This window comes from Streptomyces pacificus, assembly GCF_011766325.1.
GTDB classification, from domain to species: Bacteria; Actinomycetota; Actinomycetes; order Streptomycetales; family Streptomycetaceae; genus Streptomyces; species Streptomyces pacificus.
The window spans coordinates 114,953-547,500 of the sequence record NZ_BLLG01000003.1 but is presented as its reverse complement, the minus strand read 5'-3'; the positions used below and the strand labels follow the sequence as shown (position 1 = coordinate 547,500).

Annotated in this window: 368 protein-coding genes, 1 tRNA gene, 1 rRNA gene, 6 pseudogenes and 3 riboswitches (2 of these 379 running past the window's edge); of the genes and pseudogenes, 156 read left to right on the top strand and 220 right to left on the bottom strand. The window is 72.8% G+C overall.

The features are described 5' to 3' along the window. Together SCWH03_RS07520 and SCWH03_RS07515 are read right to left on the bottom strand one after the other, a co-directional pair. Positions 1 to 511, bottom strand: a 16S ribosomal RNA gene (locus SCWH03_RS07520) (it extends 1,007 nt beyond the left edge of the window). 554 nt (positions 512 to 1,065) lie between these two features. Further along, positions 1,066 to 1,701 carry a DNA-3-methyladenine glycosylase gene (locus SCWH03_RS07515; protein ID WP_173263342.1) on the bottom strand — a complete coding sequence of 212 codons (636 nt, stop codon included), beginning with the start codon at positions 1,699 to 1,701 and terminating at the stop codon, positions 1,066 to 1,068. Positions 1,702 to 2,130: 429 nt separating this feature from the next. Here SCWH03_RS07515 and SCWH03_RS07510 point away from each other — a divergent pair, with 429 nt between their 5' ends. The 3 genes from SCWH03_RS07510 to SCWH03_RS07500 all read left to right on the top strand — a co-directional run bounded on the left by SCWH03_RS07510 (position 2,131) and on the right by SCWH03_RS07500 (position 4,266). Continuing rightward, positions 2,131 to 2,913 carry a sporulation protein gene (locus tag SCWH03_RS07510; RefSeq protein WP_173263341.1) on the top strand — a complete coding sequence of 261 codons (783 nt, stop codon included), beginning with the start codon at positions 2,131 to 2,133 and terminating at the stop codon, positions 2,911 to 2,913. A gap of 67 nt (positions 2,914 to 2,980) precedes the next feature. Further along, complete coding sequence (locus SCWH03_RS07505; RefSeq protein ID WP_173263340.1) at positions 2,981 to 3,514, top strand: YbhB/YbcL family Raf kinase inhibitor-like protein; 534 nt, start codon at positions 2,981 to 2,983, stop codon at positions 3,512 to 3,514. A gap of 209 nt (positions 3,515 to 3,723) precedes the next feature. Then, positions 3,724 to 4,266 (top strand): HNH endonuclease, encoded by a 543-nt coding sequence (locus SCWH03_RS07500; protein WP_173263339.1) that lies wholly within the window; start codon positions 3,724 to 3,726, stop codon positions 4,264 to 4,266. A 197-nt stretch (positions 4,267 to 4,463) separates the two neighbouring features. Here the strand turns inward: SCWH03_RS07500 and SCWH03_RS07495 are convergent, their stop codons facing one another. From SCWH03_RS07495 to SCWH03_RS07480, 4 genes are all read right to left on the bottom strand, one after another. Beyond that, complete coding sequence (locus tag SCWH03_RS07495) at positions 4,464 to 5,234, bottom strand: sulfite exporter TauE/SafE family protein (RefSeq protein WP_173263338.1); 771 nt, start codon at positions 5,232 to 5,234, stop codon at positions 4,464 to 4,466. 85 nt (positions 5,235 to 5,319) lie between these two features. Further along, positions 5,320 to 6,300, bottom strand: coding sequence for an SPFH domain-containing protein (locus SCWH03_RS07490; protein ID WP_173263337.1), 981 nt, complete (start codon positions 6,298 to 6,300; stop codon positions 5,320 to 5,322). Positions 6,301 to 6,415: 115 nt separating this feature from the next. After that, positions 6,416 to 6,844: an NfeD family protein gene (locus SCWH03_RS07485; RefSeq protein ID WP_173263336.1), complete on the bottom strand. Its 429-nt coding sequence runs from the start codon at positions 6,842 to 6,844 to the stop codon at positions 6,416 to 6,418. 102 nt (positions 6,845 to 6,946) lie between these two features. Then, positions 6,947 to 7,738 carry an ABC transporter ATP-binding protein gene (locus tag SCWH03_RS07480; protein ID WP_173263335.1) on the bottom strand — a complete coding sequence of 264 codons (792 nt, stop codon included), beginning with the start codon at positions 7,736 to 7,738 and terminating at the stop codon, positions 6,947 to 6,949. A gap of 127 nt (positions 7,739 to 7,865) precedes the next feature. Here SCWH03_RS07480 and SCWH03_RS07475 point away from each other — a divergent pair, with 127 nt between their 5' ends. Further along, on the top strand, positions 7,866 to 8,663 hold the full coding sequence (locus tag SCWH03_RS07475) for an Rv1486c family protein (protein WP_173263334.1): 798 nt from the start codon (positions 7,866 to 7,868) through the stop codon (positions 8,661 to 8,663). A 245-nt stretch (positions 8,664 to 8,908) separates the two neighbouring features. Here the strand turns inward: SCWH03_RS07475 and SCWH03_RS07470 are convergent, their stop codons facing one another. From SCWH03_RS07470 to SCWH03_RS07460, 3 genes are all read right to left on the bottom strand, one after another. Further along, positions 8,909 to 9,151: a chaplin gene (locus SCWH03_RS07470; protein ID WP_173263333.1), complete on the bottom strand. Its 243-nt coding sequence runs from the start codon at positions 9,149 to 9,151 to the stop codon at positions 8,909 to 8,911. A 219-nt stretch (positions 9,152 to 9,370) separates the two neighbouring features. Continuing rightward, entirely contained in the window at positions 9,371 to 10,021 is a 651-nt protein-coding gene (locus tag SCWH03_RS07465) for a response regulator (protein ID WP_173263387.1), read from the bottom strand. Positions 10,022 to 10,070: 49 nt separating this feature from the next. Then, complete coding sequence (locus SCWH03_RS07460; RefSeq protein WP_173263332.1) at positions 10,071 to 11,216, bottom strand: GAF domain-containing sensor histidine kinase; 1,146 nt, start codon at positions 11,214 to 11,216, stop codon at positions 10,071 to 10,073. Positions 11,217 to 11,666: 450 nt separating this feature from the next. Between SCWH03_RS07460 and SCWH03_RS07455 the strand changes: the two genes are divergently transcribed. Next, positions 11,667 to 12,410, top strand: a complete 744-nt coding sequence (locus tag SCWH03_RS07455; RefSeq protein WP_173263331.1) for a transglycosylase SLT domain-containing protein — start codon at positions 11,667 to 11,669, stop codon at positions 12,408 to 12,410. Positions 12,411 to 12,637: 227 nt separating this feature from the next. Here the strand turns inward: SCWH03_RS07455 and SCWH03_RS07450 are convergent, their stop codons facing one another. Next, positions 12,638 to 15,172 carry an FHA domain-containing protein gene (locus SCWH03_RS07450; RefSeq protein ID WP_173263330.1) on the bottom strand — a complete coding sequence of 845 codons (2,535 nt, stop codon included), beginning with the start codon at positions 15,170 to 15,172 and terminating at the stop codon, positions 12,638 to 12,640. 525 nt (positions 15,173 to 15,697) lie between these two features. Between SCWH03_RS07450 and serB the strand changes: the two genes are divergently transcribed. Beyond that, positions 15,698 to 16,912: a phosphoserine phosphatase SerB gene (gene serB / locus SCWH03_RS07445; RefSeq protein WP_173263329.1), complete on the top strand. Its 1,215-nt coding sequence runs from the start codon at positions 15,698 to 15,700 to the stop codon at positions 16,910 to 16,912. Between the two features lie 128 nt (positions 16,913 to 17,040). Here the strand turns inward: serB and SCWH03_RS07440 are convergent, their stop codons facing one another. The 7 genes from SCWH03_RS07440 to SCWH03_RS07415 all read right to left on the bottom strand — a co-directional run bounded on the left by SCWH03_RS07440 (position 17,041) and on the right by SCWH03_RS07415 (position 21,481). Next, positions 17,041 to 17,559 carry a SixA phosphatase family protein gene (locus SCWH03_RS07440; protein ID WP_173263328.1) on the bottom strand — a complete coding sequence of 173 codons (519 nt, stop codon included), beginning with the start codon at positions 17,557 to 17,559 and terminating at the stop codon, positions 17,041 to 17,043. Positions 17,560 to 17,667: 108 nt separating this feature from the next. Further along, positions 17,668 to 18,045 (bottom strand): hypothetical protein, encoded by a 378-nt coding sequence (locus SCWH03_RS07435; protein WP_173263327.1) that lies wholly within the window; start codon positions 18,043 to 18,045, stop codon positions 17,668 to 17,670. Between the two features lie 167 nt (positions 18,046 to 18,212). Then, positions 18,213 to 18,329 (bottom strand): SGM_5486 family transporter-associated protein, encoded by a 117-nt coding sequence (locus tag SCWH03_RS28830; protein WP_254076610.1) that lies wholly within the window; start codon positions 18,327 to 18,329, stop codon positions 18,213 to 18,215. Between the two features lie 477 nt (positions 18,330 to 18,806). Then, positions 18,807 to 19,157 (bottom strand): hypothetical protein, encoded by a 351-nt coding sequence (locus tag SCWH03_RS07430; protein WP_173263326.1) that lies wholly within the window; start codon positions 19,155 to 19,157, stop codon positions 18,807 to 18,809. A gap of 206 nt (positions 19,158 to 19,363) precedes the next feature. Continuing rightward, on the bottom strand, positions 19,364 to 20,134 hold the full coding sequence (gene fabI, locus SCWH03_RS07425; protein ID WP_173263325.1) for an enoyl-ACP reductase FabI: 771 nt from the start codon (positions 20,132 to 20,134) through the stop codon (positions 19,364 to 19,366). Positions 20,135 to 20,138: 4 nt separating this feature from the next. After that, complete coding sequence (gene fabG, locus SCWH03_RS07420; protein ID WP_173263324.1) at positions 20,139 to 20,858, bottom strand: 3-oxoacyl-[acyl-carrier-protein] reductase; 720 nt, start codon at positions 20,856 to 20,858, stop codon at positions 20,139 to 20,141. A gap of 179 nt (positions 20,859 to 21,037) precedes the next feature. After that, complete coding sequence (locus tag SCWH03_RS07415) at positions 21,038 to 21,481, bottom strand: ATP-binding protein (protein ID WP_173263323.1); 444 nt, start codon at positions 21,479 to 21,481, stop codon at positions 21,038 to 21,040. 207 nt (positions 21,482 to 21,688) lie between these two features. On the opposite strand from SCWH03_RS07415, the gene SCWH03_RS07410 reads away from it, so the two are divergent. The 5 genes from SCWH03_RS07410 (at position 21,689) to tyrS (ending at position 27,309) form a co-directional block, all read left to right on the top strand. After that, the gene (locus SCWH03_RS07410) at positions 21,689 to 22,546 is read left to right on the top strand and encodes a helix-turn-helix domain-containing protein (RefSeq protein ID WP_173263322.1); all 858 of its coding nucleotides are present in this window, start codon (positions 21,689 to 21,691) and stop codon (positions 22,544 to 22,546) included. Further along, positions 22,543 to 22,737 carry a DUF397 domain-containing protein gene (locus SCWH03_RS07405; protein ID WP_173263321.1) on the top strand — a complete coding sequence of 65 codons (195 nt, stop codon included), beginning with the start codon at positions 22,543 to 22,545 and terminating at the stop codon, positions 22,735 to 22,737. Before SCWH03_RS07410 ends, SCWH03_RS07405 begins: the two co-directional genes overlap by 4 nt. Positions 22,738 to 22,917: 180 nt before the next feature. Further along, positions 22,918 to 24,441 (top strand): TldD/PmbA family protein, encoded by a 1,524-nt coding sequence (locus SCWH03_RS07400; protein ID WP_173263320.1) that lies wholly within the window; start codon positions 22,918 to 22,920, stop codon positions 24,439 to 24,441. Further along, positions 24,438 to 25,829, top strand: coding sequence for a metallopeptidase TldD-related protein (locus SCWH03_RS07395; RefSeq protein ID WP_173263319.1), 1,392 nt, complete (start codon positions 24,438 to 24,440; stop codon positions 25,827 to 25,829). The genes SCWH03_RS07400 and SCWH03_RS07395 overlap by 4 nt, the downstream gene beginning before the upstream one ends. A 211-nt stretch (positions 25,830 to 26,040) precedes the next feature. Further along, positions 26,041 to 27,309 (top strand): tyrosine--tRNA ligase, encoded by a 1,269-nt coding sequence (gene tyrS / locus SCWH03_RS07390; protein WP_173263318.1) that lies wholly within the window; start codon positions 26,041 to 26,043, stop codon positions 27,307 to 27,309. Between the two features lie 117 nt (positions 27,310 to 27,426). Here the strand turns inward: tyrS and SCWH03_RS07385 are convergent, their stop codons facing one another. After that, positions 27,427 to 27,702 carry a GlsB/YeaQ/YmgE family stress response membrane protein gene (locus tag SCWH03_RS07385; protein WP_173263317.1) on the bottom strand — a complete coding sequence of 92 codons (276 nt, stop codon included), beginning with the start codon at positions 27,700 to 27,702 and terminating at the stop codon, positions 27,427 to 27,429. A gap of 214 nt (positions 27,703 to 27,916) precedes the next feature. On the opposite strand from SCWH03_RS07385, the gene SCWH03_RS07380 reads away from it, so the two are divergent. Further along, positions 27,917 to 28,429 (top strand): DUF3099 domain-containing protein, encoded by a 513-nt coding sequence (locus SCWH03_RS07380; protein ID WP_173263316.1) that lies wholly within the window; start codon positions 27,917 to 27,919, stop codon positions 28,427 to 28,429. 194 nt (positions 28,430 to 28,623) lie between these two features. Next, positions 28,624 to 28,884 carry a hypothetical protein gene (locus SCWH03_RS07375; protein ID WP_173263315.1) on the top strand — a complete coding sequence of 87 codons (261 nt, stop codon included), beginning with the start codon at positions 28,624 to 28,626 and terminating at the stop codon, positions 28,882 to 28,884. Here SCWH03_RS07375 and moaA read toward each other — a convergent pair. From moaA to SCWH03_RS07360, 3 genes are all read right to left on the bottom strand, one after another. Continuing rightward, entirely contained in the window at positions 28,867 to 29,856 is a 990-nt protein-coding gene (gene moaA, locus SCWH03_RS07370; RefSeq protein WP_173263314.1) for a GTP 3',8-cyclase MoaA, read from the bottom strand. The genes SCWH03_RS07375 and moaA overlap by 18 nt on opposite strands. A gap of 198 nt (positions 29,857 to 30,054) precedes the next feature. After that, positions 30,055 to 31,686 (bottom strand): monocarboxylic acid transporter, encoded by a 1,632-nt coding sequence (locus SCWH03_RS07365; protein ID WP_173263313.1) that lies wholly within the window; start codon positions 31,684 to 31,686, stop codon positions 30,055 to 30,057. Beyond that, on the bottom strand, positions 31,683 to 32,048 hold the full coding sequence (locus SCWH03_RS07360; RefSeq protein WP_173263312.1) for a DUF485 domain-containing protein: 366 nt from the start codon (positions 32,046 to 32,048) through the stop codon (positions 31,683 to 31,685). Before SCWH03_RS07360 ends, SCWH03_RS07365 begins: the two co-directional genes overlap by 4 nt. Positions 32,049 to 32,572: 524 nt before the next feature. Between SCWH03_RS07360 and SCWH03_RS07355 the strand changes: the two genes are divergently transcribed. After that, the gene (locus tag SCWH03_RS07355) at positions 32,573 to 34,111 is read left to right on the top strand and encodes a S8 family serine peptidase (RefSeq protein WP_173263311.1); all 1,539 of its coding nucleotides are present in this window, start codon (positions 32,573 to 32,575) and stop codon (positions 34,109 to 34,111) included. A gap of 187 nt (positions 34,112 to 34,298) precedes the next feature. Further along, positions 34,299 to 35,672 (top strand): CoA transferase, encoded by a 1,374-nt coding sequence (locus SCWH03_RS07350; RefSeq protein WP_173263310.1) that lies wholly within the window; start codon positions 34,299 to 34,301, stop codon positions 35,670 to 35,672. Positions 35,673 to 35,957: 285 nt separating this feature from the next. Here SCWH03_RS07350 and SCWH03_RS07345 read toward each other — a convergent pair whose 3' ends face one another. Beyond that, on the bottom strand, positions 35,958 to 36,392 hold the full coding sequence (locus SCWH03_RS07345; protein WP_443098657.1) for a MarR family winged helix-turn-helix transcriptional regulator: 435 nt from the start codon (positions 36,390 to 36,392) through the stop codon (positions 35,958 to 35,960). Between the two features lie 113 nt (positions 36,393 to 36,505). Here SCWH03_RS07345 and SCWH03_RS07340 point away from each other — a divergent pair, with 113 nt between their 5' ends. Further along, complete coding sequence (locus SCWH03_RS07340; RefSeq protein WP_371872623.1) at positions 36,506 to 37,675, top strand: NADH:flavin oxidoreductase; 1,170 nt, start codon at positions 36,506 to 36,508, stop codon at positions 37,673 to 37,675. Between the two features lie 305 nt (positions 37,676 to 37,980). Here the strand turns inward: SCWH03_RS07340 and SCWH03_RS07335 are convergent, their stop codons facing one another. Beyond that, the gene (locus tag SCWH03_RS07335; RefSeq protein WP_173263384.1) at positions 37,981 to 38,652 is read right to left on the bottom strand and encodes a VIT1/CCC1 transporter family protein; all 672 of its coding nucleotides are present in this window, start codon (positions 38,650 to 38,652) and stop codon (positions 37,981 to 37,983) included. A 211-nt stretch (positions 38,653 to 38,863) separates the two neighbouring features. Between SCWH03_RS07335 and SCWH03_RS07330 the strand changes: the two genes are divergently transcribed. The 7 genes from SCWH03_RS07330 (at position 38,864) to SCWH03_RS07300 (ending at position 46,594) form a co-directional block, all read left to right on the top strand. Next, a complete protein-coding gene (locus SCWH03_RS07330) occupies positions 38,864 to 39,484 on the top strand; it encodes a TetR/AcrR family transcriptional regulator (protein ID WP_173263309.1) in 621 nt (206 codons plus the stop codon). 224 nt (positions 39,485 to 39,708) lie between these two features. Further along, positions 39,709 to 40,683, top strand: a complete 975-nt coding sequence (locus SCWH03_RS07325; protein ID WP_173263308.1) for a DEDDh family exonuclease — start codon at positions 39,709 to 39,711, stop codon at positions 40,681 to 40,683. Between the two features lie 190 nt (positions 40,684 to 40,873). Further along, entirely contained in the window at positions 40,874 to 41,686 is an 813-nt protein-coding gene (locus SCWH03_RS07320; protein WP_173263307.1) for an SURF1 family cytochrome oxidase biogenesis protein, read from the top strand. Positions 41,687 to 42,013: 327 nt separating this feature from the next. Continuing rightward, the gene (locus SCWH03_RS07315; protein ID WP_173263306.1) at positions 42,014 to 43,810 is read left to right on the top strand and encodes a glycoside hydrolase family 15 protein; all 1,797 of its coding nucleotides are present in this window, start codon (positions 42,014 to 42,016) and stop codon (positions 43,808 to 43,810) included. A 4-nt stretch (positions 43,811 to 43,814) separates the two neighbouring features. Then, the gene (locus SCWH03_RS07310) at positions 43,815 to 44,570 is read left to right on the top strand and encodes an SDR family oxidoreductase (RefSeq protein ID WP_173263305.1); all 756 of its coding nucleotides are present in this window, start codon (positions 43,815 to 43,817) and stop codon (positions 44,568 to 44,570) included. Between the two features lie 314 nt (positions 44,571 to 44,884). Next, positions 44,885 to 45,772, top strand: coding sequence for a universal stress protein (locus tag SCWH03_RS07305; protein ID WP_173263304.1), 888 nt, complete (start codon positions 44,885 to 44,887; stop codon positions 45,770 to 45,772). A gap of 180 nt (positions 45,773 to 45,952) precedes the next feature. After that, on the top strand, positions 45,953 to 46,594 hold the full coding sequence (locus SCWH03_RS07300; protein ID WP_173263303.1) for a universal stress protein: 642 nt from the start codon (positions 45,953 to 45,955) through the stop codon (positions 46,592 to 46,594). A 129-nt stretch (positions 46,595 to 46,723) separates the two neighbouring features. Here SCWH03_RS07300 and SCWH03_RS07295 read toward each other — a convergent pair whose 3' ends face one another. The 6 genes from SCWH03_RS07295 to SCWH03_RS07270 form a co-directional block, all read right to left on the bottom strand. Next, complete coding sequence (locus SCWH03_RS07295; protein WP_173263302.1) at positions 46,724 to 46,915, bottom strand: DUF6381 family protein; 192 nt, start codon at positions 46,913 to 46,915, stop codon at positions 46,724 to 46,726. 458 nt (positions 46,916 to 47,373) lie between these two features. Beyond that, positions 47,374 to 47,952: an alkaline shock response membrane anchor protein AmaP gene (gene amaP, locus SCWH03_RS07290; protein ID WP_173263383.1), complete on the bottom strand. Its 579-nt coding sequence runs from the start codon at positions 47,950 to 47,952 to the stop codon at positions 47,374 to 47,376. Between the two features lie 5 nt (positions 47,953 to 47,957). After that, positions 47,958 to 48,632, bottom strand: a complete 675-nt coding sequence (locus tag SCWH03_RS07285) for a DUF6286 domain-containing protein (protein ID WP_173263301.1) — start codon at positions 48,630 to 48,632, stop codon at positions 47,958 to 47,960. Next, positions 48,629 to 49,060 carry a hypothetical protein gene (locus SCWH03_RS07280; RefSeq protein WP_173263300.1) on the bottom strand — a complete coding sequence of 144 codons (432 nt, stop codon included), beginning with the start codon at positions 49,058 to 49,060 and terminating at the stop codon, positions 48,629 to 48,631. The genes SCWH03_RS07285 and SCWH03_RS07280 overlap by 4 nt, the downstream gene beginning before the upstream one ends. Positions 49,061 to 49,066: 6 nt before the next feature. After that, the gene (locus SCWH03_RS07275; RefSeq protein ID WP_173263299.1) at positions 49,067 to 49,258 is read right to left on the bottom strand and encodes a hypothetical protein; all 192 of its coding nucleotides are present in this window, start codon (positions 49,256 to 49,258) and stop codon (positions 49,067 to 49,069) included. Between the two features lie 24 nt (positions 49,259 to 49,282). Then, positions 49,283 to 49,741 (bottom strand): Asp23/Gls24 family envelope stress response protein, encoded by a 459-nt coding sequence (locus SCWH03_RS07270; RefSeq protein WP_173263298.1) that lies wholly within the window; start codon positions 49,739 to 49,741, stop codon positions 49,283 to 49,285. A gap of 88 nt (positions 49,742 to 49,829) precedes the next feature. Between SCWH03_RS07270 and SCWH03_RS07265 the strand changes: the two genes are divergently transcribed. Then, on the top strand, positions 49,830 to 50,759 hold the full coding sequence (locus SCWH03_RS07265) for a hypothetical protein (protein WP_254076609.1): 930 nt from the start codon (positions 49,830 to 49,832) through the stop codon (positions 50,757 to 50,759). 249 nt (positions 50,760 to 51,008) lie between these two features. Here SCWH03_RS07265 and SCWH03_RS07260 read toward each other — a convergent pair whose 3' ends face one another. From SCWH03_RS07260 to SCWH03_RS07230, 7 genes are all read right to left on the bottom strand, one after another. Then, positions 51,009 to 51,800, bottom strand: a complete 792-nt coding sequence (locus SCWH03_RS07260; RefSeq protein ID WP_173263297.1) for an enoyl-CoA hydratase/isomerase family protein — start codon at positions 51,798 to 51,800, stop codon at positions 51,009 to 51,011. Between the two features lie 139 nt (positions 51,801 to 51,939). Beyond that, positions 51,940 to 52,161 carry a helix-turn-helix domain-containing protein gene (locus SCWH03_RS07255; RefSeq protein ID WP_017948860.1) on the bottom strand — a complete coding sequence of 74 codons (222 nt, stop codon included), beginning with the start codon at positions 52,159 to 52,161 and terminating at the stop codon, positions 51,940 to 51,942. 798 nt (positions 52,162 to 52,959) lie between these two features. Next, positions 52,960 to 54,558 carry an ABC-F family ATP-binding cassette domain-containing protein gene (locus SCWH03_RS07250; RefSeq protein WP_173263295.1) on the bottom strand — a complete coding sequence of 533 codons (1,599 nt, stop codon included), beginning with the start codon at positions 54,556 to 54,558 and terminating at the stop codon, positions 52,960 to 52,962. Positions 54,559 to 54,735: 177 nt separating this feature from the next. Then, positions 54,736 to 56,166, bottom strand: a complete 1,431-nt coding sequence (locus SCWH03_RS07245) for a hypothetical protein (protein ID WP_173263294.1) — start codon at positions 56,164 to 56,166, stop codon at positions 54,736 to 54,738. Between the two features lie 317 nt (positions 56,167 to 56,483). Then, positions 56,484 to 57,611 carry an alpha/beta hydrolase gene (locus SCWH03_RS07240; RefSeq protein WP_173263293.1) on the bottom strand — a complete coding sequence of 376 codons (1,128 nt, stop codon included), beginning with the start codon at positions 57,609 to 57,611 and terminating at the stop codon, positions 56,484 to 56,486. 59 nt (positions 57,612 to 57,670) lie between these two features. Then, positions 57,671 to 58,342: a class II aldolase/adducin family protein gene (locus SCWH03_RS07235; RefSeq protein ID WP_173263292.1), complete on the bottom strand. Its 672-nt coding sequence runs from the start codon at positions 58,340 to 58,342 to the stop codon at positions 57,671 to 57,673. Positions 58,343 to 58,556: 214 nt separating this feature from the next. Continuing rightward, positions 58,557 to 58,709, bottom strand: coding sequence for a hypothetical protein (locus tag SCWH03_RS07230; RefSeq protein WP_173263291.1), 153 nt, complete (start codon positions 58,707 to 58,709; stop codon positions 58,557 to 58,559). Between the two features lie 411 nt (positions 58,710 to 59,120). Between SCWH03_RS07230 and SCWH03_RS07225 the strand changes: the two genes are divergently transcribed. The 7 genes from SCWH03_RS07225 to SCWH03_RS07195 all read left to right on the top strand — a co-directional run bounded on the left by SCWH03_RS07225 (position 59,121) and on the right by SCWH03_RS07195 (position 67,993). Continuing rightward, complete coding sequence (locus tag SCWH03_RS07225) at positions 59,121 to 60,422, top strand: inorganic phosphate transporter (protein WP_173263290.1); 1,302 nt, start codon at positions 59,121 to 59,123, stop codon at positions 60,420 to 60,422. A 12-nt stretch (positions 60,423 to 60,434) separates the two neighbouring features. Beyond that, positions 60,435 to 60,656, top strand: coding sequence for a hypothetical protein (locus SCWH03_RS07220; RefSeq protein WP_173263289.1), 222 nt, complete (start codon positions 60,435 to 60,437; stop codon positions 60,654 to 60,656). Positions 60,657 to 60,802: 146 nt separating this feature from the next. After that, positions 60,803 to 60,962, top strand: a riboswitch (cobalamin riboswitch). A 31-nt stretch (positions 60,963 to 60,993) separates the two neighbouring features. Further along, positions 60,994 to 61,977 (top strand): cobalamin biosynthesis protein, encoded by a 984-nt coding sequence (locus SCWH03_RS07215; protein WP_173263288.1) that lies wholly within the window; start codon positions 60,994 to 60,996, stop codon positions 61,975 to 61,977. Next, the gene (locus SCWH03_RS07210; protein ID WP_173263287.1) at positions 61,974 to 63,623 is read left to right on the top strand and encodes a cobyric acid synthase; all 1,650 of its coding nucleotides are present in this window, start codon (positions 61,974 to 61,976) and stop codon (positions 63,621 to 63,623) included. The genes SCWH03_RS07215 and SCWH03_RS07210 overlap by 4 nt, the downstream gene beginning before the upstream one ends. A gap of 38 nt (positions 63,624 to 63,661) precedes the next feature. Continuing rightward, positions 63,662 to 65,848: a putative cobaltochelatase gene (locus SCWH03_RS07205; RefSeq protein ID WP_254076614.1), complete on the top strand. Its 2,187-nt coding sequence runs from the start codon at positions 63,662 to 63,664 to the stop codon at positions 65,846 to 65,848. Beyond that, entirely contained in the window at positions 65,848 to 66,456 is a 609-nt protein-coding gene (cobO, locus tag SCWH03_RS07200) for a cob(I)yrinic acid a,c-diamide adenosyltransferase (protein WP_173263285.1), read from the top strand. Before SCWH03_RS07205 ends, cobO begins: the two co-directional genes overlap by 1 nt. 19 nt (positions 66,457 to 66,475) lie before the next feature. Beyond that, positions 66,476 to 67,993: a cobyrinic acid a,c-diamide synthase CobB gene (locus SCWH03_RS07195; protein WP_173263284.1), complete on the top strand. Its 1,518-nt coding sequence runs from the start codon at positions 66,476 to 66,478 to the stop codon at positions 67,991 to 67,993. A 20-nt stretch (positions 67,994 to 68,013) separates the two neighbouring features. On the opposite strand, the gene SCWH03_RS07190 is transcribed toward SCWH03_RS07195, so the two are convergent. Next, positions 68,014 to 68,406 (bottom strand): hypothetical protein, encoded by a 393-nt coding sequence (locus tag SCWH03_RS07190; protein WP_173263283.1) that lies wholly within the window; start codon positions 68,404 to 68,406, stop codon positions 68,014 to 68,016. A gap of 53 nt (positions 68,407 to 68,459) precedes the next feature. Between SCWH03_RS07190 and SCWH03_RS28825 the strand changes: the two genes are divergently transcribed. Beyond that, positions 68,460 to 68,945, top strand: a complete 486-nt coding sequence (locus SCWH03_RS28825; RefSeq protein WP_371872622.1) for a cobalamin biosynthesis protein — start codon at positions 68,460 to 68,462, stop codon at positions 68,943 to 68,945. A 219-nt stretch (positions 68,946 to 69,164) separates the two neighbouring features. After that, the gene (cobC, locus tag SCWH03_RS28820) at positions 69,165 to 70,214 is read left to right on the top strand and encodes an Rv2231c family histidinol phosphate aminotransferase CobC (RefSeq protein WP_254076608.1); all 1,050 of its coding nucleotides are present in this window, start codon (positions 69,165 to 69,167) and stop codon (positions 70,212 to 70,214) included. Positions 70,215 to 70,423: 209 nt separating this feature from the next. Here cobC and SCWH03_RS07180 read toward each other — a convergent pair whose 3' ends face one another. Further along, the gene (locus SCWH03_RS07180) at positions 70,424 to 71,512 is read right to left on the bottom strand and encodes an amidohydrolase family protein (RefSeq protein ID WP_173263282.1); all 1,089 of its coding nucleotides are present in this window, start codon (positions 71,510 to 71,512) and stop codon (positions 70,424 to 70,426) included. Positions 71,513 to 72,248: 736 nt separating this feature from the next. On the opposite strand from SCWH03_RS07180, the gene ectA reads away from it, so the two are divergent. From ectA to thpD, 4 genes are all read left to right on the top strand, one after another. After that, complete coding sequence (ectA, locus tag SCWH03_RS07175; RefSeq protein ID WP_173263281.1) at positions 72,249 to 72,791, top strand: diaminobutyrate acetyltransferase; 543 nt, start codon at positions 72,249 to 72,251, stop codon at positions 72,789 to 72,791. Positions 72,792 to 72,933: 142 nt separating this feature from the next. Further along, on the top strand, positions 72,934 to 74,202 hold the full coding sequence (gene ectB / locus SCWH03_RS07170; protein WP_173263280.1) for a diaminobutyrate--2-oxoglutarate transaminase: 1,269 nt from the start codon (positions 72,934 to 72,936) through the stop codon (positions 74,200 to 74,202). Positions 74,203 to 74,265: 63 nt separating this feature from the next. Beyond that, positions 74,266 to 74,694, top strand: coding sequence for an ectoine synthase (locus SCWH03_RS07165; RefSeq protein WP_173263279.1), 429 nt, complete (start codon positions 74,266 to 74,268; stop codon positions 74,692 to 74,694). A 2-nt stretch (positions 74,695 to 74,696) separates the two neighbouring features. Continuing rightward, on the top strand, positions 74,697 to 75,587 hold the full coding sequence (gene thpD / locus SCWH03_RS07160) for an ectoine hydroxylase (protein WP_173263278.1): 891 nt from the start codon (positions 74,697 to 74,699) through the stop codon (positions 75,585 to 75,587). Positions 75,588 to 75,762: 175 nt separating this feature from the next. Here the strand turns inward: thpD and SCWH03_RS07155 are convergent, their stop codons facing one another. After that, positions 75,763 to 76,806 carry an aminotransferase class V-fold PLP-dependent enzyme gene (locus SCWH03_RS07155; RefSeq protein ID WP_173263277.1) on the bottom strand — a complete coding sequence of 348 codons (1,044 nt, stop codon included), beginning with the start codon at positions 76,804 to 76,806 and terminating at the stop codon, positions 75,763 to 75,765. Positions 76,807 to 77,340: 534 nt separating this feature from the next. Here SCWH03_RS07155 and SCWH03_RS07150 point away from each other — a divergent pair. Both SCWH03_RS07150 and SCWH03_RS07145 read left to right on the top strand, forming a co-directional pair. Then, positions 77,341 to 78,789 (top strand): penicillin-binding transpeptidase domain-containing protein, encoded by a 1,449-nt coding sequence (locus SCWH03_RS07150; RefSeq protein ID WP_173263276.1) that lies wholly within the window; start codon positions 77,341 to 77,343, stop codon positions 78,787 to 78,789. A 135-nt stretch (positions 78,790 to 78,924) separates the two neighbouring features. Beyond that, a complete protein-coding gene (locus SCWH03_RS07145) occupies positions 78,925 to 80,121 on the top strand; it encodes a TerD family protein (protein WP_173263275.1) in 1,197 nt (398 codons plus the stop codon). Between the two features lie 63 nt (positions 80,122 to 80,184). Here SCWH03_RS07145 and SCWH03_RS07140 read toward each other — a convergent pair whose 3' ends face one another. After that, positions 80,185 to 80,415 carry a hypothetical protein gene (locus SCWH03_RS07140; RefSeq protein WP_173263274.1) on the bottom strand — a complete coding sequence of 77 codons (231 nt, stop codon included), beginning with the start codon at positions 80,413 to 80,415 and terminating at the stop codon, positions 80,185 to 80,187. Between the two features lie 397 nt (positions 80,416 to 80,812). Continuing rightward, positions 80,813 to 82,267: a hypothetical protein gene (locus SCWH03_RS07135; RefSeq protein ID WP_173263273.1), complete on the bottom strand. Its 1,455-nt coding sequence runs from the start codon at positions 82,265 to 82,267 to the stop codon at positions 80,813 to 80,815. A 211-nt stretch (positions 82,268 to 82,478) separates the two neighbouring features. Here SCWH03_RS07135 and SCWH03_RS07130 point away from each other — a divergent pair, with 211 nt between their 5' ends. Beyond that, positions 82,479 to 84,323: a DUF8508 domain-containing protein gene (locus tag SCWH03_RS07130; protein ID WP_173263272.1), complete on the top strand. Its 1,845-nt coding sequence runs from the start codon at positions 82,479 to 82,481 to the stop codon at positions 84,321 to 84,323. 317 nt (positions 84,324 to 84,640) lie between these two features. On the opposite strand, the gene dapD is transcribed toward SCWH03_RS07130, so the two are convergent. The 3 genes from dapD to SCWH03_RS07115 are packed head-to-tail and all read right to left on the bottom strand — an operon-like array spanning position 84,641 to position 86,637. Continuing rightward, positions 84,641 to 85,642, bottom strand: a complete 1,002-nt coding sequence (gene dapD, locus SCWH03_RS07125) for a 2,3,4,5-tetrahydropyridine-2,6-dicarboxylate N-succinyltransferase (protein ID WP_173263271.1) — start codon at positions 85,640 to 85,642, stop codon at positions 84,641 to 84,643. Between the two features lie 9 nt (positions 85,643 to 85,651). After that, complete coding sequence (locus tag SCWH03_RS07120) at positions 85,652 to 86,299, bottom strand: TetR/AcrR family transcriptional regulator (protein WP_254076607.1); 648 nt, start codon at positions 86,297 to 86,299, stop codon at positions 85,652 to 85,654. After that, complete coding sequence (locus SCWH03_RS07115) at positions 86,299 to 86,637, bottom strand: DMT family transporter (protein ID WP_173263270.1); 339 nt, start codon at positions 86,635 to 86,637, stop codon at positions 86,299 to 86,301. Before SCWH03_RS07115 ends, SCWH03_RS07120 begins: the two co-directional genes overlap by 1 nt. Before the next feature lie 400 nt (positions 86,638 to 87,037). Here SCWH03_RS07115 and SCWH03_RS07110 point away from each other — a divergent pair. From SCWH03_RS07110 to SCWH03_RS07095, 4 genes and pseudogenes are all read left to right on the top strand, one after another. After that, positions 87,038 to 88,165 (top strand): annotated as a pseudogene (locus SCWH03_RS07110) (tyrosine-type recombinase/integrase). Beyond that, positions 88,162 to 88,506 carry a helix-turn-helix domain-containing protein gene (locus SCWH03_RS07105; RefSeq protein ID WP_173263269.1) on the top strand — a complete coding sequence of 115 codons (345 nt, stop codon included), beginning with the start codon at positions 88,162 to 88,164 and terminating at the stop codon, positions 88,504 to 88,506. The pseudogene SCWH03_RS07110 and the gene SCWH03_RS07105 overlap by 4 nt, the downstream one beginning before the upstream one ends. Positions 88,507 to 88,545: 39 nt before the next feature. Then, entirely contained in the window at positions 88,546 to 90,609 is a 2,064-nt protein-coding gene (locus SCWH03_RS07100; protein ID WP_173263268.1) for a site-specific integrase, read from the top strand. 57 nt (positions 90,610 to 90,666) lie between these two features. Next, the gene (locus SCWH03_RS07095) at positions 90,667 to 90,837 is read left to right on the top strand and encodes a hypothetical protein (RefSeq protein ID WP_254076605.1); all 171 of its coding nucleotides are present in this window, start codon (positions 90,667 to 90,669) and stop codon (positions 90,835 to 90,837) included. Between the two features lie 11 nt (positions 90,838 to 90,848). Here the strand turns inward: SCWH03_RS07095 and SCWH03_RS07090 are convergent, their stop codons facing one another. Continuing rightward, the gene (locus SCWH03_RS07090; protein ID WP_173263267.1) at positions 90,849 to 91,361 is read right to left on the bottom strand and encodes a hypothetical protein; all 513 of its coding nucleotides are present in this window, start codon (positions 91,359 to 91,361) and stop codon (positions 90,849 to 90,851) included. Between the two features lie 419 nt (positions 91,362 to 91,780). On the opposite strand from SCWH03_RS07090, the gene SCWH03_RS07085 reads away from it, so the two are divergent. Continuing rightward, complete coding sequence (locus SCWH03_RS07085) at positions 91,781 to 92,458, top strand: hypothetical protein (protein ID WP_173263266.1); 678 nt, start codon at positions 91,781 to 91,783, stop codon at positions 92,456 to 92,458. On the opposite strand, the gene SCWH03_RS07080 is transcribed toward SCWH03_RS07085, so the two are convergent. From SCWH03_RS07080 to SCWH03_RS07040, 9 genes are all read right to left on the bottom strand, one after another. Then, positions 92,459 to 93,040 (bottom strand): DUF3223 domain-containing protein, encoded by a 582-nt coding sequence (locus SCWH03_RS07080; protein WP_254076604.1) that lies wholly within the window; start codon positions 93,038 to 93,040, stop codon positions 92,459 to 92,461. 780 nt (positions 93,041 to 93,820) lie between these two features. Next, positions 93,821 to 94,216 (bottom strand): metal-sulfur cluster assembly factor, encoded by a 396-nt coding sequence (locus SCWH03_RS07075; RefSeq protein WP_173263264.1) that lies wholly within the window; start codon positions 94,214 to 94,216, stop codon positions 93,821 to 93,823. After that, the gene (sufU, locus tag SCWH03_RS07070) at positions 94,213 to 94,668 is read right to left on the bottom strand and encodes a Fe-S cluster assembly sulfur transfer protein SufU (protein WP_173263263.1); all 456 of its coding nucleotides are present in this window, start codon (positions 94,666 to 94,668) and stop codon (positions 94,213 to 94,215) included. Before sufU ends, SCWH03_RS07075 begins: the two co-directional genes overlap by 4 nt. Before the next feature lie 10 nt (positions 94,669 to 94,678). Further along, the gene (locus SCWH03_RS07065; protein ID WP_173263262.1) at positions 94,679 to 95,935 is read right to left on the bottom strand and encodes a cysteine desulfurase; all 1,257 of its coding nucleotides are present in this window, start codon (positions 95,933 to 95,935) and stop codon (positions 94,679 to 94,681) included. Then, on the bottom strand, positions 95,932 to 96,696 hold the full coding sequence (sufC, locus tag SCWH03_RS07060) for a Fe-S cluster assembly ATPase SufC (protein WP_173263261.1): 765 nt from the start codon (positions 96,694 to 96,696) through the stop codon (positions 95,932 to 95,934). The genes SCWH03_RS07065 and sufC overlap by 4 nt, the downstream gene beginning before the upstream one ends. Positions 96,697 to 96,703: 7 nt before the next feature. Further along, positions 96,704 to 97,021, bottom strand: a complete 318-nt coding sequence (locus tag SCWH03_RS07055) for a non-heme iron oxygenase ferredoxin subunit (RefSeq protein ID WP_017948817.1) — start codon at positions 97,019 to 97,021, stop codon at positions 96,704 to 96,706. Continuing rightward, positions 97,021 to 98,235 carry a Fe-S cluster assembly protein SufD gene (gene sufD, locus SCWH03_RS07050; protein ID WP_173263260.1) on the bottom strand — a complete coding sequence of 405 codons (1,215 nt, stop codon included), beginning with the start codon at positions 98,233 to 98,235 and terminating at the stop codon, positions 97,021 to 97,023. Before sufD ends, SCWH03_RS07055 begins: the two co-directional genes overlap by 1 nt. Before the next feature lie 62 nt (positions 98,236 to 98,297). After that, a complete protein-coding gene (gene sufB, locus SCWH03_RS07045) occupies positions 98,298 to 99,719 on the bottom strand; it encodes a Fe-S cluster assembly protein SufB (protein WP_173263259.1) in 1,422 nt (473 codons plus the stop codon). Next, complete coding sequence (locus tag SCWH03_RS07040) at positions 99,716 to 100,558, bottom strand: helix-turn-helix transcriptional regulator (protein WP_173263380.1); 843 nt, start codon at positions 100,556 to 100,558, stop codon at positions 99,716 to 99,718. Before SCWH03_RS07040 ends, sufB begins: the two co-directional genes overlap by 4 nt. Positions 100,559 to 100,916: 358 nt before the next feature. Between SCWH03_RS07040 and SCWH03_RS07035 the strand changes: the two genes are divergently transcribed. From SCWH03_RS07035 to SCWH03_RS07025, 3 genes are all read left to right on the top strand, one after another. Next, a complete protein-coding gene (locus tag SCWH03_RS07035; protein WP_173263258.1) occupies positions 100,917 to 101,843 on the top strand; it encodes an ABC transporter ATP-binding protein in 927 nt (308 codons plus the stop codon). 98 nt (positions 101,844 to 101,941) lie between these two features. After that, entirely contained in the window at positions 101,942 to 102,658 is a 717-nt protein-coding gene (locus SCWH03_RS07030; RefSeq protein ID WP_173263379.1) for an ABC transporter permease, read from the top strand. Positions 102,659 to 102,749: 91 nt separating this feature from the next. Beyond that, positions 102,750 to 103,718 carry a COX15/CtaA family protein gene (locus SCWH03_RS07025; RefSeq protein ID WP_173263257.1) on the top strand — a complete coding sequence of 323 codons (969 nt, stop codon included), beginning with the start codon at positions 102,750 to 102,752 and terminating at the stop codon, positions 103,716 to 103,718. Between the two features lie 160 nt (positions 103,719 to 103,878). On the opposite strand, the pseudogene SCWH03_RS28815 reads toward SCWH03_RS07025, so the two are convergent. The 3 genes and pseudogenes from SCWH03_RS28815 to SCWH03_RS07015 all read right to left on the bottom strand — a co-directional run. Beyond that, positions 103,879 to 103,993, bottom strand: a pseudogene (locus tag SCWH03_RS28815) (amidohydrolase); the annotation flags it as partial. Between the two features lie 120 nt (positions 103,994 to 104,113). After that, positions 104,114 to 104,455 carry a hypothetical protein gene (locus SCWH03_RS07020; RefSeq protein WP_173263256.1) on the bottom strand — a complete coding sequence of 114 codons (342 nt, stop codon included), beginning with the start codon at positions 104,453 to 104,455 and terminating at the stop codon, positions 104,114 to 104,116. A 94-nt stretch (positions 104,456 to 104,549) separates the two neighbouring features. Continuing rightward, positions 104,550 to 105,497, bottom strand: coding sequence for a heme o synthase (locus SCWH03_RS07015; protein ID WP_173263255.1), 948 nt, complete (start codon positions 105,495 to 105,497; stop codon positions 104,550 to 104,552). Positions 105,498 to 105,860: 363 nt separating this feature from the next. On the opposite strand from SCWH03_RS07015, the gene tkt reads away from it, so the two are divergent. The 5 genes from tkt to pgl are packed head-to-tail and all read left to right on the top strand — an operon-like array spanning position 105,861 to position 112,609. Then, entirely contained in the window at positions 105,861 to 107,981 is a 2,121-nt protein-coding gene (gene tkt, locus SCWH03_RS07010; RefSeq protein WP_173263254.1) for a transketolase, read from the top strand. A gap of 35 nt (positions 107,982 to 108,016) precedes the next feature. Next, a complete protein-coding gene (tal, locus tag SCWH03_RS07005) occupies positions 108,017 to 109,159 on the top strand; it encodes a transaldolase (RefSeq protein ID WP_173263253.1) in 1,143 nt (380 codons plus the stop codon). 5 nt (positions 109,160 to 109,164) lie between these two features. Beyond that, positions 109,165 to 110,697 (top strand): glucose-6-phosphate dehydrogenase, encoded by a 1,533-nt coding sequence (zwf, locus tag SCWH03_RS07000; RefSeq protein ID WP_173263252.1) that lies wholly within the window; start codon positions 109,165 to 109,167, stop codon positions 110,695 to 110,697. Beyond that, positions 110,694 to 111,806, top strand: a complete 1,113-nt coding sequence (gene opcA, locus SCWH03_RS06995) for a glucose-6-phosphate dehydrogenase assembly protein OpcA (protein WP_173263251.1) — start codon at positions 110,694 to 110,696, stop codon at positions 111,804 to 111,806. The genes zwf and opcA overlap by 4 nt, the downstream gene beginning before the upstream one ends. After that, positions 111,803 to 112,609: a 6-phosphogluconolactonase gene (gene pgl, locus SCWH03_RS06990; RefSeq protein ID WP_173263250.1), complete on the top strand. Its 807-nt coding sequence runs from the start codon at positions 111,803 to 111,805 to the stop codon at positions 112,607 to 112,609. The genes opcA and pgl overlap by 4 nt, the downstream gene beginning before the upstream one ends. A gap of 181 nt (positions 112,610 to 112,790) precedes the next feature. Here the strand turns inward: pgl and SCWH03_RS06985 are convergent, their stop codons facing one another. From SCWH03_RS06985 to uvrC, 16 genes are all read right to left on the bottom strand, one after another. Continuing rightward, positions 112,791 to 113,642 (bottom strand): poly-gamma-glutamate hydrolase family protein, encoded by an 852-nt coding sequence (locus SCWH03_RS06985; RefSeq protein ID WP_254076602.1) that lies wholly within the window; start codon positions 113,640 to 113,642, stop codon positions 112,791 to 112,793. A 57-nt stretch (positions 113,643 to 113,699) separates the two neighbouring features. Further along, complete coding sequence (locus SCWH03_RS06980; RefSeq protein ID WP_173263248.1) at positions 113,700 to 115,346, bottom strand: PH domain-containing protein; 1,647 nt, start codon at positions 115,344 to 115,346, stop codon at positions 113,700 to 113,702. After that, a complete protein-coding gene (locus SCWH03_RS06975; RefSeq protein ID WP_173263247.1) occupies positions 115,343 to 115,867 on the bottom strand; it encodes a PH domain-containing protein in 525 nt (174 codons plus the stop codon). The genes SCWH03_RS06980 and SCWH03_RS06975 overlap by 4 nt, the downstream gene beginning before the upstream one ends. 14 nt (positions 115,868 to 115,881) lie before the next feature. Further along, the gene (pgi, locus tag SCWH03_RS06970; RefSeq protein WP_173263246.1) at positions 115,882 to 117,546 is read right to left on the bottom strand and encodes a glucose-6-phosphate isomerase; all 1,665 of its coding nucleotides are present in this window, start codon (positions 117,544 to 117,546) and stop codon (positions 115,882 to 115,884) included. 169 nt (positions 117,547 to 117,715) lie between these two features. Further along, the gene (locus SCWH03_RS06965; protein ID WP_173263245.1) at positions 117,716 to 118,051 is read right to left on the bottom strand and encodes an RNA polymerase-binding protein RbpA; all 336 of its coding nucleotides are present in this window, start codon (positions 118,049 to 118,051) and stop codon (positions 117,716 to 117,718) included. A 181-nt stretch (positions 118,052 to 118,232) separates the two neighbouring features. Then, complete coding sequence (gene secG / locus SCWH03_RS06960) at positions 118,233 to 118,463, bottom strand: preprotein translocase subunit SecG (RefSeq protein WP_216854721.1); 231 nt, start codon at positions 118,461 to 118,463, stop codon at positions 118,233 to 118,235. A gap of 188 nt (positions 118,464 to 118,651) precedes the next feature. Then, positions 118,652 to 119,428 carry a triose-phosphate isomerase gene (gene tpiA, locus SCWH03_RS06955; RefSeq protein ID WP_173263243.1) on the bottom strand — a complete coding sequence of 259 codons (777 nt, stop codon included), beginning with the start codon at positions 119,426 to 119,428 and terminating at the stop codon, positions 118,652 to 118,654. A 7-nt stretch (positions 119,429 to 119,435) separates the two neighbouring features. Next, entirely contained in the window at positions 119,436 to 120,647 is a 1,212-nt protein-coding gene (locus SCWH03_RS06950) for a phosphoglycerate kinase (RefSeq protein WP_173263242.1), read from the bottom strand. A gap of 111 nt (positions 120,648 to 120,758) precedes the next feature. Beyond that, the gene (gene gap, locus SCWH03_RS06945; RefSeq protein ID WP_173263241.1) at positions 120,759 to 121,763 is read right to left on the bottom strand and encodes a type I glyceraldehyde-3-phosphate dehydrogenase; all 1,005 of its coding nucleotides are present in this window, start codon (positions 121,761 to 121,763) and stop codon (positions 120,759 to 120,761) included. A 195-nt stretch (positions 121,764 to 121,958) separates the two neighbouring features. Beyond that, on the bottom strand, positions 121,959 to 124,907 hold the full coding sequence (locus SCWH03_RS06940) for a M14 family metallopeptidase (RefSeq protein WP_173263240.1): 2,949 nt from the start codon (positions 124,905 to 124,907) through the stop codon (positions 121,959 to 121,961). A gap of 173 nt (positions 124,908 to 125,080) precedes the next feature. Next, complete coding sequence (locus SCWH03_RS06935; RefSeq protein WP_173263239.1) at positions 125,081 to 126,382, bottom strand: MFS transporter; 1,302 nt, start codon at positions 126,380 to 126,382, stop codon at positions 125,081 to 125,083. Further along, entirely contained in the window at positions 126,379 to 126,867 is a 489-nt protein-coding gene (locus SCWH03_RS06930; protein ID WP_254076601.1) for a MarR family winged helix-turn-helix transcriptional regulator, read from the bottom strand. The genes SCWH03_RS06935 and SCWH03_RS06930 overlap by 4 nt, the downstream gene beginning before the upstream one ends. A gap of 272 nt (positions 126,868 to 127,139) precedes the next feature. Further along, positions 127,140 to 128,129: a DNA-binding protein WhiA gene (gene whiA / locus SCWH03_RS06925; RefSeq protein WP_017948792.1), complete on the bottom strand. Its 990-nt coding sequence runs from the start codon at positions 128,127 to 128,129 to the stop codon at positions 127,140 to 127,142. Next, positions 128,120 to 129,154, bottom strand: a complete 1,035-nt coding sequence (locus SCWH03_RS06920) for a gluconeogenesis factor YvcK family protein (RefSeq protein WP_173263238.1) — start codon at positions 129,152 to 129,154, stop codon at positions 128,120 to 128,122. The genes whiA and SCWH03_RS06920 overlap by 10 nt, the downstream gene beginning before the upstream one ends. Then, a complete protein-coding gene (rapZ, locus tag SCWH03_RS06915) occupies positions 129,151 to 130,092 on the bottom strand; it encodes an RNase adapter RapZ (protein WP_173263237.1) in 942 nt (313 codons plus the stop codon). The genes SCWH03_RS06920 and rapZ overlap by 4 nt, the downstream gene beginning before the upstream one ends. Next, positions 130,089 to 132,218 (bottom strand): excinuclease ABC subunit UvrC, encoded by a 2,130-nt coding sequence (gene uvrC, locus SCWH03_RS06910; RefSeq protein WP_173263236.1) that lies wholly within the window; start codon positions 132,216 to 132,218, stop codon positions 130,089 to 130,091. The genes rapZ and uvrC overlap by 4 nt, the downstream gene beginning before the upstream one ends. 631 nt (positions 132,219 to 132,849) lie before the next feature. Here uvrC and SCWH03_RS06905 point away from each other — a divergent pair. After that, on the top strand, positions 132,850 to 133,794 hold the full coding sequence (locus tag SCWH03_RS06905; protein WP_173263235.1) for a hypothetical protein: 945 nt from the start codon (positions 132,850 to 132,852) through the stop codon (positions 133,792 to 133,794). A 139-nt stretch (positions 133,795 to 133,933) separates the two neighbouring features. Here SCWH03_RS06905 and SCWH03_RS06900 read toward each other — a convergent pair whose 3' ends face one another. Continuing rightward, entirely contained in the window at positions 133,934 to 134,362 is a 429-nt protein-coding gene (locus SCWH03_RS06900) for a Rieske (2Fe-2S) protein (protein ID WP_173263377.1), read from the bottom strand. Between the two features lie 136 nt (positions 134,363 to 134,498). On the opposite strand from SCWH03_RS06900, the gene SCWH03_RS06895 reads away from it, so the two are divergent. After that, positions 134,499 to 135,416, top strand: coding sequence for a carbohydrate kinase family protein (locus SCWH03_RS06895; protein WP_173263234.1), 918 nt, complete (start codon positions 134,499 to 134,501; stop codon positions 135,414 to 135,416). A 577-nt stretch (positions 135,417 to 135,993) separates the two neighbouring features. On the opposite strand, the gene uvrA is transcribed toward SCWH03_RS06895, so the two are convergent. Then, positions 135,994 to 139,014: an excinuclease ABC subunit UvrA gene (uvrA, locus tag SCWH03_RS06890; protein WP_173263233.1), complete on the bottom strand. Its 3,021-nt coding sequence runs from the start codon at positions 139,012 to 139,014 to the stop codon at positions 135,994 to 135,996. Positions 139,015 to 139,236: 222 nt separating this feature from the next. Between uvrA and SCWH03_RS06885 the strand changes: the two genes are divergently transcribed. From SCWH03_RS06885 to SCWH03_RS06875, 3 genes are all read left to right on the top strand, one after another. Continuing rightward, positions 139,237 to 139,926: a maleylpyruvate isomerase family mycothiol-dependent enzyme gene (locus tag SCWH03_RS06885; RefSeq protein ID WP_173263232.1), complete on the top strand. Its 690-nt coding sequence runs from the start codon at positions 139,237 to 139,239 to the stop codon at positions 139,924 to 139,926. A 21-nt stretch (positions 139,927 to 139,947) separates the two neighbouring features. Then, a complete protein-coding gene (locus SCWH03_RS06880) occupies positions 139,948 to 140,604 on the top strand; it encodes an MBL fold metallo-hydrolase (RefSeq protein WP_173263231.1) in 657 nt (218 codons plus the stop codon). Positions 140,605 to 141,044: 440 nt separating this feature from the next. Beyond that, entirely contained in the window at positions 141,045 to 141,344 is a 300-nt protein-coding gene (locus tag SCWH03_RS06875; RefSeq protein WP_173263230.1) for a DUF6342 family protein, read from the top strand. A gap of 141 nt (positions 141,345 to 141,485) precedes the next feature. On the opposite strand, the gene SCWH03_RS06870 is transcribed toward SCWH03_RS06875, so the two are convergent. The 4 genes from SCWH03_RS06870 to uvrB form a co-directional block, all read right to left on the bottom strand. Beyond that, positions 141,486 to 142,499 (bottom strand): TerC family protein, encoded by a 1,014-nt coding sequence (locus SCWH03_RS06870; RefSeq protein WP_254076600.1) that lies wholly within the window; start codon positions 142,497 to 142,499, stop codon positions 141,486 to 141,488. Positions 142,500 to 143,155: 656 nt separating this feature from the next. Continuing rightward, positions 143,156 to 145,087: a TerD family protein gene (locus tag SCWH03_RS06865; RefSeq protein WP_173263229.1), complete on the bottom strand. Its 1,932-nt coding sequence runs from the start codon at positions 145,085 to 145,087 to the stop codon at positions 143,156 to 143,158. 119 nt (positions 145,088 to 145,206) lie between these two features. Further along, positions 145,207 to 145,812 carry a TerD family protein gene (locus SCWH03_RS06860; protein WP_173263228.1) on the bottom strand — a complete coding sequence of 202 codons (606 nt, stop codon included), beginning with the start codon at positions 145,810 to 145,812 and terminating at the stop codon, positions 145,207 to 145,209. 127 nt (positions 145,813 to 145,939) lie between these two features. After that, positions 145,940 to 148,099 (bottom strand): excinuclease ABC subunit UvrB, encoded by a 2,160-nt coding sequence (uvrB, locus tag SCWH03_RS06855; RefSeq protein ID WP_173263227.1) that lies wholly within the window; start codon positions 148,097 to 148,099, stop codon positions 145,940 to 145,942. A 130-nt stretch (positions 148,100 to 148,229) separates the two neighbouring features. On the opposite strand from uvrB, the gene SCWH03_RS06850 reads away from it, so the two are divergent. Next, entirely contained in the window at positions 148,230 to 149,588 is a 1,359-nt protein-coding gene (locus SCWH03_RS06850) for an MFS transporter (protein WP_371872621.1), read from the top strand. Here SCWH03_RS06850 and SCWH03_RS06845 read toward each other — a convergent pair. Continuing rightward, positions 149,584 to 149,965: pseudogene (locus SCWH03_RS06845) on the bottom strand (cupin domain-containing protein); the annotation flags it as partial. The gene SCWH03_RS06850 and the pseudogene SCWH03_RS06845 sit on opposite strands and share 5 nt — an antisense overlap. 255 nt (positions 149,966 to 150,220) lie before the next feature. Between SCWH03_RS06845 and SCWH03_RS06840 the strand changes: the two are divergent. The 4 genes from SCWH03_RS06840 to SCWH03_RS06825 all read left to right on the top strand — a co-directional run bounded on the left by SCWH03_RS06840 (position 150,221) and on the right by SCWH03_RS06825 (position 154,817). After that, positions 150,221 to 151,093 carry a cysteine peptidase family C39 domain-containing protein gene (locus tag SCWH03_RS06840; RefSeq protein WP_173263225.1) on the top strand — a complete coding sequence of 291 codons (873 nt, stop codon included), beginning with the start codon at positions 150,221 to 150,223 and terminating at the stop codon, positions 151,091 to 151,093. A gap of 241 nt (positions 151,094 to 151,334) precedes the next feature. Beyond that, positions 151,335 to 152,564 (top strand): hypothetical protein, encoded by a 1,230-nt coding sequence (locus tag SCWH03_RS06835; RefSeq protein WP_173263224.1) that lies wholly within the window; start codon positions 151,335 to 151,337, stop codon positions 152,562 to 152,564. A 397-nt stretch (positions 152,565 to 152,961) separates the two neighbouring features. Next, entirely contained in the window at positions 152,962 to 153,870 is a 909-nt protein-coding gene (locus tag SCWH03_RS06830; RefSeq protein ID WP_173263223.1) for a pseudouridine-5'-phosphate glycosidase, read from the top strand. Between the two features lie 29 nt (positions 153,871 to 153,899). Beyond that, positions 153,900 to 154,817 (top strand): carbohydrate kinase family protein, encoded by a 918-nt coding sequence (locus tag SCWH03_RS06825; RefSeq protein WP_308788860.1) that lies wholly within the window; start codon positions 153,900 to 153,902, stop codon positions 154,815 to 154,817. Positions 154,818 to 155,231: 414 nt separating this feature from the next. Here SCWH03_RS06825 and SCWH03_RS06820 read toward each other — a convergent pair whose 3' ends face one another. Further along, positions 155,232 to 156,017 (bottom strand): winged helix-turn-helix transcriptional regulator, encoded by a 786-nt coding sequence (locus tag SCWH03_RS06820; RefSeq protein ID WP_173263222.1) that lies wholly within the window; start codon positions 156,015 to 156,017, stop codon positions 155,232 to 155,234. A 102-nt stretch (positions 156,018 to 156,119) separates the two neighbouring features. On the opposite strand from SCWH03_RS06820, the gene SCWH03_RS06815 reads away from it, so the two are divergent. Continuing rightward, positions 156,120 to 157,331, top strand: coding sequence for a pyridoxal phosphate-dependent aminotransferase (locus SCWH03_RS06815; protein ID WP_173263221.1), 1,212 nt, complete (start codon positions 156,120 to 156,122; stop codon positions 157,329 to 157,331). 100 nt (positions 157,332 to 157,431) lie between these two features. Here the strand turns inward: SCWH03_RS06815 and SCWH03_RS06810 are convergent, their stop codons facing one another. The 4 genes from SCWH03_RS06810 to SCWH03_RS06795 form a co-directional block, all read right to left on the bottom strand. Continuing rightward, positions 157,432 to 158,061: a chaplin gene (locus SCWH03_RS06810; RefSeq protein ID WP_254076598.1), complete on the bottom strand. Its 630-nt coding sequence runs from the start codon at positions 158,059 to 158,061 to the stop codon at positions 157,432 to 157,434. A 487-nt stretch (positions 158,062 to 158,548) separates the two neighbouring features. Then, positions 158,549 to 159,904 carry an SWIM zinc finger family protein gene (locus SCWH03_RS06805; RefSeq protein ID WP_254076597.1) on the bottom strand — a complete coding sequence of 452 codons (1,356 nt, stop codon included), beginning with the start codon at positions 159,902 to 159,904 and terminating at the stop codon, positions 158,549 to 158,551. Continuing rightward, positions 159,901 to 162,744, bottom strand: a complete 2,844-nt coding sequence (locus SCWH03_RS06800) for an SCO1167/SCO6262 family helicase (protein ID WP_173263220.1) — start codon at positions 162,742 to 162,744, stop codon at positions 159,901 to 159,903. Before SCWH03_RS06800 ends, SCWH03_RS06805 begins: the two co-directional genes overlap by 4 nt. 174 nt (positions 162,745 to 162,918) lie before the next feature. Next, positions 162,919 to 163,866: a slipin family protein gene (locus tag SCWH03_RS06795; protein WP_173263372.1), complete on the bottom strand. Its 948-nt coding sequence runs from the start codon at positions 163,864 to 163,866 to the stop codon at positions 162,919 to 162,921. A 196-nt stretch (positions 163,867 to 164,062) separates the two neighbouring features. Between SCWH03_RS06795 and SCWH03_RS06790 the strand changes: the two genes are divergently transcribed. Together SCWH03_RS06790 and SCWH03_RS06785 are read left to right on the top strand one after the other, a co-directional pair. Then, a complete protein-coding gene (locus tag SCWH03_RS06790; protein WP_173263219.1) occupies positions 164,063 to 164,398 on the top strand; it encodes a hypothetical protein in 336 nt (111 codons plus the stop codon). Between the two features lie 195 nt (positions 164,399 to 164,593). Further along, on the top strand, positions 164,594 to 164,869 hold the full coding sequence (locus SCWH03_RS06785; protein ID WP_173263218.1) for a DUF6343 family protein: 276 nt from the start codon (positions 164,594 to 164,596) through the stop codon (positions 164,867 to 164,869). 176 nt (positions 164,870 to 165,045) lie between these two features. Here the strand turns inward: SCWH03_RS06785 and coaE are convergent, their stop codons facing one another. The 3 genes from coaE to rpsA form a co-directional block, all read right to left on the bottom strand. Next, complete coding sequence (coaE, locus tag SCWH03_RS06780; RefSeq protein ID WP_173263217.1) at positions 165,046 to 165,645, bottom strand: dephospho-CoA kinase; 600 nt, start codon at positions 165,643 to 165,645, stop codon at positions 165,046 to 165,048. 49 nt (positions 165,646 to 165,694) lie between these two features. After that, on the bottom strand, positions 165,695 to 166,633 hold the full coding sequence (locus SCWH03_RS06775) for a PAC2 family protein (protein WP_173263216.1): 939 nt from the start codon (positions 166,631 to 166,633) through the stop codon (positions 165,695 to 165,697). A gap of 278 nt (positions 166,634 to 166,911) precedes the next feature. Next, positions 166,912 to 168,405 (bottom strand): 30S ribosomal protein S1, encoded by a 1,494-nt coding sequence (rpsA, locus tag SCWH03_RS06770; RefSeq protein WP_173263215.1) that lies wholly within the window; start codon positions 168,403 to 168,405, stop codon positions 166,912 to 166,914. A 384-nt stretch (positions 168,406 to 168,789) separates the two neighbouring features. Between rpsA and SCWH03_RS06765 the strand changes: the two genes are divergently transcribed. Both SCWH03_RS06765 and SCWH03_RS06760 read left to right on the top strand, forming a co-directional pair. Then, on the top strand, positions 168,790 to 169,620 hold the full coding sequence (locus SCWH03_RS06765; protein WP_173263214.1) for a class I SAM-dependent methyltransferase: 831 nt from the start codon (positions 168,790 to 168,792) through the stop codon (positions 169,618 to 169,620). Between the two features lies 1 nt (position 169,621). Beyond that, a complete protein-coding gene (locus tag SCWH03_RS06760; RefSeq protein ID WP_173262596.1) occupies positions 169,622 to 169,849 on the top strand; it encodes a hypothetical protein in 228 nt (75 codons plus the stop codon). Positions 169,850 to 169,965: 116 nt separating this feature from the next. Here SCWH03_RS06760 and pgfA read toward each other — a convergent pair whose 3' ends face one another. The 3 genes from pgfA to SCWH03_RS06745 form a co-directional block, all read right to left on the bottom strand. Beyond that, positions 169,966 to 170,985 carry a cell envelope lipid trafficking protein PgfA gene (gene pgfA, locus SCWH03_RS06755; protein WP_173263213.1) on the bottom strand — a complete coding sequence of 340 codons (1,020 nt, stop codon included), beginning with the start codon at positions 170,983 to 170,985 and terminating at the stop codon, positions 169,966 to 169,968. Positions 170,986 to 171,001: 16 nt separating this feature from the next. After that, a complete protein-coding gene (locus SCWH03_RS06750; protein ID WP_173263212.1) occupies positions 171,002 to 171,139 on the bottom strand; it encodes an SPW_0924 family protein in 138 nt (45 codons plus the stop codon). Positions 171,140 to 171,305: 166 nt separating this feature from the next. Continuing rightward, positions 171,306 to 173,153, bottom strand: coding sequence for a lytic transglycosylase domain-containing protein (locus SCWH03_RS06745; protein WP_173263211.1), 1,848 nt, complete (start codon positions 173,151 to 173,153; stop codon positions 171,306 to 171,308). A gap of 241 nt (positions 173,154 to 173,394) precedes the next feature. On the opposite strand from SCWH03_RS06745, the gene SCWH03_RS06740 reads away from it, so the two are divergent. Continuing rightward, positions 173,395 to 174,243, top strand: a complete 849-nt coding sequence (locus SCWH03_RS06740; protein ID WP_173263210.1) for a DUF4184 family protein — start codon at positions 173,395 to 173,397, stop codon at positions 174,241 to 174,243. 220 nt (positions 174,244 to 174,463) lie between these two features. Here SCWH03_RS06740 and polA read toward each other — a convergent pair whose 3' ends face one another. Continuing rightward, positions 174,464 to 177,121, bottom strand: a complete 2,658-nt coding sequence (polA, locus tag SCWH03_RS06735) for a DNA polymerase I (RefSeq protein WP_173263371.1) — start codon at positions 177,119 to 177,121, stop codon at positions 174,464 to 174,466. Between the two features lie 215 nt (positions 177,122 to 177,336). Here polA and SCWH03_RS06730 point away from each other — a divergent pair, with 215 nt between their 5' ends. Further along, the gene (locus SCWH03_RS06730) at positions 177,337 to 179,616 is read left to right on the top strand and encodes an FdhF/YdeP family oxidoreductase (RefSeq protein WP_173263209.1); all 2,280 of its coding nucleotides are present in this window, start codon (positions 177,337 to 177,339) and stop codon (positions 179,614 to 179,616) included. Positions 179,617 to 179,679: 63 nt separating this feature from the next. Next, the gene (locus SCWH03_RS06725; RefSeq protein ID WP_173263208.1) at positions 179,680 to 180,168 is read left to right on the top strand and encodes a PaaI family thioesterase; all 489 of its coding nucleotides are present in this window, start codon (positions 179,680 to 179,682) and stop codon (positions 180,166 to 180,168) included. A 17-nt stretch (positions 180,169 to 180,185) separates the two neighbouring features. Here the strand turns inward: SCWH03_RS06725 and SCWH03_RS06720 are convergent, their stop codons facing one another. Further along, positions 180,186 to 182,192: a Xaa-Pro dipeptidyl-peptidase gene (locus SCWH03_RS06720; protein ID WP_173263207.1), complete on the bottom strand. Its 2,007-nt coding sequence runs from the start codon at positions 182,190 to 182,192 to the stop codon at positions 180,186 to 180,188. 819 nt (positions 182,193 to 183,011) lie between these two features. On the opposite strand from SCWH03_RS06720, the gene SCWH03_RS06715 reads away from it, so the two are divergent. The 5 genes and pseudogenes from SCWH03_RS06715 to SCWH03_RS06695 all read left to right on the top strand — a co-directional run bounded on the left by SCWH03_RS06715 (position 183,012) and on the right by SCWH03_RS06695 (position 189,152). After that, positions 183,012 to 184,244 carry a branched-chain amino acid ABC transporter substrate-binding protein gene (locus tag SCWH03_RS06715; RefSeq protein WP_173263206.1) on the top strand — a complete coding sequence of 411 codons (1,233 nt, stop codon included), beginning with the start codon at positions 183,012 to 183,014 and terminating at the stop codon, positions 184,242 to 184,244. 99 nt (positions 184,245 to 184,343) lie between these two features. Then, the gene (locus SCWH03_RS06710) at positions 184,344 to 185,273 is read left to right on the top strand and encodes a branched-chain amino acid ABC transporter permease (protein WP_173263205.1); all 930 of its coding nucleotides are present in this window, start codon (positions 184,344 to 184,346) and stop codon (positions 185,271 to 185,273) included. Between the two features lie 5 nt (positions 185,274 to 185,278). Then, positions 185,279 to 187,105: a branched-chain amino acid ABC transporter permease gene (locus SCWH03_RS06705; protein ID WP_173263204.1), complete on the top strand. Its 1,827-nt coding sequence runs from the start codon at positions 185,279 to 185,281 to the stop codon at positions 187,103 to 187,105. 2 nt (positions 187,106 to 187,107) lie between these two features. Further along, positions 187,108 to 188,010 (top strand): annotated as a pseudogene (locus SCWH03_RS06700) (ABC transporter ATP-binding protein); the annotation flags it as partial. Between the two features lie 425 nt (positions 188,011 to 188,435). Then, positions 188,436 to 189,152 carry an ABC transporter ATP-binding protein gene (locus SCWH03_RS06695; protein WP_173263202.1) on the top strand — a complete coding sequence of 239 codons (717 nt, stop codon included), beginning with the start codon at positions 188,436 to 188,438 and terminating at the stop codon, positions 189,150 to 189,152. Between the two features lie 121 nt (positions 189,153 to 189,273). On the opposite strand, the gene SCWH03_RS06690 is transcribed toward SCWH03_RS06695, so the two are convergent. Continuing rightward, positions 189,274 to 189,939 carry an ANTAR domain-containing response regulator gene (locus tag SCWH03_RS06690; RefSeq protein ID WP_173263201.1) on the bottom strand — a complete coding sequence of 222 codons (666 nt, stop codon included), beginning with the start codon at positions 189,937 to 189,939 and terminating at the stop codon, positions 189,274 to 189,276. Between the two features lie 100 nt (positions 189,940 to 190,039). Between SCWH03_RS06690 and SCWH03_RS06685 the strand changes: the two genes are divergently transcribed. Beyond that, positions 190,040 to 190,114, top strand: a tRNA-Leu gene (locus SCWH03_RS06685). A gap of 110 nt (positions 190,115 to 190,224) precedes the next feature. After that, complete coding sequence (locus SCWH03_RS06680; RefSeq protein WP_173263200.1) at positions 190,225 to 190,995, top strand: transcriptional regulator; 771 nt, start codon at positions 190,225 to 190,227, stop codon at positions 190,993 to 190,995. A gap of 189 nt (positions 190,996 to 191,184) precedes the next feature. On the opposite strand, the gene pyk is transcribed toward SCWH03_RS06680, so the two are convergent. Then, entirely contained in the window at positions 191,185 to 192,621 is a 1,437-nt protein-coding gene (gene pyk / locus SCWH03_RS06675; RefSeq protein WP_173263199.1) for a pyruvate kinase, read from the bottom strand. A 267-nt stretch (positions 192,622 to 192,888) separates the two neighbouring features. On the opposite strand from pyk, the gene SCWH03_RS06670 reads away from it, so the two are divergent. Further along, positions 192,889 to 194,682: a bifunctional metallophosphatase/5'-nucleotidase gene (locus SCWH03_RS06670; protein WP_173263198.1), complete on the top strand. Its 1,794-nt coding sequence runs from the start codon at positions 192,889 to 192,891 to the stop codon at positions 194,680 to 194,682. Positions 194,683 to 194,777: 95 nt separating this feature from the next. Here the strand turns inward: SCWH03_RS06670 and SCWH03_RS06665 are convergent, their stop codons facing one another. The 4 genes from SCWH03_RS06665 to SCWH03_RS06650 form a co-directional block, all read right to left on the bottom strand. Continuing rightward, positions 194,778 to 196,205, bottom strand: coding sequence for a lysine N(6)-hydroxylase/L-ornithine N(5)-oxygenase family protein (locus SCWH03_RS06665; protein ID WP_173263197.1), 1,428 nt, complete (start codon positions 196,203 to 196,205; stop codon positions 194,778 to 194,780). Beyond that, entirely contained in the window at positions 196,202 to 197,620 is a 1,419-nt protein-coding gene (locus SCWH03_RS06660; RefSeq protein WP_173263196.1) for a pyridoxal phosphate-dependent decarboxylase family protein, read from the bottom strand. Before SCWH03_RS06660 ends, SCWH03_RS06665 begins: the two co-directional genes overlap by 4 nt. A 487-nt stretch (positions 197,621 to 198,107) precedes the next feature. Next, positions 198,108 to 200,606: an aminopeptidase N gene (gene pepN / locus SCWH03_RS06655; protein WP_173263195.1), complete on the bottom strand. Its 2,499-nt coding sequence runs from the start codon at positions 200,604 to 200,606 to the stop codon at positions 198,108 to 198,110. Positions 200,607 to 200,651: 45 nt separating this feature from the next. Then, positions 200,652 to 200,987, bottom strand: coding sequence for a chorismate mutase (locus tag SCWH03_RS06650; RefSeq protein ID WP_173263194.1), 336 nt, complete (start codon positions 200,985 to 200,987; stop codon positions 200,652 to 200,654). A gap of 504 nt (positions 200,988 to 201,491) precedes the next feature. Here SCWH03_RS06650 and SCWH03_RS06645 point away from each other — a divergent pair. Further along, a complete protein-coding gene (locus tag SCWH03_RS06645) occupies positions 201,492 to 202,391 on the top strand; it encodes a hypothetical protein (protein WP_173263193.1) in 900 nt (299 codons plus the stop codon). An 87-nt stretch (positions 202,392 to 202,478) separates the two neighbouring features. Here the strand turns inward: SCWH03_RS06645 and SCWH03_RS06640 are convergent, their stop codons facing one another. Beyond that, positions 202,479 to 203,402 carry an SDR family oxidoreductase gene (locus SCWH03_RS06640; protein ID WP_173263192.1) on the bottom strand — a complete coding sequence of 308 codons (924 nt, stop codon included), beginning with the start codon at positions 203,400 to 203,402 and terminating at the stop codon, positions 202,479 to 202,481. Between the two features lies 1 nt (position 203,403). Further along, positions 203,404 to 204,282, bottom strand: coding sequence for an SDR family oxidoreductase (locus SCWH03_RS06635; protein ID WP_254076596.1), 879 nt, complete (start codon positions 204,280 to 204,282; stop codon positions 203,404 to 203,406). Positions 204,283 to 204,348: 66 nt separating this feature from the next. On the opposite strand from SCWH03_RS06635, the gene SCWH03_RS06630 reads away from it, so the two are divergent. Genes SCWH03_RS06630 through SCWH03_RS06615 form a run of 4 tightly spaced genes read left to right on the top strand, consistent with a single transcriptional unit; the run spans position 204,349 to position 207,745 of the window. Next, positions 204,349 to 205,092 carry an enoyl-CoA hydratase family protein gene (locus SCWH03_RS06630; protein WP_173263191.1) on the top strand — a complete coding sequence of 248 codons (744 nt, stop codon included), beginning with the start codon at positions 204,349 to 204,351 and terminating at the stop codon, positions 205,090 to 205,092. A gap of 3 nt (positions 205,093 to 205,095) precedes the next feature. Continuing rightward, a complete protein-coding gene (locus SCWH03_RS06625; protein ID WP_173263190.1) occupies positions 205,096 to 205,947 on the top strand; it encodes a CoA transferase subunit A in 852 nt (283 codons plus the stop codon). Continuing rightward, positions 205,944 to 206,693 (top strand): CoA-transferase subunit beta, encoded by a 750-nt coding sequence (locus SCWH03_RS06620; RefSeq protein WP_173263189.1) that lies wholly within the window; start codon positions 205,944 to 205,946, stop codon positions 206,691 to 206,693. Before SCWH03_RS06625 ends, SCWH03_RS06620 begins: the two co-directional genes overlap by 4 nt. After that, positions 206,690 to 207,745: an NAD(P)H-dependent flavin oxidoreductase gene (locus SCWH03_RS06615; protein WP_173263188.1), complete on the top strand. Its 1,056-nt coding sequence runs from the start codon at positions 206,690 to 206,692 to the stop codon at positions 207,743 to 207,745. The genes SCWH03_RS06620 and SCWH03_RS06615 overlap by 4 nt, the downstream gene beginning before the upstream one ends. 266 nt (positions 207,746 to 208,011) lie before the next feature. Here the strand turns inward: SCWH03_RS06615 and SCWH03_RS06610 are convergent, their stop codons facing one another. From SCWH03_RS06610 to SCWH03_RS06590, 5 genes are all read right to left on the bottom strand, one after another. Further along, a complete protein-coding gene (locus tag SCWH03_RS06610; RefSeq protein WP_173263187.1) occupies positions 208,012 to 209,706 on the bottom strand; it encodes a DEAD/DEAH box helicase in 1,695 nt (564 codons plus the stop codon). 89 nt (positions 209,707 to 209,795) lie between these two features. Next, a complete protein-coding gene (locus SCWH03_RS06605) occupies positions 209,796 to 209,999 on the bottom strand; it encodes a cold-shock protein (RefSeq protein ID WP_017947512.1) in 204 nt (67 codons plus the stop codon). Between the two features lie 247 nt (positions 210,000 to 210,246). Further along, complete coding sequence (locus SCWH03_RS06600) at positions 210,247 to 211,404, bottom strand: acetyl-CoA C-acetyltransferase (RefSeq protein WP_173263186.1); 1,158 nt, start codon at positions 211,402 to 211,404, stop codon at positions 210,247 to 210,249. Positions 211,405 to 211,472: 68 nt separating this feature from the next. Further along, positions 211,473 to 212,060: a TetR/AcrR family transcriptional regulator gene (locus SCWH03_RS06595; RefSeq protein ID WP_173263370.1), complete on the bottom strand. Its 588-nt coding sequence runs from the start codon at positions 212,058 to 212,060 to the stop codon at positions 211,473 to 211,475. A 356-nt stretch (positions 212,061 to 212,416) separates the two neighbouring features. Continuing rightward, entirely contained in the window at positions 212,417 to 213,205 is a 789-nt protein-coding gene (locus SCWH03_RS06590) for an SDR family oxidoreductase (protein WP_173263185.1), read from the bottom strand. A gap of 49 nt (positions 213,206 to 213,254) precedes the next feature. On the opposite strand from SCWH03_RS06590, the gene SCWH03_RS06585 reads away from it, so the two are divergent. Continuing rightward, complete coding sequence (locus SCWH03_RS06585; RefSeq protein WP_173263184.1) at positions 213,255 to 214,406, top strand: acyl-CoA dehydrogenase family protein; 1,152 nt, start codon at positions 213,255 to 213,257, stop codon at positions 214,404 to 214,406. Positions 214,407 to 214,494: 88 nt separating this feature from the next. Further along, the gene (locus SCWH03_RS06580) at positions 214,495 to 215,676 is read left to right on the top strand and encodes an acyl-CoA dehydrogenase family protein (protein ID WP_173263183.1); all 1,182 of its coding nucleotides are present in this window, start codon (positions 214,495 to 214,497) and stop codon (positions 215,674 to 215,676) included. A gap of 382 nt (positions 215,677 to 216,058) precedes the next feature. On the opposite strand, the gene SCWH03_RS06575 is transcribed toward SCWH03_RS06580, so the two are convergent. From SCWH03_RS06575 to hisI, 15 genes are all read right to left on the bottom strand, one after another. Next, positions 216,059 to 216,871 (bottom strand): alpha/beta fold hydrolase, encoded by an 813-nt coding sequence (locus SCWH03_RS06575; protein WP_173263182.1) that lies wholly within the window; start codon positions 216,869 to 216,871, stop codon positions 216,059 to 216,061. A 277-nt stretch (positions 216,872 to 217,148) separates the two neighbouring features. Beyond that, positions 217,149 to 218,609 (bottom strand): glutamate synthase subunit beta, encoded by a 1,461-nt coding sequence (locus tag SCWH03_RS06570; protein ID WP_173263181.1) that lies wholly within the window; start codon positions 218,607 to 218,609, stop codon positions 217,149 to 217,151. Continuing rightward, positions 218,602 to 223,191 (bottom strand): glutamate synthase large subunit, encoded by a 4,590-nt coding sequence (gene gltB / locus SCWH03_RS06565; RefSeq protein WP_173263180.1) that lies wholly within the window; start codon positions 223,189 to 223,191, stop codon positions 218,602 to 218,604. The genes SCWH03_RS06570 and gltB overlap by 8 nt, the downstream gene beginning before the upstream one ends. Before the next feature lie 529 nt (positions 223,192 to 223,720). Next, on the bottom strand, positions 223,721 to 224,449 hold the full coding sequence (locus SCWH03_RS06560; RefSeq protein ID WP_173263179.1) for a VIT1/CCC1 transporter family protein: 729 nt from the start codon (positions 224,447 to 224,449) through the stop codon (positions 223,721 to 223,723). Positions 224,450 to 225,049: 600 nt separating this feature from the next. Then, positions 225,050 to 226,105: a prolipoprotein diacylglyceryl transferase gene (lgt, locus tag SCWH03_RS06555; protein WP_173263178.1), complete on the bottom strand. Its 1,056-nt coding sequence runs from the start codon at positions 226,103 to 226,105 to the stop codon at positions 225,050 to 225,052. Positions 226,106 to 226,244: 139 nt separating this feature from the next. After that, positions 226,245 to 227,072 carry a DsbA family protein gene (locus SCWH03_RS06550; RefSeq protein ID WP_173263177.1) on the bottom strand — a complete coding sequence of 276 codons (828 nt, stop codon included), beginning with the start codon at positions 227,070 to 227,072 and terminating at the stop codon, positions 226,245 to 226,247. A 114-nt stretch (positions 227,073 to 227,186) separates the two neighbouring features. After that, a complete protein-coding gene (gene trpA / locus SCWH03_RS06545; RefSeq protein ID WP_173263176.1) occupies positions 227,187 to 228,044 on the bottom strand; it encodes a tryptophan synthase subunit alpha in 858 nt (285 codons plus the stop codon). Beyond that, positions 228,041 to 229,345, bottom strand: a complete 1,305-nt coding sequence (trpB, locus tag SCWH03_RS06540; protein ID WP_173263175.1) for a tryptophan synthase subunit beta — start codon at positions 229,343 to 229,345, stop codon at positions 228,041 to 228,043. Before trpB ends, trpA begins: the two co-directional genes overlap by 4 nt. A gap of 69 nt (positions 229,346 to 229,414) precedes the next feature. Continuing rightward, positions 229,415 to 229,633 (bottom strand): tryptophan biosynthesis modulator TrpM, encoded by a 219-nt coding sequence (trpM, locus tag SCWH03_RS06535; RefSeq protein WP_173263174.1) that lies wholly within the window; start codon positions 229,631 to 229,633, stop codon positions 229,415 to 229,417. Between the two features lie 8 nt (positions 229,634 to 229,641). Next, positions 229,642 to 230,451: an indole-3-glycerol phosphate synthase TrpC gene (gene trpC / locus SCWH03_RS06530; RefSeq protein WP_173263173.1), complete on the bottom strand. Its 810-nt coding sequence runs from the start codon at positions 230,449 to 230,451 to the stop codon at positions 229,642 to 229,644. A 194-nt stretch (positions 230,452 to 230,645) separates the two neighbouring features. Next, positions 230,646 to 231,308: a DUF2752 domain-containing protein gene (locus tag SCWH03_RS06525; protein ID WP_173263369.1), complete on the bottom strand. Its 663-nt coding sequence runs from the start codon at positions 231,306 to 231,308 to the stop codon at positions 230,646 to 230,648. An 86-nt stretch (positions 231,309 to 231,394) separates the two neighbouring features. After that, positions 231,395 to 231,655 carry an HGxxPAAW family protein gene (locus SCWH03_RS06520; protein ID WP_173263368.1) on the bottom strand — a complete coding sequence of 87 codons (261 nt, stop codon included), beginning with the start codon at positions 231,653 to 231,655 and terminating at the stop codon, positions 231,395 to 231,397. A 409-nt stretch (positions 231,656 to 232,064) separates the two neighbouring features. Then, positions 232,065 to 232,727 carry a TIGR02234 family membrane protein gene (locus SCWH03_RS06515; RefSeq protein ID WP_173263172.1) on the bottom strand — a complete coding sequence of 221 codons (663 nt, stop codon included), beginning with the start codon at positions 232,725 to 232,727 and terminating at the stop codon, positions 232,065 to 232,067. A gap of 7 nt (positions 232,728 to 232,734) precedes the next feature. Beyond that, positions 232,735 to 234,285, bottom strand: a complete 1,551-nt coding sequence (locus SCWH03_RS06510) for an anthranilate synthase component I (RefSeq protein ID WP_173263171.1) — start codon at positions 234,283 to 234,285, stop codon at positions 232,735 to 232,737. Between the two features lie 11 nt (positions 234,286 to 234,296). Next, positions 234,297 to 234,656, bottom strand: coding sequence for a phosphoribosyl-AMP cyclohydrolase (gene hisI / locus SCWH03_RS06505; protein WP_173263170.1), 360 nt, complete (start codon positions 234,654 to 234,656; stop codon positions 234,297 to 234,299). A gap of 83 nt (positions 234,657 to 234,739) precedes the next feature. On the opposite strand from hisI, the gene SCWH03_RS06500 reads away from it, so the two are divergent. Then, positions 234,740 to 235,372, top strand: coding sequence for a TIGR03085 family metal-binding protein (locus SCWH03_RS06500; RefSeq protein WP_173263169.1), 633 nt, complete (start codon positions 234,740 to 234,742; stop codon positions 235,370 to 235,372). 594 nt (positions 235,373 to 235,966) lie between these two features. On the opposite strand, the gene hisF is transcribed toward SCWH03_RS06500, so the two are convergent. The 8 genes from hisF to hisD are packed head-to-tail and all read right to left on the bottom strand — an operon-like array spanning position 235,967 to position 241,833. After that, positions 235,967 to 236,737, bottom strand: coding sequence for an imidazole glycerol phosphate synthase subunit HisF (gene hisF, locus SCWH03_RS06495; RefSeq protein ID WP_173263168.1), 771 nt, complete (start codon positions 236,735 to 236,737; stop codon positions 235,967 to 235,969). After that, positions 236,734 to 237,132 carry a RidA family protein gene (locus SCWH03_RS06490; protein WP_173263167.1) on the bottom strand — a complete coding sequence of 133 codons (399 nt, stop codon included), beginning with the start codon at positions 237,130 to 237,132 and terminating at the stop codon, positions 236,734 to 236,736. The genes hisF and SCWH03_RS06490 overlap by 4 nt, the downstream gene beginning before the upstream one ends. Further along, the gene (gene priA / locus SCWH03_RS06485) at positions 237,129 to 237,857 is read right to left on the bottom strand and encodes a bifunctional 1-(5-phosphoribosyl)-5-((5-phosphoribosylamino)methylideneamino)imidazole-4-carboxamide isomerase/phosphoribosylanthranilate isomerase PriA (protein WP_173263166.1); all 729 of its coding nucleotides are present in this window, start codon (positions 237,855 to 237,857) and stop codon (positions 237,129 to 237,131) included. Before priA ends, SCWH03_RS06490 begins: the two co-directional genes overlap by 4 nt. Before the next feature lie 2 nt (positions 237,858 to 237,859). Continuing rightward, complete coding sequence (gene hisH, locus SCWH03_RS06480; protein WP_173263165.1) at positions 237,860 to 238,501, bottom strand: imidazole glycerol phosphate synthase subunit HisH; 642 nt, start codon at positions 238,499 to 238,501, stop codon at positions 237,860 to 237,862. Next, entirely contained in the window at positions 238,498 to 238,662 is a 165-nt protein-coding gene (locus SCWH03_RS06475) for a CG2302 family histidine operon protein (RefSeq protein ID WP_173263164.1), read from the bottom strand. The genes hisH and SCWH03_RS06475 overlap by 4 nt, the downstream gene beginning before the upstream one ends. A gap of 2 nt (positions 238,663 to 238,664) precedes the next feature. After that, the gene (gene hisB / locus SCWH03_RS06470; protein WP_173263163.1) at positions 238,665 to 239,258 is read right to left on the bottom strand and encodes an imidazoleglycerol-phosphate dehydratase HisB; all 594 of its coding nucleotides are present in this window, start codon (positions 239,256 to 239,258) and stop codon (positions 238,665 to 238,667) included. After that, entirely contained in the window at positions 239,255 to 240,424 is a 1,170-nt protein-coding gene (locus tag SCWH03_RS06465; RefSeq protein ID WP_173263162.1) for a histidinol-phosphate transaminase, read from the bottom strand. The genes hisB and SCWH03_RS06465 overlap by 4 nt, the downstream gene beginning before the upstream one ends. Next, the gene (gene hisD / locus SCWH03_RS06460; protein ID WP_254076595.1) at positions 240,421 to 241,833 is read right to left on the bottom strand and encodes a histidinol dehydrogenase; all 1,413 of its coding nucleotides are present in this window, start codon (positions 241,831 to 241,833) and stop codon (positions 240,421 to 240,423) included. The genes SCWH03_RS06465 and hisD overlap by 4 nt, the downstream gene beginning before the upstream one ends. 273 nt (positions 241,834 to 242,106) lie before the next feature. Here hisD and SCWH03_RS06455 point away from each other — a divergent pair, with 273 nt between their 5' ends. The 4 genes from SCWH03_RS06455 to ybaK all read left to right on the top strand — a co-directional run bounded on the left by SCWH03_RS06455 (position 242,107) and on the right by ybaK (position 246,498). Continuing rightward, positions 242,107 to 243,714: an oxidoreductase gene (locus tag SCWH03_RS06455; protein WP_173263161.1), complete on the top strand. Its 1,608-nt coding sequence runs from the start codon at positions 242,107 to 242,109 to the stop codon at positions 243,712 to 243,714. A 332-nt stretch (positions 243,715 to 244,046) separates the two neighbouring features. After that, positions 244,047 to 245,129 (top strand): hypothetical protein, encoded by a 1,083-nt coding sequence (locus SCWH03_RS06450; protein ID WP_173263160.1) that lies wholly within the window; start codon positions 244,047 to 244,049, stop codon positions 245,127 to 245,129. Between the two features lie 5 nt (positions 245,130 to 245,134). Continuing rightward, positions 245,135 to 245,875, top strand: coding sequence for an LON peptidase substrate-binding domain-containing protein (locus SCWH03_RS06445; protein WP_173263159.1), 741 nt, complete (start codon positions 245,135 to 245,137; stop codon positions 245,873 to 245,875). Between the two features lie 110 nt (positions 245,876 to 245,985). Further along, positions 245,986 to 246,498: a Cys-tRNA(Pro) deacylase gene (gene ybaK, locus SCWH03_RS06440; protein WP_173263158.1), complete on the top strand. Its 513-nt coding sequence runs from the start codon at positions 245,986 to 245,988 to the stop codon at positions 246,496 to 246,498. A gap of 283 nt (positions 246,499 to 246,781) precedes the next feature. Here ybaK and SCWH03_RS06435 read toward each other — a convergent pair whose 3' ends face one another. Then, entirely contained in the window at positions 246,782 to 247,345 is a 564-nt protein-coding gene (locus tag SCWH03_RS06435) for a GNAT family N-acetyltransferase (protein WP_173263157.1), read from the bottom strand. Further along, a complete protein-coding gene (locus SCWH03_RS06430) occupies positions 247,342 to 248,607 on the bottom strand; it encodes an NsdA family TPR-like regulatory protein (protein ID WP_503827449.1) in 1,266 nt (421 codons plus the stop codon). The genes SCWH03_RS06435 and SCWH03_RS06430 overlap by 4 nt, the downstream gene beginning before the upstream one ends. Positions 248,608 to 248,798: 191 nt before the next feature. Here SCWH03_RS06430 and SCWH03_RS06425 point away from each other — a divergent pair, with 191 nt between their 5' ends. Both SCWH03_RS06425 and SCWH03_RS06420 read left to right on the top strand, forming a co-directional pair. Next, a complete protein-coding gene (locus tag SCWH03_RS06425; RefSeq protein WP_173263155.1) occupies positions 248,799 to 249,281 on the top strand; it encodes an ATP-binding protein in 483 nt (160 codons plus the stop codon). Next, positions 249,278 to 250,393, top strand: coding sequence for a DUF6415 family natural product biosynthesis protein (locus SCWH03_RS06420; protein ID WP_173263154.1), 1,116 nt, complete (start codon positions 249,278 to 249,280; stop codon positions 250,391 to 250,393). The genes SCWH03_RS06425 and SCWH03_RS06420 overlap by 4 nt, the downstream gene beginning before the upstream one ends. Positions 250,394 to 250,993: 600 nt before the next feature. Here the strand turns inward: SCWH03_RS06420 and SCWH03_RS06415 are convergent. The 4 genes from SCWH03_RS06415 to SCWH03_RS06400 all read right to left on the bottom strand — a co-directional run bounded on the left by SCWH03_RS06415 (position 250,994) and on the right by SCWH03_RS06400 (position 254,932). Beyond that, positions 250,994 to 251,518, bottom strand: a complete 525-nt coding sequence (locus tag SCWH03_RS06415; RefSeq protein WP_173263153.1) for an ABC transporter permease — start codon at positions 251,516 to 251,518, stop codon at positions 250,994 to 250,996. A 148-nt stretch (positions 251,519 to 251,666) separates the two neighbouring features. Then, complete coding sequence (locus SCWH03_RS06410; RefSeq protein WP_173263152.1) at positions 251,667 to 252,500, bottom strand: ABC transporter permease; 834 nt, start codon at positions 252,498 to 252,500, stop codon at positions 251,667 to 251,669. 151 nt (positions 252,501 to 252,651) lie between these two features. Beyond that, on the bottom strand, positions 252,652 to 253,626 hold the full coding sequence (locus SCWH03_RS06405) for an ABC transporter ATP-binding protein (protein ID WP_173263367.1): 975 nt from the start codon (positions 253,624 to 253,626) through the stop codon (positions 252,652 to 252,654). A 37-nt stretch (positions 253,627 to 253,663) separates the two neighbouring features. Further along, a complete protein-coding gene (locus SCWH03_RS06400; RefSeq protein ID WP_173263151.1) occupies positions 253,664 to 254,932 on the bottom strand; it encodes an NYN domain-containing protein in 1,269 nt (422 codons plus the stop codon). Positions 254,933 to 255,155: 223 nt separating this feature from the next. On the opposite strand from SCWH03_RS06400, the gene SCWH03_RS06395 reads away from it, so the two are divergent. Continuing rightward, positions 255,156 to 255,311 (top strand): hypothetical protein, encoded by a 156-nt coding sequence (locus tag SCWH03_RS06395; protein WP_173263366.1) that lies wholly within the window; start codon positions 255,156 to 255,158, stop codon positions 255,309 to 255,311. Between the two features lie 286 nt (positions 255,312 to 255,597). Here the strand turns inward: SCWH03_RS06395 and dnaE are convergent, their stop codons facing one another. Next, the gene (gene dnaE, locus SCWH03_RS06390; RefSeq protein WP_173263150.1) at positions 255,598 to 259,137 is read right to left on the bottom strand and encodes a DNA polymerase III subunit alpha; all 3,540 of its coding nucleotides are present in this window, start codon (positions 259,135 to 259,137) and stop codon (positions 255,598 to 255,600) included. Positions 259,138 to 259,397: 260 nt separating this feature from the next. On the opposite strand from dnaE, the gene SCWH03_RS06385 reads away from it, so the two are divergent. The 5 genes from SCWH03_RS06385 (at position 259,398) to SCWH03_RS06365 (ending at position 266,208) form a co-directional block, all read left to right on the top strand. Further along, positions 259,398 to 260,723 (top strand): DUF2252 domain-containing protein, encoded by a 1,326-nt coding sequence (locus SCWH03_RS06385; protein ID WP_173263149.1) that lies wholly within the window; start codon positions 259,398 to 259,400, stop codon positions 260,721 to 260,723. A 393-nt stretch (positions 260,724 to 261,116) separates the two neighbouring features. Next, positions 261,117 to 261,797, top strand: a complete 681-nt coding sequence (locus SCWH03_RS06380) for a hypothetical protein (protein ID WP_173263148.1) — start codon at positions 261,117 to 261,119, stop codon at positions 261,795 to 261,797. Between the two features lie 70 nt (positions 261,798 to 261,867). Continuing rightward, complete coding sequence (locus SCWH03_RS06375) at positions 261,868 to 262,680, top strand: DsbA family protein (protein ID WP_173263147.1); 813 nt, start codon at positions 261,868 to 261,870, stop codon at positions 262,678 to 262,680. Between the two features lie 316 nt (positions 262,681 to 262,996). Continuing rightward, a complete protein-coding gene (locus SCWH03_RS06370; protein ID WP_173263146.1) occupies positions 262,997 to 264,649 on the top strand; it encodes an alkaline phosphatase D family protein in 1,653 nt (550 codons plus the stop codon). 467 nt (positions 264,650 to 265,116) lie between these two features. After that, positions 265,117 to 266,208 carry a mechanosensitive ion channel family protein gene (locus tag SCWH03_RS06365; RefSeq protein WP_173263145.1) on the top strand — a complete coding sequence of 364 codons (1,092 nt, stop codon included), beginning with the start codon at positions 265,117 to 265,119 and terminating at the stop codon, positions 266,206 to 266,208. Between the two features lie 303 nt (positions 266,209 to 266,511). Here SCWH03_RS06365 and SCWH03_RS06360 read toward each other — a convergent pair whose 3' ends face one another. The 5 genes from SCWH03_RS06360 to SCWH03_RS06340 all read right to left on the bottom strand — a co-directional run bounded on the left by SCWH03_RS06360 (position 266,512) and on the right by SCWH03_RS06340 (position 272,216). Continuing rightward, complete coding sequence (locus tag SCWH03_RS06360; RefSeq protein WP_173263144.1) at positions 266,512 to 268,098, bottom strand: Na+/H+ antiporter; 1,587 nt, start codon at positions 268,096 to 268,098, stop codon at positions 266,512 to 266,514. Positions 268,099 to 268,521: 423 nt separating this feature from the next. Further along, a complete protein-coding gene (locus SCWH03_RS06355; RefSeq protein ID WP_173263143.1) occupies positions 268,522 to 269,037 on the bottom strand; it encodes a GNAT family N-acetyltransferase in 516 nt (171 codons plus the stop codon). Further along, positions 269,034 to 269,975 (bottom strand): RluA family pseudouridine synthase, encoded by a 942-nt coding sequence (locus SCWH03_RS06350; protein WP_173263142.1) that lies wholly within the window; start codon positions 269,973 to 269,975, stop codon positions 269,034 to 269,036. The genes SCWH03_RS06355 and SCWH03_RS06350 overlap by 4 nt, the downstream gene beginning before the upstream one ends. A gap of 188 nt (positions 269,976 to 270,163) precedes the next feature. Next, positions 270,164 to 270,724 carry a signal peptidase II gene (lspA, locus tag SCWH03_RS06345; RefSeq protein ID WP_173263141.1) on the bottom strand — a complete coding sequence of 187 codons (561 nt, stop codon included), beginning with the start codon at positions 270,722 to 270,724 and terminating at the stop codon, positions 270,164 to 270,166. Positions 270,725 to 270,827: 103 nt separating this feature from the next. Continuing rightward, positions 270,828 to 272,216, bottom strand: a complete 1,389-nt coding sequence (locus tag SCWH03_RS06340; protein WP_173263140.1) for a TraR/DksA family transcriptional regulator — start codon at positions 272,214 to 272,216, stop codon at positions 270,828 to 270,830. Between the two features lie 578 nt (positions 272,217 to 272,794). Here SCWH03_RS06340 and ileS point away from each other — a divergent pair. Further along, a complete protein-coding gene (ileS, locus tag SCWH03_RS06335; RefSeq protein ID WP_173263139.1) occupies positions 272,795 to 275,983 on the top strand; it encodes an isoleucine--tRNA ligase in 3,189 nt (1,062 codons plus the stop codon). Positions 275,984 to 276,146: 163 nt separating this feature from the next. Here the strand turns inward: ileS and SCWH03_RS06330 are convergent, their stop codons facing one another. The 16 genes from SCWH03_RS06330 to rsmH form a co-directional block, all read right to left on the bottom strand. Further along, on the bottom strand, positions 276,147 to 277,271 hold the full coding sequence (locus tag SCWH03_RS06330; protein WP_173263138.1) for a DivIVA domain-containing protein: 1,125 nt from the start codon (positions 277,269 to 277,271) through the stop codon (positions 276,147 to 276,149). 50 nt (positions 277,272 to 277,321) lie between these two features. Further along, complete coding sequence (locus tag SCWH03_RS06325) at positions 277,322 to 277,618, bottom strand: YggT family protein (protein ID WP_017947448.1); 297 nt, start codon at positions 277,616 to 277,618, stop codon at positions 277,322 to 277,324. Positions 277,619 to 277,696: 78 nt separating this feature from the next. After that, positions 277,697 to 278,344, bottom strand: a complete 648-nt coding sequence (locus SCWH03_RS06320; protein ID WP_173263137.1) for a cell division protein SepF — start codon at positions 278,342 to 278,344, stop codon at positions 277,697 to 277,699. 134 nt (positions 278,345 to 278,478) lie between these two features. Further along, positions 278,479 to 279,198, bottom strand: coding sequence for a YggS family pyridoxal phosphate-dependent enzyme (locus SCWH03_RS06315; RefSeq protein ID WP_173263136.1), 720 nt, complete (start codon positions 279,196 to 279,198; stop codon positions 278,479 to 278,481). Further along, positions 279,195 to 279,920: a peptidoglycan editing factor PgeF gene (gene pgeF / locus SCWH03_RS06310; RefSeq protein WP_254076594.1), complete on the bottom strand. Its 726-nt coding sequence runs from the start codon at positions 279,918 to 279,920 to the stop codon at positions 279,195 to 279,197. The genes SCWH03_RS06315 and pgeF overlap by 4 nt, the downstream gene beginning before the upstream one ends. A gap of 28 nt (positions 279,921 to 279,948) precedes the next feature. Continuing rightward, on the bottom strand, positions 279,949 to 281,154 hold the full coding sequence (ftsZ, locus tag SCWH03_RS06305) for a cell division protein FtsZ (RefSeq protein WP_173263133.1): 1,206 nt from the start codon (positions 281,152 to 281,154) through the stop codon (positions 279,949 to 279,951). A gap of 280 nt (positions 281,155 to 281,434) precedes the next feature. Beyond that, entirely contained in the window at positions 281,435 to 282,235 is an 801-nt protein-coding gene (locus SCWH03_RS06300; RefSeq protein WP_173263131.1) for a cell division protein FtsQ/DivIB, read from the bottom strand. Between the two features lie 21 nt (positions 282,236 to 282,256). After that, positions 282,257 to 283,345, bottom strand: coding sequence for an undecaprenyldiphospho-muramoylpentapeptide beta-N-acetylglucosaminyltransferase (gene murG / locus SCWH03_RS06295; protein WP_173263130.1), 1,089 nt, complete (start codon positions 283,343 to 283,345; stop codon positions 282,257 to 282,259). A 6-nt stretch (positions 283,346 to 283,351) separates the two neighbouring features. After that, entirely contained in the window at positions 283,352 to 284,665 is a 1,314-nt protein-coding gene (ftsW, locus tag SCWH03_RS06290) for a putative lipid II flippase FtsW (protein ID WP_371872626.1), read from the bottom strand. 614 nt (positions 284,666 to 285,279) lie between these two features. Beyond that, positions 285,280 to 286,863, bottom strand: a complete 1,584-nt coding sequence (murD, locus tag SCWH03_RS06285) for a UDP-N-acetylmuramoyl-L-alanine--D-glutamate ligase (protein WP_173263125.1) — start codon at positions 286,861 to 286,863, stop codon at positions 285,280 to 285,282. After that, positions 286,860 to 287,930: a phospho-N-acetylmuramoyl-pentapeptide-transferase gene (gene mraY, locus SCWH03_RS06280; RefSeq protein WP_109293083.1), complete on the bottom strand. Its 1,071-nt coding sequence runs from the start codon at positions 287,928 to 287,930 to the stop codon at positions 286,860 to 286,862. The genes murD and mraY overlap by 4 nt, the downstream gene beginning before the upstream one ends. Continuing rightward, positions 287,927 to 289,363, bottom strand: a complete 1,437-nt coding sequence (locus SCWH03_RS06275; RefSeq protein ID WP_173263122.1) for a UDP-N-acetylmuramoyl-tripeptide--D-alanyl-D-alanine ligase — start codon at positions 289,361 to 289,363, stop codon at positions 287,927 to 287,929. Before SCWH03_RS06275 ends, mraY begins: the two co-directional genes overlap by 4 nt. A gap of 4 nt (positions 289,364 to 289,367) precedes the next feature. After that, on the bottom strand, positions 289,368 to 291,062 hold the full coding sequence (locus SCWH03_RS06270; protein WP_371872620.1) for a UDP-N-acetylmuramoyl-L-alanyl-D-glutamate--2,6-diaminopimelate ligase: 1,695 nt from the start codon (positions 291,060 to 291,062) through the stop codon (positions 289,368 to 289,370). 17 nt (positions 291,063 to 291,079) lie between these two features. Then, entirely contained in the window at positions 291,080 to 293,041 is a 1,962-nt protein-coding gene (locus SCWH03_RS06265; RefSeq protein ID WP_173263116.1) for a peptidoglycan D,D-transpeptidase FtsI family protein, read from the bottom strand. A 4-nt stretch (positions 293,042 to 293,045) separates the two neighbouring features. Then, complete coding sequence (ftsL, locus tag SCWH03_RS06260) at positions 293,046 to 293,618, bottom strand: cell division protein FtsL (RefSeq protein ID WP_173263365.1); 573 nt, start codon at positions 293,616 to 293,618, stop codon at positions 293,046 to 293,048. 114 nt (positions 293,619 to 293,732) lie between these two features. Further along, positions 293,733 to 294,710 carry a 16S rRNA (cytosine(1402)-N(4))-methyltransferase RsmH gene (rsmH, locus tag SCWH03_RS06255; RefSeq protein WP_173263114.1) on the bottom strand — a complete coding sequence of 326 codons (978 nt, stop codon included), beginning with the start codon at positions 294,708 to 294,710 and terminating at the stop codon, positions 293,733 to 293,735. Between the two features lie 378 nt (positions 294,711 to 295,088). On the opposite strand from rsmH, the gene SCWH03_RS06250 reads away from it, so the two are divergent. The 4 genes from SCWH03_RS06250 (at position 295,089) to SCWH03_RS06235 (ending at position 300,904) form a co-directional block, all read left to right on the top strand. Then, positions 295,089 to 295,631 carry a beta-class carbonic anhydrase gene (locus SCWH03_RS06250; RefSeq protein WP_173263112.1) on the top strand — a complete coding sequence of 181 codons (543 nt, stop codon included), beginning with the start codon at positions 295,089 to 295,091 and terminating at the stop codon, positions 295,629 to 295,631. 415 nt (positions 295,632 to 296,046) lie between these two features. Further along, positions 296,047 to 297,099: an AAA family ATPase gene (locus SCWH03_RS06245; RefSeq protein ID WP_173263364.1), complete on the top strand. Its 1,053-nt coding sequence runs from the start codon at positions 296,047 to 296,049 to the stop codon at positions 297,097 to 297,099. Further along, positions 297,099 to 298,490 carry a DUF58 domain-containing protein gene (locus tag SCWH03_RS06240; RefSeq protein ID WP_173263109.1) on the top strand — a complete coding sequence of 464 codons (1,392 nt, stop codon included), beginning with the start codon at positions 297,099 to 297,101 and terminating at the stop codon, positions 298,488 to 298,490. The genes SCWH03_RS06245 and SCWH03_RS06240 overlap by 1 nt, the downstream gene beginning before the upstream one ends. Further along, entirely contained in the window at positions 298,487 to 300,904 is a 2,418-nt protein-coding gene (locus SCWH03_RS06235; protein WP_173263106.1) for a transglutaminase TgpA family protein, read from the top strand. Before SCWH03_RS06240 ends, SCWH03_RS06235 begins: the two co-directional genes overlap by 4 nt. A gap of 231 nt (positions 300,905 to 301,135) precedes the next feature. Here SCWH03_RS06235 and SCWH03_RS06230 read toward each other — a convergent pair whose 3' ends face one another. Both SCWH03_RS06230 and SCWH03_RS06225 read right to left on the bottom strand, forming a co-directional pair. After that, positions 301,136 to 301,528, bottom strand: a complete 393-nt coding sequence (locus SCWH03_RS06230; RefSeq protein WP_173263103.1) for an SCO2097 family morphological protein — start codon at positions 301,526 to 301,528, stop codon at positions 301,136 to 301,138. A gap of 278 nt (positions 301,529 to 301,806) precedes the next feature. Beyond that, positions 301,807 to 302,583: a methyltransferase gene (locus SCWH03_RS06225; RefSeq protein WP_173263363.1), complete on the bottom strand. Its 777-nt coding sequence runs from the start codon at positions 302,581 to 302,583 to the stop codon at positions 301,807 to 301,809. 358 nt (positions 302,584 to 302,941) lie between these two features. Between SCWH03_RS06225 and SCWH03_RS06220 the strand changes: the two genes are divergently transcribed. From SCWH03_RS06220 to SCWH03_RS06205, 4 genes are all read left to right on the top strand, one after another. Next, complete coding sequence (locus SCWH03_RS06220; RefSeq protein ID WP_173263100.1) at positions 302,942 to 303,814, top strand: ATP-binding cassette domain-containing protein; 873 nt, start codon at positions 302,942 to 302,944, stop codon at positions 303,812 to 303,814. Next, positions 303,786 to 305,873, top strand: coding sequence for a YhgE/Pip family protein (locus SCWH03_RS06215; protein ID WP_173263098.1), 2,088 nt, complete (start codon positions 303,786 to 303,788; stop codon positions 305,871 to 305,873). Before SCWH03_RS06220 ends, SCWH03_RS06215 begins: the two co-directional genes overlap by 29 nt. 28 nt (positions 305,874 to 305,901) lie before the next feature. Beyond that, positions 305,902 to 306,510: a TetR/AcrR family transcriptional regulator gene (locus SCWH03_RS06210; protein ID WP_173263095.1), complete on the top strand. Its 609-nt coding sequence runs from the start codon at positions 305,902 to 305,904 to the stop codon at positions 306,508 to 306,510. Between the two features lie 473 nt (positions 306,511 to 306,983). Next, positions 306,984 to 308,507: a phytoene desaturase family protein gene (locus tag SCWH03_RS06205; protein ID WP_173263092.1), complete on the top strand. Its 1,524-nt coding sequence runs from the start codon at positions 306,984 to 306,986 to the stop codon at positions 308,505 to 308,507. Positions 308,508 to 308,587: 80 nt separating this feature from the next. Here the strand turns inward: SCWH03_RS06205 and SCWH03_RS06200 are convergent, their stop codons facing one another. The 6 genes from SCWH03_RS06200 to SCWH03_RS06175 form a co-directional block, all read right to left on the bottom strand. Beyond that, entirely contained in the window at positions 308,588 to 309,634 is a 1,047-nt protein-coding gene (locus tag SCWH03_RS06200) for a hypothetical protein (protein WP_173263089.1), read from the bottom strand. 52 nt (positions 309,635 to 309,686) lie between these two features. Next, positions 309,687 to 310,604, bottom strand: coding sequence for a methylenetetrahydrofolate reductase [NAD(P)H] (gene metF, locus SCWH03_RS06195; protein WP_173263086.1), 918 nt, complete (start codon positions 310,602 to 310,604; stop codon positions 309,687 to 309,689). 76 nt (positions 310,605 to 310,680) lie between these two features. Continuing rightward, entirely contained in the window at positions 310,681 to 311,331 is a 651-nt protein-coding gene (gene thiE / locus SCWH03_RS06190; RefSeq protein WP_173263083.1) for a thiamine phosphate synthase, read from the bottom strand. A gap of 403 nt (positions 311,332 to 311,734) precedes the next feature. Then, positions 311,735 to 312,100 (bottom strand): Rv2175c family DNA-binding protein, encoded by a 366-nt coding sequence (locus SCWH03_RS06185; RefSeq protein ID WP_173263080.1) that lies wholly within the window; start codon positions 312,098 to 312,100, stop codon positions 311,735 to 311,737. Between the two features lie 485 nt (positions 312,101 to 312,585). Continuing rightward, entirely contained in the window at positions 312,586 to 313,770 is a 1,185-nt protein-coding gene (locus tag SCWH03_RS06180) for an NAD(P)/FAD-dependent oxidoreductase (RefSeq protein ID WP_254076611.1), read from the bottom strand. An 85-nt stretch (positions 313,771 to 313,855) separates the two neighbouring features. Then, positions 313,856 to 314,197 carry an avidin-fold protein gene (locus tag SCWH03_RS06175; RefSeq protein ID WP_173263074.1) on the bottom strand — a complete coding sequence of 114 codons (342 nt, stop codon included), beginning with the start codon at positions 314,195 to 314,197 and terminating at the stop codon, positions 313,856 to 313,858. Between the two features lie 52 nt (positions 314,198 to 314,249). Continuing rightward, positions 314,250 to 314,362, top strand: a riboswitch (TPP riboswitch). On the opposite strand from SCWH03_RS06175, the gene thiO reads away from it, so the two are divergent. From thiO to SCWH03_RS06150, 5 genes are all read left to right on the top strand, one after another. Continuing rightward, the gene (thiO, locus tag SCWH03_RS06170) at positions 314,360 to 315,535 is read left to right on the top strand and encodes a glycine oxidase ThiO (RefSeq protein WP_173263071.1); all 1,176 of its coding nucleotides are present in this window, start codon (positions 314,360 to 314,362) and stop codon (positions 315,533 to 315,535) included. (Overlaps the previous riboswitch by 3 nt.) Before the next feature lie 119 nt (positions 315,536 to 315,654). Beyond that, positions 315,655 to 315,849: a sulfur carrier protein ThiS gene (gene thiS / locus SCWH03_RS06165; protein WP_173263068.1), complete on the top strand. Its 195-nt coding sequence runs from the start codon at positions 315,655 to 315,657 to the stop codon at positions 315,847 to 315,849. Positions 315,850 to 315,854: 5 nt separating this feature from the next. After that, complete coding sequence (locus SCWH03_RS06160; protein WP_173263065.1) at positions 315,855 to 316,652, top strand: thiazole synthase; 798 nt, start codon at positions 315,855 to 315,857, stop codon at positions 316,650 to 316,652. Between the two features lie 241 nt (positions 316,653 to 316,893). Then, positions 316,894 to 318,819 (top strand): Stk1 family PASTA domain-containing Ser/Thr kinase, encoded by a 1,926-nt coding sequence (gene pknB, locus SCWH03_RS06155; RefSeq protein WP_173263063.1) that lies wholly within the window; start codon positions 316,894 to 316,896, stop codon positions 318,817 to 318,819. A 4-nt stretch (positions 318,820 to 318,823) separates the two neighbouring features. Further along, complete coding sequence (locus tag SCWH03_RS06150) at positions 318,824 to 319,687, top strand: deoxyribonuclease IV (protein ID WP_173263060.1); 864 nt, start codon at positions 318,824 to 318,826, stop codon at positions 319,685 to 319,687. A 186-nt stretch (positions 319,688 to 319,873) separates the two neighbouring features. Here SCWH03_RS06150 and SCWH03_RS06145 read toward each other — a convergent pair whose 3' ends face one another. Next, positions 319,874 to 320,506: a sulfite oxidase-like oxidoreductase gene (locus SCWH03_RS06145; RefSeq protein ID WP_173263057.1), complete on the bottom strand. Its 633-nt coding sequence runs from the start codon at positions 320,504 to 320,506 to the stop codon at positions 319,874 to 319,876. Between the two features lie 156 nt (positions 320,507 to 320,662). Here SCWH03_RS06145 and bfr point away from each other — a divergent pair, with 156 nt between their 5' ends. Next, on the top strand, positions 320,663 to 321,142 hold the full coding sequence (gene bfr, locus SCWH03_RS06140) for a bacterioferritin (protein ID WP_173263054.1): 480 nt from the start codon (positions 320,663 to 320,665) through the stop codon (positions 321,140 to 321,142). 64 nt (positions 321,143 to 321,206) lie between these two features. On the opposite strand, the gene SCWH03_RS06135 is transcribed toward bfr, so the two are convergent. Further along, positions 321,207 to 321,485: a (2Fe-2S)-binding protein gene (locus tag SCWH03_RS06135; protein ID WP_173263362.1), complete on the bottom strand. Its 279-nt coding sequence runs from the start codon at positions 321,483 to 321,485 to the stop codon at positions 321,207 to 321,209. 209 nt (positions 321,486 to 321,694) lie between these two features. Next, positions 321,695 to 323,047, bottom strand: coding sequence for a class II 3-deoxy-7-phosphoheptulonate synthase (locus tag SCWH03_RS06130; RefSeq protein WP_173263051.1), 1,353 nt, complete (start codon positions 323,045 to 323,047; stop codon positions 321,695 to 321,697). Between the two features lie 185 nt (positions 323,048 to 323,232). Here SCWH03_RS06130 and SCWH03_RS29825 point away from each other — a divergent pair, with 185 nt between their 5' ends. Further along, complete coding sequence (locus SCWH03_RS29825; RefSeq protein ID WP_371872625.1) at positions 323,233 to 323,298, top strand: trp operon leader peptide; 66 nt, start codon at positions 323,233 to 323,235, stop codon at positions 323,296 to 323,298. A 103-nt stretch (positions 323,299 to 323,401) separates the two neighbouring features. Next, positions 323,402 to 325,339: an anthranilate synthase family protein gene (locus tag SCWH03_RS06120; protein ID WP_173263046.1), complete on the top strand. Its 1,938-nt coding sequence runs from the start codon at positions 323,402 to 323,404 to the stop codon at positions 325,337 to 325,339. Positions 325,340 to 325,729: 390 nt separating this feature from the next. Here SCWH03_RS06120 and SCWH03_RS06115 read toward each other — a convergent pair whose 3' ends face one another. From SCWH03_RS06115 to SCWH03_RS06100, 4 genes are all read right to left on the bottom strand, one after another. Next, a complete protein-coding gene (locus SCWH03_RS06115; protein WP_173263043.1) occupies positions 325,730 to 326,758 on the bottom strand; it encodes a 6-phosphofructokinase in 1,029 nt (342 codons plus the stop codon). Positions 326,759 to 326,934: 176 nt separating this feature from the next. Further along, the gene (locus SCWH03_RS06110; RefSeq protein WP_173263040.1) at positions 326,935 to 327,624 is read right to left on the bottom strand and encodes a response regulator; all 690 of its coding nucleotides are present in this window, start codon (positions 327,622 to 327,624) and stop codon (positions 326,935 to 326,937) included. Beyond that, positions 327,621 to 328,901 carry a MacS family sensor histidine kinase gene (gene macS, locus SCWH03_RS06105; RefSeq protein ID WP_173263037.1) on the bottom strand — a complete coding sequence of 427 codons (1,281 nt, stop codon included), beginning with the start codon at positions 328,899 to 328,901 and terminating at the stop codon, positions 327,621 to 327,623. The genes SCWH03_RS06110 and macS overlap by 4 nt, the downstream gene beginning before the upstream one ends. A gap of 43 nt (positions 328,902 to 328,944) precedes the next feature. Then, entirely contained in the window at positions 328,945 to 329,697 is a 753-nt protein-coding gene (locus SCWH03_RS06100; protein WP_173263361.1) for a lysophospholipid acyltransferase family protein, read from the bottom strand. Between the two features lie 186 nt (positions 329,698 to 329,883). On the opposite strand from SCWH03_RS06100, the gene SCWH03_RS06095 reads away from it, so the two are divergent. After that, positions 329,884 to 330,663, top strand: a complete 780-nt coding sequence (locus SCWH03_RS06095) for an alpha/beta hydrolase (RefSeq protein WP_173263034.1) — start codon at positions 329,884 to 329,886, stop codon at positions 330,661 to 330,663. Then, the gene (locus SCWH03_RS06090; protein WP_173263031.1) at positions 330,656 to 331,273 is read left to right on the top strand and encodes a hypothetical protein; all 618 of its coding nucleotides are present in this window, start codon (positions 330,656 to 330,658) and stop codon (positions 331,271 to 331,273) included. The genes SCWH03_RS06095 and SCWH03_RS06090 overlap by 8 nt, the downstream gene beginning before the upstream one ends. 294 nt (positions 331,274 to 331,567) lie before the next feature. Here the strand turns inward: SCWH03_RS06090 and SCWH03_RS06085 are convergent, their stop codons facing one another. From SCWH03_RS06085 to SCWH03_RS06060, 6 genes are all read right to left on the bottom strand, one after another. Beyond that, positions 331,568 to 332,392: an endonuclease/exonuclease/phosphatase family protein gene (locus tag SCWH03_RS06085; RefSeq protein ID WP_173263028.1), complete on the bottom strand. Its 825-nt coding sequence runs from the start codon at positions 332,390 to 332,392 to the stop codon at positions 331,568 to 331,570. A 222-nt stretch (positions 332,393 to 332,614) separates the two neighbouring features. After that, positions 332,615 to 333,556: an ROK family glucokinase gene (locus tag SCWH03_RS06080; protein WP_173263025.1), complete on the bottom strand. Its 942-nt coding sequence runs from the start codon at positions 333,554 to 333,556 to the stop codon at positions 332,615 to 332,617. Positions 333,557 to 333,617: 61 nt separating this feature from the next. Beyond that, positions 333,618 to 334,094, bottom strand: a complete 477-nt coding sequence (locus SCWH03_RS06075) for a DUF5304 domain-containing protein (RefSeq protein ID WP_173263022.1) — start codon at positions 334,092 to 334,094, stop codon at positions 333,618 to 333,620. Positions 334,095 to 334,152: 58 nt separating this feature from the next. Next, a complete protein-coding gene (locus SCWH03_RS06070; RefSeq protein ID WP_173263020.1) occupies positions 334,153 to 335,499 on the bottom strand; it encodes an ArsA family ATPase in 1,347 nt (448 codons plus the stop codon). Between the two features lie 11 nt (positions 335,500 to 335,510). Continuing rightward, positions 335,511 to 335,960 carry an SRPBCC family protein gene (locus tag SCWH03_RS06065; RefSeq protein WP_173263017.1) on the bottom strand — a complete coding sequence of 150 codons (450 nt, stop codon included), beginning with the start codon at positions 335,958 to 335,960 and terminating at the stop codon, positions 335,511 to 335,513. A gap of 47 nt (positions 335,961 to 336,007) precedes the next feature. Beyond that, on the bottom strand, positions 336,008 to 336,787 hold the full coding sequence (locus SCWH03_RS06060) for a metallophosphoesterase family protein (RefSeq protein WP_173263014.1): 780 nt from the start codon (positions 336,785 to 336,787) through the stop codon (positions 336,008 to 336,010). A gap of 240 nt (positions 336,788 to 337,027) precedes the next feature. On the opposite strand from SCWH03_RS06060, the gene SCWH03_RS06055 reads away from it, so the two are divergent. Further along, entirely contained in the window at positions 337,028 to 338,878 is a 1,851-nt protein-coding gene (locus SCWH03_RS06055) for an AMP-dependent synthetase/ligase (RefSeq protein ID WP_173263012.1), read from the top strand. A gap of 214 nt (positions 338,879 to 339,092) precedes the next feature. Here SCWH03_RS06055 and SCWH03_RS06050 read toward each other — a convergent pair whose 3' ends face one another. Further along, complete coding sequence (locus tag SCWH03_RS06050) at positions 339,093 to 340,733, bottom strand: GMC oxidoreductase (protein ID WP_254076593.1); 1,641 nt, start codon at positions 340,731 to 340,733, stop codon at positions 339,093 to 339,095. A 139-nt stretch (positions 340,734 to 340,872) separates the two neighbouring features. Beyond that, positions 340,873 to 342,015: a glycosyltransferase family 4 protein gene (locus SCWH03_RS06045; RefSeq protein WP_173263006.1), complete on the bottom strand. Its 1,143-nt coding sequence runs from the start codon at positions 342,013 to 342,015 to the stop codon at positions 340,873 to 340,875. 149 nt (positions 342,016 to 342,164) lie between these two features. On the opposite strand from SCWH03_RS06045, the gene SCWH03_RS06040 reads away from it, so the two are divergent. Further along, on the top strand, positions 342,165 to 343,481 hold the full coding sequence (locus tag SCWH03_RS06040) for a glycosyltransferase 87 family protein (protein WP_371872619.1): 1,317 nt from the start codon (positions 342,165 to 342,167) through the stop codon (positions 343,479 to 343,481). Between the two features lie 210 nt (positions 343,482 to 343,691). Here SCWH03_RS06040 and SCWH03_RS06035 read toward each other — a convergent pair whose 3' ends face one another. The 5 genes from SCWH03_RS06035 to SCWH03_RS06015 form a co-directional block, all read right to left on the bottom strand. Next, positions 343,692 to 345,056, bottom strand: coding sequence for a hypothetical protein (locus SCWH03_RS06035; protein WP_254076591.1), 1,365 nt, complete (start codon positions 345,054 to 345,056; stop codon positions 343,692 to 343,694). 52 nt (positions 345,057 to 345,108) lie between these two features. Then, on the bottom strand, positions 345,109 to 346,140 hold the full coding sequence (locus tag SCWH03_RS06030; protein WP_173263003.1) for a C40 family peptidase: 1,032 nt from the start codon (positions 346,138 to 346,140) through the stop codon (positions 345,109 to 345,111). Positions 346,141 to 346,453: 313 nt separating this feature from the next. Then, positions 346,454 to 347,482 carry a C40 family peptidase gene (locus tag SCWH03_RS06025; RefSeq protein ID WP_173262999.1) on the bottom strand — a complete coding sequence of 343 codons (1,029 nt, stop codon included), beginning with the start codon at positions 347,480 to 347,482 and terminating at the stop codon, positions 346,454 to 346,456. Positions 347,483 to 348,122: 640 nt separating this feature from the next. Then, on the bottom strand, positions 348,123 to 349,481 hold the full coding sequence (locus tag SCWH03_RS06020) for an NYN domain-containing protein (RefSeq protein WP_173262996.1): 1,359 nt from the start codon (positions 349,479 to 349,481) through the stop codon (positions 348,123 to 348,125). Between the two features lie 54 nt (positions 349,482 to 349,535). Next, positions 349,536 to 349,778, bottom strand: a complete 243-nt coding sequence (locus SCWH03_RS06015) for a hypothetical protein (protein WP_173262993.1) — start codon at positions 349,776 to 349,778, stop codon at positions 349,536 to 349,538. A 126-nt stretch (positions 349,779 to 349,904) separates the two neighbouring features. Here SCWH03_RS06015 and SCWH03_RS06010 point away from each other — a divergent pair, with 126 nt between their 5' ends. Beyond that, entirely contained in the window at positions 349,905 to 350,633 is a 729-nt protein-coding gene (locus tag SCWH03_RS06010; protein WP_173262990.1) for a rhomboid family intramembrane serine protease, read from the top strand. Beyond that, entirely contained in the window at positions 350,630 to 350,911 is a 282-nt protein-coding gene (locus tag SCWH03_RS06005) for an Lrp/AsnC family transcriptional regulator (RefSeq protein WP_173262987.1), read from the top strand. The genes SCWH03_RS06010 and SCWH03_RS06005 overlap by 4 nt, the downstream gene beginning before the upstream one ends. A gap of 44 nt (positions 350,912 to 350,955) precedes the next feature. On the opposite strand, the gene SCWH03_RS06000 is transcribed toward SCWH03_RS06005, so the two are convergent. The 6 genes from SCWH03_RS06000 to ctaE all read right to left on the bottom strand — a co-directional run bounded on the left by SCWH03_RS06000 (position 350,956) and on the right by ctaE (position 358,605). Continuing rightward, entirely contained in the window at positions 350,956 to 352,572 is a 1,617-nt protein-coding gene (locus SCWH03_RS06000) for an aminotransferase class V-fold PLP-dependent enzyme (protein ID WP_254076590.1), read from the bottom strand. Positions 352,573 to 352,916: 344 nt separating this feature from the next. Further along, a riboswitch (SAM riboswitch) is annotated at positions 352,917 to 353,034 on the bottom strand. Positions 353,035 to 353,174: 140 nt separating this feature from the next. Next, positions 353,175 to 354,260, bottom strand: coding sequence for an anthranilate phosphoribosyltransferase (trpD, locus tag SCWH03_RS05995; RefSeq protein ID WP_173262984.1), 1,086 nt, complete (start codon positions 354,258 to 354,260; stop codon positions 353,175 to 353,177). 184 nt (positions 354,261 to 354,444) lie between these two features. Continuing rightward, on the bottom strand, positions 354,445 to 356,067 hold the full coding sequence (gene qcrB / locus SCWH03_RS05990; RefSeq protein ID WP_173262981.1) for a cytochrome bc1 complex cytochrome b subunit: 1,623 nt from the start codon (positions 356,065 to 356,067) through the stop codon (positions 354,445 to 354,447). After that, a complete protein-coding gene (gene qcrA / locus SCWH03_RS05985) occupies positions 356,064 to 357,113 on the bottom strand; it encodes a cytochrome bc1 complex Rieske iron-sulfur subunit (protein ID WP_173262978.1) in 1,050 nt (349 codons plus the stop codon). The genes qcrB and qcrA overlap by 4 nt, the downstream gene beginning before the upstream one ends. Further along, a complete protein-coding gene (qcrC, locus tag SCWH03_RS05980; RefSeq protein WP_173262975.1) occupies positions 357,110 to 357,919 on the bottom strand; it encodes a cytochrome bc1 complex diheme cytochrome c subunit in 810 nt (269 codons plus the stop codon). The genes qcrA and qcrC overlap by 4 nt, the downstream gene beginning before the upstream one ends. 65 nt (positions 357,920 to 357,984) lie before the next feature. Next, positions 357,985 to 358,605: an aa3-type cytochrome oxidase subunit III gene (gene ctaE, locus SCWH03_RS05975; protein ID WP_173262973.1), complete on the bottom strand. Its 621-nt coding sequence runs from the start codon at positions 358,603 to 358,605 to the stop codon at positions 357,985 to 357,987. 188 nt (positions 358,606 to 358,793) lie between these two features. Here ctaE and SCWH03_RS05970 point away from each other — a divergent pair, with 188 nt between their 5' ends. Further along, complete coding sequence (locus tag SCWH03_RS05970; RefSeq protein WP_173262970.1) at positions 358,794 to 359,192, top strand: response regulator transcription factor; 399 nt, start codon at positions 358,794 to 358,796, stop codon at positions 359,190 to 359,192. Positions 359,193 to 359,216: 24 nt separating this feature from the next. On the opposite strand, the gene SCWH03_RS05965 is transcribed toward SCWH03_RS05970, so the two are convergent. The 4 genes from SCWH03_RS05965 to ctaC form a co-directional block, all read right to left on the bottom strand. Next, complete coding sequence (locus SCWH03_RS05965; RefSeq protein WP_173262967.1) at positions 359,217 to 360,470, bottom strand: L,D-transpeptidase; 1,254 nt, start codon at positions 360,468 to 360,470, stop codon at positions 359,217 to 359,219. A 129-nt stretch (positions 360,471 to 360,599) separates the two neighbouring features. Next, positions 360,600 to 360,998 (bottom strand): cytochrome c oxidase subunit 4, encoded by a 399-nt coding sequence (locus SCWH03_RS05960; RefSeq protein WP_173262964.1) that lies wholly within the window; start codon positions 360,996 to 360,998, stop codon positions 360,600 to 360,602. Then, on the bottom strand, positions 360,995 to 362,737 hold the full coding sequence (gene ctaD, locus SCWH03_RS05955; RefSeq protein ID WP_173262961.1) for an aa3-type cytochrome oxidase subunit I: 1,743 nt from the start codon (positions 362,735 to 362,737) through the stop codon (positions 360,995 to 360,997). The genes SCWH03_RS05960 and ctaD overlap by 4 nt, the downstream gene beginning before the upstream one ends. Beyond that, the gene (ctaC, locus tag SCWH03_RS05950; RefSeq protein WP_371872618.1) at positions 362,734 to 363,738 is read right to left on the bottom strand and encodes an aa3-type cytochrome oxidase subunit II; all 1,005 of its coding nucleotides are present in this window, start codon (positions 363,736 to 363,738) and stop codon (positions 362,734 to 362,736) included. The genes ctaD and ctaC overlap by 4 nt, the downstream gene beginning before the upstream one ends. Before the next feature lie 455 nt (positions 363,739 to 364,193). Here ctaC and SCWH03_RS05945 point away from each other — a divergent pair, with 455 nt between their 5' ends. Further along, positions 364,194 to 365,633 (top strand): cysteine desulfurase/sulfurtransferase TusA family protein, encoded by a 1,440-nt coding sequence (locus tag SCWH03_RS05945; RefSeq protein ID WP_173262958.1) that lies wholly within the window; start codon positions 364,194 to 364,196, stop codon positions 365,631 to 365,633. A gap of 380 nt (positions 365,634 to 366,013) precedes the next feature. Here the strand turns inward: SCWH03_RS05945 and SCWH03_RS05940 are convergent, their stop codons facing one another. Continuing rightward, complete coding sequence (locus tag SCWH03_RS05940; RefSeq protein WP_173262955.1) at positions 366,014 to 366,988, bottom strand: carbohydrate kinase family protein; 975 nt, start codon at positions 366,986 to 366,988, stop codon at positions 366,014 to 366,016. Positions 366,989 to 367,118: 130 nt separating this feature from the next. Here SCWH03_RS05940 and SCWH03_RS05935 point away from each other — a divergent pair, with 130 nt between their 5' ends. Then, on the top strand, positions 367,119 to 367,349 hold the full coding sequence (locus SCWH03_RS05935) for a hypothetical protein (protein WP_173262952.1): 231 nt from the start codon (positions 367,119 to 367,121) through the stop codon (positions 367,347 to 367,349). A gap of 114 nt (positions 367,350 to 367,463) precedes the next feature. Then, entirely contained in the window at positions 367,464 to 369,053 is a 1,590-nt protein-coding gene (locus tag SCWH03_RS05930) for a hypothetical protein (RefSeq protein WP_173262949.1), read from the top strand. Between the two features lie 129 nt (positions 369,054 to 369,182). Here SCWH03_RS05930 and SCWH03_RS05925 read toward each other — a convergent pair whose 3' ends face one another. After that, complete coding sequence (locus SCWH03_RS05925) at positions 369,183 to 369,539, bottom strand: HesB/IscA family protein (RefSeq protein ID WP_173262946.1); 357 nt, start codon at positions 369,537 to 369,539, stop codon at positions 369,183 to 369,185. 304 nt (positions 369,540 to 369,843) lie between these two features. On the opposite strand from SCWH03_RS05925, the gene nadA reads away from it, so the two are divergent. After that, entirely contained in the window at positions 369,844 to 371,064 is a 1,221-nt protein-coding gene (nadA, locus tag SCWH03_RS05920; RefSeq protein WP_371872617.1) for a quinolinate synthase NadA, read from the top strand. 225 nt (positions 371,065 to 371,289) lie between these two features. Here nadA and SCWH03_RS05915 read toward each other — a convergent pair whose 3' ends face one another. From SCWH03_RS05915 to SCWH03_RS05910, 3 genes are all read right to left on the bottom strand, one after another. Continuing rightward, entirely contained in the window at positions 371,290 to 372,006 is a 717-nt protein-coding gene (locus SCWH03_RS05915; RefSeq protein WP_173262940.1) for a response regulator, read from the bottom strand. A gap of 506 nt (positions 372,007 to 372,512) precedes the next feature. Further along, positions 372,513 to 372,749, bottom strand: a complete 237-nt coding sequence (locus SCWH03_RS30065) for a DUF7848 domain-containing protein (RefSeq protein WP_443098656.1) — start codon at positions 372,747 to 372,749, stop codon at positions 372,513 to 372,515. Then, complete coding sequence (locus tag SCWH03_RS05910; RefSeq protein ID WP_173262938.1) at positions 372,746 to 372,979, bottom strand: hypothetical protein; 234 nt, start codon at positions 372,977 to 372,979, stop codon at positions 372,746 to 372,748. The genes SCWH03_RS30065 and SCWH03_RS05910 overlap by 4 nt, the downstream gene beginning before the upstream one ends. 216 nt (positions 372,980 to 373,195) lie before the next feature. Here SCWH03_RS05910 and SCWH03_RS05905 point away from each other — a divergent pair, with 216 nt between their 5' ends. The 3 genes from SCWH03_RS05905 (at position 373,196) to SCWH03_RS05895 (ending at position 375,980) form a co-directional block, all read left to right on the top strand. After that, positions 373,196 to 374,515 carry an NsdA family TPR-like regulatory protein gene (locus tag SCWH03_RS05905; protein WP_254076589.1) on the top strand — a complete coding sequence of 440 codons (1,320 nt, stop codon included), beginning with the start codon at positions 373,196 to 373,198 and terminating at the stop codon, positions 374,513 to 374,515. A gap of 13 nt (positions 374,516 to 374,528) precedes the next feature. After that, the gene (locus tag SCWH03_RS05900) at positions 374,529 to 375,275 is read left to right on the top strand and encodes a 5-formyltetrahydrofolate cyclo-ligase (protein WP_173262935.1); all 747 of its coding nucleotides are present in this window, start codon (positions 374,529 to 374,531) and stop codon (positions 375,273 to 375,275) included. A 528-nt stretch (positions 375,276 to 375,803) separates the two neighbouring features. Next, complete coding sequence (locus SCWH03_RS05895) at positions 375,804 to 375,980, top strand: hypothetical protein (RefSeq protein ID WP_173262932.1); 177 nt, start codon at positions 375,804 to 375,806, stop codon at positions 375,978 to 375,980. 127 nt (positions 375,981 to 376,107) lie between these two features. On the opposite strand, the gene SCWH03_RS05890 is transcribed toward SCWH03_RS05895, so the two are convergent. From SCWH03_RS05890 to SCWH03_RS05880, 3 genes are all read right to left on the bottom strand, one after another. Beyond that, positions 376,108 to 377,376, bottom strand: coding sequence for a sensor histidine kinase (locus tag SCWH03_RS05890; RefSeq protein WP_254076588.1), 1,269 nt, complete (start codon positions 377,374 to 377,376; stop codon positions 376,108 to 376,110). A 358-nt stretch (positions 377,377 to 377,734) separates the two neighbouring features. After that, positions 377,735 to 378,013, bottom strand: a complete 279-nt coding sequence (gene pspAA / locus SCWH03_RS05885; RefSeq protein ID WP_173262929.1) for a PspA-associated protein PspAA — start codon at positions 378,011 to 378,013, stop codon at positions 377,735 to 377,737. Between the two features lie 12 nt (positions 378,014 to 378,025). Beyond that, positions 378,026 to 378,841, bottom strand: coding sequence for a PspA/IM30 family protein (locus SCWH03_RS05880; RefSeq protein WP_173263354.1), 816 nt, complete (start codon positions 378,839 to 378,841; stop codon positions 378,026 to 378,028). A 316-nt stretch (positions 378,842 to 379,157) separates the two neighbouring features. On the opposite strand from SCWH03_RS05880, the gene SCWH03_RS05875 reads away from it, so the two are divergent. The 3 genes from SCWH03_RS05875 to SCWH03_RS05865 all read left to right on the top strand — a co-directional run bounded on the left by SCWH03_RS05875 (position 379,158) and on the right by SCWH03_RS05865 (position 382,830). Next, a complete protein-coding gene (locus tag SCWH03_RS05875; protein ID WP_173262926.1) occupies positions 379,158 to 379,757 on the top strand; it encodes a DUF3043 domain-containing protein in 600 nt (199 codons plus the stop codon). Between the two features lie 371 nt (positions 379,758 to 380,128). Next, complete coding sequence (locus SCWH03_RS05870) at positions 380,129 to 380,839, top strand: class I SAM-dependent methyltransferase (protein WP_173262923.1); 711 nt, start codon at positions 380,129 to 380,131, stop codon at positions 380,837 to 380,839. A gap of 191 nt (positions 380,840 to 381,030) precedes the next feature. Beyond that, positions 381,031 to 382,830, top strand: a complete 1,800-nt coding sequence (locus SCWH03_RS05865) for an ABC transporter ATP-binding protein (protein ID WP_173262920.1) — start codon at positions 381,031 to 381,033, stop codon at positions 382,828 to 382,830. A 291-nt stretch (positions 382,831 to 383,121) separates the two neighbouring features. Here the strand turns inward: SCWH03_RS05865 and SCWH03_RS05860 are convergent, their stop codons facing one another. Further along, positions 383,122 to 383,328, bottom strand: coding sequence for a hypothetical protein (locus SCWH03_RS05860; protein ID WP_173262916.1), 207 nt, complete (start codon positions 383,326 to 383,328; stop codon positions 383,122 to 383,124). A gap of 129 nt (positions 383,329 to 383,457) precedes the next feature. On the opposite strand from SCWH03_RS05860, the gene SCWH03_RS05855 reads away from it, so the two are divergent. Continuing rightward, positions 383,458 to 384,657, top strand: coding sequence for a bifunctional adenosylcobinamide kinase/adenosylcobinamide-phosphate guanylyltransferase (locus SCWH03_RS05855; RefSeq protein WP_173262913.1), 1,200 nt, complete (start codon positions 383,458 to 383,460; stop codon positions 384,655 to 384,657). A 106-nt stretch (positions 384,658 to 384,763) separates the two neighbouring features. Beyond that, positions 384,764 to 386,002: a nicotinate-nucleotide--dimethylbenzimidazole phosphoribosyltransferase gene (cobT, locus tag SCWH03_RS05850; protein ID WP_254076587.1), complete on the top strand. Its 1,239-nt coding sequence runs from the start codon at positions 384,764 to 384,766 to the stop codon at positions 386,000 to 386,002. A gap of 117 nt (positions 386,003 to 386,119) precedes the next feature. On the opposite strand, the gene SCWH03_RS05845 is transcribed toward cobT, so the two are convergent. Then, a complete protein-coding gene (locus SCWH03_RS05845) occupies positions 386,120 to 386,911 on the bottom strand; it encodes a hypothetical protein (RefSeq protein ID WP_173262910.1) in 792 nt (263 codons plus the stop codon). A gap of 68 nt (positions 386,912 to 386,979) precedes the next feature. On the opposite strand from SCWH03_RS05845, the gene SCWH03_RS05840 reads away from it, so the two are divergent. Continuing rightward, positions 386,980 to 387,774, top strand: coding sequence for an adenosylcobinamide-GDP ribazoletransferase (locus SCWH03_RS05840; RefSeq protein ID WP_173262907.1), 795 nt, complete (start codon positions 386,980 to 386,982; stop codon positions 387,772 to 387,774). A gap of 50 nt (positions 387,775 to 387,824) precedes the next feature. Here SCWH03_RS05840 and SCWH03_RS05835 read toward each other — a convergent pair whose 3' ends face one another. The 4 genes from SCWH03_RS05835 to SCWH03_RS05820 all read right to left on the bottom strand — a co-directional run bounded on the left by SCWH03_RS05835 (position 387,825) and on the right by SCWH03_RS05820 (position 394,041). Further along, a complete protein-coding gene (locus SCWH03_RS05835; RefSeq protein WP_173262905.1) occupies positions 387,825 to 388,628 on the bottom strand; it encodes an endo alpha-1,4 polygalactosaminidase in 804 nt (267 codons plus the stop codon). 13 nt (positions 388,629 to 388,641) lie between these two features. Continuing rightward, complete coding sequence (locus SCWH03_RS05830; RefSeq protein WP_173262903.1) at positions 388,642 to 390,078, bottom strand: hypothetical protein; 1,437 nt, start codon at positions 390,076 to 390,078, stop codon at positions 388,642 to 388,644. Further along, entirely contained in the window at positions 390,075 to 391,715 is a 1,641-nt protein-coding gene (pelF, locus tag SCWH03_RS05825) for a GT4 family glycosyltransferase PelF (protein WP_173262900.1), read from the bottom strand. Before pelF ends, SCWH03_RS05830 begins: the two co-directional genes overlap by 4 nt. A 166-nt stretch (positions 391,716 to 391,881) precedes the next feature. Further along, on the bottom strand, positions 391,882 to 394,041 hold the full coding sequence (locus SCWH03_RS05820) for a hypothetical protein (protein WP_254076586.1): 2,160 nt from the start codon (positions 394,039 to 394,041) through the stop codon (positions 391,882 to 391,884). Between the two features lie 401 nt (positions 394,042 to 394,442). Here SCWH03_RS05820 and SCWH03_RS05815 point away from each other — a divergent pair, with 401 nt between their 5' ends. The 9 genes from SCWH03_RS05815 to SCWH03_RS05775 all read left to right on the top strand — a co-directional run bounded on the left by SCWH03_RS05815 (position 394,443) and on the right by SCWH03_RS05775 (position 407,709). After that, the gene (locus SCWH03_RS05815; RefSeq protein ID WP_173262897.1) at positions 394,443 to 395,960 is read left to right on the top strand and encodes a leucyl aminopeptidase; all 1,518 of its coding nucleotides are present in this window, start codon (positions 394,443 to 394,445) and stop codon (positions 395,958 to 395,960) included. A 363-nt stretch (positions 395,961 to 396,323) separates the two neighbouring features. Then, positions 396,324 to 397,712, top strand: coding sequence for a dihydrolipoyl dehydrogenase (lpdA, locus tag SCWH03_RS05810; RefSeq protein ID WP_173262894.1), 1,389 nt, complete (start codon positions 396,324 to 396,326; stop codon positions 397,710 to 397,712). Between the two features lie 56 nt (positions 397,713 to 397,768). Then, the gene (gene sucB, locus SCWH03_RS05805) at positions 397,769 to 399,631 is read left to right on the top strand and encodes a 2-oxoglutarate dehydrogenase, E2 component, dihydrolipoamide succinyltransferase (protein ID WP_173262891.1); all 1,863 of its coding nucleotides are present in this window, start codon (positions 397,769 to 397,771) and stop codon (positions 399,629 to 399,631) included. A 108-nt stretch (positions 399,632 to 399,739) separates the two neighbouring features. Beyond that, a complete protein-coding gene (locus SCWH03_RS05800) occupies positions 399,740 to 400,363 on the top strand; it encodes a GntR family transcriptional regulator (protein ID WP_173262889.1) in 624 nt (207 codons plus the stop codon). A 244-nt stretch (positions 400,364 to 400,607) separates the two neighbouring features. Next, positions 400,608 to 403,310: a pyruvate dehydrogenase (acetyl-transferring), homodimeric type gene (gene aceE / locus SCWH03_RS05795; protein ID WP_173262886.1), complete on the top strand. Its 2,703-nt coding sequence runs from the start codon at positions 400,608 to 400,610 to the stop codon at positions 403,308 to 403,310. A gap of 224 nt (positions 403,311 to 403,534) precedes the next feature. Continuing rightward, positions 403,535 to 404,053 (top strand): DUF4240 domain-containing protein, encoded by a 519-nt coding sequence (locus SCWH03_RS05790; RefSeq protein WP_173263352.1) that lies wholly within the window; start codon positions 403,535 to 403,537, stop codon positions 404,051 to 404,053. Positions 404,054 to 404,181: 128 nt separating this feature from the next. Continuing rightward, on the top strand, positions 404,182 to 404,931 hold the full coding sequence (locus SCWH03_RS05785) for a TetR family transcriptional regulator (protein WP_173262884.1): 750 nt from the start codon (positions 404,182 to 404,184) through the stop codon (positions 404,929 to 404,931). A gap of 90 nt (positions 404,932 to 405,021) precedes the next feature. Beyond that, positions 405,022 to 405,924 carry a TIGR01777 family oxidoreductase gene (locus SCWH03_RS05780; RefSeq protein ID WP_173262881.1) on the top strand — a complete coding sequence of 301 codons (903 nt, stop codon included), beginning with the start codon at positions 405,022 to 405,024 and terminating at the stop codon, positions 405,922 to 405,924. A gap of 444 nt (positions 405,925 to 406,368) precedes the next feature. Next, entirely contained in the window at positions 406,369 to 407,709 is a 1,341-nt protein-coding gene (locus SCWH03_RS05775) for an NAD(P)/FAD-dependent oxidoreductase (RefSeq protein ID WP_173262878.1), read from the top strand. Positions 407,710 to 407,973: 264 nt separating this feature from the next. Here SCWH03_RS05775 and SCWH03_RS05770 read toward each other — a convergent pair whose 3' ends face one another. Continuing rightward, entirely contained in the window at positions 407,974 to 409,425 is a 1,452-nt protein-coding gene (locus tag SCWH03_RS05770) for an NsdA family TPR-like regulatory protein (protein WP_173262875.1), read from the bottom strand. 267 nt (positions 409,426 to 409,692) lie between these two features. On the opposite strand from SCWH03_RS05770, the gene lipB reads away from it, so the two are divergent. The 4 genes from lipB to SCWH03_RS05750 all read left to right on the top strand — a co-directional run bounded on the left by lipB (position 409,693) and on the right by SCWH03_RS05750 (position 413,002). Next, positions 409,693 to 410,544 (top strand): lipoyl(octanoyl) transferase LipB, encoded by an 852-nt coding sequence (gene lipB / locus SCWH03_RS05765; RefSeq protein WP_254076585.1) that lies wholly within the window; start codon positions 409,693 to 409,695, stop codon positions 410,542 to 410,544. Between the two features lie 101 nt (positions 410,545 to 410,645). Beyond that, the gene (gene lipA, locus SCWH03_RS05760; RefSeq protein ID WP_173262873.1) at positions 410,646 to 411,635 is read left to right on the top strand and encodes a lipoyl synthase; all 990 of its coding nucleotides are present in this window, start codon (positions 410,646 to 410,648) and stop codon (positions 411,633 to 411,635) included. Positions 411,636 to 412,080: 445 nt separating this feature from the next. Further along, on the top strand, positions 412,081 to 412,293 hold the full coding sequence (locus SCWH03_RS05755; RefSeq protein WP_173262870.1) for an SCO2195 family GlnR-regulated protein: 213 nt from the start codon (positions 412,081 to 412,083) through the stop codon (positions 412,291 to 412,293). Positions 412,294 to 412,303: 10 nt separating this feature from the next. Next, positions 412,304 to 413,002, top strand: coding sequence for a DUF4191 domain-containing protein (locus tag SCWH03_RS05750; protein ID WP_173262867.1), 699 nt, complete (start codon positions 412,304 to 412,306; stop codon positions 413,000 to 413,002). A gap of 340 nt (positions 413,003 to 413,342) precedes the next feature. Here SCWH03_RS05750 and SCWH03_RS05745 read toward each other — a convergent pair whose 3' ends face one another. Further along, positions 413,343 to 413,810: an RDD family protein gene (locus tag SCWH03_RS05745; RefSeq protein ID WP_173262864.1), complete on the bottom strand. Its 468-nt coding sequence runs from the start codon at positions 413,808 to 413,810 to the stop codon at positions 413,343 to 413,345. Positions 413,811 to 414,132: 322 nt separating this feature from the next. Here SCWH03_RS05745 and glnA point away from each other — a divergent pair, with 322 nt between their 5' ends. Together glnA and SCWH03_RS05735 are read left to right on the top strand one after the other, a co-directional pair. Beyond that, positions 414,133 to 415,542: a type I glutamate--ammonia ligase gene (gene glnA / locus SCWH03_RS05740; protein WP_173262861.1), complete on the top strand. Its 1,410-nt coding sequence runs from the start codon at positions 414,133 to 414,135 to the stop codon at positions 415,540 to 415,542. A 533-nt stretch (positions 415,543 to 416,075) separates the two neighbouring features. Beyond that, positions 416,076 to 416,999, top strand: a complete 924-nt coding sequence (locus SCWH03_RS05735) for a serine hydrolase (protein WP_173262859.1) — start codon at positions 416,076 to 416,078, stop codon at positions 416,997 to 416,999. 261 nt (positions 417,000 to 417,260) lie between these two features. Here SCWH03_RS05735 and SCWH03_RS28805 read toward each other — a convergent pair. The 7 genes and pseudogenes from SCWH03_RS28805 to SCWH03_RS05705 all read right to left on the bottom strand — a co-directional run. Continuing rightward, positions 417,261 to 417,446, bottom strand: a pseudogene (locus SCWH03_RS28805) (metallophosphoesterase); the annotation flags it as partial. A 171-nt stretch (positions 417,447 to 417,617) separates the two neighbouring features. Further along, a complete protein-coding gene (locus SCWH03_RS05730; RefSeq protein WP_173262856.1) occupies positions 417,618 to 418,226 on the bottom strand; it encodes a YdeI/OmpD-associated family protein in 609 nt (202 codons plus the stop codon). Positions 418,227 to 418,675: 449 nt separating this feature from the next. Next, on the bottom strand, positions 418,676 to 420,571 hold the full coding sequence (locus SCWH03_RS05725) for a choline/carnitine O-acyltransferase (RefSeq protein ID WP_173262853.1): 1,896 nt from the start codon (positions 420,569 to 420,571) through the stop codon (positions 418,676 to 418,678). Further along, on the bottom strand, positions 420,568 to 421,413 hold the full coding sequence (locus SCWH03_RS05720; protein WP_173262851.1) for a class I SAM-dependent methyltransferase: 846 nt from the start codon (positions 421,411 to 421,413) through the stop codon (positions 420,568 to 420,570). Before SCWH03_RS05720 ends, SCWH03_RS05725 begins: the two co-directional genes overlap by 4 nt. 623 nt (positions 421,414 to 422,036) lie before the next feature. Continuing rightward, positions 422,037 to 422,906 carry a HalD/BesD family halogenase gene (locus SCWH03_RS05715; RefSeq protein ID WP_173262848.1) on the bottom strand — a complete coding sequence of 290 codons (870 nt, stop codon included), beginning with the start codon at positions 422,904 to 422,906 and terminating at the stop codon, positions 422,037 to 422,039. Between the two features lie 445 nt (positions 422,907 to 423,351). After that, entirely contained in the window at positions 423,352 to 423,723 is a 372-nt protein-coding gene (locus SCWH03_RS05710; protein WP_371872624.1) for a hypothetical protein, read from the bottom strand. Between the two features lie 417 nt (positions 423,724 to 424,140). Further along, positions 424,141 to 425,052 (bottom strand): Gfo/Idh/MocA family protein, encoded by a 912-nt coding sequence (locus SCWH03_RS05705; RefSeq protein WP_173262845.1) that lies wholly within the window; start codon positions 425,050 to 425,052, stop codon positions 424,141 to 424,143. A 215-nt stretch (positions 425,053 to 425,267) separates the two neighbouring features. Here SCWH03_RS05705 and glnII point away from each other — a divergent pair, with 215 nt between their 5' ends. The 3 genes from glnII (at position 425,268) to SCWH03_RS05690 (ending at position 429,247) form a co-directional block, all read left to right on the top strand. Continuing rightward, positions 425,268 to 426,299, top strand: coding sequence for a glutamine synthetase (gene glnII, locus SCWH03_RS05700; RefSeq protein ID WP_173262842.1), 1,032 nt, complete (start codon positions 425,268 to 425,270; stop codon positions 426,297 to 426,299). A 93-nt stretch (positions 426,300 to 426,392) separates the two neighbouring features. After that, positions 426,393 to 427,382, top strand: coding sequence for an NAD-dependent epimerase/dehydratase family protein (locus SCWH03_RS05695; RefSeq protein WP_173262839.1), 990 nt, complete (start codon positions 426,393 to 426,395; stop codon positions 427,380 to 427,382). A gap of 383 nt (positions 427,383 to 427,765) precedes the next feature. Continuing rightward, positions 427,766 to 429,247, top strand: coding sequence for a DUF1996 domain-containing protein (locus SCWH03_RS05690; protein WP_173262836.1), 1,482 nt, complete (start codon positions 427,766 to 427,768; stop codon positions 429,245 to 429,247). 268 nt (positions 429,248 to 429,515) lie between these two features. Here the strand turns inward: SCWH03_RS05690 and SCWH03_RS05685 are convergent, their stop codons facing one another. Further along, positions 429,516 to 429,998 carry a hypothetical protein gene (locus SCWH03_RS05685; protein WP_173262833.1) on the bottom strand — a complete coding sequence of 161 codons (483 nt, stop codon included), beginning with the start codon at positions 429,996 to 429,998 and terminating at the stop codon, positions 429,516 to 429,518. Positions 429,999 to 430,482: 484 nt separating this feature from the next. Here SCWH03_RS05685 and SCWH03_RS05680 point away from each other — a divergent pair. Next, a pseudogene (locus SCWH03_RS05680) lies at positions 430,483 to 431,064 on the top strand (hypothetical protein); the annotation flags it as partial. Positions 431,065 to 431,206: 142 nt separating this feature from the next. On the opposite strand, the gene SCWH03_RS05675 reads toward SCWH03_RS05680, so the two are convergent. Then, positions 431,207 to 431,764 carry a hypothetical protein gene (locus SCWH03_RS05675; RefSeq protein WP_173262830.1) on the bottom strand — a complete coding sequence of 186 codons (558 nt, stop codon included), beginning with the start codon at positions 431,762 to 431,764 and terminating at the stop codon, positions 431,207 to 431,209. Between the two features lie 63 nt (positions 431,765 to 431,827). Between SCWH03_RS05675 and SCWH03_RS05670 the strand changes: the two genes are divergently transcribed. Continuing rightward, positions 431,828 to 432,548, top strand: partial view of a TetR/AcrR family transcriptional regulator gene (locus SCWH03_RS05670; RefSeq protein ID WP_173262827.1) — the 5' portion only. It continues 8 nt past the right edge of the window; only the first 721 of its 729 coding nucleotides appear in the window; the start codon lies at positions 431,828 to 431,830; its stop codon lies off the right edge, out of view.

Sequence of the window (432,548 nt, the reverse complement as noted above, 5' to 3'; positions counted from 1 at the left end):
CGTATTACCGCGGCTGCTGGCACGTAGTTAGCCGGCGCTTCTTCTGCAGGTACCGTCACTCACGCTTCTTCCCTGCTGAAAGAGGTTTACAACCCGAAGGCCGTCATCCCTCACGCGGCGTCGCTGCATCAGGCTTCCGCCCATTGTGCAATATTCCCCACTGCTGCCTCCCGTAGGAGTCTGGGCCGTGTCTCAGTCCCAGTGTGGCCGGTCGCCCTCTCAGGCCGGCTACCCGTCGTCGCCTTGGTAGGCCATCACCCCACCAACAAGCTGATAGGCCGCGGGCTCATCCTGCACCGCCGGAGCTTTCCACCACCAGGGATGCCCCCGATGGTCATATCCGGTATTAGACCCCGTTTCCAGGGCTTGTCCCAGAGTGCAGGGCAGATTGCCCACGTGTTACTCACCCGTTCGCCACTAATCCCCTCCCGAAAGAGGTTCATCGTTCGACTTGCATGTGTTAAGCACGCCGCCAGCGTTCGTCCTGAGCCAGGATCAAACTCTCCGTGAATGCTTCCCCGTACTCGGGGCAACACACCACGAGAGCCGGACCAGGAGAAGGAATAGTCCCCCCGGTCCACAGCGTCCTCGCTGTATGTGTTTCTTCAAAGGAACCACGACCAACCGAACCGGAACGATCCGGATGGACGGGGTATCAACATATCTGGCGTTGACTTTTGGCACGCTGTTGAGTTCTCAAGGAACGGACGCTTCCTTCGTACTCACCCACGGAACACTCTCCGAGGCTTTCCTCCGGGCGCTTCCCTTCGGTGTTTCCAACCCTACCAGATCCGATTTCCGTACCGTTCCCGGTCCGAAATCCATTTCCGATGGCCGTTGGAGGGCCTTTCACCTTTCGATCGCCTCGCGGCAACCTTTCGGCGTGTTCACTACGTTAGCCGATTATCCCGGCGACTCATAATCGAGGCGAGGGAGCTGAATTCCGGCATGCCGAATTCGCACCCGCTGGGGTCGGTCGTAGGTAGTGGATGGCCGCTTCGGGGGTGCAGAACAGCAGTCCCGCTCACGCGGCTCGGGCCACGTTAGGCGTCCGGCGAGCCCGAGTCAAATCGCCCTACGACGTGCCGGGCGGGCCCGGTCAGGGCTCTTCGCTCGCGGGCTCAGCCGGTACGCCGAGACCGTCGGATCGCCGGCGAGGGAGAAGCGGTGCTGCCAGTCGTGGGCCCTGCTCACCCCTACCCGAGGGCCCACCCGGATGTGCCCGGCGGGGACCGGTTCGCCCCCGGACAACGCGAGCGCGGCGCCCGTCAGCAGGTCCGTGCCGTTGTGCTCCGCCGTGATGCCGAGGGCCTGGCAGAAGTTCCCCGGACCACGGGCGAGGCGCGGGTCCTCGACCCTCGGCCCTCGCCGCCTGCGGGCCAGCCCCTCCCCCTCGACGACCCGGCCCGCGCGGACGAGGACGGCCGAGGCGATGCCGTCTGCCCCGGTGACGATGTTGGCGCACCAGTGGAGGCCGTGGGACCGGTAGACATACAGATGTCCCGCCGGTCCGAACATGACGGCGTTTCGGGGTGTCCTGCCCCGGTAGGCGTGGGAGGCAGGGTCGGCGGACCCGGAGTAGGCCTCGGTCTCCGTGATGACGGCGCTCACGGTTCCCTCGGCGGTCTCGTGAGTGAGCACGGCACCGAGGAGCGCGGGAGCGACCTCTTCGGCGGGGCGGGCGAGAAAGTCGGCGTTCATGCCGTCCGCCCCGGCATCGCGCGGCTGAAGGGGGCATACGGGTGCCCGGGTGGCCCGCACGCCCCTCCGCTGCGGGCGGTGCGCCCCAGGACGGCGGCGTACGGGCCGGGGGCGGCCTCGTCCGCGTGGGCGTCCGCCTTGTCGAGCCGCCGTTCGACGTGGACGTTCGCGGCGCGGCGAGGCGCGGTGGGGCGGGTGGGGCCGGTGGGGCAGGGCGCGTCCTGCCGGACGGACCGCGGTACGGACCGCTCGGCACGAGCCCGAGGGCAGACCCGGAGGAGGGGCGGGAGGAAAGGCCGCGGGAAAGCCTGGGACGGCGGCGTGTTGGCGGGGCTGCGGATCATGCCGCACGAGGGTACTCGTCCCGCCCGGGGAACCGGCTACCGTCGTCGCGCGTAGATAGAGGTCAGTGGAGAGGAAGGATGGAACATGGGCTTCAAGAAGCTGCTCGCGAGCCTCGGGGCCGGCGGCGCCTCGGTCGAGACGGTTCTGGCCGAGGACAACGTCGTACCCGGCGGGGTCGTCCAGGGCGAGGTGCGCGTCCAGGGCGGTTCGGTGAACCAGCAGATCGAGGGGCTGTCCGTCGGGCTGCAGGCACGGGTCGAGGTCGAGGGCGGCGACCATGAGGTCAAGCAGGACATCGAGTTCGTCAAGCAGCGCCTCGGAGGTGCCTTCGAGGTGCAGGCGGGCGCGGTGCACGTGGTGCCGTTCGGGCTGGAGATCCCCTGGGAGACGCCGATCACGTCGATCGCCGGGCAGCGGCTGCGCGGAATGGACATCGGTGTGACGACCGAACTGGAGATCGCACGCGCCGTGGACTCGGGCGACCTGGACCCGATCCACGTGCATCCGCTGCCCGCGCAGCAGGCCGTTCTCGACGCGTTCATCCAGCTGGGCTTCCGCTTCAAGAGCGCGGACATGGAGCGCGGCCACATCCGCGGGACGCGCCAGCGGCTTCCCTTCTACCAGGAGATCGAGTTCTTCGCGCCCCAGCAGTACCGGGGGCTCAACCAGGTCGAGGTCACCTTCATCGCCGACGACCGCGAGATGGACGTCGTGCTGGAGATGGACAAGAAGCCGGGGCTGTTCAGCGAAGGCAGCGACTCGTACCGGGCCTTCACGGTGGGTCTGCACGACTTCCAGGGGACGGACCACGCCGCCTACCTCAACCACTGGCTCGCCGAGGTCGGCGGCCGCCGTAACTGGCTGTAGGGCTCTAGTCTCGAAACCGCAAGCGCGCGTTCGCAAGCGCAGGACTGCCGAGTACGGAGGTTCAGACGTGTCCGAGGCGAAGAGGGCTCCGCTGCCTCATGACTTCCATCCGCAGGTGCCGTCGTTCACCGTGACGAGTACCGACGTCGAGGACGGCGGTGTCCTGCGGGACGCCCAGCTCCACTCGGCGGGCAACACGTCCCCGCAGCTGCGGTGGGAGGGCTTCCCGGCGGAGACGAAGAGCTTCGCCGTGACGTGCTTCGACCCCGACGCCCCGACGGGCAGCGGATTCTGGCACTGGGTGCTGTTCGACATTCCCGCGTCGGTGACCGAGCTGCCGGCGGGTGCGGGGAGCGGGAAGCTCGAGGGGCTGCCCGAGGGCGCCGTGCATGTCCGCAACGACTACGGGACGAGGGACTTCGGCGGCGCGGCCCCGCCTCCCGGTGACGGACCGCACCGCTACGTGTTCACGGTGTACGCGGTGGACTCCGGGAAGCTGGGTCCCGGTGAGGACGCGTCGCCCGCGCTTGTGGGCTTCCACCTGCGGTTCCACACGCTGGCCCGTGCCCAGCTGATCGGCGAGTGCGAGAACCGCGGTTAGCTCCCCCGGCGTGCGCCCGTAGTTCGCCCGCTCCTGGTCTCAAAGAGATCGGGAGCGGGCATCTTCCGTGGTGCGCGGATATTGCGTTGTCCATGGCGGCGTGCCCGGCCAGAGTTGGTCCGGGCCCGAAGAGCCGGTCCGAGGAGTCCGGCTCCGGGCAGGCACCCGGTCCGGCACGGGGCCGGCCGGCACACGGGAGGTGGGGCACCATGCGGGACACACTGGTACTCAATGCGAGCTTCGAGCCGCTGTCGACGGTGACGCTCAACCGCGCGGTGGTGCTGGTACTGCAGGACAAGGCCGTCGTCGAGCACTCCCACCCCGCGCTCCGGGTGCGCGCGGCCGCGGTGGAGCTACCGGTGCCGCGGGTGATCAGGCTCTGCCGGTACGTACGGGTGCCGTTCCGAAGACAAGCGCCGTGGTCGAGACGGGGTGTGCTGGTACGGGACCAGCACCGGTGCGCCTACTGCGGAAGGCGGGCGACGACCGTGGACCATGTGGTGCCGCGGTCCCGGGGCGGTGCGGACGACTGGCTCAACACGGTGGCGTCCTGCGCCGAGGACAACCACCGCAAGGCGGACCGCACCCCGGAGCAGGCCGGGATGCCCCTGCTGCACCAGCCGTTCGTGCCGACCCCGGCGGACGCGATGCTGCTCGCGCTCCGGGCGGGTGAGCGGTCGTCGCTGCCGGAATGGCTCGGGCGGCACGGCGGGCACCGGGCGGAGCGGCATCCGCTGGCACCGGCGGCCTGAGCGCAGCGGGAGCGGCGCGCAGACGGCAGCGGGCCGGCGGGGAGCACACCGGGCCGAAGCAGGGGCCCGCCGGAGCGGCCCCGGGCCCACCGGAGCGGCGCGGACGGCGGGAGGGGCTGGGAGGCCACCAGGCCGCGGGTGCACCGCGGATGGGCACGGCGGCCCGTCCCCTCGCGGGGGCGGGGTTCCGTGTGCCGTCAGCGGAGGACGAGCTGGACGACGGCCGCCGTGCCCACGAGCACGATGAAGGTCCGCAGTACCACGGGCGAGAGCCGAAGGCCGATCCTCGCGCCGATCTGGCCGCCGATGGCGGAACCGACCGCGATGAGCAGGACGGCGGTCCAGTCGAAGTGTGCGACGAAGAGGAAGAAGAGCGCGGCCACGGAGTTGACGATGGCCGCGAGGACGTTCTTGGCGGCGTTGATCCGCTGCAGGCTGTCGTCGATCAGGATGCCCATCAGGGAGAGGTAGACGATCCCCTGGGCGGCGGTGAAGTAGCCGCCGTAGACGCTGGCGGCCAGCAGGGTGGTGAGGAGGAGGGGGCCGCCGTCGGAGCGGGGGGCACCGGTTCCGCGGCGTTCGCGGCGGCGCTGGACCGCGGCGGAGATCCGGGGCTGGAGGACGACGAGCACCAGGGCGAGTGTCACGAGGACCGGGACGATGGTCTCGAAGGCCGTCGGCGGCAGCAGGGTCAGCAGCATCGCGCCGCCGAGACCGCCGACCAGGGCGGCGAGGCCCAGACGGAGGATGCGGCGCCGCTGGCCGGCGAGTTCGGCGCGGTAGGCGATGGCTCCGCTGATCGATCCCGGTATCAGGCCGAGCGCGTTGGAGACGGTGGCGGTGACGGGCGGGAGCCCGGTGGCCAGCAGTACCGGGAACGTGATGAGGGTTCCGGAGCCGACGATCGTGTTGATCGTGCCCGCCGCCGTACCCGCCACGAAGATCGCGACCGCTTCCCAGATGGACAAGGCCGTCTCCTCATATGCTCGGTGCGCCGCCTCCCCGCCATCGAGGTCGAGGGGCCGCACCGATCATGCACGACCGGCCGGGCGGTCAGTCGATCGGGGGCTGCTCGCGTCGCTCCGTGCCGCCGTTCTGGCGGGGGACGCCGCTGCCGCCGGAACCTGCCGCGCCGTTCCCGCCGCCGTTGCCGGACAGGGGTCCGCCGAAGCTGCCGATGGCGCCGGAGAGGCCCTTGAGCGCGTCGCCGATCTCGCTCGGCACGATCCAGAGCTTGTTGGCGTCGCCCTCCGCGATCTTCGGGAGCATCTGGAGGTACTGGTACGAGAGCAGCTTCTGGTCCGGGTCGCCCGCGTGGATGGACTCGAAGACCGTGCGGATCGCCTGGGCCTCGCCCTCGGCGCGCAGGGCCGCGGCCTTGGCCTCGCCCTCGGCGCGCAGGATGGCGGACTGCTTCTCGCCCTCGGCGGTGAGGATCTGCGACTGGCGGATGCCCTCGGCGGTGAGGATGGCGGCGCGCTTGTCGCGGTCCGCGCGCATCTGCTTCTCCATCGAGTCCTGGATGGAGGTCGGGGGTTCGATGGCCTTGAGTTCCACGCGGTTGACGCGGATGCCCCACTTGCCGGTGGCCTCGTCGAGGACGCCGCGGAGGGCGGCGTTGATCTCCTCGCGGGAGGTGAGGGTGCGCTCGAGGTCCATGCCGCCGATGATGTTGCGGAGGGTGGTGACGGTCAGCTGCTCGATCGCCTGGATGTAGCTGGCCACCTCGTAGGTCGCCGCGCGGGCGTCGGTCACCTGGTAGTAGATGACGGTATCGATGTTGACGACGAGGTTGTCCTGGGTGATCACCGGCTGGGGCGGGAACGGGACGACCTGTTCCCGAAGGTCGATCCGGTTGCGGATCGAGTCGATGAACGGCACGACGATGTTCAGCCCGGCGTTGAGGGTGCGCGTGTAGCGGCCGAACCGCTCGACGATGGCGGCACTGGCCTGCGGGATGACCTGGATCGTCTTGATCAGGGCGATGAAGACCAGCACCACCAGAATGACCAGAACGATGATGATCGATGGCATCGTGCTTCCCGTGCCCTTCGCTGCCGGATGAGTCTCTGATGATCGAGTTTTCCAGACCGCTGGCGGTCATGGGTGAGGTTACGTCACATGATCATGACGAAACGTCACCCGGGTGTCACATCACCACGGCCGTCGCACCGTCGATCTCGACCACGTCCACCTGCTCTCCCGGCTCGTAGACCCGGGAGGCGTCGAGGGCCTTCGCCGACCAGACCTCGCCGGCGAGCTTGATCCGGCCGCCGCCTCCGTCGACCCGCTCCAGCACGACCGCCTGACGGCCTCTCAGCGCGTCGACTCCGCTCGCGACCTGGGGGCGCTGCCTGCCGTGGCGTGCGGCGATGGGCCGCACGACGGCGATGAGCGCGACCGAGACCGCGGCGAACACCACCACCTGCGCCACCACGCCGAAGCCGAGGCCGGCGGTGACCGCTCCCGCGACCGCGCCGACGGAGAGCATCCCGAGTTCCGGCATGGCGGTGATCACGAGGGGGATACCGAGCCCGACCGCCGCGACGAGCCACCACACCCATGCGTCGATGTCCACGGGGCCATGGTAGGCGGGCGGACGCGTCGCCGACAGGGCGCTGTCAGGGCTTCTGTCGGGGTCCTGGGCTCTGTCGGGGTCCTGGGCCCTGTCGGCGCTCCGTCAGGAGAGCGGCAGGCCCTGGGCGGTCCAGCGGTTGCCGTTGCGCTCGACGAGGAGCGGGAGCCCGAAGCAGAGGGAGAGGTTCCGGGAGGTGAGTTCGGTCTCCACCGGTCCCGCGGTGAGCACCCTTCCCTGACGGATCATCAGGACATGGGTGAAGCCCGGCGGGATCTCCTCGACGTGGTGGGTCACCATGATCATGGAGGGGGCGTACGGATCGCGGGCGAGCCTGCCGAGGCGGCGGACCAGGTCCTCGCGGCCGCCGAGGTCGAGGCCGGCGGCGGGCTCGTCGAGCAGCAGCAGTTCGGGATCGGTCATCATCGCGCGAGCGATGAGGGTGCGCTTGCGTTCGCCCTCGGAGAGGGTGCCGAAGGCGCGGTCCAGGTAGTCGGACATGCCGAGGCGGTCGAGGAAGGCGCGGGCGCGCAGCTCGTCGACGGCTTCGTAGTCCTCGTGCCAGGTGGCGGTCATGCCGTAGGCGGCGGTGAGGACGGTCTGCAGGACGGTCTGCCGCTTGGGCAGCTTGTCGGCCATGGCGATGCCGGCCATGCCGATGCGGGGGCGCAGTTCGAAGACATCGACGCCGCCGAGCCGGTCGCCGAGGACGGTGGCGGTGCCGGTGGTGGGGAAGAGGTAGCTGGAGGCGAGGTTGAGGAGAGTGGTCTTGCCGGCGCCGTTCGGGCCGAGGATCACCCAGCGCTCGCCCTCCTTGACCGACCAGGAGACGTCGTCCACCAGAGCACGTCCTCCGCGGACCACGGATACGTCCACCAGCTCCAGTACATCGCTCATGAGCGCGTTGTCTCCCCATTCGGTCGTCGGGTCTCGGGCTCTGCCCGCCTGTGGGCGCGGCTCCCCGGACAAAGCTACGCCACCCGCCCTGTACTCCTGCCCCGGGTCCGGTACCTAGGCTGGGTCCATGCTCTCGGAACCACGATCAGGACGACTGGCCGCCTGGGGGAACGCCCTCTCGGCCGGATGGGTATCGCCGGACGACGCGGTGGCCGCGATCGCCGGGGAGGACGCAGTGCACCGTGTGACGGGACTCCCCGGCGAGAACGGGCCGGTGGGGCTCACGATGGCGCTGGGGCGGCTGCGCACAGCCGGGGTGCGGGGCTTCCGGGTGGCCCTGCCCGCGCCGGGGCATCCGCTGGGGCTGAGCGGGCCGCCGGAGTTCAACGCGCGGGCGCTGGAGGCGCGGGAGGCGGTGGTCTGCCACGGGGCGGCGTACGGCCTGGTGCCCGAAGTGCGCGAGGCGGGTCCGGACGGCGATGTGCACGCCGATGTCGTCTGGCGCTGCCTGGCGGTGCGGGACGCCCCACCGGCCGACGTCCCCTCCCTCGGCGAGGCGGAACGGGAGCTCGCGGAGGGGCTGCGGGAGGCGACGGAGGTGCTGTCGCGGCTGGACGTGGCGGCTTCCGGGCCGGTGGCCGAGGCGGCGCTGGACGCGTACCGGGCGCGGGCGGAGTCGAGGACGGCCCGTGACGTGCTCGCTCCCGGGTACCCGTCCCGAGCGGCACGTGTCCTGGAGATGGCCCAGCGGATCGGTCTCCTGCTGTCGCTGGCGTACGAGAACGGGCACGGCGGGGCGATGAGCGCGTCGGAGATGGCTGCCAGGGGGGCGGCTCTGCGCCCGGTGGAGCGCGTGGCGCGGCGCGCGCAGGTGGCGGCGTACAACGCCTATGTGGAGGACCTGGAGCGCCGGGCCGGCCGCTGACGGGTGCGGCGGACGCGGGGGGGCGCACCCGGGGTCCACCGCGGCGGCCGCCCCTCGGGCCCGACGGCACCGCGAAGGAGACCGGACACCCCGGGGACCGGGAGACAGCAGCCCCGGGCACCCCGGGGGACCCGTCCGGCAGACCCGGGCACCCCGGTAGTCCCCGAGCACGGTCCGGAGTCCGCCGGGTGACGTGGAAGGCCGCGGGGGGCCGCGGGTCCGCCGGAGCGGGCCGGGCGGCTCACTCAGCCGTTGACGCCCGTGTTGCCGAAGGCCGGGTTGAGGGCGCCGATGACGTCGACCGTGTTGCCGACGGCGTTGACCGGGACGTGGATCGGCGCCTGGATCAGGTTGCCGGAGCCGACGCCCGGGGAGTTCGTGGCGTGGCCGTCCGCGTGCGCACTGGTGGCGGACGCGACACCGGCGCCCGCGGCGACGATGCCGCCGGCGACCATGGAGACGGCGAGGGCCTTCTTCAGGTTGTTCACTTCGGGATCCTCCTAGGCGTCACCGCGGCGGGACCGCCGCAGCTCGCCCTGGAGAACGCCCGGGACACAGTCCGGATACGCCATGTGGGCGATATACACACGACGGTATGAATCTCACACCGGAGGGAACCGGTCCGCTTTCCCGTGGAAGGCCCTCCGAGCGCACCGGCAGCCGAGCCGGCGAGTGACCTGCCGAAACGTTCCGATTCAGACCGGAACTCAGCCCGCGAGGCCGTGCCGGACGGCCCAGAGCGCCGCCTGGGTGCGGTCCGCGAGATCGAGCTTCATCAGGATGTTCGACACATGGGTCTTCACCGTCTTCTCCGACAGGACCAGGGACCGGGCGATCTCCCGGTTGGAACGGCCGTCGGCGATGAGCCCGAGCACCTCGCGCTCGCGCTCGGTGAGCGAGGTGCCCCTCCCCTGCCCGCCGCCCGGCACGTCCTGGGCCAGGAGCGCTCCCGCCACCTCCGGCTGCAGGAGAACGTGCCCCGCGTGCACGGAGCGGATCGCCGCGGCGAGCGCGTCGGGGTCGACGTCCTTGTACAGATAGCCCGAGGCGCCGGCGCGCAGCGCGGGGACGACCGTGCGCCGCTCGGTGAAGCTCGTGACGACCAGCACCTTCGCGGTGCTGTCGAGGGCGGTCAGCTTGCGCAGCGCCTCGATCCCGTCGGTGCCGGGCATCCGCACGTCCATCAGCACCACGTCGGGCAGCAGTTCCCCGGCGCGGGCCACTGCCGCGTCACCGTCCCCCGCCTCACCGACGACCTCGATGTCGTCCTGCACCTCGAGGAAGGTGCGCAGCCCCCTGCGCACCACCTGGTGGTCGTCCGCCAGCAGCACGCGGATCGTCCGTCCGCCTCCCGGCAGCGCCACGCCACCGGGACGCACCGCTTCCGCGCCGTCTCCGCTCTCCCGCTCAGCCACCGGGGACCTCCATCTCGACCGTGGTGCCCTTGCCGGGCGCCGATTGCACCGTGAGTCTTCCGCCGACGCCGCTCGCCCGGTCGCGCATGGAGACCAGGCCGAGGTGGCGTCCGGCCGTGCGGACCGCATCGGGCTCGAAACCGCTGCCGTCGTCGGTGACGCTGAGGACCGCGCCCTGGCCGCGGCGGGCGAGGCTGACCGCGACCCGGGGCGCGTCCGAGTGCCGCAGCGCGTTGTGCAGGGCCTCCTGGGCGACCCGGAGCAGGGCCTCCTCCTGGGCGGCCGGCAGGGCGCGGACCCCGTGGCTGTCAAAGGTCACCTGCGCGGTGTGGGCGCGGTCGAGGACCTGGACCTGGGTGCGGAGGGTCTCGGCGAGGCCGTCCTCGTCCAGGGCGGCGGGGCGCAGTTCGACGACCGCGGCACGCAGTTCGTCGGCGGCCTCGGCGGCGAGCGCGGCCACCTGCTGCAGCTCGCACTTGGCCCGGTGCGGGTCGCGGTCCACCAGGCGGGCCGCGGCCTGTGCGGTCAGCCGGAGGGAGAACAGCTTCTGGCTGACGGCGTCGTGGAGTTCGTGCGCGAGGCGGGAGCGCTCCTCGACGATGGTGAGTTCGCGGCTGCGCTCGTACAGACGGGCGTTGGTGAGGGCGATGGCCGCGTGCTGCGCGAGGATCGACAGCAGTTCCTCGTCCTCCTCGGTGAATCCGCAGACCCCCTCGGGCTTGGGGCACCGCTTGTTGGCGAGGTACAGCGCGCCGATCGTCTCATCGCCGTCCCTGATGGGCAGGCCCAGGAAGTCGGCCATCTCCGGGTGGGCCGCGGGCCAGCCCCCGAAACGGGGGTCCTTGCGCACGTCCGCGAGCCGCTCGGCCCCGGCGCCGCCCAGCATCGCGGCGAGGATGCCGTGCTGGCGCGGGAGCGGTCCGATCGCCCGCCACTGCTCCTCGCTGACGCCGTCGACGACGAACTGGGCGAAGCCACCGTGGTCGTCCGGGACGCCGAGCGCCGCGTACTCCGCGCCGAGCAGCTCCCGGGCCGACACGACGATCGTCTTGAGGGCGTCGCGGACCTCGAGGTGCCTGCTCATCGCGAGCAGGGCGGTGCTCACGGCGGCCAGTCCGGAGCTCGGTCGATGGCTCATGGGGATCACCGTACCGGGGTCGGTGACGGTGCGTATCGGCCTGTGGACGGCGGGCGGAACCGGTCCCCGGCCCTAGGTCGCAGGGCCCTGGACGGCAGGGGCGCCGGAGCGGGCAGCCGTCTCCTCCCACCGGGCGAGGGCGCTCACCCAGCGCGTTGCATACGCAACTCAAAGTGAGAGTGCCAGGGATGGGATGTGACCCCGCACATAGGACCCACATCACTTACGAAGCGCGCTAGTGGCTACATAAAGGACAAGTAGGCAGGCCAGGGCGTACCGAGTGCGCAGGATGTCCGATTTTGGGGCTTCCGGCTCCTCTACTCGCCTTCGTAGGTCACCTCATTGCCAGGAGATTTTGCTGCCGCTAAGAATTGCGTCCGTCGCCGCCGAGCAGGCGCTGTGCCGCCCCCGGCCGAAGCGACTCCCGCTATTCGAAGAGGTACGTCTCGCATGTCCGCGTCCCGCACCCCCGGCTTCCGCCGTATGTCCAAGACCTACAAGTTCTCGATCGCCGGTATCGCCGCCGCAGGCGTCTCCGCCCTCGCGTTCTCGCTCGTCCCGGGCAGCGCAGTCGCCGGTACCGGGACGCAGGCCGCACCCGCCTCCGGGACGGCCCTGTCCGCGACCGTCGACACGGCGCAGGCCACCGCGCTGCAGACCAGCCTCGCCGAGCAGAACCCCTTCGCCGCGGCCCAGCTCAAGGCCGCCGCCCAGGCCAAGGCCCAGGCCGCCGCGAACGCCAAGACCGCCCAAGTCAAGGCCGCCGCCCAGGCCGAGGCGGCCGCCGCCCAGGCCGCCGCCCAGGCCGCCGCCGTCAAGGGGCGTGCACTGGAGCAGGCCGCCAGCCGCACCGCCGCGCGCACGCCGGTCTACGCCGACAACCTGGACGGCTGGATCCGCGAGGCCCTGGACATCATGAAGAAGCACAACATCCCGGGCACCTACCACGGCATCTACAAGAACGTGATGCGCGAGTCGAGCGGCAACCCCCGCGCGATCAACAACTGGGACATCAACGCCGCCAACGGTGTCCCCTCGAAGGGCCTGCTGCAGGTCATCAAGCCGACCTTCGACGCCTACCACGTTCCCGGCACCGTCAAGGACCAGTACGACCCGGTCGCCAACATCGTCGCCGCCTGCAACTACGCGGCCGACCGCTACGGCTCGATCGACAACGTCAACAGCGCCTACTGACGGACGCGGGCCGCACCCGCGCCGCCGACACGCCGGAGGGCGGCACCCGCTGGGGGTGCCGCCCTCCGGTACAACCGGTACAACCGGTACAACCGGTACAGCCCGCGCCGCCGTCGGCCGGCACAACCGGCACAGCCCGCGCCGCCGGTGCCGCGCGTACCGCACACACCGCCGATGGCCCGTGCGGCCGCCGGTACCGCCTGAGCGCTTCGGGCGGCGGGAGCCCGCTACCCGCGCATGACCTCCGGCTCATGGCGGCGCAGGAAGCGGGCCACGAGGAAGCCGCACAGCGCGCCGAGCGCCAGCAGAGCCGCCATGTCCAGGCCCCAGGCGCCGGCCTCGTGGTCCCAGAGCGGGTCGGTGCTGCCGGGGTCGTCCTGGTCCGGTCTGATCCTGTTGAGGTCCAGGGTGGCGCCGGCAGCGGCGACCGCCCAGCGGGACGGCATCAGATACGAGAACTCGTTGACGCCGATGGTGCCGTTGAGGGTGAACAGGCAGCCGGTGAAGACGATCTGGACGATCGCGAACATCACCAGCAGCGGCATGGCCTTCTCGGCCGTCTTCACCGCCGCCGAGATGACCAGGCCGAACATCATCGAGGCGAAGCCGAGGGCCATGATCGGCAGTGAGAGTTCCAGGAGCGTGGCAGAGCCGAGGACCAGCCCCTCCCCGGGGATCTCCCGGGCCGCGAATCCGATGGCGCCGACCAGGGCGCCCTGGAGCACGGCGATCGTACCGAGGACGATCACCTTGGACATCAGATAGGCGGAGCGCGACAGGCCGGTCGCCCGCTCCCGCTCGTAGATCACCCGCTCCTTGATCAGCTCGCGTACCGAGTTGGCGGCACCGGAGAAGCAGGCGCCGGCCGCCAGGATCAGCAGCACCGTGGTGGCCGTGCCGTTCGGGACGATCCTGCCGTTCTGCGGGTTGACGCCATTGGGCAGCAGGCCCTTGTCCAGATCGATGAGCAGGCTCACCGCGCCGATAACCGAGGGCACGAGCACCGTCAGCGCGAGGAAGCCCCGGTCGGCGGAGATCACCGAGACATAGCGCCGCATCAGGGTGCCGAGCTGGGAGAACCACCCCTGGGGCTTCGGCGGCCGGACGGCCTGGGGCGGCGGCAGGTGCGCCGACTGCGCGGCGACGGCGTCGATGTCGGCGGCGTACACCTGGAAGTGCTGCGAGCCCTTCCAGCGGCCCGCCCAGTCGTAGTCGCGGTAGTTCTCGAAGGCGGAGAACACATCGGCCCAGGTCTCGTAGCCGAAGAAGTTCAGCGCCTCCTCCGGCGGCCCGAAGTACGCCACCGAGCCGCCGGGCGCCATCACCAGCAGCTTGTCGCACAGTGCGAGCTCGGCCACCGAGTGCGTGACCACGAGGACCGTGCGGCCGTCGTCGGCGAGGCCGCGCAGCAACTGCATGACGTCGCGGTCCATGCCCGGGTCGAGACCGGAGGTGGGCTCGTCCAGGAAGATCAGCGACGGCTTGGTCAGCAGTTCCAGGGCGACGGAGACGCGCTTGCGCTGGCCCCCGGAGAGGGAGGTGACCTTCTTGCCCTTGTGGAGGTCGAGCTTCAGCTCGCGCAGCACCTCGTCGACGCGGGCCTCGCGCTCGGCCGCCGTGGTGTCCGCCGGGAAGCGCAGCTTGGCCGCGTAGGTGAGCGCCTTCCTGACGGTCAGCTCCTTGTGCAGGATGTCGTCCTGCGGGACCAGGCCGATGCGCTGGCGCAGCTCGGCGAACTGCTTGTACAGGTTCCGGTTGTCGTAGAGCACATCGCCCCGGTCGGCGGGGCGGTAGCCGGTGAGGGCCTTGAGCAGGGTCGACTTCCCGGACCCGGAGGGGCCGATGACCGCGATGAGCGACTTCTCCGGGACGCCGAAGGAGACGTCCCGGAGGATCTCCTTGCCGCCGTCGACCGTGACCGTGAGATGACGGGCGGAGAAGGTCACCTCGCCGGTGTCGACGAACTCCTCCAGACGGTCGCCGACGAGGCGGAACGTGGAGTGGCCGACGCCTACGGTGTCGTTCGGGCCGATGAGCGCGGTGCCCGACTTGGCGAGCGGCTGGCCGTTGACGTAGGTGCCGTTGTGCGAGCCGAGGTCGCGGATCTCGAAACGGCCGTCGGGCGCCGCGTGGAACTCGGCGTGGTGGCGGGAGACCTGGAGGTCGGACACCACCAGGTCGTTCTCCAGTGCACGGCCGATGCGCACCACCCGGCCCAGGGACAGCCGGTGGAACGCGGTGGGACTGCGGTCGCCCGGCGGCTGCGGGGCCCCCGCGGGACCGTCGGGTGTCTCCGGGGCCTGCCGGTCCCGCGGCCCCTGCTGGTGCGGCACCCGGGCGACGGGCTGCTGCCACTGCTCCTGGGCCTCCTGCCGCCGGGCCCGGCCCTGCTGGTCGGGGCCGGGCTGCCCCTGCGGGGCGGTGCCGGCCTGCTGGGGAACGGCTTCCGGTGCGCTGTACGCGCCGGCCTCGGCGCCGGACAGGCTCAGCCGCGGACCGTCAGCGGCGTTGCCGAGGTGCACCGCGGAGCCGGGGCCGAGCTCCAGCAGGTGGACCCGCCTGCCCTGCACATACGTGCCATTGGTGCTGCCGTGGTCCTCCAGGACCCAACTACGGCCGCTCCAGCTGATCGTGGCGTGCCGCCACGACACCCGGGCGTCGTCGATCACCACGTCACCCCGGGGATCCCGCCCCACGGTGTACGACCTGGACGGATCGAGGGTCCAGGTCCTTCCGTTCAGTTCCAGTACGAGTTCCGGCACTCCCTGCCCCACCTAGTCGTCCCCGAGCTGCCCCCGTCGACGGGCATCCGGGGATGGCGAACGTCGTGGGGAACTATTCCAGGGACGGTCGCGTATCGGAAAGCCGGGCCCGGCGGGCCCGGCGACACCTGCCCGCTCCCGCTCCTGCACCTGCACCAGCACCAGCACGGGCACCCGTCACCTGCACCGGCACCCGCGCCGGCTCAGGCCCTGGCACAGGCCCTGGCACGAACGCCGGGTCCGCGCCGCTCAGGGTCCCGGGGTCTTGCCGCGCCCGGCATTCGAAAGGACGGATCCGCCCCTTCCCCGGCCGCGCCCCACGGCAGCGGCCGGCCTCTCGGCAGCGCCCCGGCTCCACCTCTGCGCGACCCGCACATCACCTCGCCCGGGAGGGCCGCCGCACCGTGAGGCGCCAGGCGGCCGAGGAGCGCTCGCACATCGCCTCGCCCGGGAGGGCCGCCGGCTGTCCGGTACGCGGGACGGGGCGGCGGATGGCACGGAGTGCCCGATACCGTGGGCAGTACCATGAGCGCATCGCAGCCCCCGCAGACGTCCGAGGTCCCCACCCTGCTGGTGAAGATCTTCGGGAAGGACCGTCCCGGCATCACCGCCGGGCTCTTCGACACCCTCGCCGCCTTCTCCGTCGACGTGGTCGACATCGAGCAGGTCGTCACACGGGGGCGCATCACCCTGTGCGCCCTCGTCACCGAGCCGCCCGCCGGCACCGAGGGCGAGCTGCGGGCCACCGTCCACGGCTGGGCCGAGGCGCTGAAGCTGCAGGCCGAGATCATCTCGGGTCTCGGCGACAACCGGCCCCGGGGCAGTGGCCGCTCGCATGTGACCGTGCTCGGACATCCGCTGACCGCGGAGTGCACGGCCGCCATAGCCGCCAGGATCACCGGCACGGGCGGCAACATCGACCGTATCCACCGGCTCGCCAAGTACCCGGTGACCGCCGTGGAGTTCGCGGTGTCGGGCTGCGAGACCGAGCCGCTGCGGACCGCGCTGGCGACCGAGGCGGCGGAGATCGGGGTGGATGTCGCGGTCGTCTCGGCCGGACTGCACCGCCGGGCGCAGCGCCTGGTGGTGATGGACGTCGACTCCACACTGATCACCGATGAGGTCATCGAGCTGTTCGCCGCTCACGCGGGCTGTGAGGCCGAGGTCGCCGAGGTCACGGCCGCCGCGATGCGGGGGGAACTCGACTTCGAGCAGTCGCTGCACGCGCGGGTCGCGCTGCTGGCGGGCCTGGACGCGTCGGTGGTGGACAAGGTGCGCACGGAGGTGCGGCTCACCCCCGGCGCCCGCACCCTGATCCGTACGCTGAAGCGCCTGGGCTTCCAGGTCGGCGTGGTGTCGGGCGGGTTCACCCAGGTCACCGACGACCTGAAGGAGCGTCTGGGGCTGGACTTCGCCTCGGCCAACACCCTGGAGATCGTGGACGGCAGGCTCACCGGCCGCGTCACCGGGGAGATCGTGGACCGGGCGGGGAAGGCCCGGCTGCTGCGGCGTTTCGCGGCGGAGGCCGGGGTGCCGCTCGCACAGACCGTGGCGATCGGCGACGGCGCCAACGACCTGGACATGCTGAACGCGGCCGGGCTGGGCGTGGCCTTCAACGCCAAGCCCGTGGTGCGCAAGGCCGCCGACACCGCCGTCAACGTGCCCTTCCTGGACGCGGTGCTGTATCTGCTCGGGATCACCCGCGAAGAGGTCGAGACCGCGGACGCCCACGAGGGCTGATCCGGCGGGCGGCGGCTGCCGCGGGGGCGTGCTGCCGGCGCGGGTCCGGCGGGCCGGGCTACCCGGTTCGGGGAGGCGGCCCGTCGCACACCCGGGGCACCGGGCCGCCTCCCGGCAGCGGACGCCGCTCAGTCGTGCGGGGCCCAGTAGTCCAGGAGCGTGCCCACGCCGTGCTCGACGGACTTCCACGAACCGGAGAAGCCGACCACGGCGAACGCCGCGGTCGGGAAGCCGCCGCCACTCATCCGCCGCAGGGTGTCGCCCTCCGCCCTGCCCGCCAGGGCGTCGGCGAGGGCGTGCATCCCGGGGTTGTGACCGATGATCAGCAGATCGCCGACCTCGTCCGGGGTCTCGTTGAGCAGCGCGAGAAGGTCTCCGAGGGAGGCCTCGTAGAGCCGCTCCTCATACACGGTCCTGGGCCGCTCCGGCAGCTCCTGGACCGCGAGCTTCCAGGTCTCGCGGGTCCTCGTGGCGGTCGAGCACAGGGCGAGGTCGAAGGGGATGCCGGTGTCGGCGAGCTTGCGGCCGGCGGCGGGGGCGTCCATGCGGCCCCGGTCGGCGAGCGGCCGCTCGTGGTCGGGCACCTGAGGCCAGTCGGCCTTCGCATGGCGGAGTAGGGCGATCCTTCGCGGTGTATCGGCGCTCATGTTCCCCAGCTTCGCATGAAATCAGCCAGCGGGCGCAGGGTGTTGAGGGGTGACGGCGGGAGGCGGAGCGGACCGCCGCGGCCCGGCGGGGCGGGTGCCGCGAACGGTTCAGAAAGCGCTCAGGGCCAGCTGGATCCAGCCGAGGAAGACCAGTGGTGAAGGGAGAGCGGTCGCCTGCGCCTGCCCCGCCCCGGTCATGAGCAGGAACAGTGCGGAGAAGCCGATCACCGGCGGGACCAGGCCCCACCACCGCAGTCCGAGGCCGCCCGCCCTCAGCCCGGCGGCCGCGCCCCGCGGGGGACGTGCGGCACCCCGCGGCACGGCGGCGACGGCCCTCGGTGCGGTGGCGGCGCCGTGCGCAACGGCAGCGGAGCCGTGCGCAACGGCAGCCGCCGCCCTCGGTCCGCCACTGCCGCTCCTCGCCCCGGCGACGTCGCAGCCGACGGCGTCCGAAACGTGGTGCCGGGGGTGTGTACGGGCCGACATGGCCGCCTCCGTGAGGTCCGAAGCTGGGCTCCCGTTGAGCTGCTTCCAACGTACGGATCACGGATGCGGCCGGGCATCCGGTGAGCCACCCACTTCCCCCTGACGCCCACCCCCTAGGGGTCCCCGGGGCCGGTAGGGGACGGGTGGCGGCGGGTCCGCCCTGGCGGTCAGGGGGAGGCGATCGAGGCGATGATTCCGATGACCACCGTGATGCCGATCATCGCGCCGAAGACGAGCAGGAGCTTCTTCTGGCCGTTCGGGGGGTTCGGGTCGAGCACAGGCATGGGGTCAGTGTCGCATCCCGGCCTCGCCGCGCGTCGCGCGGTCCCGGCCCGCGAGGGCGCCCCCGCCGTACCGCGGTCCCGCCGCCCGCGGCCCCGCCGCCCGCGGCCCGCGGCCCGCGGCCCGCGGCCCGCGCCCGGCTGCCGGCGCGAGGGGCAGGCCCCCGGCCGCCGGGCCGGGGTCGGTACGGGCCCGCAGCAGCCGGGCCGCGGCGTGGATGCGGGAAAGCCGGGATGCCGCGGAAGCCGGGCACAGAGCGGGAAGCCGGGAAGCAACGGAACCGGGGAGAGCGCCGGAAACAGCGACGGTCCGTTCCCGCGCCTTCCGCGGCGGGCCGCCGCAGCAGCACGTCCCCGCGGCGGTCGGAAGCGGGACGCGCCTCCGGCGGCGGGGCCGACGCCCCCCGCGGAGCCGGGCGCACGTGCCACGGCGCAGGCCCAGCGGAGGGGTCACTCGTCCCGCGGGGCCGGGCGGAGGCGTCAGCGCCGCAGATGGCTCACCCACACGCTGCCGATCTCCTTCCAGCAGCGCTCGGTGAGCGTGGCGCGGCCGGTCGGGCCGATGTTGACGGGGGCGCTGTCCGCGTCCACGTCCCACCAGCGTGCGCACTCGACGTGGAGCTGCACCCGGTCGGTGTCCAGATACGGGTTGTGGCAGTGGGCCGTGGCCCTGGAGCCCTCGACGTAGACGCTGCAGGCCGCCCCGAAGGGCCGGGGCTCGGGCCTGTACGGCTCGGAGACCGCCGCCGTGGGCGCGGCGGGCCACACCAGCGTCCCGAGCGCCAGGAGCGCCCCGGGCACCCCGAGCACGGTCGCGGATCGCCACGGCATGCGCACAACCAGGACCTCCTCGGCCGTACTGCGGCATGCGCCGCTGCTGCACCACAAGGGAGGGATCGCCTCTCCAGGGTCACCCGGCCGGGTGCCGGCCCGCCCGCTGTGTTGGCCCGAACGGGCGACGCCCCGGCCGCCCGCACACAGCGGGTGACCGGGGCGTCGAAAGCGGCCGGGTGACGGCCGTCCGGGATGACGCTGCGTTATGCGCCCATCATGTGCACGCCACCGTCGACATGGATGATCTCGCCCGTGGTCTTCGGGAACCAGTCGGACAGCAGCGCGACGATGCCGCGGCCGGCCGGCTCCGGGTCGGCCATGTCCCACTCCAGCGGGGAGCGGTGGTTCCAGACGTCGGCCAGTTCGGTGAAGCCCGGGATGGACTTGGCGGCCATGGAGCCGATCGGTCCTGCGGAGACCAGGTTGCAGCGGATGTTCTGCTTGCCGAGGTCGCGCGCCATGTAGCGGCTGGTGGCCTCCAGCGCCGCCTTGGCGGGGCCCATCCAGTCGTACTGCGGCCAGGCGAACTGGGCGTCGAAGGTCAGACCGACCACCGAGCCGCCCTCGTGCGGGAACAGCGGCAGGCAGGCCATGGTGAGCGACTTCAGCGAGAACGCCGAGACGTGCATCGCGGTCGAGACGGACTCGAACGGCGTGTTCAGGAAGTTGCCGCCGAGGGCGTCCTGCGGGGCGAAGCCGATGGAGTGGACGACGCCGTCCAGCCCGCCGAGCTCTGCCCTGACGATCTCCTCCAGCCGCCCCAGGTGCTCGTCGTCGGTGACGTCGAGCTCGACGACCTTGGTCGGCTCGGGAAGCTTCCTGGCGATACGCTCGGTCAGCGTGGGCCGGGGGAACGCGGTCAGGATGATCTCCGCACCCTGCTCCTGGGCCAGCTTCGCGGCGTGGAAGGCGATGGAGGACTCCATCAGCACACCGGTGATGAGGATGCGCTTGCCGGCGAGGATTCCACTCATGTGATCAGTGACCCATGCCCAATCCGCCGTCAACCGGGATGACGGCTCCAGTGATGTACGAGGCGTCGTCGGAGGCGAGGAACCGCACGGCGGCGGCGATCTCCTCCGGCTGCGCGTAACGGCCGAGCGGGACCTGCGAGACGATGCCCGCACGCTGCTCGTCGCTGAGCACCTTGGTCATGTCGGTGTCGACGAAGCCGGGCGCGACGACGTTGAAGGTGATGTTCCGCGAGCCGAGCTCCCGGGCGAGGGACCGGGCGAAGCCCACCAGTCCGGCCTTGGAGGCGGCGTAGTTGGCCTGGCCGGCCGAGCCGAGCAGCCCGACCACGGAGGAGATCAGGACGACGCGGCCCTTCTTGGCCCGCAGCATGCCGCGGTTGGCGCGCTTCACGACACGGAACGCGCCGGTGAGGTTGGTGTCGAGGACGGAGACGAAGTCCTCCTCGGACATCCGCATCAGCAGCTGGTCCCGGGTGACGCCGGCGTTCGCGACGAGCACCTCCACGGGACCGTGCTTCTCCTCGATCTCCTTGTAGGCCTGCTCCACCTGTTCGGCGTCGGTGATGTCGCAGCGGACGGGCAGGAAGCCCCGCTCGGCGAGCTCCGCCGGCGGCTCACCGGAACGGTACGTGATCGCGACCTTGTCTCCGGCCTCGGCGAAAGCGCGGGCGATGGCGAGGCCGATGCCCCGGTTTCCTCCGGTGACGAGAACCGAGCGGCTCAACGGATCACCCTTTCGATAGCGGTCTGATACTGCGAGAACCTATCGGTACGGGCCCCCGTACCGAGGGATCGACCCCTGACAGTGGCGTCGCGGCTGCACTGTCGGGTCCCTACAGTCGCCCTGGTTCTCCGGTGTCCGTGCGACCGGCGCCCCGCGGGGCAGCGGAAGACGATCTTCGACTAGGCCCGGACCGGGCATGCCTGACGCGGATCACCCGGGACGGGGACCGCGCACTCCGCCCACACCGTCTTGCCCGGCCCCAGCCGGTCGTCGACGCCCCAGCGCGCGGCGACGGCCGCGACCACGAGCAGTCCCCGGCCGCCTTCCGCATCCGCGGGTCCCGGAGCCGCCGTCCCGCAGAGCCCGGGCCGCCCGGGGTGGGTGTCGGACACCTCGACGCGGACGACGCCGGCCGAGCGGTCGAAGCCGAGCCGCAGTTCGAAGTCGCGCCCGGGGACGCGGCCGTGCAGGGCCGCGTTGGCCGCGAGTTCGGCGACGACGAGGGCGACGGTGTCGGACGCGGTACCGCCGTACGGCAGGTGCCACAGGTCCAGGTGGTGCGTGGCGAGCCGGCGGGCGAGACGGGCCCCACGGCGCGTGGCGGAGAAGCGCTGCACGAACACACTTACGGTAACGGCCTCTTGGGCGGGTGACGCTGGCATGCGCCCAGCGTTCCCGGCCCGCCACCCGCCCCAACAGGTACGACACCCATACACGTGTCGCTGTACCAGTGCACACTCTGGACCGGGCGGGTCACCGTGCGTGACCCTGGACGGGTTGGGCGGGGTCGGGCGGGGCGCGAAAGCATGGGCACGGGAGGCGCGGCGGCGATGAGGACAGACCACGGCGGAGGCGGCGGCGGTGCGAACGGCGGTGAGGCGGAGCTCTCCGACAGCCTGAGGACCTTCGGTGTCGTCCTGAAGGCACTGCGGGAGGAGTCCGGCCTGACACAGGAGGAGTTCGCGCGACGGGTGCGGTACTCAGCCGCGTATGTCGCCAAGATCGAGCAGGGCAAGCGGTTCCCCCCGGCGGACCTGCCCGCACGGGCGGAGGAGGTACTGGGACCGGTCGCGCTCAAGGTCCTCACCGCGGCGGCGAAGAGCCTGACGCGGAGGGCGGGGCTGGCATCGTGGTTCCGGCAGTGGGCGGGGGTCGAGGAGGAGGCGATCTCCCTGTACGCGTACGAGTGCCGGGCGGTACCGGGGTTGCTGCAGCCCGAGGGGTACATCCGGGCGATCTTCGACCGTCAGATTCCTCCACTGTCTGAGCAGCAGTTCGAACGGCAAGTGGCTGCTCGGCAAGAACGGCAGCGGCTCTTGGACGAGCGCCCGAACACGGCGTTCTCATTTCTCATCGAACAGGCCGTTCTCGAACGGCGTCTCGGGGGTGGGCAAGTGACACGGGAGGTCATCTGCAACCTCCTGGAACAGGGAAGCCGGCGGAACGTCGAGATCCTCGTGATGCCCCTCCGCCAGGAGGATCACTCTGGTGTCGATGGCCAGATGTACCTCGCTGAACGCGACAACCATCAATGGGTCGGCTATGTCGAGGGACACGACAGCAGCACCCTGCTGGCCGAGCCGAAACTGGTGAGTTCCATGCTCCAGCGCTATGGAAAGATGCGGTCACAGGCCCTGAGTCACATGGCCACTGTGGACCTGCTGAGGAAGATGCAAGGAGCGCTATGAGCACCGAACTGGCCTGGTTCAAGAGCAGCTACAGCGGCAGTGGCGGCGGCAACTGCGTCGAGGTCGCCGTGCGTCCCCAGGCAGTCCACATCCGCGACTCCAAGGACACGCGCATCCGCCCCCTCGTCGTCACGCCGACGGCATGGACGGCGTTCACCGCACACACGGCGGGCGCCTACCCGGCCCGCTGAGCCGGCTGGGCAGACGCCGAGCCGATCGATCGCGCGGGCGGGCACGGAAGTTGGTTCCGTGCCCGCCCGTTTCGTGCTGCCGCTCGCGGATTTTCCGGCGATCAGGTCCCCGGGTCCGTGATTCACTTCCGCTGACAGTGACAGCCCATCGCCGCTGAGCTTCCCGAAGGGACCCCGGTCGTGCCCCATGAGATCGATCAGTCATTCCTGGCGCTGCCGCTGCGGGCGCTCGCCGACGCCGCGCTGGCGCGGGCGCGTTCCCTCGGCGCCCAGCACGCCGACTTCCGGCTGGAGCGGGTGCGCAGCGGCTCGTGGCGGTTGCGGGACGCGAAGCCGGCCGGCTCGTCCGACACCACCGATCTGGGGTACGCGGTGCGGGTGGTGCACGGCGGGGCCTGGGGGTTCGCGTCCGGTGTCGATCTGACGCCGGACGGCGCCGCCAGGGTGGCGGGGCAGGCCGTGGCGATGGCCAGGCTGTCGGCGAAGGTGATCGCGGCGGCCGGCTCGGACGAGAGGGTCGAGCTGGCCGACGAGCCGGTGCACGCGGACCGCACCTGGGTCTCCTCGTACGAGACCGACCCGTTCGACGTCCCGGACGGAGAGAAGTCCGCGCTGCTCGCGGACTGGAGCGCGCGGCTGCTGCGGGCGGACGGCGTGGCCCACGTGGACGCCTCGCTGCTGACCGTGCACGAGAACAAGTTCTACGCCGACACCGCGGGCACGGCCACCACTCAGCAGCGGGTGCGGCTGCATCCGCAGCTCACGGCGGTCGCGGTGGACCAGACGACCGGCGAGTTCGACTCCATGCGCACCATCGCGCCGCCGGTGGGCCGCGGCTGGGAGTACCTGACCGGCACCGGCTGGAACTGGGACGCGGAGCTGGAGGAGATCCCGGAGCTGCTGGCCGCCAAGATGCGCGCGCCGAGTGTCGAGGCGGGGACGTACGACCTGGTCGTGGACCCGTCGAACCTGTGGCTGACGATCCATGAGTCGATCGGGCACGCCACCGAGCTGGACCGGGCGCTGGGCTACGAGGCGGCGTACGCGGGCACCTCCTTCGCCACCTTCGACCAGCTCGGGAAGCTGCGCTACGGCTCGGCGGTGCTGAACGTGACCGGGGACCGGACCGCGGAGCACGGGCTGGCGACGGTCGGGTACGACGACGAGGGCGTGCAGGCGCAGAGCTGGGACCTGGTGCGCGACGGCACGCTGGTCGGCTACCAGCTCGACCGGCGGATCGCGCGGCTGACGGGCCTCGGCCGCTCCAACGGCTGCGCCTTCGCCGACTCGCCGTCGCACGTCCCGGTGCAGCGGATGGCGAACGTGTCGCTCCGGCCGGAACCGGGCGGGTTGTCGACGGAGGACCTGATCGGCGGGGTGGAGCGGGGCGTCTACGTCGTCGGGGACCGGTCCTGGTCGATCGACATGCAGCGGTACAACTTCCAGTTCACCGGCCAGCGCTTCTACCGCATCGAGAACGGCCGGCTGGCCGGGCAGCTGCGCGATGTCGCCTACCAGGCGACGACGACCGATTTCTGGGGGTCGCTGGAGAAGGTAGGGGGCCCGCAGACGTATGTCCTGGGAGGCGCGTTCAACTGCGGCAAGGCCCAGCCGGGCCAGGTCGCGGCCGTCTCGCACGGCTGCCCGTCCGCGCTGTTCCGCGGCGTCACCATCTTGAACACCACCCAGGAGGCCGGCCGATGAGCCCCGTCAGCAAGCCGCACGAGATCGTCGAGCGTGCACTCGAACTGTCCGCAGCGGACGGCTGTGTCGTCATCGCCGACGAGCACTCCTCGGCCAATCTCCGCTGGGCCGGGAACACCCTCACCACGAACGGCGTCACCCGGGGCCGCACCCTCACCGTGATCGCGACCGTGGACGGGACGCGGGGCGCCGCCACCGGTGTGGTGTCCCGGTCGGCGGTGACGGCCGCGGACCTGGAGCCGCTGGTGCGGGCGGCCGAGGCCGCCGCACGGGCCGCCGGTCCCGCCGAGGACGCGCAGCCGCTGGTGAGCGGCGTGCCGGTGGCCGGTGACTTCACCGACGCCCCGGCGGAGACCTCCTCGGCCGTGTTCGCCGACTTCGCGCCCGCGCTGGGCGAGTCCTTCGCCCGGGCCCGCTCCGGCGGCCGTGAGCTGTACGGCTTCGCCCACCACGAGCTGACCTCCAGCTACCTCGGCACGTCCACCGGGGTGCGGCTGCGCCACGACCAGCCCAACGGGACGCTGGAGCTCAACGCGAAGTCACCGGACCGCAGCCGTTCGGCCTGGACGGGGCGCGCGACCCGGGACTTCAAGGACGTCGACCCGGCGGCCCTGGACGACGAGCTCGCGACCCGGCTGGGCTGGGCGCGGCGCCGCATCGACCTGCCGGCGGGCCGGTACGAGACGCTGCTGCCGCCGACCGCCGTCGCGGACCTGCTGATCTACCAGCTGTGGTCGTCCTCCGGCCGGGACGCGGCCGAGGGCCGCACGGTCTTCTCCAGGCCGGGGGGCGGTACCCGCATCGGGGAGCGGCTGTCGGAGCTGCCGCTCACCCTCCGCAGCGACCCGGACGAACCGGGTCTGGAGTGCGCGCCGTTCGTGATGGCGCACTCCTCCGGCGGTGACGCCTCGGTGTTCGACAACGGGCTGGCGGTGCCCGCGACCGAGTGGGTGCGCGACGGCACGCTGGAGCGGCTCGTCACCACCCGGCACAGCGCCGGGCTGACCGGGCTGCCGGTCTCGCCCGCCGCGGACAACCTGATCATGGACGCGGGTGCCGGGCGCTCGCTGGAGGAGATGGTGGCGTCGACCGGGCGCGGCCTGCTGCTGACCTGCCTGTGGTACATCCGGGAGGTCGACCCGGCCACACTGCTGCTGACCGGGCTGACCAGGGACGGCGTCTATCTCGTGGAGAACGGCGAGGTCACCGGGGAGGTCAACAACTTCCGCTTCAACGAGTCGCCCGTCGACCTGCTGGCGCGGGCCCAGGAGGCCGGGCGGACGGAGAAGACGCTGCCGAGGGAGTGGGGCGACTGGTTCACCAGGGCGGCCATGCCGGCGCTGCGCATCCCGGACTTCCATATGAGCTCGGTCAGCCGGGGCGTCTGAGACCGGCCGGGACGCCGCACGCACGGACGCCGCACGCACGGACGCCGCACGCACGGACGCCGCACGCACGGACGCCGCACGCAGGGGCGTCCGGGGCTCCGGGGCTCCGGGGCTCCGGGGCTCCGGGGCTCCGGGCGGAACCCATAGACTGCTGGGTGCCGCCCCGGGGCGGCCATCGCCTTCTTTCCCCTGTTCGAGGAGTACCGGAACCGTGACGGACATCGTCGACGAGCTGAAGTGGCGCGGGCTGTTCGCCCTGTCCACCGACGAGGACGCCTTGCGCAAGGCGCTCGCGGACGGCCCCGTCACGTTCTATTGCGGTTTCGACCCGACCGCGCCCAGCCTGCACGTCGGCCATCTGGTGCAGGCGCTCACCATGCGCCGGCTCCAGCAGGCGGGGCACCGCCCGCTGGCGCTGGTGGGCGGGGCCACCGGCCAGATCGGCGACCCCAAGCCGACGGCCGAGCGCACCCTGAACGACCCGGAGACCGTCGCGGCCTGGGTGGACCGGGTCCGCGCCCAGATCGAGCCGTTCCTGTCCTTCGAGGGCGACAACGCCGCGGTCATGGTCAACAACCTGGACTGGACGGCGGGCATGTCCGCCATCGAGTTCCTCCGGGACGTCGGCAAGCACTTCCGCGTCAACAAGATGCTGACGAAGGACTCGGTCGCCCGCCGCCTCGAGTCCGACCAGGGCATCAGCTACACGGAGTTCAGCTACCAGCTGCTGCAGGGCATGGACTTCCTGGAGCTGTACCGGCGCCACGGCTGCACCCTGCAGCAGGGCGGCAGCGACCAGTGGGGCAATCTGACCGCCGGGCTGGACCTGATCCACCGCCTGGAGCCGCACGCGCATGTGCACGCGCTCGCCACGCCGCTGATGACCAAGGCGGACGGCAGCAAGTTCGGCAAGACCGAGGGCGGCGCGGTCTGGCTGGACCCGGAGATGACGACGCCTTACGCGTTCTACCAGTTCTGGCTGAACGTGGACGACCGCGATGTCTCCCGCTACATGCGGATCCTCAGCTTCCGCAGCCGTGCGGAGCTGGCGGAGCTGGAGCGGCTCACCGAGGAGCGGCCGCAGGCCCGCGCAGCCCAGCGGGCGCTGGCCGAGGAGCTGACGACGCTGGTGCACGGCGCCGCGCAGTGCGCCGCCGTCATCGCCGCGTCGAAGGCGCTGTTCGGCCAGGGTGACCTGGGGGAGCTGGACGAGGCGACCCTCGCGGCGGCACTCTCCGAGCTGCCGCACGCGCGGGTGGCGGAGCCGGTGGCGGTGGCGGACCTCTTCGCGGAGGTGGGGCTGGCGGCGAGCAAGTCGGCCGCCCGCCGCACCATCAAGGAGGGCGGCGCCTATGTGAACAATGTGAAGGTGGCCGCCGAGGACGCGGTCCCGGCAGCGGGCGAACTGCTGCACGGGCGCTGGCTGGTGCTGCGCCGCGGCAAGAGGAACCTGGCCGCGATCGAGGTCTCGGGCGGCTGAGGCCCGCCCGGGGGCCGGCGGCGCCACACGGCGCGGCGGCCGGGCGGGAGCGCGTCCGGCCCGGCCGCCGCTTCTCGGTCGCTCACCACGGGGGGCGCGGCGCGCACGGCGTGTCCGTCAGGCCACTTTCTTCCTGCCCCGGACGGCGATGTACAGCATGTCGCCGACGCCGACGACGACCAGGGCGGCGATGATCTGCAGAATATGGCGGCCCCAGTCGATTCCGGGCGTCGCCGCGATCCCGAAGGCTCCCGCGAGGGCGTTTCCGATGATGCCGCCGATGATGCCGAAGACCGTGATGAGCCAGAGCGGACTGTGCTGCTTTCCCGGCAGGATCGCCTTGGCGATCAACCCCAGCACGAATCCGACGATGATCGCCCACAACCAGCCCATGGCTGCCTCCCGCTTTCGGATCGACGTGAGCAGTTACGGACAGTTTCGACGCATCCGCCACCCGGCGCATGTCGGGCCGCGGGTGGGCGGCGTGCCGGATGCCGTCGCGGGCCGGACACGGGATCCCGGCCTCGAACCCGGCGGATCCGCGGCGTACCGTGGAGGAAGGTGCGCGCCGGGGAGGGCCGGCGCGCCGGCTGAGCGGCGGATCGACATGCGCGACAACAAGGAGACCGAGGTCTTCCGGATCACCGGTGCCCGGCAGGGGCTGGCCGACGATGTGCGCGGCCGCCAGCGCCGGTACGTGATCTCCATGTCGGTCCGCACCCTCGCGGTGATCCTGGCCGCGGTCCTGTGGAACGTCGAACGCCATGTGGCGATCGTGGCGCTCGTCCTGGGGGCCGCCCTGCCCTATATCGCCGTGGTGATCGCCAACGCGGGCCGGGAGAGCGCCCCGAAGCCCCTTGCCACGTTCGTGCCGGCGTCCACCCGGCCGGTGCTCGAGAGCGGCTCGCCCGAACCGCGGCGGGCGCCGGCGGATGAGGCGGAGAATTCTGCGGCGGAGAAAGCCGCAACAGAGGAAGCTGCGGCGGAGGAAGCGGGGAGGGCCGCGCCGGGTGCCCGGGGTGCGGCGCCGTACCCCGGACACCCGGTGCGATCGCCCGCCGAGGGCGATGCGGACCGCCGGGCGAAGGCCGCACCGGAGCCGGAGTACCGCCGCGGGTGAGCGGCGCGGCAGTCGGCACGCGCGCCGAGGGGCCCGGGAAAAGCTCAGATCAATCATGAAGTTCCGGTGCACCGCGGGCCGTTCCGCGTGACATACTGCCTGTGCGCTCCGCATCCCCCGTCGGAGCGACGGACCGACGCCGGGCAGCTCCCCCCGTGGCTGCTCGGCGTCGTGGCGTTGTGGACAATGATCCGGTGACTACCGACCCGGTGAGCGCCGAGACCCCCGTCTGCTCCGCGAAGGGCTGCCGAGCCGCCGCCGTGTGGGTGCTGGCCTGGAACAACCCCAAGCTCCATCCGCCCGAGCGCCGCAAGACGTGGCTGGCCTGCGAGGAGCACCGCGAGCATCTGTCCGCGTTCCTCGGGGTCCGCGGCTTCCTCAAGGACGTGGTGACGCTCGGCGACTGGGAGAGCCCGCGGCCCGGAGAGGGGCGCGGTTCAGCCGCCGATGGCTGACATCGGGCGCTGGGGCTGGAGGAACTCCGGGTCGTCCAGCCCCGAACCCGCCTTCTTGCCCCACATCGCGGCCTTCCAGATCCGCGCGATCTCCGCGTCCGGTGCGCCGGAGCGCAGCGCGCCGCGCAGGTCGGTCTCCTCGCGTGCGAACAGACAGGTGCGGACCTGTCCGTCGGCGGTGAGGCGGGTGCGGTCGCAGGCGCTGCAGAAGGGGCGGGTGACGGATGCGATAACGCCGACCGTGTGCGGGCCGCCGTCCACCAGCCAGCGCTCCGCGGGCGCGGAGCCACGGGCCTGGCCGCCCTCGGGCGCGAGGTCGAAGCGGGTGCGCAGCGACTCCAGGATGCCGTCCGCGGTGATCATCCCGTCGCGCTTCCAGCCGTGCTGGGCGTCCAGCGGCATCTGCTCGATGAAGCGCAGTTCGTAGGCGTGCGCCACGGCCCAGGCCAGCAGCTCGGGGGCCTCGTCCTCGTTGAGTCCCGGCATCAGCACCGTGTTGACCTTGACGGGGGTGAGTCCCGCGTCGCGGGCGGCCCGCAGGCCCTCGATCACGTCCTGGTGGCGGTCGCGCCGGGTGAGCGCCGTGAAGACGTCGGGGCGCAGTGTGTCCAGGGAGACGTTGACCCGGTCCAGCCCCGCGGACCTCAGGGCCTGCGCGGTGCGCCGCAAGCCGATGCCGTTGGTGGTGAGCGACAGCCTGGGGCGGGGCCGCAGCGCGGCGCAGCGCTCCACTATGCCGATGAGGCCCGGGCGCAGCAGCGGCTCGCCGCCGGTGAAGCGGATCTCGGTGATCCCGAGCATGGTCACCGCGACATGGACGAGGCGCACGATCTCGTCGTCCGTCAGCAGGCTGGACTTCGAGAGCCACTGGAGGCCCTCTTCTGGCATGCAGTACGTGCAGCGGAGATTGCAGCGGTCGGTGAGCGAGACCCGCAGGTCGGTGGCCGCTCGGCCGTAGGTGTCGATGAGCACTGCGGGCCCCCTCCCCCGTGTCCGGACGTCGTACCGGCACTGGTCCGGCGCGTGATGACGCGTATGTGGGGCGAGCCTACGCGACGCCTCCGACAACGGCAGGGGCCGTTTGCCACGAGGTGGTGCGCTGCCGTGTCGTAGGAGCCTACGACACGGCAGCGCGCGGGGGCCGCGCACGGGGGTGTGGCGGTTTCGTCCTCAGTGGGCGCCGATACCGGTGAGGGACTTGACCTCCAGCTCCGCGTACTTGCCCGGGTCCGGCTTGTCCTTCGACAGCAGGGAGCCGGCCCAGCCGAGCAGGAAGCCCAGCGGGATGGAGACGAGTCCGGGGTTCTCCAGCGGGAACCAGGCGAAGTCCGCCGAGGGGAACATGGACGTGGGTTTGCCCGAGACGACCGGGGAGAACAGCACGAGCACCACCGAGGCGGCCAGGCCGCCGTAGATCGACCACAGGGCGCCGGAGGTGGTGAACCTCCGCCAGAACAGGCTGTAGAGGATCGTCGGCAGGTTCGCCGAGGCGGCGACGGCGAAGGCGAGCGCCACCAGGCCGGCCACGTTCAGGTCGCGGGCCATGGCCCCCAGGGCGATGGAGACGACGCCGATGAGGACGGTCGCCCAGCGGGCCGCGCGGACCTCCTCCTTCTCGGTGGCCTGGCCCTTGCGGATGACGTTGGCGTAGATGTCGTGCGCGAACGACGAGGAAGAGGCCAGGGTGAGCCCGGCGACGACGGCGAGGATGGTGGCGAACGCGACCGCCGAGATCACGGCGAGCAGGATCGCGCCCCCGGCGGTGTCGGCGCCGCCGATGTGCAGGGCGAGCAGCGGTGCCGCCGTGTTCCCGGCCTTGTTGGAGGCCGTGATCTCCTCAGGACCGACCAGGGCGGCCGCGCCGAAGCCCAGCGCGATCGTCATCAGGTAGAAGGCGCCGATGATGCCGATGGCCCAGATGACCGACTTACGGGCCGCCTTGGCGGTGGGCACGGTGTAGAAGCGGATCAGGATGTGCGGCAGGCCGGCGGTGCCGAGCACCAGGGCGATGCCGAGCGAGAGGAAGTCCAGTTTGGAGGTGCCGGTGGCGCCGTACTTGAGGCCGGGTTCCAGGAACGCCGCGCCCTTGCCGCTCTGCTCGGCGGCGGCGCCGAGGAGGGCGGACACGTCGAAGCCGAACTTCCACAGCACCAGGAAGGTGATGAGCAGGGTGCCCGCGATCAGCAGAACGGCCTTGACCATCTGCACCCAGGTGGTGCCCTTCATCCCACCGACGGTGACGTAGAGGACCATCAGCACGCCGACGAGGCCGACGATGGCGATCTTCCCGGCGTCGCTGGTGATGCCGAGCAGCAGGGACACCAGCACGCCGGCGCCCGCCATCTGGGCGAGCAGGTAGAAGATCGAGACGACGATCGTGGAGGTGCCGGCCGCGGTGCGGACGGGCCGCTGCCGCATCCGGTAGGCCAGGACGTCGCCCATGGTGAACCGGCCGGAGTTGCGCAGGGGTTCGGCCACCAGCAGCAGGGCGACCAGCCAGGCCACCAGGAAGCCGATGGAGTACAGGAAGCCGTCGTATCCGAAGAGGGCGATGGCGCCGGCGATGCCGAGGAAGGACGCGGCGGACATGTAGTCGCCGGAGATGGCGAGCCCGTTCTGGAAGCCGGTGAACTGGCGCCCGCCGGCGTAGAAGTCGGCGGCGTCCTTGGTCTGCCGTCCGGCCCAGACCGTGATGAACAGCGTCGCGACGACGAAGGCCGCGAACAGGGTGATGATCAGCGGGCGGTGCGCGCCGGCGTCGCCCGCCGCGGCGAGCCCGGCGGCCTGGAGTGCCGTACTCATGCGCCGGCCTCCGTTCGGGACTTGATCGCGTCCGCCCTGGGGTCGAGCTTCCCGGCCGCGTGCCGGGCGTAGCACCAGGCGATCAGGAAGGTGGTGGCGAACTGGGCGAGGCCGAGTGCGAGGGCCACATTGACGTTGCCGTAGAGCCGGGTGCCCATGAACCCGCCGGCGTAGTTGGACAGCAGGACGTACAGCAGGTACCAGAGGACGAAGGCGGCGGTGAGCGGGAAGGTGAAGGACCGGTGCGCGCGGCGCAGTTCGGCGAACTCCGCGCTCCGGTGGATCTCGGCGAACCGTTCGGTCGTGAGCGGGGCGGGAGCGTGGTCCCTGCTCCCGGCGGGCGGCGGTGCGTCAGTGGTCACGGACTCTCCTCGCGCCGCGGGTGCGGCGATCATCGACGGGACGGGACGGGACGGCACGGAGCGGGGCGGGACGGGGCGGGACGGGACGGGACGGGACGGCACGGAGCGGGGCGGGACGGGGCGGGACGGGGCGGGACAGGACGGAACGGAACAAGGCGGGACGGTACGGGACCAGGCGGGGTGGAACGGGACGGGGCGGGATGCGGTGGCACGGGACGGGCTGAGCGGAAGTGAAACGGAACGAGAGTAAGGGGAACGGGAGGGAGCGGGACGAAGCGGAGCGGGATCGTGTCTGGAGCGGGTCGGCTCTCGCCCCTCTCCTGCACCAGGGGCACGGCGCGCACCGTGGAGCGGTTCACCTCCTGGCACATCTCGCGCTCCCCGTTTCCGCCCGGTTTCCGGAACCGGGTTCCCGAAATCGTTGATAGGCCCGTGTGATCGGCGATAGCTTCACTCGTCATGTACCCGCCCATCGGCGCCGGCCGCGGCTGCCTGGGCGGCCGACCGGATGATGTGGAGATCCCATGGCTCATCTGCGATCCAGGCGAACGCGCGCGATAGCACTGCCCGCGGGCCTGGCGCTCACGGCCTCGCTCGGATTCCTGCCCGCGGGCGCGGCGACCGCCGCCCCCTCCGACGACACGCCCCCCGCGGTCTCGGCCGACGGCCCGACACTGTCGTACGTCGTCAACGTGGACGGCGGCCGATCGGCCGTCGCCAAGGTGAAGCGGGCGGTGGCGAAGGCCGGCGGAACGGTGGTGATCGCCTACGACAGGATCGGCGTCATCGTCGTCCATGCGCAGAACCCCGACTTCGCCGGGCAGATGAGGACGGTGAAGGGCGTCGCCTCGGCGGGCGCCACCCGCACCAACCCGCTGGTCCCCCAGCGCGACGACTCCGTCGAGGCCGAGCAGCCGCTGACGGCCGAGCAGGCGAAGGCCGCCGCTGCCAGGGCGACCGACGAGCAGGACCCGCTGGAGCCCCTGCAGTGGGACCTGCCCGCCATCAAGGCCGACAAGGCCCACCAGCGCTCACTGGGCAGCAGCAAGGTCACGGTCGCCGTCCTGGACTCGGGGATCGACGACACCCACCCGGACATCGCGGCCAACTTCGACCGCCGGGCATCCGCGAACTGCGTCAGCGGCGTCCCGGTCACCGACAACGACGCATGGCGTCCGGCGGCGGGCGAGAGCGACCACGGCATGCACGTGGCGGGCACCATCGCCGCCGCGAAGAACGGCTTCGGCGTCACCGGCGTGGCCCCCGGTGTGAAGGTGTCCAGCCTCAAGGTGGCGAACCCGGACGGGTTCTTCTACACCGAGGCCGTCCTCTGCGGCTTCATGTGGGCCGCGGACCACGGCGCCGACGTGACCAACAACAGCTACTACGTCGACCCCTGGCTGTACAACTGCAAGGCCGACGAGGACCAGAAGGCCCTCGTCGAGACCCTCGCCCGGGCCACCCGGTACGCCGAGCGCAAGGGCGTGGTGAACGTCGCATCGGCCGGCAACTCGCGGACCGACCTCACCTCCGACGACGTCACCGACGCGACGAGCCCGAACGACACCACACCGGTCACACGGGTCGTCAGCCCGCGCGAGTGCCCGGACATCCCGGGCATGCTGCCGGGGGTGGTGACGGTGTCCGCGACCGGGGCGAAGGGCCTGAAGTCCTCGTACTCGAACTACGGTCTCGGGGTCGTCGACATCGCGGCGCCGGGCGGCGACTCCACCTCCCTCCAGCCGCCGGACGCGCCCGCCACCAGCGGGCTCATCCTTTCGACCACGTTCAGGGGCGGCCACACCTGGAGCTACAAGGCGGGCACGTCCATGGCGGCCCCGCACGTGGCGGGCGTCGCCGCGCTGATCAAGTCCAAGCGCCCGTACCTGCCGGCGGCCGGAGTGAAGGCGCTCCTTTACGCAGGGGCCGACGACCGCGCCTGCGACGACCCGTACGACATCGACGGCGACGGCACGGTCGACGCGGTGTGCGAGGGCGGCAAGGGCAAGAACGGCTTCTACGGGGCCGGCATGGTCGACGCACTGGACGCGGTGCGCTGGTGACCGTCCGCCTCGCCCGGCGGCAGGCGGGCCGCCGGGCGAGGCGGGCACACCGGCGAGGGGCCCGGGTGTGCGGCCGGGGTACGAGACCGGGGGCGGCCCGGGTATGCGCCCCGGGTGTGCGCCCCGGGTGTGCGGGGTCACGCCGGGGCCCGGTGCGTGCGCCGGCAGCGCGGGGCAGACTCCGGCCATGACCGACGACCCCTCAGCAGCGGTACCGGGCCCGGCCTGCGGGACCGGGCGCCCCGGCGGCACGGAAGCACTGTGGACGGCCCTCGGCGGGGACCCCGCGCTCACGGCGGGCGTCGCCCACGGCGGCCCGCCGGGCGTGCTCCCGGCGCGGCTGCCGGTCAGGGAACTCGCCCGCGCCGCGGTCGCGGTGTGCTCGCTCGCGGCGGCGGAGCGGGCCGCGCGCGGGACCGGCGGCCCGATGCCGGGGGTCCGGGTCGACGACGGCGCCGTGGCCACCGCGTTCGCCAGCGAACGGCATCTGCGGGTGGACGGCCGGGCGCCCGTGGGGTTCGCCCCGCTGTCGGGGTTCTGGCGCGCGGCCGACGGCTGGGTGCGTACCCACGCCAACTACCCGCACCACCGCGCCGCCCTGCTGGCCGCGCTGGGCACGGACGGCGACCGGATGGCGGCCGCGCTCGCCGAGCGGCCCGCGAGGGCCGTGGAGGAGGAGGTGCACGCGGCCGGGGGCCTGGCCGTCGCGGTGCGGACCCCCGGGGAATGGGCGGCGCATCCGCAGGGGGCCGCCCAAGGGGCACTCCCGCCGGTGGTACGGGAGCGGCTCGACGACGCCCCTCCCCCGGACCGCTCGGGCCGCCCGCTGCGCGTCCTGGACCTGACGCGGGTCATCGCCGGGCCGGTCGCCACCCGGATCCTGGCCCTGTTCGGCGCCGACGTGCTGCGCGTCGATCCGCCGCACCTGCCCGAACTGCCGGACCAGCACGCCGACACCGGCTTCGGCAAGCGGTCGGCCGCGCTGGACCTGGACCGCGCCGGGGACCGGCGGGTGTTCGGCGAACTCCTCGACCGCGCCGACGTCCTGGTCACCGGCTACCGGCCCGGCGCGCTGGAGCGCTTCGGGCTGGTCCGGCCCGGACTGGTGGTCGCCCGCCTCTCCGCGTGGGGGGACGAGGGGCCCTGGGGCGCCCGGCGCGGGTTCGACAGCCTCGTCCAGGCGGCGAGCGGGATCGCCGTGCTGGAGGGCGCCCCGGAGCGTCCGGGTGCCCTGCCCGCACAGGCGCTGGACCACGCCACGGGCTATCTGCTCGCGGCCGCGGTGCTCCGCGCGGTCACCGACCAGGACGACGGGGGCGGCACCCGTCTCGTCCGGCTGGCGCTGGCCCGTACCGCGCACTTCCTGATGCACCGGCTGTCGCGCGCACCCGAGGGGGACGAGGGCGGGTACGAGCCGGGCCGGTGGCTGGCGGAGCGGGACGGGGCACTCGGCCGGCTCCGCTACGCGCTGCCCCCGGCCGGGTATGCCGGGAGCCCGGTGGACTGGGTGCGGACACCGGGGGTGTGGGGCACGGACGCCCCCGTCTGGCGGGCGGACTGACGACACCGGGGATACCGGGGATGCCAGAGGCGCCGGGGAAGCCAGAGGCGCCGGGGCGCGTACCGGCGCGGTACGAGCCGGGCCGGTGGCTGGCGGAGCGGGACGGGGCACTCGGCCGGCTCCGCTACGCGCTGCCCCCGGCCGGGTATGCCCCGCCGGGGTGCGCGTACCGGCGCGCGAGGGCGTATACGCGGCCGGACCGCCGGCCGGACCGCCGACGGCCTCCTCGGATGCCCGGTCTCCTGCCGCGGTGCCCCGGCGGCCATGACGGCCGCCCCTCCCCCGTCAGGCGCCGGGCCGGGAGACGAAGACCCGTTCCAGCAGGGTGCGGAGACGGTCCCGGTCCTCGTCGCCGAGCCTGTCCAGGCCGTCCCGCGTGGTGCGCATCTTCGCGCGGATCGCGTCGGTCACGCGCTCCCCCTCGGCCGTGAGGACGACGTTCTTGACGCGCCGGTCGGCCGTGCCGGCCTCGCGGCGCACCAGGCCGCGCTTCTCCAGCCGGTCGACGATCCCGGTCACATTGGAGGCGTCGCAGGCCATGGTCTCGGCCAGGGCGCGCATCGCGGCGGGCCCCTGGCGCAGCACGGTCAGCGCCTTGCCCTGGCTCGCCGTGAGGTTCTCACTCGCCACCGCGGCGGTGAAGTCGCCGTAGAAGACGCCGAGTGACACCGAAAGCAGCTCCATCAGCTGGGCCGTGTCGACGCGGGGGGCTTCTGCCATGCGGAGAGCCTACCCGGAGAAGCTTGACTATTTCAAATATTCACCCCTACCGTCTCCCATTACCTGAAGTACTCAAGCATCAAGGTTGTCAAGCAACTACGAGGAGTGTTCCCGTGACCACAGCGCTCTCAGCGTCTTCAGCGTCTTCAGCGTCTTCAGCGCCCTCCGCGCCCTCCGCATCCCGTGCGGCCGGCATCCTGTCCCGCCCCGTCGCGCTGAACGGCCTGACCGTCCCCAACCGCATCGTGATGGCGCCGATGACGCGCCAGTTCTCCCCCGGCGGCGTTCCCGGCGAGGACGTGAGGTCGTACTACGCCCGCCGCGCCGCGGCCGGCGTGGGCCTGATCGTCACCGAGGGGACCTACGTCGGCCACGAGTCGGCCGGGCAGAGCGATCGGGTGCCGCGCTTCCACGGCGAGGAGCAGCTCGCGGGATGGGCGAAGGTCGCCGAGGCCGTGCACGAGGCGGGCGGCACGATCGTGCCGCAGCTGTGGCACATCGGCATGGTACGCAAGCAGGGTGACGCGCCCTATGCCGACGCCCCCGCCATCGGCCCCTCCGGGATCCGCGTCGACGGCACCGAGGGCACCGGCAAAGCGATGACCGGCGGCGACCTGGACGACGTGATCGGCGCCTTCGCCGAGGCCGCCGCCGCGGCCGAGCGCATCGGCTTCGACGGGGTCGAACTCCACGGGGCCCACGGCTACCTGCTGGACCAGTTCCTGTGGGCGCGGACGAACCGCCGTACCGACGCATACGGCGGCGACCCCGTGGCCCGTGCGAGGTTCGCCGCCGAGGTCGTCGCAGCGGTCCGTGCCGCCGTCTCGCCGGACTTCCCGGTGATCTTCCGCTACTCGCAGTGGAAGCAGGAGGCCTACGACGCGCGACTCGCCGAGACCCCGCAGGAGCTGGAGGCGATCCTCGCCCCGCTCGCAGCGGCCGGCGTCGACGCCTTCCACGCCTCCACCCGCCGCTACTGGCTCCCGGAGTTCGCGGGCTCGGACCTGAACCTGGCCGGCTGGACCAGGAAGCTCACCGGCAGGCCCGCCATCACCGTCGGTTCGGTCGGCCTCGACGGCGACTTCATCCACGCGTTCATGGGCGAGGGCGCCGAACTCGGCAGCCTCGACAACCTCCTCGACCGCCTGGAACGCGACGAGTTCGACCTGGTCGCCGTCGGCCGTGCCCTGCTCCAGGACCCGGACTGGGCCGCCAAGGTCCTGGGGGGCCGCACCGGCGAGCTGAAGCCGTGGGACGCGGCGGCGCTGAGGACGCTCAGCTGAGGGCCCGGCGGGCGGGGCACTGAGGACGCTCAGCCGAGGACCCGGCGGGCGGGGCACTGAGGACGCTCAGCCGAGGACCCGGCGGGCGGGGCACTGAGGACGCTCAGCCGAGGACCCGGCGGGCGGGGCACTGAGGACGCTCAGCCGAGGACCCGGCGGGCGGGGCGCTGAGGACGCTCAGCCGAGGACCCGGCGGGCGGGGCGCAGCGATCGCCCGCAAGCACCCGGGGCGCCGGCCGGTCACCCGCCGGCGGCCGGCGGCGCCGGTCGGCGCACCGGGCCGCCCCTCCGGTGCGGACAGGGCGTCAGACACCCGCTGCTCCCAGCAGCGAGCCGGCCCCGTACGTCACCCCCATCGCCAGCGCACCCCCGCACACATTGCGCACCATCGCCCGACCGACCGGTGCCGTGCCGAGGCGGGCGCTCCACCAGCCGGTGAAGGCGAGGGCGACCAGCACGGACGCGACGGTCACCGGCAGCCGGGCCGTGGGCGGCGGCAGGACGATGGCCAGCAGCGGCAGCAGCGCGCCCACGGTAAAGGCCAGGAAGCTGGCACCGGCCGCGTGCCAGGGGTTGGCGAGTTCATCGGGATCGATACCGAGTTCGACCCGGGCGTGGGCGCGGAGCGCGTCGCGTGCGGTGAACTGCTCCGCCGCCGCTCGGGCGACCTCGCGGGAGAGTCCGCCGGCGGCCAGCAGGGAGGTCAGTTCCTCGAGTTCGGCCGCCGGTTCGTCCCTGAGCTCCCGTTTCTCCACCGCCAGCGCCGCCTTCTCCGAGTCGCGCTGGGTCGAGACCGAGACGTACTCGCCCGCGGCCATCGACATCGATCCGGCCAGCAGTCCGGCGAGGCCGGCCGTGAGCAGCGTTCCGCTGTCGCTGGTCGCACCCGCCACACCCACGACGATGCCCGCGGTCGACACGATGCCGTCGTTGGCCCCGAGGACCGCGGCACGGAGCCAGTTGAGCCGGCTGCCCATGGATGCGCCGTGCGGCTCGTGGTGGGGCGTCGGTTGCGTCACACGGGGAGCGTGCCACTGGCGGAGCCTCCGGCACAGCCGCCACACGGGCACCGGGCGGAGGCCGGCCCGGGTGGGCGGTCCGGCATCTCCTGTAACGCAGTTACACTGCTGACCGAGGGAAGTCCAAGACCAGCTCTCAGCAGGGGAGTTGATCGGAGATGGGGGTTTCATGTCCCGGACTGTGCTGACCCGCGAGCAGGTGCTTCAGGCCGCGGACGACCTCGTGCGGCAGCACGGCCCCGACGCGCTCACCATGCGGGGACTCGCCGCCCGGCTCGGTACGGCCGTGACCTCCATCTACTGGCATGTCGGCAACCGCGAGTCACTGCTCGACGCACTCGTGGAACGGGCCGTGGAGGAGATAGGGGCGATACAGCCGGCCGGGCGCACCCCGGCCACCCGGATCGTCTCGGTCGCGCGCCGGCTCCGCGGCGAGCTGCGCGCACGGCCGCACCTGATCGCCATGGTCCATGAACGCGGACTCACCGAGCGGGTGTTCCTGCCCGCGCAGCGCGCGCTGGTCCGGGAGGCCCACACCGCCGGGCTGCGGGGAGCGCGTGCTGCCGAGGCGGTGCGCGCGGTGCAGTTCCAGGTGGTGGGCTTCGTCCTGGTCGAGTGCGCACGCGAGCTCGCCCCGGCGGAGCCGCGGGAGCGGCCGAGGAAGACCGCGAGCGCGCGGAAGGACCCGGCCCTGGCCCGTGCGCTGGCGCGCCCCGCCGACCCCGAGCGGTTGTTCACCGCCTCCATGCGGGCGCTGGTGAAGTCCCTGCTGGCGCAGGGGAACGCCTGACGCGGGGCGAGCGGCCGCTCCCCTCTCACCAGGGGACTCCGGACGCGTTCCGGACGCACCCCGGACACCTCAGGCAGGATGCGCCCGGTCGGCCGGGGTGAATCCCGGTGTCTTCGTTCCGGGCTGACGAGGCCCCAGCCACGCACTCCGCCGCCAGGCCCCGCCCCCGGTGGCGCCCGGGTCCCCGGCAGCCGTGTCGGCGGCGGCCCGTAAGCTCTGTGACCATGCTCGACGACCGTACGACAACGCCCGTGTGGCCGGCCGCGTACCCGCAGGGTTACGCGGTCGTCGACGTGGAGACCACCGGCCTCGCCCGTGACGACCGGATAGTCTCGGCTGCCGTCTACCGCCTGGACGCGCAGGGGAACGTCGAGGACCACTGGTACTCCCTGGTCAACCCCGAGCGGGACCCCGGCCCGGTGTGGATCCACGGACTGACCAGCGACACGCTGGAGGGCGCGCCGCTGTTCGGCGACATCGCCCGTGAGTTCGCGCACCGGCTGGACGGCCGGGTGCTCGTCGCGCACAACGCCGTCTTCGACTGGTCCATGATCGCCAGGGAGTACGCACGGGCCGAGCACCCGGCGCCCGTGCGCCAGCGGCTGTGCACCATCGCGCTGTCCAAGGAGTTGTCACTGCCCCTGCCCAACCACAAGCTGGAGTCGCTCGCGGCGCACTTCGGCGTGGTGCAGCGCCATGCGCACAACGCGCTGGACGACGCCAGGGTGCTGGCCGAGGTGTTCCGGCCCAGCCTGCACACCGCGGCCGAACGGGGAGTGCGGCTGCCACTGCTGGAGTGCCGCCCGCTCACCGAGTGGTCGGCGCCCTCGGCCCCCCGGATCGGCCGGCAGGCACCGGCTTCGCCGTACCGGTCGCACGGCTGGCGCCCGTCGCGCAAGCGGCCCCCGTGCCCGCACCCGAACCCGGGACGCTATGAATCGGATAAACCACTCAAACAGGGAATGCGGGTAGCCATTTCGGGCGACACCTCGATCGAGCGGGAACTGCTGGAAGACCGCGCCGTCGAGGCCGGTCTCCATGTCGCGACCAGCGTCTCCCGGCTGACCAGCCTCCTTGTCACCAACGATCCGGACGCGCCCACCTCGAAGACGGTCAGGGCCAGGTCGTACGGGACGCCGATCATCGACGAGGCCGCGTTCACCCAGTTGCTCAGGGACGTGGCACCCGCCGGGGACTGAGGACCGGGGAGCGGGGAGCGGGGACCGGGGACTGGGGAGCGGGGAGCGGCGGGGCTGCCGGGCGGCTCCGCCGGGACCGGCGCCGGGTCGCCCGTTCGCGCGCCGGCCGGGGCCCGCCCGGACACGCTTCCGGCCTCCCGGCCGGGACCCTGCCGCCGGGCGGCCCCCGACCGAGTTGTACCGTCGTGGGGTGTACCGCTTCCTGTTGTCCCGGCAGTGGGTGATCCTCACCCTCGTCAGCCTCGTCCTCATCCCCGTGATGGCCGAGCTGGGCTTCTGGCAGCTGCACCGGCACGAGCGCCGCGTCGCGCAGAACGAACTGATAGAGGACAACCTCGCCGCACCGCCCGTGCCCGTCACCGAGCTGACCTCCCCGGGGCACACGGTTCCCCGCGCCGACTACTGGCGGCACGTCACGGCCACGGGCACCTACGACCCCGCCCACGAGGTCGTCGTGCGCCGCCGTACCGACAACGACGAGCGGGTGGGCGTGCATGTCCTCACCCCGCTGGTCCTCGCCGACGGCCGCGCCGTCCTGGTCAACCGCGGCTGGGTGCCCGCAGCGGCCGACCAGTCCGCTTACCCCGCCGTACCGCCGCCGCCCGGGGGCGAGGTCACCGTCACCGGCCGGCTCATGGCCGACGAGACGACCAGAGCGAGCGGGATCAAGGACCTCAGCGGGCTGCCGCCGCGTCAGATCATGCTGATCGACAGCGAGCAGCAGGCCGCCCGGCTGGGCCGGCCCGTGCTGGGCGGCTACCTCCAGCAGAGCGCCCCCGAGCCGGCCGGCGGCGCACCCGAGCTGATCGCGGAACCCGACCATGAGACCATCGGCGCGCATATGGCGTACGCGGTGCAGTGGTGGCTGTTCGCGGCCGGTGTTCCGGTGGGCTGGGTCGTCCTGGTGCGCCGCGAGAAGCGCGACCGGGCCGAGCGGGCGGCCACGCCCGCCACTCCCGCCGCCGACGGGACACCCGCCGCGGCCGGTGCGCCGGCCGGCTGAGCCGCCGACCGCCCGGGGGACGGGCGGTTGCTCCTCGGTGGAAGGGGACGTTCCGGCAGGAGCGGGTACTCCGCGACGGCAGCGGCTGCCCACGGAGCGGCGGCTCCGCGGCGAGGAGCGGCGGAAGGCCGGGAAGCGCCCACGGCGCCGCAGGGACCGCAAGCCCCCGGCAGGAGCGGGCACCACCGGCAGGGCGCAAGCGACAAGGGCGAAGGGGCCGCCGCGGCTCTCACGGCGCGCCCGGAGCGCCGCCACCGCCCGACGCACGTCGCCTGCGTCTGCCAACCGACCGCATAGGGTGCCTGCCGGGAGGGAAAACGGCATGTCGTGACCCAACGCATCGAGGACTACGCGCTGATCGGAGATCTGCAGACCGCGGGTCTGGTGGGCAGGGACGGCTCGGTCGACTGGCTGTGCCTGCCGCGCTTCGACTCCGGCGCCTGCTTCGCGGCACTGCTCGGCGACGAGGACAACGGACACTGGCGGCTCGCGCCCAGGGGGGCGGGTAACTGCACCCGCCGCCGCTACCTCCCGGGCACGCTCGTCCTCGAGTCGTTCTGGGAGACCCGCACGGGCACCGTCAAGGTGACCGACTTCATGCCGCAGCGCGACCGGGCCCCCGACGTCGTGAGGATCGTGGAGGGCCTCAGCGGCAGCGTCGAGATGGCGGCCTCCCTCCGGCTGCGCTTCGACTACGGCTCGGTCGTCCCGTGGATGCGGCGGACGAACGGCCACCGGGTCGCGGTCGCCGGCCCCGACTCGGTGTGGCTGCGGCTGGAGAACCCGGACTCCGTGCCGGTGAAGACCTGGGGGCAGCAGTTCAGCACGCTCTCGTCGTTCACCGTCAACGCGGGCCAGACCGTCGCGTTCGTCCTCACCTGGCACCCCTCCCATGAGCCGGCCCCCCGGCTCGTCGACCCCTTCGAGGCGCTGGCGGCGAGCGTGGACGGCTGGCGGGAGTGGTCGGGGCGATGCACCTACGAGGGCCCGTACCGGGACGACGTGGTCCGCTCCCTGATCACCCTGAAGGCACTGACGTACGCCCCGACGGGCGGCATCGTCGCCGCTCCCACCACCTCCCTCCCCGAGGACCCGGGCGGCGTACGGAACTGGGACTACCGCTACTGCTGGCTGCGCGACTCCACACTGGCCCTCGGCGCGCTCCTGTCCACCGGCTATCTCGAGGAGGCGGCCGCCTGGCGTGACTGGCTGGTGCGCGCGGTGGCCGGCGACCCCTCCGACCTGCAGATCATGTACGGGGTTGCCGGGGAGCGCAGGCTGCCCGAGGCGGAACTGCCGTGGCTGCGCGGCTACGAGAACTCCGCCCCGGTGCGGATCGGGAACGGCGCCGTCGACCAGCTCCAGCTCGATGTCTACGGCGGGGTGATGGACTCGCTGCGGCTGGGCCGGGAGGCCGGTCTGGAGTCCGCACCGCACGCCTGGAACCTCCAGCTGAGTCTGCTGGGCTTCCTGGAGTCCACCTGGCGGGAGCCCGACGAGGGCCTGTGGGAAGTGCGGGGGCCGCGGCGCCACTTCGTGCACTCCAAGGTGATGGCCTGGGTCGCGGCCGACCGGGCCGTACAGACCCTGGAGGACGACCCGTCCCTGCCGGGCGACGTGACCCGGTGGCGGGCGATGCGGGACGCCGTGCACCGGGAGGTGTGCGAGAAGGGCTTCGACGCGGAGCGCAACACCTTCACCCAGTACTACGGTTCGGACGAGCTGGACGCCGCGGCGCTGCTCATTCCCCGGGTGGGCTTCCTCCCGCCCGGCGACCCCCGGGTCGTGGGCACGGTCGACGCGGTGCGGGCGGAGCTGAGCCGCGACGGGCTGGTCAACCGCTACAGCACCAAGGGGCCGTCCGTGGACGGACTGCCCGGCCGTGAAGGAACGTTCCTCGTCTGCTCGTTCTGGATGGTCGACGCCCTCCGCGCGACCGGCCGGGTGGAGGAGGCCAAGGAGCTGTTCGAGCGGCTGCTGGAGCTGCGCAGCGACGTGGGGCTGCTGGCTGAGGAGTACGACCCGGTGGCACGGCGGCAGCTCGGCAACTTCCCCCAGGCGTTCAGCCATGTGGGGCTGGTGGGCTCCGCCCTGGCCCTGGCCGCACGCGGAGCGGCAGGATAGCCCCATGGATCTCGGACTGAAGGACCATGTCTACGTCGTGACCGGCGCGACCCGCGGGCTGGGCAACGCCGCCGCCCGGGCGCTCGCCGCCGAGGGCGCGAAGCTGATCATCACCGGGCGGGACGCGAAGGCGGTGGCCGACGCCGCGGCGGAGATCGGCCCGGACGCCGTCGGTGTCGCGGCCGACAACGCCGCCCCCGAGACCGCCGAGCGGCTGATCGGGGCGGCCAGGGCTCACTTCGGCCGCTTCGACGGCGTGCTGGTCAGCGTCGGCGGCCCTCCTCCGGGGTTCGTCGCCGACAACACGGACGAGCAGTGGCAGACGGCGTTCGATTCGGTGTTCCTGGGCGCGGTCAGGCTGGCCCGGGGCGCTGCGGCGGCGCTGGGTGAGGGAGGGGTCGTCGGTTTCGTGCTGTCCGGCTCGGTCCACGAGCCGATTCCCGGCCTGACCATCTCGAACGGTCTGCGCCCCGGCCTGGCCGGTTTCGCCAAGTCGCTCTCCGACGAGCTGGGCCCGCGCGGGATCCGCGTGGTGGGGCTGCTGCCCGCGCGTATCGATACCGACCGGGTGCGCGAACTCGACGCGCTGTCGGGGGACGCGGACGCCGCCCGGGCCGCCAACGAGTCCCGGATTCCGCTGCGGCGCTACGGCACCCCGGAGGAGTTCGGGCGCGCGGCGGCGTTCCTGCTCTCGCCCGCGGCGTCGTACCTCACGGGGGTGATGCTGCCGGTGGACGGCGGGGCCAGGTCAGGCTTCTGACCCGAGCGCTCCCCCACCTCCATCCCCTCCCGCTCGGGCCGCGCTGCCGTCCGGCCACCCGGGGTGCGCGCACCCCTCCTCATTGGCGCTTCGCACACATATGGACAAGTGTGAAGAAGAAGGAGGAAGAAGCAGCAGGAGGAGGTGCGCATGGTGATCACTGGTGGTGCCGTACGGCCGGCCGCCCGGCGAGCCGGCATGACGGGCCGGACAGGGCCCGGCAGCACCTCCCGCGGCAGACGCGAGCCGTGGTGGCCATCGCCGCGGCGGGAGCCGTGCCGGCGGACGGGGGGCCTGCTGTGAGCGGATCTGCCGTGCGCCTTCCGATCGTGGTCGGCGTGGACGGCTCGCCTTCGAGTCTGGACGCGGTCTCGGCAGCGGCCCGGGAAGCACGGCTGCGCGGCTGCGGGCTGAGGGTGGTACACGCGTTCGTCTGGCCTGCGAAGCATGTGCCGCTCGGGCCGTCGCCGCTCGGGCCCGCCGATGGCGGAGTGCGGAACATGGTCGGACGGCTGGTGGCGCAGGCCGTGGAGCGCGCCCATTCCGTGGCGCCCGAGGTGGAGGTCGCCAATGCGGTGGTGACGGGTGAGGCGCTGTCGGCGCTGGAGGCCGAGTCGCGCACGGCGTCGCTGGTGGTGGTCGGCAGCCGGGGGCTGGGCGGGTTCGGCGCACTGCTGCTGGGCTCGACGGCGGTGCATCTGGCCGCGCACGGCCGCTGCCCGGTCATGGTGGTGAGGGGGCGGGTCGACGACACCCGCCCGCTCCTGCTGGGAGCGGACGGCTCACCCTCCGGTCAGGGGGCGGTCGAGTTCGCCTTCGAGGAAGCCTCCCTTCGCGGCACCGGCGTGGTCGCCCTGCACGCGTGGACGCCGTGGAGCGTGGCCGTCACCCCGCCGGGGGATCCGTCGATGACCCATGCGCTGGAGCCGGACGCCCTCGCGGCCGGTGAGGAGCGTGTACTGGCCGAGTCCCTCGCCGGCCGGCGGGAGCGGTACCCGGGGGTCGCCGTCGAGTACTCCGTCACCCGGGGTGGTGCGCGCGAGGCGCTGATCGAGGCGAGCCGGGACGCCGGACTGACCGTTGTCGGCGCCCGGGGCCGCGGGGGGTTCGCCGGTCTGCTCCTCGGATCGGTCAGCCAAGCCCTCCTCCAGCACGCGCACTGCCCGGTCGTCGTCGTCCGGGCAGCCGATGTCCGGCCGTGAGGCTCCCGGTGCGCGGCCCCCGGCGAGCCGGCGGCCCCGCGGACGGCGGGGGGGCGCGGACCGCCCGCCCATCACCGCCCCGCCCCCCGGCACCGGGTGGTACCGGACCACCCGCCCCGCACCGCGGCGGCAGTCGTCGCGCCAGTCCCGGCATGCCGCCCCGTCACCGTCTGGAATGCCATGAGTGATCTCGTTTTCGTCCTCGTCGTCGTGGGAGCCTGGATCGCCATCGGCCTCGTGACCGCCTGGTGGATGGCCCGGCGCGGCTACCACCACTGGGGGTGGCTGCTCATGGGGGCCGTTTTCGGGCCGATCCTGACCCTCGTCGCCAGTGAGCGCATCCAACCGCGCCGGGTGGGTCCGCTCGCGCGGATGGAAGTCGGCGCGCCCGGGCCGGGCGGCCTGCGGGTGCTGGTGGGCGTGGACGGCTCCGGAGCCTCAGGGGCCGCGCTGGACCGGGCCGTCGAACTGCTGGGGCCGTACGCGAAAGCGCTCGCCGTGGTCGAGGTGGTGGGGTACGACGCGGCCGACGACGCGGGGGATCCGAGCATCGCCGCGGCCAGGAGCCGTCTGAGGACCGCCGCCGAGCGGAGCGGAGGGCGGGTGACCGAATGCGACATCATCTCGGGCCCCCCGGCGCAGGCCCTGGTGGACTATGCGGCACAACAGGACTTCGACCTGATCGTGGTGGGCCCGCACGGAAGGGGCCTGTCCCGGCGCCTGCTCGGCAATGTCGCCCGGGAGCTGGTGCGTCAGCACACCGTTCCCGTCCTCGTGATCGGCGAGCGCCGAGGTGAGTCCGCCGCGGAGGCCACCGGGTGATGCGCTGAGACACATCCCCGAGGCCACCGCGCAGGGTCCGGGGTGCCGGGCACGAACCGCGCGGGTCCGTGCACGCGCCGGCCGGTGACGTCCGCCGTCACCGGCCGGCGCACACACCGGCACGGAGGGTCACTCCATGGGGTACACGTCCCCGGACCCCATCGCGCTCTCCTGCTCGCTCTGCTCCTGGAGCCTGCGCGCCTTCTCCTTGAGCCGCCGGCTCTCCTCGGGATCGTTCACACGTTCTGCGGCCTGCTTCAGCTCCTCGGCCTTCTGCCGCATCTGCCGGACCCGGCCGCCGACCTCGTCTGACATGCCCATGACCTCCTCGACATCGCTTTCAGCGGACCACTCTCAGCGAACCAGTGCCCCGGGAAACGCGCATCCCGAACGCCGCTCCCCCGCGGTGCGCAGGGCGGCCCGGGCGCACGCGGAAGGTGACCCGTCCCCCGTGTGCGCCCGGTGGCGCAGGGGGACGTGACCACCGCACGGAACGCGCGGAGCGCGCTGACCCGCCCCCGCGACACTCGCGGAACCAGAACCAGAACCAGAACCAGAACCAGAACCAGAGCCGGAACCAGAACCGGAAGCGACACTCGCGGAACCAGAACCAGAACCAGAACCAGAACCGGAGCCGGAGCCGGAGCCGGAACCAGAACCGGAGCGGGGGCCGAAGCCGAAGCGGGGGAGCCGGAGCCGCAACGGCGGCGGGGTGCGCGGGCGCATGCTCCGGGAGGGGCCTGCCCGGGGCTGCCCGCCCAGCGGCCGCGGGCCCCGGCTCAGGTCACCCGCCTCGCCCGGTGCTTCCGGGCCCGCAGCCGTACCTCCGCCGGAAGCGACACCAGCCCCGCCGAGTCGCGTGCATGAGCCAGGGGTTCGGCCGAGAAGCGGTGCAGCGTCCGGCCGGGTGAAGCGAAGGGCTCGAGCAGGAGACGCACACGGGCCGCAGGGGCGGAGCGGCGGCCGTACAGCACCACCTGGGCCCGGGCTACCCCGTCCAGGTCCTCGGTTTCCCCCACGAGGACGGCCTCCACGGCCCGGCCCCGCAGCAGCGCCCCCTCCCCGTCGCCGCTGTCCACCAGCACCTCGCCGAGCCGCGGGCGGCGGAACTGCGCCAGCAGCCACCAGAGGGCGAGGAGGGCGACGGCCGCGAGCGAGGCGATCACCAGGGGCCACCACCAGCCCTGGCCCTCCCACCGCTGCCGGCGCGCCTCGCCGAGCAGCACGGCTTCGGGTCCCCGCCAGGGCCACCAGGACGGCACCGGCAGCCCGAGCCCTGCCGCCGGCACCGCTCCCCCCAGCAGCAGCAGGAGCAGCCCGGCCAGCCCGAGCAGTACCCGGTTGACGACCCGGAGCATTGACCTCACCCCTTCCTCGCCGGGCGCCGCACCCGAACGGACAGGGCCGGCCTCCGCGCCAGCCCGAGCTCGCGGATGCCGTCACCCAGCGCGGTGTGCAGATCGGACCGGACCTCTTCGAGCTCGCGGAAGTGGGACTCCGCCCGCACCGCGACCCGGGACCGCCTCACCCGCACCCGAACGGACTGGACCCCGGAGACCGCCACCGCCCGGTCGCGCAGCACCAGTTCCGCCGCGTCGCGGTCGAGCCCGGCCCGTACGCCGGTGGCGTCCGCCCGGCGTCGCATGGGCAGCAGATTCCGGAGCCCCGGTGTCACCGCGAGCACCACCAGCCACGCTCCGACCAGGACGGCGGCGGCGGCGCCTGCCGACACCCACACGTCGTCCAACGGCCTGCTCGCCAACTCGTCGGCGAGCGACCGCCGCCAGCGCATCGCGGGCCGGCCGGCGCGTACCGAGGCGATGTCGAACAGCAGCAGGCCCGCACCGGCCGCCACCACCAGGGCCAGCAGCCCGGCGGGGACCCGCCGCCGTGACCAGAAGCGTCCGGCGGCGCCCTCCTCCTCGGCGGTCCCGGGCGGCGGCCGGTCCGCGGCGTCGGAGGCCGACCCGTCCGGTTCCGCCCCGGGCGGGCCGGCCGGCTCGCCCCCCGGTGCGGATTCCTTCACCGGTTCGCTCATCGGAGTCTCCCCTGGGCAGCCCGGCGGGTGTGGACGGAGTGCAGCCGCTCGACGTGTACGGCCACCTCCGGCACCGTCATGCCCGCCAGCGCCTCCACCCGCTCGGCGACCCGGCGGCGCACGGCCCGGCACTGGCCGCCGATGTCGCACGGGTAGTCGAGCTCCAGGCCGACCCTCACCCGGGCGCGGCCGTGGTGCACATCGACCGCCGCATGCGGGGCGGAACCGCCCTCCGGCACCCGGACCAGTGCCTCACGGGCCGCCTGGGCGGCGATCTTCGCGACCACGCGGTCGGCGATGGTGGTCGCTCCGCGCTCCGAGGGAGGAGTGCCCGCCGCTGCCGGGCGGGCGACCGCTCCGGGAGCGGGGGGCGCCGCCCCGGGCGGTACCGCCGGCGGGGGCGCGGGCGGGGGCGTCTGGGCGGCCACGCCGGGTCAGCCCCGCCGGTCGCCGCGGTCGCGGCGCCGGAGGAAGTCGCCCGGTTCGAGGTCGCCGTCAAGGATGCGCCCGACGATGAACCCGACCGCCCCCAACGCCGCCACCAGCAGGAACGCCGCGAACCCGCCGAAGTACCCGGCGAATCCGAGAACCATTCCGGCCAGCAGACCGGCAACCGCCATGCTCATCCCGGGCTCCTCTCCTGAACTCCGCTACTGGATCCGCGGTTCGGTCTCTTCGTCTTCCTCGTCCGGCAGCTTCACATCGCCGACGGCGATGTTGACCTCGACGACCTGGAGACCGGCCATCCGCTCCACCGCGGCGACGACGTTCTCCCGAACGGCGCGGGCCACGTCCGCGATCGCGACGCCGTAGTCGACGACGATCTCCAGGTCGAGCGCGGTCTGCTTCTCACCCACCTCGGCCTTCACCCCCCGGGTGACGGGCGGTTTGCCCCCGGGCACCCGGTCGCGTACCGCGCCGAAGGTACGGGAGAGGCCGCTGCCCATCGCATGGACACCCACCACGTCGCGGGCCGCGAGTGCGGCGATCTTCTCGACGACGCCGTCCGCGATGGTGGTACGGCCCCGGGTGCCCGGGTCGCCGCCGCCCCGCCGTACCGCTGCGGCTGATTCCTTGGTCACACTGACATCGGTGTCGGTCATCGCCATGCGTACCTTTCCGAGCGGTGGGGAATTCCGACTACGCTGACCACACTAAGTCCCCTTGCCCACTCCCGCGCCGGAGAATGCGGCAGGCTTGAGCAATGACAAGGCGACGCGGATGACGGCGGCCGAGGGTTGGGCCGATGCGGTACGGGCCCGGCTGCGACCGGGCAGACTGCTCCCGCTCGGCGCTCCGGAGGACGGCGCATGGCTGACGGAGCAGGCCGCCGAGAAGGTGCTGCGGCGGGCCGCCAAGAGGGTGCCGGGCGTGCTGCCGGGCCTCCTCCGGGTGGGGCTCGCGGACCCCGGGTCGGCCGGGACGCCGACCGTACCGGCGCCGCCTGCCGCGCTGCCGCCGGGGCTTCTGCGGATCGAGGCGGAGTTCGCGGCGATCGGCGCGGTACCCCTGGCCGAGCCGGCCGGGCTGCTGCGCGAGGCGCTGTTCACTGCCGCCGAGGAGCGCCTCGGTCTGCGGATCTCGGCCGTGGATCTCCGGATCACGGCCCTGCTGGAGGTGCCTCCGGCACCGGCTGGACCTCAGGAGACGGAGGCGGCCGGGGCGGAAGCGGAGCGGACCGTGTCTGATGGAGCACAGCAGGCCGGGGCGCAGAAAGCCGGCGCGGAGGCGGCCGGGACCGGCACGGACCGGACGGAGGCGGCCGGGGCGCGGGCCGCGGATCGCGCGGGGGAGCCGGGGCGCCCGGCCGGCGCAGAGCCGAAGGGCGGGCGGGGCCGCGGGGATACGGCTGCCGGGGCCTGTCCGGGAGCGGGTTCCGCGGGGCGGCCGGGCGCCGTCGCGGCCGCCACCGCCGCCGCGGCCGCCGTTCCGGGCGTCGCCCGGCTCACCGGACTGCTCGGTGCGGCCGTACGGGCCGACGACTCGTCCGTACGGGTCGAATGCGCGACGGAGCCGGGCCACCGCCCCCTGGAGGTGGCCCGCGCGGTCCGCGCCGCGGTCATCACGGTGCTGCCGACGCCGCTTCCCGTGGCGGTGCTCGTCACGGAGGTCGGTCTCGGCGACTGAGCGCCGCCCGGCCGCCGAGGTGAGTCTCATGCCAGAGGCGGGCGCAGCAGGGGCGGCCCGAGCACCAGACCGAGCACGGGGACCGGAGAACGAGCGAGGGGCGGCGAGCGCCCCTTGGCGTCGCCGTGCGCCGCTGCCCCCTGCCCCGGTTCCGGACCTCAGCCGGGCCGCACTGGCGGGCCCCCCACCCCCAGGCCCCGCCCGCGGGCCCCACCAGCGGGTCCGGCCGCAGGCCGCTGCCCCGGCCGGTCAGTCCGCGAGGCCCGCCAGGTCACGCAGGCGGCGTGCCTGCGCGGCCCGCTCGGCGGTGCGCTGCTCCTCGTACGCGCGAGACGTCGCGCCGCGCAGCAGTGCCTTGGTCTCGATCACCGCGTCACGCGGTGCGGCGAGCAGCGCGGCGGTCAGGTCCCGAACCGACGCCTCGAGCTCCTCCGCGGGAACGACGAGGTTCGCGAGTCCGGTTCGCTCCGCCTCGTCGGCCTGGACATAGCGGCCCGTGGCGCAGATCTCCAGCGCACGGGCGTAGCCGACGAGCGAGACGAGCGGGTGCGTTCCCGTGAGGTCGGGGACGAGGCCCAGGCTGGTCTCGCGCATGGCGAACTGCACGTCCTGCGCGACGACCCGCAGGTCGCAGGCGAGGGCGAGCTGGAACCCGGCACCGATGGCATGCCCCTGGACCGCCGCGATGGACACGATGTCGTTGCGGCGCCACCAGGTGAACGCCTCCTGGTATGCGGCGATGACGGCGTCGAGCTCGGCGTCCGAGCCGCGTGCGAGATCGATGAACGACGGCTCGCCGTCGAATCCCTCCGGCGTGAAGGCCTGCCGGTCGAGCCCGGCGGAGAAGGACTTGCCCTCGCCGCGCAGCACGACCACCCGCACGGTACCCGGCAGGGACCGCCCGGCCTCGGCCAACGCCCGCCAGAGAGCGGGAGACTGGGCGTTGCGCTTGGTCGGGTTGGTGAGGGTCACCGTGGCCACCGCGTCTTCGACGGTGAGCCGTACGCCGTTCTTGTCGAGCACAGAGTCCAGCGAAGTCATGAGGCGCCTCCGGTTCCGGTGCGGTCAGTGCAGTGAGCGTCAAGTGACTGCACAGTAACCACCCGGTCGACCGCGAGATCAGCCGGGTGGCCGACACCGGAGACCGGTCGGCCTCAGACCACGCTCGGATACGGGGACGTCAGGTCGAAGCGGCCTTCTTGCCCCGCGTCGCCCCGCCGCGTCCACGCAGCGTGACTCCGGACTCGCTGAGCATCCGGTGGACGAATCCGTAGGAGCGGCCGGTCTCCTCGGCCAACGCCCGGATGCTCGCACCGGAGTCGTACTTCTTCTTCAGGTCTGCCGCGAGCTTGTCGCGCGCGGCGCCGGTTACCCGGCTGCCCTTCTTCAGAGTCTCGGCCACCCGTGCCTCCTCATGGGAAGTGCGCTCTGGACTCTCATGATCACCCCTACCGGGCTTCATGGCCACCCATTCGACAAGGTCCATACGACGAGCTTCGGCGGCGATGCGCGCTCCAGCACTGCCGGAAGGGAGTATTCCGATGGTCGCCGACTGGATGTTCCCCCGGTCCGGAGGCTGAAATTCCAGGTCAGGGACGTCCAGGCCGGCATTGCCGGCCAGTGGGGGTGGCGCCGCGCCGCGGCGGATCGCCACGCCGGGGTACGAGACGCGCTCACCCAGATGAAGGACCGGGGCTGAGCCGAATGATCCATAGGGAGTGGAGCATTCGGGGCGAATCATCCCGGCTCCCCCGATTCCCGGCAGGGTATGTGCCCGTGCCGGAGCGCATCCTGGGGATCCCGCCCCGGCAGCCCCGCACGGCGGTCCCGGGAAGCGGGTCCCGCGCTGCGCCCCCTCACCTGTGCGGCGTCCCGCCGGGTGGTGCAGGCGCAGCAGAGCGCCGGAATCGGCGATTCCACCGGGGCGTGTGCTGCGAAAGCAGTTCCGTTCCGCCCGCAGGCGGGGGCCGGGGCGCCCGGTGGGGGCGGGCCGGGAAGCGCACGGCCCGGGGAATCGCCACGGTGCCGAACCGACCGGGCAGGGCCACGACGAGGCCGATCCGGCGCCTCGCGATCCACCACACGGGACGCCGGTGCCGCGCCGGACGCCGGCGCCGCACCGGACGCCTCGCCGCTCCCTGACGGGCACGCCCCGGCCGACGCCGTGCTGAGCCGGCACCGAGTCGGCACCGAGTCGGCACTAGGCCAGCGCGACGAGATCCGCGTAGTCCTTGCCCCAGAGGTCCTCGACCCCGTCCGGCAGCAGAATGATCCGCTCCGGCTGCAGGGCCTCGACCGCGCCCTCGTCGTGGGTCACCAGGACGACCGCTCCCTTGTACGTGCGCAGTGCGCCGAGGATCTCCTCGCGGCTGGCCGGGTCGAGGTTGTTGGTCGGCTCGTCGAGCAGCAGGACGTTGGCCGAGGAGACCACCAGAGTGGCCAGCGCCAGCCGCGTCTTCTCCCCGCCCGAGAGCACCCCGGCCGGCTTGTCGACGTCGTCGCCCGAGAACAGGAAGGACCCCAGCACCTTGCGGACCTCGACGAGGTCGAGGTCGGGCGCGGCGGAGCGCATGTTCTCCAGGACCGTACGGTCCGGGTCGAGTGTCTCGTGCTCCTGGGCGTAGTAGCCGAGTTTCAGCCCGTGACCCTCCAAGACCTCGCCGGTGTCGGGCTTCTCCACCCCGCCGAGCAACCGGAGCAGGGTGGTCTTGCCCGCGCCGTTGAGGCCGAGGACGACCACCCGGGAGCCCTTGTCGATGGCCAGGTCGACATCGGTGAAGATCTCGAGCGAGCCGTAGGACTTGGACAGGCCCTCCGCCGTCAGCGGGGTCCTCCCGCAGGGCGCGGGCTCGGGGAAGCGCAGCTTGGCGACCTTGTCGGCGAGGCGTACCTCCTCCAGGCCCGCGAGCAGCCGCTCGGCGCGGCGGGCCATGTTCTGCGCTGCGACGGTCTTGGTGGCCTTGGCCCGCATCTTGTCGGCCTGCGCGTTGAGCGCCGCGGCCTTCTTCTCCGCGTTCTGGCGCTCGCGCCTGCGGCGCTTCTCGTCGGCCTCGCGCTGCTGCTGGTACAGCTTCCAGCCCATGTTGTAGATGTCGATCACGGAGCGGTTCGCGTCCAGGTAGAAGACCTTGTTGACGACGGTTTCCACGAGCTCGACGTCGTGGGAGATGACCACGAAGCCGCCGCGATAGGTCTTGAGGTAGTCGCGCAGCCAGATGACCGAGTCGGCGTCGAGGTGGTTGGTGGGCTCGTCGAGCAGGAGCGTGTCGGCGTCCGAGAACAGGATCCGGGCGAGTTCGACACGGCGCCGCTGGCCGCCGGAGAGGGTGCCCAGCGGCTGTCCGAGTACCCGGTCGGGCAGGTTGAGCGCGGCGGCGATGGTGGCCGCCTCGGACTCGGCCGCGTACCCGCCCTTGGTCAGGAACTCGGTCTCCTGGCGCTCGTACTGCCTGAGCGCCTTCTCCCGGGTGGCGCCCTTGCCGGTGGCGATGCGGTGCTCGTTCTCGCGCATCTTGCGGATGAGGACGTCGAGGCCTCGGGCGGAGAGGATGCGGTCCCTGGCGAGCACGTCGAGGTCGCCGGTGCGCGGGTCCTGCGGCAGATAGCCCACCTGGCCCGATCGGGCGATCTGGCCCCCGGCGGGGATGCCCTCGCCTGCGAGGCACTTGGTGAGGGTCGTCTTGCCCGCCCCGTTGCGGCCCACCAGGCCGATGCGGTCGCCCTTGGCGATACGGAAGGTGGCGGACTCGACGAGGATGCGGGCGCCGGCACGAAGCTCGATGCCGGAAGCGGTGATCACGGAAAGACTCCAGGACGGATGGGACGGCGGAAGGACGACGGGCGCGCGGATGCTTCGACGCCGTCTAATCCATGAGGAGAATTGCCATGCGGCCAGTCTACCGGGGCCGGGCAACCGGTTTTCGTGGTCCTGACCGGGGGGCTCCGGCCCGCCCGCGGGCGGGCCGGAGCCCCCCGGTCAGGAACCGCCGGTGTGCACCTGGAACGCCGCCCGCCTGACGGCCTTCGCCAGGGCCGGGTCGGGGTGCGCGGCCGCGAGGGCGACCAGGACCTGCACGGTGCGCGGATGGCCGACGGCGCGCACCTCGTCGAGCAGGGCGGGGACGGTGCCCTGCACCGCGGCGTCCAGATGGCGCACCAGCAGGGTGCTCTCGCCGTGGTCGGCGACGGCGGCTGCGGTGTCCACCCAGAGCCAGGTCGCCTCTTCCCGGGTGAGCGCCTCGGCGGCGTCGTCGGGATCGGCTCCCTCGTACTCGGCCAGCCACAGCAGGGCGTAGGGGCGCAGCGACGGCTCATTGGCGGCGGCGCGGACATCGGCCTCGGCGGCCGCACCCACGACGCGGAGTGCCTCGAACGCCAGTCCTCGCAGCAGGGCGTCCTCACCGCGGGCGGCCGCCACGAGCTCGGTGACCGCGCTGGAGACCGCGCGGGCGGCGAGCCAGGCCCGGTATTCGGCGCGGGCGGGGCCGGGGCTGAGCCGGGCGCAGCCCCGCAGCATCTCCTCGGCGGACTGCTCGATGTGGCCCGCGGGGCTCTGGGCGGCGACGCAGATCTGCTCGAGCTTGACCCACACGGCCCAGTTGCCGAGCGGCGTGAGGGTGGCGTGGTCCTCGCCGAGGGTCAGCGCGCCGACGGCGGCGAGGCCTTCCAGGGCCCAGTCGAGCAGGGCGGGGAGTACGCCCTCGGGCGGGCCGGCCGCGTCGGCCGCGTCGGTGGCAGCCCCTGCGGGGGCCCCCGCAGGGGCTGCTGCAGCGGTGGGGGCCCCGGTGGGTGCGTCGGCCTGCCCGGGCCCGTAGGGCACCTCGCAGCGCTCCTCGCGCAGTTCCGCCACCCGCTGCCGGAGGAGATCGAGCAGGGCCGGCAGGAGCACGGGCCCGGCGGACAGTTGGAGGAGCGAGAGCACTTGGGGGACGGCCTCCACCGCCTCGGCCACGGCGCCGGGCGGCACACCGGCGGGTGCGGAGCGCACCAGGGGCCAGGCGTCGAAGAGGGCGACCCAGCCGCGCAGTACGGCGGTGTCGTCCCGGTCCCAGGCGTTCAGCCGCCAGCCGGGGCGTGCCGTGCCCCCGTGGAGTTCCACGAGCCCGGCGAGCCGGGCCCGGTCCCATCCCGTGTGGACCTGTCCCGGTGTCAGGCGCAGGTCCCCTGCGGCCCGGTCCCGGTCCGCGGCGCTGCCCTCGGCCTGACGGGCGGCCGCCCAGCGGGCGACACGCACCGCGTCGGCGAGGACCTCGCGTGCCTCGGCGGCCAGCTCCGCGGTGGGCGGGGTTCCCTCGGGCGGGCGCGGAGCGGGGCGCGTGCGCCTGTTCGTCGCGGTGCGGGGGGCCGTGGCGGTGGGCCGGGGGCGGACAAGACGGAGCCTGGAGTCGCGCAGGTTACGGGACGTCACGGGGAGCAGTCTCCCCGCTGTCGGCCCGAAAGCCCAATCGGAACGGGGGAACCCGGGCCGAGGGGCCGTCGGAGAACCTGCCGAGCGGCCGTCGAGCGGGTACCGAACAGCTATCGAACAGGTACCGAACGGCTACCGAGGACCGGCGGCGGGCACCGGGACGGGCGGTGTGTGCCGGCGGCGATCGGCGCGGCCGGCGGCGGAACGGCTGCGGGTGGCCCCGGACGGCTCCGGACGGCTCCGGACGGCTCCGGGCGAACGGCACGTGCCGGCGGCGGAAACGGCTCCGGCGGCAAGCCGGCTGCCCCCGACGGCCGTCAGACCAGGGGGGTGAGGAAGCGCCGGAGCGCCTCCTCGTAGCGGGCCGGGTCGGCGTTCCACATCGAAGCGTGCGGGGCATGCGCCACGGTCTGCAGGCTGACCAGGTCGGGCCTGCGGGTCGCCAGTTCCCGGGACGGGCCCCACGGGGCGATGGTGTCGTCCGGGCCGTGGAAGACCAGGGTGGGTACCCGCAGGGCATCCGGGTCGGCGGCCGCCCTCAGCCGGTCGCCGTGGAGTCCGGTGCGCCCCTGTGCGGCCCGTACGGCGAGCGGGAGCAGGACGGCGGGCATGCGGCGGGCCGCGGCGAGGGAGCGCAGGGTGGTCTCCCACTCCAGGATCGGGGAGTCCAGGACGAGTCCGGCGATCCGCTCGCGCAGCGCGGAGCCGGCGGCGGCGTGCAGGGCCATGGACGCACCGGTGGACCAGCCGTGCAGGACCACGCGGTCCGCGCCGCCGCGGACCGCGAAGCGCACGGCGGCGTCGAGGTCGCGCCATTCGGAGTCGCCGAGGTGCCCGAGGCCGTCGGGGGGCGCCGGGGCACCGGGGTCGCCCCGGTAGGCGGGCGCCAGCACGGGGAGGCGCTGCTCGGCGAGGAACGGCATCAGGTTCATCGTGAACTCGCGCGTGGTGCCCAGGCCGTGCGCCACGATGACCCAGGTCGAGCGGGGGCCGGGGACGAGCCAGGCGGGCAGGGAACCGAGTTCGCCCGGAATCTCGACGTCCTCGTGGTCGATGCCGAGTGCGCTGCCCGGGTCGCCGACGTGCAGCTGGGGGGTGAGCCGCACCTTGGCGCCGGGTTCGAGGCTGCCGCGTTCGACCCGCTCCAACCGGCGGACCACCGTGTCGGCGGCGTGCGGCACCTGGTCCAGCACGGGACCGGCGACCGCGTGCACACCGTGCCCGCGGAGCCCGTAGGAGCCGGGGCGCCGGGAGACGAGGCTGCGGGTGAGGGTGACCCGGCCGGGTCCGGTGGCGTGCACGGTGAGCCGCCCCTCGCCGGGCAGCGGGTGTCCGAAGGGGGCCTTCAGCGCGGCGTCGCCGGCGTACCGGCCGGCGGCGAGTGCGGCCGCGCCGAGGCCGATGAGGGTGGTGACGGCCGCTGCCGCCGCTGTTGCCGGGCGCACCGTTCCAGTGTGGTGAGGTCCGCGCCGGGGTGCCAGCGGACCGGGCGGCGGGAGTGACGTCAGCGGTGCCGGCCGTAGCCGCGGAGCTTGTCGGCGGCCTCGCGGAGCTGCGGTTCGGAGAGGAGGGCGGGGGTGTGCCCGGGGACGGAGCGAGCGGCGAGCCACAGACGGCACATCCACTCCAACTGGGCCGTGCGGTCGAATGCCTGCTCGAGCGAGGCTCCGCAGGTGACCGTTCCGTGGTTGCGCAGCAGGGCACCGGTGCGGCCCTCCAGGGCACGCAGCAGGCCGGCGGCCAGCTCGTCGGTCCCGTACAGGGCGTAGGGGGCGACGCGTACGGGGCCGCCGAGGGCCGCCGCCATGTAGTGGATCGGCGGCAGTTCGTCGACGAGGGTCGAGACGGCGGTGGCGTGCACGGCGTGGGTGTGGACGACGGCCACCGCGTCGGTGGTGCGGTGGATCGCCAGGTGCATCGGGAGTTCGCTGGTGGGCGTGAGCTCGCCGAGGACCTGCCGGCCGTCGAGCCGGACACCGACGGCGTCCGCGGCGGTGAGCCGGTCGTAGTGCACCCCGGTGGGGGTGGCCAGCACGATGTCGCCGGTGCCGGTGGGGACGCGCAGGGACACATTGCCCGAGGTCCCGACGACAAGGCCGTCGGAGACCGTTCTGCGGGCGATGGCCACGAGGTCCGACCAGGCCCTGGATATCGCTTCCTGCTCCGCTTCGGTCATACGGGCGATCCTGTCAGCCCGGGCCGGCGGGGGCAGCGGCGGGGAGGCGGCGAACTGCCGCGGGCAAAGGCACGGGCACCCGCACCGGCACCGGCACCGGCACCGGCACCGGCACCGGCACCCAGAGCGTCGGCGCGGGCGTGACGAGGCCGGCGCGACGGGATAGGCGCCGAGGGCACGGCGGATACGGGCGCCCCGAGCACCGGGGGCCCGGTCAGCACGCCCGGGGCACCGCGAGCGCGGACACCGGGACCGCCTCGGCGCGGCAGGCACGGCCGTCCTCGGGAACCGGGCACGAGGGCACGGCGGGCGCGCGCAGCCCGAACACCGCCTCGTGCACCGCCCCGAGCACCGCCGGCGTGAACACCAAGGGCCATGGCACGTACGGTGAGCACGGCGAGCACGGCAGGGACGCCCAGCGCGGCGGCCGATCCGCACCGCCCGCGCGCACCGCGGAGCGGCCGACCGGCCGGAATTCGCCGCGGGGAGTTGGGAAGTGACCAGAATCTCTTCCGCCGTTCCCCCGCGCGACGCCGCCGGATCCCTCTACGGCCGCCGGACGGCCGCCGGGGGCCGCTACAGGCCCCCAGTTCGGGGTGATCGCGGGCGGCGCGCACCCGACCCGGCGGCGCGGGGGTGCCGCCGCGGACACAAGCGGAGGGTTCTCCACCCAGTTGGAGACACTCCGCCGCCCCTCCGAGTTCACCTTCCGTTCACTCGATAACCCTACGTTCACCCGCGCCACTACCATCCGAACGATTGCCTGGGTACCCGGTTCATGGAGCACATCACCCTGCTGCTCGCGATTGTCGTCGTGACAGCACTCGTGTTCGATTTCACGAACGGCTTCCACGACACCGCCAACGCCATGGCGACGACCATCTCGACGGGTGCGATGAGACCGAAGGCGGCAGTGGCGATGTCCGCCGTGCTGAACCTGGTCGGCGCGTTCCTCTCGGTCGAGGTCGCCAAGACGATCTCGGGCGGCATCATCAACGAGGCGGGCATCCGCCCAGAAGTGATCTTCGCCGCGCTGGTCGGCGCGATCCTCTGGAACCTGCTGACCTGGCTGTTGGGCCTGCCGTCCAGTTCCTCCCACGCCCTCTTCGGCGGCCTCATCGGCGCGGCCGTGATGTCCGCCGGGTTCTCGGCCGTCAACGGCGGCACGATCGTCACCAAGGTCCTGATCCCGGCCGTCGCGGCTCCCCTCGTCGCCGGCCTGGCGGCCCTCGTCGCCACGAGGCTGACGTACCGGATCGGCGGCACCACCGAGAACAGGTCCACCTCCAAGGGCTACCGCGCCGGGCAGATCGCCTCGGCCGGCCTGGTGTCCCTGGCCCACGGCACCAACGACGCGCAGAAGACCATGGGCGTCATCACCCTGGCGCTGGTCACCGGGGGCGTCCTGGCGCCCGGCTCGAACCCCCCGATGTGGGTCATCGTCTCCGCCGGCGTCGCGATCGCCCTCGGCACCTACCTCGGCGGCTGGCGCATCATCCGCACCATGGGCAAGGGGCTGACCGACCTCCAGCCGCAGCAGGGCTTCGCCGCGCAGACCAGCGCGGCGACCGTCATCCTGGCGTCCTCGCACCTCGGCTTCTCGCTCTCCACCACCCAGTCCTGCTCGGGGGCCGTGATGGGCGCCGGCCTCGGCCGCAAGGGCGGTGCGGTCCGCTGGTCCACCGCGACCCGGATGTTCGTCGCCTGGGGCCTGACCCTGCCCGCCGCCGCCCTCGTCGCCGCCGCAGCGGAGTTCCTGACCAAGCAGGGCACCTGGGGCATCGCCGCCGTGGCCGTGCTGCTCGTCGCGGGCTCCGGAGCCATCTGGGCGATCTCGCGCCGCCAGCCGGTCGACCACACCAACGTCACCGACGACGAGATCCAGCCCGCGGGCGTCGTCACCACCGCCATCGCGGCCGTCTCCCCGCCCCCGGCCGGCGTCGCCGCGGCCCCGGTGACCGGGCCCGGGTCCGAGCCGCCGGCCGCCGCCGGGACCGCCCCGGCCGCCCCGGGGGCGCTGACGGCCACCGTCGCGGCCCCGTCCTCCGAGTCAGCTCCGGCGCCCGCCGCCACGGTGTAAGGAAAGAACGACATGAAGATCGACTGGGCAGCTCTGGGCTCCGTCTTCGGCGTGAGCCTCATCGTGACCGTCGCCCTCGTGGGCCTGTTCACCGTGGGCATCGCGGGCCTCTCCAAGCAGGAGGCCGCAGCCGCGCAGGGCGGCTCGGCCGGACTCGCCCGCGCGGGCGCGTACGCCTGCTTCGCACTCTGCGCCGCGGCGGTGGCCTTCGGGATCTACCTGATCGTCGCCTGACGCCGCGGCACGGCCTCGTACCGGGGCCGGACCCGCCTGCCGGGCGGGCCCGGCCCCGCTCGTGTACACCGCCCGCCACCGCGTCCCGCACCGGCGCCGCGAGTGGCGGGGCCCCGTCCTGTCGCAGGTCAACGGCGAGTTGACGGGCGTTCGGGGCCCGTGGTGGACTTCCGGGGCCATTCACGGCAGCAGAAGAGGAAGCCGGTGCGAATCCGGCGCGGTCCCGCCACTGTCACGGGTGCGCTCCCTCGCGGAGCACCAGGGAGCACCCCGGAGCCAGGAACTCTTCGCCGCCGGTCACGTCGAGCCAGGGCGCGGACCCTGAGTGAGGACGCACATGCCTGCCGAAGCAGGGGGGCCGGCTCCGCCGCGCCCTGACATCACATTCGCTTGCGGCGCCGCCGCCGGGCTGGCCGGCGACCTGCTCCTCGGCGATCCGCGCCGCGGGCACCCGGTCGCGGTCTTCGGCCGGGCGGCCGCCACCGTCGAGCGGGGGCTCTGGCACGACCACCGAGGCTGGGGCGCCCTGCACACCGCCGTGTGCGCCGGAGCCGCGGTCGCCTCGGGAGCGCTCGCCACGACCTGGGCGCGCCGGTCGCGCGGCGCCGCCTTCGCCCTGACCGCAGCCGCCACCTGGGCCGTGGTCGGCGGCACCACGCTGGGCCGGGAGGCACGCGCGGTCGGCGCGGCGCTGTCGGCCGGGGACCTCGGCGCCGCACGGGAGCGGCTGCCGCATCTGTGCGGGCGCGACCCCCGGGAGCTGGACGGCCCCGCCATCGCCCGCGCCGTCGTCGAGTCCGTCGCCGAGAACACCTCGGACGCCGTCGTGGGCGCTCTCGTCTGGGGCGCGATCGGCGGGGTTCCTGGCCTGCTCGGGTTCCGCGCCGTCAACACCCTGGACGCGATGGTGGGCCACCGGTCCCCCCGCTACCGGCGGTACGGCTGGGCGTCGGCCCGGCTGGACGACCTGGCGGGGTGGCCCGGGGCCAGGCTCACCGCGGCGCTGGCGACCGTGGCGGGGGGCAACCCGCGCGGTGCGGTCCGGGCCTGGCGCCGGGACGCAGCGAAGCACCCGAGCCCCAACGCCGGCCCCGTGGAGGCCGCGTTCGCCGGGGCCCTCGGCGTACGGCTCGGCGGGACGCTGTCCTACGGCGGACGGGTCGAGCACCGGCCCGTGCTCAACGGCGACGACGGACGGGCCGTCGAGACCGCCGACATCGAGCGGGCGGTGCGGCTCTCGGCGCGCGTGGGGGGGCTGGCGCTCGCGGTGTGCGCGGGCGGGCGCCTGGCGGCCGGGGCGCTGCGGCGGAGGCGCACATGAGCGGGGGCGGGCTGCTGGTCGCCGGGACCACGTCGGACGCCGGCAAGAGCGTGGTGACGGCGGGGATCTGCCGCTGGCTGGTGCGCCGGGGTGTGAAGGTCGCCCCCTTCAAGGGGCAGAACATGTCCCTCAACTCCTTCGTCACCCGTGAGGGTGCCGAGATCGGCCGGGCGCAGGCCATGCAGGCGCAGGCCGCCCGGGTGGAGCCGACGGCCCTGATGAACCCGGTGCTGCTGAAGCCGGGCGGTGACCGCACCAGTCAGGTCGTGCTGCTCGGCCGGCCGGTGGGCGAGCTGAGCGCCCGCGGGTTCTTCGGGGGGCCGGAGCACCCGGCGGGGCCGGAGCAGGACGCCCGGCCCCCCGGAGGCATGCCGGACGGGGCCGGGGACATCTCCGCAGGAGTACTGCGCGGAGGGCGCCGGGAGGCGCTGCTCGAAACGGTGACGGCCTGCCTCGAGGAGCTCCGCGCCACCCATGACGTGGTGATCTGCGAGGGCGCCGGCAGTCCCGCGGAGATCAATCTGCGGCGCACCGACCTCGTCAACATGGGCATCGCCCGCGCCGCGCGGCTTCCCGTGCTGGTCGTGGGAGACATCGACCGGGGCGGGGTCTTCGCCCAGTTCTTCGGTACGACGGCGCTGCTGGCCCCCGAGGACCAGGAGCTGGTCGCCGGCTACCTCGTCAACAAGTTCCGCGGCGACGTCTCGCTGCTGGAGCCGGGGCTGGAGATGCTGCGCGGGCTCACCGGGCGGCGGACGTACGGCGTGCTGCCGTACGCGCACGGGCTCGGCATCGACGAGGAGGACGGGCTGCGCATCTCGCTGCGCGGCGCCGTGCGGGAGCCGGCGGTGGCGCCGCCGGTCGGCGAGGAGGTACTGCGCGTGGCCGTCTGCGCGGTGCCGCTGATGTCCAACTTCACCGACGTGGACGCGCTGGCGGCCGAGCCGGGCGTGGTCGTGCGCTTCGCCGACCGCCCCGAGGAACTCGCCGACGCCGACCTGGTGATCGTGCCGGGCACCCGGGGCACGGTGCGCGCCCTGGAGTGGCTGCGCGAGCGGGGTCTCGCGGGCGCCCTCGCCCGGCGGGCCGCCGAGGGCAGGCCCGTACTCGGCATCTGCGGCGGCTTCCAGGTGCTCGGGGAGCACATCGACGACGGCGTCGAGTCGCGGGCCGGAGCCGTGCCGGGGCTCGGGCTGCTCCCGGTCCGGGTGCGGTTCGCCGCGGAGAAGACCCTCGCCCGCCCGTCGGGCGAGGCGCTGGGGCAGCCCGTCGAGGGGTACGAGATCCACCACGGTGTCGCCGAGGTGCTCGGTGGCGAGGCCTTCCTCGACGGCTGCCGGGTCGGCCAGGTGTGGGGCACCCACTGGCACGGGTCGCTGGAGGGCGACGGGTTCCGCCGGGCGTTCCTGCGGGCCGTCGCCGCGGCGGCGGGCCGCCGCTTCGTCCCCGCCCCCGGCACCTCCTTCGCCGCGCTGCGCGAGGCCCAGCTCGACCGCCTCGGCGACCTCGTCGAGGAGCACGCGGACACCGACGCGCTGCTCCGCCTGATCGAGGGCGGCGCGCCCCCGGGCCTGCCGTTCGTCCCGCCGGGCGCACCCGGCCTCCCCGCTGCGACCACCGCCGGAACCCCTGGAGCCGCACCGTGAGCAACGCACCCCACTATCCGTTCACCGCCGTCGTCGGCATGGACGACCTGCGGCTCGCCCTGCTGCTGAACGCGGTCAGCCCGGCCGTCGGCGGTGTGCTGGTGCGCGGGGAGAAGGGCACCGCCAAGTCGACGGCGGTGCGCGCCCTCGCCGCCCTGATGCCCGAGGTCGACGTGGTCGCGGGCTGCCGGTTCTCCTGCGCGCCCGCGGCGCCCGACCCGCTGTGCCCGGACGGGCCCCACGAGGGCGCCCCGGGCGCGGCGCGCCCGGCCCGGATCGTCGAACTGCCCGTCGGCGCCTCGGAGGACCGGCTCGTCGGCGCGCTGGACATCGAACGCGCCCTGGCGGACGGGGTGAAGGCGTTCGAGCCGGGCCTGCTCGCCGACGCCCACCGGGGTGTGCTCTACGTCGACGAGGTCAACCTGCTCCACGACCACCTGGTCGACCTGCTGCTGGACGCGGCCGCGATGGGCGCCTCCCATGTGGAGCGCGAGGGCGTGTCCGTACGGCATGCCGCCCGTTTCCTGCTGGTCGGCACGATGAATCCCGAAGAGGGCGAGCTGCGGCCGCAGTTGCTGGACCGCTTCGGGCTGACGGTGGAGGTCGCCGCCTCCCGGGAGCCGGAGCAGCGGGTGGAGGTGGTACGGCGCAGACTCGCCTACGACGACGACCCCTCGGCGTTCGCCGCCCGCTGGGCGGCCGAGGAGGCCGTGCTGCGCGAGCGCATCACGGCCGCGCGGGCGGCGCTGCCCCGGGTGCGGCTCGGGGACGCGGCGCTCCGGCAGATCGCGGCCACCTGCGCGGCGTTCGAGGTGGACGGTATGCGCGCCGACATCGTGATGGCCCGCACCGCGGCGGCGCTGGCCGCCTGGGCCGGGCGCACGGAGGTAGGCGTGGAGGATGTGCGGCAGGCCGCGCTCCTCGCCCTCCCCCACCGGCGGCGGCGCAATCCCTTCGACGCACCCGGCCTCGACGAGGACATGCTCGACGAGACGCTGGAGCGGTTCGGCGGGGACGACCGGCCGGACCCCGATCCCGACAGCGATCCCGATCCAGGCCCCGGCGCGGACCCGTCCGGCCCGGACAGCGGCCCGGACGGCCCCGGCGGCGGCGCCCCACCGCAGAGCCGGGGGCCGGACTCGGCCGCCTCCGCCGCACAGTCCGAGCCGTCACATCAGTCCGAGCCGTCACATCCGTCCGGGGCGTCCCACCCGTCCGGCCCGTCCGACCCGTCCGACCCGTCCGCCGGGCAGCCGGAGCCCTCCGGGGCGCCCTCCCCGGGCGCCGGCGGCGAGCGGGCTGCCGAGCGGGCCGGGGAACCGTTCCGCACCAGGGCGCTCAGCGTGCCCGGCCTCGGCGAGGGCGCCGCCGGACGCCGCTCCCGGGCCCGCACCGAGCACGGCAGGACCACCGGAGCACAGCGGCCGCAGGGGACGCTGACCGCGTTGCACCTGTCGGCGACCGTGCGGGCGGCGGCTCCGCACCAGCACGCCCGCGGCCGCCGCGGACCGGGCCTCGTGGTACGCAGAGACGATCTGCGGCAGGCCACCCGGGAGGGCCGCGAGGGCAATCTCGTGCTCTTCGTCGTCGACGCCTCCGGCTCCATGGCGGCGCGCCGGCGCATGGGGTCGGTGAAGGGCGCGGTGCTGTCGCTGCTGCTGGACGCCTACCAGCGCCGGGACAAGGTCGGCCTGATCACCTTCCGGGGCACCGCGGCGGACGTGGCACTACCGCCGACCTCGTCCGTGGACACCGCCGCGGCCCGGCTCGGGGAGCTGCCGACCGGTGGCCGGACCCCGCTGGCCGCCGGCCTGCTGAGGGCCCACGACGTACTGCGGGTGGAACGGCTGCGCGACCCTTCGCGGCGGCCGCTCCTGGTGGTCGTGACCGACGGCCGCGCGACCGGGGCGGGCGGCGACGCCCTCGCGCTCGCCCGGCGCGCCGCCCGGCTGCACGCCGCCGGGGGCACGGCCGCGGTGGTCGTGGACTGCGAGACGGGCCCGGTGCGGCTCGGCCTCGCCGGGGATCTCGCCCGTGACCTCGGCGGCACCGCCGTCACCCTGGACGAGCTGCGCGCCGACAGCATCGCGGGGCTGGTCCGGGACGTACGGGCAGCGGCGGGCACGAGAACGGCGGCAGCGACCGGACCCGCATCGACGACCGGAACGGGAACGGCGACCGTAACGGCAACGGGCAGCATGGTCCGCGACAGGAGGGCAGCGTAGTGCCGCAGGGAAAGCCGGACGTGGTTCCGGACGACGGTCTCACCACCCGCCAGCGCCGCAACCGGCCGCTGGTGATGGTGCACACGGGCATCGGCAAGGGGAAGTCCACCGCCGCCTTCGGGATGGCGCTCCGCGCCTGGAACCAGGGCTGGCCGGTCGGGGTGTTCCAGTTCGTCAAGTCGGCGAAGTGGCGGGTCGGCGAGGAGAACGCACTCAGGGTCCTCGGCGCGAGCGGCGAGGGCGGCACCGTCCGCTGGCACAAGATGGGCGAGGGCTGGTCCTGGATCCAGCGCCCTCCGGCCGAGGGCGAGCAGTCCCACGAGGACAGGGCGCGCGAGGGCTGGGAGCAGGTCAAGCGGGATCTGGCCGCCGAGACGTACCGGTTCTACGTACTCGACGAGTTCGCCTATCTGCTCCACTGGGGCTGGATCGACACGGCCGAGGTCGTCCAGGTGCTGCGCGACCGGCCCGGAACCCAGCACATCGTCATCACCGGCCGCAACGCCCCGCCGGAACTCGTCGGGTTCGCCGACCTCGTGACCGACATGTCCAAGGTCAGGCATCCGATGGACGCGGGCCAGAAGGGCCAGCGGGGCATCGAGTGGTGACGCGGTCGGCAGGCAGAACGTGGTAGCGCGACTCGTCATCGCCGCGCCCGCTTCGGGCAGCGGCAAGACCACCGTCGCGACGGGGCTGATGGCGGCCTTCACGGCCGCCGGCCTCGCCGTGTCGCCGCACAAGGTGGGGCCCGACTACATCGATCCCGGGTACCACGCGCTCGCCACCGGGCGGCCGGGACGCAACCTCGACGCGTACATGTGCGGCACGGAGCTGATCGCCCCGCTGCTCGCACACGGCGCGCGCGGGTGCGACCTGGCGGTGGTCGAGGGCGTGATGGGGCTGTACGACGGGGCGGCCGGAGCCGGTGAGCTGGCCTCCACGGCCCAGGTCGCCAAGCTGCTGCGGGCACCGGTGGTCCTGGTCGTGGACGCCTCGTCGCAGTCCCGTTCGGTGGCGGCCCTGGTGCACGGATTCGCGTCCTGGGACCCGGAGGTGCGGCTCGGCGGGGTGATCCTCAACAAGGTCGCCACCGACCGCCACGAAACCCTGCTCCGGGATGCCCTGGAGGAGTCCGGGGTGCCGGTGCTGGGGGTGCTGCGCCGCGCTCCTGCGGTGGCGACGCCGTCGCGGCACCTGGGCCTGGTTCCGGTCGCCGAGCGGCGGGCGGAGGCCGTCGGCGCGGTCGGCGCGCAGGCCGAGCAGGTGCGGGCGGGCTGCGACCTCCCGGCACTGCTGGCCCTGGCGCGCAGCGCCCCGCCGCTCCCCGGGGACCCCTGGGACCCCGGCACGGCACTGGAGCCCCCCGCTGCCGGAGCCCCGAGTCGCCGGCCCGCCCGAGGAGGCGGCCTGAGGCCACCCGAAGCCGCCGGCCGGTGGTCCGCGCAAGCCCCGGACCCGGAGCCCCCGGGGGCCGGGGACCGGCGGACCGTCCGAGCCGGCGGCCCGAGACCGCTCGGGGCCGGCGGCCGGCGGACCGTGATCGCCGTGGCGGGGGGCGCCGCGTTCACGTTCTCGTACGCCGAGCACGCGGAGCTGCTGAGGGCGGCCGGTGCCGACGTCGTCACCTTCGACCCGCTGCGCGACGAGGAACTGCCCGCCGGCACGGCCGGCCTGGTCATCGGCGGCGGCTTCCCCGAGGTGTACGCCCCGGAGCTGTCCGCCAACTCCCGTCTCCGCAAGACGGTCGCCGAACTCGCCCGTGCGGGGGCGCCCGTCGCCGCCGAGTGCGCCGGGCTGCTGTATCTCGCGCGCTCCCTCGACGGCAGGCCCATGTGCGGGGTGCTGGACGCCGGCGCCCGGATGACGGAGCGGCTGACGCTGGGCTACCGGGACGCCGTGGCCGTGGGCGACAGCGCGCTGGCCCCGGCCGGGGCCCGGATGCGCGGCCACGAGTTCCACCGCACCGTGATCGAGCCGGGCGCGGGAGCGGCCCCGGCCTGGGGGCTCCGGCAGCCGGAGCCCCGGGTCGAGGGCTTCGTACAGGGCGGTGTGCACGCGAGCTATGTGCACACGCACTGGGCGGGCGCTCCGGGCGCGGCCCGCCGCTTCGCCGAGGGATGCGCGGCGTGGGAAGCGCGGGGATAGGCGCCGGTGGCCCCGGCACGTCACACCGCCCGGCCGGTCACCGGCCGGCGGAAGGCCCCGCCCCGGGCCGTGCACGGCGGCGTCCACCCGGCCGGGCGGGCCGGGCGGGCCCGGGGGACCTCCGGCAGGGCCTCCACGGCGGCGGGACGGAGCGGCGCAGCGCCGAAGAAGCCGGGGCAGCCGCCCAGCAGATGAGGCGGCATCGTGCACAGCGGTGTGGGGGCACCGCAGGCGGCCGGGCGGGGGGCAGCGGCGAACGGCATGGCGACGGCCCCGCGGCGCCCGGCCCCGTAGGGGCCGGTCACGGTGCCCGGGTGGAGGCCGTCAGCGGCGTCGTGGGGAACGGCCTCGGGCGCGACCGCCGGCCCCGTACCGCCGCCCGCCGGGAAGGCCGCGCCGAGCGCGGCGGGCACCGCCGTGGGTACCTGCCGTCCGATCCCGCCCCCGGCACACCGGGAGCCACGCCATGACAGGACGCACGGACCGGTTCGTCGTGGGGGTCGGGGCGCGCCGCGGTGCGCCCGCGGGCGAGGTGCTCGGTCTGGTCCGGGACGCACTGCGGGAGGCCGGTGCGGCGGCGGATTCGGTCGTGGCCTTCGCGACGGTGGCCGCCAAGGCACGGGAACCGGGTGTCGCAGCCGCGGCCGCCGCGCTCGGCGTCCCGGTGCGGGCCTACCCGGCCGCGGAGCTCGCCCGGGTACCGGTGCCGAACCCTTCCGCGGCGGCCGTCGTGGTGGGTACCGGGTCGGTGGCGGAGGCGGCCGCTCTCGCCGAGGGCGGGGAACTCGTCGTGGCGAAGAGGAAATCCGGCGGTCAGGGGCGCCCCGGCGCGGTGACCTGCGCCATCGTACGGCGTGCGGATCCTTCGGCTCCGCAGGCGGCCCCGGCGCCCGGGGAGCCCCGGGCTCCCGCACCGGTCCCGCCGCCCGGGGAGCCGGTGGCGCCGGAATGATCCCGGATCCGAACGACGGCGGGCCGGCCGGACAGCACCGGCGGCGTCGCCACCACCGCCGCCGCCGCCACCACCGCCACTACCGCAAGGAGAACAGTTGACTCCCCCGCCCGCACCGCTCATCGCCGCGGACGGCCTCCCCGACGAGTCGGCCGGTCCGGTCGCCGACCGCCATCGGCGGGCCGCCGCCCCACCGGTTCCGGCCCTGGCGGGACGACCGTGAGCGACGCCGGCTTCCACGATCTGCGGCACCACGGCGACGCGGAGGTCCGCGAGGGCGGACTGACCGATCTCGCGGTCAACGTCCGCACCGGCACCCCTCCGGTGTGGCTGCGGGAGCGCATCGCGGCGTCCCTGGCGTCGCTCGCCGCCTATCCGGACGGCCGTGCGGCACGGGCGGCGGTCGCGGCGCGGCACGGGGTACCCGTGCGGCGGGTGCTGCTGACCGCGGGCGCTGCGGAGGCCTTCGTACTGATCGCGCGGGCCCTGCGGGTGAGCCGTCCGGTGGTGGTGCACCCCCAGTTCACGGAGCCCGAGGCGGCGCTGCGGGACGCGGGGTACGAGGTGGGGCGGGTCGTGCTGCGCGCGGAGGAGGGATTCCGGCTGGATGCGGCCGCCGTGCCCGAGTCCGCGGACCTGGTCGTCGTCGGCAATCCCACCAACCCGACATCGGTCCTCCACCCGGCCGCCGAACTGGCCCGGCTCGCCCGGCCCGGGCGCATCCTGGTCGTCGACGAGGCGTTCATGGACGCGGTTCCCGGCGAACCGGAGACCCTCGCCCCGCGCACCGATGTGCCCGGGCTCGTCGTGGTCCGCAGCCTCACCAAGACCTGGGGCCTCGCGGGGCTGCGCATCGGCTACGTCCTGGCCGAGCCCGGCACGGTCGCCCGGCTCGAACGGGCCCAGCCGCTCTGGCCGGTGGGGACCCCCGCGCTCGCCGCGGCCGAGGCGTGCATGTCGCCGCGGGCGCTCGCGGAGGCCGCCCGGGCGGCCGACCTGATCGCGGCGGACCGGGCGCATCTGCTCGCCGGCCTGGCGGAGTTCGACGAGGTACGGGCGGTGCCGGCGGCGGGCCCGTTCGTCCTCGTCCGCATCGGCCGCGCGGACGAGGTGCGCGAACGGCTGCGGGCACTCGGCTTCGCGGCCCGGCGCGGGGACACCTTCCCGGGGCTGGACCGCGACTGGCTGCGGCTCGCGGTGCGCGACCGCGCCACGACGAACCGCTTCCTCCAGGCACTCGACCAGGCACTCGCCCTCGTCGGGGCGTAGCCGCCGCGCGGCGGTGCGGCGGACGTGAAGGCGCGGGGCGGTCGCCTGCGGAGCGTGCCCCCGAGCGGGATGCGGCGTCGCCGCCGGGTGGCGCGGACCGTGACGCCCGCGGTGACACCCGCGGTGGCACCCGTCGTGCCGCCGGCGCCGACCGCGGCGCGGGCCTCCCGGGGCCCGCACGCCCGGCCCCCGGTCCGCGGCACGGCCCGTCAGCCGACGACACGCCCCCGCAGGACCACCGCACTCGGCGCCGCCAGCACCCGTACGTCCGCCCTCGGGTCGCTCTCGTACACGACCAGATCCGCGGGGGCGCCTTCCTCCAGGCCCGGCCGCCCCAGCCAGGCCCGTGCGCCCCAGGTCGTCGCGGCGAGCGCGTCGGCCACCGGGAGCCCGGCCTTGACCAGTTCGGCGACCTCGGCGGCCACCAGCCCGTGCGGCAGGGAACCGCCGGCGTCGGTGCCGACATAGACCGGGATGCCCGCGTCCCAGGCCGAGCGGACGGTGTCGTAACGGCGCTCGTGGAGCCGTCGCATATGGTCCGACCAGCGCGGGAACCTGCTCTCGCCACCGGCCGCGAGCTGCGGGAAGGTGGCGATGTTGACCAGCGTCGGGACGATGGCCACGCCGCGCTCGGCGAACAGCGGGATCAGGTCCTCGGTCAGTCCGGTGGCGTGCTCGATGCAGTCGATGCCCGCCTCGACGAGGTCGCGCAGCGAGTCCTCGGCGAAGCAGTGCGCGGTGACCCTCGCGCCCAGGCGGTGCGCCTCGGCGATGGCGGCCTCGACCGCGCCGCGCGGCCAGCAGGCGGTGAGGTCGCCCACCTCCCGGTCGATCCAGTCGCCGACGAGTTTGACCCAGCCGTCGCCGCACCGGGCCTCGCGCCCCACATAGGCGACGAGGTCCTCCGGCTCGATCTCGTGGGCGTAGTTGCGGATATAGCGGCGGGTGCGCGCGATGTGGCGCCCGGCGCGGATGATCCTCGGCAGGTCCTCGCGGTCGTCGATCCAGCGGGTGTCGGCGGCGGATCCGGCGTCGCGGATGAGCAGGGTGCCCGCGTCGCGGTCGGTCAGCGCCTGCTTCTCGCTGGTCGCCTCGTCCACCGCGCCGTGCCGGTCGAGCCCGACGTGGCAGTGCGCGTCGACCAGACCGGGCAGCACCCAGCCCCGGACGGTGCGGACGTCCCCGGCGGCCGGGCGCCGGTAGGCGACGCGCCCGCCGACCACCCACAGTTCGTCCCGCACGTCGTCCGGCCCGACGAGTACCCGCCCCTTCACATGCAGCACCGCGTGATCGCTCATGGGGGGCACTCTACGAGCCCCTCTCCGGGGCCCGTCCCGCGACCGGTGGCACCCGGCACGGCCGGGGGCGCGGGGGCCGGACACCCAGTTCGCAGGGTGCGCAGGGTACGCAGGAGACACCCGGGCCCGCCCGCTCGCGGCGGCCCGGCGAGGGCCTCGGGAGCCCGGGGCCCGAGGCGGCCGGAGGGCGGCGGAACCCCGTGAACCCCGGGGCCCCCGTGAACCCCGAAGACCCTGGGGGCGCAGCAGGGCCCGGGGCCGCGGAGAGGTCCGAGAGCCGCAAGACCCCGGGGCCCCCTGGAACGCGTGGGCCACCGCGGCTCCCGCGGTGCCGTTCTCCACCGCGGATGCCGGCGGGGCTGTGTGGGCGCGCTTTGCCGCACTCCCCGAATCCCGACAGAACCCATTCTCCCAGCCACACCGAAAAACAAACAGAGCATTAATAAGAGAATTCCGTGAGCACCTTTTCCAAGAGCTGCTCCCTGTGTTCGTCTGCCCGCTTTCCCGGGCCCTAAACGCATCGATTCCCGCGAGGCCCGAGAGTCATTCCACGAGCCTCTCGCCAGTGTGACGGACACCACACAAACGGCGTTCTGTCCGATAAATCCCGGCCAAAAGGGATAATTCACCCCAGGCTCACGCCAGGGTGCGCGCTCGCGCGATAACACATCGGGCAAGACTCGCCAACCCCTCCCCACGATGCATTTTATGAATTTGCTCGGTAAATTGAATCCGCATGACCACCGCACTGAGCATCGACAGCCCGAGCGTGGAGGACGGAGCCGCCATCTGGCGTATAGCCCGCGACTCCGAGGTCCTGGACCTCAACTCCTCGTACAGCTATCTGCTGTGGTGCCGCGATTTCGCCGCGACCTCCGTGGTGGCCCGCGGCCCGGACGGCGAGCCGATCGCCTTCGTCACCGGTTACGTCCGGCCCGAGCGCCCGGACGTGCTGGTCGTCTGGCAGGTCGCCGTCGACGGCGGGCACCGCGGCCGCGGACTGGCCGGCACGCTCCTCGACGCACTCACCCACCGGGTCGCCCCGCGCGGCATCCGCGCGATCGAGACGACCGTCACCCCGGACAACACCGCCTCCGACCGCCTGTTCACCTCGTATGCGGCCCGGCACGGCGCGTCGCTGGACCGCGAGGTCCTGTTCGACGGAGGGCTCTTCCCCGACGGGGGACACCAGCCCGAGGTGCTGTACCGCATCGGACCCATCGGACCACCCATCGGACCCGGCGCCTCCGGCGGAACCGCCGCCCCCGGCGGCGACTGAGGCCGGTGGACCAGCCGGTCCCGTGTCCCGTGCCCCGGACCCGGACCTGTTGTTCCGGCGCCGGGCCGCCCCGGCACGCCCGCACACCCCCGCACGACCCGCATCCCAGCTCCGTCCGACCCCACATCAGGAGTGACACGCTGTGACCATCACCCCGCCCGCCCTGAGTGTCTTCGAGACCCTGGAGTCGGAGGTGCGCAGCTACTGCCGCGGTTGGCCCGCCGTGTTCGACCGCGCGCAGGGCGCCCGCCTCACCGACGAGGACGGCCACACCTATCTCGACTTCTTCGCCGGCGCAGGATCGCTCAACTACGGCCACAACAACCCCGTACTCAAACGCGCGCTGCTCGACTACCTGGAACGCGACGGCATCACCCACGGCCTGGACATGGCGACGACCGCCAAGCGCGCCTTCCTGGAGAGCTTCCAGAACGCCGTACTGCGGCCGCGTGACCTGCCCTACAAGGTCATGTTCCCCGGCCCGACCGGCACCAACGCCGTCGAGGCCGCGCTGAAGCTGGCCCGCAAGGTGAAGGGCCGCGAGTCGATCGTCTCCTTCACCAACGCCTTCCACGGGATGTCGCTCGGCTCCCTCGCGGTGACCGGCAACGCCTTCAAACGCGCCGGTGCCGGCATCCCGCTGGTCCACGGCACCCCGATGCCGTTCGACAACTACCTGGACGGCCAGGTCCAGGACTTCCTCTGGTTCGAGCGCCTGCTCGAGGACCAGGGGTCCGGGCTGAACAAGCCCGCCGCGGTCATCGTCGAGACCGTGCAGGGCGAGGGCGGCATCAACGTCGCCCGCCCCGAGTGGCTGCGGGCGCTGGCCGACCTGTGCCGGCGTCAGGACATGCTGCTCATCGTCGACGACATCCAGATGGGCTGCGGCCGCACCGGCGCCTTCTTCTCCTTCGAGGAGGCGGGCATCGCCCCGGACATCGTCACCCTGTCGAAGTCCATCAGCGGCTACGGCCTGCCCATGTCCCTCTGCCTGTTCAACCCGGAGCTGGACGTCTGGGAGCCGGGCGAGCACAACGGCACCTTCCGCGGCAACAACCCCGCCTTCGTCACGGCGGCCGCCGCGCTGGACGCCTACTGGGCCGACGGGCAGATGGAGAAGCAGACCCTGGCCCGCGGCGAGCAGGTCGAGCAGGCCCTCCTGGGCATCTGCGACGAGAACTCCGCCCTCGGCGCCCACTACCGCGGCCGCGGTCTGGTCTGGGGCCTGGAGTTCGCCGACAAGAGCCGTGCGTCGGCGGTCTGCGCGCGCGCCTTCGAGCTGGGCCTGCTGCTGGAGACCTCCGGCCCGGAGAGCGAGGTGGTGAAGCTGCTGCCGCCGCTCACCGTGACGCCCGACGAACTGGACGAGGGCCTGCGCACTCTGGCCCGCGCCGTCCGCGAGACCGCCTGACGCCCCCCGCGGCACCCCGACCCACCCCCCGTACGGCGAGAAAAGAAAGGTTCTGAGAACACCGTGATCGTCCGATCGCTCAAGGACATCGAGAACACCGACCGGCACGTCCGTTCGAAGTCCGGCACCTGGGAGAGCAAGCGGATCGTGCTCGCCAAGGAGCGGGCGGGCTTCTCCCTCCACGAGACCGTGCTGTACGCGGGCACGGAGACGTCGATGTGGTACGCGAACCACATCGAGGCCGTGCTCTGCGTGGAGGGCGAGGCCGAGCTGACGAACGACGAGACCGGTGAGGCGCACTGGATCAGGCCCGGCACGATGTACCTGCTGGACGGCCACGAGCGCCACACGCTGCGTCCCAAGACGGACTTCCGCTGCGTCTGCGTCTTCAACCCGCCCGTCACCGGACGGGAGGACCACGACGAGAACGGCACCTACCCCGCCCCGGAACCCGAGGCCGGGGGGAACCACCAGCACACCGAGGAGGGCTGACCATGACCACCGCGATCACCGACCTCTACCCGACCCGCGGCGCCACCGAGACCGCCGTCCCCCGCCAGGACCCGGTGGTGTGGTCGGCGCCCGCAACGCCGGGCCCGATCTCCGCGGCCGACCTCCAGGGATACGAGCACGACGGCTTCCTCGCCATGCCCGAGCTGCTCACCCCGGCCGAGGTGGAGATCTACCGCGCGGAGCTGGACCGGCTGGTCGACGACCCGCTGATCCGCGCCGACGAGCGCTCGATCGTCGAGCCGAAGTCGCAGTCGGTCCGCTCGGTGTTCGAGGTCCACAAGATCAGTGAGGTCTTCGGGGCCCTGGTACGGGACGAGCGCGTCGTGGGCCGGGCGCGGCAGATCCTCGGCTCGGACGTCTACGTCCACCAGTCGCGGATCAACGTCAAGCCCGGGTTCGGGGCCTCGGGCTTCTACTGGCACTCGGACTTCGAGACGTGGCACGCCGAGGACGGGCTGCCGCACATGCGGACCGTGTCGGTGTCGATCGCCCTCACCGAGAACTACGACACCAACGGCGGGCTGATGATCATGCCCGGCTCGCACAAGACGTTCCTCGGCTGCGCCGGCGAGACTCCCGAGGACAACTACAAGAAGTCGCTGCAGATGCAGGACGCCGGCACCCCGTCGGACGGAGCGCTGACCGCGTTCGCGGACCGGCACGGCATCCGGCTGTTCACCGGCAGGGCCGGCTCGGCGACCTGGTTCGACTGCAACGCGATGCACGGTTCCGGGGACAACATCACCCCGTACGCGCGCAGCAATGTCTTCATCGTGTTCAACAGCGTGGAGAACGCCGCGCGGGAGCCGTTCGCAGCGCCGGTGCCGCGTCCGACGTTCATCGGCGCGCGGGACTTCACGCCGGTGAGGTGAGCTCGGGGCCGGTTCCGGGGGACGCCCCGGAACACGGCGTCGGAGCGCGGTGACCGCACCTCCCGGTGGGGCCGCCGCGAGATGCGGGCAGGGGGCCGGCCGCACCATCGGCCGGCCCCTTCCCCATGCCCGGAGGCCGGAGCCCGGCCGGCCGGCAGCCGGCGGACGCGCCCGGTCAGCCCGAGAGCACGTCGAGCGCCCGGTCGACATCGGCGGCCGAGTTGTAGAGGTGGAACGAGGCCCGCAGAACGCCGGCCCTGGCCGACGTGACGACTCCCGCGCGGGCGAGCCGGGGCCCGCGCTCGCCGAGTCCGGGTACCCCGACGATCGCCGAGTCGCCGCGCACCGGCTCATGCCCGAGCCCCACCAGTCCGGCCCGGAACCGGGCCGCGAGCGCGGTGCCGTGGGCGTGCACCGCCGCGACACCCGTCTCCTCGAGCAGCGGCAGGGACTGCGCCGCCGCGTGGTAGGAGAGGTACGAGGGCGGCTCGTCGTAGCGTCTGGCCGAGCGGGCGAAGTCCTCGACCGGCCCGTAGGTGCTCCCACCCGGGTCGTTCGCCGCGTACCGGCCCGCGTGCACCGGGACCAGCGACTCCTGCGCCTCCTCGGTGACGGTGAGGAAGGACGCGCCGCGCGGGCACAGCAGGTACTTGAACCCGGCGGTGACCGTGTAGTCGTACCGTCCCGCGTCCAGCGGAAGCCAGCCGGCGGCCTGGCTCGCGTCCAGCAGGACGCGCGCGCCGTGCACGGCCGCGGCGGCCCGCACCGCCGGCAGATCGGCGATCCGGCCGTCGGCGGACTGCACCGCGGACAGCGCCACCAGCGCGGTGCCGGGCCCCACCGCCTCGGCCAGCGAGTCGAGCGGGGCGTACCGCACCTTCAGGTCCCGGGTGGTGAAGGGGGTGACCACGGAGGTGAACTCCCCCTCGGGGACGACGACTTCCGCCCCGGCCGGCAGGGAGGCCGCGATCAGCCCCACGTGGACGGCGACCGAGCCGCCGAGCGCGACCCGGTCCGCGGACACCCCCATCAGCCGGGCGAAGGACGCTCTGGCGGCCTCGACGGCCCCGGTGCTGCCCGAGCCCTCCGGGCGACCGTCGGCGATCTCCTGGGCGAGCCGTCCGACGGCCTCCACCGAGCGCCTCGGCAGCAGGCCGCAGAAGGCGGTGTTCAGATACGTCGACGTGGGCGCGAACTCGGCGCCCCCCAGGGTGTCCATACGCCCCCACCCTAACGGGGCGTCCACCCGTCCCGGCTGTCGCGTCGGCCTCGGCCGTCGCCCCCGACCCGCGTACGCGGCCTCCCGGTTCGGGGGGCTGCCCGCGAGACCGGTGCCGCACCCGCCGCGGCCTCCTCCCCCGGGTGGCTCGGCAGCCCAACCCGACCGCGAGCAGACGGTCAAGGGCGCGCCGTGCGGCGCCCGGAACCGGCCGGGGCGCGGTGTGGCGACCTCGGCCCCCCGGGCGCTGCTGCTGCTGGTACCGGAACGGCCGCTGCACGCCCTGGCGGCCCCGACAAACGGGCCCGGTGGGCGAGTCCGGGTGGGCGAGTCGGGATAGGTCGGTCCCGATCGGCCGCTCACCGCCGCAGAACGTGCCCGGCCCGACCCGTCCGGGGCATCCCGTCCGGGGCATCCCGTCCGGGGACGCCCCCGAGGCATCCCGCTCGGGGCGCTCCCCGGCCTGATGAGGGTTCGGTGAGAAAACCGACCCCTCCGGAACGGGACTCCCCGTGCGACTCGTCCTACTGTGAGATGAACAAGACGATCAGGCGCACCGCGGTCTTCAGCCTGCTCCTGGTGTTCGCCCTGCTGCTGCGGGCGACCTGGGTGCAGGCCTATGAGGCCAAGGCGCTCGCGGACGACAAGCACAACCGGCGGAACACCATCGCGCAGTACGCGCAGCCGCTCGGCGACATCGTCGTGGCCGGCTCCCCGGTCACCGGCTCGCAGCGGACGGAGGGAGGCGACCTCGCCTACCAGCGCACGTACACGGACGGCGCCCTCTACGCGCCCGTCACCGGCTACAGCTCACAGGCGTACGGATCCACTCAGCTCGAGGGCATCTACGGCGATGTGCTCGACGGCACGGACAGCCGGCTGAAGAACCCGCTCGACGTCCTCGTCGGCAAGCAGGCCCAGCCGGGGGACGTGCTCACCACCATCGACCCGGCGGTCCAGCGGGCGGGCTTCGAGGCGCTCGGCGACACCAAAGGCGCCGCGGTCGCCATCGATCCGGCCACCGGGCGGGTCCTGGCCGTGGTGAGCACTCCGTCGTACGACCCGTCGCAGATCAGCGGGACCACGGACGGCGAGGCATGGCAGCAGCTCACCGAGGACGAGGACCAGCCGATGGTCAACCGGGCCCTCCGGCAGCCGCTGCCGCCCGGCTCGACCTTCAAACTGGTGGTCGCCGCGGCGGCGCTGGAGGACGGGCTGTACTCGTCCGTCGACGAGCCGACCGACAGCCCCCAGCCCTACACCCTGCCGAACACCCGGACGGTGCTGGTCAACGAGAACGCTTCCGCCCCCTGCGAGGACGCCACGATCCGCACCGCCCTGCGGTACTCCTGCAACAACGTCTTCGGCAGGATGGCGGAGCAGCTCGGCAAGGACAAGCTCCGGGCGATGGCGGAGAAGTTCGGTTTCAACGACTCCGAGCAGGACGTCCCCGTGCGCGCCGCCACGAGTGTGTACCCGGCGGACATGGACGAAGCGCAGACGGCACTGACCGGCATCGGGCAGTTCGAGGTCACGGCCACCCCGCTGCAGATGGCCATGGTGTCGGCCGCCCTGGCCGACGACGGGCTGCTGGCGTCGCCGCATATGGTGTCCAGGGTCGTGGACGCGGACGGGTCCACCCTGCGGGAGTACCCGGACTCCGACACCGAGCGAATCGTTTCCTCACGGACCGCGGAGCAACTGCGCAGCGCGATGGTCACGGTCGTGGAGGACGGTACGGGCAGCAACGCCCGGATCGACGGCGCCGAGGTCGGCGGCAAGACGGGAACCGCCCAGCACGGCGAGAACAACAGCGCGACGCCGTACGCCTGGTTCACCTCGTACGCCGAGGACGCCGGGTCCGGGGCCATGGTGGCGGTCGCCGTGGTCGTCGAGGACTCGGGGGCGGCGCGCTCCGAGGTCAGCGGCAACGGACTCGCGGCGCCGATCGCGCAGCAGATGATGCGGGCGGCACTCGCCTAGCGCGCACCGGAACCGGAAAGACTGATTCCGGCTGGTGGGCGGGGCGCGGTATGCAGGACCCGTCAACGTCCCGTCCCGTCCCGGCCCGGCCCAAGGTAAGGGAACGGCAAAGCGATCTCGCTCGTTACCCCAGTCATGACAGCTATGACCCCCGGCTCGAACATCCCCCTGGCCGCCACCCGTGTGGCGGTGGACGTCGCCGCTCCGGTGCGGCTCGACGTATCGGGCCTGCTGCTCACCTCCGACGGCAAGGTGCGCTCCGACGACGACTTCATCTTCTACAACCAGCCCTCGGGCCCCGGGGTGACCTACCGCGCAGGCGGCGGCTCCGCGCCGGACGCGATCATCGTCGACACCGCGGCCGTTCCGCCCGGCATCGAGAAGATCGTCGTCACCGCCAGCCCGGACGCCGCCGGGCAGACCTTCCAGGGCGTGGAGCCCACCGCCACGATCAGGGACGCCGACGCCGGCTCGGCGCTGGCGACCTTCACGCCGCCGCGCCTGGGTGCGGAGACGGCCCTGGTCGTCGTGGAGATCTACCTGCGGAACGGGGCGTGGAAGGCGCGCGCCGTCGGTCAGGGGTACGCGAACGGGCTGGCCGGCATCGCCACCGACTTCGGGGTCTCGGTCGACGAGGAACCGGCCGCGGCGCCCCCGCCCGCGGTAGCGGTGGGCGCGTCCTCGGCTCCGGCCGCACCGGCAGCCGCCCCCTCGCCCGCGCCTTCGCCCGCCTCCGCGGTCCCACCCGGCTCCGGCAAGATCAACCTGGACAAGGGGCGGGTCAGCCTCCGGAAGAACCAGACCGTGTCCCTGGTCAAGGGCGGCCGTCCGCTGCTCTCCCAGGTCAAGATGGGGCTGGGCTGGGAGCCCGCCCACCGCGGCCGGGACATCGACCTGGACGCCTCCGTGATCGCCTACGGACCGCAGCGCAACCACCTCGACAGCTGCTACTTCGGCAAGCTCTCCATCCTGAACGGCGCGATCAAGCACTCCGGCGACAACCTCACCGGCGAGGGCGCGGGCGACGACGAGGTGATCGTCGTGGATCTCGGCAGGCTCCCGGCCGAGGCGACGGGACTCGTCTTCACCGTGAACTCCTTCTCGGGCCAGAAGTTCACCGAGGTCGCGAAGGCGTACTGCCGGCTGATCGACGCCGCGACGGGCGAGGAGCTGGTGCGCTTCGACCTCACCGGCGCCGAGCCGCAGACCGGGGTGATGATGGCGAAGCTCATCCGCCAGTTCTCGGGCGAGTGGGAGATGACCGCCATGGGCGAGTTCGTGAAGTCCCGGACGGTCCGGGGCATGGTCAAGCCGGCCGCCCGGGCGCTGTGAGCCGGGGCGCGCACCCCGGGCTTCCGGGCCGCCGCCGGTCAGCGGCGGCCCGGAGGTGTGAGGTCAGAGCTTGACCAGTTTGGTGAACGGGCTCAGGATCCTCCCTTGCCGCCCCGAGAAGTCGACGAGGACGGCGTCGGCGCCCTCGACTCCGGTGACTCTTCCGAGTCCGAACTGGTCATGCGAGACCCGGTCTCCGACCTCGAACTGCTCGATCGGTGGGGCGGCCGGGTCAGGGCGGTGGAAGGGGCTGGTGGGCAGCAGGCGCCTCCGGGAGGCGAAGGATTCAGTCATCGTCTGCAGTATGTGCCCTCCACCCTCCCCCGGCTCAATCCCCACGGCCGATCGCATCGGCCCGTGTTCAGCGCCTCGCGGGCGACGGACCGAGGCCTTCTCCGTATCCCGTCCCCCCGCGGGACGGCGAGCCCGCGTCCCGGCACTCCTGCATGGCGCGCCCCGAGGGCCGGCGGACGCCGCGCCGGGCCTGTGCGCAACCGGCCCCGAGCCGGCGGCGCCCCCCGCTCCCCCACCGCAGCACGCACGGCAGCATCTGAGGGCCCGGGACGGTATGGCACCGGCACCGGCCTGCGGCCGTGCCCGGGCACCCGTCGCACGCCCGCCCGCGACGCATGCCGCGAGGCTTGTTCCACGGGACCGCCCGCGCGGGGGCCCGCCGGGGTTCGAGACGGCGTCAGCCCCGCGAGCGGGCCTTGAACGCCGCCTTGCGGGCGTCCTTGGCCGTCTTCTTGTCGGGGTGGAGGCGGCCCATCGCCTCGAGGACATCGACCGCGGCAGGGTGGTCGACGCGCCAGACCGCGTCGAAGAAGCCGCCGTGCCGGCCCACGAGGCCCACGATGAGGTCCTGGAGTTCGGCCAGGTCGCCCTCGGCGTCGAGCTGGGCCGCGATGGTGTCGACGGCGAGCCAGAAGACCATGGCCTCCGGCGGCGGCGGTACGTCCGGTGAGCCGCGCTCGGCGAGCCAGACCCGTGCCAGGCCCCCGAGTTCGCGGTCGTCCAGGACGTCCCGGACCGCCGGTTCCGCCTCGGGGCCGGCCAGCGCGAGCGCCTGCTGGCAGCGCAGCCGCCGCAGCGGCGCGCCCGGGTCGGCGCCCCGGGCGGCGGTGAGCAGCTCGCGCGCCGCCTGCAGCGGGGCGCGCCCTTCGAGCCACTGCGCGGTCTCCGCAAGCGCGGCGCCGTCGGGGTAGTGCGCGACCCCGTCGAGCAGCGCGTCCGCGCCCTTGTCCGCGAGGTCGCCGAGGGTCGGCACCGGCTCCCCGCCCTCGATCAGGCGGTTGCGGACCCCGTACAGTCCGAGGGGGGTGAGCTTCACCAGCCCGTAGCGGGAGAAGTCCTCCTCCTCGGCCGGGAGGGCGGACTCGGCTCCCTCCTCGGCCATCAGCGCCTCGTCGACGGGCCGGTACTCCACCAGCCCGATCGGCTCCAGCACCCGGAACTGGTCGTCCAGGCGCATCATCGCCTCGGAGACCTGCTCCAGCACCGCGTCCGTGGGCTCCCGCATATCGTCGGGGACGATCAGCGACGCGGCGAGCGCGGGCAGCGGGACCGGCCCCTCCGACCCGCCCGTCTCGCCGACGGTCAGCGCGTACAGATTGCCGAGCACGGCGTCGAGGAACTCGGTCTCCGCCTCGGGGTCCCAGCCGAGGGCGTCGAAGTCGATCCCGCCGTCCGGGCCGATGATCGCGCCGGGGTCCTCGAGCACGGGGGCGATGGCGTCGGCGAAGACCGCGTCGAAGGCGTCCTGCCAGAGTGCGAGGATGTCCTGCGGTCCGCCGCCCGTGACCAGCGGCAGCGCCTCGCCGTGGGTGACCGTGCCGTACTCGGCCGCGTCGTCCTCCGGGTCCCTGGCCTCGACGAGCCCGGTGTCCACGGCGATCCGCCAGGCCTCGCTCGCGTAGGCGAGTCCGTCGTCGTCCGGGTGCAGCCCCAACGCCTCCGCCGCCGCCGGGAGTTGCTCGTCGACGAGCTCACCGCCCGCGCCGACCCTGGTCCCGGGCCCGGCCCAGCGCGCCAGCCGGACGGCCCGGGCGAGCAGGGGCGCCCCGAGCGCGTCCCGCGCCAGTTCCGCCTCCGAGGGCAGCCGCACGGGCGGCAGGACACTGCGTCCGGCGGGGCGGTCTTCTGGCATGGGGGGCTCTCCTCGGCTCTGGTCGTCTCCGGCTCGTAGCGGCCCCCAGCGTAGACGCAATCCGCCCGTTGCCTTCCGATTCACGGACCCGTCAATCCCCCTGCACCCGGCACCTCTTGACAAGCCGCACGTCCACACAAGACATTGACGCGCGTAGAACCATCGGTGGCCGCACAGGGCCACCCCTCGATCCTCACTCCGGAGTTCCCTGATGCCTTCCATACCGAGATCTGCCGCTGTCGCGGCCGTCGCGGCCGCAGCACTGGCCGCGGGTCTGCTCGCCGGTTCCCCCTCGGCCGCCGCCGACGCCGAGAGCGCCGGCCCGACCGTCCGCATTCACGACATCCAGGGCACGACCCGTACCTCCCCGCTCGTCGGGCAGCAGGTCGTGGACGTCGGGGGCATCGTCATCGGTGTCCGCACCTACGGCTCCTCGCGCGGCTTCTGGATGCAGGACCCGCGGCCCGACACCGACCCCGCCACCAGCGAGGGCCTCTTCGTCTACACCGGCTCCACACCGACGGTCGCCGCCGGCGACGCGGTCGAGGTCTCCGGCACGGTCGGCGAGTACGTCCCGGGCGGTCTCGGCTCCGGCAACCAATCGATCACCCAGATCTCCAAGCCCGCCGTCACCGTGGTCTCCTCGGGCAACGCGCTGCCCGCACCCGTGACCATCACCGGCCGGTCCGTGCCGTCGGCGTACGCGCCCGAAGGCGACCCCGCCGCCGGGAACAGCATCAACGCGCTGCCGCTGCGGCCCCGCAGCTACGCCCTCGACTACTACGAGTCCCTGGAAGGCAGCAACGTCCGCATCGGGTCCTCGCGGATCGTCGGCGCCACCGACCCGTACGCGGAGCTGTGGGTCACGGTGAAGCCGTGGGAGAACCCCACCCTGCGCGGGGGCACCCGCTACGGCTCGTACGCCTCCCAGAACTCCGGCCGGCTGCAGATCCAGTCGCTGGTGCCGACGGCCGAGCAGCCGTTCCCGAAGGCCAACGTCGGTGACGTGCTGTCGGGCACCACCGAGGGCCCGCTGGACTTCAGCCAGTACGGCGGCTACACCCTCACGGCCCGCACCCTCGGCACCGTGCAGGACCGCGGCCTTGAGCGCGAGCGCACCCGCCAGGAGCGCCGCGGCGAACTGTCCGTGGCCACGTACAACGTCGAGAACCTGGACCCGTCCGACCCGCAGGAGAAGTTCGACGCCCTGGCCGCCGCCGTCGTGGAGAACCTCGCGACGCCGGACATCGTCGCCCTGGAGGAGATCCAGGACAACACGGGGACGAAGAACGACGGTGTGGTCGCGGCGGACGAGACCGTCCGCAGGTTCACGGACGCGATCGCGGCCGCCGGGGGCCCGGCGTACGACTTCCGCTCGGTGGACCCGGAGGACAACAAGGACGGCGGCCAGCCCGGCGGCAACATCCGCCAGGTGTTCCTCTTCAACCCCGAGCGGGTCTCCTTCACCGACCGCCCGGGCGGCAGCGCGACCGCGGCGACCGGTGTCGTCCGCGCGTACGGCCGCGCCGCCCTCACCCACTCCCCCGGCCGGATCGACCCGGCGAACGCCGCCTGGGACAACAGCCGCAAGCCGCTCGCGGGGGAGTTCGTCTTCCGCGGCCGCACGGTGTTCGTCATCGCCAACCACTTCGGCTCGAAGGGCGGCGACGAGAGCCTGACCTCGCACCACCAGCCGCCGACCCGCTCCTCCGAGGCCAAGCGCCTCCAGCAGGCGCAGACCGTGAACACCTTCGTGAAGGACATCCTGAAGGCCCAGCGCAACGCGAACGTGGTGGTGCTCGGGGACATCAACGACTTCGAGTTCTCCGAGACCACGAAGGCGCTCACGGACGGCGGCGCGCTGTACCCGGCGATCATGTCGCTGCCGCGCGCGGACCGCTACTCGTACGTGTACCAGGGCAACAGCCAGGTGCTCGACCAGATTCTGATCAGCCCGTCGATCGACGACTTCAGCTACGACAGCGTCCACATCAACGCGGAGTTCGCGGAGCAGAACAGCGACCACGACCCGCAGGTGCTCCGCTTCCGCCCGTAGCCCGGGAAGCCGCCGTCGGGGGAGGGAACCGGCCGAGCCGAACGCCGCGGCCGGCGCTGTGCGCGGCCGGCGCGGCGGCACCGCCGGTCCGGCCGCGGAGGCCCGGACGCCCGCGACCGGACAGAGCGCGGGCGTCCCGGCCCGGTCGCCCGGCCGCTCCGCAGGGCCCCGGGCGGGTCCCGGCTCCGGTCCGAGACCACTGCCGGGAGCCCGCGCTCCCCGGGGTGCGCGCGCTCACCCTCCGCTCCCCCCTCCGCCCCACGCGGCCGAGCGCGCGGGCCCCGCGGCCTGGGGCCCCTGGGGCGGGACGGCGTGCGTCAGTTGTGGCTGTGGAGCACCTCGTTGAGGCCGCCCCAGACCGCGTTGTTCGGGCGGGCCTCGACGGCGCCGGTCACCGAGTTGCGGCGGAAGAGGATGTTCGAGGCGCCGGAGAGCTCACGCGCCTTGACGATCTGGCCGTCCGGCAGGGTGACGCGGGTGCCCGCCGTGACGTAGAGGCCGGCCTCGACGACGCACTCGTCGCCGAGCGCGATCCCGACACCCGCCTCGGCACCGACGAGGCAGCGCTCGCCGACGGAGATGACCACATTGCCGCCGCCGGAGAGGGTGCCCATGGTGGAGGCGCCGCCGCCGATGTCCGAGCCGTCGCCGATCACCACGCCCGCGGAGATGCGGCCCTCCACCATGGAGGTGCCGAGGGTGCCCGCGTTGAAGTTGACGAAGCCCTCGTGCATGACGGTGGTGCCCTCCGCGAGGTGCGCCCCCAGCCGGACCCGGTCGGCGTCGGCGATACGGACGCCCCTGGGCGCGACGTAGTCCGTCATCCTCGGGAACTTGTCGATCGAGGTCACCTGGAGGTGAAGGCCGTCGGCACGGGCGTTGAGCCGGACCCGCTCGACGTTGTCGACGGCGACCGGGCCGAGGGAGGTCCAGGCGACGTTGGCGAGCAGGCCGAAGACTCCGTCGAGGCTCTGGCCGTGCGGCCGCACAAGCCGGTGCGAGAGCAGGTGGAGGCGCAGGTAGGCGTCGTGCGCGTCGATCGGCTTCTCGTCGAGCGAGGCGATGACCGTACGGACGGCGACGACCTCGACCTCGCGCCGGGCGTCCACGCCGACGGCCTTGGCGGCGCCCTCACCGAGCAGGTTGGCCGCCTGGCCGGGCGTGAGCCGCTCGGTCCCGGCAGGGCCGGGCCCGGCGGACAGCTCGGGGGCGGGGAACCAGGTGTCGAGCACGGTGCCGTCGCCGGCGACGGTGGCGAGGCCGGCGGCGACGGCGCCGCTGGGGCGAGGGGCGGTGGTGCTGTCGGGCGAGTCAGTCATGAGGAGAACCTAACCGGCGGGGGCGGGCGGGAGCGAACCGGTCTCAGGTGCCGGTCGCGGCCGCCACCGCGCACCCCGGTCGTCCACCGGGTCTCTGCCTGCCGTTGCCGTTGCCGTTCCGGAAGCCAGGATCCGGGTCAGCATGACGCGTGTGTACTCCTCGTCGTAGGCGGTGTCCGTGAGCAGGACCTGGAGACAGACTCCGTCCATCAGAGCCACCAGCGCCCGCGCCGTCGCCGGGTCGCTGCGGCGGGCGAGGACCTGGGTGACGCCCTCGGTCCACTCGGCGACGACCGGGCGGAGCGCGGGACGGCGCAGGGCGGCGAGATAGAGCTCGTACTCCAGTTCCACGCCGTTCCGTTCGCCTCCGAGCCACTCCCCCAGCAGCCGGGCCAGCTCCCCGGCCGGATCACAGCGTGGGTCGGCGAGGGCCCCGCTGTCCCGGACGGCGGCGGCGAAGCCCTCGTTCGCCTGGCGCAGTGCGGCGACCAGCAGTTCGTCCAGCGAGGCGAAGTGGTAGGTCGTCGAACCGAGCGGGACCTGCGCCTCGGCGGCGACCGTGCGGTGGCTCAGCCCCGCGATGCCCCGGCGCCCGACGACCCGGATCGCGGCGTCGATGATGCGCCGGCGCCGGTCGGGGTCGTACCGACGCCCCATCAGTGCGCACCGCCGAGGTTCAGCACGACGACCCCCGCGACGACCAGGGCGATTCCGGCGATCTTCACCGGACTGGTGGACTCGTGCAGGAACAGCATGCCGATCGCCGCGACGGCCGCCGTCCCGACCCCGGCCCAGATCGCGTACGCCGTGCCGACGGAGAGCGTCTTCAGCGCCTGCGCGAGCAGCGCAAAAGCGATCACATACCCGATGACGGTGGCCAGCGACGGCCAGAGCCGGGTGAAACCCTCGCTGTACTTCATCGCCGTGGTGCCGGCGACCTCGGCCGCGATCGCCGCGGCCAGCAGTCCGTAAGCCATGTGTACGACCGTACACATGGAGGGGTGCGGCCGTACATACGGGTGCGGCCGTGCACACGCAGCGGGGGACAGGGCCTCGCCGACCCCGGCCAGGACCGGTCGCCGCGCCCCGGTGGCATCGGGGACCCGGCGGGGAGGGGGCGAGGCCTGCCGGCCGGCACGGGCAGACGGTGGCAGGAGCGGACGGCACGGGGGCGGGATTGGTGGAGTACGTACGGGTTCGTTCGCGGCCGCACGACGCGTCGAAGACGCATTTCAGCTGGTAGAGCGGCGTACTGGATCCGTTCACTCGATGGTGTGAGATCTCCGCGGTAACTCGCAGATTCTGCGAGTGATCGCCGTAATCTGCGGCGTTGTATCGGATTTCGAAAGTCGCACGCTGTCGCTCGTACGCACCGTGCCGGAGCCGGGCTCGCCGGTGGATCCGGCCGCGGTGTCGGTCGAGGCCGGGCTCGCGGACGTCGTGACGCTTCAGCGGCGCCGGCAGGCGAGGATCTCGGCGCACGATGAAGAGAGCTTCTTCCTGGACACGCTGTCGGAGTACCAGTGGGCTCGGGATGCGGCCGGGCTGGCGCAGGAGACGCTGGACGGGCTGATCAAGCCGGTGATCGAGGTCTGTGAGTTCTACGGCACAGTGCCCTGGCAGCTCACTTCTCGTGAGGTCGACCGGTACTTCGCCGGACCGGGGAAGCGTGCCCAGTCGACGATACGAGCCAAGATCGGCAAGATCGACCGGTACTTCGCGTTCCTGGAGCAGCGGTAAGCGGGCGAGATCATGAGCCGCTTTGGGGCTGTGGTCGAGTCGCCGATCGATCCGTTCAACAGGCCCCGGCACCGAGGAGACTTCGGGCTGAGGATCCCGCCGTCGCAGGCGGCGATGAAGGACTTCTTCGGCCGCTGGCGCGAGGACCTGCCACGGACGCGGAAGTACCTGGTCGCCTGCCGCGACTACGTGATGACGAAGATCGCCTACCTGTCGGGCGTCCGCGCGGCGGAATTGTGCGGGGTCTGCATGGGGGACGTGCACTGGGAGCACGGCCAGTGGGGCCGGTTCGTCGTCCTGGGCAAGGGCGCGAGCGGCTCGGGCCCGCGGCCGCGCGAGGCGTACCTGTTCCAGGAGGGCCGGGCTCTGCTGTGGTGGTACATCGAGCAGATCCGGGGCGAGTTCGGCGACGATGCCGAGCACCCCCGGGCGCCGCTGTGGCCGTCGGAGCGCAAGCCCACGGCGGTCGCGGCTCTGAACCTGCCGATCGCGCCGGCGATCGTGCCCTCGACGTTCCGTCGCGCCCTGCACAGCGCGGCGGCGAGCTACCTGAGCGGGCCGGTCACCGACCTGTTCCCGCACCTTCTCCGGCACGCGTGCGCGACCCACAACTACGAGCGCGGGATGACGTTGTGGGAGGTACAGAAGGTCCTCGGACATGCTTGGGCAACCACGACTCTTCGGTACATGGCGACCGCGCAGGCCGATCCTGAGCACGCGAACCTGGAGGCCAGCTCCCGGGCGGCCCAACGACTGGTGATGGACAGGGGGAACCTGAGGTGAAGTGGAATCTGCGGATGGTAGCCGCGCAGCGGGATCTGTGGCGGCCGACCGAGGTACTGGCCGCGTTCCGGCAGGTCGGATTCAACCCGTCGCTGAGCAAGGTCGCCGCGCTGTGGGGCGGGACTCCGGTCACGGTGCGGCTGGAGGACCTGGACATGATGTGCGCCGCACTGGGCTGCACCGTCGCGGACCTACTGCAGGCCGAGCCCCTCGCTGGGACCCAGGCGGTGCTGGAGGAAGGGGAGCGGACGGCCGACGGCGTGGAGTTGCCGTCGGGGCCGGTGCGGCCGGTGCCGGGAAGCCGCCGGGGGAGCGGGCCGCGCTCGCTCCCGCCGAGCTGAGCGCCGGTGGCCGCGGACCGGGCAACGGCCCGGAGCTGTGTGGACTGTCTGGGCTGGGTCGTCCTCAACCAGAGGGGGGCCTGCGCCGGGTGCAGGCGCTGGCGACAGCACTACCGTGAGCGGGGAACGTGTCCGCGGTGCCGGCACGAGCGGCTGCTGAACTCCGACGGTCTGTGCCGCTCGTGCCTGCAGGCGATCCGGCTGCTGGACGACGCCGAGTGGGCCCTGGGGATCGATGGGGCACCGCCACGTGATCTCCAGTTGACGGTCGGCGTCTATCATGACCGCGCGGACTCCGCCCGCCAGCTGAGCCGGGCCGACGGCGCTGGCCCGCGGACCAGCGAGGTGTGGAACCTCAGACTCAAGCAGCAGCGCGCGGGCGCCGAGCAGCCGCCTGCGGTGCTGGAGCCGGGCGTGTGGGGGCAGATCCCGCTGTTCACGATCCCCAGGACTCTGACCGCGGACACGGTCCGGGCAGTCGCGGGCCGACCGGTTCCCGGGTGGGAGAAGGCCCAGACGGTCCTGGAGGAGATCGCCGCCGAACAGGGGCTGAGTCGCGGGAACCGCTACCGCAAGGCCGCGCTGCTGCGACTCGCGCTGGCGGTCCGCGCGGCCGAAGGCACCCGGCTCATGCCCGAGGTGCTCCTGCGGGACCTGCCCGCCTGCCGCAACACCACCCGCCTCGTTCTCCAGCGGGCCGGGCTGCTGGCCTTCGAGCCGGAAGCCCTGCGACTGCTCCCAGCAAGCCGGCGCCCACCCCGGACCGTGGTCGGCCGGGTGCCCCGGTGCCGGTCGCCGCGGTCGTGTGCGGACTGCCAGGCGTGGATGACCTCTGGCCAGTACGGCTCCCGCTGCACTCCCTGTCGGCACTGGCGCGAGAAGCTGGCGAGGGGCACCTGCGCACGCTGCCACCGGCAGGAACTCCCGCTGCGGAAGGGCCGCTGCCGCGGCTGCCGCCCGTACCGTCTCCTTGACGGCGCCCAGCCCGCCACCATCCGGTACACGCAGCTGCTGATCGACGTGGCCGTCGGCGGATCCGGGCCGTCCCCGACGATCCCGCTCGACGAACCGTCCCGCGCGGACCTGCCACCCGCACCGGCGCACACCGCTGCCGGGCAGGAGCAGCTGTTTGCCATCCGGCGCGACTGGACGCGGCTGCTGCCGCGCCTCCAGGGCCGGAACACGGCCGAGCTGGTGCTGAGCGGGACGGCCGCACGGCTGGTCGAGGACTTCAGCCGGGTTCTGCACGAGCGGCAGTCACCCAGCCACAACAGCAACATCCGCACCCTGAGCATCCTCCTCTACTGGTGCGGCGCCCAAGCGGCCATCTCCGAGCGGGATATCCACGACCTGGCTCGGACCGGCCCAGACCTCAAGGCCAAGACCGTCTGCCAGTTCCTGCGAGACCGGGGCATCCTCCTCCAGGACCCCGACCTTCACCGCGACGTCGATCTGACGTGGATCGACACCGCCCTCGCCGCGCTGCCGGAGAACCTCGCCGACGAGGTAGGGCAGTGGGTGAAGGTGTTGCGAAGCCGGGGGCGCCACGAAGGCGAGGTCCGCAGCTACGACGCGATCCGCCCGTACCTGGCCTCCCTCCAGCCCGTGCTCACCACCTGGACGGAGGCAGGTGTGCTCTCGCTTCGAGAGGTCACCCGGCAGCACGTCGAGGCGGCTGTGGACGGCTATGCCGGACGTGCCCGCAGGCAGCTCGCTCTCGCCCTGGGCAGCTTGTTCAGAACACTGAAGCGGGAACGGGTGGTCTTCCGAGACCCCGCCCAGCACCTTCGCGTGGGGAACCCGACAGGCATCCCGAAGCCCGTTCCCAGCGACCTGCTGGCCAGCGCCTTGCAGCAGACGAAGACCCCGCTCGGGCGTCTGGTCCTTGTCCTGGCCGCAGTCCACGCCGTGCCCGTCCACGAACTCCGCACGATCCTGACCTGCGACCTGGACCTCGCACGCGGCACCCTCGTCATCCACCGTGGCCTTCGACGGCACACCCTCTACCTGGAGGAACTCACCCACCAGATCGCCGCCGACTGGCTTGACTACAGACACCGCCGCTGGCCCGCCTCGACCAACCCCCGCCTGCTCGTCAGCTAGAGATCGGCGCTCGACCCCGACCACCCCGCCGTCGGTAAGACCCTGCTCCGTGTCGACGTGCCGCCAGGCCTCACCCTGGTACGCCTGCGCCAGGACCGCATTCTCAACGAAGCAGCAGAAACAGCGGACCCCCTCCGGCTGATGAGGCTCTTCGGGATCACGGAGAAGACCGCCATGCACTATGTCACCGCGGCCCATCCCGAGCGCACGGCGAAGCTGCCCAGGTGACCGAGCCCAGCTCAGGCGTCCTGGGAGCTCTCGGTACCGTCCTTGGACTCAGCCATCACTCTGCCGCCGACGAAAGCCACACCGAGGGCGACTGCGGCGGTAGCGCCGACCAGCACCTTTTTGAGCGCCCCATCCAGGAATTGCTTGTTCTCGCTGTCCTTTTGAGATTGCATCCTGGCAGTTTCCTGGATTTGCTCGATCAGAAACTTCTTCTCTTCCCGACTCAGGTCGTCTTTGCCGAGTTCGCCCTTGAGGATGTCCCTGACCTCCTGCCAGGCCCGGTGGACATGCTCCTGACTGTGGTTGTTGGCCGAGAGCGTAGACTCGTGTGCTCTCTCGACGGCACTCACAGCATCCTTGGCGAAGTCCTTGAACGCGGGGAACTGCTCGACGATCTTGAGAGCCACCTCGGTGTCCATGTTGGGCATCATGGCTGCGAACCTGACCATCTTGTCCTTTGAGAGGTTCCTCCAGGACTCGATCCCAAGCGCCTTCATGATCTGAGCTTCGCTCTTGTACTTCATGCCACGGATCCCCCCTTGACTTCAGCCGGGCAGCCACGGGAACAAAAGCCCACAGAAGCCGCCAGTCGCACCAGATCCCCCTGAGGTGATCTCCCTGTAATCTAACGCGAGTTGGCCCCAACCCATACGACTCCTGGCGCGAGGCGCCGGTCGCTCGGTCCGGTTCGAGCCCTGCCGAGTCGTAGATTCTGTGAACTGGCGCGCTTGACGTGCGGGCCGCTGTAGTGGCCGCCAACGATGTGCGGCTGGCGCTGGCGCCTGTGAGAGAAGCGGCGCGTATCGGCGACTAGTTCGACCTGGTCGCGGGTCTATCGGACTGGTGGGCGGCAGCCACCAGGACGGAGGGCCGAACGGGGCGGTCTGCGAGCTGGACTAAAAATCGCTCTCATCCCGTCGCCCAAGCATTCAAGATGTTCCTCGTGACCCATCGTGCCGTATTCTCCCGGTCGTGCCCGAGTCCTTGGACAGAGAACTACGCGGTCCTTGGCGGGCGGCCTGCTGTCTCGTCCTCTGGGGCCGCTGCGCCGGAGCTGGAGACCGATGCGGAGCTTGCGTTCGCGTTCCGTACGGCTGCCGACCTTCTGGCCGAACGCTGGTACGCCAACCGTATGGACGATTCGTTGGTGCTGGTCGTGTTGTACAACTACCGGCACGCTCTCGAACTTGGGCTCAAAGTAGTGTTGCGCGCCTTGGTCGACAGCATCAAGTTCGAGGTTGCGCCGGGCGATGAGGCACCCGAGGTTGTGGAAAAAGTCGGCAAGAAGCTCGCTCAGACTCATCAGCTCAGCGTCTTGACCGGCTATCTCGTCCAGCTCGCGCCGATGTTCCGGATGCGCCTGCGGGACGACGTCACATCGCTCTGCGACGAGGTCCATGCCCTGGATCCGAGCGGCCAGGCGCTGCGGTACAGCATGGTCAAGGGTCAGGGCGGGGCGACGGTGCCGGCCCGCCCTGACCCTCTCTACGTCGATGTCCCCGAGTTCGCACGCCGGGCGGGTGAGGCGTGCACCACGCTGGACCTGCTTTTCGATCAGATCACCAACGTGCAGGACTGGCAGGTCAACCTGGGCCCGGATTACCTGAGGCAGCGGCGCTAGTCACCTGCGTGGGCGGCGCAGGTTCTCCTGTGAGGACAGCAGCCCGAGGACCGCGTGCTCCTGGTGGTACTTGCGCCACCGCTCAGCGAGCGAGCGGTCGGTGAACTGCCCCCGACCTGGGTCGCTCGACGTGGTCAGCTCGATCGCGTCCCATCCGCCGACTTCCTCAGTTAACGCCGCGGCGAGTTCCGCGAACGACGGGCCTCGGTAGTAGCTGACGTGGGTGTCGGTGATGTCCAGCTCCCTCCCGGATTCGTCCGAGACCAGGGTGTTCGCTGCCACCCGGGAAGTGAAGTAGGCGCTCACGTCGTCCTTGACTTCAACGCGCATCGCGGCAGAGACCTGCTGGCGATAGCTCGGCGGCTTCAGGCAGGCCAGGTAGGAGAAGTCGATCTGGGTACCGTCGGTGCGGATTACTTCGAACCCCGGGTACGGCCCTTGCAGCGGTGGTGCGATTACGAAGGCCTCCACGCCCACACCGATCTTGATGTCAGCCTCTGCGTGCAGGTCGAGCAGGTCCAGCAGGAGCAGGTGATCCGCCTCTTGGTCCACGATGCTGCCCACGCTGTATCCGTACAGCACGTCGCGGACGGCTTCCTGCGCGGCTTTCTTCGATGGGTACTCCCGCGGTCCGATCCAGAACTTGGGCAACGTGCCCCCTCCTCTTCCTGTGTGCGGCAGTGCTGCCCACCTGGGCTCTGGTCTATTCGGATCTTACGAGCTGTTCCGAGAGGCTATTCCTGCACTTGGATCTTCATCTGGCTGACCCCAGTGGTCAACGGCTAGTGGAACCTGCTCGCCGAGCCGCCTTTAACGGTGGGCAGGCGGCCGGGTTCGTCGTCACACCGGTCCCGGAATCCGCGAACCCGCGCGTTTCCCGCGGTCCGGGCCGGAACCTCCACGCCGCGGAACCTCCGGGCCCTGCGGCAGACCGCCGGCCAGTCCGCCGCGCGGCCGTTCCCCAAGCCGGCCCGGGCCGGGCCGCACCGGCACCCGTCAGGGCCGTGGCAGCCCGCGCGACGGGCGGCCACGACCGCGCAAGGCCGCGATCGCCGGGCGGAAGCGGCAGGACGGCCAGGCGGCCGGGCAACCGGCCGGGAGTCCGGCGCAACGCGCACGGCCGTGCCCTCCGATCTGCCTGGCGGGCAGATCGGAGGGCACGGCCGTGCGGTGTCCTGGGCCGCCGGTGGCCGCCGATGGGCCGCTCGGGGCCGGCTGGGGCGCTCCGCGCACCGCAACGGTGCGGACGGGTTCTCCCCGTCCGGCGAACGGGCCCCACCGCGGCGTAGCACCGCGAGACCTGCCCGCCCCGGGGGCGCCGGAGCCGTCAGCCGTCAGCCGTCAGCCGTCAGCCGTCAGCCGTCAGACATTGAAGCCGAGCGCTCTCAGCTGCTCGCGGCCGTCGTCCGTGATCTTGTCCGGTCCCCACGGCGGCATCCAGACCCAGTTGATCTTCAGTTCGTTGACGATGCCGTCCGTCGCGGCCTTCGCCTGGTCCTCGATCACATCCGTCAGCGGGCAGGCCGCGGAGGTCAGTGTCATGTCCAGGGTGGCGATGTTGGCGTCGTCGACGTGGATGCCGTAGATCAGCCCGAGGTTGACCACGTCGATGCCCAGCTCGGGGTCGACGACATCGTAGAGGGCCTCCCGGACCTCCTCCTCGGACGCCTTGGTGCTCGTCGGCGCCGCGGCCTCGGAGGAGAAGGTCTCCTCGTCCGGCCAGTCCTTCTCCGCCGCGGTCTCGGGGTTCTCGGTCATGCGGTCTTCCCTTCGGACAGCGCCTGCGCCGTCGCGTCCTTCCATGCCATCCAGCTCAGCAGGGCGCACTTCACGCGCGCCGGGTACTTGGAGACGCCGGCGAACGCCACCGCGTCCTCCAGCACCTCCTCCATCGCGTCGTCCGGCTCGATCCGGCCCTTGGACTGCATCAGCTCCAGAAACGCGGCCTGGATCTTCTGCGCCTCGGCGAGTTCCTTGCCGACGAGCAGTTCGTTCAGCACGGAGGCGGACGCCTGGCTGATGGAGCAGCCATGGCCGTCGTAGGAGACGTCCTCGATACGGGTGCCGTCGTACTTCACCCGCATCGTGATCTCGTCGCCGCAGGTGGGGTTGACGTGGTGCACCTCGGCGTCACCGTCCCGCAGGCCCCGCCCGTGCGGGTGCTTGTAGTGGTCCAGAATGACGTCCTGGTACATCGAATCAAGCTTCACGTCAGGCCCCTCAGCCGAAGAAGTTGCGGACGTGCTCCAGGCCGTCGACCAGCGCGTCCACCTCGCCCGGCGTGGAGTACAGATAGAACGACGCCCTCGTGGTCGCGGGAATTCCGTACCGGAGGCACACCGGCCGTGCGCAGTGGTGGCCGACCCGGACGGCGATGCCCTGCTCGTCCAGCACCTGCCCCACGTCATGCGGGTGGATGTCGCCGAGTACGAAGGAGATCGCCGCGCCGCGGTCCTCGGCCGTGACCGGGCCGATGATCCGCAGATCGGGGACCTCCTGGAGCCGCCGGACCGCGTACTCGGTGATGGCGTGCTCATGCTGGGCGATTTTGTCCATGCCGATCGCGGTGAGGTAGTCCACGGCCGCGCCGAGGCCGACGGCCTGGGCGACCGGGGGCGTACCCGCCTCGAACTTGTGCGGCGCGGGGGCGTAGGTCGAGGAGTGCATCGAGACGGTCTCGATCATCTCGCCGCCGCCGAGGAACGGCGGGAGGTCCTCCAGCAGCTCCTGGCGGCCCCAGAGCACGCCGATACCGGTCGGGCCGCACATCTTGTGGCCGGTGAAGGCCACGAAGTCGGCGCCGAGGGCCTGGACGTCCAGCGGCATGTGCGGGGCGGCCTGCGAGGCGTCGACCAGGACGAGCGCGCCGACCTCCTGGGCCCGGCGGACGATCCGCTCGACCGGGTTGACCGTGCCCAGGATGTTGGAGACCAGCGTGAAGGAGACGATCTTCGTCTTCTCGGTGATGACCTCCTCGATGCCGGAGAGGTCGAGGCGGCCGTCGTCGGTGAGGCCGAACCACCTCAGCTTCGCGCCGGTGCGCTGCGCCAGCAGCTGCCACGGGACGATGTTGGAGTGGTGCTCCATCTCCGTGATGACTATCTCGGTCTCGCGGTCCACGCGGTACGGCTCGTCGGCCCAGCCCAGCATGTTCGCCACGAGGTTCAGCGACTCCGAGGCGTTCTTGGTGAAGATCACCTCGTTGCGGCTCGGCGCGTTGACGAAGGAGGCGACCTTGTCGCGCGCGCCCTCGTACAGTGCCGTGGCCTCCTCGGCGAGCACGTGCACACCGCGGTGGACATTGGCGTTGTAGCGCTCGTAGTACTCGGCGAGGGCGTCGAGCACCTGGCGGGGCTTCTGCGAGGTCGCCGCGTTGTCCAGGTAGACGAGCCTGTGGCCGTCGTGCAGCACGCGGTCGAGGATCGGGAAGTCCTTGCGGATCGCCTCGGTGTCGAGGAGGCCCGGCATCTGTGTCACGCGGATACGCCGCCCTTCGTGTAGGCCTCGTAGCCCTCCGCCTCGAGCTTGTCGGCGAGTTCGGCACCGCCGGACTCGGCGATACGGCCCTTCGCGAACACATGGACGAAGTCGGGCTTGATGTAGCGCAGGATGCGCGTGTAATGCGTGATCAGCAGGGTGCCGACCTCACCGGTCTCCCGGACGCGGTTGACGCCCTCGGAGACGGTGCGCAGTGCGTCGACGTCGAGGCCGGAGTCGGTCTCGTCGAGGATCGCGATCTTCGGCTTGAGGAGCTCCAGCTGCAGGATCTCGTGGCGCTTCTTCTCACCGCCGGAGAAGCCCTCGTTGACGTTCCGCTCGGCGAAGGAGGGGTCCATCTGGAGCCGCTCCATGGTCTCCCTGACCTCCTTCACCCAGGTGCGCAGCTTGGGGGCCTCCCCGCGGAGGGCGGTGGCGGAGGTGCGCAGGAAGTTGGAGACCGAGACACCGGGGACCTCGACCGGGTACTGCATGGCGAGGAAGACGCCGGCGCGGGCGCGCTCGTCGACGGACATCTCCAGGACGTCCTCGCCGTCCAGGGTCACGGTGCCACCGGTGACCGTGTACTTGGGGTGGCCCGCGAGGGAGTAGGCGAGGGTCGACTTGCCGGAGCCGTTGGGGCCCATGATGGCGTGGGTCTCGCCCTGCTTCACGGTCAGGTCGACGCCCTTGAGGATCTCCCGGGGGCCGTTCTCGGCCTCGACGGAGACGTGCAGGTCGCGGATTTCAAGCGTTGCCATGGGTGACTCAGGACTCCTGGGTGACGGAGACGAGCACATCGTCCCCTTCGATCTTTACGGGGTACACGGGGACGGGGCGCGTCGCGGGAAGACCGGACGGTTTGCCGGTGCGGAGGTCGAAGCTGGAACCGTGCAGCCAGCACTCGATCTGGCAGTCCTCCACCTCGCCCTCGGACAGGGAGACGTTGGCGTGCGAGCAGATGTCGTGGATCGCGAACACCTCGCCCTCCGTGCGGACGACGGAGACCGGCGTGCCGTCGAGTTCCACCCGCTTCGGGGTGTCCTCCTCCAGCTCGCTCAGCCCACAGGCGCGGACGAAGGCCATCAGACGGACGCCTCCAGCTCCGCCTCGATCGTGGCGATGAGGCGCTCCTCCACGTCCGGCAGGCCGATCTGCTGGACCAGCTCGGCGAAGAAGCCGCGGACGACCAGGCGGCGGGCCTCGGCCTCCGGGATGCCCCGGGCCATCAGGTAGAAGAGCTGCTCGTCGTCGAAGCGGCCGGTGGCGGAGGCGTGTCCGGCGCCGACGATCTCGCCGGTCTCGATCTCCAGATTGGGCACGGAGTCGACCCTGGCACCGTCGGTCAGGACCAGGTTGCGGTTCATCTCGTAGGTGTCGGTGCCCTCGGCCGCGGCCTCGATGAGGACGTCCCCGATCCAGACGGCGTGCGCGTCGTCGCCCTGCAGCGCGCCCTTGTAGACGACGTTGGACCTGCAGTGCGGCGTGTTGTGGGTGACCAGCAGGCGGTGCTCCTGGTGCTGGCCGGCGTCGGTGAAGTACAGCCCGAAGAGCTCGGCCTCGCCGCCGGTGCCCGCGTACGCGACGCGGGGGTGCAGGCGCACGACGTCGCCGCCGAAGGTGATGACCACCGACTTGAAGCCGGCGTCGCGGCCGACGAGCACATTGTGCTGGGAGCAGTGCACGGCGGTGTCGTCCCAGTCCTGGACGGAGACGAAGGTGACCCTGGCTCCGTCGCCGATCAGGAAGTCCACGTTGGCGGCGCGCACGGCGTCGCCGGTGTGGTCGATGACGATGACGGCCTCGGCGAAGGCGCCGACCTCGAAGACCGTGTGCCCGAAGGTGGTGCCCCCCTCGCCGTGCAGGGTCACCCGCACCGGCTCGGTCAGCACCGTCTCCTTGGGGACCGAGACGACGGTGGCCTTCTCGAACGAGGAGAACGCCTGCGCGGCGACCCGGTCGACGGGCGCGCCCGCCCGGCCGACGCGCGCGTCGTCACGCCCGACGGACTCGACGGTGACGCCGTCGGGGGCGCTCACCTCGACCCTGATCGAACCGTCCGCCGTGGCGGTGCCGTCGTGGAGGCCCTTCAGGCGCTCCAGCGGCGTGAACCGCCACTCCTCCTCGCGGCCGTGCGGTACCGGGAAGTCCGCGACGTCGAACGACGGGGGTGCGCTCATCCGGGTGGCGACGGTCGACTCCGCCGCCACCGCGAGGGAGCCGGCGGTGGTGGAGCCCGCCGGTGGGGGGCCCCCCGCCCGGGCGGAGTGGGGGGTCGGGGAGTTCTGAGCCTCAGCCATGGCTGTCGTGTTGCTCGCTTCCTACGTGAGAGATCTGCGTCGCTGCGGGCGGTGCGGCGGCGTCAGCCGACCGCGCCCTCCATCTGCAGCTCGATCAGCCGGTTCAGCTCCAGTGCGTACTCCATCGGCAGCTCCTTGGCGATCGGCTCGACGAAGCCGCGCACGATCATCGCCATCGCCTCGTCCTCGGACAGGCCCCGGCTCATCAGATAGAAGAGCTGGTCCTCGGAGACCTTGGAGACGGTGGCCTCGTGCCCCATGGAGACGTCGTCCTCGCGGACGTCGACGTACGGGTAGGTGTCGGACCGGGAGATCGTGTCCACGAGCAGCGCGTCGCAGAGCACGTTGGACTTGGCGCCGGGGGCGCCCTCGCCGATCTCGATCAGGCCGCGGTAGGACGTGCGGCCGCCGCCCCGCGCCACCGACTTGGAGACGATGTTCGACGAGGTGTTCGGCGCCATGTGGACCATCTTGGCGCCGGCGTCCTGGTGCTGGCCCTCGCCCGCGAAGGCGATGGACAGGGTCTCGCCCTTGGCGTGCTCGCCCATCAGGTACACGGCGGGGTACTTCATCGTGACCTTCGAGCCGATGTTGCCGTCGACCCACTCCATGGTCGCGCCCTCGTACGCCACGGCACGCTTGGTGACCAGGTTGTAGACGTTGTTCGACCAGTTCTGGATGGTCGTGTAGCGGCAGCGGGCGCCCTTCTTGACGATGATCTCGACCACGGCGCTGTGCAGCGAGTCCGAGGAGTAGATCGGGGCGGTGCAGCCCTCGACGTAGTGGACGTAGGCGTCCTCGTCGACGATGATCAGCGTCCGCTCGAACTGGCCCATGTTCTCGGTGTTGATCCGGAAGTAGGCCTGGAGCGGGATCTCGACGTGCACGCCCTTCGGCACGTAGATGAAGGAGCCGCCGGACCACACCGCGGTGTTCAGCGAGGCGAACTTGTTGTCGCCGGCCGGGATGACCGTGCCGAAGTACTCCTTGAAGAGCTCCGGGTGCTCCTTCAGCGCGGTGTCGGTGTCCAGGAAGAGCACGCCCTGCTCCTCCAGGTCCTCGCGGATCTGGTGGTAGACGACCTCGGACTCGTACTGCGCGGCGACACCGGCCACCAGGCGCTGCTTCTCGGCCTCGGGGATGCCGAGCTTGTCGTAGGTGTTCTTGATGTCCTCGGGCAGGTCCTCCCAGGACTGCGCCTGCTTCTCCGTGGAGCGCACGAAGTACTTGATGTTGTCGAAGTCGATGCCGGAGAGGTCCGAGCCCCAGTTCGGCATGGGCTTCTTCTCGAAGAGCTTCAGGCCCTTCAGACGCATCTTGAGCATCCACTCGGGCTCGGACTTCTTCGCGGAGATGTCCCGGACCACCTCCTGCGAGAGGCCGCGCTTCGCAGCGGCACCAGCGGCGTCGGAGTCGGCCCAGCCGTATTCGTACTTGCCCAGGCCCTCGAGCTCGGGGTGGGCAGTCTCCGTGGGGAGAGTCATGCGGGGTTCCTCCCGGACGTGCTTGCAGATGCTTGCGAACTGATCTTGGCAGTCCTGGCCGCCTTCGCGGTCCTGGCTGCCCCGGCGGCCGGGGCGGTCCTCTCGGCCGCCTCGGCGGTCCCGGCGGGGCCGCCGGCCGTGCCGGACCCGCCGGCCGAGCGTTCGTCGGGCCGGTGGGCGGCCTTCGGGATGAAGGTCGTGCACACGCCGTCGCCGTGGGCGATGGTGGCCAGACGCTGTACGTGGGTGCCGAGCAGACGGGAGAAGACCTCCGTCTCCGCCTCGCACAGCTGCGGATACCGCTCCGCCACATGGGCGACGGGGCAGTGGTGCTGGCACAGCTGCTCGCCGACCGGGGCGTGACGCGCCGTGGCAGCGTACCCGTCCGCGGTCAGCGCCCTGGCCAGCGCCTCGGTGCGCGCCGCGGGATCGGCGGTCTCCACGGCCCGGCGGTACGCCTCGGCCTGGGCCTCCATACGGTCCCGGGCGAAGGCGGCGACGGCCGCCTCGCCTCCCGCGTTCTCCTCGATCCAGCGCAGGGCGTCCACGGCGAGGACGTCATAGGACTGGTCGAAGGCGTCCCGGCCGCAGTCGGTGAGGGCGAAGACCTTGGCGGGCCTGCCGCGGGTGCGCGTACCGTACACACGCTGCTGGCGGGCCTCGACGACGCCGTCGGAGACGAGCGCGTCGAGATGGCGGCGCACGGCGGCCTGGGTGAGCCCGAGGCGCCCCGCGAGATCGGCGACGGTGGACGGGCCGTGGTCCAGGATCGACCGCGCGACCCGGTTGCGGGTGGACCGCTCCCCGGTCGCGAGCTCCTCCTGGGGGGACTCCCCCACGGCTCCGACGTTTTTCACAACGCCATTGTTGCGTAATTCCCGAGAGACTGACAAGCCGCGTCCCACCGGGCGGGCGGTGCCGTCCATCACTTAGGGAAACCTAACCTGACCTGCGGAAACGATCAGTCGCCCGATCGGCGCCGAGGAGTCGGGAGGGGCCCGGAGGGCACACGCGGCGCCGGTCCACCCCCGCTGACCGGCGGTCCGTCCCCGTGGGAGAGCCCCTGTGCGCCCCCGTCCCCACCGGGCAGCCACCGCTCACCCGGGCTTCCCGGGGTGGCCGGATCCGCGCCGGGGCCCGGGGCGGGATCCCGCCCCGGGCCCCGGCGGCCGCGCGCCCCTCCCTAGACTGCCCGGCATGAACAACGAGTCCGCCGTCCGGGTACGGGGCCTGGTCAAGCGGTACGGAGCCAAGGCCGCCGTGGACGGGCTCGACCTCGACGTCCGCAGCGGCACCGTCACCGCGGTCCTCGGCCCGAACGGAGCCGGGAAGACGACCACCGTCGAGACCTGCGAGGGCTACCGCCGCGCCGACACCGGCACGGTCCGCGTCCTCGGCCTCGACCCGGCCGCAGACGCGGCGCGGCTGCGCCCGCGGATCGGCGTGATGCTGCAGTCCGGCGGCGTGTACCCGGGCGCCCGCGCCGACGAGATGCTGCGCCATATGGCGAAACTGCACGCCCACCCCCTCGACGTGGACACCCTGGCCGAACGGCTCGGCCTCGGCTCCTGCGGCAGGACGCCGTACCGGCGGCTCTCGGGCGGGCAGCGGCAGCGCCTGGCGCTGGCCATGGCCGTCGTGGGCCGACCCGAACTGGTCTTCCTGGACGAGCCGACCGCCGGACTCGACCCCCAGGCCCGCCGCGCCACCTGGAACCTCGTGCGCGAACTGCGCGCCGACGGGGTGACGGTCGTGCTGACCACGCACTTCATGGACGAGGCCGAGGCGCTCGCCGACGATGTCGCGATCCTCGACGGGGGCCGGGTCGCCGCCCAGGGCAGCCCCGAGCAGCTGTGCCGCGGCGGCGCCGAGAACACGCTCCGGTTCACCGGCCGCCCCGGCCTCGACCTCGGCTCCCTGCTGAAGGCGCTGCCGGACGGCACCGCCGCGGCCGAGCTGACGCCGGGCGGGTACCGGATCAGCGGCACCGTGGGCCCGCAGCTGCTCGCCACCGTCACCTCCTGGTGCGCGCAGCACGGGGTGATGCCGGACGGCATCACCGTGGAGCGCCGCACCCTGGAGGACGTCTTCCTGGAGCTCACGGGGAAGGAGCTGCGGTCGTGACCGCTGAGGTGACCACGGACCGGACACCCGGCCCACCGGGCCCCTCCGGCTGCGGGGGCGCGTACGCCCCGAGGCCGGGCGGGGCCCCGGTCGTCCGGATGATCACGGCGCAGGCGGCGCTGGAGACGCGGATGCTGCTCCGCAACGGCGAGCAGCTGCTGCTGACGGTGGTCATCCCGTCACTGCTGCTGGTGCTCTTCTCGACCGTCGACATCGTCGACACCGGCGCGGGCCGGGCCGTCGACTTCCTCGCCCCCGGCGTCCTGGCCCTGGCCGTGATGTCCACCGCCTTCACGGGGCAGGCGATCGCCACCGGTTTCGAGCGCCGCTACGGCGTGCTGAAGCGGCTGGGCGCCTCCCCGCTCCCCCGCTGGGGGCTGATGGCGGCCAAGACCCTCGCCGTCCTGGTCACGGAGGTCCTTCAGATCGCGCTGCTGACGCTGATCGCCCTCGGGCTCGGCTGGTCGCCGCGGGGCAACCCTGTTTCCGTGGCGCTGCTGCTGGTCGCGGGCACCGCGGCCTTCTCGGGTCTGGGCCTGCTGATGGCCGGCACCCTCCGGGCCGAGGCGACGCTCGCCGCGGCCAATCTGGTCTTCCTGCTGCTGCTGGTCGGCGGCGGGGTGATCGTGCCGCTGGAGAGGTTCCCTGACGCGGCGCAGACGGTCCTGGCGCTGCTGCCGATCTCCGCGCTGTCCGACGGGCTGCGCGACGTGCTCCGGGACGGCGCGGCGCTGCCGTGGGGCGAGCTGGGGATCCTGGCGGGCTGGGCGGTGCCGGGGCTCGCCGCGGCGGCGAGGTTCTTCCGCTGGGAGTGAGCCCTCCCCTGGCCGGGGCGCGGCCCCGGGAGGGGCGGGCGGCCCCGGCCCGGGGGCCCCTCGTGAAAACGCGCACAAGCCCCCCTCTACGATGGTCGCCGTGCAGACCCCCCTCGCCTCCATCGCCCGGCGCTGGACGCCGTCGCCCAAGACCCTCCGGCGTGCCGCGCTCGCACCCGTCGTGATGAGCGTGGTCATCATCGTCACCGGCGGCGCGGTCCGGCTGACCGGCTCCGGTCTCGGCTGCGACACCTGGCCCAAGTGCACCGACGACAGCCTGTTCGCGACGCCCGAGCAGGGTATCCACGGCGCCATCGAGTTCGGCAACCGGATGCTGACGTACGTCCTGTGCGCGGCGGTGGGCTGGGCCATCGTCGCGGCGCGCTCCACCAAGCCGTGGCGGCGGGGGCTCACCCGGCTCGGCTGGGCGCAGTTCTGGGTGGTGATGAGCAACGCGGTCCTCGGCGGCATCACCGTGTGGGCGGGACTCAACCCGTGGTCGGTGGCCGGGCACTTCCTGGCGGCCAACGCCCTGCTGACGGTCGCCACCGTCACCTGGGTCCGGGCGGGTGAGGGCGACACCGCCCCCCGGCCCCGGGTCCCCCGCCCGGTACGGCGGCTGTCCTGGGCGCTGGCCGCCGCCGCGGGGCTGCTGATCGCGGCGGGCACCGCGGTGACCGGTTCCGGCAGGCATGCGGGCGACAGCAGCGATGTGCCGAGGATGCCGTTCGACTGGGTGGACGCGGCCCATGTGCACGCCGCGCTGGCCTGGCTGGTGTGCCTGCTCGGCGTGGCGATGTGGCTGGCGCTGCGGATCGTGGACGCGCCCGACGACACCCGGGCGCGGGTACGGGAGCTGATCGGCGTGCTGGTCGCGCAGGCCGCCATCGGCTATGTGCAGTTCTTCACCGATGTACCGGAGGTACTGGTGGGCGTGCACATGCTCGGCTCCTCGCTGATGTGGATCGCCGTGCTGCGGCTGGCGCTGAGCCTGCGGGAGCGTCCGGTCGCCGCCCCCGGGGCCCCGGCCGCTGCGGACACCGCGCTCACGGCGGCCTGACCCGGTCGGGCCGGCCAGGCCCTGCCCGGCCTCTTGGGCCGCAGCCGGGGCGGGTCCCGTCCGGCCCGGGTCAGCCGTCAGCCGGGTCAGCCGGGCCGGTCGCAGCCGGTCCCACCGGTTCCGCCGGTCCCACCGGTTCCGCCGGTTCCGGAGGTGGCGCCGGCGCAGGCGGCCCGCCCGTACCGCCGAGCTGGGCCTCGAAGGTCCCCAAGCCCAGGCTCTGTTCGGAGGACGCCGCGGCAGTACCGGTCCACCGGGGACGGGGTGTCGATCAGCCGGGCTCCCGGCGCGGCACGTCGTCGCACCCGTCCTCACGGGTGAGGTGAGCCGCCCGCGAGGTGCTGCCCCGGGACGCGACGGCCGTGCCCCGGTGCCGTCACCGGGGCGCGGAGCGGTCAGCCGTTCGACGGGCCGCCGATCTGGATACCGGCCATCCGGGTCCACTCGTAGGGACCGGTGCGGACCTTCAGGGCGAGGTCGCCGTCGAAGGCCTCGTGCAGGGTGATGCCGGACTTCCCGGCGGCCTTGACGGCGATCTCGTGGGTCGGTGCGACCAGGTCTCCCCAGCCGCCGTCCTCGCCGACGAGGATGATCCGGGTGCCGCTCTGCCCGATGTAGGCGAGCTGGCCCTCGGCCCCGCCGTGGGCCTTGGCGAAGGCGCCGATCTGCCGGGCGAGTCTCGCCGCCTTGCGCTCGGCCTTCGCGGACCGCTTCAGGTCAACCTCGGTGTCTGCCATGACCAGGATGCTACTCCCGGGTAGATCACCGGGCGACCGCCCTGCCGCGTGGCCTGCGCCACCCGCGGCCTCGGGGGCGCCCCGGGGCGGCCGGTCAGCGCAGGAAGGGGTCGACGGCGACGGCGACGAACAGCAGCGAGACATAGGTGATGGACCAGTGGAACAGCCGCATCTCCTTCAGCCTCCCGCCCGTCAGGCCCGCCTTGGCGCGGCTCTGCAGGGCGTGCGCCTCCCAGAGCCACCAGCCGCCGGTCGCCAGCGCGACGGCCGTGTAGAACCAGCCGGTGTAGCCGAGCGGGGTCAGCAGCAGCGAGACCGCCACCATCACCCAGCTGTAGACGACGATCTGCCGGGCGACGACCTTGTTCGAGGCGATGACGGGGAGCATCGGCACGCCCGCGCGCGCGTAGTCCTCCTTCACCTTCATCGACAGCGGCCAGTAGTGCGGCGGGGTCCAGAAGAAGATGACCAGGAAGAGGACGACGGCGGCCCAGGACATGGAGCCGGTGACGGCCGACCAGCCGATCAGCACCGGCATGCAGCCGGCGATACCGCCCCAGACGATGTTCTGCGCGGTGCGGCGTTTGAGCAGCATCGTGTAGACGACGACGTAGAAGAGGAGCGCGCCGAGCGCCAGGGCCGCCGACAGCCAGTTGACGAGCAGTCCGAACCAGAGCGTGGAGACCGCGGCCAGGGCGATGCCGAAGACCAGGCCCTCGCGCGGCGAGACCATGCCGGTGACCAGGGGGCGCTGCGCGGTGCGGTCCATCAGGGCGTCGATGTCGCGGTCGATGTACATGTTGAGCGCGTTGGCGCCCCCCGCGGAGAGGTATCCGCCGGCACAGGTGGCGACGACGAGCCAGAGGTCCGGCACGCCCTGCGCGGCCAGGAACATCACCGGTACGGTGGTGATGAGGAGCAGTTCGATGATCCGCGGCTTGGTCAGCGCCACGAAGGCCTTGACGCGGGCCCCGAACGGCCGGCGGGCCCCCGGGCTGGGAGTCAAGACGACCCCGGCGGGTCGGGACTCGACGGCCGTCACGCACACCCCTGACAGAGAATTCCCAGCAAGCTTCGCGGGGGCATCGCCGGTACCCGGGAGGGGTTCGCGGAGGCGTGGATGCCCGGTGAAGGCTTGCGCGTACCACGCCACTCTAGACGTTGGCCCCATGCCGTCCTTCGCGGGGGTCGGTCGTGTTGAGCGCTACCGCCGCCCGGTCCGTAATCACCGGAGTGAGCCGCCGACAACAGGCGAAGTCGGGCCGGTACCCGCAGGCTGGTTGATGTGTCCGAAGGGAGAGACGTGCACCCGAAAGGGCGCGCGCCGCTGCGAGGGTAGGCTCGACACCTCCCGGTACCTCCCGTCACCGGGACCCGAACATGTGGAGAGGAGCCCTGACCCAGGGTGAGCACCAAGCCGACCACCACAGACCTCGAGTGGACCGCATGGGACCAGCGGGCCGTGGACACCGTCCGCGTCCTCGCCGCTGACGCCGTACAGAAGGTCGGCAACGGCCATCCCGGTACGGCGATGAGCCTGGCCCCCGCGGCGTACGTCCTCTTCCAGAAGCTGATGCGGCACGACCCGGCCGACGCGGACTGGACCGGCCGGGACCGGTTCGTGCTCTCCGCCGGCCACTCCAGCCTGACCCTCTACATCCAGCTCTACCTGGCCGGCTACGGCCTGGAGCTCGACGACCTCAAGTCCTTCCGCACCTGGGACTCCAAGACCCCGGGCCACCCCGAGTACGGGCACACCACGGGCGTGGAGACGACGACGGGACCGCTGGGCCAGGGGGTCGCCAACGCCGTCGGCATGGCGATGGCCGCCCGCTACGAGCGCGGTCTGTTCGACCCCGACGCGGCGCCCGGCACCTCGCCGTTCGACCACACCGTCTGGGCCGTCGCCGGCGACGGCTGCCTCCAGGAGGGCATCTCCCACGAGGCGTCCTCGCTCGCCGGGCACCAGAAGCTCGGCAACCTGGTGCTGCTGTGGGACGACAACCACATCTCCATCGAGGGCGACACCGAGACCGCGGTCTCCGAGGACACCCTGAAGCGGTACGAGGCGTACGGCTGGCACGTCCGGCGCGTGGCGCCGCTGCCGAACGGCGACCTGGACCCGGCCGGGCTGTACGAGGCGCTGAAGGCGGCCAAGGAGGAGACCGGGCGTCCGTCCTTCATCGCCGTCCGCTCGATCATCGCGTGGCCCGCGCCGAACGCGCAGAACACCGAGGCCGCGCACGGTGCCGCGCTGGGCGACGACGAGGTCGCGGCCACCAAGCGCGTCCTCGGTTTCGATCCTGAGCGGTCCTTCGAGGTCTCCGACGAGGTCCTCCGGCACACCCGCCGGGCCCTGGACCGCGGGCGCGCCGACCGCGAGGAGTGGGAGAAGGCGTTCGCCGAGTGGCGCGCCGCCAACCCGGAGCGCGCCGCCGAGTTCGACCGGATCCGCGCGGGCGAACTGCCGGCCGGCTGGGAGGGGAAGCTCCCGGTGTTCGAGACCGGCAAGGCGGTCGCCACCCGTGCCGCTTCCGGCAAGGTGCTGCAGGCGCTCGGCGCCGTCGTACCGGAGCTGTGGGGCGGTTCCGCCGACCTCGCGGGCTCGAACAACACCACGATCGACAAGACCTCGTCGTTCCTGCCGAAGGGCAACCCGCTGCCGGAGGCGGACCCCTACGGCCGCACCATCCACTTCGGCATCCGCGAGCACGCGATGGCCGCGATCATGAACGGCATCACGCTGCACGGCAACACCCGTGTCTACGGCGGCACGTTCCTCGTCTTCTCCGACTACATGCGCAACGCGGTCCGGCTGTCGGCACTGATGCACCTGCCGGTGACCTACGTCTGGACCCATGACTCGATCGGTCTCGGCGAGGACGGGCCGACCCACCAGCCGGTGGAGCACCTCGCCTCGCTGCGCGCCATCCCGGGGCTGAGCGTGGTGCGCCCGGCGGACGCCAACGAGACGGCGATCGCATGGCGCGAGATCCTCCGCCGCTGGACGAAGGAGTTCCGGGTGGGCACCCCGCACGGTCTGGCGCTGACCCGCCAGGGCGTGCCGACGTACGAGCCCAACGAGGACGCGGCCAGGGGCGGTTACGTCCTGTTCGAGGCCGAGGGTCCGGGCGGCGGGAGCGCCGAGCCCCGGGTCGTGCTGATCGCCACCGGTTCCGAGGTGCACCTGGCCGTGGAGGCCCGCGAGCGGCTGCAGGCCGAGGGCGTCGCGACGCGGGTCGTCTCGATGCCGTGCGTCGAGTGGTTCGACGAGCAGGACCAGGGGTACCGGGACGCGGTACTGCCCCCCTCGGTGAAGGCACGGGTGGCCGTGGAGGCCGGTGTCGGGCTGACCTGGTACCGCTTCGTGGGCGACGCCGGGCGGATCGTGTCGCTGGAGCACTTCGGCGCCTCGGCCGACGGCAAGGTGCTGTTCCGCGAGTTCGGCTTCACCCCCGAGGCGGTGGCCGCCGCCGCGCGGGCCGTCCTCGGTTCGACGACCGGGAACTCCGCGACCGCGGGCTGACGCCGGCCATACGACTAACAGGAGATGCAACTCTCATGACAGACGCACTCAAGCGCCTCTCCGACGAAGGCGTCGCGATCTGGCTCGACGACCTGTCGCGCAAGCGCATCACGTCCGGCAACCTGGCCGAGCTCATCGACCAGCAGCACGTCGTGGGCGTCACCACCAACCCGTCCATCTTCCAGAAGGCCATCTCGTCAGGCGACGGATACCAGCCGCAGGTCTCCGACCTCGCCACCCGCCGGGTGACCGTGGAGGAGGCCCTCCGCATGATCACCACCGCGGACGTACGCGACGCCGCGGACGTGCTGCGCCCGGTGTTCGACGCGACGGGAGGCCAGGACGGCCGGGTGTCGATCGAGGTCGACCCGCGGCTGGCGCACCACACGGCGGCGACCGTCGCCGAGGCCAGGCAGCTGGCCTGGCTGGTGGACCGGCCGAACACGTTCATCAAGATCCCGGCGACCCGGGCCGGCCTTCCGGCGATCACCGAGGTCATCGGCCTCGGCATCAGCGTCAACGTCACGCTGATCTTCTCACTGGAGCGCTACCGCGAGGTGATGGACGCCTATCTGGCCGGTCTGGAGAAGGCGAAGGCCGCGGGCCTGGACCTCTCCAAGATCCGTTCGGTGGCCTCGTTCTTCGTGTCCCGGGTGGACACCGAGATCGACAAGCGGCTGGACGCGCTGGGCACGGACGAGGCGAAGCAACTCCGCGGCAAGGCGGCCCTCGCCAACGCCCGGCTCGCCTACCAGGCCTACGAGGAGGTGTTCGGCTCGGCCGACACATCGGTGCCGCCGTCGGAGCGCTGGGCCGCGCTGGACAGGGCGCGGGCCAACGCGCAGCGCCCGCTGTGGGCCTCGACCGGCGTCAAGGACCCGGCGTACCCGGACACCATGTATGTGGACCAGCTGGTCGCCCCGGGCACCGTCAACACCATGCCGGAGGCCACGCTGGAGGCGACCGCCGGCCACGGGCGGATCACGGGCGACACGGTCCGCGGGACGTACGAGCAGGCCCGCGCGGAGATCGACGCCGTCGAGGCGCTCGGGATCTCCTACGACGACGTCGTCCGGCTGCTCGAGGACGAGGGCGTCGAGAAGTTCGAGGCGTCCTGGAACGACCTGCTCAAGTCGACCGAGGCCGAGCTGCAGCGCCTCGCTCCCTCGGAGGGCTGAGCACCGTGACTTCCGCACACGGAGCGAATCCGCTCCGTGACGCCGCGGACCGACGGCTCCCGCGCATCGCGGGACCGTCGGGTCTGGTGATCTTCGGCGTCACGGGCGATTTGTCACGGAAGAAGCTGATGCCGGCCGTGTACGACCTCGCCAACCGCGGGCTCCTGCCTCCGGGCTTCTCCCTGGTGGGCTTCGCCCGCCGGGAGTGGGACGACCAGGACTTCGCGCACGAGGTCCACGAGGCGGTGAAGGAGCATTCCCGCACTCCCTTCCGGGAGGAGGTCTGGCACCAGCTCATCCAGGGCATGCGTTTCGTCCCCGGCGAGTTCGACGACGACGACGCGTTCGAGACCCTGAAGAAGACGATCACAGAACTCGACCAGGCGCAGGGGACGGGCGGCAACTTCGCCTTCTACCTCTCGGTGCCGCCGAAGTTCTTCCCCAAGGTCGTCAGGCAGCTGAAGAAGCACGGGCTCGCGGAGCAGAAGGACGGCTCGTGGCGGCGCGCCGTCATCGAGAAGCCGTTCGGCCACGACCTGGCGTCCGCGATGGAGCTCAACTCGCTCGTCCACGACGTGTTCGAGCCGGACCAGGTCTTCCGCATCGACCACTACCTGGGCAAGGAGACCGTCCAGAACATCCTGGCGCTCCGCTTCGCCAACACCCTCTTCGAGCCGCTCTGGAACCGCTCGTACGTCGACCACGTCCAGATCACCATGGCCGAGGACATCGGCATCGGCGGCCGGGCCGGCTACTACGACGGTATCGGCGCGGCGCGCGACGTCATCCAGAACCACCTGCTCCAGCTGCTGGCGCTGACCGCGATGGAGGAGCCGGCGTCCTTCGAGGCGGACGCGCTGGCCGCCGAGAAGACCAAGGTGCTGGGGGCGGTGAAGCTGCCCCGCGACCTGGCCGCCGGCACCGTGCGCGCCCAGTACGCGGCCGGCTGGCAGGGCGGCGCCAAGGTCGCCGGCTACCTCGAGGAGGACGGCATCGACCGCCGCTCCAAGACCGACACCTACGCGGCGATAAAACTCGAGATCGACAACCGGCGCTGGGCCGGAGTGCCGTTCTATCTGCGCACCGGCAAGCGGCTCGGCCGCCGGGTCACCGAGATCGCGGTCGTCTTCCAGCGCGCGCCGCACTCCCCCTTCGACCGCACGGCCACCCAGGAACTGGGGCAGAACGCCCTGGTCATCCGGGTACAGCCGGACGAGGGCGTGACACTGCGCTTCGGCTCGAAGGTGCCCGGCACCTCCCTGGAGGTCCGCGACGTCTCCATGGACTTCGCCTACGGCGAGTCCTTCACGGAGTCCAGCCCTGAGGCGTACGAGCGGCTGATCCTCGATGTGCTGCTCGGCGACTCGAACCTCTTCCCCAGGGTGGAGGAGGTCGAGCTGTCCTGGAAGATCCTCGACCCGATCGAGGAGTTCTGGGAGAAGCACGGCAGGCCCGCGCAGTACCCGGCCGGGACCTGGGGTCCGGTCGAGGCGGACGACATGCTCGCACGAGACGGACGGAGCTGGCGCCGACCATGAAGATCGACCTTACGGACACCACCTCCGGAAAGATCAACAAGGCGCTGGTGCAGGGCCGGCGGGCGATCGGCACCCCCGCCGTCGGCATGGTCCTCACCCTTGTCATCGTCACCGACGAGGAGAACGCCTACGACGCGCTGAAGGCGGCCAACGAGGCCGCCCGCGAGCACCCCTCGCGCAAGCTCGTCGTGATCAAGCGGGTCTCCCGCTCGCCGCGCGACCGGGCCAAGGCCCGCCTGGACGCCGAGGTCCGGGTCGGCGCGGACGCCGGCACCGGCGAGACCGTCGTCCTGCGGCTGTACGGCGAGGTCGCCGACCACGCCCAGTCCGTGGTGCTGCCGCTGCTGCTGCCGGACGCGCCCGTCGTGGTGTGGTGGCCGGTGAACGCGCCGGTGGACCCGGCAGGCGACCCGCTGGGCGCACTGGCCCAGCGGCGGGTCACCGACACCTACGCCTGCGAGCAGCCGGTCGCCGAGCTGACCGCCCGCGCCGACGCCTACACCCCGGGCGACACGGACCTGTCCTGGACCCGCATCACCCCCTGGCGTTCGATGCTCGCGGCCGCGCTGGACCAGGTGGACTGGCGGATCACCGGAGCGGAGGTCGAGGGCGAGGGGTTCAACCCGAGCTGCGAGCTGCTGGGGATGTGGCTCGGCGACCGGCTGGACGTACCGGTGACGCGCACGGCCTCCGGCGGTCCCGGCCTCACGGCCGTGCGGCTGACCACGGACAGCGGCACCATCGTGCTGGACCGCGCGGACGGCTCGCTGGCGACGCTGTCCATCGAGGGCCAGCCCGACCGCGCGGTGGCGCTGAAGCGGCGTGACACCGCCGAGCTGCTGGCCGAGGAGCTGCGGCGGCTGGACCCGGACGACATATACGCCACGACGCTGCGGTTCGGGGTCGGCCGGCTGAACGAGCGGGCCGATGCGGCCGGCGGCGGCTCCGCCGCGAGGCGGAGCACGGCGAGGCGCCCGGACCCGACCGCGGAGCCGGTCCCTGGGAAGGACACGGACGAAGCCGCGGACAAGGCCGCAGCGAGGGGCGGGGAAGGAAGCGGCGGCAAGGCCTCCGCGAAGGCACCGGCGAGGAGGGCGGCGTCGAAATGAGCACCCCGCAACTCGTCGTCCACCGCGACAAGGAGCTGATGGCCCGGGCCGCGGCGGCACGGCTGATCACGAAGATCGTGGACGCCCAGGCCGCCCGGGGCTCGGCGTCGGTCGTCCTCACCGGCGGGCGCAACGGCAACGGCCTGCTGGCCGCGCTCGCCGCGGCGCCCGCGCGGGACGCCGTCGACTGGAATCGGCTGGACCTCTGGTGGGGCGATGAGCGCTTCCTTCCCGAGGGGGATCCGGAGCGCAACGTCACCCAGGCCCGCGAGGCGCTGCTGGACTCGGTGCCGCTCGACCCGGCCCGGGTGCATCCGATGCCCGCGTCGGACGGGCCGCACGGCGGCGACCCGGACGCCGCGGCAGCGGCGTACGCAGCGGAGCTGGCCGCCGCCGCGGAGCCCGAGCACTACCGGTCGGCGGCCGCGGCCGCGGGCGGCGACGTGCCGGCGTTCGACGTGCTGATGCTGGGTGTCGGCCCGGACACCCACGTCGCGTCGCTGTTCCCCGAGCTTCCCGCGGTGCGGGAGACCGAGCGCACGGTCGTCGGCGTCCACGGGGCGCCGAAGCCCCCGCCGACGCGCGTCACCCTGACGCTCCCGGCGATCCGGTCGGCGCGCGAGGTGTGGCTGCTCGCGGCCGGCGAGGACAAGGCGGGCGCCGCGCGCATCGCCCTGTCGGGCGCGGGCGAGATCCAGGCCCCGGCGGCCGGCGCATACGGCAGGTCGCGGACGCTGTGGCTGCTGGACGCGGCGGCCGCCTCCCAGCTGCCGCGCGACCTCTACCCGCCCGCCTTGGCCTGACACGGCCTCGCTCCGTGCGAGTGCGTCAGACAGCGGCGCGGCATCCGGTCCGGTGCAGCGCAAGGCGCCGGACCGGCCTCGTCATGGGCCCCATCGGCTGAGCCGGCTGCGCGGCGATGCGCCGGACCTGCAGTGCCGGGCGTCGCGACGGGGAGTACGCCATCCCGGCGCGCGCCGGCCGTCACAGCAGGATCTGGCCCGGCTGGGCTTCCAGACGAGCCACCGCCGCCCGCGCGGCGGCCGTGAAGCGCCAGAACACCTCGGTGGTGCTCCCGGGGCGTCCCGCGTTGGTGTAGACCCCGAACATCGCGACGCGCAGTTCCGCGGTGAGTTCCAGCTGGGCGCCCTCGCCGAGCAGGGTGCGGTTGCAGGGGTTGCCGGGCTTGACGCCCGCGAGATCCGGCACTTCGGAGCCGTCGATCGTGGTGAACCCGGCCTTCCCCAGCTCCAGGTGCAGGGCATCCTTGAAGTCGCCGCTGCCGCCACCGACCACGACCGCCTCCGGAGCGGAGGCCGGGGCGCCGGCCTGGGCGGCCGTACAGCCGTGCAGGCTCAACACGTTGAGACTGCCCTCGGCCAAGGCGAGGGCGATCCGGTCGTCGCAGTTCGTGGACGTGACGTGGAGTTCCCGGTTGCCGGAGGAGCGCAGCCCCTCGAACATCCAGTAGTCATGCACGGGACGGCCGTCCTGCACGGTTTCGAGGGTGGCGGGGTGGTAGCCGGCGATCCCCAGGCAGAGTTCGGAGGTGCCGCCCTCGATGCCGCCCCCGTGCAGCGCCATGACCGTCGTCCGGTTGAACGGCGCTGTTCCCGTCCGGCTCTCGTCGGCGTGCTGATGGCGTTTCCAGCGACGGCCGAAGTCGGTGCCCTCCCTGCCCGCGAGCGTGGTGTAGAGGTCGGTGTTGGACGCGTAGACGTCGTTCTCACCGGTGGCGTACGCGGGCGGGGCCCCGAATCCGCCGAGGACGGAGCCGCCGACGGCGGCTCCGACGAGCGCGGTGAGCACCGAACGGCGATCTGCTGAGATGTTCATGAGAGTCATGATCATGGATCCGACGGGTGGAATCGCCCGCTCCGGACGTGGCGCCGCTCACGTCCCGTACGCGCCGTCCCCGCGACGCCTGTCGCCTCCGCCGTGGCCTTCTTGCGCTCCGTCCCCGCCGCGCCTCTCTCCTCCGGCGGGGCCTTCGCCCCCGCCACCGCCCCCGGGGCCTTCGCCCCCGCCCGGCCGCTCGAGGAACGGTTCCAGCAGCCCGGGTACCGCGCGGGCGGCGAAGTCGAGGATCTCGTGCGCGTCGGCGTCGTACACCGGGTACGCGCCGTCACCCGCAGCCGTGGTGGCGGTCAGGGTGAGCACCCCGGCGCGGCGCTGGAACCACGACTGCTTCAGCGTCCAGCCGATGACGCCGCCGCGCCGCAGCGCCACCGTGGCCCGCCGGACGGTCCCCGAGCGGGCGACCAGGTAGTCGCCGTCGAGGGCGTGGCCCAGAGCGCGGTACGCGTCCAGCGCCAGCAGCACCGAGAGCGGTACGAAGAGCGCACCGCACACCGCGGCGGCGTACAGCGGCAGGACGTCCGCCAGGAACAGCCCCAGCGCGACGAGCAGCAGGACGGGTGCCAGGGCGGCGGTCAGGGCCCAGCGCAGTCGGCGGGTGCGCGCCGCGCGGGGATGGGGGATGAGCGGCGTACCGGTCGGCGGGACCGGCTCCCGCAGCACCCGTGCCACCACGGCGCCGGCGACCGGACCGGGCGCGGGCGGCAGCAGGGTCCGGTGCGCCGAGTTCCTGCCCTCGTCGTCCTTGACCAGGCCGGTCGCCACGGCGTCCACCCGTGCGGCGCCGCAGAGCCGCACACCGAGGGGCTCGACCAGTTCCACTCCGCGCAGCCGGCGTTCCTCGATCGACAGCGAGCGGGAGGTGAGCAGCCCCCGGCGCAGCCGCAGGGTGCCGCCCCGCTCGCGTTCCAGCCGGTAGCCGAACCACATCTCCAGCCAGAGGCCGAGCGCTCCGACGGCCCCGGCGGCCAGCGCCAGCCCGGCCAGCACCACGGCCGCCCAGAGCAGCGGGGTGTCCAGCAACCGCTCGCCGACCCAGCCGACCACCTCGGCCTGCACCCCGAACCACTGGCTCAGCTGCATGACCGCGCCGACCGCCGCGCCGCCGAGGAGCGGCGCGACGAAGGACACCGGCGCATAGCGGATCCAGCGGGGGTCGAGGGCCGCGAGCAGCCCTTCCCGGGCGGCCTGCGCTACCCGGGCGGACCGCCCAGCCAGCAGTTCCCGGCGCAGGCGCTCCCCCTCGGCCCGGGAGACCGGGTCGAGTTCCAGCGTGGACTCCCCGCCGCCGGTGTGCTCCCCGGTGCCGATTCGCACCTTGACCAGGCCGAGTATCCGCAGCAGCACAGAGGCCGTCAGATCGACGGTGCGGATGCGCTCGCGCGCCAGGGAGCGCCGCTTGACCAGCAGCAGTCCGGTGCGGAGTTCGGCACGCTCGGCTCCGATGCGGTACCGCGTGCGCCGCCAGCGGAGCCAGTCCGCGCCCGCCGCCCCGGCGACGAGCACCAGGGCCCCGGCCAGCACCCAGCCCAGCGCCTGCCACCACGGCATGCTCCCGGCGAGCCCCAGCAGCACGGGCAGCCCGGCGCCGCCCGCCACTCCGCCCATCACGGCGGCCGTGACGAGCACGGTGCGCGGGTCGAGCCGCTGCCAGCCCCCGTCCGGGGCGCCCGCCGCTTTCATGTGGCGTCCCCGGGGGTGGCCTGGGTGATCCGGGTGAGCCGCTCGGCCAGTGCCGCCGCGGCCTCGTGGTCCAGGCCCTCGATCCTGAGCGCGCCCTTGGCGGAGGCGGTGGTCACGGTGACCGAGGCCAGCCGGAAGAGCTGCTCCAGCGGGCCGCGCAGGGTGTCGACGGTCTGGATCCGGGACATCGGCGCGATCCGCCACTCCTGCCAGAGGGCACCGGTGCGGAGGTAGACGGCCTCGTCCGTGACCTCCCAGCGGTGCACCCGGTACCACCAGGCCGGGAGGAGGGCCGTGCCCGCCAGACCGAGGACCGCGACGGCCGCGGCCGCGTACCGCAGCCAGGTCCCGGCGGGCCCGGCGAACGCGCCCAGGGCGGCGAGCACCGCCACCGGCGCGGCCGTCGTCAGCAGGCAGCGGGCCCGCCACCACGGGACAGCCCGTGCGTTCAGCCTGTTCCTCGGCGGCCGCAGCCGGACGGCGCCCTCCTCCGGTCCCTCCACGGGCAGGTCCCCCGTCATCGGGTCCGCCGCCCCTACGCCCCGCCGCCGAGCGGGCTTCGGCCCCGCAGCGTGCGGTAGGCGGACACCAGCGCGGCGGTGGAGCTGTCGAGGTCGCCGCCGCCGCGGCCCTCGGTGAGCACCGGCTCCAGGCGCTTGGCCAGGACCTTGCCGAGCTCGACGCCCCATTGGTCGAAGGAGTCGATGTTCCAGACGGCGCCCTGGACGAACACCTTGTGCTCGTAGAGCGCCACGAGCTGGCCGAGGACGGAGGGCGTCAGCTTGCCGGCGAGGATCGTGGTGGTGGGGTGGTTGCCGCGGAAGGTCTTGTGCGGCACCAGTTCCTCGGGCACGTCCTCCGCCCGCACCTCCTCGGGGGTCTTGCCGAAGGCCAGCGCCTGGGTCTGGGCGAAGAAGTTGGCCATCAGCAGGTCGTGGTGGCCCGCCGGGCCCGGCGGCAGCTCGTCGACGGGCTCGGCGAAGCCGATGAAGTCGGCCGGGACGAGCTTGGTGCCCTGGTGGATCAGCTGGTAATAGGCGTGCTGGCCGTTGGTACCCGGGGTGCCCCAGACGACGGGGCCCGTCTGCCAGTCCACGGGCTCGCCCTCGCGGTCGACGGACTTGCCGTTCGACTCCATGTCCAGCTGCTGCAGATACGCGGTGAACCTGCTCAGATAGTGCGAGTACGGGAGGACCGCGTGCGACTGGGCGCCGAGGAAGTCGCCGTACCAGATGCCGAGGAGGCCCATCAGCATCGGCGCGTTCCGCTCCGGCGGGGCCGTGCGGAAGTGCTCGTCGACGAGGTGGAAGCCGTCCAGCATCTCGCGGAAGCGGTCCGGGCCGATGGCGATCATCAGCGACAGGCCGATGGCCGAGTCGTAGGAGTAGCGGCCGCCGACCCAGTCCCAGAACTCGAACATGTTCGCGACGTCGATGCCGAAGTCGGCGACCCGGTCCGCGTTGCTGGACAGCGCGACGAAGTGCCTGGCCACGGCCTCCCGGTCGGCTCCGAGCCCGGTGAGGAGCCACTCGCGGGCGGTGGTGGCGTTGGTGATGGTCTCCACGGTGGTGAACGTCTTGGAGGCGATGACGAACAGCGTCTCGCCGGGGTCGAGGCCGGTGACCGCCTCGTGGAGATCGGCGCCGTCCACGTTCGAGACGAAGCGGAACACCAGGTCCCGTGCGGTGTAGGCGCGCAGCGCCTCGTAGGCCATCGCGGGGCCGAGGTCGGAGCCGCCGATCCCGATGTTGACGATGTTCCTGATGGGCCTGCCGGTGTGTCCGGTCCAGCGGCCCGAGCGGACCTGCTCGGCGAAGGCGCTCATCTTGTCGAGTACGGCGTGCACGGCCGGCACGACGTTCTCGCCGTCGACCTCGATGACCGCGTCGCGGGGCGCGCGCAGCGCGAGGTGCAGCACCGCCCGGTCCTCCGTGATGTTGATCTTCTCGCCGCGGAACATGGCGTCCCGCAGACCGGCGACCCCGGTGGCGGCGGCGAGGTCCCTCAGCAGCGCCAGCGTCTCGTCGGTCACCCGGTGCTTGGAGTAGTCGAGGTGCAGATCGCCGGCCCTCAGGGTGTACCGGCTGCCGCGCCCGGGATCCGCGGCGAAGAGCTCCCGCAGATGCGTGTCCGCCATCTGCTCGCGGTGCTTGGTCAGAGCGGCCCATTCGGGCCTCCGGTTGAGCCGGATTGCGTTCATCTTCAGCCCACTTCTTCTCGTACCTGACTGAGTGCCCCGCTGCCCCATCAACCTAGTTGATCGGCGGGGCGGCCGACGCGGCGCAACGGCGTGCGGGCGGCAACGCATCGGGCCCGGCCGGCGGCGGGATCTGAGGATCCCGCCGCCGGCCGGGCCCGGCGTCAGCTGATCAGATCTCGCCCCGGAGCTTTGCGAGCGCCTCGGCGAGGATGGCCTCGCCGTCCGCGTCGCTGCGGCGCTCGCGCACATACGCGAGGTGCGTCTTGTACGGCTCGGTGCGCGGTGGGGCCGGGGGGTTGTCCCGGTCCTGGCCGGCCGGGAACCCGCAGCGCGGGCAGTCCCAGCTGTCCGGAACCTGTGCGTCACTGGCGAAGCTCGGCTGAGTCTCGTGCCCGTTCGAGCACCAGAAGGAGATGCGCAGGCGCGGTGCGGACTCGCCCCGCTCAGCCTCCCCCATCGGCCCCGCGCCGACCCGGCTTCCCCGGATCGCGTTGCCACTTGCCACGGTCGTAACTCCCTGCGTGATGGTGCTCGAGGATGCCCCAGTCTACGCAAGGCCCAACGCTCGTCCAGTGATTGGAGTTACACCCCACGCCCGGGAACCCGCCCCGGGGACCCGCATCCGGGACCCGCGCCCGGCGCCCGCATCCGCACCCCGCGGCCGCCCCGGGGACGCTCCCGGTGGGTCAGCCCCCCAGCTTCATCAGCAGTGCGAGCACGACGATGCAGGCGAACCACATCAGACCGACCACGACCGTGATGCGGTCCAGGTTGCGCTCGGCGACCGAGGAGCCGCCGACGGACGACTGCATGCCGCCGCCGAACATGTCGGAGAGGCCGCCGCCCTTCCCCTTGTGCATCAGCACCAGCAGCATCAGCAGCAGGCTGAAGACGATCAGGGCGATCGAGAACCCCATAACCACGGCTGGACCAACTTCCTCGGACGAACGAATCAGACTGAACAACTGATCAGAAGGACGGGGGCCGGGCCCGCAGGCCCCGGCCCCCGCAAGCCTACGACGAGGTGACCCGTTTCCACGACCCTCGCCGCGGACCGGCCCCCTCACCGAAGGCGGCGGGAGGGCGGCCGGGCGCTACCTTCCGCTCACTGGTCCCGGAAGCGCACGATCCTGACGAACTCGTCCACGTCGAGGGACGCGCCGCCGACCAGGGCGCCGTCGACGTCGGGCTGCGCCATGATCGCCGCGACGTTGCCCGACTTCACCGAGCCGCCGTACTGGATCCGGACCTTGTCGGCCACCTCCTGCCCGTACAGCTCGGCGAGCCGGCCGCGGATCGCCCCGCAGACCTCCTGGGCGTCCTCAGGGGTGGCGACCTCCCCGGTGCCGATGGCCCAGACGGGCTCGTAGGCGACCACCAGGGTTTCCGCCTGCTCGGCGGTGACGTCCTGCAGACCGCCGTCGAGCTGGTCGAGCGTGTGCTGGACCTGACGGCCGGCCCTGCGGACGTCGAGGCCCTCGCCGACACAGAGGATCGGGGTCAGACCGTGCCGGAACGCGGCCTTCACCTTGGCGTTGCACAGCTCGTCGGACTCGGCGTGGTACTGGCGTCGCTCCGAGTGGCCGACGACCGCGTAGGTGCACTTCAGCTTCGCGAGCATGGCGCCGGAGATCTCACCGGTGTACGCGCCGGAGTCGTGCGCCGAGAGGTCCTGGGCGCCGTAGGCGATCTTCAGCTTGTCGCCGTCCACCAGGGTCTGCACGGAGCGCAGATCGGTGAAGGGGGGCAGGACCGCGACGTCCACGCCGTCGTAGTCCTTGTCGGTCAGCGCGAAGGCGAGCTTCTGGACGTGGGCGATGGCCTCGAGGTGGTTGAGGTTCATCTTCCAGTTGCCCGCCATCAGCGGGGTACGGGTGCTCATAGGGGGTTCAGTCCTCCAGTGCGGCGAGGCCGGGAAGGGTCTTGCCCTCGAGGTACTCGAGGCTCGCCCCGCCACCGGTCGAGATATGGCCGAATGCGTTTTCGTCGAAGCCCAGGGTGCGGACCGCGGCGGCCGAGTCGCCGCCGCCGACGACGGTGAAGGCCGTGCTGTCCAGCAGCGCCCGGGCGATGGAGCGGGTGCCGCCGGCGAAGTCGGGGTGCTCGAAGACGCCCAGCGGGCCGTTCCAGAACACCGTGGCGGCATCGGCGATCTTGGACGCGTACAGCTCGCACGTCTTCGGGCCGATGTCCAGCCCCTGCCTGTCGGCGGGGATGGCGCCGGCGTCCACCGTGCCGTGCTCGGTGGGCGCCTTGGCCGTGAGGTCCGGGAACTCGGCCGCGGCCACCACGTCGACCGGCAGCACCAGCTCGACGCCCCTCGCCTCGGCCCGCTCCAGATACTCCTTCACCACCGGGACCTGGTCCTCCTGGAGCAGGGAGGCACCGACCTCGTGGCCCTGGGCCTTGAGGAAGGTGTACGCCATGCCGCCGCCGATCAGCAGGCGGTCGGCCTTGCCGAGCAGCGAGTCGATCACGGCGAGCTTGTCGGAGACCTTGGCGCCGCCGAGGACGACCGCGTACGGCCGCTGGACGTCCTCGGTGAGCCTCCGCAGCACGGCCACCTCGGCGGCGATCAGATAGCCGGCGGCGTGCGGCAGCCGGGCCGGGAGGTCGTACACCGAGGCGTGCTTGCGGTGGACGGCCCCGAAGCCGTCGCCGACGTACAGGTCGGCGAGGGAGGCGAGCTCGTCGGCGAAGGCGCCGCGCTCGGCGTCGTCCTCGGCCGTCTCCCCGGCGTTGAAGCGCAGGTTCTCCAGGACGGCGACATCGCCGTCGCCGAGGACCGCGACGGTGGCGCGGGCGGACTCGCCGACCGTGTCGGTGGCGAACGCCACGCCCGCGCCGAGCAGTTCACCGAGCCGGGCGGCGGCCGGGGCGAGGGAGAAGGCCGGGTCGGGAGCACCTTTCGGGCGGCCGAGGTGCGAGGCGACGACGACCCGCGCGCCCGCGCCGGCCAGGGCCCGCACGGTCGGCAGCACCGCGCGGATACGGCCGTCGTCGGTGATCGCGGTGCCGTCGAGGGGCACGTTCAGGTCGGCACGGACGAAGACCCGCTTGCCGGTGACGCCTTCGGCGAGGAGTTCGTCGATCGTCTTCATGCTTGATGGCTCCTAGAGGGTGGTCGGGGACAAGCGACAGGGCCCGCGCAGCGCACCGTCGCGCTGCCCGGGCCCTGCTCCGCTCACATCGGGGTGCCTACCGGCCGGTGATCAGAGCCGGCCGCCGACGAAGACCGTGAGGTCGACGAGGCGGTTGGCGTAGCCCCACTCGTTGTCGTACCAGCCGATGACCTTGACCTGCTTGCCCTGGGCCATGGTCAGCTTCGAGTCGAAGGTGCAGGAAGCCGGCCAGTTCACGATGTCCGAGGAGACGATCGGGTCCTCGGTGTACTCCAGGATGCCCTTCAGCGCGCCCTCGGAGGCCTTCTGGAAGGCGGCGTTGATCTCGTCCCTGGTGACCTCGCGGTCGAGCTCGAGGACGAGGTCGGTGACGGAGCCGGTCGGGACCGGGACGCGCATGGCCATGCCGTCCAGCTTGCCCTTGAGCTGCGGGAGGACCAGGGCGGTGGCCTTCGCGGCACCCGTCGAGGTCGGGATGATGTTCTCCGCGGCGGCGCGGGCGCGGCGCAGGTCCTTGTGCGGGAAGTCGAGGATGCGCTGGTCGTTGGTGTAGGCGTGGACCGTCGTCATCAGGCCCTTGACGATGCCGAAGTTCTCGTCGAGGACCTTGGCCATCGGGGCCACGCAGTTGGTGGTGCAGGACGCGTTGGAGATGACGTGGTGCTTCGCCGGGTCGTATGCGTCCTGGTTCACGCCCATCACGAGGGTGATGTCCTCGTCGGTGGCCGGAGCCGAGATGAGGACCTTCTTGGCGCCCCCCGCGAGGTGCTTCCCGGCGTCCGCCTTCTTCGTGAAGATGCCGGTGGACTCGACGACGATGTCGACGCCCAGCTCGCCCCACGGGATGTCGGCCGGGTTGCGCTCGGAGAGCACCTTGATGGTGCGGCCGCCGACGGTGATGGTGTCTGCGGTGTGGCTGACCTCGGCCTTCAGGCGGCCGAGGATGGTGTCGTACTTCAGCAGGTGAGCGGTGGTCGCGGTGTCACCCAGGTCGTTGACAGCCACGATCTCGATGTCTGCACCCTGCTCCAGCAGCGCGCGGAAGTAATTACGACCGATGCGGCCAAAGCCGTTGATGCCTACGCGGATCGTCACGAACCGATCTCCTCAGTGGTACGCCGGTTTCGACACCGGCGAGCTGATATGGGATGTCCCCGACCGCTTACGACCCTACCTCCCCCGGGCGGCCGGAGCGGCATCGAGCGCGCCCCCGGATCGGGCCGAAAAGCGGGGGGCCCGCGCCTACCGGCAGGTACGGGCCACCGGCGCCTTTCGGCGGCTGCCAGGGGGTCAGCGCCGGATCGCGGCGAGCGCCCTGCCGAGCAGGCGCACGCGGTCGGCGGGCGCGGTGACGTGCTCCAGGCCGAAGCCCAGCAGGACCGTGTCGGCGGTGGTGACGGCCGCGTACGAGACGAACAGCTCACCTGTGCGCGCCCAGTCACCTCCGAGCACGGGACTGCCCTCGGGCGCCCCCGGGGTGGTCCAGGGGCCGAGCGAGGTCTCGAAGCCCTCGACGTCCCTCTCCGAGCCGCCGGCGACCAGGGCCGCGTCGTCGGCGAACACCCCGCGTCCACCGCTGCCCGGGTCGGTGACATAGGAGAGCGAGAGCTCCACTTCCCCGCCCGCGTAGGCGCTCAGGTCGAAGGAGACCTGCTGCCAGCCGGCGGAGGAGCCGGTGAAGCTGTGCCATGACCCGCTGGAGCCGGTCGCGGTGCAGCCGCCGGACTCCCGCGTGAGGTAGTGGCGCAGGAAGGGATGCCCGTCGAGGAAGTACCCGGCCTCGCAGTCCTCGGGCACCGCCGTGCCGCTGCGGCCGCCCTCGTCCGGGAGGGTCGTCCAGTCCCCGGCGCCCGCGGTGCGGGCTTCCAGCAGCACGTGGTCGTAGCCCGGCTCGGTGTTCCAGTTGAGTGCGAGCCTCAGCCGGGGCCCGTCGGCCGCGGTGACCCCGGTGAGGTCGACGGTGCGGGTGAGCCGCTTCCAGTCGTTGTCGTCGTGGGTCGCGGAGGCCATCGACGAGCCCGCGTACGGGGCGTAGGGGTTGGTCACGCCGCCGTAGCGGCCCGTCTGGGCGCTCGTGAACTGCGGAAACTGCGCGGGGGGAAGGGTGTCGGAGGTGACGGTGTACGCGCCGGGTGCGTTCAGCGGGTTGCCGTCCGCGTTGGACAGCGGCCCGCCGGCCCCGGCCAGGGCCCCCGTCCCGGAGAACCCGGTGGCCCCGGGCGCGGAGACGCGGCCGTGGGCGCCCAGCCAGTACTGGCTGAAGTCGTTGGTCAGCGCCCTGCCGACCTGGGCACTGCCGCCGGCCAGCTCACCGGCCTCGATCAGCTTGCCGCCCTCGTTGAGGTAGTCGCGCAGGGCGAGCTGGGTGGGGCCGCCGGGCGCCTGCGCGCCGGTGTGGTGGACGGCCGTGGAGAAGTGGCCGAGGACGCCGAGCGGGTGCGGCGCGCCCTGGGTGGCGACGTCCCAGACCACGGCCTTGCGGCCGTTGGCCTTCAGGGCGTCGACGTACACCTGGGCGTGCCGGGCCGGCGCGCCCTCCTCCGCCACCACCACGGTGTCGGCCGTGGGCCGGGCCGCGACGGTGTAGGTGAAGCGCTCGCTGGAGGTGCGCTTGCCGCTGCTGGTCTCGCCGGTGAACCAGACCTCGACCCGGTCGCCGGCGTCCCCGTCCCCGACCTCGGCGCGGTACTCGTCGAAGCGGATGTTGTCCTCGCCGCCGTAGGTCTCGCCGCCCTTCCACGGCCTGAGCGCCCTGTCATGGGTACGGCCGCCGTTGACGCGGTACTTGAGTTCCTTGTCCCGCAGGGACCTGCGGGCGACGACGGAGACCTCCTGGTGGCCACCGCGGGCGTAGGAGGTGGTGAACGGGTCGACGGTGAAGTCGGGGGCCGCCAGGCCGACCGGTGACGACGGCTGGTCGGGGTGGGCCGCGGTCTCGGCGACGGAGAGCGCGAACTCGACGTTCTTGGCGAACTCCGCCTGGATCAGCTTCTCGTCGTCGGGGAAGTTGAAGCCGGAGCGGCAGTCCTCGGGCCGCCACCGGTCGTCCGGGTCCGCGGCCGAGACGGTCTGGCAGGTCGTCATCTCCGGGGTGAACATCATCGTCCCGTTGACGTTGGCCGCGTGGCCGTTGGCCTCGCCGTTGGTGATGTAGAGCTCGGACGAGACCTGGGGGTGGTAGCCGGGGACGGCCGGGTTGTCCGGGGTGCCCGCCAGCGCCTTGTAGAGCACGTCGTCCGGGGTGGGGGTGGCGACCTGCCAGCCCACGCCGTACAGCAGCAGTTCGGCGGCGGAGTGGTAGTTGATGCCGTACTCGAAGCCGATGCGCTTCTGGAAGCGGTCCAGGGCGACGGTCTCGGGCTCGGAGGAGGGGCCGGGCCCGCGGTAGGTCTCGCCGGCGGGGTTGGGCGACGAACCCTCGTTGTCGTAGGCCCACTTGTAGGCGAAGTTGCGGTTCAGGTCGACGCCGTCGCCGGTGGTGATCGTGCCGTCGCCGTTGTTGTCGCGCAGGTTCTTGCGCCAGAGGCGGTTGCTGTCGGAGGCGTGGGTGAAGTCGTAGCCGTCCGGGTTGGCCGAGAGCAGGAACCACAGCTCGGTGCGGTCCACGATCCGGGTGATGCGGCGGTCCTTGCCGTAGCCGTCCACGTAGTGGTGCAGGAGCCGCCGGGTCATCTCGGGGGTGATCCACTCGCGGGCGTGCTGGTTGGACAGGTAGAGGGTGGCCGGCTTGGCGCCGTCCCGGTGCTTCCTGGCGCCCCTGGTCAGCTTGAGGGCGAGGATGTCCTTGCCCTGCACGGTCCTGCCGATGCTGACCACTTTGGCGATCGACGGGTTGGCGGCGGCGACGGCGAGGATCTCCTCGCGCAGGCCGCCCTCCCCGCTGTACGGCCGGAAGACGCCGTCCCCGGCGGCGGCGACGCGCTTCTGCGCCGCGCCGGACACGGTGTGCTCGGTGAGGCTCACGCCCTGGTCGCGGAGCGCGCCCGCCTGGTCGTCGGTGAGGAACACCTCGACCGTGGCGGTGCCCCTGGCCGGCACCTGCTCGGTCAGTTCATGACCGTCGGCGCCGGCCTGGAGGAGGAGTGGTACCTGTTCCCTGGCGACCTCGGCCTGCCATACGGAGAGTCCGGCACCGGAGGCGCCGGAGGCGCCGTCGGCCGCCCGGGCGAGCGGCGCGGCTGCCAGGCCGGCCATCAGCAGCGAGGTTGCGGCGAGGATCGATCTCGCTCGTCGTCTCATGGGCCCCCTTGCCTTTCGTCTGCCGTGAAAGAGAGCAGATGCCAGGCTCATGACACTTCATGATCATGTCAAGAAGCGCCCGACGGCCACCCTGGGGTCGGGCCGGGGCGGGACACGGTGGGGCGCTGCAGGAAGCCGGCGTACCCGCTCACCGGGCTCGAGGCTGAGGCGCATCAGGAGACCTGACCGGCGATCGCCGTCGCGTCGGCGCCCTCGGGGACGGCCGGCCTTGCGGCGGCAGGCGGCGTGCGGTAGGTGCGAAGGGGCGTGTTGACCGCGGCCACCGCGGCGATCGCCAAGGCAGCCGACAGCCCGCCGAAGACCAGGGAGAAGGGGGCGGAGGTGAGCGACGCCAGCAGGCCGCCACGGAGGTTGCCGAGTTCAGGGCCCGCGACACCGATGACGTGCTCCACCGAGGAGACCCGGCCTCGGTACGCGTCCGGGGTCTCCCATTGGACCAGGGCACTGCGGGTGACGACGGACACGGTGTCGGCGGCGCCCGCCACGGCCAGGCAGCCGAGCGCCAGCCACAGCGGCCCCGCCAGACCGAAACAGGCCAGTGCCAGTGCCCAGACCCCGGCCGCGGACAGCTGGACCAGGCCGCTGCGGCGCCAGCGTGTCACCGTGCCCAGGAGCAGGCCGGCCGCGATCCCCCCGACCGCGACGGCGGAGAGGAACAGTCCCAGGGTCTGCGGGTTCCCCCCGAAGCGGATCTCGTTGACCAGCGGGAAGAGCGCGATGGGCATGGCGAGCAGGGTTGCGGACAGGTCGGTGGCCATCGAGCCCCACAGCGTCGGGCGGCGCAGGGCGATCCGCCAACCGCCACGCTCCGGCCCGCGTCCGCCGCCCGCCGCGCCGGCGCCTTCGGGCCGGATGGCGGGCAGCCGGATCGACGCGAGCATCGAGACGATCATGGCCGCGGCCTGGGTCGCGTATGCGGCGGGGAGGTCCCAGCGGGCGATGACCAGTCCGGCCGTTGCGGGCCCGGCCAGCATCGCCGCCTGGAAGGAGACGTTGGTCAGCGCAAGACCGGCCGCGACCTGGTCGCCCGGCAGCAACCGGACCGGGAGGGTGCGCCGGGCGGGAGCGCCGAGGGCGCTGCAGCTCGTCCCCGCGGCCACCAGGGCGAGCAGCAGCAGCACGCTGCGGTTGTCCGCCAGGGCCTGGGCGCACAGCCCCGCGGCGGCCAGCAGCTGGCCCGCGGTGGCGGCCCGTACCACCGTACGGCGGTCGAAGGCGTCGGCCAACGTGCCGCCGAGCAGACCGAACAGCACCATCGGCAGGCCGGTGGCAAGCCCGATGGCGCCGGTACCCACTGGGCTGCCGGTCAGGTCCCAGACCTGGGCCAGCACCGCCACGCCGGCTATCTGCCCGCCGAGTTGGGAGACCGAGGTGCCGATCCACAGATCGCGAAACGGCTGACTGCCGCGCAGCGGGCGGATGTCGAGGAACCGGACACGGACGCGCCTGCTCATCGCGGCGGCTCGGCGAGGTGGTGGAGGATCCGCTGCCGCATCGACCGGCGCGCCAGCGCCCTCCGCACCTCCTGGACGACGGCGGTCATCGCGTAAGGGACCTCGCCGTCCAGCTCGGCGACCGTCGCATGGGTAGCGCGCCACTCCGCCTCCAGGAACGGCACAAGCGACCGGCCGCGCTCGGTCAGGTCGATCCGCCGGGTGCGGGAATCAGGCCCGGGCTCGGAGCTGACTAGACCCTCCTTGCGCATGGCGGCGACGGTCTGGCTGGTCGCGGAGTGCGAGCGGTCCAGCGACTTCGCGAGCTCGCCGATGGTCAGTGGTCCGGTGTGGGCGAGCCGGATGAGCGGATAGGCGAACCGCGGCCGCACACCCTCGAGGCCACGCTCGGCGTAGACCTGCGCGATCTCGGCGTCCATGGCCGCCAGAAGCTCGTGCAGGGAATGCCAGGGATCGGGTGACTCTGTGGGATCGGAAGATGTCACAGCGCTAATGTAACAGCGCTGCGATAATTCGCTTCGGGATCGGACCGGAGCCTGCGGCGGTATGTACCGCCGGTTCCCGCCGCCCAGGCGCGGGGACGTGCGGACCGCGCTCGGCCGGTCGCCGGGGATCCTTGGGCGGTGGCGCGAGGAGGTGCTTCCGCTGTTTCCCGCCGACGGCTCCGGAGCACTGTCGCCCCCGGAGCACTCGGCCGGGGTCGGCTCCTGCCGGCCGGCTCTCGGACACCGGGAGGCCGCTCGCCCCCGGGGCCGGCTCAGCCCACGAGGCCGTCGGCCATCTCCTCCGTCAGATTGGACTCCGTACCCGGGATGCCCAGATCCTGGGCGCGCTTGTCCGCCATCGCCAGCAGCCGGCGGATACGGCCCGCGACCGCGTCCTTCGTCAGCGGCGGGTCCGCAAGAGCGCCCAGTTCCTCCAGGGACGCCTGCTTGTGCTCCATGCGCAGCCGGCCCGCCGCGGCGAGGTGCTCGGGCACTTCCTCGCCGAGGATCTCCAGCGCACGCTGCACCCGCGCGCCCGCCGCGACCGCGGCCCGGGCCGAGCGGCGCAGATTGGCGTCGTCGAAGTTGGCCAGCCGGTTGGCGGTGGCGCGGACCTCGCGGCGCATCCGCCGCTCCTCCCAGGCCAGGACCGACTCATGCGCCCCGAGCCGAGTCAGCAGCGCCCCGATCGCGTCGCCGTCGCGCACCACGACCCGGTCCACCCCCCGCACCTCGCGGGCCTTCGCGCCGATGGAGAGCCGGCGCGCCGCGCCGACCAGGGCCAGCGCGGCCTCCGGGCCCGGGCAGGTGACCTCCAGGGAGGAGGAGCGACCGGGCTCGGTCAGCGAGCCGTGCGCGAGGAACGCGCCGCGCCAGGCGGCCTCCGCATCGCATGTGGCGCCCGAGACGACCTGGGGCGGCAGCCCCCGGATGGGGCGGCCCCGGCCGTCGACCAGCCCGGTCTGCCGGGCCAGCTGATCACCGCCGGCCACGACGCGTACGACGTAGCGCGAACCGCGCCGCAGCCCGCCGGGAGCCATCACCACGAGGTCCGAGGAGTGCCCGAAGATCTCCAGGATGTCCTTGCGGAGCCTGCGCGCCGCGATGCCCGTGTCCAGCTCCGCCTCGATCACGATGCGCCCGCTGACCAGGTGCAGCCCGCCGGCGAACCGCAGGATCGACGAGACCTCCGCCTTTCTGCAGCAGGTCCGGGTGACGGGAAGCCGGGAGATCTCGTCCTTCACCGCTGCCGTCATCGCCATGGGCCGATCCTTCCATGCATCCGAAAAATACGGTCGTACGCGGCGGCCAACAGCTCCGGATCATGCCTCGGAGCCCCGTCGGGTCTGGCCACGGGCGCCAGCTCGACCGCGGCACCGAGCCGCTTCGCCGCGTCGGCGAGGGACTCGCGGTCGGGCACGGCGGCCTCGTCGGCCAGCACCACGTCCAGGGCGAGTTTAGGGGCGTGTCGCCCCAAAACCTCCACATGACGCTGCGGAGAGAAGCCCTCCGTTTCCCCGGGCTGCGGCGCCAGGTTGAGCGAGAGGACACGCCGGGCCCTGGTCTCGACGAGCGCGTCCAGCAGCTCGGGCACGAGGAGGTGCGGGATCACCGAGGAGAACCAGGAGCCGGGCCCGAGGACCACCCAGTCCGCGTCGAGTACGGCGTCGACGGCGTCCGGGACGGCCGGCGGGTCGTTCGGCACCAGGTGCACGGACTGCACCTCGCCCGGTGTCAGCGCAACGGTCGCCTGCCCGCGGACCGTGCCCACCTCGTCGGGGCGGGCCGGGTCGTGTCCCCTGACCAGTGCCTGGAGCTCCAGCGGCACGGCGGACATCGGCAGCACCCGGCCATGGGCGCCGAGCAGCCTGCCGACCAGGTCCAGGGCCTGGACATGGTCGCCGAGCTGCTCCCACAGCGCCACGATCAGCAGATTGCCGACCGCGTGCTCGTGCAGCTCGCCCTGGGACTGGAAGCGGTGCTGGATGACCCGGGACCAGGTCTGGCCCCACTCGTCGTCCCCGCACAGCGCCGCCAGCGCCTTGCGGAGGTCGCCGGGCGGCAGTACCCCCAGCTCCTTGCGGAGCCGGCCGCTGGAGCCCCCGTCGTCGGCGACGGTGACGACGGCGGTGAGGTCGCCCGTGATGCGGCGCAGCGCGGCGAGGGACGCCGAGAGGCCCATGCCGCCGCCGAGCGCGACGACCTTGGGCTGGGCTCCGCGTCTGCGGCCGGTGCGGGGCGTGTCACCTCCCCTCAGCCGGCGCAGGCGGGGGTTGCGTCCGGTCACTCGCGCCCCATGTCCCGGTGGACGACGACGGTCTCGATCCCCTCGGAGCCGAGCCGGGCGGCGAGCTTCTCGGACATCGCCACCGAGCGGTGCTTGCCGCCCGTGCAGCCGACGGCGATCGTCACATACCGCTTGCCCTCACGGCGGTAGCCACCGGCGATCAGCTGCAGCAGCTCGGTGTACCGGTCGAGGAACTCCTTGGCGCCGGGCTGGTGGAAGACATAGCCCGACACCTCGTCGTTCAGGCCGGTGAAGGGGCGCAGCTCCGGAACCCAGTGCGGGTTCGGCAGGAAGCGGCAGTCCACCACCAGGTCGGCGTCGACGGGGAGGCCGTACTTGTACCCGAACGACATCACGGTGGCCCGCAGCTCCGGCTGCTCGTCGCCCGCGAACCTGGCGTCCATCTTGGCGCGCAGTTCGTGGACGTTGAGGCTGGAGGTGTCGATCACGAGGTCGGCGTCACCGCGCAGCTCCCGGAGGAGGTCCCGCTCGGCGGCGATGCCGTCGACGATCCGGCCGTCGCCCTGGAGCGGGTGCGGGCGGCGGACGGACTCGAACCGCCGTACCAGGGCCTCGTCGGACGACTCCAGGAAGACGATCCGGCGGGTGACCTCCTTGGCGTCGAGGTCCGCGAGGGACTCGCGGAGGTTGTCGAAGAACCGCCGGCCGCGGACATCCACGACGACGGCGATACGTGCGACGTTGCCCTGGGAGCGTGCGCCGAGTTCCACCATGGTGGGGATCAGCGCGGGCGGCAGGTTGTCCACGACGAACCAGCCGAGGTCCTCCAGGCACTTCGCCGCCGTGCTGCGGCCGGCGCCCGACATTCCGGAGATGATCACCAGCTCGGGGATGGCCGTCTCAGCGGCCTGCCCGGCCTCGGTGGTGCCCGTATCCACGTCTCCTGCTCCGTGTTCTGGTCTGTGCTGCCCGGTCATGTCGTGATTCCCCCGTTCCCTTCCGTCACTGCTGCCCCGTCATCCTCTTCGATGATCTCTCCTGTCGCCATGTTCACCGCCGGAGCCGCCGGAGCGACCTGCGCCAGGGCGGCGGCCACGGACTCGGCGGTCTTCCTGCCGAAGCCCGGGACCTCGCAGATCTGCTCGATCGTGGCCTGGCGCAGCCGCTTCACCGAGCCGAAGTGCTTGATCAGCGCCTGCTTGCGGGCGGCGCCCAGGCCCGGCACGGCGTCCAGCGGGCCGGTCCGCAGCCGCTGGGTGCGCTTGGAGCGCTGGTAGCGGACGGCGAAGTCATGAGCGGTGTCCCGCACCCGCTGGATGAGGTAGAGCCCCTCGCTGGACCGGGGCAGCACGACCGGGTCGTCCTCCCCCGGCAGCCACACCTCCTCCATGCGCTTGGCGATCCCGGCGACGGCGACGTCGTCGATGCCCAGCTCGTCCAGGGCCCGCCGGGCCGCAGCCACCTGCGGCTGACCACCGTCGACGAGCACCAGCTGCGGCGGGTAGGCGAACCGCCTGGGCCTGCCGTCGCCCGACGGGGAGTCCACGGCGGACGGGGCTTCGGGGGCCGACGGGGACCCTGCGGCCGGCGGGACCGACGGGGACCCGGCGGCATCGCCGCCCGCCCCCGCCCGGCCGGCCCCACCGGCCTCCGGGACGGCCCACTCGCCGGTCCTCTCCCGCTCCGCGAGGTACCGCCGGAAGCGCCGGCTGATCACCTCGTGCATCGAGCGGACATCGTCCTGGCCCTCGCCGTGCCAGAGCTGCGTGTCTCCCGCACGGCCCTTGATCTGGAAGCGCCGGTACTCGCTCTTGCGGGGCAGCCCGTCCTCGAACACCACCATGGACGCGACCACGTCCTGGCCCTGGAGATGGGAGATGTCGAAGCACTCGATCCGCAGCGGCGCCGAGTCCAGACCGAGCGCCTCGGCGATCTCCTCCAGGGCCCGGGAGCGGGTGGTCAGATCGCTCGCGCGCCTGGTCTTGTGCAGGACCAGGGCCTGCTGGGCATTGCGCCCGACCGTCGCCATCAGGTCCTTCTTGTCGCCGCGCTGCGGGACGCGCAGCGACACGGCGGAGCCCCGCCGGCCGCCGAGCCACTGGGCGACCGCGGCGAGGTCGTCGGGCAGGGCCGGGACGAGCACCTCCTTGGGTACGGCGTCGCCGCTCTCCTCCCCGTACAACTGCTGCAGCGCGTGCTCGACGAGGCCCGCGGTGTCGACGGCCTCGACCTTGTCGGTGACCCAGCCGCGCTGACCGCGCACCCGCCCGCCGCGGACGTGGAAGATCTGGACGGCGGCCTCCAGCTCGTCCTCGGCGACCGCGATCAGATCCGCGTCGGTCGCGTCGGCCAGCACCACCGCGTTCTTCTCCATGGCGCGTCGGAGGGCCTCCACATCGTCCCGCAGCCGGGCGGCCCGCTCGTACTCCATGTCCTCGGCCGCCACCGCCATCTCCTGCTCCAGGCGGCGGAGGTAGGTGCCGGTGCGGCCGGCCATGAAGTCGCAGAACTCCTCGGCGAGTCCACGGTGCTCCCCGGCACCGATCCGGCCGACGCAGGGCGCGGAGCACTTGCCGATGTAGCCCAGCAGACAGGGCCTGCCGGTCCGCTCCGCGTTCCTGAACACCCCGGCGGAGCAGGTGCGCACCGGGAACACCCGCAGCATCAGGTCGACCGTCTCGCGGATCGCCCACGCGTGTGCGTAGGGGCCGAAGTACCGCACGCCCTTCTTCTTGGCGCCGCGCATCACCTGGACCCTCGGGAACGTCTCGTTCATCGTCACCGCGAGGTACGGATAGCTCTTGTCGTCCCGGTACTTGACGTTGAACCGGGGGTCGAACTCCTTGATCCAGGAGTACTCCAGCTGCAGCGCCTCCACCTCGGTGGAGACGACGGTCCACTCGACCGAGGCCGCGGTCGTGACCATCGTGCGGGTGCGCGGGTGCAGACCCGCCAGGTCCTGGAAGTAGCTTGCCAGCCGCTGCCGCAGGCTCTTCGCCTTGCCGACGTAGATCACCCGGCGGTGCGCGTCCCGGAACTTGTAGACCCCCGGCGAGTCGGGGATCTGCCCCGGCTTGGGGCGGTAGCTGGAGGGGTCTGCCATGGCGTCCACCCTACTGGCGGGCACGGACAGGAGGGTCGGCCGAGGGGCGCGGACACCCGTCATCGCGCCGGGGTGCCGGGGCGCAGGAGGTGGAGGGCCTGAGCCCCCGCACGGCCGGACGGGAGCAGACGAGCGACGGAAGAGCGGCAGACGACGGCCGGGGACGGCCGGGGACGCGGAGAAGAGCGGGCAGAGAGCGGGACAGCAGCGGGAGAGAACCGAGGGGGCCGCGGGGCCGCGGGGGCCGCGGGGAACCGAGGAGAGCGGGGCGGGGACGGGAAGGGAAGGGGAAGGGGAAGGGAAGGGGAAGGGCGGCCGCGGGGAGGCCGGGACGAAGGCACGCGGTGGGGGCCGCTGCCGCTCCCGGTGTGTCCGGACCCGCACGCCCGGCGGCACCTTCCGGACGCCTGCGCCGGGCTCCAGCCCCTTTCGGATGCCTTGGGGATGCCTTTCGGACCGGGACCCGGACAGCCATTGTCCGGAGGGATCCGACACGCTTCAATGCGGGGTGACACGCGGCCGGGCCGGTCGCGTGCGGAAGGGCCCGGAGGCCGTTGCCGGTCGCGTCCGCACACGCTGCCCTCGGTGCGAGGGCCCACCGGGCTGCCGCGCACCCCCATCGAGGAGTCCCATGGGACACGCCGTGCACCCCGCGCACACGCGCGCCGAGCTGGACCGGGTACTGCTCACGGGCCCCTTCCACCTCGCTCTGCGCGCCGCGCTCGCGGTGCGGGGGCTGCCCCTTCAGCGGGTGCAGCACCATCTCGCCCACCGGGGGATCAAGGTCGGTGTGACCAGCCTGAGTTACTGGCAGCAGGGGGCCCGCCGGCCCCGGCGCCCGGAGTCGCTGCGCGCCGTTCAAGCGCTCGAGGACGTGCTGGGGCTGCCGGAGAACTCGCTGTTGCGGCTGCTTCCCGGAGACGGCGGGCCCGGTGCCCGGCGGGCCGCCTGCCCCTCACCACGCACGCCCGCCGCGGTGTCCGGGGCGGTGGAGCGGCTGCTGAACGGGCTCGGCCGGCCCGCGGACGGCGGGCTGCACACCGTGGGACACCATGAGCGGGTACGCATCGGGCCGGAGCGCGAACTGCTGGGGCGGAGCTCCCAGAAGATCGTGCGCGCCCACCGCGACGGCGTCGACCGCCTGCTGGCCGTCCACCGCGGGGGCGCCGGATGGGATCCGGCGCGGGTGACGGTACACGCGACGGAGAACTGCCGGCCGGGGCGCGTGCGCTACGACCGGGATGCGGGGGTGCTGGTCGCGGAACTCCTCCTCGACGCCCGGCTGCGGTCCGGTGAGACGTACCTCCTCTGCTACGGCTTCGAGGACGGTACGGCGGGCCCGAGCGGCGAGTACCTGCGCGGCTTCCCCGGCACCGGCGGGCAGTACATGCTGCAGGTCCGCTTCGATCCGGCGGCGCTGCCGGTGCGGTGCCGGCACTTCGCCCAGGACTCCCCCGGCGCGGCGCGGATCTGCCGGGCCGAACTGACGCCGAGCGGCCGGCGCCCTTCGGTGCACCTCGTCGACCAGGGCGTGCGGCCGGGGATCCAGGGGATCGACTGGGAGTGGCAGCACTGACGCGGCCCTCAGCGTGCGGCACCGCGGGGCGGGGAGCGCCGGGACGGGGCGCTCGGCGAATGGGGGCGCTACGAGCGGGTCACCACCGGCGAACCAGCGCACAAGCAGGCTGGCCTGCGCAGGGGCGGTATGGGCGGGCTCAGGCCTCCGGGCCGGCCACCAGCTTCCCGTTCCGCACCCGCACCTCGACCTCCGGCAGCGGCACGGTGGCCGGTCCCTTGAGGGCCGTGCCGGTCGTCACGTCGAAGCGGCTGCCGTGGCAGGGACAGTTGCCCTCCGTGCCTTCCACCTTGTCGAGGACACAACCCGCGTGGGTGCACTGGGCACTGAACGCCCGGTACCGGCCCTCGGACGGGCAGTGGACGACGAGCCGCTGCTCACGGTAGAGCCGGGCGCCTCCCACCGGGACCTCCCCCGCGGCGCCCAGGTCGACCGGCCCGGTCGGCGTCGGTACCTGGGCGTGGCCCAGCTTGGAATCGGTGGAGCAGGCGGCGGCCCCCAGCCCGGCCGCTCCGGCGAGAGCGGCGCCTTTGAGCACGGTACGGCGGGCGGCGGGACGGCCGGACATGAGGGTCTCCTCGGAACTGAGGGGCCGGGGGTTGGCCGAACCGACGATACCGGCGCAGATCGCGGCCCCTCCGGGCGGGTCGGCCGGGCCGTGGGGGAACTGTCGCACCCCGGGACGATGGACTACGTTCTCAGCCGTGATCGTCGTCGCCGGTGAATCCCTGATCGACCTGGTCCCGCTGCCGGCGGCCGCCGGGAGCGCACTGCTGCCGCCCCTGCTGCCGCGGCCCGGCGGCGGCCCCTACAACACAGCGGTGGCCCTGGGCCGCCTGGGGTCACCCGTGGCCTTCTGCTCCCGGCTCTCGTCGGACGGCTTCGGCGAGGCCCTGCTGGGCGGACTGCGCACGGCGGGGGTGCACACGGCGCTGGTGCAGCGGGGCCCGGAGCCGACCAGTCTCGCGGTCGCCGAGCTCGGCGCGGACGGTTCCGCCGGTTACCGCTTCTATGTGACGGGCACCGCCGACCGGCTGTTCGCGTTGCCGGCCGAACTGCCGGACGGGGTGCGGGCGCTGGCCCTCGGCACCTGCTCGCTGGTACTGGAGCCGGGGGCGAGCGCATACGAGACCCTGCTGCGGCGCGAGGCGGGGCGCGGGGTGTTCACCCTGCTCGATCCCAACATCCGCCCGGGGCTGATCCCGGACGCCGCTGCGCACCGGACGCGGTTCCGGGGCTGGCTCCCTTCGGTGTCGCTGCTGAAGCTCTCGGAGGAGGACGCCGCATGGCTCGGCGGCGCCCCGGACCGCTGGCTCTCCGAGGGACCGGCCGCCGTGGTGACGACGCATGGTGCCCGCGGTCTCACGGTACGCACCCGGGCGGGTGTGGAGGCCGCCGTCCCGGCCGTGGACGTGGCGGTGGCCGACACGATCGGTGCGGGCGACACCGCGAACGCGGCACTGCTGCACGGCCTGGACCGGCGCGGCGCCCTCTCCCGCCGCGGGCTGCTGGCCCTGGACACCGCAGGCTGGACCGAGGTACTCGAATTCGCCGCCCGGGCCGCGGCCGTCACCTGCTCCCGCGCAGGCGCGGAGCCCCCGTACGCGGCCGAACTGGGCTGACCGCGGCCCCGCGAAACGGTCCGTGACCCCGCGCAGCCGCCCTGGCGGAGCGGGGCGGCTCCCCGGCGCGGCGCCGGGACCTCGGAAGCCGGGGGCCGCAGAACAGCGCGGCCCCCGGCACGAGAACAGCGCCGTGGCTCCCCCGCCCGCACCGTTCATCGCCGCGGACGGCCTCCCCGACGAGTCGGCCGGTCCGGTCGCCGACCGCCATCGGCGGGCCGCCGCCCCACCGGTCCCGGCCCTGGCGGGACGACCGTGAGCGACGCCGGCTTCCACGATCTGCGGCACCACGGCGACGCGGAGGTCCGCGGAGGGCGGACTGACCGATCTCGCGGTCGACGTCCGCACGGGAACACCACCGCGCCCTCGGCGCAGAGCGGCCACCCTGGCCCGGGAGCCGGGGAAGCGCCCTGGCACGGGTCCGGGCGGCAGGGCCTGGACAACGGCCGATGCCACGTCGCGATGCCGACGCGCGCCACAGGCCCCCGGGCCGCCGCGCCGAGGGGCCGCCGCGCCACGGCCCCGGTCCCGGTCCCGGCCGCAGCAGGCAGCAGGCGGGGCCGGTCCGGAGCCGGCGTCAGGCCTTGCGGCTGCGGCCGCGCGACGCGGCCGCCTTCTTCCTGGCCGGTGCCGTGTCGGCCTTCACCGTCTTCTTCACCGCGGTGGAGTTGGCGGAGACGACCGGTTTCCCGGACGCGGCCTTCTTCGCCGCCGTCTTGCGCCGCGACTGCGGCGGAACGGAGTCGCTGACGCGCTCCGGGCCGAGGATGTCCCGGAGGAACTTGCCCGTGTGGCTCGCCGGCACCCCGGCGACCTGCTCGGGCGTGCCCTCGGCGATGACGAGGCCGCCCCCGCTGCCGCCCTCGGGCCCCATGTCGACGACCCAGTCGGCGGTCTTGATCACATCGAGGTTGTGCTCGATCACGATCACGGTGTTGCCCTTGTCGACCAGCCCGGACAGCACGTTGATCAGCTTCGCGATGTCCTCGAAGTGCAGCCCGGTCGTCGGCTCGTCCAGGACGTAGACGGTCCGGCCGGTCGACCGCTTCTGCAGCTCGCTCGCCAGCTTCACCCGCTGCGCCTCACCGCCGGAGAGCGTGGGCGCGGGCTGGCCCAGCCTGACGTACCCGAGGCCCACCTCGTTCAGGGTCCTCAGATGACGGGAGATCGTCGGCACGGCCTCGAAGAAGTGCAGCGCCTCCTCGATCGGCATGTCCAGCACCTCGGCGATGGACTTGCCCTTGTAGTGGACCTCCAGGGTCTCCCGGTTGTAGCGGGCGCCGTGGCAGACCTCGCAGGGGACGTACACGTCCGGCAGGAAGTTCATCTCGATCTTGATGGTGCCGTCGCCGGAGCAGTTCTCGCAGCGCCCGCCCTTCACGTTGAAGGAGAAGCGGCCCGGCAGGTAGCCGCGCACCTTCGCCTCCATGGTCTCCGCGAAGAGTTTGCGGACATGGTCGAAGACACCGGTGTACGTCGCCGGGTTGGACCGCGGGGTGCGGCCGATGGGCGACTGGTCGACGTGGACGACCTTGTCGACGAGATCGTCGCCGTCCACCCGCGTGTGCCGGCCCGGCACCGACTTGGCGCCATTCAGCTCACGGGCCAGGTGGGTGTACAGAATGTCGTTGACCAGCGTCGACTTGCCCGAGCCTGAGACACCGGTGACGGCCGTGAGCACGCCGAGCGGGAACGACACGTCGATGTCCCGGAGGTTGTTCTCCCGGGCGCCGTGCACCGTGAGCTGCCGGTCGTGGTCGGCCGGCCGCCGGATCCCCGGCGTCGCGATGGACCTCTTCCCGGACAGATAGAGCCCGGTCATCGAGTCCTTGTTGGCCAGCAGCTGCTTGAGCGGCCCGGAGTGGACGACCTTGCCGCCGTGCTCGCCGGCGCCCGGGCCGATGTCCACGACCCAGTCGGCGACCTTGATCGTGTCCTCGTCGTGCTCGACGACGATCAGGGTGTTGCCCATGTCCCTCAGCCGCACCAGGGTCTCGATCAGCCGGTGGTTGTCGCGCTGGTGCAGTCCGATGGACGGCTCGTCCAGCACATACAGCACGCCGACGAGTCCCGAGCCGATCTGGGTGGCCAGCCGGATGCGCTGCGCCTCACCGCCGGACAGGGTGCCCGCGGCCCGGTTGAGGGAGAGGTAGTCCAGGCCGACGTCCACCAGGAACCGCAGCCGCTCGTTGACCTCCTTGAGCACCCGCTCGGCGATCTTCTTGTCGCGGTCGTTCAGCGTCAGCCGGCCCAGGAAGTCGGCGCATTCGCTGATCGACATGGCCGAGACGTCGGCGATGGACCGGTCCATGACGGTCACCGCCAGGACGATCGGCTTCAGCCGGGTGCCGTCGCAGGTGGGGCAGGGCACCTCCCGCATATAGCCCTCGAAGCGCTCGCGGCTGGAGTCGCTCTCCGCTTCACTGTGGCGCCGCTTCACGAAGGACACCGCGCCCTCGAACGCCGGGGTGGTGTAGGCGCGCTCCCGCCCGTAGCGGTTCCGGTAGCGGACCTCGACCTGGGTCTTGTGGCCGTACAGCAGGGCCTTCCTGGCGCGCTGCGGCAGCCCGGCCCACGGGATGTCCGTGCGGAAGCCGAGCGCGTCGGAGAGCCCGCCGATGAGCCGCCCGAAGTACTCCTTGGTGTGGCCGTGCGACCAGGGGTGGATGGCGCCGTCGTCGAGGGAGCGGTCCTCGTCCGGGACGATCAGGTCGGGGTCGACCTCCATCCGGGTGCCGATACCGGTGCAGTCGGGGCAGGCGCCGAACGGCGAGTTGAAGGAGAAGGAGCGGGGCTCCAGCTCCTCGAAGGAGAGGTCGTCGTACGGGCAGTACAGGTGTTCCGAGTACATCCGCTCGCGCTCGGGGTCGTCCTCGGGGAGGTCGACGAAGTCCAGCACCACCATGCCGCCGGACAGGCCCAGCGCGGTCTCCACGGAGTCCGTGAGCCGCCGCTTGGCGCTCTCCTTGACGGTCAGGCGGTCGACGACCACCTCGACGGTGTGCTTCTCCTGCTTCTTGAGCTTCGGCGGCTCGGTGAGCTGGACGGTCCGCCCGTCGACCCGGGCCCGGGAGTACCCCTTGGTCTGGAGGTCGGCGAAGAGGTCGGCGAACTCGCCCTTGCGCTCCCGCACCAGCGGCGACAGCACCTGGAAGCGGCTCCCCTCGGGCAGCTCCAGCACCTTGTCGACGATGGCCTGCGGCGACTGCCGGGAGATGGGGCGGGCGCACTCGGGGCAGTGCGGCTTCCCGATCCGGGCGAAGAGCAGCCGGAGGTAGTCGTAGACCTCGGTGATCGTGCCCACCGTGGAGCGGGGGTTGCGGGACGTGGACTTCTGGTCGATCGAGACGGCCGGGGAGAGGCCCTCGATGAAGTCCACGTCCGGCTTGTCCATCTGGCCCAGGAACTGCCGGGCGTAGGAGGAGAGCGACTCGACGTAGCGGCGCTGCCCCTCCGCGAAGATCGTGTCGAACGCGAGCGACGACTTGCCCGACCCCGAGAGCCCGGTGAAGACGATGAGTGAGTCGCGGGGGAGGTCGAGCGAGACGTTCTTGAGGTTGTGCTCGCGAGCGCCACGGACGATGAGACGGTCGGCCACGCCGGGTCCGCACCTTTCTTGAGACAGGTCGTGAGGAGCATCGGGGACACAGCCTCCGGCCCGGACTGCTCCAGGCCGGGCCGACCACGGGTCGACGGCTGCCGGACGGATGAACTTCCGGCTCTCCGGAATGCCTCCCCCGAGCCTATAGCACGCGCATTCGATTAACGCCGGTCTTCACCCACCTTCACTCGAACGTGTGGCAGGGCTATCGTCTTCCCCATGATCGACCCTGTGGATGACCTGGCCTCCGTGCATGCGGCGACCGAGCGGCTGCTCGATGCCGCCGGCACCCTGGACAACGCGGCGGCCGCCCGGCCGTCACGGCTCCCCGGCTGGAGCCGCGGCCATGTCCTCGCCCATCTCGCCCGCAACGCCGACGCCCTGGTCAACGTACTCGAGGGCCGCCCCATGTACCCGGACGCCGAGGCACGCGAGGCCGACATCGAACGCGACGCGCCGCGACCGCTGCGAGCCCAGCTCGAGGACCTGCGCCGGTCCGCCGAGCGCTTCCGGGCAGCCGCGGCGGCGAACCGGGACTGGTCCCGGACCGTGCGACTGCGCAACGGCGTCACGGACGCCGCGGCGCGCGTCCCCTTCCGGCGGCTGATCGAGGTCGAGCTGCATCACGTGGACCTCGGCATCGGCTACGAGCTGGAGGGCCTTCCGGCCGGCTTCACCGAGCGAGAGACCGGATTCCTCGCGGAGCGGTTCGACGGGCACGGGGACGTCCCGGCCACGACCGTCGTCGCCGACGGCGGACGGACGTGGACCACGGGAGGCGGGGCCGCGGGCGGTCCGGTCACGGTCCGGGGCACCGCCGCGGACCTGCTCGGCTGGCTCGCCGGCCGACGCGGCGGAGAGGCCCTCCGGGTCGCCGGCGGCCCGCTGCCGGTGCTGCCGCCGCTGTAGTCGGCTGAGTACGCTGGCCCCATGACTTACAGCGGAGCGGTGAAGGTCGGCGGCCCTGCGGACGTCCACGAGCTGGCGGCCCTGATGATCTCCAAGGCCGCCGTCGGCCCCATGGACAACAACGCCTATCTGCTGCGCTGCCGGGCCACCGACGAGCAGCTGCTGATCGACGCGGCCGCCGAGCCCGAGACCCTGTTCCGGCTGATCGGCGGCGACGGGATCGCGTCGGTCGTCACCACGCACCGGCACGGCGACCACTGGGGGGCGCTGGCCGATGTGGTGGGGGCGACGGGGGCGCGCACCTACGCGGGCCGGCACGACGCCGGCGGCATCCCGGTGCCGACCGACGTGCTCGTCGACGACGGCGACACGATCCGGGTGGGCCGGGTCGAGCTCACCGCCCGCCATCTGGTCGGCCACACGCCCGGCTCGATCGCGCTCGTCTACGACGACCCGCACGGCCACCCGCACGTCTTCAGCGGAGACTGCCTCTTCCCGGGCGGCGTGGGCAACACCCGGAAGGACCCTCAGGCGTTCGCCTCGCTGCTCCGCGACGTGGAGACGAAGCTCTTCGACGTACTGCCGGACGAGACCTGGGTCTACCCGGGCCACGGCGACGACACCACCCTCGGCGCCGAGCGGCCCCACCTCGGGCAATGGCGCGCGCGAGGCTGGTAGCCACGGCACGCCTGCACCGCCGAGCCGCACCCGCACGCGTCGGCGCCCTCGAGAGCGCCGGCGCAGTCGGCGGTCCCCCTCGCCTGCCGTTCGGCGCTCCGCGATTCCGGCACGGGGGCCGCGTACCGTGACCGCCCCGCCCGCGCCGCCGATCCTTTCGACCGGCGGCTCCCCCAAGGCCGGCCGCAGCTTTCCGGCACGGCGAAGGGCAAGCGCCACCGGACAGGTCGGGGGACCATCGGCCGGCACTGCGATATGCGGCTATGTCCGCACCCTCCCGCTGTGCCCGGTAATTCCAGACTATGAGAGGAGAAATCCAGCCAACCGTTGAACTCCCCGTGACGGAGCCAGCGCCGTCCGTATAGATTCAGCCACGGTTGCGGGGTTCCGCAAGGGCCCGAACCGAAGGCACAGTTACCGGATCCGGAGGGGGAAGTCGCATGGCTGACATCGATCTCGGAGTGGCGACGGACTGGGACGAGGGCGACACCCACGGCCGCGTCAGGCTGCGGCAGAACCAGGTCTACCCGACCTCGCCCAAGAAGGACGTCCTCATCAGCTCCCCGGTGAGCATCGAGCTGTCCGTGAACACGAACTACTCCACCTCGCAGGAGGCGGACAAGATCTACTTCACGACCCACCACGGCTCGACAAAGAAGATCATCGCGGTGCTCGACTCCGAGGGGAACCTACACATCGCCGGCCGCCTGATCACCGAGCAGCGGGACCTCCGCTACTAGGGTGGCCTTCCCTGGGTGACCCACGTGGCGGGTGACGAGGCGGCGTCATCATGTGGCCCTTTCCGCCTCACGCCCGCACGACGCAACGGCCCGCACGACCCCACCGGCCGCGCGGGCCCTTCAGGAGACGCACCGCGGGACTCAGGCTTCCACGCTGTCCTTCTCGGCGTCGGCCGTGGGCTCCGGATCCGGCTTGCCCTGACCGGTCTGGCTCTCCTGCCGCCTGGAGACGATCAGGCTGGTGACCGTGGTGACGATCAGGACACCGCAGATGAAGGTCAGTGAGAACGGGGTGGAGATCTCGGGGACGTGGACCCCCGACTCATGCAGTGCGTGCAGCACCAGTTTGACACCGATGAAGCCGAGGATCACCGACAGGCCGTAGCTGAGGTGGACCAGCTTGGTGAGCAGTCCGCCGATCAGGAAGTACAGCTGCCGCAGACCCATCAACGCGAAGGCGTTCGCGGTGAAGACGATATACGGATCCTGGGTGAGTCCGAAGATCGCGGGGATCGAGTCGAGCGCGAACAGCACATCGGTGGTGCCGATGGCGAGCATGACGACCATCAGCGGCGTCAGGATCCGCTTGCCGTTGGCGCGGACGAAGAGCTTGGTGCCGTGGTACCTGTCGGCGACGCCGAACTTCCGCTCGATGGACTTCAGGAGCCGGTTCTCCTCGAAGTCGTCCTCGTCCTCGTCGGAGCGCGCCTCCTGGACGAGCTTCCAGGCCGTGTAGATCAGGAACGCGCCGAAGATATAGAAGACCCAGGAGAAGTTGGCGATGATCGCGGCGCCCGCGGCGATGAAGACGGCCCGCAGCACCAGTGCGATCAGCACACCGAACATCAGCACCCGCTGCTGAAGCTGCGACGGGACCGCGAACTTCGCCATGATCAGCACGAAGACGAAGAGGTTGTCCACGCTGAGCGACTTCTCGGTGATGTACCCCGCGAAGAACTCGCCGGAGGCCTGGCTCTCACCGGCAGCCAGCAGTCCGACGCCGAAGACCGCGGCGAGGACGATCCAGACGATCGTCCAGGTTCCCGCTTCCTTGATCGAGACATCGTGGGGCTTGCGCCCGATGAAGAAGTCGACCGAGATCAGGGCGAGGAGACCGAGAATGGTCACCAGCCACATGGTCAACGAAACGTCCATTGTGCCTCCGGCGTCGTACGGCTATTCACCAGCGTCGTCGTTGCCGGAGGTCTCCTCCACCCGCGGTGGCTGGTCGCCTCACCACGGGCCGGCGCCCCGGGACCGCTCTGGTCTTTCGGTCCGTACTGACGGGCACGCCGCAGGTGGGAGTACTCCCCTCCGCTGGAGGAACCCTACCCGAAAGACCAAAGAAAGGTAAAGCCGAAGGTAAACAAGAGTTAAAACCACAGATCAACGCCCCCCTGGGCAACCTCGCTGCCCATCGCGGGGCGGGACGGGACGGGACGGGACGGGACGGGGCGGGGCGGAGCCGGACAGGGCTGAGGGGGCTGCAGGGGGGCGGTCAAGTCGAAGACATCCGGGGCTTGATGGCCTCGGAACGCTTCCCCCCGCCCGTCAGTGCGCGAAGGTCCGGTTTCCCGGCCCACCCCCGGGTACGGACACCGCGCAGGGGTGCACAGGACGCACGGGCGGGCAGGAACCGTCAGACACCATCACGGCACCGGCACGGCACGAACCGACGGGGACCCACGGGACCGACGGGGGCCCACGGGCACCGGCGCCGAAGCAGACGACTCGCACGGAACCACGGGAACCGCACTGCCCGTACGACGGAACCGGGTGGCGGCTCACGTGGCGGCCCGCGCGTCCGGAGTTCAGCGCCGCCGGGCCCGCCGGGCCTCCGCGGCCTTCGCGAGCACGGGACCGAGCACATCGCGGTACTCGGGGAGCGCGGGCGGCAGGTACGTCCAGACGTGCCGGACCCAGGGATCGGCCAGGTGGTCGTCCGGAACCGGGGTGATCCGCAGCAGCGAGTGCCAGAACGGATCGAGGACCGGCCCGTACCCGGAGGCGTCCTCCCGGTCGGCGACCATCAGCAGATGGACGCCGACCTCGGGCCCCTCGTCGGCGAGATAGCGGAGCCGGGTCACGGCCCGGTCGTCGAAGCCGCGCGGGAAGTCGCTGACGATCAGCAGCTCCCGGGCGGTGTCCAGGTCCGGCGGCAGTGCGTCGGCGGCGCCCCCGCGCACGGCCATCTGCACCAGGTCCACGCGCCGTACGAGCTTCGCGAGCACCGCGGAGACGCCCGCGGCCCCTGCCGCAGGCGGCTCGTCCAGCATCCCCGACCGCAGAAGCGGGTTGAGCGAGCGCGCCGCCGTGCCCGCGGCGTCGATCACCCGCACGGTGAACTCACCCGCCGGATGGACCGCGATCAGCCGGGCCGCATGGGCGACCGCGGTGTCCATGGCGAGCGTGCGCGGCGGTACCTCCTCCGGTAGCACGCCGGACTGCGACGGGCCCAGTCCGCTGTCCACCCACAGGCCGCGCTCGAGTGGCAGTCGCATGAGCATCGGGATCCGGAGACCGGGTCGCTCGGGAAGGTGCAGGTCTCCGAGGCGGAGGGCCATCGGGGCCTTGGCGGGAACGCGGTAGCGCCCCCAGACCGGGCTGTCCCAGCGCGCGAACGCCGGCGGCAGTGCGGGCTCGACGGCCCGGGATTCGGCGGTCAGCTGGTCGAGGTCGCGGTCGAGGGCCTCGCGGGCACGTCCCGTCAGCTCGTCGTGCCTGGTGCGGGCCGCCTCACGAGCGCCGTCCCCCGGGCCGGCCACGCGGCCGTGCGGATCGGACAGGACGCGGTCGTGCTCCCGGCCGAGCCGTGACGCGGCGAAGTCCACCGCGCTGCGGTAGGCGGCCGTCGTCCGGGCGAGGTCCTCGAACATGCCCCACACCTGGTTGTACAGCCGCTCCTCCACGGACCAGCCGGTGGCATCGCCCGCGACGGGCACCGGCGGCCTTCCCGGCGGGGCGACCGGGGGCGGCTGCTGCACCGCGGGCCGCCTGCGCGGGTGTGTGTAGTCGACGGGTCCGCCGTGGGTCCGGGCCGGCGGCGGAGCAGCGGGGTCAGCCGTCCGCGGGTTCGTGCCCGGGGTGGGGGACGCGGCCGGGCCGGGGTCGGCAGCGGGACCCGGACCCTCGGCGGTGGCGGCGCGCAGCGCCTCCGCCGTCCGGGCCGGGTCTGCGCCGGCCGGGCGGGCGAGGCCGTGCGCGACGGCTTCGCCCACGGCGGCTGCGAGTTCGCCGGCGCGGTCGAGCCCCTGGTCGGCGAGGCAGGCGGCGAGACCGCCCGCGTACCCCTGGCCGACGGCGCGGACCTTCCAGGCCCCCTGCCTGCGGTAGAACTCCAGGGCCACGACGGCGGCTTCGGAGTCCAGGCCGGTGACCGTGTAGCTGACGGTCCCTGGGGCGTCCGGAGCACCGAGGGAGACGAACGGCGCGGCGAGCGCCCCGAAGCGGCCGGGGCACCCGGGACCCGTCGGCAGCGCCAGCAGCACCGCCGCCCGGTGCGCCGAGGAGGGCACGGCGGTCAGGTCGACGGCCAGCAGATGGCCGGCGGTGGCCTGGCGGGAGACCTCGACACCGGGCAGGGCCGGCCGGGCCGGGTGGGCGACCCACTCGGCACCGGGCACCCGCCCGTGCTCGTCGCTCAACGCGACCGCCACCACGACCGGTTCACCGGCCGACACCCGGATATCGAGCCGGGTGTGGGGCACGGGGTGGTTCTGCCCCCTGACCAGCTCGGCCGTCATCGCTGCTGTCCCCCTCAGTGGTCTGCGGATCGGGCCCGGCGGCGCTCCGCCCCTGGCAGCCGGGGCGCGGCGGAGAGCGCAGCGGTGCCCCTCCCCCGTGCCGGTGACCGCGCGCGGTCCTACAGGTGCGGCAGGATCGCGGGCATCAGGTCCTGGAACGTCCGGCCGTTGGCCGGGTTGCCCAGGGCGGTCATCTGCCAGCCGGAGCCGGCGCGGTGGACCTTGGCCATGATCTGGGCGGTGTACTGGCCACCGCCGTCCAGCGTGTAGCGGGCGAGTTCCTGCCCGTTGGTCTCGTCCACGATGCGGCAGAACGCGTTCTGCACCTCCTGGAAGGTCTGGCCGGTGAAGGAGTTGACGGTGAACACGATCTGATCGATGTGCACCGGAACCCGCTGCAGATCGACCAGGATCGCCTCGTCGTCGCCGCCCCCTCCGGCGCCGCCGACCAGATTGTCGCCGGTGTGCCGGACCGAGCCGTCGTCGCTCACGAGATGGCGGAAGAAGACCACGTCCACGGGCTGGTCCCCGGCGAAGAGCACCGCCGAGGCGTCCAGGTCGATCTCCCTGGTGCGCGTCCCGAACAACCCCCGCCGGGGCGCCGCCTGCCAGCCGAGGCCCATCCGCACCGCGGTGAGGGAGCCACCGCCCTTCTTCTCCAGGCTGATGGCCTGTCCCTTGGTCAGATTGACGCCGGGAGCACTGCCCTTGGATACGTCCGCCACGCCCTGTCCCCTCCTCGTGGTTCCCCCGCGACCGCCTGTGGGTGCGGTTGCCTGGCACCCTACGCAGTCGTCCGGCGGCGCGGGGGACTCGGTGTGTTTTGTGTCGGTCCTGAGACACGGGCGCGGTTCAGCCGATACCGGCCTCCTTCATCTGCCGCAGCTCCTTCTTGAGCTCGCCGACCTCGTCACGCAGCCGTGCGGCCACCTCGAACTGGAGCTCCGCCGCCGCCGCGCGCATCCGGTCGGTCATCTCCTCGATGATCCCGGCCAGTTCGGCGGCGGGCCGATCGCTCGTGATCGCGCCGCGGCCCGCCTTCGCACCCTTGCCCGCCTTGGCACCGCTGCCGTCGGCGCCCCTGCCGGAACGTCCGGCCACCGAAGGGACGGGCGCCTTGGCACCCCTGCCGTCCTTGCCCTGCCGATAGCCGGAGCCGAGCAGCTGCTCGGTGTCGACCTCCTCGCGGGCGATGGTGGCCACGATGTCGTTGATCTTCTTGCGCAGCGGCTGCGGGTCGATGCCGTTCGCCTCGTTGTACGCGATCTGCTTGGCCCGGCGGCGGTTGGTCTCCTCGATGGCCTTCTCCATCGCCGGAGTGATCTTGTCTGCGTACATATGGACCTGCCCGGAGACATTGCGCGCCGCACGGCCGATGGTCTGGATCAGCGAGGTGCCGGACCGCAGGAAGCCCTCCTTGTCGGCGTCGAGGATGGCCACCAGCGACACCTCGGGGAGGTCGAGGCCCTCGCGGAGCAGGTTGATGCCGACCAGCACGTCGTACTCGCCGGCGCGCAGTTCGCGCAGCAGCTCGATCCGGCGGAGCGTGTCGACATCGCTGTGCAGATAGCGGACCCGGATGCCGAGTTCGAGGAAGTAGTCCGTCAGGTCCTCGGCCATCTTCTTGGTGAGCGTGGTGACCAGGACACGCTCGTCCTTCTCGGTGCGCGTGCGGATCTCGTGCACGAGGTCGTCGATCTGGCCCTCGGTCGGCTTGACGACGACCTCCGGGTCGACCAGGCCGGTGGGGCGGATGATCTGCTCGACGGAGCCGTCGGCGCGGGAGAGTTCGTAGGCGCCCGGGGTCGCCGAGAGATAGACGGTCTGCCCGACGCGCTTCTGGAACTCCTCCCACTTCAGCGGCCGGTTGTCGAGCGCGGAGGGCAGCCGGAAGCCGTGCTCCACCAGGGTGCGCTTGCGGGAGGCGTCGCCCTCGTACATGGCGCCGATCTGGGGGACGGTGACATGGGACTCGTCGATGACGAGGAGGAAGTCTTCAGGGAAGTAGTCGAGGAGTGTGTTCGGCGCACTGCCGGGAGGGCGGTCGTCGAAGTGCATCGAGTAGTTCTCGACACCGGCGCAGGTGCCGATCTGGCGCAGCATCTCGATGTCGTACGTGGTGCGCATGCGCAGCCGCTGGGCCTCCAGGAGCTTGCCCCGCTTCTCGAGCTCGGCGAGGCGCTCCTCGAGCTCCCGCTCGATTCCGGTGATCGCCTTCTCCATGCGTTCCGGACCGGCGACGTAGTGGCTCGCCGGGAAGACGTACAGCTCGTCGTCGTCGCTGATGACCTCGCCGGTGAGGGGGTGGAGCGTGGAGAGCGCCTCGATCTCGTCGCCGAACATCTCGATCCGCACGGCGAGCTCCTCGTACACCGGGAAGATCTCGATGGTGTCGCCGCGGACCCGGAAGGTGCCGCGGGTGAAGGCGAGGTCGTTGCGCGCGTACTGGATGTCCACGAAGCGGCGCAGCAGCCGGTCGCGGTCGATCTCGTCGCCGACCCGCAGCGGCACCATGCGGTCCACGTACTCCTGCGGGGTGCCGAGGCCGTAGATGCACGAGACGGAGGCGACCACCACGACGTCCCGGCGGGTGAGCAGGGAGTTCGTCGCGGAGTGGCGCAGCCGCTCCACCTCCTCGTTGATGGAGGAGTCCTTCTCGATGTAGGTGTCCGACTGCGGGACGTACGCCTCGGGCTGGTAGTAGTCGTAGTACGAGACGAAGTACTCGACCGCGTTGTTCGGCAGCAGCTCGCGGAACTCGTTCGCCAGCTGGGCGGCCAGCGTCTTGTTCGGCGCCATCACCAGGGTCGGCCGCTGAAGCCTTTCGATCATCCAGGCCGTGGTGGCCGACTTGCCGGTCCCGGTCGCGCCCAGCAGGACGACGTCCCGCTCGCCCGCCCGGACCCGACGGTCGAGCTCGGCGATGGCCGCGGGCTGGTCACCGCTGGGCCGGTAGGGACTGACGACCTCGAAGGGCGCCATGGTGCGTTCGATCTCGGTAACGGGCCGCATGCCATCAACGGTACGGCCCCCCACTGACAACGGGGCCGGTCCCGGTCGTGCACCGGCCGGCTGCGCGACCGCCGTCACCGCGCCCGAGCCGGGGATGCCGCACCGGGAGGGTCACTGGCACACTGCCGCAGTGACCCCTACCGCCCGTGAAGTGACCGCAGCCGCTGACCCTGCCGACCCTGCCGACCCTGCCGGCCCCGCCGACCTGGCCGGCCTGCGCCGCCGGATCACCCCCGTGCTGGTCGTGAGCCAGATCCTCGGCGGACTCGGGGTCGCGACCGGCATCGCCCTGGCCACCGTGCTGGCCCCGCAGGTCGGCGGGTCGGACGCCCTGTCCGGCCTCGCCCCCACCGCGACGGTCGCCGGGACGGCACTGCTCTCTGTCCCGCTCGCCGCGCTGATGAGCGCCCGCGGCCGGCGCCCCGGGCTGGTCCTGGCGTACCTCATCGGATCCGCGGGCGCGGCCGTGGTGGTGCTGGCGTCCGCACTCGGCAGCTTCCCGCTGCTCCTGCTGGGCATGGCCGGCTTCGGGGCCGCGTCCTCCGCGAACCTCCAGGCGCGCTTCGCCGCCGCGGACCTCGCGGAGCCGGCGAGACGCGCCCGCGCCATCTCCCTGGTGGTGTGGGCGACCACGGTCGGCGCGGTCCTGGGCCCGAACATCGCGGCACCGGCGGGCCGAAGCGTCTCCGGGTCCGGGATACCGGAAGCCGCGGGTCCGTTCGTCTGGGCCTCGGGGGTCTTCCTGCTCGCGGCGGTGGTCGTCGCCGTGCTGCTGCGGCCGGATCCGCTGCTGACGGCCCGGGCGCTCGCGCCGCGGGAGGAGGGGGAACGGCGGGAGCGGTCGCTGCGGTCCGCCGTCCGGGCCGTACGGGAGTCCCCCGGCGCCCGGCTTGCGCTCGTCACGGTCGCCGCGTCGCACACCACGATGGTGTCGATCATGTCCATGACACCACTGGCGCTCAGCCACCACGGCGCCGGAGTGCAGCTGATCGGCCTGGTCATCAGCGGCCATATCGCGGGTATGTACGCGTTCTCACCGGTGATGGGCATACTCTCCGACCGCCTCGGCAGGCTCGCGGTGATCGGCCTTGCCGTGGGCCTGCTGGCGTTCGCCGCGCTGCTCGCAGGTACCGCCGGGGCGAGCCACGGACGGGTCGCGGCGGGCCTGTTCCTGCTCGGCCTCGGCTGGTCCGCGGGCCTGGTCTCCGGTTCCGCCCTGCTGACCGACTCCGTGGAGGGGCCCGCCCGCACGGAGGTCCAGGGCCTGTCGGACCTGGCCATGAACGCCGCGGCGGGCATCGGCGGAGCGGCGGCCGGGCTGATCGTGGCGCAGGGCGGCTACGGTCTGCTCAACCTCCTCGGTGCGGGTCTGCTGCTTCCGCTCGCGGCCCTCGCCGTCCGCCGCGCCGTCACCGGGACGGGCGCTGCACAGGACCGGCCGCCCGCCGCCACCGGCACCGGCACCGGCACCGGCACCGGCACCGGCTGACGTGGTAGGCCTTGCGCAGCGTCTCGTGCACCGTCCACGTCGTCCGGTCGCCCTCCCTCCGCGCACAGGCGTCCCCCGGCCCGATCTCCACCGTCGCGCCGCCCGGGGTCCCCCACTGGTGAGCTCTCGTATCCAACTGTCGCCAGTACCTCGGGGAACCCCGCCTCCGGCCTCGGCCGGGGCGCGCCCGCTGAACGCGACGAACAGCTCATCGGCCTTCGTCTCGGTGGTGACCCCGGGGTGAGCTGCCAGAGGCCCCGCACCTGCCGCCCGTCCTCGGACCGCCGCAGCTCCCGGCCTGTCACCACCGGATCACCCGAGACGACCTGCGCGGGGTCCAGGGGTTCGGGTTCAAGCTCCGCGTCCGGGATACGCACGGCGAACGAAGGAGAAGCGGGCCCGGCAGCGGAGTGATCAGAGGCCGTCGTGGCGGCTCACCTTAGCGGGCGAAAGATCCGCGGCACGCGGCGAGCCGCCTCGGGCCGCACTCGGGCAGGGGGCACGGTCGTGGTTCGCCCACGGCTGCCACGCGCGACGGCGTGCGACACCCACGGCAGCGCTTGCCCGAGTCCCCTCTCGTACAGGAGCGACCACCGATGTCAGCAGTGCGCACAGGGCGTCGCATCGCCCTTATGACGGCCGTCTGCCTCCTCTCGGCCCTCACGGCGGCCGGCCCGGCTGCCGGGGAGCCGGCCGGGGAGAGGGCCGAGACCCTCTCCCCGGCCGGGCAGGGCACCGACCCGTTCCCCGGCTCCCAGCCCGGACCCGAATCCCGGCGGGCGCCCGGTGCCCTCTACAAGCAGGTCCTCGACACCCTGGGCCCGCAGCGGCTCACCGCCGAGCAGCGCCGCATCACCGCCCGGAAGGAGGCGGCTGCCGCCGCGTGGTCCCGGCGCCCCGCCGTCCGCGCCCAGCGCGCCGGCTACGTCGTCTCGGGCGGGCTGCACCAGTCACAGCAGACGTCGTACTGGTGCGGTCCGGCGGCCCTGGTCATCACCCAGTCCGCACACGACGAGGTCCGCGGGCGCTCCCAGCGGGCGGCTGCGGACCTCCTGGAGACGGACTCCAGGGGCACGGCCTGGTACGGCGTCGGGATCGACGTCGCGAAACCGACCGGCTACCCGATGGCCGACGCGCTCAACCACCGTCTCCCGGGGGCCAACTACGTGCCCAGGCCGCTGCCGTACAGCCCGACATCGGCCGATGTGGCGAACTTCCGGAGGCACATCGTCCACAACACCGACTACGACTACGCGATCGCCGGCAACGCCTGGGAAGTGCCGGGCGGGCCGCATCTGGCCGGGCACCCCAACATCGAGATCTTCCACTGGGTCGCCATCGACGGCTACAACAGCGACACCGACGCGCGACAGGTCCGCTACCTGGACCCCGTCGGCGGGGTGAGCACCAGCATGATCTCGTGGGCCGGCGGAGTCCCCAAGTCCGCCAAGATCTCCGCGGACGCCATCACGACGATCATGGGCGGCCGTGGCTACGTGTGGTAAGCCGGGACGGAAGCCTCTGACCGGCGGGGGGCGTCCACAGGGCGGAACGACGCCGGGCCGGGCACTCCCGGCACTCCCGGCACTCCCGGCACTCCCGCGAGACGGAACGCCGCTCCCAGCGGTCCGGGCACGTCGAGCACGTCGTGTGATCCGAACGGTCCGGGCGGTCCGGGCGGTCCGGGCGGTCCGGGCTCTTCCGGCGGACGGAACACCGAGCCGCCCGGTCCGGGCGGGCTCGCCGGTGGTAGCGACCCTGCTGGGTACGGCCCTGCTGGTGCTCGCGGGGCCGGGCTGTTCACCGGCCGACCGATCCGGCCATACGCAGCCCACGGCCGGCCCCGCCTCCTCGGCATCCGCCCCCTCCCGTCCCCTGCAGATCCGGGCGGCGTGCGAGGCGCCGCTGCCCGAGAGCTGGCGGGCCGCCCTCGCGGCGGGCGAGTTCCGCGTGCCGAGCGGCCAGCGGGCGGTCCTCACCGATGTCGGCCCTCGGGCCCGCTGGACCGTGGTGCAGCTCTCCGACGGGCAGAGCCGCCGGGCTGCCGTGGTCGAGGATGCCGAGGCGCCGCGCACCCTGCTGACATTCACCGACCCCGTGGAGCACCAGCTCCTCGCCGCCGATGTGTCGGCTGACGGGAGGTGGACGGCGTTCGCGGTGCTGGAGGGCCGCACGCTCGACAGTCCGTGGTCGCTCTATGTCCAGGACGCCGAGGGCGGTATGCGCCGGCTGGCGCGGTCCACCCTCCCCGGGCCGCTCCCCCAGCCCGTCGTCCGCGGCGGTGCGGTCTTCTGGGCGCAGGGCACGGGCCGGGGCCGGGCCACGATCTACACCAGCCCGGTCCGCCCGCCCGGTTCCGGTGGCACGGTGCCTGCGCCGCGCGCCCTGCACTCCGGTGTGATCGAGGCCCCGTTCGCGGCGGGCGGGCTGCTGGCCTGGCGGGAGGCGAGTGCGGACGGCCGGTCGACGAGGCTGTCGGCGCTGTCCTTCGCCACCCTGCGCCCGGCCGCGCTGCCGGGCCCGGTGGCCGCGCTGCGGGATCTGCGGTCACCCGCCTCCGACGGCACCACGTGGGCTTGGGTCGAGGACGGCGGGAACGCCGGGAACGGCGGGAACGGCGGGGAGGGGGAGGACGGCGGGGAGGGGGAGGATCCGAGGCTGGTGGTCTGGCGGCGGGGGCAGCCCGCACCGGTGACACGGCTCTCCGGGGCCCCCGCAGCCGAGGGGCTCGACCAGCTCCGGATCAGCGGTGAACTGATCACCTGGCGCACCCCGGAAGCCGCCTACGCGCTGGACCTGCGGTCCTCCGCCTATACGCGGATCACCCCGCAGTACGGATACGCCCAGGCCAGAGCGGGGGCGCTCGCGGTCGCCTACCACCAGGACAGGGCAAAGGGGCCGGACGCACGGACCGTGATCCAGGTCGTACGAGCGGACCGGCTGCCCCGGCTGCCGGCACCGCGCGACTGCGGCTGACGGCCCGGTGCACCGCTCGGGTCCGCCCGCGGTGCACCGGGCCACCGGTGCCAGGCGTCCCGAGCCAGGCCATCCCCTGCGGGCCAACGGTGCCAGGCGTCCCGAGCCGGACACCGTGCCCGGCCGCCGGAGCCGGGCCCTTTGTGCCGGACCGGCAGTCGGTCCGCCCGGTGTCCGGGGTCCCCGGGACCCGCGAGGTGTCCGGGGTCCCGGTACGCCCGGCGGTGCGGGCCCCACCGGGCAACCGGCCGCGGTGGGGCCGGAACGGTCCTACGGCGCGGGCCTGTTCAGCGAGGCGGCAACCCACATGCGGGCGCAACGAGGGGCCATACGGGGGCCGTGGCGGTTCGGCAGCCGAAGCGTTTGCGCACACCTCTCCCGTGCCAGGGATGTGGACATGCCCGAGACCACACTGTTGCTGTCCGAAGAAGTGCGGGAGGCGCTTGACGCGCGCCGCCCCGTCGTCGCACTGGAGTCCACCATCATCGCCCACGGACTGCCGCGGCCACGCAGTCTGGCCGTCGCCGAGGAGCTGGAGTCCCTGGTCACAGACGCCGGTGCGGTGCCGGCGACGGTCGCCGTACTGGACGGCCGGGCCCGTGTCGGCCTGGACAAGCACGGCATGGAACGCATCGCGACCGACCCGGCGGTACGCAAGTTCGGGCACCGCGATCTGGCCCCCGCCCTTGCCGCAGGGGCCTCGGGGGCGACGACCGTGTCCGCCACGGCCTTCCTCGCGGCACGCGCCGGAATCCGGGTCTTCGCCACGGGCGGGCTCGGCGGAGTCCACCGGGAGTGGACCACCGCCCAGGACGAGTCGGCGGATCTGCGGCTGCTCGCCCGGACGGGGATCACCGTCGTCTGCGCCGGGGTGAAGTCCATCCTCGACGTCCCCGCCACACTGCAGCGCCTGGAGACCCTCGGAGTCACCGTCCTCGGCTACGGCACCACGCACTTCCCCGGGTTCTACCTGTCCTCCTCCGGGCTGCCGGTCGACTGGACGGTCCGTACCCCGCAGGAGGTGGCGGACGTGATGCGGGCGCAGCGCGCACTCGGCGGGCCGGAGACCGCGCTGATCGTGGCCCAGCCGGTGCCGGAGGACGAGCAGTTGGACCCGTCGCTGCACGACCGGGTGCTCGCGGAAGCCCTGGGCGAGTGCCGGGAAAGGGGCATCGACGGCCAGGCGGTCACCCCGTTCCTGCTGGACCTGCTGGTGACACGGACGGGGGGCGCCTCGCTCGAGGCCAATCTGGCGGCGGTCCGCGCCAATGTGCGGCTGGCGGCGCGGATCGCGGCGGCGCGGTGAGGACGCCCTCGGGGCGGGATGGGACCGCGGTGCCGGGCCGGACCGGGGCTCTGCTGGTGGTCGGCGATGTGGCCACGGACGTGATCGCACGGCACCCCGGGGCGCTCGCCCGCGGGACGGACACCGCGGCGGAGGTACGGACGCTGCCCGGCGGGGCCGGCGCCAACGCGGCCTGCTGGGCGGCGTACTCGGGTTGTCCTGACGTACGGTTGCTCGGCCGGGTAGGGGCCGGCACCGCGGACCGGCACGAGGCGCTGCTGCGGGGCTCGGGAGTCCACCCCGTACTGGTCCGCGACCAGGAGGTACCGACGGCCACGATCGTCGCGCTGGTCGACGCGGAGGCGGAGCGGACCTTCCTCACCGACGGCGGAGCGGCGCTGCGGCTGTGCCCCGGCGACTGGTCGGCTCGGCTTCTCGACGGGGTGGCCAGGCTCCATCTGTCCGGGTACCTGTTCTTCTCCGAGCCCAGTCGCGAGCTGGCATGCCTGGCGCTCGCGGACGCGCTGGGACGGGGTGTTCCGGTGAGCGTCGACCCGGCGTCGGCAGGGTTCATCGCCGACTTCGGCGTCGACCGCTTCCTCGGTGCGACGGCGGGTACCGGTGTCCTGCTCCCCAACGCGGACGAGGCCCGGCTCCTCACCGGCCTCCCCGATGCGGCAGATGCCGCGGCCAGGCTGAGCCGCCGTGTCCCGCTCGTCGCCGTCACCCTCGGCGCGGGCGGCGCGCTCGTGGCGCAGTCGGGCGCGGTGACCGACAGGATCGCCGCCGTCCCCGCGGCACCGGTCGACTCCACGGGCGCGGGCGACGCCTTCACCGGCGCCTTTCTGGCGGCCCTGCTGGCGGACGCGACCCCGGCCGCCGCGGCATCGGCGGGGTGCCGGGCGGGTGCCCGTGCGGTCGCCGTCCGCGGGGGCCGCCCGCCCGACAGCACCACGGCACCGCCGTAGCCGACGATCCGCGGCACGGCAGGGGGTCCGGCGAACCCGCACACGCCGCCGGGCGGGGAGCGGCCCGCTCGCGCCCGGCGAGCGCGGCGACCGGTTCGTCCCTCCGGGGCAGGACGACCGGGGTCCTCCTCCTGCGGCGGACCGGCCGGGCCCTCCTCCCGGGGCGGGCCGACCGGACCGACCTGACCGGTTCGCACCGAGCCGGCAGCCCGGGGTCGGCCTCCCCCGGGCCGGCCCGGGGCAGCGCCGTCCGGGCCTCGATGTCGACCGCGACCCACCGGACCGCAACCCACCACCGCCGGAAGGGACCCGCCTGCCACGGCGCACCGGTCGCCGGTCGCCGGTCGCCGGTCGCCGGTCGCCGGTCGCCGGTCGCCGGTCCAGCATGGGGCCGAGCCGCCCGAACGGCCTCGGTCAGCCGTCTCCCGGTGAGCGGCGACCCGTCGCACCGCTGCGTCGACGCCCCTGGCCGCTCCCCTGTTCCACCGCGGCCCGCGGCGGGGAGCCGGGGGCCCCGACGGGCGCGCCCACGTCGCACCCGGCGCCGGGCCGCTGCTGGGTCAGGGCGGCCGCAAGGGCCCCGCCGCCGGAGACCCGGATATGCCCGTCCCGTATGCCCTCCTCGATGCCGAGCTCCCCCCGGCTGACAGCGAGGCAGGTCCCGCCGTCCAACTCGATCCGGGTCACCACGCCTCCGGCAGGCGCGGGGCCGTCTCCGTAGCCGCCGGCCCCGCCGCCCTGCGCGGGACGCACGTGGAACTCCCCCTCCGGCAGGCCCACTTCGACGGTGTCGGTCACGCCCGCCGTCTCCAGACGGCGCAGCAGCGGTACGGCGAACCAGTGGGCCCGCACCGCGTCGGTCGGCCGGGGCACGTCGAGCGCGGCTGCGCCCCATTCGGCCAGTGCCCCGACCAGGGGCAGCAACGCCTCTCCGCGCGGGGTGAGTTCGTAGACGTACGCCGACGCCGGGGCGGGCAGCCTGCGCCGGGTGGCCAGCCCGTCGCGCTCCATGTCCTTGAGCCGGGAGGCGAGGACGTCCGTGCTGACTCCGGGCAGGTCGGCGTGGAGGTCGGTGTACCGGCGCGGGCCGGAGAGCAGTTCCCGCACGATCAGCAGCGTCCAGCGGTCGCCGACGGAGTCGAGGGCGCGCGCGACGGCGCAGAACTGGTCGTAGCTTCGGCGGCGTGGGGGACGGGGCATGCGAGGCAGTCTAGACCCGTCGTTGGACTTTCCAAGCTTCCACTTGGTAAAACCAAGTGCCACCGAGTACCACCGTCCCGCCAGCCCTGGGGAGGCCTCCGCATGGAGTTCCGGCAGTCGAGCAAGCTCAGCGAGGTCTGCTACGAGATCCGCGGCCCGGTGATCGAGCACGCCGACGCACTGGAGGAGGCGGGTCACAGCGTGCTGCGGCTGAACACCGGCAACCCCGCGCTCTTCGGCTTCGAGGCCCCCGAGGAGATCGTCCAGGACATGATCCGGATGCTCCCGAGGGCCCACGGCTACACGGACTCGCGCGGGATCCTCTCCGCGCGGCGCGCCGTTGCCCAGCGCTACCAGGCCCTCGGGCTCACGGACGTCTCCGTCGACGACGTGTTCCTCGGCAACGGCGTCTCCGAGCTCGTGTCGATGGCGGTGCAGGCGCTGCTGGAGGACGGCGACGAAGTGCTCGTTCCCGCACCCGACTTCCCGCTGTGGACCGCCGTCACGACCCTCTCCGGCGGAAAGGCCGTCCACTACCTCTGCGACGAGTCGGCGGACTGGTACCCCGACCTCGACGACATGGCATCGAAGATCACCGACCGCACCAGGGCCGTCGTGATCATCAATCCCAACAACCCCACCGGAGCGGTGTATCCGCGGGAGATCGTCGAGGGGATCCTGGACCTCGCCCGCCGCCACCAGCTGATGGTCCTCGCCGACGAGATCTACGACCAGATCGTCTACGACGAGGCCGTCCACCACACCGCGGCCGCCCTCGCCCCGGACCTGGTCGTCCTCACCTTCAGCGGCCTGTCCAAGACCTACCGGGTCGCGGGCTTCCGCTCCGGCTGGCTGGTCGTCACGGGCCCCAAACAGCACGCGCGCAGCTACCTGGAGGGGCTCACCATGCTCGCTTCGATGCGGCTGTGCCCCAACGCGCCCGCCCAGTACGCCATCCAGGCCGCGCTCGGCGGTCGCCAGTCGATCCATGAACTGACCGCACCGGGCGGACGGCTGCGCGAGCAGCGCGACCGGGCCTGGGAGCGGCTGAACGAGATCCCGGGCGTCTCGTGTGTGAAACCCCAGGGTGCGCTGTACGCCTTCCCGCGCCTGGACCCCAAGGTGCACCGCGTGCACGACGACGAGAAGTTCGTACTGGACCTGCTGCTGCGGGAGAAGATCCAGGTGGTACAGGGCACCGGTTTCAACTGGCCCCGGCCCGACCACTTCCGCATCCTGACCCTGCCGTACGCGGACGACCTCGATGCCGCGATCAGCCGGATCGGGCGCTTCCTGGGTGGCTACCGCCAGTAGACGGGGCGGGGAGCCCGGCCCGGCGGGCGGTCCAAGGGACCAGAGGATGCCGGGGAGGACGGGCAGAGGCGGTGGCTGCGGCCCCGGAACGTATCCGCCGTCACGCCACGGCGCGGGCCCGGCGGTACAGCAGAGCACCGCCGAGGAGGAGGGCCGCGCCGACCGGGATGGTGAGACCGAGCGCGGACGGCGTGCCGGTCTCGGCCAGACGGGCCGGGCCCTGCTGGGGCTCCGGGTCACGCGTGGCGGGGCGGGCCTCGGACGGCGGGGCCACCGGTCGGGTCCGGGTCGGCGGGTTGGCGGAGTTCGAGGAGGAGTTGCCGACCGCCGCGTTGCCGATACCGACAACGTTCACGGAGTTGCCGGTGACGTTCACCGGGACGTCGACGGGCAACTGGACCGCGTTCCCGGAGATCAGGCCGGGGGAGTCCTCCGCCTGTGCCGCGGCGACCGCACCGCTGTCAGCGGCAGTGGCGCCGTCGGTGGCGTTCCCTTCGTTTGCGCAGTTGTTGCCGGCCGCGGGGTTCAGCAGACCCACCACGTTCACCGTGTTGCCGCACACGTTCACCGGCGTGTGGACCGGGACCTGCACCGTGTTGCCGGAGATCAGGCCGGGTGAGCCGGCCGCCCTGCCCTGCGCGTCGGAGCCGGCGTGTGCGGCCCCGGCCGCGGCCAGCGCACCGCCCGTGACCATCGCTGCGACCAGACCTGTACGGCGCATCTGCCTCATGGTTTCCTGCCTCCCGGTGGATGGACCCGGGTGGTCACCCACACCGGAGATAACGGCACGGAGCCGAACGGGTTATGGCCAGACGCCGTTTCACCCCTTCGGGTGGAGAAAGGGACAACTGTCGCGCGCCGTCCGCGCGTTCGGCTGCCGGAGCCCGAAGCGCGATGCGCGAACACGGCGCACGTGTGCGTGGCTGGGCGGCTGGGCGGCTCCTCGCCCACAGGGCGAGTGCTTTACCGGTCCCCACCCGGTTCACGCCCCGCTCCGCCTCCCCTTCCGCCAACGTCCGTAGGCGTCGGGCGTCACCGGGCGGTCCTGCGGGCACCGCTCGTGGCCCGTGGCCCGTGGCCCGTGGCTTCGGGAGGATACGCCGCCGGTCCCCGGCCGTGTTCTTCGCGGTCCTGAAGGAGCGCTGCTGGTCCCGGACCGGGCATGGCCGTGTCGTTCTTGGCGGAGGACCGACAACCGGGTCCCCCGGCGGCGGGTGTCAGCGGCCCAGAAGGGTCATGAGCGCGCCGACCGGGTCTTCGTCCGGTATGCCCCGCGGCCACCAGTCCTCCCGGCCGGCGTCGGACTCGTATCCGTACCACAGTCCGTCACGGCCCAGGCGGAGTTGGAGGGACGGAGTGGAGAGGCGGTTGCGCCGCGGGCGGAAGAGCGGGAAGTCCGCGGCGGCCAGGGCGGGCCGCGCCCGGTCGAACGGGCCCGCGGGCGGATCCCACTCCTCCTCCAGGGCGGCCAGTCCCGCCGGCCCGCCCTGGCGCCACGCCGCCACGGCGCGCGCCAGTTCGGTGGGGGTGCGGCCGCCCGCGCGGGCCAGCGCGGTGTAGAGCGCCCGGGTGGAAGCGGTCAGTCCCGATCCGGGGTGGGCGGCGGCGAGCCGGACGGCGTCCTGCCAGAGGCCGAGCCCACCGACCGGGTCTCTGCCCGTGTGCAGGATGGCGTGTGCACGGGCCGCTGCCTCGGTGGCGAGGAGATCGAGGGCGAGCGGGTCGGGCGCGCCCTCGGCCTGCGGGTACACCGGAGGCCGCCCGGGCTGCGGCGGCAGGGGCGGCGGGGGCGGGAGCGGGGAGCGGGTCCGCCGGGTGACGGCGTCGCGTGCGCGGACCGTGGCGAGGTCGGGGGCGGCGCCGCTCCCGCCCCCGCCGGACCGCTCCGCGGAGGTGCGTGCCCCACCCGGGGCCGGGCCGCTTTCGGCTGCCGCGAGGACGGCGTTGCGCCGGGTGAGTTCGGCCAGCACCTCTTGTTCGCCGCGGCCGCGCATCAGGAACAGCACGAACGGGTCCTCGTCGAGGATCCTGGCGGTCTGGTAGCAGAGCGCGGCCGCGTGCTTGCAGGGGAGTCCGTCGTCGGGGCACGAGCAGTCGGGGATCAGGTCCCCGGGCGCGGGCAGCAGGTCGGCGACGGCCGCGAGGGCGTGCGGGACGTCCCTGTCGAGCAGGGCCGCGATGTGGTCCGGACGGGCGGCCGCGGCCTCCAGCAGCCGCTCCCAGTCGTCCTCGCCGAGGGTGCGCAGCCGGATCTCCGCGCGGTAGGGCCGGGGGCGGGAGCCGTGGACGTACGCGACGACGCGGCCCGGCGTCACCGTGATCGCGTCGACGCGGCCGCGTCCGGCATAGGCCAGGCCGCGGGCGAGACGGGCCGGGTCGAGGGCGGTGTCCTCCAGGGCGTCCACCCAGGCGTTGCCCCACCAGGACGCGGCAAGGCGGCCGTCCCCCGGCCGGGGAGCGGGGGCGGGGAACGTCCGGCGCCGGTCGTCCGGACGGCGCGGGGCCTCCCCTCCCATCCCGTCGGTGCGGCGGGGCCCGGCCGGTCCGGTGCGGCGGGGCCGGGCGGCGCTCACGAAGGCCTCCTCAGGGAGACGAGATCGGCCAGTTCCCGGTCGGTGAGTTCGCTCAGGGCGGCCTCGCCGGAGCCGAGGACCGCGTCGGCCAGCGCTCGCTTCGACAGCAGCAGTTCGGCGATGCGGTCCTCGACCGTGCCCTCCGCGATCAGCCGGTGGACCTGGACGGGCCGGGTCTGCCCCATGCGGTGGGCGCGGTCGGTGGCCTGGTCCTCCACCGCCGGGTTCCACCAGCGGTCGTAGTGGACGACGTGGCCCGCGCGGGTCAGGTTGAGTCCGGTGCCCGCCGCTTTGAGGGAGAGGACGAAGACGGGGATGCCGCCCGACTGGAAGCGGTCCACCATCCTGTCCCGATCCGGCACGGGGGTGGAGCCGTGCAGCAGCTGGGAGGGGATCGCGCGGGAGGACAGATGGCCCACGATGAGCCGCGCCATCGCCACGTACTGGGTGAAGACGAGCACGGATCCGCCTTCGGCCAGGATCGTGTCGAGGAGTTCGTCCAGCAGTGCGAGCTTGCCGGAGCGCGCCGCGAGGCGGGGGCGGTCCTCTTTCAGGAACTGCGCCGGGTGGTTGCAGATCTGTTTGAGCGAGGTGAGCAGCTTCATGATCAGACCGCGGCGGGCGATGCCCTCGGCGGTCTCGATCCGGGCCATCGTCTCCCGGACCACGGCTTCGTAGAGCGAGGCCTGCTCCCGGGTGAGCGGGACGGGGTGGTCGGACTCGGTCTTGGGTGGGAGCTCGGGCAGGATGCCGGGGTCGCTCTTCCTCCGCCGCAGCAGGAACGGCCGGACGAGCCGGGCGAGGCGCTCCACCGCCTCCTCATCGCCCAGGTGCTCGTGGTTCTCGGCGGCGCGGGCGTGGCGGGAGCGGAAGGACGTCAGCGGGCCGAGCAGTCCCGGGGTGGTCCAGTCCAGGAGGGACCACAGCTCCGAGACGTTGTTCTCGACGGGAGTGCCGGTCAGGGCGACCCGGGCTGGCGCGGGGATCGTGCGCAGGGCCCTGGCGGTGGCGGAGAAGGGGTTCTTGACGTGCTGGGCCTCGTCGGCGACGACCATGCCCCACTCGCGGGCGGCGAGCTCCCCGGCGCTGGTGCGCATCGTGCCGTAGGTGGTCAGGACGAATCCCCCGGGACCGGTGCCGAGGCCCCGCTGCGGCCCGTGGAAGCGCTGGACGGGCACTCCGGGTGCGAAGCGCGTGATCTCGCGCTGCCAGTTGCCCAGCAGGGACGCAGGGCAGACGACGAGCGTGCGGGCGGTGACGGCCCGCCGCTCGGCCCGGTGCAGATGGAGTGCGATGACCGTCACGGTCTTGCCGAGGCCCATGTCGTCGGCGAGGCAGCCGCCGAGCCCGAGTGAGGTCATCTGGTCCAGCCAGGCGAGTCCGCGGAGCTGGTAGTCGCGCAGGGTGGCGGCGAGTGCCGCGGGCTGGGGGAGGGCGGCGGGGCCGCGGCCGAGCCGGTCCCGCAGGGCGGCCAGTGCGCCCTCGGGGACGGCCTCGACGGTCTCCCCCTCGACCTCGGCGGTGCCGCTGAGTGCCACGGCCAGGGCGTCCACCGGCTCCAGCAGGCCGAGTTCCCGCTTGCGGGCCTTGCGCACGAGGTCCGGATCGACCACCACCCACTGGTCGCGCAGCCGCACGACGGGCCGGTGGGACTCGGCGAGCGCGTCCATCTCCCGCTCGGTGAGCGGGTCCCCGTCCAGCGCGATCCGCCAGTCGAAGCGCAGGAGCCGCCCGCCGTCGAAGAAGGGCGTGCCGTCCGTGGCCGAACCGGGCGCGGACGGCCGGACGACCGCCGTCGCGGTCAGACTCCTGGCGAGCTCCCTGGGCCAGTGCACGGCGATCCCTGCGTCGGCCAGGCGGGTGGCGGCCGGGCCGAGCAGCTCGTACAGCTCGTCCTCGGTGACCGGCAGGACGTCGGGCACCTCGCGGTCGAGGAGCCGGCCGAGCGGCGGCCAGACGCGGGCGGCACGGCGCAGGGCCAGCAGCGTGTCGACGCGGGCACGGGGGCCGAAGTGCACGTCGCCCTCCCCCGCCCACAGCCCCGCGGCGTCGACCACGAGCGTCGGGTCGGCCAGGCTGTGCACCTGGAGCAGGGCAGCCGCGGCCTGCCCGTCGCCACCGCCCTCCCGGGACGCGTCGAACAGGTCACGGGCGGACAGGTCGAGCCGCAGGGAGATCCGCACGCCGGCGTCCATACCGGCCGCGGCCTCCGCCGCCCATGCGCGGGCCCCGGGCAGATGCTGCGGCGCCGTCGCGGCGAACGGCCCGCCGGCGGCGTAGCGGGCCGCGGGGGTGCGCGGCAGGCTGTCAGCGACGGCGTCGAGGAAGGCCCTGATCAGCGCCTCGGGCTCGGGCAGCCGCAGCGGCCGCGAACCGGGGAGCGGTGTGGCATGCGCCTCGTAGGGCATGGCGGCGGCGATGGCGCGGAGCCGGGCGATGTCGTCGGCGTCCAGCGGTCCGGCCCGCCAGGCGTCGTGGCCGGACGGCGTCAGACCGGGCAGCAGCCTGCCGCGTGCGACGAGCTGGAGGGCGTGCAGGGCTGCGGCGCCCCAGCACGCCGCGGCGGGATGGGCGGCCGCGGGCTGGATGGCCGTGCCGGGCCGGGCGGTGGCGAGCAGCGGCACGGCTGCGGCGACGGGCATCACCAGCGCGGGGACGGTACGGCAGCGGACCCCGGCGCCGTGCCCGCGGACGACGGTGATCCGGGCACGGGCGCCGGGGGCCGCCTCCCCCGGCGCCGCGCCGGTGGGCAGGGGCAGCCCGTCGGGGCTCCAGAAGGCGACTCTGCCGGCGCGGGGCAGTTCGGCCGGGAGGAACACGGCGGCGCAAGTGTGCAGCATGCCGGGTCGCCGCCTCCCTTCGCCTCGGTCGTACGAGCGGCGTGCCGTGGACGCCGTGGAGGAACGACCATACGGGGAGGGTCTGACATCGACATGCGCAGCCGGTTCCGGTCGCCGCGGCTCAGGCCCGCGTCCCGGCCGGGCAGCGAGGGCCCGCTGCCGGCCGCCGGATTCTCACGTCCTCTCGTCGTCCCGCGCCTCATGGCCGCCGTGCGCCGGATCGCTCAGGGCCGCGGGGCCTTCCGGTACCACCGGCATCGGGAGGTCCGGCATGGCGGGCAGAGCCGTTGCGTTGGTCACCGGCGTGTTCAGCGGCGGCTTCACCGCGGGTGGCTCGTGGCGGGGCTCCTCCTCCGGGACGGGGCCCGAACCGCGTTCGAGGAAGCGCAGGAGCTCCACCGGGATCGGCAGGACCAGGGTGGAGTTCTTCTCAGCGGCGACCGCCATGACGGTCTGCAGCAGGCGCAGTTGCAGGGCCGCCGGCGTCTCCGACATCTGGTGCGCCGCCTCGGCCAGCTTCTTCGACGCCTGGAGTTCCGCGTCCGCGTTGATCACGCGTGCCCGGCGCTCCCGGTCGGCCTCCGCCTGGCGCGCCATGGAACGCTTCATCGTCTCCGGCAGCGACACGTCCTTGATCTCGACCCGGTCGACGCTCACCCCCCAGCCGAGCGCCGGACTGTCGATCATGAGTTCCAGGCCCTGGTTGAGCTTCTCCCGGTTGGACAGAAGGTCGTCAAGCTCGCTCTTGCCGATGATCGAGCGCAGCGATGTCTGGGCCATCTGGGAGACGGCGAAGCGGTAGTCCTCGACCCTCACGATGGCGTCGGCCGCGTCGACCACCTTGAAATAGACGACGGCGTCCACCCTGACCGTGACGTTGTCCCTGGTGATTCCCTCCTGTGCCGGCACGGGCATCGTCACGATCTGGAGGTTGACCTTGTGCAGCCGGTCCACAACCGGAACGATCATGGTGAATCCGGGCTGGCGGACCCGGTCACGCAGTCGGCCGAGGCGGAAGACCACACCCCGCTCGTACTGCTTGACGACCTTGGCAGCGGCCATGACATAGGCCAGGCACGCGGCACCCGCCGCGACACCGAGCGCCACGAAATCCACATCCATCACGACACCCCCTGCTGTCCCGCGCGTCCGGGAGGCTCGGTCGGTGATTCAACGGTATTCCCCTCCGGTGCGGCGGTCGAGCGCCGTACGGGAGCGGGCCGTCCCCTGAGCGGGCGCACCCGGCGTGCGCACCCCCGAGGTGGTCCGGCAGGGTCTGATCAGGAGTCCGCACCGCAGACACAGACGGGGACCAGTCATGGCCGATCACCGCCGCCTCGCCATCGCCGCCGGGGCAGTGCTTCTGACCGCCGCTCTCGGCGGCTGTTCCGGCCTGGGCCGGACCGCCGTGGGCACAGTGAACTACGAGGCCGGCTCCCTCCGCTCCGTCACGGTGTCCAACCCCGTGGTGACCGGTTGCCACCGGCTGCTGCCGGACGGTGCCGTGCGCATCGAGAACGCGACACTGATCGACCTCATCGCCTACCGGACATCGGACTGCACCGGCGACGACACGACCTACATCGCGACGACGCTGTTCGACAACATCGCTCCCGGCACCCAGCCCTGGCTCAGCTACCGCTGGGTCCACTGAGAGGCCGCCCGGCTTCTGCGGCACCCGGCCCCCGCCGGGACACCCCCCGCCCCGGCCGGGCCGCCGCCCTTCCGGGGCGTTTCGTGCCGGCCCCGGCTCCCCGGGCCTTCCCCAGGGTCACCCCGCGACCGGCCCCGCCCGCGCTACCGGTCCCCGCGATCCGGGTGGATGCTGGAAGGGAAGGGGACGAGGCCCATGCGTACGGGTAACGAACCGGCCACGGCGCGCACCCCGCTGCGGATGCGGTTCTGGCTGAGTGTCTGGGGACTGCTGTGGGCGGTCTCGGGGACGGCGGTCTTCGCGCTCGCCGAACGTCCCGGGTGGGCGATCGCCTGCGCGGTACTGAGCGTGGCCGTCATGGCCCATCTGCTGGTCGTGGTGCACCGGCTCTACGAGGCACCGCACGACCGGCCCGGTCGCGGAGTCCCGCCCCACGAGCCGGACCGCGGGGACGGCCGGCGGCACCGCTAGCCTCGCGGGGACGCCCTGCGGCACCACACGGCTCGCGGGGACGGCCTGCGGCGCCGCTAGCCTCGCGGGGCCGTCCCGCGGCACCACACGGCTCGCGGGGACGGCCTGCGGCGCCGCTAGCCTCGCGGGGCCGTCCCGCGGCACCACACGGCTCGCGGGGACGGCCTGCGGCGCCCTCAGCCTCGCGCGCGCTGCCTCAACTCCGCCCAGATCTCGCGGACCCGGGGCTCCAGCGCCTCCAGCGGCCCGTCGTTGTCGACGATCAGATCGGCCACGGCCCTGCGCTGCTCGGGTTCCGCCTGTGCGGCCATCCGGGCGCGCGCCTCCGACTCGGTCATGCCGCGCAGCCGCACGAGCCGGTCCAGCCGGGTCCCGGGGGCCGCGTCCACGACGACGACCAGGTCGTACAGGGGGGCGAGGCCGTTCTCCGCGAGCAGCGGTACGTCGTGGACGACCACCGCGTCCGGGTCGGCCGCGGCCTCCAGCTCGGCCGACCGCGCCCCGACCAGCGGGTGCACGATGGCGTTGAGCCGGGCCAGCCGTTCGGCGTCGGAGAACACGATGGCACCGAGCCGGGGCCGGTCCAGAGTGCCCTCCGGGGTGAGGACTTCGGGGCCGAACGCCTCGACGACGGCTGCCAGGCCCGGTGTGCCGGGCTCGACGACCTCTCGGGCGATCTCGTCCGCGTCGATCAGCACCGCTCCGTACGACGCCAGAAGCCGTGACACTTCGCTCTTGCCGGCGCCGATACCACCGGTCAGGCCCACCTTCAGCATGGGCGGAAGCATAGGCCTGCGAGGGGGACCGCTCTCCGCCGGGCCCCGCCTAGGAGTCGCCCTCGCGTTCGGCGAGGAAGCGCTCGAACTGCCTGCCGATCTCGTCCGCCGACGGGAGTTCCGCCGGCTCGGCGACCAGGCTGCCCCGGCTGTCGGCGCCGGCGATGGCGTCGTACTGGTGCTCGAGACCTCTCACCAGGGACGTCAGCTCCTCGTCACCCTCGCCGATCTGGCGTTCGATCTCGGTCTGGGTGCGCTGGGCCCTGGCGCGCAGGGTGTGGGCGATGCCGGGCAGCACCAGGCCCGTCGCGGCGGTGATCGCCTCGAGGGCGGTCAGCGCGGCGTCCGGGTACGCGGAGCGGGCGATGTAGTGCGGGACATGGGTGGCGACGCCGAGCACGTCATGGCCCCACTGCGCCAGCCGGTACTCGACCAGGGACTCCGCGCTGCCGGGAACCTGGGCCTCGTCGAACGGGCTGCGGTGACCGGGCATCAGATCCGTCCGGGTGCCGTGCGGGGTGATGCCGACGGGGCGGGTGTGCGGCACGCCCATGGGAATGCCGTGGAAGTTCACCGAGAGGCGCACCCCGAGCCGCTCGACGATCTGCCGTACGGCCGCGGCGAACAGCTCCCACTCGATGTCCGGTTCGGGACCGGACAGCAGCAGGAACGGGGCGCCGGTGGCGTCCTGGACCAGCCGGACCTCCAGGGACGGGGTCTCGAAACCGGTCCAGCGGTCCCGGCGGAAGGTGAGCAGCGGGCGGCGGGCCCGGTAGTCGACGAGCCGGTCGTGGTCGAAGCGGGCGACCACCTGGTGGGGCAGGGATCCGAGCAGGGCGGTGACGAGTTGCTCACCCGTCTCACCCGCGTCGATGTACCCGTCGAAGTGGTACAGCATCACCAGTCCGGCCGACTCCTGTGCCAGCGCCACGTCGACGACCGCCAGGCCCTTGGACTCCCACTCGTACAGACTCTGCGGATCTCGCACCGTTACCGCCCCTTCTCCGTGTCTGAGGGTCAACCCCGCGCCTGGTGCGATCATTCCCGACGGCGGCCGGGCGGCTCCGGGGAACCGGTCGGACGGGAGGCCGCCGCGCGCCCGGGGACATCGCGTACCCGGCAACGGCAGGCACGGCGAACGGGGCCCCTCGCATGCTCGGAGACATCGCGCACCGGGGAGCGGCGCCTGCCCGGGCAACAGGCGGAGGCCCGCCCCCCTGAAGGGGACGGGCCTCCGTACCGGTTGCCCGGTGGCCGGCGGGAGCCTCAGCTCTGGCCGCCTGCCAGCTTCTCGCGGAGCGCGGCGAGGGCCTCGTCCGACGCCAGGGCGCCGGAGTTGTCGTCCGACTCCGAGGAGTACGAACCGCCCTGCGGCGCGGCGGCCGGAGCGGTCTGCCCGCCCTCGGCAGCGGCCTGCTCGTCGGCCTCGCGGGACTTGATGACCTGGGCCTGGTGCTGCTCGAAGCGCTGCTGCGCCTCGGCGTACTGCCCCTCCCACTCCTCGCGCTGCTTCTCGTAGCCCTCGAGCCAGTCGTTGGTCTCGGGGTCGAAGCCCTCGGGGTAGATGTAGTTGCCCTGGTCGTCGTAGGACGCGGCCATGCCGTACAGGGTCGGGTCGAACTCGACCGACGCCGGGTCGGCACCGAAGGACTCGTTGGCCTGCTTGAGGGACAGCGAGATCCGGCGACGCTCGAGGTCGATGTCGATGACCTTGACGAAGATCTCGTCGTTGACCTGGACGACCTGCTCCGGGATCTCCACGTGGCGCTCGGCCAGCTCGGAGATGTGGACCAGGCCCTCGATGCCCTCGTCCACGCGGACGAACGCGCCGAACGGCACCAGCTTGGTGACCTTGCCCGGGACGACCTGGCCGATCTGGTGGGTGCGGGCGAACTGCTGCCACGGGTCCTCCTGCGTCGCCTTCAGCGACAGGGAGACCCGCTCGCGGTCCATGTCGACGTCGAGGACCTCGACGGTGACCTCCTGGCCGACCTCGACGACCTCGGACGGGTGGTCGATGTGCTTCCAGGACAGCTCGGAGACGTGCACCAGACCGTCGACGCCGCCCAGGTCCACGAAGGCACCGAAGTTGACGATCGAGGAGACGACGCCGGACCGGACCTGGCCCTTCTGCAGGGTGGTGAGGAACGTCTGGCGGACCTCGGACTGGGTCTGCTCCAGCCAGGCACGGCGGGACAGGACCACGTTGTTGCGGTTCTTGTCCAACTCGATGATCTTGGCCTCGAGCTCCTTGCCGACATACGGCTGGAGGTCGCGCACACGGCGCATCTCGACCAGGGAGGCGGGGAGGAAGCCACGGAGGCCGATGTCGAGGATGAGACCACCCTTGACGACCTCGATGACGGTACCGGTGACGATGCCGTCCTCTTCCTTGATCTTCTCGATGGTGCCCCAAGCGCGCTCGTACTGGGCGCGCTTCTTCGAGAGGATCAGACGGCCTTCCTTGTCCTCCTTCTGGAGGACGAGGGCCTCGATCTCGTCACCGACGGCGACGACCTCGTTGGGGTCGACGTCGTGCTTGATCGAGAGCTCGCGGCTCGGGATGACACCTTCGGTCTTGTAACCGATGTCGAGCAGGACCTCGTCCCGGTCGACCTTCACGATGACGCCGTCGACGATGTCGCCGTCGTTGAAGTACTTGATCGTCTCGTCGATCGCGGCGAGGAAGGCTTCCTCGTTACCGATGTCGTTGACCGCAACCTGCGGGGTGGTGGCGGTGGTCTCGGTGCTGCTCGTCATGTGGGAAAGGGCTCCGGTACGGACATTGAAGTCGTAGGTACTGCTACGCCGTGAGCCCGTATCGCAGCTGCAGAAGCCGGACAGCCAAGGAAGCGCCAGCCCCGGAGGGGGAATGGCGCCTCGACAACCGAGGGGACATACAGCAGATGCGAGCGCGGCCTGCTCGGTCTGAGGCGCGCAAGCCCGCAGCGCAACCTTTAGCATACGGGGGCGGCAGGGCACGGTCAATGCGCGAAGGCCCCCACCCGGGGCGGAACTCCGCATACCCGGCACAACTAGGGTTTGCCGAGGCCATGATGGCCGCCCCTCGCTCCCCGCGACACGGCCGCAGGCCCCTCGCGGCCCTTCCGGGCGAGGCACCAGCAACGTACAACGACGGGCGAGATGATCCAAGAGTACGGACCGGAGGCGACCCGGCGTCACACCGCCGGCGCGGAGAGCAGCCGCGCCAGCCGCGGCTGGTGGGACCGCAACGCCGACGAGTACCAGAGCGAGCACGGCACCTTCCTCGGCGACGACCGGTTCGTCTGGTGCCCCGAGGGGCTGGACGAGGCCGAGGCCCGGCTGCTCGGCCCCGCGGAGTCCCTGCGGAACGCCGACGTGCTGGAGATCGGCGCCGGCGCGGCCCAGTGCTCCCGCTGGCTGCTGACCCAGGGCGCCCGGCCGGTGGCCCTTGACCTCTCGCACCGCCAGCTCCAGCACGCCCTGCGGATCGGCGCGGACTTCCCCCTGGTGGAGGCGGACGCCGGCGCGCTGCCCTTCGCCGACGGCTCCTTCGACCTGGCGTGCTCCGCATACGGAGCCGTGCCGTTCGTCGCCGACCCGGTGCGCGTGTTCCGGGAGGTGCGGCGGGTCCTGCGGCCCGGCGGGCGGTGGGTCTTCTCGGTCACGCACCCCGTCCGCTGGGCGTTCCCCGACGAGCCGGGCCCCGAGGGGCTGTCCGTCGCCGCCTCCTACTTCGACCGCACCCCGTACGTGGAGCAGGACGAGGCGGGCCGGGCCGTCTATGTGGAGCACCACAGGACGATCGGGGACCGCGTCCGCGACGTGGTGGCGGCCGGCTTCCGGCTGGCCGACCTGGTGGAGCCGGAGTGGCCGGCCTGGAACAGCCGGGAGTGGGGCGGCTGGTCCCCGTTGCGCGGGAACCTGATCCCGGGGACGGCGATCTTCGTCTGCGAGCGGAGCGGGACCGCTCCCCTGGACGGGGGGACCTGACGTGGTCCGCGACGACGCCCCCGCCCTGCTTCCCGTGCGCACGGCCCTCCCGGCGCCGGCCCGGGCCCGTCACTCCCGCGGCGCCGCCGTGCTGTGCGCGCCGCCCGGCACGGGCAAGACGACGCTGGTGCCGATCTCGCTCGCCGGCCTGCCGGACCGCGGCGGAGATCCAGGTGTGGCGGACCTGACGGCGTTCGCCCTGCAGGCGGGCGGGCTGGGGCGGTCCTGAAGCCACCGGGTACCGGGCGTGCCGGGCGTGCCGGGTGTGCCGGGTGTGCCGGGCGTCGTGTCGGGCGGACATCGCCTGCCGCGGCACCAGCGCACCCTCCGTCCGGGCCCGCCTCCTCACGCGGGCCCGGGTTCACGATCCGCCGCGCCGCCCGCGCCACCCGCGCCGGGTGCCGGCGCGCCGTCGCCGCCGGGGCGGCGTGAGCGCGCTTCGAGGAGGAGGGACAGTGCGAGGAGGCCCGTGCCGAGGCCCAGGAAGGTCCACGGCAGGTGGGAGGCCAGCAGGAGCACCAGCCCGCGCTGGGACGACACCTGGGCGACCGTGCGGTCCACGTAGTCCTCGCGCATCCTGACGTGGCCGGAGAACGCGGTCACCCGGTCGCGGCCGCCGAGCAGCGAACCGCCGCGCAGTTCCTCGGTGTGGATCTCCTCGCCGTTGACGGGCGCCCCGGTGGCCGGCTCGACCCAGAACATGCGTGTGGTGGTGTACCAGCGGGTGGTACCGGTTCGCTCCTCCAGTGTCCCGGCATCGATGCCGGGTATCGGCATCTTCTCGGGGTAGGGCACCTTGGTCCACGGGACCGTCTGCTCGAAGTAGTAGACCTCCAGTCCGCGGAAGGTCCGAGTCCCCTTGTAGTGGATGGGGGCGGAGGTCCTGGTCTGGGCGTCGAAGTACACGTAGTCCCGCTTCTCGGTGAGGAAGGGCCACTTGAACTCGATGCCCTCGCGCCGCACCGGGTCCCCGTCGACCGTCTCCCCCGGGGCGTGCACGGGCTCCTGGGTGTGGCCGTCGAAGATGTACCGCCCGGGGATCTGGGAGACGGTCTCGCCGTCCGGTCCCTGGACATGGGAGAGCGAGTCCCAGACCACCACGTCCCGGCCCGTGCTGCGCTCGATCCGCTCGGACTCCTCCACGTTGCCCTTGAGGGTCTGGACGATGGTGACCTTCTCCACCTGCTCGGCCCGCATGGTGTCGTAGCGCAGCAGGGTCGCGGGGCGCGCCTCGAGCACCGTCTCCTGGTACTGGCCCGGCGGGATCCTGACCAGCCGGGGAAAGGCGTACCAGCGCAGCACCGGCGCCAGTGCAGCGAAGAAGACGGCGAGCGACAGAAGCACGAGACTGGCTCTGCGGCGCATGGCGGCTGCTCCCCCGCTACTTCACGGGTCCGGGAACGGTGGTGAGGAGCGGTCTGGGCGAGGTCTCCCCCGGCGGTACGTCGAGTACGGCGAGGAGCAGCACGACGAGCAGCACGGGGACCAGCCCGGATGCGACGGCGACGAGGGCGCGCATGGTCGGCCTCCCGGGTACACGATCTGATGGGGCGTCAGAGCAACGGGCTCGGGCACCGTAGCAACGGGGTGCCCAGAAGAGAACACGTCCCGCCGCACACACCGCAGCGCCCCTGCGCACGGAACCGGGCGGAGGGGCGCTGCGGTGTGTGCCGCCGGGCGGGCGGTCAGACGGTCGGGGCCGCCGGGGCGGCGACCCGGAGTTCGAGGGTCAGCACGGCACCGCCCTCGGCCGTCAGGCGCAGCAGGAACGTGCCGGGCCGGTCGTCCGAGAAGATCTCCGGCAGCACCAGCGTGCCGTCGGCGCCGGTCCTCAGCTCGGAGAGCGTGCGGACCGGATCGCCCCCGGCGTCCTTGAAGTACGGGCCCTCGGTGGACTCGGCCGGGGCGTCGCCCGCGGTGACCATCGCGGCCGTGACGGCCACACCCCCGGCCGCCACGCCCTCGAACGTGGCCTTGACCGCGACGGGGTGGGCGAACGCTGAGGAGGGCGAGGCGGTCAGCTCGTCGTCTCCGGTCCGCGCGAGGGCGTCCGCCTGGCGGGGGGTGACGGTCGCGGCGTAGTCGAGGCGGGGCAGGGTCCGCCCGGCGACGGTCACCCGGATGGTGAAGTCACCGGTCTTCTCACCGGCCTTCAGCGGCGGGGCGGCGGCCACGCCCCCCTCCCCGGTACGCACGACCGCACTCCTGAGGTCACCGGAGAAGCGGGCGTCGGTCTCGCCGACGAGCTCGAAGACCAGGTCGGCGCCTGCCACCGGCTGACCGGAGCGGTCCTTCGCCCGGACCTTCGGCAGCTCGGTGAACTCCTGGCCGGCGACGGCGGTGGGACGTCCGCCGCCCGCGTTCTCGATGCCGAACACCGTTGCGGACGCCGGAGGGGCCGGAGGCGTCGGGGGGGCCGGAGGCGTCGGGGGGGCCGGAGGCGTCGGCTTCGCCGGACTGGTGTCCGGGGAGGGCGTGCCGGTCCCCGGCTTCGCCGGGGCAGGCTTGGGGCCTCCGGTCGAGCCGCCGGGTACCGAGGGGGACGGCGACCGGTCGGGCGCGGTGGCCGGCGTCGTGGGCATGGCGGGATCGTCCGGGGCAGCGGACTCGGCCGGCGTCGTCGGCATGGCGGGATCGTCCGGAGCAGCGGACTCGGCCGGCGTCTTTCGGAGCGTGTCCGGGGCAGCGGGCTCGGCCGGTGTGGCCGTGAGGCCGCTGCCGCTGCTCTCGACCGGCAGGACTCCCGAGCCGTCGGGGACCTCGTGGGTGCCCTTCTTGTAGTACTCGAACCAGGACAGGACCGTCCGCAGGTACTCGCGCGAGCGGTTGTAGCTCAGGATCGCCCTGTCGAGGTCCTCCTTGACGGACAGGTCGCGGCCGTCGGCACACAGGTACTTCGCGGCGGCGAGCGCAGCGTCGTGGATGTTGTTCGGGTCCTTGCGCCCGTCGCCGTTGGCGTCCTGGCCCCAGGTGGCCCAGGTCGACGGGATGAACTGCATCGGGCCGACCGCGCGGTCGTGGGTGCGGTCGCCGTCGTAGGCGCCGTCGTCGGTGTCGGAGATGTTGGCGAACCCCACCCCGTTCAGCACCGGTCCGAGAATCGGGGAGAACGTCGTCCCGTCGGCGTCGACCCGCCCGCCGCGCGCCTGGCCGGACTCGACCTTGCCGATGGCGGCGAGCAGCTGCCAGGGGAGGCGGCAGCCGGGGTCGCTCGCGGCGACGGTCTGCTCGGCCTGCTTGTACGCGCCGAGCACCGTGGCCGGAATCCCGGCCTCCGCTTCGGCTGCCGCGGGCAGGGGGGTCGGGGCACCGGGCTTGTTGGGGCTGTTCAGCGGCGGCAGGTCCGTGTAGTAGGAGGAGTCGCCGGTCGCCGACGGGTCCGTCGGCGGGGTCGCTTCCAGAGCCTGGGCTTCGCCGCCGGCGGCCGGCGCGACACCCGGCGCCTGCGATGCGGACAGCGCGGCCACGGCGACCGCCGCCACCGCTGTCGTGGTAGCCCCCTTGCGCAGCCGGCGGCCGAATTGCGCTGCCATACCCCTGGTCCCCTCCCCGTAGGCCGCTGCTCGCGCGCTCACGCGCGATGTACCGTGCGACACTACGGCAACCGCCCGCACCGCGGCACAGGAACTCCGGCCACTCTCGCCGCCTGTTCGCCCCTCCGCCACGGCCGGCACGCGGGCGTCCGGGTCCGGTCCACACGGCACACGGCACATCGCCGGGTTCGCCCATACTGGGCGGCATCGCTCGGCAACGGTCTCACGGGGGCGGCTCACCATGCCTTTCACGCTCAGTCACGCGGCAGCGGTCCTGCCCTGCATCCGCAGAAGCGGCACGGCGCGGGGGCCACTGGTCGCCTCGGCACTCGTGGCGGGGTCGTTCGCACCCGACATCACCTACTTCACGGCGAGTGTGCTGCCCGGTGCGATGCGGTTCGGCGACGTCACACACGGCCCGCTGGGGGTGCTGACGGTCGACGTCGGGATCGCGGCGGGGCTGGTGGGACTCTGGCTGATGGTGCGTGAGCCGCTGCTGGCCCTGCTCCCGCCGCGCCTTCAGGCGCGCGCCCACGCCGTTGTGCGAGGCGGCGCCCGGCCCGGCCGGACGCGGGCCGCTCTGGTCCTGTGGTTCTGCGTCTCGGCGGTGATCGGTGCGGCGACGCATGTCGTCTGGGACGCGTTCACCCACTTCGACCGCTGGGGTACCCGGGCGCTGCCGGCGCTCGCACAATCCGTCGCCGGATTCCCCCTCTACACGTATATGCAGTACGGGAGTTCGATCCTGGCGTTGGTGGCGCTGGGCTGGTTCACCCGGTCCGTGTGGGAGCGCACCCCGCCGAACGCCGGGCCGGCGCCCGTACCGTCGATCGGCCGGCGGGGGCGGTGGGCCGCCGCGGTCCTGCTCACCCTGTGCGTCCTGGCGGGAACGGCGCATCGCTGTGTGCGCTTCTCCCAGCACGGGGGCCGGGTCGACACGCCCCTCGACATCGTTCCGACCGTGTGCTTCGGCGCGGGGGCCGGTCTCGCGGTGGGCCTGGTGCTGTACGGCGCGGCGGTCCGGACGCGGTCGCGGCGGGGCCCCGGCCCGGACGCGGCGCCCCCGCGGGAACGGACGGGCGTGTCCTGACCGCCCGCCCCCGGCCGGCCAGGCGTCCGGCCGGGCGGGCACCCGCCCACCGGATGCCGCGGCGGGCACAAGCCCCGGCCCCGCACGACGGCGCCCGCGCGGCGACGGGAGAGGGGCCGGATCGCGCCCGGCGCGCAGTCGCCCGGCGAAGGGGCGGGCCCCGCACACACGCGGCCCGGCCCGCCGCAGCGCGCGATCACGCGGCGCCGCCCCGGCGGCGTCAGTGGGCTGCGGACTCCCAGTCCGGGCCCACGCCGACCGAGACGTCCAGCGGTGCACGCAGTTCCGCCGCGGCGGACATCTCGCGGCGGACGAGCCCTTCGACCCGCTCGCGCTCGCCGGGGGCGATCTCCAGCACGATCTCGTCATGGACCTGGAGCAGCATCCGGGAGGTGAGTCCCTCCGCCCGCAGCCCCGCGTCGACCCGCAGCATCGCCTTCTTGACGATGTCCGCCGCCGTGCCCTGGATCGGCGCGTTCAGTGCCATCCGCTCGGCCGCCTCGCGACGCTGGCGGTTGTCGCTGTTGAGGTCCGGGAGGTAGCGCCGGCGGCCGAACATCGTCGCCGTGTAGCCCGTGGCCCGCGCCTCGTCCACGACACGGCGCAGATAGTCGCGGACCCCGCCGAACCGCTCGAAGTAGGTGTCCATCAGGGTCCGCGCCTCGGCCGCCTCGATGTTCAGCTGCTGGCTGAGGCCGAACGCGGAGAGGCCGTAGGCCAGTCCGTACGACATCGCCTTGATCTTGCGGCGCATCTCGGCGTCGACCGCGGACCGGTCCACGCCGAAGACCTGGGAGGCCACCGTCGTGTGCAGGTCCTCGCCCGAGGTGAACGCCTCGATCAGGTCCTCGTCCCCGGAGAGATGGGCCATGACGCGCAGCTCGATCTGGCTGTAGTCGGCGGTCATCAGCGACTCGAAGCCCTGGCCGACGACGAAGCCGCGGCGGATCGCCCGGCCCTCGTCCGTGCGCACCGGCACGTTCTGCAGATTCGGGTCGGTGGAGGAGAGCCGGCCGGTCGCGGCGACCGTCTGGCTGAAGGTGGTGTGGATCCGGCCGTCCGCGGCGATGGTCTTGATCAGGCCCTCGACGGTGGAGCGCAGCCGGGCCTGCTCGCGGTGGCGCAGCATGATGACCGGCAGCTCGTGGTCGGTCTGGCCGGCGAGCCAGGCCAGCGCGTCGGCGTCGGTCGTGTACCCGGTCTTGGTCTTCTTGGTCTTGGGGAGGTTCAGCTCCCCGAAGAACACCTCCTGGAGCTGCTTGGGCGAGCCGAGGTTGAACTCGTGGCCCACCGAGGCGTGGGCCTCCTTGACGGCCTGCTGCACCGCCCCGGCGAACTGCTGCTCCATGGCCTCCAGATGGGCCCGGTCGGCGCGGATGCCGTGCCGCTCCATCCTGGCCAGCAGCAGCGACGTGGGCAGTTCCATGCCGTGCAGCAGTTCGCCGGCCCCCACCTCCTCGAGCCTTCCGCCGAAGGCCTCGCCCAAATCGAGGACCGCGCGGGCCTGCGCCATCAGGGCGTCGGCCTCGGCGTGCTCGTCCTCGGCGCCGAAGGCCAGCTGGCCGTCGGCGGCGGCCGGGGCCAGCTCGCGGTGGAGGTACTCCACGGAGAGGGCGTCCAGGGCGAAGGACCGGCGGCCGGGCTTGACCAGGTAGGCGGCGAGGGCGGTGTCCATGGTGACGCCCCGCAGGTCCCATCCGTGCTCGGGGAGGACCCGCAGCGCCTCCTTCGCGCTGTGCACGACCTTCGGCCGGTCCGGGTCGGACAGCCAGGCGGCGAGCGCCCGCTCGTCCGCCTCGTCGAGCCCGGTGGTGTCGAACCAGGCCGCCTCCCCCCCGGCGGCCGCGAGCGCGATCTCGCTGACGCTGCCGACGCCCAGCGCCCAGGCGGCGACCGAGGCGACGCCGAGCGGCCCGCCCCCGTGCCACTCCAGCCAGGGCGCCAGCTCGCCGGGGCCGAGCACACTGCCGTCCAGCTCCACGCCGGCGGCCGGGGCCGCGGCGTCGTCCTCGGCTGCGCCCGGGTCGACGGCGAGCAGCCGCTCGCGCAGGCTCGGGTTGCGGATCTCCAGGACCTCCAGGAAGCCCTTCAGCGCGGTCCGGTCGTACGGTGCGCGCCCGAGGTCGGCGACGGACTTCGGCAGCTCCACGTCACGGACCAGCTCCGTCAGGTGACGGTTGAGCCTGACGGCCTCCAGATGGTCGCGGAGCGCCTGGCCGACCTTGCCCTTGACCTCGTCCGCGCGCTCGACCAGCTCCGCGAACGAGCCGAACTGGCTGATCCACTTGGTGGCGGTCTTCTCGCCGACGCCGGGGATGCCCGGGAGGTTGTCGGACGGGTCGCCGCGCAGGGCGGCGAAGTCCGGGTACTGGGAGGGGGTCAGCCCGTATTTCTCGAGGACCTTGTCCGGGGTGAAGCGGGTCAGCTCGCTGACGCCCTTGGTCGGGTAGAGCACGGTGACGTGGTCGGAGACCAGCTGGAAGGAGTCCCGGTCGCCGGTGACGATGAGCACGTCGAAGCCCGCGGCCTCGGCCTGGGTGGCGAGCGTCGCGATGATGTCGTCGGCCTCGAAGCCGTCCACCGCGAACCGCACCGCGTTCATCGTGTCGAGGAGCTCGCCGATCAGCTCGACCTGGCCCTTGAACTCGTCCGGGGTCGAGGAGCGGTTGGCCTTGTACTCGGGGAAGTCCCGGGACCGCCAGGTCTTCCGGGAGACGTCGAAGGCCACCGCGAAGTGCGTGGGCGCCTCGTCGCGGAGCGTGTTCGCCAGCATCGACGCGAAGCCGTAGACCGCGTTGGTCGTCTGACCGCTCGCGGTGGTGAAGTTCTCCGCGGGCAGGGCGAAGAACGCCCGGTACGCCAGCGAGTGCCCGTCCATGAGGAGCAGGCGCGGACGGGTTTCCTCATGGGTCTTCTTCGATGCTGTCTCAGCCACACCCCCGATCCTGCCACGGCCCACCGACAGTGCCGCCCGTGCCCGGCCGGAACGGCCCGTGCCCGCCCCCGCCCGCCCGTGCCGCCGGCCGCCGCCGCGTGACAGGATCGGAGGTGACGGCACATCCGCCCCGATGTCCGCGCCCGAAGGAGTACACGATGGCCACCAAGCCGCCCGAAGGCGACCCGGTGCAGGACGCACCCCGGGTCGGCGCACCCCGGCACAGCGCGGCCGGCCTTCCCGCGATCGGGCACACGCTCAGGGTCGCGCGGCAGCAGATGGGGGTGGCGCGCACCGCCCGCACCCTGCTCAAGGTCAACCAGAAGGACGGTTTCGACTGCCCCGGCTGCGCCTGGCCCGAGGGCGAGCGCCGCCATGTGGCGGAGTTCTGCGAGAACGGCGCGAAGGCGGTGGCGGAGGAGGCGACGCTGCGGCGGGTCACGCCGGACTTCTTCGCCGCGCACCCGGTGTCCGACCTGGCCTCCCGCAGCGGGTACTGGCTGGGCCAGCAGGGCCGGATCACCCGGCCCGTGTACCTCGCGGAGGGCGCGGACCACTACGAGCCGGTGTCCTGGGAGCGGGCCTTCGAGATCGTCGCCGGGGAGCTGCGCGCACTGGGCTCCCCCGACGAGGCCGTCTTCTACACCTCCGGCCGCACCAGCAACGAGGCCGCCTTCCTGCTGCAGCTCTTCGCCCGCGAGTTCGGCACCAACAACCTGCCCGACTGCTCCAACATGTGCCATGAGTCCTCCGGCTCGGCGCTGTCCGAGACGCTGGGCACCGGCAAGGGCACCGTCCTGCTGGAGGACCTGCACCGGGCCGATCTGATCATCATCGCCGGGCAGAACCCGGGCACGAACCATCCGCGGATGCTGTCCGCGCTGGAGGAGGCCAAACGGTCCGGAGCGAAGATCATCTCGGTGAACCCGCTGCCCGAGGCCGGACTGGGGCGGTTCAGGAACCCGCAGACCGCACGCGGCCTGATCAGGGGCGTCCCGCTGACCGACCTCTTCCTGCAGGTCCGCATCGGCGGCGACCAGGCCCTGTTCCGGCTCCTGGGCAAGCTGGTCCTCCAGGCGCCGGGCGGGGTCGACGAGGAGTTCGTGCGGCAGTACACCCACGGCTACGAGGAGTTCGCCGCCGCCGCGCGCGCCGCGGACTGGGACGGGACGCTCGCCGCGACCGGCCTGGACCGCGAGGACGTCGAACGCGCCGCGCGCATGGTGCTCGCCTCCGAGCGGACGATCGTGTGCTGGGCGATGGGGCTGACCCAGCACAAGCACGCCGTCGCCACCATCCGCGAGGTCGTCAACCTGCTGCTGCTGCGCGGCTGCGTCGGCCGTCCCGGCGCCGGGATGTGCCCGGTGCGCGGCCACTCCAACGTCCAGGGCGACCGCACGATGGGGATCTTCGAACGCCCCTCGGCGGACTTCCTGGACGCTCTTGAGCAGGAGTTCGGCTTCGCCCCGCCGCGGCACCACGGCCTCGACACCGTACGGGCCATCCGGGCGCTGCGGGACGGCGAGGCGAAGGTGTTCTTCGCCATGGGCGGCAACTTCGTCAGCGCCACGCCCGACACCGCGGTCACGGAGGCGGCGATGCGCCGAGCCCGGCTCACCGTCCACGTGTCGACGAAGCTCAACCGCTCGCACGCGGTGACCGGGAAGCGGGCGCTGATCCTGCCCACGCTCGGCCGCAGCGACCGGGACGAGCAGCAGGGCGGCCGGCAGTTCGTGACGGTCGAGGACTCCATGGGCATGGTGCACGCGTCCCGCGGCAACCTGCCCCCGGCGAGCGGGCACCTGCTGTCCGAGCCCGCGATCGTGGCCCGGCTGGCCCGCGCGGTGCTCGGCCCGGCCTCGACGACGCCCTGGGAGGAGTTCGAGAGGGACTACGCCGCCATCCGGGACCGGATCTCCCGGGTCGTGCCCGGGTTCGAGGACTTCAACACGAGAATCGCCCGCCCCGGCGGTTTCACCCTCCCCAACGCCCCGCGCGACGAGCGCCGCTTCCCCACGGCGACGGGCCGGGCGAACTTCACCGCGGCGCCGGTGGAGTACCCGGAGGTCCCCGAGGGCCGGCTGCTGCTGCAGACGCTGCGCTCCCACGACCAGTACAACACCACGATCTACGGACTCGACGACCGCTACCGGGGCGTCCGGGGCGGCCGCCGCGTCGTCCTGGTCAACCCGGAGGACGCGGCGGAGCTGGGCTTCCCGGACGGCGCATACGCCGATCTCGTCAGCGAGTGGACGGACGGTGTGGAGCGGCGGGCGCCCGGCTTCCTCGTGGTGCACTACCCGACCGCGCGGGGCTGCGCCGCCGCGTACTACCCGGAGACCAATGTGCTGGTGCCGCTGGACGCCACCGCGGACACCAGCAACACCCCCGCCAGCAAGTCCGTGATCGTACGTCTGGAACAATCACCGACCGGCTGAGCGCCCGCTCAGCCGTGAGGATGTCCCCGCACACCGCAGACGCACGACGATCGGAGCCGGCCCATGGGTGAGCAGACGACGGTGAAGTTCCCGCAGGAGGTCGTCGACGAGTACGCCGCACTCGGCGTCGACCTGCCCGCGCTGTTCTCGGCGGGGTCGCTGGGCAACCGGATGGGCGTGCGGATCGTCGAGGCCTGCGCGGAGCGCGTGGTGGGCACGATGCCGGTCGAGGGCAACACCCAGCCGTACGGACTGCTGCACGGCGGGGCGTCGGCGGTACTGGCCGAGACCCTCGGGTCGGTCGGCGCCATGCTGCACGGCGGCAGTTCGAGGATCGCCGTCGGGGTGGACCTCAACTGCACACACCACCGGGGGGTGCGCTCCGGCCGGGTCACGGGCGTGGCCACCCCCGTGCACCGGGGCCGCTCCACCGCCACCTACGAGATCGTGATCTCCGACGAGCAGGACCGGCGGGTCTGCACGGCCCGGCTGACCTGCCTGCTGAGGGACGCTCCCCGGGACGCCGGCGGCGTCCCGGGGACGGCGGGCTGATCCGCCCCGCCGCAGCGCTACCCCGCGACCGGCAGGGTGACGCTGCTGACCCCCGCCCGGACGGCCAGTTCCGTGCCGGCCGGGTGGCGCAGGGTGTGGCCGTGGTCGGTGGAGATCAGGACCACGCCCAGCCGGTGGCCCTTCTCGAAGACGTAGTCCTGGGGCTGCATGGCCCACCGCAGCCGGTACTCGCGCCCCTCGACGACCCTGCTCTCCCGCTCGATCGAGTGCCGGTTGCGGATGTCCAGCCAGCCGCGCGAGACGATCTTGAAGTCGGCGGTCTCGGTGCGGTGCCGGGTGCGGTAGGCGCATCCGGTGTCCCCGGGGACGCCCTCGCCGTAGCAGACCTGCCGGCTGGTGTCCGTGACCGTGCCGCCCGTCGCCCGGGTGCCGGTCCCGTAGTCGACCAGCAGCGCGGTCACATACGGTGAGGAACCGTCGAGCGAGGCCCGTACCGACAGCTCCGGCACTCCGTTGACCCGGAGTTCGGCAGGCAGCGGTCCTGTGGTGTACACGAGCCGGTCGGGCCGGGTGGCGCCCGGGTCCGCGACGAGTTCCTCGGCGGGCACGGTGCGGCCCCGGTCGGTCGCCGTCTGCCGCACGGGCTTCCCGGGCAGCGCGGCGAGCCCGCCCTCGTTCAGCCACAGCCGGACGTCGCGCGTGCCGCGGGCGGGCCAGTCGGACTGCCGCCGCCAGCTGAAGTCCGACTGCTCGACCTCGACGGGCGGTTCGGCGAGCACGCCGTTGTCCAACCCGTACAGCCAGTGGTCGAACCAGAGGTGCAGCCGGTCGAGCCACTCCTCCATGCGCAGCGGCATCGGGTTGACGTGGCCCGCCTGATGGAGCCACAGCTTCCGCGGGACGCCGTGCCTCTTCAGCGCCTCCCACAGCTGCCCGAAGTGCCCCGTCCGCACATTCCCGTCGTTGCCGCCGTGGACCAGGAACACCCCCGCCGTGATCCGGCCGGCGTCGCGCAGGTAGTCCCGCTCCTGCCAGAATCGGGTGAAGTCCCCCGTCACCCGGTCCTGTTCGCGGGTGAGCCGGTCGATGACGGGCCGGCAGACCTCCCGGTCGGCCCGGGTGTGCACGTACTCGGCCAGGACGTCGGCGTCCTCGCCCTGGTAGCCGCCGGGCGCCACGACACCGCCGCCCGCGCGGTAGTAGTCGTACCAGGACGAGATCCCGGAGATCGGCACGATCGCCTTGAGCCCCTCGACGCCCGTCGTGGCCACGGCCGTCGGCAGGGTGCCGTTGTACGAGATGCCCATCATCGCCGTGTCACCCGTCGACCAGGCCGCGCCCACCGGCCTGCCCTGCGGGTCCCAGCCGCGGGCGCGGCCGTTCAGCCAGTCCACCGCGGCCTTCGCGCCGAGGGTCTCGTTGCGGCCGCCGGAGGTCGGGCAGCCCGTCGAGCCGCCGGTGCCGAGACTGTCGACCTGGGCGACCGCGTAGCCGCGCGGGAGGAAGTAGTTGTCCGTGTAGCCGGGCCAGGGCAGCGAAGCCGCGGTGAGCCCCGCGGCCGGCTGCCTCCCGTGCGCGGCCGGCTGGCTCTCGTACGGGGTCACCAGCCCGGGGACCCGCGCGCCGCGCGGCGGCCGGCCACCCGGCGGCAGCCCGTCCACCTCCACGTCCACGTCGTGGTACCGGACGTCGTTGCCGCCGGCCCAGTAGGGGCTGGCCTCGACGATGGTGGCGACCCGCAGCCCCGCGTCGGTCTCCCGGGGGCGCAGAATCCGCATCCGCACCGTGTCGCGCCGGCCGTCGCCGTCGCTGTCCACCTCGGTCTCGACGTCCACCTGCTGGTGCACCGCGTCCGCGCGGGAGAAGACGGGCTGGGTCCGGTTGCCGACGATACTCAGCGCGGGGGCGTCCGCCCGCGCCTGAGGTGCGGGCAGCGCCGACAGCAGCGACACGGCCAGCAGGGCGGCGCCCCATCCGTACGCCGTGCCCGCACGCCTGGTGCGGGCCTGTCCGCTGCGGGCACGCGCCGTGCGGGCGCCGCCTGTTCGGGGGGATCTCGTCATACGTGCCCTCCAGGGCCGGGGTCGGTGACGATCTGGGGACGGTTCCGCGGTGGCGCGGACACATTCCACCCTGTGCGCCCCCGCGGCACCAGACTCAACGCCGCTGCCACCCGGCTCCGTTGCCTCCCGGCCGGCCGTTTCACGCCACCCGTAACGCCGTTCGGGTGACGGCGGGCCGGCGGGCCGGGACGGACGCGCCGTCACCCGCCGCCCGCAGGGCGGGCGGTGCCGCGGGCCGGTGGGCGCGGCGGTGGGCGCGGGCGTCCGGACGGGGGCGCGCGGCGGTGCGAAGCGGAGGGAATCCGGACGGGTCACCGCGGACGCGGGCCGTGCGAACCCGACCCGCGCCGGCCGCAGGGCACCGGAAGCGGCGGGCATTGCCGGACCATCCCGATTACGGCCGGAAAAGGCGGGTTGTTCACACGTACTCTCCGCCGCCCTGCACGACCGTGGAAAAGGTTCACGAAATGCCGGATTCCCATTCCCGGGAGTAGCACTCCGTAATGAGCATCCAAAACCAGACAGGAGGCGCACCCGCAGGGCACCACACGGCGGACCCGGCCCGGCCGGGAACGACTACGGGGAGCAACCACCACCACTGTCATGACCAAAAGGCCTTACAGTCATGCACTCCGCGCCGCAAATCAGCTCGGGATAACAAGAGCGTCACAGCCTCAGTCAGACCAGTGCTTTGTTTCCATTTAGGCCCTTAGAGTCACCGCCAGTCACCGCGCCACCGGATTCCTTGCCAGTAAGGCTCCAGCGCTCGACTCGGCGCTCCACGGAGGAGCAGCCGTGCCAGCTGAAAGGACCAGATTCGTGCGTCAACGCTCGCTCATAGCCATGACCGCTGCCCTTGCCGCGGGGGCACTCACCCTCAGCGCCTGTGGCTCGCGCGACGACAAGGGCGGAGACTCGGCGGCCGGTGGCGACACCACCGTGGTCATCGGTGTCGACGCGCCGCTGACCGGCGACCTCTCCGCGCTGGGTCTCGGCATCAAGAACTCCGTGGACCTCGCCGCCAAGCAGGCCAACGAGAAGGAGCACGTCAAGGGCGTCACCTTCAAGATCGAGGCCCTCGACGACCAGGCGCAGCCCTCTTCGGGCCAGCAGAACGCCACCAAGCTCGTCGCCGACAAGGACGTCCTCGGCGTGGTCGGCCCGCTCAACTCCTCCGTCGCGGAGTCGATGCAGAAGGTCTTCGACGACGCCAAGCTGGTCCAGGTCTCCCCTGCCAACACCAACCCGGCCCTCACCCAGGGTCCGGACTGGAACACCGGGGACAAGAACCGCCCCTACCAGGCGTACTTCCGCACCGCCACCACGGACGCCATCCAGGGCCCGTTCGCAGCGCAGTACATCGTCAACAAGGCCGAGAAGACCAAGGCCTTCATCATCGACGACAAGAAGACCTACGGCGCGGGCCTCGCCGCGACCTTCAAGGCCGAGTTCGAGAAGCTCGGCGGCAAGGTCGTCGGAACCGACCACGTCAACCCCGAAGCGAAGGACTTCAGCGCCGTCGCCACCAAGGTCAAGAACTCCGGCGCCGACGTCGTCTACTACGGCGGCGAGTACCCGGCCGGCGGCCCGCTCAGCAAGCAGATCAAGGACGCGGGCGCCAAGGTCGTCGTCGCGGGCGGCGACGCCCTCTACAGCGCCGAGTACATCAAGCTCGCCGGCGCCGGCTCCGCAGGCGACATCGCCACCTCCGTCGGCGCGCCCATCGAGGAGCTCGACTCCGCCAAGGAGTTTCTGGCCAACTACAAGAACGCCAACTACAAGGAGGCGTACGAGGCCTACGGCGGCTACGCCTACGACTCCACCTGGGCGATCATCGAGGCGGTCAAGAAGGTCGTCGAGGACAACGACGGCACACTCCCCGAGGACGCCCGCGCCAAGGTCGTCGAGGCCATGCAGAGCGTCTCCTTCGACGGTGTGACCGGCAAGGTCTCGTTCGACGAGTTCGGCGACACGACCAACAAGCAGCTGACCGTCTACACGGTCGAGGGCGGCGAGCACAAGCCCGTCGAGTCCGGCACGTTCACCGGCTGACCCCGCAAGTCCCACTCCGCACACCCCTGGCCGCGCGGGGCGCTGCACCCAGCGCCCCGCGCGGCCTCACAACCGTCCACAGTCTCGGAGGACAATGCGGTGAACGAACTGCCGCAGCAGCTGGTCAACGGCCTGCTCCTGGGATCCATGTACGGGCTGGTCGCCATTGGCTACACGATGGTCTACGGCATCGTCCAGCTCATCAACTTCGCCCACGGCGAGATCTTCATGACCGGGGGCTTCGGCGCCCTCAGCGTCTGGCTGATCCTGCCCGGTGGCACCACCATGTGGGTGGCCCTGCCACTCATGATCATCGGCGCCGTCCTGGTCGCCACCACCGTCGCCATCGGCGCGGAGCGCTTCGCCTACCGGCCCCTGCGCGGCGGCCCCCGGCTGGCCCCCCTGATCACCGCGATCGGGCTCTCCCTGGCCCTTCAGCAGGCGGTCTGGGCCTGGTACCCGGAAGCCAAGTCCGCGCGTACCTTCCCGCAGCTGTCCGGCGGCCCCTTCCACATCGGCAACGTCACCATCCAGACCGGCGACGTCTTCCTGCTGATCGCCGCCCCCGTCTGCATGGCCGTCCTGGCCTACTTCGTGAACCGCACCCGCACCGGGCGCGGTATGCAGGCCACCGCCCAGGACCCCGACACCGCCAAGCTCATGGGCGTCAACACGGACCGCATCATCGTGATCGCGTTCGCCCTCGGCGCCGTGTTCGCCGCGGTCGGAGCGGTCGCCTACGGCCTCAAGTACGGCATCGTCGACTACAAGATGGGCTTCCTCCTCGGACTCAAGGCCTTCACCGCCGCCGTCCTCGGCGGCATCGGCAACATCTACGGCGCCATGATCGGCGGCCTGGTGCTCGGCACCGCCGAGACCATGGCCACCGCCTACATCAACCACATCCCCGGCATGCAGCAGCTCGGCGGCCAGTCCTGGGCCGACGTCTGGGCCTTCGTACTCCTCATCCTCGTGCTCCTCTTCCGGCCCCAGGGCCTTCTGGGCGAGCGCGTCGCGGACAGGGCGTGAGCACCATGACCACACAGACCAGCACCACGGCCCCCGCCGACACCCGCCGGCCGGCCGGGCGCACCGCCCTCATCCCGCTGCCCGAACGCACCGCACGCGCACTCGCCACCGCCGGCGGCGGACTGACGGTGCTCAGCTCCTTCCTCGCCTGGACCTGGACGGCCGCCTTCCCCGGAAACCTCACGATCCCCGGCTACCCCGGCGGGCTCCAGTGGCAGGTCCTCGTGGCCGGTGCCCTCACCACGCTGTTCGCCCTGGCCTCGTACGGGGTCAAGGGCACCCGCTGGCTCGCACCGGCCGGTACCGACGCCGCCCTCAGGCTCTCCGCCCTCGCCGCCTTCGGCACCGCCTGGTACACCATCGCCGCCATCAGCATCCAGCTCGGCGGCCCGATCAACCTCGAACCCGGCGGCGCCGTCGCCGGCGCGGCCACCCTCACCGCGCTGGTGGGCGCGTTCGCCCTGCCCTTCGACCGGCCCGAACTGCACCCCGCCGACCCCGAGGACACCGGCTGGGACCGGTTCACCCACCAGCTGGCCAACGGATGGAGCGTGTTCAGGGCGACCCTCTCCACCGGGACGCCGAGCCCGCTGCGCAACCTGCCGTCGTACCTCGAGATCCTGATCATCACCGGCGTCCTCGCGCTCGCCCTCGGCGTCTTCACCTACGGCATCGGCACCGAGTACGACGAACTCTTCATCGGGTTCCTCATCACCTCCGGCTTCGGGTTCGCCGCCCTCAGCAAGGCGGGGCTGATCGCGCGCGCCACCCAGCTCACCGGCAAGCACCAGAACCTCACCATCGCCGGGGCGTTCATCGCCGCCGCCCTCTTCCCCTTCACCCAGAGCGACGACCAGTTCGCGACCATCGGCGTCTACATCCTGATCTTCGCCACCGTCGCCCTGGGGCTGAACATCGTGGTCGGCCTCGCCGGGCTCCTCGACCTCGGCTACGTCGCATTCCTCGGCGTCGGCGCCTACGCCGCCGCCCTCGTGTCCGGCGCCCCGACATCACCGTTCGGCGTCCACTTCCCGTTCTGGGCCGCCATCCTCGTCGGGGCCGGCGCCTCCCTCGTCTTCGGCGTCCTCATCGGCGCCCCGACACTGCGGCTCCGCGGCGACTACCTCGCCATCGTCACCCTCGGCTTCGGCGAGATCTTCCGCATCACCGTGATGAACACCGACGGCACCTCCGGGCCCGACATCACCAACGGCTCCAACGGCATCGCGTCCATCCCGAACCTCGACATCCTCGGGTTCGACTTCGGCGCCGAGCACACCATCGCCGGATTCACCATCGGGCGCTTCGCCAACTACTTCTTCCTGATGCTCCTGATCATGGCCGTGGTCGTCCTCGTCTTCCGGCGCAGCGGCGACTCCCGCATCGGCCGGGCCTGGGTCGCCATCCGCGAGGACGAGACCGCGGCACTCGCCATGGGCATCAACGGCTTCCGCGTCAAACTGATCGCCTTCGCCCTCGGCGCCTCGCTCGCCGGCCTCGCCGGCACCGTCCAGGCCCACGTCACCTACACCGTGACCCCGGAGCAGTACCTCTTCGCCTGGCCCGTCCCACCGAACTCGGCGTTCCTGCTGGCCGCCGTCGTCCTCGGTGGCATGGGCACCATGGCCGGCCCGCTCGTGGGCGCCGCCCTGCTCTACCTCATCCCCAACAAGCTCCAGTTCCTCGGCGACTACCAGCTGCTCGCCTTCGGAGTCGCGCTCGTGCTGCTGATGCGCTTCCGCCCCGAGGGCCTCATCCCCAACCGCCGCCGTCAGCTCGAGTTCCACGAGAACGAGGAAGCGCCCGCCACCCTCACCAAGGCAGGTGCCTGAACATGACCACCGACACGACCACCAAGGCACCCGCGCCCGCGCCCGAGGGGGAGACGGTCCTCGACGCCCGGGGCGTCACGATGCGCTTCGGCGGCCTCACGGCCGTGCGCTCCGTCGACCTCACCGTCAGAAGCGGCGAGATCGTCGGTCTCATCGGCCCCAACGGCGCCGGGAAGACCACGTTCTTCAACTGCCTCACCGGGCTCTACATCCCCACCGAGGGCGAGGTCCGGTACAAGGGCACCGTCCTGCCGCCGAAGTCCTTCAAGGTCACCGCGGCCGGCATCGCCCGCACCTTCCAGAACATCCGTCTCTTCAACAACATGACGGTGCTGGAGAACGTCCTGGTCGGCCGGCACACCCGGACCAGGGAAGGGCTCTGGTCGGCCCTGCTGCGCGGCCCCCGATTCCACAAGGCCGAAGCCGCCTCCCGGAAGAGGGCCATGGAACTCCTCGAGTTCGTCGGCCTCGCCGGCAAGGCCGAGCACCTCGCCCACAACCTGCCCTACGGTGAGCAGCGCAAGCTGGAGATCGCCCGGGCACTCGCGAGCGAGCCAGGACTGCTCCTCCTCGACGAGCCCACCGCCGGCATGAACCCCCAGGAGACCCGGGCCACCGAGCAACTGGTCTTCGCCATCCGCGACATGGGCATCGCCGTCCTCGTCATCGAGCACGACATGCGCTTCATCATGAACCTCTGCGACCGGGTCGCCGTACTCGTCCAGGGCGAAAAGCTCGTCGAGGGCGACAGCCAGAGCGTGCAGAACGACGAACGTGTCATCGCCGCCTACCTGGGCGAGCCCTTCGAGGGCGCGCCGGGCGCCGAGGAGGCCGAGGAGGTCGCCCGGGCCGAGTCCGCCGCCGGAGCCACCACGGCGGAAGCGGCGGCCGAACGGACCGGAACGGAACCCGACCGGGCCGGGCCGGAGCCGGAATCGGGTTCGGAGTCGGAGCAGGAGTCGGAGCAGGAGCAGGAGCAGGCGGCCGAACGGACCCACCTGTCCGCGGACGGCGCCCCGAACGGCCCGGCCGACGGCACCCCGGAAGGAGATCCGGAAGGAGCTTCGAGCAGCAGTCCACACAGGGCCACCGGCGCACCCGCCGCCCGGCCCGAAACCGCCGACCGGCCCGAAACCGCCGACCGGGGCGAAGCCCCCGACGGCCCCGAGGGTGACAGGCCCGATGACGGCAGGGGGGACGGCGGCAGCGACGGCGGGGCCGCCCGGCCCGACGACACCGCGGCCGCGCCGCGGGCCGGCGCGCCGGAAGCGACCGGCGGCACCGGCACCGGCACCGCCCAAGGCTCCGGCACCCGCAAGGAGAACGACTGATGACCGCACTTCTCGAAGTCGAGGACCTGCGCATCGCCTACGGCAAGATCGAGGCCGTCAAGGGCATCTCGTTCAAGGTCGAAGCGGGCGAGGTCGTCACCCTCATCGGCACCAACGGAGCCGGCAAGACCACGACCCTGCGCACGATCTCCGGGCTCCTCAAGCCCGTCGGCGGACAGATCAAGTTCAACGGCAGGTCACTGCGCAAGGTCCCCGCGCACCAGATCGTCTCGCTCGGGCTCGCCCACTCCCCCGAGGGCCGGCACATCTTCCCGCGCATGACGATCGAGGACAACCTCCTCCTCGGTGCCTTCCTGCGCAACGACAGGGAGGGCATCGCCAAGGACGTCCAGCGGGCCTACGACCTCTTCCCCATCCTGGGGGAGCGCAGAAGGCAGGCGGCCGGTACGCTCTCCGGCGGCGAGCAGCAGATGCTCGCCATGGGCCGGGCCCTGATGTCCCAGCCGAAGCTGCTCATGCTCGACGAGCCCTCCATGGGCCTCTCACCGATCATGATGCAGAAGATCATGGCCACCATCGCGGAACTCAAGGCCCAGGGCACCACCATCCTGCTCGTCGAGCAGAACGCCCAGGCCGCGCTCTCCCTGGCCGACCACGGCCATGTCATGGAGATCGGCAAGGTCGTCCTCTCCGGCAGCGGACAGGACCTGCTGCACGACGAGTCCGTCCGCAAGGCCTACCTCGGCGAGGACTGACCCGCACCGGGAACACCGGAGGCCCGCACCCGGCGAACCGCGGGGTGCGGGCCTCCTCGGTCCACCACCCCGGCCGCGAGTGACCGGAGGCCGCGGATGCGCGCCCCGACAGCCCCGACGACTACTGCCCGTCCTGGCCCCTGGCCGCCTTCTTCTCCTCGGCGTCCTCGATGACCGCCTCCGCGACCTGCTGCATCGACAGCCGGCGGTCCATCGACGTCTTCTGGATCCACCGGAACGCGGCCGGCTCGGTCAGCCCGTACTGCGTCTGCAGCACGCTCTTCGCCCGGTCCACCAGCTTCCGCGTCTCCAGCCGCTGGGCGAGATCCGCGACCTCCTTCTCCAGCGCACGCAGCTCGGCGAACCGCGACACCGCCATCTCGATGGCCGGCACCACGTCGCTCTTGCTGAACGGCTTCACCAGGTACGCCATCGCCCCGGCGTCCCGCGCGCGCTCGACGAGATCGCGCTGGGAGAACGCGGTCAGCATCAGGACCGGCGCGATGGACTCCTCCGCGATCTTCTCGGCCGCGGAAATCCCGTCGAGCACCGGCATCTTCACATCGAGGATCACCAGATCCGGCCGCTGCTCGCGGGCCAGCTCGACGGCCCGCTGCCCGTCCCCGGCCTCGCCGACGACCGTGTACCCCTCTTCCTCGAGCATCTCTTTCAGGTCGAGGCGGATCAGGGCCTCGTCCTCTGCGATGACGACACGGGTCGTCATGGGCGGGACGTGCGACGCGTTGCCGTCGTCGGCGACGGGCTGGGGCGACTCGGGGGCGGTCACGGAAGCTCCTCGGTGCGGGGCCGGTGCTGCTGCCCATGAGCCTACCTAGCTGCGGTATGGTGGACGCGCAGAGGGTCAGGGGAGACCTTCGATTCTGCTAGCCCCGGTAGCCCAACTGGCATGAGGCAATGGATTCAAAACCCATACAGTGTCGGTTCGAATCCGACCCGGGGCACTTTTCCTTCATTTCCAAGGTCACTATACGATCTGGAAGAAATCACCCAACCTCGTGAAGCGCACGCCGAGGCCCCTCGCGGCCCGCCCCGCTGAGCCAATCTCGTGCACATGTACGACATCGGTGTGCGCAAGCAGGCGCTGGCGCTGATTGCCACGGGGCGCAGCCTGAACTCCGTCAGCAAGGAGACGGGGATATCCCGTGCCGCCATCCGCGCCTGGCAGGTGCGGATCGAGCCACTCCCCCGGGCGGCTCCCTGCCCGCGATGCCGGACCCAGCCCACGGAACCCGTGGATACCGCCGCCTACGCCTACCTACTCGGGCTGTACCTCGGCGACGGATGCATCAGTGCCCACCCGCGCGGCGGCCACCATCTGCGGATCGCCTGCGCCGACGCCTGGCCAGGACTGATCGACGCCTGCCGCACGGCGATCACATCGGTGCGGCCGGAGGACAAGGTGTACATCTTGCAGAAGCAGGGGTGCGTCATGGTCACGAGCTACGGACGGCATTGGACGTGCCTCTTTCCGCAGCACGGTCCCGGCAGGAAGCACCGACGCACGATCGCCCTCGAGGACTGGCAGCAGCGCATCGTCGATACTCGTCCATGGGAACTCGTGCGAGGGCTAGTCCACTCCGACGGCTGCCGTGTCACCAACTGGACCACCCGCGTCGTCGGGGGAGAACGCAAGCGCTACGAGTACCCGCGCTACTTCTTCACCAACACGTCCACCGACATCGTGCAGCTCTACACCGACACTCTCGACGGGCTCGGCGTGGCGTGGCGGACACTCCGTCAGAGCAGGGCTGCCGTAACGGTCTCCGTCGCCCGGCGGGAGTCCGTCGCGCTCATGGATGCGCATATCGGCCCCAAGTACTGAGCGGTCCCGAAACGCGATCGGCCCCGAAGCACGCGAACGGCGGCGACGGGCACCGGGAAACCTGTTCGGCGAAGACGCTGTGGCGCCGCAGGACGACGTGAAGCCGCTCCCTGCCGCCGCCGACCGGAGCGCGTTCCGCGTCCGGCGGGGCGCCGCGTCGCACACCGGGTCGCGGCGGAGCGGCCGCCGTCAGGTGCGCGGGATGTCGTCCTCGCCGATGTGGTGGACGCGTACGAGGTTGGTGGAGCCGGCGACTCCGGGCGGGGACCCTGCGGTGATGACGACGGTGTCGCCGGGCCGGCAGCGGCCGATGCGGAGGAGTTCCCCGTCGACATGGGCGACCATCGCGTCGGTCGATTCGACGCGGGGGCCGAGGAAGGCCTCGACACCCCAGGTGAGGCTGAGCTGGGAGCGGGTGGCGGGGTCGGGGGTGAAGGCCAGCAGGGGGATGGGTGAGCGGTAGCGGGAGAGGCGTCGTACGGTGTCGCCCGACTGGGTCAGGGCGACGAGGAACCGGGCACCGAGGAAGTCGCCGATCTCGGCGGCGGCGCGGGCGACGGAACCGCCCTGGGTGCGGGGTTTGCCGCGCTCCGTCAGCGGGGGGAGGCCCTTGGCGAGGATCTCCTGCTCGGCGGCTTCGACGATGCGGCCCATCGTGCGGACGGTCTCGACGGGGTATGCCCCGATGCTGGTCTCGCCGGAGAGCATCACGGCGTCGGTGCCGTCGATGACGGCGTTGGCGACATCGGAGGCCTCGGCGCGGGTGGGACGGGAGTTGTCGATCATCGACTCGAGCATCTGGGTGGCGACGATGACGGGCTTGGCATTGCGCCGGGCCAGGGTGATGGCGTGTTTCTGGACCAGGGGGACCCGCTCCAGGGGCATCTCGACGCCGAGGTCGCCGCGGGCGACCATGATCCCGTCGAAGGCGGCGACGATGCCGTCGATGCCTTCGACGGCCTGAGGCTTCTCGATCTTCGCGATGACGGGGAGGCGGCGCCCCTCCTCGTCCATGACGCGGTGGACGTCCTCGATGTCGCGTCCGCTGCGGACGAAGGAGAGCGCGATGACGTCGGCACCGGTTCTGACCGCCCAGCGGAGGTCGTCGATGTCCTTGCCGGAGAGCGCGGGGACGGAGACGGCGGCTCCGGGGAGGTTGAGGCCCTTGTGGTCGGAGATCACCCCGCCCTCGACGACGGTGGTGCGGACGCGAGCGCCGTCGACCGCGGTGACCTCCAGCGAGACGCGTCCGTCGTCGACGAGGATGCGCTCTCCCGCGGCGACGTCCTCGGCGAGGCCGGCATGGCTGGTGCCGCAGATCTCGCGGTCGCCTTCCACGGGTTCGGTGGTGAGGGTGAATCGGTCGCCGTGTTCAAGGAGTACAGGGCCTTCGGCGAATCGTCCGAGACGGATCTTCGGGCCCTGAAGATCTGCCAGGACGCCGACGCTGCGGCCGGTTTCGTCCGCGGCCTTGCGGACATGCCGATAGCGCTGCTCGTGATCGGCGTGGGTGCCGTGGCTGAGGTTCAGGCGGGCGACGTCCATTCCGGCGTCCACGAGTGCCTTGATCTGCTCGTATGAGTCGGTGGCGGGCCCCAGTGTGCAGACGATCTTTGCTCGGCGCATGACTCGAGCCTATGTCTTACCCACCGGTAGAGAATCGGTTGGACATGACCGCCCAACGACCATTCAGTGAAACCCTATTGACAGGTATTGAATCGTGCGGGTGGCTGCTCTTCTGAGCACGCGGACCCGTCCCGGCAGGCCGCGCGCGCCGTTTCCCGTCGCGCCGCACGTCGGCCGGCCTCCGGCACTTTCGCCCCCGGGCTGCGTACGGCAGACTCTACGCGCGTCGTTCCACGCGCGTAGCACCATCAGGACGAGGGAGTTCGCATGCCGCTCAACCGCAGGACGTTCCTGGGCCGCTCGGCCGCGACGGGGGCCGGGGCAGCGATGGCGGGCGGCCTTGCCGCCCCCGCCGTGGCCCGTGACCGCCCGGATCGGCGCAAGCGGTACTCGTTCACCGTGATGGGGACCACCGATCTGCACGGGAACGTCTTCAACTGGGACTACTTCACCGATCGGGAGTTCGACGACAAGGCCCACAACGACGTCGGCCTGGCCAAGATCTCCACCCTGGTGAACCAGGTGCGCGAGGAGAAGGGGCGCCGCAACACCCTGCTGATCGACGCCGGTGACACCATCCAGGGCACACAACTGTCCTACTACTACGCCAAGATCGACCCCATCACCGCACACCGCGGGCCCGTGCACCCCATGGCGCAGGCGATGAACGCCATCGGCTACGACGCGGCCGCACTCGGCAACCACGAGTTCAACTACGGCATCCCGGTGCTGCGCAGGTTCCAGGAGCAGTGCGACTTCCCGCTGCTGGGCGCCAACGCCCTGGACGCGAGGACACTGCAGCCGGCGTTCCCGCCGTACAGCATGCACCGGCTGCGCACCCCGCACGGCCGCGATGTCCGGGTGGCGGTGCTGGGGCTGACGAACCCGGGCATCGCGATCTGGGACAAGGCCCACGTCACGGGGCAGATGGTCTTCCCCGGACTGGAGGAGCAGGCGGCGAAGTGGGTGCCCAGGCTCCGTTCGATGGGCGCGGACGTGGTGATCGTCTCGGCGCACTCGGGTTCGAGCGGCACCTCCTCGTACGGTGACCAGCTCCCGTACATCGAGAACGCCGCAGCCCTGGTGGCCGAGCAGGTCCCGGGGATCGATGCGATCCTGGTGGGGCACGCGCACACGGAGATCGCCGAGTACCGGGTCGCCAACCGGCAGACCGGCGCGCCGGTGGTGCTGTCCGAGCCGCTGAAGTGGGGCCAGCGACTCACCCTGTTCGACTTCGACCTGGTGTGGGAGCGGGGCCGGTGGACGGTGGCTGAGGTGGGGGCGAAGGTCCTCAACTCCCACACGGTCGGGGAGGACCCGAGGATCACCGGGCTGCTGGGGGACGAGCACGAGAAGGTCGTCGCCTACGTCAACCAGGTGATCGGCACGTCCACGGCCGCGATGACGACGGTCCAGGCGCCGTGGCAGGACGAGCCGATCATCGACCTGATCAACCAGGTGCAGACGGAGACGGTACGGGAGGCGCTGGCGGGCGGGCAGTGGGCGGCGCTGCCGGTGCTGTCGCAGGCTTCGTGCTTCTCACGCTCGGCGGCGATCCCGGCGGGAGAGGTGACGATCCGGGACGCGGCCGGGCTCTATCCGTTCGAGAACACGCTGGAGGCGCGGCTGATGACCGGCGCCCAGCTGAAGGACTATCTGGAGTACTCGGCGCGGTACTACGTGCAGACACCGGCCGGGTCGCCGGTGGACACGGCGAAGCTGACGAACGCCGACGGCATACCGGACTACAACTACGACGCGGTGTCGGGCCTGACGTACGAGATCGACATCGCGAGGCCGGCCGGGTCGCGGATCACGCACCTGTCCTTCCAGGGCGAGCCGATCGACTCGGAGGCGCGGTTCGTGCTCGCGGTGAACAACTACCGGGCCGCCGGCGGCGGTGCCTTCCCGCATGTCGCCCACGCCGAGCAGCTGTGGTCGAACTCGGACGAGATCCGCAACACGATCATCCAGTGGGTGCGGGCGAAGGGCACCGTGGACCCGGCGTCGTTCGCGTCGGTGAGCTGGAGGCTGACCCGGGACGGTACTCCGGTCTTCTAGGGCGTGCCCCGAAACCGGGTCCGGTGCCGTGTGGGGCCTGTCCGGGCGGACCGGCGGCGTCACGGCCGGGCCGGGAGGGATCTGCGGGACGCGCCTCAGCAGCGTTCCTCGAGCGGGGTCAGTCGGGGCACCTGGCCGGGGATGCCGGGCGCCGCGCACCGTTGGAGTCCGAAGCTGGTGAAGGCGGAGCGGCGGGGCAGCGGGTAGGGCTCCTTGCCGGTCAGGGAGTTGAGGATGGTCGCGCTGCGCCAGGCGGCCAGTCCGAGGTCGGGTGCGCCCACCCCGTGGGTGTGCCGGTCCGCGTTCTGCACATACACGGATCCGGTGACCGCGGGGTCCATCACGAGCCGGAAGTGCGCGTCGATGCGGGGCCTTCCGGCGGCGTCGCGTCGCAGGTACGGGTCGAGGCCGACGAGGACCCGGTCGAGGGGGCGTTCGCGGTAGCCGGTGGCGAGGACGACGGCGTCGGTGATGAGCTGCGAGCGGACGCCCTGCCGGAAGTGCTCCAGGTGCAGTTCGACCCTGGTGGTGGCGACCCGGCCGGCGGTGCGGACCCGCACGCCGGGGGCGAGGACGGCGTCGGGCCAGCCGCCGTGCAGGCTGCGCCGGTACAGCTCGTCGTGGATGGCGGCGATGGTGCCGGCGCCGATGCCCTTGTGGAGTTGCCACTGCCGCGCGAGGAGGTCGTCCCGCGCCGGTTCCGGCAGGGCGTGGAAGTAGTGGACGTAGTCGGGGGTGAAATGCTCCAGCCCGAGCTTGGAGTACTCCATGGGTGCGAACGCCTCGGTGCGGGCCAGCCAGTGGACCTGTTCGGCTCCGGCAGGCCGGGAGCGCAGTACGTCGAGGAAGACCTCGGCGCCCGACTGGCCGGAGCCGATGACGGTGATGTGCCCGGCGGCGAGGAGCTGTTCGCGGTGCTGCAGGTAGTCGGCGGAGTGGATCACGAGCACTCCGGGGGCGTCGACCAGGGGCTGCAGCGGTTCGGGCACATGGGGCTCGGTGCCGATGCCGACGGCGATGTGCCGGGTGCGGGCGAGGCCCGGTGAGCGGGCTCCTCCCTCCGGGTCGAGCCGGGTGAAGTCGACCTCGAACAGGGAGTGTTCCGGGTTCCAGCGGACGGCGTCGACCTGGTGCCCGAAGTGGAGTCCTGGCAGGCGTTCGCTGACCCAGCGGCAGTAGGCGTCGTACTCGGCTCGTTCGATGTGGAACCGCTCGGCGAAGTAGAAGGGGAAGAGCCGGTCGTGGTCCTTGAGATAGCCGAGGAAGGACCAGGGGCTGGTGGGGTCGGCGAGGGTGACGAGGTCGGCGAGGAAGGGGACCTGGAGGGTGGTGCCGTCGATGAGCAGTCCGGCGTGCCAGTGGAACGCGGGGCGCTGCTCGTAGAAGGCGGTGGCGAGAGCGTCGGCGGTGCTCCCGGTCCGCAGTCCGTGGGCGAGGGCGGCGAGGGAGAGGTTGAAGGGCCCGATGCCGATGCCGACGAGGTCGTGGGGCTGGTCGGTCCGGGGGGCGGGGGTACCGGTCATCGGGTGCTGCTGCCTTCCACGAGTGCGATGAGGGTGTCGAGGTCGTCCGCGGTGGTGTGGGGGTTGAGCAGGGTGGCCTTGAGCCAGAGCCTGCCGTCCGCGTGGGCGCGGCCGAGGACGGCGCGGCCGTCGTACAGGAGCCGGCGGCGCAGGCCTGCGACGGCGGTGTCGCTCGCGCCGCGGGGCCGGAAGAGGACCGTGGACAGTACGGGTCTGCGGTGGAGTTCCAGGCCGGGGCGCCCCCCGATCAGGTCGGCGCAGTCCCGGGCGGCGGCCAGGGTGCGGTCGACGAGGTCCCCCAGGCCGTCGCGGCCGAGGGCCCGGAGGGTCACGGCGACCTTGAGGATGTCGGGTCGGCGGGTCGTCCTCGGTGAGCGGCCGAGGAGGTCGGGCAGCCCGGCCTCGGTGTCGTCGTCGGGGTTCAGATAGTCCGCGGTGTGGGCGAGCGGTGCGAGCCGGGCGCTGCCGGGGACGGCGAGGATGCCGGCGGCGACCGGTTGCCAGCCCAGTTTGTGCAGGTCGAGGGTGACGGAGTGGGCGCGGTCCAGACCGCGGAGCAGGTTCCGGTGGCAGTGGCTGAACAGCAGCGGCCCGCCGTAGGCGGCGTCGATGTGCAGTGCGGCGCCGTGGCGTTCGCAGAGGTCCGCGATGCCGTCGAGGGGGTCGATGAGCCCGGCGTCGGTCGTGCCAGCGGTGGCCGTGACGAGCACGGGGCCGTCGTGCAGGGCGGTGAGGGCGCCGTCGAGGGCGGCGAGGTCGGTGGTGCCGTCCGGGGCGGGTACGGTGACGGGCTCGGGGAGCCCGAGGAGCCAGGCGGAGCGGCGCACGGAGTGGTGGATGTTGGCGCCGCACACGATCCGGACCGGTCCGTGCTGCTCGCGGGCGAGGAGGACGGCGAGTTGGTTGGCCTCGGTGCCTCCGGTGGTGACCAGGGCGTCGGGGCGGGCGGCTCGCGGAAACACCTCGGCGGCCAGGGCACGGCTCACCTCCGCCTCCAGCGCGGAGGCGGCGGGTGCCTGGTCCCAGGAGTCCAGGGACGGGTTGAGCGCGGACGCGGCGAGGTCGGCGGCGACGGCGAGCGCCAGGGGCGGAGTGTGGAGGTGCCCGGCGCAGCGCGGGTGGGCGGGGTCCGCCGCGCCGTACGCGAAGGCCTCGACGAGGCTGCGGAGCGCTTCCCGGGCGCCGCGGCCGCGGTCGGGGATCACGGGGGCGACGGTCTCCGCGACGGAGCGGTCGAGGTGTCGGGGGCCGCCGGGCGGCAGCGGCCCGCCGCGCGCGAGGGCCCCCGTGCGGAGTGCGTCCAGGACGACGTCGAGGAGGGGCCGCAGCGCGTCGGGCCCTCCGCTTCCTCCGGCGAGCGGGGGGAGGTCGCCTCCGGTCGTGGGGCTCGACGTCGTACGCGGCGGCGTGGTCATGAGGGGACCTCCGGGGACGTCGGCGTCGGCCCTGGGGGCGCTGAGGCTCCTCCCGCCAGGGTGTACGGGGTCGGGGTGGACTGTCCGCAGAGTTCAACGATCCGGACCCGAAAGCGGTGCGCGCCCCCTGCCGCGAGGGGGCGTGGCGCCGGACGGGCTCACACCGGATGGACGCCGCCGCAGGGGCCCGGATGACATGGGCCCGGATGACATGGGCCCGGGTCAGATGGGCCCGGATGACATGGGTGCTGGCCGACTGGTCCCTGCCCCGCAGGCACTGGCCGCATGAGCACTGGCCACCTGGGCACACGCCAGGCGGCCCCGCACCGGATGGACCCCGACCGCACCGGACACCCCGACCGCACCGGACACGGGCCCCGGCCGGGCGGCACCGGAGCGGGACCGGAGCCCCCCGGCCGGACAGGCACCGCACGGGCCGCAGGGTCCCCGGCACCGCCGCGCGGGGGGCGGCGGCGGGGCCGCCGCCCTACGCGCCGCGCACCCGCAGTGCCCTGCGCAGGTCGTCCAGTTGATCGACCAGTTTGCGCCGCATGAGGGGGGTCATCTCGGTGTCGCGCAGGCATTCCTCGCCGAGGCGGAGGGTTTCCGCGTCCACGGCGTGGAGCGGGAAGGCGTGGCGTCCGGCCGCCTCCGCGATCGCGGGACCGCGCCGGTTCGCGAGGGCGACGGCCGCCGGGTAGAAGAGCGGCACGTACCCGCCGACCAGTTCGGCCTGTTCGGGCTGCCAGAAGCCCTGCGCCGTGGCGGCGAAGAGGTAGTTGGACAGGTCGTCCGCCTCGAAGAGCCGGGACCACGCAGCGGCCTTGGCCTCCGGGGTGGGCAGCGCGGCCCGGCAGCGGGCCGCGCCCTCCTGCCCGGTGGCGCTGGGGTCGCGGTCGAGTTCGGCCGCGATCCCGGCGTCGTCGGTGGCGCCGAGGACCGCGAGCCGGCCGAGGACGCGCCAGCGCAGCTCGGCGTCGAGGGCGGGCCCGCCGGGCACGCTGCCGTCGGCGAGCCAGTCGTGCAGCCCGTTGGGGTGGGCGGCGGCGTCGACGAGGTGGCGTACGGCGGTGAGGCGCAGGCCGGGGTGGCTGCCGTCCTCGGTGCGGCGGATGAGGTCGCGGCTGAGGTCGGTGAGCAGGGCGAGCGCGGCGGGGCGGTCCCCGGGGGGGAGGTAGCGGTCGGCGATCTGGGTGCGGGCGAAGGCCAGGACGCCCTGGACGATGGCGAGGTCGTGCTCGTGCGGGAGGTGTGCGCGGGCGGTCTCGAGATAGGCGGCGGGTTCGAGACCGCCGTCGCGGACCGTGTCGCGGAGGCTGTTCCAGACGACGGCGCGGGTGAGCGGGTCGGGGATGCCGGAGAGGCTGCGCAACGCCCGTTCGGCGGACCGCGCGTCGAGCCTGATCTTGGCGTAGCCGAGGTCGCCGTCGTTGAGGACGACGAGGTCGGGGCGGCGGCCGGTGCGCACGATGCCGTCCGGGCCTTGGGGGACATCGGCCTCGAAGCGTTCGCGCAGGACGAGCGCGCGGCCGTCGACGGGGTCGCGGTCGTAGCTGCCGACCGCTATGCGGTGCGGGCGGCCGCCGTCGCGGTCGATGTCGAGGCGCCAGGCGCCGGACTGGGCGGTGATCCGCGGGGTGAGGGTGTCGACGCCGGTGGTACGGAGCCAGGCGGCGGCCCAGGTGTGCACATCGCGGTCGGTGGCCTCGGCGAGGGAGTCGATGAAGTCGGCGAGGGTGGCGTTGCCGAAGCGGTGGCGCGCGAAGTGGACGTTGATGCCGGCGAGGAAGTCCTTCTCGCCGAGCCAGGCGACGAGTTGGCGGAGCGCGGAGGCGCCCTTGGCGTAGGAGATCCCGTCGAAGTTGAGCAGTGCGGAGGCGGTGTCGGGGACCTTGTCCTGGTCGGGGGCCACGGGGTGGGTGGAGGGGCGCTGGTCGGCGTCGTAGCCCCAGGACTTGCGGCCGATACCGAAGTCGGTCCAGGTGTCGGTGAAGCGGGTGGCCTCGGTCAGGGTCTGGTAGCCCATGTACTCGGCGAAGGACTCGTTCAGCCAGATGTCGTCCCACCAGCGGAGGGTGACGAGGTCGCCGAACCACATGTGGGCCATCTCGTGGGCGATGACTATGGCGCGGGTCTGGCGTTCGGTGTCGGTGACCGCGGAGCGGTAGACGAACTCGTCGCGGAAGGTGACGAGACCGGGGTTCTCCATGGCGCTGGCGTTGAACTCGGGTACGAAGGCCTGGTCGTAGGAGTCGAAGGGGTAGGGCTCTTCGAACTTCTCGTGGTAGCGGTCGAAGCACTGCCGGGTGATGTCGAGGATTTCGTCGGCGTCCTCGTCGAGGTGGCGGGCGAGGGACCGGCGGCAGTGGATGCCGAAGGGCAGGCCGCGGTGCTCGGTGCGGACGGAGTGCCAGGATCCGGCGGCGACGGCGACGAGGTAGGTGGGGATGCGGGGGGTGGGGGCGGCGCTCCAGCGGCCGTCGCCGTGGTGGGTGGTGACGCCGTTGGCGAGGACGGTCCAGCCCTCGGGCGCGGTCACCGACAGTGCGAAGACCGCCTTGAGGTCGGGCTGGTCGAAGGCGGCGAACACGCGCTGCACGTCGTCCAGGAAGAGCTGGGTGTAGACGTAGGTCTCGCCGTCCGCCGGGTCGGTGAAGCGGTGCATGCCCTCGCCGGTGCGGGAGTAGTGCATGGCGGCCTCGATGCGCAGCTCGTGCTCGCCCTCGGCAAGGCCGGTGAGTGGAAGCCGGTTGCCGTCGAGCCGCTCGGGGTCGAGGCGCCGCCCGTCGAGGGTGGCGGAGCGCAGGACGGCCGGTTTGAGCTCCACGAAGGTGTCGCCGGCGGCGCGGGCCGTGAACCCGATCACGGTGCTCGACTGGAAGGTCCCGTCGGTGGTGAGGTCGAGTTCGACCGAGTATCGGCGGACGTCCAGCAGCTGGGCTCGGGTCTGCGCTTCGTCGTGCGTGAGTACGGGCATGGGGGCCATGCTGCCCGATGGCCCCGGTCCCGTACACGGGGGTATCCGGATTGGTCAGCCCCTGCCGGTGGTGCCGGGTGCGTCGGCGATCCGCTCGTGGTGGCGGATGACCTCGGCGATGATGAAGTTCAGCAGCTTCTCGGCGAAGCCGGGGTCGAGTCTGGCGTTCTCGGCGAGCTGCCTGAGCCGGGCGATCTGGCGGGCTTCGCGGGCCGGGTCGGCGGGCGGGAGGTGGTGTTCGGCCTTGAGGTGGCCGACCTGCTGGGTGCATTTGAAGCGCTCGGCGAGCATATGGACGACGGCCGCGTCGATGTTGTCGATGCTCTCGCGGAGCCTGGTGAGTTCGGCCAGGACGGAGTCGTCGGTGCCGCTCGTCTCGCTGGTGGTCATGGAGTGGGAGCTTACGTCGACCGGAGGGGGCGGTCAGACGCGATCAGGCGCGGTCAGGGGCGGCCGGCGGCTCCCGGGATCCGCCGGGCGGCCGCTCCGGCCGCCCGGGGCGCCGCGGTCCCGCGGGGGCGCATGCAGGGCGGATGCCGGGGCGGATGCCGGGGCGGATGCGCTCCATGGGGCGCACACCGGGTCGCGCGGGAGGCCGGAGCGCGCTCACATCGGCGCACCGGGTGGTACGGGAGGCCGGCGCCCCGCACATAACGGTGGCAGCGCGTGTGCGCGGCACGGCCCGCGCCATGGGTAGCGGCATGGGCCTGTCAACTCTGCGGTGGGCAGCGCCCCTCGCGCCCGCAAGGAGCACACGTCAGCCGGATACGGCCCCGCCGCAGCGCTGCGGACGACCGTCGGGACACCTCCGCACACCGTAGAGTCGGCAGGGTCCGGCCCGTCCCCCGACCCGCGGCGGACCGGCCGGGAGAAGCACCCACAGGGGGTTCCGGCATGGCGAACGGAAGCGAGGTCGTGCACGGCTTCCCGCATCTCGACACGGTGCGGACCGCGATCACGGCGCTGCACAGACGACTCCCGTACGACGGTCTGCGCGCCTACGGGAGCAGCGTCCCGCCCGCCGACGTCGCCTTCGCCGAGGGCGAGGACCTCCATCTGGGGGCGCAGCGGGTGGCCCGTGCGCTGGTGCGTCAGCTGCGGCTGCCGGACGCCCGGATGATCGTGGGCTTCCGCGAGATGCGCCACGCCGCGAGCGTCGAGCTCACCGCGGGACCGGAGTACTTCATCGAACTCAACGAGCGGTTCCGCCGCCATCGCCGCGACATCGGAGCGGCCCTCGCGCACGAGATCACGCATGTGCTGCTGCACCGTCTGGGGTTGGAGTTCCACGGGCTGCGGGACAACGAGATCCTCACCGACACGGTGGCGACGTATCTCGGGGCGGGCTGGCTGCTGCTCGACGCCTACCGCGAGGACGAGGTTTCGAGCCAGAAACTGGGCTATCTCACCCCGGAGGAATTCGGCTACGTCCTGGCCGGACGCGCACTGGTCTTCGGCGAGGACCCGTCGGTCTGGTTCACCAGCCCGCAGGGCTACGACGCGTACACCGAGGGCAGGGCCCGGGCGCTGCGGGACCGCCGGCGGCCCCCGCTGTCGGCGGCGGGGTGGAACGGGCGGCGGCGCTACGCCAAGGACCGGCGGTACGCGGTGGACCATCCGGACCCGGTACGGCCGGGGCACGAATCCTCGTACGCCTTCGAGCACGCGCCGGGCGGCGGGCTGCGGGTGTCGTTCCCCTGCCCCACCTGCCACCAGCGGATCCGGGTGCCGGTGCGGGGCCGGGTACGGGCGCGGTGCGGGCTGTGCCGGACCGTTCTCGAATGCGACACCTGAGGGGTCTTCTGCAGGGCTTGGCCGGTGGTGCAGGGCGACGCCACCGAGGTCGCGGTCATGCAGGCCGGCGGACCGCAGGGGCCCCGGTCACCCCGCCCCGTACACCGGGAGCGGCCCCGCCGCCTCCGCCAGGAGCCGCCGGGCCGTCTCCCCCGCCTCCGCGGCGGTGAAGCGGGCGCCGCGGTCGGCCGTGGGGCCCCGGCGCCAGCCCTCCATCACCGTGATGCGGCCCGCCTCCACCTCGAACACCCGGCCGGTCACGCCCTGGGACGCCGCCGAGCCCAGCCACACCACCAGGGGTGACACGTTCTCCGGCGCCATCGCGTCGAAGGCTCCCGGGTCCTGAGGCGCCGCCATCGCCGCGGCGAAGGTCCGCTCCGTCATGCGCGTCCGGGCGGCCGGGGCGATCGCGTTGACCTGGACGCCGTAGCGGGAGAGTTCCGCCGATGCGACCAGGGTCAGGCCGACCACACCGGCCTTGGCCGCGCTGTAGTTGCCCTGCCCGACCGAGCCCAGCAGGCCGGCGCCGCTGGAGGTGGTGACGACGCGGGCCGCCGGGCGGCGCCCCGCGCGCGCCTCGGCCCGCCAGTGCGCCGCCGCGTGCTTCAACGGCAGGAAGTGCCCCTTCAGATGGACCCGCACCACGGCGTCCCAGTCGTCCTCATCGAGGTTGACCAGCATCCGGTCACGCAGGAACCCCGCGTTGTTGACGAGCGTGTCGAGCCGCCCGAAGGAGCCGAGTGCCGTCGCCACCAGCGAGGCGGCACCCCCGGACGAGGCCACGTCGTCCGCGTGGGCCACCGCCTCGCCGCCCCGGGCGCGGATCTCCCCGACGACCCGGTCGGCCGGGCCGGGCCCGCCGGGCGAACCGTCCGGCCCGACGCCCAGATCGTTGACGACGACCCGTGCGCCCTCCGCCGCGAACGCCAGCGCATGGGCACGCCCCAGTCCCCGGCCCGCGCCCGTCACGGCCACCACCCGGCCCCGGCAGATCCCGCCGTGTGCGTTCATCTCAGCCCTCCTCGTGGTCGGTGGTGCCCGTGGGGGTGCCGGCCGGCGCACCGGGGGGAGCCTCGACCGCGCCGGCGGTCGCATCCCGGTCCGCCGCCGCACCCCGGTCCGCCGCCGCCGCATCCCGGTCCGCCGCCGCGGCGCCGAGGTACGCGGGTCGCTCCCCGCCCCCGTGCACCAGCAGGGACGCCCCGCTGATGTAGGCGGCCCGCCCGGACGCGAGGAACACCGCCGCGTCGCCGATCTCGTCCGGCTCCGCGATGCGGCCCAGCGGCACGGTGCGGCCCACCGCCGCGACGCCGTGTTCGTCGCCGTAGTGGAGGTGCGACAGCTCCGTGCGGACCATGCCGGGCACGATCGTGTTGACCCGCACCTCGGGCGCCCACTCCACCGCCATGGTCCGGGCCAGGCTCTCCAGCCCCGCCTTGGCCGCCGCGTAGGCGGCCGTCCCGGGTGACGGCCGGGTCCCGCTCACACTGCCGACCATCACGACGCATCCGCGGGACGCGTGCAGCAGGTCGTGGGCGGCGAGCGAGGCGGTCAGCGGCGCCGTCAGGTTCAGTTCCAGGACCCGCGCGTGGCGCGCCGGGCCGCCGTCGCGCAGCAGCCGGTGCGGCGTTCCTCCCGCGTTGTTGACCAGGACGTCGAGCCGGCCGTGGCGGTGGGCGACCCGGGCGAAGAGGTCCTCGGCCGCCGCCGGGTCCCGCAGGTCGACGGGCAGGAACCGGGCCGTGCGCCCGGCCGACCCGACGGGCGCGTCCGGTGGTCTGCGGGCGCAGACGACGACGTCCGCCCCGGCCGCCAGGAACGCCCGCGCGATGCCCGCGCCGACACCCCGGGTTCCTCCGGTGACGACGGCGACCCTCCCGTCCAGCTCCATCGGCTGCTACCTTCCTGACGAACAGTCACCTAACAAACGTTTGGTGGAAAGGTAGCTGATCCGGTGATGGGTGTCTCCACCGCGACCCCGGAGCGGGGCGTGTCCGTCGTGACGGCGGACTTCCCGCCCGTCAACGCCCTGCCCGTCCACGGCTGGTACCAACTCGCCGGCGCCGTGCGCCGCGCGGGCCGGGACCCGGACGTCCGCTGTGTCGTCCTGGCCGCCGAAGGCCGGGGCTTCAACGCGGGCGTCGACCTCAAGGAACTGCAGCGCGACCCCGGGCACGAGGCCCTGATCGGCGCCAACCGGGCCTGCCACGAGGCCTTCGGGGCCGTCTACGACTGCGAGGTCCCCGTCGTCGCCGCCGTGCACGGCTTCTGCCTGGGCGGCGGGATCGGCCTCGCGGGGAACGCCGACGCCGTCGTGGCCTCCGACGACGCCGTCTTCGGGCTGCCGGAACTGGACCGGGGGGCCCTCGGGGCCGCCACCCACCTCGCCCGTCTCGTCCCCCGGCATCTGATGCGCACCCTCTACTACACCTCCCGCACGGTGACCGCCGCCGAACTGCACGCCCACGGCTCGGTGTGGCGGGTCGTCCCGCGCGACGGGCTCCGTGCCGCGGCCCTCGGGCTGGCGCGCGAGATCGCCGCCAAGGACGGCCGTCTCGTCCGGCTGGCCAAGGCCGCCATCAACGGCATCGACCCCGTGGACGTGCACCGCAGCTACCGCTACGAGCAGGGCTTCACCTTCGAGGCGGCCCTCGCCGGGACCGCCGGCCGCGTCCGGGACACCTTCGGCAAGGAGGCATGACCCGTGGTGGACAAGACGATGACCGCCGACGACGTCGCGGGACGCCTGCGCAGCGGCATGACCCTCGGCATCGGCGGCTGGGGCTCGCGGCGCAAGCCGATGGCCCTGGTGAGGGCGCTGCTGCGCAGTGGGGTCACCGATCTGACCGTGGTCTCCTACGGCGGCCCGGACGTGGGGATGCTGTGCGCGGCGGGGCGGGTCCGCAGGCTCGTCGCACCGTTCGCCACGCTGGACTCGGTGCCGCTGGAGCCCCACTTCCGGGCGGCGCGCGAGGCGGGGGCGATCGCGATGACGGAGCTGGACGAGGCGATGTTCATGTGGGGGCTGCACGCCGCCGCCAGCCGGCTCCCCTTCATGCCCGTGCGGGCCGGACTCGGTTCGGACGTCATGCGGGTCAACCCGGAGCTGCGCACGGTCCGTTCGCCGTACGACGACGGCGAGGAGTTCGTCGCCGCCCCCGCGCTGCGCCTGGACGCCGCCCTCGTCCACCTCAACCGCGCCGACCGCCTCGGCAACGGCCAGTACCTGGGGCCCGACCCCTACTTCGACGACCTCTTCTGCGAGGCGGCCGACGAGGCGTATCTGTCGTGCGAGCGGCTGGTGGACACGGACGGGCTGACCGCGGACGCCGCCCCGCAGACCCTGCTCGTCCCACGGCACAGCGTCTCGGGCGTCGTCGAGGCCCCGGCCGGGGCGCACTTCACCGCCTGCGCGCCCGACCACGCCCGCGACGAGGCCTTCCAGCGGATGTACGCGACCACGCCCTGGGACGAGTTCGCCGGGCGCTTCCTGTCCGGGCCCGACGAGCACGCCTACACCCGCGCGGTGCGGGCCTGGCACGAGGAGCAGCGGTGACCGCCGCCCGGCCCCCGGTCCCGGCGCCGACCCGGTCCGAGTACTGCGTGATCGCCTGCGCCGAGGCGTGGCGCGACGCGGGGGAGGTGCTGGCGAGCCCCATGGGGCTGATCCCCTCGCTCGGAGCCCGGCTCGCCCGGCGCACCTTCTCCCCCGACCTCCTGCTCACCGACGGCGAGGCGCTGCTCGTCGGACCCGGCGGCGAGGTGGAGGGCTGGCTCCCGTACCGCCGCCATCTCACCATGGTCACCGGCGGCAGGCGGCACGTCATGATGGGCGCGAGCCAGCTCGACCGCCACGGCAACCAGAACATCTCCTGCATCGGCGACTGGGCCCGGCCGGCGCGCCAGCTCCTCGGTGTGCGCGGCGCACCGGTCAACACGCTCAACCATCCGGTGAGTTACTGGGTGCCCCGGCACTCGGCCCGGGTCTTCGTCGAGAAGGTCGACATGGTCAGCGGCGTCGGATACGACCGTGCACGGGGGTCGCGCTTCCACCGCGTCCCGCGCGTCGTCACGGACCTGGGCGTCTTCGACTTCGAAACGCCGGACCGTTCGATGCGGCTGGCCTCGCTGCACCCCGGAGTCACCGTGGAGCAGGTCGGGGAGGCCACCGGCTTCCCGCTCGCCGTACCCGGTGGCGGGCCCGTCCCGTACACCCGCGAACCCACGGCGGAGGAGCTGCGGATCATCCGCGAGGTGCTCGATCCGGACGGCCGGCGCGAGGGGGAGGTCGGGGACCGATGAGGACGGCGCTCACCGAGCTCACCGGGGTGCGGCACCCCATCGTCCAGACCGGTATGGGCTGGGTGGCCGGCCCCCGGCTGGTCTCGGCCGCCGCGAACGCCGGGGCCCTCGGCATCCTGGCGTCCGCCACGATGACCCCGGCCCGGCTGCGGCAGGCGGTGCGCGAAGTGAAGGGCCGTACGGACGCCCCGTTCGGGGTCAATCTGCGGGCGGACGCCGGGGACGCCGGAGAGCGCGTGCGGATCATCGTGGACGGGGGCGTACGGGTGGCGTCCTTCGCCCTGGCCCCCTCCCGGGAGCTGATCGCACGGCTCAAGGACGCGGGCGTGGTGGTGATCCCCTCCGTCGGTGCCCGCCGCCACGCCGAGAAGGTCGCCGCCTGGGGCGCGGACGCCGTGATCGTGCAGGGCGGCGAGGGCGGCGGGCACACGGGGGACGTCGCGACGACCGTGCTGCTGCCGCAGGTCGTGGACGCCGTGGACATCCCCGTGGTCGCGGCGGGCGGTTTCCACGACGGGCGCGGCCTGGTGGCGGCGCTCGCGTACGGGGCCGCGGGCATCGCCATGGGCACCCGCTTCCTGCTCACCTCCGACTCGACCGTGCCGGACGCGGTGAAGGCCCGCTATCTGGCGGCGTCCGTCGGGGACGTCACCGTCACCGCCGCCGTCGACGGCCTGCCCCACCGGATGCTGCGGTCCGACCTGGTGGCGTCCCTGGAGCGGGCGGGCCGCACCCGTGCCCTGCTGCACGCGCTGCGCAGGGCCGCGGGCTTCCGCAGGCTCTCCGGGCAGTCCTGGCGGGAGATGGTGCGCGACGGCCGCGCGCTGCGGCACGGCAGGGACCTCTCCTGGAGCCAGGTGCTGCTCGCCGCCAACACCCCGATGCTGCTGAGGGCGGCGATGGTCGAGGGCCGCACCGACCTCGGTGTGATGGCGTCCGGCCAGGTCGCGGGCGTGATCGCGGACCTGCCGAGCTGCGCGGAACTGGTGGGCCGGGTGATGGCGGAGGCGGAGGGCACACTGCGGGGGCTGGGCCGGGGGACCACGGGCTGAGCCACCCGGGCCGGGCGGCATGCGCCATGGCCCCGCCTGCCGCCGGGGGCCCTCCGCGGGCCCCCGGACCGGCCGGCCCCGCGCGGGGCCGGCCGGCTTCCCCGTCCGGGCCGGGACGGCCCTCGCACCACGGCCCCGGGGCGGAAGTCCGGCCTCGGTCATGCCCCGGAAGGGCGCTCGGCCGGCGGACCCGGCACGGTCCCCGGCGGCTCGCCGCCGCTCGAACGGCCGCACGGAGCCATGGCCGCGCGGGCCCCGTACCGCAGCTAACGCGCCGCGGCCCTGCCGCCCCTCGCCCCGCCCTGCGGCCGGTCCCCGGCGCGTCCGTGCTTCTGCCGTGCGCCGTCCCCGGCATGTCCGGTGTCGCCGCGTCCGGCGCCGCCGCGGGCCGTACGCCCGGTTCCGGCGCGCCCGGAGTCGGCTGATCCGCCGCCCTGCCTGCGGCCGTCCCGTCCGGTGTCGGCGGCGCCCCGCCGCCGGCCACCGGCCTCGGCGCGCCCGCCGTCACCGCGGCCGCCCCCGGCACGCCCGCCGGTGTCCTCGCGGGCTGCGCCGGCACGGCCGCCGCCGCCCCGCGGACGCCTGCGCTTCGACCGGGACTTCGCGGCGGGCGGCTGCGCAGCGGGCGGCGCCTCGACCGTCACCGCCACGCCCGACGGTTCCCTGGCGCCGGTCAGCCGGGCCAGCTCCTCGTCGCCCGACCTGACGGCGACGGTGCGCGGGGAGATTCCGGCGTCCGACATCAGCCGGGTCATCTCGCGCTTCTGGTCCGGCAGGACCAGGGTCACCACGCTGCCCGACTCGCCCGCCCTCGCGGTCCGGCCGCCTCGGTGCAGATAGTCCTTGTGGTCCATCGGAGGATCGACGTTCACCACCAGGTCCAGATCGTCCACATGGATGCCACGAGCCGCGACGTTGGTGGCCACCAGTGCGCTGACCTGGCCGTTCTTGAACTGGTCGAGGGTGCGGTTGCGCTGCGGCTGGGACCGGCCGCCGTGCAGGCCCGCCGCTCGTACGCCGCTGGCCAGCAGCCGCTTGACCAGGCGGTCCACGGAGCGCTTGGTGTCGAGGAAGAGGATGACCCGGCCGTCCCTGGCCGCTATCCGCACGGTGACGGCCTTCTTGTCCGTCTCGTCGGCGACATGCAGCACATGGTGTTCCATGGTGGTGACGGCGCCCGCGGACGGGTCGACCGAGTGCACCACGGGATCGCTGAGGAAGCCCCGTACCAGCCGGTCGACGTTCCGGTCGAGGGTGGCCGAGAACAGCATCCGCTGGCCCCCGGGCTCCACCTGCTTCAGCAGGGCGGTGACCTGCGGGAGGAAGCCCATGTCGGCCATCTGGTCGGCCTCGTCGAGCACCGTGACCGCCACCTCGCCCAGGCGGCAGTCGCCGCGGTCGAGGAGGTCCTGCAGCCGTCCCGGGGTCGCCACGAGCACTTCGGCCCCGCGCCGCAGGGCACCGGCCTGCTTGCTGATCGACAGTCCTCCGACGACGGTCGCCAGACGCAGGCCCACCGCGGTCGCATAGGGGGTGAGGGCGTCCGTCACCTGCTGCGCCAGCTCCCGGGTGGGAACGAGCACCAGGGCGAGCGGAGCCGCCGGCTGCGCCCGTCGCCCGGCGGTGCGGGCGAGCAGTGCCAGCCCGAAGGCGAGGGTCTTGCCGGAACCGGTACGCCCGCGCCCGAGGAGGTCGCGGCCCGCGAGGGAGTTCGGCAGCGTCGCCGCCTGGATCGGGAACGGTGCCGTCACGCCCTGCGCGGCGAGGGCCTTCAGCAGCGCCGCCGGCAGACCGGTCAGCTCCTCGAAGGCCCGGACGGCGGGCAGGGCCGGCTCACGGGGATCCGGAACGGTGAAGTCCTGCGGGGCCGCCGCGGGGCGGGCGGCGCCGGCCCTCTTCGGGGCGCGCCTGGAGGGGCGCTCGGCCGGCCGCTTGCGGGCGGGGCGTGCGGAACGGGTCATGGATTGCCTTCCTGGTGCTGGGCACAGCACAGGCCGGGGCCCGCACCGCGAGGGTGCGGACCCCGGCCGCGTGATACGCGTCCCGAGGGTCAGGCGGGGACGATGTTCTCCGCCTGCGGGCCCTTCGGGCCCTGCGTGACGTCGAAGGTGACCTTCTGGCCCTCCTGGAGCTCACGGAAGCCCTGGGTGGCGATGTTGGAGTAGTGGGCGAAGACGTCGGCGCCGCCGCCGTCCTGCGCGATGAAGCCGAAGCCCTTTTCCGAGTTGAACCACTTGACGGTGCCGGTGGCCATAGTCATTCTCCTGAACAGGTAGGAGGCCCCATCCGGAGATGCCGGTAAAAACAATAAAACGCCTGCGGATCATTCCCGTCAGGCGCGCATAAAGTTCATGGGTACCAAACTGCAACCCCCACAACGTAGCATGCTTCGGCGCGCACCCCCGGCTCCCGCGCACGGTGTGTCCCGCCGGGGGTGGCCGATCGCGGGCCGGGACAGGCCCGCGATCGGCCCCGCGCCGGAGCCGGGGCGCGATCCGGTCCTACACCCGCTCGATGATCGTCACATTGGCCTGTCCGCCGCCCTCGCACATCGTCTGGAGCCCGAACCGGCCTCCCGTGCGCTCCAGTTCGTGCAGCAGCGTCGTCATCAGCCGGACACCGGTGGCGCCCAGGGGGTGACCCAGCGCGATGGCGCCGCCGTTGACGTTCACCCGGGCCGGGTCGGCGCCCGTCTCCTTCAGCCAGGCGAGCACCACCGGGGCGAACGCCTCGTTGATCTCGACGAGGTCGATGTCGCCGATGGCGAGGCCGGTCTTCTCCAGTGCGTGCGCGGTCGCCGGGATCGGCGCGGAGAGCATCCGCACGGGGTCCTCGCCCCGCACCGAGAGGTGGTGCACTCGGGCGCGCGGCGTCAGCCCGTGCTCCCGTACGGCCCGTTCGCCCGCGAGCAGCATCGCCGCCGCGCCGTCGGACACCTGGGAGGAGCAGGCGGCGGTGATCGTGCCGCCCTCGATCACGGCCGGGAGGGCGGCCATCCGCTCCAGGGTGGTGTCGCGGCGGGGGCCCTCGTCCGCGGTGACGCCGCCGTAGGCGACGGTCTCCCGGACGAAGCGGCCCTCGTCGGCTGCGCGCACGGCCCGCCGGTGGGAGGCGAGTGCGTACTCCTCCATCTCCCGCCGGGAGATGCCCCACTCGCGCGCGATGAGCTCGGCCCCGTGGAACTGGTCGACGGGCGCCCCGCCGTACCGGGCCCGCCAGCCCTCACTGCCCGCGAAGGGGCCCTCGGCCAGCCCCAGCGGCTCGGCCGCCTGCCGGGAGGCGAAGCCGATGGGGACCTGCGACATGTTCTGCACACCCCCGGCGACGACCAGGTCCTGGGTGCCGGACATCACGCCCTGCGCGGCGAAGTGCACCGCCTGCTGCGACGAGCCGCACTGGCGGTCCACGGTCACGCCGGGCACCTCCTCGGGCAGCCCGGCGGCCAGCCAGCTCGTCCGCGCGATGTCGCCCGCCTGCGGGCCGACCGTGTCGAGGCAGCCGAACACCACGTCGTCCACGGCCGCCGGGTCGACCCCGGAGCGGTCGAGCAGGGTTCTCAGGACGCGGGCGCCCAGATCGGCGGGGTGCGCGGCCGCGAGACCGCCTCCGCGCCGGCCGACCGGGGTGCGGACGGCTTCGATGATGAACGCCTCGGTCATGGCTGCTCCGTAAGTTGTCGGATGGCCCGCCGGCCCGGGTGTGCTCCCCAGCCGGGCGGCCCCGCGGGTCAGTCCCTGACGGCGATGCCGTCCAGGACCATCGACAGGTACTGCCGGGCGATCTCCTCCGGCCCGTGGTGCCCGCCCGGCCGGTACCAGGACGCCGCGACCCATACCGTGTCGCGGATGAAGCGGTAGGTGAGCCGGACGTCCAGGTCGTCGCGGAAGGCGCCCGACGCGGCTCCGCGCTCCAGCGTCCCGAGCCAGGCCCTCTCGAACCGCTGCCGGGAGTCGGCGAGGTAGCGGAAGCGGGGGCGGACGGAGAGGTGCCGGGACTCGTTCTGGTAGATGGCGACGGCCGGACGGTGCCGGTCGATCTCCCGGAAGGACTCGGTGACGAGCGCCTCGAGGGTCTCCCTGGGCCCGAGGCCGGCGGCGAGCACGGCGTCGTACCCCGCCCACAGCTCGTCGAGGAAGGCGGAGAGGATCTCGTCGAGGATCGACTCCTTGGAGTCGAAGTGGTAGTAGAGGCTGCCTGCGAGCATGCCCGCCTCGTCGGCGATCCTGCGGACGGTGGTGGCGTTGTAGCCGTGGGCGGCGAACACCTCGGCGGCCGTGCCGAGCAGTTCGCGGCGCCGTTCGGGCGAAGCGCTCACCTGGGTCTTCTTCTTGGTCGTGGCCACCTGTCCATTCTGGTCCCGCCCGGTGCGTCCCGCGGACGCCCCGCCCCCGCCTGGTCCCTGCGCCACCGGGGGCGCACCGGGCCTCCGCGGCGTCCGGCCCGCCCCCGCCGGCCGCGCGCACGCCCCGGCCGGACCCGATCCCGCCGGCGACCGGTCCGCTCCGCGCCCCGCGGGTGCCGAGGCCGCCTCCGGCCTCCCGGACGGGCGGGCCGGCTCATGCGGCTCGGACCCGTCAGCCGCCTCGGGCACCCCGGGCACCCCGGGCACGGAGCGTGCCTCGGGCACGGCGAACACCCCGGGCACGGCGAACGTCCCGGACACCCCGCCCCCTAGGGATGCTGGGAGCTGACGGACACGGTCTCACCGGTCAGGTACGAGGAGTACCCGCTGGCGAGAAAGACGATCACGTTGGCGACCTCCCAGGGCTCTGCGTACCGGCCGAACGCCTCGCGGGCGGTGAGGTCCCGCAGCAGTTCGGGGGACGTGGTCTTCACCAGGTGCGGATGCATCGCCAGGCTGGGGGCCACGGCGTTGACGCGGACGCCGAACTCCGCGGCTTCGACGGCCGCGCACCGGGTGAGGGCCATCACCCCGGCCTTGGCGGCCGCGTAGTGCGCCTGCCCGGCCTGGGCCCGCCAGCCGAGGACGGAGGCGTTGTTGACGACGACGCCGCCGCGGTCGCGGTCGCGGAAGGCGCGCAGCGCGGCCCGGGTGCAGCGGAAGGTGCCGTTCAGGGTGACGTCGAGGACGCGGGACCACTGGTCGTCGGACATGTCGACCAGCGCCGCGGTCCCGCCGAGCCCCGCGTTGTTGACGACGATGTCGGGGCCTCCGTGCAGCCGTGCCACTTCCCCGAAGAGGGCCCGGACCTGGGCCTCGTCGGTGACGTCGCAGACCAGCGAGGCGACGGCGTCGGCGCCGAACTCGTCCGCGAGCGCCTGCCGGGTCTGCCTCAGCCGGCGGGCGTGCGCGTCGCCGATGAGGACCCGCGCGCCCTCCTCCAGGAGGCGCCGGGCGGTGGCTCCGCCGATCCCGGCCCCGGCCGCTGCGGTGACGACGGCGGTCCGGCCGGCGAGGAGCGCGTGCCCCGGTACGTACTGAGCCTTGTTGTCCGTCACATCGGCACGTTAACCTACCAAACACTTGTTAGGGAACCGAGGTGCGCTGATGGACCTGACGCACACGGCGGACGAGGACGCGTTCCGCGCCGAGGCCCGCGCATGGCTGCGGGCACACGTCCCGCACCCCCCGCCGCCCTCGCTGGAGACCGCGGAGGGCTTCGCCGCCCACCGCGCGTGGGAGGCGGAGCTGCATTCCGGCCGCTGGTCGGTGGTGGCATGGCCGGAGCAGTACGGCGGCCGCGGCGCGGACGTCTTCCACTGGCTGGTGTTCGAGGAGGAGTACTACGCGGCGGGCGCCCCCGGCCGGGTGTCCCAGAACGGCATCGGCCTGCTGGCCCCGACCCTGTTCGACCACGGCACGCAGGAGCAGCGAGCCCGGATCCTGCCGCCCATGGCGAGCGGTGAGGTGGTCTGGGCCCAGGCCTGGTCCGAGCCGGAGGCCGGCTCGGACCTCGCTTCGCTGCGCTCCCGCGGGGTCCGCACGGCGGGCGGCTGGCTGCTGTCCGGGCAGAAGACGTGGTCGTCGCGGGCGGCGTTCGCGGACCGGGCGTTCGGCCTCTTCCGCACCGCGCCGGACGAGGACCGGCCCCATCGGGGCCTGACGTATCTGATGTTCGACCTGAAGGCTCCCGGCGTGACGGTCCGGCCGATCCGCCGGCTGGACGGGAAGCCCGCGTTCGCCGAGCTGTTCCTGGACGAGGTGTTCGTCCCCGACGAGGACGTGATCGGCGAACCGGGGCAGGGCTGGCGGATCGCGATGTCGACGACGGGCAACGAGCGCGGCCTGATGCTCCGCTCCCCCGGCCGCTATCTGGCCGCGGCTCGGCGCCTGGTGGGGCTGTGGCGCGCGACCGCCGACCCGTCCGACACGGCGCTGCGCGACCGTGTCGCGGACGCGGTGATCGGGGCGCGGGCGTACCAGCTCTTCACGTGCGCCGGGGCCTCCCGCGTCGCCGCGGGCTCGGCGATCGGCGCGGAGTCGAGCCTGAACAAGGTGTTCTGGTCCGAGTACGACATCGCCCTGCACGAGACGGCGCTCGATCTGCTGGGCGCGGAGGGCGAACCCGCGGACGGACGGGACGGCTGGTCCGAGGGGTACGTCTTCTCCCTCGCGGGACCGATCTACGCGGGTACGAACGAGATCCAGCGCGACATCATCGCCGAGCGGTTGCTCGGCCTGCCGAAGGGGCGCCGCTGAACGCGTCCCGCGCGGCCGCGGTGGTGCGGCCCACCGCACCGTGCGACCGGCAGGACCGTGTGACCGGCCGGGGAGAGGGAGGCGCACCGTGAGGTTCCTGCCGACGGACGAACAGCGCGCGTTCACCCGGTCGTTGCACACGATGCTGAGGGCGGCCCGCCCACCGGCGGCCGCCCGCGCCTGGGCGGCCGGGGACCCCGCACCGGGGCGCGCCGCCTGGACCGGCCTCGCGGAAGCGGGAGTGTTCGCGCTGGCCGTACCGGAGAACCACGGCGGCCTCGGCCCGCTCCCGGCCGAACTGGCCCTCGCGTTCGTGGAGCTGGGGCGCCACGCGGTTCCGGGTCCGGTGGTCGAGACGGTCGCGGTGGCGGCGCTGCTGACGGCCCTGGGGGACCCGGCACCGGCGGAACGGCTGCTGCCGGGCATCGCGGCGGGCGAGGTCATGGCCACCCTGCGGCTGCCCGGCACCGGACCGTACGCCCTGGACGCCGACGCGGCGACGAGCGTCCTGGTGGTGGACGCCGCCCCCGCCGTCCCCGGGCCCGGTTCGCCCGGCGACGGCGGCAGCGGCAGCGGCAGCGGCAGCGGCAGCGGCAGCGACGTGAAAGGACACGCAGACGCGAGCGAAGGCGCGCACGGCGGCGACCACGCCCGCGACAGGAACGGGACCGGGACCGGGACCGGGAAGGGAACCGGGGACGCGTCCCGCCCCGGACCGAAAGCCGCCCGCCCGCCGACCCTGCGGATCGCGCCCGGCCACGGCCCGGTCCGGGCGTCGGCGGACCCGGTGCGCCGGCTGTCCGTGCCGCAGGGGGGCGGTGAGGTGCTGGCCGCCGGCCCCGGCGTGGCGGCCGCGGCGGCCACGGCCGTGGACTGGGCCAGGCTCGCCACCGCCGCCCAGGCCCTCGGCACGGGGCTTGCGCTGCTGGACCGGACCGTAGAGCACGTCGGGCGGCGCGCCCAGTTCGGTGTGCCGATCGGCTCCTTCCAGGCGGTCAAGCACCGGCTGGCGGACACGCTGATCGCCCTCGAGTTCGCCCGGCCCCTGGTCCTCGGCGCCGCCGTGTCCATGACCCGCACCGACATCGCCGCGGCGAAGGTCGCGGCCGGGGAAGCCGCGTACGGTGCCGCCCGTGCGGCCCTCCAACTGCACGGCGCGATCGGCTACACCGAGGAGCTGGACCTCGCCCTCTGGCTGCGCAAGGCACGGCCGCTGCGGGACGCCTGGGGGACCCCCGCGCAGTGCCGGGCGGCCGTCCTGCGGCCGTAAGGTCCTACCGCGGCGAGTCCCGCCTGGCCGGGAGCAACCAGAACACCGGCAAGGCCGGGAACACCGGGAGCATCCGGCACGCACTCCCCGCGGTGTTCGGGCAGGAGTGGCAACCGCTCGGCGCCCCCGGACATCGACGCAGCCCGCCGCGCTCTCCTGCCACTGCCGCGCATTCGCTCACATCGGCCGCCCGGCCAGCGGACTGCGGGCGGAAGACGCACGGTGCAGGACGCTACCTCGCCCTACCGCGGGCGGGCAGTGCGGGGTGCGCCGCGGCTCGTGCCACCCGCCTCAGAACGACCGCCCCGGTTGGTGGCACCGACTGAACGGAGTGAACCGGCCGAACCGGCTGCAACGGCCTCAACCGCCGAACCGGCAGCAGTCACGATCCGCCCGCACCGGCAAGCGGGTGATGCGTGCGGAGGAAGTCGATGATCGCGTCGGCGAACTCCCGCGGCATGTGCTCCGGGGCCGGAACCCCGGCACCCACGATCACCGCGATCCGCCCGTCCGGCAGGACCTGCCGCCATCGGTCCAGATCGGGGTAGCTGACCGGATCGGCGTCGGCACCCAGCAACAGCGTGGGAACGGCGAGCCGGTCGATGCGGTCTTCCATCCGGTAGGACCCCACCGCCGTGTGGCCGGCCTGCGGCCGCCAGGCCCGCAGGGCGTCGCGGAGGAACCGGTCGAGCAGTTCCGGCCGATCCGGCGGATAGAAGGCCGCACGCTGCCGCCACAGGTCGAGCAGGTGACCGGCGTCGATGCGTGGCGGCTGGTCTTCCGTCGGGGTCTGGGCCCTGAGTGCGGCGCGGCCCTTCTCGTCGAGGTAGGGCGTGCACGACAGCACCAGGCTCGCGACCCGGTGCGGAGCCGCGACCGCCGCCTCGAAAGCGATGACCCCTCCGGTGTGGTGTCCGCCCACGACGGCCGCGGGCAGTTCGAGTACGTCGAGCAGGGCGAGCAGGGCGGTGGCGTATGTCTCGATGGTGGGCGCGCCCCGCGGAGGTTCCGACTCTCCGTAGCCGAGCGTGTCCGGCGCGATCGCCGTGAAGCCTCCGGCTGCCAGAAGCGGCAGCACGTCGGCGTACTCGTCGGCGGATCGGGGCGTCTGGTGCGTCAGCACCACCGGTGGCCCCTCCCCATCCCGGGCGTAGTGCAGACGGCCCTGAGGAGTGTCGGCGTATTCCTTGCGCATTCCGACCGCCTCCACACACCTGCGGCATGCGTGCCGATATTCCGATACGAACACCTTAACCTCGGTCAACCCGGCACCGCTCTTCACGGTCCCGTCCGGACGCCGCCGACGGGTGCACGCACCGCGTGACCGCGAACGCGTACCGTCACGGCGGGAGATGCCGCGACGCCCGCCCATCATCCGGTCGGGGACGGGGGCAGGCGCCGCGTCTGTTCCGTACGCCTTTGTACGGGACGTCTATGGGGGACCGTCAGCGCGGTCCGCGGTGTTCGCCGGGTCAGACCGTCAGGGCGCGGTCCGTCGGGCGGATGGGGGCGGGCAGTTCGCTCGCCCCCGTCAGATAGCGGTCCACCCCGCGTGCCGCGGAGCGGCCCTCGGCGATGGCCCAGACGATCAGGGACTGGCCGCGGCCCGCGTCGCCGGCGGCGTAGACGCCGTCGACGTTGGTGGCGAAGTCGGCGTCGCGAGCGATGTTACCCCGTTCGTCCAGTGCCAGGCCGAACTGTGTGACCAGGCCGTTCTCGACGTCGGTGCCGGTGAAGCCCATGGCGAGGGTGACCAGCTGGGCCGGGATGACCCGCTCCGTTCCGGGCTTGGGGGTGGGCCTGCCGTCGGCGAACTCGACCTCGACGAGGTGCAGGGACTGGACGTTGCCGTCCGCGTCGCCCTCGAAGTGGGTGGTGGCGACGGAGTAGACCCGCTCGCCGCCCTCCTCGTGCGCGGACGTCACCTTGTAGAGCATCGGGAACGTCGGCCAGGGCTGGCCGGCGCCGCGCTCCTCGCCCGGCCGGGGCATGATCTCCAGCTGGGTGACGGAGGCGGCGCCCTGGCGGTGGGCAGTGCCGACGCAGTCGGCGCCGGTGTCGCCGCCGCCGATGACGACGACGTGCTTGCCCTCGGCGGTGATCGGCGGGGTCACGAAGTCGCCCTCGACGACCTTGTTGGAGAGCGGCAGGTACTCCATCGCCTGGTGGATGCCGTTCAGTTCGCGGCCCTGCACCGGGAGGTCCCGCGCGGTCGTGGCACCGGCGGCGATGACGACCGCGTCGAAGCGCTTGCGCAGGTCCGTCGCCGTGAGGTCGCGGCCGATCTCGATCCCGGTGCGGAACTTGGTGCCCTCCGCGCGCATCTGCTCGATACGCCGGTTGACGTGCCGCTTCTCCATCTTGAACTCGGGAATCCCGTAGCGCAGCAGGCCGCCGACGCGGTCGGCGCGCTCGTAGACGACGACGGTGTGGCCGGCGCGGGTCAGCTGCTGGGCGGCGGCGAGGCCCGCCGGGCCGGAGCCGATGACCGCGACGGTCCTGCCGGACAGCCGCTCCGGCGGCTGCGGCCTGACGTCGCCCGTGTCCCACGCCTTGTCGATGATCGAGACCTCGACGTTCTTGATGGTGACGGCGGGCTGGCTGATGCCGAGGACGCACGCCGCCTCGCAGGGGGCGGGGCAGAGCCGTCCGGTGAACTCCGGGAAGTTGTTGGTGGCGTGCAGCCGCTCGCTCGCCGCCTGCCAGTTCCCGCGGTAGGCGTAGTCGTTCCACTCGGGGATGAGGTTCCCGAGCGGGCAGCCGTTGTGGCAGAACGGGATGCCGCAGTCCATGCAGCGCCCGGCCTGCTTGCTGATGATCGGCAGCAGGGAGCCGGGGACGTAGACCTCGTTCCAGTCCTTGACGCGCTCGGCGACGGGCCGGGTCTCGGCGACCTCGCGGCCGGTGGTCAGGAAGCCCTTGGGGTCAGCCATGGGTCGCGGCCTCCATCATCTTCTCGGTGGTCTCCCGCTCGGAGAGACCGGCGAGCTCAGCGGCGTCCTTGGCGGCGAGCACGGCCTTGTAGGCAATCGGGATGATCTTGCTGAACCGGTCGGCGGCGGCGGGCCAGTCGGCGAGGAGCTTCTCGGCCACGGTGGAGCCCGTCTCCTCGTGGTGGCGGCGCACGACATCGTGCAGCCACTCCCTGTCCGCCTCGCTCGGGGCCTCGACGGCGTCCGCGTTGCCCGCGTTGACGTGGTCCCTGTCGAGGTCGACGACGTAGGCGACGCCGCCGGACATGCCGGCCGCGAAGTTGCGTCCCGTCTCGCCGAGGACGACGGCATGGCCGCCGGTCATGTACTCGCAGCCGTGGTCGCCCACGCCCTCGGAGACCACCAGCGCACCGGAGTTGCGGACGCAGAAGCGCTCGCCGGTGCGGCCGCGCAGGAACAGCTCGCCTCCGGTGGCCCCGTAGGCGATGGTGTTGCCCGCGATGGTCGAGTACTCGGCCAGGTGGTCGGCCCCGCGGTCGGGGCGGACGATGATCCGGCCGCCGGAGAGGCCCTTGCCGACGTAGTCGTTGGCGTCGCCCTCCAGGCGCAGGGTGACGCCGCGCGGCAGGAAGGCGCCGAAGGACTGGCCTGCGGAGCCGGTGAAGGTGATGTCGACGGTGTCGTCGGGCAGGCCTGCGCCGCCGTACCTCCTGGTCACCTCGTGGCCGAGCATGGTGCCGACGGTCCGGTTGATGTTGCGGATCGCGACCTGGGCGCGGACCGGCTGGGCCTCCTGAGCGGTGGCGGCGGCCAGCGCGTCCGCGGAAAGCTTGATCAGCTCGTTGTCCAGGGCCTTCTCCAGCCCGTGGTCCTGCTCGACGAGCTGGTGGCGGACGGCGCCCTCGGGCAGCTCCGGCACGTGGAACAGCGGTGCCAGGTCCAGGCCCTGGGCCTTCCAGTGGTTCACGGCGCGGGTGGTGTCCAGCAGTTCGGCGTGGCCGACGGCCTCGGCGAGGGTGCGGAAGCCCAGCTCGGCGAGCAGTTCGCGGACCTCCTCGGCGATGAACTCGAAGAAGTTGACGACGAACTCGGCCTTGCCGGTGAAGCGCTCGCGCAGGACGGGGTTCTGCGTGGCGATGCCGACCGGGCAGGTGTCCAGGTGGCAGACCCGCATCATGATGCAGCCGGAGACGACGAGCGGCGCGGTGGCGAAACCGAACTCCTCGGCGCCGAGCAGCGCGGCGATGACGACGTCGCGGCCGGTCTTGAGCTGGCCGTCGGTCTGCACGACGATGCGGTCGCGGAGGCCGTTGAGCAGCAGCGTCTGCTGGGTCTCGGCGAGGCCGAGCTCCCAGGGGCCGCCCGCGTGCTTCAGCGAGGTGAGCGGCGAGGCGCCGGTGCCGCCGTCGTGGCCGGAGATGAGCACGACGTCCGCGTGGGCCTTGGAGACGCCCGCGGCGACCGTGCCGACGCCGACCTCGGACACCAGCTTCACATGGATGCGCGCGGCCGGGTTGGCGTTCTTGAGGTCGTGGATCAGCTGCGCAAGGTCCTCGATGGAGTAGATGTCGTGGTGCGGCGGCGGGGAGATCAGGCCGACGCCCGGGGTGGAGTGCCGGGTCCTGGCCACCCACGGGTAGACCTTGGGTCCCGGCAGCTGGCCGCCCTCGCCGGGCTTGGCGCCCTGGGCCATCTTGATCTGGATGTCGTCCGCGTTGACCAGGTACTCGGAGGTCACACCGAAGCGGCCGGAGGCGACCTGCTTGATGCTGGAGCGGCGCGCCGGGTCGTACAGGCGCTCCGGGTCCTCGCCGCCCTCACCGGTGTTGGACTTGCCGCCCAGCTGGTTCATGGCGATGGCGAGGGTCTCGTGCGCCTCCTTGGAGATGGAGCCGTACGACATGGCGCCGGTGGAGAAGCGCTTGACGATCTCAGCCGCCGGCTCGACCTCGTCGAGCGGGACGGGCGTGCGGCCGGACGTGAAGCCGAACAGGCCGCGCAGCGTCATCAGGCGCTCGGACTGCTCGTTCACCCGGTCCGTGTACTTCTTGAAGATGTCGTACCGCCTGGTGCGCGTGGCGTGCTGCAGGCGGAAGACGGTCTCCGGGTCGAACAGGTGCGGCTCGCCCTCGCGGCGCCACTGGTACTCGCCGCCGATCTCCAGCGCGCGGTGCGCCGGGGCGATCCCGCTGGCCGGGTAGGCCTTGGCGTGCCGGGCGGCGACCTCCGCGGCGATCACGTCCAGGCCGGCGCCGCCGATCTTGGTGGCGGTGCCGTCGAAGTACTGGGCGACGAAGGCGTCGTCGAGGCCGACGGCCTCGAAGACCTGGGCGCCGCGGTAGGAGGCGACGGTCGAGATGCCCATCTTGGACATGACCTTCAGGACGCCCTTGCCGAGGGCCTTGATCAGGTTGCGGATCGCCCGCTCGGGCTCCAGGCCGTCGATGAAGGTCCCGGCGCGCAGCAGGTCCTCCACGGACTCCATCGCCAGATACGGGTTGACCGCGGCGGCGCCGTAGCCGATGAGCAGCGCGACATGGTGCACCTCGCGGACGTCGCCGGCCTCGACCAGCAGGCCCACCTGGGTCCGCTGCTTGGTGCGGATCAGGTGGTGGTGGACGGCGGAGGTGAGCAGCAGCGACGGAATCGGCGCGTGCTCGGCGTCGGAGTGCCGGTCGGAGAGCACGATCAGCCGGGCGCCGCCGTCGATGGCGGCGTCGGCCTCGGCGCAGACCTCGTCCAGCCGGGCGGCGAGGGCTTCGCCGCCGCCGGTGACCCGGAAGAGACCGGACAGGGTGACGGCCTTCATACCGGGCATGTCGCCGTCGGCGTTGATGTGGATGAGCTTGGCCAGCTCATCGTTGTCGATCACGGGGAACGGCAGGGTGACCGAGCGGCAGGACGCCGCGGTCGGCTCCAGCAGGTTGCCCTGCGGGCCGAGCGAGGAGATCAGCGAGGTGACGAGTTCCTCGCGGATGGCGTCCAGCGGCGGGTTGGTGACCTGCGCGAACAGCTGGGTGAAGTAGTCGAAGAGCAGTCGCGGGCGCTCGGAGAGGGCCGCGATCGGCGAGTCGGTGCCCATGGAGCCGATCGGCTCGGCGCCGGTGCGGGCCATCGGCGCGAGCAGGACGCGGAGCTCCTCCTCGGTGTAGCCGAAGGTCTGCTGGCGGCGGGTGACCGAGGCGTGGGTGTGGACGATGTGCTCGCGCTCGGGCAGGTCGCCCAGCTCGATGATCCCGGCGTCGAGCCACTCCTCGTAAGGGTTCTCGGCGGCCAGTGCGGCCTTGATCTCGTCGTCCTCGATGATGCGGTGCTCGGCGGTGTCGACGAGGAACATCCGGCCGGGCTGGAGGCGGCCCTTGCGGACGACTCTGGCGGGGTCGATCTCCAGGACGCCGACCTCGGAGGAGAGGACGACCAGGCCGTCGTCGGTGACCCAGTAGCGGCCGGGGCGCAGGCCGTTGCGGTCGAGGACCGCGCCGACCTGGGTGCCGTCGGTGAAGGTGACGCAGGCCGGGCCGTCCCAGGGCTCCATCATCGTGGAGTGGTACCGGTAGAAGGCGCGCCGGGCGGGGTGCATGGAGTCGTGGTTCTCCCAGGCCTCGGGGACCATCATCAGCACGCTGTGGGGCAGCGAGCGGCCGCCGAGGTGCAGCAGCTCCAGGACCTCGTCGAAGGAGGCGGAGTCGGAGGCGTCCGGGGTGCAGACCGGGAAGATCCGCTCCAGGTCCCGGTCCCCGAACAGCTCGCTGACCAGCTGCGACTCCCGGGCCCGCATCCAGTTGCGGTTGCCCCTGACCGTGTTGATCTCACCGTTGTGCGCCACGAAGCGGTACGGGTGGGCGAGCGGCCAGCTCGGGAAGGTGTTGGTGGAGAACCGGGAGTGGACCAGGGCCACGGCGGTGGCGAAGCGGCGGTCCGAGAGGTCGGGGAAGAAGGGCTCCAGCTGCCCGGTGGTGAGCATGCCCTTGTAGACGAGGGTGCGGGCGGAGAGCGAGGGGAAGTACACGCCCGCCTCGCGCTCGGCGCGCTTGCGCAGCACGAACGCCCTGCGGTCGAGGGCGATACCGCTGATCCGGCCCTCCCCGGAGCCTTCGGCCCGGGAGGCGCCCCCGCTCACGAAGAGCTGGCGGAAGACGGGCATCGTGGCGCGGGCGGTGGCGCCCAGCAGCTCGGGGGCGACGGGGACGTCGCGCCAGCCCAGGACGTCCAGGCCCTCCTCGGCGGCGATCGTCTCGATCCGCGAGACGGCCTGGTCCTCGGTGCCCTGGGGGACGAAGGCGATGCCGACGGCGTAGGAACCGGCCTCGGGGAGGGCGAACCCGGCGACCTCGCGCAGGAAGGCGTCGGGGACCTGGAGCAGGATGCCCGCGCCGTCGCCCGAGTCGGGCTCGGAGCCGGTGGCGCCGCGGTGCTCGAGGTTGCGCAGAACGGTCAGCGCCTGCTCGACCAGCCGGTGGTCGGCAACACCGGTGAGGGTGGCCACGAACCCGACACCGCAGGCGTCGTGTTCGTTACGGGGGTCGTACAGCCCCTGCGGGGCGGGGCGACCGTCCATGGGCGACCAGGCGTCGGAACGCATCGGCTCTCCCGTCGTCGTCGTGGCATATGGCGGTGCCGAGGGACGACGTTGGCCCTCCGCGGAAATTTCGTGCAGGTTACACGATGGAGTGGTTCCCGGGAAGCGGATAACCCATTCCAACATGCGGACACCGCGCAAGGGGATCTGATAGCGGCGCAGATGGGGCGGGTACGGACGGGTCGGCTTGGTGCCGGTGTCCGGTGACCCGCATGCAGAGCAGGCTTCGTTGCCCGCAGCGCTTGTGGCTCATGCCCGGCGGTCAGTCATTCGAAACCGCCCGGTAACAGCCCATGGTGGGGGCCAAGGTCAAGTGTCGCACCTCGCGGCCCGATAGGGCAGCAGCGCAGCGTAGGGGAATATCACAGCCCCCGAAACGGCCTCCCTGAGGCCCCGGGCACACGGGCGGGGCGCGAGCGGCGCGGCGCGGCCGGAGCACGGCGGCGCGCTGCCGGGCGGCGCGGCCGGGGCGACACCGCCGGCTGCCGGGCGGCGCGCCGCGCCCCGGTGGCCCCCGGGCAACGGCACCCGGCTATACAGCCGCCCCGACCAGGCTGCCGATCCCGTACGTCAAGGCCGCCGCGGCACCGCCCAGGGCCAGCTGCCGGAGCCCGCTGGACCACCAGCCGCGCGCGGTCACCCTGGAGACCAGCGCTCCGCACGCGAACAGCCCCAGGAGGGCGAGCAGCACCGCGGGCCACAGCGAGGTGGCGCCCAGGAGATACGGCAGGACCGGCAGCAGCGCCCCCAGGGCGAACGACCCGAAAGACGAGACGGCGGCGACCGCCGGCGAGGGCAGGTCGTCCGGGTCGATGCCCAGTTCCTCGCGGGCGTGGATCTCCAGCGCCCGCTCCGGGTCCCTGGACAGCTGCACGGCCACCTCGCGGGCGAGCCGGGGCTCGACCCCGCGCGCCACATACAGCGCGGCCAGCTCCTCCATCTCGTCGACCGGATGTCTGCGCAGCTCGCGGCGCTCCACCTCGAGTTCCGCCTGGACCAGTTCGCGCTGCGAGGCGACCGAGGTGTACTCGCCTGCGGCCATGGAGAAGGCGCCCGCCGCCAGGCCGGCGAGCCCGGTGATCACTATGGTCTGCGTGGCCACGGAGCCGCCCGCCACACCGCTCATCAGCGCGAGGTTGGACACCAGCCCGTCCATCGCTCCGAACACCGCGGGCCGCAGCCAGCCGCCGTTGACGTCCCGGTGCGTGTGGTTGTCGCGGTGCGCCTCGTGAAGCGTCGCCCCGTTCTCGATGATGGACACAGCTCTCCCCTCGCTTGCGGAGCGGCCCGCGTCCGCACCCCGCCCCTTTTCCGCTCTCGAAAGTACGCGTGATGTAAGGGTCACGCCAGCAAGGCAGGCTTTACTTACCTGGTCAGTGCGGGGCACTCCGCCCTGAGGCGGAGAGACGAACCGGCCATTCCCGCGCCCGCACCCGCCGCCCCGTTGCGGACAGACCGGGGAACGGGCCCGCAAGGAACGCGGTGGAGGAACGCGGTGGAGGAACGCGGTGGAGGAACGCGGTGGAGGGGGCCGCAGGAGACCGGGCCCGCGGCGCGCTGTGGGGGGCTGGCCGTGCGGGTGGGGGACGGGCCCGGCGCACCGGCGGAGGACATGCGGCGCTCCGGGACACCCGGCCGACGGTCGCCTCAGCGGCCGCGGCCACCGTCGCCGCGGCCCACCGCACACTCTCCCTCACCGGCCGTGACGGCGGTGGCGGCACGTGCGGCGCAGCGGTCGGGTACACCGCTCCGGCCGCCGCCGCCATCACGGGCGGGCCGCCCGTGATGGTGGTGGCGGCGGGCGCCCCGGACGGCCGGTGAGCGGGACGTGCGCGATGCGCACGCGGACCCGGGTGCCCGGTCAGCTCCTGTTCGGGGACCCGGAGCCGGCGGGGTCGTCCTCGGCATCCCGGCCCGGTGACGTCGCCTCGGAGCCGGGCATCCCACCGGACGACACAGAGCCGGAACCGGACGCCGGGCCGGCGGCGGAGGCGGCCTGGTCGCCCGCCGAGCCCTCGCTGCCCTCTCCGCTCTCCTCGCCGCCCCCGTCCTTCCTGTCGTCCGCGTCCTTCTCACCGTCCGCGCCGCTCGTGCCCTGCCCCGCGGCCGCCGGCTCGACGATCTCCTCGCGGCCCGGGCGGAGCCGGGCGGAGACCGCGATGTAGACCACGGCGAGGGTGAAGACCAGCATCGCGGTCCAGACGTTCAGCCGGAGGCCGAGGATGTGGTGCGCCTCGTCGACGCGCATGTACTCGATCCAGGCCCGGCCTGCGCAGTACGCGGCCACATACAGCGCGAACGCCCTGCCGTGGCCGAGCCGGAAGCGGCGGTCCGCCCAGATCACCAGCAGCGCCGTACCGACGCACCACAGCGACTCGTAGAGGAACGTCGGGTGGTAGAGCCCGGCCTCCCGGTTCACGCCCTCGCTGATCTCCAGAGCCCAGGGGAGGTCCGTCGGCCTGCCGTACAGCTCCTGGTTGAACCAGTTGCCCCAGCGGCCGATCGCCTGTGCGAAGGCGATGGCGGGCGCGATGGCGTCGGCGTAGGCGGGCAGCGGGATGCCCCGGCGGCGGCAGCCGATCCACGCGCCGACCGCGCCGAGCGCGACCGCGCCCCAGATACCGAGGCCGCCCTCCCAGATCTTGAACGCGTCGACCCAGTCCCGGCCCTCGCCGAAGTACAGCTGGTAGTCGGTGATCACGTGGTACAGACGGCCGCCGACCAGCCCGAAGGGGACGGCCCAGACGGCGATGTCCGCCACCGTGCCGGCTTTGCCGCCGCGGGCGATCCAGCGCTTGTTGCCGTACCAGACGGCGACGAAGACGCCGATGATGATGCAGAAGGCATAGCCGCGCAGCGGAAGCGGTCCGAGATGGACGACACCGGTGGACGGGCTGGGAATGTAGGCAAGGTCCATGGCAGGTCCGACGCTACCCTGCCCGGCCCGGGGCACGGCAACCGACCGCGCAACGTCTGGATAACGAGCCCCGTGGCCCGCCCGGCCGCCGTCCGGCGGGCCCGCGCGGCCCGGCGGGCCCTCCCCGGATGCGTCCCGGTCAGGAGGCCGCCGGGCTCGGCTGTCCCGTGCGTGACTCCCCGCCCCGGTTGGCCTCGGCGACCCACTTCCGCAGGTTCTCGGGGCTCATCTGCTCGCCGTCCTTCTGCGGGAACACGGACTCGCCGTTGAGGAGCACCGTCGGGGTGCCCCGGAAGTCCTTCTCCCCGAAGGCCTCATCGGACTCGGCCACCCAGGCGTCGTACCTGCCGGACTCCACGCACTCGCTGAACGCGGGAGTGACCAGGCCCGGCACCTTGCCCGCCAGTTCGATCAGCCGCGCGTCGTCGCCGAAGGCGTCCTCGGTCTCCGGGGGCTGGTTCTGGTACAGCACGTCGTGGTACTCCACGAACTTCCCGGCGTCCTGGGCGCACGCGGCGGCGTTCGCCGCCCGGAGCGAGCCGCTGCCGCCCATGCCGCCGTCGATGATCGTCGCGAGGTGGTACCTGACCTTGAGCTGACCCGAGTCGGTCAGCTCGTGGATCGTGTCCCTCATCACGTTCTCGAACTGGGCGCAGGCGGGGCAGCGGAAATCCTCCCAGACCGTGAGCGTGGACGGCGCGCCGTCGGCACCCGCCGGAAGCGCGAGCGCGTCCTCGCCCTGGGCCCCGCTCGGCGCGACCACCGGGCCCCCCGCGGCGGAGCCCTGGTCCTTCCCGCCGCCGCCCGCCGCGATGACGCCGACCACCGCGGCCAGGCCCAGCACACCGACCACCGCGGCGGACACGATCAGCAGGCGCCGTCGCTTCTCGCGGGTCTTCTGCAGCTCGCGTTCGCGCTTGAGCCGCTCGCGCGCGGCCCGCATTCCGTCTTGGTTGTTCTCGCTCACGACCACAGCAACGAACCGGGGAGGCGCGTATGCACCTCCCCGGTCCCATGTCCACCCGTTCGGGTGAGCCGGCCGATCAGATCGCCCGGCGCACCGGCGGGCGGCCCGCGCCGGTCACCGCTTGCGGACGCCCGCCGCGAGCTCGCCTGCCAGCGCCCGTACCGCCGCGACTCCGGCCTCCTGGCCGCCCGAGTCGAGCAGCCGCTTGACGAAGGCCGAGCCGACGATCACGCCGTCGGCGAAGCCCGCGACCTCGGCGGCCTGCTCGGCGTCGGAGACGCCGAGCCCGACGCACACGGGAAGTCCGCGCCCGGCGGCGGTGGCCCGGGTGCGCCGCACCAGGTCCCGGGCCTGGGTCCCGACGGACTCACGGGTGCCGGTGACGCCCATCAGCGAGGCGGCGTAGACGAAGCCCGAGCCCGCGGCGGTGATCTCGGCGAGTCGCGCGTCCCGGCTGCTGGGGGCCACGACGAACACCGTGGCGAGTCCGTGCTTCCTCGCGTGCTCGCGCCATGTCGCGGACTCCTGGACCGGCAGGTCCGGCAGGATGCAGCCCGCGCCGCCCGCCTCGGCGAGCTCGGCGGTGAAGCGCGCGACACCGTACCGGTCGATCGGGTTCCAGTAGGTCATCACCAGCACCGGCTTGCCGGTGGCCGCGTGGGCCTCCCGGACGGTGCGCATCACGTCCGCGATCCTGACGCCGCCGCGCAGGGCGATGTCGTCGGCGGTCTGGATGACCGGCCCGTCCAGCACCGGGTCGCTGTGCGGCAGACCCACCTCCACGATGTCGGCGCCGCCGTCGAGGACGGCTTTGATCGCCTCGATGCCGCCGTCCACGGTCGGGAAACCGGCCGGGAGGTAGGCGATCAGGGCGGCCCGGTCCTCGGACTTCGCCCGCGCGAGGGTGTCGCTCAGCAGCCTGATGTTCCCGCTCGTGTTCCCGCTCGTGTCCCCGCTTGTGTTCCCGCTCACGTGGCGTCTCCCTCGATCTCCGCGGTCCCGCCCGCGGCGTCCGCCTCCACCGAGCCGTCGGTCGCGGCGCCGCCGCCGGCGTCGTACAGCCCGAAGTAGCGGGCGGCGGTGTCCATGTCCTTGTCACCACGGCCGGACAGGCTGACCAGGATCAGCCCCTCCTCGCCGAGTTCACGGCCGAGTTCGAGCGCACCGGCCAGGGCGTGCGCGGACTCGATGGCCGGGATGATGCCCTCCGTACGGGACAGCAGCCGCAGCGCCCGCATGGCCGCGTCGTCGGTCACGGCCCGGTACTCGCCGCGTCCGGAGTCCTTGAGGTACGCGTGCTCGGGGCCGATGCCCGGGTAGTCCAGACCGGCCGAGATCGAGTACGGCTCGGTGATCTGGCCCTCGTCGTCCTGCAGGACGTAGCTGCGCGAGCCGTGCAGGACGCCCGGCTCGCCCGCGGTCAGGGTGGCCGCATGCTCGCCGGTCTCGAGGCCGTGGCCCGCGGGCTCGCAGCCCACCAGGCGCACGCCCCCGTCCGGGACGAACGCGTGGAACAGGCCGATGGCGTTGGAGCCCCCGCCGACGCAGGCGACGGCGGCATCCGGCAGCCGGCCCGTGCGCTCCAGGATCTGGCGCCTGGCCTCGACGCCGATGACCCGGTGGAAGTCGCGGACCATCGCCGGGAAGGGATGCGGGCCGGCGACCGTACCGAAGAGGTAGTGGGTGCGGTCGACGTTGGCGACCCAGTCGCGGAACGCCTCGTTGATGGCGTCCTTCAGGGTGCGGCTGCCGGACTTCACCGGCACGACCTCGGCGCCGAGCATCCGCATCCGGGCGACGTTCAGCGCCTGGCGCTCGGTGTCGATCTCGCCCATGTAGATGGTGCAGTCGAGGCCGAAGAGGGCGCAGGCGGTGGCGGTGGCCACACCGTGCTGACCGGCGCCGGTCTCGGCGATGACACGGGTCTTGCCCATGCGCCGGGTGAGCAGCGCCTGCCCCAGCACATTGTTGATCTTGTGTGAGCCGGTGTGGTTGAGGTCCTCGCGCTTGAGGAAGACCCGCGCACCGCCGGCGTGCCCGGCGAAGCGGGGCACCTCGGTCAGGGCGCTGGGCCGGCCCGTGTAGTGGACGAGCAGGTCGTCGAGTTCGGCGGCGAAGGCCGGGTCGGACTTGGCCTTGTCGTACTCGACGACCACCTCGTCGACGGCGGCGACGAGCGCCTCGGGGATGAACGTGCCGCCGAAGTCGCCGAAGTAGCCGGCGGCGTCCGGCACCCGGCCCTCGGGGTCGGGAACGAAGTATTGGCTGGGCATGCCAGAACTCCTCGTGTGCGGGTGAGCCGAAGAGATGAAGGGGGATGACGTGTGGTGCCGAGCGGTTGCTCAGCGGCGCCATCGCATGCCGTTGACCTGGCCGGGCTCGTCCCCGATGACGTATCTGACCCGCCGCCCGTGCACCCGCCGGGCCGGGGCGCGGCAGCCGCGCGGACGGCAGCCGCGCGCCAGCGGGGTGTGCGGCTCACGGGCGCCGGCCGCCGCCCGGCCCCGCCGGTGGCGGCCGGGGGCGGTGGCGGTGCGAGCGCGGCGGACGACGGCGGTCATGGAGCGGGTCAGTCCCTGCCCTGCCGCAGCGCCGGGTGGGCGCCGGCGGCGACCAGATCGGCCACCGCGGCCTTCGGGTCACGGCCGGTGACCAGGGACTCCCCCACCAGCACCGCGTCGGCGCCGGCGTTGGCGTAGGCGATCAGGTCGTGTGGACCGCGGATGCCGGACTCGGCGATCGTGACGATGCCCGCGGGGATCTCGGGGGCGACCCGTTCGAAGGTGGACCGGTCGACCTCGAGAGTCCTGAGATTACGCGCGTTGACACCGATGATCCTCGCTCCGGCGTCCACGGCGCGCTCGACCTCGTCCTCGTCGTGGACCTCGACGAGCGGGGCGAGCCCGATGGACTCGGCGCGCTCGATCAGGGAGACGAGGGCCTGCTGGTCGAGTGCGGCGACGATCAGCAGGACCAGGTCGGCGCCGTACGCACGGGCCTCCCACAACTGGTACGACGTGACGACGAAGTCCTTGCGGAGCACCGGGATGTCCACCCGGGCCCGCACGGCCTCCAGGTCCTGGAGCGAGCCGCCGAAACGGCGCTGCTCGGTGAGGACGGAGATGACCGCCGCCCCGCCCGCCTCGTAGTCGGCGGCCAGTCCGGCGGGGTCGGCGATCGCGGCGAGCGCACCCTTGGACGGACTGGAGCGCTTCACCTCGCAGATGACCTTCACGCCTTCGCCGCGCAGCGCGGCGAAGGCGTCCTTGGCCTGGGGCCCCTTGGCCACACGCTCCTTGAGTTCGTCGAGGCTGACGCGCGCTTGCCGCTCCGCGAGGTCGGCGCGCACGCCGTCGATGATCTCGTCGAGCACACTCACGCGAGCGGCCCCCTTCCGGGAGGTTGGTCATGGATCACTGTCGGCAATCCCGATGGTATCCGGATACGGGCGATGGCTCCGCATCCGGTTGACGCCGATCCCACTAGCTGGGACCACCTGGGGCCTCCGGGGACTGCGATCACGGTCCCACCTGGGATTCTCCTGGGGGACCCGTCCGGGAGCCCGCTCGGGACTCAGGGGGCGAGCCCCGAGCCGAACGGCAGGTTCCGGACAACCGTGAAGCCGGCGAGGACCGCGCCGAGGCCCCACCACCAGGCGGGTCCGAGCGTGATCCGCACCGGTTTCGCCCGGACGGCGCGGACGAGCCAGACGACCCAGAACACGGCGAAGAGCAGATATCCGGCGACGGCGAGTGCGTTGGCGCCGAAGGCGGTGCCCGGCTCGCCGTGGACGAACGCATGGGCACTGCGCAGCCCACCGCAGCCGGGGCAGTAGATGCCGGTGAGCTGGAGCAGCGGGCAGACGGGGTAGTGGCCGGGCTCGTTGGGGTCGACGGCGCCGACATACGCGAAGGCCCCCGCGACGGCGGCCAGCACGGCCGACGGCGCGGCGAGCCTGCGGTGCCGGGGCGGAGGGCGGTCCGGGTGCGCGCCGACCGCGGGCGGCGGGAACGGCCGGTGGTGACCTGCCGGGTTTCCTCCGGGCGGGTCCGTCGGCCCGGTCCAGGGCCCCGGCTCGTCGGGAGGCGGCCCCGCCGCGGCGTGGGCGGACGCGGGCACCGGGGCCGGAGCGGGCGCGGCAGGGGGCGGTTCCGCCGCGGTGGAGGCGGCGGGCCCGGGGGCACCGGACGGTCCCGGCGCCGGGGTGGCGGCAGGCGACCCGGCCCCGCGGTTCATGGCTTCCACCCCGCGATTGTCCACGGTGGCCGTCCGCGGCGCAGCCCGGGCTCGCCGGGCCGCGCCGCGGAGAGGGGAGCTTTCGGTCAGGAGGCCGCAGCCTCGGCCGCCACCGGCTGCCCGGCCGGGGTGCGGGCCGGAACGGCCACGGACGTCTCCTGCTGCCCGAGACCGGCGGCCTTCATCGCGGCACCGACGACCCCGCCGGCGAGGACCACGGCCATGCCGGCCCAGAACCCGAGCGGGTTTGCGGCCACCATGAAGACTCCCGCGATGCAGAAGCCGATGAAGGAGATGGTGACGCCGGTCCAGGCGGCCGGGGTGTGTCCGTGGCTGCTGCCCGCCATGAAGTGCTCCTCGTGGGTGTAGCGCTGGGGGTGGTGGGCCGGTTGGTCCCGCTCCATTGTCACGTACCCGTGGGGCTGTCGGGACGTGGGGGTCGTCACTGATCGCGAGGGGACCGCCCACCGGCCGCCCGTCCTCTGCTCGGCGCCTCACCGGGTCGCCTGCGGGACTCCTCCCCCGGACGCCGGCCGGGGTCCCGTCGGGGGCGGGCGCCGAGGGGGCGGACGACGGGGGCCAGGCGGGGGCCAGGCGGGGACCACGCGGGGGAGGGCTGCGTCTGGGCAGCCCCGGCTCTCCTCAGGGGCCGGCGGCGAGGGGCCTCCGGTCGCCGCCGGCGGGACCCGCCGAGCGCCTCTCACCGACGTCACTCACGTCACCGACGTCACCGACGTCACCGACACGGGACTCCCCTCAACGGCCGCCTGTAGGGTCCTCACCGCGATCGAGGGCCTTCCACAGCTCCTCGGGCCGGTCGGTATCGACGGTGTCGACGGCGGCCGGGCGGCGGCCCCCGCGGGCCGCACCGCCCTCGCGCTCGTAGCGCCCGGACATGGCGGGCCACGAGGTGCCGTACCGCAGGGCGAGCAGCCCGGCGGCCAGGATCAGCAGTCCCGCGAGACCGGTGACATACGGCCAGGCGGTGTGGGTGAGGCCGGCGGCGGCGGCCGCCGTGTCGCCCGTGGTCTGGCGGGCCCGCTCGTCCAGCGCCGCACCGTCGGAGGCGCCGAGGAAGGCGGCGGCCGCCGCCCCGGCCCCGCTCAGCGCCAGCAGAGCGGAGACGATCACACGCCCCGCCCGGCGGACCGCGAAGAGGGCGACGAGGGCGGCGAGCCCGACGACCGCGAGCGCCGCCGGGAGCCCGGTGACATCACGGCCGTCCGCTTCCAGCGGCACGCTGCCGCCCCCGACGGCGGCCGTGCCCTCGGCCCAGGTCTGCCCGGAGGCGAGCAGCACCGCGGCGGCGCCGGCCGCGCCGAGGAGCAGGGCCGCCGCGAGGCTGCGCCGGCCGCGCGCGGCCGCCCGGGACGCCGGTTGGGTCTCGGCGCCGGAGTGGGTTGCGGGTACGGCAGTCACGCCCCCACTATCCCTCACGCGTCCCGCCGCCGCGGAGCCGGTTCGCGGTGTGCACCGCGCGCAGCACCGCCGCCGCCTTGTTGCGGCACTCGATGTCCTCGGCGGCCGGGTCCGAGTCGGCGACGACCCCGGCTCCGGCCTGCACATGGGCGGTGCCGTCGCGGAGCAGCGCGGTGCGGATGGCGATCGCGGTGTCGGAGTCGCCTGCGAAGTCGAGATAGCCGACGGCGCCGCCGTACAGCCCGCGCCGCGAGGGCTCGAGCTCCTCGATGATCTGCATCGCCCGGGGTTTGGGGGCGCCGGAGAGCGTGCCGGCGGGGAAGCAGGCGGTGAGCACGTCGAAGGCCGTGCGGCCCTCGGCGACCCGGCCCGTCACGGTGGAGACGATGTGCATCACATGCGAGTACCGCTCGACCGACATGAAGTCGACGACCTCGACGGAGCCGGGCTCGCAGACCCGGCCCAGGTCGTTGCGGCCGAGGTCGACGAGCATCAGGTGCTCAGCGCGCTCCTTGGGGTCGGCGAGCAGTTCCTCGGCGAGCGCCTGGTCCTCGCGCGGGGTGGCGCCGCGCGGGCGGGTACCGGCGATGGGGTGCAGCATGGCGCGCCCGTCCTCGACCTTGACCAGGGCCTCCGGGCTGGAGCCGACGACATCGAAACCGCCGTCCTCGTGGGGGAAGCGCAGCAGGTACATGTACGGGCTGGGGTTGGTGGCCCGGAGCACCCGGTAGACGTCGAGGGCGCTGGCCTCGCACGGGGTCTCGAACCGCTGCGACGGCACGACCTGGAAGGCCTCGCCCGCGCGGATGCGCTCCTTGACGTCCTCGACGGCCGCCCGGAACTCCTCGCCGCTCCACATCGGCCCGGTGTACGGGGGCAGCTCGGAGGGCGGCAGCGCGTGCGGCCGGCTCTCGACGGGCCGGGCCAGGTCGGCCTCCATGGCGTCGAGGCGGGCGACGGCGTCCGCGTACGCCTCGTCGACTCCGGTGTCGAGGTCGTTGTGGTTGATCGCGTTGGCGATCAAGAGCACGGATCCGTCCCAGTGGTCGAGGACGGCGAGGTCGGAGGTGAGCAGCATGGTCAGCTCGGGGAGCCGCAGATCGTCCCGGCCGTGCTCGCCGATCCGCTCCAGCCGGCGGACGATGTCGTACCCGAGGTAGCCGACCATGCCCCCGGTGAACGGCGGCATGCCCTCGTCGAGGTCCTGCCGGGGGGTGTGGAGGGCCTGGAGGGTCGCCCGCAGGGCCCCCAGCGGGTCGCCTTCCGCGGGGACGCCCACGGGAGGCGTACCCAGCCAGTGCGCCTGCCCGTCGCGGACGGTGAGGGTGGCGGCGGACCGTACGCCGACGAAGGAGTAGCGGGACCAGGAGCCCCCGCCCCCGCCGCCCACGGTGTGGGAGGCGCCGCCGTCGGCGGACTCGAGGAGGAAGGTGCCGGGGCGCTCGCCGGCGAGCTTGCGGTAGAGGCCGACCGGGGTGTCGCCGTCCGCGAGGAGGCGCCTGCTGACGGGGATGACGCGGCGGTCGGCCGCCAGCTTGCGGAAGGTCTCGAGATCCATGGCGTACGACCCTACCGGCCCAGGGGAAGGACGTCGTGGTCGAAGCAGGTGCGGTCGCCGGTGTGGCAGGCGGCCCCGACCTGGTCGACCTTCACCAGGACGGTGTCCGCGTCGCAGTCGAGGGCGACGGCCTTCACGTGCTGGACGTGACCGGAGGTGTCGCCCTTGACCCAGTACTCCCGGCGGCTGCGGGACCAGTAGGTGGCGCGTCCTGTGGTGAGGGTGCGGTGCAGTGCCTCGTCGTCCATCCAGCCGAGCATCAGCACCTCTCCGGTGTCGTACTGCTGGGCGATGGCCGGGACCAGGCCGTCGGCGCTGCGCTTGAGCCGGGCGGCGATGGCGGGGTCGAGTGCGCTGGAGGTGCTGGACATGCCGCCATTGTGCCGCCCGGCCCGGCCGTGGCCGAAACGCCTCCACTGGGCGGAGGCGGCGCGCCGGTCGTAGGCTGGCCGCCATGTCGACCCATGCGAAGCGCGAACGGCTACTGCTCGCCGACCTGCTGGAGGCGGCGGGCCCGGACGCCCCGACGCTGTGCGGGGGATGGAACACCCGGGATCTCGCGGCGCACATCGTGGTGCGCGAACGGCGCCCGGAGGCCGCGGGGATCGTGCTGGGTCCCCTGAGGAGCCGGCTGGACCGGGTGCAGGCCGAGTTCGCCGCCAAGCCCTACGAGGAGCTGATCCGGCTGATCCGCACGGGCCCGCCGAAGATGTCACCGTTCGCGATCAAGCAGGTGGACGAGGCCTCGAACACGGTCGAGTTCTATGTGCACGCCGAGGACGTGCGGCGGGCGCAGCCCGGCTGGACGCCGCGGGAGCTGGACCCGGTCTTCGCGGACGCGCTGTGGTCCAGGCTGGAGAGGTCCGCCCGGCTGCTGGGCCGCAAGGCGCCGGTGGGACTGGTGCTGCGGCGCCCCGACGGCCAGACGGCGGTGGCGCACCGCGGTGCCCCGGTGGTGACGGTGACCGGTGAGCCCGGCGAGCTGACCATGTACGCCTTCGGCCGGCAGGACGCGGCGCAGGTGGAGGTGGAGGGCGACAAGGAGGCGGTCGACCGGGTGGGCAGGACCCAGCTCGGGATGGGCTGAGCCGGGTCGGACGCGGCCGCCGTCGGCGCTGCCGCCGGGACGCGCCTTCCGGATCGCGCCGGGCCCCTGCAACCACCGCGGCCCACGCCTGCGCCACCCCGGCGGGGTCCCGCGGTAGCGGGCCGCCGCCCCGCCGTACCGGGCCGCCGCCCCGCCGTACCGGGCCGCCGCCCCGCCGTACCGGGCCGTCGCCCCGCGCGGTGGCACGGGTACCCGGTCACCGCGACCGGGTGCCCGGCCGGTGGCGGCCGCCGCGCCCTTCTCGGATCGGCACCGCGCGCCCGGACCGGGGCTGCCCTCGGCGGCCGCCGCGCCGCCGCCGGGTGACGCCGCGCCCGTGGCAGCGGCCGGCGGCCGCGCCCCGCCGGCTCCCGGGGACGCCGGCTCCCGGGGACGCCGGCTCACGCGCCCCGGGGCGCGGGGTGCCCGGGACGAGGGGTCTCGGCGGCCCCGTCTCCGCGGTGTCCGGGCGGGACCGCCCTCCGGGGCGTCCTCGCCCCGGGCCGTCGCGGCGGCGGCCGCGAGCCGCTCGGCGGCGGAGTCCGCCCGGCCGGCGGCCGCGTACCCGCAGGGGCGAGGCGGCGGCGACGGGGCTCAGCGGACGGGGTGACCCGCCTCCCGCAGCGACTGCTTGACCTGCGAGATGCGCAGATCGCCGAAGTGGAAGACGGACGCGGCGAGCACCGCGTCCGCTCCGGCCGCGACGGCGGGGGCGAAGTCGCCCAGCCTGCCCGCCCCGCCGGAGGCGATCACCGGGACCGTGACATGCCCGCGGACGGCCTCGATCATCCCGGTGTCGTAGCCGTCCTTGGTGCCGTCCGCGTCCATCGAGTTGAGCAGGATCTCGCCCGCGCCCAGCTCGGCGGCGCGGTGGGCCCATTCGACGGCGTCGATGCCGGTGCCCCGGCGGCCGCCGTGGGTGGTGACCTCGTAGCCGGACGGCGTGGAGGTGCCCTCAGGGGTGCGGCGGGCGTCGACGGACAGCACCAGCACCTGGCGGCCGAAGCGCTCGGCGATCTCGCGGATCAGCTCGGGCCGCGCGATGGCCGCCGTGTTGACGCCGACCTTGTCGGCGCCGGCCCGCAGCAGCTTGTCGACATCGTCCGCGGAGCGGACCCCGCCGCCGACGGTGAGCGGGATGAAGACCTGCTCGGCGGTGCGGCGCACCACGTCGTAGGTGGTCTCCCGGTCGCCCGAGGAGGCCGTGATGTCGAGGAACGTCAGCTCGTCGGCGCCTTCCGCGTCGTACAGCCTCGCCATCTCGACGGGGTCGCCGGCATCGCGCAGGTTCCGGAAGTTGACGCCCTTGACGACCCGGCCCGCGTCCACGTCCAGGCAGGGGATGACTCGGACGGCGAGGGTCATGCGGCCCCTCCCCGGTACGCCTCGACCTCGACCTCGACGACCAGCCGGGGGTCGACGAAGCCCGAGACGATGAGCATCGACGCGGCCGGGCGCACGGCGCCGAACAGTTCCTTGTGGGCCCGGCCCACCTCGTCGACATCCCGGGCATGTGTGAGGTACATACGGGTGCGCACGACATGTTCGCCGCCCAGACCGAGTCGCTTCAGCGCGCCCAGTGCCACGTGGAAGGAGTTGACGGCCTGGTCGTAGGGGCCGCCGTCGACGACCGCGCCGTCGACGACCGATGTGCAGCCGGAGACCAGCACCAGGCCGTTCGGCAGCTCGACCGCCCGGGAGTACCCGAAGGCGTCCTCCCAGGGGCCCGCGGAGCCGACGCGCCGGATCTCGCCGCTCACCGGGACACCGCCTCCAGTGCCTCCTCCAGGGTGAACGCCTCGGCGTAGAGCGCCTTGCCGACGATCGCGCCCTCGACGCCCAGCGGGACGAGTCCGGCGAGCGCCCGCAGGTCGTCGAGGCTGGAGACGCCGCCGGAGGCGACGACCGGCCTGTCGGTGGCGGCGCAGACGTCGCGCAGCAGGCCCAGGTTGGGTCCCTGCAGCGTGCCGTCCTTGGCGATGTCGGTCACGACGTACCGGGCGCAGCCCTCGGAGTCGAGCCGGGCCAGGGTCTCGTAGAGGTCGCCCCCGTCGCGGGTCCAGCCGCGGCCGCGCAGGGTGGTGCCCCGTACGTCAAGACCCACCGCGATCTTCTCGCCGTGCTCGGCGATGACCTCGGCGACCCACTCCGGTGTCTCCAGGGCGGCGGTGCCGAGGTTGACCCGGGTGCAGCCGGTGGCGAGGGCGGCGGCGAGCGAGGCGTCGTCGCGGATGCCGCCGGACAGCTCGACCTTGAGGTCCATGGCCCCGGCCACCTCGGCGACCAGCTCCCGGTTGTCGCCGGTGCCGAAGGCGGCGTCCAGATCGACCAGATGCAGCCACTCGGCGCCCGCGCGCTGCCAGGTGAGGGCGGCCTCCAGCGGTGATCCGTAGGAGGTCTCCGTGCCGGACTCGCCGTGGACGAGGCGGACGGCGCGGCCGCCGCGGACATCGACGGCGGGGAGGAGTTCAAGCTTCTGAGCCATGATCAGAGGTTCTCGATCCAGTTGGTGAGCAGCTGGGCTCCGGCGTCGCCGGACTTCTCGGGGTGGAACTGGGTCGCCCACAGCGCGCCGTTCTCGACGGCCGCGACGAAGGGCTCGCCGTGGGTGGCCCAGGTGACCTTCGGGGCGGCCATCGCCGCGCTCGTCACTTCGAAGTCCCACTCGCGCACCGCGTAGGAGTGCACGAAGTAGAAGCGGGCCCCGGAGTCGAGCCCGGCGAACATCTCCGAGTCCCCAGGGGCCTTGACGGTGTTCCAGCCCATGTGCGGCACGACCGGGGCGTCCAGCGGGCCGACGACGCCGGGCCACTCGTCGAGTCCCTCCGTCTCGACTCCGTGCTCGATACCGCGCTCGAAGAGGATCTGCATGCCGACGCAGATGCCCAGGACGGGGCGGCCGCCGGAGAGCCTGCGGCCGACGACCCAGTCGCCGCGGGCCTGCCGCAGCCCGGCCATACAGGCGGAGAAGGCGCCGACGCCGGGCACCAGCAGCCCGTCGGCGTTCATGGCCGCGTCGAAGTCGCGGGTGATCTCGACGTCCGCGCCGACCCGGGCGAGGGCCCGCTCGGCGGAGCGGACGTTGCCGAAACCGTAGTCGAAGACGACGACGCTCTTCCGTCCGCTCATGACCACACGTCCAGTCGCAGGGCGCCGGCGGCCAGGCACATCGCGGCCGCGGCGGACAGCAGCACGATGACGCCCTTGGGCATCTGCTGCCTGGCGAAGGAGATGATGCCGCCGACCAGGAAGAGCCCGACGACGATCAGCACCGTGGAGACACCGTTCACGGCTACAGGGCACCCTTCGTGGACGGCAGGATCCCGGCAGCGCGCGGGTCGCGCTCCGAGGCATGGCGCAGCGCCCGCGCCAGCGCCTTGAACTGGCACTCCACGATGTGGTGGGCGTTGCGTCCGTACGGGACGTGCACGTGCAGCGCGATCTGCGCCTGGGCCACGAAGGACTCCAGGATGTGCCGGGTCATGGTGGTGTCGTATGCGCCGATCATCGGCGCCATGTTGTCCGGCTCGGTGTGCACCAGGTAGGGGCGGCCGGAGAGGTCGACCGTCACCTGGGCGAGCGACTCGTCCAGCGGCACGGTGCAGTTGCCGAAGCGGTGGATCCCGACCTTGTCGCCGAGGGCCTGCTTGAAGGCGGCACCCAGCGCGAGCGCGGTGTCCTCGATGGTGTGGTGGCTGTCGATGTGCAGATCGCCGTCGGTCTTGACGGTGAGGTCGAACAGACCGTGGCGGCCGAGCTGGTCCAGCATGTGGTCGAAGAAGCCGACCCCGGTCGACACGTCGACCTTCCCGGTGCCGTCGAGATCGATCTCGACGACGACGGACGTCTCCTTGGTGGTCCGCTCGACGCGTCCTACGCGGCTCATCGCTTCTGCTCCTTCGGGGGTGTGGGGGTGTCCCCCACGGAACTCTTCAGTGCGCGCACCGCATCGAGGAACGCGTCGTTCTCTTCGGGGGTGCCCGCGGTCACCCGCAGCCGGCCCGGTACGCCGTTGTCACGGACCAGCACGCCCCGGTCGAGGATCTGCCGCCAGGCGGCGTGGGCGCCCCCCTCGCCGTCGAACCGCCCGAACTGGACGAAGTTGGCGTCGGAGTCGGTCACCTCGTAGCCCAGTCCACGCAGCCCGGCGACCAGCCGGTCCCGCTCCGCCTTGAGCTGCTCCACGTACGTCAGCAGCGTGTCGGTGTGCTCCAGGGCGGCCAGCGCGGTGGCCTGGGTGACGGCCGAGAGGTGGTACGGGAGCCTCACCAGCTGCAGGGCGTCGACCACGGCGCGGTGCGCGGCCAGATAGCCCAGGCGCAGTCCCGCGGCGCCGAAGGCCTTGGACATGGTGCGCGAGACCACGAGGTTCGGCCGGCCCTCCAGCAGCGGGAGCAGGGAGGGGCGGTGGCTGAACTCGACATACGCCTCGTCCACGACGACGAGCGCACCCGCCGTGTCCGCCCTCGCCCGCTGGGCGGCGTCGTACAGCGCGATGACCGTCTCCGGGGCGACGGCGGTGCCGGTGGGGTTGTTGGGCGAGGTGACGAAGACGACATCGGGCCGGTGCCCGGCGATCGCCTCGACCGCCGCCTGCTCGTCGATGGTGAAGTCGTCGCGGCGCGGGCCGGAGACCCAGCCGGTGCCGGTGCCGCGTGCGATCAGCGGGTGCATCGAATACGACGGCTCGAAGCCGATGGCGGTACGCCCGGGCCCGCCGAAGGTCTGCAGCAGCTGCTGGATGACCTCGTTGGAGCCGTTGGCCGCCCACACGTTCTCCGGGCCGACCGGGTGCTTCCCGGTGCGGGTGAGGTACCGCGCCAGCTCGGTGCGCAGCTCGACCGCGTCCCGGTCCGGGTAGCGGTTGAGGCCGCGCGCGGCGTCGCGCACCCGTTCGGTGATCCGCTCGACGAGCGCCTCGGGCAGCGGGTACGGGTTCTCGTTGGTGTTCAGCTGCACGGGCACGTCCAGCTGCGGCGCTCCGTACGGCGACGTGCCGCGAAGCTCCTCGCGGATGGGCAGATCGTCGATGCCGATGTCGGTCGTGCTCACTTGCTCGGGGGCACCTTCCAGTCGCTGTGCTTGTCCGGTTCGCCGGCACCGGGCCCGTACGGTCCGCCTCCGGTACCCCGCCCGTCCTGTCCGGCTCCGCCGAAACGCGCCTTCACCGCGGCGCCGTGCGCCGGGAGGTCCTCCGCTTCGGCGAGGGTCACCACGTGGTGGGCGACGTCGGCGAGCGCCTCGCGGGTGTAGTCGACGATGTGGATGCCGCGCAGGAAGGACTGGACGGACAACCCGGAGGAGTGGCAGGCGCAGCCGCCGGTCGGCAGCACGTGGTTGGAGCCCGCGCAGTAGTCGCCGAGGGAGACCGGCGCCCAGGGACCGACGAAGATCGCGCCCGCGTTGCGGACCCGGCCGGCCACCGCGGCCGCGTCGGCGGTCTGGATCTCCAGGTGCTCGGCACCGTACGCGTCGACGACGCGCAGGCCCTCGTCGATGCCGTCGACCAGGACGATCGCGGACTGCCGCCCGGAGAGGGCCGGGACGATCCGGTCCGCGACGTGCTTGGTGGCGGCGATCTGCGGCGCCAGCTCACCCTCGACCGCGTCCGCGAGCTCGGGGGAGTCGGTGACCAGCACGGCGGCGGCCAGCGGGTCGTGCTCGGCCTGGCTGATGAGGTCGGCGGCGACATGGGCGGGGTCGGCTGTGGCGTCGGCGAGTACCGCGATCTCCGTCGGGCCCGCCTCGGTGTCGATGCCGATGCGGCCGGTGAAGTAGCGCTTGGCGGCGGCCACCCAGACGTTGCCGGGACCGGTCACCATGTTCGCGGGCGCGCACCCGTCGGGCCCCGACGTGCCGTAGGCGAACATCGCGACGGCCTGGGCACCGCCCACGGCGTACACCTCCTCGACACCGAGCAGCGCGCAGGCGGCGAGGATGGTCGGGTGGGGCAGTCCGCCGAACTCCTTCTGCGGCGGTGAGGCGAGCGCCACGGACGCGACACCGGCCTCCTGCGCCGGCACGGCGTTCATGATCACGGACGAGGGGTAGACCGACCGGCCGCCCGGCGCGTACAGCCCGACGCGTCCGACCGGAACCCACTTCTCGGTCACCGTGCCACCCGGCACGACCTGGGTGATGCGGGTCTCGCGGCGCTGGGCGCGGTGCACGGTCCGCGCCCGGCGGACGGACTCCTCCAGGGCCTCCCGGACAGCGGGGTCGAGCTGCTCCAGCGCCTCCACCAGGGCCTTCTCCGGCACCCGCACCCGGTCCAGCGTGACGCCGTCGAACCGCTCCGCGTACTCGATCAGCGCCGCCGTCCCGCGATGATGCACGTCCTCGCAGATGGGCCGCACCTTCTCCAGGGCGGCCGCCACGTCGAACTCGGCACGGGGCAGCAGGTCGCGCAGCGCGGCGCCCTCGGGGAGGGCGTCGCCGCGGAGGTCGATACGAGAGATCACGACTCAATTCTCTCAGACCCGATCCGCGGACCCGCCGTCCGTATCACCGACTGATACGCGCCCACCCGTCGGGCGGTCACCGGCCACCCCGCCGGACGGTCACCGGCGGTGAGCGCACCCGCCTCCCCGCCCGCCCCCGAAGTCCCGGGCGGCAGCTGCGCCCCGCACGACGCGGGCGACGGCCGTGACCACGCGTGTTCAGCAGGTTACCCAGCGGGAAGAACGGCAGTACGGGACCGGGTGGACGGACCGGGCGAAAGCGAGGGAGCGGCATTGACCGAGCCCCAGGGCGTCGACATGCCCAACGATCTCAGCACCGCGGAACGCACGATGTGGACCTCGTTCGAGTACGGGATGGCCTGCGACCTTCGCGACGGCGATCCGCTGCTGAACGATCCCTTCTCGGAACTGGAGTGGGGCCCCGGGCGCAGCGTGCGCGCGGACGTGATCGCGCGGCTGCTGCTCAGCGGCCCGCCCGCGCGCCCGGGGCGGGTTTGCGCGCTGAAGCTGCTGGGTGCGTACGTGACGGGAAACCTCACCCTCGCGGGCGGCACGATCGGCCCGTACGTCGAGCTGACCGGGTGCCGTTTCGAACGCGAGCTGACGCTGCCGGAGTCGCGGTTCTCCACGCTGCGGCTGGTGGCCTGCGCGATACCGCGGCTGGAGGCCGCCCGGCTGCACACCGAGGGCGATCTCCATCTGCCGCGCTGCCGCGTCGAGCACGGGATACGGCTCACGGACGCCCAGATAGGCACGGATCTGCTGATCAACCAGATCCGGGTGCGGCCGGACCGGCTCGGCCGGGCCATCACCGCGGACGGCCTGTCCGTGGCGCAGGATCTCCAGGCCGAGCTGATCGAGACGTACGGGGAGGTCAGTCTGCGGGGCGCGAAGGTCGGCGTGTCGCTGAGCCTGCGCGGCAGCCGGCTGCGGGCGGTCGAGGGCCGGCGCGCCCTCAACGCCCCCCAGTTGACGGTGGAGCGCTCGCTGTATCTCACCAGGGCCTGGGTGGACTCCGCCGGCGACCAGGGCGCCACTCCCCCGTTCGGCCTCCCCTTCGACACGCCGGGGCAGGGGGCCGACAGTCGGGAGCAGCGCTTCGAGTGCCACGGCGCGGTGCGGCTGGACGACGGCCGCTTCGGCGACGCCGTCGACCTCCACCACGCCCGGTTCGTGCTGTCGGGGGCGCGCCGGGAGGAGCTGTCACTGCGCCGGATCGTCACCCCCGAGCTCCGCTTCACCGCGGAACGGCCGGAGCAGGGCCGTGTGGTGCTGAGCGGCGCGAGGGTCGTCACGCTCATCGACCTGTCCACGAGCTGGCCGGGGCCGGGCGGGCTGGCGATGGGCGGCTTCGCCTACGAGAACCTCGTGCCCTACAGCCGCTTCCCGCTGTCGCGGCGGCTGGAGTGGGTCGCGGCCGCCACCCCCGAGTACCAGCCCGAGCCCTACGAACGGCTGGCGACCGTGCTGCGCGCCAGCGGTGAGGACGCCGACGCCCGGGAGGTGCTCCTCGCCAAGCAGCGCCGCCGCCGGGAGACGCTGCCGCTCGCCGCGAAGCTCTGGGGCTACGTCCAGGACTGGACGGTGGCGTACGGCTACCGCCCCGGCCGTGCCGCCCTGTGGATGGCGGTGCTCTGGGCGGCCGGTGCACTGGCCTTCTCCCGCTCCGCACCCGAGGCGCTGAAGCCGGGCGAGCAGCCCGAGTGGAACCCCTCGCTCTACGCCCTCGATCTCCTTCTGCCGGTGATCCACCTCGGGCAGGACGGCCACTGGCGGCTGGAGAGCCACTGGCAGTGGCTCGCCGCGGCGCTGGTACTGCTGGGGTGGATACTCGCCACGACGGTGGCCGCGGGCGCGTCCCGGCTGCTCAGGCGGAGCTAGGGCTGGCCGGCGGCGCGTCAGGCGGCGCGCCCCGGCGCCACGCCCGGGCCGGACGGGCAGGCGTGTCCTCGGCGATGCCGAACCGGCCGGGCAGGCCCACTGCGCCGGGGCCGGGGCAGCGCTTCGAGCGCCATGGCCCCGGGCGGTGCACCCACGGGGCCGGAGGGCGAGGACAGGGCGCGCAGGGGCGTTCGCCATGGGCCGCCGCGCGCCCCCTCGGGGTGCAAGCGCCCCTCTCTTTGCGTTTTCTTTACCCGAGCGAGGACAACCATCCCGCCTGCCACCAAAACTTCACAGATGCCCTCTGGCGCGGCCCGGACCTGCGGTTTTCAATGGTCCGCACCATGTCTCTGCTACGCGCCCTGATCGGCACCGCCCGTATCGTCCGGGGCACCCCGAGGCTCGCCGACGGTCTGCCCCCGGACGACACGGTCCTGCTCGACGCCCCGGACGGGGAGCTCGGCCCGGCCCTCGTGGCCGCCGCGCTCGGCGACCACGAGCCGGCCGCCGAGCTCCTCGCCACCACGCGGGGCGCGGCCGAGTGGGAGAACCGCGACCGCTACGTCATACGGCTGGCGGCGTTCGCGTACCACCGGGACGGCTGGCTCGCCGGCTGGCTCGCCGCCTCCCCGCACGATCCCGACGCCCTGCTGGTACGGGCCGAACTCGAGGTGCGAAGGGCCTGGGGGACACCCGCGAGGGCCGAGCGGCTGCGCGCGGCCGGACCGCTGGTCTCCGCCGCGGCCGAGGCCGATCCGCTCGATCCGGTGCCCTGGCGGCTGGCCCTGGACCACGCGCGCGGCGCGCGCACCGGGCACACGGCCTTCGAGGCGCTGTGGGAACAGGCGGTCCGCCGCTCCTCGCTCCACTACGGCTGCCATCTGGCCGCGCTCCGGTACCTGTCGGCGCTCTGGCGCGGCTCGCACCGGGAGGGCCTCGACTTCGCCGAGCGCGCGGCGGAGGACTCCCCGCCCGGCTCACTGGTGCGGGCCCTGCCGGCGCAGGCGGCACTGACGCCGCTGCTCGAGGGGGCCGTCACGGCCGCCGGACCGGACCGGATCGACGCGGCGGCCGACCGGGCGGCAGAGCTGTCGGCCCGCTTCCGGGACGGCGATCCGTGGGCCGCCGAGATCCGCAACCTCCTGGTGTACCTGCTGATCGCCCGGGGCCGCTGGCACGAGGCCCTGGAGCAGTTCCGCGTGATCGGCCCGCATGCCACCTCGTTCCCGTGGGAGCGGGTGACGGATGATCCGCTGGGCCGGTTCCTGGATGCGCGCGACGGTGTCCGGATCGAGGTGGCGTCATCGACGCCGCTCCGCCGCGCCCGCCGCGCCCGCCGCGCCCGTGCCGCGGTCGCGGGCGCGCGCCGCGGGCGGGTGGCCGGACACGCCGTGCCGGGCGACCATTACGCTTGACCGCTGTGACCACCGCTCGCCTGCCGCTGTTTCCGCTCAACACGGTGCTTTTCCCCGGCCTCGTACTGCCCCTCAACGTCTTCGAGGAGCGTTATCGCGCCATGATGCGGGAGCTGTTGAAGACCGACGAGTCCGAGCCCCGCCGTTTCGCCGTGGTCGCCATCCGCGACGGCCGCGAGGTGGCGCCGACCGCGCCGGGGATGCCCGACCAGACCTCCCGGCCCGAGAAGGGCCCGGCCGCCGGGTTCGGCCCGGACCCGATCCAGGCGTTCCACCACGTCGGCTGCATCGCCGACGCCGCGACCATCCGGGAACGCGCCGACGGCAGCTTCGAGGTGCTGGCCACCGGCACGACCCGGGTCGCACTGCGCTCGGTCGACGCCGGCGGCCCGTTCCTGACCGCCGAAGTCGAGGAGATCCCGGAGGAGCCGGGCGAGGGCGCCGGCACACTCGCCGAGGGCGTGCTGCGGGCCTTCCGCAACTACCAGAAGCGGCTGGCGGGAGCGCGGGAGCGGTCGCTCTCCACCGCCTCGGAGCTGCCCGACGAGCCGTCGGTGGTCTCGTATCTGGTGGCCGCGGCCGCCGTACTCGACACGCCGTCGAAGCAGCGGCTGCTGCAGGCTCCGGACACGGCGACCCGGCTGCGCGAGGAACTGAAGCTGCTGCGCTCCGAGACCGCGGTGATACGGCATCTGCCGTCGCTGCCGGCGACCGATCTGACACGGTCGCCGATGAGCCCGAACTGAACCGGACTACCGAACCGGACCCAACCGTACCGAACGGGGCCGAACAGGGCCGAACGGGACTGCCGAACCGGACCGAACAGGCCGGACCGAACGGGAGAGGGAGAAGGACCTTGGCGAGGAAGGCCGCAGGACGACAGGCCGGCAGGCAGCAGGGCGGGACACCGGCGACGGTGGCCCTGACGGCAGCGGGCACGGCCTTCACCGTGCACGCGTACGAGCACGACCCTGCCTCCGCCTCCTACGGGGAGGAGGCGGTGCGGGCCATGGGCGTGGTGCCGGAGCGGGTGTTCAAGACGCTCGTCGCCGACGTGGACGGCGAGCTGACGGTCGCCGTCGTGCCCGTCGCGGGACAACTGGACCTCAAGGCGCTGGCCGCGGCCGTCGGCGGCAAGCGCGCGGCGATGGCCGATCCGGCGGCGGCGGAGCGCACCACCGGCTATGTCCGGGGCGGCATCTCACCGCTGGGGCAGCGCAGGCGCCTGCGTACCGTACTGGACTCCTCGGCCTCCGCACACCCGACGATCTGCGTCTCGGCGGGCCGGCGCGGGCTCGAGGTGGAGCTGGCGCCCGCGGACCTGGCCTCGCTCACGAAGGCGGTCCTGGCACCGATCGGACGCTCCTAGGTCTCTGCGGTCGACTCGCCCTTGCCCGCGTCGTGCTGGGCGAGCCGGTAGCGGACCTTCTCGTGCGACAGGCCCACCCGATCAAGTAGCGCCGTTTGGGTCTGATCGGCGTGGCCGCTGATCGGACGAGAGCCTGGGCCTGGTCCAGGTTGATGACGGCCTCTGTCCAAGGGCACATCCGCAGCCGCGGCACCATGTACGCCGGGAACCGGTGGAGCATCACACCCTCCATGAGGAGTAGCGTCGCGGTCTCCTCGTGTTCCCTTCGGCGGTGGAGCCTCGGTTACTGGCGGAGAGGGTCCCGCATCATCGTGGCGAAGACGGGCGAGTCATCGAAGGGTTGCTGACTGCCGATCTGCTTGTACCCCCAGGACTCGTAAACGGCCTTGAGGCGTCCGTCTGAGAGAGCCGGATTGACCAGCAGTGTGACGCGCTGTTCCCGGCGCTGAGACAGCAGCTCCTCATGGAGGGCTCGGGCCGCGCCCTGGCCGTGGGCTCCCCGCCACGGCCGACGCACAAGGATCTCGTTGAGGGCGAGGGTCCGCCTGCCGTCTTCCTTCACGTACTCCTCGGGGAGCGGTTCCTTCTCCGCCGCCCACCAGCCGGTGTTCTCGCCGAGGGGCACGGCGAACACATACCCGACCGGCTCCTCGTCGTGGTACCCGATGACGGCCTCCCACCCGGGGCGGGACGAGTACGCCTTCAGCCGCTCGTCGAACCGCTCGCGCTGGTAGAACGGCCGATCCATCAGCCCGAACTCTCCGCGCACTTCCACATGGATGTCGAGGATGAGCTGACGTACCTCCGCCACGTCTATGGTGCGCCGGTAGGCGATGGTGCCGTTCATGCGGCTGCCCTCCGATGTTCGAGCCACGCGCTCGTTTCCGAGCTGCGCGGCGCCACGGCTGTGAGTCGGGTGGTGAAGTCGTTCAGGAGCATGTTCACGCGGCCGTGCCCAGCCATCGGCGCAGGTACCGTCCGGGCCGTGGCGACGGCTGGCTCGATGTCGCCCTGGCCGAGCTGAGCTAGGGCCAGGTTGGCGTACGTCAGGGCGCGGTTTCGCTCAAGGCCGGGCCGCAGGCCGGCGAGGCATCGGTGCGCGTAACGCTCGGCCTCCTCCCACTTCCCGAGCCGTAGGTAGGCGAAGGTGGCGAGACTGTCGAGCTCGGCCTGATCGAAGAAGCCCATCCACGGGGGGCGGTGCTTGCCCATGTCGGCCCGCTCAAAGCTGGTCTGTGCCATACCGATGGCCCGCTCAGCGCCGCGTTCGTCGCCCCTGTCGGCGTGGAAGCTCGCGATGCGCGCCAGGGCCAGGGAGGCGTACAGCGGATCGGTGCGCGTGATGGACTGGGACCGTGCCGCCTCGGCCGCGGCGATGGCGTCGGCGGGGCGGCCGAGGTGCCGGTACATGATCCCGGCGTGGCCCCACACGCGGTAGAGCACGTGGCGGTTGTTGGCCAGGCCCGCGAGGGTGACCGCCCGGTTGAGGTACGGCTCTGCCTCGGTGAGGCGTCGGCCGTCGATAGCGGCCCACATGGCGCTCGCCGTGAACGCTGCCGCGACGCCGTACAGCTCGGACCGGATACGGCTGGACGCGATGTGGTCGTTCTGGAGGTCTACCGTCTCCTTGGCGAGCGCGGCCGCATGCCGTTGCAGCTCCTCGGTTCCCCCGTACTTGTTGTCCATGCTGACGACGGCCGCCAGCTTGGCGTTCATCCGGTCCACGTCGGCTGATCCGAGCCGGCGCTGCTTGGCTGATGGCGCGGTCAGCGAAGCTCCGGCGGCGGCGGCCGCGGCCATGAAAGTGCGGCGATACAAGGGGTCGTCCTCGGGTGCTGGGGAGAGGCGGGTTGAGTTCTTACTCCCCCGGGGAACGAAGCCTAACTCTGCGGCTGGGAGGCCTGTCACATTCTCCAGCACCGTCCTCAAAAGGGCGTTGGGTGACCGGTGTTCGCCGTTGAGCAGCTTGTAGATGTGCCTCTCGTGGACTGTCCCGTAATGGCCCGTCAGGTCGTCGATGGCCTCGTTGACCAGGGATGTCATCTCCTTGACGGGCAGCTTGTGCCTCTTCATCCACGATGCGAGTGCATCGTTCCGTGTCCCCGGCATAACAGAAAGTTAGGGGCCCCGGCCGCAGCGAAGAGTAAAGGGACGGTCAAAACGGCAGGAGGCTTGCACGCAGCTCCCGGCTATACGGCAGCGACACCAGGCCCACTACGGCGGTTATCTGACTACACGTGAGCCAGCAGGCGGCGCGGCAAGCCCATTCCGCTCGCTCCCTCCTGCCCCCAGAGGACGTGATGACGACGACAGCCGTACGGACACCTCGCTCGGCCCTCCTCCGCCGCGGCGGGGACGTGATGAGCGAGCGCTTCAAGGTCTCCCCCGCGCAGGACGGATTACCACCCCGGCGAGAGGATGCATGCCGGGTCGGGGTCATGCGCCGGATCGCAGCCGCACGGCTCCGATACTGCGGCCTCGAGTCGATGGCGGACGACGTGATGCTGATCGTCTCGGAGCTGTTGACCAACGCCCTCCAGCACAGCAGCACCACGGAGATCAGCCTGAGCATCACCGTGGAAGACGGGGCCCTGAGCGTCCGGGTCCGAGACGGCATGCCCGGCACGTGCACCGCGCAGCACCCCAAGGACACGGCCGAGTGGGGCCGGGGCCTGCTGCTCGTCGACGCCCTCACGAAAGGCAGCGGCGGCGACTGGGGAACCGAAGACGCCGGCGCGGAGACCTGGTGCAGTCTCCCGGTCCCCGAGGAGGGACAGCCGTGACCGCCTTAGCCGCGGCCCCGCCGTGGACGCCTCCGCTGGACTCGGCGGATCTGGCCGACGCCTTAGCCAAGATCCGGCAGTGGGGCCCGTACGACGGGGACGCCTGGCTGGACGACGTGGCGGACGCCCTCGACTCCGTCCCCCCAGCCGAGGAAGAGATCGAGGAACTGGGGCAGCGGCTCCGTGGCCACCTCATGCAGCTCGTGAGCATCGCCCTCAACGGCGAGGCCGAGCGGCGGGACGAACGCGCCTCCTCGCGCATCCACAGGGCCCGCGCGGTGCGCGAGGGCCGCCGTACGCGGCGAGAAGGGGCGGGGTCTATGGCAGGTCGCCTTCCTCGGCGCCCAGGTCACCCGGTTCGTGCCGCACGAAGGTACCGGCAAGACCGTGCGCGCCGTACTCGCCCCAGGACCGGTGGACCTGTGAGACAGCACTTCTGGAGAGGCAAGCGCGTCCCCTACATCACGGCGTGGACCAGCGAGTCCGTCTCCCAGCCGCCCGTCATCCGCATCACGGGCCGGGGCGGCGAAGGCATCGGTTTCCCGGATGAAGTGCCCGTAACAGACCGCCGCTACGAGGCGCTGTGGGTGCGTTCCGGACTCGCCCGGGGCAGGGGCGAGCCGGACTTCCGCCGGATCAACACACACCGGCAGAAGCGCGCGATGCGGTATGACCTGTGTGCGGTGTGCGGCGAAACGGTGCTCAGCTACGGAGCCGACGATCGCACTCTCTACCTGCTTGGCGCCGAGACCCCAATCGCCGAAGGCGAGACCACGACGGCGCCTCCGCTGCATTCACCCTGCGCGGTTGAGGCGATCGACACCTGCCCGCCCCTCCGGCGAAGCCATGTTGTCGCGCTCGTTGAGTACAGCCCGCTGTGGGGCGTCGCTGGTGTGGTCTTCGACCCGGTGACTCTCGCCCCCCTGCCCAACCCTGGCCCTCGGCCGGACGATCTCCAGCACGTCCATGTCGGCGACAAGGAGATCAGGTGGACCCTGGCCAGCTTCACCGTGCACAGCCTCCACGGCGTCACCCCCGTGTCCACGGACGAGCTGCGCGAGATGGCGGAGCGCCAGCGCGTGATCGGAGGCCGCCAGGAAAGGGCCGACTAGGGTGCCTGGGGCGTGCCGCGAAGATCCTTTCCGGGCCGCGGCGTCCGGCACTCCCGCCGCGACCCGGGATCGCCTTTCCGGCCGGCGCCCCGGCCCGCGCACCCTCTCGACGGCGCGCCCGTCCTCGGCTACGACGGAAGGACGTCCCGAGTCGAAGGGGAAGCCGTGTCCAAGCGCACACGCAAGCGGAAGTGGCGGGTGAGGAAACGCCGGGCGAACCACGGCCGGCGGCCGGCCTGACGGACGAAGGGCCGCCGTCCCCCGGGCCTCGCTCCCGGGCGCCGGGGGGGCGGCCTGCAGCCAGGAGTACGCCGGCTCCGGGCGGTCCCTCTCCCGGGCCCCGGGGGGCCGGGCGGCCAGCCCGGGGCCCGGGATCCGGCCTCAGCCCCGGTGGTCCGGACCCGGCGGGGGCCACTCCGGCTCGGGGTCGCGCGGCGCGAAGACCGCCGTGAGGCCGAGGTGCACGATCATCGCCGCGATGGGCCAGGCCAGCAGGGCGCCCTTCGCGCGGAGGCCGAGCGGCGCGGACGCCGGCTCCGGGCGGTCCCTCTCCCGGGCCCCGGGGGGCCGGGCGGCCAGCCCGGGGCCCGGGATCCGGCCTCAGCCCCGGTGGTCCGGACCCGGCGGGGGCCACTCCGGCTCGGGGTCGCGCGGCGCGAAGACCGCCGTGAGGCCGAGGTGCACGATCATCGCCGCGATGGGCCAGGCCAGCAGGGCGCCCTTCGCGCGGAGGCCGAGCGGCGCGTCGAAGACGACACCCCGGCCGACCTCCCGGGCCTGGGCGACGACGTCCTGCTCGGGGCCGAGCAGATGGCCGGTGCCCCAGGCCAGCAGGGACCCGAGGATGCCTCCCAGGGCGAGCGCGACGACGGTCGCGACGCCCCCGCGGCGGTTGAGCCAGAAGACGACCGCGGCGCTGAGGACGCCGAAACCGAGCGCCAGCAGGACGAACGTACCGTCCACGCCCGCCGCCTCCTCGCCCTCGGTGTCGGCGGAGAAGACCGCCTTGCCGTTCGAGACCAGCGGCACCCTCGGAGCCAGCCACAGCCACAGCAGGCCGAGCACGATCCCGGCGAGGGCCACGCCCACCAGGACGACCGCCGCCCTGCGCAGTTCACTCCTCATCTCCAGCCCTTCTCCGTCCGGGTGCGACGCGGGACGCGGGTGGTTCCGGGGGGTGTCGTGCGAAGCGGGCCGGTGGGGCGGCGTCAAGGGTGCTGTCACCCTGACATCGTGCCAAACGTCACCGTGGCCCGCCTCACCGGCAGCGGTGTCAGCGGACCGCGGCCCGCCGGTACGCCAGGGTCGCGACGACCAGCGACACGACGCCCACCACCGCGCAGACGGCGAGGTCCAGCGCGACGGAAGGCCAGTGCGGATGCGCGTCGAACGTGCGGGCGAAGGCCTCCACCCCGTAGGTGGACGGCAGCAGATCCCGCGCGAAGGCGATCGGCTCGGGCAGCCGCCCCGGCGGGAGCACCCCCAGCAGCAGGGCCGCCGACATTCCCAACTGGCCCAGCAGCGTCGCCAGCTCCTGTCTCGGCGCGAGCAGCCCGAGCGCCGCGCCGAGCCCGGCCAGCGCGGCGCCCGCCAGCGGGATCACCGCCGCGAGCACCCACAGATGGGTGAGCGGCAGCCCGAAGAGCACCGAGCCGGCGACCGCGGTCACGACCGTCCCCGGCACGGTGAAGGAGGCGTACGCCCCCGCGGCCCCGAGCACCACTGCGGCCGGGGGTACCGGCAGCGTCGCATAGTGGTCCAGACCACCGGAAGCGCGGAGCTGGCCGAAGTACTGGGCCAGCAGATTGAGCGCGACGAACGCGACGACCAGGACGGACGACCCGGCGACCACGGCCCGCGCCTCGGCTCCGCCGTCCACCACCCCGCGCATCAGCACCATGATCCCGACGGACTGGAACGTGGCGACGAAGAGCAGCGGTATCCGGGCGACGCGGGCCCGGGACAGCTGGGCCCGGTACACCGCGGCGAGGGCCGGCAGCAGCCGGGCTCGCGGGGCGAGCGGCGCGATGCCCCCGTCGCCCCCGACCCGGGCGTCCTGCGCCCTTCGCACACGCGCGGATACGGCCTCCGCAGGCACGATGCTCACCTGGCGCTGCTCCCCTTCGGTGCGGACGACGGTACGGACGACGACGATACCGACGGCGCGGCAGACGGCCGCACCGACGGCACCCGTACAAGCGGCGCGGCTGCGAACGGCGCCGGCACGAGCGGCGGGGATACCGGCGGCTCCTCACGGCTCACGCCTTCACCAGCCCCTTCGTCGCGTGCCCGCCGAGCGCGAGGTACACGTCCTCCAGGCTCGGCGTGGCCAGGGTGAAGTCGTCCAGGGCCGAGAACGCCTCCCCTCCGGTCACGGCGGCGACGGCCGCCCGGGCCTCGTCGGGGGCGAGCCGGAGGACCCAGCGGCGCCCGGAATCCTGCGCCGACGCCCGCAGCGCGGCGACCTCGGGCACGTCGAGCGGGGCCCGCTCGCGCCACACCAGTTCCACCCGGACCTCGCCTGCGACGCGCTCCTTGAGCCCGGCGGGCGTGTCGCAGGCGATGACCTTGCCCCGCTCCAGCACGGCGACCCGGTCGAGGACCGTCTCCGCCTCGATGACGTTGTGGGTGACGAGGAGGACGGTCGCCTCGTGCTCGGCACGCCGCCGGTCGACCGCAGCCCAGACCGCGCGCCGGGCCACCGGGTCCATGCCGGTGGTGGGTTCGTCCAGCACGAGCACCGGCCGCTCCCCCACCAGGGTGGCCGCGAAGCAGGCGAGCCGCCGCTGGCCGCCGGAGAGCTTCTTCAGCGGGCGCCCCGCGAGGCCGGTCAGACCGAGCTCCTCCAGGACCGTGTCGCGTTCGGCGCGCGCCCGCCGCGCCCCGAGCCCGCGCAGCCGGCCCGTGGTCTCGGCGGCGAGCGCGACGGTCAGCTCATCGAGGGCGGTCGACTCCTGGCCCAGATAGCCGATGAGCCGCGACGCCCGCTCGGGATGGCGTACGAGATCGTGGCCGAGCACGTCGACGGTGCCGGAGTCGGGACGCATCAGACCGGTGAGCTGGCGGACGAGGGTGGACTTCCCGGCACCGTTGGGGCCGAGCAGCCCGAAGATCTCCCCACGCCCCACGTGGAGGCCGACCCCGTCGTTGGCACGCACCTCGGGGGTTTCGGGAAGCCCCCGGCGGGCGCGCGCGGCGGGATACGTCTTGACCAGGTCCCGCACCACGCACACCGTACTCACGAGGGACGAGCCTAAGGGGTCGCCCGGCCTAGTCCCCGGCCGGGGCGCGTTCCATGGCCGCCCGGACATCGATCTCCCGCCAGAATCCGGCCCTGATGGCGTAGCGGTCGTGCTCGTCGATCTGGTCGTCCTTGTGCGCGAGCAGCCCGAAGCGCGCCGCGTACCGGAGCAGTTCGCCGTCGATGCGGTGCGGGACGCGCGGGTACATGCCCGACAGCTTCTCCACGTGCGCCGTGTCCGGCAGCCGCTCCATCCAGCGCCGGGCGAAGACCTGCCCGACCTCGAACGGGTCGCCGCTCACGGTGGTGATGTCCTCCTCGCGGTCAGCCCAGCGCTGCTCTGCGCTGGTGAGCTGGGCGAGGGTCGGGAGGGACACCGCCTCCGGGGGCTCGGCGGGCACCCCGCCCGACCGCTCGATCCAGCCCCTGTCGGAGGACCAGCGCAGCGTCGCTCCGGCGGCCGGCTGGCGCTCGGCCTGGCCGGAGGGGCCGCGCAACCCCGCCAGGTCCTTGGGGGTGGGGACGCCTTTGGCGGACTGCTGGGTGACGGGAGATCCCTCGCCGCCGGTGCCGCCCGCTGCGGGCGGAGCGGGGTGCGCCGTGCCGTTGCCGCCGGGCGCCGGGGTGTCCGACTCCCGGGAGCGCTCCGTCGAGGAGCCCGCCGGCTCGGGCAGCGGGGCGGACAGGATGGCCGCGATCTCCGGCCGGGGCGCCGGCGGCGGGGCGCAGACGCCGCTGAACTCCTTGGCGCGCACGGCCTGGGTGATCCACGCGCGGTCGAGGACGCGGCGCTCGTCGGCCTCGGCGACCAGGTCCTCGGACTGGTTGTAGTCGCCGTCGGCGGCCTGGACGGCCCAGAGATGGACGGCGACGCCGTGCTCCTTCGCGGACACCAGCCCCGGGAGCAGATCGCCGTCCCCCGTCACCAGCACCACGTCCGAGCAGGCCCGGTTCCTGGCGAGTTCGGTGAGTTCTGCGTGCATGGCGGCGTCGACGCCCTTCTGGGCCCAGCGGCCGTCGCTGCGGGTGAGCGCGCCGAGCCGTACGGTGACCCGGGGCATCACCCGAAGGCGCCGGTGCTCCGGCTGCGGCACCCGGTCGGGGGCTCCGTCGAACCAGTAGATACGAAGCAGCGGGCGATCGGTGTCGGCCTGGGCGCGGTCGCGCAGGGCCTGGATGAGGGCGGCGTGGTCGACGGTGATGCGGGAACGGGCGGGTTCCCCGGCGAGGAGGCTCGCGGCGGCTCCCAGCAGATAGCCGGCGTCCACCAGGACGACGCAGCGGTCCACGCGTTCCACCCTCTTTCGGGAACCTCTGGATCGGAGTTGCTTCGGGCTTCCTTCGAGTCTGCCCGAACGCCGGAGGGTTGACCGCCGGAACTCGATCATCGGCGTGGCGGGGAGTGAAGCCGCACCGTAACAGCAGCCGGTTACGCACTGCAATGATCCGACATGCGCAGAGTATTCGGCTGTGTGACGCTGAGGACGGCCCTGGCCCCTACATCCCACGGGAGGCATCACCATGGCCAAGAACAAGAACCGAGAACGCAAGACCCCGAGCGGCTCCACCGCCGAGCGCGGCAGCCAGGAGGCCCGTACCCCGGAGGTCCCCCGGGAGGCGCCGATCGCGACGGACACCCCTCCCAAGGGGCGGCAGAAGCGCTTCGGCCACAACTGACGCGCCGGGACCGGCCGGCGGACCCTGAAGTGACATATGTGCTCTTGTGCGGGGCGCGCCCGATGGCCACGGGCGCGCCCCGCACGGACGCCGGGCCCCACGGGCGCGCCCGGCGCTGACGCCGGGCGTCCGCCGCGACGACCGTGCGGGCACGCCCGTCACGGACCCCGGGCCTCGCAGACACTCGCGCGCACGGTCACCGGACGTCGCCGGCGGCCCCCCTCAGCGCAGCGCGCGCGGCCCGTCCGGCCGGGCCGCCGAGGCCGGGCGCCCGCGGCACCGGGTATCAGCCGGCCAGGCAGGACGGGCCGAGCAGCACCTTGAGATCGCCGAACAGGGCCGGATCGGGCTGGACCCGGTGCCGGTCGAGACGGAGCACGGTGGTCTTGCGGGAGCCCTGGAGCTTGATGCGCACCTCCGTGTTGCCCTTGTGGTGGCCCAGGATCTCTCCGAGCCGGCTGACCATGGGCGGGGTGACCCTCACCGCCGGAATCGTGATCACCACGGGCGCGTTGGTGCCGGCCGAGGACAGGTCGGGGACCATCAGCTCCATCGCCACCAGCCGCGGGACGTCCTCGCGCTTGTCGAGCCTGCCCTTCACGAAGACGACCGTGTCCTCCACGAGCTGGGTGGACACCAGCTGGTACGTCGCCGGGAAGAACATGCACTCGATCGAGCCCGCCAGATCCTCGACGGTGGCGATCGCCCAGGCGTTGCCCTGCTTGGTCATCTTCCGCTGCAGGCCGGAGATGATCCCGCCGATGGTGACGACCGCACCGTCGGCGTGCTCCCCGCCGGTGAGCTGGGCGATGGCCGCGTCGGTCTTGTCGCTGAGGACGTGCTCGATACCGAAGAGCGGGTGGTCGGAGACGTACAGACCGAGCATCTCCCGCTCCTGGGCGAGCAGGTAGGACTTCTCCCACTCCACGTCGGAGAACTCGACGTCGAGTCCGAAGCCCGGCTCGCCGTTCGACTCGTCGCCCATCCCGCCGAAGAGGTCGAACTGGCCCTCGGCCTCCTTGCGCTTGACGGCCACCACGTTGTCGATCATCGGTTCGTGCTGGGCGACCAGACCCTTGCGGGTGTGGCCCATCTCGTCGAAGGCGCCGGCCTTGATGAGCGACTCGACGGTCCGCTTGTTGCAGACGACCGCCTCGACCTTGTCCAGGAAGTCCGGGAAGGTGGCGTACTTCCCCTTGGCCTTGCGGCACTTGATGATCGAGTCCACGACGTTCTGCCCGACGTTGCGGACGGCCGTGAGGCCGAAGAGGATCACGTCGTCGCCCTGGGCCGCGAAGTTCGGCTCCGACTCGTTCACATTGGGCGGCAGGACCTTGATGCCCATGCGGCGGCACTCGTTCAGATAGACGGCGGACTTGTCCTTGTCGTCCTTGACCGAGGTGAGCAGGGCCGCCATGTACTCGGCCGGGTGGTTGGCCTTGAGGAAGGCGGTCCAGTACGAGACGAGGCCGTAGGCGGCGGAGTGCGCTTTGTTGAAGGCGTATCCGGCGAAGGGGACCAGCACGTCCCACAGCGCCTGGACGGCCTCGTCGCTGTAGTCGTTCCCGCGGGCGCCCGCCTGGAAGATCGTGAAGTTCTTGGCCAGTTCCTCGGGCTTCTTCTTGCCCATGACGCGGCGGAGGATGTCGGCCTCGCCGAGCGAGTACCCGGCGATGATCTGGGCGGCCTTCTGCACCTGCTCCTGGTAGACGATCAGGCCGTAGGTGACGTCCAGGACCTCCTTGAGCGGCTGCTCCAGCTCCGGGTGGATCGGGGTGATCTCCTGCTGGCCGTTCTTGCGCAGGGCGTAGTTGGTGTGCGAGTTCATGCCCATCGGGCCGGGCCGGTAGAGGGCCGACACGGCGGAGATGTCCTCGAAGTTGTCGGGCTTCATCAGCCGCAGCAGCGAGCGCATCGGGCCGCCGTCGAACTGGAACACGCCGAGGGTGTCGCCGCGCTGCAGCAGCTCGAACGTCGTGGGGTCGTCGAGCGGCAGGCTCAGGAGGTCGATGTCGATCCCCTTGTTGGCCTTCACCATCTTGACGGCGTCGTCCATGATCGTGAGGTTGCGCAGGCCCAGGAAGTCCATCTTCAGCAGGCCGAGCGACTCACAGCTCGGGTAGTCCCACTGGGTGATGGTGACGCCGTCGGTGTGCCTCACCCACACCGGGACATGGTCGGTGATGGTCTCGCTGGACATGATCACGCCGGCGGCGTGCACGCCCATCTGCCGGACCAGGCCCTCCACACCGCGGGCGGTGTCGATGACCTTCTTGACGTCCGGCTCGTTCTCGTACATCCCGCGGATCTCGCCGGCCTCGCCGTAGCGCGGGTGCTGGGGGTCGAGGATGCCGGAGAGCGGGATGCCCTTGCCGAGGACGTCGGCGGGCATGGCCTTGGTGAGCCGGTCGCCCATCGCGTACGGGTAGCCGAGCACCCGGGCGGAGTCCTTGATCGCGTTCTTGGCCTTGATGGTGCCGTAGGTGCCGATCATGGCGACCTTGTCGGCGCCGTACTTCTCCGTCACATACCTGATCACCTCGACGCGCCTGCGCTCGTCGAAGTCGATGTCGACATCGGGCATCGAGATGCGCTCGGGGTTGAGGAACCGCTCGAAGATCAGGCCGTGCGGGATGGGGTCGAGGTCGGTGATGCCCATGGCGTACGCCACGATGGAGCCGGCCGCGGACCCCCGGCCGGGGCCGACGGCGATGCCCTGGTTCTTCGCCCACATGATGAAGTCGGCGACGACGAGGAAGTAGCCCGGGAAGCCCATCGAGATGATCGTGTCCATCTCGTACTCGACCTGCTGCATGCGGTCGTCCGGGATCCCGTCGGGGAAGCGCCGGTGCATGCCGCGCATGGTCTCCTCGCGGAACCAGGAGACCTCCGTGTGCCCCTCGGGGATGTCGAACCTCGGCATCAGGTCGCGCTTCTCGAACATCCCGGCCGTGTCGACCTGCTCGGCGACCAGCAGGGTGTTGCGGCAGCCCTCCTGCCAGGCGTCGGAGGCGTCGATCGCGTACATCTCGTCGGTCGACTTCAGGTAGTAGCCGGTGCCGTCGAACCTGAAGCGGTCCGGGTCCGAGAGGTTCTTGCCGGTCTGGATGCACAGCAGCGCGTCATGGGCGCCGGCCTCGTGGGCGTACGTGTAGTGCGAGTCGTTGGTGACCAGCGGCGGGATGCCGAGTTTCTTGCCGATCTCCAGCAGACCGTCCCGGACGCGGCGCTCGATCTCGATGCCGTGGTCCATCAGCTCCAGGAAGTACCGGTCCTTGCCGAAGATGTCCTGGTACTCGGCCGCCGACTTCAGGGCCTCGTCGAACTGGCCGAGGCGCAGCCGGGTCTGGAGCTCGCCGGAGGGGCAGCCGGTGGAGGCGATCAGCCCCTCGGACCACTGGGAGATCGTCTCCTTGTCCATCCTCGGCCACTTCTGGAGCCAGCCCTCGGCGTACGCGTCCGAGGAGAGGCGGAAGAGGTTGTGCAGGCCCTTCGCGTTCGCCGCCCAGATCGTCTTGTGGGTGTAGCCGCCGGAACCGGAGACGTCGTCCCGCTTCTGGTGCGGCTGGCCCCAGAGGATCTTCCGCTTGTTCCGCCGCGACTCGGGCGCGACATAGGCCTCGATGCCGATGATCGGGGTGACCCCGGCCTTCTGCGCGGAGTGGAAGAAGTCGTAGGCGCCGTGCAGGTTGCCGTGATCGCTCATGGCGATGTGCGTCATGCCCATCTCGTTGCAGGCGTCGAACATGTCCTTGAGCCGCGCGGCACCGTCCAGCAGCGAGTACTGGGTGTGGACGTGAAGGTGCGTGAAAGGCGGCTTGGTCACGGCGGGAGGCCTCCAGAACGGTCCGGTTCGACAGCGTCGAAGTCTATTCCTCCGCACTGACAGAAGGCGGCCGGGTGCCGCGGCCGGCGCGCAGTGGCGGGCGGCCCCCCGGACGACCGAAGACGCGCAGTGGCCGGCGGACGCGCCGGACGCCCGAAGACGCGCAGTGCCCGGCGCGCCCGGGCACTCCGCACTACCGTCGTGCGTTGACCCGGGCGGACACCAGTCCCCCCACCTGACGCACCAGGAGGCACCCAGCGATGTCGGTCCACCAGCCCCCGGCCGGCGAGCGCGGCGAGGAGATCCTCGCCGTGTTCGGCACCGCCTTCGGCGAGCTCCTGGCCGCCGACCCGGCCGCGTTCCGGGTGAAGTTCCGCAAGATGGCGGCCTCGGCCTTCGCCTTCTACCGGGGCTCGGCCAGCCTGTTCTACGCCGACCTGGAGCGCGAGCAGCACTCCGGTCCGTATCTGGACGACCGCACCAGCCGGGTGTGGATCCACGGCGACCTGCACGCGGAGAACTTCGGCACCTACATGGACTCCGGCGGGCGGCTGGTCTTCAACGTCAACGACTTCGACGAGGCGTACGTGGGCCCCTTCACCTGGGACCTCAAGCGGCTCTCCGCCTCGCTGGCACTGATCGGCTACACCAAGGCGCTCGGTGACGCGCAGATCACCGGGCTGGTCCGGGTGTTCGCCGCCGCCTACCGCGAGCGCGTCCACGCGCTGGCCACCGGCGCCAAGAACGACGAGGTACCGCCCTTCACCCTGGACACCGCGGAGGGCCCGCTGCTGGAGGCGCTTCGCAGCGCCCGCTCGCTGACCCGCTTCGGGCTGCTGGACTCGATGACCGAGATCCGCGACTTCGAGCGGCGCTTCACCGGGGGCGGCGGCGCGATCGAACTGGACGCGGCGAGCCGCTACAAGGTGCTGGCGGCGTTCGACGGCTATCTGGAGACCCTGCCCGAGTCCAGCCTCGACCGGCCCGACTCGTACCGGGTGAAGGACGTGGTCGGGCGGCGCGGCATCGGCATCGGCTCCGCCGGCCTGCCGTCGTACAACATCCTGCTCGAGGGCAACAGCGACGCCCTGGAGAACGATGTCGTGATCTACCTGAAGCAGGCGCAGACCCCGGCGGTGTCCCGGCATGTCACGGACGAGCGGGTGCGGAGCTACTTCCATCACGAGGGGCACCGCACGGTGATCTCGCAGCGCGCCCTGCAGGCGCACGCGGACCCGTGGCTTGGCTGGACGGAGCTGGACGGCTCGGGTCAGCTGGTCGCCGAGGTCTCCCCGTACGCGGTGGACCTGGACTGGTCGGACATCGACGACCCGGAGGAGATCGCCGCGGTCGTCGCCGACCTCGGCCGGGCGACGGCGGCCATGCACGCGGCGGCGGACGACGAGAGCGGCCACTTGCTGGTGCCCTTCTGCACCGAACGGGCCATCGACGCGGCCATCGCGGCGGACGAGGACGGCTTCGGGGAGCTCCTGGTGGACTTCGCGCACGACTACGGCGCCCGGGCCCGTGCCGACCACCAGATCTTCGTCGACCTGTTCCGCAACGGCCGGATCCCCGGGCTGTAGCCGGCCGGTCACGCTCGCGCGGGCGGGGCGCCGGGACACCGGGGCTCCGGGGCGCCGGGACACCGGGACACCGGGACACCGGGACACCGGGACACCGGAAGGCCACCGCAGGGGACGGCCGGGCCCTCCGGGGCATGGCGCGGGACTCCCGACCGCCCGGTGCCCGGCACCGCCCGGTACCCGGCGCCTGACGCTCGGCGCCTGACGCCCGGCGCCCGGTGCCCGGTGCCCGGTGCCGGGCGGGAGGGCCGGATCTCCGCGCCGGGGCGGGAAGGCCGGATCCTTAGAGGCCTCTTACCGAGCGGCATGGCACACTCCAGACGACGCCGGATTCCCCGCGGGCACCGCCCGGGGGCCGGAGTCGCGGAGGACGTCCACCCGGTCAGGAGCCCCGTGCACATAGGCGAGACCCGGCTCAGAGGGCTGCGGGCGGCGGTCTTCACGGCCTTCGCCGTGACGCTGTCCGTGGCCTCTCATGTGCTGCTGTCGGGGGTACCGCTGCCGCTGCCGGCGGTCGCGGCGGCCGCCTGCGGAGTGTTCCTCGTCACGTACGCCCTGGCGGGCCGGGAGCGGGGGTACTGGTCCATAGCGGCCGTGCTGGTCCCCTTGGAGCTGGCGGCGGACACGGTCTTCACGGCAGGCCAGCACGTCTGCTACGGCGCCGCGGGCGGGCCCGTCGCCGGTTCGCTCCGGGCGATCGGAGTGGATGTGCTGTGCGACGGCGCCGCCGGGACTCAACTGCCCGCAGTGGTGGCGGCCGACGGCCGGCTCGCCGCGCTGGTCGACTCCCCCGACCCGCGTGTTCCCTGGCTGCTGCTGGCGGCCCATGTCTCCGTCGGCCTGCTCGCAGCGGCCTGGCTGCGCCGCGGCGAGTCGGCGCTCGCGGGTCTGCTGCGCACCGCGGCCCTGGCCGCGTTCCGGCCGCTGCTGATCGCCGTCGCGGTCGTCCGCCGGCGCACCGCCGCCCGCCCCTCGGCGCGGGTCCCGTCCCGCCCGTTCACCGCCCGTACCCGTCACTTCGTGCACTCCGTGCGGCGCAGGGGACCACCTCGGCGGGCTCCGGCTCCCGGCTGAGCCCCGGCACGTCCCCGAGCGGGTGCCCCCGCTCACCCTTCCCACGGTCTTCCCCACGGAGAGAACAGTCATGAGTGCACGCAACAGCCGCGCCAACAAGGCCGCCGCCCGCGAGCGTCTGCGTCTGGAGCGCGAACGCCAGGCGAAGAAGGACAGGATCAGGCGGCAGCTCGTCGTCGCCGTCTCGACCGTCGCGGTCCTGGCGGCCGCCGGCGGCATCGGCTACGCCGTCATGCAGGCCAACAAGCCCTCGGCCTGGGAGGCGGCGAAGGACGCGAAGGTCGTCCAGCCCAGGAACACCGAGGGCGAGAACGGCACCACGGTGGTGATCGGCAAGCCGGCCGCCAAGAAGACCCTGGAGGTCTACGAGGACTCGCGCTGCCCGGTCTGCGCCACGTTCGAGCAGGCGGTCGGCGAGACCATGAAGAAGGACGTGGACGCGGGCACGTACAAGCTGCGGTACGTCGGCGCGACGTTCATCGACAACAGCGACAACGGCGAGGGTTCCAAGAACGCCCTCTCCGCCCTCGGCGCCGCGCTGGATGTGAGCCCCGAGGCGTTCCTGGACTTCAAGGCGGCGCTCTACTCCGCGGACTTCCACCCGGCCGAGAGCGAGGACAAGTTCGCCGAGGACGCGTACCTGCTGGAGATCGCCGACTCGGTGGACGCGCTGAAGAGCAACGCCGAGTTCAAGAAGAACGTCGAGAACGGCACCTTCGACGCCTGGGCGCTGAAGATGTCCGAGACCTTCGACGACAGCGGGGTGACCGGCACGCCGACCCTGAGGATGGACGGCAAGAAGGTGGTCGCGGAGGGCAGCGAGAACGCGCCCATGACGGTCGAGCAGTTCAACACGGCGGTCGACAAGGCGCTCAAGGGCTGAGGCCGCACCGCAACGGCCTTCGAGGTGGGCCGGGAGCCGGAAGTTCCCGGCGCCCGGCCCACTCCCCGTGGCGGCCCGGGAACCGGCGGCCCAGGTGCGTGCACCCGCGCGCCCCGCGCCCGGGCCCGGCGCTTCCCGGGGAGCCGGCCACCGCCCGCCGGAATCCGCCCCCGACGCTCACCACCGTCTACCGGCCGCGGCCCGGGAACCACCACCTGCCGCCGCGGCAACGGCGGGCGGACGGTCGATAACGCCCAGGCGAACTTTCCTGAATTCGCCTGCCAGTTCGCCCTACCGGTCAGTAGTCTGACCGCCCGTGACCAGTAGACCTCCCTCATCCCCCAGCCGCCGCTCGGTCGTCAAGGCCGCCGCCGCCACCGCTGTCGCCACCGCCGCCGTCCCCGCGCTCGCGGCCCCCAGCGCCGCCTCTCCCCCGGAGCAGGGCACGGCCTTCCGCCACGGGGTCGCCTCCGGGGATCCGCTCCCCGACGGCGTACTGCTGTGGACCCGGGTCACCCCGTCCCCCGACGCACTGCCCGGCTCCGGCAAGGGCCCCGCCACCGAGGTGGGTTGGGAGATCGCCGAGGACCAGGGCTTCACCAGGGTCGCCGCGGGCGGCCTGACCACCGCGACCGCGGCCACCGACCACACCGTCAAGGTCGACGTCAGGGGGCTGCGCCCGGCGACCGCCTACTTCTTCCGCTTCACCTCCGGCGGCAACGTGTCCGCCACCGGCCGCACCCGGACCGCGCCCGCCGCGGACGCCGCAGCGCCGGGGGTGCGCTTCGGCGTGGTGTCCTGCGCCAACTGGGAGTCCGGGTACTTCGCGGCGTACCGCCATCTCGCGGCCCGCGCCGACCTGGACGCGGTCCTGCACCTCGGCGACTACCTCTACGAGTACGGCACCGGCGCCTACCCCGCGGAGAAGTACGTGGTGCGCCGGCACGAGCCCGCCCACGAGATCACGACGCTCTCCGACTACCGCGCCCGGCACGGCACCTACAAGACCGACACCGACCTCCAGGCGCTGCACGCCGCCCATCCGCTCGTGGCGATCTGGGACGACCACGAGATAGCCAACGACGCCTGGTCCGGCGGCGCGGAGAACCACACGCCCGGCACCGAGGGCGACTACGCGGCCCGCGCCGCAGCGGCGAAGCAGGCCTACTTCGAGTGGATGCCCGTGCGCACCTCCACCGAGGGCACGGTCTACCGCCGGCTGCGCTTCGGCAAGCTGGCCGACCTGCATCTGCTGGACCTGCGGTCGTTCCGCTCCGCGCAGGCGTCCGTGGGCAGCGGCAAGGTCGACGACCCGGAACGCACGATCACCGGCCGGGCCCAGCTGGACTGGCTGAAGGCCGGCCTGGCGTCCTCGGACGCCGCCTGGAAGCTCGTCGGCACCTCGGTGATGATCTCGCCGGTGGCCTTCGGTTCCGTACCCGCCCATCTGCTGGGCCCGATCGCCGGGCTCCTCGGGCTGCCCGAGGAGGGGCTCGCCGTCAACGTGGACCAGTGGGACGGCTACACCGACGACCGGAAGGAGCTGCTGCGGCATCTGACGGACCGGGGGATCGAGAACACCGTCTTCCTCACCGGCGACATCCACATGGCGTGGGCCAACGACGTGCCCGTCACGGCGGCCACGTACCCGCTCTCGCGGTCGGCCGCGACCGAGTTCGTGGTGACGTCGGTGACCTCCGACAACCTGGACGACATCCTGCGCGTCGCCCCCGGCACGGTGTCCCTGGTGGCGGCGGCCGCCGTCAAGGCCGCCAACCGCCATGTGCAGTGGGTCGACCTGGACCACCACGGCTACGGCGTCCTGGACGTGACCGCCGAGCGCTCGCAGATGGACTACTACACCCTCTCCGACCGGACGAGGCAGGACGCCACCGCGTCCTGGGCCCGCTCGTACCGGACGCTGAGCGGCACGCAGAAGGTCGAACGCGTGAGCCGGCCGGTGCGCTGAGGCCCGTCAGCTCGTGCGGGACCGAGGCCGGCCCCCTCTCCTCCCGCTCCGGGGCGGAGAGGGGGCCGGTCTCGCCCCTCATCGACACGGTCACCAGACGATCGCTCGCGAGCACCACCGGCTCCCGCCCCGCACCCGCAGGGCGGGGTCACCGGCGCCACCGGTGCGTCATCGCAGGGCCCGGATCGTCCGCCGCGGCCCGCGGTCCCCGCGCCGGCCTCCGCCCCGGGCCCCGCAGCGGCGATCGCCCGCCTCGGCAGCTCGTCCGATCCGGCCTCGTCCTGGTACGCAGGGCCCTCCTCCGCGGACGAGCACACCCCGGCCGTCGAACGGGTCCGGGGTCCAGACCCGGTGGCCCACCGCTCGGCAGCCGCTCGGCAGCGGCGAGGACCGCGGGTGCGCGGGGCGCAGGTCGTACACCGAGGGGAAAAGCATGATGTTCACCCGGTCAGGTTACGTTCGATGGCATGGAGAACGTCCTTCGTCCGTTGATCGTCCTCGTCGGCGCCGTCCTGCTCACGCTGCTGCTGGGGTGGCTCACCGACCGGCTGCTGCATCGCGCCGATGTCCGGCACAGCGAGACACCGCTGTGGGGCCTGCTGCGCCGCTGCCGGGTGCCGCTGCAGGTGGTGGTGCTGGCCGCGCTGCTGCGAGGGACCTACACGGAGACCGCCCTCGCGGTCATCGAGGAGAACGAGAGCCTGATCGGTCATGTCCTGACCCTGGTCCTGATCGCCGCGTGGGCTTGGCTGCTGGTGCGGATCGCCGCCGCCGTGGTGGAGGCCTCGTACTCCCGCTTCGCGGCGACCTCCCGGGACCTGGCCCGGGTACGCCGGGTGCGCACCCAGGTCGCGCTGGTCCAGCGGATCGTCACCGCCGTGGTCGCCGTGGTGGCCGTCGCGGCGATGCTGCTGACCTTCCCCGGCATGGACAAGCTGGGCGCCTCGCTGCTGGCGTCCGCCGGTGTCCTCGGCATCGTCGCCGGTGTGGCGGCCCAGTCCACCCTGGGCAATCTCTTCGCCGGCTTCCAGATCGCCTTCGGCGACATGGTGCGCATCGGGGACACCGTCGTCGTGGACGGGGAGTGGGGCACGGTCGAGGAGGTGACACTCACCTTCCTGACGGTGCGGACCTGGGACGAGCGGCGGATCACCATGCCGGTGTCGTACTTCACCAGCAAGCCGTTCGAGAACTGGTCGCGCGGCGGCGTGCAGATGACCGGCACGGTCTTCTTCCACCTCGACCACACGGCACCGGTGCACGAGATGCGCGAGCAGCTGCACGACGTCCTGCGCGAGTGCCCGGCCTGGGACGGCCGCGACTGGTCGCTCGCCGTCACGGACACCACGCCGAACACGATGGTGGTCCGGGCCGTGGTCACCGCGAAGGACGCGAGCGACATCTGGACGGTGCGGTGCGCCGTCCGCGAGCGGCTGATCACCTGGCTCAGCGACCACCACCCGTACGCCCTCCCCCGGATCGCCACCTCCCCGGCGGTCCCCCCACCCCCGGTGCACACCCAGCCGGAGACACCCACCCAGCGCACCGGCCGCGGGTAGCCGGGCCGGGCCGCACCGTGCAGCTCAGCAGCGCTCAGCGATACTCAGCAATGCCCGGCAGGGCCGGAAGGCGCCGGCTGGCGTAGGCCACACACCCCGACCAGGCCGGGTGGCGAAAGCAACTCCGCCCGCCCGCGCGGCGGAGCCCCGGCATCCGGTGCGTGCGCCGCCGCGCCCGATCCGGCCGAGCCGCCGACGGCACCCCGCGGATTCCGCCGCCCTGGCCCCTGCACCACCCGGCGGGACGCCGCCGCCGGCCCGAGGCGGTCTGCCCGGGGACGCGGCCCGCCCGCGCCGGGCCGCTCAGCGCAGACTGCGCACGTCCAGATGCCGCAGCACGCGGTCGACGACCTCGGGGTCCGCACCGGGCTCGCTGCGCGCGGCGAGCACCTCGTGACGAGCGGCCGACAGCAGTTCGCGCTGCACCCGCAGGAACGTCCGCTGCCGGCCCGCCCGTCTGGTGAACGCCTCGCGGCGCTCCTCGTCGACGATGTCCGGACTGATCCGGGTGCCGATGTCGTACGCCGCGCGCTGGAGCCGGTCCGCGAGGTCCTCCGGCAGCTCCTCGACCTCCTCGATCTGCTTCAACCGGAGCCTGGCCGCCCGCGTCGCACGCAGCGCGAGGTCGCGCTCCAGCACACGCTCGGCGTCGGAGTCGGCCCGTACGCCGAGCCGCTTGACGAGCCAGGGCAGCGTCAGCCCCTGGAGGACCAGGGTCGTCATGATCACCGCGAAGGCGATGAAGACGATCACGTCCCGGCCCGGGAACGGTGATCCGTCGTCGGTGCTCAGCGGGATGGCCAGAGCCAGCGCCACCGAGGCGACGCCCCTCATCCCGGACCACCACATGACCACGGTCTCGCGCCAGTCGACGGGAATCTCCTCGTCGGAGTCGCGGTGCTCGCGGAGCCGCTTGGTGAGCCAGGTGGCGGGCAGCAGATAGAGCAGCCGTACTCCGATGACGGTGGCGACGACGAGTACGGCCCCCGCCACCAGCCGCCCGCCCAGGCTGTCGGCGGTGCCGAAGACGTGGTAGAGCTCAAGCCCGATGAGGCCGAAGGCGACACCGGTCACGAGGGTGTCCACGATCTGCCAGAAGGTGGTGCCCGCGAGCCGCCAGATCACGTCGTCTGCTTCCACGGCGTGCTCGGCGAGGTAGAGGGCGGCCACGAGAACGGCGAGCACACCGGAGCCGAGCAGGTTCTCGGCGATCACATAGCTGACGAACGGCACGAGCAGGGTGAGCCCGATCTGCAGGGTCGGATCGTCGAGCAGCCCCATCAGCCACTTGGAGAGCAGCCCGAGCGCGAGTCCGACGACGACGGCGACGACTGCGGAGAGCACGAGTTCGCCGATGGCCCCGGGCCATGAGAACGTGCCGCTGACCACCGCGCCGACCGCCACGTGGTAGAGCACGATCGCGGTGACGTCGTTGAACAGCCCCTCGCCCTCCAGGATCGACACGAGTCTGCGGGGCAGCCCGAGGGATCCCGCCACGGCGGTCGCCGCGATCGGGTCCGGCGGGGCCACGAGCGCGCCGAGGACGACCGCCGCGGCGATCGGCAGCCCGGGGAAGACCGCCTGCGCGACGGCCGCGACGGCGGTGGTGGTGACGAGGACCAGCGCCACGGCGAGCAGCAGGATCGGCCGGATGTTTGCGGTGAACTGCCGCCAGGACGTTCGCTGGACGCCGGCGTAGAGCAGCGGGGGGAGCAGCAGCGGGAGGATGAGTTCGGGCGGCAGGGCGACGTTCGGGACGAAGGGCAGCAGAGCGAGGACGGCTCCGAGGAGCGTCATCAGCACCGGCGCCGGCAACCCGAGCCGCCCCCCGAGCGGCACGGTGACCACGGCCCCCAGCAACAGCACGAACAGCAGAGCCAGTTGGTCCACGAGCGCCCCTCGACGGTCTGTCCTGCGACGATCACCGTGTCCAGCGTGCCATGCGTTTCACCGGATTCGTCCGTATACGCACGGCGCAACCGTCTGCTGAATGCCCGTCACCGGACCGCGCAACCCGCCTCAGGGCGGCACCTGCGGAACCGGCCCGGGCACGAAGGAACATCGGAACACGACCGAACCCGACGACGACCCACCGCAGCGGAACCCCGGCGGGCCGGCACGCGACACCCGCGGACCCCGCAGGCCCGGGATGCAGGCTCCGGCTGCACAGACCCCGCGGGCCCTGCGGCCCCCGCCCGGGGACCGCCGGGCGTACGGCGCGGCCCGCGAGGCACCGCGGGCCCTGCGGCCCGCGCCCGGGGCGTTCGACGGGGCTCCAGCCGCGCCGGCCGCGGGCCGCCCAGTGACTCACGCTCAGAGCGCCCGGCGCATGGCGCGGTGAGGGATGCCCGCGTCCGGGAACTCCGGGCCGTAGGCCTGGTAGCCCAGCCCCTCGTAGAACCGCAGGGCATGGGTCTGCGCGTGCAGGTCGACGGCGGAGAGCCCGCGCCGACGGGCCGCGGACTCGATCGCGCTGACCAGCGCCGCCCCGACGCCGCGACCGCGGGCGGCCCTGGTCACCGCGAGACGCCCCAGCGAGCCGACCGACGGGTCGCCCCCGGTCTTGCCGGCCGCCGCGGGACCGTACAGCAGCCGCCCCGTGCCCAGCGGGCCCTCCGGGCCGACTGCCAGAACGTGGATCGTGTCCGCGCCCTCGGCGTCGAACCCGTCGTACTCCATCTCCTGCGGTACTCGCTGTTCGACCACGAAGACCTCCTTGCGCACCGCGAAGCACGCCGCTCGGTCCCCGGGATCCGTCACCTCACGGACCGTGTAGCCGCAAGGGGTGCCGGGCGACGGCGGGAGCCCCGCTTCCGGCTGCCCGCTCATGCGCTCTCCGCGGCGATCCGGTCAAGCGCCGTCTGGAGGTCCTCCGGATACCCGCTGGCGAACTCGACCCAGCGGCCGTCCGCCGGGTGCTCGAAGCCCAGGCGCACCGCGTGGAGCCACTGCCGGGTCAGCCCCAGCCGCCGCGCCATCGTCGGGTCGGCGCCGTAGGTGAGGTCGCCGACGCAGGGGTGGCGGTGCGCGGCCATGTGCACCCGGATCTGGTGCGTACGGCCGGTCTCCAGCTTGATGTCCAGCAGCGAAGCGGCACGGTACGCCTCGACCAGGTCGTAGTGCGTGACGGAGGGCTTGCCCTCCGCGGTCACGGCCCACTTGTAGTCGTGCTGGGGATGGCGGCCGATGGGCGCGTCGATCGTGCCGCTCAGCGGGTCCGGATGGCCCTGCACCAGCGCGTGGTACCGCTTGTCCACCGTGCGCTCCCGGAACTGCTGCTTCAGCAGGGAGTACGCGCGCTCCGACTTGGCGACCGCCATCAGCCCGGACGTGCCGACGTCCAGCCGGTGCACGATGCCCTGCCGCTCCGCCGCACCCGATGTCGAGATCCGGTACCCGGCAGCGGCCAGTCCGCCGATCACCGTCGGTCCCGTCCATCCCGGGCTCGGATGGGCCGCCACCCCGACCGGCTTCACGACCACGACGATGTCCTCGTCGTCGTGCACGATCTCCATGCCCTCGACCGGCTCGGCGACGACCCGCACGGGCGCGGGAGCCTGCGGCATCTCGACTTCGAGCCAGGCTCCGCCGTGCACCCGCTCGGACTTGCCCACGACCGAGCCGTCGACCTGGACCTTGCCCGCGGCCGCGAGCTCTGCCGCCTTCGTCCTGGAGAAGCCGAACATGCGCGATATGGCGGCGTCGACGCGCTCGCCCTCGAGGCCGTCGGGAACGGGCAGGGTGCGGGTTTCGGGAATCGTGCTCACCCGTCGAGTATGCCCTGCCGGTCCCGGTGGCCGGGCCCGCCTGTGGACAACCCGCCACCGCCCGCGGGGCGGGGCCGCCGCCGTCCGGCGCCTGCGGCCGCACGGCGGAGGGTCGTCCTCGCGACGGAAACAGGGCCGACGAGCCGATCGGCGCGGTCCGGGTCCCTGCGGACGGCGCCGATGCGGTCTCAGTCCTTGTGGACGGTGCCGTCCGGGTCCAGACCCCGGAACGACAGGATCACGATGAGGATGCCGCCGCACACGATCGCCGAGTCCGCCAGGTTGAACACGGCGAAGTGCTTCGGCGCGATGAAGTCGACGACCGCGCCCTCGAAGACCCCGGGCGAACGGAAGATCCGGTCCGTGAGATTGCCGAGCGCCCCTCCCAGCAGCAGGCCCAGCGCGATGGCCCAGGGAAGGCTGTAGAGCTTGCGGGCCAGCCGCACGATCACCACGATCACCACCGCCGCGATGATCGTGAAGATGATCGTGAACGCCTCGCCGAAACCGAACGCGGCACCGGGATTGCGGACCGCCTGGAACGTGAGCCAGTCACCGATGACCCGGATCGGCGGGTGGTGCTCCAACTTCGCGACGACCAGCATCTTGCTGGCCAGGTCCAGCACATAGGCCACGGCCGCCACCGCGAGCAGGGTGGAGATCCGGCGCCCGCCCCCGGGCCGCTCGGCGGGAGCCGCGGCCCCGTCGTCTACGTCCGGCGTACCGATGATGCGCTCCGCCTCTGCCACGTGAGTCCCTCAACCTAGGTGCCGACTGGTCACGAGGGTACGGCACGTCCATGGCGCACCCGGCTGCGGACACCGTGCGGACGGGCCGGAGCCGGCTGCGGGGTCAGCCCCGCCGCTCCTGCCTCTGCTTGTCCTCCACACACAGGGTCGCCCGGGGGAAGGCCTGCATCCTGGCCTTACCGATCGGCTTCCCGCACACCTCGCACAGGCCGTAGGTGCCCGCGTCCAGACGGTGCAGGGCCCGCTCGGTCTGCTCGACCATCTCACGGGAGTTGGCGGCCAGCGCCATCTCGTGCTCCCGCGTGATGTTCTTGGTACCGGTGTCGGCCTGGTCGTCCCCCGCCCCGTCCCCGGAGTCCCGCATCAGACCGGTCAGCGCCTCCTCCGAGTGGCTGATCTCGGCCAGCAGCCGGGCCAGCTCACTCTCCAGCCCGGCACGCGCCTCGGCGACCTCCTCCGGCGTCCACGGGTCCTCCCCCGGCCGTACCGCGAGGTCCCCCGGCGCCGCGGCGACACGGGTCCCGGGCACGGGCGGCGCGGCGTCCTCAGCGGCCGCAGCGGACCCGCTCGCGCTCTTCTTGGCTGCCACCGTCCTGGCTCCTGTCTGCTCCGCGGCCTCGACCGCTTCCTCGGCCGCCCTGGCGGCCTTCCCGACGCCTGCCCTCGCAGCCGCCTTCCTGCCGGACGCGGCCTTCCTCCCGGCCGCACTCCTCCCTGCTGGTGCCTTCCCCGCAGCGGTCACCTCACGGGTCTCGGGCTTCTTCCCGGCCTCAGCCCTCTTCCCCGCAACGGTCGTCCTCCCGGCCGCGGCCTTCTTCCCCGCAGTGGTCTTCCTCCCGGCGGCGGTCTTCTTCCCGGCCGGTGCCTTCCCACCGGACGCGGCCTTCCTCCCGGCCGTGCTCTTCCCCCCACCGGACGCGGCCTTCTCCGCCACCGCCTTCTTCGCCGCCGCCTTGCCCCCGGCGGCCGTCTTCTTCGCCGTGCCGCCCTGCTCTCCGGCCGCGGCCCCGCCCGCGCCCGCAGCCCTCGTCCCCGCGGCCGCGCCCCGCACCGCGCCGGCGCGCTCCGAGCCGGTGCCCGTCTTCGCCGCCGCCCGCGCCGTCGCCCTTCTCGCCGTCGTGCGGCCCGGTGCCTTCGCCGGCCCGGCGGTCGCTCCACCGCGCCCCACCGCACCCCCGGCCGGCTGCTCCCCGGCAGGGCCCTTCGGGCTCCGCGCCGCCACGGCCCGCCCCTCGCCCGCGGACCGGGCCGTGGCGGACCGCTCGGCCGCCGCCGTACTCTTCCGCGCGGTGTTCCTCGCGGGCTCCGCCGCGGCCGCGGCGGAGCCCGCGGCGTCCGCGTGCGCACCGGAGGCGCCCTCTTCGGCCGTCCTCCCGGCGGTCTTCTTCGCGACGACGCGCTTTCTGCCGTTCGTCTCCTTGGCCGCCGCCCCCGCAGCGGCGGTGGACCTTGCTGACGCCGTCTTCTTCACGGCGGTCTTCTTCGCCACCATGGCCGCGGCCCCTTCACATATTGTGATCTTGCTCGCGCATCGTGCTGGGACGATAAATCGACCCCAGCGCCGCGGCAACGGGGCACGCCGCTCATCCGGCCCGCCCCGCGCCTTCCCCAACGCGAGCCTGCATCCGTTGTGCCCAGCTCCCCGCCCCCTAATCCGCCGGGTGCGCGCCGCCGGGAACCGGCCCGGCCCCGTGTGGCCATTCGGGTCATGCGCAGGCCCGGTCCCCGGCCGGTCCCCCGCCCGGGAAATCCGGTCGGCCCCGCGGCTGCCGGGCCCGTACACTGGGCGAAGCGAAAGGCGTGGATGGGGACGAGTAGTGCCGTAGGCGGCCATGAGCGACCCGGGGACGGTGAGAGCCCGGGGGCGAGCGCGGTGCGAAGGATCACCCCGGAGCCGCCGGAAGAACGCCCGCACGCAGACCGGGGCCAGTAGAGCCGGCATCGCTGCCCCAATGAGGGGGCTCCCCGGCCGCGCGCCGGAGGGCCAAGGAGGGTGGTACCGCGGGAGCGCAGCGCATCGGCTCTCGTCCCTCCGACGGAACAGAGACACTCCGTTGGAGGAGCCCGCACATGACGCCGCCGCACTACCGCCAGGTACCAGCCCAGGTCGACCTGCCCGCGCTCGAGCGCGCCGTGCTCGACTTCTGGCGCGAGAACAAGGTCTTCGCCAAGAGCCTCGACCAGTCCGAGGGCCGCCCCGAGTGGGTCTTCTACGAGGGTCCGCCCACGGCCAACGGCATGCCCGGTGCCCACCACATCGAGGCCCGGGTCTTCAAGGACGTCTTCCCGCGCTTTCGGACCATGCAGGGCTACCACGTGGCCCGCAAGGCGGGCTGGGACTGCCACGGCCTGCCCGTCGAACTCGCCGTCGAGAAGGAACTCGGCTTCAACGGCAAGAAGGACATCGAGGCGTACGGCATCGCGGAGTTCAACGCGAAGTGCCGCGAGTCGGTGACCCGCCACACCGACGCCTTCGCCGAGCTGACGACCCGCATGGGCTACTGGGTCGACCTCGACGAGGCCTACCGGACCATGGACCCGGAGTACATCGAGTCCGTGTGGTGGTCCCTGAAGGAGATCTTCGGCAAGGGCCTGCTGGTACAGGACCACCGCGTCGCCCCCTGGTGCCCGCGCTGCGGCACCGGCCTGTCCGACCACGAGCTGGCGCAGGGCTACGAGACCGTCGTGGACCCGTCCGTCTTCGTCCGCTTCCCGCTGACCTCGGGCCCGCTCGCGGGCGAGGCGTCGCTGCTGGTCTGGACGACGACCCCGTGGACGCTGGTGTCCAACACCGCGGTGGCGGCCCACCCCGATGTCACCTATGCGGTGGTGTCGAACGGCGAGGAGCAGCTCGTCGTCGCCGAACCGCTGCTGGAGAAGGTCCTCGGTGGTGGCGCAGCCCCCGGGCCCGAGGGTCCGGGGGAGGGCTGGCAGGCCACGGGCCGCACCTTCACCGGCTCGCAGATGGAGCGCTGGGGCTACCGCCGCCCGTTCGGGCTCGTCGACTTCCCGGCGCCCGCGCACTACGTGGTCAACGCCGAGTACGTGACCACGGACGACGGCACCGGACTGGTCCACCAGTCCCCCGCCTTCGGCGAGGACGACCTCAGGGTCTGCCGCGCCTACGGGCTGCCCGTGGTGAACCCGGTCCGCCCCGACGGCACCTTCGAGGAGGACGTACCGCTCGTCGGCGGCGTCTTCTTCAAGAAGGCCGACGAGGCCCTCACCGAGGACCTGGCCGCCCGCGGCCTGCTCTTCCGGCACGTCCCGTACGAGCACAGCTACCCGCACTGCTGGCGCTGCCACACGGCGCTGCTGTACTACGCGCAGCCGTCGTGGTACATCCGCACCACCGCGATCAAGGACCGGCTCCTCGCGGAGAACGAGAACACCAACTGGTTCCCGGAGTCGGTCAAGACCGGCCGGTACGGCGACTGGCTCGACAACAACATCGACTGGGCCCTTTCGCGGAACCGCTACTGGGGCACCCCGCTGCCGATCTGGCGCTGCGAGGAGGACCACCTCACCGTCGTGGGCTCGCTCGCCGAACTGAGCGCCCTCACCGGGGAGGACCAGTCGGGCCTGGACCCGCACCGCCCGTTCATCGACGCGGTCGTCTTCGACTGCCCGCAGTGCTCCTCTACGGCCACCCGGGTACCGGAGGTCATCGACGCCTGGTACGACTCGGGTTCCATGCCGTTCGCGCAGTGGGGCTACCCCTACCGGAACAGGGAGGTCTTCGAGAAGCGCTACCCGGCACAGTTCATCTCCGAGGCGATCGACCAGACCCGCGGCTGGTTCTACACGCTGATGGCCGTCGGCACACTGGTCTTCGACAAGTCGTCGTACGAGAACGTCGTCTGCCTCGGCCACATCCTCGCCGAGGACGGCCGCAAGATGTCCAAGCACCTGGGCAACATCCTGCAGCCGATCCCGCTCATGGACCAGCACGGCGCCGACGCCGTGCGCTGGTTCATGGCCGCGGGGGGATCGCCCTGGGCGGCTCGCCGGGTCGGGCACGGCACCATCCAGGAGGTCGTGCGCAAGACACTGCTCACCTACTGGAACACGGTGGCCTTCCAGGCGCTGTACGCCCGCACCTCGGGCTGGGCGCCCTCGGCCGCGGACCCGGAACCGGCGGAGCGCAGTGTGCTCGACCGCTGGCTCCTCTCGGAGCTGCACGCACTGGTCGACCAGGTGACGCAGGCGCTGGAGGCGTACGACACCCAGCGCGCCGGCAAGCTGGTCTCGTCCTTCGTGGACGACCTGTCGAACTGGTACGTCCGCCGCTCCCGCCGGCGGTTCTGGCAGGGCGACGCGGCGGCGCTGCGCACCCTCCACGACGTGGTCGAGACCGTGACGCGGCTGATGGCCCCGCTCACCCCCTTCATCACCGAGCGCGTGTGGCAGGACCTCGTGGTCCCGGTGACGCCGGAGGCCCCGGAGTCCGTGCACCTCGCGACGTGGCCCGAGGCCGACCCGTCGACCGTGGACCCGGAGCTGTCCCGGCAGATGGCGCTGGTCCGCCGGCTGGTGGAACTGGGCCGTGCGACCCGCGCCGAGTCGGGTGTGAAGACCCGGCAGCCGCTGTCACGGGCGCTGGTCGCAGCCCCCGGCTTCGCATCCCTGCCGCCCGAGTTGCACGCGCAGATCACCGAGGAGCTCAACGTCTCCGCCCTGGCGCCGCTGACCGGTTCCTCCGCAGGACCCGCGGGCGGCGGTTCCCTCGTCGACACGACGGCGAAGGCGAACTTCCGGGCGCTGGGCAAGCGCTTCGGCAAGGGCGTGCAGGCCGTCGCCAAGGCCGTGGCAGCGGCGGACGCGGCCGGCCTGTCGCGGGCACTGCGGTCCGGTTCGGCCGTGATCGAGGTCGACGGCGAGCAGGTGACCCTCTCCCCGGAGGAGGTCATCATCACGGAGACGCCGCGCGAGGGCTGGTCGGTCGCCTCCGACCAGGGCGCCACGGTGGCGCTGGATCTGGAGATCACCCCGGAGCTGCGGCGGGCGGGGCTCGCCCGTGACGCGATCCGGCTGATCCAGGAGGCACGCAAGAACAGCGGTCTGGACGTCGCGGACCGCATCGCACTCCGGTGGTCGTCCTCGGACACCGAGGTCGCCTCTGCGCTCACCGACCACTCCGGGCTGATCTCCGACGAGGTCCTGGCGACGGACTTCGGGGCGGGCCAGGGCGACGACGCCTACGGACCGCCGTTCACGGACGAGGGGCTCTCCCTGACGTTCCGCCTCCGCAAGGCGTGACACGCACGCGCACCGCATCGAGGGTCCGGGCCCTTCGGGGTCCGGGCCCTTCGGGGTCCGGGCCCTTCGGGACGCACAACGGGTCGGGCCCGGGACCGAAGTCCCGGGCCCGACCCGTTGTGGCCTGCCGACGGCCGAGCGCGCTTCGCGCCCTAACCCGCCGTCAGTTGTCGTCCTCGTCGATGAGGAATCCGCGCATCGGCGACGGCGCCTGCTGCATCGGCTGCGGGCCGCCCTGCGGCCGGACCGGTGCCATCGGCTGGGTCATCGCGGGAGACATCTGCTGCTGACCGCCGTAGGACGGGGCGCCGCCCATGCCCTGGTTGCCGCCCATGCCCTGGTTGCCACCGAACGACGGGGCGCCGGCACCGGCCGGAGCCATCGAAGGGGACGGGGGCAGCGAGGCGGCCGCCGGCGTCCGCGGCGGGGCCAGCGAGTCGTCGGCCTGGGTCTCCAACTGGCGCAGCTGGCTCTCCAGATACGACTTCAGGCGTGTGCGGTACTCGCGCTCGAAACCGCGCAGGTCCTCGACCTTGCGCTCCAGCGTGGCGCGTGCGGACTCCAACGAGCCCATCGCGACGCGGTGCTTCTCCTGGGCGTCCCGCTCCAGCGCGTCGGCCTTGGCGCGGGCGTCCCGCTCCAGGCCCTCGGCGCGCGACCGGGCCTCGCCGACGATCTTGTTGGCCTCGGAACGGGCTTCCGCGATCGCCTGGTCGGCGGTCTGCTGGGCCAGCGACAGCACACGTGCGGCGCTGTCGCCGCCCGGGCCCTGGCCCGGCAGCTGGGGACCGCCGTGACCGCCCATCGGACCACCCATCGGGCCACCCATGGGACCGCCCTGCATCGGGCCGGGCCCCATCGGCCCGCCCCCCGGATGCCCTTGGGGGTGACCCTGCGGATGCCCCTGAGGATGCCCCTGAGGACCGTGACCACCGTGACCACCGGGACCGGCCGGCAGCTGAGGAGCACCACCGGGCAGCTGGGGCGGACCCATCTGCGGGGGCTGCTGCTGGACCGGGGGTCCGGATATGGCGGCGGGGACGGGAGCGCCGGGACCGCGGCCGTCCTGCGGCTCCGGCGGTTTGCGCATTCCCTGCTGCTGGTTCTGAGCGGCCGCCCGGGTCGCCGCCGCCAGCTTCGCGCGCAGGTCCTCGTTCTCCCGGAGGAGGCGCGTCAGCTCGGCTTCGACCTCGTCGAGAAAGGCATCGACCTCGTCCTCGTCATAGCCTTCTCGGAGGCGGACGGTCGTGAACTGCTTGTTCCGCACGTCCTCGGGGGTCAGCGGCATCTCTTACTTCACCTCTACGTAGTCGTCGGCAGTCGGCAAGACCGTACCGTTCACATCCCTCTCCCCACGCTGCTCACGACGGAGATCAGGATGTAGACGATGATCATCAGAACGAAGAAGGACAGATCGAGTGCCACGCCCCCGAGACGCAGCGGCGGGATGAACCGCCGCAGAAGCTTGAGTGGTGGATCGGTGACAGTGTAGGTGGCCTCCAGGACGACCACCATCGCCCTCCCGGGTTGCCACGAGCGGGCGAACTGGAAGACGTAGTCCATGACCAGTCGGAAAATCAGCACGATGAGAAAGCACATCAGAGCGATGTAGATCACCTGCAGTGCAACGCTCATCCCGCGCTTCCCTCTCCCCTGGCTCTCATTGTCCGGCCTTGCGGCCGGGTCGTTCCCTCGGTCGCGCTCTGGCTCGTTCTAGCTCTGGTTGAAGAACCCGCCCTCTGCGATGCGGGCCTTGTCCTCCGCCGTGACGTCGACGTTAGCAGGCGAGAGGAGGAAGACCTTCTGAGTCACCCGCTCAATGCTGCCATGGAGACCGAAGACCAGCCCTGCCGCAAAGTCGACAAGTCGCTTCGCATCGGTGTCGTCCATCTCGGTCAGATTCATGATCACCGGGGTGCCCTCACGGAAGTGTTCCCCGATGGTACGGGCCTCGTTGTAGGTCCGCGGGTGCAGAGTCGTGATGCGGTAGGGCTCCCGCTCGGACACAACCTTGGGCATGATCACCGGTGCGTTCTTCTCCAGACTGGGACGTTCGGGTGTGATGGATGCCACGGGGGCGATTCGCGCCGGACGTCCGGATTCCGCGGCGAGCTGGGCCGCCGGCGGCGGGGTCGCGGCAGCCGGTCGCGGCGCCGGCTCCCGCGGGGCCGGCGGCTGAACCACGCGCACCGGCTCCTCCCGTTCCACCTGGTGCGGGGGCTGGTGCCGACGGCGGTCCCGCTCGGGCTCCGGCTCCATCTCGGGTTCGAAGTCGTCGTCGGGGTCGAATCCCCGGCCGTCGTAACCATCGTCCTCCACGAGGCCGAGGTAGACCGCCATCTTGCGCATCGCGCCGGCCATTCTCTGAGTCCTCCGCTCTGTGGTGGATCGGCTTCGTCCGGCTACGTCACCAAGTACCCGCGATCCACACGGCCCGTCCGCCGTTCGACGGAAATGACCATATTTTCTACTGTGGTCCGACTTGCTTCGCGACGTTACCCGAGCCGAGGTCGGACTCCGAGTACCGCCGTACCGACGCGCACATGTGTCGCTCCGGCCGTCACGGCCTGCTCGAGGTCCCCACTCATCCCCGCGGACACCATGTTCGCAGCCGGATGGTTCGCGCGCACGCGGGATGAGAATTCCCTCAACCGCTCGAAAGCCGCCTGTTGACGCCCCGCGAACGGACCCGAGAGGGGGGCGACCGCCATCAGCCCGCCGAGCCGGAGACCCGGCGCCCCGTCCACGGCGGCGGCCAACTCCTCGATGCCGTCCGGCGCCACGCCGCCGCGGTCGCCCGCCGCACCGGCCTCCGCGTCGAGGGCGACCTGGACGAGGCAGCCCAGTTCGCGTCCGGCGCGTACCGCCGCTGCCGAAAGGGCGCTTACCAACTTCAAGCGGTCGACCGACTGCACGACATGGGCATAACCGGCGACGGAACGGGCCTTGTTGGTCTGAAGCTGACCGACGAAGTGCCAGTCGAGCGACAGATCCGAGCAGGCGGCCGCCTTCGGGGCCGCCTCCTGGTCCTTGTTCTCGGCCACGTGGCGCACCCCGAGTTCATGCAGCAACCGGACATCGCTCGCCGGATAGGTCTTGGTGACCACGATCAGCGTCACCTCTTCCCGCCCGCGCCCGGCAGCGGCACAGGCGGAGGCGATACGTTCCTCCACCCGCGCCAGGTTCTCGGCGAGTTCGGTCCTGCGCTCGGTCATGCGTCGTCTTCCTCGCCGTCCAGCCAGACATATCCGGCGAGCCGCCCGGTGGTGCGGTCGCGCCGGTAGGAGAAGTGGTCCCCCGATTCCCGTGTGCAGACAGGCGACGCGCTCCGGTCGCGCACACCGAGCGCCTCGAGCTGCGCGTGCACTCCCGCCACGACGTCCACGGCGGGGGTGCCCCAGGCCGTCTCGGCCCACGCCGCCGGCTCGGCCCGGGCGACCTCCGCCCGCATCGCCGGTGGCACTTCGTAGCACCGCCCGCAGACCGCGGGTCCGGTCCGGGCGGTGATACGGGAGGGGTCGGCGCCGAGCGCGACCATCGCCCCGACCGCCGCCGGCACCACCCCGGCGGCCATCCCCGGGCGTCCGGCGTGCGCCGCGCCCGCCACACCGGCGACCGGGTCGGCCAGCAGCACCGGTGTGCAGTCGGCGGTGAGCACCGCGAGCGGGACACCCCGCCGGGCGGTGACCACCGCGTCGGCGGCGGGAGCGTCCCCGCCGGTCCAGGGGCCTTGGACGACGGCGACCTCCCGGCCGTGCACCTGGTTCATCCAGACCACGAGCGCCGGGTCGACGCCCAGCCGCCCGGCCGCGAGTTCCCGGTTCGCACGCACGGCGGCGGGGTCGTCACCGACCGCGCCGCCGAGATTGAGCTCGTCGTACGGAGCGGCGCTCACCCCGCCCCACCGGTCGGTGAAGGCGAAATGGGCGCCGCCCACTCGGTTGTGCTCCGCTATCACTTCACGATCACTTCAGGAAGTCCGGGACGTCCAGCTCCTCCGCCGAGCTGTCGTACGGCCGGGCGGGCGGTACCTGCGGAGTGGCGGTCTGCGGTACGGAGATCTCCTTCGCCGCGGGGGCCGGCTCGGAGGGGGCGGACTCCTCACGCGGTGTCCCGGTCCCGAGTCCGCCGAGGGAGCGCGGCGGCTCCGGCCGGGGCACCGGGGCGGGCTCCTCGCGCTTGGCGGAGGCGGCGCCGATCACATTGTCACGGCGGACGGGGGGCTGGCCGCCGTCGAACCCGGCCGCGATGACGGTGACCCGCACCTCGTCGCCCAGCGCGTCGTCGATGACGGCACCGAAGATGATGTTGGCCTCCGGGTGAGCGGCCTCGCTCACCAGCTGGGCGGCCTCGTTGATCTCGAACAGACCGAGGTCGGAGCCGCCGGAGATGGAGAGCAGCACGCCGCGGGCCCCGTCGATGGACGCTTCCAGCAGCGGTGAGGAGATCGCCATCTCGGCCGCGGCCACCGCCCGGTCGTCGCCGCGGGCCGAGCCGATGCCCATCAGGGCGGAGCCGGCCTCGGACATCACCGACTTGACGTCGGCGAAGTCGAGGTTGATGAGGCCGGGCGTGGTGATGAGGTCGGTGATGCCCTGGACGCCGGAGAGCAGCACCTGGTCCGCGGACTTGAACGCGTCGAGCACGCTGACCTGGCGGTCCGAGATGGACAGCAGCCGGTCGTTCGGGATGACGATGAGCGTGTCGACCTCCTCGCGGAGCTCGGCGATGCCGTCCTCTGCCTGGTTGGCGCGACGGCGGCCCTCGAAGGTGAAGGGCCGGGTGACCACGCCGATGGTGAGGGCGCCGAGCGAGCGTGCGATGTTGGCCACGACGGGCGCGCCGCCGGTGCCGGTGCCGCCGCCCTCGCCGGCGGTGACGAAGACCATGTCGGCCCCCTTGAGGACCTCCTCGATCTCCTCTCGGTGGTCCTCTGCCGCCTTGCGACCGACGGCCGGGTTGGCTCCGGCCCCGAGGCCGCGGGTGAGTTCGCGGCCGACGTCGAGCTTGACGTCGGCGTCGCTCATCAACAGTGCTTGCGCGTCCGTGTTGATCGCGATGAACTCGACGCCCTTGAGACCGACCTCGATCATTCGGTTGATGGCATTGACACCACCGCCGCCGACACCGATGACCTTGATGACTGCGAGGTAGTTCTGCGGTGCTGCCACGTCGAAGGCCTCTCGCCTCGAGTTACGAGTCGCCACTTCGCGGTGGTGGCCGCGCCGCGACGACGGATGCCGATTGGGACGGTCCGAAATGCCGACCCGAACCCTAACGTTGAAGTTTAGGGTTACCAGTGTCCCTGCTTCCTGGACTCTCTCGGACGAGACACTAAGTCGACACATGGCGTGCGTTCAACGAACACGCCGAACCTCCCGTTTTTCTTTTCACCCTATGTGATCAGCCGTTGCGCTGACCAACCAGGGTGCTGGCCTGCGCAGATGTGCGTCAACTCGCCGACACCGCAGGGGCGGTGGGGACACTGACGTCGAAGCGGCCGGCCCGGGGGGCGGCTTTCAGCAGGGCGGCCAGCGCACGGGCCTTGAGTTCGCCGTCCTCGCTGCTGCCCCACATCACCTCGCGGTTCCGCGTCAACTTCAGAGTAAGCGAATCGTACGAAATGACTTGCACACTCCGGAGATCCTTGACGATCGGACCGGGGAGCCCGGAGACGGCCAGGGCCGCCTCCTTCAGCAGGCGCTGCCCTCCGAACCGAGGGGCACTCGAGGGCTGATCCACCGCCAGTGCCACCAGGGGCACCCCCTCGGGCGCCTTGTCGACGGTGGCGAACCGGACGCCCTTCGCGTCGACTTCGACGTACCGGGCGCCCTTGCGCATCAGCAGGACCGGTTTCCGCTCCGTCACACGCAGTTCGACGCCGTGCGGCCAGGAGCGCTCCGCCTCGACCGAGTCGATCCGCGCGAGCCGGCCGCGGAGCCTGTCCTCGACCCCTTGCAGGTCCACGGAGACCAGGGGGCCGCCGAGCGGGACACCGGCCGCCAGCTCGACCTCACGGGGCGTCAGGATCCGGGTGCCGGACACCTCCACGCGCTCCGCGCGGAGCCAGGAGGAGCCGTACAGCACCCACAGGCCGCCGCCGGTGAGCACGGCGGCGGCGAGCAGGGAGACCAGCAGCCGGGGCGCGGGAAGCCGGCGGCGCCGCGGAGCCGGTCCCCTGCGGTCCCGGCCGGCGGGCGGCCGTCCGCCGGGCTTGCGCGTGCCGCGTTCGGCGGTCGTCGGTCCGGCCATGCTCCCTGCCCTTCGCCGTGCCTATCGGCGTGAGGCGATCGCCTCGTAGACCATGCCGACAAGCAGATCGTCAGCGTCCCGGCGCCCGAACTCGGAGGCGGCGCGGGACATCTCGTACAGCCGGTGCGGATCGGCGAGCACCGGGAGCACCTGGTCCTGGACCCACTCGGGAGTGAGCTCGGCATCGTCGACCAGCAGTCCGCCGCCGGCCTTCACCACGGGCTGCGCATTGAGCCGCTGTTCGCCGTTGCCGATCGGCAGCGGTACGTACGCGGCGGGCAGGCCCACGGCGGAGAGCTCGGCGACGGTCATGGCGCCCGCGCGGCACAGCATCATGTCCGCGGCGGCGTACGCGAGATCCATCCGGTCCACGTACGGTACCGGGAGGTAGGGCGGCATCCCCGGCATGTGGTCGACGTGCGGCAGTTCGTTCTTCGGCCCGACCGCGTGGAGGATCTGGATGCCGGAGCGCTGGAGCAGCGGAGCGACCCGCTGGACCACCTCGTTGAGCCGGCGCGCGCCCTGCGAACCGCCGGAGACCAGCAGGGTCGGCAGATGGGGGTCCAGCCCGAAGGCGTCCCGCGCCTCGGGCCTCACCCGGGCGCGGTCGAGGGTGGCGATGGAGCGGCGCAGCGGGATCCCGATGTAGCGGGCGTCCCGCAGCTTGCTGTCGGGCGTGGACACGGCGACCGCGGCCGCGTACCTGGAACCGATCTTGTTGGCCAGTCCCGGGCGGGCGTTGGCCTCGTGGACGACGATCGGCACCCCGAGCCGCTTGGCGGCGAGGTACCCGGGCAGGGCGACATACCCGCCGAAGCCCACGACGGCATCGGCCTTGGTGCGCTCCAGGACCTGCTCGGCGGCCTTGATGGTGCCGCGCAGCCGGCCCGGGACGGTGATCAGCTCGGGCGTCGGCCTGCGCGGCAGCGGCACCGCGGGGATCAGCGCCAGCTCGTAGCCCCGCTCGGGGACGAGCCGGGTCTCCAGGCCGCGCTCGGTACCGAGGGCCGTGATGCCCACCGTCGGATCCTGCCTCCGCAGGGCGTCCGCGAGGGCGAGCGCGGGCTCGATGTGGCCGGCGGTCCCCCCGCCGGCGAGTACGACATGCACCGAAATTCACCGCTCTCCGGACGGACGCTTCTTGACGCGCCGTCTCATCGTCTTCCATCTCGTCCCGGGCCGCACGGCCAGGGCCGCCTTCGCCGCGGGGTCCTCCCGCGCGAACGCGATCAGCAGTCCGACCGCGAACATGGTCGGCAGCAGGGCGGAACCCCCGTAGGAGAACAGCGGGAGGGGGACACCGGCGATCGGCAGCAGCCCGAGCACCGCACCGATGTTGATCACGGCCTGGGCCGTGATCCAGGTGGTCACACCTCCCGCGGCGTACCTCACGAAGGGGTCCTCCGTGCGTCCGGCCACGCGGATACCCGCATAGCCTAGAGCCGCGAACAGCGCGAGCACCGACAGTGTCCCCGCGAGGCCCAGTTCCTCCCCGGTGATGGCGAAAATGAAGTCGGTGTGCGCTTCGGGTAGTTGGCCCCATTTTTCCACGCTTGCCCCGATTCCCGAGCCGAACCATCCGCCGGAGGCGAGGGCGTAGATCCCGTGCACGGCCTGCCAGCAGCTGTCGTCCGGGCCGGGGTCGGTGGCGCCGACGCACTGGAAGCGGGAGATCCGGTGGGGGTTGGTCGCGATCAGGATCGCTCCGATCACCGCCGCGACGGACAGCACGCCCACGAACAGCCTCGTGGGAGCGCCTGCCAGCCAGAGCAGGCCGAAGAGGATCGCGGTCAGGATGATCGCGGTGCCCATATCACCGCCGAGCATGATCAGTCCGAGCAGGGTGAAGGCCACCGGGACGAGCGGGACGAGCAGGTGCTTCCACTGGGCGAGCAGCCGCCTGTCATGCTTGCGGGCCAGCAGGTCGGCGCCCCAGAGGATCAGGGCGAGCTTCCCGAACTCGCTGGGCTGGAGCTGGAAGGGCCCGCCGAGTGAGATCCAGTTCTGGTTGCCGTTGATCGACTGCCCTATCCCGGGGATCTGCACCAGGACCATCAGGCAGGCGCTGACGACGAGGATCGGGTAGGCGAGGGCGCGATGGAGCCGGAGGGGCATCCGGGAGGCGATCAGCAGCAGCCCGGTGCCGATGACGGCGGCCAGGAACTGCTTGCGGAAGAAGTACGAGGACGGCAGCGAGTACTTCAGTGCCGTGATCATCGAGGCGGAGTAGACCATCACCAGGCCGAGCACGGTGATCAGCAGGCCGGCGCCGAGGATCACGTAGTAGGCGGTCAGGGGGCGGTCCCAGGCCCGGCGGGCCTGCTCGTACAACTGCCGCAGCCCGCCGCCGCGGGGCGGGCGGGATCGGCCGCCGCCCCGGGCCCTGCCGTACGCGGGCCGCGGCGGCGACCCGGCGGTCCTGCCGCGCAGCGCGACTCCCGGCAGCGCGACTCCCGGCGACGCGACTCCCGGCAGCGCGGCTCCCGGCGGCCCGGCGAGGGCGGGCGCGGGCGCCAGGCTCCGGCCGAGCGCGCGCACACGTTCGGCGAGCGGCTCGCCCCGAACGGCCCGGACGCGGGGCCGTCGGGCCGCCCCGGCGCCCGGGGCACTGCCGGTGACCGCGGGCGCAGTCGGTCCCCCGCCCGCGGCCGGGCCGCTGCCCGCCGCGGCACGGTCCGGCGCCGCGGCAGCCGTGCCTTGCGACAGCCGGCCCGGCTCGGGGGAAGGGGACCGGGCCGAAGCCGGGCGGACCCCGCAATCCGGGACACCGCGACCGCCGACGGGCCGCCCCGAAGCCGGGGCACCGGGGCGGGACGGGTCCCCGGCGCCGGGACGACGGCCGTCCGAAGCACCGGGGCAGTACGGGTCCGGGGCACCGGAGCGGGACGGGTCCCCGGCGCCGGGACGACGGCCGTCCGAAGCACCGGGGCAGTGCCGGTCGGGGCGGGACGGGTCGGGTGTCGCGGTCGCGTCGGGTGGCATGTCGCCGTCCCCTCCAGGTCGTGGCCCGCGCCGCCGGGTCGTGACGGCGGGGCCAGGGCCGGTCAGGTGCGCTCGGCGGCGAGGGCGCGGACCGCGTCCGCGAACGCCTCGCCTCGCTTGTTGTAGTTGGCGAACATGTCCATGGAGGCGCAGGCGGGGGCCAGCAGGACCGTGTCCCCGGGCCGCGCGAGCCGGGCCGCCTCGCGGACCGCCGCCGACATCGCCCCAGTGTCGGTCCGGTCGAGGTCGACCACCGGGACCTCGGGGGCGTGTCGCGCCAGCGCTTCGGCGATCAGCGCCCGGTCCGCGCCCATCAGCACCGCGCCGCGCAGCCGGCCGGCGGACCTGCCGACGAGCTCGTCGAACGTCGCTCCCTTGGCGAGACCGCCCGCGATCCAGACGATCGGCTGGTAGGCCGCCAAGGACGCTTCCGCGGCATGGGTGTTGGTGGCCTTGGAGTCGTCCACGTACGCGACGCCTCCGACGTCGTCCACATGCTCGATGCGGTGCGGGTCGGGCCGGAACGCCCGCAGCCCGTCGCGTACCGCGGCAGCCGGGACCCCGAAGGCGCGCGCGAGGGCGGCCGCGGCGAGGGCGTTGGCGATGCTGTGCGGGGCCGGGGGACCGGCGCCCGCCCCCCGGGAGGAGGACGCGGAGATGTCGGAGACCTCGGCGAGTTCCTGCGCCTGCCGCTGCCGGTTCTCGACGAAGGCGCGGTCGACGAGGATGCCGTCCACGACGCCGAGCTGCGAGGGGCCGGGGGTGCCGAGGGTGAAGCCGACGGCTCGGCAGCCCTCGACGACGTCCGCCTCCCGCACCAGGGCCTCGGTGGCCGGGTCCGCCGCGTTGTAGACGCAGGCGACCGTGTTGCCCTCGTAGATCCGGCCCTTGTCGGCGGCGTACGCCTCCATGGAGCCGTGCCAGTCCAGGTGGTCCGGGGCGAGGTTGAGGACGGCGGCGGAGTGGGCGCGCAGGGAGGGGGCCCAGTGCAGCTGGTAGCTGGAGAGCTCGACGGCGAGCACGTCGTACTCCTGCTTTCCCCCTCTCTCCGCTTCCGCGCCTTCCGCGCCTCCCGCCCCTTCCGCGCCTTCCGTGCCTTCCGTGCCTTCCTTCACTTCCCCGAGCACCGCATCCAGCAGCGAGACCCCGATGTTCCCCACGGCCGCGGTCTTCAGCCCCGCGGCCGTCAGGATCGAGGCGAGCATCCGCACGGTCGTGGTCTTGCCGTTGGTGCCGGTGACCGCGAGCCAGGGTGCCGCCCGGCGGCCGTCCGTCCCGCGCAGCCGCCAGGCGAGCTCGACGTCGCCCCAGACCTCGGCGCCCGCCTCGGCCGCCGCGGCGAAGAGGGGCTTGCCGGGATTCCAGCCGGGCGCGGTGACGACCAGCTCGGTGCCCTCGGGCAGGGTGGCTCCGTCGCCGAGCCGGACGGTGATACCCGCCCGCCCGGCGCCGCGGCCGCCGGGGGCGCTGTGCGCCGCCCCCCAGGACTCCAGCTCCGCCGCCTGGCTCCGGGCGCGCTCGTCGTCGCGGTCGTCGACGACCGTGACGACCGCGCCGAGGCCGTGCAGGACGCGGGCGGCCGGGATGCCGCTCACGCCCAGCCCGGCGACGGTGACCTGCCTGCCCTGCCAGCCCCGGATGCTCACTTCTCGGCCGCCCAGCCCGCGTAGAAGATGCCCAGTCCCACGATGACGCACATGCCCTGAATGATCCAGAAACGGACCACCACCAGGACTTCGGACCATCCCTTGAGTTCGAAGTGGTGCTGCAGCGGGGCCATCCGGAAGACGCGCTTCCCGGTGAGCCGGAACGAGCCGACCTGGATGACCACGGACATGGTGATCAGGACGAACAGGCCGCCGAGGAGTGCCAGCAGCAGCTCGGTACGGGAGCAGATCGCCAGGCCGGCGAGTGCGCCGCCGAGCGCCAGGGAGCCGGTGTCGCCCATGAAGATCTTCGCGGGGGAGGTGTTCCACCAGAGGAAGCCGAAGCAGGCGCCCATCAGCGCGGAGGCCACGACCGCGAGGTCGAGGGGGTCGCGCACCTCGAAGCAGGCGGCGGGGTTGGTCAGGGTCATCGCGTTGGCGCAGGACTCCTGGAACTGCCACAGGCCGATGAAGGTGTACGCGCCGAAGACCATGACGGAGGCGCCGGTGGCGAGGCCGTCCAGGCCGTCGGTGAGGTTCACGCCGTTCGACATCGCGAGGATCATGAACAGCGCCCAGACCACGAACAGCACCGGCCCGATCGACCAGCCGAAGTCGGTGACGAACGACAGCTTGGTGGAGGCCGGCGTGTTGCCCCGGTTGTCCGGGAACTGCAGTGCCAGTACCGCGAAGGCGATGCCGACGATCAGCTGGCCGGCCATCTTCGCCTTGGCCCGCAGGCCCAGCGACCGCTGCTTGACGATCTTGATGTAGTCGTCGAGGAAGCCGACCAGTCCCATGCCGGCCATCAGGAACAGCACCAGCAGCCCCGGGATGGTCGGGTCCTCGCCGGTGATCACCTTGGTCAGGGCGTACGCGATCAGCGTGGCCAGGATGAAGGCGATGCCGCCCATGGTGGGCGTGCCCTTCTTGCTGCCGTGGCTGCGCGGACCGTCGTCCCGGATGAACTGGCCGTAGCCCTTGCGGGCCAGCAGCTTGATCAGCAGCGGCGTACCGATGAGCGTCAGGAAGAGCCCGATGGCTCCCGCGAAGAGGATCTGCCTCATCGGCCGGCGACCTGCCCCTCGGCCGGACCGGTCCGCGCGAGCAGCGCCTCGGCGATCCGCTCGAGCCCGGCCGACCTGGAAGCCTTCACCAGCACGACGTCTCCCGGGCGCAGCTCTCTGCGCAACAGGTCGACCGCCGCCTGCGCGTCGGACACGTGCACCGACTCCTCACCCCACGAACCCTCGTTATATGCGCCCAGTTGCAGCCAGGACGCTTCCCTGCCCCCGACCGCGACGAGCTTGCTGACGTTGAGCCGGACGGCGAGCCGTCCGACCGCGTCGTGCTCGGCCAGCGCCTCGCCGCCGAGCTCGGCCATCGGACCGAGCACCGCCCACGTGCGCCCCCCGGCCGCCTCGGCGGCCGTGCCCATGGCGGCGAGCGCACGGAGTGCGGCGCGCATGGACTCGGGGTTCGCGTTGTAGGCGTCGTTGACGATCGTGACGCCGTCCGGACGCTCGGTGACCTCCATACGCCAGCGGGAGAGGGTGCCGGCCTCCGAGAGCGCGGTGGCGATCTCGTCGACGGACATGCCCAGCTCATGGGCGACGGCGGCCGCGGCGAGCGCGTTCGACACGTGGTGCTCACCGTACAGCCGCAGGGTCACGTCGCTGCACCCGGAGGGTGCCCGAAGCAGGAACGCGGGCCGTCCGCCGGGCAGCAGGCGGACGTTCTCGGCGCGTACGTCCGCTTCGTCCGACTCCCCGAACAGCACGACACGTGCCCGGGTGCGGGCCGACATGGCGCGGACGAGGGGGTCGTCGGCGTTCAGGACGGCCACTCCGCCCGCTTCGGCCGGGGGCAGCGTCTCCACGAGTTCGCCCTTGGCCTGGGCGATCTGCTCGCGTCCGCCGAACTCGCCGATGTGGGCGCTGCCGACGTTCAGCACCACCCCGACGCGGGGCGGGGTGAGCTGGGTGAGGTAGCGGATGTGACCGATACCGCGGGCGCCCATCTCGAGGACCAGGAACCTCGTCTCTCCGGTGGCGCTGAGCGCGGTCAGCGGCAGGCCGATCTCGTTGTTGAGCGAGCCGGGCGTCCAGACGGTCGGCGCCTTGCGGCGCAGCACCTGGGCGATGAGGTCCTTGGTGCTCGTCTTCCCCGCGGAGCCGGTGAGGGCCACCAGGGTGGCGCCCAGGCGCCGCACCACGGCGCGGGCCAGGGCTCCGAGGGCCCTGGGGACGTCGTCCACCACGACGGCGGGAACACCGACGGGGCGCGAGGCGAGCACGCCGACCGCGCCTGCGGCGACCACGTCCGCGGCGTAGTCGTGGCCGTCGACGCGGGCGCCGGCGAAGGCGGCGAAGAGGCTGCCGGGCACGACCTCCCGCGAGTCGCGGACGACGGGCCCGGTGACGCATACGGACGGATCCGGTATGTCGTGCGGCCGCCCGCCCACGATGTCGGCGATCTCGGCGAGGGAGAGGGTGATCACGTACTTATCCCCCACTGTTCTTGCGGCTGTGCTCGATCGCTTCGCGGAGCACCCGGCGGTCGTCGAAGGGGCGGACCACCCCGGCGATGTCCTGCCCCTGCTCGTGCCCCTTGCCGGCGACCAGCACGGTGTCACCGGGCGCTGCGCGGGCGACGGCCGCCGCGATGGCGGCGGCCCGCTCCTCCTCCACGAGCACGTCGCCGCGCTCGTGCGCAGGCACCTCGGCCGCGCCCGCGAGCATCGCGGCGAGGATCGCGAGAGGGTCCTCGGAGCGGGGGTTGTCGGAGGTGAGGACGGCGGTGTCGGCGTAGCGGGCGGCGGCGGCGCCCATCGGGCCGCGCTTGCTCCGGTCGCGGTCGCCGCCGCAGCCGAGCACGATGTGCAGTCTGCCCTCGGTGACCTTGCGCAGGGAGCGCAGGACCGATTCGACCGCGTCCGTCTTGTGCGCGTAGTCGACCAGCGCCAGATACGGCTGGCCGGCGTCGACACGCTCCAGCCGGCCGGGGACGCCCGGCACCGCGGCGACACCGTCGGCCGCGGTCTGCGGGTCGACGCCCGCGACGGCGAGGGCGACGATCGCGGCGAGGGTGTTGGCGACGTTGAAGGGGCCCGGCAGGGGGGCCCTGGCACGCACCCGCTCGCCCTCGGGGCCGAGGGCGGTGAACGTGGAGCCCAGCGGGCCCACTTCCACGCCGTCGGCGCGCCAGTCGGCGTCGGGGTGGCCTTCGGCGGAGTACGTGACGACGGGGATCGAGGACTCCCCCACCAGCCGCTGCCCGTACTCGTCGTCGAGGTTGACGACGCCCCGCCGGGCGCGGGCCGGGGTGAACAGCTGGGCCTTCGCCCGGAAGTAGTCCTCCATGCCGGAGTGGAACTCCATGTGCTCCGGCGAGAGGTTGCTGAAGACGGCGACGTCGAACACGCAGCCGTCGACCCGGCCGAGCACCAGGGCGTGGCTCGACACCTCCATGGCCACCGACTCGACGCCGCGCTCGCGCATCACGGCGAACAGGGCCTGCAGATCGGTGGCTTCGGGGGTGGTGCGCTCGGACTTGATGCGCTCCTCGTCGACGCGCATCTCGACCGTGCCGATCAGGCCGGTGCGGTGTCCTGCACCGCGCAGACCGCCCTCGACGAGGTACGCCGTGGTGGTCTTGCCCGAGGTGCCGGTGATGCCGATCTGCAGCAGCGCCCGTCCGGGGCGCCCGTAGATCTCGGCGGCGAGCTCGCCCATGGTGCCGCGCGGATCCTCGGTGACCAGGACGGGCAGCCCGGTCCCTGCGGCGCGCTCGGCGCCCGTCGGGTCGGTGAGGATCGCGGCCGCGCCGAGGTCCCTGGCCTGGGCGACGTAGTCGGCGCCGTGCAGCCGGGAGCCGGGCAGGGCGGCGTAGACGTCTCCGGGGCGCACCGCACGGGAGTCGTGTGTGATGCCGGTGACCGCGCCGGAGCCCGGGGACCCGACCCCCAGCCGGGCGGCCAGCTCTGCGAGGCCGGTCGGGCGGACCTCGGCCGGACGAGGAGGGGCGGTTCGGTACTGATCAGCTTGTGGCACGGCGGTGAGCGTACCGGCAGTACCGGGACGGGCGCTAAATGAGGGCCCCTCCCGGGAGCCGCCGGCGCCCGGGGAGGGGGTGACCGCCGGCAGGGGCCGGACGGACCGCGGGGAGCGGTTCCCGGGATCCGGCGTGATGGTTCTCACTGGCTGTTCCTCCCGCGTCACGCGCCGGGGTCGAAGCTGACCGGCAGCCGGGCGGGGGCCGCGCCGGTCGGCGCGACCTGCTGGGTCTTGAGCGCGAACTCCATGACCTTCTTGTAGACGGGTCCGCAGATCTGGCCGCCGAAGTAGCTGCCCCTCGTGGGGTTCTGGATCGCGCAGTAGACGGTGATCCGCGGCTTGTCGGCGGGAGCGAAGCCGGCGAAGGAGGCGGTGTAGCCCCGGTAGCGGCCGAGTTCGGGATCGACCCGGTTGGCGGTGCCGGTCTTCCCGGCGACCCGGTAGCCGGGGATCCGGGCCCTGGTCCCGGTGCCCTCCTCGTCCCCGACGACCGACTCCAGCATGGTGGCGAGGGTCTTCGCGGTCTTCTCGCTCACCACGCGGGTCCGCTCCGGCGCCTGCGCCGGGACGAAGCGCCCGCCGGGGCCGCGGGTGCCGCGCACCAGGGTGGGTTCGACACGTACGCCGCCGTTGGCGATGGTCGAGTAGACGGAGGCGGCCTGCATGGCGTTGATCGACAGGCCCTGGCCGAAGGGGATCGTGTACTGCTGGGAGGTCGACCAGTCCTGCGGCTTGGCGAGGATGCCGGGGCTCTCCCCCGGGTAGCCGAGCCCGGTGAGGCTTCCGATCCCGAACTTCCGCAGATAGGAGTACAGGACGCGGTTGGCCTCGCCCTGGGTCTTCCCGAGCTGCCCGGTCGCCAGGATCGTACCGATGTTGCTGGACTTGGCGAGGACGCCGTTGAGCGTCAGATACCAGGTGGGGTGGTCGACGTCGTCCTTGAAGAGCCGGTCGCCGCGGTGGAGCCGGTTGGGCACGGTGACATGGGTGGCCGGGGTGGCGGCCTGCTCCTCGAGCACCGCGGCGATGGACATGACCTTGCTGGTGGAGCCGGGCTCGTAGACGTCCTGGAGGGCCGCGTTGCCCATGGCTGCGGGATCGGCCCGCGAGAGGTCGTTGGGGTCGAAGCCCGGCGCGTTGGCCATCGCCAGGACCTCGCCCGTCGCGGTGTCCTGGACCAGCACATAGCCGCGGTCCGCCTTGGACTTCGCCACCTGCTCGCTGATCGCGCGCTGCGCGGCCCACTGGATGTCGCGGTCGATCGTCAGCTCGATGTCGGAGCCGGGGACGGCGGGCTTCTCCCGGGTCCCGGCGGTGGGCACCCGGCGCCCGCCCGACTGCGCGTAGGTGATGCTGCCGTCCCTGCCCGCCAGTTCCTTGTCCAGCATGGACTCCAGGCCACCCGCGCCGCGCCCCTCGGCGTTGACCCAGCCCAGTATCCCGGCCGCGAGATCGCCGTTGGGGTAGACCCGCCGGCTGCTGGACTCCTGGAAGACCCCCGCGAGGACGTTGGCGCCGGGGCCGCCCCTGACCCTGTCCGCGGCGGCCTTCTCGGCGAAGACGATCTTGAGGTCCTTGATCTGCTTCCAGACCTGCGGGGTCTGGCGGCGGGCGAGGACGGTGTACCGGGACTTCGGGGCCTTGAGCTTGTTCGCGAGCTCCGCCGGGTCGGCTGCCAGGATCGGTGCGAGCAGTGCCGCGGCCTGCTCCGGCGCGTCCGGTGCCTTGCTCTCCTCGGGTGTGAACATCTTCGGGTCGGCGGTGATGTCGTGCGCGTCGACGCTGGTGGCGAGCGCGATCCCGGCACGGTCCGTGATCCGGCCGCGCTCGGCCGCCAGCGTGTGGCTCGTGTAGCGGTTCTTCTCCGCCATGGCGGCGTACGCACCGGCGTCGACGGCCTGCACCTGCAGCAGCCGCACCACGAAGGCCAGCATCACGAGGGTGAGGGCGACGCTGACGAGCCGCAGCCGGGGCCGGGGGTTGCCGAGCCGGATCCGGCCGGGTGCCGCCGGCCGCGGCCGCGCGTTCGGGCGGGAGCGGGCCCCGGGCCGGCCCTGACCGGCCGGCCGGTCAGGACGCGCGGGGCCCGGCACACGGCGCCGCGGGGGTTCCTTGGGTGGCACTGCGTCACCTGCCGGGGGTCGTGGGGGACGGCTGCGGCGCGCCGGACGCGGAGGGCGGCGGCGCGGAGGGCCCCACGGGCGCCGCGGGCGCGCCGGCGGCCGACGGATCCGGTGGGACGGGCGCCGGCACGGGGCCGGACGGCTGCGCGGGCACGGACGGCTGCGCGGACGATGCCGGATCGGCGGGCACGGACGGCTGCGCCGGTACGGGCGGGCCGGACGGGCGGGCCGGCGGTTGCTGGGGCCGAACGGCCGACGGGTCGGCCTTCGCCCGCTTGGGGACCCCGCGGACCGTGCCGTCGGGGCCGAGGAAGGCGGGGCTGCCGCCCGGCACCATGCCGAGTTCGCGCGCCCGCCGCTCCAGTGCGTCCGGGGCGGAGCGCGCGTCCACGTCCCGCTGCAGCGCCTGTTCCCGGTCGGTGAGCTCGGTGGTCTTCTTCCTGAGTTCGCTCAGCCTGAACGAGCCCTCGTTGAGGGAGGTGTTGAGCAGCAGCAGGGTGATCAGCCCGCCGCCGAGCAGCACGACGACCAGCAGGACGAAGGGGGTCCGGGCCGCGGTGCTCGGCCCGGACGGCATGAGCCGCGCGAGCCGGGCGGCCCTCCCCTTCGGCTGTCCGGGGGCCGTCCTCACCTCTCGCCCTCCCTCACCGCGGTCGCCGTCACCGGTCCCGCTCCCTCGACACGGCCGCCGTCACCGCACGTCCTCGCGGATGCGCTCGGCCCCGCGCAGCCGCGCGGGCGCCGCCCGGCGGTTTCGGGCGACCTCCTCCTCGGAGGGAAGTTCGGCGCCGCGGGTGAGGAGCTTGAGCCGCGGCTGGTACCGCTCGGGTACGACGGGCAGTCCGGGCGGCGCCGTGGTCGCTGCCCCCTGGGCCAAGACCTGCTTGACCAGCCGGTCCTCCAGCGAGTGGTAGGAGAGGACCGCGATCCGGCCGCCCACGGCGAGGGCCTTCACGGCGGCCGGGACGGCCCGCTCCAAGGCGGTCAGTTCGCCGTTGACCTCGATGCGCAGGGCCTGGAACGTGCGCTTGGCCGGGTTGCCGCCCGTACGCTTGGCCGCCTGCGGGAGCGCCTCGCGGATCAGCTCGACGAGGCGCGCGCTGCCGGTGAACGGTTCCCTCCCGCGCTCCCGGACGATCGCGGCGACGATCCGCTTGGCCTGCTTCTCCTCGCCGTACGCGCGCAGGATCCGGACGAGCTCGCCGGCCGGGTAGGTGTTGAGGACCTCCGCGGCACTGGCGCCGGTGGTCTGGTCCATCCGCATGTCGAGCGGGGCGTCCTGGGCGTAGGCGAAGCCCCGGCCGGCCTCGTCGAGTTGCATCGAGGAGACACCGAGGTCGAACAGGACGCCCTGGACGGCGGGGATGCCGAGTTCGCCGAGGACCTCGGGCAGCTCGTCGTAGACGGCGTGTACGAGGGTGGCGCGATCGCCGAACGGGGCGAGCCGCTCACCGGACAGCCGCAGCGCCTCCCGGTCCCGGTCGAGTGCGACGAGCCGGGCGGCGGGGAACCGGGTCAGCAGCGCCTCGCTGTGTCCGCCGAGGCCGAGGGTGCAGTCGACGACCACGGGGCACGGGCCCCCGGCCGCGGTGCCGTCCGGACGCTCCAGGGCGGGCGCCAGCAGGTCAAGGCACCGCTGGAGCATCACCGGGACGTGTCGCTGGCTCAATGCGCCCTCTCAGGTCCGGCGCTGGCGGCGGCCGGGGTCGTACGTGTGCCGCACCCGCGCCGAGAACACGGAACGCGGGAACGGGAGAACGGGGGAACGGGGGGAACGGGGGAACGTGAAATCGCGGAGCGGAAATGCGGCGGAAATGTACGGGATGTGTCCGTGAACTGCGCGTCACTTTAGTCCACCGGCCGGGCCGGTCAATCAACCGGATGGCGCGTCGCCGCGCAGCCGCCGAGGGGCGCCGGGGCGGGACGGTTCACCCGAACGGGCCTGGACCGGCCCCGCCTGTGGGTTAACTCACAACAGGTCGCGTTGACGCTCTTTGTCCGCTCTCACGGCGAGCCGGCCGGGCTCGTGACCATTACCGTCAGAGACATGTCGACTTCCCCGCAGCTCCCCGCAGAATCCGCCGTCGCGAGCGGTACGGTCACCGACCGGCTCGTCGAGGCCAACCAGGACTACGCCTCGGGCTTCACCGACCCCGGCATGGACGCCCGGCCCGTGCTCCAGGTCGCCGTGGTGGCCTGTATGGACGCCCGTCTCGACCTGCATGCGGCGCTGGGCCTGGAACTCGGCGACTGCCACACGATCCGCAACGCGGGCGGAGCCGTCACCGACGACGTGATCCGCTCGTTGACCATCAGCCAGCGCGCCCTCGGCACCCGCAGCGTCGTCCTCATCCACCACACCGGCTGCGGCCTGGAGAGCCTGACCGAGGACTTCCGGCACGAACTGGAGGCCGAGGTGGGCCAGCGGCCGTCCTGGGCGGTGGAGGCGTTCCGCGACGTCGACCAGGACGTGCGGCAGTCGATGCAGCGGGTACGCACCTCGCCGTTCCTGCTGCACACCGACGACGTGCGCGGGTTCGTCTTCGACGTCAAGTCCGGCCTGCTGCGGGAGATCGCACCCACCGGTTGAGTCCGCCCCGCGCGCGCCGCACGGCCCGGCTGGGGGGCGGTGCCCTCCGCCGGCCCGGCGGGAGCAGTAGGGGAACGGCACGGGATTCCCTCTCCGCACAGGGGACGGCAGGGCACGGCAGGGCACGGCAGGGCACGGCAGGGCACGGCCATGACCGGCAGGCGAAGGGGCCGCCCCGCCGGCCCTCACTCCCATCGGCGTGGGATGGATCACAGCGCTGTGTGAGTCGCCAAACACGGCAACCGCAGACATATGGCGCCCACTTGTCCGCAGGCGAGTGACATAACGCGGCAACGGCAACAAGAATGCGGTGGGTGACACCTTCACGGATCCGACCGGAGAGGGTGTCCGTGTTGAGGAGTGGACCGTGCCGCAAGCAGAGCACCGGTCCATGGAACGGGCCGAGGAGGGCCGGGTGACGACCTATGACGATCGAGCGAGCCTCACGGATCTGACCACCACGGCGGAGCGCGTCCGCAGATCGGTGGAGGGTGTGATCGAGGGCAAGCCCGAGGTCGTACGGCTCTCGCTGACCGTGCTGCTCGCGGAGGGGCACCTCCTGATCGAGGACGTGCCGGGCGTGGGCAAGACGATGCTGGCGAAGGCACTGGCGCGGTCGATCGACTGCTCGGTCCGGCGTATCCAGTTCACGCCGGACCTGCTGCCGTCGGACATCACCGGCGTGTCGATCTACGACCAGCAGAGGCACGACTTCGAGTTCAAACCCGGCGCGATCTTCGCCCAGATAGTGATCGGCGACGAGATCAACCGGGCATCGCCGAAGACCCAGTCCGCGCTGCTCGAGTCCATGGAGGAGCGGCAGGTCACCATCGACGGCCGGACATACGAACTGCCCACGCCCTTCATGGTGGTGGCCACGCAGAACCCGGTGGAGATGGAGGGGACGTACCCGCTGCCCGAGGCCCAGCGGGACCGCTTCATGGCGCGGGTGTCGATGGGCTATCCGACCCCTGAGGCCGAGTTGCAGATGCTCGACGTGCACGGCGCGGTGTCCCCCCTCGACGACCTCAAACCGGCGGCGCACGCCCATGACGTCGTGAAGCTGATCGACGCGGTGCGGACGGTCCATGTCGCCGACTCCGTGCGGAGGTACGCGGTGGACCTGGTCTCGGCGACACGCGACCACCCCGATGTCCGCCTGGGCGCCTCGCCCCGCGCCACGCTGCACATCCTGCGGGCAGCCAAGGCGTCGGCGGCGCTGAGCGGCCGGGACTACGCACTGCCGGACGATGTGCAGTCGCTCGCCCTGCCGGTCCTCGCCCACCGTCTGCTGCCGACGGCCCAGGCCCAGCTGAACCGCCGCACCGCCGAGCAGGTCGTGCAGGAGATCCTGCAGCGCACGCCCGTGCCGGCCTCCGGCAGCGACCGGGCCTACGGGGCCGGCGGCCGCCAGGCGCCCGGCGGCCCGGTCTTCGGCGGGCAGCGGCCCGGCGTCCGGCGGATCTGATGACGGCCGGGAGTCCCGCCGCCGCCGGCGACGACACGGGCGGCATCCGGTCGGCTCTCGGCGGGCTGACGACACGCGGCCGCTCGTTCCTGGCGGCCGGGGTGGCCGCGGCGATGTGCGCCGTGGTCCTCGGGCAGAGCGATCTGCTCCGGGTCGGTCTGCTGCTGGCGGTGCTTCCGCTGCTCTGCGCGGCCGTGCTGTACCGGACCCGGCACCGGGTGGCGGGCAGCCGGCGGCTGCTTCCGTCCCGGGTGCCCGCCGGATCCGAGGCGCGGGTGCATCTGTGCCTGGAGAACGTCTCCCGGCTGCCCACGGGTCTGCTGATGCTCCAGGACCACGTGCCCTACGTGCTGGGCCCCCGGCCCCGGTTCGTGCTGGACCGGGTGGAGCCGGGGGGCCGGCGCGAGGTGTCCTACCGGGTCCGCTCCGACCTGCGCGGGCGCTATCCGCTCGGCCCGCTGCAGCTGCGGCTGGACGACCCGTTCGGCATGTGCGAACTCACCCGTTCCTTCAGCACGGCCGACACCCTCACCGTGGTACCCCGGACCGAGCCGCTGCCTGCGGTGTCCCTGCCGGGCGACGCCGCGGGCCACGGCGAGGGACGGCAGCGCACGTCGGCCCTGGCGGGGGACGACGACGTGATCCCCCGCACCTACCGGCACGGGGACGATCTGCGCCGGGTGCACTGGCGTTCCACGGCACGCTACGGCGAGCTGATGGTGCGCCGCGAGGAGCAGCCCCGCCGCCCCAGCTGCACGGTGCTGCTGGACACCCGGCGCTCGGCCTACCACGGGGCCGGGCCCGACTCGGCCTTCGAGTGGGCGGTCTCGGGGGCGGCCTCGGCCGTGGTGCACATGCTGGAGCGGGGTTTCTCGGTCCGGCTGCTGACCGACACGGGCACCTCGCTGCCCGGCGACGGCGCGGACCCTCCCGCCGGCTCGCCGCAGGAGGCCGCCGCGCTGATGCTCGATGCGCTCGCGGTCGTGGACCACTCGGACGGCAGGGGCCTCTCGCACGCCTGCGACGCGCTGCGGGGCGGCGGGGAGGGCCTGCTGATCGCCTTCCTCGGCGATATGGACGAGGAGCAGACCGCGGTGGCGGCCCGGATGCGGCGGCGCAGCGGGAGCGCGGTGGCGTTCGTGCCGGACAGCGGCCTGTGGGCGGCGGACCGGGCCGAGGACGGAGCGGTGCACCGAGCTGTGGACGGAGCTGTGGACGGAATGCCGGACGACGCCGTGCAGGCACGGCTGCGCGGGCTGCGCGAGGCCGGCTGGACGGTGGTACCGGCCGGGCCGGGCGCGGCACTGCCAGCGCTGTGGCGTGCGGCGGGGCGCGAGCGCGCCCACTCCGCCCCGGCCGGTACCGCGGGTATCACCGGGGAGTGGTCATGAGCGGTCGAGGACGGCTGGCCCTGTGCGCCTGGGCCGCCACACTGCTGGCGGCGGCCGCGATGACACCGCTCGTCGATGCGTGGACGTGGCTGCTGCAGGCGGCGTTCCTGTCGGCCGTGGTCAGCGGGGCCGGCGCGGCGGCGCGGCGGGTGCCGCTGGCGCGGCCGCTGATCGTGGCCGGCCAGGCCGTGCTGATCCTGCTGCTGCTCACGCTGCTCTTCGCGCGTGAGGACGCGCTGCTCGGGGTGGTCCCCGGGCCGGACGCCGGCACCAGGTTCGGCGAGCTGCTGGCCGCAGGCGCCCAGGATGTCGGCCGGTACGCGATCCCGGCACCGGCAACCGACGGAATCATGCTGATGCTGATCGGCGGGGTGCTGCTGATAGGCCTGGCCGTGGACGCACTGGCCGTGACCTACCGCAGCGCCGCGCCCGCCGGTCTGCCGCTGCTCGCGCTGTTCTCGGTGGCCGCCGGCCTGTCCGGGGGCGGGGCGGGCTGGTGGTGGTTCCCGCTGGCGGCCTCGGGGTATCTGGCGCTTCTGCTGGCGGAGAGCCGCGACCGCCTGTCCCAGTGGGGCAGGGTCTTCGGCGGCGCCCCGCAGCGCGGCGGGGCGGGGCTCGACATCGAGGGCGGGACGGCGCGCGCACCGATGCGCACCGGCAGGCGGATCGGCGCGGCCGCGCTGGGCGTGGCCCTGGTCGTCCACTGGTCCCTCCCCTCCCTGGGCGGCGGTCTGATCGGCCAGGGCGGCGGCGGTGCGGGAACCGGCCCGGGCGGCGGCACGATCAACGCGGTCAACCCGGTGGTGACGCTGAAGGACAGCCTCAACCAGCCCGAGAGCCGGGAGTGGCTCAAGTACAAGACGAACGCGAAGACCACGGGCGACATGTATCTGCGGATCATGGCACTGGACCGGTTCGACGGCGGGGCGTGGAAGTTCTCGGTCCGCGAGATCACCGACATCCCGGGTGAGCTCCCGCGACCGGAGGGCCTGGGCGACGGGGTCGCCACGACGGAGGTCAGGACGAACATCTCCGCTGCGGCCGCCTACCGGCAGGGCTGGCTGCCCATGCCGTATCCCGCCTCCGAGGTGGCTGTGGACGGCCGGTGGCGCTTCGACCCGGCACGGCGCACGATCGTCGGCGACCGCGGCCAGACGACCGGGGGTCTGCAGTACTCGGTCACCAGCCTCCGGGTGAGGCCGACCGCGCAGCAGCTGGCAGAGGCGCCGAAGGCCCCCGCCGCGCTGCTGGAGGAGTACACCCGGGTGCCGGACACGCTGCCCGGCGATGTGCGCTCCACGGCGCTGCGGGTGACGCGGGGAGCCGCGAACGACTACGAGCGGGCGGTCGCGCTCCAGGACTGGTTCGCCGCGGACGGGGGCTTCAGCTACGACACCGAGGTGGATTCGGGCGGCGGCATCCAGGCGATCTCGCGCTTCCTGAAGAACAAGGAGGGGTTCTGCATCCACTTCTCGTTCTCCATGGCCGCGATGGCGCGGACGCTGGGGATACCGGCCCGTGTCGCGGTGGGCTTCACTCCCGGCTCGCCCGCCGCGGACGGCGCGATGTCGGTCACCAACCGGGACGCGCACGCCTGGCCCGAGCTGTACTTCGAGGGCGTGGGGTGGACCCGCTTCGAGCCGACGCCGACGCGTGGCAGCGCCCCCGACTACGCACGTGCGGCGATCCCGTCCGCCGGGCCGAGCAGCCCGGCGGAACCGGAGGCCGCCGCGCCGGAGGAGGTGCCGGCCGCTCCGTCCCGGTCGTCCGACTGCTCCCCGCAGGAGCGCCGGCTCGGCGAGTGCGGTGCCACGGCGCCGCAGGATGTCGCGGCGGCCGGCGGCGAGGGTCCGACGCTCGGCTCGGTCCTGATGTGGGCCGGGGGGATCGCCGCACCGGCCGCGGTCCTGCTGCTGCCGATGCTGTGGCGCAGGAGGCTGCGCGGGCTCCGGCTCGGTTCCGGCGGGCGTACGGCGGAGGATGCCGCCGCGCGGACCCTCCTGGTCTGGCAGGAAGTCACCGACACCGCCTGGGACCACGGCATCGTGCCGGACGACTCGCTGTCGCCGAGGAGGGCGGCCGCGCGCATCGTCCGGCTCGGCGGACTGGAAGGCGCGCCCGCGGACTCGGTCCGGCGGGTGGCCCGAGCGGTGGAACAGGTGCTCTACGCACCGAGACCCGCCCCGGGTACGGGGCTGGCCGAGGACGCCGAACGGGTGCGGGCCGGCCTGGGAGAGCGGGCCGGGCGCGTCGGGCGCCTGCGGGCGCTCACACTCCCGCGGTCCGGCATGCGGGTGGTATGGGCGTGCTCGGAGCGCTGGGGTGCCGTCGGTGACCGCGTCACCGCCGCCCGGCGCGGGCTCCGGGACCGCGCGGTGGCACAGCTGCGCAGGCCCCTGCGCCACCGGGGCTGACGAGGAGGCCTCCGGACCGGGTCCGGAGGCCGAGGGGCCGCCCGCGGCGGGATGGTGGCCACCGGGGCCCCGGACGCGGTGGCGGACCGGACCTCGGCCTGGACAGCCGGTCCACGGGCGTGGCGGGACATGGCCCGCCACGCCCGTGGACCGGATACGGCTCGAGGGGTGACCCCGTCGCGGTCACCCCTCGAGCCGTATCCGGTCCACGGATGTGCATGTCACATGGGCTCAGTGGCCCTGCTCGTCGCGGCGGCGCTGCCACCGCTGCTCGATCCGGTCCATCAGCGACCGGCGCTGCCTGGGCTGCCGGCGGGTGGCCTCAGCCCCGGGGTCGCTCTGCTCGCCCGGCTTCGGCGCCTTGCGCCAGCCGGTGACCGCCAGGACCGCACAGCCGAGCATGACGAGGAAACCCACCACGCTGATCCAGATCTGCTGGGCGACCATTCCGGCCATGAGGAGCGCGATACCCACCAGGAAGCCGGCGACCGCTTGGTAGACCCTTCGTCGGGTGTACGTACGCAGCCCGCTTCCCTCAAGCGCTGTCGCGAACTTGGGATCTTCGGCGTACAGCGCTCGCTCCATCTGCTCGAGCATTCGCTGCTCGTGCTCCGAGAGCGGCACGGAGTCCTCCTAGTCGTCGGTCGCGGGGGCGACCGGTATGCGGCCCTTTCAGGATAGGCAGGGAATCGCCCCCGTGAAACCCGCCGAGTGCCCGATCGCCTCCTGGGCCTGCCATGCCGGATCGGCTGCTGAGACGTTGATTCCCCAACCGCTCGTCCGTCATGCCGGAACGCGTCCCCCGATCATACGGGGCGAACGCCTTGGCCGGGGGGCCTGTGGCGTACTCCGCCTGCGGCTGCGTAGCTGATCAGCGGCGGGCACCGGGACAGGGTCCTTGATCAGCCGCGCTTGTGGCCCAGGACGTGGAGCTGTGTGGCGACCGCGTGGAACGCCGGCGACTCCGCGGCGGCCTCCTCCAGCTTCAGCAGGGCCTCCAGCGCCCCGGGCTCGGTGTCCACGAGCGCCCCGGGCACCAGGTCCGCGAACACCCGGACACCGTGCACCGAAGCGATCTCCAGGCCCGCGTCGCCGACGAGCCGGGTGAGCTGCCCGGCCGTGAACCGGCGCGGTGTCGGATCGCCCTCGCCCCAGCGCCCCGCCGGGTCGGCGAGCGCCTGCCTGGCCTCGGTGAAGTGCCCGGCCAGGGCCCTGGCGAGGACGGCACCGCCGAGCCCGGCGGCGAGCAGGCTGAGGGCGCCTGCGGGGCGCAGCGCCTCGACCGCGTTCCGCACCCCTTCGGCCGGATCCTCGACGTACTCGAGCACGCCGTGGAACAGCACGGCGTCGAAGCCGCCGCGCTCCACCACGTCGAACAGCCCGTGGGCATCGCCCTGCACCCCGCGGACCCGGTCGGCCACCCCGGCCTCGGCGGCCCGGCGCTCCAGCGCGAACAGCGCGTTGGGGCTGGGATCGACCACGGTGACGCGATGGCCGAGCCGGGCGGCGGGAACGGCGAAGTTGCCGGAGCCGCCGCCGGTGTCGAGGACGTCCAGGGCGTCCCGTCCGGTCGCCTTGGCCCGGCCGTCCAGGGCGTCCCTGAGCACCTCCCAGACCACGGCCGTGCGAAGGGAGGCGCGGGAGGGGGTCTCCCCGCGGCGAGACCGAACGGGGGGCATCTGGTCCGACACTGCTGGTGACTCCTCGGCGCGGGTGCCGCCCCTGCTGAGGGGGCGTGAACGGTGCAGGCTGGCTCCACCCTATTGCCTGAGCCGGACGCGACGTCCGTCCCGGGGCACCCCCGGCCCCGCCCCCCGGTCTCGTCCCCGATCCCCCCGGCCCCTGGTGCCGGCACCCGGTCCCCGCCCGGCCCTCGGGTGTCCCTCGGGCCTCCCAGGACAGGGGAACGAGCCCCGGCTCTCGCCGGATCGGGTGCGCACCCGCCACACCGCACGCGACCCGGCAGCCGCGTTTTGCTTCGGCCCGTGCTCCCCCGGTAGTTTTTAAACTGACTGGTCAGTTCAAAGGAGGGTGCGCGTGGACATCCCCCACGGGGCAGCCGTACGAGCCCGGGGCCTGGGCCTCAGAGGACCGCGCGGCTGGGCGTTCCGGAACGTGGACATCGAGGCCGGCCCGGGTTCGCTCGTCGCGATCGAGGGCCCCTCCGGCTCCGGACGCACCTGTCTGCTGCTCGCGCTCAGCGGGCGCATGAAGCCGGCGGAGGGACAGGCGGAGGTGGCCGGGCTGCGGCTGCCGCGCAGGATGGCGGCGGTCCGCCGCATCAGCGCACTCGGGCCGGTTCCGGGGGTGAGCGACCTCGACCCGGCGCTCACCGTCGCCGAGCATCTGCGGGAGCGCGTCCTGCTGCAGCAGAGGTTCGGCGGCTCGCTCAGGGCCCTGCTCCGGCCGCCGGGTGAACGGGCCGCGGCGGCCCGGGCCCGGCTGGACCGGGCGCTGGACGTCGCCGGGCTCGACGTGGACACCCTGCCGAAGGCGGGGCGCACGGCCGTACGGGATCTCGGACGGCTGGAGGCGCTCCGGCTCTCCGTGGCCCTCGCGCTGATCGGCCGCCCGCGGCTGCTGGCCGTCGACGATGCCGACCTCAAGCTCTCCGAGGCAGACCGGGCCGCGGCCTGGGGACTCCTCCGCGGCGTCGCCGCCGAGGGCACGACCGTGCTCACCGTCTGCAGCGAGGCCCCCGGAGACGCCGGCGCCGTGGTGGTCCGGACGGACGCGACGGCCTCCGCCGCGGCCGGCGCCGAGGCGGGCACGGCCTCCCACCACAGGCACGGGGGCGGGGCCGGTGAGGCGGCGGCCCCTGGCATCGAGGCCGCCGGGACCCGCACCGGGCCGACGGACGAGCACGAGGAGGGGGCGGCGGATGCGCTCGCCGAGACTGGCCGCGCTTGAACTGAAGCGCTTCGGCAGGGGCAGGCTCCCGCGGGCCGCGCTGGTGGCGATCCTGCTTCTTCCGCTGCTCTACGGCGCCCTCTACCTGTGGTCGTTCTGGGACCCGTACAGCCGCCTCGACAAGCTTCCCGTGGCGCTGGTCAACGACGACCGGGGCGCGACCGCCGCCGGCAAGAGGATCGCGGTCGGCGACGAGATCAGCGAGGGCCTGCGCGGGAGCGACGTCTTCGACTGGCACCCGGTGAGCTCCCGGGAGGCCCGCGAGGGCGTCGAGGACGGCACGTACTACCTGTCGCTGACCATGCCCGCCGACCTCAGCGAGCGCATCGCCTCCGCCTCCGGCGACACCCCTCAGACCGGGGCGCTGGAGGTGCGGACGAACGACGCCAACAACTACGTCGTCGGCCAGATTTCCCGCACGGTCTTCGCCGAGGTCCGCGAGTCCGCGTCCAAGGACGCCTCCCGCTCCTTCCTCGACAAGATCTTCATCTCGTTCTCCGACATCCACGACGCCACCGAGGAGGCGGCGGCGGGCGCCGACCGGCTCCAGGGCGGCATCGGCAAGGCGAAGGAGGGCTCCAGGGAACTCGCCGACGGCCTCACGGACGCCAAGGACGGCAGCGGCAGGCTCGCCGGCGGCATCAGCCGCCTGGAGGACGGCGCGGGCGAGCTGGAGAAGGGCACCCGCGAGCTCGCCGCGGGAACCGGCCGGCTCGCCGAGAAGGTCAACGCCGTGGCGGCCGGCGCCCGGCCCTACCTCGAAGGCGACGGTGCGGCGATCGGCGAGCACGCACGGTTCGTGGAGCACGGCGCCCGCGCGGCGCGCGACCGGCTGGAGCTCCTCGTGACGACCGCCCCGGCCGCCGCGGCCACGGCGCACGAAGCGGCCGGCGAGGCGAACGACCTCTACGTATCGCGCTGCGAGGAGGCCGCGACCCCCGATCCCGCCGTCTGCCCGGTCCTGGAGAAGGCCAGGACCGCGACGGCCGGCTCCGCGGCGGCCGCCGACGACGTCGTCGCGCTGGTGAACGGCAGCAGCGCCGAGCTGAAGCAGCTCGACGCCCGGCTGATCGAGCTCCAGAGACTGGCCGAGGGCCTCGCAGAGCGCTCCCCCACCCTGGGCGACGACATCGAGAAGGCCGTCGCGGACATCGGCCGGCTGGACGCCGGGGCGCAGAAGGTGGCCGAGGGCGCCGGCGAACTCCACCGGGGTCTGGGCACCGCGCGCGCCGGATCCGCCGACCTCGACACCGGGGTGGGCAGGCTCGAGAACGGCGCCCACGACCTCGACGGCGGCATGTACCAGCTCGTCGACGGCTCGGGCGAACTGGCCGGCGGGCTCAACGACGGCGTCGGCAGGATCCCCGACTACGACGAGCAGGAGCGCGACCGGCGCACCGAGGTGATGGCCGACCCGGTGCGACTCGCTTCCCAGTCACTGCACAAGGCGGACAACTACGGCACCGGCTTCGCCCCGTACTTCATCCCGCTCTCCCTCTGGGTGGGCGCCATGGTGGCGTACATGCTGATCCAGCCGCTCAACCGGCGGGCGCTGGCCGCCGGGGCGCCGCCCTGGCGGATCGCCGTCGCCGGGTGGCTGCCGGTGGCGGCGCTCGGACTGCTCCAGGTCGGCGCGCTGATGGCGGTGCTCCACTGGGGACTCGGGCTGCAGATGGCCCGCGCCGCCGGGACGGTGGGATTCCTGGCGCTGGTCGTCGGCTGCTTCGCCGCCATCATCCAGTGGCTCAACGCCCGTTTCGGCGCGGCCGGCAGGATCCTCGTACTGGCGCTGCTGATGGTGCAGCTGACCTCGGCGGGCGGGACCTACCCCGTCCAGACCAGCCCGCCGTTCTTCAACGCCGTCCACCCCTACCTGCCGATGACGTACGTGGTCGAGGCGCTGCGCCGGCTCATCACCGGCGGCGGCGCCGGACCGGTCTGGCAGGCCGTGGCCGTCCTCGTGGCGTTCACCGCCGGGGCACTGGCGCTGACCGCGGTGTCCGCACGGCGCAGACAGGTGTGGACGTTCGACCGACTTCACCCCGAGCTGAGTCTGTGAGGCGCGCGGACCTGCGAGAATCGTCACCATGAACAGCGGCAGCACCCGCAGACACGCCACCCGCGCCAAGCTCTACGAGGCGGCGGTGACCCTCATCGCCGAGCAGGGCTTCTCCGCCACCACGGTCGACGAGATCGCCGAGCGGGCCGGCGTCGCCAAGGGCACCGTCTACTACAACTTCACGAGCAAGACCGAACTCTTCGAGGAGTTGCTGCGGTACGGGGTCGGCCTGCTGACCGCCTCGCTGCGGGAGGCCGCCGACGAGGCGGAGCAGCGCGGCGGCAGCAAGACCGAGGCGCTGGACGGGATGATCCGCGCCGGGCTGGTCTTCATCGACCGCTACCCCGCCTTCACCCAGCTGTACGTCGCCGAGCTCTGGCGCACCAACCGGGCCTGGCGGTCGACCCTGATGGTGGTCCGCCGGGAGGCGGTCGCCGTCGTGGAGACCGTGCTGCGGGAAGGCATCGAGCGGGGCGAGCTGAACCAGGAGATCGACATCCCGCTGACCGCGGCGGCTCTGGTCGGGATGGTGCTCGTGGCGGCGCTCGACTGGCAGGCGTTCCAGCGGGAGCGGTCCCTCGACGAGGTGCACGCGGCCCTGTCCCGGCTGCTGCACGGCCGGGTCGGCGGCCGCTGACCGACGCCACCGGCGCCCTGCGGTCCCGCGGCGCACGTGCGGGCACTCCCCGCGGCGGGGCTGCCGGGGGAACACGCGGCGGGGAGGCGCCGGTGCGCGAAGCCCGATGGTCCGAGCCCCGCCGCACCGGCACCTCCCCCGCGGTTCCCCCACTGCCCCGTACCGCTGTTCCCCCGGTCCGGGCACCCCCGTTCCGAAGGAGCGCGGCGCCGTTCCGCCGCCCCGTGCCGGCGGTGCCGGCGCCGCGCCCCTTCCCGTGGGCTCCACTCTGCCCTCCGCGCAGGCCGGCCCCCATCCGCACGCCTACTCATCTCCCGTACTAGGTACGGATACTCAGCGATCCGCGCCCGCCCGGACCGACGAGGCCACCGACGGGTCCGCGGTCGGGCGTGGCCGGGCGTGGCCGGGCGTGGCCGGGGCGGGCGCAAGCACCGCCCCCACGGCTGTCGGAGGCGGCGGATACAGTCGCTGGCATGGCACGGATTGCGGTGATCGGCGCCGGGATGGGCGCCATGGCGGCCGCTGCCCGGCTGGCCGTGGCGGGCCACCGGGTGACGGTGTACGAGCGGGCGGACACCCACGGCGGTGCGGTGCGCCGGTTCGCACGTGACGGCTTCGCCTTCGACACCGGGCCCGGTCTGCTGCATCTGCCCGCCGTCTGGCGCGACTTCTTCGTGAAGACCGGCAGGGAGCCCCTGGAGCGGTGCGTCGACCTGGTCCCGGTGGACCCGGCGGGCCGCCATGTCTTCGCCGACGGCACGGCCGTGACACTGCCGAACGCCTCACGCGCGGGTGTCGTGTCGGCGCTGGACGGAGCACTCGGTGCCGGAGCGGGTGAGCGCTGGGGCGGCTTCCTGGTGCGGGCGAGGGATGCCTGGGACCGTTCCCGGCGGCCGCTGCTGGAGGAGCCGCTGCCGCCGGACGCGTCCCCCCTCGCCTCGGACCCGTACCCGGCGGCCAGGAGTGGCCTGCTGCGCCGCCCGGCGCGCACCCTCGCCGATGTGGGCCGCCGCGAGTTGCGCGATCCTCGGCTTGCGGCACTGCTGGGGAGCCACGCCCTGGCGTACGGCTTCGATCCGGCCACCGCGCCGGCTTCCGCCGCGGTTCTGCCCTACCTGGAGCAGACATTCGGAAGCTGGTACGCGCGGGGCGGAATACGGGCCCTCGCGGACGCCGTGCACCAGCGGTGCCTGGCGCGGAGGGTGGAGTTCGTCCTCGGTGCCGAGGTGACGGGCCTGCGGATCGAGGACGGCCGGGCCGCCGGCGTGGAACTGGCGGACGGCAGTACGGCCGGCGCCGACCATGTCGTCGCGGGCGCTCCCGTGCCGGCGCTGTACCGGGACCGGGTCATACCGTGGCACTCCCCGGACGAGTGGCCGCACCACCAGTCGGCGGTGCGCACCGGGCGCATGACCGTCTGCCTCGCCCTGCGCGGCACCCGGGAGGCGGACGCGGCACACCGGACGGTGGTGCACTCGCCCGACCCGGCCGGGGAGTCGGCAGCGCTGGCCGCCGGGCGGCTGTGCGACCGGCCGACCGTCGTGGTGCTCCGGCCGGACGACGAACGGCTGCGGCCCGGCGGCCACGAGGCGGTCACCGTGACCGCGACCGTGCCCGCCACCGTGACCATCGGGCCCGGCAGCCGGTCTCCGGAGGACCGGTGGGGCGGGGGCGGCGCACGGGTGGAAGCCTTCGCCGACCGGATGGCGGCAGCAGCGGAAGCGGCTGTTCCGGGACTGCGGGAGCGGCTCCTGTGGCGCGAGGTGCGTACGCCCGAGGACACCTTCCGGGAGACCGGTACCCGCGAGGTGCCCGGGCCTGCGCTGGCCGGAGCGGGCGGGGCGCTGCTGCCCGCCGCGAACGTCTCGCCGGTGCCCGGGGTGTACTTCGCGGGCGGCTGGTCGCATCCCGGCGGCGGGCTCGCGCACAGCGGGATGTCCGGCGCGCTGGCGGCCGGACTCATCGTGGAGGGCGCGGACTTCCGCGGTTCGCGGTGACATCCGCGTCCGGCACCTCAGGGCACCTCAGGGCACCTGGGGGCCGGGACCGAGAGTGAAAGCCCCCGGGGAAGACGGCCTCAGCGGCGGGGGGTCTGCCCGTCGGGGTCGGTCCGGTGGCCCGGGGCGGGACCGTACTGCGGCGGCTGGCCGGGCGGCGGGACCTGGTCGCCGTCGCGCTGCGGGGGAACCCACACACCGCCCGGCGGCGTCTCGTCGTAGCCCTGTGCTGCGTACGGGTCGGTGTCGGTGTACGGCTGCCGGGCGCCGTGGCTCCCGTACGCCTCATAGCCCTGCGCCGCGCTTTCGGAGTACGGGTCGGAGTAGGCGGCGTACTGCTGACCGGCGCCGGTCTCGTAGCCACCGTAGGGCTCGGCATAGGGCTCGGCGTAGGGCTCGGCGTAGGTGTCATGGGCCCCGGCCGGCTGCTGCTGGTAGCCGTGGCCCTGGGCGTAGGCCTCGGCGTAGCCGGAGGAGTAGCCGCCGTAGAAGGCCTCCTCGCCGCTGCCGTGGCCGTAGTCCGCGCCGCCCTGACCGTAGTCACCGCCCCCGCCGTGGTCGGCGCCGCCCTGACCGTAGTCACCGCCCCGGCCATGGTCGCCGGCCGCGCCGTGGTCGGCACCGCCCTGACCGTGATCGGCGGCGTAGGGCGCATCCGAGTACTCCCCGTACCGATGGGTGTCCTCCGGGAGCCGCTGCGGCTCCCAGTCGGCGGCGGCCGCGGCGGCAGGGGGCTCGCCGGTGAGGTGACCGGACGGGCCGGGGCCGAACGGGCCGTCGTAGGAGTGCCCGTAGTCGATGCCCGTCACCTGCAGCACGGGATCCCGGTCGGCGGATGCGGCGGCGGACCGGCGGCGCCGGCGCGCGCCCGGGCGGGCGCCCAGTGCCCAGCCGGTGGAGAAGCCGCGCCGGAAGGAGAGCGTGACATACGTCTGGCCGACGGCGAAGGCCGCGGCACCGGCGCCGATCACGATGACGTTCGGCATCAGCACTCCGAGGACCACCCCCAGAAAGCCGGCGAAGGCGACCAGTCGCCAGCGGAGCCGCGCCTTGTACTGCAGCAGCACCTCGCCGAGCAGCCACAGCGCGACGATGCCGAACGCGATGTAGAGCACCGTCCAGCCCATGCCCGCCCCTCTCTTGCGCCCTCACGCCCGGAGTTGCGGCGGGTGCGGCGCTTCACGACTGCTGGTGCAGTCCGAGATTCTCGTAGATTTCGAGCGTGGCGGTGGAGTTGTTGAGCGTGATGAAGTGCAACCCGGGGACGCCCTCGGAAAGCAGTCGCGCGCAGAACTCCGTCGCGAACTCGATACCGATGGAGCGTACAGCGGCGGGGGCGTCCGCGACGGCGCGGATCCTCGCCTCGAGTGCGGCGGGGAACGACGCGTTGCTGAGCTGGGCGAACCGTTCGATCTGCTTCACACTGGTGACGGGCATGATCTCGGGGATGATCGGGGTCTCGCAGCCGGCCTCGGCGACGCTGTCGCGCAGCCGCAGATAGTCCTCCACGTGGAAGAACATCTGGGTGATCGCGTAATCGGCGCCGGCACGGCACTTGTCGACGAAGTGCCGGATGTCCGCCTCCCGGTCGCTGGACCGGGGGTGCGTCTCGGGGAAGGCCGCCACACCGACGCAGAAGTCGCCGGACTCCTTGATCAGCCGGACGAGTTCCGCCGCGTACCGCACTCCGTCGGGATGCTCGACCCACTCACCCATCGGGTCGCCGGGCGGGTCGCCGCGGACGGCCAGGATGTTCCTGATCCCGGCGTCCGCGTACTGGCCGATCATATTGCGCAGCTCCGCGACCGAGTGGTTGACCGCGGTGAGATGGGCGACCGGGGTGAGCGTGGTGTCGGCGGCGATCTGCTGGGTGGCTTTGACCGTGCCCGCCCGGGTCGATCCCCCGGCGCCGTAGGTCACCGAGACGAAGCTCGGCCGCACCGCCTCGATGCGCCGCAGCGCGTTCCAGAGGTTCCGCTCGCCCTTCTCGGTCTTGGGCGCCCAGAACTCGAACGAGTGCGAGGTCTTGCCGGTGGCGAGCATGTCGCGCACGGTGCGGGCGCGATCCGTCCTGGTGGAAGCTGTGCCGAGGGCCATGCTCGCAGGCTATCCAGGGGGCGGCGGTCCCCCAACCGCATTCCACCCATCGGACATGAACCGCCCGGGAAACGGCCTACCGGGTGGAGTCCCGTATCCGTCCGGCGAGACGCGCGGCGGCCGCGGCGGGGTCGTCGGCCTCCGTGACGGCCCGGACGACGACGACCCGGCGGGCACCCGCCTGAAGGACCTCGTCGAGGTTGCCCTCGTCGATCCCGCCGATCGCGAACCAGGGGCGGTCCTGGGCGAGCGAGGCGGTGTACTCGACCAGGTCGAGGCCCGGGGCCGGCCTCCCCGGCTTGGTCGGCGTGGGCCAGCAGGGGCCGGTGCAGAAGTAGTCGACACCAGTTTCGGAGGCGGCCGCGGCGGCCTCCTCCCGAGTGTGGGTGGAGCGGCCGATCAGCACCTCGCCGCCGAGGATGGCCCGTGCGGCCGGCACCGGGAGGTCGCCCTGGCCCAGGTGCAGCACGTCGGAGCCGGAGGCGTGGGCGACATCGGCACGGTCGTTGACCGCCAGCAGCTTCCCGTGGCGACGGCAGGCCTCGGCGAACACGGCGAGGTGCTCCAGCTCCTCCCCCGCCTCCATTCCCTTGTCGCGCAGCTGCACGATGTCCACCCCGGAGGAGAGGACGGCGTCGAGGAACTCCGGCAGGTCGCCCTGGCGCCTGCGAGCATCTGTGCAGAGGTAGAGGCGGGCGTCGTGCAGCGCGGCTCGGGATGAGGACATGGGTGGTACCCCCGGGGGTGGATCGGCAGGGCGGGCACCGGCGCCGGACGGCCCGGCACCGGTGCCCGCCCCTCGTCGGAATCGGTGCGCGCACCGCGTCGGAATCGGTGTGCCGGGACGCCGGCGGTGCGCCTGCGGTGCGCCGGCACGTGGTGGCGAAAGGAGCTCCGAGCCCCCGGGGCGTGGCCCCCGGCATCCGGCTTTCGCGCGACCGCGAGGCGGAGGGCCGCCTTCGCACCGGACGCACTCGGACACCTCCGGACAACGCGGCGCGGGGACGCCTCCCGTGGCCGAAGGGCCCCGGGAGAGTGCGCTGCCCGGCGTCGCGCGCCGGGAGGGACCTGTGCAACACGCCCCAGAGACCCGTACTTCGCAGGCCCAGGAGGCCGTCAGACGGTAGCCGTCAGACGGCGAGCGCCTGGGCCCGGCGCTTCACCTCCGTGCCGCGATTCTCGCCGAGCGCCTCCGCCGGGGTCCCCGGCAGGCTGGGGTCCGGAGTGAAGAGCCACTCCAGCATCTCCTCGTCGGTGAAGCCGTCGTCCTTGAGGAGCGTCAGGGTGCCGGAGAGGCCCTTGACCACCTTGCCGCCCTTGATGAAGGCGGCGGGCACCTGGAGCGTCCGGTTCTCACCGCGGCGCACGGCGATCAGCTGCCCCTCCTTGACCAGCTGCCGTACGCGGGTCACCTCGACCTCGAGTCTTTCCGCGACGTCGGGCAGGTGGAGCCAGGCGGGGACGAGAGCATCGGTCTTTGCGTCAATCTCGGTCACGGGACCAAGCGTGCCATCCCGGACCGACAGCCGGTAGCCGGGCCCGGTCGGACTGCGGCCTTCGGAGCGACGGTACCGCCCTCCGGGGGACGCACCGCCCGGCCGGCCCCGGCCCCCGGAAGGCCGGAGAGCGGCCTTCGGAGGGCCGGCCCCGCTGCCCCCGCCGGGGCTGCTGCGCTGCGCCGTTCGGCGGACCGCCACGCGCCGTGCCTCCAGGACCTCGCCCGCCCCGGGGCCCGCCCGCTTCCGCGACGCGCCCGGGAGCCCGTATCGGCGCGGTGTGATCACACCGGGTGATCGCGCGGCGGGTCCGGGGCACGGCCACCACCCGGCCGGGGCGGCTCTCACCGAGCGACGCCCCCCGCCACCCCCAGGGCCCCGCCACCCCCAGGGCCCTGCCACGCCCCTCCCGGGGCACGGCCCGGCGGGCCTACCGGACACGGCCCCGCGGGCCCTCCCGGGCACGGACCGGCGGGGGCCGCCGTTCAGAGCACCGCGTCCTTCAGCGGGACGGCCGGGTCGGCGGCGCGCTCCGCGTCGATCCGGGCGCCGACCTCGATGAGCCTGCGCCCCTGGGCGAGATCCCTCGGCCGGCCGACCGCGAGCACGGCGACCAGCACGCCGTCCAGCAGCCACAGCACCGACCAGGAGGGGCCGTCCGGGTCTCCGCGCCGCACGAGGGCGTCGGCGTCGCCGTGGTGTCCCGCGTACTGCACGAACCGGCCGAACTGCTCCGACCAGAAGTACGGCACCGGGTCGTAGATCTCCCCCGGTTCGCCACCCTCCCCCGTGTCAGCGCCGACGATGCCGACCGCGACGGTGCGGGGGCCCTGGAGTGCGTTGTCCCAGTGGTGGACCAGCAGCCTCCGCCCGTAGCGGCCCGACGGGAAGGACGCGCAGTCCCCGACCGCGTACACGTCGGGCAGCGAGGTGCGCAGCCGTTCGTCGGCGGTGACCGAGCCGTCGGGGCCCAGCTCGATGCCGGAACCGGCGAGCCAGCGCGTGGCCGGACGGGCGCCGATGCCGACGACGACGGCGTCCGCCGGCAGCCGCCGGCCGCCCTCGACGACCACCGCGCCGCGCTCGACGGCGGCGACCCGCGCACCGGTGAGCAGTTCGGCGCCGGCCTCGGCGTACCACCGTGTCATCGGGGCCGTGACCTCGGCCGGCAGGGCTCCCGGCAGCGGGCGGTCGGCGGCCTCCACGACGGCGACCTCACAGCCCGCCTCGCGGGCGGCGGTGGCGAACTCGGCGCCGATCCAGCCCGCGCCGACGACCACGATGCGGTGGCGCCGCGCCAGCACCGGGCGCAGCCGCTGCGCGTCGTCGAGGGTCCGCAGCAGATGGACCCCGGGGACGCCCTCGGCACCGGGGAGAGTGATCGGCTCCGCTCCGGTGGCGATGACGAGGACGTCGTACGGGACGGGCCCGGCCGGCGTGTCGAGCGTGTGCTCCCCGGCACGCAGGGCGCCTGCCTCCCGTCCGAGCCGGAGGTCGACGGACAGCGCGTCGAAGTCGACGTCGAAGGCCGAGTGCTCCGCGTTCCCGAGCAGGACGGCCTTGGACAACGGGGGCCGGTCGTAGGGCTGGTGCGGTTCGGCGCCGATAAGGCCGATGGCACCGGTGAAACCCTGTTCGCGCAGGGCCACGGCGGTCTGCACCCCGGCCATGCCCGCCCCGACGACGACGACACGGCGGACCGGCGCCGTCTGCTCGTTCTCACTCACCCGTCCACCCTAACCAGCTGACGACACGTCAGTACGGCAGTTGCTCCACGACGCTCGTGCCGCGTCCCTGCCGGGACTCCCACTCCCAGGCCTCCTCCAGCCGCACCCGACCGTCGGGGAGTTCGACCACCGTGGACACGCAGTGCCCGGAAGCCGTCGTCCCGTCCCGCCTCAGCTGCACATAGCGGAAGTCCAGCCGGTCCCCCTCGCGGGTGCCGACGAGATGGCCGCGGACCACGTCCCCGCCGGCGTACTCGGCCCAGACGCGGCCCCGCTCCTCGTGGTAGGCGAACCGCGTACGGGTGCCGACCCGGCCGGGCCCCTGGTCGGCCACGGGGGCGAGGACGAGTCCTTCGAGCGAGCGGGCCACGGTGGCGGCTCCCTTACGGGCGATCGGCGACGGCGGTTAGGCTGGCCACCGTACTGCCACTCGCGGGAGCCCGGAGCACCGGGCTGAGAGGGAGGCTGGCGCTGCCTCCGACCGTACGAACCTGATCCGGGTCATGCCGGCGAAGGGAGGGTCCGGACGCGCATGCATCCAGGACATTCATCAGCGCGGTCCGCCGACGTCCTCGTCATCGGCGGCGGCGTCATCGGCCTCGTCACCGCCTGGCGGGCGGCGCAGCGCGGGCTGCGGACCGCACTCGCCGACCCCGAGCCGGGCGGCGGGGCCGCGCAGGTCGCGGCGGGCATGCTGGCGGCCGTCACGGAACTCCACTACGGCGAGGAGACGCTGCTCGGGCTGAACCTCGCCTCCGCGGGCCGCTATCCGGGGTTCGCCGCCGAACTCGGTGAGGCGAGCGGACAGGACACCGGCTACCGCTCCTGCGGGACGCTCGCCGTGGCACTCGACGCGGACGACCGGGCGCACCTGCGCGAACTGCACGCGCTGCAGCGGCGCTTCGGCCTGCAGTCCGAGTGGCTCACCGGGCGGGAGTGCCGGCGCCTCGAGCCCCTGCTGGCGCCGGGGGTGCGCGGCGGGCTGCGGGTGGACGGCGACCACCAGGTCGACCCCCGCCGGCTGACCAGGGCGCTGGTGGTGGCATGCGAACGGGCCGGCGTGGTCTTCCACCGGCGGTGGGCGGAACGGCTGTCGGTCGTACGGGACCGGGCCGCCGGGGCCGTACTGACCGGCGGCGCCACGGTCGCTGCCGACCAGGTCGTGCTGGCCGCCGGCAGCCTCAGCGGCCGGCTGGCGGGCGTGCCCGCGCAGGCGCTGCCCCCGGTGCGTCCCGTCAAGGGGCAGGTGCTGCGGCTGCGGGTGCCGTCCGAGTACGCCCCGTTCCTGTCCCGGACGGTCCGGGCCGTGGTACGCGGCAGCCACGTCTACCTCGTACCGCGGGAGAACGGCGAACTCGTGGTGGGGGCGACCAGCGAGGAGCTGGGCTGGGACACCGCGGTCACCGCGGGCGGGGTGTACCGGCTGCTGCGCGACGCGCATGAGCTGGTGCCCGGCATCACCGAGCTTCCGCTGACCGAGACCCGGGCCGGGCTGCGCCCGGGCTCACCGGACAACGCCCCGCTGCTCGGCCCCTCGGAGCTGCCCGGTCTGCTGCTCGCCACCGGCCACTACCGCAACGGCGTCCTGCTCGCCCCGGTGACCGGCGATGCCCTCGCGCATGCCCTCGTCACCGGTGAGCTGCCGGACGAGGCCCGTCCCTTCACCCCGCGCCGTTTCTCCCCCGCCCAGCAGAAGGTGTCCGCATGACCTCTCCCTCTTCCTCGCGAAGTTCCTCGCGAAGTTCCTCGCGAAGTTCCTCTCCGGCTTCCCCCTCCTCCCCGGCTTCCACCACTTCTCCGAGCTCCGCTCCGGCCTCCACGCACACCGTGTCCGTCAACGGCCAGCCGCGCGCCGTCACGGTGGGCACCACGCTCGACACGCTGGTGACCACGCTCACCACCGCCCCCTCCGGGGTCGCGGCCGCCGTCAACGAGACCGTCGTCCCCCGTTCCCAGTGGCCGGGGACGCTGCTCGGCGAGGGCGACCGCGTCGAGGTGCTCACCGCGGTGCAGGGGGGCTGACCGGTATGGCCGACGACCGCTTCGTACTGGGCGGGGTGGAGTTCTCGTCCCGGCTGATCATGGGCACGGGCGGGGCGCCCAGCCTCGACGTGCTGGAACGCGCGCTGGTGGCCAGCGGCACCGAGCTGACCACGGTCGCGATGCGCCGCCTCGACCCGACCGTGCAGGGGTCGGTGCTGTCCGTGCTGGACCGCCTCGGCGTCCAGGTGCTCCCGAACACCGCGGGCTGCTTCACCGCGGGCGAGGCCGTGCTGACCGCTCGGCTGGCCAGGGAAGCGCTCGGGACGTCCTGGATCAAACTGGAGGTGGTGGCGGACGAGCGGACGCTGCTGCCCGATCCGGTCGAGCTGCTGGAAGCGGCGGAGGTGCTGGTGGACGACGGCTTCGTGGTGCTGCCGTACACCAGCGACGACCCGGTGCTGGCGCGGCGGCTGGAGAACGCGGGATGCGCGGCGATCATGCCGCTCGGCTCCCCGATCGGCTCCGGGCTCGGTATCCGCAACCCGCACAACTTCCGCCTGATCGTCGAGCGGGCACGCGTCCCGGTGATCCTGGACGCGGGCGCCGGCACGGCGTCGGACGCGGCGCTGGCGATGGAGCTGGGGTGCTCGGCGGTGATGCTGGCCTCCGCGGTCACCCGCGCGCAGGAACCGGTCCTGATGGCCGGGGCCATGCGGCACGCGGTCGAGGCGGGTCGGCTGGCGCATCGAGCGGGCCGTATCCCACGCCGCCACTTCGCCGAGGCGTCGTCCCCGGCCGAAGGCCGGGCGGCGCTGGACCCGGAGCGCCCCGCTTTCGGGTGACGGCGCGCATCCCGCGGGCGGGGCCGGCCCTCCCGGCCCCGCCCGCGGCGCCGCCCGGCCCGCCCCCGGCACCCGGCCTCCGCCCGGCTTCCCGGCCTCCGGCCCGCTCCACCATGCCCGGCCCGGCCCCCGGCCCCCGGCCCTCGTCCGTGCCCGTCCCTGCGATGACGCACGTCACAGGTCCGCTCCAGCTCCGGCGGCCGGGGCCGGGCCGGGTGTCCGGGCTCGTAGACTCGCCTGCGTGGACACGACCCTTCAGGACCCTCTCGTCGGGCAGGTGCTCGACGGCCGCTACCGCGTCGACGCGCGTATCGCCGTCGGCGGGATGGCCACGGTCTACCGGGCCGTGGACACCCGGCTCGACCGGCTGACCGCCCTCAAGGTGATGCACCCGGCGCTCGCGGCGGACGCCTCCTTCGTCGAGCGCTTCATCCGCGAGGCGAAGTCCGTGGCACGCCTTTCCCACCCGAACGTGGTGGGCGTGTACGACCAGGGGGCCCAGGGCGCGTACGTCTATCTGGCGATGGAGTACGTGGCCGGATGCACCCTCCGCGACGTGCTCCGCGAGCGGGGGGCACTCCGGCCGCGGGCGGCGCTGGACATCCTGGAGCCCGTGCTGGCCGCGCTCGGCGCCGCGCACCGGACCGGGTTCGTCCACCGGGACATGAAGCCCGAGAACGTCCTGATCGGGGACGACGGACGGGTCAAGGTCGCCGACTTCGGCCTGGTCCGGGCCGTGGGCTCGGTGACCAGCAGCACGGGATCACTGCTCGGCACCGTCTCGTACCTCGCTCCGGAGCAGATCGAGTCCGGCACCGCCGACACCCGCGCCGACGTCTACGCCTGCGGAGTCGTCCTCTACGAGATGCTCACCGGCGCAAAGCCGCACTCGGGCGACACCCCGGCCCAGGTGCTCTACCGGCACCTGGGCGAGGATGTACCCCCGCCGTCGGCCGCCGTGCCCGGGCTCGCCCCGGAGCTGGACGGCCTGGTGGCGGCCGCGACGGCCCGTGCCCCCGAATCGCGCCCGGGCGACGCCGTCGCCCTGCTCGGCCTGACCCGCGAGGCCCGTGCCGCGCTCGGCGACAACCAACTCGACTCCGAGCCGCCGCAGGCCCGGACGCCGGCCGCGGCGACCGCCGCCGGCTCCGAGGACCGGACGAGTGTGATAGCGCGGCCGCTGCCCACGGCGGGCGAGGCCGTGGAGCGCACGAGCCGGCTGGAGGCACCCCCGGCCGGCCCCCCGCCGACCCGTCCGGGCGGCCGGCGCCTCCGGGCGCCACGCCGCAGGGCGCTCGCCGCCGTCGTCGCCGTACTGCTCCTGCTGGGCGCGGGCGCGGGCGTCTGGTACATCAGCTCCGGGCAGTTCACCCGGGTGCCCACCGTCCTGGGCCAGACCGAGGCCGTGGCCAGGCAGCGGCTCTCCGCGGCCGGGCTGGGCGTGGAGGCCGTACGGCAGGACTTCAGCGACGCCTACGACCGCGGCACCGTCATGGAGGTGAGCCCCGCCCCCGGGCAGCGCGTCCGGCACGACACCCCGGTCGTCCTCGTCGTCTCGCGCGGCCCCGAGGTCGTGACGGTGCCGGAGCTCGGGGGGCTGACGCTCGCCGACGCCAGGAGCGCCCTCCGCAAGGCCGGTCTGGCCCCGGGTGTGATCACCAGGGAGTTCAGCGACGAGGCGGCCCAGGGCACGGTCGTCGGCTCCGATCCGGCCGCGGGCACCGCACGCCGCCCGGACTCCGCGGTCGCGCTCGTCGTCAGCAAGGGCGCCCCGATCGACGTGCCCGACGTGACCGGCGAGGCCGTCGAGGACGCCACCCGCGCCCTCGAGGACGCCGGACTGAAGGTGCGCGTCTCGCCGGAGCGGGTCCACTCCCCCGAGGACGCGGGAGCCGTCGCCCGGCAGTCCCCGGCGGAGGGCGGACGGGCCGCCGGCGGCGACACGGTCACGCTCACGGTCTCCATGGGGCCGCGGATGGTCGAGGTCCCGGACGTCACCGGGGACTCGGTGGACGACGCCAGGCGCGAGCTGGCGGAGGCGGGCTTCGAGGTCGAGGTCGAGCGGTCCTTCCCGTTCCTCAGCGACACCGTCGGGAGCCAGTCCGTCGAGGGCGGCGGGCGGGCAGCCGAGGGCAGCACGATCACGATCACGACCAAGGGGCTCTAACCAGGTGCGCAATCCAGTCGGCGCCCATGTGCCCGTGGCCGGCGGCCTGGCCGGGACCGGTCTCACGTACGCCCGGGAGATCGAGGCCGAGGCGGTGCAGGTCTTCGTCGCCAACCCCCGGGGATGGGCGACCCCGGCGGGCGACCGCGTGCAGGACGAGCTGTTCCGCGCCGGTACGGCGAGCGCCGGCACACCCGTGTACGTGCACGCGCCGTATCTGATCAACTTCGGCTCCCACAACGCGGTCACCGCCGGGCGGTCCGTGGAGTCGCTTCGCCACTCGCTGCGCCGCGGCCGGGAGATCGGCGCGGCGGGGGTGGTGGTGCACACGGGCTCGGCGACCGGGGGCCGGACCCGCGAAACGGCCCTCGCCCAGGTGCGGGAGCTGCTGCTGCCCCTGCTGGACGAGCTGACGCATGACGACGACCCGTTCCTGCTGCTGGAGCCGACGGCCGGGCAGGGCTCCTCCCTCTGCTCACTGGCCGGGGACCTCGGTCCGTACGTCGAGGCCCTGGACGCCCATCCCAGGCTGGGCGTCTGCCTGGACACCTGCCACGCGTTCGCGGCCGGCCACGACCTCGCGGCGGACGGCGGAGCCGCGCGGACGCTGGATCTCCTCGAGGCGGCGATCGGCCCGGGCCGGCTGAAACTGATCCACGCCAACGACTCCAAGGACGTCGTCGGGGCGCGCAAGGACCGCCACGAGAACATCGGCGCCGGTCACATCGGCGAGGAGGCGTTCCGCGAGCTGATGCGGCACCCGGCGGCGGAGGGTGTGCCGCTGATCATCGAGACGCCGGGCGGCCGGCACGGCAGGGACGCGTACGCGGCCGACGTGGCGCTGCTGAAGCGGCTCCGCGACCGCTGAACCGGACACCCGCAGACGGACACAGACAGACGCAGATCGACACAGACACGCGCAGACGGACACAGACACAGACAGACACAGACCTGCGCAGAACAGCACAGGGGGCACGGGCGGGCAGGACCGGCTCCCCGCCGGACGCGGCCCTACGGCGACCGGCGCCTGCGGAACACGCCCCGCACGAACCCGCTAGAACTCGGGCCCGTCGCCCGGCTCCTCCTGGTAGGAGTAGCGCTGCTCACTCCACGGGTCGCCGATATTGTGGTAGCCCCGCTCCTCCCAGAAGCCCCTGCGGTCGGCCGTCATGTACTCCACCCCGCGCACCCACTTCGGGCCCTTCCAGGCGTACAGGTGCGGGACGATCAGGCGCAGCGGGAAGCCGTGCTCGGCGGTGAGCAGCTCCCCGTCCTTGTGGGTGGCGAAGATCGTGCGCTCGGAAAGGAAGTCGGAGAGGCGGAGGTTGGCGCTGAAACCGTATTCGGCCCAGACCATGACATGGGTGACCGCCGGGGCCGGCGGCGCCAGCCCGACGACCGTGGTGGCGCGCACCCCGCCCCATTCGGCCCCGAGCATGCTGAATTTCGTCACGCAGTGGAGGTCGGCGACGACCGTGGAGAACGGCAGTGCCGAGAACTCCTCGTGGTTCCAGCAGTGCTTGTCGCCGTCGGCGGTGGCACCGAAGACCCGGAACTCCCAGCGGTCCGGCTTGAACCTGGGGACGGGGCCGTAGTGGGTGACCGGCCAGCCGCGCTGAAGGCGCTGCCCCGGAGGCAGCCCGGACTGTGCTGACATCCGGCGTTCCCGGCTCTCCGGCTGACCCATGCCCTCAATGGTGACAGACCGGGAGGGGTGGTCATGACCGGGTCCGGGTCGATTCCGGCAACTCCCACTAAGGGGGCACTTACTGGACGGCGTTCGATCACGGTGCGAGGATGCGCGCATCCTGCCTGAGCCACCCCTGCGGAAGGAGCCGCTGCGATGCGGGGCGATCCCGAGGTCCTGGACTTCCTCAATGAGCAGTTGACCGCCGAGCTCACCGCGATCAACCAGTACTTCCTGCACGCCAAGATGCAGGAGAACTTCGGCTGGACGAAGCTCGCCGCCTACACCCGGGCCGAGTCGTTCGACGAGATGAAGCACGCGGAGGTGCTCACCGACCGCATCCTGTTCCTGGAGGGGCTGCCGAACTACCAGCGGCTGTTCCACGTACGGGTCGGGCAGACGGTGACCGAGATGTTCCAGGCGGACCGGCAGATCGAGGTCGAGGCGATCGACCGGCTGAAGCGCGGCGTCGAGGTCATGCGCGCCAAGGGCGACATCACGTCCGCGAACATCTTCGAGTCGATCCTCGCGGACGAGGAGCACCACATCGACTACCTGGACACCCAGCTGGAACTGGTCGAGAAGCTCGGGGAGCCGCTCTACATCGCCCAGGTCATCGAGCAGCCGGAGTCGTAGCCCCGGGCCCCGTCCGCGCCGCACGGCCACCGGGCAGGGCCCGGGCCGCCTCGCGGCGGGGCGGCTAGGCCGCCTCGCGCAGCCGGCCGGGGGAGACCGCCTCCGCGCCCACCGGGGTCATTTCCTCGGACAGCACGCCGGCGCCGCGCTGCTCCAGCAGCTCACGGCGCGGGCAGGCGCCACGGCCGAGAATGCCCTGGATCCGGCGTACGCAGGAGCCGCAGTCGGTACCGGCCTTGGACACCGAGGCGATCTGGCGGGGGGTGCAGGCACCCGCCTCCGCGTGCTCCTTGACCTGCTTCTCCGTGATGCCGAAGCACGAGCAGACGTACACGCGGTTCACCTCCTGGTGGATCGAGATCGACTGTGGCACCCACCCCGATGATCGGTGAGGCTAACCTAACCTTACCCTCGGCCCGCCGACCGCAAAAGCCCGGGTACGGCTGTGGGGCGTGGATCACACGGATCCACGCCCCACAGCCGTACCCGGCACCTGGCCGGTGACCTCACCGGCCCCGTCACCGGTTCCCTACCGGCTGCCTGTCTGTCCCGTCACTGGTCGCGGTACATCTCCGCGACCAGGAACGCCAGGTCCAGCGACTGGCTGCGGTTCAGCCGGGGGTCGCACGCCGTCTCGTAGCGCTGGTGCAGATCGTCGACGAAGATCTCGTCCCCGCCGCCCACGCACTCGGTGACGTCGTCGCCGGTCAGCTCGACGTGGATGCCGCCCGGGTGGGTGCCCAGCTCCTTGTGGACCTCGAAGAAGCCCTTGACCTCGTCGAGCACGTCGTCGAAGCGGCGGGTCTTGTGGCCGGACGCCGCCTCGAAGGTGTTGCCGTGCATCGGGTCGGTCACCCAGGCGACGGTGGCACCGGAGGCGGTGACCTTCTCCACCAGCTCGGGAAGCCGGTCCCTGACCTTGTCGGCGCCCATCCGGACGATGAAGGTCAGCCGGCCGGGCTCGCGGTCCGGGTCCAGCCTCTCGACGTACTGCAGCGCCTCGTCGACCGTCGTCGTCGGGCCGAGCTTCACCCCGATGGGGTTGCGGATCCTCGAGGCGAACTCGATGTGCGCACCGTCCATCTGGCGGGTGCGCTCGCCGATCCACACCATGTGGCCCGAGACGTCGTACAGATCGCCGGTACGCGAGTCGACCCGGGTGAGGGCCGACTCGTAGTCCATGAGCAGCGCCTCGTGGGAGGCGTAGAACTCGACGGTGCGGAACTCCGCCGGGTCCGTGCCGCAGGCCTTCATGAAGTTCAGCGCGTTGTCGATCTCGCGGGCGAGCTGCTCGTAGCGCTGTCCCGACGGGGACGACTTCACGAAGTCCTGGTTCCAGGCGTGCACCTGGCGCAGGTCGGCGTAGCCACCGGTGGTGAAGGCGCGCACCAGGTTCAGCGTCGAGGCCGACGCGTGGTACATCCGCTTCAGCCGCTCCGGGTCCGGCACCCGGGCGGCCTCGGTGAACTCGAAGCCGTTGACCGAGTCGCCCCGGTACGTCGGCAGCGTCACGCCGTCACGGGTCTCCGTCGGCTTCGAACGCGGCTTGGAGTACTGGCCGGCGATCCGGCCGACCTTCACGACCGGGACGGATGCGGCGTACGTGAGCACCGCGCCCATCTGGAGCAGGGTCTTGAGCTTGTTGCGGATGTGGTCGGCGGACACCCCGTCGAAGGCCTCGGCGCAGTCGCCCCCCTGGAGCAGGAACGCCTCGCCCCTGGCAACGGCTCCCATCCGGGCGCGCAGCTGGTCGCACTCGCCCGCGAAGACGAGCGGCGGATACGACTCGAGGTCCGCGATCACATCGCGCAGAGCCTCGGCATCGGGGTACTCGGGCTGCTGCGCCGCGGGAAGGTCTCGCCAGGTGTTGCCACCGGTCTCGGTGGTCTTAGCGTTCACGGTCACCCCGACAACATTACGTGGTCGGTCAGCCGGTCCACGCCGCCGCCCGGAAAGTGAGACGACCGACACCGGAGCCGGAGGGCGGGCGGCGCGAGGGCCGGGATGCCGACCGGCGCGCCGGGTGGGATGACCGGTGGCGTGACGAGTGGCGTGACGGGCGGGGTGACGGGTGGGGTAGGGTTCACGGCATGTTCGCGCAGACGACCCGGAACCGCTGGTGGACCGCTCATCCGGCGGCCCACCGATCCGATTGATCCGATCGCGCGCACAGAGTTTCGCGAAGGCCGCCCGAGGGGCGGCCTTTCCGTTTTCCACGGGCCGTTCCTCCCCTCCCCCCCCCCAGGAAGGAACCCCGCCATGCACGTCCTCGACCGGCTGCTCGCCCCCGGCGCGCCACCGTTCGCCCTGCTGCGCAGGCTCACCCCGGGCCGCGACCACAACACCGTCGAGGTGCTGACCGGCCCGGTCCGGGAGGTCGGGCGGCTCGCCGACATCCCGGTGGGCGAGCGCCCGTCACTGGCCCTGGTGCCGTTCCGGCAGATCCGCGAGCGCGGCTTCGACGTACGCGACGACGGCACCCCGCTGTCCGTGCTGGTCGTCGAGGAGTCCCACGAGCTCCCGCTCGGCGAGGTGCTCGAACGGCTGCCTGCGCACCGGGTGAGCGTCGAGGGGGGCGGCTTCGACGTCGGCGACGAGGAGTACGCGGAGATCGTCCGGCGCGTGGTCGCGGATGAGATCGGACGCGGCGAGGGGGCCGACTTCGTCATCCGCCGCACCTTCACCGGCCGTGTACCGGGCTTCGGCAGGGCGGACGCCCTCGCGCTCTTCCGGCGGCTGCTCGCGGTCGAGCGCGGTGCGTACTGGACGTATGTCGTGCACACCGGGGACGGGCGGCCCCCCGCCGGCCGGCGGAGCGGGGGCGGGGGCGGGGGCGGGCGCACGCTCGTCGGGGCGAGCCCCGAGGTGCACGTCCGGATGTCCGGGGGCACGGTCGTGATGAACCCGATCAGCGGGACGTACCGCTACCCGGCGGGCGGCCCGACGGTCAGCGGGCTGCTGGACTTCCTCTCCGACCGCAAGGAGACCGACGAGCTCTCCATGGTCGTCGACGAGGAGCTCAAGATGATGTGCGCGGTCGGCGACATGGGCGGAGTGGTCGTCGGGCCCCGCCTCCGGGAGATGTCCCATCTCGCGCACACCGAGTACGAGCTGCGGGGGCGGTCCTCGCTGGACGTCCGCGAGGTACTGCGCGAGACGATGTTCGCGGCGACCGTCACCGGCTCGCCGGTACAGAACGCCTGCCGGGTCATCGAGCGCCATGAGCCCCCGGGCCCGGACGGCGGCGGGCGCGGGTACTACGCCGGGGCGCTCGCGCTGCTGGGCACCGAAGCGGGTGGTGCGCAGACCCTCGACTCCCCGATCCTGATCCGTACCGCCGACATCTCCGCGTCGGGCGGGGTGCGGGTGCCGGTCGGCGCGACGCTGGTCCGCGACTCGGACCCGGCGTCCGAGGTGGCGGAGACGCACGCCAAGGCGGCGGGGGTACTGGCCGCGCTGGGGGTCCGTCCGGGGCCCGCGCGCGGTGAGGCGGCGCGGCGGCGGCTGGCGGACGATCCCCGGGTGCGGGCGGCGCTTGACGCGCGCCGGGCGGACCTGGCGCCGTTCTGGCTGCGGATGCAGGCCATGCCGGAGCGGGACCTGGGGCATGCGCTGGTGGTGGACGGCGAGGACACGTTCACCGCGATGCTGGCGCATCTGCTGCGGGGGGCGGGCCTCGACGTGACCGTGCGCCGCTACGACGAGCCGGGGGTGCGGGAGGCGGCGCTGGCCCACGGCGGGCCACTCGTCCTGGGCCCTGGACCGGGCGACCCCTCGGACACGGGGGACCCGAAGATGCGCTTCCTGCGCTCGCTCACCGCGGAACTGCTGCGCGACCACCGGGGCGGGCTCCTGGGGGTCTGCCTGGGACACGAACTGATCGCCGCCGAACTGGGGCTGGCCATCGCCCGCAGGGAGCGGCCGTTCCAGGGAGCCCAGCTGCGGATCGGGCTGTTCGGCGCGGAGGAGACGGTCGGCTTCTACAACAGCTTCACGGCCGTCTGCGACGACGGGTCGGCGGGGGAGCTGGCGCTGCGCGGCGTCGAGCTGAGCCGGTCGGAGTCGGGTGAGGTCCACGCGCTGCGCGGGCCGGGTTTCGCGGGCGTCCAGTTCCACCCGGAGTCGGTGCTGACCCTGCGCGGGCCGGATATCGTGCGCATGCTGCTCGACGCGGTCGTCCCGGAGCCCGCGCCCTGAGCGAGGCCGCGCCCGCGCCCTGGGTGATCCGGGCACCGGGCCGCCCCGGCAGGCACCGGGCCGCGCTCCTGACCGCCTCGGGCCCGCGCGCCCCTGACGGGTACCGGCCCGCCGGGCGCCCGGCGGGCCCCGGGGAGGCTCGTACGGGAGCCCTGGCGGTGCCCTCCGGGGTGGCGCGGCGGCGGACGGCGGGGCGGCGGCGGACGGCAGGGCGGCGCGGGGCGGAAGCGCCGGATGGCCCGGGGGCTCCTGCTGTACAGCTCGGTCCCGGCGTCCGGCGCGGACAGCGCGCCGAGATCCGCCGCCGCCTGCAGTCAGCCGCCCTCCGTCGACCGCCCGGCGCCTACCCGTCCGCCGCCCTCCGCCCGGCCCGCCGCCTGCCGCCTGCCGTCAGCCGAAGAAGACGCCGGCCTCCTCGTAGAGGGCCGGGTCGACCGTCTTCAGTCTCGCCGTGGCGTCGGCGATCGGCACGCGGACGATATCCGTGCCGCGCAGGGCGACCATCTTCCCGTAGTCGCCGTCGCGCACCGCCTCGACCGCGTGCAGGCCGAAGCGGGTCGCCAGCCAGCGGTCGAACGCGCTGGGCGTGCCGCCGCGCTGGACATGGCCCAGTACGGTCGTCCTGGCCTCCTTGCCGGTGCGCCTCTCGATCTCCTTGGCCAGCCACTCGCCGACGCCCGAGAGCCGGACGTGCCCGAAGGAGTCCAGCGTCCCGTCCTTGAGGACCATGTCGCCGTCCCTGGGCATCGCGCCCTCGGCGACCACGACGATCGGCGCGTACGAGGCGCGGAAGCGGGAGGTGACCCAGGCGCAGACCCGGTCCAGGTCGAACCGCTGCTCCGGGATGAGGATGACGTTCGCACCGCCCGCCAGCCCCGAGTGCAGCGCGATCCAGCCCGCGTGACGTCCCATCACCTCGACCACGAGGACCCTCATATGCGACTCCGCCGTGGTGTGCAGCCGGTCGATGGCCTCGGTGGCGATACCGACGGCCGTGTCGAAGCCGAAGGTGTAGTCCGTGGCCGAGAGGTCGTTGTCGATGGTCTTCGGCACGCCCACACACTTGACGCCGTATTCGCCCGAGAGGCGGGCGGCGACCCCGAGGGTGTCCTCGCCGCCGATCGCGATGAGGGACTCCACCTCGTGCTTGGCGAGGTTCTCCCTGATCCGGCGGATCCCGTTCTCCGTCTTGAGGGGGTTGGTCCGCGAGGAGCCGAGGACGGTGCCGCCGCGCGGGAGGATGCCGCGGACCGCGGGGATGTCAAGGCGTACGGTGTCGCCCTCCAGCGGTCCGCGCCAGCCGTCCCGGTAGCCGGTGAACTCGAATCCGTACTCCTGCACGCCCTTGCGGACGATGCCGCGGATCACCGCGTTGAGGCCGGGGCAGTCGCCGCCCCCGGTCAGTACTCCGACCCGCATGGAAGGTCCCTTCGCCGTCGATGGCCGCATTCGACGGCAACGCTAGTGGTGACGCAGGTCACTCCGGCATGGCGCAAAAGGTGAATTCCGGTCAGCGGAACGGTGGTTGGCGTCCGGCGATTCACTCCATCGAGTGGACCGGATACCGAGGCCGGGACAACTGCCCGACCCGGGGTTCAGACGTCGTCGAGGCCGCGCTCGATCGCGTAGCGCACCAGCTCCACCCTGTTGTGCAGCTGGAGCTTGCCCAGGGTGTTCTGCACATGGTTCTGCACCGTGCGGTGCGAGATCACCAGCCGCTCCGCGATCTGCTTGTACGACAGGCCCTTGGCCACCAGACGCAGCACCTCGGTCTCCCGGTCGGTGAGCCGCGGTGCCGAAGGATCGCCCGGTCCCGCCGCGGGCACGGGCTCGCCCGCCAGCCGCCGGTACTCCCCCAGCACCAGCCCCGCGAGGCCGGGGGTGAACACCGGCTCGCCTGCCGCGGTGCGCCGCACGGCGTCGACCAGTTCCTCCGTACTGGCCGACTTCAGCAGATAGCCGGTCGCCCCCGACTTCACCGCCTCCAGCACATCGGCGTGCTCCCCGCTGGCGGAAAGCACCAGGACCCGCAGGGCCGAGTCCGCTCCGACGAGCTCCCGGCACACCCGGACGCCCGGCATCCCCGGCAGGTTGAGGTCCAGCACCAGGACGTCGGGCGCCGCGGCCCTGGCGCGGCGCACCGCCTGCGGACCGTCGCCCGCGGTCGCCACCACCTCGCAGCCGGCCGCGGCCAGATCGCGGGCGACCGCGTCCCGCCACATCGGATGGTCGTCCACGACCATGACCCGCACGGCCCGCAGGACCGCCCCGCTCGTCTCCGTCATCCTCTGGCCTTCCCCCGGGTCCCCCTCGGGACCGTCAACTCGACTTCCGTACCCTGCCCCGGCACCGAGAGCAGCTCCGCGGTGCCGCCGATGTCCCGCAGCCTGCCGCGGATCGAGAGCGCGACACCGAGCCGCCCCTCGCCCTCGGCCTGGGCGAGCCGTCCCTCCGGGATCCCCGGCCCGTCGTCCCGGACCGTGACGATCACCTCGTCCGGCCCGTCCTCGACCAGGATCCACGCCTGCGCACCCTCGCCCGCGTGCCTGCGGACATTGTCCAGTGCGGCACCGACAGCGGCCGCGAGCTCCCCCGCCGTGCGCGCCGGGAGCAGCACCGGGGCGCCCGGCTCGGACAGGGTGACCCGGCTGCCGGGCCGCGGCGCGAGCAGCGGGCGCAGATCCACCGGCGGGCGCGCACCGTCCCGCTCGCCGTCCCGCTCGCCGTCCGGTGCGCCCGCCGCGTCGAGCGCGGCCGGGGCGCCCGGCGCGTCCGGCTCATCGACGAGGCGGACGACCGCGCCCCGCGCCGCGTCCTCCGACACCCTGGACGCGGGGACGAGACCACCGGTCACCAGGGTCCGCAGGGCGACCTCCTGCTCGCCCGCCATCCGGCCGAGTTCCGCGGCCTCGCCCCCGATCGCCGTGCCGCGCCGCTGCACCATGGCCAGCACCTGGAGCACGCCGTCGTGGATGTCGCGGGCCAGCCGCTCCCTCTCCCGGGTCGCCGCCTCGATCTCCAGGGCGCGGGCCAGGGTGCGCTCGGAGGCCCGGGCGACCTCGACGACGTATCCGATGGCGATGGACGCGACCCACACCAGCAGCACGTTGTGGATGGTGTCCCGGCTGGGCTCGCCACGCTCGATGATGTTGGCGACGGCGACCAGGGAGGACGCGAAGCCCGCCCACCGCCAGCCGCCTTTGATCGCGAAGGCGAGCACCGCACCCGCGGTCCAGATCGAGGGCAGGGTGGGGCTGTCGATCTGCTGCGCGTGCGCGTCGGCGAGCGGGGTGAGCAGGATGCCGGTGAGGGCCACGCCGAGATCCGCGCCGAGGAACCGCTTGGTGCAGGCGGCGGCGCTGGCCACCCTCGGGAGCGTCGCCAGCGTCCAGACCGCCATCACGGCGAGGAAGCCGACGGCCACCCAGAGGCGTTCGTACCGCTCGGTGGTGAAGACGAGCAGCAGGATCGCATACCCCGCGGTCAGCACGCGGTACGCGGCCAGCGCGCGCCACAGCGGCAACTCGACCGACATCCTCACGACCCGCTCGCGCCTGGCCATTGCCCCCGATCCCCCCCCAGTCCGTCCGGCCCGACGGGCGACGTTACCGATCGCCGGCCCGCTCCGCCCCGCCGGCCGCCTTCGCGGCCCGCCCCGCCTCCTTGGCGGCCTCCCTCGCGGCCTTCTCGGCGTCCGCGATCTGCCGCTTGGCCGCCGTGGCGTAGATGTCCACGTACTCCTGGCCCGAGAGTTTCATGATCTCGTACATGACCTCGTCGGTCACCGAGCGCAGGATGAAGCGGTCGTGGTCCATGCCGTGGTAGCGGCTGAAGTCGAGCGGCTTGCCGATCCTGATGCCGGGGCTCATCAGCTTGGGGACGACCTGACCCGGTGGCTGGATCTTCTCGGTGTCGATCATCGCGACGGGGATGACGGGCGCGCCGGTGGCGAGCGCCACGCGGGCCAGACCGCCGGGCTTCCCCCGGTAGAGCCGGCCGTCCGGGGAGCGGGTGCCCTCCGGGTAGATGCCGAAGAGCTCACCGCGCTCGATGACCTCGATGCCGCTCCTGACGGCCGCCTCGCCGGCTCCTCGCGCCCCGGAGCGGTCCACCGGGAGCTGGCCGACGCCCTTGAAGAAGGCCGCGGTGAGCTTGCCCTTCACACCCGGCGACGTGAAGTACTCGGCCTTGGCGATGAACGTGACCTTGCGGTCCAGGACCGCGGGCAGGAAGAAGGAGTCCGAGAAGGACAGGTGGTTGCTCGCGAGGATCGCCGGTCCCTCGGCGGGGACGTTCTCGAGGCCCTCCACCCACGGCCTGAAGGCGAGCTTCAGCGCCCCGCCGATGGAGAACTTCATTGCGCCGTAGATCAACTCGAGTGCCTTCCTGGAGTCCGTCGGGACGACCCTAACCCCTGGCGGGACCGGGCTCCTCCCGGTGGGCCCGCGCCGGGCGGGCTCAGCCCTGGTCGGTGCCGGTCCCGTCGCGTACGGTGAATCTGCCCACCGGGGGACGCCCCCGGGCCGCCCTGAAAGGAGATCCCGGTGCCGGTCCTTCCTGGAGCCGAGCCGTACCGCCACGAGGGTGGCGAGGTCGCCGTACTCCTCTGCCACGGCTTCACCGGTTCCCCCCGGTCGATGCGCCCGTGGGCGGAGTTCCTCGCGGAGCGCGGACTGACCGTCTCGCTGCCGCTGCTGCCCGGTCACGGCACCCGCTGGCAGGACATGGCGGTCACCGGCTGGCAGGACTGGTACGCGGAAGTGGACCGGGAGTTCCGGGCGCTGAGCGCTCAGCACCGCCAGGTCTTCGTGTGCGGGCTGTCGATGGGCGGCGCGCTGACCCTGCGGCTGGCCGCCAGGCACGGCGACGCCGTCAGCGGTATCGCGGTGGTGAACCCGGCCAACAAGGTGCACGGACCTGCGGCGCACGCGCTGCCGGTGGCCCGCCATCTCGTGCGGAGCACCGGGGGGCTGGCCAACGACATCGCGAAGGAGGGCGTGGACGAGGTCGCCTACGACCGGGTCCCCCTGCACGCCGCCCACTCGCTGCGGAACTTCCTCCGGCTCGTCGACGGCGAACTCCCGCAGGTCACGCAGCCGATGCTGCTGCTGCACAGCCCTCAGGACCATGTGGTGCCGCCCGCGGACTCGGCCCGGATCCTCAGCCGGGTGTCGTCCACGGACATCCGGGAGGTCCTGCTGGAACAGAGCTACCACGTGGCGACGTTGGACCACGACGCGGAGCGGATTTTCGAGGAGAGCCACGCGTTCATCGGCCGCCTCGCTCCCAGCGTCGGCGAGAAGGGAAGCACGACCGGTGGCTGAGCAGCACGACGCGGACCGGGACCGGGACCGGGACCGGGAGCCGCAACCCGTCGACGAGGAGGCCGTCTGGGCCGCGATCGTCGCGGGCTACGGGCAGGAGCCCGCGGACCCGCCGGGGGCGAGGCCGTTCAAGTCGGTGGAGGACCTCGCGGGCCTGCAGAAGGCCGTCCGGAACGACGGGCCGGACGGAGGGGCCGGTGACCGTGCGGACGGGGGCGAGGGCGGGAGCAGCGAGGAGGACGAGGGCCCACGGCCGGAGAAGCCGCTGGGCAGCTCCGTCGTGTTCGCGCCCGGGGTGGGCGGGGGGCCGCGCGACTACACGATCGCCGAGCCCAGCGGCGAAGGGTCTGACGACGGCGACGAGGGCCATTTCGTACCGCCGGAGCCCCCGCCGCTGCCGGAGGCCGACACGACCGCGAAGTTCGCCTGGCTGGCGGTGATCGGCGGGCCCGTGCTGCTGCTGTTCGCCGTGATCCTGCGGTGGGACATGACCTGGTGGCTGACCACGCTCGGCGTCGGCGGCTTCCTGGGCGGCTTCGCCACACTGGTGGCGCGGATGTCCCACGGGGACGACGAGGACGACGACCCGGGCCGCGGGGCGGTCGTCTAGAGGCGCGTCCAGCAGGGTCGGCGCGCGGGGAGCGGCGTCCGGCGCGGTGGACGGGCACCGCGCCGGGCAGGGCCTGCCCGGCCGGGCCGAACGGCCTTCGGTGCGGTGGATCGCAAGGCGCAGCACCGGCCTTGCCGTGGGCCTGCGCGGTCGGCTCGGGAACGCCCCGAGCCGGTGCCGGGCGAGCCGGGCGTCACGACGGGGCGAAGGCCTCCTGACGCGGACATGAGGGGGTGCGGCAGAGTCCCTCGCGGCCTGCGGGCGGACGGAGCCGCGTTCGCGGAACGCGCTCGCTCAGCCGGTTCGCGCGTGGCCGTGCGGGCCCTGCCCGGGGGCCGGACCGGTCGCGGAGGCCGGGGGCGGAGCGGGCACCCGCAGGGCGGCCAGGACCGGGAGATGGTCCGTGGCCGCCTCCAGGTCCGCCTCGCCGACTCCGGGGAGCCCCGCGGGTACGCCGCAGCCGAGTACCTCGATGCCCGGGGTCACGAAGACCGCGTCGATCCGCTGGTGCGGGTCCGCGGGAGTCGAGGTGTACTCGCCGCCCCAGGGGCTGACGGCCCGGGCGTCCCGGAGCGCGGCGGCCAGGCGCCGGAAACTGCGCCCGCCGGGCCGCTCGTTGACGTCGCCCGCGGCGATCGCGTGCGGCACGTCCATCGCGGCCAGACGGTCGAGCAGCATTCCGGCCTGGCTGTGGCGCTCGTCGGCCCGCAGACTGAGATGGCAGCTGAGCAGCCCGATCCGGGCCGCCCCGATACGCACCACGGCGGTGGCGAAGCCGCGCCGGTGCAGCCCGGGAGTGAGCGGAAGCAGAACGTCCTCGGTGCGCTCGGCCCTCACCCGCAGCGAACACAGCAGCGCCGGGCCCGCGGCGGTCGCCCCGCCGCCCAGCACCACCAGCCCGCTCTTGGCCGCGAGTCGGGCGAGGTGCTTGCGCCACCGGAAGAAGCGAGGTGCCTCCTGGACGAAGACGAGATCGGGCCGGCAGCCGCGGATGACGCGGGCGAGGGCGTCCTCGTCGTCGCGCATGGAGCGGATGTTGTAGCCGAGGACCCGGATCACGGCCGAACCGTCCGGCTCGGTGCGGGAGTTGGGCAGCGGTCGCGTCGCGGACGTCACCATGCGCCTCAAGATAACGGGCCCCGGCGCGCCGTTCCCGCCCCATCGGGCACCGGGCGCGCCGCGCCCTCGGGGTGCCCGTACGGCCGGGGTGCCCGTACGGCCGGGACGGAGGCCGCGGACGTCCCAGCCCGCCGGGCCGGCGGCCGGGCAGGCCCCCCGGCTCGCCTCCGAGCCGGGGGGCCTGTCCTCGACGCCCCGGGGGAGGGGCGGAAGGCGCCGGATTCAGCCCTGGCGGGCCAGGTCAGCCGCGCCGACGAGGCCCGCCTTGTTGCCGAGCCGGGCGGCGAGCACCTGGGCGTGCGGACGCCACTGCCCGCCGATCAGCCACCGCCGGAAGGACTTGCGGATCGGGTCCAGGACCAGCTCCCCCTCGTCCGACACTCCGCCGCCGACGATGAACGCCGAGGGGTCGAACAGCGAGGCCAGGTCCGCCAGTCCCGCGCCGGCCCAGCGGGCCAGCTCGCGGAAGGAGTCGACGGCGACCTTGTCGCCCTGCCTCGCCGCCTCGCTGACGTGCCTGCCCTCGACGCCCCCGGGGGTGCCGTCGCCGAGGCCGAGCAGGATGGCCGCGTTCTCGGGGGTCGCCGCCGAACGCTGGCGGGCGTAGCGGACCAGTGCCCGCCCGGATGCGTACTGCTCCCAGCAGCCCTGGCTGCCGCAGCCGCACAGCAGGCCGTCGGGGACGACCCTGATGTGCCCGAACTCCGCCGCCACGCCGAAGCGCCCGCGGCGCAGCTTGTTGCCGATGATGATGCCGCCACCGAGGCCGGTGCCGAGGGTGATGCAGATGACGTCGCTGTGGCCCTGGCCCGCGCCGAAGCGGTACTCGCCCCAGGCCGCCGCGTTGGCGTCGTTCTCCACGACGACGGGCAGGCCGACGCGCTGCTCCACCTTGTCCTTCAGCGGCTCGTGCCGCCACTGGATGTTCGGCGCGAAGAGGACGGTGGCGCGCTTGTCGTCGACGTATCCGGCGGCACCGATGCCGACCGCCTCGATGTCGCGCCCCTTACCGGCTCCGGAGACGGCCGAGCAGATCGCGTCCACGATCCCCTCGGCGGTCGCCGGAGTGGGCACCGTGTGCGTCTCAAGGATGGTGCCCTCTTCGTCGACCACGCCGGCCGCGATCTTGGTGCCGCCGATGTCGACGCCGATGGTGAGTGCCATGTGTCCCTCAGTTTTCGGTCGAGCCCCGCTGGGCCCAACCGTACCGGAGGGAGTCCGGGCCTCAGTCCAGATCGATCTTCTTGCCCGGGCCGGGGCCCTCGTCCCCGCGGTCCCGGCGGCGGTCCGTGCCGTCGGGGCCGCCACGGCCTTCGGCACCCGAGGGCGGCTCGCTGCGGGTCCAGCGGCGCTCATGGCCTGCCACGGCGGAGCGGTACGCGGCCAGCAGCTCGCTGCCCGCGGCCGCGAGATGCTCGAACACCTGCGGGTTGCGCTCGATGACCGGCTCGACGGCCGACTTCGCCTGATCGACCAGCTGCTGCACGGTCCCCTGCCCGGCGAGGCCGGGCAGCGGGTTCGGCAGCGACGACACCTTCTCGGCGACCGCGTCCAGCAGCTTGCGCAGCTCGTCGCCCGCGGTGCCGGTGGCGTGCTGCCCGTACCGCTCGCGGCGGCGGGCCCGCTCCTCCTCGAAGTCCTCGGCGCACGCCGTCGCCCAGGCGTCGGCGTCGACGGCGGGACGTTCGGTCGCATCGCTCATGGCGTACTCCTCGGAAAGTTCCTCGTATGTCGACGGTACCCGAAGTCGGGGCCGGAGTTCAGCGGCTCCGCGGCCAGAGCCCGGGGTCGGGCTCGAAGCGGATCCGCAACTCGCCCTCCCGCAGGGCGGCGCCGCCGACCGCGCAGCGGCGCAGTACCGACGGCAGGGTGAGGACGCGGCGGAACGGGCCCGCGGTCAGGAAGAGTTCGTCGTCCCTGCGCACCAGCTGCAGCTGGTCCTTGGCGGCTCCCGGCAGGGGCAGCCGCCAGACCAGTACACCGTCCTCGGCCCTGCGGTCCTCCACCGTCCAGCGGTTCCCCGGGAGAGCCCCGGGGGCGCCCCCGGCCGGGGCGGCGAGGGACTCGGCGAGTTCGCCGGGGTGCCGGGGGTCGCGGCCGGTGTGCGGCACCTCCCGTACCGGTACGGCACCGAACTCCTCGCGCCAGCCCTTGAGCGCGCTCTGCTGCCGTCCCGAGAGGGCCGCCAGGAACGGGTCGGCGGAGCCGGCCGGGACGATCCGGTTGGCGATCACCATCTCCGGGGTGAGCCCGTGCAGGGCGAGGCCGAGCCGGGCGGTGCGCAGGGCCCGGTCGGCGGCCTCCGGGCCGGGTTCGGCGACCAGGCGCACCGAGGTGTCGGGGCTCTCGACCAGCTCCTGGACGGCGGCCAGCTCCTCGTCCCAGCGGGCGGCCGCCTCGTACAGCCACTGCGCGGGCATCGGCACGCCCGCGAGCTGCGCGAGTACGGGGCGCAGCGAGCGGGCGGCCTGCCGTTCGGCGGGGAGCAGCCGGCGCAGGTAGCGGCGCAGCTGCTCGGGGAGGGCGAGCAGGGCGACGGCCTGGCGCACCGGGGGGAGGTCGACGACCAGGAGGTCGTGGCCGCCGCCGGTGGCCCGCTGCAGGGCGCGCAGCAGCGCGAACTGCTCGCTGCCCGGGAGTTCCGTCAGCTCGCCGTCCTCGAAGGGCACGGCCCCGAGGAGGTCGAGTGCGGCACCGGCCCGCTCCTGGAGGCCGAGGAACTCGTGGCGGAAGTCGGCGCCGGGGTCGACGCGGGCGACGGTGAGGCCGGGCGGCCCGGTCTCTGGACCGCCGCGCCCGCCCCGGTCCGCCGCGCCCGGCCCGGGGGCTCCGGGCCCGGGGACCGTGCCGGCTCCAGTGCCGGGGACCGTGCCGGTGCCGGCTCCGGGGTCGGTGCCCATGCCGGGGTCGGTGCCCATGCCGGGGTCGGTGCCCATGCCGGGGTCGGTGCCGGTGCCGGGGTCGGTGCCGGTGCGGGTCAGCGCCTCCGGTGGCTCGCCGGACAGCAGCAGCACCCGTTCCCCCCGCCGTGTTCCGGCGAGGGCGAGGGCGGCCGCTACGGTGCTCCGGCCGGCCCCGCCGGTGCCGGTGACGAAAACGGTGCGCATGAACAGGGGCTTCAGGCCTGAGGACCGGACTCGACGCGCTTCTTCAGGCCGGCCAGGGCGCGGTCGATGATGACCTTCTCCGCCTTGCGCTTGATCATCCCCAGCATGGGGATCTTGACGTCGACGGTCAGCCGGTAGGTGACCTCGGTCCGCTCGCCTCCTGCGACCGGCTTCAGCGCGTACGAGCCGTCCAGCGCGCGCAGCATCTGGGACTTGACCAGCGTCCAGGACACCGTGTCGTCCCCGGTCCAGGTGTAGGCCAGGACGTGGTCGTCCTTGATCGCGCCGGCGTCGAGCACCAGCCGGACCCGGAGCGCGCGGCCCCGGCCGTCCTTCTCCAGGACCTCGGTCTCCTTCACCTCGCCGGTCCACTCCGGGTAGCGCGCGAAGTCGGAGATCACTCCCATCACGTCGGCCGGTGCCGCGTCGATGGTGATGCTCGAGCTGGTGTGTTCCGCCATCGCCGTGGCTCCTCAACTGAACGCGGGACGGGGTTGCGGTGTGCAATCTACCGCGCCCCGGGCGACCGCCATTCCAGGGCCCACGGCCGCCCCGTCGCCGCGAAGTGGCCGACGTTCACGCACTCGGTCGCACCGATCCGCATGCGCCGCACCAGCGGCTGGTGCACATGCCCGAAGAGCGAGTACCGGGGCCGGGTCCGGTGGATGGCGTCGAGCAGGGCCCGGCTGCCGCGCTCGAAGCGGCGGGCGACGGTGTCGTACGTCAGCTCGGGAACGTCCGGCGGGATGTGCGAGCACAGCACGTCGACTTCGCCGAGTGCCTCGACCTTCGCGGCGTACTGCTCGTCGGAGATCTCGAAGGGGGTGCGCATGGGGGACCGCAGCCCGCCGCCGACGAAACCGAACACGAGCCCGCCCAGCTCGATCCGCTCACCGTCGAGGACGGTGGTGCCCGCCTTCGCATACTCCGGCCAGAGGGCGGGGACGTCGACGTTGCCGTAGGTGGCGTACGTCGGAGTGGGGAACGCGTCGAAGATCTCGCGGTACTGCCTGCGCACCGCACCCAGGATCACGGCGTCCCGGTCGAGGCCCGCCCACAGGCCGCGCGCGAACTCGCGGGCCTCCTCGAAGCGCCGGGCGGTCCGCAACTCGACGAGCCTGACCGCGTTCTCCACGCCGAAGAGGTCGGGGAAGATCCCGCGCGCATGGTCGGCGTAGTCGAGGAAGAGGACCAGGTCGCCGAGGCAGATCAGGGCGTCGGCCCCCTCTCCGGCCCTGGCCAGATCCGTCGCGTTGCCGTGCACGTCGCTGACCACATGAACTCGCATACCGCTCACCCTAGAGTGGTCGCCCGGTTCCCAGTAGAGGTGACCGGACCTGCGGTTACTTCCCGGTCGTCAGGCCGGTCGACTAGGGTTCGCGATGCTGCGGCGCACGGGTGTGACGCAGGGAACATCTGGCCGAGACCCCCTATCCGGAACCGAGTACTGATGGGTAACGTCCGGGCAGTCCCCCCGGTGCGTTCCACACAGAGCCGTGGCGCCGGCGCCCGATGAGGAGCAGCAGTCTTGCGTGAGTTCAGCCTTCCGGCCCTGTACGAGGTCCCGACGGACGGCAATCTGACGGATCTCATCCGCCGCAATGCGACGCAGCACCCCGAGGTCGCGGTCATGGCCCGAAAGGTCGCGGGGAGCTGGGCCGACGTCACCGCCGCCGGGTTCCTCGCCGAGGTGCGGGCCGCCGCGAAGGGCCTGATCGCCGCGGGTGTGCTGCCAGGAGACCGGGTCGCCCTGATGTCGCGCACCCGCTATGAGTGGGTGCTGCTCGACTTCGCGATCTGGAGCGCCGGGGGTGTGACCGTCCCGGTCTACGAGACCAGCTCGCCCGAGCAGGTGCAGTGGATCCTCGGCGACTCCGGCGCCGTCGCGATGATCGTCGAGAGCGGGGCGCACGCCGCGGCCGTCGAGTCCGTGCGCGGCGCCCTCCCGGCGCTGCGGCACGTGTGGCGGATCGAGGAGGACGGAGTCGGCGAAGGCGGCGGAGACGGTGGAGGCGGCGGGGTCAGCGGAGACGGCGGGATCGCGCAGCTCACGGCGGCCGGAGCGGAGGTGCCCGACGCCACGGTGGACGAGCGCAGCGCGTCCGCCAAGGCGGACGACCCGGCCACCATCGTCTACACCTCGGGCACCACGGGCCGTCCCAAGGGGTGTGTGCTCACCCACCGCGCGTTCTTCGCGGAGTGCGGGAACCTGGTCGAGCGCCTGAGGCCGCTGTTCCGCACCGGCGACAGCTCGATCCTGCTCTTCCTCCCCGCCGCACACGTCTTCGGGCGCATGGTCGAGGTGGCGGCCGTGATGGCCCCCATCAAGCTCGGCTGCGTCCCGGACGTCAGCAACCTCACCGACGAGCTCGCCTCGTTCCGTCCCACGCTGATCCTCGGTGTGCCGCGGGTCTTCGAGAAGGTCTACAACGCGGCGCGGGCCAAGGCGCAGGCGGACGGCAAGGGCAGGATCTTCGACAGGGCCGCGGCGACGGCGATCGAGTACAGCCGCGCGACCGGCACGGGGAAGGGCGTGCCGTTCGGGCTGAGGCTCAGGCACAGGCTGTTCGACCGGCTCGTCTACGGCAAGCTGCGCGCGGTGCTCGGCGGGCGCGGCGAGTTCGCGGTCTCCGGCGGTGCCCCGCTGGGTGAGCGGCTCGGCCACTTCTACCGCGGCATCGGCTTCACGGTACTGGAGGGGTACGGCCTCACCGAGACCTGTGCGGCGACGGCGTTCAACCCCTGGGACCGCCAGAAGATCGGTACCGTCGGGCAGCCGCTGCCGGGTTCGGTGGTGCGGATCGCCGACGACGGCGAGGTGCTGCTGCACGGCGAGCACATCTTCACGGGCTACTGGAACAACGAGACGGCGACCGCGGAGGCCCTGGCCGACGGCTGGTTCCACACCGGGGACATCGGCACCCTCGACGAGGACGGCTATCTCTCGATCACGGGCCGCAAGAAGGAGATCCTGGTGACCGCGGGCGGCAAGAACGTCGCTCCGGCGGTCATCGAGGACCGCATCCGCGCCCACGCACTTGTCGCCGAGTGCATGGTCGTGGGCGACGGGCGGCCGTTCGTGGGCGCGCTGATCACCCTCGACGAGGAGTTCCTGGCCCACTGGGCCGCCGACCACGGCAAGCCGGCCGGCTCGACGGCGGCTTCGCTGCGCGAGGACGCGGACCTGCTGGCGGAGGTCCAGCGGGCGGTGGACGCCGGCAACGCCGCGGTCTCCAAGGCCGAGTCGGTGCGGAAGTTCAGGGTGCTCAGCTCCCCGTTCAGCGAGGAAGCCGGTCACATCACGCCGTCGCTGAAGCTCAAGCGGAACGTGGTGGCCAAGGACTTCGCGGACGAGATCGAGGCGATCTACCGGTCGTAGCCGCTGCCCCCGGACGCAGCCGGAAGGCGCCGGCCGCCGCCGAACGCGGCCGGCGCACCGGGGACTCGGACGGCTGGGGCCGGACGAACGGACGGATGGCCGGACGAACGGACAGCCGGACGAACGGACGGATGGACGAACGGACGGATGGCCGGACGGACGGATGGCCGGACGACTCGGCCGGAAGCGGCCCGGAAGGCGCTGCGCGCAGCGGCTACCTCCGGTAGTCCTCGGCGAGGACCCGCTCGATGTTGCGCTCGGCGAGCGCGGTGATGGTGAGGAACGGGTTGACACCGATGGAGCCCGGCACGAGGGCTCCGTCGGTGACATACACCCCGGGGGCGCCCCGGACCCGGCCGTAGTCGTCGGTGGCCCTGCCGAGCACGCAGCCGCCGAGCGGGTGGTAGGTGAAGTCGTCGGCCACGGGCCGGTTGCCGCCGAACAGGTCGTACCGGTAGATCGTGGCGTTTCTGAGGTTGATGCGGTCGAACAGCTTCCTGGCGGCGTCGCCGGAGACCTTGCTCTGCTCGGGCGTCCAGTCCAGCCGCATCGTGTCGGTGCCGGCGTGGTAGGTCAGCGTGCCCCGCTCCGGGTTCCTGGTGATGGCCAGGTAGAGGCTGATCCAGTGCTCGAACCCCATCGGCAGGGGGGCGATCTCGGCGAAGACGGGGTTGGCGGTGTTGGACCAGTCGTCGATACCCATCACCGGCATGGTCGCCTGGTGGGCGCCGACGGTGTCCCAGAGGTGGTTGGCCCGCGCGGTCATGACGTTGCCGTTGGCCCCCCAGCCCTTGCCGATCTGCTCGCTGAGGTCCGGCAGGGCGCCGGACTCGCGGGCACGCAGCAGCAGTTCGGTGGAGCCGAGGCTGCCGGCTCCCAGGAAGAGCCGGTCGCAGCCGATCTCGCGGGTGCCGACGACCCTGCCCGCGGTGTCGATACGGTCGGCGGTGACGACGTAGGTGCCGTCCGGTTGCGCCCGCAGCGCGCGGACCCGGTGCAGCGTGTCGACGGTGACGTTGCCGGTGCCGAGGGCGGCGGCGAGATAGGTCTGGTCGAGGCCGCGCTTGCCGTGGTTGTTGCCGTAGATGACCTCGCCGGCGAGTGCGGAGCGCACGGCCTGCCCGGCGGCCTCGCGCTGCATGTACCCGAAGTCGTAGACATTGGGCACGAAGACGGTCTTGAGGCCGGCCTTGGCGGCGTGCTTCCGGGAGATCCGCGAGAAGCGGTACCACTCGGTGGACTCGAACCACGCCGGGTCGACGCTGTTGACGCCCAGCATCTGCTGGGCGAGGGGGAAGTACCGGTCGTACATGGCGCCGGCGTCGACGGTCGGCAGCATCTCGGAGAAGTACGCCCGTTGCGGGGTGACGGCCATTCCGCCGTTGACGAGTGAGCCGCCTCCCACGCCGCGGCCCACGTACACCGACATGGCGTCGAAGCGCACGCGGTCCAGGACACCCGGGTAGGGGGTGATGTCCTTGTTGACGACGTCGAGCCAGAGGAACTGGGCGAGCGGGGCCTCGGTGCGCGTGCGGAACCACATCGAGCGGTGGTCCGGGGCACGGGTGCTGCAGAACACCTTCCCGTCGGGCCCCGGGGTGTCCCAGAGCCGCCCCATCTCCAGGACGAGGGTGGGGATTCCCGCCTCGCCGAGGCGCAGGGCGGTGACGGCGGAGCCGTAGCCGGAGCCGATGACGAGGGCGGGGGTGTGGTCGGCGGCTGCCGCCCGGGAGGACGGCGCGGCGGTCGCCGCGCGGGCCTCGGGTACGGGGCCGATACGGGTGAGCCCGAGGGCGGCCGCGGTCTGGAGGGCGCCGAGACCCAGGAGATGACGGCGCGTCAGATGAGGTGTCATGGTGCGCAGCATGTGCGGAATTTCCGCTTCCGCCTATCCGTCGCGGGGACCTTTTCCGCGCGGAACGCGGCAACCCGGCTCGCGCCGCGCGGGCGGGGACGCGGGCCTGGACCGTACACGCCCGCCCCGGGGCCCCGGCTCACAGCAGCTCCCTCAGCCGGTCCGCGAGGAGATCCCAGCGCCAGCGCTCCTCGACCCACTCACGGCCGCGCCCGCCCATGCGGCGGCGCAGTCCGGGGTCCGACAGGAGGGTGGCGACGCGTTCCGCGGTCTCCTGCGGGGAGCCGCCGCGGACGACCCAGCCCGTCTCGCCGTCCAGCACCGCGTCGGGCGCCCCGCCCGAGTCACCGGCGACGACCGGGAGCCCCGTCGCGGACGCCTCCAGATAGACGATGCCGAGGCCCTCCACGTCCAGCCCGCCGCGCCGGGTGCGGCAGGGCATCGCGAAGACGTCTCCGGCGCCGTAGTGCGCGGGCAGTTCCTCCCAGGGCACCGCGCCGGTGAAGCGGACCGACTCGGCCACTCCCGTGGTGCCGGCGAGCCTGCGCAGGTCCTTCTCGTAGGGCCCGCCACCGACGATCAGCAGCACCGCGTCCGGTACCTCGGCCAGGATCGCGGGCATGGCCCGGATCAGGGTGTCCTGGCCCTTGCGCGGCACGAGCCGGGACACGCAGACGACGACCGGCCGGTCGGTGAGCCCGAGCCGTTCGCGTACCGCCTCGCCGCCCGAGCCCGGATGGAAAGTCTTCTCGTCGACGCCGGGCGGCAGCTGCACCATCCGCCCGGCCGCCTCGGGCGTCAGCGCGGCGGCGATCCGCGCACGCGTGTACCCGCCGAGATAGGTGACGGTGTCCGTGCCCTCGCCGATCCGGCGCAGCAGCCGCCGGGCTCCGGGCAGCTGGGCCCAGCCCGCCTCGTGGCCGTGGGTGGTGGCCACCAGGCGCCGCGCTCCGGCCCGGCGCAGGGCCGGGGCCATCAGCCCGAGGGGGGCTGCGGCGCCGAACCACACCGACGTGCAGCCGTGTTCCCGCAACAGTCCCACGGCACGCCGGGTGACGCGCGGGGTGGGCAGCAGCATGGTCGTACGGTCGCGGACCACCTGGTAGGGCTGCTCGGCGTCGAACGCGGCCGTCGCCTCGGCGCCCTCGCGACCGCGCTTCCACGTGGAGGCGTAGACGACGATATGTTCGGGGTCCAGCCGCAGCGCGATGTTGTGGAGGAACGCCTGGATGCCGCCGGGACGGGGCGGGAAGTCGTTGGTCACGATCAGGGTCTTGTCCATCGCCGCCGACAGTACCAACGGCCCCCGCGCCTCACCGCGGGCGGACGGGCGTCCGGCATGATGGCCGCCGGGCCGGCAGGGCAGCGGGCCGGCAGGGCAGCGGGCCGGCGCACAGGGACACGGAACCGATCGGACGGCACGGGGTGGTCATGACAGGCACAGGGCGTTCCGCCCCGTCGGGGTGCGCCCCGTCGGAGCGCGCCGCATCGGAGCGCCCCGCGTCCGGGGCCGCGACGGCCTGGGCTGCGGTGGCCCGGGCCGTGGCGGCCTTCGCCCTCACCAGGACACTGCTGCTGCTCTGGGTACTGAAGGTCCTCCCCGTCCGCGGCCCCGATGTGACCAGCGACGTCGCCGTGATCTACCAGGGCTGGTACGGGGTGCTGAGCACCGGCACCTACCCGCTGGACGACGTCACCTGGCAGTACCCGCCCGCGGCCGCCCTGGCGATCCTCTCCCCCGGCCTCGTGCCGTTCCTCGGCTACGTCCACGCGTTCTTCGCCCTGGTCCTGGTGTGCGACGCGGTGGTCCTGGGGCTGCTGCTGTACGCGGGCCGGCGGCCCGGGAAATCGGTGAGGGGCGCCTGGTTCTGGGTTGCGGGGCTGCCGCTGCTCGGCCCGACGGCGTACGCCAGATACGACCTGATGGTGACGGCGGTCGCGGTGGCCGCGCTCCTCGCCGCCGCCCGCCGCCCCGGGGTCGCCGGGGCACTCGCGGGCTTCGGCGCGATGCTGAAGGTGTGGCCGGTGCTGCTGCTGGCCGGACTGCGGGAGCGCCGCGCCTGGATCGCGGCGGCGGCCACCGGGGCGGCCCTGCTGCTGGCCCTCACGGCGTCGATGCCCGGGGCGCTGGCGTTCCTCGGATTCCAGCGGGACCGGGGCACGGAGGTCGAGTCGCTCGGCGCGCTGGTCTTCCATGTCGCACGGCACTTCGGCTGGGAAGGGCAGGTGCTGCTGAACTACGGCTCGGTCGAATTCCTCGGCCCGTACGTCCCCCTGGTCAGCGGCGCGGCGCTCGGCCTCACCGCCGCCGCCTTCGGCTGGCTTGCCGCGTGGCGGCTGCGGGCGGCGGAGTTCTCGGCCGCGACCCCCGCGGACGCGGCGTTCACGGCCGTACTGCTGTTCACCACCACAAGCCGGGTGATCAGCCCCCAGTACCTGGTCTGGCTGCTGGGACTGGCCGCGGTGTGCCTCGTCTTCCACCGGAGCCGGATGGCCGCGCCGAGCCTGCTGGTGCTGGCCGCCACCGGGCTCACCTTCCTGGAGTTCCCCGTCTGGTTCGACAAGGTGGTCGCGAGCGACCCCCAGGCGATCGCGGTCCTCGCGGCCCGCAACGGCCTGCTGGTGGCTGCCGCGCTGCTGGCGTGCCGCCGCCTCTGGACGGGCACGGTCCGGCCGGGCCGGCGCCGGGGTGGCCGGCCGTCCCTGCCGGCCGGCTCCGGCAGTGACCGCGCTGCCGTCGGATCCTGACTCCTCCACACTCCTCCACCATCCCACCGCACCGGATGACCGGCCGGTGGCCCACCGGGAACCCGCCCTCTCCCGCCGCGGCGCGCGGGCGGGCGGGCTGTGCGCGATCCACCGGCAGCCGGACCCCCGGCCCCGGCCGGCACAGGCACCGCGCGGGTGGCGGACCAGACCCGGCACACCGCACGGCGGCGGGCCGTACCGGGCTCCGGATCACCGCCCCAGTCGCTCGACCAGGTAGTCCCGCCAGTCCTCGGTGAAGCGGTCCCGGCTCGTGCCCAGGACCTCGCCGAACGCCGACTCCACCGCCCCGTCCCGCGACTGCGCGGCGCCCACCGCCCGGTAGAACGCGCGCAGCCGGTCCTCGCCCCAGCGGGCGGCGATCAGCTCGCAGGCAAGCAGGCCGCCCTCGTACGCGCGGCCCAGTGCGCGCTCACCGCCGCCGAAGCGGAAGTCGCCGTCGGCGGGGAGGGCGCCCGGAAGGTCGCCGTCGAGGACGCCGCGGCGCAGTTCCGGTGCGATCTCCCGGGCGCCGAGACCGGTGCCGCGGTAGGCGGCCCAGTCGGCGAACCCTTCGGAGAGCCAGAGCGGGGTCGCGGCCGAGGTGTGCGCGCGGGTCGCCACATGCGCGGTCTCGTGGGCGAGGACGATACGGCGGCCCTGATCCCCGAGAGCTCCGTACGCCTCGGGATTGACGGTCACCCGGTCCGCGGGCACGGGCCCGCCCTCCGTGCCGGGAACCCCCGCGATCCCCGTGGTGACCGCCGCGACGCCCCGGTAGTCCTCGGCGGGAGCGCCCAGCAGCCGGCCCATGGCGGCCGTCGAGCCGGGCACCACGACCACCACTCGCCCGGCCCACGCCCCGCCCCAGGCGGCCGAGACCGCGGGGACGGCCCGGTCGGCGTCCGCCGCGATCCCCCGGAGTCGCTCCCGCTCCTGCTCCTGCTCCTGCTCCTGCTCCTGCTCCTGACTCTGGCCCTTCCCCTGGCCACCTTCTCGTTCCCGTTCCCAGCCCTGCTCCCGTCCCACGCCGAGGACCAGGCTGTGCGTGCCGCGCACCACCTCGATGCCGCCCTCCTGCCACAGCGGCCGTGCGGCGCCGGGGCCCGGGCGGTCGGCGGTGAGGTACCAGCGGCCGTCCCGCTCGGCGAGGTCCAGCCGGCGCTCGGCGGTCGCGGGCGAGGCGTCGTACCCGTCGAGCCGGTAGCGCAGTTCGGCGTCGGCCGTGGCCCGGTCGCCGGAGCGCCGCACCTCGGTGAGCCGGTACTCCCAGGAACCGAGCGGGAGGCGGGAGAGGTCGGCGAACTCGGCCCGCCCTGCCGTTCTCAGCTGCCGCGCGGAGGGGTCGATCGCCGAAAGGTAGCCGGCCTCGTCGTGGCGCAGCACCGCGGCGGCGCGGTCGTCGAGCATCCGCTGCACCTCGCGGCCGGTGGTGTCGGCCACCGGTGCGCCGGAGCAGCCGCCCGTCAGCAGCGACCCGATCAGGACCAGCCCGGTGAGAACGGGCCCGCTCCGGACGGACGCCGCCCCGCGCCGCCGTTTCGTCGTCGTCCGCCCGAGGAGTTCCTGACCAGCCATCCTGCCGATGGTAGGCGAGCGGAGCAGCGGGGCGGCACCGGCCGCGGCCCGCTCAGGGCCGGGTCACCGAGGCGATCGGCATCATCCCCACCGGGTCGTGGCGCACCGCAGCGCCCGGGTAGGGCGCGTGGACGACCTGGCCGTTGCCGACGTACATGGCCACATGACTGGCGTCGGAACGGTAGGTGACCAGGTCGCCGGGCCGCGCCTGGGACAGGGGCACCTGCCGTCCGGCGTACCGCTGGGCCTGTGAGGTGCGGGGCAGCCCCACACCGGCCCGGGCGTAGGACCACTGGGTCAGACCGGAGCAGTCGAAGCCGTGCGGCCCGTTGGCGCCCCAGACGTAGGGCTTGCCGAGCGCGCTCCGCGCGGCCGCCACGGCAGCGGCCGCACGGGCCGACGAGGGGCCCGCCCCGCCCGCCGGGTCCGGGACGGCCCGGCCGGAGCGCGACACCGCGCCGTACGCGGCGCGCTGCGCCGCGGACAGGGACGACAGCAGCCGTTCGGCCGTCGCGAGTTTCGCCTCGACTGCCCGCTTGTGACGGGCCAGAGCGGTTTTGGTGCGCTCCAGTTCGGCCAGCTTCCGGGCGGCCTCGGAGCGCTCCTGGCCGAGCCGCCGCTGGGCCCGCCGGAGGTCGGTGAGGACGGCCGCTTCCCGGTCGCCGAGCCGTTCCAGCAGCGCGGCCCGGTCCAGGTACGTGTCCGGGTCGCCGGAGAGCAGCAGGGCGAGCGCGGGGTCCACCCCGCCGGAGCGGTAGTGGGCGCCGGCCAGGGAACCGACCGCGTCCCGCATCCGGTTGACGTCCTCCTGGCCGCGGGCCGCCCGTTCCCGGGCCCGGGCCACCTGGTCGCCCAGCTCGTCGACGTGCTCGGCCGCCTCGTTGTACCGCTCCGTCGCCTTCTCGGCCTGCTCGTACAGCCGGTCGACCTGCGCGGAGGTGGCGGCGGGGCCGGTGGTCGACGGGTCGGCCCCGGCGGGCGCGGTACCGAGCGCGGCCGCGGCGGTCGCCACCGCGGCCGAGAGGAGGGCGACTCGGGCGCCTCCGGTGAAACCGGACGCTGGGGGTCGGCGATGGGACGCCACAGGAGCCCTACTCCCTTCCGCTGGGCGCAGCCGGGCGGCTGCCGCGCGGCAGACAGTAACGGCGCGGGAAGGGGACGGCCAAAACCGGCACGGGGCACAAAAGACGACGCCCCGCGGGAGACCACAGGTCACCGGCGGGGCGCACGGTCGGCGGCGCATGCCGCAATTCGCCCGAACGGGCGCCGGACGGAGGGGCGTCGGACCGGGACGGCGAACCGCGGTGGCGTCAGACGCCGACACCTCAGCGCGGTGGCGCCGGACCCCGGTGCCGCGTCGCGGTGGCGTCAGACGCCGAAGCCGTACCGCGGCGGTCTCAGATCCGGACGCCGAACTGGAAGGTGCCCATGTAGTCCATGGACTCGTAGCGGACGACGGTACCCGGCTTCGGGGCGTGCAGGATCTGGTTGTTGCCCGCGTACAGCCCGACGTGCGAGAGGCCGTTGAAGAAGACCAGGTCGCCCGGCTTGAGCTGGCTGCGGCCGATCTTCGTCCCGTCGTTCTGCTGGGTGTAGGTGGTACGGGTGAGGCTCACGCCGGCCTGGCGGTAGGCCCACTGCGTCAGCCCGGAGCAGTCGTAGGAGTTGGGGCCCTCGGCACCGGAGACATACGGCTTGCCCAGCTGGGTGGCTGCGGCGTTGAGCGCGGCAGCGCCGCGCTGGGAGGCCGGCACCTCGTTCCCGAGGCTCACCCGCTCACCGGCGGCGCGGCTGGCGCGCTGCTCCTCCTGCTCCATCTCCGCCCGCTCTTCGGCGGTCAGGGTGTTGAGGAGCTTCTGGGCCTCGGAGAGCTTGCCCTGGATCTTGTCCTTCTTCTCGCCCAGCGTCTGGCGGACGTCCTGGAGGTCGTCGAGCTTGCGGGTGGCCTCGGCGCGCTGCTGGGCCAGGTCCCGCTGCTTGGACTGGATGTCCTCCAGCGTGGCGGCGTGCTTGGCGCCCAGCTGGTCCATCGCGGAGGCCTTGTCCAGATAGGTGTCCGGATCGCCGGAGAGGAAGAGCTGGACGGAGGGGTCGATGCCACCGGAGCGGTACTGGGCGCTGGCCACCGAACCCAGCTTGTCGCGCAGGGTGTTGAGTTCGTCCTGGCCGCGGGCGACGCGGTCCTGGATCGCGTCGACCTCCTTCTGGAGCTTGGTCTGCTGCTCCTTGGCCAGGCTGTGGTCCTCGGTGGCCTTCTCCGCCTCGTGGTAGAGGGCGTCGACCTTGGCCTTGACCTCGTCCTTGCTCGGCTTGGCCGGCGCGGCCTGGGCGGCCTGGGAGGTGAGGGCGACGGCCGCGGCTGCGGTCGCCGTGAGCACGGTCACACGGGTGCGGCTCGGCTGCTTGGGACGACGGTGGGACGCCACGAAGGCGAGCTCCTTCTTCCTCCAGCCGCCTGCCGGGCCGCGGGGTGGCTCCCCGGCTCCGCGCACACTCGGTTTCCCCGCAAGGCAGGGCTGAACTGCGCGAATTCGGCGGTTCCTTCGCTGTCGCCCCGGATAGGCGATCAACCGCGCGAAGGTTCGAGGCCTGACCTTAGTGACCTTCCTGTGATCAGTTCAAATCCTCATCAGAAAAATCTGGCCCAGGAGCCGCATTCTTTACCCGCACCACACGTCGCGTAGCGGCGACTTGACGGTGCGTTCCACGACATCGGACATGGCGTTCGGACATGACGTGCCGGCGCGACGAGTCGCACCACGGCATGGCGGGCAGGCGGCCCCGGACGCCCGAGGGGCGGGGCCCGCGGGCGTACGCAGTCGCCCTCGCCAGGAGGCCTGGTGCCAGGGCAGGCGAGGCCCGCCCCCTCGCGGCGCCCGGCACGGCCGGCCGTCCGCCCGGCGGATCACTCCGGCGCCGAACCAGCCGACGAGGCCCCGGCGAGGCCGAACCGCCACCGTCACCGCGCGATGCACCGCATCGGACGCCGCGCCGCACCAGGCGCCGCGCCCCACCCCACTCCACCCAGCTCCTTGACAGGCGGGGCAGTTGCCGCCCGGCACGGCACTAGCTGCGCGAAAGCCGCTTCAGCAGCATCGCGGACGCCACGGGCCGCGCACCCGCCTTCGCCACCCCGTCCGCGACTTCGCGGTCCGTCGACACCACGACGACGGGGCGGCCCGGGGGCTCGGCCCGGACCAGCTGGCGGATCAGCTCGTCCGCGGTCACCCCGGCCTTGGAGAACAGCACCCGTACGCCGCGCGGCGGCGCCAGCAGCACGGGCGCGGCGAGTTCGGCGCCGTCGAACACACAGGTGATCTCGGCACCGGTCCCCGCCGCCAGCATCGCCAGTCCGCCCAGCAGCCGCAGCCGCTGCTTCTCCAGCGGCATCGTGGGATACCCGGTCTTCGTCACGTTGTAGCCGTCCACGAGCAGATGCACCTGGGGCAGCGCGAGCAACTGGTCCAGCATCGCCGGGTCGGTCTCGGACAGCGCGCGCGCCGCGATGTCCCTGGGGGTCATCCGGCCGGGCTGCACCGCTTCGACGGTGTCGGCCGGGTGCAGCGAGGCCGGCGGCAGGGCCAGTTCGCGGCGCAGCCCGGAGGCCGCGTCCAGCAGGGTGTCCAGCAGCAGCCGCACCCGCATGTCCTCGATCGACCGCCCCTCGCGGGCGGCCCTGCGGCTCGCCTCGACCGCGGCCTCAGCCTCGGCGAGCCTGGCCTTGAGCCGGCGCGCCTCGCTCTCGGCCGCCGTCACCTGGGCCTGCGCCTCGGCTCGCGCCCCCTCGTTCTCGGCGTTTCCGCGGCGCACGGCCGCCTCGGCGCGCTTGACGTCGCTATGGGCGCTGCGCAGCTTGCGGTGCAGCGCGTCCGACTCCTTGCGGACCGCGTCCAGCTCGGTGCGCAACCGCTCGGTCTCGGTCTTGTGCTGCGACTTCAGCCGGTCCAGTTCGTCGCGGAGCCGCTGCAGTTCGAGCCTGCTCTCCTCGTCCGCGCGCTCGGCGTCCGCGCGGAGGGCCTCCTCGCCGGCGGCGGCCACCAGCTTGGCCCAGCCCGGCGGACGCAGCACGAACGCGGCGGCCGCCACGTCGACGGGGTCGGCGGCCGCGGGCGGCGTCCCCGACTCCAGGGCGTCCACCAACTCCGGCTGGGACTCGCGGAGCCGCTCACCGATGCGCTGCCGGAAGACGGGATCGCCCTCCAGCGCCGCGGCCATGGCGTTGCCCGCGTACTTCGCCCGGCGGGTCGGGGTGAAACGGGCGTACTGCCGCAACTGGGCGGGCAGTTCGGTGACGGTCAGCCCGCCGAAGGCATCCGAGACCAGGGCGACGACCCGGCGCCGCACGCCCTTCGGCAGCGGGCGGTCGAGCGCCTCGGCGGCATCGCCGGCACCGGCCGGCCCAGCGCCGCTCTCGGGCTGCTCCACGATTCGGTCACCCCACTGTCTTCCCGTGTCTTCCCGCGGGTCCGCACGACTCCCTCAGGAACCGCCGCCCGGCCTGTCCACCAGTTCGATCTGGTCCACGGCGTTGCACCAGCGGCAGCGGACCGACTCGATGGTCTCACTCAGCACCTCGCGCTCCTCCACCTTGGGCTCCCCCCCGAGATCCAGATGCACATACTCGACGGCCTTGGAGGACCGGGTGACGTCGAAGCGGGTGAGGTTGCCGCACAGGGTGCAGCGCCACCGGGTGGCGTCCGTCGGCATGGGTACCGTCGTCATCGGGCCGTCCTCGTCTCCTCGTGCGTATCCTGGCGCCTACTGCCTGCAACCCTACGACCTCACGGGTCCGCGGTGACACGGCGAGGCGGTCTGCCCGCTCCCGTCCCGGTGCGCCATGCTCTGAGAATGATCGATCGGTGGACGGCGGTACGGGCCGCGACGACGACCGGCCCGGTGGTGACCTACGGAGCGATCGGCCTGTGCTGCCTCCTGTTCCTCGTCGGCCCGGTCTCCGGGCTCAACGCGTCATACGGCACCGGGAGCGCCCTGCTCACCGCGCAGACCGCCCACTTCGAACGCTGGGGCGTGATCCCGAGCGAGCTGCTGGGGGGCTCCCCGAGGGCTCTGCTCACCCCGCTGACCGCGCTGTTCGTGCACGGCAGCTGGCTGCACCTGCTCGGCAACATGCTCTTCCTCCACGTCTTCGGCGCCATGGTCGAGGAACGCATGGGGCATCTGGAGTTCGCGCTCTTCTACCTGGGTTGCGGCTATCTGGCGCTCCTCGCGTACGCGGCGGCCAACGCGGAGTCCGGCCACACGCTCGTCGGGGCGTCCGGAGCCATCTCGGGCGTCCTGGGTGCCTTTCTCTGCCTCTTCCCCAGGACGCGGGTGACAAGCCTCTATCCGTTCCTGTTCTTCCTTCCGCTGCGCTTCCCCGCCTGGATCGTGCTGGTCTTCTGGTTCGTGCTGCAGTGGCTCGCGCAGGCGCAGAACTCCTCGTCCGGTCCCGGGGTGGCGTATCTGGCGCACCTGGTGGGCTTCGGGATCGGGTTCCTCTACGCATGGGGCCGCTTCCGGCAGGCGGCTAGAGTGAAGGCCCAAGCAGCGGCCACCGAGGAAGAAGGACAGCCGTGATCACCGCGATCGTGCTCATCAAGACCAGCGTGGACCGCATCCCCGAGATCGCCGAGTCGATCGCGGCACTGGACAGCGTCAGCGAGGTCTTCTCGGTCACCGGCACCTACGACCTGATCGCGATGGTCCGGGTCGCGAGGCACGACGACCTGGCCGAGGTGATCCCGGGCCGGATCAGCAAGATCCCGGGCGTCGAGGCGACCGACACGCATGTCGCTTTCCGTACGTACTCCCAGCACGACCTGGAGGCGGCGTTCGCGATCGGGCTCGACGCGTAGACCCGGCGCGGGCCCCGCGCCCGCCGGCGCGCGGGGCCCGCCGCTCACACGGCGGGCACGCAGCGCCCGTCCTCGGTGCGGTAGCTCCACCGCGCACCGTCGCGCACCAGCTCCCCGACCGCGCGGACGAACCGCTCGACGTGCTCGTCCGGCGTACCGGCACCGAAGCTGACCCGGATCGCGTTCAGCGGCCTCCCGGCGCCCTCCGCCGAGTCGCCCCCCGGGGCGGCACCGCACTCGCCGGGCTGCCGCGGGTCGCCGCCCAGCAGCGTGCGCACCAGCGGGTGGGCGCAGAAGAGTCCGTCGCGCACGCCGATGCCGTACTCGGCCGACAGCGCGGCGGCGAAGTGCGAGCTGCTCCAGCCCTCCACGACGAAGGAGACGACGCCGACCCGGGCGGGGGTCCCCCCGGCGGGAGTCGAGGAGGAGCCGTCGCCGAACAGCGACAGCACCCGGACCCCGGGTACCCCGGCGAGCCCGGCGAGGACCTTCTCGACGAGCTGCTGCTCGCGTTCGACGAGGGTGTCGAACCCGGCCTCCGTCAGCGCCCGGCACGCGGAGGCGATCGCGTAGACGCCGATCACGTTCGGCGAGCCGGCCTCGTGGCGGGCCGCGGTGGTGTGCCACTCGACGTCCACGCCGCCGCCGGCGCGGCGCGACACCTTGCGCGAGGCGCCGCCGCCGGCGAGGTACGGCTCGGCCTCCCGGAGCCAGTCCGCCCGCCCTGCGAGCACACCCGACCCGAACGGCGCGTACAGCTTGTGCCCCGAGAAGGCCACCCAGTCGACGCCCGAATCCCGGACGGAGACGGGATGGTGCGGGGCGAGCTGGGCGGCGTCCAGCACGATGCGCGCGCCGTGGGCGTGGGACACGGCCGCCAGCTCCCGCACCGGCCACAGCTCGCCGGTCACATTGGACGCACCGGTCACACAGACCAGGGCGGGGACGCCGAGGTCCCGGCCGGCGAGCGCCGACTCCAGCGTCAGGACCGCCTGCCCCGGGGTGCGCGGGGCGTCCAGACAGGTGACCCGCGCGTTCGTCCAGGGCAGCAGGGCGGCGTGGTGCTCGGTCTCGAACACGAAGACCTCGCAGCCGTCGGGGAGCACCCCGGCCAGCAGGTTCAGCGAGTCGGTCGTCGACCGGGTGAACACCACCTGGTCGTCCTCTCGGCAGTCCAGGAACTCGTGCACGGTGGCCCTGCTGCTCTCGAACAGGTCGGTGGACAGCTGGGAGAGGTACCCGGCGCCGCGGTGGACGCTGCCGTAGTACGGGGCGTACGCGGCGACGTCGTCCCACACCCGCTGCAGCGCCGGGGCGCTGGCCGCGTAGTCGAGTGCGGCGTAGGCGACCTCGCCGCCGGTCACGAGCGGGACGGTGACATCCCGGCCGAGGACCGGCAGCGGAGCGCCGCAGGAGTGCACGTCCCCGCCGGCGGCGGATCGCGCCGGCGAGGCCGAGGCCGTGCCGGCGGCGCCGGCCAGGGCACGGGCGGAACCGGACCCGGAGCCGAAGGCGCGGGCGGGGGCGCCGCCGGCTCCGGACCCGGTGGCGTGGGCGGGGGCCGTACCTGAGGTGGTGGCAGTGGCGGTGGCGAGGGCATGGGCATGGGCGGAGTCGGAGGCGGCGAAGGAGGTGTCGATGGTGTGGAGGCGCACGGACATGGCGGTGTCTCCCTGCGGGTGGGGGCGAACTGGCGTGGGGCACCCGCACAGCGCGACGGCGGCACTCGACGGCCGCTCCGCGCGGGGGTGTTGCCTCGACGCACGGCCAGGCGGCCTGCGGAGGGGGGAAAGGGCCGGCGGCCCTGCGCCGTGTCGGCGGGAGTCCCGCCCGCCGACAGGGGCGGGCGGCGCTCGCGGACGCGGCCCAGGGCGTGTTGCGGGAGTCCCGCCCATCCTGCGGGCGGAGCTCCTTCCGCAACACGCCCTAACGCATTCGCTTGCTCACGAGAAGGCTCCCTCGAGGACCAGGACCCCAGGGATGCGACATGCACCGATGTCCGCGGGGTCCGCGCTTGCCGCCGGCCTTGCTGCCTGCGGCCTGGTCTTCACCCGGGGCACCCCGCCACGGACGGAGGGTTGCCGGACAGCGGGCCGGGGCCGTCGTCGCTGTCACTCATGACCTTGGGAGGCATCCTGCCACACGTGCCGTGGCGTGCAAGGCGCGGTCCGCCATCCGGACGCCCTGCACCGCCCGGTCCTGCACCGCTCGCCCGGCCCTGCACCGCCCGGCCCTGCACCGCCCGGTCCTGCGACGCCCTGCCTCAGGCGTGGCTCGCCGCCACCCACCGGTCCAGCACGCGCCGCGCCGCGCCGGAGTCGAGGGACTCCGCGGCCCGCGCCATACCGGTCCTGATCTGCTCGACGAGATCGCCCTCGCCGTTCCCGAGCGCGGCCAGCGCCGCCGCCGAGTTCAGCAGGACGGCGTCCCGTACGGGACCGTGCTCCCCGGCGAGGAGCCGACGGGCGACATCGGCGTTGTACGAGGCGTCGGCGCCGCGCAGTGCCTCGACCGGGACGAGTTCGACACCCACGTCGCGGGGGTCGAAGGACTCCTCGCGCACGACGCCGTCCCGGACGATCCACACCCGCGAGGTCGCGGTGGTCGTCAGCTCGTCCAGGCCGTCGTCGCCGCGGAAGACCAGTGCACTGGAGCCGCGGGCGGCGAGCACACCGGCCATGATCGGCGCCATCCGGGCATCCGCCACACCCGTGGCCTGGGCTTGCACCCGGGCGGGGTTGGTGAGCGGTCCGAGGAAGTTGAAGGTCGTGCGGATGCCGAGCTCCCTGCGGGCCGCGGCGACGTGCCGCAGCGCCGGGTGGAACTTCACCGCGAAGCAGAAGGTGATCCCCGCCTCGCCGGCGACCGCGGCGACCCGCTCGGGCGCCAGCTCCAGGTCGACGCCGAGCTTCTCCAGGACGTCCGACGCCCCGCTCGCGCTCGACGCGGCCCGGTTGCCGTGCTTGACCACCTTCGCGCCCGTGCCCGCCACGACGATCGCGGACATGGTGGAGATGTTCACGGTTCTGGCGCCGTCGCCGCCGGTGCCCACGATGTCGACGGTCCGGCCGGGGACCTCGATCGTGCGGGCGTGCTCGTACATCGTGCGTACGAGCCCGGAGATCTCCTCGACGGTCTCGCCCTTGGCGCGCAGCGCCACCGCGAACCCGGCGATCTGCGCGTCGGTCGCCTCGCCCCGCAGGATCCGGTCCATGGCCCAGGCGGTCGCCTCCGCGCTCTGGTCGCGCCCGTACAGCAGGGAGTCCAGTACCACGGGCCAGGAGAGGCCCGCCGCGGTGGATCGCGCTTCGCCGGGGGCACCCCCGTCTGCGGGGGTGGCAGCGCTCATGGTCCCTCCTGGGTCCGGTGCGGATGGGAATGCCCCCACCCTATCGGCCCGCGGAACGGCGAAGGGCCCCGTCCGCGGCCGGACGCTGCCGGTGCAGCGCCCGGGAACGGACGGGGCCCTTCGTGCGGCGGTCGCCGGGGGGGGTGGCCCCGGCGGTGGCGGTCGCCGCTCTCGGTGCGGAGGATCAGTGGTGGCCGTGGCCGCTGGTGATCTCCTTGTACTCCTCGACGGTCGGCTTCGCGACCTGGTTGTCCCTGCCGTAGTACGCCTTGCTCAGACGCGCCCGGAGCCGCTCGATGCGCGACACCTTCCGCTCCACGCCGTTCTCGTCGACCGTCGGGCCGACCTCGGCCGGGGTGTACTGGTAGTGGGAGGTGAGCGTGTGCAGGGCCTCCTGCGTCAACGGCTCGTGGACCTCGACGAACTCACCGTGCGGCAGGCGCTTGATGATGCCGGACTCGCGTCCGTGCAGCACCTTGTCCCGGTCGCGCCGCTGCAGACCCATGCAGATCCGCTTGGTGATGATGAAGGCCAGGACCGGTCCGGCGAAGAAGAAGATCCGGACGAACCAGGTGATGGCGTTGATGGACAGATGGAAGTGGGTCGCCCAGAGGTCGTTTCCACCGCCGACCAGCAGGACGAAGTACCAGGTCAGCCAGGCCACACCGAAGGCGGTGCGGGTCGGGGCGTTGCGCGGGCGGTCCAGGATGTGGTGCTCGCGCTTGTCCCCGGTGACCCAGGACTCGATGAACGGGTACACCGCGATCGAGGCCAGCACCAGCGGGAAGATCACCAGCGGGATGAAGACGCCCAGGACCAGGGTGTGGCCCCACAGGTTGACCTCCCAGCCCGGCATGACGCGGATCAGGCCCTCGGAGAAGCCCATGTACCAGTCGGGCTGCGCGTTGGTCGACACCTGGTCCGGCCGGTAGGGGCCGAGCGCCCAGATCGGGTTGATCGTGGCGATGGCCGAGATGATCGCGATGATGCCGAACACCAGGAAGAAGAAGCCGCCCGCCTTGGCCATGTAGATCGGCAGCAGGGGCATGCCGACGACGTTCTTGTTGGTCCGGCCGGGACCCGCGAACTGCGTGTGCTTGTGGTAGAAGACCAGGATCAGGTGCGCCACGAGCAGACCCAGCATGATGCCGGGCAGCAGCAGGATGTGGATCGAGTAGAACCGGGCCACGATGTCGCCGCCGGGGAACTCCCCGCCGAACAGGAACATCGACAGGTACGTGCCGACGACCGGGACGGACAGGATCGCGCCCTGCATGAAGCGGACACCGGTGCCGGAGAGCAGGTCGTCCGGGAGCGAGTAGCCGGTGAAGCCGGTGAACATGCCGAGGACGAACAGCAGGAACCCGAACAGCCAGTTGATCTCGCGCGGCTTGCGGAACGCGCCCGTGAAGAAGACGCGCATCATGTGGACCATCATGGCCGCGAGGAAGATCAGCGCCGCCCAGTGGTGGATCTGCCGGATCAGCAGACCGCCGCGGACGTCGAAGCTGATGTCCAGGGTGGAGGCATACGCCTCCGACATCAGCACGCCCTGCATCGGGACGTAACTGCCGTGGTACTCCACCTCGTTCATCGACGGGTGGAAGAACAGCGTCAGATACACACCCGTGAGGATGATGATGATGAAGCTGTAGAGCGCGACCTCGCCCAGCATGAAGGACCAGTGGTCCGGGAAGATCTTGCGCATGTTGGCCTTGGCGAGGGAGTAGATCCCCAGCCGGCCGTCGGCCCAGTCGGCGACACGCTCGCCGGCCGGGGCCTTCCGCTTGTCGTTCGCAGTGCTCATCCGCGCTCCCAGAAAGAGGGACCGACGGGCTCTTCGAAGTCGCCGAGCGCCTCGAGGAATCCTTCGTCATTCACACCGATCCGCAGCTGCGGAAGGGCGTGGCCGGCCGGGCCGAAGATGACGCGGGCGCCGTCGGAGAGGTCGAAGGTGGACTGGTGGCACGGGCACAGCACATGGTGCGTCTGCTGCTCGTACAGGGAGATCGGGCAGCCCACATGGGTGCAGATCTTCGAGAAGGCGACGATGCCCTCGTGGGACCACTCGAGTTCGCGCCGGTCCTTGATGTCCTCCGGCTGGATCCGGACGATCATCAGGGCGGCCTTGGCGATCTCGGTCTGGAAGCTGTGGTCGTGCTCGCTGAGGCCCTCGGGCATGGCGAAGGTCAGCGAGCCCACGGAGACGTCCTCGGGGCGCAGCGGCTCGTTGGTGTTCATGTTGATGAGCTGCTTGCCCGCGGCCCACAGGGTGTGGCGGAGCTTGTCCTCCGGCAGCGGGCCGAGGTCGCGCAGCAGCACCACGCCGGACAGCGGCACCATGGCGAGCGCGCCGAAGAGGGTGTTGCGGATCAGCTTGCGCCGGCCGAAGCCGGACTCCTCGGCGCCCGCGGCGAAGTCGGCCATCACCTTGGCCTTCACCTCGGGCGCGGCCTCGACCGGATGGCGCTCGTCCACCCGCTCCTCGTCCGACATCAGGGTGCGCGCCCAGTGGACCGCGCCCGCGCCGATGCAGAACAGGGCCAGGCCGAGGGTCAGGCCCAGCGCGAAGTTCAGCGCGCTGACGTGACCGAACGGCCAGATGTAGACGATCTTGTCGACCGGGAAGACGACGTACGACGCGATGAACGCGACCGTCGCCAGCATCGACACCGTGAACAGCAGGGCCACCGTACGCTCGGACCGCTTGGCGGCCCGCTCGTCGATGTCCTGGACCCGCGGCCGGTGGGCCGGCAGACCCGGGTCGGCGAAGGGGTCCTTCACCGCCACGGCGCCGTGTGCGTGGTCCTGCTCGGAGGACGGGGACTCTTCGGGAATGTCTTGGCTACTCATGACTTCTTGGCCTTAGCGGTGTGGGCCGCGACCCAGATGGCGGTGGCGATCAGCGCACCCATTCCGAACACCCAGGCGAACAGCCCCTCGCTGACGGGGCCGAGCCCACCGAGGCTCAGTCCGCCCGGGGTCGCCGTGTCGCCGCTGTTGACGTTCTGGACGTACGCGATGATGTCGCGCTTCTCCTGCTCCGGCATCGTCGTGTCGGGGAAGGACGGCATGTTCTGCGGGCCGGTCTGCATGGCCTCGTACAGGTGCTTCGCGCTCACCCCCTCGAGGTTGGGGGCGTACTTGCCGTCGGTCAGCGCTCCGCCCGCGCCGGTGAAGTTGTGGCACTGAGCGCAGTTGGTGCGGAAGAGCACGCCGCCGTTGGCGATGTCGGCGCCTTCGGGGCTGTACTGCGACTCGGTCGGCGTCACCGGGCCCGGGCCCAGGGAGGCCACATACGCCGCGAGCTGGTCGATCTCGGCCTGGCTGTAGATCACCGGCTTCTTCGGCATCTGGGCGCCCGGCTGCTGGGCGGGCATCCGGCCGGTGCCGACCTGGAAGTCCACGGCGGCGGATCCGACGCCCACCAGGGACGGGCCGTCGGACGTCCCCTGACCGCCGGTTCCGTGGCAGCTGGCGCAGCCGACGGTGTAGAGCTTCTTGCCCTCCTCGATGGCGAGGGACTGGGCGGTTTCATCGGCCTGCGCCTTGTCCGCGGGCGCGAACGCGGCGTACAGCCCCCCGGTGGCCGCCAGCGCGAGGAGTAGGACGACGACCGCCGCCAGCGGATGGCGTCGTCGTGCGGAGAGCTTTTTCACGGATTACCCCGGTGTCAGGATCTTCTGCGTCGGTGCTTCTGGAAGGTGTGCGGGGACGGGCCCGGCTACTTGATCATGTAGATCGTGGCGAAGAGGCCGATCCAGACGACATCGACGAAGTGCCAGTAATAGGACACGACGATGGCCGCGGTCGCCTGCTCGTGGGTGAACCTCCGGGCCGCGTACGTCCTGCCGAGAACGAGCAGGAAGGCGATGAGACCGCCCGTCACGTGCAGGCCGTGGAAGCCGGTGGTCAGGTAGAAGACCGAGCCGTAGGGGTCCGACGAGAGCGAGAGACCCTGGTGCTTGACCAGCTCGGTGTACTCGAACACCTGGCCGCCGATGAAGATCGAGCCCATCACGAACGTGATCACGAACCAGGTGCGGAGCTTCTTCACGTCACCGCGCTCGGCGGCGAAGACGCCGAGCTGGCAGGTGAGGGAGGAGAGCACCAGGATCGTGGTGTTGGTCGCCGCGAAGGGGAAGTTCAGGGCCGAGGCCTGCTCCGCCCAGTAGTCGGCACCCATCACGGATCGCAGGGTGAAGTACATCGCGAAGAGGGCCGCGAAGAACATCAGCTCGGAACTCAACCAGATGATGGTTCCGACGCTGGTGAGGTTCGGCCGATTGACCGACGGGTGCGCGTGCCCGGTTTCTACTGTCGTTGCTGTCGCCACGACCGACATTATGTCGGTCGCTTATCCAGCCCTCACTCCGGGGGGTGCCGTTCGGTGTGTCAGTGGGCCTCCTCCAGCCCGAACGGCCCAGCAAAACGGGCCGTCGAGCCGGTACGGACGGTACAGGGCGGGACCTGTGGGGAGTAGCATCCGCCTCATCGGTGCAGCCCCGAACCCCCCGACGAACCGGAGGAACGATGCAGTCGACCGCCACGGTGCTGGTGTACAGCGACAACTCCGGCACCCGCGAACAGGTGCGGCTCGCCACGGGCCGCCGGCCGGCCGCCGACGCCCCCGCGGTCGAGTTCGTCGAATGCGCGACCCTGCCCGCGGTCCTCGAGAAGCTGGACGGGGGCGGGATCGACGTGTGCGTGCTGGACGGCGAGGCGGTGCCCGCGGGCGGCATGGGCGTATGCCGGCAGATCAAGGACGAGGTCTTCGACTGCCCGCCGGTGCTGGTGCTCATGGGGCGCCCGCAGGACGCCTGGCTGGCCACCTGGAGCCGTGCGGACGCCGCGGTGACGCTTCCGGTCGAGCCGGTGGAGTTCGCGGGCGCGCTGGCCGGGCTGCTGCGCCGGCGGCGGGCCGCGGCCTGACGCCGGCGGGCCCGTCCCGTACGGTCAGACCCGGGGCCGCAGCCGTGCGCCGCCCGCGCCGGCTGCGGCGTCCCCGCTGCCCTGGAGCAGCGCGCTGCCGGTGCGCCACTCGTCCCAGTCGAGGTTCCAGTCGCCGAAGCCGTTCCCGAACGGGTCCATCGGCGCCCCGAGGCTGTTGACGACCTCGACGATGTCCCCCTCGCGCACGTTCTTGAAGAACCAGGCCGCGTGCGCGGTCGACATGCCGGTGCAGCCGTGGCTGACGTTCGCGTACCCCTGGGAGCCGACGGACCAGGGGGCGGCGTGGACGTACTCGCCGCTCCAGGTGACCCGGGTCGCGTAGTAGACGGGGAGGTCGTAGGACTCGGCGCTGCCGACCGGGATGCCGATGCTGGTACCGCGCATACGGACGAAGTACTCCTTGCCGAGCACCACCTTGACGCCGTTGCGGGTGGAGAAGCCCGGCTTGCCGGTGGTCACCGGAATGGTGTTGATCACTTCCCCGTTGCGTTTCACCGTCATCCGGTGGGTGGACGCGTCGGTGACGGCTTCCACGCGGTCGCCGATCGTCAGCTTCAGGGGCTTCGCCGGGCCTCCGTACAGCCGGTCGCCGACCTTCACTCCGTCCAGGGTGCTGTGCACCTCCACCAAGGCCCCGGCGGGCCAGTACTCCTTCGGGCGGTAGTGGAGCTTGGTGTCGTCCACCCAGTGCCAGGCGCCCTCGACCGCCGGGTCGGAGGTGACCTTGAGGGACCGTTCGACCGCCGCCCGGTCCGCCGTGGCCGCCACGGGGCTGCTGAGTTCCGCCGTGACCGGCTGCCCCACCCCGTAGGTGCCCGCCTTCGGCCCCAGCTCGATGCCGAGGAGGCGCTTCGGCGAGGCCGTCTCGAAGGTGAGGGTACGCAGGCCGGGGGCTCCGCCGCCGTTCTCCGTGGCGACGCGGACGGTGTAGCGCGTCCCGGCCGCGAGGGGGGCCGTGGAGCTCCATCTCGCGCCGTCCACGGACAGCTCGCCCGCCAGGTAGCGGCCGGCGGTGTCGACGGCGGTGACATCCGTGATCCGGCCGTCCTCGCCCTTGGCGGTGACCACCAGGGGCTTGTCCGGATCCGCCTTGGTGCCGGAGGGCGGGGCGTTGAAGGCGACCTGACGCGCCGCGTCGTACGGCCGGGCCGACAACGGGTGGCTGTCCTGGCCGCTGCACCCGGTCGTCCCCGCCCCGAGGGCCAGGGCGAGCACGGTGCAGCTCGCTGCGGTGCGCTTGCGCGGCGTGTCGTTCATGAGCACACGCTATGGAGGAACCCCCGCGGCGGCGCGCCGGGAGACTGCAAACGAGGGGCCCGGGCACCACCCTTTCGGGTAAGTGTCCGGGCCCCTGCGCGGTGGTATGCGCGGTGGTATGCGCCGCCGCTACTGGTTCTGGTTCTCCCCGCGGTAGTACTCGAAGACCCAGCCGAAGATGCCGACCAGGATCAGCGGAGCCGAGAAGTACATGATCCACCAGCCCATCGCGACGGCCAGGAAGGCCAGTGCCCCGCCGGCCGCGAGCAGCAGCGGCTGCCAGCTGTGCGGTGAGAAGAAGCCGACCTCGCCGGCCTCGTCCGCGACGTCGGCCTCCTTGTCGTCCTGCGCCATCGCGTCGACCCGCCGGGCCGTGAAGGCCAGGTAGTAGCCGATCATGATGCTCAGGCCGAACGCCAGGAACAGCGCCGTCGTACCGGCCGGCTCCTTCGACCACACGCCGTAGAGGATGGCGACGGCGAGGATGAAGACGCTCAGCCAGATGAACATCCTGCCTTGGATCTTCACTTGCCGGCCTCCTTGTCAGCGGTGATGGCACCGTGACCGGCGTGGTCGAGCTGGTCGAGAGCCGCGATCTCCGGGTGGTGCAGATCGAAGGCCGGGGATTCGGAGCGGATCCGCGGCAGGGTGAGGAAGTTGTGCCGCGGCGGCGGGCAAGACGTCGCCCACTCCAGCGAGCGGCCGTAGCCCCACGGGTCGTCGACCTCGACCTTCTCGCCGTACTTGGCGGTCTTCCACACGTTGTAGCAGAACGGGAGGATCGACAGGCCGAGCAGGAACGAGCTGATGGTCGAGACGGTGTTCAGCGCGGTGAAGCCGTCGGCGGCCAGGTAGTCGGCGTAGCGGCGGGGCATGCCCTCGGCACCCAGCCAGTGCTGGACCAGGAAGGTGCCGTGGAAGCCGATGAACAGCGTCCAGAAGGTCATCTTGCCGAGGCGCTCGTCGAGCATCTTGCCGGTGAACTTCGGCCACCAGAAGTGGAATCCGGCGAACATGGCGAAGACCACGGTGCCGAAGACGACGTAGTGGAAGTGCGCGACGACGAAGTAGGAGTCGGAGACGTGGAAGTCCATCGGGGGCGAGGCCAGGATGACACCGGTCAGACCACCGAAGGTGAAGGTGATCAGGAAGCCGATCGTCCAGAGCATCGGGGTCTCGAAGGACAGCGAGCCCTTCCACATGGTGCCGATCCAGTTGAAGAACTTCACACCCGTCGGCACCGCGATGAGGAAGGTCATGAAGGAGAAGAACGGGAGTAGCACCCCGCCGGTGACGTACATGTGGTGGGCCCACACCGTCACGGACAGGCCGGCGATCGCGATCGTCGCCGCCACCAGGCCGATGTAGCCGAACATCGGCTTGCGGCTGAAGACCGGGATGATCTCCGAGACGATGCCGAAGAACGGCAGCGCGATGATGTAGACCTCTGGATGCCCGAAGAACCAGAAGAGGTGCTGCCACAGCAGGGCGCCGCCGTTGGAGGCGTCGAAGATGTGGGCGCCGAACTTGCGGTCGGCTTCCAGCGCGAACAGGGCCGCGGCCAGCACCGGGAAGGCCAGCAGGACCAGCACACCGGTCAGCAGGACGTTCCAGGTGAAGATCGGCATGCGGAACATCGTCATGCCGGGGGCGCGCATGCAGATGATGGTGGTGATGAAGTTGACCGAGCCGAGGATCGTGCCGAAGCCGGAGAAGGTCAGACCCATGATCCACAGATCGGCCCCGACGCCCGGCGACCGGACCGCGTCGGAGAGCGGGGAGTAGGCGAACCAGCCGAAGTCGGCCGCACCGTTGGGGGTGAGGAAGCCGCCCAACGCGATGAGCGAGCCGAAGAGGTACAGCCAGTAGGCGAACATGTTCAGCCGCGGGAACGCCACATCGGGAGCGCCGATCTGCAGCGGCATGATCCAGTTGGCGAAACCGGCGAACAGCGGTGTCGCGAACATCAGCAGCATCACGGTGCCGTGCATCGTGAACGCCTGGTTGAACTGCTCGTTCGACATGATCTGCGTGCCCGGACGGGCCAGCTCGGCGCGCATGAAGAGCGCCATGACGCCGCCGATGCAGAAGAAGAAGAACGAGGTCGCCAGGTAGAGCGTGCCGATCGTCTTGTGGTCGGTGGTGGTGAGCCACTTCACGACCACGTTGCCGGGCCGCCGGCGCCGGACGGGGACCTCGTCGTCGTACGCGTCCGTACGCGAGGCGCCTGCCGTCGCGGCACCCTGGGGTTCGTTGAGGATGCTCACAGTTGGTTCTTCTCCGCATTCCGGGCCGGGTCAGACTGCGCGATGCCCGACGGGATGAAGCCGGTCTGCCCCTTCTCGGCCAGCTCCTTCAGATGCTGCTGGTAGCGCTCCGGGGAGACGACCTTGACGTTGAAGAGCATCCGGGAGTGGTCGACACCGCAGAGCTCGGCGCACTTGCCGAGGAAGGTGCCCTCCTGGTTCGGAGTCACTTCGAAGACGTTGGTGTGACCCGGGATGACGTCCTGCTTGAACAGGAAGGGGACCACCCAGAAGGAATGGATGACGTCCCGGGACGTGAGGATGAAGCGGACCTTCTCGCCCTTCGGCAGCCACAGCGTCGGGCCGGGGTTGCCGGTCTGCGGGTTCCGGGTGCCCGGGATGCCGGCGTCGTAGACGCCCTCGGCACCCTCGGGGAAGTCGGCGGTGTACCGGTCCGGAATCGCGTCCAGTTCCTTCTGTGCCGCGGCGTCACCGGTGGCCGGGTTCCCGTCCACGTCCTCCAGGTAGTTGAAGCCCCAGCTCCACTGGTAGCCGACCACGTTGATGGTGTGGGCCGGCTTGTCGGAGAGAGCCAGCAGCTTCGACTCATCACGCGCGGTGAAGTAGAACAGCACCGAGACGATGATGAGCGGAACCACGGTGTACAGCGCCTCGATGGGCATGTTGTACCGGGTCTGCGGGGGAACCTCGACCTTGGTCCGGCTGCGCCGGTGGAAGATGACGCTCCACAGGATCAGACCCCACACCAGCACGCCCACGGCGAGCGCGGCCGCCCACGAGCCCTGCCAGAGGGAGAGGATCCGGGGAGCCTCCTCGGTGACGGGGGTGGGCATACCGAGGCGGGGGAAGTCCTCCCAGGTGGGGGAGCAACCGGTGGCGGTTGCCACGATCAAGCCCGCCGTCAGCACCTGTGGCAGCTTCCGCCGCATCGGGCGCCGCGACATGGGGGTACCGCCCCCGCCGTTCGGGCGGTGGGGGAGGTCGGAGCCGTTGGGACTCACGTAGCGCCTTCCCGAGAGTCTCGCCCGCGCGGCCGGCCCCGGCCGTCACGCTGGTCGGTCGCCGCTCCCTGACGCGGGCAGGGGTTTGGATGTTTATGCGGACCAAACCCTACTGGACGCCATTTGGGGTCACGCATGGAGGGTGCCCAACGCGCCGTCCGACGACCCGAAGGGGTGGACCGGACCGTTCCGGAGGCCGTGCGGCGCCTGGCCGGAGGCCCTCCGCCGGGCTTCGACCAGCCCTCGGGGGGCGCTCCGGCCGCGCGCGGCCGGAGCACGGCCGGAGCACACCCGCGGCACCGGCCGACGACCGTTCTTCCCCGGTCGGCCGAGCGAGGGGCCGAGGCTTCCGCCGGCTCCCGGCCGAGCGCCGGCCGGAGCACGGCCGAGCCCCTACTGGGCCCCCGCCGAGGGCTTCTGACGCCTCCTTCGCGCCTGCGCGTTAGCGTGGTGACGTGCCCTACTTCGACGCCGCGTCCTCGGCCCCGCTGCACCCCGTCGCCCGGCAGGCGCTCCAGGCCTCCCTCGACGAGGGCTGGGCGGACCCCGCCCGGCTGTACCGCGAGGGCCGCCGGGCACGGCTGCTGCTGGACGCGGCCCGGGAGGCCGCGGCGGACGCCGTGGGCTGCCGCCCGGATGAACTCGTCTTCACCCCTTCGGGGACACGTGCCCTCCATTCGGGTATCGCGGGCGCGCTCGCCGGCCGCCGCCGCACGGGCAGCCACCTGGCCGTGTCGGCGGTCGAACACTCCGCCGTGCTGCACGCGGTGGAGGGCCGGCCCGTCACCGAGGTGCCCGTCGACCGCTGGGGCGCGGTCTCACCGGGCGTGTTCGGCGAGGCCCTGCGCGAGGACACCGCGCTGGCCTGCCTGCAGTCGGCGAACCACGAGGTGGGCACCGAGCAACCGGTGGCCGAGGTGGCCGAGCGCTGCCGGACGGCCGGGGTGCCGCTGCTCGTCGACGCCGCGCAGTCCCTCGGCTGGGGCCCGGTCGGCGGGGACTGGTCGCTGCTCACCGCGAGCGCGCACAAATGGGGCGGTCCTGCCGGTGTGGGGCTCCTCGCGGTCCGCAAGGGAGTCCGTTTCGCCCCTCAGGACCCGGCCGACGAACGGGAGTCGGGACGCGCCCCGGGCTTCGAGAACATCCCGGCGATCGTGGCGGCAGCGGCGTCGCTGCGGGCCGTGCGGGACTCCGCCGAGACGGAGGCCCGGCGGCTGCGGAAGCTGGTGGACCGGATCCGCGCCCGGGTCCCGCAGCTGGTGCCCGACGTCGAGGTGGTCGGCGACCCCGTGCGCCGGCTGCCCCATCTCGTCACCTTCTCCTTTCTCTATGCCGACGGGGAGACGGTGCTGCACGAGCTGGACCGGGCAGGCTTCTCGGTGTCCTCGGGCTCGTCCTGCACCAGCTCGACGCTCACCCCCAGCCATGTACTGCGCGCGATGGGCGTCCTGAGCGAGGGCAATGTGCGGGTGTCCCTGCCGGCGGGCACCGCGCAGGAGGACGTCGAGCACTTCCTCGAGGTGCTGCCCGGGGTCGTCGCCGGCGTCCGCAACCGACTGGGGGCACCGGTGGCCGGGGAGACCTCCCCGGGGTCCGCGCCCGAGTCCGTACCCCGGTCCGCGCCCGAGTCCGCGCCCGGGTCCGCATCCGGATCCGCATCCGGGTCCGGGCCCGCCTCCCTGGTGGTGGACGCCCTCGGCACGCGCTGCCCCGTCCCCGTCATCGAACTGGCCAAGGTCATCGGAGACGTACCGGTCGGCGCCACGGTCACCGTTCTCTCCGACGACGAAGCGGCCCGGCTCGACATCCCCGCCTGGTGCGCCATGCGCGGGCAGGAGTACGTCGGCCGGTCCCCGGCCCCGGCGGGAACGGCGTACACGGTCCGCCGCCGCTGAGGGGAGCACGCGGAGCACGGCGCGCACGCACGCACCCGGTCCCGCGACGGCCGGCACCCGCACGGGAGGCAGCACGCACGGACGCGGCGCGCACGCATGCCAAGGGACCCCCGCCCGTGCGGACCGCGCCCGGCAGGGCCCGGCGCGCACAGGACGGACCGACCGGGACACGGCACGCACGCGGAAACGGCGCGCGTGTGGCACGGGCGGGGGCCCGCACCACGCCGGGATGCGCGCACGTGCGCAAGGGTGCGCGGGGTGCGGTGCCCGGACGCGGCACCCCGGGGCGCCGCCGGTGAGGGCCCGGAGCCCCGGGGGCGAGCGCCCTCGGGACGCGGGACGCCACACCCGGCCGGGTGTGGCGTCCCGCGGGCGCGTGGTCAGGACAGGTGGCTGCGGACGTCGGACGCCGCTTCGTGGCCGTACGCCTTGGTGAAGCGGTCCATGAAGTGGGCTCGGCGCAGGGTGTACTCCTGGGTACCGAGCGTCTCGATCACCAGCGTCGCGAGCATGCAGCCGACCTGCGCGGCGCGTTCCGGACCGATGCCCCAGGTCAGGCCCGAGAGGAAGCCCGCGCGGAAAGCGTCGCCGACGCCCGTCGGGTCCACCTTGGACTCCTCCTCCGGGCAGCCGACCTCGATCGTCGGCTCGGACCTGTGCTCGATCCGCACCCCGCGGGAGCCGAGCGTGGTGACGCGGTGGCCGACGCGGTCCAGGATCTCCTCGTCGGTCCAGCCGGTCTTCGACTCGATGAGCCCCTTCTCGTACTCGTTGGAGAAGAGGTAGGACGCCCCGTCCAGCAGTATCCGGATCTCGTCGCCGTTCATCCGCGCGATCTGCTGGGAGAAGTCCGCGGCGAACGGGATGCCCCTGGACCGGCACTCCTCCGTGTGCCGCAGCATCGCCTCGGGGTCGTCCGCGCCGATCAGCACCAGGTCGAGGCCGCCGACCCGGTCCGCGACCGACTTCAGCTCGATCAGGCGCGCCTCGCTCATCGCGCCTGTGTAGAAGGAGCCGATCTGGTTGTGGTCGGCGTCGGTCGTGCAGACGAAGCGCGCGGTGTGCAGTACCTCGGAGATCCGCACGGACGCGGTGTCGACGCCGTGCCGGTCGAGCCAGGCGCGGTACTCGTCGAAGTCGGAGCCCGCCGCTCCGACCAGGACCGGGTCGGCGCCGAGCTGGCCCATCCCGAAGCAGATGTTGGCGCCGACCCCTCCCCTGCGCACATCGAGGTTGTCCACGAGGAAGGAGAGGGAGACCGTGTGGAGCTGATCCGCGACCAACTGGTCGGCGAAACGGCCGGGGAAGGTCATCAGATGGTCGGTGGCAATGGAGCCGGTGACTGCGATTCGCACGGCTGAGTGCTCCTGGAGGGGAGGCGGAGTTGACGGTTAACGCTACCGGGTTGCCCCGGGCCCGCCACAGGACGGAAACTACCCGATAGTAGGGCTTTTACCTGCGCATTGCCCTGCGTACGGTGCCGATATGCCGAACCCCACGTCGTCCGTCACCCGCCGCCACCGCCGTCCCGCCGGACTCGGGCAGGTCGACGCCGGCCTGGCGGAGTTGCGCGGCGACGGCGCGCGGATGGCGCCGCACTGGGTGGTGCCGCCGATGGCCGCGGCCGCCCCGGTGCCCCCTGCGCTGATCCGCGGCATCGCCGTCTCCGCCGCCTCCGCGCGGCTGGTCGGCTCGATGCCCGGGTACGGGGACTGAACGCGCCCCCGAACGCTCCGTTACCCCGCACGGCGCACTCCGGGAACCGCGCGCTCCCCGGCTCCGTCCCATGGATGCCCCCGATGAAACGGGTCCGTCCGAAGGAGCGATGCGGTGAGCAGCACAGAGCGCCCCCAGAACAGCGCCGACGGCGCCGGACGCACCGAGGGCGGAGCGGTCCGCCGTCCTCGGCGGTCTCCGCTGGCCGTCGCGTCCGTGGCAGCGGCGGTCCTGGTCGCGGGCGGTGGCGGGGCCCTGTTCGCCGCGACCGCCTCCGACGGCGGGAGCGGGGGCGGGGGCACCGCGCCGGGATCGGACCCCGAGTCCCCGCCGCCGGCGCTGGGCGGGGTCAGGGGCATCGCCCCCGGCGAGCCCGGGCCCTACGGCGTGCTGTACCGGGCGCAGGGCAGCCTCCCGGACGGCCCCGGCTCCGCCCGCCTCCACGAGCTGAACGGGACCGTCGGCAAGGCGCAGGTCGAGGCGCTGGCCGAGGCACTCGGGGTGCCGGGTGAACCGCGGCTGCGTGGCGAGGTGTGGAAGGCCGGCGCGGACGGCGATGCGGGCGGTCCGCTGCTGCAGGTGAACCGGCAGGCCCCGGGTACCTGGACGTTCAGCGCCTTCGGTCCGCCGAAGGGCGACGACTGCGCCAAGGGCAAGGACGTGTGCGGAACCCCCGCCACCGGCCCGGTCGAGCACCGGCCGCCGAACGCGTCGACGGTCGGCGAGGCTGCCGCGAAGAGGGCGGCCGCCCCCGTACTGGCGGCGCTGGGACTGGGCGACGCGAGGCTGGACGCGCGTCAGGTGCTGGGTGCGCACCGGGTCGTGCGCGCCGACCCGCTGGTCGGCGGTCTGCCGACGTACGGCTGGTCCACCAGCGTCCATGTGGCCGCGGACGGCACCGTCGGCAACGGCAGCGGGCAGTTGGTGAAGCCCGCCGCGGGCCCGGAGTACCCGGTGGCCGGTGCCGAGGAGACGCTGAAGCGGCTGAACGCGGAGCGCGCGGGCGGCGGCCCGGCGGCGGGCATCGGCGGGTGCGCGACGCCCGGACCGCTGACCGGGGGGAAACCGGCTGAGGAGAAGCCGGCCGGGGAGAACGCACCCGAAGGGAACGCACCCGAAGGGAAGGCAGCCGAGGAGCCGGCCGAAGGGAGAGCGGCCGCACCGTGCGAGCCGGGGCGCGACGCGCCGGGCCCCGCCCAGGTGGTGAAGGTCACCGGCGCCGAGTTCGGGCTGGCGGTGCACGCGGTGGAGGGGCGGCCCGCCCTCGTTCCCTCGTGGCTGTTCGCGACGGAACCGAAGGCCGGCACGCCGGGGTCCACGGTCGCCCATCCCGCCGTGGCGCCGGAGTACCTGGAGTCCGGCACCGAGGAGCCTCCCCCGCCCTCGCCCACCGCCGCGCCCTCTCCTCCCGACTCCCCGGAGCTCCCGGAGACCTCGATCCGGGCCGTGGAGTCGTATGCCGTGGCAAAGGACGGGCGCACCCTGACGCTGCGCTTCTGGGGCGGGGTGTGCAGCACCTACTCGGCGGAGGCGGAGGAGACGGGCACCGAGGTGAAGGTGAGGATCATCGTGTCCCGGCCGGACCCCGGGCGGGTCTGCATCCTGATCGCCAAGGAGCTGGCGGAGAAGGTCACGCTGGACCGACCGCTGGGTGACCGCACCGTGGTCGACACCGAGAGCGGCGACGCGGTGCCCCGCAGGTGAGTGGGTGCCGGAGGGCGGCGCCCCGAGTCCGGGGCGCCGCCCTCCGGCATCCGGCGCTTCGGCGGGCCCCGGCGGGCTCCGCCGCTCCCGTGGTCCGTCCGCTCCGGCCGTTCAGCCGCGCCGTGCGGTTCAGCTGAAGGAGTCGCCGCAGGCGCAGGAGCCCGTCGCGTTCGGGTTGTCGATCGTGAAGCCCTGCTTCTCGATCGTGTCGACGAAGTCGATGGAGGCCCCGCCGAGGTACGGCGCGCTCATGCGGTCGGTGACGACCCTGACCCCGTCGAAGTCCTTGACGACATCGCCGTCGAGCGAGCGCTCGTCGAAGAAGAGCTGGTAGCGCAGGCCGGAGCAGCCACCGGGCTGAACGGCGACCCGCAGCGCCAGGTCGTCCCGGCCTTCCTGCTCGAGCAGGGACTTCACCTTGGCCGCGGCGGCGTCGGACAGGAGGATGCCGTCGCTCACGGTGGTGGTCTCGTCCGATACGGACATCTGCTTCTCTCCCGGGTTGTACGGACACTGCTTGCCGACGTTGGCAACCGGACGGGCTCCGGATTCATTCCGGGCCGGCCCCGGTATCGGTCTGTCCCTTTCATGCTCGCACATGCGCTCCCTCCGGGGCATCGACCCGTGGACGGCTCGGCACCGGGAATTGCGTCACATCGACGCTATGGACATCGTCAAAGTGACGTGAAGCGGTTATGATAGATAGCGTCAAATAGACGAAAAGGCTCTCCGGTGCACCACGGCGAGCCATCGGAGGCGGCTCCACCGCCCCGATCGAAGAGTAGAAAGGGTGCGTGACGTGACCACCGCCCAGCCCTCCCTCACCGCGCCGGACGCAGCAGGGGGCTCCCAGGATGTCCAGCCGACTCCGCTCGCCCTGCTGCTGCTCGGCCGCGGGGCCGACCCCAGGAGCGAGCGGGGCGTCGAGTGCCCCGGCGACCTTCCCTCCCCGTCCGACCCGGACCTGGTGGAGCGCGCCCGTGCGGCGAAGGAGAAGCTCGGCGACAAGGTGTTCGTGCTCGGTCACCACTACCAGCGCGACGAGGTCATCCAGTTCGCGGATGTCACCGGCGACTCCTTCAAGCTCGCCAGGGACGCGGCGGCCCGGCCGGAGGCCGAGTACATCGTCTTCTGCGGTGTGCACTTCATGGCCGAGTCGGCGGACATCCTCACCGGCGACGACCAGAAGGTCGTCCTCCCCGACCTCGCCGCCGGCTGCTCCATGGCCGACATGGCCACGGCCGAGCAGGTCGCCGAGTGCTGGGACGTCCTCACCGAGGCGGGCGTCGCGGAGCGGACGGTGCCCGTCTCGTACATGAACTCCTCGGCGGACATCAAGGCCTTCACCGGCAAGCACGGCGGCACGATCTGCACGTCGTCGAACGCCAGGCGCGCGCTGGACTGGGCGTTCGAGCAGGGGGAGAAGGTCCTTTTCCTGCCCGACCAGCACCTCGGCCGGAACACGGCGGTCCGCGACATGGGCATGTCCCTCGGCGACTGCGTGGTCTACAACCCGCACCGGCCGAACGGCGGGCTCACCACCGAGCAGCTGCGCGACGCGAAGATGATCCTGTGGCGCGGCCACTGCTCTGTGCACGGCCGCTTCTCGCTGGACTCCGTCAACGACGTCCGCGAGCGCATACCGGGGGTGAACGTCCTGGTCCACCCCGAGTGCAAGCACGAGGTCGTCGCCGCGGCGGACTACGTGGGCTCCACCGAGTACATCATCAAGACGCTGGAGGCCGCCCCGGCCGGTTCCGCGTGGGCGATCGGCACGGAGCTGAACCTGGTACGGCGCCTGGCGAATCGTTTCGCCCCGGAGGGCAAGGAGATCGTCTTCCTCGACAAGACGGTGTGCTTCTGCTCGACGATGAACCGGATCGACCTGCCGCACCTGGTGTGGGCACTGGAATCGCTGGCGGAGGGGAACCTGGTCAACCGGATCCAGGTCGACTCCGAGACGGAGAGCTTCGCCAAGCTGGCCCTGGAGCGCATGCTGGCGCTTCCCTGACCCCGGTGGTCCTCCCGCCCGCGTGCGCGGGCGGGAGGACCACCGGGAAGCGGGGAGCCGTTCCGTCCTCCCCGGGTCCCGGTCCGGGGCCGGGGCTCGCGTCGGAGCTCGGGTCAGGGCCGGGACTCCGTCCGGTCTCCGTCCAGGTCCGGACCACCGCCCCAGGGTGGCTCCGCGCCGGGCGCCCACCGCCGGGAACGACAGGTGGAGACACCGGGTGCCGGCTCAGTCCGCCCCCGGGCGCACCAGACCCGATTCATAGGCGATGACCACCAGTTGCGCCCGGTCGCGGGCGCCGAGCTTCGCCATCGCGCGGTTCACATGCGTCTTGACGGTGAGCGGGCTGACCTCCAGCAGGCCGGCGATCTCGTCGTTGGGATGCCCGCCGGCGACGAGGACGAGAACCTCGCGCTCTCGGCCCGTCAGCGCGGCCAGCCGCTCCTCGTACGGCCCGGCGTCGCGGAGCCCCGGGCCTCCGCTGCGGGCCAGGAACTCGGCGATCAGGCCCTTCGTGGCCGCGGGCGAAAGCAGGGCGTCGCCCGCGGCGGCGATCCGGATGGCGTTCAGCAGGTCCCCCGGTTCCGCACCCTTGCCGAGGAAGCCCGAAGCCCCGGCCCGCAGCGACTGCACGACGTACTCGTCCACCTCGAACGTCGTCAGCATGACCACCCGCACCGCGGCGAGTCCGGGGTCGGCGCTGATCATGCGGGTGGCGGTGAGACCGTCCGTACCCGGCATCCGGATGTCCATGAGGACGACATCGGGGCGGGCCGAGCCGGCGAGTTCCACGGCCTCGGCACCGTCCGCGGCCTCCCCCACGACCTCCATGTCGGGCTCGGAGTCCACCAGCACCCGGAACGCGCTGCGCAGCAGAGCCTGGTCGTCGGCGAGGAGGACTCTTACACATCTTGCGTTGGCATCCTGGGACCGCTCCAGAGTCATGCCGCAAGCGTATGTCCAGTAGGCCGCGGCAAAGCCCCGCCCGCACCCTTGCTCTGCGGAGATGCGGTCCCCGCACCGTTGGGTGTCCGGGTGGCGCTCTCACCGCACGGTGTGCGGCACCCACGTGAAGGGGCGGACCGGGGCGGGGAGCTGGAGCCCGTCGGCTCTGGTGCGCGGGCACGTCTGCCCGCCCTCCGGGGCTGATCCGGTCGGGAGTGCCACCTGGTTTCCCGCCGCTGCATGGACGGCGGGAGTCTTGAGGGTGGTTGTGCGGTTGCGACCCTGACCCGTATCGGTCGCTGGGGTCTCCCCGGCGAAGCGAGGGGACGGGGGGTGCTGGTTGCCCGCTTCCCGCCGGTATGCCGCGAGGCTGTGACTACCCCGGCGGCAAGGGGGAGTTCATGCGGTGGCCCAGGCGACGGCGAGCGTGAAGCCCATGCCGAAGCCAACGGCGAGGATGAACAGCGGACCGGCGCACGCATATACGCGGTTCTGTAAGCGGCGGATCATGCGTCCGGCCTCCAGGCCCGCAGCGGGTGAACGGCAATTGCGCGGTAGCTGTGGTGGCTCGGGTTGTCCCCGGCGTGCCGGAACACCCAGTCGCGTGCGTCCTCCGGAACCGCCTTTTGGGGCGAACGCGCCAGGCACACGGCGCACTCCGCCGCGTAGGCGTCCGGTTCCCGGTCCGGCTCGGTATCCGGGCCGACCGTCCACCGCTCATGCCGGATGATCGCACGGCTCACAGCCTCGCCCCCGTGCTCCGCTCGTTCGCCGCCCGCACCCTCGGCGACAGTGCCTCGCCGGCCGTGGCGGGCCGCAGGTCCGCCGGGGACGCGTCCCACTCCTTGCCCCCGCCCTCCGGGCGGAGCTGCACGTAAGGGCCGGTCTTGCCCATCACGACCCCCACACGTTTGCGCTTGGTGTCTACCGCCAGCGATCCCGTATCGGGGATGCGGGGCGTACTCTCTGCCATGGCTGCCTGCTTCCTTCAGGTGGTCCACGCCCCCGGGCCGGTACCACGGTCGCGGGGGTACGTGCTCGCCACGTGGTGTGACTCCTCCAAGCGTCGGCGCCACCAGCGCCCGAGAGAAGTGCCAACGGGGAACCCCACAAACCATTTTGGGGAACCCCGTTCCGTCCTGAGCGCTACCCTTGTGTCAGGTCGCCCTCTGTCGCGGTTAGGTGGCACATGGAAGAACGCGAGGCTCAACGTATCGGCTTTCCGCTGACCATTCCCGATATCTTGATAGAGAGCGAAGCAATGCGGAGTGCATGTGCAACCCGCAACTTCGGCGAGATCTTCCGATTGGTCAACAGGCGTACGGGCTCAAGCTACGCAGCGATGGCCGCTGCGGTCGGCAGTATGACCAGCTCACGAGTGAGTGACATCATCAGAGGCGTCCGAGGGATTCGCGGGCGTGCCGTCATCGAAAGAGTCTGCGATGGCTTCGGCATTCCCGGTGAAATGCTGGGGGTATCCGAACGCCCTTGGGAAAGGGGTTCCCCAAGCAACGCTGACGAGCATCCGAGCAGTAGTCATAGGCTTGTCGCCGTGCAGGACCGCGAGTCGAAAGATCGACTACACCACGCCGACGAGAACCCCCATGCCCTCGACTTGTTGACTGTTTCCAGTCTCCGTCAAGAGATTCAGGATCTCGATGTACGCTATGCAATCGAACCATCAGTAGTCTTGATCGCCGAAGTGGGTCGGCACTTGGGACGCCTGGCACATTGGCAGCAGTATTCCACCACTTACTCTGTTCGCCGAGACCTTCACGCTGCCGTAATTGAGACCTCTACATTGATGGGTCAATTGATTTGGGACGCATCAGGAAGGGCGGAACACGTTGTCGCGCGCGACTATTTTCTACAAGCAGCGAGCAGAGCCCGTGAACTACGTGATCCCGTTTCCGAAGGTCTCGCATTGCTCCGTATTTCGTTCGTGGCGCTCTATGGAGAGAAGGAACCCGGCGCCGGATTAGCGCTGACTCAAAAGGCAGCCGAGACCGTCAAAGGCTCCAGCGATGCCATCGCCGGCCTTGCTGTCCTACATTCTGCGGAAGCATACGCGATGAAGCGGCAGCGTCGAGAATGCGAGCGGGCACTCAGCCAAGCAGAAAGCTACCTGAGTCGAGTCCACAGAAGTGACGCCGGGGCTTCCATGCTGTCCCCGGGGCAGTTCAGCCGACTAGCCGGTTCATGTTTCCTCGCCCTCAATCAAACAGATCGCGCACAGACGGCATTAGAGCAAACTGTTCTGGAAGTACGCCAAGGTTCAAAATCCCAAGCTATCACCCTCGGAAACTTGGCACTCGCATATCTCCGTCAGAATAAAGCAGAAGAGGCCGTGCATGCACTCAGTAAAGCCATCGGAGTAGTCGAAGCCAACCGGGGAGGCGGCGGGCTTAACCTCATCTTCCAGGCAGGTAGGGAACTACAGCCATGGCAACACCTCACAGCCGTTCAGGAAAATAATGATCGGCTCTTCAGCTTGATTGCAGCCGGATAACCAAGGAAAGCCGATGAGTGAGTCAAGTATTCAGGTTTCCAAGCAAACAGTCCGCAAACGCATATGGGATCTCTTGGAGCGCCAGAATGTCGCGCCAAATGGTTCACGTGGGCGCATTCCTTCATTCGAAGGCTCAGATGCAGCCGCTGAGCTGCTTTCCAAGCATGCGGCTTGGAAAGAATCAAGCGTCATCAAGGCTGTTCCGGACAGAGCGCAACAGCCAGTACGGGCCAGGGCACTTGACGAAGGCAAGCACCTTTATATGGCAGCACCAAAGCTTGCCTCTGTAAAACCTTTCTACTTTATCGATCCCAACTCTCTCTCGATCCCCGCATGGGAAGTCGCTGACCGCCGAAAGGCGATCGAGTACGCCCACCCTGTAGAAGTAGCAGAAATGCCCCCCGTCGATATGATCGTCTGCGGAAGTGTAGCCGTGAACACACAAGGCATCCGACTAGGGAAAGGGGCCGGTTATTCAGATATCGAGGTAGCACTCCTGCAAGAAGCCAATCTAATTCCAGCAGACACGCTAATCGTAACAACCGTCCATGAACTACAGGTTGTCGAACAGCAGCTACCAGAGTGCGAGCACGATTTTCGCGTGGACCTCATTGTTACACCGGAGCGAGTAATTGAGTGTCCTTCGCATCGGCGCCCGCCTGGCATCATTTGGGAGTCCCTCACTCCGCAGATGATCTCTGCAATTCCCGTACTGGCCAATAGGAATTTGCAGGAGTCAGACAATTGCCGCTTCAGCTAAATGAGGTGATCACCTGGCGGAAGGGCGATAGACGCGGAACCTATTCGCTTTGAGCATGCGAATGCCCCCGTACCCGCCATGGAAGGCAAGGCACGGGGGCAGCCAGGGCTGGCGCAAGGTCCGGGATTGAGATGTTTCCGCAGGTGAGCGGTCCGTGACGTGGAAGACCGAAGCTCCGTTGAGCGGGGTGACCTCGCAAGTCGCCCTGTGCCTACGGAGCTTCGGTGAATCGTCAGTCTGCCATGTGTGTGCCGGTGATGGAGTCGACGTCGCTCGCGTCGGAGCGGACGTTGCTGCTGCGGCGGCTGGCCGAGTGAGAGACCCGCGTGATCCTCGGCCGGTGCTTCTCGCTGGTGTCGTTGCTGTTGGTCACGCTGTGCGCGACGGCGGCCGGGTTCGGCTCGTACCGGGCGATGGCGCAGTGGGCAGCGGCCGCCGGGCCGGTGGAGTTGCTGCGGCTGAGGCTGCGTCCGCTGGGCCCCCTTCCGGCTGGTGCGTACGCGGAGTGCGGACACGCTGCGACGGGCCTTGACGCTGGTGCGTCCCGCGGGTCTGGAGGTGCTGCTGCGGGTGCGTGGGCTCGGTCTGGAGACGGTGGCGGTGGACGGGAAGGTGCTTCGCGGGTCTGGCAGCAGCGAGTCGGTCGCGGTGACGGTGATCGGCGCGATGTCACAGAACGGTGCGCTCCCGTGCTCCCGGTCGTAGGACCAACCCTTACGCACGAGAGCGGAGCGGGACGACTGCCCACCGGACCGGCCGGACTGGCGAAAACCACAGCTCAGAGCCACATGTGCAAGGGTTCACTCCTCCTCGGCGAGCAGCACCCTGATGGTCATCCGTCCACGTCCCCCTCCGCAGCCGCTTCGAACGGCAGTATCGCCCGCACCCGGAAGCCGCCCCCGCAGCGGGGTCCCACTGTCAGGGTGCCGCCGAGTGCCGCGGCCCGCTCGCGCATGCCGACCAGTCCGTGCCCGCCGCTGCCGATGCCGGCCCCCGGTCCACCGGCCGCGCCCTCAGGCGCGGGGCCGCAGGGGCGCCCGTCGTCGAGAACGGTGACTTCCAGGGTGCCACCCACCCGCACGACGCTCACCTCGGCCTTCGCCGCGGCCCCGGCGTGCTTGCGCACATTGGTGAGCGCCTCCTGCACGATCCGGTACGCGGCGAGGTCGACGGCGGCGGGAAGCGCGGTGCACCGCTCGGTACGGGTCAGCTCGACCGGCAGACCGGACCGCCGGAAGCCGTCCAGCAGCGGCTCGAGGACGGCGAGCCCCGGCGCGGGCTCGGTGGGCGCCGCCGGGTCCCCGGACTGCCGGAGCAGACCGACGGTGGCCCGCAGCTCGTTCAGCGCCGAACGGCTCGCCTCCCGCACCTGGGAAAGGGCTTCCTTGGCCTGGTCGGGGCGCCTGTCCATGACGTGTGCCGCCACTCCTGCCTGCACGTTGACCAGGGCGATGTGATGGGCCACGACATCGTGGAGGTCCCGGGCGATCCGCAGCCGCTCTTCGGCCACCCGCCGGCGGGCCTCCTCCTCCCGCGTTCGCTCGGCCCGCTCGGCCCGCTCCCGCATGGCGTCGACGAAGGCACGCCTGCTGCGTACGGCGTCGCCGGCGGCGGACGCCATGCCGGTCCAGGCGAAGAGGCCCAGGTTCTCCTGGCTGTACCAGGGCGCGGAGCTGAACAGCACGGCCGCCCCGGTCAGCACGGTCATGGCCGGCAGACCCACCCGCCAGGTCGTCGGACGGTCGGTGCGGGACGCCACCGTGTAGAGGGCGACCACCACGGACATGGCGACGGGCGCGGGTGGGTCGCCGGCGACGAGTTCGGCGACGGACAGGGCACCGGTGACCGCGACCACGGGCACGGGGCACGCGCGCCGGAACACCAGGGCCCCGGCGGCCGTCACCATCAGCAGCAGGCTGCGGACCTCGGGTGTGCGGGTGCCGAAAGTCGGCCCGTGGGGCCCGTGGGCATCGGCGAACGACGCGGCGACCATGCAGAGGAGCACCGCGGACGCGAGGCCGGCGTCGAACGCCGTCGGGTGCGCGCTCGGCCAGGAGCGTGTCGGCGCGAGCCGGCGGAACCCGGCCAGAGGTGCGATCACGTCAGGCAACGGTACGGGTTCGGCCGGGACGGGCAGCGGGGCGCGGCGCAGCCTGCGGGCCCATGCCGTCCGCAGGGCCCGCGTCACGGCCCCTGCGAGCCTGTGCGTGCGTGGCGGCGGCCTGCGGGCCCGCGCGGGCCGCGGCGAGGACCTGCCGGGCCGTGACCCGCGCCACGGCTGAGGCACGGGAGCCGGGGCGAAGCGCACCGCCACCTGAACCGGCCGGGCCCGGATCGGCCCGACCCGGCCCGGGCCTACCCACCGGCAGCAGCGCCCAGACCGCCCATGCCGCGATCCACCCGCGGCGCCACCCGGGCACGGACCACGGCGGAAGTGCGGCGCGCCGCCGGTGCGGGGCTCAGCCCGGGATGAGGCCGCCGTCGCTGAGCATGGCGCGGACCTCGTCGAGCGTCGCGTCCGGGGAGGGCAGGATCAGCTCGGAGGGCTCCAGGGCATCGTCCGCCAGCGGCGCCCCGCAGCTGCGCACCTCGTCGAGCAGGGCGCGCAGGGTGCGCCGGAAGCCTTCCGCGTCACCCGTCTCCATCTCGGCGAGCAGCTCGTCGTCGAGCTTGTTCAGCTCGTCGAAGTGGCTGTCCTCCAAGGTCCACTGCCCCTCCCCCATGATCCGTACGATCATGTCGCGCCGTCCCTACTGTTTGTCGAACTTGTGCCGGGTACTGCCCTGGGCCTGTTCCTGCGTCGAGGCGTCGCCGCCCTCGATGGCCTGCTGCTGTGTGCCGCCGCCCTCGGAGCCGATGGCCTGCTGGGAGGTGCCCCCGGCCAGCTCGGCCTTCATCCGCTGCAGCTCCAGCTCCACGTCCGTGCCTCCGGAGATGCGGTCCAGCTCCGCCGCGATGTCGTCCTTCGCCGTCCCCGTCGGGTCGTCCAGCGCACCGGACGCCAGAAGCTCGTCGATGGCCCCCGCCCTGGCCTGCAGCTGGGCGGTCTTGTCCTCGGCGCGCTGGATCGCCAGGCCCACATCGCCCATCTCCTCGGAGATCCCGGAGAACGCCTCCCCGATACGGGTCTGCGCCTGGGCCGCGGTGTAGGTGGCCTTGATCGTCTCCTTCTTGGTGCGGAAGGCGTCCACCTTGGCCTGCAGCCGCTGGGCGGCGAGGGTGAGCTTCTCCTCCTCGCCCTGGAGGGTCTCGTGCTGGGTCTCCAGATCGGTGACCTGCTGCTGCAGCGCGGCACGCCGGGACAGCGCCTCGCGGGCCAGGTCCTCGCGGCCGAGCGCCAGCGCTTTGCGGCCCTGGTCCTCCAGCTTGGAGGACTGGCCCTGGAGCTGGTTGAGCTGCAGTTCCAGGCGCTTTCGGGAGGTCGCCACGTCGGCGACGCCACGGCGGACCTTCTGCAGCAGCTCCAGCTGCTTCTGGTACGAGTAATCGAGGGTCTCGCGCGGATCCTCGGCCCGGTCGAGGGCCTTGTTTGCCTTCGCGCGGAAGATCATCCCCATACGCTTCATGACACCGCTCATGGGCTTCGCGCGCCCCCTTCTGACGGAACTCAGCTCCAGCTTCTCCAGAACCCACAGTACGGGCCCTGCATCCATTACCGCACTGTTCGGGCGCCAATGCGCTCATCCCCGAGGACGACCCGCGGGCCGCCCCGCTCCCGCGGAGGGAGTAGATCGCGGTCAGGGGCCGCGGAGGCGCCGTCACCTGCACGCTGCTTCTGCTTCTGCTTCTGCTTCTGCTTCTGCCCGTGGAGACGAACGCCGTTGCCGGATCGTTCCCCAGGAGGCTGGGGCTGCCGCCCGCCACCCCGTACCCTTGGGCTTTGTGTTCCGTAGCCGTTCCAAGGAAGAGAAGGCCCCCACCGGCAAGGTGACGGCGGACCTCTCCAAGCAGCCCCGCGACCCCGAGGCCCCCAAGGGCCGCCCGACCCCCAAGCGCAGCGAGGCCCAGACGCAGCGCCGCCGGGCGCAGTCGGCCCCCCTCGACCGCAAGGCGGCCATGCGCCGCCAGCGCGAGGCGCGCCGGGCCGACCTGGCCAAGCAGCGCGAAGCGCTGGCCGGTGGTGGCGACGAGCGCTATCTACCGGTCCGCGACAAGGGGCCGGTGCGCCGCTTCGTCCGCGACTTCGTGGACTCGCGCTTCTGTGTCGCCGAGTTCTTCCTGCCCATGGCCGTGGTGATCCTGGTGCTCTCCATGGTCCGCGTGCCTCAGCTGCAGAACATCGCGATGCTGCTGTGGCTCGGTGTGATCGTGATGATCGTGGTCGACTCGATCGGCCTCTGGATCCGGCTCAAGAAACAGCTGAACGAGCGATTCCCGAACGAGCCGAAGCGCGGTGCGGTGGCATACGGCCTCATGCGCACGCTCCAGATGCGCCGGCTGCGGCTGCCCAAGCCCCAGGTGAAGCGCGGAGAGCGGCCCTGAGCGCAAGCGTCTCCTCGCAATCCGGGCTGTCCAGGCCAGCCAGGCCGTCCGAGCGGTGTGAACGCTCGGAGACCGCTCCGGAGAGGGCTCCGGAGCGGTTGCCGGAGAGGTCCGAGGGCCTCAGGCAGTCCGAGGGATCCGGGCAGTCCGGGAGATCCGGGCAGTGCGGGCAGTGCGGGCCGTCCAAGGGGCCGGCGCCATCCGGGGGATCCGGGCTACCGGAGAGGCTCGGCGGACCCGGGGCGTCCGGAGAACCCCGGCAGCCCGGCGTCTGCGGCAGAGGCGACGTCTCCGGTTCCGGCGACACGAACGGAGCCGCCGCCTGGGCCAAGGGGCTGGGCGGACTGCGCGACACGGTCCGGCAGGAGCTGGTGGCCCGGCAGCTCGACGAGCAACTGGCCGCCCGGTTCCCCGTCGGGCGGCGGCTGCGCGTCCTCGACGTCGGCATGGGGCGGGGCGCCCAGGCCCTGCGACTGGCCCGCGCCGGGCACAAGGTCACCGGCCTGGAGTCCGACCCCGACCTGCTGAAGGCCGCCCGTGAAGCCCTGGCGCACGAGCCCGAGGGCATCCGGGAGCGCTTCAGGGCGGTCGAGGGCGACGGCCGTGAGACGGGCGTGCATTTCCTGCCCGGTTCGTTCGACGTGGTGCTGTGCCACGGTGCGCTGATGTATGTCGAGGACCGCGACGCCATGCTGGCGGGCCTGGCCCGGATGCTGGCGCCCGGCGGTCTGCTGTCCCTGCTGGTGCGGAACGCGGACGCGCTGGCGTTACGGCCGGGGCTGGCCGGCGACTGGGACACGGCACTGACCGCCTTCGACAGGGACGCTTACACCGACCGCCTCGGCCTCCGGGTGCGCGGGGACCGGCTCGCTTCGGTGACGGCGACCCTGGCCGGGATCGCCGCTCCCCTGCACACCTGGTACGGGGTCCGGGTCTTCACGGACGGCGCAGCGGACGACGTGCAGCCGCCGTCCGGGGAGGAACTCGCCCGGCTGCTGGCGGCCGAGGACCGCGCGGGCCGGACGGATCCGTACCGCTCGGTGGCGGCACTGCTGCACCTGTGCGGGGTGCGCGGCCAGTAGGGCGTGTCGCGACAGCCGCACGGCGGGCCTCCGCCGCAGTTCCCACGTCGGGGGGATACCTCGGCTCGAATCGCCTCGCCGCGGATCGCCTCGCCGCGGATCACCTCGCCGCGGATCACCTCGAATCGCCTCGAATCGAATCGACGTGACGCCGGCTCAGGTGACGGCGCCGCTGATGCGTCCGTCTCCTTGTGACCACCAACTCATTTGACGTGCCCACGGCGGACAGCCCCCGGCTGCCTGCCCGCGAGACCTTTCGGGCGCTCTACCGCCATTTCCGGCCCCACCGCTGGACCGTCGCGTTCGGAGCCCTCCTCGCCCTCCTCGGGGCCGCGAGCGGTCTGCTCCAACCACTGGCCGCGAAGGCCCTGGTGGACCGGCTCGGCGCGGGCGAGTCCATCAACACGATCCTGCTGGTACTCACCGCGCTGGTAGTCCTCGGCACGGCGATCAACGCCGTCGGTGCCTATGTGCTGGAGCGCACCGCCGAGTCGGTCGTGCTGGCCGCCCGCCGTACCCTCATCGGCCGGCTGCTGAGACTGCGGCTGCCGGAGGTGGAGCGGACCCAGCCGGGCGACCTCATGTCCAGGGTGACCTCGGACACCACTCTGCTGCGCGCGGTGACCACACAGTCGATCGTCTCGGCGTTCACCGGGTCCCTCTCCTTCGTCGCGACGCTCGTGATGATGGCGGTCATGGACGCCGTTCTGCTCGGCGTCACCGTGGGGGTGATCGTGCTGATCGGCAGCGCCGTCGCGCTGGCGATGCCGAGGATCGCACAGGCCACCCGGCGGGCGCAGGAGGCGGTCGGGGAGATCTCCACCGTGCTGGAGCGGGTGTTCGGCGCGTTCCGTACGGTCAAGGCGTCGGGCGCCGAGGAGCGTGAGACCGCAGTCGTGGAGGCGGCGGCGCGGCGGGCCTGGCGGTATGGCGTGCGGACAGCCAAGTGGCAGTCGGTCGCCGGCTCGTCGGTGGGGCTCGCCGTGCAGGTGTCGTTCCTCGCGGTACTGGGCATAGGCGGGGCGCGGGTCGCCTCCGGCGCGATATCCGTCTCCACGCTGATGGCGTTCCTGCTCTACCTGTTCTACCTGATCCAGCCGGTGACGGAGCTGGTCGAGGCGGCGTCCCAGTACCAGGTGGGTTCGGCGGCGGTCGCCCGCATCGTGGAGGCGGAGCGACTGGAGACGGAGGAACTGCGTCCGCCCCGCCCCGCACCGCCGCACGCACCCGGCGAGGCCCCGTCCGCCCGGCCCGCGGCCGTGCGGTTCGAGGACGTCTCCTTCCGGTACCGGGACGATCTGCCCTATGTCCACCGCGGCGTCAGCTTCGAGGTCCCGGGCGCGGGGATGACGGCCTTCGTCGGCCCCTCGGGGGCGGGCAAGACGACGGTCTTCGGCCTCGTCGAGCGGTTCTACGAGGCGACCGGCGGCCGGGTGCTGCTCGACGGGCGGGACGTACGGGACTGGCCGCTGGCAGAGCTGCGCGCCGCCATCGGCTATGTGGAGCAGGACGCACCGGTGCTGGCAGGGACGCTGAGGGAGAACCTGGTCTTCGCAGCGCCCGGCGCGACGGAGGACGAGATCCGGGAGGTGCTCGTGCGGGCGAGGCTGGACGGTGTCGTGGACCGGCTGCCGGACGGTCTGGAGACGGTGGTCGGGCACCGCGGCTCCAAACTGTCGGGCGGTGAGCGCCAGCGGGTGGCGATCGCCCGGGCGCTGCTGCGCCGGCCCCGGCTGCTACTCCTCGACGAGGCGACATCGCAGCTCGACGCGGTCAACGAACTGGCGCTCCGGGACGTCGTCGCCGAGATCGCCCGCGAGGTGACGGTGCTGGTGGTCGCCCACCGGCTCTCCACCGTGACGCTGGCCGACCGGATCGTGGTGCTGGACGCCGGGCGGGTTCGTGCCGTGGGCAGCCATACCCGGCTGGTGGCGGAGGACCCGCTGTACGGGGAACTGGCAGCGACGCAGTTCCTGTCTTCGGCCCGTTGAGGACTGCGACGCGTACCCGCGTGTCAGTGGGCCCCGCGACCGGAGCAGCGGGCACCGGCCCGTCCGGGCCGGAGTGACCCGCGCCGGCCCGTCCGCGGCAGGGCGCCCCCACCGGACCGCCAGGCACGGGCGACACCGCAACAGCAGGGCGGCGGCGAACAACCGAGCGACGGGGCGACGGGGCGACGGGGCGACGGGCACAGCCTCTCCGACGCCACCCCCGGTGCGGCAGCGGCCCGCGGCTCACCCGGCGCGGGCGGCGGGCCGCTGCCGCGGTCCGGTCCCGGCGGGTCAGCCGTCGGCGTGCAGGCTCATCGGGCCGTAGACGCGGCCGCCGTCCTCGTAGAGGAAGACCTGGTCGGCGCCGCCCTCCCGGAGCTCGCGCCATACCTCACCGATCCAGGACTCGGCATCCCCCTGAGTGCTGAACTCCTCCGGCTCGACGGCCGGCTGGACCTCCGTCCCGTCGGACTTCTCGAACCGCCACGTCCATGCCATGTGCGCCTCCTGGTCCCACCGCGCGACCGCGGTGCCGGTCGTCCCTGCCGATCGTTCCTGCCGATCACCTTGCTGCCCGCAGCGTAGCCGGGCGCGCGCCCGGCGCGAGGACGCGGGAAGATCTTGACCGTGGAACTGACTCTGCTCGGCACCGGAGCCCCCACCGGGCTCCCCCGCCCCGACTGCCCCTGCGCCGTCTGCGCCACCGCCCGCGGCGACCGGGCGCGCGCCGCGACCGCCCTGCTCGTCGACGGCGCGCTGCTGCTCGATCTGACGCCCGGCGCCGCACTCGCGGCCGCCCGTGCGGGCCGTTCACTCGTGGGCGTCCGGCAGGTGCTGCTGTCGCACCCGCACAACGGGCCCGCGGTGGAGCTTCCGGCGGGGCTGCCCGCGGCCGGCCGGGTGCCCGACGGCCAGGAGCTGACACTGATCAGCGGTCACCGGGTGCGGGCGGTGGCCCTGGATGCGCCGGGCACCGGCTACGAGGTGGCCTCGCTGGACGGGGAGCGGCTGCTGTACCTGCCGCCGGGCGGGGCGCCGGCCGGTGCCACGGACGGCGACCCCCTCCCCTACGACATGGTGGTGGCCGATGTACTGGGGCGGCCTGACGGCCTGGCGAAGCTGCGGGCGAGGGGCGCGGTCGGTGCCACCACCGACGTGATCGCCGTCCACATCGACCACGACGCTCTGCCCGGCCCCGAGCTGGACCGGCGGCTCGGGGCTTCGGGCGCCCGGACCGTGCCGGACGGCACGACGCTGTATGTGGGCGAGTACCAGGACGTACCGGATGTGCCCCGGCGCACCCTCGTCACCGGCGGTGCGCGGTCCGGGAAGTCCCTGGAGGCCGAGCGGCGGCTGGAGGCGTTCCCCGACGTCGTGTACGTGGCGACGAGCGGGACGCGGGGCGACGACGCCGAATGGGCGGAACGGGTCACGGCCCACCGCGAGCGCCGGCCGGGGAGCTGGCGGACCCTGGAGACCTGCGACCTCGTCCCGCTGCTGGCCGGGAGCGGGCCGCCGCTGCTCATCGACTGCCTGGCGCTGTGGCTGACGGACGCGATGGACCGGGTGGGCGCCTGGGACGACGAGCGCTGGCGGACTGCCGGCCGCACGGCTCTGCGCCTGCGCACGGACGCCCTCGTCGCGGCCCTGCGCGGCACGCGCCGCACGGTCGTCGCCGTGACCAACGAGGTCGGTTCGGGCATCGTCCCCGCGACCGCCTCGGGGCGCCGTTTCCGCGACGAGCTGGGCCGTCTGAACGCCGCGTTCGCCACCGAGTGCGAGCATGTGGTGCTGATGGTCGCGGGGCAGGCGATGCCGCTGCGGTGACGGCGGCATCGCCTGCCCCGGCGGTTCTCCGCCCCGGGCAGCGACCGGCCCGGGGGCGACCGGCCCGGGCACCGGAAACCGGGCGCGTGCCGGTACTGTTCGGCGAATGAGCTCGCTGAATCTCGACGACTTCTCCGATCTGATCCAGCGCCCTGACAGCGGTGTGCGGCGCGACGCCGAGGAACGCCGGCAGCGGCTGGCCGTGCCGCCGGGCGCTCTGGGCCGGCTCGACGAGCTGGGTGAGTGGCTCGCGGCGGCGCAGGGTGCCGTGCCGGTACGGGCCGTCGAGCGGCCCCGGGTGGTGCTGTTCGCCGGGGACCACGGGGTGGCGCGGCTGGGGGTGTCCGGCCGGGCCGCGGGGACGGCCCACCGGCTCGTACGGTCCGTGCTGGACGGGGCGAGCCCGGTCGCGGTACTGGCCCGGCGGACGGGCGTGCCGGTGCGGATCGTGGACGCCGGCCTGGACTGCGACCCGGGCCTGCTGCCGCGGGACGTCGTCCGGCACCGGGTGCGGCGCGGGAGCGGGCGGATCGACGTCGAGGACGCGCTCACCCGGGAGGAGACCGAGCAGGCCGTACGCCTCGGCATGGCGGTCGCCGACGAGGAGGCCGGCGCCGGCACCGATCTGGTCGTGCTCGGCGACCTCAGCGTGGGCGGGACGACCGCCGCCGCCACGCTCGTGGCCGCGCTCTGCGGTACGGACGCGTCCGTCGTGACCGGCCGCGGCGGCGCGGGCATCGACGATCTGGCGTGGATGCGCAAGTGCGCGGCGATCCGCGACGCGCTTCGCCGGGCCCGGCCCGTGCTGGGTGACCAGCTCGCGCTGCTGACGGCCGTGGGCGGCGCTGATCTGGCCGCGACGACCGGGTTCCTGCTGCAGGCCGCGGTACGGCGGATGCCGGTGATCCTGGACGGAGTGGTGTCGGCGGCATGCGGCCTCGTCGCCCAGCGGGCGGCGTTCCGGGCACCGGACTGGTGGCTGGCGGGTCAGCTCAGCGGGGAGCCGGCCCAGGCGAAGGCGCTCGACCGGATGGCCCTGGAACCGCTGCTCGACCACGGGGTCACCGCCGGGGAGGGCACCGGCGCCCTTCTCGCCCTCCCTCTGGTCCGGGCGGCCGCCGCGCTCGCCGCCGGGCTGCCCGAGCGCCCGGCCGACGGCGGGAACGCTGCGGGGTATGACGCGGGGTATGACGCGGGGTACGACGCGGGGTACGACGGCGAACACGACACGGAGCACGACGTCCTGAGCGGCGCCGGGCAGGACACCCCGAGCGGCACCGGTGACGCGAGCCCGGCCGGTGGCGGGAACCGCGACCAGAAGGCCGCCGAAGGCGGCATCCGCTGACGGCGGCCGGCGAAGGGAACCGGCCCAAGCGGATGCCGCCCGGCCCGCCGCGGACCTCGCGGCGCTCGCGGCGCCCGGCTCGATGCGCTCGATAGCCCTCGATGCGGCGGACCGCTCTCAGCGCGTTCCGCGGTCCCGGCCCTGCCCTGAGGGGCCGGCCGCCGCCGGCAGCCGGTCCGGGGCTCCGCCGATCAGGTCCTCGATCTTGCGGCGCGGCCCGCTCCAGCGCCTGTCGTGGCGGAAGGCCCGCAGCATCGCCCTGGCCCGGTACCGCGGTCGGTGCCGGTAGAGGCGCCTGGCCCACGGCGAGGTGGGCCTGGCCAGTCGCAGCGCACCGACGACCGCGACGAACGGCACCAGCGTGCCGATGATCGCCATACGCGGCTTGCCCTTGAAGAGGGAGATCAGGACGAACATGAAGTTGACCGCGAGGGTCAGCAGAAGGGCCCTGCGGTCGGCGCGCTCCTCCTCGGACAGGTCGTTCACGCCGAGGGGCGCGAAGCCGCCGAGGGCGAGCAGCAGCAGGGCGGCGGTGAGGACGACGACCTCGACGCTCTTGCGGCCTTCCTCGGTCCAGTAGACGTCGTCCAGGTGGAGGATCAGCGCGAACTCGTCCAGGACGAGCCCCGCGCCCACCCCGAAGACCACGGCGAACACCATGGTTCCGGGGCCGGTGTGCTCGCTGCTGGCGACCGAGCCGAAGCCGCCGATCACGGTGAGGACGACCCCGGGCACCACATGGTGGATGTGGAGTCCGCCGGCCTTGACGTCGCCGAACGGGCCCCTGCCCGCCCGGATCATCCGGGTGACGATCCGGGTGATCACAAAGGTCAGGACGAACGAGGCCAGCGCGAGGAGCAGCGGGAGCTTTCCGGGCTCCAGGATGTTGCGGTAAAACCAGTGACCCATGCCACCCGCTCCCGTTTCGTCCGTCATGCGCAATGTACCGCCGCGGCGTACCGGCTACGCTGCGCGCGGTGAGCTCCCACCACCAACCCGGTCTCGCGGGCATACGCTTCGCCTTCGGCACCCTCACCGTCCTGCCCGTGCGCGTGACCCGCTGGGACCGCGACACCGCGCGCGCGGGGATGCGCTGGGCCCCGGTCGCCGGGCTCGCCGTCGGTCTCTGCGCGGGGGCGGCCGGCGGACTGCTCCTGCTGCTGGGCGCCGGTCCGCTGCTCGCCGCTGTCGCCTCCGCCGCCGTTCCCGCGGTCCTGACCCGCGGTCTGCACCTGGACGGCCTCGCCGACACCGCCGACGGGCTCGGCAGCGGCAGACCGGCCGAGGACGCCCTGCGGATCATGAAGCGGTCGGACATCGGCCCGTTCGGGGTCACCACCCTGGTGTTCGTCCTGCTGGCCCAGGTCGCGGCGCTCTACGGACTCTACGGTCGCGGCGCGGAGTACGGGGCGACGGCGGCTGCGGCCGCCGGTGCCGCCGCCCGGCTCGCGCTCACCCTCGCCGCCCGCCCCGGCGTTCCGGCCGCACGGCCCGAGGGGCTGGGCGCCATGGTCGCAGCCACCGTGCCGGCGCGGCAGGCCCTGGCCGTCGCACTGCTGGTCACGGCCGTCTTCGCCGCCTGGGGGGCGCTGTTCGGCGGGTACGGGGCGCTGCGGCTCGCGCTGGCCGTGCTCGCCGGGGTACTCGCCGCCGAACTACTGCTGCGGCACTGCGTACGCCGTTTCGGCGGGGTCACGGGCGATGTGTTCGGAGGGATCGCGGAGACGGCCGCGACGGCGGCGCTGATCGCGCTCGCCGTCGGGTTCGGGTAGGAGCCGCTGCCCGTCCGTGCGGCGCGCCGGGGGTCCGCGGTCCCTCCGCCTCAGCAGGGCCTGCGCCAGGCGTCCAGCTCGGGGCGCTTGCGCATCGAGCTCAGCCCGAGCCGCCGCGACCGGGGGCAGAAGCGGCTTGTCGGCAGCTCGTACTCGACGTGGAAGACGGCCTTGCCGGCCTCGACGAACGGTGTCAGCGCCTGGCACTCCGCGTACTGGGCGCACTGCTCGTTGACCGCGAAGTCGAAGTCGCCGACGAGGGCCGGGATCTGGTCGAGGTCGTTCTTCAGCCCGACGGCGAGCCCCCGCTCATGGGCCATTCGGGCGATCAGCCGGTTGTAGCGGAGCTGGTCGCCCGCGGTGAGGGGGAAACCGGTGTCGTTGGCGTAGCCGTCCATGTTGTCGGGCTCGACGGCGTCGAAGCCCTTGTCCCTGCACATGTCGAAGCGCCTGGCCATCAGCGGCTCCAGGACGTCCGTGCGGCGGATGTCGAGCCAGCGCTCCCCCTCCCAGCCGTTGCCCTTGCCCAGCAGCTCCCCGGGGAACTCGTCCGCGTCGGGGCGGAACTCCTCCCAGGCGCCGGTGGACAGGTAGCAGATCACCTTGCGGCCGCGCCGCTGGAGGTCGGCGACCGTGGACCTCGGGTGCTCGAAACCGTCGATGTCGTACACCGGGACGTCCACGGTCGTGTCCAGACGGCCGCCGAGCTGCCACTGCCACGGGGTCCCCGGTCCCGGCCGCCAGCGGGTGGTGCGCGGGGGCGCGGAGTCGTCGGGGGCCCAGGTGCAGCCGGCCAGCAGCACCAGGGCCACCAGCGGCAGCAGCAGGCTCCGTGTCCGGGGCGACAGGCTCATGTCCGCGGCTCCCTCAGCGATGTGCGGTGATCCGGCCCAGCTGAGCACAGACCAGCAGGACGAGACTTGAGGACGCGGCCGCCGGAGCGAGCAGCGGCCCCGAACCGGGCAGGAGGAGCGGGACGAGCGCGGCGAGGCAGCACACCGCGGCCGGGCTCCGCACCGCCCCGAACGCCTGGAGCAGCAGACCGGTCCACAGCGCCGCACCGAGCAGCAGCGCGCCGGCCGTCGCGGCCGCGTCGGGGCGGCCGGCCCCGCCGCCGGGCCACAGCAGCAGGGCCGCGGCCATCAGCGCCGGCAGGATGCCCAGGTACCCGGCGAGGGAACGCAGCAGCGCCGCGGCGACCGAGATCCGGAAGGCGCGCGGGGAGGTGCAGGCCCGCAGCCCGGCGAGGCTGTCCGCCCGGAACCGGTGGAGCAGCCACTCCGCCGGTCCCATGCCGAGGGTGAGGGCGACCGCGAACGGCGGTGCCTCCAGGGCCACATGGAGTACCAGGATCCCGGAGCCGAGCCCGAACAGCCCGTACGGGACGGAACCGCCGAGGCCGCTCGGCGCCGCGCCCCGGTGCCTGTGCCGGGTCCGGCCGCCGGGGTCCGCCGACCGGAGCATCCCGGCGGCCGCGCCCACCGCGAGGACCGCGGCCGCGGTGACGGAGGCCAGGGGGAGCACGAGGTACGCCCAGCCGGGCATGGGGTGCAGCGCCGTGTGCAGCGCCCCGCCCACCAGCGGCAGCAGGACCGGCAGCAGGACCCGCTCCCGGCCGAGGACCAGCAGCACCGTCGCCGCGGCCAGGTAGAGCGACTGGCCCGCGGCGAACAGCAGCGCCGGGCCCCGATCGGAGGCGGCGGAGGCGGCGGGCGCGACGGCCGCTGCGGCGGCCGTGCCGAGGGCCACCCCCACCGGCGCGCCCCTCAGCAGGGCCCGGGCCGCCGCGGCGCGGTCGCCGAGTCCCAGCCAGGTGTACGCGCGGTGGGCGAGGGCCTGGTTCCAGGCCCAGCCGGCCAACGCGGCCGCCAGCAGCGGGGCGTGGGCGGCGGCTCCGCCCTCGAGGAGGGGCGCCGCCAGGACGTGGCCCAGCCCGGGGAGGGTGAACAGCAGGCCCCGCAGCAGGCAGCCGAGGAGCGCCGGGCTCCCCGGGCCGGGCGGCGGGTCGCCGGCGCGCGGGAAGCGCCGCTCGACGCGGGCGTACAGGTCCTCCGCCAGGGCGAACGAGTCGTCGTGTCCGTAGCGCCGGCGTATCTGCTCGTCCGTCAGCCCGTCGGACTCCAGCAGCGCCGCCACCTCGTCGGGGTGGACGGCCGCTGCCACGAAGTCGTCAAGCCGACCGGCCAGTTCACCTACCGGGTCGGCCCCCGCCAGGCTGGGGGACGGGCCCCCCTCCGGCGCCGTCGTCAGGCCGTCGTCCCGTGCGTCCGTGCCCGGGTCCGCCAGCCGCGGCGAGCCGCTCATCTGACACCCCCGTGGACCGCCGGTCCGCCGGCTCCGCCGGGCTCACCGGGTTCACAGGGCCCATAGGGCTCACACGTCGGGGTGGGTCCGGCGGGTCCGGCGGGTTCGGACCAGTGGTGCCCCCAGGCCGTGTGCTCCTGGTACCAGGGATCCCTCAGTTCGCGCGTCCAGTCGGCGACCGTCTCGACGGCGGGCGGGTCGTACACCGTGCCCGGCGTCCCGGCGAGTTCCCGGTAGATCTGCAGGAAGGCGTCCACCGAACGCCGCAGGGTGAAGAGGTCGACGACCCGCTGCCGGGCGCGGCGGCCCAGTTCGGCGCGGCGCACGTCGTCGCGGAGCAGTTCCAGGGCCGCGGCGGCCAGCGCCTCGGGCTCTCGCGGCGGGACCACCAGACCGGTGTCGCCGACGGCCTCGCGCACCCCGCCCACGTCGGTGGACACCGTGGTGCGCCCGCAGGACATCGCCTCGATGATCGAGAAGGGGAAGCCCTCGCTGATGCTGGAGAGCATCACCACATGGCCGGCGGCGTAGGCGCGTGCCACGTCGCTGATCCGGCCCTCCCAGGACACCCCGTCGGCGACGCCCAGTTCGGCGGCGAGCTTCTCCAGCCCGGTGGCGTACTCCTCGCACCCGGCCGGCGCGCCGCCGAACAGTCTCAGCCGCAGCGCCGGAAGCTCGGCGCGGGCCAGGGCGAAGGCCCGGATCAGTGTCACCAGGTCCTTGATCGGGTCGATCCGGCCGGCCCAGCTGAGGGTGGGCTCGGACGGTTCGGCCCCGGCGTGCGGGAAGGCCAGCGGGTCGACGCCGTTGTAGACCGTGCGGATCTTGTCCGGGAGGGCGCCGCCGCGCTCCTCCCAGCGGCGGTTGTAGCGGTTGCACGGGGTGATCAGGTCGGCGCGTTCGTAGCCGAGGGTGTTCAGCTCCCGGTAGAAGCCGAGCATCAGTGCCTTGACCGGCCAGCGCTGCGCCTCGGTGCGGTAGCCGAGATAGCGCTCGCGCAGATAGATGCCGTGCTCGGTGAGGAGGAACGGCACCCCGTCCGACCGCTGTGCGGCGAGCGCGGGCAGGGTGGCCAGCCCGCTGCTGACGGCGTGCGCGACGCTGTCCTCGGGAATGCGCACCGCCAGCGGGCGCAGCGCGTGCTCCAGCAGGTCGACGGCGGTCAGGGCGTCGTGGACGGTGGGTTCGGCGGCGGCGGTGGGCAGTGCCGGCCGCCGCCACAGGCGCATCAGGGTGCGGACCGCGGTCTCGGTCCGCAGTGCGGCGGCGAGACGGCCCGCGCGCGCCTCGTCGGCCAGCCCGTCGAGCGCGGGGCCGAAGTCGGCGTGCGCGTCCGGGTCGAGCAGCGACAGCAGGAACCGCTCGAAGGTGTGGAGGAAACGGCGGCGGACGGCAGCGCGGCGGGGAGTGTGCCGCCGGCCCGGCCGCGGTCCCCACAGGGGCACGGGGGTGTGGCGGCGGACGTTCGGCGGCAGCTCCCAGGTGACGGGTTCACGGCCGCTGCCGGTGAGGGAGACGACGGTGAAACGGACCTCGGGCATGCCCCGGACCAGTTGGTCGCACCAGGTGCTGACGCCGCCGTGGACATGCGGGTAGGTGCCTTCGGTGAGCATGGTGACATGGAGCCCCTGGCTCATCGGCTTGAGTTCTCCTGGGCATACGGGGGTGGGCGCGCGGTACCGGGGCACGGGGTGGTGGCGCGGGCGCGGCGGGTGGACAGCGCGCGTGGACAGCGCGGGCGCCCGGCCCCTGCGTACCCGGCCGCGGGGGCCGGGGTACGCATCGGGTGGCCGGGCGGCCAGGTCAGGAGGGCAGCCGCAGGGTGACGGCGGACTGGAGCAGCTCCGGCTGGGTCCAGGCCGAGCGCTGCCCCGCGTAGGCGGTGCCGAAGGCGCTTGTGCCGAGCAGGTGCTGCTTGCGGGTGCCCTCGGGCGCGGTGACGGGGACCAGGACTCCGCCGGGTGCCTGGACGATGACGGTGGCGCCGATCCGGAAGGCCGTGACCTGGTCTGCGTCCAGGGCCGACTGCCACTCGGCGCGGCGGCCCAGTTCCGTGCCGGCGTCGCGGTGGCGCGGGGTGACGAGGGGCGTGTTGTCGGCGAACGTCGCCTCGTAGTCGGCGAGGATCCGGTCGAGGACGGGGTAGAGGAGCCGCTCCTCGGCCAGGTTGGACTGGTGCACGTAGTGCGGGCGCGGGTCGTTGGCGACGATGTGCCCGAAGGCGATCCCGGCCTCCTGCGGGACGATGTGCGTCCCGTATCCCGTGGCCACGTCGAGGGGCTCGTCCAGGCAGGTGGAGGCCGGGTCGGTCTCGCAGACACCGCTTCCGCCGTCGGCCCGCGAGGTGTAGATCCAGTTGTACTCGTCGGCCATCTCGGCCGCCGTGCCCACGTTGTAGTACACGTTCATCGGATGGCGGGGCACGGTGACGGCGCCGCCCACGGGCCGCTGCTGAGGCTCGCGGGAGTTGTCGCTCGCGATCCACTTGACGCCGCCCTCGGCGAGGGCGGGGGCCAGGTTGGGGTTGTCCACCGGCTGCTGCGGAAGCGTCTTCAGCCCCGAGTGCTCTCCGGTGACGAGTTCGCTGCGGTCGACCGGGAGGCCCTCCTCCACCGCCCAGTCGTGGTTGTCGCGGATCTGCGCGGAGATCTCGGCGCGGCTCATCCAGCGGGTGGCGCCCGACGCGTCCTTGGAGCACTGCCAGGGCACGACGGAGACGTCCTGGACGCAGCCGAGGAACGGGTGGCTCCAGGTGTGGTTGACCCAGCGGTACTCGGCCCGGTCGGCGAGCAGTTGCGCGGTGAGGGCGTCCGTGCCGCCGTTCTCCGCCTTCCACTCCTCGGCCGCGCCCGCGTTGTAGACCATGTCGAGGGTGAGGCCGCTGGTGCGCTGCCACTGGGCGGCGTACTGCGCGTCGGCGGCGGTCATCCGGATGTCCGGGACCTGCCCGCCCGCACCGCCGGCGCAGTCGATGTCGCCGGGGGTGCAGTTGCGCTCGCTGTCCCAGCGGGCGTCGGACGCGAAGACGTCGTCCACGTGGACCGAGAAGTAGTTCCGGCTCTGGCCGAGGTGGACGCCCTGGGTGAGCCAGTCGACGATACCTCGCGCCAGCAGCCGGAACTGCCGCTGGTGCTGGTTGTAGGCGAAGGTGACGACGAGCTCGCGGCGCCCGTCGTGGGCGTACTCCCCGAGGAGGCTGCCGCGGCCCTCACCTCCCGGCACGGGAGCGTCGACATAGCTGGTGAAGCCCTCGCGGGGGCGGGCGAGATAGCCGTAGCTCTCACTGATGGACGGCGCGTTGTCCTCGAAGGTCAGGGCGCCTTCGAGGTAGCCGAACGGCCCGGACCGGCCCGCGGCGGTCACCTCGGCGGCCGCGCCGTCGAGCGTGCCGGACCAGCCGCCCTCGCTGGGGTAGTCGAGCCCCACCCCCGGGTGGGCCCAGGTGTAGGCGTCGACCTGGCGGACGCCGAACCGCTGCTCGTACGCGACGAGTGCGGCCTGCTCGGCGGCCCCCGCGGAGCCCGTGCCGAACGGTGCCTCGTTCGGCAGCACCACCCCCTGGTACTTGGCGCGCGGCCGGCCGGCCGCGGTGTCGCTCAGGAACGCGGCGTCGATCCTCGGCCGGTCCGGGTCCGCGAGGTCCAGCACGCGGTACGGGACGCCGGTGCCGCGCAGCTCGGAGGTGACGGCGGCGACCGCCGACCCGCCGTCGTCGACGACGAGGACCTTCAGATCGATCCGCGGCACCGGGTCGGCGGCCGCGGCCGGGGCCCCGGGCAGCGCCGCCGCGAGCAGCGCCGACGCGGTGAGCGCGACCACCGCGGCGCCGAGCCCGCGCCGTCGGCCGGCCCCCCGGCGGGCCGCTCCCCCGCGGGTACGGCGCCGGGCCGGCGCCTTCGTCGACTGCGTCGATCCGCCCGGGATCGTGCCTGCGCCGGATCTCCCGGCGAACACGGATGCCATGGTGTTTCCCCCACCCCTTGTTGATCCGCTGTTGATCCGCTGTTGATCAGCCGCCGACCCGCTGCCGAGCAGCTGCCGACCCCTGTTGATCCCTTACGGGATCCACCGCTGAATCCACTGCTGCTCCGCCTCCGCGAAGACGCCGTGGACGAAATGTGGAGATCGTGCAAAGCAGCCGTCGCTCCCTTGCGTCTCCGGCCCGAGTGTGAACCAGGAATCGGCGTTGCGGTGGAAAACCGGTCGGAGTGACCACGGACGAGTGAATCCCCGTCGACCCGAGCGAACATCGCGGGCGCGCGTAGGCTCGTGACGGCGCGCCGACCCGCCCGACTTACGATGCGCCGGGCGGCCGACCCACCTCTTCGGCCCAGGAAACTCAACGGAAGCGAGATTTCACCACCGTGACTGCTCTCACTCTCAGCACTGCCGGCGCGGCGACGCTGCGCGCCGACGCCGTCGTCGTCGGCGTCGCCAAGGGCGCCAAGGGGGCCAAGGGCCCCGTCGTCGCAGTCGGCGCCGAGGCCGTGGACGCGGCGTTCGACGGGAAGCTCGCCGCGGTCCTCGAGACGCTCGGCGCCTCCGGTGCCGAGGGCGAGGTGACCAAGCTCCCCGCGCCGTCGGGCCTGAAGGCCCCCCTGGTCATCGCGGTCGGGCTCGGCGCCGCCCCGGAGGAGGACGGCGCGTACCCGGCCGAGACGCTGCGCCGCGCCGCCGGCTCCGCGGCCCGCGCGCTGGCCGGCTCGAAGAAGGCGGCGTTCGCCCTGCCGGTCGGGGACGCCGGGGACGCCCAGGCGGTCGCGGAGGGGGCGCTGCTGGGCGCGTACTCCTTCACCGCCTACCAGGACGCGGGCAACGGCAAGAAGCCGCTGGCCGAGGTGGCCCTGCTGGGCACCAAGCCGCGCGACAAGGCCTTCAAGGAGGCCGCCGGGCGGGCCGTCGCGGTGGCCGAGGAGATGAACCGCGCGCGCGACCTGGTCAACACACCGCCGAACGACCTCTACCCCGAGTCGTTCGCCGCCGTCGCCACCGCCGCCGGCAAGGAGCACGGCCTCAAGGTGCAGGTGTGGGACGAGAAGGCGCTCGTCAAGGGCGGCTTCGGCGGCATCCTCGGTGTCGGCCAGGGAGCGGCCCGCGGCCCGCGCCTGGTGAAGGTGGCATACACGCATCCGGAGGCGGAGAAGTCCCTCGCCCTCGTCGGCAAGGGCATCACCTACGACTCCGGCGGCATCTCGCTCAAGCCGGCCGGCCACAACGAGACCATGAAGTGCGACATGAGCGGTGCCGCCGCCGTGTTCGCCGCCGTCGTCGCCGCCGCCCGGCTCGGACTGCGGGTGAACCTCACCGGCTGGCTGGCCCTGGCCGAGAACATGCCGTCCGGCACCGCCACCCGTCCCGGCGATGTGCTGCGGATGTACAGCGGCAAGACGGTCGAGGTGCTCAACACCGACGCGGAGGGCCGCCTGGTGCTGGCGGACGCCATCGCCAAGGCGTCGGAGGAGAGCCCGGACGCGATCGTGGACGTGGCGACGCTGACCGGCGCGATGGTCCTGGCGCTGGGGCACCGGCGCTTCGGGATCATGGCCAACGACGACGCGTTCCGCGCCGCGCTCCACGAGACCGCCGAGGAGGCGGGTGAGGACTCCTGGCCGATGCCGCTGCCCGGGGACCTGCGCAAGGGCATGGACTCACCGACCGCCGACCTCGCGAACATGGGCGACCGGATGGGCGGCGGGCTGGTCGCCGGCCTGTTCCTGAAGGAGTTCGTCGGCGAGGGCATCACCTGGGCCCACCTGGACATCGCGGGGCCCGCCTTCCACGAGGGCGCGCCGTTCGGCTACACGCCCAAGGGCGGCACCGGCTCCGCGGTCCGCACCCTGGTCAGGCTGGCCGAGCGCGCCGCCGACGGCGACCTGGGCTGACCGCGGCGGGCCGGGCTCCGGGGGACCCTCCGGAGCCCGGCGCCGGGCCGGGCCTCCGCCCCGGCGGGAGCGCGGGAACCCGGGAACAGTGGGAGCGGGGGAATAGCGGGCGCCGGCCCTCCGTTGGCCAACGACGGAATCCGCGGGTTCCTACGCACGGGTAACCGTCGGGGGCGGTCGCGGTGCCGTCCCGTATCCCGGCCCGGCGTCCCGTCTCCCGCCGACAAGTGCGAAGATGGGTTCCCGGCAGGACAGGGCCCCCACCACAGGGCCGAAGACAAGCGGCCGAACACCAGCCGCCGTCCGGTCGTCCCCCGCCCTGGGAGACGCCGGCGCCCGGCGCACATGCATGGAGGACGTGACGTGGCGAACGACGCCAGCACCGTTTTCGACCTAGTGATCCTCGGCGGTGGCAGCGGTGGTTACGCCGCGGCCCTGCGCGGAGCGCAGCTGGGCCTGGACGTCGCCCTGATCGAGAAGGACAAGGTCGGCGGCACCTGCCTGCACCGCGGATGCATTCCCACCAAGGCCCTGCTGCACGCCGGCGAGGTCGCCGACGCGGCGCGCGACAGCGAGCAGTTCGGCGTCAAGGCCACCTTCGAGGGCATCGACGTCCCGGCGGTCCACAAGTACAAGGACGAGGTGATCTCCGGGCTGTACAAGGGCCTGCAGGGTCTGATCGCCTCCCGCAAGGTCACGTACATCGAGGGCGAGGGCCGGCTGTCCTCCCCCACGTCCGTCGACGTCGACGGCCGCCGGGTCGAGGGCCGCCACGTCCTGCTCGCCACCGGTTCCGTGCCGAAGTCGCTGCCCGGTCTGACCATCGACGGCAACCGGATCATCTCCTCCGACCACGCGCTGGTCCTGGACCGCGTGCCGAAGTCCGCGATCGTCCTGGGCGGGGGCGTCATCGGCGTCGAGTTCGCCTCGGCCTGGAAGTCGTTCGGCACCGACATCACGATCGTCGAGGCGCTGAAGCACCTCGTCCCGGCCGAGGACGAGAACAGCTCCAAGCTCCTCGAGCGCGCCTTCCGCAAGCGCGGCATCGCGTTCAACCTGGGCACCTTCTTCGAGAAGGCCGAGTACACCGAGGACGGTGTGCGGGTCACCCTCGCCGACGGCAAGACCTTCGAGGCGGAGGTGCTGCTGGTCGCCGTGGGCCGCGGCCCGGTCTCCCAGGGCCTCGGCTACGAGGAGCAGGGCGTCGCGATGGACCGCGGCTATGTCCTGGTCGACGAGTACATGCGGACGAACGTGCCGACCGTCTCCGCAGTCGGCGACCTGGTCCCGACCCTCCAGCTCGCTCACGTCGGCTTCGCCGAGGGCATCCTGGTGGCGGAGCGTCTGGCCGGTCTGAAGACCGTGCCGATCGACTACGACGGTGTGCCGAAGGTGACCTACTGCCACCCGGAGGTCGCCTCCGTGGGCCTGTCCGAGGCCAAGGCCAAGGAGGTCTACGGCGCGGACAAGGTCGTCGCTCTGAAGTACAACCTGGCGGGCAACGGCAAGAGCAAGATCCTCAAGACCGCGGGCGAGATCAAGCTCGTCCAGGTCAAGGACGGTGCCGTCGTCGGCGTCCACATGGTCGGTGACCGTATGGGCGAGCAGGTCGGCGAGGCCCAGCTGATCTACAACTGGGAGGCTCTGCCGGCCGAGGTCGCGCAGCTCGTCCACGCGCACCCGACGCAGACCGAGGCGCTCGGCGAGGCCCATCTGGCCCTCGCGGGCAAGCCCCTCCACTCCCACGACTGATCTCGGTCACGGGCGCGACGACCACTACCGCACTTTCGTAAGGAGCAACCGAAACCATGCCGGTTTCCGTAACCCTTCCGGCGCTCGGCGAGAGCGTCACCGAGGGCACCGTCACCCGCTGGCTGAAGGCCGAGGGCGAACGCGTCGAGGCCGACGAGCCGCTGCTGGAGGTGTCCACCGACAAGGTCGACACCGAGATCCCCGCACCGGCCTCCGGCGTGCTGGCGTCCATCAAGGTCGCCGAGGACGAGACCATCGAGGTCGGCGCCGAGCTGGCCGTGATCGACGACGGCTCCGGGGCGCCCGCCGCCGCGCCCGCCCCGGCCGCCGAGCAGGTCCAGGCGCCCGCACCGCAGCAGGCGGCTCCCGCCGCCGAACCCGCCGCCCAGGCGCCCGCGCCGCAGCAGCCCGCACCGGCCGCCGAGCCCGCCGGCGGCAGCGGCGCGGAGGGCACCGACGTGGTCCTGCCCGCGCTGGGCGAGTCGGTCACCGAGGGCACCGTCACCCGCTGGCTGAAGGAGGTCGGCGAGGAGGTCGCCGAGGACGAGCCGCTGCTGGAGGTGTCCACCGACAAGGTCGACACCGAGATCCCCGCACCGACCTCGGGTGTGCTGCTGGAGATCGTGGTCGCCGAGGACGAGACCGCCGAGGTCGGCGCGAAGCTCGCCGTCATCGGTGCCCCGGGCGCCGCTCCGGCCGCGCCCGCCGAGCCGGGCCAGGCACCGGCCCAGCCCGCCGCCGCGCCCGCCCCAGCGGCACCGGCACCGGCACCCGCCCCGGCCGCCCAGGCCCCGGCACCGGAGGCTCCGGCGCAGTCCGCGCCCGCCGCCGCGCCCACCCCGGCGGCTCAGGCACCGGCGCCCGCGCCGGCCAAGCCCGCACCGGCACCCGCGCCGGCCAGGCCCGCGGCGGCACCCGCGCCGGCTCCGGCCGAGCCCGCCGCGGCCCAGGCTCCGGCCCCCGCCGCCCAGGCCGCGGACGACGGCGCCTATGTCACACCGCTGGTGCGCAAGCTGGCCACCGAGAACGGCGTGGACCTGTCCACGGTCAAGGGCACCGGTGTCGGCGGCCGCATCCGCAAGCAGGACGTCGTCGCCGCCGCCGAGGCCGCGAAGGCCGCCGCCGCGCCCGCCCCGGCGGCTCAGGCACCGGCAGCGGCACCGGACCGGAAGAAGGCCCCGGCTCTCGAGGTGTCCCCGCTGCGCGGCCAGACGGTCAAGATGACCCGTATGCGCAAGGTCATCGGCGACAACATGATGAAGGCGCTCCACGGCCAGGCACAGCTCTCCTCGGTCGTCGAGGTCGACGTCACCCGGCTGATGCGGCTGCGCGCACAGGCCAAGGACGCGTTCGCGGCCCGCGAGGGCGTCAAGCTCTCCCCGATGCCGTTCTTCGTCAAGGCCGCGGCCCAGGCGCTGAAGGCCCACCCGGTCGTCAACGCCCGGATCAACGAGGACGAGGGCACCGTCACCTACTTCGACTCGGAGAACGTCGGCATCGCCGTCGACTCCGAGAAGGGCCTGATGACCCCGGTCATCAAGGGGGCGGGCGACCTCAACCTGGCCGGCATCGCCAAGGCCACCGCCGATCTCGCGGGCAAGGTCCGCGGCAACAAGATCACGCCGGACGAGCTGGCCGGTGCGACGTTCACGATCAGCAACACCGGCTCGCGCGGTGCGCTCTTCGACACGATCATCGTGCCGCCGAACCAGGTCGCGATCCTGGGCATCGGCGCCACGGTGAAGCGTCCGGCCGTCATCGAGACGCCCGAGGGCACGGTCATCGGCGTCCGCGACATGACGTATCTGACGCTGTCCTACGACCACCGCCTGGTGGACGGCGCCGACGCCGCGCGCTACCTGACCGCGGTCAAGGACATCTTGGAAGCCGGTGAGTTCGAGGTCGAACTCGGTCTCTGAGCCCCGGCTGTCACCAGCCCCACCGGCGGCGGCCGTACCCGGGAGTACTTCCCGGTACGGCCGCCGCCGTATTGTCGAGGGGTCTTCTCTTCATTGAAGGAGCGGTCCATGACCATGCCCGTCGTCCACTCGCTGCGCGACCAGATCCGCGAGCACATCGTGGAGGGCATCGTCAGCGGCCGCTGGAAGCCCGGCGAGCGGATCGTGGAGCGCCGCATCGCCACGGAGCTGGCCGTGAGCCAGACGCCCGTACGGGAGGCCCTGCGCGAGCTGGAGTCCCTCCGGCTGATCGAGTCGGCACCCAACAAGGGCGTCCGGGTGCGCAACCTCACCGCGGCGGACCTGGAGGAGAGCTACCCGGTCCGGGCCGGGCTGGAGCAGATCGCCGCCGAGCTGGCCGCGGAGAGGCTGGCCGCCGACTGCTCGGCGCTGGAACCGCACGTCGCGGCGCTGTACGAGGCGGACCGCACCGCGGACGGGACGGCTCAGGTGCGGCACACGGTGGCGTTCCACCGGGAGCTGGTCAGGGCGGCGGGCAACGGAGTGCTGCTGCATACCTGGGAGGGCCTGGGGATCGAGGTCTTCACCGCGCTGTCCATCCGGTGGCTGGGGACGAAGCAGAAATCCTACGCCGAGGAGCACGAGGATCTGGTGGAGGCGTTCCGCCGCCGTGATCCGCGGATCGGCGCCCTCGTCAAGGCCCACGTCCTGGGCTGCGCGCCCCGCGCCTGAATCAGGGATCCCACCAGGACCCTCCACAGCTCACACCAGTGATGACACCGGCACCGGGTGCCCCGTTTCGCGGCACCCTGTGCCGACTTTCTCCAAGTGAAGAAGTTTCCTCCCGAACGCTTTGATCGATCATCGATCGGAGGCTTACAGTTCACCACGGACTCACCGGTCCGCCCGGCCCCGTCCTGCCAGACAAGGCCCCCTCCACCTCTCCACCCCTCCTCCCTCTCCGGAAGGCGGTGTCATGACCGACCCCGTAGCCATGCTTCCGAGCGAGCTCGACCAGCTCCCGGACCGTGACACCGAGGAGACCGCCGAATGGGCGGCCTCCCTCGACGCCGTCACCAGGGCCGCCGGCCCGCATCGCGCCGCGTACCTGATGCGCCGCACCCTCCAGCACGCCGAGGGTGTGGACGGGCTCGATCTGCCCAAGCTCCTGGAAACGGACCACGTCAACACCATCCCGACCGACGCCGAGCCGCTTCCGGCAGGTGACGAGGAGATGGAGCGCCGGATCACCGCCTGGAACCGGTGGAACGCAGCGGCCATGGTCACCCGAGGCTCCCGGCACGGCGTCGGCGGGCACATCGCCACCTTCGCCTCCGCCGCCTGGCTCTACGAGACCGGCTTCAACCACTTCTTCCGGGGGAAGGAGGGCGGGGGCACCTCCGAGGCCGGCGACTCCGGCGACCAGCTGTACATCCAGGGCCACGCCTCCCCCGGCATCTACGCCCGGGCCTTCCTCGACGGCCGCCTCACCGAGGCACACCTGGACAACTTCCGGCAGGAGGCCGGCGGCCGCGGCCTCCCGTCCTACCCGCACCCGCGCCGGCTGCCCTGGCTGTGGGAGTTCCCGACGGTCTCCATGGGTCTCGGCCCACTCTCGGCGATCTACCAGGCGCGCTTCAACCGCTATCTGACCAGCCGCCGCATCAAGGACGTCTCCGCTTCGCACGTCTGGGCGTTCCTCGGCGACGGCGAGATGGACGAGCCCGAGTCGACCGCGGCACTCGCGCTCGCCGCTCGCGAGGGCCTGGACAACCTGACCTTCGTCATCAACTGCAACCTGCAGCGACTCGACGGCCCGGTCCGCGCCAACTTCAAGATCGTGCAGGAGCTGGAGGCCCAGTTCCGCGGCGCCGGCTGGAACGTCGTGAAGACCCTCTGGGGCAACGCCTGGGACGAGCTCTTCCGGCTCGACACCACAGGCGCCCTGGTCCGCCGGCTGCGCGAGGTCCCGGACGCGCAGGTCCAGACGTACCAGACCCGTGACGCCGCCTACATCCGCGAGGACTTCTTCGGCAAGGACCCCGCACTCGCCGAGATGGCGGGGCTGCTGAGCGACGACAAAATCCTCGAGTGCTTCCACCTGTCGCGCGGCGGTCATGAGCCGCGCAAGGTGTACGCCGCCTACAAGGCCGCCGTGGAGTTCAAGGGCGCGCCGACGGTGATCCTGGCCCAGACCGTCAAGGGCCACACGCTCGGCGAGGGCTTCGCGTCCAAGAACGCCAACCACCAGATGAAGAAGCTGACGGTGGACGAGTTCAGGGCGATGCGGGACCTGCTCGACCTGCCGATCCGGGACGGCGACTTCGCCGACGGACAGGTGCCCTACGGCCACCCCGGCGCCGACTCCCCCGAGGTCCGCTATCTGAAGGAGCGCCGCGCGGCCCTCGGCGGCCCGGCCCCGGCCCGCCGCGTCCACCCGGTCGCCCCGCTGCCCGCGCCCGCCGAGAAGGCGTTCACCGCCTTCGACAAGGGCTCCGGCAATCAGTCCGTGGCGACGACCATGGCCTTCGTCCGCCTGGTCAAGGACCTGATCCGCGACAAGGAGACCGGCAGGCGCTGGGTGCCGATCGTCCCCGACGAGGCCCGCACCTTCGGTATGGAGTCGCTGTTCCCCTCGCTCGGCATCTACTCGCCGAAGGGCCAGACGTACGAGCCGGTCGACCGCGACCAGCTGATGTACTACCGCGAGGCGGAGAACGGCCAGATCCTCAACGAGGGCATCACCGAGGCCGGCTCGATGGCGGACTTCATCGCCGCCGCATCGTCGTACGCCACCCACGGCGAGACGATGATCCCCTTCTACATCTTCTACTCGATGTTCGGCTGGCAGCGCACCGCCGACCAGATGTGGCAGCTCGCCGACCAGCTCGGCAGGGGCTTCCTCGTCGGCGCCACGGCCGGCCGCACCACCCTGACCGGCGAGGGCCTGCAGCACGCGGACGGCCACTCGCCGGTGATCGCGGCGACGAACCCGGCGGCGCTCAGCTACGACCCGGCGTTCGCCTACGAGGTCGCGGCCATCGTCAAGGACGGTCTGCGCCGCATGTTCGGCGAGGCCCGCCCGGACGAGGACCCGGACGTCTTCTACTACCTGACGGTCTACAACGAGCCGATGCCGCAGCCCGCGAAGCCGGAGGGCGTGGACGAGGGCATCGTCCGCGGCCTGTACCGCTTCAAGGAGGGCGAGGGCGCGGCGGACGACCCGCGCATCCAACTGCTCGCCTCGGGCACGGCGATCCACTGGGCGCTGGAGGCGCAGCGTCTGCTGGCCGCCGAGTGGGGCGTCACGGCGGACGTGTGGTCGGCGACCTCCTGGACCGAGCTGCGGCGCGACGCGCTGGAGGCGGACGAGGCGATGCTGCGCGGCGAGTCCCGCGTCCCGTATGTGCGCCGGGCCCTGGAGGGCGCCGAGGGTCCGGTGCTCGCGGTGAGCGACTACATGCGGCAGGTGCCGGACCAGATCGCCCAGTGGGTGGAGCAGGACTGGTCGTCACTGGGCGCGGACGGCTTCGGCCTGTCGGACACCCGTGAGGCGGCCCGCCGCCACTTCGGCGTCGACGCGCAGTCGGTCGTGGTCGCGGCACTGGCTCAGCTCGCCCGCCGCGGCGAGGTGCCGGCCTCCGCGGTCAAGGAGGCCCGCGAGCGCTACGGCTTCTGAGCCGAGCGCACCGCCGGACGCCCCCGCGGTTCCTGCGGCCCCTGCGGTCCCCTCGGCCCGCGGGGTTCGGGGGGTTCGCAGCGGGGGGCGTCCCCGCGCCGGCCACGGGATCCGCCCGAGGAGTCCGTCCGCGCGGGATCCATCCGCGGGAGAACCGTTTCCGCGGGGGATTCCCGGCCGCTCCACGTGCGTGGCCCCGCGCGAGCCCTGATGCTTGTCCCGTGATGGACGAGACGGAGTTCTGGGAGATCATCGACAGCACGCGCGCGGCGGCCGAGGGCGACCCCGAGGACCACGCCGACCTGCTCGTCGAACGGCTGCTGCGACTCGACCCCGACTCCGTGCTGGACTTCGCGCGGCACTTCGAAGCCCGCTACCACCGCGCGTACCGCTGGGATCTGTGGGGTGCGGCCGCCGTGCTGCTGGGTGGGGCCAGCGACGACGCGTTCGACTACTTCCGCTGCTGGCTGATCGGCCAGGGCCGGGAGGTCTTCGAAGGCGCGGTGCACGACCCGGACTCCCTCGCCGAACTGCTGGACGACTTCGACGAGGACGTCGACGGGGACGGTGAGGAGCTGGGGTACGCGGCGGACGAGGCGTACGAGCAGCTCACCGGAACGGCCGCACCCGATCCGGGGATCGCGGCGCAGCCCCCGGAGCCGGACGGCGCACCGTTGGACCTGGAGAGCGACCGTGCGCTCGCGGAGCGGTTCCCGGCGCTCTGGGAGCGCTTCGGTTCCTAGGACTTCCCCGCCCGTGGCCCGCCCGGCGCGAGGCGGTTCTCCGGACCGACGGATCTCCGGACAGGCGGGGGACGTGTCCGGTCCTGACGGACGCCGGCGCCGGCCCCCGACGGGCGTACCCTCGTCCGGTGAGCACCACGCCGCCGTCCCCGCGCCGGCCGCTGACCGAGCGCCGCAAGGCCGCGACCCGGCTCGAGATCGCCCGAGCCGCCGCGGAGCTCTTCACCGAGCGCGGCCCGGACGCCACGTCGGCCGAGGAGATCGCCGACCGCGCGGGGGTGGCCCTGCGCACGTTCTACCGGTACTTCCGCAACAAGCACGACGCCGTCGGCCCGCTGCTGGCCGTGGGAGCCGAGCGCTGGCGAGCGCTGCTCGCGAACACCGGCCCGGACACCCCGCTGCCCGAGGCGCTGGAGCGGACGCTGGCCGAAGCGCTCGCGGTGCCGGTGGGCGGGACGGCCGAGGGGCTGCGCCGTACCCGGGCGCTGCTGCGCGCGGCCCTGCGGGATCCGGCGCTCCGGGCGGTCTGGTACCGGGTGAACCAGGAGTCGGAGGAACGGCTGGCCCCGGTGTTCGCACGGCTGGCCGGGCCCGGCGCCGACCCGCTGGAGCTGCGGCTCGCCGCGGCGGTCGCCATGGACGCACTGCGGATCGGGCTGGAGGTATGGGCCACGACCGACGCGCCGCCGGACTCGCCGGAGGGGGCCACCCGCAACGGCGGCGAAGACGTCCGAGGGACCGATGAGGCTGACCGGGGCGGCGGGGCGGCGGGCGCCGGCACCGGCGCCGGCTCGCCCGTGGGGCCGGCGCTGCGGTGTCTGCGGGAACTGTCCGGGGGGTTGCGCCCGTTGGCCCCCGCGCCGGAGGCTACCCGGTGAGCGGGCGTCCCCTCGGTTCCTCGCCCTTGCCCACCCCGCTCAGGCGGGGCGCCCCCCCGGCCGGGGGCTGATGGAGGCAGGATGTGACGCATGCGTATTGCTGTGACGGGTGCGAGCGGTCTGATCGGTTCCGCGCTGGTGCGGTCCCTGCGGGGCGAAAATGCGGGCGGAGCACACGAGGTGGTACGGCTCGTGCGGCGGCCGCCACGCGCCGCCGACGAGGTCCGGTGGGATCCCGCGCGGCAGTTCGTGGACGCGGCGGGCCTCGCCGGCTGTGAGGCCGTGGTCCATCTCGCGGGCGCCGGGGTGGGCGATCGGCGGTGGAACGCGGAGTACAAGAGGAAGATCCGGGACAGCCGGGTGCTGGGCACGGCCGCGATCGCGGAGGCGGTGGCGTCGCTGGAGGAGCCGCCGCGCGTGCTGGTGTGCGGTTCGGCGATCGGGTACTACGGCGACACGGGCGACCGCGTGGTCGACGAGAGCGCCCCACCGGGTGAGGGTTTCCTCCCGCGGGTCTGCGAGGAGTGGGAGGCCGCGGCGACGCCGGCCGAGGAGGCCGGCGCCCGGGTCGCGTTCGCCCGCACCGGGCTGGTGGTGGCGCGCGAGGGGGGTGCCTGGGGCCGGCTCTTCCCGCTCTTCCGGGCGGGCCTGGGCGGGCGGCTGGGCAGCGGACGCCAGTTCTGGAGCTTTATCTCGCTCCAGGACGAGATCGCGGCGCTCCGCCATATCGTGGACACGGGCACCCTGTCGGGCCCGGTCAACCTGACGGCCCCGGAGCCGCTCACCCAACGCGAGGTGACGGCCGCGATGGGACGGGTGCTCAACCGTCCGACCCTGTTCACGGTGCCACCGGCGGCGCTGCGGGTGTTTCTCGGCGAGTTCGCGGAGGACGTGCTCAGCAGCCAGCGGGTCGTACCGCGGAAGCTCCTCGACTCCGGCTTCGTCTTCTCCCATCCGTCCATCGACGAGGCGATCCGCGCGGCGCTCGACTGACACCACGCAGACGGGACCGGCCGGCCGAAGCGCTCCGCCCCCGGGCGGGCCCGGTGACCGGAGGCGTCCGGCCATCCGGGCGGACCTCGGCCCGCGATGGCGTCCCGCCGGGTGGTGCGGGGACCAGGCGGCGGGATCCGCGGAGCGTCGGCGCAGGAGCAACGCCGGTGCACGGGGTCGGCGCACGGGGTCGGCGCACGGGGTCGGCGCACGGGGTCGGCGCATGGTGTCGGCGCACGGACAGGGCAGCTCCACGCGCCCCGGCGCGTGCTCCGGTCCGAAGCCGGTCGCACGGCCGGGCGGCACCGTGCTCCCGGGCGCCCACCGCGCGCACGTGGATTCCCGCGGCCGGGTTTCTACCCTCGTTCCGAACTTCGGCATTCAGCAAGCCGGTTGGGGGCATGAGGACCCCACAACAGCCGCGCCGACCTCGGGGAGGGGCACGTGCTCAGCAGCGCACGCCACGCGGACGTCGTCATCGTCGGAGCCGGTATCGCCGGACTCGCGGCGGCACATCGGCTGACCAGTGCGGGAGTCACGGTCACCGTACTCGAGGCAGAACCGCGCGCGGGGGGCCGCACGGCCACCGGCGACCTGGACGGGTTCCGGCTCGACCGGACGGTCCAGTTGCTCAACACCTCCTACCCGGAGCTCCGCCGTTCCCCGGCCCTGGCCGGCCTCCAGCTGAGCCGGTTCTCACCCGGTGTGCTCGTGCACAGCGAGGGCCGGCACCACCGCGCCGGAGACGTCCTCGGGACGCGCGGGGGCGGCGGTGGGAGCACTGGGCGCGCGAGGGGCGCACTGACCGCAGCGCGCGCCTTGGCAAGCGCCCCCCGAACCCCCCTCGGCGGGGCCCTCGACCAGGCCCGGCTGGCGGCGGCACTCGCACGGATCGCCGCCACACCGACCCGGCGCCTGCTGACGCGTCCCGAACTGCCGGTGCATGAGGCACTGTTCAGCCGCGGCCTGCCGCCGCGCACGGTGCACACCTTCCTCCGGCCGCTGCTGACCGCCCTGCTGAACGATGCCGACCTGGTCGCCTCCAGCCGCTGCGCGGACCTCGTACTGCGCGGCTTCGCACGCGGCCGGCTCTGCGTGCCGACGGGCGGCGCCGACAGGCTTCCGGAAGCGCTCGCGGACGCGCTGCCGCCGGGCACCCTGCTCACCGGTGCGCGGGTGACCGAGGCTTCCATCTCCTCGGTCACCACCGAGGAGCACGGCACCTTCGGCTGCCGGGCCCTGCTCGTGGCGACGGGGGCCAGGGCCGCGGCGGAGTTGCTCCCCGGTCTGCGGGTGCCGGACTTCCACCCCCTCACGGTCCTGCACCACACCGCCCCGGCGCCGCCGCTGACCGAGCCGGCCCTGATGCTCGACGCGGACGCTGCCGGCCCGGTGGTGCACACGGCGGTGATGAGCGAGGTGGATCCGTCCCGTGCGCCCCGGGGCAGGGTCCTCGTCACCTCCGCGGTGCCGGGCAGCCCGCCCGCCGGACTCGACGAACAGGTCCGGGCCCAGCTGGCCGCGCTGTACGGGACGTCCACCGCCGACTGGGAACTGCTGGAGGCGCACCACGACCCGGAGGCCGTCCCGGCGATGCCCGCACCGCACGACCTGCGCCGCCCGGTACGGCTGCTCTGCGGCCTCTACGTCTGCGGCGGCCACCGGGACACGAGCACCGTCCAGGGCGCGCTTCACTCGGCGCGCCGGGCGGCCCACGCGATCCTGCGCGACTTCGGCATCCAGCCGGAACTCGCGCCCGCGCTGCTCAGTCCCGCAGCGGCCTGACCACGGCGGCCCGGCCACCACGCCTCCGGTACCACGCCCGGCACCACGCCCCCGCCGCCACGACCCGGCCGACGCCGGCCGACGCCGGCCGCCCGCCACCGGCCGGGCCGCGCTGCCGTACCACCAGACCACCAGACCGGGTCCAGGCCCCGGTGCCCGACCGTCCAAGGCCGTCAGCCGACCGGCGGACCCACGGACCCATGGACCGGCCGACCGGCCGACCGGCGGACCCACGGACTGGCGGACCGGCGGACCGGCGGACCGTCAGCCGATCGCCGCGACGCGGTCCCGGTAGGTGCGCACCGCGGCCGCGTCACGGTAGGGCTCCAGCCGCCGCTCGAAGTCCCGCACATACTCGATGGCCCGCGCCGACCGCATCTCCGACGCCTGCTGCGCCGCCTCCGCCCCCAGGGCGCACGCCTGGTCCAGCTCTCCGAGGCCGAGCCGGGAGGTGGCGAGGACGACACGGCAGAAGAGCCGGCTGCGCGCGAAGCCGGGAGCGCGCAGCTGGAGGGAGCGCTCGGCGTGCTGCACGGCGGCGCGGTACTGCTGCAGATCACGGTGGCAGTGCCCGAACTCGTCGGCCAGTTGGGCCTCGTCGAAGAACGTCGCCCAGGCCGGCACCTCGTCCCCTGGCCGCGCGACGCCCAGCGTGCGCTCGGCCCGGACCAGCGAGGCCGTGCAGGAGCGGACCTCCCCGAGCACCCCGTGGCCGCGGGCCTCGACCGCGTGCAAGAGGGCCTGGACGGCGGGCGGGGCGGAGGGGCCGACGCCCTGCTGGGCGACCCGGGTGAGCTGGACGGCCTCCCGCCCGTGCCCGAGGTACACGGCCTGGCGCGCCATCGTCACCAGGACGTACGCCCCGTAGGCCCGGTCGCCTGCGGTCTGGGCCAGCCGCAGCGCCTGGACGAAGTACCGCTGGGCGAGGCCGTGGGCGGCGATGTCGAACGACGTCCAGCCGGCGAGCCTGGTGAGGTCCGCCACGGCCCCGAACAGCCGGCGTCCGGTGCTCTCCCCGTACGACCCCCGCAGCATCGGCTCGGCCTCGTGCTCCAGGTAGCGGACGAGCGCCTGGCGGGCGTGCCCGCCGCCGTAGGCGTGGTCGAGGGTGCGGAAGAGGTCGCCCACCGACCGCAGCGCCGCGATGTCGCCCGGGCCGACCCGCTGGCCCGGGCCCCGGTCGGTGCCGCGCTGCCGGGGCACCGGGCCGCGGGCGCCCCCTCCCGGCACTCCTGCCCGTGCGCCGTTCTGGTCGGGCTCCCCACGGCCGACCCGCTCGTCGGCGCGGCCGATCAGCCAGTCGCGGCTCGGCACGACGAGACCGGCCGGAGTGAACGCGATCTTCCGCAGCTCGGCGTGGCTGCCGGAGTCCTTGCGCCAGAGCCCGCCGACGATGTCCACGGCCTCCTCGGGGGTGGCCGCGAACTCCAGCCCGGCGTACACCGGTGCGCAGGCGTCCAGGCCCAGGTCCTGGGCGGAGAGGCGCCGGCCGAGCCGCCGTGTGAAGACCTCGGCGATCAGGGCGGGCGTGGTGCCGCGCGGCTGCTGCCCGCGCAGCCAGCGCGTCACCGAGGTCTTGTCGTACCGCAGGTCGAGGCCGTGCTCCAGGCCGAGCTGGTCCACCCTGCGGGCCAGTCCCGCGTTGGAGAAGCCGGCTTCGGCGATGAGGGCGGCGAGCTGGCGGTTCGGGGTGCGCTGCGGGGGTCGGTCCGTCATCAGCTGTGCGGTCTCCTGCCTTCCGGGCCCGGGTGCGGCCCTCGCAGCCTGGGGTCCCCCCGGGGCTCGCCAGGGCTCGGAGCTGCGGGAGAAGCACCGGGGGGAGGAACGGCGCGAATTTAGCGGTCCGCACCGGCGCTACCGCCGCCTTCGTCCCGCATTCATCCGATCGTGTGAGGATTAGGGGCGGGGCTGACGGGCGCGATACGCGTCGTACAGTGGCCGGGGCGCGTTGGGTGCACCGTGAACGCTTGAGGAGGCACTGCGGTGAGCGAGCTGCGATTTGTCCGTCTGGGCTTCGGTGACGACGCCGTCGAGTACCAGGCGGCCTGGGACGAGCAGCGCCGCGTGCACGCGGCCCGGTTCGCCGGCGAGATCCCCGACACCTGCCTGCTGCTGGAGCACCCGCCGGTCTACACGGCCGGACGGCGCACGGAGGACGGCGAGCGGCCGCTGGACGGCACCCCCGTCATCGACGTCGACCGCGGCGGGAAGATCACCTGGCACGGCCCCGGGCAGCTCGTCGGCTATCCGATCATGCAGCTGCCCCGGCCGGTGGACGTGGTCGCCCATGTGCGGCGCCTGGAGGAGGCACTGATCCGGACCTGTGCGGACTTCGGCGTGGAGACCACCCGCGTGGAGGGCCGGAGCGGGGTCTGGGTGCTGGGCGACGCGGTCGAGCGGCGCCCGTCGGCGGGAGGGCTGTCGCTGGACTTCGACCCGAGGCTGCACGACGAGGAGTTCGATCCCCGCCTCAGCGGCCCGGACTACGCCCCGTCCAACGCCGGGCAGCGGCGCGAGGACCGCAAGCTCGCCGCCATCGGCATCCGCGTGGCCAAGGGTGTGACCATGCACGGCTTCGCCCTGAACGTGAACCCGGACAACACCTGGTTCGACCGGATCGTGCCCTGCGGCATCCGGGACGCGGGCGTGGCCTCGCTCGCCGGCGAGCTGGGCCGCGACCTGACGATCGCCGAGGTCCTGCCGGTCGTCGAGAAGCACCTGCGGGAGGTGCTGGAGAACGCAGACCCGAGGCCCCGGACGGTGACGGGCGCGGCCGGGCCCGGGTCCGCCGCGCCCACCGGGGATCCGGTGGCCGGGTCCGCCCCGGCAGCCTGAGGAATGCCCGCCTCTGGCCAGAGGTTGACCAGGGGTGAGGGCATCAGTATCAACGGGCGTACCCTGGGGTCCGCCGAGGAATCGAAGTGAGGGAGCCGGTCGTGTCCGCTGTAGCACCCGACGGACGCAGGATGCTGCGCCTGGAGGTCCGGAACAGCCAGACCCCCATCGAGCGCAAGCCCGAGTGGATCAAGACCCGGGCGAAGATGGGTCCCGAGTACAACCAGCTGCAGAAGCTCGTCAAGAGCGAGGGCCTGCACACGGTGTGCCAGGAGGCCGGCTGCCCGAACATCTTCGAGTGCTGGGAGGACCGCGAGGCCACCTTCCTCATCGGCGGTGACCAGTGCACCCGGCGCTGCGACTTCTGCCAGATCGACACGGGCAGGCCGCAGGCGCTCGACCGCGACGAGCCGCGCCGCGTCGGCGAGTCGGTCGTCACGATGGACCTGAACTACGCCACGATCACCGGTGTCGCCCGCGACGACCTGGAGGACGGCGGCGCCTGGCTGTACGCGGAGACGGTGCGCCAGATCCACGCGCAGACGGCGGGCCGCGAGGCCGGCCGGACCAAGGTCGAGCTGCTGATCCCGGATTTCAACGCCGAGCCGGACCAGCTGGCCGAGGTCTTCTCCGCCCGCCCCGAAGTGCTGGCGCACAACGTGGAGACGGTGCCGCGCATCTTCAAGCGCATCCGCCCCGGCTTCCGCTACGAGCGCTCCCTGAAGGTGATCACCGAGGCCCGCGCGGCCGGCCTGGTCACCAAGTCGAACCTGATCCTCGGCATGGGCGAGACCCGCGAGGAGGTCGGCGAGGCCCTGCGGCATCTGCACGACGCGGGCTGCGAACTGATCACCATCACCCAGTACCTGCGGCCTTCCGTGCGGCACCACCCCGTCGAGCGCTGGGTGAAGCCGGGGGAGTTCGTGGAGCTGAAGGAGGAGGCGGAGGAGATCGGCTTCTCCGGTGTGATGTCGGGGCCGCTGGTGCGGTCCTCGTACCGGGCCGGACGCCTGTTCCAGCAGGCCATGGACCAGCGGCGGTCCGCCGCCGGGCAGCAGGGCGGGCAGACCGCGGCCGCCCAGGCCGGCTGAGTCCGCGGCCGTCGCTACGGGCGCGATCCGGCACGCGCGCGATCCGGCACGCGCGCGATCCGGCACGCGCGCCGTGTACCCCCCCGGGTGCGTCCACTGCCGGGCGGTGCACCCCCGGGCGGTCTACTGCCGGCGGTCTGCTGCCGGGCGTGTGAGCTCCGAGCCGGGTACGCCCTGCCGGGCGGGCGCCGGAGCCGCGCCCAACGTGTGAATTCACGCACAAGAAGCTACCGATGAGTAGAGGGCGGCTTCCCGCAGCCCGCAGCACCCCCGCAGGTCAAGGGCGGCAGGCGGGCCACCGCTCGCGCCCCGCGGTTTGGCGAAAGGTTTCATCAGCGTTTGACCAGCGAGTCACGCCCTGGTAACACCAGTCAGTGACTCTGGTTCCACGCAGAGCACGCACGCTCCCGCCGACCACCACCCGCCCCAGAGGGAGACCTCCGCCATGCAGGCCGCGACCTCCGTACGCGCCAACGCCCTCCCGACTCTCACCCAGGCGCTCCTCGCCCTCGAGTCCGCACTCCTGGACGGCGGCCAGCGCACCGCCCGCCGCAACGCCTGGACCGCGGTCCTCGAGGACCGGCGCCGCGCCAGGGACCGGGTGGCGGCGCAGCACGTCCTGGAGGCCGTGGCGACTCGCTCTTCCTGGGGCACGTAAACTTCAGGACATGGCGCGGAAGGACACGGCAGAGAACTCTGCGAACCCCGGGCGACTGAAGCAGATCGCCCTTACCTACAAGATGACCCGGCGGGTCGACCCCAGGGTCGGGCTCGTCGTCGCCGGTGTGGGAGCCGTCACCTTCGGTGTCTTCCTCGCCATCGGCTTTCTGATCGGGCATCCGATCTACCTGGGCATCCTGGGCTTCCTGCTGGCCTTCCTCGCGATGGCGATCGTCTTCGGGCGCCGGGCCGAGCGTGCCGCCTTCGGGCAGATGGAGGGACAGCCGGGAGCGGCGGCCGCCGTACTGCAGAACGTGGGCCGGGGCTGGACCACGACCCCCGCGATCGCGATGAACCGCAGCCAGGACGTCGTCCACCGGGCCGTCGGCCGCGCCGGCATCGTGCTGGTCGCGGAGGGCAACCCGAACCGGGTCAAGACCCTGCTGGCGGCCGAGAAGAGGAAGATGGCCCGGGTGGCCGTGGACGCACCGGTGCACGACATCATCGTCGGCAACGACGAGGGCCAGGTGCCGCTGAAGAAGCTGCGCACGACGATGACCAAGCTGCCCCGGGTGCTGACCGGCTCGCAGGTGACGCAGACGAACGACCGCCTGCGCGCCATGGGCGACCTGATGGGCAATATGCCACTGCCGAAGGGCCCGTTGCCGAAAGGCATGCGGATGCCGCGCGGCGGAAAGATGCGCTGACCCCGTTCCCTGCCCGCGGACGGCACGTGAGGACGACACGTGAGGACGACACGCATAGAGGAGGGTGCCCCGGCCGGGGCACCCTCCTCTATGCGCCGTGCGGAATCACGCTTACGCGTCTCGCTGCCGCAGGATCGCATGCCCGGCGGCAGCGAGGAGGAGACGGGAGAAGCCTCGCGGGCGGGCGCGGTACGGCTCGGGACCCGGCGTACCCACCCTTACGGCGGCCCCGCTTGCCCCATACCCGCGCCCGGGTCCCCGCCTCGGGCTCTCACCCGGCGGTCACCGAAGCGCTCACGGGGGGGCGGCGGCGGGGCTTCTGCCGCGCGCGGCGGGATCCTCAGGCGCGCACCTGGACCGCGCGGGCGAGCCGGTCGTGCAGACCGCGGCCATCGCGGTCCCAGACCAGCGCCGGGATCGCCAGGCAGAGCAGCACGCTGCGGACGAGGACCCGGCCGGGACCGAGCCGCCCGCCGTCCTCGCCGACGACCCGCAGCCCGAGGAGCCGCTTGCCGGGAGTGCTGCCGACGGTACCGACGGTCAGCACGTTCAAGACCAGGAAGACCAGCAGCGCGGGATTGCCCGCCGCGGACCAGTCGCGTCCGGTGATGAGGCCGTATGCGACGAGCACGCACAGACCCCAGTCGATGAAGAGCGCTCCGAAACGCCGCCCGAGCGGGGCGAGGGAGCCCGGCCCCTGCTGCGGCAGTCCGAGCCGCTCGCCCCGGTAGCCGAAGTCGGCGCCCATGTCCTCGGCCGCAGCGCGGGGCCCGGAGAGCCACGATCCGATCGCTTGCCTGTTGTCCACCCGTCCACGGTACTGTGCACGCTTTCGGCCACCCCCTCCCGGGTGCCCGTCAGGGCGGGAACGGAGCGTGCCCGCGGGCCTTGCGGCCACCGCCTGGGCGGGTCCGGGAGGGGTCCGGGGCGGGTCCGGGAGGGGCAGGCGGGAGGCCCTGCGAGGCGTGTCACGGCGCGGAGCCCCGGCGGTCCGGTTAACTTCCGCGAAACAAATGAGTCATGCTGGAGAAATCCCGGCTGCCTAGTGTCGTGTCCTGCGTGTGCCACCGCACTGGCCACGACCGAGTGACAACCCCGCCCCTCCCCGGGACGGGAGGAGGAGGAGTTGGATGTTCCAGAACGCCGACGACGCCAAGAAGTTCATCGCGGACAACGACGTGAAAATGGTCGACGTCCGGTTCTGCGACCTTCCGGGCGTGATGCAGCACTTCACCATCCCGGCCACGGCGTTCGACCCGTCCGATGAGCTTGCCTTCGACGGCTCGTCGATCCGCGGCTTCCAGGCGATCCACGAGTCCGACATGGCGCTGCGGGCGGACCTGTCCACGGCGCGGCTGGACCCGTTCCGCCGCGACAAGACCCTCAACATCAACTTCTTCATCCACGACCCGATCACGGGCGAGCAGTACAGCCGCGACCCGCGGAACATCGCCAAGAAGGCCGAGGCCTACCTGGCCTCCACCGGCATCGCGGACACCGCGTACTTCGGCCCCGAGGCAGAGTTCTACGTCTTCGACTCGGTGCGCTTCGCCACCTCAGCGAACGAGGGCTTCTACCACATCGACTCCGAGGCCGGCGCCTGGAACACCGGGGCCGTCGAGGACAACCGCGGCTACAAGGTCCGCTACAAGGGCGGCTACTTCCCGGCCCCGCCGGTCGACCACTTCGCCGACCTGCGCTCCGAGATCTCCCTGGAGCTGGAGAGGGCCGGCCTGCAGGTCGAGCGCCAGCACCACGAGGTCGGCACCGCCGGCCAGGCCGAGATCAACTACACGTTCAACACACTGCTCGCCGCGGCCGACGACCTGATGCTCTTCAAGTACATCGTGAAGAACGTCGCCTGGCGCAACGGCAAGACCGCGACCTTCATGCCCAAGCCGATCTTCGGTGACAACGGCTCCGGCATGCACGTCCACCAGTCGCTGTGGCAGGGCGGCTCCCCGCTCTTCTACGACGAGCAGGGGTACGCGGGCCTCTCCGACACCGCCCGCTACTACATCGGCGGCATCCTGAAGCACGCCCCGTCGCTGCTGGCCTTCACCAACCCGACGGTCAACTCCTACCACCGCCTGGTGCCGGGCTTCGAGGCACCGGTGAACCTCGTGTACTCGCAGCGCAACCGCTCGGCCGCGATGCGCATCCCGATCACGGGCTCCAACCCGAAGGCCAAGCGCGTCGAATTCCGCGCGCCGGACCCGTCCTCGAACCCGTACCTGGCCTTCTCGGCACTGCTGCTCGCCGGCCTCGACGGCGTCAAGAACAAGATCGAGCCGGCCGAGCCGATCGACAAGGACCTCTACGAACTCGCCCCCGAGGAGCACGCGGGCGTCCCGCAGGTCCCGACCTCCCTCCCGGCGGTCCTCGACGCCCTCGAGGCGGACAACGAGTACCTCCAGGCCGGCGGCGTCTTCACGGCCGACCTGATCGAGACCTGGATCGACTACAAGCGGACGAACGAGATCGCCCCGATCCAACTGCGCCCGCACCCGCACGAGTTCGAGCTGTACTTCGACATCTAGAAGACACCCGGCCAGAGCGTGTGAGACGTGATCCGGGCCGTACGCGGGCCGTGGGCCGTGCCTTCTCCGCCGAGAGGGCACGGCCCACGGTCGTGTCGGTGCGGTGGACAGGGAAACGCGCGGACCGTGCGGAACGCCTGAACCGGGCGGTCCGCCTGAACCGGGCGGACCGGGCGGACCGGGCGGCATCGCTCGCACGCCGCGGCCGCTCACCGCTGTCGATTCCCCGGCGACCCGCGGGGCCCCACGGGGGAACCCCGGCGAGGTCCACCGGGAAGCCGCCCAGCCGGAACCCCGGCCCGGCGACCGGCCAGACCGCCGCGTCGCCACCGGCCACCGGAACGCGCCCCCGTTCCGACGCCCCGGCCCTGTGCACCCTGCTGCCTCCTGCCCCGGGCCCTCAGCCGGCGCCCTCGTGCACCCTGCACGCCCTGGACGGGACCGGACCCCGGTACTCACAGGCCGCAGCAGCGCCGAAGGCGAAGACCCCGCTCACAGTGAATCCCCAGGCGGGCCGGATACCTTCCGCGGCCATGAGTCGGCATCGAACCCCCACGCGTCCCGGCGCCCGGATATCCGCCGTCGCGGCCCTGACCGCGCTGCTCCTCGTCCCGATCGGAGCGGCCGTGCTCGCCTTCCCGGCGTGGCCGGAGGACGGGGCGGTGGGCGGCACTCACACCGCGCCGGCCGGCGCGGTGCATACCCCCACCCCACCCCCTGCCACCTCCTCGGGGCCGTCCCTGGACGAGGAGCTCGACGCGGCGATCGAGGCGGTGCGGGCGGAGAGCCCCGGGCGCGTGTCGGTGGCCCTGATGGACATGGACACCGGGCAGAGCGCCACCACGGGTGAGGGAGAGGCCTATGTCACCGCGAGCATCGTCAAGGCCGATGTCCTCGCCGCACTGCTCCTTCAGGCCCAGGACGCCCAGCGCCCGCTGACGGAGCAGGAGCGGCAGTGGGCCGCGGCGATGATCCGCAGCAGCGACAACGCCGCGACGACCGCGCTGTGGGAGGTGATAGGCGGGTCCGACGGCCTGGCCGAGGCGAACCGCCGGCTCGGGCTGCGGGAGACCGTCCCGGGGCAGGAGGGCCTGTGGGGGCTCACCGAGACCACCCCCGCCGACCAGCTGCGTCTGCTCAGCGCGCTGTTCGACGCGGACTCCGCCCTGTCCGACACCTCGCGGGACTACGTCCGGGAGCTGATGGGCGCGGTGTCTGCAGACCAGGACTGGGGGGTGTCCGCGGCCGGCGACGCCCGGTCCGCGCTGCTGAAGAACGGCTGGCTTCCCCGGAGCGACACCGGCCTGTGGGTGGTCAACAGCGTCGGACTCGTGGAGCGGGACGGCCGCCGCCTGCTCATCGCCGTGCTCAGCGACGGCCAGCCCACCCGGGCGGCGGGCATCGCCCTCGTCGAAAGCGCCGCCGACGGTGCGGCCGCCTGCTTCGCCGCCCTCTGAGACGGCCGCGTCAGGTGCCGGGCCATGCGCCGGACCCGGCCACGTATCACGCCCTGCGACGCGCCGGACCCGGCCACGTATCACGCCCTGCGACGCGCCGGACCCGGTGACCGGAGTACTCGCCCACGTGCCGCACCCCGCAACGCGTCTGGCCCTGCCACCCACCCGGGCCCGGTCGTCGGGCCCGGGGCTGAGACTGGTAGGCGTCGTTGATCGTGTCATCGGTGTTCGGCTGCCCGCTGTCGTGGATGGGGACCGATGTTCGGCTGCCCAGGGGGCGATCGGGTCGGGGATCGTGTCGCGTTGCCCCCGGCGGTATTCGAGGGGTTCGCGGTCGGCGTTGCCGCTGATCCAGATGACGCGGTCGCCGAGGCTGGTCAGCAGGTCGAGAACCTGGGCCGGTTGGTGACCGGCGGTGATGTCGCCGGTGAGCACCAGGTGATCGGCCAGCGGACCCGGCGCCGGCTGGTGGTCAGACTCTGGAGATGTTCGAGGACCTCGTGGCTGAAGGCCGCGCCGTCGATCCGCACCAGCAGCTTCGACCACAGCGGCAGCGGGAGCTGCCGAAACGCCGAGGCCAGGACGCTCTTGTGGTCGTCGACGTCGTTGGGCGGCGCGTTACGCCGACGGGTCCGCCGGCCTGGCTCTCTGCGGGTAAATCGTCTCGTGCCGGACCAGCATCGCCACGCACTCGGCGATCTTCCGGGTTCGCGTCTCGACCCGCTTGACGGCATTGACCCGGCTGATGAGGGCGAAGCGGTTGGTCTTGGTGAGTACCTCGAACATCGCCTGCGCCGCTGGGTCGGCGGCGATCGCGACGCGCAGGTCGGCCGGCACCTCCACTTCCGATGAGGGCGCATAAGCGGCCGTCCACCGCCCGTCGGCCTTCGCGGCGTCGACCGCGGCGCGGCCGGCGGGCTGCATCAGGCCGGCCGCCTCCAACCGGGCCACGTTGGCGACGTTGCGCCGGGACCAGACGCTGCGGGGCCGGCGCGGGGTGTACCGCCGCCAGGAGCTCTCCTCGTCGCGCTTGCGGGCCTGCCCGTCGATCCAGCCGAAGCACAGTGCCTCGTCGACCGCCTGCTGCCAGGTCAGCGTGGTAACGGTGCCGCCCTTCCTGGTCAGGGCGAGCCACACGCCAGGAGAGGCAGTGTGGTTGTCCAGCAGCCACGCGCGCAGCGCCGCGCCGTCGGCAACGATCAACTCTTCCAGCTCGGCTCCGGTCACCACCACAGTTTAGTGCCGCAACCAGATGTCGCGACCTATCGGGTTATCGGGTTACTCGTTGAGCCCGCGGCGTCGATGCCGGCCTGGCTCGCCCTCGCCGACGCCGCCGTGAAGAACGGCTGCCCTCTCCGGTCGGCTCAACGACCTCGGCGTCCCCACAGCCGCCGCCCAGACCGCAGCGATCCGCCACAGTGGGTCCTGGAGATGCCCGCCCCGTCGTCGTCGACGCCCTCGGCTACCACGACGTCGTCGCGACCCGCCTCGCATCCGAGGTCGGAGAAGACTGGAGTCGCTACGCCGACGACCACCTACGGTCACCAGCAGGCTGGGCCCCAGGCGGAACTGGCAACAGTTGAATAGGCGAGCCCACCAGTATTGCCCCCCGGCCCCTGTCCGCTCGATCGCCGGTCCTCCGGGGCCGTCCCCCCCGGAGGACCGTTTCCGAGGGTCTACCCCCTGGTCCCCCCGCCCCCGGACTCCAGCAGGTGCCGCAGTTCCGCGACCGCTTCGCGCAGTCGGTCGGCGAAGGCGTGCATCCGGTCCGCGACCGGCATGGGAGTGCTCAGATAGAGGTTGAAGCGCTCGGGGAGCAGTACATAGGCCACGCCGATGCAGCGGCTGCTGGTGGAGCCGAAACCGAAGAACCGGATGTGGCGGGAGGGCGCGGAACTGGTGCTGAGGTAGTCGTCGCGCATCTTCAGCCAGCCGGGGGTGCGGTAGAGGGCGGGCTGCTCGGCGACCCCCAGTTCCGGCCCGCGGCGGCGCTGGAGGAGTTCCAGCTCCCACAGGTGCTGTTCGGGCACCTGTCCGGCCTGGGCGGCCTTCGCCCGGGCCACATGGGCTTCGGCGGCGGCGCGGAAGGCCGCGAGGCGGCCCGCCGGCGGGGTGGCGGGATCCTCCATCGCCGCCACGAACATCCGCATCTCCGGCGTGACGACGCGCATGGCCTCGGTGCGGCCGTTTCGGTACTGACGGGTGGCGATCGATTCGTAGGTGGCGCCCAGAAGCCCCTTGGCGCGCTGGTGGGCGAGCTGGTAGGCGCACTGGACGAAGGCGTCGGGGGACATGCCGAGGGACTTGGCCGTGGTGCTGCCGAAGTCCGGGAAGGTCACCGTGGTGGTCGCGGTCGCGTCGCCGTACGCGGCGAACGACTCGGCGGCGGCGCGCACCCGCTCCCTGAGCCGCGCGTCCAGCGCGAAGACGACCGGCTCCAGGGCGGGCAGGCCCCGGGAGCGGGCGCCCGAGCGGAGGGAGTGCTCCTCGGCCGGGGTACCCAGAAGGAAGTCGGTGAAGCCGAGGATGGTGGTGCCGTCGAGTTCGCAGTGCTCGACGTTGATACCCGCCCGGCCGTCCGCGAAGACGACGAAGGACACCGCCTTGTCGAACCAGCGGTTCCCGCGGTCGCCGTAGAGCAGTTCGTCGCACGCCTCCTGCACTCCGGCGGGCGCGAAGTCCTCGAGGCAGACGCAGAACAGCGCCGTCTCGACGATGTCCAGGGACTCGGCGTTGCGGGGGTCCACCCGCAGCAGGTCCTCGCGGGCGGCCGCCCACTCCGCGCGCGCCAGGGTGGTGAGATGGCCCACCGAGGTGCCCGGCGCGGCGGGTTCGGCACCGGCCTTCATGACCGCGTGCAGTCCGGCCTCCAGGTCCCGCAGGCCGTACGGGACGCCGTCCGCGCCGAGCACGTCCAGCCGGAACATCCTGCCGCGGAAGAACACCACGATGTGCCGGGCATCCGACGGGCCTGGCAGGTCCTCACCGCAGGGGCCGTGGGCGCCTTGGGAGCCGCGGGCCCGACAGGGTGCCCGCACCGTGTCCTGCCGCACACCGGGAATCCGGGTGGTGGAGTAGAGGAACGTGTTCTGCGCCATCGACTGCGGCACACCGCGCTGCATCACCGGAGGGAGCTGCTCCCGGTCGAGCAGGCCCTTGTGGTGCAGCGCCCCCGCGATCAGCCCGGCCGCCCGCGGCACCTGCCCCTCGCCGCCGTCCTGGAACAGGAAGAAGAAGTTGGCGTTGAGCGCGATCCGGTCCCGCCGGCCGAGGTAGCGGTACGGCCAGAACGCGTCCAGCCAGCTCCGCACGCCCTCGGTGGCCTCGTACTCCTCGAGTGCGGCGTGCAGCACCCGGCCGGGACCGCCGGGACGGAGGAAGGCGGCGGCCTCCGCCTCGGTCTCCGCGAGCTCGTCCGGGGTCAGCAGCGGCGCGCACCAGGAGAGGAACCTCTCGCAGCTGGCCTCCGGAGTGGGCAGCGGCACACGCGGCAGGCTCTCCTCGAACGCGAAGGTGGAGGGTGCCGTGCCGGGCTCCGGTGCCTGGGAAGTGGAGTTCTGACGATTGCTCACTGCTGGTCTCGTTTCGGTTCGTCGGTGCCTGCGGTGTCGTACGGCCGGGAGACGTAGAGCTGCGCGTGCAGCCAGCCTTCCGCCTCGAAGCCCCGCGCATCCACCCCCGCGGCGGCCATGCCGTCGAGGACCAGCGCCTGCTCCTCGGGGGAGGCGAATCTGCGCTGCCTGAACACCTCGTCGACGCGGGTGGTGCGGTATCCGAGCCCGGCCAGGGCGTGTTCGACGGGGTCGAAGGGGAACATCCGCAGCACGAAGTGCGCCATCCACGGCAGGCGTCCGGCCTGGGCCCGCACCACGCGTGTCAGAGTCCGCTCGGTGACATAGCCGAGGCAGCCGGTCGAGATCACCAGGTCCGTGCCGGCGAGCTGGGCGCGCTGGCGGGGTGAGGGGTCGTGGTTCTCCAGGTCGGCGTGGACGGCGTCGTCGAGGAAACCCGCTTCGAGTGCGTAGTCCAGCGCCCCGCCTGCGGCGTCCAGGCCGACGAAGCGGACAGGCCGCGCCGGGCCGCGGAAGCGGGCCAGCTCCCGGTCGCGGGCCAGCAGGGCCGCTCGGCTGTCGGCCCCGGCCCGGGCATCACCGTAGTGGTCGTACAGCTCGTCCAGGGTCGCGTCGTACTTCACCAGGGCGGCGTTGATGCCGTAGGAACAGCCGATGTCCAGCACCTGCGGCACCGTGACCCGCCGTGACTCGCGGTACTCCTGGATCAGCTTGGCGAACCACGGTTTGGCCTGCTGGGGCACGCAGTAGCCGAGGGGGCGGAGCACGGTGAAGTACGTACGGGGGTCGGGCTGGGCGTAGATGTGGTCGAGGGACACTTTTCCGGTGGCGTCGAATCGCACGGGGTGCTGTTCCTCCGTGGGGTCGCTGAGTGGCTGGGACGATGAGTGGCTGGGACGCTGAGTGCTCTGGTACCGGTCGCCGCCGAGTGGCCGGCCGGCCGGGAGGTGCGTGGCCGGGACGCCCGGTGGGCGTGGTCGGCGGGGGTGGCCGCTGGAGACGGCCGGGTGGCGCATCCGGCTGGTGGGGAGGCGCCCGGGGTAAAGGGGGTCCGGTGGGGTGCACCTGCCGGGTGGGGCGGGTGAGCGGCCGGGTACGGCGTGGCCCGGCGGGGTGCGGGACCGGTGCCGGTGCCCCGGCTTCCGTGGACCGGCTTCCGTGAGCCCCCCGCGAGGGCCAGGAGATGCCCGGGTACCGGGACCGCTGGTCCGGCAGTGGCACACCGCGCGCCGCGGCGGGAGCGCTCGTGCCGCGTCAGGCGACGTCCGCCCCGTGGCGGAGCCCGGCGCGGCCGGTCCGGCGAACCGCTGCATCGCCGAACCAACCGGGAGGCCCACGGCGAGGCAGATCCGGCGCCTTGCGATGCACCGCACCGCACCGGACGCCGCCCACCGCAGCGCCGCTCTGAGCCGACCAGCGCCGACCAGAGCCGCTCGTGCACGGGCAGCCCCGGCCCGACACGGCACTAGTCCAGGAGCCGGTCTCCTCGGACGGCCCGGCCCTCGGCCTCCAGATGCTCGGGCAGCACCCGTCCGAACAACTGCCGGGTACGGGCGACGCTCCCGACCACACCGGGGCGCTCGCTGTAGGCGAAGATCGCGGAGTGGCGGGCCGTCCCTCCCCCGACGGGGCTCACCCGGTGCAGTGCGTAGCGGCCCTTGAAGAGCTGCAGGTCGCCAGGGCGCAGGGGCAGGCGGCGGACGAGCCGATCCCCGCGGCCGTCGAGGACATCCCGTACGGCGGTGAAGTTCTCCTCCCTCGCGGACCGGATGCCGGGGCAGTACTCGAAGTCGCCGCCGTGCTCCGCCTCCCGGGTGAGCATGCTGACGGTGAACTCGTTGGTGTCGAAGTGCCAGGGATGCTCCATGCCCGGCGGGACCACGTTGAGGACGAGTCCGGAGAGCGGGTCGGCCAGCTCGTACAGTCGGGGCAGCCCGAAGCAGCGGGCGACGAAGTCCCGGAAGCGGTCGTTCGAGTAGAGTCGGCCTATCAGGGAGTCCCCGGGGATGCGATCCCTGGCGACGAACGCGTTGCCGCGCTGGAAGGTCCTCCGGCCGGGATGGTCCTCGGGCAGGTCGGAGTCGACGGGGATGTTGTAGACGTTCACCGTCTCCGTGCCGTGGTAGGCACGAGGGGCGAGCGACGAGCCCTCCTCGCGGAGTACGTCCCGGAGGGACCGTCGGATGAAGTCCGGCAGCACGGTGCAGCCGAGGTCCGACAGCTCGCGCCGGGCCCCGGCCACCACCGCCCGCCCCTCGGCGCCGTCGAGATCCGACAGCGGATACCGGTTCGTGTCGACCACCTGGTCCAGCGTGATGGCTTCCAGCGTGCTCATTCGATCCTCTCGGCAGACGGGGCCGGCGGAATGGCTCAACTCATGTGAGGGCAAGCCAAGTTGAACTTCCCACAGTCACGGCCGACTTGTCTGTGACACGCCACACGGACGCCGCCTGCGGCGCCCCGGCCCATCCTCGCCGCCGCCCTGGCCTCGCCGCCCCGCGGAGCCAGGCGGGGCCGACGGGCCCCGAGTCCCGGCAGCGGGGCTGAGCCCTGACGCACGGGGCGGGTCGCAGGGGCGCAGCCGGGCAGCGGCCCCGGGCGGATGCGCCGGGGCCGCCGGACCGGTGCACTCCGGGCCTCCCGGCACGGTGCGCCGCACACGGGCGGCCGTGGGCGCGGTTCCTCTCGCCTCAGCCGCTCGGCTGCCGGGCCACCGGGCCACCGGGCCACCGGGCCACCGAGTGCCAGATGCGCGCATCCGCCGGTTGTTCCGCAGGCGGTCAGTCGTCGTAGTGGATCAGTGAACGCACCATGCGGCACGTCGTGTCGGACGGCGGGCGGATCCCGATCCGCTCGGCCGTGGTGCGTATCCTCCGGTTGCTCGCGTTCGCCGGGTGGTACACGCCGGTGTCGAGCAGCGCGACGGCCAGACGCATGGCCTTGAGCCGGCGGTTGTGGGATTCGTACCACTCGCGCGGGAGTCCCGCGGGAAGTGGCCTCTTCGCCGGTCCGGGCAGTTCGGACCGGCGCTCCGGCAGGCCCTCCCTCGTCCTGGCCCTCCCGGCCGTCCCGGCCCCTCGCCGGGCACTCCCGCTCGCCGCCTTCGCCGTGCCCCCTCCTGTCCCCGTCTCCGTCCTCTTCCCCGTTCCCATCCCCAGCGTCGTGATTGCGGCAACGCCCATCGGCGACCTCCTGGCGCGGTGGTTGATCCCTCACGAACTAGTTCGATTCTATCGCCCACCACTGACAATCGCCCCTGGCCAAAGGGCGTTCACGGTGTTCGAGTGCCAGACGGGGAGTACGGCGTCGACGTGACTCCTCCCCCACGTGAACGCGGGGGCTCCCTCCCCATCCCGCCCCGTCCCTCACTCCCCCTCCCGACGGCTTCCCGCCCCGGCACGGCCACGGGCGCGGCAGTCGTCCCCACCCGCCGCCGTCACCGTCGCCGCCCCACCCGTGCCGCCGCACCCGTGCCGCCGCGGACGTGGCCTGCGGGGAGGCAAGGCACCGCGCAGAGCGCCGCGCCGTCGGCGAACGGCGGCCGTCGTGCCGCCCGCGCGGACCGGCCCTCAGCCTCCGTGCGCCCCGGTCCGCACCTGGCCCAGCCGCTCTTCGGCCTCCGCCAGGATCTCCGTGATCCGCAGGCCGAGGCGTACGTCGCAGGCATGCGGATCGCCGGTGCGGGCCGACTCGGCAAGGGCGTCGACCGCCGTACGGAACGAGTTGACGGCATCGCTCCATTCGGGCATGGCCACGCGTCCCCGCTCCCCGTACAGTTCGATACTCGTGCCCGCCGCCTCGGGAGGGGCGCTCAGGCCCAAGGTGGCCGTGCTCGACGCCCCCGACGCGTGCCGGAACGCCAGGTGGGCCGTGTCGGCCGGTCCTCGCAGGGCCGTCAGCTCCGTGACATCGCCGAGGACCGGCAGCAGTACGGACAGCACATGGGGGCCGACGTCCCACAGCGCGCCCTTTTCCCGCCTCCAGGGCGAGGCGGCGTACGGGCTGGCGGAGTCGTGCCCGAAGAGCGAGCTGAGCCAGTGCGCCCGACCCGTCATCCAGCCGCCGGACGCGGCCTGTTGGGCGATCCAAGCGGCCGTGCCGGCCGTGAACCTCAGGGTGCAGAAGACGACGGACGCGACGCCGGTACCCTCCGCCGCCGCCACCACCTCACGGGCCCCGGCCACCGTGGTCGCCACCGGCTTGTCCAGGAGGAGGTGCCGTCCCGCGGCGGCGGCACGGGCCGCCAGCGGTGCCTGGACGTCGGGCGGCAGGGCGAACGCGACGGCATCACTGGCCTCGATGAGGGCGTCCACGTCCTCGTAAGCCCTGACGCCGTGGGCCGAGGCGAGCGCTGCGGCGGCCTCCGGGCGCCGCCCCCACACCCCGCTGAGTGTGGCCCCGGGATGCGTGGCGAGCGCGGGGGCTTGGGTCTGCTCCGCCCAGGGGCCCGTTCCGATCAGTCCGATACGCAGCTTCGTCATGGGACCAGTCTGCACCGCGGGCGTCCGGGACCGGACGGCGGGTGACGGCCGGCCGTCCGCGCGGACGGCCGCAGCACCGCGCTCCGAGCGCCCCGGGAAACGGGACCCGGGAGATCCGCCGGGTAACACGGGGTTCACCCTCGGGCAACGGCCGGGAAATCCGGGATTGCCAAGCTGCGCCTCATACCCGCTGCACCCGCGAAGGATGAGAGCCCGTGACCATCAAGGCCGAGTACATCTGGATAGACGGCACCGAGCCGACCGCGAAGCTCCGTTCGAAGACGAGGATTCTGACGGGCCCCGCCGGGGACGTCTCCGGGCTTCCCGTCTGGGGCTTCGACGGGTCCAGCACCAACCAGGCCGAGGGGCACGCCTCGGACTGCGTGCTGAAGCCGGTCTTCTCGTGTCCCGACCCGATCCGCGGCGGCGGCGACGTGCTGGTGCTGTGCGAGGTCCTCGACACGGACATGACCCCGCACCCGTCCAACACGCGGGCCCGGCTGGCCGAGGTGGCGGAGCGGTTCGCCGCGCAGGAGCCGGTCTTCGGCATCGAGCAGGAGTACACCTTCTTCGAGGGCGACCGTCCGCTCGGCTTCCCCGCCGGCGGCTTCCCGGCCCCGCAGGGAGGCTACTACTGCGGTGTCGGCGCCGACGAGATCCACGGCCGGGACGTCGTCGAGGCGCACCTGGAGCACTGCCTGCGGGCGGGGCTCGGCATCTCCGGCATCAACGCCGAGGTCATGCCCGGCCAGTGGGAGTTCCAGGTCGGCCCGCTGGCGCCGCTGGAGGTGGCGGACCAGCTGTGGATCGCCCGCTGGCTGCTGTACCGCACCGCCGAGGACTTCGACGTCTCCGCGACGCTCGACCCCAAGCCGGTCAAGGGCGACTGGAACGGCGCGGGCGCGCACACCAATTTCTCCACCAAGGCGATGCGCGAAGGCTATGACGCCATCATCACCGCGTGCGAGTCGCTGGGCCAGGGCTCCAAGCCGCTGGACCACGTCAAGAACTACGGCGCGGGCATCGACGACCGGCTGACCGGCCTGCACGAGACGGCCCCGTGGAACGAGTACAGCTACGGCGTCTCCGACCGCGGAGCCTCGGTACGCATCCCCTGGCAGGTCGAGAAGGACGGGAAGGGCTACATCGAGGACCGCCGTCCCAACGCCAACGTCGACCCGTACGTGGTGACCCGCCTGCTGGTGGACACCTGCTGCTCCGCGCTGGAGAAGGCCGGCCAGGTCTGATCCCGACCGCGCTGGGTGCGGGGCGGTACCGCCGGGTTCCCCCGGCAGCGTAATCCGGCATGCCGGAGCGGGTGAGCAGGCATCCTCTGCAGCATGAGACTTCTGGTGCTGGGCGGCACGGAATTCGTCGGGCGGGGTGTCGTGGAAGCGGCACTGGCCCGCGGCTGGCAGGTGACGGTGTTCCACCGGGGGCGGCACCGGGCCCCGGCCGGGGTCCGGGTACTGCACGGCGACCGGGTCGCGCCGGGCGGGCTCGGCGCGCTCGCGGAGGGCGAGTGGGACACCGTCGTCGACACATGGTCGGCGGCCCCGTCCGCGGTGCTCGCCTCGGCGCGGCTGCTGGCCGACCGGGTCGGCCATTGCGTCTACGTGTCCAGCCGCTCGGTCTACGCCTGGCCGCCGGCCACGGGGCTTGCCGAGGACGGGCCTCTGGTGGAGGGCGCTGCGGCGGACGCCGGGGCCACCGACTACGCCCGCGACAAGCGGGGCGGGGAGCTGGCCGTGACGCAGGCGTTCGGCGCGGACCGCTCCCTGCTGGTCCGCGCGGGGCTGGTCCTCGGGCCGTGGGAGAACGTGGGCCGACTGCCGTGGTGGCTGAACCGGGTTGCGCGCGGCGGTCCGGTACCCGCCCCAGGGCCGAGGGATCTGCCGGTGCGGTTCATCGACGTACGCGATCTCGCCCGGTGGTCTCTCGACGCGGCGGAGAAGCGCCTCAGCGGCCCGTTCGATCTGGTGTCGCCGCCCGGCCACAGCACCATGGAAGGGCTGCTGGGGGCCTGCGTCCGGGTGACCGGCTCGGGCGCGGAGCTGCGCTGGCTCGACGCGGAGACCATCGCGGCGGCCGGAGTGGAGCCCTGGACGGACCTGCCCGTGTGGGTCCCGCGCGGCGAGTTGCACGACGCGATGCACCGCGCTGACGTCTCCCTGGCCCTGGCGGCAGGGTTGCGCTGCCGACCCGCCGAGGAGACGGTCGCCGATACCTGGGCCTGGCTCGGCGAGCTGGGCACCAGCGCCCCGCTGCGACCGGACCGGCCTGCGGTCGGCCTCTCCCAGGCCCAGGAGTCGGCATTACTCGGCGGCTGACGAACGTCCTCGGCACTGCGGCGGAGCAGCGCCCGGCCCGCCGCACCGCCGGACTCTCGGCGCCCCCCTTCCCACCAATCCCACCAGTCCCAGCGGCCCCGCCCGCGCCCGCGCGACTGCTTCTGCGCTCCGGAGAGCGCGTGCCAGAGAGCGCCGGCTCGCGCAGATTCCGCGCCGGGCGCGCCCGGCTCGTGGCGGGGGCGGGCGCGGTGGGCCGGGCACGGCGGCGTGCTGTACGGGACTCCGTTGCGGGACAGGCCCGTTGATCCCGTGAGACCCGTTTTGAGAATGGAGAATTCTACGAAATCCGGTCCCGTCTGAACGTGGCGCGACGCGACACCGTATGGAACGGCGCGTTGCTCCCACCCCGGGATTGGAGTTCCATGGCACGCACAACACGCAAACGCTCAACGCTGGCGAACCGGGCGATCGCCGCCACGGCCGCCCTGATTCTGGGCGGGGGTGGGCTGATCGCGGTCAATGTCTACGCATCTGCGGGTGAGAGCCGCCAGAGCCCCAGCAGAACACAGGCCGCCGGTCAGTCGGTCTCCACCATCGACTGCCCGGACGTCGGCAACGAACTGGAACAGGTGCCGACGCAGGAGCGCCGCAACGTCGACCGCGAACTCGCGGCCCTGGACACCCAGATCACCAAGGCGTACCAGCGCTTCGCCAAGCTCAGGAAGCGGATCGAGCAGAACCCCCAGTACGGGCAGCAGCAGATCCTCACACCGCTGAAGAACGAGCGGACGGTGGTCCTCAAGCGGATCACCGTGCTCATCGAGCGCGGCAAGGCGCCCAAGCCGCAGGGCCTCCAGTCCATGGCGTCGTGCACCCTGCGGGCCGACGACGACGGCGGCCAGGGACAGGACGGCAACGGCCAGGGACAGGATCAGGGCCAGGGCGGTGGCCAGGACGACGCCGGTCAGGATGGTGGCAGTGGCGGTCAGGCGGGGAACGGTCCGGAGCAGTCGGACTTCGTCGACATCACGTCCGTCCGGCCGAACGCCGGTGACCCGCGGGGCAACCGGCGCGGTGCCTCCCGCGGTGTCTTCACGACGAGTTGCGGGGTGAACGAGAACGGCAACTTCAACCCGGACAACGTGATCGTCGCGCCGGGTGTCGCCAACGGCGCGCACCATATGCACGACTACATCGGCAACCAGGCCAACGACGCCTTCGCCAGCGACGACGACCTCGCGGCAGGCGAGACGACGTGTGTGGACCAGGGCGACAAGTCGTCGTACTTCTGGCCGGTGCTGCGGCTGCAGAACGGACAGCAGGAGGCCGACGCCGACGCCGACGGCGGCGGCAGGGACCAGAACGTCGGCGAGATCCAGACGCCCTCGGAGGTCACCATGGACTTCGTGGGCAACCCGCGGTCCAAGGTGACCGCGATGCCGCGGTTCCTGCGGATCATCACCGGCGACGCCAAGGCGTTCGTCAACGGCGACGCCAACGCGAACGCCTCCTGGAGCTGCACCGGCTTCGAGAACCGCCAGCTGAAGGACAAGTACCCGATCTGCCCCCAGGGCAGCCAGGTGGTGCGGACGTTCACGTTCCAGAGCTGCTGGGACGGGCAGAACACCGACAGCGCCAACCACCGCACCCATGTCGCCTTCGCCCAGGCCAACGGCGCCTGCCCCAGCGGCTTCCGCGCCATACCCAAGCTCGTGCAGCGCATCGTGTACGACGTGCCGCCGCCGGTCTTCGACGGGGCCGACCCCAGCGTCTACGCGGTCGACTCCTTCCCGGAGCAACTGCACAAGCCCATCACCGACCACGGCGACTTCATCAACGTCTTCGACGACAACCTGATGAAGAAGATGGTGAGTTGCATCAACGGCGGACGCACCTGCCGCTGACCGCTCCCCGAGCCGGCGCCGAACCCCCTGGCTTACCGCCTGAGCCCCGGGGTTCGGCGCCTTCTTCCGCGCGCGCTGCCCCGCGCTCCCCCGGCGCCCTCCGCGGAAGCGCCCACCCCCGGGGAACTCCCCGGCAACCCGGCGTCCGGCCTCCGGCCCCCGCGCTCCCCCGGCCGGGGATGCCGGCGTCCCGGGCGTCCCTGGCGTCCCGGCGCCTCCGCAGGAGCATCCCGCCGAGGCGCCTTCCCTCCCGGTCCCCGCGGCCCGCTCAGTGACGGCCGGAGTGCTCGGCCTCGTCCTCGTCCTTGCCGCCGCCCGCACCGCTCCCCGAGTGCCCGCCGTGCGAGGCTCCGCTCTCCAGGTCCCCGCCGAGCCGGTCGCGCAGTGCCGTCACCACCTCCTCGTCGCCGACAGCGACCCACTTCCGGCCGACGAGGTACGTGCCGCCGTAGTCGTTGGCCTCGTTGATCCACTCGCGCTGGCCGCGGTCCGTGGCGAAGGTGGTGAGGATGTACCTGCCGTCCCCCGTGGTGCAGTTGGCCTGCCGCAGCTCCTCCGCGTCCGTCTGGATGTTCGGCTCGCAGCCGACCTGCTTCGCGAGCTGCTCCAGACTCCCCGTCGCCGTCTTCGGCACGTCGGGTGCGTCATCCGTGTCCCCGCCACCCGCGCACCCGGTGAGGGCCGTGACGGCCGTCAGTGCCAGCGCGGCCAGGGCCTTCGGAGCGGTGCTTCGGGCTCGTTGCGTACTCATCGGGCCATCGTGCCCGGTCGGCGCGCGGGTGTGCAGCGGAACGGACGGTAACGTGCCGCACCTCGCACCCGCATCTGCTGCCCCATGTGCCCCAGATGCCTCCGTGGCAGGCCCGCCCCCTACCGCGCAGTGGTCCGGCTCGGCCCCGGTGATCTTCGGCTCGACCGCGTCCATGCTCGCGGCGGCGATCCGTTCCGCCTCGCCCAGCCGGTCCGTACGTACCAGCAGCCGGCACATGCCGCCGGCTCCGGAGCCGGCCGCGAGCAGGTCCCCGCTCTGCTTGGCGTCCGCGATGGCGCCGCTCAGGGCCGCGTACGCGATGTCGTACCGCCTCACCTGCGTGGTGGCCCTGGAGGGGCACCGCGATGCCCCGCCCGCCCCTGTCCCCGCCGGTCCCCCGCACGTGAACCCGGCGATCGAACGGGAGCACCGGGGGGCGGCTTATTCGGGGTGACTATCGCAGTATTCGCTCGTTCAGCTGAAAGTGAGCACTCAGGAACCCGCCCCCGGCGCCGTCGAGTCGGAGCAGACCGAGGCGGCGCTCGTGCAGCACTATCCGCGTCTGGTGCGGATCGCCTACCTCGTGCTGCCGCCCTCCCTCGGCCGCAACCGCCGGGCGCTGGCCGCTCACTCGATCGTGCAGCGCTCCCTGCCGCGCGACCGCACCGCCCGGGTTCCGGGGACCGGTGGAGCGGGGATGCTGGTTCCGCGCGGGACGGCCTCGCCGGGCTACGCCCGCCTCCGCCGGCGGGTACTGCGGCAGGCGCTGGTCGCGGGTCTGCCGCTGCGGCGGCGGGCCTGGCCGAGGCGGGCCCACCTCCCGCACCCGCTGCCCCGGGTATGGGGGCCGGGGTTGCCGCCCCACTCCGGCGGCGCCGATGAACTCGCCCTGGAGAGGCAGCTGTCCGCGGTGTCGGGGGCCGCCCGTGCCGCGTATGCGCTGCGCGTCCTGGAGGCTCTTCCGGACGCCGCGATACGGCAGGTCCTGACCGATGCGGGGGTCGCCGACCCGCGCGCGGCGCTCGCCGCGGCTGACGGGCTGCCCCTGCCGGAGCGCGGGCCGGCGGCGCATCCCGTACCGCCGGCGGCCCCCGAGCGCAGCCCCCGAGCGGAGAGCCCGGCCCGGTGACCGGCCCGTCGCGGCCCCACGGCGGGATGCCCGCGGGATGCCGCCCGTGCCTCACGGCACCCGGGCGCCTCACGACACCTCAGGGCAGGAGCAGCCAGTCCGCCACCAGGGCCGTCACCAGGCCGACGCCCAGCAGATACGTGCCCAGCCGGGTACGGCCGTGACGGCTGAGTTCGATGACGACTCCGCACAAAATCATGGCCAGTCCGTAGACCCCGACCACGAGCACCGACGTGCGGCTGGCCAGCCGCACGGCCAGGACCGCCGCCAGCGCCGCGAGCAGGACGGACGCGGCGGCGATCCGGAGCAGCCGGGCCTGGCGCGGGCTCATCCCCTCCGGCGAAGCCGCCGGCGTCTCCCCGGAGGCGGGCGCTTCGGCCGTCATGGGCGTCTTCTCGGCCGCCGCAGGGGATTTCGCCGGCACAGGCGCCTCCGCAGACCCGGACGATGACGCGGGCGCCTCCGGCGTCACGGGCGCCGACTCCGGCACAGGGGCGGACGCAGGGGCGGACGCAGGGGCGGACACAGACGCGGGCGCGGGCGCTCGCCTCCTCCCGCCCACCGGCGCCTCAGGGGCAGCCTGCGCCCCCGCGTTCGCCGGCGCCTGCGGGGGTGTCTCCTGGTCAGAAGCCGTCATGTTCCGTGAGCGTACCCGCCGGGCGGCGGACGGTGTTCGAGGCCCGGCCGTTAGGCTGTTCGCATGACGACCGGGGTTCGCCGAAGGATGGGCGTCGCAGAGCGCAGACAGCAGCTGATCGGCGTGGCTCTCGAGCTGTTCAGCCGCCGCTCGCCCCACGAGGTGTCCATCGACGAGATCGCCGCGGCCGCCGGCATCTCGCGCCCGCTGGTCTACCACTACTTCCCGGGCAAGCAGAGCCTGTACGAGGCCGCGTTGCGGCGGGCGGCGGAGGATCTCGCGGACCGCTTCAGGGAACGGCACGAAGGGCCGATCGGTGCACGGCTGCTGAGGGTGATGCACCGGTTCTTCGATTTCGCCGAGGAGCACGGGCAGGGCTTCGGGGCCCTGATGAGGGGTGGTCCCGCGGCCGGCGGCGGGACCGCCGGCGCGGTGATCGAGCAGGTCCGGCAGGCGGCTTACGAGCAGGTCCTCGGCCACCTCGGCGTCACCGACCCGGCCCCGCGCCTGCGGCTGGTGGTCCGGTCCTGGGTGTCGCTCGCCGAGTCCACCGCGTTGATCTGGCTGGAGGGACGGGACGTGCCGCGCGCGGAGCTCGAGCGCCAGCTGGTCCAGGACTTCGCCGCGCTGGTCGCGGTGCCCGCGGCGTACGACGAGGACATGGCCGCCGTACTGGCGCGCATCATGCGGGACGAGCCGGCCGACGGGCCCCTTGGGGAGCTCGTCGGCCGGCTCGTGGCCCTGGTGCCGCAGGCGGCGTCCGCTGCGCGGGTGCCGGAGCAGC

Excerpts from the sequence above, each read along its gene's own strand:
- SCWH03_RS06080 (WP_173263025.1), bottom strand. The coding sequence starts at position 333,556 with ATGGCACTCACCATCGGCGTCGACATCGGCGGCACCAAGATCGCGGCC.
- SCWH03_RS05925 (WP_173262946.1), bottom strand. The coding sequence starts at position 369,539 with ATGTCCGTATCGGACGAGACCACCACCGTGAGCGACGGCATCCTCCTG.
- amaP (WP_173263383.1), bottom strand. The coding sequence starts at position 47,952 with ATGCTCCGGGTCGTCAACCGGGTACTGCTCGGGCTGGCCGGGCTGCTC.
- SCWH03_RS06665 (WP_173263197.1), bottom strand. The coding sequence starts at position 196,205 with ATGACCGGTACCCCCGCCCCCCGGACCGACCAGCCCCACGACCTCGTC.
- SCWH03_RS06320 (WP_173263137.1), bottom strand. The coding sequence starts at position 278,344 with ATGGCCGGCGCGATGCGCAAGATGGCGGTCTACCTCGGCCTCGTGGAG.
- dapD (WP_173263271.1), bottom strand. The coding sequence starts at position 85,642 with ATGACTGACTCGCCCGACAGCACCACCGCCCCTCGCCCCAGCGGCGCC.
- SCWH03_RS06720 (WP_173263207.1), bottom strand. The coding sequence starts at position 182,192 with ATGACGAGATCCCCCCGAACAGGCGGCGCCCGCACGGCGCGTGCCCGC.
- SCWH03_RS06660 (WP_173263196.1), bottom strand. The coding sequence starts at position 197,620 with ATGACCACGCCGCCGCGTACGACGTCGAGCCCCACGACCGGAGGCGAC.
- serB (WP_173263329.1), top strand. The coding sequence starts at position 15,698 with ATGAGCGCATCGCAGCCCCCGCAGACGTCCGAGGTCCCCACCCTGCTG.
- gltB (WP_173263180.1), bottom strand. The coding sequence starts at position 223,191 with ATGCGTTCCGACGCCTGGTCGCCCATGGACGGTCGCCCCGCCCCGCAG.
- SCWH03_RS05750 (WP_173262867.1), top strand. The coding sequence starts at position 412,304 with ATGGCGCGGAAGGACACGGCAGAGAACTCTGCGAACCCCGGGCGACTG.
- SCWH03_RS05910 (WP_173262938.1), bottom strand. The coding sequence starts at position 372,979 with ATGGCAGAGAGTACGCCCCGCATCCCCGATACGGGATCGCTGGCGGTA.
- SCWH03_RS06950 (WP_173263242.1), bottom strand. The coding sequence starts at position 120,647 with ATGAAGACGATCGACGAACTCCTCGCCGAAGGCGTCACCGGCAAGCGG.
- SCWH03_RS07055 (WP_017948817.1), bottom strand. The coding sequence starts at position 97,021 with ATGGCCTTCGTCCGCGCCTGTGGGCTGAGCGAGCTGGAGGAGGACACC.
- tal (WP_173263253.1), top strand. The coding sequence starts at position 108,017 with ATGACAGACGCACTCAAGCGCCTCTCCGACGAAGGCGTCGCGATCTGG.
- priA (WP_173263166.1), bottom strand. The coding sequence starts at position 237,857 with ATGGCTCAGAAGCTTGAACTCCTCCCCGCCGTCGATGTCCGCGGCGGC.
- SCWH03_RS06205 (WP_173263092.1), top strand. The coding sequence starts at position 306,984 with ATGGCACGGATTGCGGTGATCGGCGCCGGGATGGGCGCCATGGCGGCC.
- SCWH03_RS07130 (WP_173263272.1), top strand. The coding sequence starts at position 82,479 with ATGCCTTCCATACCGAGATCTGCCGCTGTCGCGGCCGTCGCGGCCGCA.
- uvrC (WP_173263236.1), bottom strand. The coding sequence starts at position 132,218 with ATGGCAGACCCCTCCAGCTACCGCCCCAAGCCGGGGCAGATCCCCGAC.
- pepN (WP_173263195.1), bottom strand. The coding sequence starts at position 200,606 with ATGGCCCCCATGCCCGTACTCACGCACGACGAAGCGCAGACCCGAGCC.
- SCWH03_RS07335 (WP_173263384.1), bottom strand. The coding sequence starts at position 38,652 with ATGGGCAGCCGGCTCAACTGGCTCCGTGCCGCGGTCCTCGGGGCCAAC.
- sufB (WP_173263259.1), bottom strand. The coding sequence starts at position 99,719 with ATGACTCTCCCCACGGAGACTGCCCACCCCGAGCTCGAGGGCCTGGGC.
- SCWH03_RS07205 (WP_254076614.1), top strand. The coding sequence starts at position 63,662 with ATGGACGACCTGCGGCTCGCCCTGCTGCTGAACGCGGTCAGCCCGGCC.
- trpD (WP_173262984.1), bottom strand. The coding sequence starts at position 354,260 with ATGAGCGCTGCCACCCCCGCAGACGGGGGTGCCCCCGGCGAAGCGCGA.
- SCWH03_RS06795 (WP_173263372.1), bottom strand. The coding sequence starts at position 163,866 with ATGGATGTGGATTTCGTGGCGCTCGGTGTCGCGGCGGGTGCCGCGTGC.
- SCWH03_RS05830 (WP_173262903.1), bottom strand. The coding sequence starts at position 390,078 with ATGAGCGGCTCGCCGCGGCTGGCGGACCCGGGCACGGACGCACGGGAC.
- SCWH03_RS06500 (WP_173263169.1), top strand. The coding sequence starts at position 234,740 with ATGTCGACCCATGCGAAGCGCGAACGGCTACTGCTCGCCGACCTGCTG.
- secG (WP_216854721.1), bottom strand. The coding sequence starts at position 118,463 with ATGGGGTTCTCGATCGCCCTGATCGTCTTCAGCCTGCTGCTGATGCTG.
- aceE (WP_173262886.1), top strand. The coding sequence starts at position 400,608 with ATGACCGACCCCGTAGCCATGCTTCCGAGCGAGCTCGACCAGCTCCCG.
- SCWH03_RS06695 (WP_173263202.1), top strand. The coding sequence starts at position 188,436 with ATGACCGCACTTCTCGAAGTCGAGGACCTGCGCATCGCCTACGGCAAG.
- pgi (WP_173263246.1), bottom strand. The coding sequence starts at position 117,546 with ATGAACGCAATCCGGCTCAACCGGAGGCCCGAATGGGCCGCTCTGACC.
- SCWH03_RS06680 (WP_173263200.1), top strand. The coding sequence starts at position 190,225 with ATGTACGACATCGGTGTGCGCAAGCAGGCGCTGGCGCTGATTGCCACG.
- SCWH03_RS07310 (WP_173263305.1), top strand. The coding sequence starts at position 43,815 with ATGGATCTCGGACTGAAGGACCATGTCTACGTCGTGACCGGCGCGACC.
- hisH (WP_173263165.1), bottom strand. The coding sequence starts at position 238,501 with ATGAGCGGACGGAAGAGCGTCGTCGTCTTCGACTACGGTTTCGGCAAC.
- SCWH03_RS06830 (WP_173263223.1), top strand. The coding sequence starts at position 152,962 with ATGCCCGAGACCACACTGTTGCTGTCCGAAGAAGTGCGGGAGGCGCTT.
- SCWH03_RS06935 (WP_173263239.1), bottom strand. The coding sequence starts at position 126,382 with ATGAGCAGGCGCGTCCGTGTCCGGTTCCTCGACATCCGCCCGCTGCGC.
- sufC (WP_173263261.1), bottom strand. The coding sequence starts at position 96,696 with ATGGCAACGCTTGAAATCCGCGACCTGCACGTCTCCGTCGAGGCCGAG.
- SCWH03_RS06865 (WP_173263229.1), bottom strand. The coding sequence starts at position 145,087 with ATGACGGCCGAGCTGGTCAGGGGGCAGAACCACCCCGTGCCCCACACC.
- SCWH03_RS06575 (WP_173263182.1), bottom strand. The coding sequence starts at position 216,871 with ATGCGCAAGGAATACGCCGACACTCCTCAGGGCCGTCTGCACTACGCC.
- SCWH03_RS06635 (WP_254076596.1), bottom strand. The coding sequence starts at position 204,282 with ATGGAGCTGGACGGGAGGGTCGCCGTCGTCACCGGAGGAACCCGGGGT.
- SCWH03_RS07330 (WP_173263309.1), top strand. The coding sequence starts at position 38,864 with ATGTCCCGGACTGTGCTGACCCGCGAGCAGGTGCTTCAGGCCGCGGAC.
- ftsL (WP_173263365.1), bottom strand. The coding sequence starts at position 293,618 with ATGCCGTCCGGGCCGAGCACCGCGGCCCGGACCCCCTTCGTCCTGCTG.
- SCWH03_RS06395 (WP_173263366.1), top strand. The coding sequence starts at position 255,156 with ATGGCCAAGAACAAGAACCGAGAACGCAAGACCCCGAGCGGCTCCACC.
- SCWH03_RS07345 (WP_443098657.1), bottom strand. The coding sequence starts at position 36,392 with ATGGCAGAAGCCCCCCGCGTCGACACGGCCCAGCTGATGGAGCTGCTT.
- SCWH03_RS06985 (WP_254076602.1), bottom strand. The coding sequence starts at position 113,642 with ATGAACATCTCAGCAGATCGCCGTTCGGTGCTCACCGCGCTCGTCGGA.
- SCWH03_RS05780 (WP_173262881.1), top strand. The coding sequence starts at position 405,022 with ATGCGTATTGCTGTGACGGGTGCGAGCGGTCTGATCGGTTCCGCGCTG.
- SCWH03_RS07475 (WP_173263334.1), top strand. The coding sequence starts at position 7,866 with ATGCTCTCGGAACCACGATCAGGACGACTGGCCGCCTGGGGGAACGCC.
- SCWH03_RS05710 (WP_371872624.1), bottom strand. The coding sequence starts at position 423,723 with ATGGGAACGGGGAAGAGGACGGAGACGGGGACAGGAGGGGGCACGGCG.
- SCWH03_RS06765 (WP_173263214.1), top strand. The coding sequence starts at position 168,790 with ATGATCCAAGAGTACGGACCGGAGGCGACCCGGCGTCACACCGCCGGC.
- hisB (WP_173263163.1), bottom strand. The coding sequence starts at position 239,258 with ATGAGCCGCGTAGGACGCGTCGAGCGGACCACCAAGGAGACGTCCGTC.
- SCWH03_RS05770 (WP_173262875.1), bottom strand. The coding sequence starts at position 409,425 with ATGACGGACCGACCCCCGCAGCGCACCCCGAACCGCCAGCTCGCCGCC.
- SCWH03_RS07295 (WP_173263302.1), bottom strand. The coding sequence starts at position 46,915 with ATGGGCATGTCAGACGAGGTCGGCGGCCGGGTCCGGCAGATGCGGCAG.
- ectA (WP_173263281.1), top strand. The coding sequence starts at position 72,249 with ATGACCACCGCACTGAGCATCGACAGCCCGAGCGTGGAGGACGGAGCC.
- macS (WP_173263037.1), bottom strand. The coding sequence starts at position 328,901 with ATGGCCAGGCGCGAGCGGGTCGTGAGGATGTCGGTCGAGTTGCCGCTG.
- SCWH03_RS06365 (WP_173263145.1), top strand. The coding sequence starts at position 265,117 with ATGGAGAACGTCCTTCGTCCGTTGATCGTCCTCGTCGGCGCCGTCCTG.
- SCWH03_RS07035 (WP_173263258.1), top strand. The coding sequence starts at position 100,917 with ATGAACAACGAGTCCGCCGTCCGGGTACGGGGCCTGGTCAAGCGGTAC.
- SCWH03_RS06415 (WP_173263153.1), bottom strand. The coding sequence starts at position 251,518 with ATGAGGAGTGAACTGCGCAGGGCGGCGGTCGTCCTGGTGGGCGTGGCC.
- SCWH03_RS06510 (WP_173263171.1), bottom strand. The coding sequence starts at position 234,285 with ATGGATCTCGAGACCTTCCGCAAGCTGGCGGCCGACCGCCGCGTCATC.
- SCWH03_RS05755 (WP_173262870.1), top strand. The coding sequence starts at position 412,081 with ATGCAGGCCGCGACCTCCGTACGCGCCAACGCCCTCCCGACTCTCACC.
- SCWH03_RS06100 (WP_173263361.1), bottom strand. The coding sequence starts at position 329,697 with ATGAAGTTCTCCATCGGCGGGGCGCTGAAGCTCGCCTTCAGGCCGTGG.
- SCWH03_RS06375 (WP_173263147.1), top strand. The coding sequence starts at position 261,868 with ATGAGTGCACGCAACAGCCGCGCCAACAAGGCCGCCGCCCGCGAGCGT.
- SCWH03_RS07260 (WP_173263297.1), bottom strand. The coding sequence starts at position 51,800 with ATGACTTCGCTGGACTCTGTGCTCGACAAGAACGGCGTACGGCTCACC.
- SCWH03_RS06570 (WP_173263181.1), bottom strand. The coding sequence starts at position 218,609 with ATGGCTGACCCCAAGGGCTTCCTGACCACCGGCCGCGAGGTCGCCGAG.
- SCWH03_RS06800 (WP_173263220.1), bottom strand. The coding sequence starts at position 162,744 with ATGCTGCACACTTGCGCCGCCGTGTTCCTCCCGGCCGAACTGCCCCGC.
- SCWH03_RS07270 (WP_173263298.1), bottom strand. The coding sequence starts at position 49,741 with ATGGCGATGACCGACACCGATGTCAGTGTGACCAAGGAATCAGCCGCA.
- SCWH03_RS06060 (WP_173263014.1), bottom strand. The coding sequence starts at position 336,787 with ATGCGAGTTCATGTGGTCAGCGACGTGCACGGCAACGCGACGGATCTG.
- SCWH03_RS06740 (WP_173263210.1), top strand. The coding sequence starts at position 173,395 with ATGCCTTTCACGCTCAGTCACGCGGCAGCGGTCCTGCCCTGCATCCGC.
- SCWH03_RS07030 (WP_173263379.1), top strand. The coding sequence starts at position 101,942 with ATGATCACGGCGCAGGCGGCGCTGGAGACGCGGATGCTGCTCCGCAAC.
- SCWH03_RS06115 (WP_173263043.1), bottom strand. The coding sequence starts at position 326,758 with ATGCGGGTCGGAGTACTGACCGGGGGCGGCGACTGCCCCGGCCTCAAC.
- SCWH03_RS06880 (WP_173263231.1), top strand. The coding sequence starts at position 139,948 with ATGACTTACAGCGGAGCGGTGAAGGTCGGCGGCCCTGCGGACGTCCAC.
- SCWH03_RS07235 (WP_173263292.1), bottom strand. The coding sequence starts at position 58,342 with ATGACCGAAGCGGAGCAGGAAGCGATATCCAGGGCCTGGTCGGACCTC.
- rapZ (WP_173263237.1), bottom strand. The coding sequence starts at position 130,092 with ATGACCGGGCAGCACAGACCAGAACACGGAGCAGGAGACGTGGATACG.
- SCWH03_RS06120 (WP_173263046.1), top strand. The coding sequence starts at position 323,402 with ATGCACGTCCTCGACCGGCTGCTCGCCCCCGGCGCGCCACCGTTCGCC.
- tpiA (WP_173263243.1), bottom strand. The coding sequence starts at position 119,428 with ATGAGCACCCGTACCCCGCTGATGGCGGGCAACTGGAAGATGAACCTC.
- trpM (WP_173263174.1), bottom strand. The coding sequence starts at position 229,633 with ATGACCGCCGTCGTCCGCCGCGCTCGCACCGCCACCGCCCCCGGCCGC.
- SCWH03_RS05905 (WP_254076589.1), top strand. The coding sequence starts at position 373,196 with ATGGAAGAACGCGAGGCTCAACGTATCGGCTTTCCGCTGACCATTCCC.
- SCWH03_RS05935 (WP_173262952.1), top strand. The coding sequence starts at position 367,119 with ATGCCGAACCCCACGTCGTCCGTCACCCGCCGCCACCGCCGTCCCGCC.
- thpD (WP_173263278.1), top strand. The coding sequence starts at position 74,697 with ATGACCACCGCGATCACCGACCTCTACCCGACCCGCGGCGCCACCGAG.
- SCWH03_RS06240 (WP_173263109.1), top strand. The coding sequence starts at position 297,099 with ATGACGGCCGGGAGTCCCGCCGCCGCCGGCGACGACACGGGCGGCATC.
- SCWH03_RS07380 (WP_173263316.1), top strand. The coding sequence starts at position 27,917 with ATGCGCGACAACAAGGAGACCGAGGTCTTCCGGATCACCGGTGCCCGG.
- SCWH03_RS06600 (WP_173263186.1), bottom strand. The coding sequence starts at position 211,404 with ATGACCGAGGCGTTCATCATCGAAGCCGTCCGCACCCCGGTCGGCCGG.
- SCWH03_RS07135 (WP_173263273.1), bottom strand. The coding sequence starts at position 82,267 with ATGCCAGAAGACCGCCCCGCCGGACGCAGTGTCCTGCCGCCCGTGCGG.
- SCWH03_RS07490 (WP_173263337.1), bottom strand. The coding sequence starts at position 6,300 with ATGCCATCGATCATCATCGTTCTGGTCATTCTGGTGGTGCTGGTCTTC.
- SCWH03_RS06145 (WP_173263057.1), bottom strand. The coding sequence starts at position 320,506 with ATGGGTCAGCCGGAGAGCCGGGAACGCCGGATGTCAGCACAGTCCGGG.
- SCWH03_RS06840 (WP_173263225.1), top strand. The coding sequence starts at position 150,221 with ATGACGGCCGTCTGCCTCCTCTCGGCCCTCACGGCGGCCGGCCCGGCT.
- ileS (WP_173263139.1), top strand. The coding sequence starts at position 272,795 with ATGACGCCGCCGCACTACCGCCAGGTACCAGCCCAGGTCGACCTGCCC.
- SCWH03_RS06070 (WP_173263020.1), bottom strand. The coding sequence starts at position 335,499 with ATGCGCACCGTTTTCGTCACCGGCACCGGCGGGGCCGGCCGGAGCACC.
- SCWH03_RS07300 (WP_173263303.1), top strand. The coding sequence starts at position 45,953 with ATGAGTGATCTCGTTTTCGTCCTCGTCGTCGTGGGAGCCTGGATCGCC.
- SCWH03_RS06885 (WP_173263232.1), top strand. The coding sequence starts at position 139,237 with ATGATCGACCCTGTGGATGACCTGGCCTCCGTGCATGCGGCGACCGAG.
- SCWH03_RS07455 (WP_173263331.1), top strand. The coding sequence starts at position 11,667 with ATGTCCGCGTCCCGCACCCCCGGCTTCCGCCGTATGTCCAAGACCTAC.
- trpB (WP_173263175.1), bottom strand. The coding sequence starts at position 229,345 with ATGCCCAGCCAATACTTCGTTCCCGACCCCGAGGGCCGGGTGCCGGAC.
- SCWH03_RS05705 (WP_173262845.1), bottom strand. The coding sequence starts at position 425,052 with ATGACGAAGCTGCGTATCGGACTGATCGGAACGGGCCCCTGGGCGGAG.
- SCWH03_RS07115 (WP_173263270.1), bottom strand. The coding sequence starts at position 86,637 with ATGTGTACGGTCGTACACATGGCTTACGGACTGCTGGCCGCGGCGATC.
- SCWH03_RS07440 (WP_173263328.1), bottom strand. The coding sequence starts at position 17,559 with ATGAGCGCCGATACACCGCGAAGGATCGCCCTACTCCGCCATGCGAAG.
- SCWH03_RS06035 (WP_254076591.1), bottom strand. The coding sequence starts at position 345,056 with ATGGCTGGTCAGGAACTCCTCGGGCGGACGACGACGAAACGGCGGCGC.
- SCWH03_RS06010 (WP_173262990.1), top strand. The coding sequence starts at position 349,905 with ATGATCGATCGGTGGACGGCGGTACGGGCCGCGACGACGACCGGCCCG.
- SCWH03_RS06605 (WP_017947512.1), bottom strand. The coding sequence starts at position 209,999 with ATGGCCACCGGCACCGTCAAGTGGTTCAACTCGGAAAAGGGCTTCGGC.
- SCWH03_RS06355 (WP_173263143.1), bottom strand. The coding sequence starts at position 269,037 with ATGAGCGGGCAGCCGGAAGCGGGGCTCCCGCCGTCGCCCGGCACCCCT.
- hisF (WP_173263168.1), bottom strand. The coding sequence starts at position 236,737 with ATGACCCTCGCCGTCCGAGTCATCCCCTGCCTGGACGTGGACGCGGGC.
- SCWH03_RS06975 (WP_173263247.1), bottom strand. The coding sequence starts at position 115,867 with ATGACGGGGGACCTGCCCGTGGAGGGACCGGAGGAGGGCGCCGTCCGG.
- SCWH03_RS07515 (WP_173263342.1), bottom strand. The coding sequence starts at position 1,701 with ATGAACGCCGACTTTCTCGCCCGCCCCGCCGAAGAGGTCGCTCCCGCG.
- SCWH03_RS06430 (WP_503827449.1), bottom strand. The coding sequence starts at position 248,607 with ATGCCGGGGACACGGAACGATGCACTCGCATCGTGGATGAAGAGGCAC.
- SCWH03_RS06300 (WP_173263131.1), bottom strand. The coding sequence starts at position 282,235 with ATGGCCGGACCGACGACCGCCGAACGCGGCACGCGCAAGCCCGGCGGA.
- SCWH03_RS07500 (WP_173263339.1), top strand. The coding sequence starts at position 3,724 with ATGCGGGACACACTGGTACTCAATGCGAGCTTCGAGCCGCTGTCGACG.
- ctaE (WP_173262973.1), bottom strand. The coding sequence starts at position 358,605 with ATGTCGGTCGTGGCGACAGCAACGACAGTAGAAACCGGGCACGCGCAC.
- SCWH03_RS06730 (WP_173263209.1), top strand. The coding sequence starts at position 177,337 with ATGGCCACCAAGCCGCCCGAAGGCGACCCGGTGCAGGACGCACCCCGG.
- SCWH03_RS05800 (WP_173262889.1), top strand. The coding sequence starts at position 399,740 with ATGACCATGCCCGTCGTCCACTCGCTGCGCGACCAGATCCGCGAGCAC.
- SCWH03_RS07020 (WP_173263256.1), bottom strand. The coding sequence starts at position 104,455 with ATGGCAGACACCGAGGTTGACCTGAAGCGGTCCGCGAAGGCCGAGCGC.
- hisI (WP_173263170.1), bottom strand. The coding sequence starts at position 234,656 with ATGTCCAGCACCTCCAGCGCACTCGACCCCGCCATCGCCGCCCGGCTC.
- SCWH03_RS07385 (WP_173263317.1), bottom strand. The coding sequence starts at position 27,702 with ATGGGCTGGTTGTGGGCGATCATCGTCGGATTCGTGCTGGGGTTGATC.
- thiE (WP_173263083.1), bottom strand. The coding sequence starts at position 311,331 with ATGTCCTCATCCCGAGCCGCGCTGCACGACGCCCGCCTCTACCTCTGC.
- SCWH03_RS06210 (WP_173263095.1), top strand. The coding sequence starts at position 305,902 with ATGAACAGCGGCAGCACCCGCAGACACGCCACCCGCGCCAAGCTCTAC.
- SCWH03_RS07140 (WP_173263274.1), bottom strand. The coding sequence starts at position 80,415 with ATGACTGAATCCTTCGCCTCCCGGAGGCGCCTGCTGCCCACCAGCCCC.
- SCWH03_RS06645 (WP_173263193.1), top strand. The coding sequence starts at position 201,492 with ATGGCGAACGGAAGCGAGGTCGTGCACGGCTTCCCGCATCTCGACACG.
- SCWH03_RS07480 (WP_173263335.1), bottom strand. The coding sequence starts at position 7,738 with ATGAGCGATGTACTGGAGCTGGTGGACGTATCCGTGGTCCGCGGAGGA.
- pgl (WP_173263250.1), top strand. The coding sequence starts at position 111,803 with ATGAGCACCCCGCAACTCGTCGTCCACCGCGACAAGGAGCTGATGGCC.
- qcrA (WP_173262978.1), bottom strand. The coding sequence starts at position 357,113 with ATGAGTAGCCAAGACATTCCCGAAGAGTCCCCGTCCTCCGAGCAGGAC.
- SCWH03_RS05820 (WP_254076586.1), bottom strand. The coding sequence starts at position 394,041 with ATGGCATCCGTGTTCGCCGGGAGATCCGGCGCAGGCACGATCCCGGGC.
- SCWH03_RS05735 (WP_173262859.1), top strand. The coding sequence starts at position 416,076 with ATGAGTCGGCATCGAACCCCCACGCGTCCCGGCGCCCGGATATCCGCC.
- SCWH03_RS06745 (WP_173263211.1), bottom strand. The coding sequence starts at position 173,153 with ATGGCAGCGCAATTCGGCCGCCGGCTGCGCAAGGGGGCTACCACGACA.
- SCWH03_RS06750 (WP_173263212.1), bottom strand. The coding sequence starts at position 171,139 with ATGCGCGCCCTCGTCGCCGTCGCATCCGGGCTGGTCCCCGTGCTGCTC.
- SCWH03_RS05880 (WP_173263354.1), bottom strand. The coding sequence starts at position 378,841 with ATGAAGCGTATGGGGATGATCTTCCGCGCGAAGGCAAACAAGGCCCTC.
- SCWH03_RS06815 (WP_173263221.1), top strand. The coding sequence starts at position 156,120 with ATGGAGTTCCGGCAGTCGAGCAAGCTCAGCGAGGTCTGCTACGAGATC.
- SCWH03_RS07395 (WP_173263319.1), top strand. The coding sequence starts at position 24,438 with ATGAGCCCCGTCAGCAAGCCGCACGAGATCGTCGAGCGTGCACTCGAA.
- SCWH03_RS06085 (WP_173263028.1), bottom strand. The coding sequence starts at position 332,392 with ATGGTGACGTCCGCGACGCGACCGCTGCCCAACTCCCGCACCGAGCCG.
- SCWH03_RS07510 (WP_173263341.1), top strand. The coding sequence starts at position 2,131 with ATGGGCTTCAAGAAGCTGCTCGCGAGCCTCGGGGCCGGCGGCGCCTCG.
- uvrB (WP_173263227.1), bottom strand. The coding sequence starts at position 148,099 with ATGCGGCCCGTTACCGAGATCGAACGCACCATGGCGCCCTTCGAGGTC.
- SCWH03_RS06705 (WP_173263204.1), top strand. The coding sequence starts at position 185,279 with ATGACCACACAGACCAGCACCACGGCCCCCGCCGACACCCGCCGGCCG.
- lgt (WP_173263178.1), bottom strand. The coding sequence starts at position 226,105 with ATGGACCTTGCCTACATTCCCAGCCCGTCCACCGGTGTCGTCCATCTC.
- SCWH03_RS06610 (WP_173263187.1), bottom strand. The coding sequence starts at position 209,706 with ATGACCCGTTCCGCACGCCCCGCCCGCAAGCGGCCGGCCGAGCGCCCC.
- SCWH03_RS06585 (WP_173263184.1), top strand. The coding sequence starts at position 213,255 with ATGGACCTGACGCACACGGCGGACGAGGACGCGTTCCGCGCCGAGGCC.
- coaE (WP_173263217.1), bottom strand. The coding sequence starts at position 165,645 with ATGCTGAAGGTGGGCCTGACCGGTGGTATCGGCGCCGGCAAGAGCGAA.
- SCWH03_RS06065 (WP_173263017.1), bottom strand. The coding sequence starts at position 335,960 with ATGGCGGAACACACCAGCTCGAGCATCACCATCGACGCGGCACCGGCC.
- SCWH03_RS06820 (WP_173263222.1), bottom strand. The coding sequence starts at position 156,017 with ATGCCCCGTCCCCCACGCCGCCGAAGCTACGACCAGTTCTGCGCCGTC.
- SCWH03_RS06075 (WP_173263022.1), bottom strand. The coding sequence starts at position 334,094 with ATGAGCGATGCGACCGAACGTCCCGCCGTCGACGCCGACGCCTGGGCG.
- SCWH03_RS06045 (WP_173263006.1), bottom strand. The coding sequence starts at position 342,015 with ATGGACAAGACCCTGATCGTGACCAACGACTTCCCGCCCCGTCCCGGC.
- pspAA (WP_173262929.1), bottom strand. The coding sequence starts at position 378,013 with ATGATCGTACGGATCATGGGGGAGGGGCAGTGGACCTTGGAGGACAGC.
- SCWH03_RS06435 (WP_173263157.1), bottom strand. The coding sequence starts at position 247,345 with ATGAACGGCACCATCGCCTACCGGCGCACCATAGACGTGGCGGAGGTA.
- SCWH03_RS06870 (WP_254076600.1), bottom strand. The coding sequence starts at position 142,499 with ATGGACGTTTCGTTGACCATGTGGCTGGTGACCATTCTCGGTCTCCTC.
- SCWH03_RS06650 (WP_173263194.1), bottom strand. The coding sequence starts at position 200,987 with ATGACCACCAGCGAGACGAGCGGCACCGACGACTCCGTCCTGGCCGAA.
- SCWH03_RS07405 (WP_173263321.1), top strand. The coding sequence starts at position 22,543 with ATGAGCACCGAACTGGCCTGGTTCAAGAGCAGCTACAGCGGCAGTGGC.
- SCWH03_RS06180 (WP_254076611.1), bottom strand. The coding sequence starts at position 313,770 with ATGGCCGGGGTGCAGACCGCCGTGGCCCTGCGCGAACAGGGTTTCACC.
- SCWH03_RS28830 (WP_254076610.1), bottom strand. The coding sequence starts at position 18,329 with ATGCCTGTGCTCGACCCGAACCCCCCGAACGGCCAGAAGAAGCTCCTG.
- SCWH03_RS05790 (WP_173263352.1), top strand. The coding sequence starts at position 403,535 with ATGGACGAGACGGAGTTCTGGGAGATCATCGACAGCACGCGCGCGGCG.
- SCWH03_RS28825 (WP_371872622.1), top strand. The coding sequence starts at position 68,460 with ATGACAGGACGCACGGACCGGTTCGTCGTGGGGGTCGGGGCGCGCCGC.
- SCWH03_RS07225 (WP_173263290.1), top strand. The coding sequence starts at position 59,121 with ATGGAGCACATCACCCTGCTGCTCGCGATTGTCGTCGTGACAGCACTC.
- SCWH03_RS07150 (WP_173263276.1), top strand. The coding sequence starts at position 77,341 with ATGAACAAGACGATCAGGCGCACCGCGGTCTTCAGCCTGCTCCTGGTG.
- SCWH03_RS06425 (WP_173263155.1), top strand. The coding sequence starts at position 248,799 with ATGACGACGACAGCCGTACGGACACCTCGCTCGGCCCTCCTCCGCCGC.
- SCWH03_RS07355 (WP_173263311.1), top strand. The coding sequence starts at position 32,573 with ATGGCTCATCTGCGATCCAGGCGAACGCGCGCGATAGCACTGCCCGCG.
- sufD (WP_173263260.1), bottom strand. The coding sequence starts at position 98,235 with ATGGCTGAGGCTCAGAACTCCCCGACCCCCCACTCCGCCCGGGCGGGG.
- SCWH03_RS05860 (WP_173262916.1), bottom strand. The coding sequence starts at position 383,328 with ATGGCATGGACGTGGCGGTTCGAGAAGTCCGACGGGACGGAGGTCCAG.
- SCWH03_RS06250 (WP_173263112.1), top strand. The coding sequence starts at position 295,089 with ATGTCGACTTCCCCGCAGCTCCCCGCAGAATCCGCCGTCGCGAGCGGT.
- pelF (WP_173262900.1), bottom strand. The coding sequence starts at position 391,715 with ATGAGCCAGGGGCTCCATGTCACCATGCTCACCGAAGGCACCTACCCG.
- SCWH03_RS06520 (WP_173263368.1), bottom strand. The coding sequence starts at position 231,655 with ATGGCGGGCAGCAGCCACGGACACACCCCGGCCGCCTGGACCGGCGTC.
- SCWH03_RS06200 (WP_173263089.1), bottom strand. The coding sequence starts at position 309,634 with ATGGGCTGGACGGTGCTCTACATCGCGTTCGGCATCGTCGCGCTGTGG.
- polA (WP_173263371.1), bottom strand. The coding sequence starts at position 177,121 with ATGGACGGGCACTCGCTGGCGTACCGGGCGTTCTTCGCCCTGCCCGCG.
- SCWH03_RS07215 (WP_173263288.1), top strand. The coding sequence starts at position 60,994 with ATGCCTGCCGAAGCAGGGGGGCCGGCTCCGCCGCGCCCTGACATCACA.
- SCWH03_RS05900 (WP_173262935.1), top strand. The coding sequence starts at position 374,529 with ATGAGTGAGTCAAGTATTCAGGTTTCCAAGCAAACAGTCCGCAAACGC.
- thiO (WP_173263071.1), top strand. The coding sequence starts at position 314,360 with ATGCATCCAGGACATTCATCAGCGCGGTCCGCCGACGTCCTCGTCATC.
- SCWH03_RS05685 (WP_173262833.1), bottom strand. The coding sequence starts at position 429,998 with ATGAGTACGCAACGAGCCCGAAGCACCGCTCCGAAGGCCCTGGCCGCG.
- SCWH03_RS07120 (WP_254076607.1), bottom strand. The coding sequence starts at position 86,299 with ATGGGGCGTCGGTACGACCCCGACCGGCGCCGGCGCATCATCGACGCC.
- SCWH03_RS05970 (WP_173262970.1), top strand. The coding sequence starts at position 358,794 with ATGCAGTCGACCGCCACGGTGCTGGTGTACAGCGACAACTCCGGCACC.
- SCWH03_RS07285 (WP_173263301.1), bottom strand. The coding sequence starts at position 48,632 with ATGAGCGAACCGGTGAAGGAATCCGCACCGGGGGGCGAGCCGGCCGGC.
- SCWH03_RS07220 (WP_173263289.1), top strand. The coding sequence starts at position 60,435 with ATGAAGATCGACTGGGCAGCTCTGGGCTCCGTCTTCGGCGTGAGCCTC.
- SCWH03_RS07430 (WP_173263326.1), bottom strand. The coding sequence starts at position 19,157 with ATGCCGTGGCGATCCGCGACCGTGCTCGGGGTGCCCGGGGCGCTCCTG.
- SCWH03_RS06785 (WP_173263218.1), top strand. The coding sequence starts at position 164,594 with ATGCGTACGGGTAACGAACCGGCCACGGCGCGCACCCCGCTGCGGATG.
- qcrB (WP_173262981.1), bottom strand. The coding sequence starts at position 356,067 with ATGAGCACTGCGAACGACAAGCGGAAGGCCCCGGCCGGCGAGCGTGTC.
- SCWH03_RS07275 (WP_173263299.1), bottom strand. The coding sequence starts at position 49,258 with ATGAGCATGGCGGTTGCCGGTCTGCTGGCCGGAATGGTTCTCGGATTC.
- SCWH03_RS07075 (WP_173263264.1), bottom strand. The coding sequence starts at position 94,216 with ATGACCGAGAACCCCGAGACCGCGGCGGAGAAGGACTGGCCGGACGAG.
- bfr (WP_173263054.1), top strand. The coding sequence starts at position 320,663 with ATGCGGGGCGATCCCGAGGTCCTGGACTTCCTCAATGAGCAGTTGACC.
- mraY (WP_109293083.1), bottom strand. The coding sequence starts at position 287,930 with ATGAGGCAGATCCTCTTCGCGGGAGCCATCGGGCTCTTCCTGACGCTC.
- whiA (WP_017948792.1), bottom strand. The coding sequence starts at position 128,129 with ATGGCGATGACGGCAGCGGTGAAGGACGAGATCTCCCGGCTTCCCGTC.
- pyk (WP_173263199.1), bottom strand. The coding sequence starts at position 192,621 with ATGCGCCGAGCAAAGATCGTCTGCACACTGGGGCCCGCCACCGACTCA.
- fabI (WP_173263325.1), bottom strand. The coding sequence starts at position 20,134 with ATGAGTGGAATCCTCGCCGGCAAGCGCATCCTCATCACCGGTGTGCTG.
- SCWH03_RS06725 (WP_173263208.1), top strand. The coding sequence starts at position 179,680 with ATGGGTGAGCAGACGACGGTGAAGTTCCCGCAGGAGGTCGTCGACGAG.
- SCWH03_RS06810 (WP_254076598.1), bottom strand. The coding sequence starts at position 158,061 with ATGAGGCAGATGCGCCGTACAGGTCTGGTCGCAGCGATGGTCACGGGC.
- SCWH03_RS05915 (WP_173262940.1), bottom strand. The coding sequence starts at position 372,006 with ATGACTCTGGAGCGGTCCCAGGATGCCAACGCAAGATGTGTAAGAGTC.
- opcA (WP_173263251.1), top strand. The coding sequence starts at position 110,694 with ATGAAGATCGACCTTACGGACACCACCTCCGGAAAGATCAACAAGGCG.
- SCWH03_RS06790 (WP_173263219.1), top strand. The coding sequence starts at position 164,063 with ATGGCCGATCACCGCCGCCTCGCCATCGCCGCCGGGGCAGTGCTTCTG.
- SCWH03_RS05965 (WP_173262967.1), bottom strand. The coding sequence starts at position 360,470 with ATGAACGACACGCCGCGCAAGCGCACCGCAGCGAGCTGCACCGTGCTC.
- SCWH03_RS05690 (WP_173262836.1), top strand. The coding sequence starts at position 427,766 with ATGGCACGCACAACACGCAAACGCTCAACGCTGGCGAACCGGGCGATC.
- SCWH03_RS06315 (WP_173263136.1), bottom strand. The coding sequence starts at position 279,198 with ATGACCGAGCGCAGGACCGAACTCGCCGAGAACCTGGCGCGGGTGGAG.
- SCWH03_RS06900 (WP_173263377.1), bottom strand. The coding sequence starts at position 134,362 with ATGTCCGGCCGTCCCGCCGCCCGCCGTACCGTGCTCAAAGGCGCCGCT.
- SCWH03_RS05715 (WP_173262848.1), bottom strand. The coding sequence starts at position 422,906 with ATGAGCACGCTGGAAGCCATCACGCTGGACCAGGTGGTCGACACGAAC.
- SCWH03_RS07325 (WP_173263308.1), top strand. The coding sequence starts at position 39,709 with ATGCTCGACGACCGTACGACAACGCCCGTGTGGCCGGCCGCGTACCCG.
- SCWH03_RS06630 (WP_173263191.1), top strand. The coding sequence starts at position 204,349 with ATGGGTGTCTCCACCGCGACCCCGGAGCGGGGCGTGTCCGTCGTGACG.
- rpsA (WP_173263215.1), bottom strand. The coding sequence starts at position 168,405 with ATGACGAGCAGCACCGAGACCACCGCCACCACCCCGCAGGTTGCGGTC.
- SCWH03_RS06615 (WP_173263188.1), top strand. The coding sequence starts at position 206,690 with ATGAGGACGGCGCTCACCGAGCTCACCGGGGTGCGGCACCCCATCGTC.
- SCWH03_RS06040 (WP_371872619.1), top strand. The coding sequence starts at position 342,165 with ATGACAGGCACAGGGCGTTCCGCCCCGTCGGGGTGCGCCCCGTCGGAG.
- SCWH03_RS07350 (WP_173263310.1), top strand. The coding sequence starts at position 34,299 with ATGACCGACGACCCCTCAGCAGCGGTACCGGGCCCGGCCTGCGGGACC.
- SCWH03_RS07090 (WP_173263267.1), bottom strand. The coding sequence starts at position 91,361 with ATGAAGTACAAGAGCGAAGCTCAGATCATGAAGGCGCTTGGGATCGAG.
- metF (WP_173263086.1), bottom strand. The coding sequence starts at position 310,604 with ATGGCCCTCGGCACAGCTTCCACCAGGACGGATCGCGCCCGCACCGTG.
- SCWH03_RS06215 (WP_173263098.1), top strand. The coding sequence starts at position 303,786 with ATGCGCTCGCCGAGACTGGCCGCGCTTGAACTGAAGCGCTTCGGCAGG.
- glnA (WP_173262861.1), top strand. The coding sequence starts at position 414,133 with ATGTTCCAGAACGCCGACGACGCCAAGAAGTTCATCGCGGACAACGAC.
- SCWH03_RS06000 (WP_254076590.1), bottom strand. The coding sequence starts at position 352,572 with ATGTCCGTGCGCCTCCACACCATCGACACCTCCTTCGCCGCCTCCGAC.
- SCWH03_RS07410 (WP_173263322.1), top strand. The coding sequence starts at position 21,689 with ATGAGGACAGACCACGGCGGAGGCGGCGGCGGTGCGAACGGCGGTGAG.
- SCWH03_RS06875 (WP_173263230.1), top strand. The coding sequence starts at position 141,045 with ATGGCTGACATCGATCTCGGAGTGGCGACGGACTGGGACGAGGGCGAC.
- SCWH03_RS06235 (WP_173263106.1), top strand. The coding sequence starts at position 298,487 with ATGAGCGGTCGAGGACGGCTGGCCCTGTGCGCCTGGGCCGCCACACTG.
- SCWH03_RS06050 (WP_254076593.1), bottom strand. The coding sequence starts at position 340,733 with ATGACACCTCATCTGACGCGCCGTCATCTCCTGGGTCTCGGCGCCCTC.
- SCWH03_RS05675 (WP_173262830.1), bottom strand. The coding sequence starts at position 431,764 with ATGACGGCTTCTGACCAGGAGACACCCCCGCAGGCGCCGGCGAACGCG.
- SCWH03_RS05695 (WP_173262839.1), top strand. The coding sequence starts at position 426,393 with ATGAGACTTCTGGTGCTGGGCGGCACGGAATTCGTCGGGCGGGGTGTC.
- SCWH03_RS06640 (WP_173263192.1), bottom strand. The coding sequence starts at position 203,402 with ATGAACGCACACGGCGGGATCTGCCGGGGCCGGGTGGTGGCCGTGACG.
- SCWH03_RS06015 (WP_173262993.1), bottom strand. The coding sequence starts at position 349,778 with ATGACGACGGTACCCATGCCGACGGACGCCACCCGGTGGCGCTGCACC.
- SCWH03_RS06940 (WP_173263240.1), bottom strand. The coding sequence starts at position 124,907 with ATGAGACGACGAGCGAGATCGATCCTCGCCGCAACCTCGCTGCTGATG.
- SCWH03_RS07155 (WP_173263277.1), bottom strand. The coding sequence starts at position 76,806 with ATGGACACCCTGGGGGGCGCCGAGTTCGCGCCCACGTCGACGTATCTG.
- SCWH03_RS06325 (WP_017947448.1), bottom strand. The coding sequence starts at position 277,618 with ATGAGCGTTGCACTGCAGGTGATCTACATCGCTCTGATGTGCTTTCTC.
- SCWH03_RS07210 (WP_173263287.1), top strand. The coding sequence starts at position 61,974 with ATGAGCGGGGGCGGGCTGCTGGTCGCCGGGACCACGTCGGACGCCGGC.
- SCWH03_RS06980 (WP_173263248.1), bottom strand. The coding sequence starts at position 115,346 with ATGAAAGCGGCGGGCGCCCCGGACGGGGGCTGGCAGCGGCTCGACCCG.
- SCWH03_RS06340 (WP_173263140.1), bottom strand. The coding sequence starts at position 272,216 with ATGGTGGCGAAGAAGACCGCCGTGAAGAAGACGGCGTCAGCAAGGTCC.
- SCWH03_RS06160 (WP_173263065.1), top strand. The coding sequence starts at position 315,855 with ATGGCCGACGACCGCTTCGTACTGGGCGGGGTGGAGTTCTCGTCCCGG.
- SCWH03_RS06385 (WP_173263149.1), top strand. The coding sequence starts at position 259,398 with ATGTCGGTCCACCAGCCCCCGGCCGGCGAGCGCGGCGAGGAGATCCTC.
- cobT (WP_254076587.1), top strand. The coding sequence starts at position 384,764 with ATGAGCTCGCTGAATCTCGACGACTTCTCCGATCTGATCCAGCGCCCT.
- SCWH03_RS06525 (WP_173263369.1), bottom strand. The coding sequence starts at position 231,308 with ATGAACCGCGGGGCCGGGTCGCCTGCCGCCACCCCGGCGCCGGGACCG.
- SCWH03_RS06670 (WP_173263198.1), top strand. The coding sequence starts at position 192,889 with ATGCCGCTCAACCGCAGGACGTTCCTGGGCCGCTCGGCCGCGACGGGG.
- SCWH03_RS07365 (WP_173263313.1), bottom strand. The coding sequence starts at position 31,686 with ATGAGTACGGCACTCCAGGCCGCCGGGCTCGCCGCGGCGGGCGACGCC.
- pgfA (WP_173263213.1), bottom strand. The coding sequence starts at position 170,985 with ATGCGCCGCAGAGCCAGTCTCGTGCTTCTGTCGCTCGCCGTCTTCTTC.
- SCWH03_RS07180 (WP_173263282.1), bottom strand. The coding sequence starts at position 71,512 with ATGAGCGATCACGCGGTGCTGCATGTGAAGGGGCGGGTACTCGTCGGG.
- SCWH03_RS05835 (WP_173262905.1), bottom strand. The coding sequence starts at position 388,628 with ATGAGCCTGTCGCCCCGGACACGGAGCCTGCTGCTGCCGCTGGTGGCC.
- SCWH03_RS07145 (WP_173263275.1), top strand. The coding sequence starts at position 78,925 with ATGACAGCTATGACCCCCGGCTCGAACATCCCCCTGGCCGCCACCCGT.
- SCWH03_RS07460 (WP_173263332.1), bottom strand. The coding sequence starts at position 11,216 with ATGAGCCATCGACCGAGCTCCGGACTGGCCGCCGTGAGCACCGCCCTG.
- SCWH03_RS05845 (WP_173262910.1), bottom strand. The coding sequence starts at position 386,911 with ATGGGTCACTGGTTTTACCGCAACATCCTGGAGCCCGGAAAGCTCCCG.
- SCWH03_RS07435 (WP_173263327.1), bottom strand. The coding sequence starts at position 18,045 with ATGTCGGCCCGTACACACCCCCGGCACCACGTTTCGGACGCCGTCGGC.
- SCWH03_RS06110 (WP_173263040.1), bottom strand. The coding sequence starts at position 327,624 with ATGACGGAGACGAGCGGGGCGGTCCTGCGGGCCGTGCGGGTCATGGTC.
- SCWH03_RS06905 (WP_173263235.1), top strand. The coding sequence starts at position 132,850 with ATGGGACACGCCGTGCACCCCGCGCACACGCGCGCCGAGCTGGACCGG.
- SCWH03_RS06330 (WP_173263138.1), bottom strand. The coding sequence starts at position 277,271 with ATGCCGCTGACCCCCGAGGACGTGCGGAACAAGCAGTTCACGACCGTC.
- SCWH03_RS07025 (WP_173263257.1), top strand. The coding sequence starts at position 102,750 with ATGGTCGCCGTGCAGACCCCCCTCGCCTCCATCGCCCGGCGCTGGACG.
- SCWH03_RS06225 (WP_173263363.1), bottom strand. The coding sequence starts at position 302,583 with ATGCCCCCCGTTCGGTCTCGCCGCGGGGAGACCCCCTCCCGCGCCTCC.
- sucB (WP_173262891.1), top strand. The coding sequence starts at position 397,769 with ATGCCGGTTTCCGTAACCCTTCCGGCGCTCGGCGAGAGCGTCACCGAG.
- SCWH03_RS06450 (WP_173263160.1), top strand. The coding sequence starts at position 244,047 with ATGGTCCGCACCATGTCTCTGCTACGCGCCCTGATCGGCACCGCCCGT.